Source organism: Streptomyces sp. NPDC085932, from assembly GCF_044540525.1.
Classification (GTDB): Bacteria; Actinomycetota; Actinomycetes; order Streptomycetales; family Streptomycetaceae; genus Streptomyces; species Streptomyces levis.
In genome coordinates, this window is the sequence record NZ_JBITSJ010000001.1 from 1,549,188 (window position 1) to 2,003,699 (window position 454,512).

Genomic DNA, 454,512 nt, shown 5'->3' on the forward strand with positions numbered 1-454,512 from the left:
CCGTTGAAGGTGAGGTAGGGGTTGAGGCGCGTGGCCATGAGAACCTCCCAAAAGGGGGCAAGGGCATGTGCGCGCAGCGTAACGCCGGGCACTGACAACGGCTCGGCGAGCGCGCCCGGCCGGGGCGGGACGGTGCCCCCCCCGGACCCGGGGGCCGTCCCCAACGGGGCTTGTTAGCGTGCCTCTTGAGCCGAGGGGGAGGACACCGCGCATGACATCGACGTTCCGTATCGGCGGGGACCTGGAGGTGCGCCGGCTCGGTTTCGGGGCCATGCACCTGCCGACCGGCCCCGGCCCGGACCGCGAGAACGCCCTCGCCGTGGCCAGGCGGGCCGTGGAGCTGGGCGTGAACCTGATCGACACGGCACACCTGTACGGCGGGGGAGCCAACGAGGAGCTCCTGGCCGAGGCGCTGCACCCCTACCCGGACGGGCTGCTGATCACCACCAAGGTCGGGGTCGCGCGCACCGGCCCCGGCGGCGACTGGAGACTCGACGGCCGGCCGGCGATCCTGCGCGACCAGGTGCGGCAGGCCCTGCGCCGGCTGCGCGTGGAGCGGATCGAACTGCTCCAGCTCCACCGCATCGACCCCGACACGCCGCTCGCCGACCAGCTCGGCACCCTGCGGGAGCTGCAGACGGAGGGGCTGGTCGGGCGGATCGGACTGTCCGAGGTCTCCGTCGACGAGCTGGAGCGGGCCCGGGAGATCGTCGACGTGGCGAGCGTGCAGAACCGGTACAGCCTGCTCGACCGTGAGCACGAGCCGGTGCTCGACGCGTGTGCGGCGGCCGGCATCGCCTTCCTGCCGTGGCGGCCCGTCGCCCGGGGCGAGGCGGGGGCCGAGGCCGGGATCGCCGCCGTGGCGGCCGAGCTGGGGGCCACGCCCACCCAGGTCGCGCTGGCCTGGCTCCTGGACCGTTCGCCGGTCGTCCTGCCGATCCCGGGCACGGCGCGGGTCGAGCACCTGGAGGAGAACGTCGCGGCCGCCGCACTGGAGCTGACGCCCGCCCACCGGGCCAGGCTCGACACGGCGGCGGAGACGGCACGCACCGGATCCGGCTGAGGAACGTCACCCGGCACGCGGCGGCTCACGCACGTCCGGCCGCAAGGTGGCCAGGCCTCCACGGACGGGCGGCGGATCCGGCCTCCCCGGGCGCGTGGCGGCTCACGCCTGTCCGGGCGCGTGGTGGCTCTCGCCTTCCTGGGCGCGTGGCGGTTCACGTCTCTACGGACGGGCGACGGATCCGGCCTCCCCGGACGCGTGGTGGCCCACGCCTACTTGAGCGCGTGGCGGCTCACGCCTCCTCGGGGGCCCCGCTGTTCCAGTCGTACGGGCCGCCGCCCCGCCACTCGATCAGCTCGGTGTCGTCCACCGCCGTGTCGGCCGTGGGCAGGCCCTCGCGGTGCACCAGGTCGAGCACGTCGAACAGGCTGTAGGCGACGCCCTTGTCCTCGCCGCGGATGGTCACCAGCCGTCCGCCGTCCGACGCGGGCGGCTGCACGACCACAGGGGGTTGACCGTCCATAGCCCCACCATGCGCCCGAAACGGCCGCTCCGCAGCTCGATCGCGTCCACAAGCGGTAACGGACCCGCCGGGCTGCGCCCCTTCCCCGGCGCACCGTACGCCGGTGACAGGAGGCGGTCCGCGACCCCCTGAGGGTCCGTCCGCCACCGCCCGGCCCCGTGGCACGGGCAACCCCCCCTCCGTCACGGTCGTCCGCCCGGGCCGGTGAGGGATTCAGTTGCGTGGCTGCTGAATGCGTTCTCCTTCTTCTATTGGACGTCCGGGCGCGGGGCGTCCAGGCTGGAGTCGACCATCGCCCGAACAGCCGAACCGACAGCCGGAAGAGGTCACGAGCCCATGCACACCCGCCGCATCGGTGACGTCGAGGTCAGCGCGATCGGCCTGGGCGCGATGCCCATGTCCATCGAGGGCCGCCCGGACGAGGAGCGCTCCCTCGCCACCCTGCACGCCGCGCTCGACGCCGGCGTGACGCTGATCGACACCGCGGACGCCTACCACCTGCACGCCGACGAGGTCGGCCACAACGAGACCCTGATCGCCAAGGCCCTGGCCTCCCACGAGCGCGGCGGCGAGGTCCTGGTCGCCACCAAGGGCGGCCATCTGCGCCCCGGCGACGGCAGCTGGACCCTGGACGGCAGCCCCCGCCACCTCAGGGAGGCGTGCGAGGCGTCCCTGCGCCGCCTCGGCGTGGAGGCCATCGGGCTCTACCAGTTCCACCGCCCCGACCCGAAGGTGGACTACGCCGAGTCCGTCGGCGCCGTGCGCGACCTGCTCGACGAGGGCAAGATCCGCATGGCCGGCATCTCGAACGCGAACCCGGAGCAGATCCGGCAGGCCCAGGAGATCCTCGGCGGCCGTCTGGTCGCCGTGCAGAACCAGTTCTCCCCGGCCTTCCGCTCCAGCGAGCCGGAGCTGCGCCTGTGCGACGAGCTCGGCATCGCGTTCCTGCCCTGGAGCCCGCTCGGCGGGATCTCGAAGGCAGGCGAGCTGGGCTCGGCCCACGGGGCGTTCGCCCGCATCGCCGAGGCGCGCGGCGTGAGCCCGCAGCGGGTGTGCCTGGCGTGGATGCTCGCCAAGTCGCCCGTGGTGGTGCCGATCCCGGGCGCCAGCCGGCCCGAGACCATCCGCGACTCGGCCGCCGCGACCGATCTCGTCCTGACCGCCGACGAAGTGGCGGAACTGGACGCCGCCTGAGCGGACCACGGGACCCGGGGACGGACACGGTCCGCCCCCGGGTCCCGCGCTGCGGACACCCCGCGACATCACCGCCCCGGCCCCGGTGTACTCCGGAACCGCACGGGAAGTAAGCGCTTGCTACACCCAACGGCAACCGGGGAGGAACACCGCCGATGGCGTCGCCGTCAGACAGACCCCTCGACCACCGCTACCGGGGCGAGCACCCGATCCGCACGCTCGCCTACCTGTTCCGCGCCGACCGCCGGCGGCTCTCGCTGGCCGTCGTCGTCTTCACCGTCAAGCACAGCCCGATCTGGCTGCTGCCGCTGGTCACCGCGTCCATCATCGACACGGTCGTCCAGCACCGGCCGCTGAGCCGCCTGTGGACCAGCACCGGGCTCATCCTGTTCATCCTGCTGGTCAACTACCCACTGCACGTGCTGTACGTCCGCCTGCTGTACGGCAGCGTCCGCCGCATGGGCACCGCCCTGCGCTCCGCCCTGTGCACCCGCATGCAGCAGCTCTCCATCGGCTACCACTCCCGCGTCAGCGCCGGCGTCCTCCAGGCCAAGGTCGTCCGGGACGTGGAGACCGTCGAGCAGATGGTCCAGCAGACCGCCGAGATCGGACTCGGCGCCACCACCGTGCTCACCGGCGGGCTGGTCATCATCGCCGTCCGCACCCCCGAGTTCCTGCCCGTCTTCCTCGTCGTCGTGCCCGCCGCAGCGCTCCTGGTGGCCCGGCTGCGGGCGAGACTGCGCACCCACAACGAGCACTTCCGCCACGAGGTGGAGGCCCTGTCGTCCCGTGTCACGGAGATGACCCGGCTCATCCCCGTCACCCGCGCCCACGGTCTGGAGGGCAAGGCCCTGCGCCGCATGGACGGCACGCTCAACCGGCTGCTCACCTCCGGCCTCCGGCTCGACCTGGTCAACGGCCGGTTCGGTTCGCTGGCCTGGGTCGTCCTCAACGTGGTCGGTGTCCTGGTCCTGGCCGGCGCGGCGCTCATCTCGTACCACGGCGTCTGGGGCGTCACCCCCGGCGACGTCGTCATGCTCAGCGCCTTCCTGACCACCCTCACCAACTCCACGACCACGCTGGCCGGACTCGCCCCCGTCATCACCAAGGGCCTGGAGTCGGTCCGCTCCGTGGGTGAGGTGCTCCAGGCCCCGGAGCTGGAGGACAACCAGGGCAAGGCCGAGCTCACCGCGCTGCGCGGAGCCGTCACCTTCGAGCAGGTCGGCTACGCCTACGGCACCGACGGGCGCGCCGCCGTACGGGACTTCACCCTGGACGTGCGGCCGGGGGAGACCGTCGCCCTGGTCGGGGCGTCCGGCGCCGGCAAGTCCACCGTGCTGAACCTCGTCATCGGCTTCATCCGCCCCACCTCGGGCCGGCTGCTGCTCGACGGCACCGACATGAACACCCTCGACCTGCGCACCTACCGCCGCTTCCTGTCGGTCGTGCCGCAGGAGTCGATCCTCTTCGACGGCACCGTCCGCGAGAACGTCGCCTACGGCATGGACGACGCCGACGAGGAGACGGTGCGGGCGGCCCTGCGCGACGCCAACGCCCTGGAGTTCGTCGACCGGCTCCCCAGGGGTCTCGACACCCTGGTCGGGGAGCACGGCGCCCGGCTCTCCGGCGGGCAGCGGCAGCGGCTCGCCATCGCCCGGGCCCTGATCCGCGACCCCAGGATCCTGGTCCTCGACGAGGCGACGTCGGCGCTCGACACCCGCTCGGAGGCACTCGTCCAGCAGGCCCTGGCCCGGCTGCTGCGCGGGCGCACCACGTTCGTCGTCGCGCACCGGTTGTCCACCGTCCAGGGCGCCGACCGGATCGTGGTGATGAGTGACGGCCGGATCGAGGAGATCGGCACGCACGAGGAACTGCTGCGCCGGGGTGGGGCCTACACGGCCCTGCACAGCGGCCAGCTCACCTGAAGGTGATCAGCGGGCGGTCAATTCTCGTCACTTCCGCCCCTGCTGAGGAAAAGGTGTGAATGTTTCCGCGTGGTTCGGGCATACGCAGCGCAAACCACAGAGAGGGGCGCTTCGTGCTCGTACCGGACCGTAAGGCCGTCAGGGAGTTGCTGACGCGGTACGCGTCGCTGAGGATCGCTCAGGCGGAGAGGCACACGCCGGCGACGGCACGCGAGCTGGACGACGTCAGTTACACGCTGTGCGTGATGATGGGGACGTCCGACATCAGCGATGCCATCGCCAAGGCGGATGTGCTGCTGCTCACCAAGGAGCGGTCCACCGCCGAGGGGTCCACTGCCGCGGACACGGACGGGGAGAACGGCCTGACGCTGGTCGGCTGAGATCAGGGGACCGGGCCCGGACCCGGAGCCGCCCCGGCGGTCCGTGCGCGGACCGCCGGGGCGGCGCTCTTCCCGTGGAACGCCGCGCGATACGCGTACGGCGTGGTACCGGCCACTTTGCGGAACCGCTCCCGGAACGCCGTCGGGGAGCCGAAGCCGGCCTGCCGCGCGATCCGCTCGACCGGGTGGTCGGTGTTCTCCAGCAGGAACTGGGCGCGCCGCACCCGCGCCCGCAGCAGCCACTGCAACGGCGTGGTGCCGGTCTGCTCCCGGAAGCGGCGGCTGAACGTCCGCTCGCTCATCCCGGCGCGCGCCGCCAGTGTGGCGAGAGTCACCTCGTGCGCGAGGTGGTCCTCGATCCACTCCAGCAGCGGCTCCAGTTCCGACCCCCGGGGCACGGGCGGGTGCTCGTGCACGATGAACTGGGCCTGACCGCCCTCCCGTTCCAGTGGCATGACCGACATCCGGGCGATGTTCGCCGCCACCGCCGAGCCCAGGTCCCGGCGGATCATGTGCAGGCACAGATCGAGCGCGGCGGCCGCACCGGCCGAGGTCAAAATCTGCCCGTTGTCCACGTACAGCACGTCCGGTGCCACCTCGACCCGGGGGAAGCGGCGGGCCAGTTCGCCCGCGGCCACCCAGTGCGTGGTCGCGCGCAGCCCGTCCAGCAGCCCCGCCTCCGCCAGGACGAAGGCACCCACGCACACGGACGCGATCCGGGTGCCGGCCTCGGCCGCCTGCCGCAGGGCCGCCAGCACCCGGGCGGACGGCGGCGGCGCGTCGGGGGAGCAGCCGGGCACGATGATCGTGTCCGCGTCCGCCAGCGCCTCCAGCCCGCGCTCCACGCGCAGCGTGAAGCCGCCGTCCGCGCGCACCTCCGGTGTCTCGGCGCAGAGCCGGACCCGGTAGGCCGGCCGCCCGTCCGGCAGATGCGTCCAGGCGAACGTCTGCTGGGGGGCCGCCATGTCGAACGGCACCACGTGATCGAGGACGAGGATCGCCACAGAGTGCATGAACGCCACCCTAGGCGTGTTCCCGCCAGGCCCCCGAGCCGGGGTTCTCGGCGGATCGAGGCACGAGCGGGCAGGTCGGCGCGTTGGCGGGAATCCGTCGGATGTTGTCGTTCCTGCCCATGGGCGAGCGGGCCGGGGCTCCCTAACGTGAGCGCCGTAGATCGTCTTCGTGGAAAGAGCCCCGGTGACCAAGTTCCTGCTGTCCCTCCATGTCCTGGCCGCCATCGTCGCCGTCGGTCCCGTGACCGTCGCGGCCAGCATGTTCCCGCCGGCGGCCCGGCGTACGGCCCCGGCGGGCGGCGGCGCCCCCGACCCCTCGGCGGTCGGCACGGTGGCGCTGCTCCACCGCATCTGCCGCGTCTACGCCGGTGTCGGGATCAGCGTCCCCGTCCTCGGCCTCGCGACCGGGGCCGTGATGGGCGTCCTGGGCAGCGGGTGGCTCGTCACCTCCATCGCCCTGACCGCCGCGGCCGCGGGAGTCCTCGCCGCGTTCGTCCTGCCCCGCCAGGAGGAACTCCTCGGTCAACTCAGGGGCGAGCAGGCCGTCGACCGCCGGGACACCGTGCAACTCGCCATGTTCACCGGCATCTTCAACCTGCTGTGGGCCACCGTCACCGTCCTGATGATCGTCCGGCCCGGCTCCACGACCGGAGCCTGACGCCCCCGCGCACGCCTGTCACAGATGTCCGGTCTGCGTCAAGTCATCCCAAGGAATTCACACTCCGGGACTCCGTGCCGCCTACACTCGCAGTCTCGCCCCCGCTCGGGGCCGACGAGCAGAAAGGCACGTTGACGGGTGTTCCAGGATTCCCCCATCTACGACCGACTCATCGCGGAGCGCGGCGACGTACCCGCACAGGTGCGCCGCGAGGCCGAACGTGTGAGCAGGGAACTGGAGCTGGTCATGCGGCCCTCACAGTCCCTGGGCTACGACCGTCCGCACTCCCCGGGCACCGGCTGGCAGCGCACGGCGATGCTGCCCGGCCCGCGCCCGTAGTGACCCGCTGAACCGGGCCCGGTGCGAGTGCCGGGCCCGGCGCTCAACGGACCGTGGTGTCCAGGCCGTTGAGATGCGACGGCTGACCGGGGACGGGCCGGGCCAGCCACTCGGCGATGGCCCGGGCGATCGGCTGCCCCGTCTCCACCTCGACGAAGCCGAACTGTCCCGACTGGTTGCACTCCAGGAACCACCAGGTCCCGTCCGCGTCCTCCACGAAGTCGAAGGCGCCGTAGGCGAGTTCGGCCTCCAGGAGATAGGAGCGTACGGCCGCCGCGACGCGCGGTGGCACCTCGACCGGCTGCCACGGTGAGCCGGGCGCGGCGAACCGCACGTCGACCTCCTCAAGATCCGCGTCCGCGGCGGCGGCCTTGCGGGCGGCCAGCATCCGTTCGCCCACGACGGTGAGCCGGATGTCGGCCCGCTTGGCGATCCGCCGCTGCAGCAGCGTCGGCCCGAAGGCCACGGCGGAGAAGTCCGTGTCCGGTGCGACCCGGCTGGTCGGCACGGCCCGCGGCGGATCCTGCGGATGCGCGCCCGACACCGGCTTGACCACCAGGTCCGGGTAGCGCTCGGCGAACTCGCGGGCGGCGCGCGGAAACGTCGTGATGAGGGTCGCCGGCACGGGCAGACCGCACCGCTGGGCGAGCCGCAGCTGCCAGGGCTTGTGCCGGGCCCGCCGGGCCGCGTCGGGATGGTTCATCCACCGTGCGTCCGAGCCGCGCAGCATGCCGTAGAGCGCCTGCGCGGCCTCCTCGGTCAGCCAGGCGGACGGCTGCGCCGCACGGCCGGCCGGCACACCGGGCCGGCGCACCCAGACGGACCGGAGCCCCCCGATGCTCACCAGCCGCCCCCCGGCGGACAGATGGCCGCGGAACCGGCCGTGCACGTACTCCCCGGACAGCGCGACGCCCCCGGTCAGATCGGCGGGGTCGACGCGGACCACCGGGACCCCCGTCGCGTTCAGGTGCACGACCACCATGTCCGCCGTCACGTCCTCCTCGCAGGTGAGGATCAGTACGGTCATCTTCGGCGGCCCGTGGTCAGTCGTCGAAGTGCGTCTTGGAACCGGCGGTGGACGTCGTGGTGCCGAACTCTCTGAGCAGGGCGAAGTCGGAGGCCGCGACCCGTCCGTCGCGGAGCACGTTCAACTGCAGTCCGGCGTCGTACACGTACGGAACGGCAGCTTCCGACTCCACTGCCGGGCGCGCGTAGTTGAGCGCGAACGGTTGCATCGTCTCTCCCTCGTCGGTACTGCGCCGACCAAGCGGAAGTCCGGGGGCGCGGCCACCCGGTCCACCGGCTCGTTTCGGCTTCCAGAGACTTATACGAATCGAACGGGTGGTTGGTTTCCTTACTTTCCGTAGTCATGCGCCGGTTGCCGGTCCGGCGGGGGTGCCGTGCTGCGCTCCCGTACGCCGAGGGAGCCGCGGACGGTGCGCAGAGCGAGCAGCAGGACGCCGATGTCGTCCAGGTACACCGGGTCGGGCAGAAGGTCGACGGGCAGCACGAGATAGAGCACCGCGCCCCAGAAGACCCAGCGCGGTCCCGTGGGCAGTCCCGCGCGCCGCAGATCGCGGCGGGTCCGCACGAGCCGTACGAGGACGCCGACGGCGCAGACGAGGACGACGGCCGCGAGCACCACGGCCACCGTGATCACCGTTGTGGTCGTATCCACGGGCTGCCCCCTCCTGACGTGCCGCGACCCGGGGTGTCACCTTGTGGATTCCCGTTTCCGGCGGCTGTATTGCGCGCGCGGCCCGACATGTCGTCGTGTCGGCGGATTTTCCCGTGCGGGCGGTCATCCCGGTGGCTCACCCGAGTGGCACGGCGTGACGGGGGCGCCTAGTAATGGTCACCGTAACGTCGCTCGTCACACGACGGGGGGCGCAGGAGCGGCCGCACTCTTCCCTTGGAGGCGAGTATGACCACCTGCTCTTCATCACCCCGCTCGAACGAACCTGCCATATCCCACGAGCCGAACGGGTCCGCCCAGCCGTCCGCCGAGACCACCGCCGCCACCGGTACGCACCAGGTGGAGCAGACGAGCACGCAGCTCCCCGCCGGCTCGTACGAGGCGTACGGCTCGCCCCGGACCGCGCCGACGGGCCCCGGCCCCGCCGCCCCCGGATCCCACCCGGCGGCCGCGGCGGGCCCGCAGCCCCCCGCCGTGCCGGAGCGGCCGAGTCACGCCCCCTCCGCCGCCGGTCCCTACCGCCCGCCCGTGCCGCCGACTCCGGCCGGCGCGGCCTGGACGGATCCCGCGGAGGCCCCGCCGGCCGCCCCCGGCCGGGAACGGCCGGATCCCGGTGAGGCCCCGCCCGTGACTCCCGGTCAGGACTGGACGGACCCCGCCGAGGCCCGGCCCGCCGCGCCCGGTGACGCGCGGACGTACGCGCCGGCCGGACCCGGCCCGTCCGACGTGTCCGGCCCGTCCGGGACCGCCGCGGCACCGGCTCCCACGCTCGGCCGGGACGAGCCCGCCCCGCCGACCGCCCCTGGCCCGGACGGGCCCCGGCCCGCCGCCGCATCCGGCCAGGACGAGGAGGCGGAGGCCTCGGCCGCCCGGCCCTTCGTCATCCGCTCCCTGGACGACAACCCGGTCGAACTCCGGCCCGGCACCGGCACCGGCGGGGCGCCCTACGGCGACGCGGTCAGCGACCTCGTGCACGCCGCCGTGGCCGACCGGCCGCTGGAGGAGGTCGTCGACCTCATCACCTCGCTGGAGGAGTCGGCGGACCACACCCAGGCCCGGGTCGACGCGCTCCGCACGGCCGGCGTGGCCCGGCCCGTGGAGGACGTGTCCCGGCTCATCGCCCTGCTGACCAAGCCCCCGCGCGAGGCCGACTGCGCGGACGAGGCGATCCGGGCCGCGGCCGCCCACCGCCCGGTCGAGGAGGTGACCCGGCTGGTCACCCTGCTGCACAAGGAGCCGCAGGAGCCCCACGTCCGGGAGGAAGCCCTCCGCGCGGCGGCCACCGGCCGGTCGGTCGGGGAACTGGTCGAGCTGATCGACCGCCTCGGCCTGGAACGCCTGGACCGCAACGGCCGTCCCGCGAACGCCGCTCCGCGCCCCGAAACCGGCGGCGACGGACCCGGGAAGCCGGCCCGCCCGGGCAAGCGCCGCCCGGCACGCGCCGGTTCGGGCGAGGCCCACCGGACCCTCGACGCCTCGCCCGGGGAGGAGAACCGCGCGACCGACCGGCTCGCCCGGTCCGTGTCCTGGTCGGGCTGGCTCGCCGCACTGGCGCTGGCCGTCTGCGCGGCGGCGCACTTCCCGCTGGAGCGCGGCGAGGCGTCCCTGCGGCTGCACGCGTTCGCGCTCGGCCTGTCGGTGCTGTGCACCGTGCTGGCGCTGCTGCTGGCCCTGCGCCCCGTCGCCGTGGTGCTGGCCGGAGCGGTGCTGGTGCCCACGGTGCTGGCCGGCGCCCAGGCCTACGGCAGTTCCTTCCCGTCGGCGTCCCTGTCCCGGGCCGTGGATCTCGCGCTCGCCCCACCGTGGCTCGCCGCCGCGACCGCGGTGTGCGCGGCGCTGCTGGCCCTCGTCGCGCTGGTCTTCCGCGTCCTGGCGCCGATCGCCGGCCGGCAGTGGGCGGCCGTCCCCACGCCTGAGGCACCCCGCCCGGCGGAGTGACCTCGTGGGCCTCGTACCGGACCGGATCCGCTCGCCGCGGCTCCGGTCCGGCCCATGCGCTACGGCGTCCGGTGGGCGAGCAGCCCGGCCAGCACCCGGTCGGGCGTGAGGGGCAGTTCGCGGAAGCGGACGCCCGTGGCGTGATGCACCGCGTTGCCGATCGCCGCGGCCGTCCCCACGATGCCGATCTCCCCGATCCCCTTGCTGCCCATCGGATTGAGCCGGGGATCGTCCTCGTCGAGCCAGTGCGCCTCGATCTCCGCGACGTCGGCGTGCACGGGCACGTGGTACGACGCCAGGTCCGACTCGACGAAGTCACCGAACGCGGCATCCATCGTGCTGCCCTCGGTCAGGGCCATGCCCAGCCCCATCGTCATGCCGCCGACGAACTGGGAGCGCGCGGTGCGGGCGTTGAGGATGCGCCCGGCCGCGTACACCCCGAGCAGGCGGGCGACCCGGACCTCGCCGCTGACCGTGTCCACGGTGACCTCGGCGAAGTGCGCCCCGAAGGCGTGCCGCGCCCACTGGCTCTCGGCGTCCGCCGTGCCCGCGGTGTCCGCGTGGACCTCGATGCCCCGCTCGGGCAGCGGCCCGCTGTGCCCGGCCAGCCGCCGCGCCAGCCGGGAGCAGGCCTCGTGCACCGCCCAGCCCCAGGAGGCGGTGCCGGACGAGCCGCCGGCCAGGGGAGCGGACGGCAGATCGGTGCTGCCGACCTCGATCCGCACCCGCTCCAGCGGCACCTCCAGCGCGTCGGCCCCCACCTGCGCCAGCACGGTCCGGGCGCCCGTTCCGATGTCGGTGGCGTCGATCCGCACCAGGAACGTGCCGTCGGGCAGCGCACGGGCCTCGGCGGTGGAGGCTCCCACCATCACCGGGTACGTCGCCGCCGCCACGCCCGTCCCCAGCAGCAGCGGCCCCTCCCGGCGTGAGCGCGGGCCCGGATCGCGCCCGTCCCAGCCGAACCGCCGTGCGCCCTCGCGCAGGCACTCGACCAGGTGCCTGCTGCTGAACGGCCTGCCGCTGTCCGGCTCGACGTCCGGCTCGTTGCGCACGCGCAGCTCGATCGGGTCCATGCCCAGCTCGTCCGCCAGCTCGTCCACGGCGGACTCCAGCGCGTACATGCCCGGTGCCTCGCCGGGCGCCCGCATCCAGGACGGCGAGGGCACGTCCAGCGCGGCGACCCGGTGCAGCGTCCGGCGGTGCGGCGCGGCGTACATCACGCGCGCGGGCACCGCCGCCTGCTCGACGAACTCCTTGATGCGCGAGGTGTGCGTGGTGACCTCGTGCGTGAGCGAGGAGAGACGCCCGTCGGCGTCGGCCCCGAGCCGCAGCCGGTGCAGGGTCGGGGCGCGGTGCCCGACCACCGCCGGCAGGCAGCGGCGGGGGAAGGCCACCGTGACGGGCCGGCCGGTGTGCCGTGCCGCCATCGCGGCGAGCACCACGTCGGGCCGCGGCGTGCCCTTGGAGCCGAAGCCGCCGCCGACGTGCTCGGCCGTGACGACGATGGACTCCTCGGGCAGCTCGAACAGCCCCGCGAGCACGGCCCGTACGGTGTGGGCGCCCTGGCTGGAGGTGTGCACCAGGAGCCGCCCGTCCTCCCAGCGGGCGGTGCTGGCGTGCGGCTCCATGGGGTGGTTGTGCAGCGCAGGCACCCGGTACACGACGTCGACCCGGGCGGCCGAGTCCTGGAACGCGCCGTCGGCATCGCCCTGTTCGCGTACGGCCGGCTGCCCCGCGTTGGCCTTCTCGGGCACGTACAGTCCCGGGTGCGACGTGCCCAGGACCACGTCGTGCTGTTCGGCCTCGTACTCGACGCGGACGGCGGCGGCGCCCGCCCGGGCCGCCTCCAGGGTCTCGGCCACTACCAGGGCCACGAACCAGCCGCGGTGCGGGACCCGGGGGCTCTGCAGCACGGCGAGCGTGGCGTCGTCCGGCTCCGCGAGCCGCGGCGCGTTCTCGTGGGTGAGGACGTCGAGCACGCCGGGCACGGCCAGGGCGGCCGCCGGGTCGATGCCGCTCACCCGCCCCCGGGCCACGGCCGCGGGCACGGGCCAGGCCTGGGCCCGCCCGGGCAGCGGGAACTCGGCGGCGTAGCGGGCGGTGCCGCCGACCTTCTCGCGGCCCTCCCGGCGTTCGGCCGGAGCGCCGATGGTGTGCGTCATGAGGCCCTCCCGGTGAGCGCGGTGTCCGTGAGCCGGGACAGCACGTCCACGGCGAGGTTCCGGGCGAGCGGCACCTTGTAGCCGTTGTCCCGCAGTGGCCGCGCGGCGGACAGCTCCAGGTCGACGGCGTGTTCGAACGCGGCGGTGGTCGGAGCGGCCCCGGCGAGCGCCTGCTCCGCGCGCCGGGCCCGCCAGGGCCGGTGGGCCAGCGCCCCGAAGGCGATGCCGACCCGGTCGGTCACACCGTCCTGAAGCCGCAGCACGACCGCGACGGACGCGAGCGCGAAGGCGTACGAGGCCCGGTCGCGCGCCTTGCGGTACGCCGACGGCAGACCCGCCGTCGCGGCCGGCAGCACCACGCCGGTGACCAGCTCGCCCGGCCGGATCTCGGTGTCCTGCTCGGGCCGGTCCCCGGGCAGCCGGTGGAAGTCGGCCGCCGCGACACTCCGGGCGCCGTCCGGCCCGGACAGCTCGACACGCCCGTCCAGAGCGGCCAGCGCCACCGCCATGTCCGAGGGGTGGGTGGCGATGCAGTGTGCCGAGTACCCGAGCACGGCGTGGTCGCGGTGGACGCCGTCGCGTGCGCCGCAGCCGCTGCCCGGCTCGCGCTTGTTGCACGGCTTCGACAGGTCCTGGAAGTAGGGGCACCGGGTGCGCTGGAGCAGGTTCCCGCCGGTCGTCGCGGCGTTGCGCAGCTGCCCGGAGGCGCCCGCGAGGACCGCCTGGGACAGTGCCGGGTACCGGTCGCGCACCAGGGGATGGGCCGCGAGGTCGCTGTTGCGGACCAGCGCCCCGATCCGCAGATCGCCGTCGGGCAGTTCCTCCACCGCGTCCAGCGGCAGGCGGGTGACGTCGATGAGCGCGGCGGGCGTCTCGACGCCGAGCTTCATCAGGTCGACCAGGTTGGTGCCGCCCCCGAGGTAGCGGGCGCCGGGGTGCGAGGCGTACGCGGCGGTGGCCTCCTCGACGGTCCCGGCGCGGACGTAGGCGAACTCCTTCACTCGATCACGTCCTCGACGGCCTCGGCGATCCTCGGATAGGCGCCGCACCGGCACAGGTTGCCGCTCAGCCGCTCCCGGATCTCCGCACGGTCCAGCGGTACGGGCGCGCCCGAGGGCACGGCCGGGTCGGTGACGTGCGAGGGGTGGCCGGCCGCGGCCTCGGCGAGCATGCCGGCCGCGGAGCAGATCTGGCCCGGGGTGCAGTAGCCGCACTGGAAGGCGTCGCGCTCCAGGAAGGCCCGTTGCAGCGGATGCGGTTCCTCCGCGTCACCGGACAGGCCCTCCACGGTCGTGACCTCGCAGCCGTCCAGGGCGACCGCGAACAGCAGGCAGCTGTTGACGCGCCGCCCGTCCACCAGCACCGTGCAGGCACCGCACTGGCCGTGGTCACAGCCCTTCTTGGCGCCGGTCAGGTCCAGGTCCTCGCGCAGGAGGTCGAGCAGGACCCGCCGGTGGTCGACGGTGAGCGTGTGGGGTTTGCCGTTGACGCGGAGCGTCGTCTCCGAGCGGTGCTGGTCGTTGCCCATGCGTGGTGGACCTTCCCGGGCGGGCCGTACTGCCGTAGGGACCGCGTATCCACCGGGCCACGACTGACACGTACGTCCCGCGAGGAAAGGGCCGGGACGCGCTAGCGCTCCGACCTCACCTGGTGGGCGTCGGCGCTCTCGCCGTCCCGGGACGGCGTCGCGGGCAGGATCGCCTTGAAGCGTTCGAACGTGCGTGTGATCTGCTGGAGCGGGGACGCGACGGGCGCGCCGGACGACTGCTCGCGCGGGGGAGCGGCCGCTGCCGTCTGCTGGTAGGCCGCCAGCGCCTCGTGGGCGCGCTCGGCCGCCTCCCGGTACAGGTCGCGCGACTTCGTCATGGCCTCCAGCGCCTCGGCGTACATGGCCACCAGGCCGCGCTGGCGGTTCAGCTCCTCCTGGAGGGTGAGCAGGTGCCAGTCCTGGCGCAGCGCCCGGAGGGACTCCTCGGCGCCGTCGGGCAGCGGCCTGGGCAGGGCGGCGAACCGCCGGACCGCGTCCACCAGGTCGGCCGGTTCCGTACCGTCGAGGAAGACCGCGCGGACGGAGAAGTCCCCGGCGTCGTACCCCTCGGGCGCCGGGGTGCCGGGCAGCACCACGGCACCACCGCGCGGCACCTCCACGCCGGAGTCGCGCAGCGCCCAGTTCAGCCCGCGCAACTGCTGCGGCGCGGCGCGGTGCTCCACCACGCGGTGCCGCAGCCCCGGCGGCAGCCAGCGCGCCACCGGCACCCGGCCCCGGTCGTCGGTGGTCATCGCCTCGTGGACGACCACATGGATGTACCACCCGCCCCGTACCGCGCTCCGCAGCAGGCGCCGGACCTCCTTGTCGTCCCGGGGGAGCGGGTTGATCTCGCCGAGGGACAAGCGCGCGGTGGCGTCCTCGTCCCAGGCCGTCTCCGGCTCGTCCGGCCAGAACAGCGCGGTGGGGGAGGGCCAGTCGTCGTTCCACGGCTCCTCCGCCTCGGCGGCCAGCAGCCACTCCCGGCGGTCGCCCGCCCCGGCGGTGACGCTCAGCCGGGCACGCACGGTCACCCCGCCGCCGGCCCGCCAGCGGGCCTCGAAGACCCGCTCGGCCGGGCCGGCCCCGGCCTCGGGCAGCTCCAGGAAGTCGTCGATGTCCCCGTCGTCCTTGCGTCGCTGCAGCGAGCGGCGGAGAACGTCTTCCGCGGCGCCTGAGGCATGGCGGCCGCGCGCCAGCCACACCGTGGCGGGGGTCAGGGGGCGGGCGGTGTCGGATGTCGGCATGAGTCCATCTGTGAGCGGGGGGCACGTGCGCCTGCCAGTATCGTCGCCGCAGGCAGGTGGGTATGACCCGGGGTCACGCAGTCCCTACCCCGGTCGCGCCGCGGCATGTGCCCCGGGCGCGGCGCGGTGCGGCACCGGGCGGCGCCCCGAGGTGGAGCGAGGAGTGCGGGAGGTGTGCGGCGCGCACGGGGTGTGCGCGCCGCGCGCACACCGGTGGATCTCACTCGTGGCCCGGCCGGTACGCGGTGCCGACAATGGTGCGCACGAGCAGGGCCCGCCCACCATCCGCATCGGGGCGGGCCCTGCTCGCCGCGCCGCCCGGCCGCGGGGGCGTTTTGCTCCTCTTATCGCATGAAGCGCCGTCATGCCCCGTCCGACCCGCGCGCCCTGGGCACACGCCTGGTCCGGTCCGCCGGCGGACCGGTAGACCGAGAGGCGTGGCTGCGCGTCCTCGTGCGGCGGGCGAACCGTCCCCCGCCCTGCCGAGGTGCGTCCCGCGCACGCCGCGACCCCCGCAGTTGTACGGCCTGCAGTCCCGAACGCCGCGTCACCACAGGGCACACACGGCTGAAGGAGAGCTGAGACAAGTGGGCAAGGACAGCGCGATCAACCCCGTCGGCCGGGCGTACCTCGGCGACGTGTTCATGCGGCACCCGCTCACCACCAGGAACCAGGAGGAGCTCGACATCGCCGCCAAGGCCGATTCCATCCTGGAACGGAACCTGCCGGCGCTGAAAAGGACCCCCGAGGGCGGAGGAGAGCAGATCGCCCCGGTGGGCTTCTCCCTCAACGGGGTGCGCTACGGCCGGTATCCCGAGGAGGAGAGCACCGCGCACGAGCGCGGATGGCGCGCCTACATGAATCTGGGCGTGCCGCTGATCGAGGAGCAGAGCGACATCGTCCAGCCGCCCCCGGACATGCTGTCGAAGCAGACCTACGTCAACGCCACCGACCCCATCGAGATCACCGCGACGGACACGGTCGAGTTCTCGATCTCGAACACGATCAGCTGGTCGCTCCAGGGCACGGTGCAGCTCACGTTCGGGGCCAAGGCCACCGCGTCGGTGCAGGCGCAGCTGCAGAAGGCCATGGCGCTGAACCAGTCCCAGAAGACCACGGTGAAGAACAGCAAGGACAACGTCGGCGTCGACAACGAGACCCAGACCCAGGCGACCGGCACGACGACGGCGTCCAGCTCCGTCACGGGGACCGGAGAGCTGTCGGCCCAGCTGATGCTCGGGATCACCGCGTCGGTCAGCGGCTCGCTGACCACCGCGTGGAAGCACACCTCGTCGCTCAGCCTGAAGGTGCCCAGCCGGGTCGACGTCATGGCCACCACACGACGGCAGATCAGGCGCTTCGACTACGCGATCCCCGTCACCTTCGGCGGGTGGCTCGCCCTGTACTACCCGGAGCCGGTGCCCGTGCAGTGGACGCCTCCACAGGCCGCGACCCCGCGCCACGCGAAGGTCCTCGCGTGGCCGCTCGGTGAGATCGCCCAGGCCAGCAACCACTTCGACATGGCGGACGAGAACAGGCACTTCCTGCAGAAGGGCGTGGCCGAGGTCGTCGCCGTCCGGGTCGGCGAACACCGGGTGTTCCAGCCCGAGAAGATCGACTACGAGAGCCAGCAGCAGCCGCTCTGACCGCCTTCGGTGTCACCGTCCGTCGAGGAGATCGGGAGACAGGGCCGTGTCCTTCAAGAACGTTTTCGATGCCGGTGGGAGCGAAGCCGGTTCCGCCAGGAAAGCCGCCGACGACCTCAACCGCGACACCCCCGGCGCCGGCGGCGTCTCGGGGGACGTGCGCGATCTGGAGAACGAGCGCGACCCGGGGGTGATGCGCCAGACGGCACAGGGCGCGTTCGACGTGATGGGGTTCCTCGGCCCCCTCCTGCAGAAGTTCCAGGACGTGTCCGCCGCGCAGCGCGGGGTTGCCGAGGACCCCGCTTCGACGTCGGGCATGGCCTCGTCGGCCATGAAGGCCGCCGGACCGCCGAAGGTGGACCTCAGCCCCGACGACCTGCCGAAGCCGGAGGACCTGTCGAAGCTCATCGGCAACCGGACGAGCTTCGCCCGGATCGCCACGGGCCTGGGGTCCTCCGAGGGCCTCGCGGTGGACCCGGCCCGGAACACGGCCTACGTGGCCGACCGCACCGGCCGGAAGCTGTCCGCGGTGAAGCTCGACACCGGCGCCCGGCACGTGGTCGCGAGCGGCCTCGGCGACCTGGGCGACGTGGAGGTGGACGGCGCGGGCACGGCCTACACCACCGACTACGCCGGTGCCCGCCTGGTCGCGGTGGACCTCTCCAGCGGTGCGAACCGCACGGTCGCCGGTGTGCCCGGCGCGTACGGTGTCGCCCTGGACGGCGCGGGCACGGCCTACGTCGCCAACTGGAACAACGGGCACCTGATCGCCGTCGACCTGGACAGCGGCGAGAAACGGACGGTCACCGACGCCCTGCCGGGCAACATCGCAGGGGTGGCGCTGGACGGGCAGGGCAAGGCGTACGTCGGCCGGCGGGAGGGCGGCGGCGACCTGTACGAGGTCGACCTGGCGGACGGCACCCACCGCCTGGTGACCAGTCTGGCCGGGGCGAGCACCGTACGCGTGGTGCTCGACGGCGCCGGCCGGGCCTACACCTGCGACCACGGGGGCGGGCGCCTGTACGAGATCACCCTGGCCGACGGCGCCCAGCGCGTGGTGGCGACCGGTCTGGGCGTCTGCGAGGGCCTCGCCCTGGACGGTGCCGGTGACCGGATCCTCGTCAGCAACCACGCGGGCGAGCTGTGGCAGATCTCCCTGCGCGCGGCCCGGGCTCTGGGCGGCGTCGGCACGGTGGTGGTGCCACCGGAGCGCAGGGCCTGACGGAAGGGCACCGGCCGGGGCAGGCGATCCCCCCGGCCGGCGCCTTCCCGGCCGGCGGCCCGCAGTTCGCCGCGGGTGCGCAGCACGCCCAGCGCCGGTGCGCAATCCGTTCGCCGCGGGTGCGCGGCACGTCAGCCGCGGTGCGTCAGGGCGCGCCGAGGCCGCGCAGCAGGGTGTCGACGACGATGTCGGCCGCCTGCCCCGGGGTCAGTCCCGGCATCTCGCGGGACACCAGGTGCATCAGCTGGGTGAGCAGCGCGCTCGCCCACCCCGCAGGGAGGTCGGCGCGCAACAGCCCTTCCTGCGTGGCCCGTTCGAGGAAGGCGTCGACCTCGCGGACGGAAGCGTCACGGCGGGCGCGGACCGCGTCGTCGTCGAGCATCCGGGCGAGGTCGACGGGCCAGGTGCGGTTGACGACGATGATGTTCTCGACGTACCGGTGCAGGGCGACGGCGACGGGCGCCTCGCGCAGCCGCGCGTCCTCGATCGCGTGCTCGATGGCGGTGAGGCGGGACGCGTAGATGGCGGCGAGGAGTTCCTCACGGGAGGCGAAGCGCCGGTAGACGGTGCGCCGGTCGACACCCGCCTCGGCGGCGATGCTCGCGATGCTCGCGCCCGGGTCGGCGGCGAGCATCCGCGCGCCGGTGGTCAGGACGGCTTCGAGATTGCGTACGGCGTCGGCTCTCACCGCACCGAGTCTGCCACAGCCGGTGGACGTTCGAACGCGGAGTGTCTCGTGGCTGTGGAGGAGCATGGCTCAAATGCCACAGGGCCGACCCACAGGCCCGTCACCCTCTCGAATGGTGACGCGCGATCCGGTTTCCCGGTCCGATGTGCGAGGCTGGATCCGCGTGGATCGACGCAGAGAGAAAGGGGACGCGCCATGAGCGACGTCGAGGAGAGGGCGCTGCTGGCGGGTGGCTGCTTCTGGGGGATGCAGGAGCTGATCCGGTCGCTGCCCGGGGTGGTACGCACCCGGGTGGGCTACAGCGGTGACGACGGCAAGCCCAACCCCACCTACCGGGACCACGGGCGGCACGCGGAGTCGATCGAGATCGTCTTCGACCCCACGGCCACCGACTATCGCGCGATTCTGGAGTACTTCTTCCAGATCCACGACCCGACCACCCGGAACCGGCAGGGCAACGACGTGGGGCTCAGCTACCGCTCGGCCATCTTCTATCTGGACGACGAGCAGCGGCGCGTCGCGCAGGACACCATCGCCGACGTCGAGGCGTCCGGGCTGTGGCCGGGTCCGGTGGTGACCGAGGTCGTGCCGGCCGGTCCCTTCTGGGAGGCGGAGCCGGAGCACCAGGACTACCTCCAGCGCTACCCCGACGGCTATACCTGCCACTTCCCGCGCCCGAACTGGCGGTTGCCCAAGCGCGCGGTGTCCTGAACCGCGAGATCTCGCGAGCGCGGCCGGGAAGGGTTCTCCCTTCCCGGCCGCGCTTGTTTTGTGTCGAGCACGGCAACGTGAAGCTAAAGGAGCTAAGTGCTACATTGAAGTGACAGATTCAAGTAGAGGCCCGGACAGGCCCGTCGGCTGCAGGGAGAAAGCGCATGATCACGTACGAACGGCTCTTCATCGGAGGCTCCTGGGTCGAACCGAGCGACCCGGACCTCCTCGACATCGCCTCCCCGCACGACCGGTCGCTGATCGGCCGCGCGGCGCAGGCGCGGCCGGCGGACATCGACCGCGCGGTCGCCGCGGCGCGCGCCTCGTTCGAGACCGGTGCGTGGCGCACCACCCCGCCCGGGGAGCGGATTGCGCTCCTGCGGCGCTTCAACGCGCTCCGTGAGGAGAACGCGGACCGGATCGCGGACCTGATCTCGCTGGAGAACGGCTCGGCCGCGTGGTTCACCAGGGCGGGCCAGCCGGGTCTGACCCGGCAGGCCAACGCCTACCTGAAGGCGGCCGAGGAGTTCGCCTGGGAGGAGACGCTCGTCCCCTCCGACCCGGCGTCCCCGGTGCGCAGTGTGGTGCGCCGTGAGCCGGCCGGCGTCGTCGCCGCGGTGATCCCCTGGAACTCGCCCTTCTCCTCCGCCACCACGAAGATCATCCCCGCGCTGCTCGCGGGCAACTCCGTGGTCCTCAAGGTGTCCCCGGAGAACTCCCTGAGCATGGGCTTCCTCGCCGGGCTGCTGGAGCGGGTGGGGCTGCCGGAGGGCGTGGTCAGTGTCCTGCCCGCGGACCGGGAGACCAGCGAGTACCTCGTGTCGCACAAGGACGTCGACAAGATCGCCTTCACGGGTTCCACCCGGGCCGGCCGCCGCATCGCCGCCCTCGCGGGTGAGCAGCTCAAGCGGGTCAGCCTGGAACTGGGCGGCAAGTCCGCCGCGGTCCTCCTGCCCGACGCCGACATCGGAAAGGCGGTCGCGGGCTTGAAGTTCGGTTCCCTGCTCAACAACGGCGAGTCGTGCATCGCCCAGACCCGGATCCTGGCCCCGCGCGACCGGTACGAGGAGGTCGTGGCCGCTCTGAAGGAACTGGTGGAGTCGCTGCGGGTGGGCGATCCGCACGACCCCGACACCTTCATCGGCCCGATGATCCGCCCCGACCAGCAGGAACGCGTGCGTGCCTACATCAGGCTCGGCATCGAGGAGGGCGCCCGCCTGGTCACCGGCGGCCCGCACGTCCCCCAGGGCCTGGAGAAGGGCAACTACGTCACGCCCACCGTCTTCGCCGACGTGACCCCCTCCATGCGGATCGCCCAGGAGGAGATCTTCGGCCCGGTCCTGGTCGTCATCGCCTACGACGACGAGGACGACGCCGTCCGCATCGCCGACGACTCCGAGTACGGCCTGTCCGGCGGCGTCTGGTCCGCCGACGAGGAGCACGCCCTGGCGGTGGCCCGGCGCATCCGCACCGGCACCGTCACGGTCAACGGCGCCCCGATCGCCTTCGACGGCCCGTTCGGCGGCTTCAAGGCCAGCGGCCTCGGCCGTGAATACGGCGCCGTCGGCCTCGGCACCTACACCGAGTACAAGACCATCACCGTTTGAGCCCGCACACGGTGAAGAGATCGATGTGCGTCACCCCTTTGACAGGTGACGCCGAAGCGAGCATGCTGAGAGTCGTCACGGAAGTGGGACGGTGTCGACTCCCGAACGGAGAACGGTCATGGGCAAGGACGTCACGACGGACGCCGCCGCGGTGCTGCGGCACGCACGGTTCGGTCAACTCCCCGAGCGCATCCGCTTTGAGGACATGACCGAAGAGGTGGAGACCGGGCCGGGCGGGGGCGCCGGCGCCGCCCACAACCCGGAGGGCTCGTGGAAGTACTACTCGTGCCTGGCGCTCGATCTGGGCCTGTGACGCGACGCGACCTCGGCGTGATCGCCACCTCGACCGGTGATGAACTGCCGTGATCTCGTCACCGCTTCAGCCGGTCTGCTCGACAGTCTTCCTGCGTGCGCGGTAGGCCGCCGCCTTGATCCTGTTGCCGCAGGATTCCATGCCGCACCACTGCCGCCGCGTGCCGCGGGACCGGTCGATGTAGACCCGTGTGCACTCGGGGTTGCCGCACTCCTTCATCAGGGGCACGTCGGGGCCGCTGAGCAGCTCGACCGCCTGGCGGGCGACGGTGGCCAGGGCCTGTGCGGGGGTGGCGTCGGTGTGCCGGCCCGCCAGGGTGAGCTGCGGTGTCACGGGAGTCTCGCGGGCGGCGGCGTTGAGGACGGCGAGTGCCTGCCGGTCGAACTCCTCGCCGAGGCGGCGGTCGGTGACGAGCCGGTAGACGGCCTCGCGCACGGTGATCGCCGTGCGGACGTCGTCCTCGGTGGCGGGTGTGATCGTGTCCACGAGTCCGGACTCCAGGTACCAGGCGTTGAGCCGGTCCGGCGTCACGAACATCTCGAACCGCGTCGAGCGCCGGGCCCGGAGCGTGGCCGCGAAGTCGAGCGCCGGGTTCCCGCAGACGAAGACATGGTCAAGATTCACATCACCATCCTGACAGGTGACAGCTCGGCCGTGCAAGGACGGTGACAGCTCGGCCGTGCGAGGTCAGGGCACCGCGCCCGGCCGGGTGAGGAGGGTCACCGCGCCCGACCGGGCGCGGAGGGGGCACTGCGCCCGGCCGGGCTCAGTCCGCAGGACGCGGCCGCTGCCGCACGGTGCCGCCTCCCTGCCCCAGGCGGAGCTCACGGCCCTGCCACCGCCCCCGCAACCAGCGGTCATGGCTCGCGACCACGATCGCGCCCGGCGCGGTGCCCAGCGCCTCCTCCAGCTCGTCGCACAGACGGGGGGAGAGGTGGTTGGTGGGTTCGTCGAGCAGGAGCAGCTGCGGCGGGCGGGCCACCAGAAGCGCCAGATCCAGGCGCCGGCGCTGTCCGACGGACAGCTGCCCGACGGGCTGGTCCAGAGCCGCCTCGGGCAGCAGACCCAGCTCGGCCAGCGGCACCCGCTCGGCCCGCTCCGGGCCCAGCGACAGCCGATAGGTTTCTAGGACTGTGCGGTCGGGCCGCTCGAACACGGAATCCTGGGCGAGCAGCCCGACCGTCACCCCCTCCCGTCTGCGCACCTCGCCCTCGGCCCGCAGCCGCCCGGCGAGCACGGCGAGCAGGGTCGACTTGCCCGTCCCGTTGCCGCCGGTGACCAGCAGCCGGTCCCTCGCCGGCACCTCCAGGGCGCCCAGGGCGAGCCGCCCCGGCACCCGCACGTCCCGCAGGGACACCAGCGGCCGCGGGTCCTCCTCGGCGCGGGCGGCGAGTTCCCCGGCCGCGAACCGCAGCGGCGGGGGCGGTTCGGCGACCCCGGTGCGCTCCAGCTCAGCCAGCCGCCGTCCGGCATTGCGCACCCGGCGGGAGATCTGGCTCTGCACCCGGCCGGCCCGGTGGCCGTAGCCCATCTTCTCGTTGTCGCGCGGGCCCCGGTCCGGAGCGACCCGGCGCGCGGTCACACCCGCGGAGTGACGCAGCGCCTCCCACTCCTGCCGCTCCTCCGCGTACCGCCGCTCCCAGCGCTCCCGCTCGGCGCGCTTCTCCCCCAGATAGGCGCTGTAGTTGCCGCCGTAGCGCACCGGTCCGTCCACCGCCGGATCGAGGTCGACGACATCGGTGCAGACGGCGTCGAGGAACGCCCGGTCGTGACCGGCGCACACCACGGCCCCCGGCAGCCCCCGCAACTGCTCCTCCAGGAAGGCGGCGGCATCGTCGTCGAGGTGGTTGGTCGGCTCGTCCAGCAGCAGCGCGGACGGGCGCCGCACCAGCAGGGCCGCCAGGGCCAGCCGGCCGCGCTGCCCGCCGGAGAGCGACCCGAGGGTCCGGTCGTGCCCCAGCGCGCCGAGCCCCAGCCCGTCCAGCACCAGGGCCGCGCGGCGGTCGGCGTCCCAGGACTCCCGGTCCTGGGCCTGTTCGAGCCGCCTGCCGTAGGCGTCCAGGAGTCCCTGGTGACCGGGGTCGTCCCGGGGCACGCGGGCGAGTTCCTCGCCGAGCCGTTCGAGCTCCGCGAGGTCCTCACGGGCCTCGCGCAGCGCCTCGTCCAGCACCGTGGCGAGGGTGGCGCCGGCGTCGAAGGGCATCTCCTGGTGCAGGAAGCCCAGGTCGGCGGGGCGCGAGACGCTTCCTCCGTCGGGTTCGTCCACACCGGCGAGCACCCGCAGGAGGGTCGACTTGCCGGCGCCGTTCTCCCCGATCAGGCCGATGCGCCGGCCGGGGGAGGCGGTCAGGGAGACGCCGTCGAGAACGCGGCGTCCGCCCAGGATGCGGACGAGGTCATGGGCGAGCAGAGAGGGTTGAGGCACAGGTATCCGTCCCGGAACGATGGTGGGTCGGCCCGCCGGGCGCACGGCCGCGGACGCGGGCCACTGCCGGTCCGGCGGATCACACCGCGGGCGCCCCCTCCTCCGTGAGCCTGCCGTCCTCCAGCCGCAGCCGGCGGCCGACGCCGATCTCGGCGAGGAACCGCTCGTCGTGGCTGATCACCACGAAGGCACCCCGGTAGGAGTCGAGGGCGCTCTCCAGCTGGCCGGCGCTGACCAGGTCGAGGTTGTTGGTCGGTTCGTCGAGCAGCAGCAGGTGCGGGGCCGGTTCGGCGTACAGCACGCAGGCGAGCGTGGCCCGCAGCCGTTCGCCGCCGGAGAGCACCCGGACGGGGAGGTGGGCCCGGGCGCCCCGGAAGAGGAAGCGGGCGAGCAGGTTCATGCGCTCCGCCTCGGGCCGCTGCGGGGCGAACACGGCGAAGTTCTCCGCCACCGTGCGGTCCACGTCCAAAAGGTCCAGGCGCTGCGAGAGGTAGGCGATCCGCCCGTCGTTGCGCCTGATCTCCCCGCCGTCCGGGGTGAGATCGCCGGTGACCAGACGCAACAGGGTCGTCTTCCCGGCACCGTTGGGCCCGGTCAGCGCGATGCGCTCGGGCCCCCGGATCGTCAGGTCGACGCCGCCCTGCGCGAACACGGGCCCGCCGCCGAGGTGGACCTGCATCCCCTCGCCGAGGAAGAGGGTGCGCCCGGCGGGCACCTGGGTGTCGGGCAGGTCCAGGGCGAGGCGCTGCTCGTCGCGCAGCGCGCGCCCGGCCTCGTCGAGCCGGGCCCTGGCCTCGCCGACGCGGGCGGCGTGCGTCTGGCCGGCCCGGCCCGCCGACTCCTGCGCGCCCCGTTTCATGTTGCCCGCGAAGATGCGCGGCAGGCCGGCGTTCTTGAGGTTCTTCGCGGCGTTGCTCGCCCGGCGCTCGGCGCGTTCCCGGGCCTGCTGCATCTCCCGCTTCTCCCGCTTCAGTTCCTGCTCGGCGTTGCGGACGTTCTTCTCGGCGACCTCCTGCTCCGCGCGCACGGCCTCCTCGTAGGCGGTGAAGTTGCCCCCGTACAACCGGAGTTCGTCGCTGCCCAGTTCGGCGATGCGGTCCATGCGGTCGAGCAGCTCACGGTCGTGACTGACCAGCAGCAGACAGCCGTTGAAGTCCGACAGCACGTCGTGGAGCCGGTGCCGGGCCCGTACGTCGAGATTGTTGGTCGGCTCGTCCAGGAGGAGGACGTCCGGGCGCCTGAGCAGCTGGGCTGCGAGCCCGAGGGAGACGACCTGGCCACCGCTGAGCGTGCCGAGGCTGCGGTCCAGGGCGAGGCCGGCCAGGCCGAGACGGTCGAGCTGGGCGCGGGTGCGCTCCTCGATGTCCCAGTCGTCGCCGATGGTGACGAAGTGCTCCTCGCTCACGTCCCCGGACTCGACGGCGTCCAGGGCGCGGATCACCGCGGCCACGCCGAGCACGTCGGCGACGGTGAGGTCGCCGGTCAGGGGGAGGGTCTGCGGGAGGTAGCCCAGGGTCCCGTCCACCGACAACGTGCCGGTGAGGGGGGTGAGTTCCCCGGCGATCAGCTTGAGCAGCGTGCTCTTGCCGGAGCCGTTGGGGGCGACCAGACCGGTACGGCCGGCCGTGACGGTGAAGGACAGGTCGTGGAAGACGGGGGTGTCGTCCGGCCAGGCGAAGGACACGTGGGAGCAGACGACGGCGGCGTCGGACATGGAGAGAGACCTCGGAACGGGTGCGGACAGAGAGAGCTCTGCCCGGGGCAGACGTGGGACAAGGGGGTACGACGAACCGGCCACTACGGCTGCGCTCCTCGGCGCGTCCGGTGGCCGTCAGTTCCGGATCTCACCCGGAGATGTCGTCTTCACCCACCACGTCTGTTACTCCTCGCTGCACGGTCAAGGTCACTTACAGCGTAACAGCCGGCCCCGCGAAACCGTGGGCGGCGACGGGCCGCCGAGCGTCGTATCCTGCCCGCTTCCGTTCGAGCGCGGTCACCGCTCGCCCGCTTCCCTGCACATTCCTTTGGAAAATGCCAAAGCGTTCACCTGGGCCGTGCACCCACCGTAGTGTCGTGCTCACGTTCGCGGGAACGGCCGTGCAGGGGGAGGGGATTCGGCGTGCCCGGAATCGACGAGAGTCTGCTGGAGGCCATGCGGCTGCCCGGTGCCCGGGGGGCGGCGGTGGTCGACTGGATCAGCGGCCTGGCCCTGGGCGCCGTGGGCGACGCTCCGGGCGGCGACCCGGAGGCGACGGCGGCGGAGACCGCCGAGCTCGCCCGGCTCGCCACGGAGAGCGGGGTGCTCGCACCGGCGGACGCCGGCCCGGGCAAGGAGCCACCCGTGCAGGATCTGATCCTCACCAACACGGACTCGTACCACCTGCTGAGGTTCGTCAGCACGACGTTCGACAGCACGGTGTTCCTGCACTTATGGCTCGACCGCACGGACGGCAACCTGGCGCTGGCCCGCATACGGCTGGCCGAGATGGCGGACAGACTGGTGCTCGGATGATCACGCAGATCCTCACCTCACGCACCGACGAACCGGCCTCGGCCCGGCTCGCCACCCTGGCCGAGCGGAGCGCGAGCGGTGCCCTGTCCACCGAGGCGGGGATCGTCTACCTGGCCGCCGGACGCGTCGTCCACGTCGAGTCCGCCCACACCCCCGCCCTCGGCGACCTGCTCACCCACAGCGGAGCGCTCGCCTCGGACGGCTGGTGGGAGGCGATCGACCGGGCCGGCCGCCGCTGCCGCGTGGGGCGGCAACTCGTGGACAGCGGCCATCTCGCCGCCGGCGCGCTGGAGTTGTGCCACCTCGGCGCCCTCTTCGACGCGGCGTACTTCGTCCTCGCCCACGACGGTCCGGCCCTGCGCTTCCGGCCCGGAGTCGCGCACTGGCTCGGCGCCGTCCGCTCCGTACCGGTGGACACCGTCCTGCGCGAGTCCAGACGCCGCCGCGAGCTGCTGCACCGCATATGGCCCGAGCCCGCCGTCGACCGGGCACCGCTCGCCCGAATACCCGAAGCCGGGCCGGTGGACCTGCCCGCCCGCCGCAGCCGGATCCTCGCCCAGGTCGACGGCGTCCGCACCGCCGCGCAGATCGCCACGGCCCTGGCCTGCCGCACCTTCCACACCCTGGTCGAACTCCGCCGCCTGGCCGCCGCCGGGATGGTCGCCCCGGCCGACTCCATGGCTCCCGGGGACCCTTCGGCTCCCGCAGCCTCCGTGGCGCCCGACGCGCCGGTGACGTCCCCGGCGCCCGCCGCCCCGGCCGCCGGGTCCGCCGCGCCGGTGCCCGCCCCCCGTCCGGCGTTCCCGGACGAGCCCGACACCGCTCTGCTGCGACGGCTCCTGCACGCCTTGGAGGCACTGTGATCCGCGCGCGACGCCAGCGTGCCGAAAGGAGACTGCTCATGGCCGTCGAAACCGACGTCCTGGACGAACTGCGTGGGCTGCGCACCCGCATACCCCGGCTGACCGGCGCGCTCGCGGCCACCGTCGACGGACTCGTCCTCGCGCACGACGTGCCCGAGACCGAACCCGAGGGACTCGCGGCGCTCACCGCCGCCGCCCTCGGCGTCGCCCACCGCATGACCGACGCCGCCGCCCGCGGCGACTTCCGCGAACTGCTCGTGCGTGGCTCGGGCGGCTACGTCGCGACCTACGCGGCCGGTGCCACCGCCGTCCTCACCCTGCTCGCCGAGGACCGGGTCAACGTCGGCCGCCTCCACCTGGAGGGCCGGCGCAGCGGAGCCCGGATCGCCGACCTGGTCGCCACGCGCGTCGGACCGGGCACCGGCCGCCACGCCGACCGTCCGGCGCCCGCGCCGGCCCCGGAGCGGGCCCCCGCGCCCGCGCTCGACACCGAGGAACACCTCACCGCCGCACCCCCGGCCACCACCACCCGGCCCATCGGAACCCTGCCGGTACGCACCCCGCAGCGCCCCGCCCACCAGCCACGCCCCCAGGCCGGCACCTGAACCGCCCGGCACCGGGCCGTCCGGCACCGCGCCGCCGGCCTTCGAGTGCCGGGCCTTCGCACCGCCCGGCCCCGGAACGGCCCGCGCCTGAACCGCGGAGCCGCTCCGCACTCCCCGACCGACCACCGGACCACCCGACCACCACCGAGGAAAGACCCAAGGAAAGGAACCCACCCATGGCCAACACCGAGACCGCGCTGAAGGAATGCCTGGCCTCCATCGACGGAGCCACCGCCGTCGCCCTCGTGGACTACACGAGCGGCATGGCGCTCGGCACCCTCGGCGGCGGCAAGGACTTCAACCTCGAAGTCGCCGCCGCCGGCAACACCGACGTCGTACGGTCCAAGCTGCGCACCATGGAACACCTGGGCCTGAAGGAGGAGATCGAGGACATCCTCATCACCCTGAACACCCAGTACCACCTCATCCGCCTGCTCAAGGGACGCGGGGGCAGCGGGCTGTTCCTCTACCTGGTGCTCGACGGGAGCCGGGCCAACCTCGCGATGGCCCGCCACCAGCTCCGCAAGATCGAGGCCGACCTGGAGGTCTGAACCGGCACCACGGGACGGGCCCTCCGCCACGGACACGCCGCGGAGGGCCCCGGCACGCCGGACCGCCGCGTCTACGGTGAGTGCCATGACGGCACCCCTGGACGTGCTGGTCGTCGGCGCGGGCCCCACCGGGCTCGCCCTCGCGACCCGGCTGAGCGCCTACGACACCCCGTTCCGGATCGTCGACCGCTCACCGGACCGCGCGCGGGAGTCCCGTGCCCCGGTCGTCCAGCCCCGCACCCTGGAGGCGCTGGCCGGCCACGGCGTCGCCGACGACCTCGTCGGCCGGGGCAGCACCACGGTCCGGCTCCGCCTCCACCTGCGCGGACGGGAGCTGCACGTCCCGGTGTTCGACGTCGGGTGCGACGACACGCCGTACCCCTTCCTGCTCTTCCTCCCGCAGTCGGAGACGGAGGCCGTCCTGACGGACCGTCTGGCAGAGCGGGACGTCAGGGTCGAGCGGGGCACCGAACTTCGTGGGCGCCGAGCCCGCAGGCGGGTACGTCACCTGCCGGCTGCGGCGACCGGACGGCGTCGAGGAAACCGTGCGGGCCCGCTACGTCGTGGGGTGCGACGGCGCCCACAGCACGGTGCGCGCACGGGCGGGCATCGCCTTCGAGGGGTACGCCTACCCGCGGACGTTCCTGCTGGCCGACCTGGAGGCCGACGGCCTGGAGCCGGGCTGCGCGCACACCTTCATGACCGCCGCCGGGCTGCTGTTCTTCTTCCCTCTCGGCACCCCCGCCACCTGGCGGATGATCGCCATGCGCCCTGCGGGGGCTCCGGCCGAGGAGGTCACCCTCGATCTCCTCCAGCGCATCGCCGACGACTGGACGACCGGTCGGGTGAGGCTGCGCGACCCGGTCTGGACGACCTCCTTCCGCCTGCACAACCGGGGCGCCACCCGGTACCGGAAGGGCCCGTTCTTCCTCGCCGGGGACGCGGCGCACATCCACAGCCCGGCCGGGGGACAGGGCATGAACACCGGCATCCAGGACGCGCTCAACCTGGGCTGGAAACTCGCCCACGTCTGCCGGGGTGCGGCGCCTGAAGAACTGCTGGGGACGTACGAGGCCGAGCGGGCCCCCGTCGGCCGCCAGGTGCGGCGCCTCACCGACCGGGCCTTCACCGTCGGTACGGGCAGCCACCCCGCCCTGCGGCTGGCCCGCGTCCACCTGGCCCCGCGCGTCGCGCCCCTCGTCCTGCGCGTGACGGGCCTGCGTGCACGCCTGTTCCGCGCGGTCTCCGAACTGGCCGTCCACTACCGCAGGAGCCCCGCCTCCACCACCGGGCCGGACCGGCCGAGGGGCGGCCCGCGCGCGGGCGACCGGCTGCCGGACCTTCCCCGCGGCCTCCAGCGGCGCACCGCCGGACCCGGCTACCACCTTCTGCTCACCGGCCCCCACCACCTCTGGCCGCAGAGTCCGCCGGTGCACGAGCTGGTCACCGTCCACCGCCTCGGCGTGGACGGTCCATGGCCCGGCGTCACCCACGCCCTGATCCGGCCCGACGGACATGTGGGCTACGTGGCGGGCGGCACCGACCTCGCGGGCCTGCGCGCCTACCTCGCGCGCTGGCTGCCGGGCGCCTAGGCCGGCAGACCGGCGAGCCACTCGACCAGCAGGCGGCTGGTCTCGGCGGGGCGTTCCTGCTGTACGAAATGACCACATCCGTCGAAGAGGTGGCGAGCCGTCAGGCCGGGGAGCGTGACCGGGAACGCCTCGACGGCGTCGGCCAGCCAGGCCAGCGACGCGTCCAGGCGGCCGGCGAGGAACAGCGACGGCTGGGTGACGGGGGCGCCGGCGAATGCTGCCAGGTCCTCCCAGTCCCGGTCCATGTTGCGGTACCGGTTCAGGGCACCGGTCATCCCCGTCCGCTCGAACTCCCCGGCGAAGACGTCCAGATCCGCCTCGCTCAGCCACTGCGGCAGGCGCCCCTCGGGGAACCGGTCCCGCATCCTCCCGCCCCGTGCCACGAAGTAGGGTCCGGGCTGCCCGGGACGGCCGGCGGGTGCGGACAGGGCCGCGTAGAACCCGGCGAGCCAGCCACGGACGTCGGGTTCCATCTCCGCCTCGGCGCGGCCGGGCTCCTGGAAGCGGGAGACGTAGAACTCCTCGTCGCCGCCCATGGCCGCGAAGACGTCGCTGGGCCTCGGGCCGCCGGGCGGGGTGTAGGGCACGCTCAGCATCCCCACCGCGCGGAACACGTCGGGCCGCACCAGCGCGCAGGTCGCGGCGATGCTCGCGCCCCAGTCGTGGCCGACGACCACGGCCGAGTCTTCTCCCAGCGCCTCCACGACCGCGACGGCGTCCTCCACCAGGGCGAGCATCCGGTAGTCCGCCACGGCCGCGGGCCGGGAGGAGCGCCCGTAGCCGCGCACGTCGACGGCCACCGCCCGGTACCCGGCCCCGGCCAGCGCCGGCAGCTGGTGACGCCACGCGTACCAGGACTCCGGGAAGCCGTGCAGCAGCAGCACGAGGGGCCCGTCCCCCTGTTCGACGAGGTGGACGCGGCCGGCCGGTGACGGCACCAGGCGGTGCGTGCGGTCGGCGGCGGACGTCTGGGGCATGGATCCTCCCGCGGTCGGAAAGGGACGCTGCGTCACCGATCATCCGGCGTCCGCCCGGCCGGACCGGAACGACGTTGCCGGTTCGGCAAACGCGGCCGGTTCGGCCGGCCCGGGTGCCGCGCGGCCGCCGTCGGCTCAGCGCCGCAGCGACCGGCGTCGGCTCAGGCGCCGCAGCAACCGCCGTCCGTCGCCGGGCCGAGCGGGACCGGGCGCGGCGCCGGGGCGCAGCAGCCGTCCTCGCCCCGGTCGGTCTCCGGTGCGTCGAACAGGCCGGACCCGCCGCAGACCCCCGTCTCGGGAAGGGTGAGTTCCACGCGGTCGGCGGACTCCAGGTCGCCGGCGATCGCGGCGACGACGGAGCGGACCTGTTCGTAGCCGGTCATCGCCAGGAACGTGGGGGCGCGGCCGTAGGACTTCATGCCGACCAGGTGGATGCCCTGCTCGGGGTGGGCGAGTTCGCGGTGTCCGTGCGGATACACGGTGCCGCAGGAGTGCTGGTTCGGGTCGATCAGCGGTGCGAGCGCGACCGGTGCCTGGAGGCGCTCGTCCAGGCCGAGACGGATCTCGGACAGGAACGACAGGTCCGGGCGGAACCCGGTGAGCACGATCACCTCGTCGATCCCGGTGAGACGGCGGCCGTCCTCGGCGACCAGGATCAGCGCACCGTCGCCGTCCCGTTCGATCGCCTCGGTGCGGAAACCGGTGACCGCGTCCGCGTGCCCCTCGTCGACGGCGGCCTTCGCGGCGAGCCCGAGCGCTCCACGGGCCGGGAGCTTGTCGGCCTCCCCGCCGCCGAAGGTGGCGCCGGAGACGGGGCGGCGCAGGATCCACACCGCCTCGGTGCCCGTCCCGGCGTCCGCCCTCGCCAGGTCGGCGAGTCCGGCCAGGGCGGTGAAGGCGGAGGCTCCGGAGCCGATGACGGCGGTGCGCCTGCCCGCGTACCGGGCGCGCACGGCCGGATCCCTGAGGTCGGGCACACGGTAGGTGATCCGGTCGGCCGCGGCGCCCTCGCCGAGGGCGGGCAGGCCGCTGCCCCCCGCCGGGCCCGGGGTGGCCCAGGTGCCCGAGGCGTCGATGACCGCTCGGGCGAACAACCGTTCCTGGCGGCCGTCGGCGTGGTCGACGTGCACCACGAACGGCTGCGTCTCGCGGTCGGCGTCGACGACACGGTCCCGTCCGGCCCGGGAGACGCCGGTGACCCGGGCGCCGGTGCGCACCGTGTCGCCGAGGGCGTCGGCGAGCGGCCGCAGGTACCGCTCTGCCCAGTCGCCGCCGGTCGGGTACGTCGCCGGGTCCGGCCTGGTCCAGCCGGCCGGGGCGAGGAGCTTCTCGGCGGCCGGGTCGGTGAGCTCGCCCCAGGTGGAGAACAGCCGGACGTGCGCCCACTCGCGCACCGCCGCACCCGCGGCCGGCCCGGCTTCCAGGACGATCGCGGGAAGGCCGCGGTCGGTGAGATGTGCGGCGGCGGCCAGACCGACGGGACCGGCTCCGATCACGACGACGGGCAGCTCGCTGGTGGACGGGTTCACGACGACTCCCTGCGTATTTCGACATGTGTCGATGTCCTGTGCCGTCAGCATGGCACTTGATTCGAAGAGCGTCAACATAGACATTTATCGAATCAGAGAGCCGCGCTGATTCGACGTGTGTCAACATAGACGCATGTCGAACGCCAAGTCGCTACCGCTGCTCGACTCCGCCGGCGAGGGCGTGGTGCCGTGCTGCCCGCCGCTGGATCAGCGCCCGATCACCGCCGAGGAGGCCGAGACGGCCGCGCGGATGTTCAAGGCGCTGGGCGATCCGGTACGGCTGCGGCTGTTCTCGGCCGTGGCCGCGCACGAGGGCGGGGAGGCGTGCGTGTGCGACATCTCCGACGTCGGGGTCTCACAGCCGACCGTCTCCCACCACCTGAAGAAGCTCAAGGAGGCCGGGTTGCTGACCTCCGAGCGGCGCGGCACCTGGGTGTACTACCGGGTGGAGCCCGCCGTGCTCGCCGCGATGGGCCAGTTGCTGACGACGACGGCGCCCGCAGCCCGAGCCGCCGCCGTCTGAGCGGCGCCCGCTCCGGCGGCCGGGACGGCCGGCACCCCGGCCGCGCGCGTCGCGTCAGGCGCGGTCGTCCCGGCCGGGCCGGAAGATGACCGCCACCAGCGCGAGCCCGATCGCCGCGCCGATCAGCTGCATGCCGACGAACCCCGCGACGGAGCCCGGCGCGATGCCCGCGAAGGTGTCGGTGAAGGCGCGGCCGACCGTCACCGCCGGATTGGCGAACGACGTGGACGAGGTGAACCAGTAGGCGGACCCGATGTACGAGGCGACGGCCACGGGCGCGAACCGCAGCCGGTCGGTGCGGGCCAGGCCGAAGATCAGCAGGATCAGTCCGGCCGTCGCCACGACCTCGCCGAGCAGCAGATGCCCCGCCGAACGGTCGTGGGTGGACCACCGCACCAGCGGCTCACCGAACATGGCGTCCGCCAGGATCGCCCCCACCACCGCACCGGCCACCTGGGCCGGTACGTACACGGCCACCTCGCGCGCGCCGAACCCGGCGCCGCCGCGGCGGGCCGTCCACCACTCGGCCACGGTGACGGCCGGGTTGAGGTGCGCGCCGGAAACGGGGCCCAGCAGCGTGATGAGCACCCCCAGGCCGAAGACGGTGGCCAGGGAGTTGGCCAGCAGGCGCAGGCCGACGTCGTCGGTGAGCTCGGTGGCCTGGATGCCGGAGCCGACCACCACCGCGACGAGCGCAGCCGTGCCGACCAGTTCGGCCGCGGCCCGGGCGGTCAGCGCTGAGGTCCGGGCCGGGCTCGAAGCCGGCGCGGGCCGCGGCTGGGCGCCCGGGGTGCCGGCGGTAACGGCGGACTCCCCGCCTCGGTCGGGCCCGGTGACCCCGGTGGCCTCGGTCGCGGACAACAGAACTCCTGGGGTGTGGGCGGCGCGTCAGGGGCAGGATCGCTTGACGTCGTTCTCGACGGTGGCACGCGCCGTCGCGGCGAGGCCGGCGAACCGGCCCGCCAGTGAGGAGAGGACGTCGGGCCTCAGCCGGTAGTAGGTGAACCGGCCGCAGGGCTCCGTCTCCACGACACCGGCCTCGCGCAGCACCTTGAGATGGTTGGAGAGGTTGGTCTGCCGGGCGCCCGTCTCCTCGATGAGATGCGTGCTGCAGAGCGTCTCCTCGGCCAGCAGCGTGACGATCCGGAGGCGCAGCGGGTCCGCGAGAACCCGCATCAGATCAGCGTCGGCTGACATCATCATGGGCTGATACTGTCACACCGCTCCGAGCTGACGTCACCTCGGGCCTGCCCCTCGGGACCCGCGTACGAAGGAAGAACCGATGTCCTCCGACCCGCTCGCCTCCGTGCTGTTCGTCTGCGTCCACAACGCCGGCCGCTCGCAGATGGCCGCCGGATTCCTCAGCCACCTCGCGGGCGACCGGATCGAGGTCCGCTCGGCCGGCTCCGCCCCCGGGGACCGCGTGAACCCGGCCGCAGCCGAGGCCATGAAGGAAGTGGGCATCGACCTGGCCGGCGCCGCGCCCAAGCTCCTCACCACCGAAGCCGTACAGGCGTCCGACTACGTCATCACCATGGGCTGCGGCGACGCCTGCCCGGTCTTCCCCGGCAGGAAGTACCTCGACTGGGCCCTGGAGGACCCGGCCGGCAAGGGCGTCGAGGCGGTCCGCCCGATCCGCGACGAGATCCGGAGCCGAGTGGAGGCCCTGATCGCCGAGATCGACGCCGAACGGAAGGCGTGACCTCAGCGGGACCCCACGTGGGCGGTGAGCGCCTGCTCGATCGCGGCCGGGTCCGCCGACTCCGCCGCCCACGCCACGTATCCGTCGGGACGGACCAGGACGGTCGTGCCCCGGCCGCTCCGCCAGTGCTCCACGGTCAGGCGGTCCGCGCGTCCGCCGCCGTCCCGGTACGCCTCCGGAGCGATCAGTACGAACCGGCCGCCGCGCAAGGCCTCGTGGAGACGGCCGCCCTCCAGCGCGACGTCCGGGACACGCGTGCCGGTGAGGCGGTGGGCCCCGCGGGGTGCCGGGTACCGGTAGCCGATGCCGGTGATCTCGCCGACGGCCCTGCGCCGCGCCGGGCCGACCGAGTTCAGGAAGCCGGTCAGCGCGGCCCGTAGCGCCAGCGTCCAGGGGGACTTGGCCATGGCGAGCCGGACGATCCCGCCGCTGCTGCGCAGCACGGCCCGGCCGACCGGGTGACGTTCGCTCTGGTAGCTGTCGAGGAGGGCCCGGTCCGCGTGGCCCCGCACGACCGCGGCCAGCTTCCAGCCGAGATTGGCCGCGTCCTGGAGGCCCGTGTTCATGCCCTGACCGCCGGCCGGGGTGTGGACGTGCGCGGCATCTCCGGCGAGGAAGACCCGCCCCACCCGGTAGGCGGGCACCTGGCGTTCGTCGCTGTGGAAGCGCGACATCCACCGCGCGTCGTGCATGCCGAAGTCACGGCCGAGAGCGAGCCGGGTGACCTCCCTGACCTCGTCGAGGCCGAGCGGTTCGCTGTCGGGCACGTCGCGGGCGCGGTTCCAGGCGATGACGCGGTGGTAGCCGTCCCCGAACGGCGCGAGGAAGGCGAAGGCGTCACCGACGGCGTTGACCGTCAGCAGGTTCTCCGGCTCCTCCGCGAGCCGGACGTCCGCGAGCACGACGGAACGGATGGCGGAGCGCCCCGGGAAGGGCAGTCCGATCGCCTCCCGTACGGCACTGCGCATCCCGTCGGTGCCGACCGCGTACGCGGCCCGCAGGCTCCGCGTCCGCCCGTCGGCCGTGCGCAGCTCCACCGTCACGCCGTCCATGTCCTGGGTCAGCCCGGTCAGTTCGGTCTCGTGGCGGATGTCCACCCCGGCCTCGACGGCGCGCCGCCGCAGGACCTTCTCGACCTCGTACTGCGGGATGACGAGCAGGTGGTTGAAGCGGGAGGGGAGGGTGCTCAGGTCGATGCTGAGACGGCCGAAGAGGCGGAGACTGCTCAAGGGGCGCCCGGCGGCCTCCAGTTCGTCCGCGAGGCCCCGGGCGTCGAGCTGCTCCAGAGTGCGGGCGTGCAGCACGAAGGCCCGGGAGAGGTTGCTGATCCTGTGCGGGCGCTTCTCCAGGAGCGTGACGGGAACCCCGGCGGCGGCGAGGTCGCCGGCCAGGAGTAGGCCGACCGGGCCGGCGCCGACGACGATCACGGAGGGCTGGGTCTGCATGGCATGACCTCCTGTAGCCAACACATGTTGGCCAACACTCGTTGACCAACGCCTGTTGACCAAAGTAGAGCGGAGTGCACCCTACGGTCAACAGTTGTTGGCAAACATGTGTTGGCCTACGCTGGTCGGCATGAACGTCAGCGACAGCAGGAGCGTGGAACCGGCGTCCGGCGGCACCCGCCGCCGCTCGGAGGACACCCGCAGCGCCATCCTCATGGCCGCCCGCGAGCGCTTCGCCACCGACGGGTACGACCGGGCCACCATCCGCGCGATCGCCAAGGACGCGCACATCGATCCGTCCATGGTCATGCGCTACTACGGCAACAAGGAGGGCTTGTTCGCCGCGGCGGTCTCCATCGACCTGTCCATGCCGGACCTCGCCGCACTGCCCCGCGCGGACGCGGGGCAGGCGCTCGTGACGCACTTCCTCGGCATGTGGGAGGAGAACGAGGTGCTGACGGCGCTGCTCCGGGTGGGGGTGACCAACAGCGCCGGGGCCGAACGGATGCAGTCGGTCTTCCGTGACCAGCTGGTCCCGGTGGCCCGCGCGATCTGCCCCGACCCCCAGCAGGCATCCGCGCGGGCCGGACTCTGCGCCGCGCAGTTGCTCGGACTGGCGCTCACGCGCTACGTCCTGAGGTTCCCGCCCGCCGTGGGGCTGGCCCGCGAGGAGATCGTGGCGTGGCTGGCCCCGACGCTGCAGCGCTATCTCACGGCGCCGAGTCCCTGAGCGGGCCCGGGGCGGCCGGACTCAGCCGTGGTACGTGATGTACCCGTTGCCGTCCTTGTCGGAGCCGCTCCTGGTGTACGAGTGCACGTCGGCGGGGGAGCCGGACGGCTTGTACACGTAGATCGTGTCCTTGTCGTTGTTCCACATGAAGTTGCAGTTGTCGCGGTAGACGACGTTGCCGGCGTCGGAGTCGGTCCCGTTGCCGCCGCGCAGCTTCACGTAGTCGCCCGGCTGGAGCGTGTGGTTCGCGGTGAAGGTGAACCTGTTCCCCGCCGCGTCCTTCACGACGTACCCCTTGAGGTTGACCGTCGTGGACTTCGAGTAGTTCTTGATGGTCAGGTACTCCTCCTTGGTGTTCCCGCCCGAGCACCGGTTGGAGTCGCTCCCGGGCGCGTCGTACTGGATACCGCGGACCTTCAGCGCGGAGTTGTACTCGGCGGCCTGGGCCGGGACCGCGGCCAGGGCGGTCAGGGCTCCAGCCGCGACGGCCGCGGCGGCGGTGGTGGTGACAAGGCGTATACGCATGGACGTTCGTCCCCCCTGCATGGCCTTCGGGTGAAGGCGATGTGATGGTTCGGTGAAGCATCCGGATCGTACATGGTTCAAGCACGCGAAAGGGCGGGTCCGGTGACTTTGCCACCGGACCCGCCCCGCGGGTGTAGGGAAGATCAGGCGCCGCTGGCGCGCAGCATGTCCTCGCGCTCGACGATCTTCACGCGCTCGCGGCCCTCGGGCTCGCCCAGCGCCTTCTCCGCCGCGTCCAGCTTGTACCAGCCGTCCCAGGTGGTGAAGCGGACGTCCCGCTCGGCGAGGAACGCGTCCACCGCCTCGGGGGCGGGGGAGGCGGGCGTCTGCAGCCGCCCGTTGGCGTAGTCGTCCAGGAGGTTGGCCACGGTCTCGTTGGCGTCGCCCTTGGTGTGCCCGATCAGGCCGACGGGGCCACGCCGGATCCAGCCGGTGACGTACGTCGACTGCAGGTGCTCGCCGGACTCCTGGAGGACCCGGCCGCCCTGGTCCGGGACGGTGCCGGAGTCGATGTCCCAGGGCAGCTTGGGGAGTTTGTCGGACAGGTAGCCGACGGCCCGGTAGACGGCGGTGACGTCCCAGGTCTTGAAGGTGCTCGTGCCCCTGACGTTGCCCGTCCCGTCGAGTTCGGTGCGCTCGGTGCGCAGGCCGACGACCTTGCCGTCCTCGCCGAGGATCTCCACCGGCGACTCGAAGAAGTGCAGGAAGAGCTTGTGGGGGCGGTCGCCGACGTCGCGGATCGCCCAGTTCTCCAGCGTCTTGGCGACCATGTCGGCCTGCTTGTTGCCGCGCCGGGTGGCGATCGAGCCCTCGTCGTAGTCGATGTCCTCGGGGTCGACGATGACCTCGATGTTGGGGGAGTGGTCCAGCTCCCGCAGCTCCATCGGGCTGAACTTCGCCTGCGCCGGGCCGCGGCGGCCGAACACGTGGATCTCCTTGGCCCGGTTGGTCTTCAGGCCCTCGTAGACGTTCGGCGGGATCTCGGTGGGCAGCAGTTCGTCCGCCGTCTTCGCCAGGACGCGGGCGATGTCGAGCGCCACGTTGCCGACGCCGAGCACGGCGACCTTCTCGGCCTCCAGCGGCCAGGTGCGCGGCACGTCCGGGTGGCCGTCGTACCAGGAGACGAAGTCGGCGGCACCGTAGGAGCCGTCGAGGTCGATGCCGGGGATCGACATCGACCGGTCGGCCATCGCGCCGGTGGCGAAGATGACGCCGTCGTAGAACGCCCGCAGGTCGTCCAGGCTGATGTCGGAGCCGTAGTCCACGTTGCCGAACAGCCGGATCTGGGGCTTGTCGAGCACCTGGTGCAGGGCCGTGATGATGCCCTTGATCCGCGGGTGGTCGGGGGCGACGCCGTAGCGGATCAGTCCGAACGGCGCCGGCATGCGCTCGAAGATGTCGATGGACACGCCGGGTTCGGCGGCCACGTCGGACTTGAGCAGGGCGTCGGCGGCGTAGATCCCGGCGGGGCCGGATCCGACGATGGCTACCCGCAGGGGGCGGGGCATGGTCAGGTTCCCTTCGAGCGGCGACAAGCGATCTCGACGGGAAGCCTAAACTAAGGCAAGCCTTACTTGGTACGCGGGTCCGGTCTATGGGCCCATAAGGCTACTTTATGAGTAGTCCCCAGTGCTGCTTATGGCAGGGGCTGCTCGGCCCAGATGACCTTACCGGCCGGCAGGTAGCGCGTCCCCCAGCGCTCGGCGAGCTGCGCCACGAGGAACAGGCCCCGTCCGCCCTCGTCGGTCATCGTCGCGTACCGCAGGTGGGGCGAGGTGCTGCTGCTGTCGAACACCTCGCAGATCAGGTTGCGGTCGCGCAGCACCCGGACCCGCATCGGACCGCCGCCGTACCGCAGCGCGTTGGTGACCAGCTCGCTGAGGATCAGCTCGGTGGTGAACGTCAGTTCCTCCAGGCCCCACGCGGCGAGCTGCCGGCTCACCGCCGCCCGCACCTCGCCCACGGCCGCGGGGTCGGCCGGCACCGGCCACTCGGCGACATGGTCGGCGGCGAGCGCCCGCGTCCGGGCGACGATCAGCGCGATGTCGTCGCTGGAGCGCGCCGTGAGCCGCGAGTCGAGCACGACCCGGCAGGTGTCCTCCGGCGACTCCCCGGCCCGGCCCAGGGCCTCGCGCAGCATCTCCAGACCGACGTCGATGTCCCGCTCCCGGTCCTCCACCAGCCCGTCCGTGTACAGCACGAGCCGGCTGCCCTCCGCCAGCTCCAGCTCCGCCGTCTCGAACGGCAGCCCCCCGAGCCCGAGCGGGGGACCGGCCGGCACGTCCGGGAACTCCACGCTGCCGTCCGGGTGGATCAGGGCCGGCGGCGGATGCCCGGCCCGGGCGAGGGTGCACCGCCGGGAGACCGGGTCGTACACGGCATACAGACAGGTCGCGCCGGTGACCGGGGCGCTGCCCTCCTCCTCCGTCTCGTCCTGGTCGATCCTGCCCACCAACTCGTCGAGCAGGGCGATGAGTTCGTCCGGCGGCAGATCGAGGGAGGAGAAGTTGTGCACGGCGGTGCGCAGCCGTCCCATGGTGGCCGCGGCGTGCAGCCCGTGCCCGACGACGTCCCCGACGACGAGCGCGACCCGGGCCCCGGACAGCGGCAGCACGTCGAACCAGTCGCCGCCCACCCCGGCCTGGGCGGGCAGATAGCGGTAGGCGATCTCCAGCGCGCCCTGCTCGGGCAGGTTGCGCGGGAGCAGGCTGCGCTGCAGCGTCACCGCCATGCTGTGCTCGCGCGTGTAGCGGCGCGCGTTGTCGATGGAGACGGCGGCCCGCGCGACCAGTTCCTCGGCCAGGGCCAGCTCGTCCTCGTCGAACGGCTCCGGCTTCTCCGAGCGCCAGAAGCTGACCACGCCCAGCACCAGCGTCCCGGCCCGCAGCGGCACGGTGATCAGCGAGTGGATGCCGTACTCCACGATCTGCGCCGAGCGCTCCAGGTCCTGGGCCTGCCAGCCGGGCGCCTCGCCCAGCCGGGGTTCCAGAAGGGGCCGCCCGGTGCCGAGGCTGCGGCCCTGCGGGGAGGACTCCACGAACCGGATCCGCTCGCCGACGGGATAGAGGGGAGCGTCCTTGCGGATGCCGCTGAGCGCCGTGCGGCTGAGCGTGGCCGCGGCGTCCGGCTGCCCGCCGCCCAGCACCGCGTCGAACAGGTCCACGGTGGCGAAGTCGGCGAACCGGGGCACGGCCAGCTCGGTCAGCTCCTCGGCCGTCCGCGTCACGTCCAGGCTCGTACCGATGCCCACTCCGGCGTCGTACAGCATGTTGAGCCGTTCCCGCGCGGTCTCGGCCCGGCCGGACAGGGCCCGCAGCTCCGTGGAGTCGCGCAGCGTGGCGACGCTGCCCGGCGGGACGCCGGCCCGGTCCGTCGTCCGCTGGTTGACGGCGAGGAGCCGGTCACCGACCAGGTGCACCTCGTCCGTGGCGACGCGGCCCGACGCGAGCAGGTCTGCGGTGCCCGGGTCGAGGCCCAGAGCGAGCACGGGCCGGCCCTCGGCGTCGTCGGGCAGCCCGAGCAGCCGGTGTGCCTCGTCGTTGGCGAGGACCAGGGTGCCCTTGTCGTCGACGATGAGCACACCCTCCCGGACGGCGTGCAGCACGGCGTCGTGGTGTTCGTACATCCGGGTCATCTCGTGCGGCCCCAGCCCGTGGGTCTGGCGCAGCAGCCGCCTGCTCACCAGGGCGGCGCCGGCGGTCGCCAGTGCGAGGGCCGCCGCGGCCGCCGACAGCACGAGCGGCAGCTGGCGGTCGGCGGTCCCGCCCACGTTCTTCGTCGTGATGCCCGCGGAGACCAGCCCGACGACCCGTCCGTCCGGGTCCTTCACCGGCACCACGGCCTGAACGAGGGGGCCGATGGTGCCCTCGATCTCCTCGGTCACCGCCTGTCCGGCCAGGGCCGGTGCGATCGTGCCGACGAACTGCTTGCCGATGCGGTCGGTCCTGGGGTGGGTGTAGCGGATCCCGTCGGTGTTCATGACGACGATGAAGTCGACCTTCGACCGCTCCCGGGCGGCCTCGGCGCGTGGCTGGAGCACGGCGGTGGGGTCGGAGCTCTCCAGTGCCTCGATCGTGCCCGGAGCGTTGGCGAAGGTCTCCGCGACGGCGAGCGAGCGGTTGCGCGCCTCCTGGGTCGTGTCGTGCCGCACCTGCAGCACCAGGGCCACCACGGCCGCCACGACCAGCAGCAGCACGATCACCACGACCAGCAGGAACACCTGCCCGGCGACGCTGCGCCCGCCCAGCACCGACCGCAGCCCCGCCATGGGATGCCACCGCGCCGGACCCGTCTCCCCCCGCTGCCGTGCGGACGGCGCGGAGCCGGGCCGCAGGGGCGATCGAGTCCCGGATCGACCCAAGAGTCGGACCATGTGCCATGTCTACACTGCCCGGCCCCGGGAGGCGAGGGGCGTCACCCGTGGCGGCCGGGGGCCCTCACCGTTTCATCACGTCTTCGGAACACCGCCGCGTTCCGGCCACGGCCGCGCCGCCTGTCTCAGGCCGCCCCCAGCGAGCGGGCCAGCTCGGTCGTGGCCCTCGCGATCTCCGTGTCCTCGTCCGCCATGAGCCGGCGCAGTTCGCCGCTGCGGGCCCGCACCGCCTGGCGCGCCGCCCGCTCCCACGCCACCGGGTTCTCCCGGTGGTTCAGCAGCTTGGGGTAGACGGCGGCGGTGCTCTCCCACTGCCGTGCGTCGGCGATGCTCTTGAGCAGCTGGATGATCTGGGCGCGGACGGTCACCTGTGGCTGCTTGGCCAGTTCCCACAGGAACGGCACCGTGGCGGCGGTCGCCTGCTCCACCACGAAACCGAACTGGCAGATCCGTTTCCGCAAATCGTCCAGGGCGGAGCGGGCGGTGTCGGCGTCGCCGCAGGCGATGCCGCTGAGCAGGACGGGAATGGCCGCCGCCGAACCGGTGGAGTCCTGGATGTCGCCCCACGGCACGCGGTCCAGTGCCGTGAGCGGTGTCTTCCGGGCCAGGCCGGACGGGGCGTCGGGGCGCTGTGGGCGCTCGCTGCTCGGGTGTTCCGTCGAAGCGCTGCGCATGGCGAGGGGCCTTTCCGCGGCAGTCGGGTCAGAGGGGTGGACAGGTCGACAACCTCGCCCACACCGTCTTGCCCGCCGGAGGGGTCGGGGTCCAGCCCCACTCCTCGGACAGGGCGTCGACGATGCACAGGCCTCGGCCGTGCTCCTCCAGGGCGGAGCCGGCGTGGGGCGCGTACAGGGGCGGGTGGTCGTCGGGGTCGGAGACGGTCACCAGCAGATGGGCCGGATCCCGGCGGAATCCCAGCCGGATCTCCGGCGCACCGGGTGCCCCCTGCGCCGCGTGCGTCGCGGCGTTGGCGGTGAGCTCCGTGATGACGAGCGTGGTGTCGTCGCAGCGGTGGTCGAGCGACCAGAGGTGCAGGGTGTGACGGGTGAAGGACCGGGCCCGGGCGAAGCCCTCCCGGCTGCACTCGACGCGCAACGCGACCGAGGGGGCCAGGCAGTCGAAGCCCGGCGCCGTCCCGGTGGTGGGCGGCGCAGACGTCACTCCCGGCATCCCGTGGGACGGCACCGCACGCCGGCCGGCCGGGAAGCCGTCGAGCGCCTCGGATGCGCCTGCGTGCGCCGGGGCCTCACTCGGCGGCCGGAGCACGTGCTGCGCAGGTGATGACACGGCATCTCCCCGATGCGACGTCAGGACGGGGCGTCAGCACGGGGGTTGACGCCGCGGCTATTATCCACGCTGACGGCGCTTCCGTGCAATTGCACGAGAAATTGCGTGAGTTTCAAGCCGTCGCGGGTACGCGGGCCGGGACGAGTTCGGCCGGAGAGCAAGGAGACTGCGGTGCCACCAGTGCGCAACGGAGTGCAGGCAAGTTCACTGGACGCCTGCTGGATCAAGAGCCGGCACAGCAACGCCGAGGGCAACTGCGTCGAAGTCGCCCCTCTCGTGGACGGAGGCATCGCGATGCGCAACTCCCGTGATCCCGACGGGCCCGCGCTCGTCTACACGGCCGCGGAGGTGGCGGCGTTCCTGGCCGGGGCGAAGGACGGCGAGTTCGACCACCTGGTGTGAGACCGCCGCGCGCCGGACGGCCCGGGGGCGGTGAAGGGAACCGGTGAGAGCGGGGCCGGTGATGCGAGCCGGTGAAGCGGAGCCCAACTCCCCAGTTTCCACGGCTCTTCCGGGCGGATGCGCGTGGGCCCGGACGGGTGCGATAGTGTAAATCGCCCTTGTGCCGGTCTGCTGGGAGTCAGGATGTCCGCCGCGTCGCATCGTATCTCCCGTCTGGAACCCTACCTGGACAGGCCCGAGCCGGCGCCGACCCTGCTGAAGATGCTGGTCGGTGTGCAGCTGGCAGGCTTCCGTGAGGACGCCGGGCTGGCCCAGGACCAGGCGGCGCGCGCTGTCGGGTTCAGTGCCGCGAAACTGTCCCGCATCGAGTCCGGCAAGGGCCGCCGCCCGCCGACCGAGAGCGACGTCCGCGCGTTGCTGCAGCTGTACGGCACCGACGACTACGAGGCCTCGGTGCTGCTGAAGCTGTTGCAGCGCGCCGGCGAGCCGGGCTGGTGGCAGCGCTACGACAAGCGGCTGATGCCCGAGTGGTTCGACCGGCTGGTCGGCCTCCAGGAGGCCGCGGCCACCATCCGCACCTTCGAGATCCAGTACGTGCCCGGGCTGTTGCAGACGCCCGCCTACACCAGGGCCGTCGTCGAGCGGGGCCTGCCGAACGCCCCGGCCGGTGAGGTGGAGCGGCGCGTCGAACTGCGCACGCACCGGGCACGGCTGCTGACGCGAGCCGAGGCCCCGCAGTTGTGGGCGATCATCGACGAGTCCGTCCTGCTGCGGGTCCTGGGCAGCACGGACGTCATGCGGGAGCAGCTCGCGCACCTCGTGGAGATGGCCCAGCGCCCCAATGTGACGCTCCAGATCGTGCCGCTGAGCGTCACGAACGCCTCGGCGCCCGCCATCCCGGTGACCTATCTGCGGTTCGGTGGCCTCGACCTGCCCGACGTGGTCTACCTGGAGCACATCAGAAGCGCCAACTTCCTGGAGGACCGCGACGAGACGGAGGAGTACCGGATCGCGCTGGACCGGCTCGCGGACGAGGCCCTCAAGCCCCGCGACTCCATGGAGCTGCTGCGGCAGACGATGGACCAGCGCTACCCGTGACGTCCGGGTGCCGCTCGCGGGACGCTCACCGTCCCGCGAGCGGCACCCGCCGGGTCACTGCTCCAGGGGAAGACGCCCCACGCCGCCGAACTCGATCCACTCGTGGGTGAGCTGACGCGGCGCCACCTCCGTGTCCGGGCGCCAGGTGGACACCTCCACCAGGCCCGGCTCCAGGATCTCCAGGCCCTCGAAGTACGTCTCGACGTCCTTCGGCTCGCGGACGCGGCCCCAGTGGCCCTGCGTCGCCTGGTCCATGAAGTTCGTGACGAACGCGCGGACCTCGGGGTCCTCGCTGACCAGCTGGCACATCACCATGAAGCTGCCGGGCGCGAGCCGCTCCCGGACCCGCCGGGCCACCGCGAGCGGTCCGTCCGTGTCACTGTCCGGGATGCAGTGGAAGACCGAGTTGAACAGCACGCACACCGGCTCGGAGAAGTCGATCAGCCGCTTGGTGTCCGGGTGGTCGAAGATCAGGTCGGTCTCGCGCATGTCCGCGTGGATGACGGTGGTGCGCTCGTCCTGCTCCAGCAGGGCGCGGCCGTGCACCAGCACCATCGGGTCGTTGTCGACGTACACCACGTGGGTGCTGGGATCGATGCGCTGGGCGACCTGGTGCACGTTGTCCTGCGTGGGCAGGCCGGAGCCGTGGTCCAGGTACTGGCGGATCCCGTACTCCTCGGAGAGGGTCCGCACCACGCGCTGGAGGAAACGGCGGTTGTTCAGGGCCAGACGGCGCGTGCTGGGGACGACCTTGTCGAGTTCCTCGCAGGCGGCGCGGTCGGCCGCGTAGTTGTCCTTGCCGCCCAGGTAGTGGTCGTACATGCGTGCTGCCGTCGGCACGTTCGCGTCGATCTCGGTGGACAGCTGCTTCTCGGAGTGCATCGTTCCCCCTGCAAAGGTGCCGCGCCAAAGGACGGGCTGGACAGGAAGTACATCCTAGGGAGCGGGAGTTGGGCGGTGCCAGCCCGTCGGCGAAGCTGACCACGATCGAACGACACGATGATCGGCCCGGGGTGGGCGACGGGGTCGCTCATGTGATGGTCCGATCACTCCCTGTGATCGACGGTCGTGCCGCTAACCTGGACATACGGGAACGCATCGGAAGTGAGGAGAGGCCCGCAGCCGCTATTCTCACGGCCTCGGCCGCTTTTCCAGGAGAGTCCCATGGGCGACTACTACGACCTCGGTACCCACAGCCGTCCCGTCACCACCACGTCCGCCGAGGCTCAACTCTGGTTCGACCGTGGCCTGGTGTGGACGTACGCCTTCCACCACGAGGAGGCCGTCGCCTGCTTCGAGAAAGCGGCCGAAGCCGATCCCGAGTGCGCGATGGCCCACTGGGGCATCGCCTACGCGCTCGGCCCGAACTACAACAAGCCCTGGGAGTTCTTCGACGGCGAGGAACTCGTGCGGACGGTGGAGCGCACGCACGCCGCCGTGGAACGGGCGCACGAGAAGGCCGCCGGAGCCACCCCGGTCGAGCGGGCCCTGATCGGCGCCCTGCGGGCCCGCTACCCGCAGGCGGAGGCGGTGGAGGACTGCTCGGTGTGGAACGAGCCCTACGCCGACGCCATGCGCGCCGTGTACGCACTGGCGCCCGACGACCCGGACATCGCCACCCTGCACGCCGACGCCGCGATGAACCTCACCCCGTGGCAGCTGTGGGATCTGAGGACCGGGCAGCCGGCCGCGGGCGCGCGCACGCCCGAGGCCAGGGAGGTGCTGGAGAACGCCCTCGCCACCGAGGCCGGCGCACGGCATCCCGGCGTGCTCCACCTCTACATCCACCTCATGGAGATGTCCCCGGCCCCGGAGCAGGCGCTCACCGTCGCCGACCGGCTGCGCGGCATCGTGCCCGACGCGGGCCACCTGCTCCACATGCCCTCGCACCTGGACGTGCTGTGCGGCGACTACCGCCAGGTCGTCGCGGCCAACACCGCCGCGATCGCCGCCGACGAGAAGTACCACCGGCAGGCCGGCGCGATGAACTTCTACACGCTCTACCGGGCGCACAACTACCACTTCAAGATCTACGGGGCCATGTTCCTCGGCCAGGCGCAGGTCGCCCTGGACACCGCCGCGCGGCTGGAGGCCGCCGTCCCGGAGGACCTGCTGCGCGTGCAGAGCCCTCCGATGGCCGACTGGCTGGAGGCGTTCCTGGCCATGCGCGTCCACGTGCTGATCCGCTTCGGCCGCTGGTCCGACATCCTCGCGCTGCCCGCCCCGGCCGACCCGGAGCTCTACGCGGTGACCACGGCGATGCGCCACTACGCCCGGGGCGTCGCCCTCTCGGCCACCGGCGAGGTCGACCGGGCGGAGGCCGAGCGCGCCCTGTTCCACGAGGCGGTCAGCCGCGTGCCCGGGTCACGGATGCTGTTCAACAACACGTGCCACGACATCCTCGCCGTCGCCGGGGCCATGCTGGACGGCGAACTCGCCTACCGCAGGGGCGATCACGACCTGGCCTTCGCCGCCCTGGAACGCTCCGTCGAGCTCGACGACAACCTCCCCTACGACGAGCCCTGGGGCTGGATGCAGCCCACCCGCCACGCCTACGGCGCCCTGCTGCTGGAACAGGGCCGGGTGGCGGAGGCCGAGGCCGTCTACCGCGCGGACCTCGGCCTGGACGACACCCTGCCCCGCCCCCTGCAGCACCCCAACAACGTCTGGGCACTGCACGGCTTCCACGAGTGCCTGCTGCGCACCGGCAAGACCGGCGAGGCGGCCCTCGTGGCCCACCAGCTCAAGACGGCGACCGCGCTGGCCGACGTGCCGATCCGGGCGTCGTGCTTCTGCCGCCTGGACGTGCCGCCCGCCGCCGACGGGTGCTGCCACTGACGGTCCCCGCGGGTCACGGCCGGTTCAGGCCCGCGTGCTCCAGCGCCCGGGTCATGGCCGGCCGGTCCCGCTGCCGCCAGTGCGGGTCCCGGGTGAGGGACATCAGCAGCTCGGGCGTCAGGCGGTGGTTCTCGGCATGCGTCAGCAGGGCCTGCGCGTCGGCGGCCGACGTGGCGCCGTGGTCCTCGTCGGCGATCGTGCGCAGCACGTCGGCGCGGTCCGCGAAGCGGCTCATCCCGCAGTCGAGGCCGTCGTCGTCCAGGGTGTCCGGGTAGGGGGCCCGCGCCCAGGAACCGTCCTCGTACCAGTAGACGCAGCCCAGTTGGGCCCCGGACAGCAAGTCCTGGAGCTCCTCGTGCGGAAGCCAGGAAGGGGCTCCGGCGAGCAGGTCGACCGGCGGCTGGTGCCACTTGCAGCCGCTGGACTCGTCCTCGCCGTAGAGCACCCACCGCCCCTCGCCCCGGGCCGTGAAGCTCCACCAGGTGCTGCCGGAGTCGTCCAGATGCAGCCCGTCCCCGTCCGCCCAGGTGCCCGTGCGGTGATGAGCCCTCTGCTCGTCCTTCGTCGTGGCCTCCAGCACGGCGATGAGCGCCCAGCGCGCCCACAGTTCGGGCGCCGCCGGCAGATCCCCGGGCAGCCCCGGCCGGTTGATGGTCATGCGCTGTCCTCGTTCGTCCCGCTGATCATGATCGGGGCAAGGTTCTCACGGGCGGTACCGCCCGGCCGGGGCGGGAGCCTGTCAGCGGCGGCCCCTGCGGCCGTCCGCCAGGATCAGCCGCACGAGGAACGGCTGCGCTCCGGACAGCCGGAGCCGCTGGCCGTGCACGGGTGTGAAGCCGTGCCGGATCGCGGCGGCCAGGTCGTCACGGCCGGGCAGCAGCAGGACGGCGGCGCCGTCGGGGGACAGGACGCGCCGCAGTTCCCTCCACCAGCGGTCGGGGGCGCCGGCGAGCAGGCCGCCCGCGGGGACCTGGGCCCCCCACGGCGGGTTGCACAGCACACGGTCGGCGGCCCCCTCGGGCAGCGGCAGCCGGCCGGCGTCGCAGCGGCGGACGGACACCGGCAGCGCACCGGCGTTGGCGCGGGCCGCCGCGACCGCCTGCGCCGACAGGTCGAACCCCTGGAAGCGCGCGTCGGGCCGGGCCAGCGCTCCCTCGATCAGCAGGGTGCCGGCGCCGCAGCACGGGTCGAGGACGGCCTGCCCGGCGCGGATGTCGGCGAGCGCGGCCATGGCGGCGGCGAGCGGCGGGTGGAGAGTGCCCGGAATCGTGTGCCGCTTGTAGGCGCGGCGGTGCAGGGGCCGGTCGTCGACGCGCAGCATGAGGGTGGCCCGCGCGCCGTCCAGGGTCAGTCGCCAGCCGCAGGATCCGGGCGGGGGAGCGGCACCGGTGCGGCGCGAGTGGTAGGGGACGCCGAGCCGCTCGGCGAGGGCCTCGCCCACGGCGTCCTCGGCGTCGTAGCGCGTGAAGGCGCGCCGGCCGAGGAACGAGGCCGAGACGTCGACCGAGGTGGGCGCCGTCACCGCCCGTCGCAGAGGCAGCAGGTCGTCGAGGGGGGTGAGGGCGGCGAGCTCGGCGAGCTCCCGCGCGGCCTGGCGGGCGGCTCCGACGTCGGGACGCCGGGCGGCGAGCAGAAACACGTCGTCGGCGGTGCGCAGCGGGGGCGCGGACCGGCACGTGCGGAAGTGGACTTCGCGGTGCCGCAGATCGGTGACCGCGCCGAGACCGGAGTGGACGACCTCGGCGGCGACCAGGGGCTCCAGGCCGCGCAGGCAGCGCGCCACGAGGGGCGTGTACATGGGGGTGTTCTTCTTCCACGTCGGCACTCGGGGCAGCGCTCCGCCGCCCCGCGTCGTCGGCGACGGGGGGTCCTCGCTTCGCCGACGGTGCCTAGCGGAGGTGGAAGAAGTACGTCATGGGCCGGAGTGTAATCGGCCCGGCAGGTTTGGACCTCCCCTTTCAAGGTCACCCGCACAGTGACCCCGACGTCGGACACGACTGGGAGTGAACGAAGAGTGGCTGGAGAGCAGAAGGCCAAGGCGAAGGCCGAGCAGGCCAAGGGCAAGGCCAAGGAGACGATCGGCCGTGCCGTCGGCAACGAGCGCATGGAGGCCGAGGGCCGCGCGCAGCAGTCGAAGGGCGACGCCCGTCAGGCCAAGGAGAAGACGAAGGACGTCTTCAAGCACTGAGCACGGGGCGGGCACGACCCGCTCGTGCTGAGGTCATGAGGAAGGCGCGGGGCCCGCACGCCCCGCGCCTTCCGTGTGCTCTCCGGGATCAGACCGCGGGAGCCGGGAACGTCGGGTACTCCACGCCCGACACGTGCTGCACGACCCGGATCACCTGGCACGAGTAGCCGAACTCGTTGTCGTACCAGAGGTAGAGGATCGCGTTGTCGCCCTCGACCTTGGTGGCACCGGCGTCGACGATCGACGCGTGGCGCGAGCCGATGAAGTCGCTGGAGACCGCGTCCGGGGCGCTGATGAAGTCGATCTGGCGCTTGAGCGGCGAGGTCAGCGAGACCTCGCGCAGGTAGTCGAGGACCTCCTGGCGGGTGGTCTCGCGGGCGAGCTGCAGGTTGAGGATCGCGATGGACACGTCCGGCACCGGCACCCGGATGGAGCTGCCGGTGATCTTCGCCTTGAGGTCGGGCAGCGCCTTGGCGACGGCGGAGGCGGCCCCGGTCTCGGTGATGACCATGTTGAGCGGCGCGGACCGGCCCCGGCGCTCGGACTTGTGGTAGTTGTCCAGCAGGTTCTGGTCGTTGGTGAACGAGTGGACGGTCTCCACGTGGCCGCGCTGCACGCCGAACTCGTCGTCCATCGCCTTCAGCGGCGGCACGATCGCGTTCGTGGTGCAGGACGCGCACGACAGGATCTGCTCGTCCGGCTTGATGGTGTCGTGGTTGACGCCGTGGACGATGTTCGGGACGTCGCCCTTGCCGGGCGCGGTCAGCACGACCTTGTCGATACCCGGGCGCAGGTGCTGCGACAGGCCCTCGCGGTCGCGCCACTTGCCGGTGTTGTCGATGAGGATGGCGTCCCGGATGCCGTACGCGGTGTAGTCCAGCTCGGACGGGTCGTTCGCGTAGATCACCTTGATGGCGTTGCCGTTGGCGACGATGGTGCTGGTCGCCTCGTCGACGGTGATCGTGCCCTGGAACTGGCCGTGGATGGAGTCCCGGCGCAGCAGCGAGGCGCGCTTGACGATGTCCTGCTCCCCACCGCCCCGCACGACGATGGCCCGCAGGCGCAGTCCGTTGCCCGAACCGGCCTTCTCGATCAGCAGCCGGGCGACCAGCCGGCCGATGCGGCCGAAGCCGTACAGGACGACGTCCCGGCCCTCGCGCCGCTCGATCTTGTTGGCGCCGGTGGCACCGGCGACGGCCTCGGCGGTGAACTCGGCGACCGACAGTCCGCGGTCGTCCTCGCGGTACGTCGCGGCGAGCATGCCGATGTCGATCTGCGACGGGCCGAGGTCGAGCTCGGCGAGGGTCTTGAGGAAGGGCAGCGTCTCGGTGACGGAGAGCTCCGCGCCCGCGATCTGGCGGGCGAACCGGTGGGTCTTCAGGATGCTGACCACCGACTTGTTCACCAGGGAGCGGCTGTGCAGCAGGACCGTCACGTCCCGCTCCCGGTGCAGCTTCCCGATGATCGGGATCATCGACTCCGCGATCTCCTCGCGGTTCTTCCAGTTGGTGAACGAGTCGTCGTTGACAGTCACGAGTCCATCTTTCGAGCTAGGCGGCGCTCATATGTTAAACCGTCGGTGTTCCGAGCAGGGAAGGGGGTGCCTCGGGGCCTCCGTGTGCGGCTTTCCGCGCGCCCCGAGCGGCCCGGCTTGAGACGATCGACCCGGAGCTTCACAGCCGCCGTGCGAAAGGGACGCGCATGGACCTGGATGCCGTGGCCGACGAGCTGTACGCCCTGCGGCCGGAGGAGTTCACCTCCGCCCGGGCCTCGGCCGTGGCCGCCGCCCGCACCGCGGGAGACCGGGAACTCGCCGCGCGGATCGGTGCGTTGCGCAAGCCCAGCCTCGCGGCCTGGGTGAGCAACCTCCTGGTCCGCAGCCGCCCGGGTGAGGTGGAGCCGCTGCTCCGGCTGGGCGAGGGGCTGCGCCGGGCTCACCAGGACCTGGACGGTGCCCAGCTGCGGGAGCTGAGCAGGCGGCAGCACGCGCTGATCCGCGCCCTGTCCCTGCAGGCCAGGCAGCTCGCCGCGCAGGCCGGTCATCCGATCAGCGAGAGCGTGCAGCGCGAGGTGGAGAACACCCTGCACGCCGTGCTCGCCGACCCCGGGGCCGCCGAGGCCTGGGCGACCGGCCGGCTCGCCAAGCCGCTCAGCGCGGCCGTCGGCTTCCCGGCCGTGGCCGGGGGTGTCCCCCCGCGCGCCGGCGGGGGCGCGCCGGACCAGGGCAGGAGCGCGGGCGAGCCGGGCCCGGGCAGGGCGGGCAGGGGCGGGACGGTCAAGGACACCAAGGCGGACGAGCAGCGCCGGCAGCGTCTGGCCGAGGCGAGGCGGGCCGCCGAGGCCGCCGACCGGGAGCTGCGCACGCTCCGGGACGGGGCCGAGGCCGCCGGCCGGGCGGCTGAGGAGGCGAAGCAGGAGGTCGAGCGCCTCCAGCAGCACGTCGACGAACTGGCCGGGGAGCTGGAACGCGCCAGGGGCGCGCACCAGCAGGCCCGCTTCGCCGAGCGCACCGCCCGGGAACAGGCGCGCGCGGCCGAGCGCAGCGTCCGCGAGGCCGGCCGCAAGGCCGCGGCGGCCGCTGACCGGCTCGCACGCCTGACCTCTCCCGAGTCCTGACGGGCCGCTGCCACGCGGCCGGGTGCTCGGGACTCATCATGAGGTCGTGACGGAGCTCACATCCCAGTGCTGCGGTGGCGCCCCAGGGCATCACGTGCGCGACACCAAAATTGAACCGTTCGTTTTCTTGAACCGTTCGTGTTTGTGTGGCTAGGTTGTGGGCATGACCGCATCCCGGACCCCGACCACGGCCGAGGAGCTGCGCGGTGCCGGCCTGCGGGTGACGGCAGCCCGCGTCGCGCTGCTCGAGACCGTGCGGGACGGAGACCACCTGGGCGCCGAGGCGATCGCCTCCGAGGTGCGCGGGCGGGTGGGTCACATCTCCGTCCAGGCCGTCTACGAGGGGCTCCACGCGCTCACCGCGGCAGGACTCATACGCCGCCTCGAACCACCCGGCAGCCCCGCCCTCTACGAGGGACGGGTCGGCGACAACCACCACCACCTCGTGTGCCGGTCCTGCGGAGCCGTCGCCGACGTCGACTGCGCGGTCGGCCACGCCCCGTGCCTGACCGCCTCCGACGACCGCGGCTTCGCCGTCGACGAGGCCGAGGTCATCTACTGGGGCCTGTGCCCCGGCTGTTCCACCGCCAGCAGTTCCTGAGCACGTGATCCACCCGAGCACCGTGATCCACCCGTCCGGAAGGATTTCCATGACTGAGAACCACGACGCGATCGTCACCGACCCGAAGTCGGAGGAGGCAGGAGGCGGCTGCCCGGTGGCCCACGACCGGGCGCTGCACCCGACCCAGGGCGGCGGCAACCGCCAGTGGTGGCCCGAGCGGCTGAACCTGAAGATCCTCGCCAAGAACCCCGAGGTGGCCAACCCCCTCGGTGAGGACTTCGACTACGCCGAGGCGTTCCGGAACCTGGACCTCGCGGCCGTCAAACGCGACATCGCGGAGGTGCTCACCACCTCGCAGGACTGGTGGCCGGCCGACTTCGGCAACTACGGCCCGCTGATGATCCGCATGGCCTGGCACAGCGCCGGCACCTACCGCATCAGCGACGGTCGCGGCGGCGCCGGCGCCGGTCAGCAGCGCTTCGCGCCGCTGAACAGCTGGCCGGACAACGGCAACCTCGACAAGGCCCGCCGTCTGCTGTGGCCGGTGAAGAAGAAGTACGGCCAGAACATCTCCTGGGCCGACCTCATGATCCTCACCGGCAACGTCGCCCTGGAGCAGATGGGCTTCGAGACCTTCGGCTTCGCCGGCGGCCGCGAGGACGTCTGGGAGCCCGAGGAGGACGTCTACTGGGGCCCCGAGACCACCTGGCTCGACGACAAGCGCTACTCGGGCGACCGTGAGCTGGAGAACCCCCTCGGCGCGGTCCAGATGGGCCTCATCTACGTCAACCCCGAGGGCCCGAACGGCAACCCGGACCCGCTCGCCGCGGCCCGCGACATCCGTGAGACGTTCCGCCGCATGGCGATGAACGACGAGGAGACCGTCGCCCTGATCGCCGGCGGCCACACCTTCGGCAAGACCCACGGCGCCGGCCCGGCCGACCACGTCGGCGCCGACCCCGAGGCCGCCTCCATGGAGGAGCAGGGCCTGGGCTGGAAGAGCACCTACGGCACGGGCAAGGGCGGCGACGCCATCACCTCCGGCCTGGAGGTCACCTGGACCTCCACGCCCACCCAGTGGAGCAACGGCTTCTTCAAGAACCTCTTCGAGTTCGAGTACGAGCTGGAGCAGAGCCCGGCCGGCGCCCACCAGTGGGTGGCCAAGGACGCCCCGGAGATCGTGCCGGACGCGCACGACGCCACGAAGAAGCACCGCCCGAAGATGCTCACCACCGACCTGGCGCTGCGCTTCGACCCGATCTACGAGCCCATCTCCCGCCGGTTCTACGAGAACCCCGACCAGTTCGCGGACGCCTTCGCCCGCGCCTGGTTCAAGCTGACCCACCGTGACATGGGCCCGAAGTCGCTGTACCTCGGTCCGGAGGTCCCCGAGGAGACCCTGATCTGGCAGGACCCGCTGCCGGAGCCCGAGGGCGAGCTCATCGACGCCGAGGACGTCAAGATCCTCAAGACCAAGCTCCTGGAGTCGGGTCTGAGCGTCTCCCAGCTGGTGTCCACCGCCTGGGCGTCGGCCTCCACCTTCCGCGGCAGCGACAAGCGCGGCGGCGCCAACGGCGCCCGCATCCGCCTGGAGCCGCAGCGCGGCTGGGAGGTCAACGAGCCCGACGAGCTGGCCCAGGTCCTGCGCGTCCTGGAGGGCATCCGGCAGGAGTTCAACTCCGGCGCCGGTGCCAAGAAGGTCTCCCTGGCCGACCTGATCGTGCTCGGTGGCTCCGCCGCCGTCGAGAAGGCCGCCAAGGAAGCCGGCTTCCAGGTGGAGGTCCCCTTCGCCGCGGGCCGGGTGGACGCGACGGAGGAGCACACCGACGCCGAGTCCTTCGAGGCGCTGGAGCCGACCGCCGACGGGTTCCGCAACTACCTCGGCAAGGGCAACCGCCTGCCGGCCGAGTACCTGCTGCTGGACCGGGCGAACCTGCTCACGCTGAGCGCCCCCGAGATGACCGTCCTGGTCGGCGGCCTGCGGGTGCTGGGCGCCACCTACCAGCAGTCCCAGCTCGGCGTGCTGACCAAGACGCCCGGCTCGCTGACCAACGACTTCTTCGTCAACCTGCTCGACCTGGGCATCACGTGGAAGTCGACGTCCGAGGACCAGACCACCTTCGAGGGCCGCGACGCCGCCACCGGCGAGGTCAAGTGGGCCGGTTCCCGCGCCGACCTGGTCTTCGGCTCGAACTCCGAGCTGCGCGCCCTGGCCGAGGTCTACGCGAGCGACGACGCCAAGGAGAAGTTCGTCAACGACTTCGTCGCGGCGTGGGTCAAGGTCATGAACCTGGACCGGTTCGACCTGGTCTGATCACCGCCTGATCACCCCGCACGACAGGACGCCCCGAGCCGGCCGGCCCGGGGCGTCCCGCGTTGCCTGAGGGATCGTCAAAAGTCGTTCAAGGCAAGAACATCACTCACCCAAGACACCCCATGAAACGGCAAGGAACGCGCCCTGGCCCGGAGTCGGGCATACGTTCTGGCCGTGAACACCGATTCCACTGCCCACAGAGGCGCCGACCGTGCACCGCACCCCTTCGCCGGTGCGCGGCCGGCCACCGGCGGCCCCGTCCGCCGCACCCTCCTGCGCACCGCACTGACCGGTGCCGCCGCTCTCGGCACGGGCCTCGCCACCGCCCGCACCGCCACCGCCGCCCCCACCCGGGGCACGCCCCCGCGGCCCGGCACCCCGGGCGAGGCCTGGCGGGAACTGGCCGAGGGCAACCGCCGCTGGCGCACCTACCACGAACGCCACCCGCACGAGACGCCGGCCGTCCGGCAGACCCTGACCACCGGTCAGCACCCCTTCGCCGTCGTCCTCGGCTGCATCGACTCGCGCGTGCCCCCGGAGCTGGTCTTCGACCAGGGCCTGGGCGACCTGATGACCGTCCGCACCGCCGGAGAGGTCCTCGACGAGGCCGTGCTCGGCAGTGTCGCCTACGGCGTGCTGGAACTCGGCATACCCCTCGTCGTCGTGCTGGGACACCAGTCCTGCGGCGCCGTGCGGGCCGCCGTCGAGGCCGAGGAGTCGGGGGGCCGGCTGCCCGCGCACATCCAGTACCTGGCCGACCAGATCAGCCCCGCCATAGACCACGGCAAGGAGGGCGACGCGCGCATCGACGCGACCGTCGACGCCAACGTCCGGCTGGTCCGCTCCAAGCTGGTGGCGGAGCCCGACCTCGCCGCCCGGATCGGCTCCGGCCGGCTGGCGATCGTCGGCGCCCGCTACGAACTGACCGACCAGCGGGTGCACCGCCTCGCCTGACCCCGCGCCCGGTCCGCCGCACGCGACGGCGGACCGGGCCGCCCCGTCACGCCCGCAGCGGGTTGTACCGCGCCGCCGCCATCACGTACCAGGCGGTCGCCCCCGTGTGCCGGTACGGGTAGTAGCCGAAGCCGAATCCGGTGTCCAGCGGACTGCTCGCGGACACCACCCCGGCACGCTCGGGCAGCGCCCGGCCGCCGACGGTCTGACCGCCGCCCAGCAGTTCCTGGGCCCGCTCCAGCGAGACGAGCAAGCGCCGGGCCCGGGTCTCGTCACCCCGGGCGCCGCGGTCCCGCAGGGCGAGGGCGAGATGGGCCGTCCCCTCGAACCACACCCCGTTGCGGTCCGGCTTGGGCTGCCCCGCGGCGATCGGCGCGTCCTCGTTCGCCACCAGGCTCGCCGAACTGAAGGTGACGCCCTCGTAGGACTGGCCCGCGGGCACCGTGCTGTTGGGGCGCTGCGCGTGGTCGACGACGGCCAGTTCGGCCGCGGCCCAGTCCAGCGAACGGGCGTAGCGGCGGGTGCGCGACGAGAAGGCGAGATGCGTCCAGGTCTGCGTGTCCTCCGGGACGGGCGACTTGTTCACCGTGACCCCGTCGTTGGTGCCGGTGTAGAAGAAGCCGCCGTCCGGCTCCCACATCCGCCGCACGAACGCCTCGGCCCGCGCGCGCCGTTCCCGCCAGACCCGGTCACCGGTGAGGCGGGCGAGCCGGCCGAAGAGGCAGATCAGGTCCGTGTTGTGCTCGGTCGAGGTGAACGGCAGCTTCTGGTTCGCCCCGTCCACGCCGAACTTGTAGCCGCCGAGCGGCTCGTCGGTCCGGCCGTTCCGCTCGATCCACTCGCCGATCCGCACGGCACCGGTGAGGAAGCGGCGCGCCCCGGTACGGCGGGCCAGGGCGCCGAGCGCGATGCCGGCCCAGGCCATGTCGCCCACGGCCGTGCCGGTGAAGCCGAACTGCGTACCGACGTTGACGGTGCCGTCCGGCCGGACGAAGCCGTCGGGCTGCGGCGAACCGTCGTAGAAGGTGTACGGCCCGACGTTGTAGGCCTGGCGGAGCCTGCCGTCGTCGTGCGCCGGGTCGTGCAGCTGGGCGTAGAGCAGGGCGTCGCCCAGGGCCGTGGCCCGGGCCAGGCCGTCCGAGGTCCGGGTGGCGAGGTGGGCCAGGACGGCCAGGGCGTTGTCGTAGGTGAACGCGGTGCTGAACAGGCCGGCCTGGTCGGTGTAGCTCTGGGTCAGGCGAAGGCTCCCGTGGTCGGGGTAGGCGTCCATGGCGGCGGCGAGGAAGGCGTGTGCGCGGGCCGGTGCCGAGGCCGGGCGGGTGCCGGGGGAGCCGGCCGCGAGGGCCTGCCCGGAACCGGCCGCGGCGAGGGTGGCGGCCCCGAGCCCGGCACCGATGAGCGAACGCCGGCTGAGCGCCGGGCCTTGTCTGCCAGTCATGGATCTCCCCTTGAGAGCGCTCTCAATCAGCGCGCTCATTGTGCTGGCGCCCCAGGGGCGGGTCAACGGCTCGAACGAAACGGGCCGTTGCGGGGCCGGGGCGACGGCGGGTGGATCACTCGCAGACGATCTCGTCACGCGGCGTGTAGTGCGTGCGGTACGGCTCGCGCCGCACCTCCCGGCCGCCGTCGTAGAAGACCCGCTCCACCGTGACGTCGAACCCCTCCAGCGGGGTCTGGGGGACGCACTCCTTGTCGTCGCTCACCTTCTTGGCCGGCTCCTTCACCTCGGTGCGCGGGCCCTTGACCGACTTGATCTCGTCGTACTTGCGCGTGCCGAGGAAGGAGACGGTCACGGACGTGTCCGTGGACTCCGCCTGGATGTACAGGGCCTTGCCCGAGTCGTTGGTGAAGCGCAGGTCCAAGCTGCCCCAGGCGACCGTCGCCTCGCGGCCCTCCGGATAGCGCTCGATGTAGAAGGAGTGCGCGCCGTGCTCCACGGGCTTGACCCCGGCGAAGAAGAGCGCGTTGTACACGGTCGTCGCCACCGCGGAGACCCCGCCGCCGGACGCCTTCGTGAACTGGTCGTCGAGGATGATGATGCCCTCGACGAAGCCGTTCTCCTCGGTGCGTTCGCCGACGGTCCGGTTGAAGCTCCACGTCTCGTCCGGCCGCACGAGCGAGCCGTTGATGAGCTCCACCGCGCGGCCGATGTTCTTCGTGCGGTACTCGGCCGGTTCGAAGTGGACCGTGAAGGAGGACATCGTCTCGGTCAGCCCCAGTTCCGCGGCGTTCTCACGCGTCACCTCGGGCCGGATCGTGCGCACGTCCACCGCGCCCGTGCGGGCGGCGCCCGCCTCGGTGAGCAGGGGCAGCACCGCCTCGCCGAGCGCCTTGCCGGTGATCTCCCGGCCGAGCACGGCGTCCTCGGCGACGGCGACCCGGTCGCCGTCCGGCCGCAGCCTGGCGTTCCGCGCGGTGGTGGTGATCTCGTTCAGCGGCCCGGCCACCGCGGGGTCGTCCCGCAGCCCCTCGGCGTCGAGTCGCGGCTGCAGTGTGCCGCCGTCGTCCGGCCGCATGGTCAGGTGCGCGCCCAGGACCTCGGGGCCGACCGTGATCCGCCGGCCGGCCGCGGTCAGCGTGACGGGGCCCGAGACGGCCGGCTGCGCGAACGTCCGCACCGCGCGCCGCACCTCCTCGCCCGTCACCTTCGGCCGGGTCTCGCGCACCGGCAGGGCCGTCACCGCGCCGGCGTCGCCGCGCAGGAACGCGGCGCGCAGGGGGTCGACGGCGGCCGTCACGTCCAGCGCGTAGCCGGTGCGCGGCGCGACCTGCTCGACCCGCCCGCCGTCGAAGGAGACGGCACCGTCCCGGACCTTCCGGTCCAGTCCCAGCTCCCCGAGGGCGGCCGTGGCCCGCTCCCGGTCGAGACGCACGACCGGCTCGACGGCACCGCCGGAGCGGAACAGCCCGCCGAACACGCTGACCGGGTCGGCGCCGGTGCGCGCGGCACGGTCGACGGTCGCCCCGACGTCGTAGGAGAGCCCGGCGCGCCGCGGGTCGATGGTGCCCGTGCGGTCGCCGACCCGCACGGAGAGCGCCCGCGCCCCGGGCGTGTCCAACCGCCGCTCCAGCTTCCGCACGGCCTCCGCGCGGCTCAGGCCCCCGATGTCCACCCCGCGCACGGTCGTCCCGGCGTCGATCTGGCCGCCCGTCAGCAGCAGCCCGCCGAGGTACAGGCCGCCCACGCCCACGGCCAGCGCGCCGCCCGCCAGGGCGAGGGGCGGCAGGGACGTGGGGCGAGGTACGGAGGTTATTCGGGGGCGCATGGCTCTCCTGGAGATCGACGAGGACGGTGCACCCGTGACGCGACGCTGCTTGCGGGCAAACAGATCAAGCTATGCACATTCCGGCAGCCGAGCACTATGGCCCAGACCACTTATGTCCGAGATCATTACGGATTCGTCCGGTCCGGTCCGGGCCGTCGAGCCGGGCCACAGAGTGGTAACGACGAACAACTGTCCGGCTCCCGGGGTCGTCTAGGCCACCATGAAGATCTCTTTCCTTCTGCACAACGCCTATGGAATCGGAGGCACGATCACCACCACGTTCAACCTGGCCGGAGCGCTCGCCGAACGGCACGACGTCGAGATCGTCTCCGTCTTACGCCACCGGGAGCACCCCAACCTCACCCCCGACCCACGGGTACGGCTGCGGGCGCTGGTGGACCTTCGCACGGAGGCGGATCATCCCCTGCACCGGAGACCGGCGAGAATCTTCCCGGCCGCCGAGTACCGCCACCACCAGTACAGCGAGCTGACCGACCAGCGCATCGGCGAGCACCTGGCGGGCCTCGGCGCCGATGTCGTCATCGGCACCCGCCCCGGCCTCAACGTGCACATCGCCCGCCAGGCCCCACGCCACGTCGTGCGGGTCGGCCAGGAGCACCTCACCCTCGACAACCACTCGCCGCGGCTGCGCACCGCCCTGCGCCGCGCCTACCGCCACCTCGACGTGATCACCACCGTCACGGAAGCGGACGCCGCCGCCTACCGGCGGACGATGTGGCTGCCCGGCGTCCACGTCGAGGCCCTCCCGAACAGCGTGCCCGACCCGGTGCTGCCGCCGGCCGACGGCTCCGCGAAGGTCGTCGTGGCCGCCGGGCGCCTGGTCCGCGTCAAGCGCTACGACCTGCTGATCGAGGCCTTCGCCCAGGTCGCGGCCGCGCACCCCGACTGGCAGCTGCGCATCTACGGCAAGGGCGAGGAGCAGCCGGCGCTGCGTGAGCTCATCGAGCGGCTCGGCCTGTGGAACAACGTGTTCCTGATGGGGGCCGCCACCCCCATGGAGGCCGAGTGGGTCAAGGCCTCCATCGGCGCGGCCGCGTCGAACTTCGAGCCGTTCGGCATGACGATCGTGGAGGCCATGCGCTGCGGACTGCCCGTCGTGAGCACCGACTGCCCCTACGGCCCCGGCGAGATCATCCAGGACGGCACCGACGGCTGCCTGGTCCCGGTGGGGGACCGGGACGCCCTGGCCGCGGCCCTGCTGCGCCTCGTGGGCGACGACGAGCTGCGCCGCCGCATGGGCGCCGCCGCCCGGGAGAACGCCCACCGCTTCGCCCCCGCGCCGGTCGTCACCCAGGCCGAACGCATCATCGACCAGGCGCTGACGGCACGCGCCACCGGCCGGCACGCGGCGTCCGGGGTCTCCCGGACCGGCAGCCCCCTGACCGGCCGCATCCACGCCGCCCGCGACACGGCCCACGCCGCTGCCGCCGGCGCCCTGCGCGCGATACGGAAGGGCCGACGATGACCACCCGGCAGGACACCACCCCGCGCACCGGCTGCGTGATCGACGCGGACGGCCGCGTCACCTTCCGCCTCCCCGCGCCGCCGGCCGCCGCCCGGCCCCGCCTGCTGCTGCGCCTGCGCCCCAAGAAGGGCCGGCCCGAGCAGACCCTGCTCCACCTCGACCTGGAACCGGCCGACGCCGACGGCAGGGCGCACGCCGTCCTGGAACCGCGCCCGGAGCTGCCCGAGGGCCGCTGGGACCTGTACCTGCTGCCGGAACCGGGGGCCGAACGGCAGCGCCTGCGTCCCGGGCCGCGGGACCTGCGCGCCCTGGTCGACGGTCACCTGCGCGACCGCTCCTCCCCGGTCGCCGTCCGGGTCCCGTACGTCACCAAGGACGGCTTCCTCGCCCTGCGGACCTGGCTGCGCACCGCCCACGCCGAGGCCCTCACCCTCGGCGTGGAGGACCAGGCGATCACGGTCGCCGCCCGTCTGCACGGTGCCCGCCTCCACGACACCGCCACGGTGCGGCTGCGCCTGCGGGGCACCGACACCGTCCGGGAGCTACGCCCCCGGATCGACGGCGACGAACACGGCTTCTCCTTCACGGTGGACCCCGGCGACCTGGCGGCCGGCGCACCGCACGCCGGCCGGGCGTGGGACGCCTTCGTCCAACCGGCCGCAGACGCGCCGCAGGTCAGGATCGGCCGCCTGCTCGACGACGTGGCGGACCGCAAACACGTCCACGTCTTTCCCGCGATCAATGCGAGAGGTTCCGTCCTGCGCCCCTACTACACGGTGGACAACGACCTGGCGATCGAGGAGACGGTCCATTCCCCGACATGCCCGAAATGAAAAAACCTGGGGTTTCGCATGGGTATTTCGTCGGTGCGCCGCAACGCCCGTGTGTGGATTCTGTGTAAAGCACGGGCGCAAAAGGGCCGGAGGCCGCTCTTCAACACCCGCACAACGGAAGGGGACTTGCGGCGATAAGCAAACTCAAGTACCTAGATGAATCATGAACCTGTTCAACCGCGTCGTGCCGTCCCGGCGGCAGGCGCCCGCCGTCCCCCCACAGCGCCCTGCCGGCGCACCGGCTTCCCCCACCGCCGTGCTGCCCGATCCGGGCCTGGCGAATCTGACCGGTGAATGGGTCGTCGACCCCGCTCACAGCAGGATCGGCTTCTCCGTCCGGCACGCGATGGTGACGACCGTGCGCGGTTGTTTCCTGGAGTACGAGAGCCGGCTCTACTTCGACGCCCGTGACCCGTCCCGGTCGCGGGCCGACATCACCCTGTTCACCGCCAGTGTCGACACCGGAGTGGAACAGCGCGACGCCCACCTGGTGGGACGCGACTTCCTCGACGTCGCGGCCTATCCGCGGATGCGTTTCACGAGCACCGGTGTGGAACAGGCGGGCGCCGATCTCTATCGCATGTCGGGCGAGCTCACCATCAAGGGAATTTCCCGGCCCGTCGTCCTGGAGATGACCTACATCGGGCATGTCACCGACCCGTTCGGCTACGAGCGGGTCGGATTCGACGGCACCACGACCATCAACCGCTCCGACTGGGGCCTCACGTACAACAGCAGGCTGGCCGAGGGTGGCGCGATGGTCAGCGAGAAGGTGCGCCTGCAGTTCGACATCGCCGCCATCCGCACGGCGCCCGGAGCCGGCTGATCCTCCCGGGCGCTCAGGGCGCGCTCAGGCGGCGTCGGGTCCGGCCACGACCCGGAACACCGCCGGGCCGACCGTGAGGACCCCGTCGCTCACGGGTGTGCACCGCACCCCGCCCCGGCCCCGCAGGGCGCGCTGTGCGCCGGGGCCGATGGTCACGTCCATCCAGGCGCAGGGCCGGGCCGGGCGCTTCACCACGAACACCACCGGTCCGGTGCCGCAGTCGAGGGAGATCGTCGAACCGAGGTACGCGTCGATGTCGACGCCCCGGAGCAGCACGTTCCGGCGGGTGTGCCGCAGATCGGCGCCGGGTGGGAGGTGCTCCGCCGCCATCATGGTCACGGCCGCGTTCCGGTGCGCGGGCCGCGCGTAGTAGCGGTCGCCGACCAGTCCGAGGCCGTCGCGCACCTCCACCCGGGCGACGCGCTCGTCCCGCGGGCCGGGGGCGGGCCCGTCCGCGGGCCGCCCGGCCAGCCGGTGCGCGGGCGACACCAGCAGCTCCAGAACCTCCACCTCCGTCATGCGCCCACCCTACGGCCGGGTGGGGGCGCGGGTTCCCGTACGGCCCGGGCGGCTCAGTCGTCCCGGCGCTGCCCGGGTCCGTCCTCCCGCGGCGGGGCCCGGCCGTCGGCCGCCTCGCCCGCCGTGAGGTGCTCCAGGACCTCCACGAGTTCCTGGCACGCGCGCTCCACCGAGCGCCGGGTGTTGATCTGCTCGGTGATCACGGCCGACAGGATCAGGGCCGTCAGAGCCATTGCCCCGTTGAAGGCCTGCAGCTTCATGAGCACTTCCACGCGGGTGAGCCGCTCGAACGGACCCACCCGGTCGGTCGCCGACACCGTGGCCATGACCGAGGCGAACAGGGCGCACACCATGCCGCCCGCCAGCTGGAAGCGGAGAGCCGCCCAGATCACCAGGGGGTAGACGAGGTAGAGCAGGCTCAGGTGGCTGTGCGTGGCCAGCGGCACGACGCAGCAGACGATGACGGCCAGCCCCGTGGCCTCCCTCCAGCGCGTCAGACGAAACGGCGGGCGGACCCGGGCCAGCAGGAGCAGCACCGGCGTGACGATCAGCACGCCCATGGCGTCGCCCACCCACCAGGCCAGCCACACGGGCCAGAAACCCGCCCCTTCGAGCCGGCCGGTGAGCACCAGCAGCACCGCGCCTGTGGTGGAGCTGATCAGCATCGCGGTGAACGCGCCCAGGAACACCAGGGCGAGGCCGTCGCGCAGCCGGGCGAGATCGGTGCGGAAGCCCGCCCGGCGCAGCAGCAGGTACCCGGCGAGGGGCGCGGCCGTGTTCCCGGCCAGGATCCCCAGCGCGGACGGCGACGGGGAGGTCAGGGAGAGGATGACGAAGAAGGCGCCCAGGGCGATGCCCGGCCAGCAGCGCAGCCCGAAGAGGAGCAGGCAGGCGACCGAGACCCCGGTGGGAGGCCAGATGGGGGTGACCACCGCGCCCTCGACGACCAGTTCGCGCAGCAGACCCAGCTGCCCGGACGCGTAGTAGCAGGCGGCGACGGCCGGCGTCTGCAGAGCGAGGACGACCGGCTTGCGCAGATCCTGGCTACCCACCACAGCAGCCATGAGACACCGGGGCCGCCGGGTCGGCGAGGCGGGAGCGGAGCCGTGCGGCCCTATGGCTGAGGTGCCCGCGCCTGCTCGCCGGTCCGGGCCGGCGGGGGCGGCGCGTCCGGTCCGTCCAGCCCGACGACCAGCACGGCGGCGTCGTCGTCGTGTCCCACCCGCTCCGCGCCCTTGATCACGGCCGCGGCCAGCGCGTCCACGTCCATGCCCGCGACCGCCGCGATGCCCGCGAGCCGCGTCACCTGGTCCAGGCCCTCCTCCAGCGGCATCGACGGTCCCTCCACGACACCGTCCGTGAGGAGCACGAACACACCGCCCGTGGTGAGCTCGTACCGGGTCACCGGATAGGGCATGCCCGCCAGGACCCCGAGCGGGGGGCCGCACTCGTCCTCGGTGACACCGGACTTCCCGTCCGCCGTGGCCCAGACGCAGGGCAGATGTCCCGCCCGCGCGCTCTCCAGCACCCCGGCGCAGAGGTCGAGCCGCATGAACGTGCAGGTCGCGAACAGGTCGGAGTTGAGTGCCAGCAGCAGGTCGTTGGTGCGGGCCAGGACTTCGCCCGGTTCGCTGCTGACAGAGGCCAGCGCCCGCAGCCCGGCCCGCACCTGCCCCATGAAGGCGGCCGCCTCGATGTTGTGTCCCTGTACGTCGCCGATGGACAGACCGATCCGGCCGTCGCCGAGGGTGAAGGCGTCGTACCAGTCGCCGCCCACGTTCAGTCCCTGGCACGCGGGGGTGTACCGCACGGCCAGATGGAGCCGTCCCGCGACGGGCAGGTCGCGGGGGAGCATGCCACGTTGCAGTGCCAGGGCCAGCTCGACGCGGGAGCGCTGCATCTCGGCCTGCGCGCGGGCCTGGGCCGTCAGGGCTCCGAGCCGGGTCAGCAGCTCGTCACCGTCGTCCGTCGTGCGGGTGCGGGACATGGATCACTCCGGCGAGGACGGCCACGGTCGGTGACGACCCTCGAAGGCGAATCACTCCATTTACGTTCATAGGATGATACTCAGGGCGGAGGCCCGGCGACGACTCGCGAGCCGCGGCCGACGGCCGCCAGCACGAAGGTCACGCTGATCAGCAGCGCCCACGCCCCGAACTTCTCGATCCCCACCGGCTCCCAGCCGTGCTGCTGGTACGGGTAGCGCCAGGCGCCGACCAGGGTGGCGAGGTTCTCCGCGACCCACAGGAAGAACCCGATGAGCACGAACGACACCGCGAGCGGCATCCTCCGGCGCACGCCCCGCACGGTGAACCGCACCGCCGTCCCGGCGGTCACCGCGACCAGCAGCACGGCCAGCACCCAGCGCGCGTCGGGCAGCCAGTGGTGGCTGAAGAAGTTGACGTAGATCGCCGCGGCCACCACCGCCGTCGCACGCGGCCGGTAGCGCACGAGTTCCAGGTCGAACAGGTGCCAGGCCCGGCAGACGTAACTGCCCACGGCCGCGTACAGGAACCCGCCGTACAGGGGCACCCCGGCGAACTTCAGCACGGCCGGCTCCGGGTAGCTCCAGGAGCCGAGCGACACCTTCACCAGCTCGAACGCCAGGCCGATGACATGGCAGACCGCGATGACGGCGACGTCCCGGCCGTTCTCCCGGCCGCGCAGCCAGAACAGCAGCGTGAGCAGCACGCCGTAGACGACCAGCAGGTCGTACCGTGCCACCGGGAGGTCGGGGAGCAGGGCGGAGACGGCGACGCCGGACAGCAGGGCGATGGCGAAGGCGCAGGCGCGTGTCTGCGTCCACGCGAAGTCGAGCAGGTGCCGCACGACCGGTGCGGCCCAGGGGCCGCCGACGCTGGGAGGGATCATGGTGCCCAGTAGGACGGGCCCCTGCCCCTCACCGGTTGCAGCGGACCTCCGCGGCCCCGGACGTTCCCGCCCGGGCCGCGGCCACCGCCTGCCGCAGCAGGGCGGACAGCCGTCGATCGGCGTCCGGCGCGGCGCTCAGCACCCGCACGGCGTGGTCGAGGTGACGGCTTCCCGGGCCGCGCCACCACAGCAGGTCGGCGACCCGGTTCGCGGGGCCGGCCGCGGGGGAGCGGGCCACACGTTCCGCTCTGCGGCGGCACGCCCGGCCGTGCCGCGCCAGGGTCCGGGAGGAAGGGCGCACCCGCCGGGCCGCTTCCACCGCCATGCCGACGGGCCGCGGCGCGTGCGCCCGCCCCGGGGGCCGGGCGTCGGCGAGCTCGGCGGCCAGCGGCCACAGGGCGAGCCGGGCCACGTCGCCCACGCTGTCGTTGACGGCGCGGGCCAGCGCCGCGAGCACCGGGTGCGTACCGGCGGGGCTGTCGGTGAACCGGTCACCGGCCAGCAGCGCGGCGGCCTCCATCAGACAGGCGCCGTCGTCGGGATGCAGATGGGCGAAACGACCGGGCAGCGGCAGGGCGCCCGGCACCATCGCGTCCGACGGCCGGGACGGCGGTGGAACGGAGGAAGGTCTCATGACGGCCTCCGGCCGGACTCACACGCCGGTGACGGCGTGCAGGAAGAGATAGAGCGCGGCGGCGGGAATCCCGGCGCCGGGGAACGTGAGCACCCAGGCGGTGACGATGGACCGTGCCACCTGCCAGCGTACGGCCGAGGCGCGCCGGGTGGCACCGGCACCCAGGATGGCCGCGGTGATCGTCTGCGTCGTGGAGATCGGCGCCTTCACCAGGAACGCCGTGGTGTAGAGAACGGCCGCCGCGGAGGTCTCCGCGGCGAAACCGCGCGGCGGGTCGAGGTGCACGATCCGCCGCCCCAGGGTGGTGATGATGCGCCGCCCTCCGCTGTACGTACCGGCGGCCATGGCGAGCGCCACGGCGACGATCACCCATACCGGCACGGAGAAGTCGTCCTGCCAGCCCGCGGTGACCAGGGCCAGCACGATGACGCCCATGGTCTTCTGCGCGTCCTGCAGCCCGTGTCCCAGCCCCATCGCGGCGGCGGAGACGGTCTGCGCCATGCGGAAACGCCGCATGGTGCGCCGGGGCGCGGCACGGCGGAAGAGCCACAGGATGGCGGTGTGCAGCAGATACCCGAGCGCCACCCCGACCAGCGGGGAGAGCAGCATCGGCAGGACGACCTTGTCGAGGATGCCGGACCAGTGGACGGTCGCCGAGGCGGCCAGCGCGGCGCCGACCAGCCCGCCGATCAGGGCGTGCGAGGACGAGGTGGGCAACCCTCGCCACCAGGTGAAGACGTTCCACGCGATGGCGCCGAGCAGCGCGCACAGCACCAGCAGCAGGCCCGAGACCGCCTCGGGCGCCCCGATGATGCCCTTGCCCACCGTCTGGGCGACCTCCGTGCCCAGGAAGGCGCCCAGGAAGTTCATCACCGCCGCCATCGCCAGCGCCACCCGCGGCGTCAGGGCCCGGGTGGAGATCGAGGTGGCGATCGCGTTGGCGGCGTCGTGGAAGCCGTTGGTGAAGTCGAACGTCAGCCCCACGACGATGATCAGCACCACCAGCGTGAGCTCCATGACCGATCACCTTTCGCCGCGTCCGCGCACGCTTCCATCCTGCGCCCGCACCGGCCGGGCGGACCCCGCGACTACGCCACGCGAGGCGCGCCCGTCCCGCGAGAACAGGGCAGCGCCCCCGTACGGTGTCCTGGTGCGATCTGTGCCGAAATGGGTCCTTCTGTCGTCGGGGTGCGCCCCCGTGGCCCTGATCCTGGGCTGGCTGGTGGCGGCATCACTGCAGGGCTCCCCGTACGACCCGGCCGCCCAGACCATCAGCGTGCTGGCGGCGCCCGGCGCCTCGGGCTCCTGGGTGATGACGGCGGCGTTCGTCGTCCTCGGCGTCTGCCATCTGCTCACCGCCTGGGGGCTGCGCCCGGCCGCGACTCCGGGGCGGGTGGCGCTCGCGGCCGGGGGAGTGGCGGCGCTCGGGGTGGCCGTCGTCCCGGCGCCGAGCAGCGGAGGCTCGCTCAGTCACGGCTCGGTGGCCGCCGTGGGCTTCACCGTCCTCGCGGCGTGGCCTCTCCTCGCCGCCCGCACCGGCGACGCCGTCCCCTGGGGCCTGCGCCCCCTGCCCTCCGTCGGGGCGACCGGCGTGATGGCGCTGGGCGCGGCCTGGTTCCTGATCGAACTGCACCAGCGCGGCGCGGCCGGCGCGGCGGAGCGCGCGGTGACGACCCTGCAGTCGGTGTGGCCCTTCGTGGTCGTCCTCTCCTGCTTCCGCGCCGCGGGCCGTGGAACGCGGCAGGTCAAGCTCGTACGCCGGTAGCCGTGTGCCGGTCGTTCACGGACTCGTACGCCGCCAGCCGTGTGCCGGTCGTTCACGGACGGGGAAGACCGGGAGCGCGCTCCGTGAGCCGCTGCTCGGCACCGGCCGCCGCTCCGAAGTAGTCGCCACCCTTGCGGCGGACGTCGTCCGTGCCCCAGGCCCGCTCCTCGCCGGTGCTCCGCCGCCGCTGCGCCGGGACGAGCCGGGGTATGTGCTTCGAGCAGTGGACGTACGCCTCCTCGACCTCCACCCGGACCCAGAGCCGGGGGCGCCGACCGGGGACGGGGTCGACGGCGAGGCGGCCCGGGTGCCGGCGGCGCATGGCGTCGTCGGGGACGAGCTCGGCCCGGCCGTTGACGTGCAGGCCGATCCGGTCCCCGGCGAAGTCGATCATCAGCAGGCCCACGTGCGGGTTCTCCCGGATGTTGCCGAGGGAGGCCATGACGCCGTTCCCGCGGTACTCGGGGTAGGCGAGGGTGGTGTCGTCGAGCACGTGGAGGAAACCGGCCGGGCCGGCCCGGAAGGTGTTGTCGCACTCCCCGCCGGCGTCCGCCGTGGCGAGGAAGAACATCTCCTGGCGGGCCACGAACTCCTGCATCCGCGGGTTGAGCCGGTCCAGCACTTGTTCGTCGTAGAACCGGTCGGCCCGGTCGGTGGTGCCCATCTCCTGCTGGATCCGGTGTTCTCCGTGGCTTCCGGGGCGGTCGGCCCGCTCGTCGTCGTACAACGGTCCTCCTGACGGGCATGTGGCATACGGTCATCCCGCTGGCCGAGAAGACCCCACGGGCCGCGCCCATGAGACTAGAGCAGCCGGGTGAGGGCCGTGTCGGTGGCCGGGGCACGGAAGCCGCACGCCCCGGCGGAGTCCGCTCCGACACCGCTCCGTGGAAGGGGAGTCGGCCGTGGCGGGGCGGGTGGGTCAGGCGCCCGGCTGCTCCCGCAGTGCCTGGCACACCGACCAGACCACCGCCACCAGCGGCACGGCCACGACGGCACCGATCACGCCGGCCGCGACCGCCCCGCCGACGACGGCCAGGGCGACCACCACCGGGTGCAGCCGGACGGCCCAGCTCATCACCAAGGGGTGCAGCACGTGCCCTTCGATCTGCCCGATGACCACGATCAGCGCCACGACCACCAGGGCGATCAGCGGTCCCTTCGACGCCAGGGCGACCACGGCCGCCACCGCCAGGGCGATCGGCGAGCCGATCAGCGGGATGAAGGCGGCCAGGAACTCCAGCAGCGCCAGCGGCACCGCGAGCGGCACCCCCAGGGCGAACAGGGCGATCCCCACCAGGACGGCGTTGGTCCCGGCCACCAGCAGAATGCCGTGGGTGTATCCGGTGAACGTCCGCCAGGCGGCCCGGCCGGCCACGGTGACCCGCTGCCGGGCGCCGGCGGGGAGCTGGGCGCAGACCCACTGCCACTGCCGCTCGCCGGAGTGCGTGAAGAAGACCGCGCAGAACACGGCCAGCGCGAGGACCGTCAGCACCTCCACCAGCCGGCTCGCGCCGCTGAGCGCCGTGCTGATGAGCGTGGAGCGGTGTTCGGACAGCAACCTGCCGATCCGCGACTGCAGATCGGCGAACGCGTCCGCCGGGAGCCGGAACGGGGGCTCCTCCAGGCGTCGTTCGATCCGGTCGATCCCGTCGACGAACTCCCGCTCCAGCCCACTGCGCTGGTCCGCCACGGTCTCACCCATCAGGGCCAGCGCCCCGAGGACGACGACGATGCCGCCGACGAGCGCGACGGCGACGGCGAGCGACCGGGGCAGGAACCGGGCCAGCAGACCGGCCACCGGCCGCAGGACCGCGGCGATGACGAGGCCCAGGAAGACGGCGACCGCGATCCGGTGGAACTGCCCGAGCACCGAGAAGGCCACCCGGACGACGACACCGACCGCGATGAGCCGCCAGGCGTAGGCGGCCGCGGTCCGCAACAGGGCGGGCACGCGCGCGTCCTCACCGGCGAGACGTCCGAGCGGCGGAACGGGCGGTTCGGAAGGCGAGGACACGACATCCCCGTACCACCGCACGGCCCCCCACCCGCACCACACCTCCACAATTCCCCCGAAGGCCGGTACCGAAAGGATCGGCGCCCGGTGACCTCCCCCGCCCGCCGGTTGCCGGTGCGTTGCGTTCGATCGATCTGTCATTGCATCAAATTTGCTGCTCTGAACAGCAGTTACGGAAATTCCGAGATTGACGCATCGGTGAATGCAACGTAGCTTCCAGGCGTTGCCGAACACGTCATATCGCGAGACGAGGAATGGTCATGGGGGAATCCGTCCACACCGTCGGCGCCCTGCCGACGGCACGTCGGCCCGGCTGCCCGTTCGATCCGCCGCAGGAGTTGACCGAGGCGCGCCGGCACGGTCCCATCAGCCGTTGCGTCCACCCCGGCGGCGAGCCCGGCTGGCTGATCACGGGTTACGAGATGGTCCGGGCGGTGCTGGCCGACCCGCGGTTCAGTTCGCGCAGGGAACTCATGAACGTCGCCGGCTTCGCGCTGCCTCCGGCGCCGCCCGGCGAGTTCCTGCTCATGGACGAGCCGCAGCACAGCCGCTACCGCAAGCCGCTGGTGGGCAAGTTCACCGTACGGCGGATGCGCCTGCTCACCGAGCGCATCGAGCGGATCACCGCCGACTGCCTGGACGCCATGGAGCGGACCGGGCCGCCGGCCGACCTGGTGCCCGCCGTCGCCAAGCCGATCCCCACCATCGTGATCTGCGAACTGCTGGGCGTGCCGTACGAGGACCGGGCTTCCTTCCAGGAGCAGATCGACACCTTCATGGGCGGGGAGGTGGGCGACGAGGAACTGATGGCGGCCTACACCGCGACCCAGGAGTACCTCGCGCGGCTCGTCGCCGCCAAGCGCGCGAACCCCACCGACGACGTCCTCAGTGAACTCACCGACAGCGATCTGACGGACGAGGAGCTGAAGGGGATCAGTCTGATCCTGCTCGCGGCGGGCTTCGACACCACCGCCAACATGCTCTCGCTCGGCACCTTCGCCCTGCTGCGCCACCCGGGCCGGCTCGCCGCGCTGCGCGCCGATCCCCAACTCACCGACGGGGCCGTTGAGGAGCTGCTGCGGTACCTGAGCGTCGCCAAGACGTTCATGAGGACGGCGCTGGAGGACGTCGAGCTGGGCGGTCGGACGATCGCGGCGGGCACGACGGTCGTCCTGTCGTACCACACCGCCCATCGCGACCCCGAGCGCTTCGCCGATCCGGACGTGCTCGACCTGCACAGGAAGTACGACGGGCACCTGGCGTTCGGTCACGGCATCCACCAGTGCCTGGGCCAGCAGTTGGCCCGCGTCGAGATGCGGGTCGCCTTCCGCGCCCTGGTCGACCGCTTCCCCACGCTGCGCCTGGCCGTCCCGGCCGAGGAGGTCGTGCTGCGCCCGGAGACCGCCGACATCTTCGGGGTGAAGAGCCTTCCCGTGACGTGGGACCGGGAGCGGATGTGACGAGGCCACTCCTGCGCGTCGACCGCGAGCGCTGCATCGGCGCCGGCATGTGCGCCCTGACCGCCCCCGAGGTCTTCGACCAGGACCCCGGCGACGGCCTGGTCCTCCTGCTGCGCGCCGACCCGCCCGCAGTTCACCAGGCCGCCGCGCGCATGGCCGCCGGTGTCTGCCCCGCCCGGGCGATCGCGGTGCGGGAGGAGTGATTACCTGTCAGTAGCTTGTGCGTTCCGGCGTATTGACTCGTGCAGCGGCAGGAGCGATTCTCGTCGCACCTTGGGCGAGGTCATGACAAACAGGTGGTGCCGTGCGCCACCGCGGCCTCGCCCTCCCGCTGACCGAGGGACATGGGCTGTGACCAGAGCCGAACGCCCGTACCGCACGCGCAAGAACCTGACCGTCGTGTCGCTCCTGCTGCTCGTGCTGGCCGTCGCACTGGGCCCGACGCCGAGTTCGGCGGCCGGGACCGACTGGTGGAATCCCCCCGCGCGACCCGCGCCGGACTCGCAGATCAACGTCACGGGAGAGCCGTTCACCGGCACCGACGCCCGGGGCGAGGTACGCGGCTTCGTCGACGCGCACGACCACATCTTCTCCAACGAGGCCTTCGGCGGGCGCCTGATCTGCGGGAAGCCGTTCTCCGACAAGGGCGTGGCCGACGCGCTCAAGGACTGCCCCGAGCACTACCCGGACGGCTCGCTGGCGATCTTCGACTTCATCACGCGCGGGGGAGACGGCAAGCACGACCCCGTCGGCTGGCCCACTTTCAAGGACTGGCCGGCCCACGACTCCCTGACCCACCAGCAGAACTACTACGCCTGGGTGGAGCGGGCCTGGCGCGGCGGGCAGCGCGTGCTGGTCAACGACCTCGTCACCAACGGCGTGATCTGCTCGGTGTACTTCTTCAAGGACCGGAGCTGCGACGAGATGACGTCCATCCGGCTCCAGGCCAGGCTGACGTACGACATGCAGGACTACATCGACCGGTTGTACGGCGGACCCGGCAAGGGCTTCTTCCGGATCGTCACCGACAGCGCCCAGGCCCGTGAGGTCATCGAGCAGGGCAAGCTGGCGGTGGTCCTGGGCGTCGAGACCTCCGAGCCGTTCGGCTGCAAGCAGATCCTCGACATCGCGCAGTGCAGCAGGGCCGACATCGACAAGGGCCTGGACGAGCTGTACGCGCTGGGGGTGCGCAGCATGTTCCTGTGCCACAAGTTCGACAACGCGCTGTGCGGGGTCCGCTTCGACTCCGGCACCCTGGGGACGGCCATCAACGTCGGCCAGTTCCTGTCGACCGGCACCTTCTGGAAGACGGAGAAGTGCACCGGGCCGCAGGCCGACAACCCCATCGGCAACGCGACGGCGGCCGGGGCCGAGGCGAAGCTCCCGGCCGGCGTGGAGGTCCCCGGGTACAGCGCGGACGCCCGGTGCAACGTCCGCGGTCTGACGGACCTCGGCGAGTACGCCGTGCGCGGCATGATGCGGCGCGGCATGATGCTGGAGATCGACCACATGAGCGTCAAGGCCACCGGCCGGGTGCTCGACCTCTTCGAGGCCGCGTCCTACCCCGGAGTCCTCTCCTCGCACAGCTGGATGGATGCCGAGTGGACCGAGCGCGTCTACGGCCTGGGCGGTTTCATCGCCCAGTACATGCACGGCTCCGAGGGCTTCGTCGCGGAGGCCCGGCGCACCGAGGCCCTGCGGGACAAGTACGGCGTGGGCTACGGCTACGGCACCGACATGAACGGCGTCGGCGGCTGGCCCGCCCCGCGCGGAGCCGACGCCCCGAACAAGGTCGTCTACCCCTTCAGGAGTGCCGACGGCGGTTCCGTCATCGACCGGCAGACCACCGGTGAGCGCACCTGGGACCTCAACACCGACGGGGCCGCCCACTACGGTCTCGTCCCGGACTGGATCGAGGACATCCGCCGGGTCGGCGGCCAGGACGTGGTGGACGACCTGATGCGCGGCGCCGAGTCCTACCTCGACACCTGGGGCGCCTCCGAGAGTCACGAGCCCGCGGCCGATCTCGCCACCGGCTCCACCGCCTCGGCCAGCTCCTCCGAGTGGAGTCTGTTCACGAGCTACCAGCCGCACCGGGCCGTCGACGGCGACCGCCGCACCCGCTGGGCGAGCGACTGGAGCGACGACCAGTGGTACCGGCTGGACCTCGGCTCCACGCAGACCGTCCGGCGGGTCACCCTCGACTGGGAACGCGCGTACGCGAGGTCCTACCGCGTCGACCTGTCCACCGACGGCGTGATCTGGCGTACCGCCTGGTCCACGACGGCGGGTGACGGCGGACTGGACACCGCGCGCTTCGCCGCCACACCGGCCAGGTACGTCCGCATCCACGGGCTGGCACGCGGCACCGGCTGGGGCTACTCCCTGCACGAGGTGAGTGTGCACGGCAGCTGACGATCAGGCCTCGCCGGGGGCCGGAAAAAAAGACTCCACGAGAAGTGGACGCCGCGTTCATATAGTGGTTATATGGACGCAGCGTTCACTTCTCGCGGAGGAGAAAGCCATGACCAGCACACCCAGCACCTCCGGCACCACGACCCGCGTCGCCCTCGTCACCGGTGGCTCCGGCGGCATCGGCAGGGCCGTCGTCGAGCGGCTCGCCGCCGACGGCTTCGCCGTCGCCGTCCACTACGCCGGCAACAAGGCGAAGGCCGAGACCCTGGTCGAGGAGATCACCGCCTCCGGCGGCCGGGCCGTCGCCGTCCACGGGGACGTCGCCGACGAGCACGCGATGGCGGCCGCCTTCGACGCCGTCGAAACGGCGTTCGGCGGAATCGACGTGGTGGTCAACACCGCCGGGATCATGGTGCTCGCGCCCATCGCCGAGCTGGACCTGGACGACCTGGACCGGATGCACCGCACGAACATCCGCGGCACGTTCGTCGTCGCCCAGCAGGCCGCCCGCCGGCTGCGCCGCGGCGGCGCGATCGTCAACGTGTCCACGTCGGTCACCCGCACCCAGCTGCCCACCTACGGGGGCTACGTCGCCAGCAAGGCCGCCGTGCAGAGCATCACCCTGATCCTCGCCCGCGAGCTGCGGGGCAAGGACATCACCGTCAACACCGTCGCACCCGGCCCGGTCGCCACCCCGCTCTTCCTGGAGGGCAAGGACGAGGCCACCGTCGCCGCCTTCGCCAAGGCCACCCCGCTGGAGCGGCTGGGCGAACCGCGCGACATCGCCGAAACGGTCGCCTTCCTCGCCGGCCCCGCCCGCTGGGTGAACGGCCAGGTCCTCTACGCCAACGGCGGCCTGGCCTGACCCCGCCGGCACCGCTCGGCAGACCCACCGCACCCACCGCAGCCCCGAAGGAGAAGACCCATGTCATCCGTCGTCCTCATCACCGGCGCCGCCACCGGCATCGGCAACCTCACCGCCCGCGCGCTCGCCGCCGACGGCCACACCGTCTACGCCAGCATGCGCGACATCCGGGGCCGCAACGCCGAGCGCGCCCGGGAACTGCTCGATCTCGGCCGCCGCGAGGGGCAGGACCTCCGGGTCGTCGAACTCGACGTCCTGTCCGACGCCTCGGCGGAAGCCGCCGTCGCGACCGTCCTGCGGGAGGCGGGCCATCTCGACACGGTCGTGCACAACGCGGGACACCTCTACGTCGGCTATGTCGAGGCGTTCACCCCCGAGGACATCCGGCACCTGCTGGACGTCAACACCCTCGGCATCCAGCGCGTCAACCGCGCGGCCCTGCCCCACCTGCGCGCCCGCCGCTCCGGCACGCTCCTGTACGTCGGCAGCACCACCTCCGTCGTCGTACCGCCCTTCCTGGGCCCCTACGTGGCGTCGAAGTTCGCCGCCGACGCGCTTGCCCAGGTCACGGCGTACGAGGTGGGCCGGTTCGGTATCGAGACGACCATCGTGATGCCCGGCCCGTTCACCCAGGGCACCGAGCACTTCCCCAACGCCGGACGTGCCGGTGACGCCGAGCGCAACCGTGCCTACGCCGAGCTGGACCCCATGGTGGCCCGCAACGAAGAGGCCACCGAGGCGCTGTTCCCGCCCGGCGTGGACGCCCACCCGCGCGCCGTCGCCGACGAGATCGCCCGGGTCCTGGCCCTTCCGGCGGGCACCCGCCCCTTCCGCACCGTCGTCGACTTCAGCCAGGCCGGTGTGGAGGAGGTCAACGAAGTGCTGCGCCGGGCCCAGGAGCGGTTCGTGACCCGCCTCGGTTTCGGCGAGCTCCTGCACGTCAAGGGGCCGGAGCCCCTCCGGGCGCCCTGACCGGCCGCCCCGGCCGCGCGCGGACCGCACGGCTTCCTAGACTGATCGACCCCGGACCGAGCGAGGGAGAGACATCGTGACGAAGCAGGCCGAGGGCGCCGCCGAGCGCCCGGCCCGCAGGCGCGGGCGCCGCCCGGCCGAAGAGGTCCGCGCGGACGTCTTCCGCGTGGTCGGCGAGGTGCTGCTGGAGGAGGGCAGCGCCGACCTGACCTTCGAGCGCGTGGCCCGGCTGTCCGGTGTCAGCAAGACGACGCTGTACAAGTGGTGGCCCTCCAAGGGAGCCCTCGCCCTGGACGGCTACTTCCACGCCGTCGAGGAGACCCTCGCCTTCGAGGACACCGGTGACATCCGCGCCGACCTCACGCGTCAACTGCTCTCGTTCGCGCACCTGATGACCCGGACACCGGCCGGGCGGGTGCTGACCGAACTGATCGGCCAGTCCCAGACCGACGAGGACCTGGCCACCGCCTTCCGCTCCCTGTACTCCTCCGGGCGGCGGCGGCTGGCGGGGGAGCGGCTGCTGCGCGCGAAGGAGCAGGGACAGCTCCGCGAGGACGTCGACGTCCAGGTCCTCGTGGACCAGCTCTGGGGGGCGGTCTACCACCGGCTGCTGATCCCCGACGAGCCCGTGACGGACGAGTTCGTCCTCGCCCTGATCTCCCATCTGTTCGACGGCATCGCTCCGCGTCCCACGGCCTAGCCGGCCCGGCGCGCGAGACCGCGGCGGGGTCAGCCGGTCGCGCGCACCGCCTCGCGGATCAGCTCGGCCACGTCCTTCGGCCGGGAGACGGCGACGGCGTGCGAGGCGCCTTCGATCTCGACGACCGTCGCACCGGCCCGCTTCGCGCCGAAGCGCTCCACCTCCGGGTTGATCGCCTCGTCCGCCCCGGCCACGAGCGCCCAGGACGGCTTGTCCTTCCACGCCGCGGCCGACGCGGTCTCGGTGAACGTCGAGGCGGCCAGCGGACGCTGGGCCACCGCCAGGACCTTGGTGAGGGACGCGGGGACGTCGGCGGCGAAGATCGCCGGGAACGCCTCGGGGTCGATCGTCACCTCCACCGCGCTCTCCCCGCCGTCGACCGGGTACGTCTTCTCCTTGAGGCTCCCGACCAGCGGCGAGAGCGGGAAGCGTCCCTGCAGCTCGCCGAGGCTCTCGCCCTGTTCCGGTATGTACGCGGCGACGTAGACCAGACCCACGACGTTCTCCGCGACACCGGCGACGGAGATGACGGCACCCCCGTAGGAGTGGCCGACCAGGACGACGGGGCCGTCGATCTGCGCGGCCTGCGAGGCGATGTACGCGGCGTCGGACGCCAGTCCGCGCAGCGGGTTGGGCGGCGCCACCACGGGGATGCCGTGGTTCTGCAGCTCCTCGATGACGCCGGACCAGCTGCCGGCGTCGGCGAAGGCGCCGTGGACGAGCAGGGCGGTCGGAGTGGTGACCATGTCGGTGCTCCTTGGAACGGTCGGGCCGGGGTGACGGGTCAGCGGGTGTGCAGCGCGGCGTGGAGGACCGCGGAGGCCTGGCGGATGGCCGCGTCGGCGGCGTGGGTCCCGCGCAGGGCGTTCAGCATCACGAAGTCGTGGATGACGCCCTGGTAGCGCACGGCCGTGACGGGCACACCGGCCTGACGGAGCTTGCCGGCGTAGGCCTCGCCCTCGTCGCGCAGCACGTCCGCCTCGGCGGTGATCACCAGGGCCGGGGGCAGACCGGTGAGCTGCTCGGTGGTGGCGCGCAGCGGCGAGGCGGTGATCTGTGCGCGCTCGGCCTCGTCGGTCGTGTACTGGTCCCAGAACCACTGCATGCCGTCGCGGCGCAGGAAGTAGCCGGTCGCGAACTGGTGGTAGGAGCCCGTGTCGAAGCTCGCATCGGTCACCGGGTAGAACAGCACCTGCTGCACCGGCGCGACGTCACCGCGCTCCTTGGCCATCAGGGTCAGGGCGGCGGCCATGTTGCCGCCCACGGAGTCACCGGCCACCGCCAGCCGCGCACCGTCCAGGTCCTTGGCCGCGCCCTGGGTCACGACCCACTGGGCGACGGCGTAGTTCTGCTCGATGGCGACGGGGTAACGGGCCTCGGGGGAGAGGTCGTACTCGGGGAAGACCACGGCCGCGTTCGCGCCGACGGCCAGTTCGCGGACCAGGCGGTCATGGGTGTGGGCGTTGCCGAACACCCACCCGGCGCCGTGGATGTACAGGACGACGGGCAGGGGACCCTCGGCGCCGGCCGGCTTGACGATCCGGGCGCGGACGCTGCCGGTCGGACCGCCGGAGACGGTGATCCACTCCTCGTCGACGACGGGCTTGGCGATGTCGCCCGACTGCACCTCGTCGACGGCCTTGCGGCCCTCGGCCGGGGCGAGGTCGAACAGGTAGGGCGGGTTGGCGGTCGCCTTGGCGAACTCCGCCGCGGCCGGCTCCAGAACCGGCTCGACCGGCTCAAAGGTGTGGGACATGCGAACTCCTGGGACTCTCCACTCGCCGGTGTCTCCGGCGAGGCGTCCCGGCCGCATCGAAGATCCGCCGGGCCGCCTGCGGCCACGCTAGATCCGGCAGGCCCCACCCTCTTGCCCACCCGCGCACGGCCTCTGCTCCCGGCGCGCACGGAGCGTCCCGCTGGGGGTGGCTTGCCGGGTGGGGGTGCGTGGTGCGGTCGTCTGCCGGGCGGGTGGTTTCGCGGGCGGGGTCTGGTGGTGCGGTCGTCCGCGGGGCGGGTGGCTTGCCGGGTGGGGCTGTGTGGTGCGGTCGTCTGCCGGGCGGGCGGTTTCGCGGGCGGGGTCTGGTGGTGCGGTCGTCCGCGGGGCGGGTGGCTTGCCGGGTGGGGCTGCGTGGTGCGGTCGTCTGCCGGGGCGGTGGGCCGTCCTGCCGGACCCTGCGGGACGGCGGCCGCCGGTCCGCCGGTCGTACGAGACCGGTGACATTGCCGGTCCGCGCGCGGTGCCCGGTCCCCGACAGTGGCACGGCCAGCCCAACGGCGGTGCCCTGAGCCGCGGGCACGCGGCGGACTCCCCAGGTCCCGCGTGCCCGCGGCACGGGCCGCCCGCCACGACAGAGAGGACGACTCGTCGTGCACCTCCACCCCCACACCGGTCGCCGGACCGGGACCCGTGACTCCCTCGGGCGCCGGGCCGGACGCCGGACCGGCCGACTGGCCGCGGCCGCCGCGACCCTCGCCGTCGTCGTCGGCCTGGGACCCCTGACCAGCCCGGGCGCCCACGCCGCCGACAACCCCTACGAGCGCGGCCCGGCCCCCACGACGTCCAGCATCGAGGCGAGCCGCGGCCCGTACGCCGTGTCGCAGACGTCCGTCTCCTCGCTGTCCGTCACCGGCTTCGGCGGCGGCACCATCTACTACCCGACCAGCACCAGCGACGGCACCTTCGGCGCGGTGGCCATCTCGCCCGGCTACACCGCCTACGAGTCGTCCATCGCCTGGCTCGGACCGCGCCTGGCCTCCCAGGGCTTCGTGGTGTTCACCATCGACACCCTCACCACGCTCGACCAGCCCGACTCGCGCGGCCGTCAGCTGCTGGCCGCGCTGGACTACCTCACCCAGCGCAGCTCGGTGCGCGGTCGCGTCGACGCCTCGCGCCTGGGCGTCATGGGCCACTCGATGGGCGGTGGCGGCAGCCTGGAGGCGGCCAAGTCGCGTCCGGCCCTGCAGGCGGCGATCCCGCTGACGCCGTGGAACCTCGACAAGAGCTGGCCCGAGCTCACCACGCCGACCCTGATCTTCGGAGCCGACGGCGACACCATCGCCCCGGTCTCCTCCCACGCCGAGCCCTTCTACTCCAGCCTCTCCTCCTCGCTGGACCGGGCCTACCTGGAGCTGAACTCGGCGTCGCACTTCACGCCCAACTCGTCGAACACGACGATCGCGAAGTACAGCATTTCCTGGCTCAAGCGGTTCATCGACAACGACACCCGCTACGAGCAGTTCCTGTGCCCGCTGCCCCGGCCGAGCCTGACCATCGAGGAGTACCGGGGCAACTGCCCGCACGGCTCCTGACCGCCCTTTCGCCCCGGGCCGTCAAGCCGCGGCGGCCCGGGGGACCGGCGGCGGACGCGCCATGCGTCCGCCGCCGGTGCCGTGCCGTGCCGTGCCCGTGCCCGTGCTCTGCCGTGCCGTGCCCGAGTCGTGCCGGGGCACGGCCGGGGCGGGTGGTGGTTGGGCCGGGGCACAGTCCGCCGTCGGGTCCCCCGGGGCGCTCACCCGGCCGTCCTGGACAAACCCGCAGGTGCCGAAGGGGTTCCGGGTGTCTCGCAGCGCGGACGTAAGCCTTCCGGTCTTCCTTACGCGCAAGTAACCTCCTTGGGATGACGGGAGACACAAGCTGGGTGCGCACGGCTCCCCGCGCGAGGGGCTCACACGGGCGGAACGCCGTCCGGTCGGCCGCCGAAACCCGTGGCGCCGCCGAACTCGCGCGCGGCCGGACGCAGCTGTACGACGGGCCGGTGGGCGACGCGCGAGAGTCCCTGCTGCTGGCAGCGTCCCTGCTGGCGGCCGACGCCCCGGACGGGGCGGAGACCGCACGCCTCTTCGCCGCGGACGCGGCATGGGCATCGGGCGACGTCCTGGCCTGCCTGGCCACCCTCGACGGTTCGGACACCGCCATCCGGGCGTCCGACCACGCCGGCCCGGAAGACACCCCGGTGGAAACCGCCGCGGGGCGCGACGACGCCTCGCCACTGACACGAGCCACCGCCGTCGCGACACCACCGGCCGACCCCCTGGACCGCACCACCGCTCCCGCGACCGGCCCGGACAGCGGAGAGCCCAACCCGCCCCAGGGCGGCCCCGTCCCGGCCGGCCGGGAACCACGTCCGTCCGGCGGCGGTGGCCCGGACCGTCGAGGCCCCCTTGCGTCCGGTGGCGGGGGTGGCTCGGACCGCCGAGGGTCTGATGCGTACGGCGGTGGGCCGGGCCCCGGCTGGCCCCGTGATCCGTTCGTGCGGGACTACCGCGACGGGATGCGTGCCCTGCTCGCGCGGCGGCCCGAGGAGGCCGTCGGGCCGCTGCGTCGGGTGCTGGAGCGGGCGTGGGCCGACGGCCGTCCGGAGCGGTTGTTGCGCGCCGCCGCGGCCGCCCTGCTCCTCGGGGACCTGCACGCGGCCCGCTCCGCAGGAGCCCGTGCGCTGGCCGCCGCCCGCCACGCGGAGTGCACCGCGTCCGAAGCACGCGCCCTGGAGTACCTGGCCTACGGCGAACTGAGAGCCGGCCGCCACGCCCAGGCGCGCCATCACGCCGAGGAGGGCGTACGCGCGGCACTGGCGGCCGGCCGCCGCAACACCGCGGCGAGCCACCACGCGATGCTCGCCCTGGCCGCTTCGATCGAGGGGGACACCGCCGCCGTCGCCGGATACGCCACCGCCGCCCTGCGCACCGCCCGCCGCCACGGCCTGGCCCAGTCGGCCACCCTGGCCGAGTGGGCCATCGCCCGCGCGGACCTGGCCCGCGGCCGCCCCCTGGACGCCGCCGACCGGCTCGGACCGCTCGTCGGACCGGGCCCCCGGCGCGGACACTTCGCCGTCTGGATGCTCGCCGTGCCCTGCTTCGTGGAGGCCGCGGTGCTGGCCGGGCAGCCGGACGACGCCCGGGGCGTGGTCACGGACCTGGCCCAGTGGGCGGCCTTCGGCGCCGACCCGCACGCACCCGCCCAGCTCGCCCGCTGCCGCGCCCTGCTGGCCGCGGACGACGGCGAGGCCGACGACCTCTACCTGCGCGCGCTCGCCCTGCACGACGAGTCGGGCGGTGACTTCGAGCGCGCCCGCACGGAGCTGCTGTACGGCCGGTGGCTGCGGCGGCGCCGCCGGCTGCGCGAGGCCCGCGCCCGCCTCGGAGCCGCCCTGGTCGGCTTCGAACGTTGCGGCGCCGGCGCCTGGGCCGACCAGACGCGCGGCGAGCTGCGCGCCAACGGGGCGGCGTCCGCGTCCGAGCCGGCCGGAGGCCTGTCGCGCCTGACCCCGCAGCAACTGCGCATCGCGCGCCACGTGGCCGAGGGCGCCACCAACCGGGAGGTGGCCCAGCGGCTCGCCGTCAGCACCCGCACGGTCGACTACCACCTGCGCAACGTCTTCGCCGTGCTCGGCGTGCGCTCCCGCGTCGAACTGGCCCGCATGGTCGACCAGGAGAGCCGCTGAACGGCCGCCGAGCCGTCGCCGATCACCGCAGACCCGTCGAGAAGAGTGCCGCACGCCTCTGGGGACCGACCGGACGGTATGCCATTCTTCGGAGCAGGACTGTAGGGGTGACGAGGGCCACCCGCGCAGCGCACCCGCCGGACGCCGCCGTGCCCGGCCGGCGGCGGGCGCCGCCGGACGGCCGAAGTTGGGGGAGGACCGCGATGCATCCTGCCGCACGCACACGCACGACGTTCCGCACCGGGCCCACGCCCGTTCCGCAGCCGCGGACACGGCGGATCCGTTCGTTGATCGACGCCGACGCGCTGCGCGTCCTGCACCGGGCGGCCCGCGTCCTGCTCGACGAGCTGCCGGAGCTGACCGACCGGCTGCTGGTGGTCCTGCGTGAGCAGGAACCGGCGTACCGGACCACGCTGGAGAACGACCACGCCGCCACCTGGCAGGAGACCCACCGCTCCCTGCGGCACAGCGTGACCTCGCTGCTGGACCCGCGCGGCACCCGCGAGGCCGCCCATCGCTGCACCTGGCGGATCGGTGCCACCCGAGCCGAGCAGGGGCTGCCGCTGGACGCCCTGCTGCACGCGTTCCGGCTGGGCGGCTCCCTGGTGTGGCAGCGGCTGGTCGAGGAGACCGCCCGCGCGGAGCCCGACGACATCCGTCTCCTGGTGCACGTGGCCACCGACGTGTGGAACTTCGTCGACGAGCACTGCACCCTCGTGGCCGACGCCTACCGGCAGACGGAACGGCAGCTCGCCTGGCGGCGCGAGAACCGGGTGCGGCTGCTGGCGGCGGCCCTCCTGGAGGGCACCAGCCGGATCGCCGACCTGCCCGAGACGGCCGACGGACTGGGGCTGCCCGAGCAGGGCCGGTACGTCGTCGTCGCGGTGGCCGGGGTCCGCCCGCAGGGGCCCACGGGCCTGCGGGCCTGCGTGCGGGCCTCGGGCACGAACGCGTACTGGCATTCGGGCGCGGAGGTGGACTACGGCATCGTCCTGGTCGGGGAGGCGGGGGACGGACAGGACGACCGCGACCCGGCGGCGGCCCTTGAGCTGCCCGAGGAGGCCGCGGGATGCCGTGTCGGCGTCGGCAGCGCCGTGACGGGACTCGCCTCGGTGGGCGACGCCCGGCGCCTGGCCGATCTGGCCCTGAGCATCTGCCCGCCCGAGGGCGGCACCGTCCGGCTCGCCGAGCACCTGCCCGAGGCTCTGGTGATCTCGTGTCCGGAGCTCGGCACGACCCTGACCGAGCGGGTGCTCGGGCCGCTGTTGCGGCTGGAGCCGGCCGACCGGGACGTCCTGCTGGACACCCTGGTCGCCTGGTTCGCCTCCGAGGGGTCCGCCCAGCGCGCCGGTGAACGGCTGTACTGCCACCGCAACACCGTCCTGAACCGGTTGCGCCGCTGCGAACAGCTCATCGGCCGCTCCCTGGCCCGCCCGCTCGACGTGGTGGAGATCAACCTCGCCCTGACGGCCCACCGCCTGCTCCCCGGCTGACCCCCGGCCCGGCCCCGCCCCTGCCCCGCGCCCGCCTCCCCACCGCAAGGCGCCAGCCCTGGGCAGCCGCACAATCCCCTGCGAGCCGGGTTGGGACCGCGCAGCCACCCGGCCCGAACACCTGTACCGCGTGTCCGCGCCCGTGCTGTCGTGGGCTGCCCTTCCCCCGAAGCACCCGTGCCCGACGGCACGGACCCGAGGAGCCGTGATGCCCGAAGCACCACCGGACGAGGAGCCCGCCCTGTACGTCGAGGGCCTCGACGTGACCTACGGCCGCGCCGTGTCCGCCCTTCGCTCCGTGACCCTGACCGTCCCGCACGGCACGGTCGTCGCCCTCCTCGGCGCCAACGGCGCGGGCAAGACGACCCTGCTGCGGGCCGTGTCGGGCACCCTGCGCCTGCACCGCGGCGCGATCACGGCCGGCCGTGTCCGCTACGGCAGCACGGAACTCGACGGGCGCGACCCGGTCGCCGCGGTGCGTGCCGGAGTCGTCCAGGTCCCCGAGGGGCGCCGGGTCTTCGCCGGCCTCACTGTCGACGAGAACCTGCGCACCGGAGGCCTCGGCCTCGGACGGCGCCGCCCGGACCAGGTCGCGCAGGCCCGGGACCGGGTCTTCACGCTCTTCCCGCGCCTCGCCGAGCGCACGCGGCAGGCCGCGGGCCTGCTCTCCGGCGGCGAACAGCAGATGCTCGCCATCGGCCGGGCCCTCATGGCCGCGCCGCGCCTGCTGCTGCTCGACGAGCCCTCCCTGGGCCTCGCCCCGCAGATGGTCCACCGGATCGCGGAGGTCGTCCGCGAGATCAACGCCCAGGGCACCGCGGTCCTGCTCGTCGAGCAGAACGCCGGCATGGCGCTGTCCCTCGCGGACACCGCCCACGTCCTGGAGGTCGGCGAGGTCCGCCTCTCCGGCCCGGCCGGCGAACTCGCCCGCACGGACGCCGTGAAGCGGCTGTACCTCGGCGAGACCACCGATGGCACCGCGACGACCGGCACCGCGACGACCGGCACCGACACGACCGGCACCGACACCGCACAGACCGCCGCAAGAACCGAGGGGCAGGGAGCCGCGTGACCGTCCGCACCACCGCACCACCCGAACTCACCGTGACGGACGTGACCGTCCGGTTCGCCGGTCTCACCGCCCTGGACGCGGTGTCCTTCACCGTCGCCCCGGGCTCCGTCCACGCGCTCATCGGACCCAACGGCGCGGGCAAGTCCACCTGCTTCAACGTCCTGTCGGGGCTGTGCCGCCCGGCCGCCGGCACCGTCCGCCTCGGCGACGCCGACCTCACCCGGCTCGCCCCGCACCGCATCGCCGCCCTCGGCGTCGCCCGCACCTTCCAGAACATCGTCACCACGCAGGGCACGGTCGCCGACAACCTGATGCTCGGCCGTCACGCCCTGTCCCGGGCCGGCTTCGCCGCCAGCGCCCTGCGCCTGCCGCAGGCGCGGCGCGAACAGCGCGCCCACCTCGACCGGGCCCGCGAGATCGCCGAACTCACCGGTCTGGGACCGCACTTCGACCGTCCCGTCGCCCTGCTCTCCTACGGCGACCGCAAGCGCGTGGAGTTCGCCCGTGCCCTCTGCCTGGAGCCCAGCGTGCTGCTGCTCGACGAGCCCGTCGCCGGGATGAACGCGGCCGAACGCGCCCGCACCGTGGAGGTCGTGCACGCCGTGCGCGCCGAACTCGGCCTCTCCGTCGTGCTGGTGGAGCACGACATGGGGCTGGTGATGCGGCTCGCCGACGAGGTCACCGTCCTCGACTTCGGCCGGGCCATCGCCCACGGCACCCCGGACGAGGTACGCCGCGACCCGGAGGTGCTGCGCGCCTACCTCGGCACCGGCTCCGAAGCGGAGGAGGACGCGGCATGACCACCTTCCTGGACAACGTCTTCAACGGCCTCGCCCTGGGCGCGGTCTACGCCCTCGTCGCCCTCGGCTTCGTCATCATCTTCAAGGCCTCCGGCGTCATGAACTTCGCCCACGGCTCCCTGCTCCTGCTCGGCGGCTACCTCACCGCCGTACTCCACGACGACCTCGGCTTCGCCGGCGCCCTGGCCGTGTCCGTCCTGGTGACCGCGGCCGTGGCCGGCGCCATGGACCGCTTCCTGCTCCAGGCCGGCGGCGGCGCCGACCCGCACGCCGCCCACGTGCAGACCATCGTCACCATCGGCGTCGACATCCTCATCCTCACCGACCTGTCCCGGCGCATCGGCGGCGACCTGCTCTCGCTGGGCGACCCGTGGGGCGACTCGGTCAGCGGGCTGGGGCCGGTGACCGTCGCGGACAGCCGTATCGCCGCGATCGTCGTCTCCACCCTGGTCATCGCCGCGGTCTTCGCCCTGTTCCGGTACACCTCCTGGGGCCTGTCGCTGCGCGCCTCGGCCGAGGACGTCGAGGCCGCCGCCCTGATGGGCGTACGGCTCGTGCGCATCCGCATGCTCGCCTGGTGCCTGGCCGGAGCGCTCGCGGCCCTGGCGGCGGTCTTCCTCGCCGCGTTCCCCGCACCCGGCCTGGAGCGCACCACCGGCCAGATCGCCCTCAAGGCGTTCCCGGCGGCGATCCTCGGCGGCATGGCCTCGCCGCCCGGCGCCCTCGCGGGCAGCCTGCTGATCGGCATGACCGAGGCGCTCGTCGCGGGTTACCAGTCCGACCTGCACGTCCTCGGCGAGGGCTTCGGCGACGTCGCCCCCTACGCGGTGATGGTGCTGGTCCTGCTGGTGCGGCCCACCGGCCTGTTCGGCGGAAAGGCGGCGGTCCGTGTCTGACCGGCTCTCCGGAACGCGCACCGGCACCCCGCGCCTGTGGTGGACCCTCGCGGCCGTCGTCGTCCTGTGCGCGCTGCCCTTCTACCTCGACGCCTTCTGGCTGCGCATCGGCCTGTTCTCGATGGCGGCGGCCGTCGGCGCGATCGGCCTCGGCCTGCTGTCCGGCACAGCGGGTCAACTCTCCCTCGGCCACGCCTTCTTCCTCGCCGTGGGCGCCTACGGCTACGTCTGGCTGGCCGGTGAACCGGGGCCCGCACTGCCGACCGCCGTGGCCGCCGTGCTCGCGGTCCTGCTCGCCGGGGCGGCCGGCGGGCTCTTCAGCCCCGTCGCCGGCCGGGTGCGCGGCGTCTACCTCGGCGTCGCCACCCTGGCCCTGGTCTTCCTCGGCCACCACGTCCTGCTGACCGCCGACTCCGTCACCGGCGGCTTCAACGGCCGCTCCGTGCCCCCGCTGGAACTGGGCGGCTTCTCCTTCTCCGCCGACTCCGGACTGACGCTGCTGGGCGTGCCGTTCGGCGCCGAGGAGAAACTGTGGTACCTGGGGCTCGCCCTGTTCGCGCTCACCTGGTTCACCGCCCGCGGACTGCTGCGCGGCCGTCCCGGACGCGCCCTGGTGGCCCTGCGCGACAGCGAGACCGCCGCCGCCGTCATGGGCGTGGACGTCTCCCGCTACCGCTCGGCGGCCTTCGTCGTCTCGTCGATGTACGCGGGCCTCGCCGGGGTGATGATCGCTCTCTCCTTCCGCCGCGTCGTGCCCGACTACTTCGGACTGGTGCTGTCGGTCGACTATCTCGCCATGATCGTCATCGGCGGTCTGGGCTCGGTCGCCGGAGCCACCGCCGGCGCCGTCTTCGTCACCGCGCTGCCCCTGCTGATGACCCGTTACGCCGACCAACTCCCCCTGGTCGCCGCCCCCGGCACCACCGGCGGCCCGGTCGGCCCCACCGAGGCCGCCCGCTACCTCTACGGAGCGGCCATCGTCCTGATCCTGCTGTTCGCCCCCGACGGGCTGCACGGCCTCGTCCGCCGCCTGCGCGCCCGCCTGCGCCGCCGGTCCGCCCCACCACCCACAGCCGCCACCTCCCCGACACCCTCACCAGCGCCCTCCGCACGAGCCAAGGAGCCCACCCCGTGAACTCCACGCACCACACGCACCGCGTACGCCCCAGGACGCTCCTGGCCACGGCCCTGGCGGCCCTGCTGCTCACCGCCACCGGATGCAGCTCCAAGGCCGACTCCGCCAAGAGCGGCGGCGACGGCGCCGACGGCGTCAAGACCGGGCCCGGAGTGACCGACAAGGCCATCAAGCTCGGCGCCCTCACGGACCTCACCGGCCCCTACGCCACGCTCGGCAAGAGCATCGTGCAGGCCCAGCAGATGTGGGCGGACGAGGTCAACGCCCGCGGCGGCATCTGCGACCGGCGCGTCGAGATCGTCGTCAAGGACCACGGCTACGACGTCCAGAAGGCCGTCACCGCCTACGCCGACCTGTCCACGGACGTCGTGGCACTGCCCCAGGTCATCGGCTCGCCCGTGATGGCCGCGCTCCTCGACGACATCGAGCGGGACAAGGTGCTCACCTTCCCGCAGGCCTGGGCCGCCTCCCTGCTCGACCGGGACTCCGTCCAGGTCCTGGGCACCACCTACGACATCGACATGATCGCCGCCGTCGACTTCCTCACCCGCGCCAAGGGCCTGAAGAAGGGTGACACCGTCGGTCACGTGTACTTCGAGGGCGACTACGGCGCCAACGCGCTCGAAGGCGCGCAGTGGGCGGGGAAGAAGGCGGGCCTGAAGGTCGTGGGGCAGAAGATCAAGGCAACGGACACCGATCTGTCCGCGCAGGTCTCCGCGCTGCGCAAGGAGGGCGTGAAGGCCGTCCTGATCAGCGCCGGACCGGCCCAGACCGCGTCCCTGGTCGGTGTGGCGGCCTCGCGCGGCCTGAAGGTGCCCGTCGTCAGCAGCGCCCCCGGCTATGCCCCGCAGCTGATGAAGACGCCGGCCGCCCCCGCCCTCACCGCCCTGCTGAACGTGGTCAGCGCAGCGCCCGCGGTCAGCTCGGACCTGCCGGGCGTGCGCAAGATGGTCGCCTCCTACCAGAAGAAGTACCCCGGCTCCCTCGTCGACTCCGGCGTGCTGTCCGGCTACAACGCCGCCCAGCTGATGGGCAACGACCTGAAGAAGGCCTGTGAGAACGGCAGCCTGGCCCGCGAGGACGTGGTCAAGGCCCACCGCTCCCAGTCCGCGGTCGACGTCGGCCTCGGCACCGCGCAGAACTTCTCCGACAAGGCACAGCCGGCGAGCACCTCGACGTACGTGCACAAGCCGGACGCCAAGGCGGTCGGCGCCGCGGTGAACGTCGAGGACGCGCACACCGCGCCGGGCGTCGAGGAGTACCTGGCCTCCCGCTCGTGACCGGCGGGGCCCGGCCGCACGCCGGCCGGCCGGGCCCTACCAGCCCCGCGATGGCGTTCCACCGCCGGGCGACCTCCACGCGTTCACCCGGGGTGATGTCCCGGGCGACCGCGAGCCGGCTGCGCAGCCGCACGTCCGGGAAGATCAGCGGGTGTTCGGCCAGGGCGGCCGTCTCCTCGCTGCTCGCGGACGCGAGGACGTCTCGGGCGTCCGAAACGGAGAAATCGTCTTCAGCGGTATCGGTGCAGCATGCCGTGCCCCGGTACGGCGCACCGTCGACAATCCGTCGAGCCGTACCGCCCGGCGGCCGGACGCCCTGTCCCGTCGGCGTGCCCTCGACGAGCCCCGGGCCCCGCGTCAGCGCGGCGTGATCGCCGCCTCGGCCGCCGACCTGATCCGGGCGCCGAAGGCAGGGGCGTCCTTGCGGGCGGCGGCGAGCGCCAGCCCGACGAGGAGCCTGCCGAGTCCGTGGCCCTCCAGCACGTTGAAGATGCGCACCCGGGTTCCTCCGCCGTCCAGCGGCTCCAGGTCGTAGCCGCCCTCGTCGACCGTGACGCTGTTCTTCGACACCTCGGTCCACCGGATCCGCACCGGTGCCTGGAGCTCCGTGATGCGGAACTCCCTGGCCGTCTTCATCCCCGCGTCCTTGACCGTGCTGCGGAACACCGTGCCCACCGCGGTCGGCGTGCCGGGCACCCGCTCGATCCTCAGCACCCGGGGGCTGAACTGCGGGTCGTTGCGGCCGTCGGCGAGGTACGCGAACACCTCCTCGATCGGCCGGTCGATCGCGACGGTCGCCTCGAACTGTCCCGACATGGATGCTCCCCGATCACTCGAAGCCGTGGCGAAGTGCGGTGGGTCCGTCCCGCCGAAGCGGCACCGCGACCCTACGGGACCACCGGGCATCCCGCGAGGCGGCGAACGGGATGCGACACCGCCTCGGCGCCGGAAGCCCGCCCGGGCGCCACGGGCCGTTTCCGCGCCCGTCATCCGCCGCCCGGGTCTGTAGGGTGGTCGAAGAGGCCTGGCCCTGGCCCACGACACGACGCCTACGAGGGGCCGACGGCCACCTGGAGGAGCACGCGGTGACCTCTGACAACGCCCACGACAACGCTTCCGTCAGCGCATCCGTCATGGAGTGGCTCCTGGAGACGGAGTCGCTGGAGGACTTCCTGCAGTCCCTGGCCGAGGCGGCGCTGACGCTGTCCCACGCCGAGGGAACCGGCGTGACGATCGAGCGCGAGCACCGGCCCCTCACGGTGGCCAGCGCGGGCCCGCCGGCGCCCAAGCTGGACGAGAGGCAGTACGGCCAGGACGACGGCCCGTGCCTCCAGGCCGCCCGCACGGGCGAGGAGGTCATCGTCCGGGACATGCTCTCGGAGACGCGCTGGGGCGACTACCCGGCCTACGCCGCGGCCTGCGGGATCCGCTCCTCCGTCTCGCTGCCGATCGCCGCCCGCACACACACCGTCGGCGCGCTGAACCTGTACGGCGGCCCGGCCCACGCGTTCGACGACGCGGACCTCAGCGCGCTGCGCTCCCTGGCCGCGCAGGCCACCGGGGCGATCGCGCTGGCCCAGCGCATCGCCGACGCGGAGGCGTTCGCCGACCAGATGCAGACGGCGATGCGGTCCCGCGGCGTCATCGACCAGGCCATGGGGGTGGTCATGGGCCAGCGCGGCTGCACCGCGGACGAGGCCTTCGCCATCCTGCGCTCCGCCTCGCAGCACCGGAACATCAAACTCCGTGACCTGTGCACGGAACTGATCACCAACCTCACCGGCCGCCGCCCGGACGACCCCGGCCTGCGCCCCCGCCCCTGAGGCGCGCGCCACGGCTGCCCGGCCGGCGGCTCACGCCCGCCGCGGACCGGCCCGGTGCGCCGGCGGCACCGGGTCGTGGAACCCGCGACGGCGGGCCGCGCCCGGCCGGCAGCGCAGCAGGCGGGCCAGGATCAGCCGGCCGCCGCGGAGCGCACCGTGGCGGTGGAGTGCCCGGACCGCGTAGGTGGAGCAGGTGGGGGTGTACGGGCAGCACGCCGGACGGGTCGGGCTGACCGCGACCCGGTAATGGCGAACGGCCCGGTACATCGCTGCGGCCGTCCGTCCGGCGGGCGGTGGCGCTGCAGGATCGGTGCCGTGGCCGGCGACCGCGAGCGAGGGGCACAGGACGGCGAGCAGGACCGCCGCCTGCCCCCAGACCCCGCCGCAGCAGCACGGATGGGTGAGCGTGTCGAGCGTTCCCGCGCAACACCCTTCGTCCTTGCCGCCCTTCGGCCCCCGCTCGCGGCCCCGTCCGTCGCTTCGTCCCATCGCGTCCGTCCCTCCCCGTCACGTCCGCAAGATCATATGAGGGGAGCGGCGGTGCACCGTATTTCGGTCGCGGGCACCGGGTACGCCCCCGCAGACTGGGGCGCGTGGAGCGTCTGGCGGAGATCGCACATCGTCTGTCCGCGGTCGGCGGTGTCGTCGGCGTGTGCCTGGGCGGCAGCAGGGCGCGCGGAACGCACCGTCCCGACTCCGACTTCGACCTGGGCCTGTACTACCGGCCACCCCTGGACACGCCGGCCCTGCGCGCGCTCGCGGCCGAGCTGACCGGTGAGCCGACGGAGGTGACCGAACCGGGCGGCTGGGGACCCTGGGTGGACGGTGGCGCCTGGCTGACCGTCGACGGCCATCGCGTCGACTGGATCTACCGGGATCTGGACCGCGTCCTCCGCGTCTGGCGCCAGTGCCGCGCCGGGCACTTCGAGATCGGTGCCCAGCCCGGCCACCCCTTGGGCGTGTACTCCCACTCCTACGCCGGTGAGCTGGCCCTCGGGCGGGTCCTCGCCGACCCCCACGGTGAGTTGCGGACCCTGCGGGAGCAGATCCGCCACTACCCGGAGCCGCTGCGCGAGGCGCTCATCGACAACGCGCGCTGGGAGACGCCGTTCATCCTGGCGGCGGCGCGCAAGGGGGCGGCCCGCGGTGACACTTTCCATGTCGCCGGCTGCCTCTTCCGCGCGGTCGGACTGCTCGTCCACGCCCTGCACGCCCATGACCGGCGCTGGGTGCTCAACGAGAAGGGGGCGGTCGCCGCCGCGGGCGGGTCGGCCGCCGCCCCGGCCGACTTCACCGGGCGGGCCCACGCCGTGCTCTCCGCGCTCGGCACCACCCCGGAGACGCTCGCCGCCGCGCTCGACGAGGCCGATGCCCTCGCGGCGGAGGTGTGCCGTGCCGTCGGCCGGTGACCGGCCGGCCGGCGCCCACGGATCAGGGGTCAGCCGAACCGCTGGACGCGGGGTGCGAACGTGTTCTCCGGTCCGGTGGCGCGGCCGACCGACCACACCGTCCCCGTGCCCGGCACCGGTGCCAGATGCAGCACCTGGGAGTCGCCCTCCCCGGCCACGGCCGGTTCGTCGTACGCGGTGAACGACTGCCCGTTCCAGGCGAGGAAGTCCGGCCCGGAGACGAGCGGCGGAGTGCTGCCCGGCGGGCCCCACTTCTGCGAGCGGGACACCGCGACCCACGCCAGGGCACCGGACGCGGCGGGCGCCAGGGAGGTGACCGAACCGAAGTCGGTGGGCAGGCTCACCCGGCTCCAGGTCTGCCCGTCGAAGCGGACCAGCAGCGGCGGTATCGGACGGCCCGCCGGGCCGCCGACGAAACCGGCCGTGCCGCCCGCCCACACCTCGGTCGGCGAGACCGCCAGCACACTGCCCACGGCCGCCCGCGGGAACCCGTCCACGATCGTCTGCCGCCACTCCCGCCCGTCCCAGTGCGACACGGCCGCGCCCGAACCGGTGGCGCCCGCGGCCCACACGTCGTCACCCGACAGAATGTGCAGCCCGTACACGGAGCCCGGCGGCACCGGCACGTCCTGCCAGCTCCGCCCGTCCCAGCGCAGCAACGCCTGCGCGCCCTCCCGCGAACCGATCAGCCAGGTCTCCCCGCCACCGGCGACGGCCCGGGTCGGCACGACACCGCGCGGTGCCCGGCTCTCGCGCCAGTCGCGGCCGTCGAACCGGAGCAGCCGGCTGCCGCCCGCCGTGTCACGGCCGACCGCCCAGACGGAGGCCGGCGAGGACCCGGCGACGGACAGCAGTTCCCCCTGCCGGCCGGCCCCGGGCACACTCTGCCGCTGCCACGCCGTTCCGTCCCAGCGCAGCAGCAGCGGGAAGCCCGGCGCCTCGCGACCGACGGCGTCGGTGCCCACCGCCCAGGCCAGGTCGGGCCCGAAGGCCACGGCGTCGTTCAGCGCCGCCTGGGGCCGTACCCGGTCCGGAACCGGGACGTGCTGCCAGGACCCGGTGCCGGCCGCCGCGGCGCCCAGATGGGCCAGGACGGTCAGGGCGACGGCGAGTGCCGCGACGACGAACCGGCGTGTCATGATCGGCCTCCCCGCCGCTCGCTCATCAGGTTCGGTTTCGAGCCGTAGATCTCGACCGTCCCGAAGGACAGCAGCGAGGACCCGGCCCGGGCCAGCGCGCGCGGCCTGACGTCGATCGCGTCCTCCCGCTCGGGGCCGTAGGAGAAGCTGGTCCGCGGGCCGTCCACCCGCGCGTACTTCGACCGGAAGGCACGGTCGCTGCGCACCGGCAGCCACAGCGCGCCGTCCGGGCCGCGCACCAGGTCCTCGACGGGCGTGCCGTCCAGCGGCGGGTGGGTGGTGTGCCAGGCGCGTCCGTTCCCGGTCGTCAGGTAGGTGCGGGTCGTGCCGTCGGTGTACCGGCTGCCGGCGACGGTGACCCGTCCGGACGCCTCCGCGAGGATCGTGTGGACGTTGCCGTCCGGCGGCAGCGGCACCTTCGCGTCCCGCCACGCCGTGCCGTCCCAGCGCAGCACGGTGGTCCCCGCGGCGGTGTCCGCCCAGGCCCAGGCGTCGGTGGCGGTCCGCGCGGTGATGCCCATGACGTACAGCACACCGTCCGGGGTGGACTGACGCGTCCAGCGGGTGCCGTCGTAGTGGAGCACCTGCACTCCGGTGTCGTCCTCGCCCACCACCCACGCGGCACCCGGTACGGCGGCGAAGTCCTGGTACGTCCACAGCGTCTGCGGCAGCGGGACGGTGCTCCACCCTGCCGCCGAGCGGCGCAGGAGTTCCTTCACCCCCGCCCGGTCGCGGAGGAACCACACCTCCTCGCCGGTGAACTGCACCGCGCCGAACCAGCCCGGCTCACCGGCGCCCGGGAAGGAGGTCTCCCGGCTCCAGGCCGCGCCGTCCCAGCGGTACAGCATCGGCCGCAGCCCGTCGGCGGCGTGTTCGTACCCGCTCGCCCACGCCTCGTCCGGCCCCCGCGCGGCGAGGTCGGACACGGTCACCGGCGACGCCGCCGCCGGCGGCACCGGCAGCGCGGACCAGCCCGGCGCCAGGGCCGCGGCGGGCGACACCACCGCGGCGCACACGGTCACCAGACAGACGACAAGCGCACGCAGAGCGTTCACGGGACCCCCACAACGCGAAGGCCGCACACGCTAAGCGCGCCGGCCCACCGGTGAACAGACGTCATCCGGCCATCAGGAGGGGGACGTGCCCGGCCCGTCCGTGCGGGGAGTGCATAAGATTCGATCCCATGTCGAAGCCTGACGAGCTGATCGTTGCCATCGCCTCCCTGGTGGAGAGCGGGCAGAGCAATCAGATGTCCCTGACGGTGGTCACCGGCGGAGCCGTCATCACCGGTCGCCTGGCCCCCGAAGCCGTGTGGAGGCAGCGTGTGTCGGAGGTGCTGACGGACTCCGCCCGGCTGGGCGAGTTCTCCGCCGTGTTCGACGCCCCCGAGAAGAAGGACGGGCCGCCCACACATCTACACTTCCACGTCGCCCGGATCCTGCAAGGCACGGTGGGCATCCCGGAGACGGGCGGAATGTACCGTGTCGCGATCGAGGACATCAGCGCCTGGACGGTGGGTGACATCAGCTACTCCGACCAGGCGACCCGCTGACCCACACCCAGCCGCCGCGTCCGCGAGGCGCGGCACGTCACGCCGTGAGCGCCCGGCCGGCACGCACCGGCCGGGCGCTCGTCACGCGGGGGGATCGAACGCGCCCTCCCCGCGGCGCGTCACCGGGACAGCTCCACCTCGATGTGCCCGGACAGCGCGCGCAGGAAGTCGGGCGCGTCGAAGATCTCCCCGGCGGAGACGACACCCACGGCACGGGTCCGGCCGGTGAGGACCCGGTCGAGGGCCTCCACGACGAGGGGCGCGGTGACGGCGTAGATGTCCTGGCCGCGGGCCACGGCGCGCCGTTCGGCACCTCCCGCGCGGACGACGACGTCGACGAGGAAGGTCTGCGCGGACCGCCCGTGCTCGTCGACCGGCGTCGGCCCCGGGGTGTCAGCGGCCGCGAGGTCGCGGGCCGCCTCGACTGTCATGTAGGTGCACACGGCGGGGATGTCCAGATGGCTGGGGAGGGTCACGACGTCGGCCATGGTGAACTCCCCGACGACCGCGCGCCGGCCCATCGGGTCCGGAAAGGTCCACTCCAGGGTCGGCGGAGCGTCGTCGCGGTACTCCAGACGTCCACCGCTGTAGCGCAGGCGCCGGCCGTCGCGGCGCCGCCGGGAGACCGCACCGGCCGTGCGCGTTCCCGTGGTGGGGTGCCAGCTGTTCAGCCCGTAGGCGATGTGTGCCTCGTCCGCCGACGTCCAGTCGCCCAGCGCGGCGGTGGCCAGCAGGTCACCGAGACCGCCGAAGAAGGCCATCGCCGGGACCACGACCGCCTCGGCCTTGCGGGCCCGGTCCGCGAAGTGCGCGAACGTGTCGAGGTTGGCCTCGATCTCGGCGGCCACGTCCAGGTAGGGGACCCCGGCGCGCAGGGCGGCCTCGATCACCGGGGCGGCCGTCGCGGCGAAGGGCCCCGCGCAGTTGATCACGGCCGCCGTGCCGGCGAGCGCGCGGTCGAGCGAGGCGGCGTCGTCGACGGAGGCCGGACGGGCGTCCAGCCCGGTCTCGTGCGCCAGCGCCTTCAACTGCTCGGCGTCGCGGCCGGAGAGCACCGGGACGAACCCGCGCTCCCGCAACTCCGCGACCACGAACCGCCCCGTGTGCCCGTACGCGCCGAACACCGCCACCGTCTGGCCCGCTCCCATGGATTCCCCCTGCGCTCGAATGGTCCGCCGGTCTCCGTCCCACCGATCCTGGCGAATTCCGCCGGGCCGCGGTGAGTGTCCGGAACGCCACACCCCATACACTTCCGGACATGACCACCGTCGCGCTGGCCGTCACCGACGGCATGCTGCCCTTCGAACTGGGCCTGGCCTGCGAGGTCTTCGGGCCCGGTGTGACCGGCGCGGACGGTTCCTGGTACCGCCTGTCGCTGTGCGGCCCGGGTGCCGTGCGGGCCGGGCGCTTCCGGCTGGAGCCCGACCACGGGCTCGACCGCCTCGCCGGGGCCGGCACCGTGATCGTCCCGGGCTGGGCCGACATCGACCAGGACCCGCCGGCCGAGCTGGTCGAGGCGGTGCGGGCGGCCCACGAGGCGGGCGCCCGTGTGGCCTCCTTGTGCACGGGCGCCTTCGTGCTGGCCGCCGCGGGACTCCTGGACGGCCGGCGCGCGACCACACACTGGGCGCACACCGGGGAACTGGCCCGGCGCCATCCCCGGGTGCGGGTGGACCCGGACGTCCTGTACGTCGACGAGGGAACGGTGCTCACCTCGGCCGGCAAGGCCGCGGCCATGGACCTGTGCCTGCACCTGGTCCGCCTCGACCACGGCTCGTCGGTCGCCAACACCCTGGCCCGGCGCCTGGTCGTGCCGCCTCACCGGGACGGCGGCCAGGCTCAGTTCGTGACCACGCCCGTTCCGGCGCCGGACAACCACCCGCTCGCCGCGCTGTTCCCGTGGGTGATGCAGCGGCTGGACCGCCCGCTCAGCGTGGAGGACCTGGCCCGCCGGGCGGGGATGAGCTCGCGCAACCTGGGCCGCCACTTCAAGTCGGTGACGGGCACCAGTCCGCTGAAGTGGCTGCTGACCCAGCGCATCCGCCACGCGCAGGTGCTGCTGGAGACGACGGACGACACCGTCGACGCCATCGCGACGGCCACGGGCATGGGCACGGCCACGACACTGCGCCGGCACTTCCACCGCACGGTCGGCGTGCCGCCCGACGCCTACCGCCGCACGTTCCGCTCCCGCGGCCGCGACGCCCCCCTGGCCTGACCGCAGGGACGGCGGTCGTCCGCGGGCGTGGGAGGAGCCTTCTCCTCCTCCGTCCGGACCGCCGGGCGGGGCGGCGTCAGGCGGGGGCGCCGAGCGGCGGGTGCTCGAGCACGCGGGGCTTGTACTCGACCAGCTGGATGCGGCCGTCGAAGGTGCGGTGCTCGGTCATCTCCAGGGCGACGTCCGGATAGCCGTCGTAGATGCGTTCCTCGCCGGTGGCGCCCGTGATCACCGGGAACATCACGACCCGGAAGCGGTCGACGAGCCCGGCCCGCAGCAGGGACCGGCACAGGCTGAGGCTGCCGATCGTGCTCAGGAGTCCCGAACCGTTCGCCTTCATGGCGCGGACCGCCTCGACGGCGTCGTCGCGGACGAGTGTGGAGTTGGCCCACGTCAGCGGCTCCTCCAGCGAGGAGGAGAACACCACCTTGGACGCCTGGGTGAGCTCGTCGACGGACGCCTCTTCCTCGGGCCTGAACTCGTCCTGGCCCGCCGGGACCTCGCCGGCCGCGAAGCCCGACATCAGGCGGTAGGTGTTCGCTCCCATCAGGTAGGTGACCGCGGGCTGCTCGCCGAGCCACGCGAGGTACTCCGGGCCTTCCAGGCCCCAGAACCCGGGCCATCCCTCTCCGGAGGCGTAGCCGTCGAGGGTGGTGATGAAGTCGACGAGAAGTTCCGACATGACGGTGTCCTTTCCTGGGTGTCATCAGCTTGGACCGGGCGGGGGCCCCGAACTCATCGGCGGCGCTGCGGAACGCCGCGAAATCCCCTGACCCCGCGGCCGCTCAGGCGGGCGTCTGCGTGTAGCGGGCCACGATCGCGGCGGCGCGGTCGCGCAGCGCGGTGCGCACCGACCCCGGTGCCAGGACCTCCGCGTCCGTGGTGAGCTGCCACAGCGCCCACTCGGCGTGCCGTGCGTCCTGGAAGGTCACTTCGAGGCGCAGCCGGCCGTCCGCCTCGGGCTCCTCGGCGCGAACGGCCAGTGCCGTGCCCACCAGCTCCTCGCGCCGCGCGGGGTCCACCCTCACCAGCACCGTCAGGTGAGCGCCGTCGGACAGGAACTGCGCGCAGCGGTCCCGCCAGATCCGGTCCAGATCGACCTTGTCCGGTCGCCGCGCCGGTTCGGGCAGTTCCTCGGCGGCCAGCATCCGTGACAGCCGGTACGTACGGTCTGCGCCCGACCTCGTGGCCAGCAGGTAAGCCCGGTCGCGCACGGTGACCAATCCGATCGGGTCCACCGTGCGCCACGCCGGCGCCTGGTCCGCGGCCGCGTAGTGGATGCGCAGCCGGTGCCCGGCGAGCACCGCGCGCCGCACCACGACCATCGTCGTGCCGGGCACCGCCTCGGCGGCCGGGCGACGGGAGAGCAGGTCGGTCTCCGGGTCGATCAGCATGCGCCGGGCGGCGTCGCTCGCGGCCTCCCGGTGACGGTCGGGCAGGGCGTCCACCACCTTGCGCATGGCCGAGGCGAGCGCGGAGCCGAGGCCGAAGACCCGCTCGCCGTGCCGGAATCCGGCGACCAGCAGGGCGAGGGCCTCGTCGTGGTTGAGTCCGGTGAGGTCGGTCCGGAAGTCGGGCAGCAGCGCGAACCCGCCGCGCCGGCCGCGCTCGGCGTAGACCGGGACGCCGGCCGCGGACAGCGCCTCGATGTCGCGCAGCACGGTGCGGGTGGACACCTCCAGCTCGCGGGCCAGCGCGGCCGCGGTCATCCGGCCGCGCTGACGCAGCAGCAGCACCAGTGAGATCAACCGGTCGGCACGCATGCCCGGAACGCTAACGGAATACGTGACGCAGGGTGTCGTCATTCGCCGGGAGGCTTGTCGGTGCGAGGCCGGGGCCGGTGACTGCCCCGGGCCCCGGGACGGCCATGCCGATGCATCGAACGGAGCTGATGTGGTGATGGAGCGATCGACGGTCGACCCGTGGACGTGGTCGGTGGAGATGGGCTACAGCCAGGGAGCGATCGTCACCGGGCCGGCCCGGACCCTGTACTGCTCCGGACAGGCCGCGATGAGCGGCGACGGCAGGCCCGAGCACGCCGGTGACATGGCGGGGCAGCTGACGCTCGCCGTCGACAACCTGGAGGTCGTGCTCGGCGAGGCCGGCATGTCCCTGGCGCACCTGGTCCGCCTGAACGTGTACACCACCGACGTCGACCGGCTCTTCGAGCACTACGGCGTGCTGGGGGCGCGGCTGGGCGCCGCCGGTGTGGCGCCGGCCATGACGTTGCTCGGGGTGACGCGGCTGGCGCTGCCCGGCCTGATGGTCGAGCTGGAGGGCACGGCGGCCGCATGAGATGACCCGGCCGGCCGGGCGGAAGCCGGTGGCGTTCGGCCGTGCGATGGGGGAAGCTCGGCCGCATGGTCTCGGTGGTGCAGAACGTGGCGATCGACTGTGCGGATGCCTATGAACTGGCCCGGTTCTGGAGCCGGGTCACGGGCGGCCCCCTCCATGGCGAGGATCGGCCGGGTGCGCGGGAGACGCAGGTGACGCCGGCGCAGGGCCCGGTGCTGTACTTCAACCAGGTCCCCGAGCCCAAGACGGTCAAGAACCGGATCCATCTGTGCCTGCGCCCCGAGACCTCACGCGACGAGGAGGTGGCACGGCTCCTCGGCCTGGGAGCCACCCTCGTCGCCGATCACCGGCATCCCGACGGCTCCGGCTGGGCCGTGCTCGCCGATCCCGAAGGCAACGAGTTCTGTGTGCTGCGCAGCGAGTCCGACCGGGCGGCCACGCGTCCCTGAGGGCCGCGTCAGGCGCTCTCCGATGCGGCCGGGGGAGCGGGCCGTCCGCCGGGGGAGCCTGCCCCGGCCCGGAACTGCCGGGCGCGGGTGACGGCTTGCGCGAGGGCCGGCGTGATGGTCAGCACGGTGTCCAGGCCGAGCACGTCCATCCGCCGGCGCAGGCCCTCGTCGGGCACGGCCAGGACGAGAGCCCCGTCGGCGGCGTCCAGGCGCTGCCAGAGGGCCAGCAGGGCGGTGATGCCGCTGGAGTCGATGAAGTCGAGCGATGACGTGTCCAGGACGAGGTAGCGGCAGCCGTCGTCCAGCAGGTCGAAACCGGCGGTTCGCAGGTCGGAGCTGGTGTAGAAATCGACGTCGTCCGCGAGAGCGGCCACCGCCAGATCCCCGTCGCGTTCGATGAGCTGGAGCACGGTGCGACCCCTCAACGCGTGAAGTGGCGACGGGCGGACCCGGCGGCACGGGGCTGACGTCGATCTGCCGCCTGATTCCTAAGCGGGATGATCATGCTGGTTCCTAGGGCAGGTGAGAGCTTCCGGTCACTGATCGTTTCTCTTGCACAGTTTTCGCTTACCCCCTGTGGCCGCCTTCGATGGGGTGACCATCGGCACGTCCCGGTGCCGCAGGGGCCGCATGCTCGGGCCATCCTGACATGGAACGGATGCCGGCGGGCACGAGCCGGGGCGGGACGCCGCACTCGGCGTCCCGCCCCGCTGGGAGTGCTCTCAGGGGGTTCCCGCGTCGTCGGGGGCCTCCGGCGGTGCGTCGCCGCGCTCCGTCCGGCCCTCGTCGCTCTGCGCGCCGCGGTCGCTGCGCTGCGTCCCTTCTTCCTCGGGGTGGACGTCCTTCTCTCCGGTGACCTCTTCCAGCGGATGGGACAGATCACGATCTCGGCTGGTCATCTCCGCTCCTTCCCTCCGACGACCCGGGTGCCCCTCCGCACGCATCCGACGAGTCACGGCCCCGGGGAAATGCTGTTCAGTGGTCACCGCCCGCCGCGGGGCGGGCGTCGGCGGCCGTCGCCGCGCTCCACCGGGTGCGGACGGCGGCGAGCCGGCGCCGCGACCGCTGCAGCGGAGTGGGCGGCAGCGCCCGCGAATCGCCCCGCGCGTAATGGCGCTCGACGTAGTACTGACCCGCGCTGAGCACGCTGGTGACCGCGATGTACCAGAGCGTCGCGACCATGAGCAACGGGATGACCTGGTACGTCTGGTTGTAGATCAGCTGCGTGGAGTACAGCAGGTCGTGCACGGCCAGCACGCTGACGATGCTGGTGCCCTTCAGGGTGCCGATCAGCATGTTCCCGGCGGTGGGCACGATGGAGCGCATCGCCTGGGGGACGACGACACGGCTCAGGGTGCGGCGCCTGCTCAGGCCGAGCGCCTGGGCGGCCTCGGTCTGGCCGGGGTCGACGGAGAGGATGCCGCCCCGCACCACCTCGGCGGCGTAGGCGCTCTCGTGCAGGGTCAGGCCGATGACGGCGGTCAGCGTCGGACCGAGCAGGTCGACCGTCCTGACGGTGACGAACTCCGGGCCGAACGGGACACCGAACCCCAGCGTCGGGTAGAGGGCGCCGATGTTGAACCAGAACAGCAGCTGCACCAGCAGGGGAGTGGAACGGAAGATCCACACGTACCCCCAACTGAGCATGCGCAGCACCGGGTTGCCCGACAGGCGCATCACCGCCAGCCCGGTGCCCAGCAGGAAGCCGAGGACCATGACCGCCCCGGTCAGCCACAGGGTCAGCAGTAGCCCGTCGAGTACGGCGGGCGTCGTGAAGTACCGCCCCACCAGGGCCCATTGGAACGCCTGGTTGCGGACGACGGAGTGGAGCACCATGGCGAACACGAGCAGCACGGCCGCGGCGGTGATCCAGCGGCCGAGATGCCGGCGTGGCACGATCCGCGGCGGTTCGTGTCCGGGAGCGGCCGTGCGCTGCGGGGGCGTCGTGGCGGGAACGGGCGTGACGTCGGACGGTATGACCATGGGAAGGCTCTCCGGGGGGAGGGAATCACGGGCGTGAGGTGACCACCCGGTGGCGCGCGTGGTGGATGCGTCGGCACCACCGCTGCGCGAGTCCGGTGCGCGGTCGGGAATCCGCGTCGTCACGTACACCGCGTCCCTCAACGCGGCCGGAACGGAGGCCGCTCGGGGCGGAGCCGTCCGCCGACGATCGTATGCGTCCCCGGCGCGGATCTGTCAACAGCGCCCGGCAGGGGCGGGATCCGCCGGTCCGGCATGCGGGCGCTGCTTGACGAGATGCACGCCGTACTGCTCAATTGGTCGCATGAACGCCCAGCAGCGCTTGGTCTCGCGCGACCACATCGACTTCGGTCGGGTGTGGTCCGCGGCGTGTTGCGCCTGACTCGGCAGCGGGCCGTCTGACCGGCCCTTCCCTCCCTCGGTGACCCCGTCGCGGGCCGAGTTCCGCTCCTTGCGCGCGCTGCCGCATCCCTGCTTCTCCCGACGCACGGCGTCGTCACATCCGCACTTTCCTCTTTCCTGACGTTCGGTCATCTCTGCCCGCACGCGCGGCGGTTCCGTCATGCCCGCGTGCGGTCGCTTGCGAAAGGGCCACTGTCATGCCCGTGGAGTTCCTCGGCATCGCCGCCACCAACGACGGCTCCGAGACCACCCCGCGCTCCGGCGCCGCCTTCGACAAGGAGTACACGCTCCGCCTCGCCCGAGCGCACGAGGACCACGACTGGGACCGGGTGCTGTTCGCCTACGGATCCGGCTCGCCCGACCCGGCACCCGCCGCCGCGTACATCGCGAGCAGGCTGGACCGGCTGCAGCTCCTCCTCGCCCACCGGCCCAACGTCTCCTACCCGACCTTCGCCGCGAAGACCTTCGCCACCCTGGACCAGATCAGCGAGGGCCGGCTGACCGTCCACTTCATCACCGGCGGCAACGACCACGAACAGGGCCGCGAGGGCGACACCCTGACCAAGGACGAGCGCTACGCCCGCACCCGCGAGTACATCCGCATCGTCAAGAAGATCTGGACCACGCGCGAACCCTTCGACCACGAGGGCGAGCACTACCGCTTCCACGACTTCGTCAGCGACGTCTTCCCCGTCCGGCAGCCGCGCCCGGACGTGTCGTTCGGCGGTTCGTCGCCCGCTGCCTACGCCGCCGGCGGAGCCGAGGCCGACATCTACTGCCTGTGGGGCGAGCCGCTGGAGAGGACCGCCGAGCAGATCAAGGCGGTGCGGGCCGCCGCGCAGGCCGCGGGCCGCACCGACGTGCCGCGCATCCAGGTGGCGTTCCGCCCGATCATCGCCCCCACCGAGGAGCTGGCCTGGGAGAAGGCCCACCGCACGGTCGGCGCCATCCGGGAGCAGGGCGCGGCCGGGCTCAAGCGGCGGCACCGTACCGGCGCCCCGCAGAACACCGGCTCGCAGCGGCTGGTCGCCATCGCCGAGGCCGGGGAGCGCTACGACCGCGCCCTGTGGACCCCGACGGCCGCCGCGACCGGGGGCGCGGGCAACTCCAACGCCCTGGTCGGCACTCCGGAGACGGTCGCGCAGGCCCTCCTCGACTACTACGACCTCGGCGTCGACATCCTCTCCGCCCGCGGCTACGACCTGCTGGGCGACGCCATCGACTTCGGCCGGTACGTCATCCCCCTGGTCCGCGAGGAGGTCGCCAAGCGCGACGCCGAACGGGCCGCCGGGCGGGGGCCGACTCACGCGGCGGTGGGCGCGTGACGTCCGTGGCCCCCACCCCGCACCGGGCGGCGGACGTGACCGTCGTGCACGTCCCGGTCACCGACCGCCGGGTGAGACCCCTGCTGCGCGAACTGGGCCACGAGTACTCCACGCGCTACGGCAAGGACGCCCACACCGAGATCTCCCGCTACCCCGACGAGGAGTTCACCCCGCCGCACGGCGGTCTCCTCCTGCTGCTGCTGGAACACGGCAACCCCGTCGCGGGCGGCGCCTTCCGCCGCCACGACGCCACCACGGCCGAACTGAAACGGATCTGGACCCACTCCGCGCACCGCCGGCGCGGGCTCGCCCGGCGCGTGCTCGACGAGCTGGAACGCGAGGCCGCCGCCCGCGGCTACCGGCGCGTCTACCTGACCACCGGGCCCCGCCAGCCCGAGGCGCGCGGCCTGTACCTCGCCACCGGCTACACACCGCTGTTCGACACCGCCGCCGACCCCGAGACCATCGGCCCGCTGCCGTTCGAGAAACACCTGCCCGACACCACCGGAAAGGCCACGGACCTGTGAACGCCCCCGCTCTCAGAGACCGCCTGCGCGGCATCGCCGCCCTCGCGCTGCTGCCGCTGCTCGCGCTCACCGCGTGCGGCTCCGGTGACGGCGGCGGCACCGCGGCCGTCGGCGCCCAGGCCTCCCCGGCGCCCACGAGCGACCCGGTCGCCTCCGTGCGCACGGTGGACGCCGTCGCCGCCCTGCTGCCCGCCGACGTGCGCCGGTCGGGCACGCTGCGGGTCGGCAGCTCCATCGGCTTCCCGCCCGGGGCCTACTACCCGAACGGGCCGGACAAGGCGCCCGCGGGCCAGGACATCGACCTCGCCGACGCCGTCGCCAAGGTCCTCGGAGTGAAGCTGGACCGCCAGGACGCCTCCTTCGAGACGATCCTGCCCGCCCTCGGCAGCGGCAAGTACGACGTCGGCACGGGCAACTTCGGTGTGACCACCGAGCGGCTGAAGACCATCGACTTCGTCACCTACATCAACGACGGCCAGGGCTTCGCCGTGAAGAAGGGCAACACCGCGCTGAAGAAGGTCACCGACCTCACCCAGCTGTGCGGGCTGACCATCGGCACCGGCGCCGGCACCACCTTCGAGACGACCCTCACCGCACAGAAGGGGGTGTGCGCCAAGGCCGGGAAGAAGCCCTACGACGTGAAGGTGTACTCGGAGAACGCCGCGACCCTCACCGCACTCCGGCAGGGCCGCATCGACGTCGTCATGTCGACCATCAACGGCCTGCGCTACCAGGCCTCCCAGCCCGCCGCGCGGACCACGTTCCTCGGCGAGTACCACCGCCTCGACGTCGGTTTCGCCTTCAAGAAGGGCTCCCCGCTCACCAAGGCCTTCCAGGCCGCCGTCAACGAGCTGATCGAGAACGGCACCTACGCCCGGATCCTGAAGAAGTGGGGCACCTCCGCCTCCGCGATCGAGACGTCGCGGATCAACCCGCCCGAGCACGCCTGAGAGTCGAGCAGGAACACCACGATGGCATCCACCACCGGCACCGCGCCCCCCGGCGCGGCCACCGCCGGCGTCCGCCCCGACGCCCCGCCCGCCCCTGACGATCCGGCCTCGCTGCACGTCGTCCCAACCCGCCACTACGCCCGCTGGGCCGCGGCGGCCGCCGTGGCCGTACTGGTCGCCCAGTTCGTGCACGGCCTGGCCACCAACCCCGTGTGGGAATGGGGCGTCTTCCGCGACTACGTCCTGTCCGAGACCATCGTGCAGGCGGTCTGGGTCACCCTCCAGCTCACCGCCTACGCCACCGTCCTCGGCTTCCTCCTGGGCACCGTGCTGGCCTTCATGCGGCTGTCCCGCAGCCCGGTGCTGCAGACCGTCGCCTGGACGTACATCTGGGTCTTCCGCTCGATCCCGATGATCGTGCAGCTGGTCTTCTGGTTCAACCTCAGCGCCCTGTACAAGGAGTTGGGCGTCGGGATCCCCTTCGGGCCGGTGTTCTGGTCCGTCGACAGCAACAGCCTCATCGGCACCATCGGTGCCGCCGTCATCGGGCTGACGCTGCATCAGGCCGCCTACGCCGCCGAGATCGTCCGCGGCGGCGTCATCTCCGTCGACCACGGTCAGCTGGAGGCCGCCGCCGCACTGGGCATCCCCCGGCTGCGGCAGATCCGGCGCATCGTGCTGCCCCAGGCGATGCGCGCCATCCTGCCCACGGCCGGCAACGAGATCATCGGCCTGCTCAAGGGCACCTCGGTGGTCTACGTGATGTCCATCGGCGAGCTGTTCTACCAGGTGCAGGTCATCTACGGCCGCAACGGCCGGGTGATCCCGCTGCTGCTGGTCGCCACCGCCTGGTACGTGGTGCTGACCTCCCTGCTGTCGGTCGCCCAGTACTACGTGGAACGCCACTACGCCAGGGGCGCCGACCGCACCCCGCCGCCCACACCGCTCCAGCGCGCCCGGCGCTTCACGCGCACCCTGCGCGCGGCCGCCGCCCGGCGCGAGAGTCCCGTCGTCCCGCTGAAGACCCTCGGACCCCTGGGAGGCAGCCGATGAGCCAGGTCATGGTGGACGTCCACGGCGTCCACAAGAGCTTCGGCCCGCTGGAGGTGCTGCGCGGCGTCGACCTGCAGGTCCGGGCCGGCGAGGTCACCGTGATCCTCGGCCCGTCCGGCTCCGGCAAGTCCACGCTGCTGCGCACCATCAACCACCTGGAGAAGGTCAGCCGCGGCTGGATCAGCATCGACGGCGAACTCATCGGCTACCGCCGCTCGGGGAACAAGCTGCACGAGCTGAAGGAGAAGGACGTCCTCAGGCAGCGCACCCACATCGGTTTCGTCTTCCAGAACTTCAACCTCTTCCCGCACCTGACCGTGCTCGACAACCTCGTCGAAGCCCCCGTCTCCGCCCTGCGCCGCCCCCGCAAGGAGGCCGAGGAGACGGCCCGCCGGCTGCTGGACCGGGTCGGCCTCGCGGACAAGGCCGGCGCCTACCCCCGGCAGCTCTCCGGCGGCCAGCAGCAGCGCGTGGCCATCGCCCGCGCGCTCGCCCTCGAACCGAAGGTGCTGCTCTTCGACGAGCCCACCTCCGCCCTCGACCCGGAGCTGGTCGGCGAAGTCCTCGACGTCATCAAGGACCTGGCCCGCACCGGCACCACCATGCTCGTCGTCACCCACGAGATCGGCTTCGCCCGCGAGGTCGCCGACACCGTGGTCTTCATGGACGACGGCGTCGTCGTCGAACAGGGCCCGCCCTCGGCCGTCCTCGACACCCCGCGGCACGAACGCACCCGCGCCTTCCTCTCCAAGGTCCTCTGATCTTCCCTCCCGTCCCGCACGCAAGGAGCACCACCGTGGCCCTCACCCTCACCGCCCGCCGCACCACCGCCGCCGCAGCCGCCGGACTCGCCGGCGCCCTCGTCCTCGCCGGCTGCGCCAACCCCTCGGAGGGCGGCACGACCGAGGTCGCGGCCACGCCCGGCGGCAAGAGCACGATCAGGATCAACACCAGCCCGGACCAGGAGCGCGTCAGGACCGGCAAGGTCGACTCCATCGCCGCCCAGGTCCCGGAGCGGATCCGCAAGAGAGGCACGCTGGAGCTCGTCGCCTCCGCCGGCTCCGCCGCCCCGCTCACCTTCCACGCCACCGACAACAAGACCGTCATCGGCGTCGAGCCCGACCTCGCCCACCTGGTCGCCGACGTCCTCGGCCTGAAGCCGCACATCAACACCGTCTCCTGGGAGAACATCTTCGTCGGCCTCGACAGCGGCAAGTACGACGCCGGCCTGAGCAACATCACCGTCACCGAGGAGCGCAAGGAGAAGTACGACTTCGCCACCTACCGCGAGGACAACCTGGGCTTCGAGGCGAAGAAGGGCAGCGGCCTGAAGGTCACCGGCCCCGAGGACCTGGCGGGCCGGACCGTCGCCGTCAGCAGCGGCACCAACCAGGAGAAGCTGCTGGTCGAGTGGAGCAAGGAGAACGAGAAGGCCGGCCGCGAACCGGTGGACATCAAGTACTACCAGAACGACAGCGACACCTACCTCGCCCTCCAGTCCGGCCGCATCGACCTCTACCTCGGTCCCAACCCGACCGCCGCCTACCACGCGGCCACCACCGGCAGGACCGAGGTCGTCGGCACCTACTCCGGCGCGGGCGCCACCCTCCAGGGGCTCATCGCCGCCACCACGAAGAAGGACAGCGGCCTGGTCGAGCCGCTCGCGGACGCCCTCAACCACATCATCGACAACGGCACGTACGCGAAGGTGCTCCAGCGCTGGGGCCTGTCCGACGAGGCCGTCACCGAGTCGCAGATCAACCCGCCGGGCCTGCCCAGGACCAACAAGTAGGCGACCCCCGCAGGAAGGCTCCTCATGTCCTCGACCCCTCCCTCCCCGCTGCACCTCGCCGTCGCCCTGGACGGCACCGGCCGGCACCCCGCCTCCTGGCGTGAGACGGGCGCCCGCCCGCGGGAGCTGTTCACCGCCGCCTACTGGGCCGACCTCGTGACCGAGGCGGAACACGGACTGCTCGACTTCGTCACCATCGAGGACGGCCTCGGCCCCCAGTCCTCCCACCCCTTCGACCCCGACGAGCGCACCGACCAGGTGCGCGGCCGTCTCGACGCCGTCCTCATCGCCTCCCGCGTCGCGCCGTTGACCCGGCACATCGGCCTCGTGCCGACCGTCGTCGCCACCCACACCGAGCCCTTCCACATCTCCAAGGCGATCGCCACCCTCGACTACGTCAGCACCGGCCGGGCGGGCCTGCGGGTGCAGATCACCGCCCGCCCGAACGAGGCCGCCCACTTCGGCCGCCGCACCGTCGCGCGCATCGAGGCCTACGACAGCCCGGCCGCCCGGGCGACGGTGACCGAGCTGTTCGACGAGGCCGCCGACTACATCGAGGTCGTCCGCCGCCTCTGGGACAGCTGGGAGGACGACGCCGAGATCCGGGACGTCGCCACGGGCCGCTTCATCGACCGCGACAAACTGCACTACATCGACTTCGAGGGCCGCCACTTCAGCGTCCGGGGACCCTCCATCACCCCCCGGCCGCCCCAGGGCCAGCCGATCGTCACCGCCCTCGCCCACGACACCGTCCCCTACCGGCTCGTGGGCCGTGCCGCCGACGTCGGCTACGTCACCCCGCGTGACGCAGGCGAGGCCCGCGGCATCGTCGACCGGATCCGCGCCGAACAGGACGCCGCCGGGCGGGCGTCCGAGCCGCTGCACGTCTTCGGCGAACTCGTCGTCTTCCTCGACGACGACCCGGCCGCCGCGCGGGCACGCCGGGACCGGCTCGACGCGCTCGCGGGCGAACCCTTCACCAGCGACGCGCCCGTCTTCACCGGCACCCCCGCCCAACTCGCGGACCTGCTGCAGGAACTGAGCGGCGGCGGGCTGACCGGATTCCGGCTGTGGCCCGCCGTCGCCGCCCACGACCTGCCGGCGATCACCCGCGGCCTCGTCCCCGAACTGCAGCGCCGTGGCGTCTTCCGCCGCGCCTACGAGGCCGGCACCCTGCGCGGCCTGCTGGGCCTGGCCCGCCCCGCCAACCGCTACGCCGCCGTCTGAGCCGGAAGGACCCGGACCGATGACCAAACCCCTGAAGCAGATCCACCTGGCCGCGCACTTCCCCGGCGTCAACAACACCACCGTCTGGAGCGACCCGCGGGCCGGCAGCCACATCGAGTTCAGCTCCTTCGCCCATTTCGCCCGCACCGCCGAACGCGCCAGGTTCGACTTCCTGTTTCTCGCCGAAGGGCTCCGCCTGCGCGAACAGGGCGGCCGGATCTACGACCTGGACGTCGTCGGCCGGCCCGACACCTTCACCGTCCTCGCCGCGCTCGCCGCCGTCACCGAACACCTCGGCCTGACCGGCACCATCAACTCCACCTTCAACGAGCCCTACGAGGTGGCCCGCCAGTTCGCCACTCTCGACCACCTCTCCGGCGGCCGCGCCGCCTGGAACGTCGTCACCTCCTGGGACGCCTTCACCGGGGAGAACTTCCGCCGCGGCGGCTTCCTGCCGCAGCAGGAGCGGTACTCCCGCGCCAAGGAGTTCCTGGAGACGGCCAAGGAACTCTTCGACTCCTGGCGCGGCGACGAGATCGTCGCCGACCAGGAGACCGGACAGTTCCTGTCGGACGCCGAGGCCGGCGCCTTCGCGCACACCGGCCGGCACTTCGACATCCACGGCCGGTTCAACGTCCCCCGCTCACCCCAGGGCCGCCCCGTCATCTTCCAGGCCGGAGACTCGGAGGAGGGCCGCGAGTTCGCCGCCGCCGAAGCCGACGCCATCTTCAGCCGGCACGGCACCCTCGAAGCGGGCCGCGCCTTCTACACCGACGTCAAGAACCGCCTGGCCAAGTACGGCCGCAGCCGCGACCAGCTGCTCATCCTGCCCGCCGCGACCTTCGCCCTCGCCGACACCGACGCCGAGGCCGAGGAACTCGCCCGCGAGGTGCGCCGCCAGCAGGTCAGCGGCGCCACCGCCCTCAGGCACCTGGAGTTCGTCTGGAACCGGGACCTGTCGGCGTACGACCCGGACGGCCCGCTGCCCGACATCGAGCCGGACGTCGGCCAGGAGCACATCTCCCAGGGCCGCGCCCAGGTCCGGATGTACCGGGACCCCCTGGCCACCGCCCGGGAATGGCGCGAACTGGCCGCGGCCAACAAGTGGTCCATCCGCGACCTGGTCATCCACACCGGCAACCGGCAGAACTTCGTCGGCTCCCCGGCCACCCTCGCCCGGACCATCGACCACTTCGTCCAGACCGACGCCAGCGACGGCTTCATCCTCGTCCCGCACCTCACGCCGACGGGCCTGGACGAGTTCGCCGACAAGGTCGTCCCGCTGCTGCAGGAGAAGGGCGTGTTCCGCACGGAGTACGAGGGCACGACCCTGCGCGACCACCTCGGCCTGACCCACCCGCACGGCCACCGCGCCGAGCGGGCCGCCTCGTGAAGTTCCTCGCCGTCACGCACGACCGCTTCCGGGATGCCCTCGCCCACGCGGTGCTCGGCGAGGAGCTCGGCTCCGACGGGTTCGGAGCCGGGGAGCGGCACGAGCGGCCGTCGCGACGCCGAGCTGATCCGCCGCTACCGCTCGCAGGGGCCCCGGTCCTGCCGGCGTCACCGACCGCTCCCTCAGAAGAAGGGCTGACCCATGCCTGACATCCCCCTCGGCGTACTCGACCTGGTCCCCGTCTCCTCCGGGTCCACGGCGGCCCAGGCGCTGCACCACTCCATCGACCTGGCCCGGCAGGCCGAGCGGCTCGGCTACGCCCGCCACTGGTTCGCCGAGCACCACCTCAACCCGGGTGTGGCCGGTACCTCCCCTGCGGTCGTGCTGGCCCTGACCGCCGCGGCCACCTCCACCATCCGGCTCGGCTCGGGGGCGGTCCAGCTCGGTCACCGCACCGCCCTGTCCACCGTGGAGGAGTTCGGCCTGATCGACGCGCTGCACCCCGGCCGTCTCGACCTGGGCCTGGGCCGCTCCGGCGGCCGCCCGCCGGGGGAGAGCGCCATCGCCCCGGCGGAACCCCCGGCACCCGGCCGTGCCCCGAACGGCCTGCTCATCCCGCCCCGCTTCTCCTTCACGCATCTCCTCGGCTCTCCCCGTGTCGCCCTGCAGCGCGAGCTGCTCCTGCTGCCGAACGCCGAGCCGCAGGACTACGCCGAGCAGATCGACGACATCCTCGCCCTGCTGGCCGGCACCTACCGCTCCGCGGAGGGCGTCGAGGCGCACGCCGTGCCGGGCGAGGGGGCCGACGTCGACCTCTGGATCCTCGGCAGCAGCGGCGGCACGAGCGCCGAGGTCGCGGGCGCCCGCGGTCTGCGGTTCGCCGCCAACTACCACGTCAGCCCCGCCACGGTCCTGGAGGCGGTGGACGGCTACCGCTCCTTCTTCAAGCCCTCCGAGTTCCTCGACCGGCCGTACGTCAGCGTCTCCGCCGACGTCGTCGTCGCCGAGGACGACGCGACCGCCCGGGAGCTGGCCACCGGCTACGACCTGTGGGTGCGCAGCATCCGCACGGCCGAGGGCGCCATCCCCTACCCGACGCCCGCGGAAGCGCGCGCCCACGCGTGGAGCGACGAGGACCGCGCGCTCGTACAGGACCGCGTCGACACCCGCTTCGTGGGCTCACCGGGGCGGGTCGCCGACCTCCTGGAGCAGCTCCAGGAGGCCACGGAGGCCGACGAGTTGCTGATCACCACCATCACCCACCAGCACGCGGACCGGATCCGCTCCTACGAACTGCTCGCGCGGGAATGGCGCCGCCGCGGGCACCTTGCCCCGCTGGAGCCGCCCGCCCGGTGACGGCCGCGGGCCCCGGCCCGCGGCATCCCTCTCATGCTCCCGAAGCCGACCGGTACGCACCGGCGTTGCGCACGAACAGCTCGTGCAGGTCGCGCACGGCCCGCGGGACGGAACCGGCGTGCCGGCGCTGCAGGACCAGCAGCACCTCGGCGCCCTCCTCCGCCAGCGGCCGCACGGTGATCGTGCCCCGCCGCTCCAGCGGGTCCCCGACGACGCTGAAGTCCGGCAGCACCGTCGCGCCCAGTCCTTCCGCGACCATCAGCTTCCCCATCTCCGCACCGTCGGTGGAGTACGAGAAGGCCGGGGCCCGGCCGCGCAGCAGACGGTGCAGGAAACGATGCATCACATAGCCGGACCGCATCACGACCAGCGGCTCGGCCAGCAGGCTGTCCGTGTCCACCCGCTCCAGGGCCGCGAGCGGACTGTCGGGCCGCACGCACACCACGGGCCGGCCCCTCAGGAGCTCGGTGGTCTCGAACCCGGGCGGCAGGTCGTCGCCCTCCAGGTAGTTCACCAGGCCCAGGTCGAACGAGCCCTCCAGCAGCCCGCGATGGATCCCGGACTGCTGCGCGCCCACCAGCTCGACCTGCGTGAGCGGGTGCGAGGAGCGGAACTCCCGCACGGTCGGGATGACCAGCGGAACCGTGGCCGTGTTGACCGTCCCGAGCCGGACCATGCGGCTGATGCGGTGCTGGTCGCCGGCCGCGCCGCGCAGCCGGTCGACCGCGTCGAGGACGCTCATGATGTGGGGGAGCAGCTCCCGCCCCTCGTCGCTGATCTTCGCCCCGGACCGTTTGCGCTCCAGCAGATCCACCCCGAGCTCCCGCTCCAGGTTGCGCACGGTCTCGCTGAGCGCCGGCTGGGACAGATGCAGTTCCTCGGCAGCACGCCGCAGCGACCCCAACCGGGTGACGGCGGCGATGTATTCGAGCTGTTCGATGCGCACGGCACGAGATTGCCGAGCGCACCGTGCCGGGTTCAAGGGAATACCTGTCACAACCTCGTGAATACCGACGCCCAGCATGTGAAATCAGGCCGGGCATTCTTGACCGGCCGGACGGGGCGCTGCTTTGATCGAGGACATGAAGCGACAGGATCTCACGCGGCGACGCCACGTCGACCTCGCGCGTGTCTGCAGCTCCCGCTGTCGCTGTCGGGCCTGAGCGCACCGAGGGAAACCCTCGCATCCGCGCCCCCCGTCCCTCCCTTCCGTGAATTCCCGTCCCGGCCGCGTCCCTGTGTGACGGCGGTTTTCCCGGGACCGCCGCCCCGACGCGCCTGAATTCCGGAAGTCCCTCATCACGCTTTCGCGCAGCATGCGCCGGCCAGGAGATTTCCCATGCCCGAATTCCCCGCAACCGACCCCGTCCGCTTCGCCTACTGGGTGCCGAACGTCAGCGGCGGCCTGGTCACCAGCACCATCGAGCAACGCACCGACTGGGGCTACGACTACAACCGCGAACTGGCCGTGCTCGCCGAGAACAACGGCTTCGACTACGCCCTCAGCCAGGTCCGCTACATGGCCAGTTACGGCGCCGAGTACCAGCACGAGTCGACCAGCTTCAGCCTCGCCCTGCTCCTCGCCACGCAGCGGCTGAAGGTCATCGCCGCCGTCCACCCGGGGCTGTGGCACCCGGGTGTCCTCGCCAAGCTCGGCACCACCGCCGACCACCTCTCCGGCGGCCGCTTCGCCGTCAACGTCGTCAGCGGCTGGTTCAAGGGCGAGTTCACCGCCCTCGGCGAGCCCTGGCTGGAGCACGACGAGCGCTACCGCCGCGCCGAGGAGTTCATCACCGCGCTGCGCCGCATCTGGACCGAGGACCACGCCGAACTCGCCGGTGACTTCTACCGGCTGCGTGACTTCTCCCTCAAGCCCAAGCCGCTCAGCACGCCCGAGCGCCCGCACCCGGAGATCTTCCAGGGCGGCAACTCCACCGCCGCCCGCGCCATGGCGGGCCGCGTCTCCGACTGGTACTTCAGCAACGGCAAGGACTTCGACGGCGTCACCGAGCAGATCACCGACGTCCGTGCCTCCGCAGCACAGGCGGGCCGCACAGCACCGAAGTTCGGCCTCAACGGCTTCCTGATCGCCCGCGACACCGAGGCCGAGGCCCGCGAGACGCTCCGCGAGATCGTCGCCAAGGCCGACACGCCCGCCGTCCACGGTTTCCGGGACGCCGTCCGCCAGGCCGGGCAGTCCACCGCCGACCGCAAGGGCATGTGGCAGGACTCCACCTTCGAGGACCTCGTCCAGTACAACGACGGCTTCCGCACCGGGCTGATCGGCACGCCCGAGCAGATCGCCGAACGGATCGTCGCCTACAAGCGGCTCGGCGTCGACCTCTTCCTGCTCGGCTTCCTGCACTACCTGGAAGAGGTCGAGTACTTCGGCAAGCGGGTGCTGCCCCTGGTGCGCGAACTGGAGGCGCAGCAACCCGAGTTCAAGCCGGCCGCCGCCGCACACGTCTGACCACCCCCCAACGAGAGGAAGACGCCCCATGAGCACCGTCGCCCGCACCGACTGGCGGACCGCCCCCGTCCCCGAGGACGCCGAGGGCTGGATCAGCCGCGCCGCCGAGGTCGCCGCCGTCCTCGCCACCGACGCCGCGGCCCGGGACAAGGCCGGCGCGACCCCCCACGAGGAGGTCCGGCTGCTGAAGGACTCCGGCCTCGTCACCCTGCTCGGCCCCGTCGAGCACGGGGGAGGCGGGCAGGACTGGCCCACCGCCTACCGCGTCGTGCGGGAGGTCGCCAAGGCGGACGGCTCCATCGGCCAGCTGCTCGGCTACCACTACCTGTGGAACTGGGCCGCCCGGCTGGTCGGCACCCGCGAGCAGTGGGAGCAGGTGGAGGCCGAAGCCGCCCGCAACCGCTGGTTCTTCGGGGGCGCCGTCAATCCGCGCGACGCCGACGTCATCGTGCGCGACGAGGGCGACACCCTCACCTTCACCGGCCGCAAGACCTTCTCCACCGGCAGCAAGGTCTCCGACGTCACCGTGCTCGAAGGCGTCCTGGAGGGCACCGAGGACCACGTCTTCGCCATCGTCCCCTCCGACAGCGAGGGCCTGACCTTCCACGACGACTGGGACAACATCGGCCAGCGCCTCACCGAGAGCGGCGGCGTCACCCTCGACGCCGTGCGCGTCCCCTGGTCGGCCGCCGCCGGATACGTGGACAAGCGGTTCCGGCCCCGCGTGTACAACACGCTGAACATGCCGACCATCCAGCTCGTCTTCGTCAGCTTCTACCTCGGCATCGCGGCCGGCGCCCTGGAGACCGCCGCCACCTACACCCGCGCCAAGTCCCGCCCCTGGCTGCACGGCGGCCACGACCGGGCCGTCGACGAGCCGTACGTCCTCGACACCTACGGCGACCTCACCGCCAAGCTGTGGGCCGTCGAGGCCCTGGCCGACACCGTGGCCGCCGAGGGCCAGAAGCTGCACGACGACCCCGATGCGGTCACCGAGCAGGCTCGCGGCGAGTTCGAGGTGCGGGTGGCCGCGGTCAAGGCCCGCGCCACCGACGTCGCCCTGGAGATCACCAGCCGCATCTTCGAGGTGACCGGCGCCCGCGCCACCGCCTCCGCCGAAGGCCTCGACCGCTTCTGGCGCAACGTCCGCACCCACACCCTCCACGACCCCGTCGCCTACAAGCGCCGCGAAGTCGGCCGCCACGTCCTGACCGGCGAACTGCCGCAGCCCACCTGGTACTCCTGAGAGGTCCCACCCATGGCCACGATCCTGTCCGTCTCCGGCAGCCCCTCCGCCACTTCCCGCACCGCACGCCTCCTGCGCCACCTGGACCAGCGGCTCACCGCGCAGGGACACGAGGTGATCCCCTTCGACGTCCGCGACCTGCCCGCCGAGGCCCTGCTCGGGGCGGACTTCCGGCACCCGGCCATCGTCCAGGCGACGGCGCTGGTCGAGCGGGCGGACGGGGTCGTGGTCGGCACCCCCGTCTACAAGGCCGCCTACTCCGGCCTGCTGAAGTCGCTGCTCGATCTGCTGCCGCAGTACGCCCTGGCCGGCAAGACGATCCTGCCGCTGGCCACCGGCGGCTCCGTCGCCCACGTCCTGGCCATCGACTACGCGCTGCGCCCCGTCCTGAGCTCCATGGGCGCCACGCACATCGTCCCGGGCTGGTTCACCCTCGACAAGGACATCACCGCGGGCGACGACGGCACCCTGACCGTCGCGCCCGGCTCGGCTGAGGCCCTGGCGCAGGTCACGGACCAGTTCTCCGCCGCCCTCGGCGGCCGCACGACCCTCCTGGCGGCCACCGGATGAGCACCGCGCACGTGATCGCCGACGACGAGGAGGCCCTCGCGGTCGCCGCCGCACTCGCCGCCGAGTTCCGCGAGGGCGCCGCCGAGCGGGACGCCCGACGCCGGCTGCCGCACACGGAGCTGGACCGGCTCTCGGCGTCGGGGCTGCTCGCCGTGTCGGTGCCGGCCGAGTTCGGCGGCGCGGACGTCGGCGCGGACACGCTCGCCGGGATCTTCCGGCGGCTGGCCGCCGCCGACGCCAGCCTCGCCCAGATCCCGCAGAGCCACTTCGTGTACGTCAACGTGCTGCGGCGGCAGGGCACCGACGAGCAGCGGAAGTTCTTCTTCGGCGAGGTGCTGGCCGGCAGGCGGCTGGGCAACGCCCAGTCCGAGGCCGGAACCCGGCACGTGCAGGACCTCCGCACCCGGCTCGTGCCGCGGCCGGACGGCTCGTACGTCCTCGACGGCGTCAAGCACTACTCCACCGGTGCCCTGTTCGCCGACTGGATCCCGGTCCTCGCCAGGGCCCGGGACGACACCCTGCACGTCGCCTACGTGCCACGGGACGCCCCGGGGCTCACCGTGATCGACGACTGGGACGGCATGGGTCAGCGCACCACCGCCAGCGGAACCGTCCACCTGGAGTCGGTCCCCGTCCCCGCCGACCGGATCGTCCCGCACCACCTCACCTTCCGCGGACCGCAACTGCACGGCGCGATCGCCCAGTTGCTGCACGCGGCGATCGACACCGGGATCGCCGCCGGCGCACTGGCCGAGGCGGTGGAGTTCGTCCGGGCCAAGAGCCGCCCCTGGTTCGAGAGCGTCGAGGAGGGACATGCCACCGCCGCCGAGGACCCACTGCTGATCCAGCAGTTCGGTGAGCTGGCGATCCGGGTCCGTACGGCCGAGGCGCTGCTGCGCGAGGCGGCCCGCACGGTCGACGCCGCGGACGCCGACCTGACCGACGACTCGGCCGCCGCGGCCTCCGTCGCGGTGGCCACCGCCAAGGTGGCGGCGGCCCAGGCGGCCGTGGAGCTGGGCAGCGCCCTCTTCGAGGTCGCCGGGACCCGCTCGGCGCTCGACTCCGCGGGCCTGCACCGCCATTGGCGGGACGCCCGCACCCACACCCTGCACGACCCGGCCCGCTGGAAGGTCCAGCACATCGGCCGCTACGTGCTGAACGGCACCAGACCGCCCCGCCACGGACTTCTCTGACCCCCCTCCCAGCGCACCCGATCGGAGCCCTCGCGTGTCCCTGACCTTCCACTGGTTCCTGCCCACCAACGGCGACAGCCGCCATGTCGTCGGCGGCGGCCACGGCACCCCGGCGACGGAGACCGGACGCGACCGGCCGCCGACGGTCGGCTATCTGAGCCAGATCGCCCGCGCCGCCGAGGACCTCGGCTTCGTCGGTGCCCTCACCCCGACCGGCGCCTGGTGCGAGGACGCCTGGCTGACCACGGCCATGGTCAGCCAGCGCACCGAGCGGCTGAAGTTCCTCGTCGCCTTCCGGCCCGGATTCGTCTCGCCGACGCTCGCCGCGCAGATGGCCTCCACCTTCCAGCGCCAGACGGGCGGACGCCTGCTGCTCAACGTCGTCACCGGCGGCGAGAGCCACGAGCAGCGCGCCTACGGCGACTTCCTGGACAAGGACGCCCGCTACCGCCGTACGGGCGAATTCCTGGCGATCGTCCGCGAGTTGTGGGCCGGCAAGACCGTCGACCTGCACGGTGAGCACCTCCAGGTGGAGGACGCGCGCCTCGCGCGGGTGCCCGAGCCCGTGCCCCAGGTCTACTTCGGCGGCTCCTCGCCGATCGCCGGAGAGATCGCCGCCCGGCACGCCGACGTGTACCTCACCTGGGGCGAACCGCCCGCACAGGTCGCCGAGAAGATCGCCTGGATACGGGCGCTGGCGGCCCGGGAGGGCCGCGCCGTCCGCTTCGGCATCCGGCTGCACGTCATCACCCGGGACACCTCGGAACAGGCCTGGGCCGAGGCGAACCGGCTCCTGGCCGGCTTCGACGCGGAGACCGTGGCCTCGGTCCAGGCGGGGCTCGCCCGCAGCGAGTCGGAGGGACAACGGCGCATGCTCGCCCTGCACGGCGGCGGCAGCCGTGACCGCCTGGAGATCCACCCCAACCTGTGGGCCGGCATCGGCCTGGTCCGCGGCGGCGCGGGCACCGCCCTGGTCGGCAGCCACGACGAGGTCGCCGAGCGGATCCAGGAGTACGCGGCCCTGGGCATCGAGGAGTTCGTGCTCTCCGGCTATCCGCACCTGGAGGAGGCGTACTGGTTCGGCGAGGGAGTCCTGCCCCGGCTGCAGGCCCGGGGGGTGTGGCAGCACCCCCTCGGCCGGCCGACGGCCCCCTCCGCGCAGGTGCCCTTCGCCGACGCGGGACGTCCCTGAACGCACCCCCTCCCCGCAACCACCCAGACCGAAGGAGAACGCGTGAGCCCGTACAGAACCCGTCCCGCCGCCGTCGCCCTGGGCGCGGCGGTGCTGCTGGCCGCGTCCGTCGCCGCGCCGGGGGCCGCCGCGGCCGATCGCAGCACCACCGCGCTCACCTGGTACGACGCGACGGCCGCGACCGTCGCTGTCGCCGGGGCGCCCACCCAGATCACCAACAGCCGCACTTGGGCGATCGGTTGGCTCGCCGCGGCCCGGGCGACCCGGAGCGTGCCGGCGGGCGTGGAGCGCGGCCCCTACCAGGAGGCGGCCCTGGCCGCGGCCGTGCACCGGGCGCTGGTCACGCTCGTGCCGAGCCGGACCGAACAGCTCGACGCGACGTACGAGAAGACACTCGACGCCGTGCCCGACGGTCCTGCGGAGCGGCGCGGGGCCGCGGCGGGCGAACGGGAGGCGAACCTGCTCGTCGCGGCGCGGCAGGGCGACGGCCTCGACCCCGGCTCGGTCAACGCGCCCTACCCCGTACGGCCCGCGGCGCCCGGCGTGTGGCAGCCGACGCCCCCCGCCTACGCCCCGGCGGCGCAGTACGGCAACCGCCTCGCCGAGCCGTTCGTCCTCACGGCGGGCGACCAGTTCCGGCTCGGCCCGCCTCCCGCGCTGGACTCCGCGCGCTACGCCGCCGACCTCGCGGAGGTACGGGCGTACGGCGGCGCGGACAGCACGGCACGCAGCGCCCACCAGACCGAGACCGCCACCTTCTGGCTCGGCTCCTCCCTCACCCTCTACACCGAGCCGCTGCGCGTGGCCCTCTCCCGCGCGCAGCAGGGGCCGGCCGGACAGGCGCGGCTGGTGGCGCTCTTCCATGTGGCGCTCGTGGACACGCAAATCGCCACCTCCGACAGCAAGTACGCCTACGAGCGCTGGCGTCCGGTGACGGCGATCCGCACCGGCGCCCTTGACCCCGACCCGGACTGGACGCCGCTGCACGCCACCCCCGCGCACCCGGACCACCCGAGCGGCCACACCACCTACTCGGGCGCGGCGGAGACCGTGCTGTCGGCGCTCGTGGGCCCGCGGACCGCCCCGTTCGACCTGACCAGCCCCACCGCGCCCGGGGTGACCAGGACGTACACCACGTGGCGGCAGCTGTCGGGGGAGAACGTCGAGGCCCGCGTCCTGTCCGGCATCCACACCCGCTCCGCCGACGAGGCCGGCCTCACGCTCGGCAAGGAGGTGGCCCGGTACGTCCTGCGCCACGCGGGGCGCCTCCTGGGACCGGCTCGGGACGCGGCCGCGGGCAGCCGCTGACGAGTGCCTCCCGGCCGGTCACATGACCGGCCGGACCTCGCCCGAAAAATCCGCTTTACCACCGTTTTGGCCTAGCAGGGATGGTTAATCGAGGAGGGTGCGTACGGAACGGACGCCGAGCGGATCCACGGGCGGTGCCTGAGGGAGAGGACTCATGAGCGAGATGGCGAAGGTGAGCACCGGTCGTGCTCAGCAGGCCGGGCAGACGGCGAAGCAGGAGGCGTCGGCCACGGCCGGACAGGCCCGGCAGGGCGCCGGTGAGGTCGTCGGAACGGCCACCGAGCAGGTCAGAGCCGTCACCGGCGAGGCCCGGGCCCAGGCCGGAGCGATGGCCGGAGACCTCCGGGCGCGGGTCACCGAGGAGGCGGACCAGCAGGCACGCCGGGGAGCACAGGTGGTGCGGCAGTGGGCGGACGACCTGTCCGGCCTCGCCGAGCGCGCCGATGCGGACACCCCCGCGAAGAGCCTGGTGGCGCAGGTGGCGGACCGAGGCCATCGTGCCGCCGACTACCTGGACTCGCGCGGAGTCGGCGGTCTGGTCGGAGACCTGGAGGACTTCGCGCGTCGGCGCCCCGGAGCCTTCCTCGGCGGCGCGGTGCTGGCCGGCATCGCGGTCGGACGGCTCGCCAAGGCCGGCGGCAAGGCGAACGGCTCCGGCCCGCGCCCGGCCGGAGAGCTGGGTACGCCCGGTGCGGGCCCGGAGGAACAGGTGCCGGGCCCGCCCGGCACGGCAGGCCTGCCCGAGGTCGCGGCGCCGCCGCAGCCGCCGCAGCCGCCGGGACTCCGGGAGGTGTGAGATGGCGTCGCTCATGCCGCACGCCCCGAGGACACGTGTCGCCAAGCACCGCGGGGAGGAGGACAGCTCGATGGGAGAGCTGCTGTCGACGGTCACGTCGGACGTGCAGCAGCTGCTCCACCAGGAGGTCGAACTGGCCAAGGCCGAGGTCCGCGAAGAGGCCACCAAGGCGGGCAAGGCCGCCGGGATGTTCGGCGGCGCCGGTTTCGCCGGCTACATGGTGGCCGTCCTGCTGACCCTGGCGGCGATGTTCGGCCTGGCCAACGTCATGGACCTGGCCTGGGCCGCCCTGATCGTCACCGCCGTGTGGGCGGTGATCGGCCTGGTCCTCTACCGCCGGGGCCGGGCGCGGATGCGCACCGTGTCGCCCAAGCCGGAACAGACCATGGAGACACTGAAGGAGGACCTGCGATGGGCACGGCACCCGACCGGATAAGGGCCGACATCGAGTCCACCCGGGAGCGACTGTCCGAGGACGTCTCCCGGCTCGCCGACCGGGCCCGCCCGCGCCAGGTGGTACGGCGCCGCACGCGGCGCGCCCGCGGCGCGCTGCACGGAGTCAGGGAGCGGGTCATGGGCAGCACCGCGGAGATCACCGGACAGACCGCCGATCGCGGCCGGCAGGCCGCCCGGTCGGTTCAGGACACCACCGGCCAGGCCGCCGGGAAGGTCACCGACACCGCTCGCCAGGCAGCGGGACAGGCCGGCGAGGCCGTGCGGCAGGCCCCCGAGCAGGCGATGCGGCAGACCGAGGGCAACCCGCTCGCGGCGGGCCTGATCGCCTTCGGCGCGGGACTGCTGACCGCCTCGCTGCTGCCCACCTCGCGGGCCGAGGAACAGGCGGCGGACCGGGCCGTCCAAGCCGCCGAGCCGGTGAAGCAGGCCGCGCTGGAGTCCGCGCAGCAGCTCAAGGAGGACGCCACCCAGGCGGGCCGCCAGGCCGCCCAGGAGGTCAAGGACACCGCCTCCGAAGCCGCCCGGACCACCAAGGAACAGGCGGCGCAGCAGGCCGGTCAGGTCACCGACCAGGCCCGGCGATCCGCGCAGAGCACGGCGCAGGAGGCGCGCGGTCAGGGGAGCGGCGGGTAACCCCGGCGGCGCGTGGGCGGTGCCGTGCCGTGCCGCGGTGCGGGCGGCCTGCGGGAGTGGGCGGGACACCCCGCCCACTCCCGCGTGCCGGTGGGCCACACGGAACCGGTCGACGCCCTGAGCGCCCGCGGCACCGACACCGCCGGACGCCATGTCAGCCGCAGGTACCGGTGCCCTGCGCTGCCAGGTGCTCCTACCCGGCGCCGGGTCGGTGGCCCTCGGGTCAGCGGCCGACAGTCGCGGGTCCGGCGGGCGTGTCCCCGCGCAGCGTGATGCGGTGCATGACGCGATGCGTGTCGCCGTAGTCGCGGTTGGCGTAGTGGGCCGTGCTGCGGTTGTCCCACAGGGCGACGTCCCCTGGCTGCCAGCGGTGCCGCACCACGTGCTCCGGCTTGGTGAGATGCGCGTACAGGATGTCCAGCAGGCCCCGGCTCTCGTGTTCCGAGACGCCCACGATGTGCGAGGTGAACCCGGGGTTCACGAACAGTCCCTTGCGCCCGCTCTCCGGGTGCACCCGAACCACCGGGTGCTCCACCGGCTCCAGGGCGGTGAACACCTCGCCCTCCCACAGGTTGCCCCGGCCCTGACGCCGCTGGGCGAGGTAGTAGCCGAACTCGCGACTGCCGTCGTGCACGGCGGTGAGCGTGTCGACGTAGTCGCGCAGGCCCGGTGACAGGGACTCGTAGGCGAGCTGGCTGTCGGCCCAGTTCGTGTCGCCGCCCACGGGTGGCAGCACCACGGCGCGCAGGACCGAGATCGCAGGGGGCCGCCGCACGAACGTCACGTCCGTGTGCCACACGTCGGCGAACCCGTTGTCCTGGCTGTCCAGGGAGTACACCTCGGGCGGCACGTCACCGGAGTCGTGGACCGGGTGCCCGACGGTGACCTCGCCCAGACGCCTGCCGAATTCGATTTGCGCGGCGTCGTCGAGTCCGTGCTGCCCTCGCACGAAGAGCACCTTGTACGCCACCAGGGCCTCACGCAACGCCAGCACCTGGGCGTCGTCGAGGCGAGAGAGGTCGATGCCGTCGATCTCGGCACCGAAACCGGGCCCGAGCCGGGTCAGGGGCAGTCGGGCCACGGCCGGCCGCTCGCTGAGAACGCTCACTTCTGGATCCTTTCGGTCTGTGCGACAGGGGAATCAGGCCGCTGCCGCGGCCTTCACGGCGTGGGACACCTGCGCGCGCAGCTCCGCGAACTCCCGCGAGCCGCGCAGTTCCTCGGAGTCGACGCCGCCGCGCGGCAGGGTGATCGGCAGGTCCAGGGCCACGGTCCCGGGACTCCTGGTCAGCACCACGATGCGGGAGCCGAGGAACACCGCCTCGTCCGCCGAGTGCGTCACGAACACCGCGGTCCGCCCGGTCCGTTCGGTCACCCGGCGGAGGTCCTCCTGCAGCCGCTCCCGGGTCAGCGCGTCCAGCGCCGCGAACGGTTCGTCCAGCAGGAGCAGCGGGTTCTCCGCGGCGAGCGCCCGGGCGATGGCGACGCGTTGCTGCTGACCGCCGGAGATCTCCCAGACGCGCCGCTCCTCGGTGCCCTCCAGGCCGACCCGGGCCAGCAACTCCGCGCGCCGCTCGGGCCGGCGGGCGCGGTCCACGCCCGCGTACCGCAGCGCCAGGTCGATGTTGCCGCGGACGGTCCGCCAGGGGAACAGTCGCGGTGTCTGGAACACCACACCGGCCGTTTCACCGGGTCGCGGTGCGGCGCCGGAGACCAGCACCGAGCCGTGCGTGGGCCGCTCGAATCCGGCGATCAGCCGCAGCAGCGTGCTCTTGCCGCAGCCGGAGGCACCCACCAGGGCGAGGAACTCCCCGGCGGGTACGGTCAGATCGACCGGTCCCACGGCGGTGAAGGTCTCGCCGCCCCGGCCGTACCGGTGGGTGACGTGGTCGAGGCGGACCGTTCCCGCCCGCGAGGTGTCTGTTCCGGCCCCGGCTGCGGTCGTCTCACTTGAGGACATCGGGGAGCCCCTTGAGGTAGAAGGCCTTGCGGACGACGTCCTCGGACGGCGCGGCGGGGATCTGCTGCTGGCCGGCCAGGAACGCGCCGGTGTCGGTGACGTGGGTGAGCAACTCGCCGGGGCTGCCGTCCGTGCCCAGCCAGTCGGCGGAGACCACCTGCTCCGGGGTCAGGAACACACCCTGGGACAGCTGTGCCTCGGCGTCCTTCTCGGGGATGCCGAGTTCGGCGGCGACCGCCTTGACCGTGCCCTCCGGGTCGGACCTGATCAGGCGCAGGGCCTCGGCCTCCGCCTTGCGCCAGGCGTCGATCGCCCCGGGGTCCCGGGCGATCAGGTCGTCCGACACCACGGCCAGGTCCAGCGTCGGCTTGCCCGCCGCACCGATCTGCTTGCTGCTGGTGAGCTGGGTGCCGGTCTGGCGCAGTTCGTCCAGGGTCGGCAGCCAGACGTAGGCGGCGTCGATGTCGCCGCGTTGCCAGGCGGCGAGGATGGGCTGCGGTTGCAGGTCGACGAGTTCGACGTCCGACGGCTTCAGGCCGGCCGTCTCCAGCGCCGCCAGCAGGCTGTAGTGGGACGTGGAGGCGAACGGCGTGGCTATCTTCCTGCCCTTGAGCCCGGCGACCTCGGTGATGCCGGTGGCCTTGCGCGCCACCAGCGCCTCGTTCTCGCCGGCGACGTCGAGGATCCACGCGACCTTGTACGGGATGGGTGAACTGCCGGACACCCCACGGGCGAAGGGGCTGGAGCCGAGTGCGGCGATGTCGAGGGACCCGCCGATGAAGGCCTGGTTGACGCCTGCGCCGGAGTCGAACTTGATCCAGCTGATCTCGTGGTCCGGCAGCGCCTTCTCCAGCAGCCTTCCGTGCTTCACGATCAAGTCGCCGCTGGGGAAGGCGAAGTAGCCGATGCGCAGCCGTTTCGAGCCGCCGGACGTGGACGCCTCACTGCCGGAGGAGCAGCCGGTGACGGCGGCGGACACCGCGGCCAGGGCCCCGGCGAGGAGGAGGCGGCGGGACGGGCCGTGCGAGGCAGGGGACATGGGAGAGCCGTTTCTGTGCGGAGGGGCGGGAGGCAGCGGAAGGCAGGGGAGGAGCCGGGAGGGAGGCGGGCGAGAAGGCGGGCGACTAGGCGCGGCCGCGCCAGGGGACGGTCACGCGTTCGAGCCGGAGCAGCAGGCCGTCGATGATCAGCCCCGAGAGGCCGATGGCGATGATGCCGACGAGCACGACGGGTGTGTTGTTGTAGTTGGCGGCGTCCTTGACCATGCCGCCGATCCCGGGCAGGCCGTTGACCAACTCGGCGGCGACCAGGGACGAGTAGGCCACGCCCACGGCGAGCCGGACTCCGGTGAGGGTCTCCGGCAGGGCGGACGGGACGACGACGTCCCTGACCACGGCCCAGCGGGACGCGCCGAGCGCCCGGGCGGCCTCGACCAGGTGCTTGGGCACGGCGGCGACGGCCGTGGTGGTGGACACCGCGACGGGCGGGAAGGCGGCCACGGCCAGCAACGTGACCTTCGGCTCCTCGTCGATGCCCAGCCAGATGACGAGCAGCGAGAAGTACGCCAGCGGCGGCAGGGTGCGCAGGAACGTGATCCAGGGTTCGAACAGTGAGCGCACCCAGCCGACGGTGCCCATCAGCAGCCCGAGGACCACACCGGCGACGACGCCGATGCCCGCGCCGAACGCGATGCGCCGCAGGCTGATGCCGAGGTGCTCGACGAGCGTGGTGCCGTTGTAGCCCCGGATGCCGTCGTGGGTGGTGGAGACGTCGACGAACGCGTCCCACACCCTGGCCGGCGGCGGGACGAGCGTCTCGCTCCACGTCCCGCTCGCCGCGAGCAGCTGCCACAGGAGGACGAAGAGCAGGAGCGAGCCCAACGGCAGTGCGGCAGGGCGCACCCGCACCCACACGCCCCGGGCCGGCGCGCGGGGTTCGGGCGGCACGTCGGCCGGTTCTGCGGGTTTGAGGAGAGCGGGAGTCGTGGACACGGGGGGTCCTCCAGGGGCCCGGGGGGCAGGGGCGGCCGCCCCCGCGCGAGCAGGGGTGGCGGCGGTCCCGGGGTGGGGTCAGGCCGAGTGAAGGGGAGCGGGCGCGCGTTCAGCGGCGGAGCGCGGCAACAGCCCCGGTGCGGGTGGCGTCACCGCACGGCAAGGGCGTCACAGAAGGGGTTCAGCGACAACACGAGCCCGGGCGTCGGCACAGGTCGATGACCAGGCGTCGCACCAAGGACTCGGAGTTCATGAGGCATATTTCTACCGCAGTCACGTCCCGGCACCAACAGGCGTCCACTTCCTGGAACACACCGCCCGGCGCCCGGCGCCGCGCGGGTTCCGCCGGGTGAGGCGTGGAAACGGCGCATCGGGGTAACCGCCCGCTGGACGGAAGGGCCGCGGCACCTGGGGAGGTCGACGCGGCCCTTCCCTTTCGCTCCCGCAGCCGGGCCGGCCTTCCGCCGGCACACGGCGATCCGGACCGCGCTTGACCCTCTCCCCGGGGGAGAGTCCAAGGTCGCGTCCATGAACAGCACAGATCTCGACGGTCGCAGCGCGGTGGTGGCGGGCGGCAGCAAGGGAGTGGGCCTGGCGACGGTACGCCGGCTCCAGGCGGCGGGAGCCCGGGTCGTGGCCCTCGCCCGGACGCCGACGCGGACACCGGGCGTCGAGTCGGTCCAGGCCGACCTCACCACCCCCGAAGGCGTCTCCACGGCCGCCCGGACGGTCACCCGGCTCGTCGGTGCCCCGGACGTCCTGGTGCACGTGGTGGGCGGATCCCGCGCCCCGGCCGGGGGGTACGCCGCGCTCGACGACGACACCTGGGCCGGGGAACTCGCCCTCAACCTGCTGCCCGCGGTCCGGCTGGACCGTGCACTGATCCCGGCCATGACCGACCGCGGGACGGGCGCGATCGTGCACGTGACGTCCATCCAGCGCCGCATGCCGCTGCACGAGTCGACGCTGGCGTACGCCGCGGCCAAGAGCGCCCTGACCACGTACAGCAAGGGATTGGCCGGCGAGTTGGCGCCCGCCGGTCTCCGGGTCAACACCGTCGCTCCCGGCTTCATCCGCACCGACGGCGCGGAGGACCTGCTGAGCCGTCGGATGAAGGAGAACGGCGGCACCCGGGAGGCGGCCCTCGCCGACCTCATGCACGCCCTCGGCGGCATTCCGCTGGGACGACCCGCCGAGCCGGAGGAGGTGGCCGAGGCCATCGCCTTCCTGGTCTCCGACCGGGCGGGGTCCGTCACCGGCAGCGAACTCGTGGTCGACGGCGGCACCCTCCGCACCGTCTGATCCCGACCGATCCCAACCGACCGCAACCGACCCCAAGGGGAGTGGAGATGCAGGACGCACAGCGATGGGCCGCCGAGTACTTCGCCGCGGCGGCGGACACCGATCACGAGCGCTACGCGGCCCTCTTCGCCGAGGACGCCGTCGTCCACGACGAGGGCCGGACCCACCGGGGGATCGCGGCCGTGCGCCGCTGGCGCGGCGAAGTTCCGGCCGTGGCGTACGACCTGCGCGAGGCCGCCGGCACGGCGGCGGCCTGCCGGGCCGTCGCCGAGGTGTCGGGGGACTTCCCCGGCAGCCCGGTCACCCTCCGGTTCACCTTCGAACGCGATGCCCGGGGGAAGATCACTCTGCTCGACATCGAGCCCGTGACGTGACGGACGTGTCCGGATCCGGTCCCCGGCCGGACCCGGACACCCACGACGAGGAGGACGACATGGACCGGCGACTGACCATCGGGGAGTTCTCCCGCATCACGCACCTCAGCATCCGGGCACTGAGGCGCTACCACGAGCAGGACCTCCTGGTGCCCGCCGAGGTGGACCCGGTCACCGGCTACCGCTACTACACGCTCGCCCAGGTCGGAGCGGCGCTGACCATCCGGCGGTTCCGGGAACTCGACCTGCCGCTCGCGGATCTGCGGACCTACCTGCGCGCCGAGGCCGCCGGCGAGGAGGCCGCAGGCCGCGGCGCGCAAAAGATCGTGGCGGCTCATCTGCGCCGGCTGGAGGACCGGCTCGGCCGCACCCAGCGGGCGGCCCGGGCCCTGCGCGAGCTGCTCGACCCGGAGGCCGCGCGGACCGTGAGCATCGACGTCCTGCCGGCCCAGCGCGTGCTCGCCGTGTCCCTCGACGTGCCGCCCGGATCCGACTTGAGCTGGTACGACACCGCGATGCGCGAGCTGGACGCGGTGGCCGGGCCGCGGCCCGTGCTGCCGCCCGGGGGCCGCTACGAGCACACCCTCTTCACGGAGGGCCACGGCCACGCGACGGTGTACCTCCCCGCGGAGACGCCGCTGCCGCCGGGAGCGCCGGCCGCCGTGCGCGAGCTGTACCTGCCCGAGCGGACGGCCGCCGTCACGACCCACACCGGCCCGCACGACGACCTGGACCTCGCCTACGCGGCCGCGGGGTCGTACGCCCGCCGCGAGGGCATGGCCGCGCACGACCTCGTCGAGGAGGTGTACCTCATCGGCCCGCGCGACACCGACCGGCCGGATCAGTGGCGCACGCTCGTGGCCTGGCTCGTCGACCCCGGCGCGACACCCTGAGCCCGGGCGGCCGCCGGGCCCACGCGGTGCCGCGGCACGGACCGGATGCGGGGCCGCTGTCCCGCCGTACCGTGAGACCGGCCCCGGCACCCGGCCGACCTGCGAGGGGCCCGGCGCCCGGCCATGCGTCCGGCTCGCCGCACGGCCCGTGTCCGGCTCGCCGCACGGCGCATCCGGCTCGGCGCACGGCCCGGCCTTCGGCAGTGGCTACTTGCTCTGCAGCCTCCCCAGCGGGTGAGGGGCCTCCTCCAGGGCCGTGGCCGCCGCCTTCCAGGCGGTGTCGTCCAGCTGGAGGGCGTGGCGCAGGTAGGCCGTGGAGAGTTGCTGGAGCAGGGCGACGCGTTCGGGACTCTCGTCGGTCGTCTCGGCGACCTCGTAGCCGGGGATGCCACCCAGTGAATGCTCCGCGCCGAACAGGGTGAGCAGGGTCTTGCCGCCCGGGCTGTGGGTGTAGGGGTCGGTGAACCAGTCGGGTCCGCGCATGGACAGAGGGGACCGGTCGCTGTCGCCGGCGACGATCAGGGCCGGGGTGGTCATGGTGGCGAAGGAGGGCCTCATGAAGGGGAAGTGCTCGGCGGCGAAGGGCGTCAGGTCGTCGCCGAGACCGGTCAGGGCGAGCAGGACACCGGCCTTGACGCGGGTGTCGGACAGGTCCTCGCCGGGAACGCCGTCGGGTCCGAGGACCCGCGCGCCCAGCAGCGTGCTCGCCGTCTGGGCTCCCCAGGAGTGACCAGCCACGGCGACGCGGTCGCGGTCGAGGCGCCCGGCGAGGCCCGGCACGGCGGCTTCCAGCATGTCGAGTCCGTCCAGCACGCGCCGGAGGTCCTCGATGCGGATGCGCCACATGTGCGGCGTGCGCGGGTCGTCGGCGGGGAGGGCGAGTGTCCTGGAATCGAGGTGGGTGGGCTGGACGACGACGAAGCCGTGGGCCGCCCAGTGGTCGGCGAGCGGGGCGTAGCCGTCCATCGACCAGCCGAAGCCGTGCGAGAAGACGATGACGGGCAGATCGCCGCCGGTCACGGGGGCGGACACGCGGACGCGCAGGTCCACGCCGCGTCCCGGCGCGGGCAGCACGACGGGCTTCGCGGACAGCACCGTGACGGGCGCGTCCGGGGTCTGCGGGGTGGGCACGGGGTTCGCGTCGGGCATGGAGGGGCCTTCTCTCGGCTCTCGGGAGCCGCTCATGGGCAGGCCACATCGCCCCGTGGGCGGACGGGCGCCTGGTCGACCGCTTCCGGGTCTGTCATCATGAGCGAAGCGGAACGTTGTTCCACTTACGATACGGAACGCTGTTCCGTTTCGCAACGGCACGGAAGGAAGTCCCGGTGGACGAGCACGACGAGCGCGACGAGCAGGACGAGCGCGACGAGCACGACGCGCGCGCGGCAAGCCCGGCGAAGTCCCGGCGCAAGGACGCCCGGCGCAACCAGCAGAACCTGCTGGACGCGGCCGCCAGGGTCTTCGCCGCTTCGGGCGTGGAGGCGCCGGTGCGCGACATCGCGGCCGAGGCGGGCGTCGGGACGGGCACCATCTACCGTCACTTCCCCACGCGGTCCGACCTCGTCATCGCCGTCTACCGGCACCAGGTCGACGCCTGTGCCGAGGCCGGTCCGGCCCTGCTGGAGGCCGGACCCACCCCGCACGCCGCCCTGGAACGGTGGGTCGGCCTCTTCGTCGACTTCCTGGTCACCAAGCACGGCCTGGCGGCCGCGATGCGGGGGGACAGCACCGGCTTCGAGACGCTGCACGCCTACTTCCTCGACCGCCTCCTGCCGGTGTGCGGCCGGCTCCTCGACGCCGCCGTCACCTCCGGCGAGATCCGTCCCGGCCTCGATGCCTGCCAACTCCTGCGCGGCATCGGGAACTTGTGCATCGGAGCCGACGGCGACTCCCGCTACGACGCACGCCGGATGGTCGGCATCCTGGTCGCGGGACTGCGCCGGGAGGAGTGAGTGAGGGGCCGCCGGCCGGCGCGGCGGCGCTCAGGCCGTGCGGCAGAGCGCCGCGGGAGCGACCGCTGCCGGGCTCCGGAGTGGGGGCGGGCAAGGGGCGGTGGTGCGGCCGGTGGCCACGGGTCGCGCATGGTGCCGGGCGAAGACGACCAGGCGCAGCACGGCGAACCGCGCGACACCGGCCAGTGCGGAGGCGGACAGATAGACGGCCTGTTCGAGCGCCGCACCGGGCCCCGGCACCACCTGGGGCAGGGCGAGCATCGCCGCGCAGGTCACCGCGTAGGCGGCGACCGCCGACCCGGCCGACTGTGTGTGCTGGCGCCAGGTCGCGTGCCGGCCCGCGCCGAAGGTGAAGCGGGCGTGCAGCTCGGTGGCCAGGAGTGTGGACGCCGTGGTGACCAGCGCGTTGGCCGCGACCCAGGGCATCCAGGCGGCGAGGGGCACCACGGCGAAGCTGGAGGCCACTCCCACCCCGCCGCCGAAGAGCGCGAAGCGCACGAAGGCGGTGAGGGTGCCGGGTCTTGTGCGCTGTCCCCGTGCTGTCTCCATGATCCCCCCGATCGCCCATGCCGTTTCGTCAAGTGGAAACGCTACGTTGCGTTCGAGGGTTAAGCAACTCATTTATTGCACTTGCGGCATGCATGCGCAGGTCAGGGCCGCTAAATCATTGCAATGGTTCGCTGTGATGCAACTACTCCCTCTCTGACCGCATTGCAATGAAAGAGAGTCAAGGCAACAGGTCCCTCACGCATGGGACAGAGCGAACGAGACCAGGAAGCCGCCGACGGTCACCAGCCCGATCGCCAGGTGAGCCTCCTGGAACGCCTCGGGAATCATCGTGTCGGCGATCATCGCCAGGATCGCGCCCGCGGCCACGGCCGTCACCGCCGCGATCACCGCCGTGGAGAAACCGCCGACCACGGCGTAGCCCAGGACGGCCGAGAGCGCGCTCGCCGCGGCGATCGCCCCCCAGACGCCGAAGACGTATCCCTTGCCGCGACCGGCCTTGCGCATGCCGGCCGAACTGGACAGCCCCTCGGGGATGTTGCTGATGAACACCGCCGCCACGGTGACCGCGCTGACGGCGCCCCCGTTGAGCAAGCCGACCCCGATGACCGCGGACTCGGGAACACCGTCGAGCAACGCGCCCAGCGCCAGGGCCAGGCCCGATCCCTTGTCCTCCTCCTCGGAGGGCTGCGCTTGAGCGGGGTGGTGCCCGGAACGTTTGCGATGCCGGGCGCCGCGGCGTGCCAGCAACAGGTTCCCGGCGGTGTAGGCCAGGGCCCCGGCCAGCGTGCCGAGGGCCGCGGGGACGAGCCCGGCCTCCTCGTAGGCCTCACCGACCAGTTCGAACGAGACGGCGGAGAGCAGCACGCCCGCGCCGAAGGCCATCACCAGGGCGATGACCTTCTGCGGGACACGCAGCCGGTAGCCGAGCACCGCTCCCAGCAGCAGGGCGGAGCCGGCCACGATTCCCCAGCCGCCGGCTTGGATCACTTCAGGCATGCAGCCTCGTCTACCCCCGCACGGGGCCGTTCCACCTGCTCATGCCTACGACGAGGAGCACGTCGACGCCCGCGCCGCCTTCGTGGCGGCCCGGCTGCGCGAGCGTCACGCCTCGCCGGCCATGGCGCGGCCCCGCCGACCGCTCCGACGCGGCCCACGAACGCGGCGACCGCCCGCGTCACCACGACAGTCTGCCCTTCCGCGGCGGCCCGTACCGAGCCGCGAACGGGCGAAGTTGAACGTCGGGCGAACACTGGTGTCACAGCCGTGACGGGCTGTTCGGGCAGACATACGGTGACCCCACCATCGGAGCTCTGGGAGTGGCGGGGGACCACCAGTGGAGTGGCTGAGCCTTGAGAACGTCATCGCCATCGGCACGTCCGTCCTCGGTCTCCTCGTGCCCATCGCGATGTTCCTCTACGACCGCCGGGTGCCGCGTCGCAAGCTCATCGGCTACCGCGTGCAGATGGACAGCCCCATAGGTGACGGGTCGTTCAACCCCCGCCTCGGCGATTTCGACGTGCCGAACATGGCCGACGCGTCGCTGGTGCTGCTGCGCATCGAGAACGACGGCTCGCAGAGCGTCGCGGACAACGACTACACCTCCTCCGAAGTCCACGGCCTGACCGCGGAGTTCACGGGCCGCACGGTCCAGGCCGTGTCGGTCACGCAGCCCTCCGGCATCGAGCACCTGAACAGTCACTTCACCAACGCCAACGGCTTCGAGCACATCGGCAGCACGGTGACCATCCCGCGCGTCCCGCTCAACCCGGGTGACCACTTCAAGCTGCTGGTGCTGCTCTCCGGCGGTCCGGCCGAAGGCGAGGTCAAACTGATCGGCGGACTCCGGGACGGCCGGGTCCACCGCAACAGCGCGCCCAAGCCGGACGAGAAGCAGCGCACGTTCAGCCTGCCGGCGCGGCTGCTCAGCGGCGCACTGGCCCTCGCGGTGCTCGCCCTGGCCGGCATCATCGTGCTGCGCGTCGGCAATCCGATCGAGTGCGAACAGGGCGAGTTGACCCTGACGGGCTCGACCGCCTTCGAACCGGTCGTCCGCACGATCGCCGAGCAGTACGAGGCCAAGTGCGAGGGCGCCGACATCTCCGTCGAGGCGCGCGGCAGCGAGGACGGAGTGTCCCAGCTCGCCGAACTGGGGGAGCGGTCACCGAGCGCAGCCCGGTCCGTGATCGCCTTCTCGGACGGGCCGATGGGGAGGCGCTGGGACCTGACGGGCACCGAAGTCGCCCTGTCCTTCTTCACCCTCGTCGTGCACAAGGACGTCGACCTCGGCCCGCGGGGTCTGTCCCCGCAGCAGGTACGGGACATCTACGCGGGCGAGTACCGGCGCTGGGGCGAGGTCGTGCCCGGCCGGAAGGAACTCGCCGAGCTGCCGATCGTCCTGGTCAGCCGGGGGGACGAGTCCGGGACGCGGCAGATCTTCCAGGACCGGGTGCTCAAGGGATGGGAGCGGGCACCGAGCACGTCCCTGGACTGCAGCCCGCCCGCGGCGGCCGGCGACACCGTCACACGCTGCGAACTCGGCTCGACCCGGGCCGTGCTGAACAAGGTCGAGGAACAGCCCGGCGCCATCGGCTACAGCGAGGCCGGCCTCGCCAGGGCGCGCGGCGCCGCGCTCGACACGGTGCCCCTGGACGGCGACTGGCCGGACGCGGCACGGATCGACCTGGGCGCCGGCCGCTACCCGTACAAGGACATCGAGTACGCCTACACCTACGGCCCTTCCCCGGCCGGCTCCCTCGCCGCGAGCTTCCTGGCCTACCTGGACGAGTCCACCAGCCAGCAGGTCATCCGCTCCAAGGGCCACCTGCCGTGCCTGCGGGAGCCGGAGCAGTGCCGGTGAGCCGCCGCCGACTCGGGGACCGGCCCCGCCACCTCAGCGCACCGCGACCCGTCGGAGCACCGTCAGCGACTCCTCCCGCCGCACCCTCATGGCGAACGGGAACCGGTCCAGTTCCAGGCAGAGGCCGACGTCGTCCGGGTGGCTGCCCTCTCGTGTGCCGCTGGTGAGTTCCGCCGCGGCGCGGGACGTCCTCGCGCGGTGGAGGTAGGGGGCCGCCTCGACGGCGGTCGCGGACATGCGGTGACCGATGTACTCGGCGCAGGCCAGGTCCTCCTCCGCCCGGCCCTCCTCGCCGGTGACGACGAACGTCACCGGGCCCGCACGCCGGGCCCGGAGGAACCGCGCGGTCGGGCCCGCCACGACGAAGCTCGCGCACAGGACCAGGGGCGCGTCGGCGACGGCCAGCGCGCCGACGGTCCCTGCCGTCGTCTTCTGCACCAGCGTGCGACCGGTGAAGTCACGGGACCTCAGCTGCCCGGGGGAGTTGACCGCGTCGAAGCCCGCCGCCGGAGCCCCGTCCTTCAGTGCCAGCCAGTCCGGCCGGCCCTCCTTCAGGGCGAGTGCCTCGTCCACCGTCGACGCCAGGACGATCCGCTCGGCCCCGCGTGCGAAGGCCCAGGCGGCCACGGTGAAGGCGCGCATGACGTCGACGACGACCGCGACACGGGGAACTCCGGTCAACTCCGGTATGCCGACGAAGTGATGCGTCATCTCCTCATGATCCCCGTCAGCACGGGCTGCGCCACACCCCCAGGTCCGGCTTCTTCAGCATCGACGACAGCCCCAGCCGGCGGGACTCGGCGCAGAAGCCGCTCCGCCGTTGCGTGTACTCCACGTGGAACACCGCCTTGCCCGCCTCGATGAACGGGGAGAGCTCGTCGCACTCGTCGTACTGGGCGCACTCCTCGTTGACCGCGAAGTCGAAGTGGGAGACGAGCCGGGGGATCTGCGGGAGGTCGTTCTTCAGACCGACCGCCAGGCCCCGCTCGTGGGCGATGGCAGCGATCATGCGGTTGTACGCGAGCTGGTCGCCCGCGGTGAGCGGGAAGCCGGTGTCGTTGCCGTACCCCTCCATCAGGTCGGGTTCCACCGCGTCGAAACCCTTGTCACGGCACATGTCGAAGCGGCGTTCCATGATCGGGCGCAGCACGTCCCGGCGCCGGATGTCCAGCCACCGTTCACCCTTCCAGCCGTCGGGCTCGCCGAGCACCGAGCGCGGGAAGGCGTCCCGGTCCGGCCGGAAGTCCTCCCACGCGCCGACGTTGACGTAGCAGATGACCTTCCGGCCCGCGCGGTGCAGCCGGGCCACGTCCGCCGCGGAGTTCTCGAAGCCGTCGATGTCGTACACGGGCACATCGGCCGACGGGTCGACCCTGCCGTCGAGCTGCCACTGCCAGGCCAACCCCGGGCGGGGCTGCCACCGCGGCGATGCCCGGCCGGAGCCGCCGTCCGAGCAGCCCGCCAGCGCCGCGGCCACCAGCGCGCACAGCAGGGCCGCGCCGGTCAGGAGCCGCCTGCTCATCGCTGCGCCGCGGTCAGGGCCGGCGTCAACCGGGCCCAGGGGTTGGGCGGTTCGCCCGTCACCGGACCGCAGACCGCCGCTCCCCGCTCGTGCGCCGTGCGCACGGCCAGCGGAACGAGCGCGTCGGGCACGCCGTAGACGAGATGGCACAGCCGCTCGGGCGGGTGCCGTGCCGTCCATGCCGGGCGGCTGAACGCGGAGACGTACGTCGACCAGTGCCCCTCGAAGGTGACGGTCAGGTCGGCGAGGCGGGCGTACCCCGGCGCCGGATGGACCCCGGGGTTGAGGACGACCGTCCGGGCACCCAGCCGGCGCACCGTCCGCACCAGCCGGCGACAGGCCGCGAGCCCGTCCGCCGTCGCCGTCACCCGGTCCAGGAAGCAGCCGTCCGCCGCGTACCACTCCCGGTGACGGCGAACGTCCTCGGTGATCTCCGCGAGGCCGCGCACCCCGTAGTCGGTGTCGACATAGCCCAGCAGACGCGCCCCCGCGGCCCGCAGCGCCCCGGCCGCGGCGGTGAACGCCGGGTCGGGGACCTCGCCCGGGCCGCTCGCCGGGTTCAGGACGACACCGTAGGTGCGGTCGGCCGCGGTGATCAGCCGGTGCCAGGCACCCGGGTCCTCGGCCGGATGGACGTACAGCGGAATCAGCAGACTCACGACGTGCCGCCGCCTTCCCACAGGGCGTGCAGCGCCTCGCCGAGGGTGTGGGCCGGGCGCCAGCCCAGCGCCTCCTCGGCGGCACCGATGTCGGAACACTGCCACGACACCAGCGCCGACCGGGCCGAACCCGCCGTGGTCTCCTCGATCCGCCCCCGGAACCCGGCGAGGCCGGCGAGGCTGCGCACCAGGTCGCGCACCGGCACCGCCCGGCCGCCGCCGATGTTGAGCACCGGCGGCAGCGGGCCGGGGGCCGTGGCCGCCAGTACGGCGGCCCGCGCCACGTCGCGTACGTCGACGAAGTCCCGGTGGGCGGACAGGTCGCCGAGCCGCAGCACCGCCTCCGGGTCGGACCCGGCCTCGCGCAGCAGCGCGGCGATCCGCCCGGGCAGTCCGGTGGGCGGTGCTCCGGCACCCACCGGATTGCCCACCCGCAGGACCACCGCGTCCAGACCCGAGGCGGTCACCGCGACCGTGCCCGCGAGCTTGGTGGCACCGTAGGGGCCGATGGGGCGGGTGGCCGCCGCCTCCGTGACCGGCGCGTCGGGGGTGCCGGGGCCGTACTCGGCGGCCGAGCCCAGGTGCACCAGGCGGGCGGCGGGGGCCGCCTCCCGCAACGCGGCGCACAGGACGGCCGGACCGCGGGCGTTGACCTCGGCCAGGGTGACGGCGTCGCCGCCGGTCGCGCCCGCGCAGTTGATCACGGTGTCGGGCGCGGCCGGCGCGAGGGTCTTCGCCAGCTGCTCCGGGCGGACGCGGGCCAGGTCGACGTCGAGGTCGGCGGCCGGCGACCGGCCGCCGGTGAGGACCACCGCGCCGGGCAGGGCACGCAGCCGCTCGGCGACGTGCGCGCCCAGATAGCCGGTGGAACCCAGGACGAGAATGCGCATGGCGTGCTCAGGCTCCCTTGAGCAGAAGCGACTTGCGGGTGGTGAACTCGGCGTTGGCCTGGTCGTAGTCGTCCGGGCGGCCGATGTCCAGCCAGTAGCCGTCGAACTCGTAGGCGTGCGGCTGGTTCCGGGCCCTCAGCAGGTCGAGGACCAACTCGTCGAAGCCGAGGGGCAGTCCGGGCGTGTACCCCTCCAGGGTGGAGCGGGACAGGCCGTACACGCCCATCGAGACGCGGTAGTCCATGCTCGGCTTCTCGGTGAACGCGACGACCTTGCTGGCGTCGGTGGTCAGCACCCCGAAGTCGATGTGCACCTTGCGGGCGTACGTGGCGATGGTCAGTGGAGCGCCGCTGTCGCGGTGGCGCCGCAGGACGTCGGCGTAGTCGAGGTCGGTCAGGACGTCGCCGTTCATCACCAGGAAGGTCTCGGGCAGACGGTCGCGCAGGGTGAGCAGCGGGCCCATGGTGCCCAGCGGGCTCTCCTCGGTCGCGTAGTCGACGGCCAGGCCCCACTGGGAGCCGTCGCCGACGTAGGCGCGGATGATCTCGCCGAGGTGGCCGATCGCGATGGTGCAGCTGGTGAAGCCGGCCGTGGAGAGCTGGCGCAGCACGATCTCCAGGATCGCGTGCTGGTCGCCGATGGGGACGAGCGGCTTGGGCAGCGCCGTGGTGTACGGCCGCAGCCGGACGCCCTTGCCTCCCGCCAGGATCACTGCGTGCATGGGGCTCCTCCTTCGTGAACGCTTCGTGGACGTACGGGGATCCGCGCGGACGTGCCGGACGGGGTCCGCGGCGGGTCAGATGTTGTAGATGCCGGTCTTGTAGCGGGCGAGGTTGGCCGGGTCGCGGAAGAACGCCACCGTGTGGGCGAGGCCCTCCTCCAGGGTGTGCGCGGGCTGCCAGCCGGTGGCGGCGGCGAGCCGGCTCGCGTCGGCGACCAGGCGCATGACCTCGGAGTTGGCCGGGCGGATACGCGCCTCGTCCTCGCGCACGTCGAGCGGTGTGTCCATCACCTTGCCGATCAGCGCGACCAGGTCGCCGACCGAGATCTCGCCGCCGGTACCGGCGTTGAAGGTGCGGCCCACGACCTGCCCGGCCGGCGCGGTGCCGACGGCGAGGAACGCCCGGGCGGTGTCCTTGACGAAGGTGAAGTCCCGGGTGGGGCGCAGGTCCCCGAGGGTGATGGTGCGCTGCCCCGCCGCCACCTGTCCGATGACGGTGGGGATGACCGCGCGCATCGACTGCCGTGGCCCGAAGGTGTTGAAGGGCCGCAGCGTGACGACCGGGGTGTCGAAGCTGGCGTGGTAGGAGTCGGCCAGCCGGTCCCCGCCGGCCTTCGAGGCGGCGTAGGGGGACTGGGTGTTGATGGGGTGGTCCTCGGTGATGGGCACGGTCCGCGCGGTGCCGTAGGTCTCGCTGGTGGAGGTGTGCACCAGCCGGGGCGTGCCGAGGGCGCGGACGGCTTCCAGCACGTTGAGGGTGCCGGTGACGTTGGTGTCCACGTAGCTGTGCGGGGCCTGGTACGAGTAGGGGATCGCGATCAGGGCCGCCAGGTGGTAGGCGGTGTCGGCGCCGTCGAGGAGGCCGCGGACGGAACCCGGGTCCCGGACGTCGCCGAGGACGATCTCCACCTGGTCCAGGACGTCCGGGGCCAGGGTCTCCAGCCAGCCGTAGGACGAGAAGGAGTTGTACTGGGCCATCGCGCGGACGCGGTGCCCGGAGGCGACCAGGGCCTCGGTCAGGTGCGAGCCGATGAAACCCTCGGCTCCGGTGACGGCGGCGAGCGGTGCGGAGGTCAACAGGGTGTCCCTTCGTAGGGTCGGGAAGGTCGGGGCTCAGGCGTGCGGGGCGGGCCGGCCGAGCAGCCACAGGGCGCACGCCGCCAGACACAGGGCGGCGCCGCCGCAGCCGAGCGGCAGGGCCAGGGCGGTGCCCGGTGGCAGGCGGAACAGAACGACCGCGCCGGCACCGGCGGCCGCCGTCAGGCAGATCAGGGCCGACGGCCAGGCCGCCCCGAACGCCTGGAGCAGCAGCGCGGTCCACAGAACGGCCGCGAGGAGCAGCAGGGTGACCGGGTCGGCGCCGGTGAGCAGGGCCGCGGGCAGCAGCGGCGCGAGGTAGCCGAGCAGGCAGAGGCCGAGGATGCCGGCCGAGCGCAGCAGGAACGCGGCGGGCGTGGCGGTGGCGCGCAACGCGGCGACCGACAGCCCCCGGTAGCGGTACAGCAGCCATTCCGCGGGCCCCATGCTGAGGGTCAGCACGATCACGGCGTACGGTTCCTCGCGCCCTTCGAGCAGCACCAGCACCGCGGCGGCCAGTCCGAACAGGCCGTAGGGCAGCGACCCCAGCAGGCGCGGCCGGGTGGCGGCGGCGACGGCGGGGACGGCGAGGGCGCCCCGCAGGACCCGGCCGGTGACGGCGAGCGTGGCGACCAGGGCCAGCAGCGGCAGCCCGGTCCGGAGCGCGGGACCGGGCTCCCACCACGGCAGGACGGCGGCGCCCGCGAGCAACGGGCTGAGCGCGGCCAGCAGCAGTCGCTCCCGGCCCAGCACCAACAGGACGCCGGCGGCGGCCAGATAGGCCGACTGCGCGGCCGCCACCAGGGTCACCGGCCCGCCGCCCGCCGGCAGCGCGGCGGCCGCCGTGGCCAGCGCCGCCCCCGCGGGCGCCCCGGCCAGGAGGGTACGTCCCGCCTCCCGGCGTCCGGTCGCCAGCCGCAGGTGGGCCCGGTGACCGAGGGCCTGCCCCCACGCCCAGGAGACGACCCCGGCCACGACGAGGGCGGGGGCGTACCCGCCGGCGTCCCACAGGGGCGCGGTCAGCAGGTAGGCGAGCCCGGGCAGGGCGAACAGCACGCCCCGCAGCAGACAGCGCACGGTGTCGGGGCGCCAGGGGTCGGCCGGCGGGGCGGGTTCGGGGAAGGTGCGCGGGACGCGTTCGTACAGCGCGGAGGCGAGCGAGAACAGGTTCGGGAGACCGTAGCGTTCGCTGATCACCGAGGCGGACAGTCCCTCGGCCTCCAGCAGTGCGGCCACCTCGTAGGGATGGACGGCCGGGCCGATGCGGTCGGCGAGTTCGGCGGCGAGTTCACTGACCGCCTCCTCGTCGGGGCCGCGCCGGGGGAGCCGGACGGCGAGCGTGGTGTCGTCCAGGGCCCAGCGCGGCCGGCGGCGCGGCGGGCGGGTGGCGGCCAGCCGGATGGCCAGCGTGTCCTGTTCGCAGCCGCCGGGTTCGAGGGATATCGGGCCGCTCACAGGGCGAGACTCCCGGCGCCGTCGACGGCCGGGGCCGCCATCGTGATCCTGGGCGGCATGACGGTCGGCTCCTTCTTCGGATCGGCCAGTTCCAGATAGACGGAGCGAAAGGTGTCGATGGTCCGGCGCAGGGTGAACTGCTCGATGACCCGCAGCCGGGCCGCCTCGCCCATGGCTCTGCGCCGTCCCGGATCGCCGAGCAGTTCCAGCGCGGCGCCGGCCATGGCCTGCGGATCGCGCGGAGGCACCACGAGCCCGGTGTCGCCGACGGCCTCGCGCACCCCGCCCACGTCGGTGGAGACGGTGGCCCGGCCGCAGGACATGGCCTCGATCAGGGTGAAGGGGAAGCCCTCGCTGATGCTGGAGAGCATCACGACGTTTCCGGCGGCGTAGGCGTCCTTGATGTCGTCGACCCGCCCTTCGAAGGTGACGGCGTCGGCGTGCCCGAGCTCGGCGGCCAGGGCCTCGCAGCGTTCCCGGTAGGCCTCTCCGCCCCGCGGCGTTCCGCCGAACAACCGCAGCCGCACGTGCGGGAGGCGGGCGCGGACCAGGGCGAAGGCGCGGATGAGGGTCTCCAGGTCCTTGATGGGGTCGACGCGGCCCGCCCAGCTGAGGGTGGGCGTGTCCGGTTCGGGCCCGGCCGCGGGGAACGCGGCGGGGTCCACGCCGTTGTAGACCGTGCGGATCGACTCCGGGTCGGCGCCGCCCTCCTCCTCCCACAGCCGGTTGTAGCGGTTGCCCGGGGTGATCAGGGCGGCCCGGCGGTAGCTCTCCCGCGCGAGCAGCCGGAAGAACCCGAGGATCACGGCCTTCACCGGCCAGCGGTAGGGCGCGGTGCGGTAGCCGAGGTAGCGCTCACGCAGGTAGACCCCGTGCTCGGTCAGCAGCAGGGGGACGCCGTGGCGTTCGAGGGCGGCGAGGCCCGGCAGCACGGCGACCCCGCCGCTGACCGCGTGCGCGACCCCGCTCTCGGGCGCCGGGGCGGCCAGCGGACGCAGGGCGTGTTCCAGCAGGGCGGTCGCGGTCAGCGCGTCGTGCAGGGTCGGCCGTGCCTCGCCGACGGCGAGACCGGGCCGGTTCCACAGCGCCGTGAGGATCGCGAGGGCCCGGTCCCCGCGCAGGAAGGGGCTCAGTGTTCCGTCCGAGGCGGCCCGGGCCAGCGCGTACAGGGCGGGTGCGAAGCCGTCCTCGGCGCGCGGATCGAGCAGGGCGGTCAGGAACCGCTCGTAGGCGGCGGCGAGCCGGTTGCGGGCCCGGCCCCGGGGCGGGCGGCCCTCGGGCGGGGCGCCCCACATCGGGACGGACAGCACGCCGGTGACGTGCGCCGGCAGGTCCCATACGACCGGTTCGCGCCCGGTGCCGGTGACGGCGATGACGTCGAAGGCGAGGTCGGGCATGCCCTGGACGAGCTGGTCGCACCAGACGCTGACACCGCCGTGGCTGTGCGGATAGGTGCCTTCGGTGAGCAGGGTGACGCGCGTCGCTGCGGTGCGTCGCACGCCGTGGGGAACGGGCATCGTTGTGCTCCACGGCTGAGGTGTGGGGTGGTTCGGGCCGCTCCCGGCCGCCACGGGGCGGCCGGGACGTCCGGTCGGAGTGGGGCGCGCGGGCGCCGCTCAGCCGTCTGCGGTGTGGCCCACCGGGTCGGTGACGCCCGCGGGGACACGGGTCCGTGGTGCGGGGCGGGTGGCGGGTGCACTTCCGGTGGCGTCGCCGGCGGCCGGAGCCGGGGTGGACGCCGGCAGGGTGAGCGTGAGGGGCGTGCCCGTGGCGGGCGTCCAGCCGGACACGGCTCCCGCGTACGCCTCGCCGAACGGGGCGCCGGCCAGGGTGGTGCCGGTGGGCAGGGTGGCGGTGACGGCCAGTCCGTCCGGCGCGTCGACGGTCACCGTGCCGCCGATGCGGTGGGCGGTGACCTCACCGGCCCGGAGCGCGGCCTGCCAGGCGGCCCGGCGCCGCAGTTCGGCGCCGATGTCGCGCATCCGCGGGTTCACCAGGGGCGTGTCCTCGGCGAACAGGGCCGCGTAACCGTCCAGGACACCGTCGAGGACGGGGTAGGCGATGCGGTCCTCGGCCAGGTTCGACTGGTGGATGAAGTGCGGTTTGGGATCGTTGGACAGGACGTGCCCGAGGGCGATCCGGGTCTCCAGCGGCACGATGTGGTCCGCGTAGCCGGTGGCGGTGTCCAGGGGCGCCGGCAGACACGTGGTGGTGTCCGGGTTGTCCTCGCAGATGCCGCTGCCTCCCTGGGCGCGGCTGGTGTAGATCCAGTTGTACTCGTCGACCTGCTCGGCGGCCCGCCCGGCGTTGTAGAAGACGTTCATCGGGTGGCGGGGGACGGTCGTGGCGGGGCCGACGCGGCGCTGGGCGGGCTCCCGGGAGTTGTCGGAGCCGAGCCAGGCGATGTCGTTGTCGTCGAGGGCGAGCGCCAGGTTGGGGTTGTCCTCGGGCTGCTGCGGCAGCACCTTCGTGCCTGAGTGCTCGCCGGTGACCAACTCGTCGTCCAGCAGCGGCAGTCCGGCGCTCCGGCCCCAGACGCGGTTGGTGGCGATCTCGTCGGAGATCTCGTCGCGGCTCATCCACTTGGTGCTGCCGTCGGGGTTGGTGGCGCACTTCCACGGCACGACGGTGGTGTCCTGCACGCAGCCGAGGAAGGGGTGCGAGTAGGTGTGGTTGATCCAGCGGAACTCGCCCCGGCGCGCGATCAGCCGGTCGGCGAGGGCGTCGGCGCCGTCGTTGTCCTGGCGGTGGTCGACGCTGCCGGCGCCGTTGTAGGCGAAGTCGAGGGTGAAGTCCTTGCCGTTCTGCCACTGGACGGCGTGGTCGACGTCGGCGGGCGTCATCCGGATCGGGTCGGGTGTGGCGCTCGGGTCCGTGCAGTCGACGTCGCCGGGCGTGCAGTTGAGCGTGCTGTTCCACCGGTCGTCGGCGGCGAGGACGTCGTCCACGTGGACGGAGAAGTAGTTCCGTGCGGCGCCCAGGTGCACACCGCCGGTCATCCACTCCACGATCCCGCGGGCCAGGAGCCGGAACTGCTGCTGGTACTGGTTGTAGACGAAGGTGACGACCAGCTCGCGCCGCCCGTCGTGGCGGTACTCGCCCACCAGCGTGCCCTTGGCGGACTGCCCGGGGATCGCCGCCTCGACGTACGGGGTGAAGTCGGCGCCCGCGACCGGCTTCGACAGGTAGGCGTAACTCTCGCCGACGGCCGGGTCGTTGTCCTCGAAGGGCACCGCCCCGTCGAGATAGCCGAAGGGCCCCGCCTTGCCCGCGGCGGTCACCTCCGCCCGCCTGCCGTCGATGCTGCCGGAGTAGCCGCCGTGGACCGGGTACTGCAGACCGGCTTCGGGACGCGCGTAGGTGTAGGCGTCGACCTGGGGGACGTCATACGTCCGTTCGTACGCCGCGAGTGCCGCCATCTCGGCGGAACCGGCCGGGAACGGGTTGTCGTTGGGCAGCACGACGGCCTGGAACCGGGCACGCGGCCGGCCGTCGACGGTGTCCGCGAGGAAGCCGGCGTCGATCACGGTCCGGCCGGGCTGGGTGAGGTCGATCCGGGTGTACGGCGTACCGGCCGCGGCCAGTTCGGCGGCTATCGCGTCGGTGGACGGGCCGCCGTCGCTCACCACCAGCACCCGCAGGTCGACGCGGGGCGTGGTGTCGGCGTGTGCCGCTCCGGCCGGCAGGCCCAGTGCGGCGATGAGCGCGCCCACCGTGACCACGGTGGTGCGTAAGGTCCGCTTCATGCGGTGAAGTCCCCTCCCCGGGCAGGGGTGAGCACGGCTCCCGTGGAGCGGACGCACCCCCTTGCGTGCCGCCGGCGTCCCCCTCAGAAGCCGGTTCGTCACGCATCCGTTCGCGTCACATAGTGAGGTCTCTGTGGAGATTTCGCGGTCATGTTGCGCAACATGACGAAAAAGCGCAGGTGTCGAAGCGGGTGTTTCCGGAAGCGAAACCGGTCGTTCCCGTCACCGGGGGAGTCCGGTTCCGTCGGCCGCGCCGGGCCCGGAGCGCTGGTCCGGGTCCTGTACGGCGCACCGGCGGGCCCCACGGGCCCGCCGGTCGTCCTGCCAGTGGTCCAGACCGGGCCGGATACCTGGGTACGGCATCTTTCAGGTCACGGCCGCGGGCTCCCCGGGGGCGTCAGGGGCAGAGCACCCGCGTCACGGGCGTGTAGACCGGGCCGCCGCTGACGTTCGTCGAGTCGCTGAACTCGGCGTAGAAGTACGAGTAGAAGCCGATGTTGCCGTTGCAGCCGGAGTCCGCGGCGATGTCCAGCTTCAGGGTCACCGTGCGGCTCTGCCCGGGCGGGATGGTGGCGCCGTAGTTGGCGCCGAGGTTGGCCGGGCCGGTCCCGGAACAGGGCGTGGTGCCGTTCGCGGTGGTCAGGCTGCACCCGGAGAAGGTGTACTTCAGGTCGGGGCGCTGCGTGGTCAGCCACGTCGGTTCGATCGTCTGGTACACGAACCAGACGTCGTAGGTGTTGTTGTTCTTCAGGGTCATCGACAGGTTGACCGTGCCGCCGGGCGTGGTGGTGGCGCTGTCCGTGGCGAAGGTCAGCTCGGCCGGCGCCGGGTCGGCCGCGCTCGCGCCGGGGGCCAGACCGAACACGGCGAGGAAGAGAGCGAGGACGGCTCCGAGACCGAAACGTCTCATCAGGGGTGATCGCATGGCGAGGGAGGCTAGGCAGGGGCCGTCCGCGATGTCTGCCCCACGGAAAGGGCACGGCCCGCCGCCCGGCCGGAAGTGTTCGCGGCGTGAAGGGGGTGTGGCGGATCTGTGGAGAGAGGGCCGGGGCGGACATCGGCCCAGGTGGCGCGCGCGGCTCGGGCGCGGTTCAGCGGGCCGGTCGGCGGCGGCCCTTCCCGGGACGCGCGGAGATGACATTGGCGCGTAACGGATCAGGCGCGTATCCCGGCGGGGGCCGGCCCGCCGCCCGGCCGGGCGCGCCCGGCGCTCTCCGGGCCGGCTCGGCCGACGACGTCCACGGCAAGCACGCGTCCGTCGCGCACGCCACGGCCCCGGCGGGTCAACTGGCGGTCACCTCGCGGGTCATCGGGGCGGTCACCTCGCGGGTCATCGGGCGGTCGCCCCACCCGCGATACGGGGCGGTCGCCCCACGGATCACGGGGTGGTCGTCGGGTGGTCGCCCGCGGGTCACCGGGCCGTCGCTCCGAGGAACACGACGGCGCCCGTGATCACGAGCAGCGCGGAGGCGAACGTGTGCCGTCGTGCCGTGCGGAGCTTCTCCCGTACGAGCCAGGCGTGCGCGGTCGCCAGCAGCAGCCGCAGATACGGGTCCGTACGCGCGATGTTGCGCCGGGCCGTGGCCAGGCCGCGTTCCAGCGCGACCCGTTCGGCGGGTCCGGCGGTGGCCAGCAGACGGCTGATCTCCAGGGCGAGGTGACGGTGGCGCAGCAGGTCCTCGACGTCCGTGGCCAGCGTGCCGAAGTAGTAACCGGGCGCAGCGTCGAACTGCTCGCGCAGCCCGCGCAGGGCGGGGGAGGTGAGGACGTCCGGTGTGGTCAGCGGCGGGACGAGGACCTCACTGGTCTGCCACACCGCCCAGGCGACACCGAGCAGCGCCACGACCAGTCCGCCCCCGGCCCAGGCTGCGTGCGCCCAGTCGTCGATCCTCCCGACGGCCAGGAGCGGGCCGCCGCCGAGCAGCAGGGCGCCCACGGCACCACTGGACGCCAGGGTCCACCGCGCGGCCTCCCGGCTGTCGGCGACGGAGTCCAGGGGCGAGGGCAGCGCCTCCAGCACCCCCGCGTCGGGCGGTCCGGCCGGCGGAAGCGGGCTCACCGGTCCTCTCCGCGGAAGACGACGCCCAGCGGGCCCGGAGCGTCGTCGGGCAGGTCCACGTACGGTGCCCAACGCTCGCCGTCGAAGTACTCCAGCACACCGGACTCGTTGACCCGCACCGCGTTGGGCCGGGGGTCCTCTTCCTGCGCGTCTGACATGAACTCAGTATGCCTGCAGGCCCGTTGGCACCGTTGCCCGCGGCGCACCGGCCCGCCATCCTGGCCGCAGGAACGGGGGCAGCCATGATCAGACTGACGATCGACACCACGCGGGTGACCTGCGCGGTCCGGGACGCGGCGGTCGCCCAGGCGCCGAGACCGCCGGACCAGAGCACGGCCGACCTGCTCTGGAGGCTGCGCAGACAGCCGTCAAAGACCCTGTTGCGCGAGGCGGGAGCCGCGCTCGGGAAGCGTTTCCTCGACGGGCCCGCCGGCATCGCACTCCTCGACGAGCTGCGGCGGCCGGGACGCCACCGCGTCGGCGTCGAGGTCCGGGACGCCACGCTGGCGGACCTCCCCTGGGAGACCCTCGTCCCGCCCGGCCGTACCGTCCCCCTGGCCCTGGACCCGGGCGTCGACCTGTACCGGACGACCTCCCGCGCCGGACGCCCGGCCCCCGCCCCCGGCGGCCCCCTGCGGATCCTCGCCGCGGTGGCCGCCCCCGACGACAGCCGGGGCGAACTGCTCGACTACGAACGGGAACTGGGCAGGATCCTCGACGCCGTGGAGCCCGGTCACCGCACCGGGCAGCGGGTGCGCCTCCTGGAGTGGGGGAGCGCGGCGGCGATCCGGGACGCCCTCGACGAGGAACCCTGCCACGTGCTGCACATCTCCTGCCACGCCCGGCCCGGCGCGCTGCTGCTGGAGACGCGCACCGGCGAGGAGGACGCCGTGGACGCCGCGCGGCTGCTGCGTGATGTGCTGCCGTCCCACGGCAGCCTGCCCCTCATCGTGCTGGCGGGCTGTTCCACCGCGCTGGAGGGGACGTCGGAGCTGCCCGGACTGGCCCGGAGCCTGCTGGACCACGGCGCCCCGGCCGTGCTGGCGATGACCTCCGCCGTCAGCGACGACTACGCCACCGAACTCTGCGCGCGGCTCTACCGGAGCCTGGCCGACCGCCCGGACCGGGACCTGCTCGGCGCGTTCTGCCACATCCGCCGGCACCTGGCGCGCGAACCCCGCCCCCTCCCGGAGTGGGCGACACCGGCCCTGTTCCTCGCCGACCCGGAGCTGCGCCCGGCCGACGGCGGCCCCGCCCCCGCGGAACCCACCGCCGAGCCGGCGGTGCGGCAGCCCGTCGTCCTGGACGGCGTGGTGCGCGCCCGGCACGACTTCGTGGGCCGCAGGAGCACGCTGCGCCGACTGGCGGGCGCCCGGCCGCGGGTCCTGCTGCACGGCATCGGCGGTGTCGGCAAGACCAGCCTCGCCGCCGAACTGGTGCGGCGCTTCGAGACCGCCACCCCGGACGGTGTGGTGGTGGCGGTCGGCGGGGAGACCGCCGTCGAGGCGATCCTGGACGAGCTGCGCCGCCGGCTGCACGCCCGCTGCGTGCGCGACGACGTCGAGCGGAGCGACCCGCTGCACGAGCTGCTCCGCACCCTGAGCGACCACGAACGGGACTGGCGGGAGCGCCTCGCGGCCACCACCCGGGCCACCGTGCCGCTCCTGCTCGTCCTCGACAACGCCGAGGACAACCTGGACGACGGCCACCAGATGACGGACCCGGATCTCCCCGCGTTCCTGCGGACCTGGGCGGAACACCACCCCGCCGTCGTCACCAGCAGGTTCCCCTTCCCGGTGCCCGGCCTGGAGACCTGGCATCTCGGCCCCCTGACCTGGCAGGAGACCCGCAAGCTGATCTGGCGGCTGCCCGGCGTCGACGCCCTGTCACCCTCCGAGCAGCGGCAGGTGTGGACCCGGCTCGGCGGCCATCCGCGGTCCCTGGAGTACCTGGACGCCCTCCTGCGCGACGGCGACGGCCGCTTCGGGGAACTGGGCGCCCGGCTGCGCGCCGCTCTGGCCGAACGGGGCGGCGGCCGGGGCGAGTTGCAACGGACACTGGACGAGACCGGCGCTCTGATCGCCCAGGACGTGCTGCTCCCGGAACTGCTGACCCGTCTCGACGAGGCACCCTCGGCCAGGGAACTGCTGCTGGGCGCCGCCGTGTACCAGTTGCCGGTGGACCGGGCCGGACTCGCCTGGCAGCTGGCCGCCCCGCCCGCCGAGGAGGAGGAACCCGCCGAGCCCGAGGGCCTGGACGACGCCGTGGCCCGGCTCCTGCACCTCGGGCTGCTCGCACCCACCGGATCCGGCTATCTGGTCCACCGCTGGACGGCCGCCGCCCTGGCACGCCTCGCCGGCCCGCACCGGCTGACCGAGGCACACCGCAGGGCAGGCGCGTACTGGGGCCGGCGCTGTGGCAGGACGACGGACCAGGCCGCCTACATCGGGTACGCACTCGAAGGCCGGTACCACGAGCTGGCCGGCGGACGCGTCCCGGAGGCCCTGGAGTACACGGTCCTCGCCTGCCACGAGCTCGACAAGGCCGGTCAGTGGGCACGCGAGGAACGCCTGCGGCGCGAGGCGCTGGCCCTGGCCACGCCGGGGACGCTGAGAGCCGCCGAGTGCCTGGCCGACCTCGGCGGCCTGGACGCCCGCAGGGGGCGCTACTCCCAGGCCGAGACGCGGTACCGGCAGGCGCTGGCCGCCTTCGAGGAAATGGGCGCCGCCGACCGGGCCGGACGGACGCTGCACCAGCTGGGCCTGATCGCCGAGCACCGCGGGGAGCGCGCCGAGGCCGAGCGCCTGTACCGGCAGTCCATGGCCGTCAAGGAACGCATCGGCGACCGGGCGGGCATGGCCGGCACTCTGCACCAGCTGGCCGGTCTGGCGATGGACGAGGGCGACGACCGGCGCTCGGAGCGGCAGTACCTCGAAGCGCTCGCCCTGTGCGAGGAGTTGGGGGACCTGGAGGGCATCGCGGCCGCCCAGCACCAGATCGGCATCCTGGCCTTCCGCGCCAAGGACTACGACAAGGCGGCCCGGTGCAGCGAGACCGCCCTGTCCCACTTCGCCAGGCTGGGCGACCGGATCAACGTGGGGAACGGCAGGACGGCCCTGGCGAAGATCGCCCTCGCCCGTTTCGACCACGCGGCGGCGCAGGAACACGCGCGCGCCGCGCTGGAGATCTTCGAGGACATCGGAAGCAGCCGGAACATCGCCGAGAGCAGCGAGTTGCTCGGCGAGATCTCCCGTGACGTCGGGGACCTGGTGTGGGCCGAGACCTGCCTCACGCGCGCGCGAGACGCGTTCCGGACCCTCGGCGAGAAGGGGTATGCGGCCTCGTGCAACCGCCAGCTCGGCGCCCTGCGCACCGTCCTGGGGCGGGTGGCCGACGCGGTGCCGTGCACCCTGGAGGCCTGGCTGGACGACCAGCGGGACCCACGGGGCCGCACAGACGCCGAACTGCTCGCCGTCCAGCGGAGGGAACTCGGCGCCGCCGCCTTCGACCGGCTCGTGGCCGGGCTCGTCGAGGAGCCGACCGCGACCTACGCCGTCCGGTCGACCGTGTCGTTCGACGAGTTCGCCAACTCGTACCCCAGCCCCACGCCGCTGGGCAGCGCGTACGTCAGGCTGGGGATCGCCGCGTACGAGCGCGGCGCCGTCGGCACCGCCCGGATGTTCCTGCAGCACGCGCTGCCGCTGTGCGAGGCCGCCGGCTATCCCGAGGGCGTAGCCAAGTGCCACGAGGACCTCGGGCACGTCAACCTGGAGGTCCGCCGGCTGGAGGAGGCGAAGCAGCGCTACCGGTCCGCGCTCGCCGTCTACGAACGGCTGGGGAACGACACCAACGCGGCCGTCGTCCTGCACCAGCTCGGACGGGTCTGCCAGGAGCAGCGGGCCTACGCGGAGGCGGAAGCGCACTTCCGTGCCTCGGTGGCCCTGAAGCGACGGCTCGGCAACCGGCAGGGCGTCTCCAACAGCGTCTTCCACCTGGGCCGCGTCGCCCAGTTGCGCGGTGACCACCGGCTGGCCGAGCAGTGCTACCGGGAGTGCCTGGCCATCGACCGGGAGCTGGGGGCCTGGGCGGAGGTGGCCCTCGATTACGGCGAACTGGGCAACCTCCGCGCGGAGCAGGACCGGCCCGCGGAGGCCCTGCCCCTGATGGTGCAGGCCCTGTCCATCAACCGTCGGATCGGCTCGGACAACGCGGCCCGCACCATCAACGCCCTGCGCGGCCAGCGCGCCCGGCTGGGCGACGAGGAGTTCGTGCGGCTGCTGCGCCGGGACGTCGACGAGGAGTCCGTGTCCGCCGTCCTGTCCCTGACGACCCTGCTGCCGACCACCACCGGACGCCCCGGCAGCGCCCCGCCGGCCACCTGACGCCCGCCGCGGTCACGTCCCCTGCGACGGTCCCGTCACTCCCAGGTCGGCACGCATGGTGGTGCGCATCCGGGACAGGTCCTGCCAGCCCCGCTTGACCGCGTCCCGCACGGCCTCGATGTCGTCGTCCTCGCGCTGGGTGCCGCGGCTGAGGCGGGCCAGGACGCCGTAGACGGCGTTCAGGTCGGCGTCGACCCGGTTCACCTCCGTCAGTACGAGGTCCGGCACGATCATCTGGGCCTCGGCGTAGCGGCGGCGGTACTCCACGCGGGCCGCCTCGACCGCGGCGAGCGACTCCTGCGGATCGTGCCCGATGCGCAGGATGTGGCGGTGGTCGTTGAGGGTCGCCAGATAGTGGCGGGCGGCCGCGTTGATCTCGGTGTAGGCCGCTCTGCGGGCCTCCCGGCCCGATTCGGCCCGCTGGGCGTCCGCCTCGTCCCGGCGCGTGCGTTCGAGGCGTTCCCACTCCTCGCGACGGGACGCGTCTCCCCGACGCTGGGTCAGCCAGGCAGAACCCAGCGTGCCGCCCACACCCACCGTCGCCGCCACCAGACCCGCCACGGCAGCATCCATCCCGGCCCCCCGACCTTCGTGTTCCGACCGTCACGGTCCAGTGTCCCAGTAAGGAGTAGAGGCGAGACGGTTCGTCTTGTTACTGTGAGGGCATGGCTTTCCTCTTCTTCGTCTGAGTGCAGGCCGCGGCTCACGCCGCCGCTTCCGCCGCCCCGGACCCTTCGCATGCCCAGGGAAAGTCCCGCACGTCCCGGTCGGCGCCCTGTCCGCGGGACAGCGACGGCGGCTGCAGCTCGCGACCCAGGTGACCCGGCCGGCGGACCTGCTCGTCCTCGACGAGCCGACCAACCACCTCGCACCCGATGTGGTCAGGACCTCCAGGCCGCACTCGCCGCGTACCCCGGGGCGGTGGTCGCCGTCTCCCACGACCGCGGCTTCCGCGCCGACTTCCCGGGTGAGCGACTGCAGTTGCAGGCCGGCCGCAGGAGCTGACCAGCCTACGGAGCTCGCCGACCGACCCCGCAGACCTCTGGAAAGGGATGGAGCCATGACCACCTTCCTCACCCCCCGGCAACTCGCCGACCGCACCTCCGCCGCAGTCGAGGCGGCGGTCTCGGCGTCACGCGCACTCGGCCTGACCGTCGGCGAGCCCGCGGTGCTCCACGACGTCTTCTCCGTCGTCGTCCACCTCGCGCCCTCGCCGGTCGTGGCACGCGTTCCCACGGTCCTGCCCGATCCCGGCGACCTCGCCGCCCTCGCGCGCCGTCAGCAGGACGAGTTGGACGTGACGCGCTGGCTCGACGAGCAGGGAGTCCCGGTGATCGCGCCGAGCCCGCTCGTGCCGCCCGAGCCCGTGCAGCGCAACGGTTTCTCGATGACTTTCTGGACGTTCGTCGAGGAGAACCGGGACGAGGAACCCGACTATGTCGCGAACGCCGAGAGCGTCGCCGACCTGCACGCGGCCCTGCGCACCTACCCGGGCCGCCCGGAATTCCTGTCCGCGGCCGACCCGCAATTCATCGCGGACAGCCTCGACCGCCTCGACCGGCACCCCACCCTGATCGGCGCGGCGGAACTGGACCGCGCCCGCCGGGAGTGGCGGGCCCTCGAACCCCTCGTGCGCTCACGCGCCGCGTTCGAGGCCCGGTTCCCCGGCATCGGCCTCCAGCCCCTGCACGGCGACTCACCCGCCGCGAACGTCTTCCCCGGCGTGGCCGGCCACCTCCACGCCGACTTCGAACTGGTCACGCTGGGACCCGTGGAATGGGACCTGGCCGCCCTCGGACCCGATCACCGCGCCGCCTACGATCGCGGCGCGCGGCGCAACGGTTCGAGGCCCCTCGACGAAGACGTGCTCGGCTTCGTCGACGCCCTGGGCATGATCCGGGTCGTCGCCGCCCTCACGCTGGTCCCGCAGCTTCCCCGCCTGTGGGAGTACCTCAAGCCCGCCATGGAGCAGTGGAAACGGATGGGGTAGCAAATTCAGCTCCCGAATCCGTCCCTTTCCGATCCCCCATTCATCCCGCCCGTGAAAGGTTGACCGCGTGAATCGCCCTCCCTAATTTTGCGGCATGAAACCCAGTCACTGGAATCCGAACATCCATTACTATCCCGCAATTCTGGGATTCGTTCCCGGAAACTGCCGCGAAGCGCTGGACGTGGGCTGCGGAGACGGCGAACTCGCCCGTCTGCTCGCCGCCCGGTCCGGCCGGGTCACCGGGATCGATCTCTCCGCGGAGATGGTCGAGGCGGCGCGCGACCGCAGCGAGGACGTGGGCAACGCCCGCTTCCTGGAGGCGGACTTCTTCGAAGCCAGTGGGTCGGAACTCCCGCTGGGCCACTACGACCTGATCACGATGGTCGCCGTCGCGCACCACCTCGGCACCGAGCGCGCCCTGCGCCGGTCGGCGGAACTGCTGGCCCCCGGTGGGCGGTTGGCCGTCATCGGCCTGGCCGACCCGGGATCCGTCCTCGATCTGCTGCACCTGGCCGTCGCGGTGCCCTCCGTGAAGGCCCTGGGCCGGCGCAGGGGCGGCAGTCACGCCCCGGCGAAGATGCCCGTCGCCGACCCCGACACCACCTTCCGCGAGGCGCGGGACATCGCCCACCGGGTGCTGCCGGGAAGCCGGTTCGGGCGCCGCCTGCTGTGGCGCTACACCCTGCTCTGGGAGAAGCCGCGCGACGTCGGCGCCTGACGTCCGGTGCCTTCGTGCCCCTTCCCGGGGCCGCTGACCGGCAGTTCCCGTCCGGCCCGGCGGGCGCGGTATCGGATCGGGACCGGGCCGGGAATCCGCTGCGGCACTCTCAAGTCATCGGAAGGCGGCCCCGGCAGGGGAACCGCCCGGACGACAGGGAGACCGGGGTGACCAGGATCGTACTGATGTCCGGCAGCCTGCGGCGCGACTCGGTGAACACCACCGCCGTCGCGACCCTCGGCCGGCTGCTGGCCCAGCGGGACGCACGGGTGCACACGCCCCTGCTGGATCCGCGGGTTCTGCCGTACTACGACCAGGACCTCGACGTGGCGGACGGCCCCGCGCCGGTCGCCGAGGCCCGGCGGCTGCTCGGCTCCGCGGACGCTCTGGTGATCAGTACCCCCTCCTACAACGGAGGCGCCCCCGGTGTCCTGAAGAACGCCCTGGACTGGCTCTCCCGTCCCTGGGGGGACAGCGCCCTGACCGGCCTGCCGACGGCGGTGCTGAGCGCTTCCCCCGGACCCCGCGGCGCGGCGGACGCCCAGCCGGGACTGCGGGTGAACCTGGAGCGCTCCGGAGCGGTCCTCATCGACCACCGGCCCCTCGCCCTCGGCGACGCGGAAGCGCTGCCGCGCACCGGCCAGGGCTTCACCGACCCGGCGACCCTCGCCCTCCTCGACGAGGTGGCGGCCGCCGTCTGGGCGGCCCGGCGGGCCGCTCCCGACGCGGACGTCGTCCGGCCCCCGGCCGGTGACGGCGCGCTGCGCCCCGCGACCGTCGTCTGACGCCCCACCACCAGGCGGCGCGGCCCCGACCGCCGCGCCCCTGCCCAGACTTGCCCCGCGCGTGGTGCCCACAAGGTACGCGTCGGTGGCAGGAACGCCCGCCCGACCAGGGACGGTGCACAGGTACGGCACCACGCGCGACGTGGAGCCCGAGCCCACGAAAGGGGGTGCCCCTCATGACGAAGCTCGTCCGCCGTGTGACCCGCGCCGCCATCTGAGGCGCCCTGTCAGTTCCCCCGTCACGAGCACAGCAGGAATGCGAAGGAGGTGCAGTCCCATGACCAAGCTCGTCCGTCGCGTGACCCGCGCCGCCATCTGAGGCGCCCCTCACCCTCCAGTGCAGTGAGGATTCGCCCCCCGGGGCAGGCTCGCCCCGCCCCGGGGGGCGCATCGCGTCCTTCTGTCGACTTCCTCTCGATCCCACGACAGGAACGGAGTTCCGCCATGGGCATCCCCGAACGGATCACGCGGATCGTCAGCCTGCCCGGTCGCGGGCTCCTGGCCTGTGACGTCCGCGGTGGTCTGCACCTGCTCGACCACGACCTGACCCTGCGCCGCTCCTCCGGCGTGCCCGCCCTCGCGCAGGACACGGCCGGCCAGCCGGTGTACGGCGTCGCCCTCGCCGGCGACTGGATCATCACCCGCGACAAGACCGGCACGCTCTGCCGCTGGCACGCCGACACCCTGCACCTGGCCGACCGGCTCGACGCCCGCGCCACCGCCGACCGCTCCCTGCTGCTGGAGGGCGAACAGCCGTCGCCCACCATGCTGCGCGGCATCGGCCTGTGGAACGGCAAGGCCTATGTCGACAACGGGTACTTCCAGGTCGTCGTCCTCGACGTGGAGACGTTCGCCGTCGAGCGGATCGTGCAGTGGCCGCACGGCTACGACATGCTCGAATGGTTCTGCACCGACGCCCCCGGCGTGCACGCCGTCTCCGACCGGCACGGGTGCGTCCACCTCGGCTCGCTGGAGGAGTGGTCCTTCCCGACCACGGTGCGCATCGACACCTCCAACGTCCACCGCGTCGTCTACGACGCCCGGCACCGGCGCTTCTGGGCCATCGGCGACGCCGGCATCGACGACACCCGCAACGTCTCCAACGGCGTGGTGACCATCGGCCTCGACGGCACGGTCGACCAGCGCATGCACTTCGCCCGCAACGACGTCGAAGGGCTCGTGTTCTCCCCGGACTTCGCCACCGCCTACATCGGCGGCTTCGACGGCGAACTGCTCCTGTTCGACAACACCACGCCCGAACTGAGCGTCCGCAAGCGGGTCGGCGGCTTCAGCCACCAGATCATCGACGTCACCATCGACGAGCAGGGCCGCGTCTACACCCTCACCCAGGACGGCGAGATCACGGCACTGTCCCCGGAGGGCGAACTGCTGCACCGGCTCTCCTACACCCGCCAGTGCGTGTGGGACCTTCGCCCGCTGCCCGGCGACGGCACCACCGTCCTGGCCGCCACCGACGACGGCACCGCCGTGGTCCGCCTTCGCACCAGCGGCGACCACGCCCGCCTCGACCTGGTCGACGAGTACCACGACGCGCCCGGTTTCGCCCGCCGTGCCGAGCCGTGCGGCGACGACCGGGTGGCCATCTTCTGGCCCGACACCGTGCGCCGCTTCACCCCCGACGGCACCACCGTGTGGGAGTCCCGCCTGCCCGGCATCGTCCACACCGTCTCGGTCTCCCCGGACCACAGCCGCGTCCTCGTCGCCTGCAACGCCGGCGGCTTCGAGTTCGACGCGGCCACCGGCCGGCAGCTGCTCCACGTGGACCGACTGCCCGCCAGCGCCTGGGCTTCGGCCTACCTGCCCGACGGCCGCCGGGTGCTCGGCACCCGCACCGGCCGGCTCGCCGCCTACGACGAACAGGGCGGCGTCACCTGGGAGACGGAGCTGGAGAGCTACCCCAAGCGGCTGCTCGTCGACGGCGACCGGCTGCGCGTCACCGGCGGCGGAGGCGTCAAGGAGATCGTCGTCGGCGAGGACAAGCCGCGGCGCCAGTTCGTCGAACTCCTCGACAACACCGCCGAGAACTGCGCCCTGATCGACGGCACCCTGTGCGTGGTCACCTACGGCATGCAGATCGCCGCCTACGACCACGACAGCGGCGAACTGCTGGCCCTGCACGAGGACCTGCCCGACTTCCCCAAGGGCATGACCGCGCTGCGCGGCGCCGACGGCCGGGCCTACGTGGTGGTCGGCGGCCGGGGCGGCTACCTGCGCCTGTACCGCCTGGACCGCGGCGGTGACGGTCCCGTCCTCACCGTGCTGCGCGACCTGTGGCTGCCTCGGTCCTCCGGCGCCCGTCCCTTCCCCGCCGCGAACGGCGCGGCCCGGCCGTGACCACCGCCGACCGGGTGCGGGCCGCACACGGCGGCGACCGGGGCGACGAGGTCGTGGAGCCCTCGCCGTTCGCCGAGCGCTCCTTCCGGGTCTTCGCCGCCGGCAACACGGTCAACAACCTCGGCGAGGCCCTGTACGCGACCGCGCTGCCCCTGCTGGCCTACCGCCTGACCGGCTCGCTCGCCGTGATGACGTGGCTGGCGGCCACCGTGCCGATGAGCATGCTGCTCGCCCCCTGGTTCGGCTCGGTGGCCGACCGGCGCGGCACCGCCCGCCTCGTCCTGTACGGGCTGCTGGCGCAGGCGTCGGCGGCCACGGTGATGAACCTGCTGCTGTGGCAGGGCGATCCCGAGCCGTGGGTGCTGTTCGTCTGCGCCCTGGTGGTGGCCGCCGGAGGCGTCGCCTACCGGGTCGGCTGGATGACCGACGTGCCGGTGATGTTCCCGCGCTGCCCGGCCCGCGCCCGCGGCACCCTCAACAGCCTGTTCCTCGCCACCACGCTGGCCGGGCCGGTCCTGGTCGCGGCCACCCTGCCCCTGCTGGGCTACCTGGGCGTGCTGTGGCTGAACCTGCCCACCTTCTTCGCGCCGCTGGCGGTGTGGGCGGCCGGTGTCCGGCCGCCGCGCCGCCCCGCGACGGACCCCCGCCGGCGCGAACCGGCACGACTGCGCGGCGTCTGGCGCGACACCCTCGCCGACCGGCGCATCGCCGTCACGCTCGTCCTGCAGATGGTGCTGGAGGCCGTCTGCGGCACCGGCCTGACGTCCCTGGTCCTCTTCGAACTGCGCCACTCCTGGCAGCTGTCCGCACAGCAGGCCGGCTGGGTCGTGGCGGCCGTGAACCTGAGCCTGCTCACCGGCAACCTGCTGGTGTCCCAGCGCGAACGCCTGCGCCCCGCGACGCTGCTGCCCGTCGCCGTCGTCGTCCGCGCGGTCTCCCTGGCCCTGCTGGCGGTGCCCGTGTGGCCGCTGTTCCTGGTGGCCCTGGCCCTCGGCGCCGTCGCCCAGGGCGCGCTGCTGGCCGCCGTGGTGATGCTGCGGGTGCGGTACCTGCCGCAGGAGATCATGGGCCGGGCCTCGGGACTGATGTGGCTGCTGACGGGATCCGCCGCGCTGCTGTCCCCTGTTGTGATCCCCCCGCTCGAACACGCTGCGGGCCCGCACGCCACGTTCCTGGCGCTCGGCGTCGCCTCGTCGGTGGTGCTCGTCCAGCTGCACCGCGCCCGCACCGCCTGGACCCCGACGAACCCGGCGACGACCGAGCCGGCCTAGGAGGAGGAAACATGCCCCACATATCCGGCGACACCCGCACCACCGACCTCCCGGCCGCCTCCGTGCCCGCGCTGCGCCACCCCGACGGCACCGGTGACGCACCACCCCGGGCGGAGGTGCGCCAGAGCGTCCGCATCCCCCTGTACCCGGCCACGGGCGACCCGATCACCGCCAGTGTCACGACCTTCCGCGGCCTGGTGGACGGGCGCGAGCACCTCGCGCTGCGCCTGGGCACCGTCCAGGACGGCGTGCCGCTGGTGCGGGTGCACTCCGAGTGCCTGACCGGCGACGTGTTCGGCTCCGCGCGCTGCGACTGCGGCCCCCAGCTGCGCGAGGCGCTGCGGATGATCGACACCGCCGGCGGCCTGCTGCTGTACCTGCGCCAGGAAGGCCGCGGCATCGGCCTGTACAACAAGCTCGACGCGTACGGGCTGCAGGACCGGGGCCTGGACACCTACGAGGCCAACCGCGCCCTGGGCCTGGGCGAGGACGAACGCGACTACGCGGCGGCCGCCCAGATGCTGCGCGCCCTCGGCCACGACGAGATCGACCTGCTCACCAACAACCCCAACAAGTGCGAGCAACTGCGCCGTTACGGCATCCGGGTGCGGCGCACCGTCGCCACGGGCGTCTTCGTCAACCCGCACAACACCGGCTACCTGACCGCGAAGGTCGCCCGCACCTCTCACACCATCCGACTGGAGGAGTCAGCGTGATACGCCATCACGGGCCGATCAGCGGCGTCGCGGCCTTCGGCGGCGCGTACGTGGCCACGGCCGGCTACGACAACCAGGTCATCCTGTGGGACGCGGCCCGCCGGGCCCCGCTCGCCCGCGCCGTCCACGACCACCTGGCCAACCAGGTCGCGTTCAGCCCGGACGGGAAGCTGCTGCTGACCTCGTCGAGCGACTACACCGCCCGGCTGTGGTCGGTGCCCGACCTGAAGCTCCGCGCCGTCCTGAGCGAGCAGAAGGACGACGTGGAGATGTCCGTCTTCCACCCCACCCGGGAACTGGTCGCCACCGCCTCACGCGACCACCTGGTGCGGGTCTACGACTTCGCCGGCGCCCTGGTGGCCCGCTTCGAGGGGCACACCGCCGACGTCATCTCCGTGGCCTGGCTGGGGGAGAGCGACGAACTGCTCACCTCCAGCGACGACGGCACCGTCAAGCGCTGGTCCCTGGCGTCCGGCGGCATGGTCGGCGAGGTCGACCTCGGCGGCGTCGAGACCGACACCATCGCGATCACCCGGGCCGGCGTGGTGTACGCGGGCAACGACGACGGCGAGATCATCACCATCGCCGACGGCCGCACCGGCAAGGCCCCCGCCCACGAGGCCGGCATCAAGCGGCTGGTGTACAACGCGGCCACCGAGTCCCTGGTCAGCCTCAGCTACGACCGCACCCTGCGCGTGTGGGACGCCTCCGACGCCGAGGCCGGGCTGCGGCTCACGCACACCGCCGAGTTCCCCGCCGAGGTGTGGGCCCGCTCCTGCGCCTTCCTCGACGACTCCACGCTCGTCTTCGGCACGTTCGGCTCGTCCTACGCCCTCTACCGGGTCACCGACGGCACCTGGGACCTCACCGGCGTGGAGCCCACCGCCTGCGTCAACTCCGTCGTCACCACCGCCGACGGCGCCGTGTGGACGACCGGCGACGCCGGACTGGTGTGGGTGGACGGCACGCAGCGCGCCGACACCGGCAGCCTGTGCAACTTCCTGGTCGAGGTCGGGGACCGGGTCCTGACCGGCGGTCAGCTCGGCCGGGTCTTCGACGCCCGCGACGGACGCGTCCTGCACCAGCACCGCTCCCCGCTGAACTGCGCCGCGGCCTTCACCCGGGACGGCGTCCCGCACGTCGTGGTCGGCGCCTACACCGGCGAGGGCCTGGTCTTCGCCGTCCGCGAGGGCCAGGAGCCCGAGCACGTCGCCACGCTGCCGCTGCACACCAACGCGGTCAAGGGCGTCGCCGTCTCCGGCGACACGCTGTTCGCGGTGTGCGCGGACGCCTCGGTGTCCTGGTTCTCCCTGGAGACGTTCACCGAGACCGGCCGCGTCGACGAGGCCCACGCGCGGATCGCCAACGGCTGCGCCCCGCTGCCCGGCGGCCGTTTCGCCAGCGTCAGCCGCGACCTGACCCTGCGCATCTGGGACGACCGCACCAGCCGCACCGTGCCCACGCCGCACGACCACTCCGTCAAGTGCGTCGCCGCCTCCCCGGACGGTCGCCTCGTCGCGACCGGCTCCTACGCCGGCACGGTCGCCGTGCACGACGTGACGACGGGGGAGTGGCCCGTCGTGGTGCGGCCCACCACCGCTGGCATCTCCAGCCTGCACTGGGACGCCACCCGCGGCCGCTTCCTCGCCTCCTCCTACGACGGACGGGTCTACCCGCTGGACCCGCCGGAGACGGCTCAGGCACCGGGGGAGCGGGCGGCATGACCACGGCCGAGGCCCCCGTGGTCAACCCCAACGAGCTGGACGACCGCACGGCCATGGGACTGCCCGCGTCCTTCACCGACCGCGTCGACCAGGACCGGCTCCGGCGGCTGACCGGCACGCTCGCCGGGGCGGACCCCCGCGAGCTGGCGCTGCGGGTGTCGGACCCGGAGGCCGAGCCGCTGCTGCGGCTGGCCGCGGGCAACCTGCTGGCCCTGCTGGGCGATCCCCGGATCGACCCGCTCACACCGGCGATGGCGGACATCCCGGCCGCCCGGGTGCGGCTGGGGCTGGCGGCGGACCGCGTCGACGCGGTCGCCGCCGCCTGGCGGCACGTGGGCGTCACCCGCGCGTGGATCGCGAAGGAGGCGCCCGAGTACGAGGCCGACATCGCCGCCTTCCGCATCGCCCGCTACCCCGTCACCAACGCGGAGTACCGCCTGTTCCTCACGGAGAACCCGGACGTCGCACTGCCCACCTCCTGGCGGTTCGGCGTCTACCCGCCCCACCTGGCCAACCACCCGGTGTGGAGCGTGTCCCCCGAGGACGCCGACGCCTACGCGGCCTGGCTCGCCCGCCGCACCGGCCGGGCCTTCCGGCTGCCCACCGAGGCGGAGTGGGAGTACGCGGCCTCCGGCGGCGACGGACGCGCCTACCCCTGGGGCGAGGAACCCGGCGAGGACCGCGCCAACACCGTCGAGTACGGCCCCCTGACCACCACCCCGGTCGGCATGTACCCGGCGGGACGCAGCCCGTTCGGCACGTACGACATGGGCGGCAACGTCGAGGAGTACGTCGCCGACGACTACCGGCCCTACCCGGGCGGGCATCTCGTCGACGACGACCTGCACGGGGACACCGGCACTCCCTACCGGGTGGCCCGCGGCGGCAGTTTCACCCGTTATGCCGACCTGTCGCGCTGCCGTCGCCGCCACGGCTGGTACCGGCGGGACCTGTACGCCATGGGGTTCCGGCTCGCCGAGACCCCGCCCGCCGACGGCACCGGAACGGGGTGGGACCGGTGAACGGCCGTCCGTGCCCGGCGCCGGCCGGGGCGGCGGTCCGCAGGGTGCCGCCGTGACGGGCCGCCGGGACGGGCCGGGCCCCGGGAGCGACACGGAGTGGTTACGGCGCGCGGTGGACCTCTCCCGCCGCTGCCCGCCGTCGCCGACCGCGTTCTCCGTCGGGGCGATCCTCGTCGCGGCGGACGGCCGGGAACTGGCCCGCGGGTACTCCCGCCAGGACGGCGGCCGGGTCCACGCCGAGGAGGCCGCCCTGCGCTCCCTGGGACAGCCGCGGTCCGGCCTGCGCGACGCCACCCTCTACACCTCCCTCGAACCGTGCACCCGTCGCGCCTCCTCCCCGTCGCCGTGCACACGGCTCGTGCTGGAGGCGGGCATCGGGCGGGTCGTCGTGGCCTGGCGGGAACCGCCGCTGTTCGTGGCGGACTGCACCGGCGTCGAGACCCTGCGCGCGGCGGGCGTCGAGGTGGTGTGCCGGGTCGAACTGGCGGAGGCGGCCCGGGCGGTGAACCGCCATCTGCTGCCCTCCGGCCCGGCGGGAGGGTGAGCGGACATGCCTCTGCCACCGCGCCGGGGTCCGGCCCCGCTGGTCGTGACCGGTGACCCGGTGGAACAGCTCACCGACCCGGCGCCCGCCGGGCTGACACAGCGCCTCGTCGACGCGGTCACCGCGTTCGACGGGGTCCGCACGGGTCCCTCGTACGTCTGCGTACGGGGGACCCGTGCGTTCCACCTCGCACCGGTCCTGGCCCACGGACCGGCCGAGGCGTTCCTCGCCGGCTCGGAGTTCGGGCACGTGCATCCGCCCTACGACGGCAGCCTCCACCTGATGCTGCCCGCACCGTGGGGCGAGGCGGTGGTCGCGGCCGGCTGGGGCACGGCCGCCGCCCCGTGCGGTTCGCTGCTCGTCTACGGCCCGCGCGACGAGGCCGAGACGGCCGTCGTCGCCCGGCTGGTGACCCGGGCGTACCTGTACGCGCGCGGCACCTGGACCCCGCCCCCGCCCTAGCCCCGCCTGACCGCCTGCCGGCCGGGTATCCGGCCGGTATCGCACCGGGACGCCACCGGGACCGGTCCGGCGCACTGTCGAGGCAGACCGGAAACGGACGGCACGAAAGGAACACGACATGCGGTGGTTGGGGCACGCGGCAGTGGCCGTGGTCATGACGGCGCTGCTCGGATGGGCCGGCGCGACGACGGGAGTCGCCGGCGCGCACGGGGCGGACGGACACCACCGGGTGCTGGCGACCGATGTCGGCCCCACCCACTGACCTGCGGGTCGCCCCGAGCGGGGAGGAGACCGACGTGACGGTGAACGCGGGACCCTTCCCGCTGGTGCTCCTGCCGGGACCGGACACCCCGGCGGCGGACGTGACCCGCCTGGTCCGCGCCCTGCCCGCCGCCCTCGGGGCCGTCGTCCTGCGCCCCGGCGCCGACGCGGCCGCGCGCGACCTGACCGAGCTGGCGGACGGTCTGGTCCGTCAGGTCCGGGACGCGGGCGTGACCGGCCGGTTCGCGCTGCACGGCTGGGGGACGGGCGCCCACCTCGGGCTCGCGCTGGCCGGGGCGTTCGAGCGGGCGGCCGGACACGCCGTCTGCACCACCCTCTTCGTGTCGGACGCGGTCGCGCCGGGCCGGGCCCCGGCGCACGGGCCGCTGACACAGGCCGTGCGCCGTACGGTCACCGAGAGCCGACTGGTGGTCTGCGCGGGCCCGGTGCCCGGCCGGGGCCTCGCACCGTGGAGCCGGCACTCCACGTCAGGCACGGAGTTCGTCACCCTGCCGCCCGGACCACGGCCGACGGCACTGGCGTCCCTGATCGCCACGCGGCTGCTGTCCACCACGGCCCGAGCGGGGGAACCCTCCAGGGTGACCGGCGCGACCCCCTGACCCGAGCCCCACACCCCACCTCCGGCCGCCGCGCCCGGCACACATTCCGGGCCCGGCGGCCGGCTCCACGGCGTGCGGACGACCGGGGACCGTACCGTCAGCGCCCCGGCCTCCGCCGCTGCCGTCCGGCCTGCCCCCCGGCACATGGCCCCCATGCACCTTCCCGTCGTGCCGGCCGGTTTCCTCCCCACCTGAGCGGCCGGCCTCTCTCCGTCGTGCCGCCCCGGGGCGTCGCCGAGTTCGAGAACGAGCGAGTCCCGCCGCGCGACCGGGTCCGTCCCACTGGTGCGGGCAGGGGCGCCTGCGCATAGCTGTACCGTCCGGGACGGCACGCGCCGGGTGGGGCAGCATGCCGTCCGGCCGCTGCGCCGCCCCGGCCCGGGACCGCCCGTCCCATTCCCTGGCAGCCCTCCGAGGGCCGCATGCCGCCGCGCCCCGGGGCCCTGGCCGACACCGCCCCGCCCGGAGACCCCCGGCCGACCGCCCCGCCCTCCGTGGGCAGGGCGGTTCGCCAGGCTCGTGTCGGTGGGTCCAGGGCGCTTCGCGGCGAGCGGCCTCACTGCTCCCTGTTCGGTGGTGTCACGTGTCTCCGCCCCGCGCCATTGCCGCCGCGTGCTCCCGCGCCGCGCGCCCGTGGCGGTCGGCCGCTGCCGCGTCCCCCAGGGCCCGCAGGGCCTCGGACAGACCCCGGTGCGAGCCGGCGATCTCCGCGCGCAGCCCGATGGACGTCGCCCGCGCCAGCGCCGCCCGGTGGCGTTCCGCCGCCCGCCGGTGCTCTCCGCGCGCCCCGTCGATCCGCCCGAGCACGTTCTCGGCGGCGGCCTGCCGGGCCCGCGACCCGTGCCCACGGGCCAGATCGAGCGCCGCCACCGCGTGCTCGTGCGCCCTGTCCACACGCCCCGCCGCCAACTCGGCCTCCGCCAGGTTGCTCAGCACCAGGGACGTCAGGGCCGGCGACCGCAACGGCTCGCACAGCGCCCGGGCCCGCTCCAGACACCCCGACGCGTCCTCGATCCGTTCCTGGCCCAGCAGCGCCAGCGCCAGGTTGGCCAGCGCCGTCACCTCGATCCCCGCGTCACCGGTGCGCCGGGCCAGGGCGGCGGCCCGTTCCCCGGCCCGCACGGCCTCCGGCAGCCGCCCCAGGCGTTCCCTCGCGAAACACAGGTTGGCCAGCGCCTGCGCCTCCTCCCGCGCGGAGCCCAGCGCGCGGTGCGCGTCACCGGCACGCTCGAGATGGCCGACGGCGTCCGTCAGCCGTCCGACACTGGTGCACAGCACACCGAGCCGGCTCAGGCAGGCCGCCTCGGTGCGCGGGTCGTCGAGGCCCGCGGCGATCTCCAGCGCCTCCTCGGCGGAGGCGATGCCCTCCTGGAACAGGTCCCGCTGCCACTGGGCGACCGCGTGGTTGATGAGCGAGACGCACAGCAGTTCCGGATCGCCCTCCTTGCGCGCGCTGTCCACGGCCAACCGGGCCGTCCGCTCGAAGTCGGAGAAGTGGTTCTGGGCGTGCAGGTGGAAACCGACGCCGCGGCTGAGCCACGCGGCGTGCCGGTGCAGTCCGTGCTGATCGGCGAGGTGCACCACGGCGACGACATTGCGCCACTCCTGGGCGAACCACTGCTGCGCCTCCTCCGGGCGCAGGGCCGGGCCCGCGTACCGCACGTCGGTCACCGGGGCGCAGCCGTAGCGCACCCGGCCGGGGAACAGCGCGTCGCACGCCCGCTCCAGGTCGGCCACCATGCGCTCGGCCAGCCGCCGCACGGCCGCGGAGCGCTGCGCGGTGTCGTCGGCCGGCAGGGTGCGCGCGAAGCTGTGCACCAGGTCGTGGAAGGAGTACCGCCCCCACTCGAACTCCTGCAACAGGTGCACGTCCAGCAGGTGTTCCAGCGTCCGCTCGGCGCTGTGCGGATCGGTGTCCAGCAGGGCCGCCGCGGCCGGCACCGCGAAGTCGGCGCCCGGGTGCAGGCTCAACAGCCGGAAGTGGGCCCGGTGTTCGGGTCTCATGGCGTCGTACGACATGCGCAGGGCCGTCGCCACGCTGCGGTCACCGGACTCCAGTTCGCCCATGATGCGGGCGTCGTCGCCGAGCCGCTCGGTCAGGTGGTGCAGCGTCCAGTGGGGGCGCTTGCGCAGCCGGGCGGCGGAGACCCGCAACGCCAGCGGCAGCCGGCCGCACAGCCGCACCAGCTGCGCGGTGGCGTCCGGTTCGGCGGCCACACGCTCCGCGCCCAGGATGCGGCGCACCATCTCCACGCTGTCCTCCTCGGTCAGCAGACCGAGCGAGAGCCCCTCGGCGCCCTCCAGCTCGGGCAGCCGCACCCGGCTGGTGATGAGGACCAGACTGCCGGGGGAGGCGGGCAGCAACGGGCGGACCTGAGCCCCGTCCACCGCGTTGTCCAGGACCAGCAGCAGCCGGCGGCGGGCACTGGTGACCCGCCACAGCGCGACCCGGCTGAGCAGATCCTCGGGCACGGACCTCCCGGGCACGCCCATGGCCCGCAGCAGCACCCCGAGCGCCGTGCCCGTCGACAGCGGCTCCTCCCCGGGCGTGAAACCGCGCAGGTCGAGGTAGAGCTGCCCGTCCGGGTAGGTGTCGGCCAGCCGGTGGGCCGCGTGCACGGCCAGGGCCGTCTTGCCGCTGCCGCCCATGCCGTCGATGAGCAGGATGTGCGGACTGGTGCGGTCCCCGTCGGCGGGCGGCGCGGCGGTCAGCCGCCGTATCTCCTCCTCGCGCCCGGTGAAGTCCGCCAGGTCGTACGGCAGCGTGCACGGAGAGGTCCCGGCGACCGCGAACGGCGGTTCCTTCGTGTCCTGGGGCACCGGCGGGGCGTCCAGTTCCGGGTCGGCGCGCAGGATCTGCTCGTACAGCGCGGCCAGTTTGGGCCCGGGGTCGATGCCGAGTTCCTCGGCCAGCGAGGTCCGCAGCCGGGTGTACTCCTCCAGGGCCTCTGCCTGCCGCCCGGCGCGGTAGAGGGCCAGCAGCAGGTGGCCGCGGAGCACCTCGCGGTAGGGGTGGGCGGTGACGGCCTCGCGCAGTTCGCCGATGAGCCCGCTCGACTCGCCCTGGTCCAGGCGCAGTTCGAAGCACTGCTCGGAGGCGGTCAGCCGCCGTTCCTCCCACACCGCCGCGGCGGCGTCGATGACCGGGCCGCCCGCGCCGCCGAGGATGGGGCCCCGCCACGAGTCCAGTCCGGCCCGCAACTGCATGACAGCGTTGTCAAGAAGTCCTTCGGCGCGGGCCTCCTGCGCGCGGCGCACCCGGATGTCGAACATCCGCAGATCCAGCTGGCCGTCGTCGAGCGCGACGCGGTAGCCGGGCGGCTCGGTGACGATCACCTCGTGCCCGGAGGGCAGGCGCCGGCGCAGTTCGGCCACCGCCTTGCGGACCTGGTGCACCGCCGTGGACGGCGGTTCCTCCTCCCAGACCGCCTGGACCAGCCGGGAGACGGGTACGATCCGTCCCGCCTCCAGCAGCAGCATGGCTAAGACCCGTTCGTTGACCGGGCCACCGGGCTTGATCCGTCTCTCACCCTCCCAGATCTCCAGCGGACCGAGAACATGGAAGTGCACGCGGGGGGTGGTGTGCATGGTCGGTGCTCCAACTCATGGTGTGTTCCCACTGGTTCCCCCGCAGGCCGGTGACCTCATATGTCCGTGCTATGTGCCGGTTGAACATACATACACTTCCACGCTCGGCGGCCGACATGCACCGGCCCGGCACGGGGGCGGGGTGGGACGGCCCGTGGGGACAATGGGGGAGTACGCGCTGCCGTCGGGGTGGGGCCGGGAAACCCGAGGGTGAGGATGATGAGACCGAGCGAGCACAGCGTCGGTGTCCTGGTGTTCGACGGCATGAAGATGCTGGACCTGTCGGGACCGGCCGAGGTCTTCAGCGAGGCCAACCGGTACGGCGCCCACTACCGGCTGACCCTGGTGTCGGTCGGCGGGAGCGCGGTCTCCTCGTCCATCGGCGTCCGGGTGCCGGTCGACGCCGACGCCGCTGACGCCCCGGCCTTCGACACCCTGCTGGTGGTGGGCGGCGACGAGGTGCCCCGGGGGGCGGTGGACGCGGACCTGGCCGCCGCCGCGCGGACACTGGCCTCCCGCGCCGGCCGGGTCGCGTCGATCTGCACCGGCGCCTTCGTCCTCGGCGCCGCGGGCCTGCTCGACGGCAGGCGGGCGACGACGCACTGGCAGCACACCGAACTGCTGGCCCGCCGCTGCCCGACCGCGCGCGTGGAGCCCGACGCGCTCTTCGTCAGGGACGGCTCGCTCTACACCTCGGCCGGTGTCACGGCCGGTATCGACCTGGCCCTCGCGCTGGTGGAGCAGGAGCACGGCCCCGACCTGACCCGCAGCGTCGCCCGCTCCCTGGTGGTGTACATGCAGCGGGCCGGAGGTCAGTCCCAGTTCTCCGCCTCGCTCCGGGGCCCGGTCCCGCAGACGCCGGTACTGCGGCAGATCCAGGACGCCGTACAGGCCGATCCCACGGCGGACCACAGCCTGCAGGCCCTCGCCGCCCGTGTCCGGGTCAGCCCCCGGCATCTGACCCGGATGTTCCGCACGGAGCTGGACACCACACCGATGCGGTACGTGGAACTGATCCGCTTCGACATGGCCAAGGCACTGCTGGACGCCGGGCACAACGCCACCGAGGCGGCCGCGCGCTCCGGTTTCCCCAGCTACGAGAGCCTGCGCCGGGCGTTCGCCCGCCACCTCGGCATCTCCCCGACGAAGTACCGGCGCCGCTTCGGCACGACAGGCCCGGGCGTGGCCGTTTCCGAGGGGTTGTCGGCCATCCGGTAGCGGACCCGGACCCCCCGGCGGACGGAAGGTGGACGCACCGAACATCCCCGCCGAGGAGAGCCAGTCATGAGTGAGAAGATCGCCGGTGTCGAGATCCCCGACAGCAAGCTGGTCCGTGACGCCACCGAACTGATCCGCACCACCACACCCCCGCTGATCTTCCACCACTCGCGACGGGTGTACCTCTTCGGCAGCCTGCAGGCCGCGGCGCTCGGGCTGCGCCCCGACCCCGAACTGCTCTACGTGGCCGCCCTGTTCCACGACACCGGACTGGTGGACCCCTACCGCAGCGACGACCAGCGGTTCGAGATGGACGGCGCCGACCAGGCCCGGGCGTTCGCGCTGACCCACGGCCTGTCCGAGACCGACGCGGAGACGGTCTGGACGGCCGTCGCCCTGCACACCACGCCGGAGGTGCCGTACAAGCTCGCGCCGGAGATCGCGGCGACCACCGCGGGGGTGGAGACCGACGTGCTCGGCCTGAACCTGACCCGCCTCGACCGGTCCGTGATCGACGAGGTCACCGCCGCCCACCCGCGCCCGGACTTCAAGCGGCAGATCCTGCGGGCGTTCACGGAGGGCTTCCGGCACCGCCCGCAGACCACGTTCGGCACGGTGAACGCGGACGTCCTGGAACACTTCGTGCCCGGTTTCCGCCGCACCGACTTCGTCGACGTCATCCAGAACTCCGCCTGGCCGGAGTGACCTCGGCGCCGGCCCGCGCGGCGGGAGCCATCGAGCCGGCAGCACCGCGGCGGCCCGGGCGACGACACCGTCCGGGCCGCCGGCGACGGTGCGGCAGCCCGGTCGTCGGTCCGGCCGCTTCCGGGCCGGGCCCGCCGGGTCACGCCTCGCCGCGCACCACGACGACGGAACTGTGCGCGTGGTGCAGCAGCGCCTGGCTCACCGAGCCGAGCAGCAGACCGGCGAAGCCCCCGCGCCCCCGGGCTCCCGCCACCACCAGCTGGGCGGTCCGGCTCCGCTCGATCAGCACCTCCCGGACCTCCCCACTGGCGACCTCCTGCCGCACCGTGACGTCCGGGTGGCGCTCCGCGTGCCCGGCGAGCGCCTGGGACAGGAGCCGCTCGGGGCTCTCCACACCGGTTCCGGCCGGCGCGTGGTCCGGCAGCCAGGCGTGCACGGCGGCGATCTCCGCGCCGCGCAGCGCGGCCTCGGCGAACGCGAACCCGACCGCCGCCGCGCCCGCGGGAGAGCCGTCGACGCACAGCACGATCGGGCCGGGCCCGGCGGGCTCCTCGCGGGCCACCATTACCGGGCAGCGACTGTGGGCCGCCACCGACGCCGCCGTCGAGCCCAGCAGCATGCCGAGGAAGCCCCCCACTCCGCGGGCCCCGAGGACGAGCAGTTCCGCCGTGCGGGACTCGGCCTCCAGCACCGACACCGTGTCGCCGGGCACCATGGCCTCGGTGACCGTCAGCTCGGGCGCCACGCCCCGCGCACGGTCGGCGGCCTCGGCGAGGACACGGTCCAGGGGTGTGGTGTCCAACGGCGCGTACATGGGTCTGACCGGCCAGTTCAGGGCGTACACGACCCGCAGCTCCGCACGCCGCCGCGCGGCCTCCGCGGCGGCCAGTTCGACCGCCGCGGTGCCGGACGGCGAACTGTCCGTCCCCACCACCACCAGGTTGCCCATCACGCCTCCACGGATCGCGCCGACGGCCGGGTCAGTACCGCTGTGCCTTGGCCAGGCGGGGCGTGAGCTGCGCGTCCGCGGGCTGCCGGCTGAACACGACGGGTTGCTCCTGCTTGCCGGGGGCGAGGTCCTCGGCCCCGGCGAACCTCGTTTCGACGACCTTCCCGGACGCGTCCTCGAAGTCGACCTGCACGGCGTACGAGGCCGTCGCGTCGGTCTTGTTGGTGATCGTGACCAGCACCGCGAGCAGCCCGCTCGTCTGGCTCCGGGGCACGCCCCTCATGCCGACGTCGGACACGGCGTTCCCGCGTCCGTCGACCTTCTCCAGTTCCCTCTGGGCGGCCTGACCGGCGCGAGCGGCCTCGGCCTCGACGGAGGCCTCGAACTCGGAGGCCCGGGCCGCCGCAGAGGAAGCCGCCGCGGAGGCGGAGGACCGGGCGGAGGCGATCGCGGAGGCCGCTTCGGAGGCCAAGGCCGACGGCGGCAGACCCGAGAACGACGCCGCGTCGGGGCTGCTCGCCGCCGTCGTCGTGGGCGAGGAGCCGTCGCCGTCGTCGCCGCACGCCGTCAGGGCGGCGGCGGACAGTACGCAGCCGAGTGCCACCGCGGCGGCTCGGTGGCCGTGGCCGGATCGTTCTCGCACCATCTGTCGTCCTTCACGCCGGGCCGGGCAGTCCCGTCCATCCTCGGCGTGGGGCCGGTGGTGCGCCTCCGGGCTTGCGCTGTTCGGTTCCGGACCGGGGCGCGGGGAGCCCGCCCCGGCATGAGAGAAACCTCACGCGGCAGCGCCGGGAGCGATCAGGCGGTCAGGGCCTGTTCGGTGGTCGGGTGGCACGGGATGAGCGTGTCCACGCCGACCAGCTGCAGAACGCGCAGCACGGACTGCTGGGCCCCGGCGATGCGCACCCAGCCGTCCTCGGTGCTCACCTGCTGGTGGGCGGCGACGAAGACGTTGATGCCGCTGGAGTCCATGAACGTCACACCGCTGAGATCCGCGACGATCCGCGCCGGCCCCGCCCCGTCCGCCCCCAGCAGGGCTCCCCTGAGCACGTCCTGCACGTCGTGGTCGATCTCGCCCCGCAGGGTGACGACACGGACCCCCTCGACCACGCGATGGTCCGCGGAGAGCCGGCTGGGCCGGTCGGCTTGCTCGGTGTGGGTCACGGTCTCCTCGACTGCAATCTAGGCTTGCCCCCTCGGGGCAGGACGCGCGGGTGATTCTGCCCCACGGACGCGGTCGGATGCACCCAGGTGGCCATTTCGTGCCCCCTCTGTGCTGCATGCCACGGCCGCGGTGGGGTACTGGCGCGCGCATGACGGGGAGTGAGGACGAGACCGATGGGATCTGATGGCGACGGTGACGACGACTGTACGGCGCCGGACGAGCACGTGATGCGGGCCGGCTACGCACTGGGTGGCGAGGACCGCTGTATCGCGGAGGCCCGGCATCACGCGGCCGCCTTCCTCGACCAGGCCGGTCACGACCATCGGGTGCCCGTGTCGGCGCGCGCGAAGGACCTCACCCAGCTGGTGGTCAGCGAGCTCGTGACGAACGCGCGCAAGTACGCTCCCGGCCCGGTGCTGATGGAGTTGCGCCTCACCGCCCGCGCGGTCGAGATCGTCGTCTGGGACAGCGACCCCACGGTCCCCGCGGCGCGGACGGCCGATCCGGGCCGCATCGGCCAGCACGGCCTGGAGATCGTCAAAGCGGTCACCGAGAACCTCTTCATGGAGCAGGAGGCGGTCGGCAAGCGCATCACCGCCCGTATCGCGCTGGCCGAGTCCTCCCGCAGCGACACCGCCGCCCCGTCCTCCCGATAGCCGGCCGCCGCGACGCTCGGCTGCCGGTTCCGGGTGATCACCCGGTGCATGCTGGTAGCCCTGACCGGGGCGGCGCACCACACGCGTGCCGCGACGACCGAGCCGGGACGCCCGACCCGCGTCCCGAAGACGTGAGGGGCATCAGGTGGCGGCTGACCGGCGAGCGGATCCGGCGCCCGGCGCCGAGGCGGCTGTCCTGGCGGACCGCCTCAAGGAGCGCATCTACGCCACGATCACCATGATCGCCGTGGTGGTCGGTCTCTCGCTCGGCGACGTGGGCGCCCTCGGCGCCGTCGCCACCGTCGTGACGACCGCCGTGGGGCTGTGGCTCGCGGCGTTCGTCGCCGACCAGCAGGCGCACCGCACCGTCCACCGCCGGTTCGCCACCGGCCCCGAGCTGCGCCGCATGCTGTACGTCAGCAGCCCGCTGCTGTCCTGCGCGGTGGGCCCGGCCGTGCTGATCGCTCTGGCCGCGCTGGACGTGCTGTCCCTGGGCGCTGCCTTGCGGGTCGCGGCCGGCGTCGGGGTCGTCTCCCTCTTCCTGTGGGGCTGCCTGGGCGGACTGAGGATGGGCGGCGGCACCCTGACGGCGGTGGCGGCCGGGCTCGTGGACGCGGTGATCGGTGTGGCGGTGGCCCTGGTGAAGGCGGCTGCCGGGCACTGACGGAGCGTCCGTGGGCGGTACGCGTCACGTGCGGCCGGGAGGGCGGTCCGGGATAACGCGGCCGGGGCCGTTCTCTTCGGCGACGCCGGGGTACACGGACAAGCAGTACCACTACGGGTACCTCGACGAATCGGAGGCGGTCATGCTCCTCCTCGGCATCATCCTCTTGGTAATCGGCTTGATCACCGGCATATCCATCCTGTGGACGATCGGGCTGATCCTCGCCGTCGTGGGCGGCGTCCTGTGGATCCTGGGGTCCACGGGACGTGCGGTCGCCGGGCGCCGGCACTATTGGTGACGCTGCCTCGGCAGTCAGAACGGCACGGATGGCAGGGGTTCCCTCACGGGGCCCCTGCCACCCGTGTGAGGTCCTACCACCCGTGCCGCAGGACCAGGCGTGGGGCGCGGCGCACCAGCCAGGCGCCGGCCAGCCCGATCACGGCCCCCGCGACGACGTCGCTGGGATAGTGGGCGCCCGACTGCACCCGTTCCAGGGCCACCGCGGCCGCCGGAACGGCGCACAGCGCGCCCGCGACCGGCCAGGTGGGCGCGACGGCGGCGGTGAAGGCGACCGCCGCCGCGGTGTGCCCGGAAGGAAACGAGGAGGAGTCCGGACGGTCGGCGACCTCGTCGTGCGGGATCCATTCCGCGGGCGGTCTGGGACGGTCGGCGAGCTGCTTGCACAGGCCGTTCGACGTCAACTGCGCCACCACCAGGGCCCCCAGCCCGGCGGCGGCCGCCTTGCGGCCTCGCCATCCGCCCAGGCAGGCCATGGCGACGGCGGCCCCGCACCACAGTTTCGAATTCTGCGCGGCCTCCTCCACGCCCGACAGCACCTTCGCGACGTCCCGCGGGATGCGGGACGCAGCCTGCTGGGTCAGCACCCGATCAGCTTCGAACAAGCCCGTCAGCAACCTCATGACCTGTGGTTGTCCCGAATCGGGCGAGTGAAGCCGCCGCATCGCGCGGAATCTGTGCGCCATCGGGGGCGGCTGCCCCGGTCATGCCTCGTCCAGCCGCCGCACGTCCTTCTCGGTCCACGCCCTGGTGTCGCGCGGCTCGGTGTAGGGCTCCTTGCCCGGGGGCAGGCCGCCCGCGATCGACCGCTGCCGGACGATCTCCGCGTCGAACTCCAGGCCGAGCAGGATGGCCAGGTTGCCGATCCAGAGCCAGACCAGGAAGACGATGACGCCGGCCATCGTGCCGTACGTCTTGTTGTACGAGGCGAAGGTGGCGACGTAGACGGCGAAGGCCGCGGACGCGATCATCCAGATGACCAGGGCGAGGAAGCTGCCGGGGGTGATCCACCTGAACCCCCTGACCCTGGCGTTCGGGCTGGCCCAGTACAACAGCGCGATCATGGCCGTGACCAGGACCACCAGAACGGGCCACTTGGCGATCGACCACACCGTCAGCGCCGTGTCGCCGATCCCCAGGGCCGTCCCCGCCTGCCGGGCCACAGCACCGGTGAAGACGACGATCAGGGCGCTGGCGACGGCGAGCACCATCAGCGCGACCGTCAGGCCGACCCGCACGGGGAGGATCTTCCACACCGGACGGCCCTCGGGCATGTCGTAGACCCGGTTGGCCGCGCGCATGAACGCGGCCACGTATCCGGAGGCCGACCACACCGCCAGGGCCAGACCGACGAGCGCCATGACCGACCCGACGCCGGCGTTGGCCTGCAACTGCGTGACCGCCCCCGTGAGGATGTCGCGGACGGAGCCGGGAGCGAGCCGCCCCAGGTTGTCCACCACCGTGTCCGTCGTGGATCTGCCGGTGAGGCCGAGCAGCGACACCAGGACCAGCAGAGCGGGGAACAGCGACAGCAGGCCGTAGTACGTCAGCGCGGCCGCCCGGTCGGTCAGTTCGTCGTCCTGGAACTCCCGCAGACTGCCCTTCAGCACCGCCGCCCACGCCCGCTTCGGCAACTGCGTCGGGGCATCCGGCGCGCGCCGCTCCACCGCGGGCCCCGGCCCCACTTCCTCGGGCGGCGGGATCGCACGTTCCGCATGCTCGTGGCTGCCGTGGTGCTCGTTCCGCCCGGGAAGATGCAGCTTCATGCATGCCGGGTACCCCCGGAATCCCGCCCGATTGCGGTCGGCCGCGGCCGTGCGGCGCGGTCAGGCCGCCGCGCCCCGCCGTGCCGAATGCCGGGCCCGGCCGCGTCCGGCGGACGGCCCGGCGTCGTGGACCAGGCGCAGGTGGCGTCTGCGGGCGTGCCGGGCCGCGCGCGGGCGGCCCGACAACCGGTCCTCGATGCGGTCCATGGCGTACAGCAGCACACCCAGGGCCGGCAGCAGCAGCACGGCGACAGCGATCACAGCCCCGTTCCCTCCCGGTCGGCTAGGGGCCGGGTTCCCCTTCCGGACCGGTCGGCAGCGCGCAGATGTGAGGGTCCGGTGACCACCGGGTGCAGACGGCGCGCGGGCCGCCAGTCAGTGCGCCGGGCGTGCATGGAACGCGGCGGTCGGCGCAACCGAGAGAGATGGAGTGCGCGATCTACCGAGAACAGACCGGCGAACACGAGACGCTCGACTGCCGGGAGGAGGACGACGGCTGCCGTGTCACCCTCGACCGGCTGGCCGCGCTGAAGCCGGACGAGTTCGCCTGGATCCGGCTGGACGAGCCGGGCCAGGACGAGCTGCAGCGGCTGGGGGAGTACCTGGACCTGCATCCGCTGGCGATCGAGGACGCCGTGACAGCGCACCAGCGGCCCAAGCAGGAACGCTACGGTGACGTGCTGGCGGTCGCGCTGAAGACGCTGTGGTTCGTCGAGCGGACCGCGGACGTGGAGACCGGCGAGGTGATGATCTTCCTCGGGCCGTCCTTCGCGCTGACCGTCCGGCACGGCACGCTCGACCCGACACCGGAGGCGGCTCGCAGGCTCGCCGGGAACCCGGAGATGGCCCGGCTCGGCCCGGCGAGCGTCCTCCACGCGGTCACCGACGTGATCGTCGACGCCTACGCCGAGGCCGCGGCCCAGGTCCGCGCCGACCTCACCGAACTGGAACGGTGCGTGTTCTCGCCCGCCAGGGACGATCTGACGGAGCAGATCTACTCGCTCAAGCGGGAGGTCGTGGAGTTCCGCGACGCCGTCCAGCCCCTGGTCCCTGTGCTGCACGACTTCACCAGGCCCGCCGACGCCTGGCCGCGGCAGCTGGTCCCGTACTTCCGTGACGTCGCCGACCATCTCACCCGCACCGACACCGAGGTCCGCGCCCTGGACGACCTGCTCGGCTCCGTCCTGGACGCCCACCTGGCGAAGGTGGGCACCTGGCAGAACGACGACATGCGCCGCATCAGCGCCTGGGCGGCCATCCTGGCCATCCCGACGATGGTCGCCGGCATCTACGGCATGAACTTCGCGGACATGCCGGAGCTGAGCTGGCGCTACGGCTACCCGTGCGCGCTGGCCGTGATGGCCCTCGGCGCGGGACTGCTGTACCGGGCCTTCCGCCGCAACGGGTGGCTGTGACACCACCGCGGCCGGCGGGCCTCGCGGCGCTCACCCCTGGAACGCCGCTCCGTCGCGCACGTACCGAAAGGCGTCCCCGGCCGTCGCGCCCTCGGACCGGGCCGCCGTGTACGCGTCCGGACCGAGCAGCGCGCGGACCCGTCTCTCGGCGGCGACGTGCGCCTCGTGGAACGGGCGCAGACCGATGAGCGCCACGCCCGTGTCCTGGCGCATACGGTGGGCGGCCCCCAGCAGCCGCGCCGCCCGCGTGCCGTCGCCGGTGGCCGCCACCGCCCAGGCCAGCGTCTCCAGGCCCCAGACCGGACCCCAGCTGTCCCCGATGCCGCGCTGCCTCACCAGAGCGGCCCGCAGCGACGGAAGGGCGTTCTCCGCCTTGCCGTGACGCAACTCCACGAGCCCCGCGCACCACTGGGCCCAGGTGCGCGCCCACTCCGCTCCGCTCGCCTCGGCCTCGGCGACGTACACGTCCCGGGCCGCCGTCGCCGAGGCCCGGGTGCCGAAGAACGCCTCGGCCATGGCCCACAGCATCGTCGCCATGTGCGCGTCGCCGCCCTGCCCGAGCGCACGGAACCGCTCCCGAGCCAGGGCGAGCAGCGCGACACTGGCGGGATCCCCACGCACGAGCATGGCGTACGCCCCCTCGATGTACGTCACCGGCGCCGCCGCGAGGCCGTCCGCCGACTCCCGGGCCACCGCGCGGCATTCGGCGAGAAACCTCTCGGAGGCGGGGTTGTCCCCCTGGCAGAGCGCGATCCACGCCTTCATCGCGAGGGCGCCGACGACCGTGGAGGGCTCCGCCGAGGGGCGCGCACCGTCCGGGCCGGTGGCGAGCAGCCGTTCCAGCCAGTGCCGTCCCTCGCCCAGTGTGCTGCTGAAGAACCAGCAGCGGGTGCGTGCCAGGCCGACGGCGATCTCGACCCCGGCGGCACGAAGGTCGGGCCGGTTCGCGCACTGGTCGAGGGCGGTGCGCAGGTTGGGCAGTTCGGTGCGCAGCCGCAGCAGCCAGTCGACCTCCCGCGGACCGCACCATTCGTGGCCGGCCCGCGCCGCCGTCCGCCGGTAGAACTCGCAGTGCAGGGCCCGCAGCCGGGCCGTCTCGCCCGCTTCCCGGAGCCGCTGCCCGCCGTACTGGCGGATGGTCTCCAGCAGGCTGTACCGGGCGCGGTCGGCGGAGTGACTGACCGCCACGATCGACTTGTCGACCAGACCGGCCAGCAGGTCGAGCACGTCCTCGCGGTCCACACCCTCGCCGGCGCAGACCGTTTCCGCCGCCTCCAGGTCGAAGCCGCCGGAGAACACGGACAGCCGGTTCCACAGCAGCCGTTCGCCCTCGGTGCACAGGTCGTAGCTCCAGTCGACGACGCCGCGCAGGGTGTGCCGGTACCGGGCGGACGTGCGCGGCTGCGGCACGGACAGCAGGCGGAACCTGTCGTCGAGGCGCTCCAGGATCTCCTCGGCCGTCATCGCGCTGAGCCGCACCGCGGCGAGTTCGATGGCGAGCGGGATGCCGTCGAGGCGCAGGCACAGCTGGGCGACCGCCCGGCGGTTGCGGGCGGTGAGCCGGAACGCGGGGGCGGAGCCGGCGGCACGGTCCATGAGCAGCCGAACGGCCTCGGAGCGCAGCAGCGGGTCGTCGATCTCCGCCGCGGCCAGGGCCCCGCGAGCGGCCGTGCACGGGTCCCCGGGCCCGGCTCCGGGTTCCCGCCCCGCAGCGGCTCCGGTCTCGCCCCGCGCACCGCCGCCCACGGGGTCGTCGGGGCCGGGCAGGGTGAGCGACGGCACGGTCAGCACGTGCTCGCCGGGCGCTCCCAGGCGCTGCCGGCTCGTGGCCAGGACGCGCAGTCCGGGTGCCGCGCGCGCCAGTCTCAGGACGAGCGCGGCGACGTGGTCGACCAAGTGCTCGCAGTTGTCCAGCACCAGCAGCAGGCGACGGTCGCGCAGATGGCCGGCGATGGCGTCCGCGGCGGGACGCGCGGACTGGTCGCGCAACCCGAGCGCCTCGGCGACGGCCCGGTCGAGGAGGTCCGGGTCGCTCAGCGGGGCGAGATCGGCGAGCCGGACGCCGTCGGCGAAGGAGGGCGCGACGTCCGCCGCGACCCGCAGCGCGAGCCGTGTCTTGCCCACGCCGCCCACTCCCGTGAGGGTGACGAGCCGGGCGGCTCCCAGCAGCCGCCGCACCTCGGTCACCTGGGTCTCCCGGCCGACGAACGTCGTCATCTCCACCGGCAGTTCACCGTCCCGGGCCGGGGGAGCCGTCCGGGCCCTGCGCGTCTCGTCCAGGTTCGGGGCGGCCGCCAGCAGCCGCTGGTGCACCTGCCTCAGCTCCGCTCCCGGGCCGATGCCCAGCTCGTCGGCGAGCAGCGCCGTGACCTCGCGGTAGCTCTCCAGCGCCTCGCCCTGCCGTCCGCAGTCGAACAGCGCCAGCATCCGCTGAGCCCAGAAGTGTTCGCGCAGCGGGTGGGTGCCGATGAGGCCGCGCAGCTCCGGCAGCACGTCGGCCGCCCGGCCGAGCGCCAGGTCCGCGTCGATCCGCAACTCCAGTGCGTCCAGGCGCTGTTCGGTCAGCGTCGCCACGACGCCCTGGAGCAGATGCCCGGGCAGGTCGGACAACGGCTCCCCCCGCCACAGGCCCAGGGCCTCACGCAGCAGGGGCGCCGCCCGAACCGCCGCACCCTCTTCGAGGGCCGCACGGCCCTGGCGTACCAAGCCGGTGAAGCGGTGGAGGTCCAGGGCGTCCGGCTCGGCTTCGATCAGATAGCCGTGGGGGCGGGTGAGCACCGGAGCACCTCCGGTGGCGCATCCCAGGGCGCGACGCAGCCGCAGGACGTAGTTCTGCAGGGTGTTGCGGGCACGGCCGGGCGGGTTCTCGCCCCACAGCCGGTGCACCAGCGTCTCCACCGTGACCACCTGGTTGGCATCGGCGAGCAGGGCGGCCAGCAGCAGCCGGACCTTCGCCGCGTCGATGCGCAAGCGCCGCTCGTCGCGCAGGACTTCGAGGGGTCCCAGCACCCTGAACTCGTACCGCCCGCTCACCGTTCCCCCGCCCGCTCGCCCCGGGTGGTCACCCCGGCACACGCCAGGTGACCACCCGGATACACATTGTAGCCACCGCGTGACCGGCAGGTGACTGAGGGGAGTCCGGGGCCGGAGAAGGTGGGCCCGGCGTTCACGGCACACCGTCCTGGAGTCCGCACCATGGCCCTGAGCAATCCCCGGCACTCGCACACCGTCGTCGGCGATACGCCGTCGGCACGGACTGACCCACGTACGACCCTGGGCGAGCACCTGAGAGGCCAGGTGCGTCGCCTGTGCGAGTCGACCGGGATCGCGGACCCGCCCGACGGTTCCGGTCTCCCGCTGCTCGACCTGATCGGCCTGCTCGGCCCGGCGGCCCTGCGCCCCCTCGGAGCCGGGCCGCCCTCACCCTCGTTCGTCTGCGACGACCACTCGCCCGCCGAGCTCTCGCTCGCCTTCGGCGGCGCGACTCCCGTGGCCGTACGCCTCCTGGTCGAGCCCGGCTGCACGGCGACCACGCTGGAGGAGAACGGCCGTCTCGGCCGGCGGGCCCTCGCGGCCCTGGCCACGCGCCGGGGATTCTCCACCGAACCGGTGCGCCGGGTGGAGGACTTGTTCTTCCCGCCGGTCATGCAAGGCTCCTTCGCACTGTGGTGTGCGATGGAACAGCGGCGGGAACCGCGCGCGCCGGTGGGCGTCAAGGTCTACGTCGACCCCCGGGCCCACGGGCGAGAGCGCTCCGCCCAGGTCGCCGAGGAGGCATTGGCGCGCTTCGGGTTCGGCCGGGCCTGGCCCGCCTTCCGGGAACGCGCCACGCGGCGCGGCCCCGGCCGGGACGAGATCCTCTTCTTCGCCCTCGATCTCGGCGACTGGCACACCCCGCGGATCAAGGTCTACGTCGCTCATCACGACGTCACCGCCGCGGAGGCGCAGGACGTGGCGCGCCTGCTGCCCGGGGGAGAGGCGCGCCGGGTACGGGACTTCTGCCGCACGGTCGGCGGCGACCCCGGGCGCTTCACGCACCGCCCCCTGGTCTCCTGCCTGTCGTACACCGGACGGGACTCGGAACACCCGGGTGGCCACACCGTCCACGTACCGGTCCGCGACTACGTCCCGCACGACGGAGTGGCCCGGGACCGCGCCACCGCCGCCCTGCGGCGCCTCGGCATGGACGCCGGAGTCGTCGACCGCGCCCTGGCCGCGATGACGTCCCGCCGCCCGGCCGACGGGGTGGGGCTGATCGCCTACGTGTCCCTCGTGCAGAGCACCTGGCAGCCGCCGCGCGTGAACGTCTACTTCTCGCCGGAGGCCTACACGGTCCGTCCTCCGCGCACCGTCGAGCCCGGCCGCGAGGGGTGAGGTAATGGAGCCGTACCGGATCAAGGTCGTCGAACCGATCCCGATCACGACGCGGGCCCAGCGTGAGCAGGCCCTGCGCCGGGTGCACCACAACCTGTTCGGACTGCGCGCCGACGAGGTCACGATCGACCTCCTCACGGACTCCGGAACGGGAGCCCTGTCGGCGGCACAGTGGGCCGCGGGCATGGCCGGTGACGAGTCGTACGCCGGCTCACGGTCCTTCTACCGCTTCCGGGACGTGGTCCAGGACCTCACCTCCTATCCCTGCGTCCTCCCCGTCCACCAGGGCCGGGCAGCGGAGCGCATCCTCTTCTCCGCGCTGCTCACCCCGGGACAGATCACCCTGAGCAACACCCACTTCGACACCACGCGCGCCAATGTGGAGCTCGCCGGCTGCCGCGCCGTGGATCTGCCCTGCCCGCAGGCCAAGGACCTCGACAGCACGGAGCCGTTCAAGGGCGACATCGATCTGCACCGCCTGGAAGAAGCCCTTCGAGGGCCCGACGCCGGCCGGATCGCCCTCGTCGTCATGACGCTGACCAACAACGGCGAGGCCGGCCAGCCGGTCTCCATGAGCAATCTCACCCGGGCCGCCGCGCTGTGCCGGGAGCACGCGGTCCCGCTCTTCCTCGACGCGGCCCGGTTCGCCGAGAACGCCTGGCTGGTCACCCGGCACGAGGCCGGCTACCGGCACCTGAGCCCGCGTCAGGTCGCCGAGCGGGCCTTCCGCCTGGCCGACGGCTGCCTGATGAGCGCGAAGAAGGACGGCATCGTCCACATCGGCGGCTTCCTCGGGCTGCGCGACCGGGCCCTCGCCGAGCGGTGCGAGCTGTTGCTCATCGCCACGGAAGGATTCCCCACCTACGGCGGTCTGGCCGGCCGGGACCTGGACATGATCGCCCAGGGGCTGACCGAGGTCACCGATCCGCTGCATCTGCAGGCCCGTGCGGACGCCGCCCAGCACCTCGCCCGCCTGGCCCGTGCCGCCGGCATCGACATCGTCGAGCCACCCGGGCTGCACGCCCTCTACCTCAACGCGGGCCGGCTGCTTCCCCACATCGCCCCGCACCGCTTTCCCGGTCACGCGCTCGCCTGCCGGCTCTACCTCGAAGGCGGCGTCCGCTCGGTGGAGTTGGGCTCCCTCTACCTCGGCAGTGAGGACGAGAACGGCAACCCGGTGACCTCGGCACCTTACGAACTGGTCCGGCTCGCACTTCCCCGCCGGACGTACGGTCTGAGTCACCTGAACCACGTGGGTGAGGTCTTGGCGGCCGCGGCCGAGGCCAAGGAGTCGATTCCGGGCTACCGCCTGATCGAACAGCCCTCACTGCTCCGCCACTTCCGCTGCAAACTGGAACCCGACGTGGACGCCGGTGGCGGCCGCCGGTAGCGCGAAGCCGGGAGCCTTACCGCACAATGGCGACCATGATGCGCAGCACGCCTTCCCAGGCCGCCGTCGCCGTTCTCGCCGCAGTCGCGTTCGCCACACTCATCTCGTGCTCCGCGGACACCCAAGAGGGGTCCCGGGACGAAGGGCGCCCGGGCGGGACGGCTTCACAGGCGCCGTCCTCCGCGTCCGGCCCGACGCCGTCGCCCTCACCCACCGGGCCGTGCGCCGACGGGGCCTGTGAGGTCGAGGTCGCCGTGGGGGACGTCGTGACCGTGCCGCAGCGGTACGGCCTGGGGCCGATCAAGGTGACGGCCATCGCCGACGGCGAGGTTCGGATGACCGCGTCGCTGACGGGGTCCGGCTACAGCGTCTCGGGCTGTTCGGGTGGCGGCGGCGTGTCCTCGGACGGCGGCGGCGGTGTCTCCCTCCGCTGCGCGGAGGGCCCCGCGGCGACCATCAACGACGCCATGAGCCTGACGGTCGTCGACGTCCGCGACACCACCGCCGCCCTGCGGATCGAACCGGCGGGATGAGCAAAGGCAGTGGACGTCCCGACGTGTCGCCGGGAGCGCCTCGCCGCCAAGGCACTCCCGAAAGGTGTCACCGATGCACGCTGCACAGAACACCTGCGGTCCGTCGACTCCCTCTTCGTGCGACGTGATCATCGCCGGGTACGGACCCACCGGCGCGATGCCGTCCACCGAACTCCGGCTGCACGACGGGCGGGTCCTCGTCCTGGAGAAGGACATCGAGCCCGTGTCGTTCGTCCGTATCGTCGGTCTGCACATCCGCAGCCGCGGGATCTGGACGACCACCTCACCCGATGGTTCGGACCCAACTTGAGTCCCTCGGTGTCAACTTGATCCAGTCGGCACTTGTCAACCGTCCGCCGGTTGCGTTATACGAAAAGGGCGGATCTTGCCGTCACGGTCGCGGCCGTGACGGCTGTCAGCCAGGAGTGAAGGGAGAAGTGGGGCATGCTTGTGCGTACCGGCGCTCCGGGGGATCTGGACCGGCTCGCGCGTGAGCTCGCACAGAGCGCCACGGCCGGCACCGTCATCCCGGCGGATGTCTGGCGCGACGACGAGGCGTTCTTCGTCCAGTTCGATCTGCCGGGCATGGAGCGCTCCAGCATCGAGGTGACCGTGGAACGGGGGACCCTCCTGCTGAGCGCCGAGCGCCCTTCCCCGGTACCGGACGGGGCCAGGCCCGTGCTCACCGAGCGCCCGACGGGCCGGTTCAGCCGCCGTCTGACCCTGTCCGACGCCCTGGACGCCGACGCCGCCCAGGCGGTGTACGACAACGGCGTGCTCACCCTGCGCATCCCGCTGGCCGCGCACGCCAAGCCCCGCAAGATCGCCATCACGGGCGGCGCGCCCAAGCAGGTCACCGCGTGAGCGGCACTCGGTGGGCGCGCCGTCCGCGCGGTTGAGGAGTGGTCGCCGGCCTGCGATTGCCGATAGCGTCGGGCTCCCGGCCGACCGCACCCGGCGGTGGCCCGACCAGGAGCGATTCCCGTGACCAACCAGCAGGCGACGACCACCTTGTGGCGCCCCACCGGGCCCGAGGAGCTGGAGCTGGTGCGTGAGTCGGACTGGCGCGCGTGGCCGCCCCGCCTTCCCGAGCAGCCGATCTTCTACCCGGTCCTCAACGAGGACTACGCCGTGAGGATCGCGCGGGACTGGAACGTCAAGCACGACGGTGCCGGCTTCGTCACCCGCTTCGAGGTCGAGTCCGCCTTCCTGCGCAGATATCCCGTCCAGCAGGCGGGCGGACGGACCATTCTCGAACTGTGGGTGCCCGCCGAGGAGCTCGACGAGTTCAACGCCCACATCGTCGGCAGAATCGAGCTGATCCACGAGTTCCACTGAGGCGTCGGCGGCGTCCGGTCCACCGGGGCGTCGCCGGCGCCCCGTCCACGCCTCGGCGCGGCCGAACTCACCTGCGGGCCTACCTGCTGCGGTAGGCCCGCAGGAACGTCCGGACCCCCTCCACGACGAGCGGCCGGACGCGGGCGTCCTCCGCGGCGTTCGCCGATCCGAGCCGGTCCAGCGCGACGCCGAAGGCCAGCGCGATGAACTGGTCGGCCGCGAGCCGGGGGTCGGGCACGTCGAGCAGCCCGGCGTCGGCGAACGCGGCGAAGCGCTCGGCGATGGCCTCGTCGGGCGTGTCGGCCATGGAGTTGTAGCCGCGGTGCGGCAGATGCCCCGATTCCGCCCGCACCAGGCGTTGCAGCGTGGCGTACTCCGCCGAGCCGAGCATGTCGGTGGCGATCCGCATCGAGAACTCGACCAGCGCGCCCTCGAGTTCGCCGGCGTCGGTGAGCTCGGTGAGGGTGTCGTCCAGGGTGTCCCGGATGGTCATGATCATCGACTGGCCGATGGCGTCGACGACGGCTTGCAGCAGCGTCTGCTTGTCCCCGAAGTAGTCGTACACCGTCCGCTTGGACACCTCGGCCCGGGCGGCGATCGCGTCGACGCTGGATCGGTCGAAGCCGTCGGCGAGAAACAGTTCCCGAGCCGCCTGGAGGATGGCGGCCCGCTTGCGCGCGGAGCCCTCGCGCAGGGTCTTCGTGGTCGGCATGAGCACATCCTAACCGTTCTACACTGCACGGTGTAGTGTAGTTTCCGAACCGGTCGCACCTCACCCTGCTCGGCCGTCTCGGAAGGACGTCCATGACCGCAACTCTGGCTCCACCCTTACGCATCGGGAAGGCCGCCGTCGCCGCCCTCGGCGCGCTGGCGATCGCCACCGGCGCCCTGGAATCGGTGGTGACGCCGACCCTCCCGCTCCTCCAGCGTGAACTCGGCATGAGCCCCGCCGAAGGAGCGTTGCTCAGCATCGTGCTGCTCATCACCGGCGCGCTCGTCACACCGATCGCGGGCAAACTCGGCGACCGCTACGGCGGGAAACGCGTCCTGATCCGGCTGATGGCGGTGGTCTCGGCCGGTGGTCTGGTGTCCTCCCTGGCGCCGAACCTGCCGGTGCTGCTGCTCGGCCAGGTGCTCCAGGGGGCCATGGTGGGTGCCCTGCCCCTGTCGTTCATCCTGGTGCGCACCCACCTCCCCGCCGGCGAGTCCAAAGTGGCCATCGGGGTGGTCAGCGGGTTGTTCGTCGCGGGCGGTATGGCGGGAACGCTGTCGGCCGGGCCCGTCGCGGAAGGGCTGTCCCGGCACTGGATGTTCGCGCTGCCCACCCTCGCGGTCATCGGCGGCACCCTGCTGGTGAACAGGCTGTTCCCGCAGGATCCACCGAGCCGGCCGGACGGTACCGGGATCGACTGGCCCGGCCTGCTGCTGCTGAGCGGGACGCTCGTCACGCTCATGCTCGTGCTGGCCCTGGCACCCGACATCGCCGCACGGCCCCTCCTGCTCGGCGCCCTCGTCCTGGTCCTGGCCGGCTTCGTGACCGGGTGGACAGCCGTCGAACGCCGCGCGGCCGCGCCGATGGTCGACCTGCGCATGCTGGCACGGCCCGCGATGTGGAGGGCGTGCGTGCTGACGTTCGTGACCTGCGTCGGCACCTCGCTGGCCGTCTATCTCGTCCCGCAACTGTTCGCGGTGCCCGCCGACGCCTACGGCTTCGGGGCCGGCGCGACCGAGATCGGCCTCTATCTGCTGCCCGGGGCCGCCGCCGCCGCGCTGGCCGGGCCGATCAGCGGGATCGGGGCGCGCCGCCTTGGCTCGCGCGCCGTGGTGACCGCCGGGATCGCCCTCATGGCCGTCGCCCTGGTCGCACTGGCCACCGTGCACACGGAGATCTGGCACCTCGTCATCGGCAAGGTGATGATCTCGCTCGCGAGCGGCCTGTGCGTGACGGCGTTGGTGACCAGCACCGCCGCCTCCGTCGACCGGGGCGACACCGGCATCGCCACCAGCCTGGTGTTGGTCACACGCGTGGTCGGCTACGCCGTGGGCGCGCAGGTCGGGGGCGCGCTCCTGACCGCCGGTACCCCGTCCGGATCGGACGTCCCGGCCGAATCGGCCTTCGTCACCGGCTTCGTCATCGCAGGCGCCGTCACGGCGCTGTCCCTGCTCGTCACCCGCACCATGCGCAAAGGAGTCGAGGAATGACCCGCACCGACCCCGCGAGGCCCGTGTCCGCTCCGCCGAGGCCCGCCCCCGCTCCGCCGAGGCCCGTCGGCAGGACGCCGGGGCGCAAGGTCCTGATTTCCGGGGCCAGTATCGCGGGCCCCGCCCTCGCGTACTGGCTCAGCCGCCACGGGTACGCGGTCACGGTCGTCGAGAAGGCGAGTGCACCCCGTCACGGCGGCTACCCGGTCGACATACGCGGCACCGCGCTGGAGGTCGTCCGGCGGATGGGGATCCTGCCGTCGCTCCAGGACGCGCACGTCGACCTGCGCCGGCTCACCTTCCTCGACGAGGACGGGGGAGAGGTGGTCTCGGTCGGCCCGCGCACCGTCACCGGCGCCACGGGCCGGGACCTGGAGGTGCGGCGCGGGGATCTGACCCGTGCCCTCCACGCGACGGTCCGCGACGACGTGGAGTTCCTGTTCGACGACTCCATCGACACCCTCGACGCATCCGGCCACGGGGTCGACGTGACCTTCCGCGGCGGCGGCACGCGCACCTTCGACCTGGTGTTCGGTGCGGACGGTGTGCACTCACGGACGCGCGAGCTCGTGTTCGGCCCGGAGGAGCGGTTCCACCGCCATCTCGGCTACTGCTTCGCCGTGTTCACCATGCGTAACACCCTCGGGCTGTCCCACGAGACGGTGATGTGGAACAGCCCGGGCAGGGCCGCCGCGCTCTACGCCGTCGGGGACGACGACGAGGTGCACGCCTTCCTGAACTTCGCCCACCCGGAGCCACCGTACGACGCGTTGAGGAACGCTCAAGCGCAACGGGCCCTGATCGACGAGGTCTTCGCCGACGCGGGCTGGGAGGTCCCGGGCATGCTCGCCGCCCTGCGCGACGCGGACGACCTGTACTTCGACGCGGTCGGCCAGATCCGGATGCCCCGCTGGTCCAGCGGCAGGGTCGCGTTGCTCGGCGATGCCGCGTACGCGCCCTCCTTCCTCACCGGCCAGGGCACCAGCCTCGCGCTCGTCGGCGCCTACATGCTCGCCGCCTCCCTCGCGGACCGGGACCACACCACGGGCTTCGCCGCCTACGAACGCGACACCCGGGGGTTCGTGACCGCGAACCAGGACCAGGTCGGTGAGGGCGAGGCCAAGCTCTTCCCGACCACCGCGCGGGCCCTGGAGCGGCGCAACGCCATGCTGCGGCAGCTCGCCACCCTGCCCGCCGCGACGGGGCGACCGGCCCACTCGGCACTCACCCTGCCCGCCGTCGTGCCCGCGAGGTAGACCCGCCCCCCTGGGTGGTGACGGCGGGTGCGACGATCCCGGGGCGCTAGTGTTCCAGGGCATCGCCCTCGGAAGGCAGGGCGCCGGCCGCGGGATCCACACGCGGCGGACAAGGGACGGGCGGGGACGCGGATGGGGCCGGACGGGACAGCGCCCCTGCTCGCCTTCACCGCCGGTGTTCTCATCGCGCTGGTCACCGCACCGGTCGGTGTCTCCGGCGCCGTGTTCCTGCTGCCCGTCCAGCTCAGCGTCCTCGGTGTCCCCAGCCCCGCCGTCACCCCCACCAATCTGCTCTACAACGTGGTCGCCGGCCCCGGCGCCCTGCTGCGCTACCGTCACGACGGGAGCCTCTACGGCCCGTTGACCCGCAGGCTGATCGCGGGCACGCTGCCCGGCGTCGTCCTCGGCGCCGTCATCCGCGTCTTCGCCCTCCCCGGACCCACCGTGTTCCGGCTCCTGGTCGCCGTCCTCCTGTTCCCCCTCGGACTCTGGCTGATCGCCCGCACGCTCCGCCCGCCCACCACCCCGACACCGCACGAGCCCGCACCACGCACCCTCACCCTGCTGGCACTCGCCGTCGGCACGATCGGCGGCGTCTACGGCATCGGCGGCGGCTCCATCCTCGGCCCCGTCCTGGTCGGCCGTGGCATGCCCGTCGCCAAGGTCGCCCCCGCGGCCCTCGCCTCCACCTTCCTGACCTCCCTGGTCGGTGCCGGAACGTACGGACTGCTCGCCCTCACCGGCGGCGACGACATCGCCCCCGACTGGCTCCTCGGACTGGCCTGCGGACTCGGCGGGCTGGCCGGCGGCTACCTGGGGGCCCGCCTTCAGCCGCGGGTGCCCGAAGGCGCACTCCGCCTCCTGCTGGGCACCCTCGCCGCCGCGCTCGGCGCCCTCTACGCGGCGCAGGCCTTCACCCAGGGCGTGTCGCTCTGACCGGTCGGTCAGCCGAGACGCTGCGGCATCGGCCGGGCGGCCCGGTTCCAGGTGCGGGCATCCGGGGCGTTGGCCTCCAGGCGCGCGCCGAGGGTGGCGGCGAAGCCCTCGGCCCGGGCCGGCTTGATCAACGTGAAGGTCTCGGGCGCCCGCACCCGCGTGTCCACCTTCCTCGCCGGCGCCTTCCTCAGGGTGCTGTGCATCGCCTTCGGGCCCCTCGTCTCCGACATCTGACACGGCGCACGGGCAGCGTCCGACGCGTCAGCGGACGGCGAGGACGCCGAGAGCGAGGAGAGGGGGCCGGGGCGCGCACAGCCCAGCGCCCCGGTCGGACCGGCCGGTCGACCAGGGCGCTGGGCTGTGCGGGCCGGAAGCAGGGCGCCGTCCGGGCCGAGGAGTCAGGCGCCGGCGAGGAATTCGAGCGTGTCGATCACGCGGTTCGAGAAGCCCCACTCGTTGTCGTACCAGGCGACCACCTTGACGTGGCGGCCGTCGACGCGGGTGAGCGCCGAGTCGAAGATCGACGACGCGGGGTTGCCCACGATGTCGGACGACACCAGCGGGTCCTCCGAGTATTCGAGGACGCCCGCGAGCGGCCCTTCCGCCGCGGCGCGGTACGCCGCCAGCACGTCCTCACGCGTCACGTCGCGCGCGACCGTCGTGTTGAGCTCGACGATCGAGCCCACCGGCACCGGGACGCGGATCGAGTCGCCCGACAGCTTGCCGTCCAGGTTCGGCAGCACCAGGCCGATCGCCTTGGCGGCACCGGTCGTGGTCGGCACGATGTTGACGCCGGCGGCCCGGGCGCGGCGGGCGTCACGGTGCGGACCGTCCTGGAGGTTCTGCTCCTGCGTGTAGGCGTGCACCGTCGTCATGAACCCGTGCTCGATCCCGGCGAGTTCGTCGAGGACCTTGGCCAGCGGCGCGAGCGCGTTGGTGGTGCAGGAGGCGTTGGAGACGATCGTGTGCACGGCCGGGTCGTAGGCGTCGGTGTTGACCCCGAACGCGAGCGTGACGTCGGCGCCGTCCGACGGTGCGCTGACCAGTACCTTCTTCGCGCCCGCGTCGAGGTGCGCCCGGGCGGCCTTCGCCGCGGTGAAGCGGCCCGTGGCCTCCAGGACGATGTCGACGCCGAGTTCCGCCCACGGCAGCTGCGCGGGTTCGCGCTCGGCCAGCACCTTGATCCGACGCCCGTCGACGACGAGGGTGTCACCGTCGACGGTCACCGGGCGCCCGAGCCGGCCGGCGGTGCTGTCGTAGGCGAGCAGCCGGGCGAGCGTGGCGGGCTCGGTCAGGTCGTTGACGGCCACGATCTCCAGGGCGCTGTCGCGCTCCAGCAGCGCGCGCAGCACGTTGCGTCCGATGCGGCCGAATCCGTTGATGGCGATGCGAGTCATGAATGAGGTCCCTTCCCTTCGCGCCACCATGCTCGTCCGCGGCCGACACTCCTGACAGTGGCGGTATCGCCATGGTTCAAAAGGATCCCGCCACCCGAGGTCACCGCCGCTGCGGGGAGCCCGCCTCCCCGGAGCGGCGTCGGTGTCACTCGCCCCGGGTGAAGGTGCGCCGGTACTCGCTCGGCGTCGTGCCGAGGATGCGCTGGAAGTGCAGGCGCAGGTTCGCGCCGGTGCCGAGCCCGACGTCGTCGGCGATCTGCTCGACGCTGCGCTCCGAGCGCTCCAGCAGCTCCCGGGCGAGGTCGATGCGGGCCCGCATCACCCACTGCATGGGCGTGTAGCCGGTCTCCTCGACGAAACGCCGGGAGAACGTGCGTGCCGACACTCCCGCCTGCTGCGCCAGCACGTCGAGCGTGAGCGGCTCACCGAGCCGGTGCAGTGCCCACTCGCGCGTGGCCGCGAACCGCTCGCCGAGCGGCTCGGGGACGCTGCGCGGCACGTACTGGGCCTGGCCGCCGCTGCGGTAGGGGGCCGCGACCAGCCGCCGGGCCGCGTGGTTGGAGGCGGCCACTCCGAGGTCACCGCGCAGGATGTGCAGGCACAGGTCGATGCCGGAGGCGGCGCCGGCCGAGGTGAGCACGCTGCCCTCGTCGACGAAGAGCACGTTCTCGTCGACCCGTACGAGCGGGTGCCTGGCCGCGAGGGCCCGGGTGTAGTGCCAGTGTGTCGTGGCGCGCCGGCCGTCGAGCAGGCCCGTGGCGGCGAGCGCGAAGGCGCCCGTCGAGATGGCGGCCAGCCGCGCCCCCCGCTCGTGCGCGGCGATCAGGGCGTCGACCACGGACCGCGGCGGATCGTCGCGGTCCGGGAACCGGTAGCCGGGGACGAAGACGAGGTCGGCCCACGCGAGCGCGTCCAGGCCGTGGGCGACGTGGTAGGCGAGCCCGTCACCGCCGGTCACGAGGCCGGGAGTCGCCCCGCACACCCGCACCTCGTAGGGCATGCTGGCCCGGGTCGTGAAGACCTGCGCGGGGATCCCCACGTCGAGCGGTTTCGCACCCTCCAGGACGAGGACGGCGACGCGATGGAGGCGGGAGGCTGACACGGCAAGAGGTTAGTCGGGGCGGCCGGTGTCGGGCGTGACCTGGTCCGGCGCCACGATGCGCTCCACCGCGGCTCGCACGAGGTGTTCGCGTTCCGCCTCCGTGAAGACGTCCGGCAGGGTGAGCTGCTCGACGATCAGCCAGTTCAGGGCCAGCATGAGCAGTTTGACGGCCGTGGCGTCGCCGGGCAGGCCGGAGGCCTCGTGGTAGGCGACGTTGGCATCGACGTCGGCCCGGACCCGCGCGGTGAGGACCTTGCGCAGCTCGGGGCGGCGCGTGGCCTCCAGGCGGAGCTCCAGCAGCGCGAGGTAGCCGGTGCGGAAGGAGGCGATGCGGCCGACGAGTTCACGCATCAGCTCGGCGTAGGTGTCCCGGCTGCGGTCGGCCGCCTCGTGCCGGGCGATGGTCGCCTCGTCGGGCTGCAGCCGCTCGTACACCCGGGCGCCGGCCTGGGTGAGGAGGTCGTCCCGGTTGGCGAAGTAGTTGGACGCCGTGCCGACGGGGACGCCGGCCTCGGCGTCGACGGCCCGGAAGGTCAGGCCGCGCGCGCCTTCCCGGGCCAGCACCTCGATCGCCGCGTCGACGAGAGCCGCGCGCCGCTGGTCGTTCCGTCTCACCATTGACACCACTCCACCTGTAGTACTACGTTCACACCACTTCACTCAGAGTACTACGTCAGGGGACGACCTTGCCCAAGCTCGTGTATTACATCGGCGTCTCGATCGACGGCCGCATCGCGGGCCCGGGCGGCGAGTTCGGCTTCTTCCCACAAGGCGGCGAGCAGCAGTCCGCCGCCTATGCGGCCTGGATGAACGAGCGGTATCCGGAGACGGTCCCGACGGCCCACCGCGCGGCCGCCGGGGTCGCCGACGCGCCCAACCGGCGTTTCGGCACGGTCCTCATGGGCCTCGGCACCTACCGCCTCTCCCTCGCCGACGGGGTCACCAGTCCGTACGCACACCTGCGCCAGTACGTCGTGTCCAGCTCGCTGAAGCCGGACACCGACCCGGCCGTCACCGTCGTGCCGGGCGACCCCCTCACGCTCGTCCGCGAGCTCAAGCACGCCCCGGGCGCCGGCCCGGACCTCTGGCTCTGCGGCGGCGGCCGGCTCGCGGGCAGTGTGCTGCCCGAGATCGACGAGCTGCTGATCAAGACCTATCCGGTCGTCGCCGGCGCCGGAATCCCGATGGTCGACGGCGCTTTCGACCCCACGGTCTTCGACGTCGCCGAGCGCACGGCCTTCCCCAACGGAGTCACCCTCACCCGTCTGACCCGCCGCGCGGCCGAGTCGCCATGACCCCGGCCTCGGCAAGGCCCGGCGGTGTGGAAAAGCGCTCGACCGGTGGCCCCGAACCGGACATGATCCGCCGGTGTGACGACGACGAAGCAGTTCATGGTCCGGGCCGCCGCCCGCAACAACGCCGAGTGGTGCGCAGCGATGGCCCGATCGCACGGCCTGGTGGGCGCGTGGGGCCAGGACGCGTGGACCGCCCCGGCGCGCACCCCGCCGCTCCACCCCGACGCGGTGACGCTCGTGCCGGGAGCCCACCCGGCGGCGCTCGTGGCGCGGATCGACACCGGCACACCGGGCGCCTCCGTGAAGGACAGCTTCGCCGACCTGGACCTGAGTGACGCCGGCTTCCACGTCCTGTTCGAGGCGCAGTGGATCCACCGCCCGGCACGTCCGCCCTCCGTCGCACCCGATCTTGCCTGGGACCTGGCGGACGACCCGGCCACACTGCGGGACTGGGCACGGGCCTGGGACGACGGGGACGGTGGCGCGGGCCTCTTCCGGCCCGGACTGCTCGCCGACCCGGCCACCTTCGTCCTCGCCGGACGGTCGGCCGACGGCCGGGTGGTCGCCGGTGCGGTGGCCGGCCGCAACGACCAGGTGGTCGGCATCTCCAACGTCTTCGCGCGGGACGGCGGCCCGGACGCGGCGTGGCCGGTCGTCCTGGACGCGGTGCACCGCCTGTTCCCCACGCTGCCGGTGGTGGGCTACGAACACGGCGACGCCCTGGCGGCCGCCGTCCGCCACGGCTTCGAGCCGCTCGGCCCCCTGCGGGTCTGGCTGCACGGACCCACCGCCGCGCGGAGCACCGCGTGAGGGTCCGTCCGGTCCCAGGGGTGCCCGACGGACCCGACGGGCGGCCTGGGCAGGATCACAGGGCCCGCGCCAGCCGCACGATCGCCGCGATCGACCGGTCGACGTCGGCCTCGGTCGTGGTGTGGCCCGACACGGAGATGCGCATCAGCCGCCGGCCGCGCCAGGTGGTGGCGCCCATCCAGCACGTGCCGTCCTCCTGCACCGCCCGCACGATCCGGTCGGTGCGGGTGCCGTCGCCGAAGGCGACGAGGACCTGGTTGAGCGTCACCTCGTTGACCACCTCGAAACCCGCTGCGCTCAGGCCGTCGGCGAAGCGGCGGGCGAGCGAGCAGCAGCGCTCCACGAGCGCGGCGACGCCGTCACGGCCGAGTTGGCGCAGCGCCGCCCAGGTCGCGAAGCCCCGGGCGCGACGCGAGGACTCGGTGGTGTAGTCGGCGCCGCCGGCCACGGTCCCATCGGCGCGCGTGAGGTAGGAGGCGGTGTACGACAGGGCATCGGCGTGGACGTCGGGGCGGGAGCAGAAGGCGTAGCCGCAGTCGTAGGGGACGTTCAGCCACTTGTGGCCGTCGCAGGCCCAGGAGTCGGCGCGTTCCACGCCGTCGACGAGGTGGCGGGTGGCCGGGCTCGCGGCGGCCCAGAGGCCGAAGGCGCCGTCGACGTGCACCCAGCCACCGTGGGCGTGGGCGAGGTCGCAGACGGCACGGAGGTCGTCGCACGCGCCCGTGTTGACGTTGCCCGCCTGCGCGCACACGATCACGGGCCCGGCCGGGCCGGACGTCAGCACGCGGCGCAGGTCCTCGGTGTCCACGGCGCCGCGCGCATCCGTGCGGACCGTCTCCAGGCAGTCGGTGCCCAGGCCGAGCAGCCGCAGCGAGCGGTCGACGGTGGCGTGGCGCTCCTCGCCCGCGACCACGCGCAGCCGCGGGGCGCCGTGCAGCCCTCTGCGCCCGATGTCCCAGCCGGCTTCGGTGAGCAGGTGCTGCCGGGCGGCCGCGAGGCCCGCGGTGTTGGCCGCCTGGCCGCCGGTGACGAACCCCGTGGACGCCGTGCCGGGGATGCCGAGCAGGTCCTTCAGCCGGCCGGCCGCCGCTTCCTCCGCGGCGAGCGCGGCGGGTGAGAGCGCGGCGTTGAAGGCGTTCTGGTCCCATCCGGCGGCGAGGATCTCCGCGGCGGTGGCCGCGGGCAGTGCCCCGCCGACGACGAACCCGAAGAACCGCGGCCCCGCGGTGGCGACGAGGCCCGGCCCGGCGGCGGCCACCAACTCGTCGACCACGGTGAGCAAATCGGCGGGGGAGCGGTTCAAGGGCCGGGCGAACGCGGCGCGCAGGGCGGCGTGGTCGACGGATTCTGCCACCGGCCGCTCCGGCAGCGAGCGGCGATAGGCGGCGGCGTGCTCGGCGGCGCGATGGAAGATCCTGGTGAGCTCGTCCATGGCCCGGACCGTATCCGCCCGCCCGGCGCCCGGGAACGGCCGATCGGGGGACCTCGGTGTCCCGTCCGTCCGTCCCGTCCGTCCAGTCCGTCCCGTCCGGGTCCGACCGGGGGCGTGTTGTGCGGCTCGCGTTGTGGGCAGGCGTAGGGGGACCCGACGTAACCTCACGATGGAGAGCCGGTGATGACGACTTCCCGAGCGCAGGGGTCCCTGCACCAGGCCAGGGAGGATGCCGTGCCGACCCGCCTGGAGCGGGAGAACGCGCAGTTGCGGCAGGCGGTGGAGTCTCACGCGACGGTCGACCAGGCCATCGGCGTCCTCGTCGCGGTCCACCGGCTGACACCGACTGCCGGCTTCGACGTGCTCCGTGAGGTCTCCCAGCACGCCAACATCAAGCTCCACACGGTGGCGGAGACGGTCATCGACTGGGCGCTGGGTGGTTCCCTGCCACAGCCGATGGGCGAGGAGCTGGACGCTGCCGTGCGGCGACGCCTGCGCGCCGAGGGCGAGTCGGACCGGCGCGGATAGGGCGCCGAGAGCCGGGCCGGCCGGACGCCCGCCGTGGCGGCCTCGCCCCCCGGACACCTCGACGAACGGATGTTCGTCTCATGGTGGAGACCCCGGGGAGCATGTGAGGCATAGTGCGGGGTACGCGCAGGCGTGTGAACGGGGGTACGAGGGTGGAGCCGGCTGAAGCAGTCCCGGAGGGTGAGGGCCACGTGGTGCCGGACACCGGACCCGCGATCCAGGAGACGGTCGCCCTCGACGGTGACGGGCACGTCATCGCGGAGGCACGCCACCGGGCGGTCGGCTTCCTCACCCGCGTCCAGGCCGAGCACGGCATTCCGGTGTCCGCGCGGGCCATGGACCTGACGCAGTTGGTGGTCAGCGAGCTGGTCACCAACGCCCGCAAGTACGCCCCCGGACCCGTGCTGATGGAACTGCGCGTCTCCGGCGGCACGGTGCACGTCATCGTGTGGGACAGCGACCCGGTCCTGCCGGTGGCCCGGGCCGCCGACGCGGGCAGGGTGGGGCAGCACGGTCTGGAGATCGTCATGGCCGTCGCGCAGGGCTTCGAGGTCCAGCGGGAACCGGTCGGCAAACGCATCACCGTCCGCATCGCCCTGCTGGACGATCCCGGTGGCGACATCGCCGGGCGCAACCCCGTGTAGCGCCCGCGGCGGAGCGCCCCCGGGGAGCCGAGCGTGCTCGCGCCTCACGTCACTCGGGGCCCGGACCCGGCCGGAGGAAGTCCGTCAGGGCGGAGGTCAGTGCCTCGGGCGCCTCCTCGGCGACGTGGTGCCCGGAGTCGATGCCCAGACCGCGCACGTCGGCGGCCCACGAACGCCAGATGTTCCGGGGGTCCCCGTACAGGTCCTCCAGGTCGTCCCGCAGCGACCACAGGACGAGCGCAGGACAGGTGATGCGCCTGCCGGCGGCGCGGTCGGCCTCCTCGTGCCGGCGGTCGACGGTGAGACCGGCGCGGTAGTCCTCGAGCATCGCCCGAACGACGTCGGGATCGCGCGTGGCGTTCCGCCACTCCTCGTGGTTCTCCCGTCCCATCGTCTCCGGGTCGCCGTGGTACCAGCCGTCCGGATCGGCGGTGATGACGCGCTCGGGGATGCCCGGCTGCGCGAAGAAGAACCAGTGCCACCACTGGGTGGCGAAATCGACGGTGATCCGCGACAGGTGTTCCGTGAGCGGCACACAGTCCGCGAACGCCACCCGGGAGACGCACTCGGGATGGTCGAGAACGAGGCGCAGCGCCACATAGCCTCCGCGGTCGTGCCCGAGGAGCGCGAAGCGGCGATGGCCCAGGTGACGCATCACGGCCACCACGTCCCCGGCGACGGCGCGCTTGGAATAGCCCTCGTGGTCCTCGGTGAAGCGCGGTCCCCGCGAACGCCCGTATCCCCTCAGGTCCGGGCACACCACGGTGTGACCGGCCGCCACGAGCAGCGGGGCGACCCGGTGCCACGTCGCCGAGGTCCGGGGATGACCGTGCAGCAGCACCACCGGCGGGCCCTCCCCGCCGTAGCGGACGAAGACCGAAGCCGGACCGACATCGATCTGCGCCGTCTCGAATCCCTCGAACACCCGGCCTCCCTGGGGCTCAACCGGCGTACCGCGTCGTGCCGTCGCGCGGCGCCGACCTACCCTGTGCCCTGACCGCCGGCGACCATGTGTCCGACTGCCCCTGTTCCCTCCTTCCGGCCGGGACTCGCACACGCTGCCGTCCCTCCGGGAAGCCGGCCGCGGTTCTCGGCCACGAGGCGGTAGACGCCGTGCGCGGCCCGGCGCAGGGGCGGCAGGATGAGGAGCGCGCCTGCGACGGCCCACACGCCGCCCCCGTTCAGCAGGATCTTCGCCACGGCCTGGGCACCGCCGTACACCCGCCCGGTGGGGGTCACCCACAGGGCCTCGTACCGGGCCCGCTCCTCGGTGACGCCGAGTGCCGTCAGATCGGCGTGCTGCCATGCCACGACCTCGCACCGCGGCCGGACCAGGCGCTGGACGACACCCACCGACATGGTGCAGAAGCCGCAGTCCCCGTCGAAGATCAGCACCGGTCGCGTACGCACTCCTCCATCGTGCCGCATCCACGGCGGGACCGGCTTGGCGGACGGGCGGGTGGGCGGCCGGACGGGGAGCGGCGGGTGGGCGCGCAGGGGGGCTGGTGGCCGCCGCCACCAGCCCCCTGCTGTCACCTGTCTCCTCCCTCGGAGTGTGCGACGGCTCAGCGCAGCGGCCGCACCTGGATGTTGCGGAAGCGGACCTTGTTGCCGTGGTCTTGGAGGCGTATCGCTCCGGCCGCCGGTGTCTCGGACCGGCCCGAGGCGGTGGGACCGTCCAGGGCGACGTCGTCGTGGACCGTCCGGCCGTTCCACACGACCGTCACCCGGGCGTCGGCCGTCTTGTCGCCGTCGTCGTCGAAGCGGGCCGCGCGGAAGACGATGTCGTAGGTCTGCCAGGTCTCCGGCCTGGTCGCCATGTTCGCGTCGGGCGCCTTCTCGAGGTAGATCGCCCCAGCCTCGTTCGTGTCCAGGGTGGTGTCACCGTAGGAGTCGAGGATCTGCAGCTCGTAGCGGTCCTGGAGGAAGATGCCGCTGTTCCCGCGGTCCTGGCCGGTGACGTCCGGCGGCAGCTGCGGGACACGGAACTCGACGTGCAGTGCGAAGTCCTGGTAGGCGTCCTTGGTGCGGATGTCGCCGCAGCACACCTCCGTCGACTTCTCCTCCGTCAACGGCCACGCCACCTTGCGCCCGTCCGTGTGCTGCCACTGCGCCTGCGCGGCGGTGGTGCCGTCGAAGAGCGTCACCTCGGCGCCGTGCGGATGCACGGTGATCAGGTCCAGGTTGACGTGCCCGGTGTCTCCGGCGTCGAACCGGTAGGAGATCTCGTTGCGGCCGGCGCGCAGGGCCAGCTGCTCGGTCCGGGTCGACCACGAGTCCCAGTCCCCGGTGGAGGGCAGCGAGGTCTGCCGGATCTTCTTCCCGTTGGCGTACAGGGAGAGGGACTTGGTGCCGGCGAACGGGTTCGGGCCGTTGGAGTAGCGGAGGTTCACGTCGTACGTGCCGCTCTTCGGGACGGTCACGTCGAACGTCGTGGCGACCTTGCCCTCGGTGGCGTACCGGTCGACGAAGCCGCTGCCGGAGTAGCCGGTGTGGTCGGTGTTGATCCCGGCCGTTCCGGTCAGTCGCGCCTCCTCGGCCTCGTACAGGGTGGCGGCCGGCGGCTGCTTCCCGGGCAACTGGTTGAGCGTGTACCAGGCTTCGGTGCTCCACAGCGTCTCACCGGAGGCCGACGTGAAGGGGCGCGGGGAGCGCACGTGCACCACGTGGCCGGGCTTGAGTCCGTCCGTCCGCAGCCGGACGGTGCGGCCGTCGGCGGAGAGCGTGGCCGAACGGACGGTGAGCCGCTCCTCGCCGATCTTCGGGCCGCCGTAGTCGGCGGTCGGGGTGTAGCGCCACTGCTCGACCCGGTAGCGGGCGGCGAGTTGGGCCGCCGTCTCCTCGGACACCGGCTGGGTGTACGTCAGGTCGAAACCGCCGGGGACGGCACGCATGGTCTTGATGTCGAAGGTGTTGCCGCCGTTGGGCGTCAGCTTCTGCAGGCCGAAACGGAGTTTGCCCTCCTGGCCCCAGTTGCCGTCGGCGCCGAGCCCACCGGCGTAGAGCGCGCCGTCGGGGCCGAGGGTGAGGCGGTTGACCCCGGCCTCCAGACCCTGGGTGTAGCGGAAGACCGCGCCCTGGTACTGGCCCTTCACCTTCTCCAGGTAGGCGCGCTGGAGGCCGCCGTAGGTGACGTCGCCGATCAGCATCTGGCCCGCGAACTGCCCCTTCTTCAGGTACAGCGGTGTCGAGGGCGAGTTGGCGATCTCGTTCTGCGGCAGCCAGAGCACCGGCGCCGTGACGGGCGAGGACTCGAAGGGGCCGGCGGGCTCGGTGTAGTGGTTGAAGAAGCGGTCCTGTCTGATCTGGACGAGCTTCGACGAGGGCAGCCAGCCGCCCTGGTTGTCGGTGGTGAACAGGCCGCCGTCCGGGCCCCATCCGATCCCGTTGGGTGTACGCAGGCCACCCGCGACCGGGCTGATCCGGCCGGTCTTCTTGCTGATCTTGTAGGTGGTGCCGCGGCCGGGGGCGGGCTGTGGGGTGGTGGTGGCGCCGCCGTAGTCGATGGCGACGGAGAGATTCACGTAGAAGTACCCGTCGCGGTAGAGCAGACCGAACGCGAACTCGTGGAAGTTGCCCCCGTAGGGCCAGGTCGCGACCGTGCGGTACGTGTCCGTCACGTCGTCGCCGTCCTCGTCGACCAGCCGCGTCAGCTCGTGCTTCTGCGAGACGTACAGGGAACCGTCGACGTACTTGATCCCCATGGGCTCGCGCAGCCCTTCGGCCACCTTCTCGACCGTCACCTTGTCGCGGCTGGTCGGGCCGGTGACGTTGTCGAGCAGATACACCTCACCGGCAACGTTGTCAGTGCCGCCCCAGGTGCTGATGGCCAGTCGCCCGTCGGGCAGCCAGTCCATGCCGCTGACCTGCGGTTCGAAACCGTCGGGGCGCAGGTCCGTGAGGTCGAGGTCGGGGCGTACCGAGGTGAGGGGCAGCCCGTCGCCGGGGGAGTCCCCGCTCGCCTCGCACTCCTTGCGGCCCGGCGCCGTCACCCGGACCACATCGGCGTCGGTGCTGAGCGCCTCGCGGGGCACGACGGTGAACTCGCTCTCGCCCGGCGGCTTCCAGGACAGCTGTACCTGCTGCCCGCCGTCGCGTTCGAAGTGGTCGACGCGCAACGGGTGGGCGCCGGCGGTGAGATGGACGGTGCCGTCCTTGGGCTCGGCGCCGTGCAGTCCGTCGTGGTCGATCACCGTGGAGCCGTCGAGCGACAGCCGGGAGCCGTCGTCGCTGGTGAGGCGGAACACGTACGACCCGTCGCGCGGGGCGATCAGATAGCCCGTCGCCTCGGAGACGAAACGGTCCTCGAACCCGCCGAAGTCGGCGGCCGTGGACCAGTCGACGGTGGGCATGAGCTTGTCGTGGTTGGGGGTCTGCCCCGGCTTCAGGGTGCACAGCTTGTTGAGCGGCGTCTGGACGTCGAAGACGCGCAAGGTGACGCCCGGCTCCTGCGGCGGGATGTCGGCGACGGCCGTCGGGGACGGGTTCGCGGGCGTCGGGGCGGGGTCGGCCGCCACCGCCGGGGCGGCCAGGACACCGCCGGCCAGGACGGTGGACGCGAGCACCGCGAGGAGGTGTCTTCGGGCTCGTGGGAAGGGTCGTTGGCGCATTGGTCCTCCTGTGCTGGGGACCGGACCGTGCCGGATCGTTCCGGTCGTTCACGGGGTGGAGCGCGGGTTGCGCCGCAAAGGTAAGAGACTTTCGCTTGTCATGTCCATACTTTGTCATCAGTGTGTTCAAAGTCGGTCCGCGCGCCCAGTCGGGCCTCCGGGCGCCTCCGTGGGTTCGTCGCCGCCCGATGGTGGAACTGATCATGGGTGGGCAGCTTCTCAACCATGGGGAAGCTTCCGGGCGTGCGCCCGGGGGAGAGGCGGTGACGACGGGTGAGTGAGCAGGGTGGTCGCGACTGGGTGCGGATGACGCCGGACGACTTCGACCGTGAGGCGCCGCCGCGCCCGGAGGCGGACGGAAGGATCCCGGCCGAGGTGGACGAGTGCGGTACGGCTCCCCTCTTCGGTGACGAACCGGCTCCGGCCGGAACGGGCCGCACCGCTGCACGCACCCTCCAACGGGCCCGCCAGGAACGCCTGTTCTGAGGTCACCGCATCGCCGGGGACCGGGCAGGGCGTGCACCCTGTCAGGATGGCTGCCGCTTCCTCACCGCTGCCGGTCCACGACGACGACGGCAACGTCCTGATCTCCTTCGGCCCGGGGGCGGAGGACACGCCCCCCGCTGACGCGCCGCTGCCCCTCGCGCTGGTGGCCCTGTGGCACGGCGATCGCGTCCTGATGGCGTACAACCGTCACCGGCAGGCCTGGGAACTGCCCGGCGGACTGATCGACCCCGGGGAGACCCCTCGCCAGGCCGCCGAACGCGAGTTGCTGGAGGAAACCGGCCATGTACCCGAAGGGCGACTCCGTTTCGCCGGCTTCGCGTACTTCACCCTGGCGCCCGACGGGCGTTGCGAGTACGGCGCCCTGTTCAGCGGCCGAGGTGCCGACGTCTCTCGGTCGTTCCGGCCCGACGACGAGATCGCGGCCGTCCGGTGGTGGGACCTGCGCGAGCCCCTGCCGGGACGACTCCAGCCGCTGGACGCTCACCTCGCGGAGCTGAGCCGCGCCACGCCGCCGGGCACCCACGACGGCACACCGGGCCCGGCGCCCGGTCCGCCTCACCGGCCCCGGTGACCGCCCGGGTGAGCGGCGCCCCGGTTCGCGCCGGCGACCGTGGGTCGGCAGGATGGGGCCATGACCGAGATCCGCACACCCCGCCTCCTCCTGCGCCGCTGGTCCGACGACGACCTCGTCCCTCTGTCCGAGATCCACGCCGACCCGGCGGTGATGCGGAACATCGGCGACGGGCAGCCGCGCTCCCTGGACCGGACCGCCCTGGACATCGAGGCGTGGGAGGAGGAGTGGGACGAGGAGGGATTCGGGACGTTCGCGGTCGAACTCCTGGGCTCCGGTGAGCTGGCGGGCGCCGTCGGCCTGACCGTGGCCGGCGCACCCGCCGAGATCGCGGGCCAGGTGGCGATCGGATGGCGTCTGGGACGGGTGTTCTGGGGACAGGGCTACGCCTCCGAAGCAGCGCACGCCACCCTGGAGTTCGCCGTGCAGGACCGAGGACTCGACCGGGTGGTCGCGGTGTGCCGGGCGGACGACAGGGCATCCGTGAACGTACTCGGCAAACTCGGCATGCAGGCGGAGGGCGCCACGCAGGACCCGTCCGACGGCCACGCCCTGCGGCTGTACGGGATCGACCTGACGCAATACCAGGACTAGCGCGCCCGGCTCTCCGGCCGGCCGGTGTTCCAGGCGATGGTCAGCCCTTCTTCAGCGCCTCGGCGAGCATCACCAGGATGCCGCTGGGACCGCGGAGGTACGTGAGCTTGTACAGGTCCTCATAGGTGGCCACACCGCGCAGCGGACGGCATCCGTGCCGCGCCGCCGTCTCCAGGGCCGCGTCGAGATCGTCGACCTGGAAGGCGACGCGGTGCATGCCGATCTCATGGGGACGTGTGGGCTCCGTCTCGATCGCCTCGGGATGGATGTACTCGAAGAGTTCGAGGCGGCCCTGCCCATCCGGCGTCCGGAGCATCGCGATCTTTGCGTGGTTGCCGTCCAGGCCGACAGCGGTGTCGGTCCACTCGCCGCTGACCGTGTCACGGCCCATGACCGTGAGGCCGAGATCGGTGAAGAAGGAGATCGCTTCTTCGAGGTCACGCACGGCGATGCCGACGTTCTCAAGTCTGATGGCCATGCGCCGCATGCTACCGAGCCCGGTCGATCCGGGTGCCGATCCGAGACGGTGACGGGGCCGACGAGGAGCGGTCGTCAGCGCAGCCACGCCCCGTCACGCATGACGACCCTTCCCCGCAGCTCCGGCTCGCCGCGCCACGCTCGCACGGTGCGAGGGGCCACGCGCAGGTGGAGAAAGGAATCCTCCTCCGCCCGTGGGTCCCACCCGAACCGGCCGGCGAAGGCCTCGGCTGCCTCAGCGGGCACCTCCTGGTCGGGGAAGCACTCCGCCTCGCCCTGGAGGAGCACCACGTCGAAGGAGTCCGGCAGCGCCAGACGCACCCGCGGCTCCGCGCGGACGTTCCGCGCGGTCGCGGACGTGGCGCCGGTGCACATCCACACGGCTCGCCCGTCCCACACGAACCACAACGGCACCTGGTGCGGCCCGTGATCGGGGTGGGCCGTCGACACCCACATGTCCCGCTCGGTGGCGAGCCGCTCCAGTACGTCGCGCGTGCGCTCCGCCGTCGTGCGACGGACGGTCCCCGTGGTCTCCATGGGAAGCGACCCTAGCCACGCGGGTGCCGGACGCGCCTGCGGCGCAGGACCTACATCCTGCGACCGAGGCGCTCCCCGGCGGCGTCGCGCGTGACGTCGCCGACCCGCTTCCGGACATGGGGCACCGGGCGAACCGGCCCGCTCAGACCCTACGCCTGGCGGGCGGCGGTACCGAGGACGGACGGCTGGACGCCGCGCAACCGGTTGACGAGCGGGGTCGCGGGGTCGCCACCTCCACCGCGATGACGTTGTCGCCGCGGCGCAGCGCAGGTGATCGTCGGTAGGCTGCGGCGGTGCGCACGGTCGAGTTGTTGCTGGACGACGAGGCGGAGCGAGTCGTGCGGGAGGCGTGGCGGCGGCTCGCGGACGCCGGGCTGCCCAGCCAGGCCCGCCACCGCTCACCGACCAACAGGCCGCACCTCACCCTGGCCGCCTGCCCGGAGCTGACCGCCCCGATCCGCTGGGAACTCGGCGAGGTGGCCGCCGGCCTGCCCCTGCCGGTGCGGTGTACCGGGGTGGTCCGCTTCGAGCGGCCCACCTCCGTGCTGGCCTGGGCACTCGACCTGGACTCCGCGCTGGCCGGGCTGCACCGCCGGGTGTGGGAGGCGGTGGTCTCGGACAGTCCGCCCGAGACCCTCAACCCCTTCCACGCACCCGGACGCTGGACTCCGCACCTCACCCTGGGCCGGACCCGGCGGGCCGGCGCCTTCGCCGACCGGCGGATCCCCGAGCTGCTGCCGGCGCCGCCGCTGTCGATGCGGCTCACCACCCTGCGCAGCTACGACACGGTGACCGGCGCTCTCGAGGTGCTGCACCCCCGCCCCTGAGCCCTGGCCCCCCCACGACCCTGACCAGGCAACACGGGCAGATGAGGTGATGTCGCGGAAACTCGGGGAAAAAGGTCGGCAGCCGACGGGAGGTTGTCGTGGAGCGTGCAGACCTGGAGCTGGGCCATGTGCTGGCCGCCGCGGAGGCGGCGCCGCCCGGTGAGTCCGTGAACGTCGTCGCACAGGACCTGCAGAAGCGCTTCGGCGCGGCACGCGTCTCCTTCCTGTTCGCGGACCTCATCGGCCAGCGGCTGGTACGGCTCGCCGCCACCGGCGGCGAGGCACCGGACCACGCCGGGGTGATCGACCTGCGGGGCAGCGTCTACGACAGCGTGCTGCAGAGCCAGCGTCAGCACGTGGAACCCGACGGCCAGGGCGGACTGCGCGTCATCACGCCGGTCACCAACCGCGGCGACTGCATCGGCGTGCTGGAGGCGACCCTGCAGTCCGCCGACGACACCGTGCTGCGTCAGGTCCGCGACGCGGCACACGCGCTGGCATACATCATCGTCACCGACCGCCGCTTCACCGATCTGTACCACTTGGGACGGCGCACCACCGAGACCAGCCTGGCCGCCGAGATCCAGCACCAGCTGCTCCCCTCGGCCTCCTGCTGCGAGGCGCCCCAGTTCACCCTCGCCGCCGGACTGATCCCGGCCGACGACATCGGGGGCGACACCTACGACTACACCCTCGACCGCGACACCCTGCACCTGTCCGTCACCGACGCCATGGGCCACGACACGAACTCCGCCCTGCTGGCGACGTTGCTGGTCAGTGCGTTGCGGCGGGCACGCCGCAGCGGCTGCGACGCCCTCAAGCAGGCGTACCACGCCCACCAGGCCCTGCTGAGCCACAGCCGTGGCCTGGCCACCGGGCAGTTGTTCTGCGTCGACCTCGGCACCGGCCTGTGCGAGCTGGTCAACGCCGGCCATCCCTGGCCCCTGCGGCTGCGCGACGGCGTCGTGGAGGAGGTCAGGCTCGCCGTCAACCTGCCGTTCGGCGTGGCCGCGCCCACCCCCTACCGCGTTCAGGAACTGCAACTGCGCCCGGGTGACCGCCTGATCCTGCTCACCGACGGAATGCAGGACCGCGGTGCGGCGACCGTCGACCTCGCCTCGGTCGTCCACGACACCCGCGCGCAGCATCCGCGCGAGGCCGTCCGGAGCCTGACGGCGGCGGTGCTCGCGGCCTGCCACGGCAACCTCCGGGACGACGCCACGGTACTGATCCTGGACTGGCACGGCAGCGACGGCCGACCGGCGGAGGCCGGACCGGGCCCGCGGTAGCAAACCACTGAGTCGCCCGAGCAAATCGTCAGACCGACCCGGCCCGGCACATCGGTGCCGAAGCCGCCACCATGACCCGTACCATCCAGCGCCTGGAGAAGGCGGGGCCCGGGCGCCGGTTCCCCTCCGCGAGCGACAAGCGCTGCGTCCTGGTCGAACCGATTGCCGCCGGCCAGGCGCTGCGCCGGCAGGTCGACGACCTCTGGTTCCGCCCGGAGGAGTACGCCGCCGGAGACCTCACGGAAGCCGAACGGGCCGACGCCCTCGTGGTGTTCGAGCGCCTCGAGACCAACCTCGCCGCCCGCACCGGCGACGCGGAACCGCCACGACCGGGCGCACCCGGGGCCTGACCGTCGGCATCCTCGGCCACGGGCTCCGGTCGCCGGCTCATGTGTTACCCACAGGAACCCTTTCCTCAGGGCCTCCTTTCCTCCACTATGAGCCGTCATACCCGCCGGTAGGTCAGGTCTCCGCGCGGGTCGCACGGCTGCGAGGAGGCGGCGGGATGGCGCGGGCGGACGAGGGCAGGGGCCGTGGTGGGGCGGAGCCCGGGCCCGGCATCCACGCGGGCGCGTCCGACGTGCGGCTCACCGAACTGCTGCGCGCCGACACGGTCACGGCGTATCCGGCGTTGCAGGAACTGCGGGCCCGGCACCATCCGCACGTCCTCGCCTACGCCCGGCTGTGCACCGCCAACGAGTCCATGGCACGGCAGTTGGCGGGGCAGGCGTTCACGCTGGCGGCCCGCCAGAGTGCCCGCGGCATCGACTCGCCGCTGCCCTGGCGTCACCACCTGCTCCTGCTCGTCGCCCGGGCCGCCGGGACGTGGGCCGCGGACGGGCGGTCGGCGGGACTGGACGCGGGGCTGCTGCTGGTCCTGAACACGGCCGGCCCTTCCGGCCCGGTGCCCCCCATGCTCACGGCGTTCCGGTCCGTGCCGTCCCGGACCCAGGGCCTGATCTGGTACGGGATCGTGGAGCAGGAGCCCGCGGAACGCACGGCCGCTCTCCTCGGCCTGTCCCGGGAGGACGTCACCTACGGCACGGACCCGGCGCTGCACCAGCTGGCCCGTGCCTGTCTGCGCGTCCGTCTGGCCGCCTCCGAAGACCCGGACTGCTCCGACTTCGGCCGCCTCATCGAGGAGTCCGCACGGCCCGACAACTCCCGGGCCAGCGCCGACCTGCACGCCCACATGGCGCGCTGCCCGCACTGCACGACGGCACACGAGGAACTCTCGGCCCTGCGCGACGCCCCGCGCGCGGCGCTGGCCGAAGGGCTGCTGCCGTGGGGCGGCACGGCGTACGCGGCGGGCGACGCGGGGGAGCGTGCGGCCGGTGGTACCGCCCTGTGGCCGGGCGGGCCCGGACCGGCCGGCGCCGGGCGGGAGGCGGGGGAGCGGGCCGGGGCACCGGACCGCCGGCGCACCGTGCTGGTGTCGGCGGTGCTCGGGGTGGCCGTGCTGCCGCTGGCGGTGTTCCTCATGACGCGGGGTGGATCGCCCTCGCAGGACCCGGTGAGCTCGTCGAGTGCGCGGGTGAGTGTGCCGCCGGTGGCGGTGACGGTGACGGCCACGGTGTCGGCGACGCCCTCCCCGTCACCGCCCTCGCCGTCGCCCGAGCCGTCCCGGAGCTCGAAGTCGCCCTCCGCGACGCGGAGTCCGTCCCCGACGAGGACGGCGAGCCCGAAGCCGCCGCCCGCTCCCACGCATCCGCCCTCCGGTACCGTCGCTCAGATCGTGAACGTCGGCTCGGGACTGTGTCTGGACGTGGGCGGTGCCTTCGACGACGGGACCGATGTGATCACGGCCCGTTGCTCCTCCGCCCGCACCCAGCGCTGGCGCGTCGACGACGAACGCGGGGTGCTGCAGTCGGCCGCCGATCCCGACTTCTGCCTCGACAGCAGGGGCGCGACGCACCGGGGCGTCGGCATCTGGGGCTGCGACTCGGTGGAGGGCCGCAACGGCCGGAACCTGGTGTTCGTGGTGGACGGGAACGGACTGATCCGCCCCGCCATCGCCTTCACGACGGCCGTCACCCCGAACGGTGGTACGGGTGACGGTCTCTCGCTGAGGCCGGCGGACGGGAGCACCCCACAGCGCTGGCGGGCGGGGTCCGCCTGATCAGCAGGGCCGACAGCCGGGGGTCTCCGCGCAGGTTCCCCACACGCTACGGCCTGAGCGCAAGCGGCCCGGAACCGATGCCCACGCCCGCATCCGCGGTGGCGGCCCCGGCGGACACGGACTCCGTGACCAGGGTCTGATCCGGCAGCGGGGCAGGGACCCGCGCGGGGGCGGAAAGCCCTCTCGCCGGTCCCCGCCGAGCGCCGGATCAGGTCCTCCGCCCACCCCGGGCAGCGAGTGAAACGGCTTGCGCCGGACCCGTTTACATCGATGTACATTCCGCTCTAGCCTGACGCGCGTCTCCCCACCCGGAAGGAACACCATGGTGATCCTGCGCCTTCGGCATGCCCTCGGACGGCATCGCGTTCTCGCGCTCGCGCTGACCGGCATCCTGAGTCTCCTGCCGGCCACCCCGGCCGCCGCATCCCCCATGACCCACGGCACGGCGCCCTCCAAGCCCTCTCCCGCGGCGACCGGAACACCGCTGCGTGACGGAACCGCCTTGTATCCGCGACTCGTTAGGCTCGCGCACAATGGAGCGGCCAACGGCCGAGTCCTCGCGAGTGCCGTCACCTTCGACGGCGACAACGGCATCGGAGCCATCCACGAGAGCACCGACTCCGGAGCGACCTTCCGCGAGGTCGGCCGGGTCGCCGACCCCGACTCCGCGGCAGGCCGGGGACTCTGCTGTGCCACCCTGTTCGAACTGCCCCGCCAGGTGGGCGCGTTGCGGGCCGGCACCCTGCTGTGGGCCTCGTCCGCCGGCCAGGACGAACCGGACCGCCGCATGGCACTGCGCATCTGGCGGAGCGACGACATCGGCCGCACCTGGTCCTACCTGTCGTCCTGCGCCGTGGCCGGCGGTACGGGCGGGCTGTGGGAACCGGAGTTCTCCGTGGCCGCCGACGGCGCCCTGGTCTGCCACTACTCCGACGAGACCGACCCCGCGCACAGCCAGAAACTCGTCGCGGCCCGCAGCTACGACGGGGTGAACTGGCAGGGGCACCACGACACCGTGGCCAGTACCTGGGCGCCCGACCGGCCCGGGATGCCGGTGGTGCGACGGCTCCCGAACGGCACCTGGTTCATGAGCTACGAGATCTGCAACCCCGGCGGCCAGTACCAGTGCGTCGTGCACTACCGGACGTCCGCCGACGGCTGGAACTGGGGCGAACCGGCCGACCTCGGCATCCGCCCCGAGACGGCGGACGGCAGGTACTTCCGCGCCGCCCCGACCATCGCGTGGGCGCCCAGCCCGGGCGGCGGAGGCGACGGCCGCATCCTGCTGACCGGGCAGCGGCTGCTCAACCGGGACGGCACGCCCGCCGCGGGCAGTGGACGGACGATCCTCACCAACTCGCGCAACGGCAGCGGAGCCTGGTCCACGATCACCTCACCGGTGGCCGTGCCGAACCCCGAGGTGAACTACTGCCAGAACTACAGCTCCCCCCTGCTGCCGTCGGCGGACGGCCGCCGCGTCCTGCACATGGCCACCGACTTCGAGGGCTCGGTGTGCCGGACGTACTACGCGACGGGCGCCCTGCCCTAGCCGGCGTCGCTCTCGTGGCGGGAGCCTGCGTGCCCCGGGCCGCGTGAGCCGCGGGCCTGCGTGCCGTGGGCCCCTTGACCCGGCCTCGACGGGGAGCACCGTCGAGGCGGGGCAAGGGGCCCACCGGGCCGGCCGGCGCCGTGGTCAGTCCTGCGGCGGTTCCTCGATGGCCGCCGGGCGCTGCTGTGCGGTGCGGACGCGCTCGGTGTCGAGCTTGGAGCTGCGGTCGAAGCGGTAGATGCCGTTGCGTTCCTGGAAGACGTCGGTCAACTGGGTGTAGCAGTAGCCGAACATGTCACGGTCGCCGAGGAGCACTCCGGTGAGCCCGGCGAACCGGGCATGGAACTCCTCCTCGTCGCGGACGCGTTCGCCGTAGCCCCAGGATTCCGTGCGGTCGTCGCCGGACTGGGCCGCGGCCGCCTCCGGGTCCCACCAGATGCCGCCGAACTCGCTGACGAAGTAGGGCTGGCCCCGGTACGGCACCGACCAAGGGGCGCCGCTCTCATGGGTGTTGACGAACGGGGCGTCCTTCGCCAACCCCGACATGAGCGCGCGGAACGCCTCGGGGTCCTGCTCGTAGTGGTGGGAGTCGTAGATGTCGGTCTCGGTGACGCGGTGGGCGTAGCCGGAGGCGTCGATCACCGGACGGGTGGTGTCCAGCGCCTTCGTGGCCAGGAACATCGCCCGGGTCACCGCATCGAGCTGCGTGAGGCGGTCGTGCAGCTTCTGGTACGTCTCGTTGAGGGGGCACCAGCCGATGATCGAGGGGTGCGAGTAGTCGCGTTCGACGGCTTCCAGCCACTGACCCACGTACGAGGAGTCGGGCTGCTGGTTGTCGCCCGAGGAGCCGCCGACCTCGCATCCCCAGTCGCCGAACTCGCCCCAGACCAGGTAGCCGAGACGGTCGGCGTGGTAGAGGAAGCGCTCCTCGAACACCTTCTGGTGCAGCCTGGCCCCGTTGAAGCCGGCCGCCAGGGCCAGCTCGATGTCCCGGATCAGGGCCTCGTCGGTCGGGGCGGTCATCAGCCCGTCCGGGTACCAGCCCTGGTCCAGGACGAGACGCTGGAAGACCGGTCGCCCGTTGAGCAGGACGGCCTTTCCGCTCACCGCGACGGCCCGCAGCCCGGCGTAGCTCTCCACGCTGTCGACGACCCGGCCGTCCGCGTCGAGGAGTTCCAGGCGCAGGTCGTACAGGTAGGGGTCCTGCGGGCTCCATTCACGGCGCCGACCGTCGGGCACCGGCAGATACAGGCGCGGGGCCAGGTCCAGGTCGGCTCGTGCCTCGGCGCGGCTCACTTCGCCCGCGGCGTCGCCGAGCACCGCGCGCACCCGGTGCCCCGGGCGGTTGCCGGACAGCGGCAGTTCGAGGTGGAAGGCGGAGCCGGCCAGGTCCGGCGTGATGCGCGGGCGCCGCAGGTGCACCTCGGGGACCGGCTCAAGCCAGACGGTCTGCCAGATGCCGGTCACACGGGTGTAGTTGCAGTCGTGGTTGGCGTACCGGATCGCCTGCTTGCCGCGGGCCTGCGGCCCGGACTTCGGGTCGCGGGCCCGGACGGTCACGACGACCTCCTCACCACGGCCCGCGATGTCGCCGAGGTCGGCCGTGAAGGGTGTGAAGCCGCCGCGGTGCCGGGCGACCTCCTTGCCGTCGGCCCACACGGTGGTGTCGTAGTCGACCGCGCCGAAGTGCAGCAGCACGCGGCGCCCGGCCCACTCGGGGGGCAGGGCGAGGGCGCGCCGGTACCAGACGGCCTCCAGGAAGTCGGTGTCGCCGATGCCGGACAGCTCCGACTCGGGCGGGAACGGCACGAGGATCTCGTCGCGCAGCTCGCGGCCGAGCAGGCCGCGTTCCAGTCCGCTGTCCCCCCGGTCGGTCTCGAACTGCCAGACGCCGTTGAGGTTGAGCCAGTCGCGCCGCACGAACTGCGGTCGCGGGTACTCCGGGCGCGGTACGGAGTGAGTGGGCACACATGCTCCTGTCGTTGGGGGCCGGCGAGAGGCCGCCGGCTGGTGCGTGAGGCGAAGGGGGAGGTCAGGAGCCGCCGAGGCCGGTGGTGGCGACCGAGTCGACGATGCGGCGCTGGAAGAAGAGGAACACCACGATCAACGGCAGTGCCGCCAGCAGCGCGGACGCCATGGACTGGGCGTACTGGATGCCGAAGGCGTCCTTGACGGTGGCCAGGCCGACGGGGAGGGTCATCAGGTCAGGGTCGTTGGTGACGATGAACGGCCACAGGAAGTTGTTCCACGCCCCGATGAAGACGAAGATCGACACGGCGGCGACGATGGGCCGGGACAGCGGCAGCACGACCGACAGGAAGACCCGCAGCTCGGAGGCCCCGTCCACGCGGGCCGCGTCCTCCAGCTCCCGGGGAATCGCGTCGAAGAAGCGCTTGAGGATGAAGACCATCATCGGCGCGACGACCTGCGGCAGGATGACCGCCGCGTAGGTGTCCACGAGGTTGAACAGCAGCATCTGCTCGAAGAGGGGTACGACGAGCAGTTGCGGGGGGACGAGGATCGCGGCGAGGGTCACCGCCAGCAGGATCCGGCGACCGCGGAACGTGCCGCGCGAGAAGCCGTAGGCGGCGAGCGTCGAGACCACGACCGTGATCAGCGTGACGAGTCCGGCGATCAGGAAGCTGTTGAAGGCCCAGACGGTGACGTTCCCGCGTCCCAGGATCTGCCGGTACGCCTCCGTCGTGAGGGCGCCCTTGACCGGGGACAGACCGGGGGAGGCCGCGTCCTGCTCGCTCTGCAACGAGGTGGCGACCGCCCAGACGAACGGCAGCAGCCAGACGGCGGTCAGCACGGCCAGGGCGGTACCGGCCAGGACGCGTGGCAGCCGGCCGTGTCCGAGGAGGAGGGAGGACGCGCCGGCCGCCGAAGGAGGACGGCGCCGTGAGCGAAGGGGCGTTGCGGTGGCGGACACGGTCAGTCCTCCTGGCGGAAGAGACGCAGTTGCACGAGCGAGACGACGATGACGAGGGCGAAGAACAGGTAGGAGATGGCGGAGGCGTAGCCGAGCCGGTAGCCGGTGAACCCGACGTCGTAGACGTATTCCAGGACCGGGCGGGTCGAGCCGTTGGGACCGCCCTTGGTGAGGATGTAGATCTGGTCGAACACCTTGAGCGAGGCGAGGACCTGGAGCATCGCGACCAGCGCGGTGGTGCGGCGCAGCTGCGGCAGGGTGATGGACCACAGGCGCCGCCAGGCTCCGGCGCCGTCCAGCGCCGCGGCCTCGTAGGAGGTCGACGGCAGGGACTGCAGCGCGGCCAGATAGAGCAGGAAGTTGAAGCCGACCGTCCACCAGACGGTGAGGGCGGCGATCGACCACATCGCGACGGACTCGTCGGAGAGCCAGCCGACCGGCCCCACGCCGAGGGTGTCGAGGAACTGGTTCGCCACTCCCAGCTCCGGCTGGTAGAGCCAGGTCCAGATCAGCGTCACCACGGTCACGGGCAGCAGATAGGGGGCGAAGAAGGCCAGTCGCCACACCCACTGCCCGGCGATGCCGCTGTGCACCAGCAGCGCCATCGCCAGAGCGATCAGCACCAGCGGGACACTGGACAGGGCGGTGAAGACGACGGTGTTGCCGAGGCTGCTCCAGACGTCCGGATCGCCGAACGCCTCGGCGTAGTTGTCGAAGCCGACGAACGTCGTGTCGCGCAGGGCCAGTGAGCTGTCGGTGAAGCTCATCCAGAGCCCGTGCACGAGGGGCCACACCAGGAACACCGCGAAGACGAGTGCGAACGGCAGGACGAAGACGAGGCCGGGACCGTGCGAGGTCCGGCCGCCTCGGCGGCGGACACGGCCGAGGCTCAGACGGCGCAGACCGCCTGGGCGGTCGGAAGCCGGGTCGGTCACGGCATCGGCGCCGGGGGGTGCGGTGGTGGTCACGTGGGTCACTTCCTCTGCTCGTCAGGCGACCGGGTTGGGCTGCCGGAGCAGCGCGTCCGCCTCGCGGACCATCTGGCGCACCGCCTTCTCGGCGGACGTGTTGCCCAGCAGCGCCGACTGCAGCGGCTGGCACATCCGGTTCTGGAAGTTCGAACCGGCCCCGGCGAACCAGTTCGGCGGGTCGAGGACCGCCACCTCGGCCGCTTCCGCGTAGGAGGACTGCGGGTCGAGGGCGGCGTACTCCGGTTCCGCGAGGACGGGCTGGTAGGCGGGGATGTGTCCGGCGCTCGCCCAGGTGAGGCTCTGTTTGACCATTTCCGCGACGTACCGGTGGGCCCGGCGGCGCCCCGCCGGGTCGGGGTTCTTCTGACGGGGCAGGACGAAGGCGTGGCTGTCCGTGTAGACGGCCGGCCGGTCGAAGACCTGCGGGAACGGCGCGGCGCCCAGGGGGATGCCGGACTTCTTCAGTGTCGGCAGCTCCCACTCGCCGAGCATGACCATCCCGCCACGACCGCCGAGGAAGCCGGCCAAGGCACCGTAGTAATCCAGGTTGTTGGGGTTGGTGCGGCCGTCGAACAACTGCTGCATGAAGGTGACCACGCGGACGGCGGCATCGACGTCGATCCGCGGCGGACCCCCGTCCGGCAGGGAGAACGCGGCGCCGGTCTGGGCGTAGAGCGCGGCGAACTGCCGCCAGCTCTGGGCCGTGTCGGTGACGTGGCCGAACAGGATGCCCTTCTGCCCGGTCGCCCCGGCGAGCGCCTTGCCGGCGTCGAGCAGGGCGTCCGGGGAGCCCATGCGGGCCAGTTCGCCCGAGGAGTCGAGGAGACCGGCCTTGTCCGCGGCCTCCTTGTCGTAGAACACGATGAAGGGGTGGACGTCGAGCGGGATGGCGTAGACGGTGCCGTCGTGCTGCGTCCGGGCCCAGACGGCCGGTGCGAAGTCCTCCCGGCTGACGCCGAACTCGGCGAGCAGGTCCAGGTCGAAGGGGTCGAGGAGGCCGCCGGGCGCATAACCGGCCAGCCGGGACAGGTGCATGATCGCCACGTCCGAGGCCCGGCCGCCGGCCGCGGACATGGCGAGCTTGGTGTAGTACGACGGGCCCCAGTCCAGGATGGTGCGCTGCACCTCGAACCCCCGCGGGCCTGTCGAGACGGCTTTGATCATGTCGTCCATGAGCATGCCGTCACCGCCCTGGAACAGGTCCCAGACGCTCAGCGCCGAGGCATCCGCGGCGGCCGGCGAGGCGCAGCCGGACAGGGGGCCGGCGGCGAGCAGCGCACCCGCGGCGGCCGTGCCGTGACGCAGGAGCCGGCGGCGGGTGAGGGCGGCGCCCGCACCGGGGGCGGGCGTGGGGGGTGGGGCAGAGGGGCGGGTGAACATCGCGGACCTTCCGACGGCCGGACACGCATGCCGGACCGGCGGGGGACACCCGGGAGGGGTGCCGCACCGCACGGGTCAGACCAGGGGGCGCACCGGAGGCGCCGATGCGATGGCTCGTTTTTACATCGATGTACATTGGCTGTAAAGAGCCTGGAGCACGGCCGGATCCCGAGGGGCGGCCGGGCCGGGGAGCTCGTCGCCGGGCCGCGACCAGCCGGAACATATACTCGGCAGCCCGGTGGGGCAGGGAGGTTCGGGTGGCACGACCGAAGATCAAGGACGTCGCGCGTCTCGCGGGCGTGTCGGAGAAGACCGTCTCCAACGTCATCAACGACTACGCCCACGTCTCGGACCGGACCAGGCGCGCCGTCCGCGACGCCATCGAGGAGCTCGGCTACAAGGTGAACCTGGCCGGGCGCCATCTGCGCCAGGGCCGCACCGGCATCATCGCTCTCGTCATCCCCGAACTGGACGTGCCGTACTTCGCCGAGCTCGCCCGGCATGTCATCCGTGAGGCGGAGCGGCGCTCCCTGACGGTCCTGATCCACCAGACCGCCGCGGACCGCGACCACGAGCTGGCGGCGCTGACCGGGTTCGGCTCCAGCTTCGTCGACGGGGTGATCCTCAGCCCGCTCGCCCTCACCGCCGACGACCTGCGTGACCGGGCGGGCGCCCCGCCCACCGTCCTCATCGGCGAACTGCTGGAGGAGGGCGCCGACCACGTCGCCATCGACAACGAGAAGGCGGCACGTGAGGCGACCGAGCACCTGCTGGGCATGGGGCGCCGCTCCATCCTGGTCATCGGCGGACGCGACGCCGCCGCCCTGGGCACGGCCGAGGCCCGCACCCGCGGCTACCGTGCCGCACTCGCGTGGGCGGGCGTCGCCTACGACCCGGCCGCCCTCCTGCCCGTCACGTCCTTCCGCATGCCCGACGGCGCCGAGGCGGTGGCCCGGGCGCTGCGCGAGGGCGCCCGCCCCGACGCCCTGCTGTGCCTCAACGACCAGTTGGCGCTGGGCGCGTTGCGGGCCCTGCACGAGCACGGCGTCCGGGTGCCCGAAGAGGTCGCCGTCATCGGCTTCGACGACGTCGAGGCAGGACGCTTCAGTGTCCCCACCCTGAGCACCGTGGCGCCGGACAAGGCCGCGGTCGCCCAGGTCGCCGTCGCGCTGCTGCAGCGGCGCATGGACGAGGCGGCGGGCTCCACCGCGGCGGACGCCCCCTCGGCCGACGCGCGATCGCCGCAAGATCTCGTGGTGGCGCATCGGCTGGTGCTGCGCGAGAGCACGGAGGGCGCCGGCGGGTCGCTGCCCGCGGGTTCCCGGCCGGCGCCGGCCTGACCGGGCCTCGCGCCGCACCCGGTCGGGCCGGCGCGCCGGTCAGTCGGTCCGCCCGTGGGTCGGTCGGCCCGTGGGTCGGTCGGTCAGCCGGTCCGCCCGTGGGTCGGCCGGCCGGCCCGTGGGTCAGCCGGTCGGTACCGGGAAGAGCATGCAGCTGCTGGTGGCGTGGGCCAGCAACCGGTCGTCGGAGTCGCGGAGTTCGGCCTGGGCGAGGGCGGTGCGGCGGCCGAGGTTGAGGATCGTGCCGACGGCGCGGATCTTTCCGCTGTCGACGGTGACCGGGCGGAGGAACTTCACGTTCAGGTCGATCGACGTGTAGGCCGTGCCCAGGGGCAGCGCGGACTGCACCGCGCACCCGGCCGCCGAGTCCAGGAGCGTGGCGTAGACACCGCCGTGGACACTGCCGATGGGGTTGTAGTGCTCCTCGCCCGGAACCAGCGCGAAGACCGCCCGGCCGTGCTCGGCCTCTTCGAGGGTGAAGCCGAGTGCCCGGGCGAGCGGTGGGGCGGGCAGACGTCCGTCCAGGATCTCGCGGAGAAACGCGAGGCCGCTGTGCTGAGCGACCGCACCGGCGGAGACCCGGGGGTCCTCCCAGTCGAACGTGCGTGACCTGCGCATTCCCGCTCCCTGCTGCATCTGGCTTCTTCTGGCGAAGCTAGCCGGGCCGACATCTGGCTGTCAATGGTGAAGTCAGCCTAGGATGGGCGGATGAGGTGGTTGGAGACGAGCACGGCGAACTGCACGGTCCAGCGGACCTTGGACCTGGTCGGCGAGAAGTGGTCCTTGCTGCTGCTGCGGGACGCCATGAACGGCGTCCGGCGCTTCGACGACTTCCGCCGGCATGTGGGGCTGTCCGAGGCCGTCCTGGCGGACCGGCTGCGCAAGCTGGTGGCGGCCGGGATCCTGGAGACCGTCGCCTACCGCGAGCCGGGCAGCCGCACCCGGAACGAGTACCGCCTCACGCGCAAGGGCTGGGATCTCTGGCCCGCGATGATCGCACTCAAGCAGTGGGGCGACCGGTACACGGCGGACCCCGAGGGCCCGCCTCTGGCGGTGCACCACGCGGAGTGCGGAGAGGACGTCCGCGCGGTGGTCGTCTGCGGAGAGGGCCACGGGCCTCTGACACCCCCTCAGGCGGGCATCCGCCCGGGCCCTTCGGCGCGGCCGGTGGACTGACGGGCCTCGACGCGCAGGGCATCAGCCCTCGCGCGAACCGCCCCTGACGGTGCGTCAATCTCGTTCGCCCGGCCGTGAACTGCCGCAGCCCGACTCCCCGGCCGAACCGCCCGCCCGGCATGCCCGACGGCCCGGCACGGCAAGGCCGCCCCGCCTGCCCGTCCGGCCATCACCGTCCCGGTGAACCGGGTGCGCGGTCAGGAGGACTCGCGCACCACCAGCTCCGTCGGCAGCGTGACCTGTTGCCGGGGCGCGCCGTGCCGGGTGATGTCGGTCAGGATGCGCGCCATGGTGCGGCCCAGTTCCTCCACCGGCTGGCGGACGGTCGTCAGTGGCGGACTGGTGTGGCGCGCGAGGATGGAGTCCTCGAATCCGACGACGGCGACGTCGGCGGGCACCAGCCGTTCCGACCGGCGCAGTTCGGCCAGGGCGCCGACCGCCATGAGGTCGGAGGCGGCGAAGACGGCGTCCAGGTCCGGGGCGCGTTCAAGAAGCAAACGCATGGCGCGAGCACCGCCCTCTTCGGTGAAGTCACCGGCTTCGATCATGCGGTCGCAGACGGCGACACCCGCTTCCTCGTGCGCGGTGCGCCAGCCGGCGAGCCGGCTGCGGCCGACGTCCATGTCCAGCGGACCGGTGATCGTGGCGATCCGCCGCCGCCCGCGCTCCAGCAGATGCCGCACCGCCGCGGCGGCGCCCCCGGCGTTGTCGGAGTTGACGTAGCTCAGGCGCTCGCCCGCGTCGCGGCGGCCGGCGAGCACGGTGGGCAGCCCCATCTCCTCCAGCATGCCCGGCAGCCGGTCCTCCGCGTGCACCGAGACGAGCAGGACGCCGTCCACGCGGCGGGTGGCCACCGACTCGGTCAGCTGGTCCCGCTCGGCCTGGTCGCGGACGAGCATCAGCTGCAGCTGGGTGCAGCTCTCGGCGAAAGCGCTGCTCACACCGCGGATGAGGGCCGCGAAGAACGGCTCGGAACCGAGCCGGCTCTCCGACTCCGGGATCACCAGGGCCACGGCGTCGGTGCGGTTGGTCACCAGGCCGCGCGCGACCGAGTTGGGGACGTAGTTGAGCTCCTTGATCGCCGCGAGGACCCGGGCTCGGGCATCGGCGCTGACCAGGTCCGAGCCGTTGACGACACGGGACACCGTGGTGCGGCCCACGCCGGCGCGGGCGGCGACCGTTTTGATCGTGGGACGGCGGTTGCCGCTCATGTGCTCCCCCCTGGGCGCCGCGGAGGCAGGACCTGCCGCGGAGGTGACCTGCGGCAATTCTTGCAGACTCGGCGGTCGGCGGAGCACCCCCCGGCCCTTCGGCAGCCCGCCGCCGTCATCGGCGGCCGCGACAAGTTGCGTTCAAGTCATTGACAGATCGGCCCCCTCCAACGAGTCTTCGAGGCGCGATGGGAACGTGCCCACCCACAAATGGGCACGTTCCCATTCTGTGGAGCCGTCATGAACGTGATCGCTGTAGTCATCGCAGTAGTCAGCGCAGAACTCGTCACTCCGATGTGTCAGCGCGGTCGCTAGGAGGAGATCAATGGGCACTTCCGGTTCGTTGCGCAGAAGGGCGGTGGCGACGGCCGCGACCGTCGGCGCGCTGGCGCTCGTCGTCGGCTGCGGCGGCAGCGACGACTCCGTCACCGGGGGCGGGAAGAAGGACGGCAAGGTCACCATCACCATGGGCCTGTACGGAGTGATGGGCATCAAGGAGACGGGCCTGCTGGAGCAGTACGAGAAGGACAACCCCGGGGTCGACATCAAGGCGGAGATCGCCGGTGACGAGCAGACGTACTACACCGCGCTGCAGACCAGGCTCGCCGCCGGCAAGGGCCTGAAGGACATCCAGGGCATCGAGATCGGGCGTGCCAAGGAGATCACCGACACCCAGGCGGACAAGTTCGCCGACTTCGGCGACGTGAAGGGCACCGACCACTTCCTGCCGTGGAAGGAGTCGCAGATCAGCACCGGCGACGGCAAGGTGCTGGGCCTCGGCACCGACATCGGCCCCATGGCGGTCTGCTACCGCAAGGACTACTTCGAGAAGGCGGGCCTGCCGACCGACCGCGAGGAGGTCGCCAAGCTCTGGGAAGGCGACTGGAAGAAGTACGTCGAGGTCGGACGCACCTTCAAGAAGGACTTCAAGGGCGACGGCGTCGCCTACATGGACGCGGCCAGCGGCCTGTTCAACGCCATGATCTACGGCCACCCCGAGCAGTTCTACGACGACAAGGGCGAGCTGATCTACGACAGCAACCCCGTCGTCAAGGACGCGTGGAGCCTCGCCGCCGACGCCGCCGAGGACGGCCTGACGGCAAAGCTCCGCCAGTTCCAGCCCGGTTGGGACCCCGGCCTGGCCAACGGCACGTTCGCCACGGCCGTGTGCCCCGCGTGGATGCTGAGCCACATCAGCGAGAAGGCCGGCCCGGCGAACAAGGGCAAGTGGGACGTGGCGAAGGCCCCCAAGGGCGCCAACTGGGGCGGGTCCTTCCTCGGCGTGGTGGAGCAGAGCCCCGTCAAGGAGGAGGCCAAGAAGCTCGTCGCCTGGCTGACCGCCCCGGAGCAGCAGACCCACATCTTCAAGGAGATCGGCAACATCCCCTCCTCGCGGCAGGCCCTGGACAGCGCGGACGTGAAGGGCGCCAAGTCGGAGTACTTCAGCGACGCGCCGATCGGCCAGATCTTCGGTGCCGCCGCTCAGGAGATACCGGACAAGCAGGTGCTCGGCCGCAAGGACGGCACGATCAAGGACACCTTCTCCCAGGGCCTGACCCTGATCGAGCAGCAGGGCACCGCCCGTGACAAGGCGTGGGAGACCACCGCGGAGCGCATCGAGAAGGCGGTCGGCTGACCGTCGGCCCCCGCGGCCGTCCGGGCCCGCTCCGCCTCCCCGCGGCGGGCCCGGACGGCCGGCTCAACCATCCGCTCTCAGGAAGGAATTCCGGTGGCCACCTCCACCACCAAGGCCCTGACCGGGGACGCGCCCCGGGGGCCTTCCCCGGACGACCGCACCGCCCGGCGGCGCGGGGCGCTGCTGCACCGGCTCGACATCAAGGGCGCCCCGTACGTGTTCGTCGCGCCGTTCTTCGTGGTCTTCGCCGCGTTCAGCTTCTACCCCCTCGTCTACACGTCGTGGATCTCCCTGCACGACGTGGAACTGGCCACGCTCGACGTCATGGAGTGGGTGGCGTTCGACAACTACGTCGAGCTGTGGGGCGACTCCAGGTTCTGGAACGCGCTGCAGAACACGATCACCATCGGTGTCATCTCCACGGTGCCGCAGTTGCTGATGGCGCTGGGGCTGGCGCACCTGCTCAACTACCGGATGCGGGCCTCGCTGTTCTTCCGCGTCGCCTCGCTCGTGCCGTACGCGACCTCCGTCGCCGCGGCCGCCCTGGTCTTCACGATGATCTTCGAGCGGGACTTCGGGATGATCAACTGGGCCCTCGGCTCGGTCGGGATCGACCCCGTGGACTGGGAAGCCGACAAGTGGCCCGCCCAGGTCGCCATCTCCACCATCGTCATCTGGCGGTGGACCGGCTACAACGCGCTGCTCTACCTGGCCGCGATGCAGGCCATTCCCGCCGAGCGCTACGAGGCGGCCTCCCTCGACGGTGCCTCCCGGTGGCAGCAGTTCACCCATGTCACCGTCCCCGGGATCCGCTCCACCATCGTCTTCACCATCGTGCTGTCCACGATCGGCGCCACCCAGCTGTTCGGCGAACCGCTGATCTTCGGCCAGGGCCCCAACGGGGTCAGCGGCGGTGCGGACAACCAGTACCAGACGCTGGGACTGCTGCTGTACGAGGAGGGCTGGAAGAACTACCAGATGGGCCGCTCGGCGACCGTGGCCTGGGCGATGTTCCTGCTGCTGGTCCTCGTCTTCCTCGTGCAGCGCCTCGTCAAGCGCGCCCGCTCCCGTACGTCCTGACCTGGAGTCACCATGACCACTCAGAGTCTCCCGGCCCGGACCAGCACCCCGGCCCGGAACCCCGAGGACAAGCCGGCCGGCCGCGGGGGCCGCAGGCTGCTGCGCCAGCGCGCCGGCCGCCAGCACCACGCCGGCCCCCTCTCCTACGTCCTGCTCGGCATCATGGCGCTGCTGTCGATCTTCCCGCTGTACTGGACGATGGTGGCCGCCTCCACCGACAACACCCGGGTCAGCCAGACACCGCCGCCGTTCCTGCCCGGCCCGAACCTGTTCAGCAACCTCGCCCGGGCCTGGGACGAGGCGGCGATGGGCAAGGCCATGATCAACAGCCTGATCGTGGCCGGGGTGATCGCCCTGTCCACGGTGATGTTCGCGACGCTTGCCGGGTTCGCCTTCGCCAAGCTGCGGTTCAAGGGGCGCAACGTCCTGCTCATGCTGGTGATCGGCACGATGATGGTGCCGCCGCAGCTCGGTGTCGTCCCGCTCTTCATGATGATGGCCGAGCTGGGCTGGTCGCAGCAGCTGCCCGCCGTCATCTTCCCGACGCTGGTGAGCGCGGTCGGCGTGTTCTTCATGCGGCAGTACCTGTCGGAGGCGTTGCCGGACGAACTCGTCGAGGCCGGACGTGTGGACGGCGCGCACTCGCTGCGGATCTTCTGGAGCATCGTGCTGCCCGTCGCCCGGCCCGCGATGGCCGTGCTGTTCATGATCACGTTCGTGCACGCCTGGAACGACTTCTTCTGGCCGTTCGTGGTGCTCGACATGACCAACCCGACGGTCCCCGTCGCCCTCACCCAGCTGAGCGCGGGGTACGTGCGCGACCAGTCGCTGATCATGGCCGGTGCGCTGCTCGGCACCCTGCCGCTGCTGGCGATGTTCGTCGTCTTCGGCCGCCAGATCGTCAGCGGCATCATGGCGGGCGCCGTCAAGGGCTGACCCGCGGGCTCCACCGGCCCGGCCGCACCCCTCCGCACCCGACCTCCCTCCGCCCCGGGCACTTCGAACCCCCTCCCGAAAGGACTTACGTGGTCACCGCAGCACAGCAGACCGCATCCGCCCCCGACGCACCCCGCACCTTCCCCAAGGGCTTCCTGTGGGGCTCGGCCACCGCCGCCTACCAGATCGAGGGGGCGGCCGGCGAGGACGGCCGCACTCCGTCCATCTGGGACACCTACGCCCGCACCCCCGGCCGGGTCCGCAACGGCGACACCGGTGACATCGCCACCGACCACTACCACCGCCGCAGCGAGGACGTCGCCCTCATGGCCGAACTCGGCCTGGGCGCCTACCGCTTCTCCCTCGCCTGGCCGCGTATCCAGCCCACCGGCCGCGGCCCCGCGGTGCAGAAGGGGCTGGACTTCTACCGGCGCCTCGTCGACGAACTGCTGGAGAAGGGCATCAAGCCCGTCGCCACCCTGTACCACTGGGACCTGCCGCAGGAGCTGGAGGACGCGGGTGGCTGGCCCGAGCGTGCCACGGCAGAGCGGTTCGCCGAGTACGCGGCCCTCGCGGCGGACGCCCTCGGTGACCGCGTGAAGACCTGGACCACCCTCAACGAGCCGTGGTGCAGCGCCTTCCTCGGCTACGGCTCCGGCGTGCACGCCCCCGGCCGCACCGACCCGGTCGCCGCCCTGCGCGCCGCCCACCACCTCAACCTGGGACACGGCCTGGCCGTCCAGGCACTGCGCGACCGCCTCCGCGCCGACGCGCAGGTCTCGGTCACCCTGAACATCCACCACGTCCGCCCGCTCACCGCCACGGACGGCGACGCCGACGCCGTACGCCGGATCGACGCGCTCGCCAACCGGGTCTTCACCGGCCCGATGCTGAACGGCGCCTACCCGGAGGACCTGTTCAAGGACACCGCCGAGCTGACCGACTGGGCCTTCGTGCAGGACGGCGACCTGTCACGGATCCACCAGCCGCTGGACTTCCTCGGCGTCAACTACTACAGCCCGACGGTGGTGTCCGAGTCCGACGGCCGGGGCACCCACTCCTCCGACGGACACGGCAACAGCCCGCACAGCCCCTGGCCGGGAGCCGACCGGGTCGCCTTCCACCAGCCGCCCGGCGACACCACCGCGATGGGCTGGGCCATCGACCCCAGCGGTCTCTACGACCTGTTGCGGCGCCTCGCCTCCGACTTCCCCGGCCTGCCGCTGGTCATCACCGAGAACGGTGCCGCCTTCGACGACTACGCCGACCCCGCCGGCCAGGTCAACGACCCGGCCCGGATCGCCTACGTGCGTGGCCACCTGGCCGCCGTCCACCAGGCGATCCTCGACGGTGCCGACGTGCGCGGCTACTTCCTGTGGTCCCTGCTGGACAACTTCGAATGGGCTCACGGCTACAGCAAGCGCTTCGGCGCCGTGTACGTCGACTACCCGACCGGCACCCGCATCCCCAAGGCCAGCGCCCGCTGGTACTCCGAGGTGGCCCGCACCGGCGTACTCCCCGGAGCCTGACCGGTCCGGTGCGGCACCCCGTCGCCCCACGGGGTGCCGCACCCGACCTCCGCCCCTCCCACCCCGTCGTGCGTGGTGTGGCCGACCGCCCGCCGCTGTCCCTCTTGAGGCGGACGCGCGTGGAGTATCGTCCAGGACCTGAACGCGCTGTCGAACCGGACCGCCACCTCAAGCGGGGCCCGGACGTGGGTAGTTCGAGGGGGAGCGGAAGCCATGGCCCAATTCCTGAGACCCTCCACACCGCTGTTCGCCGTCGACGTCCACCAGAACGTGTATCTGCCGGAGGGCGGCCGCGATGTCGACGCGATCGTCACGGTCACGGCGACCGGCGGCCCTGCCGCCGGCGCGCACCCCCACCCGGCGGCGTCCGCGCAGCGCGCGGCGGTGGCGATCATGGTCGACTGCTCCGGCTCGATGGGCCACCCGCCCGCCAAGCTGCACGCCGCCACAGCGGCGGCCGCCGCCGCGATCGACGCCGTGCCCGACGGCGCGCACTTCGCCGTCGTCGCCGGCACACAGCAGGCCACGGAGGTGTACCCGGGCGGTGGCACCCTCGCCGTGGCCGACGCCCGCACCCGGGGGCAGGCCAAGTGGGCGCTGCGCACGCTCTCCGCGGGCGGCGGCACGGCGATCGGCACCTGGCTCCGGCTCGCCGACCGTCTGCTGCACTCCGCCGACGGGGACATCCGGCACGGGCTCCTGCTCACCGACGGCCGGAACGAGAACGAGTCGCCGGGAGACCTGCGGGCCGCGCTGGACGCCTGCGCGGGCCGCTTCACCTGCGACGTGCGGGCGGTGGGCACGGACCGGGCGGCGCAGCAAGTCGACGGTATCGCCTCGGCGCTGCTGGGCAGCGCCGAGGCGATACCGACCGACCCGGCCGGTGCGGTCGACGACATCACCCGGGTGATCACGGAGGTGACGGGCAGGGAGGCCGTCGATGTCGCGCTGCGCCTGCGGACACCCGTCGGTACGGAGACCGTGTTCGTCAGACAGGTCCATCCCACGTTCGTCGATCTGACCGGCCGGCGCGTCCCGGCGGGCCCGCGCACCGCTGACTACCCCACGGGCTCCTGGGGCGGCGGCGAACAACGCGACTACCACGTCCGTCTCCGGGTCCCCGCGGCGGACCCCGGCCTGGAGATGCTGGCCGGCCGCGTCTCCCTGGTCACCCACGCGAGCGACGGCAGCGCCCGCCCCGTGGCTCAGGGTCTGATCCGTGCGGTGTGGACGGACGACGACGCCGCTCCCGCCGCGATCGATCCCAGGGTCGCGCACTACACGGGACAGGCCGAGCTGGCCACGGCCATCCAGCAGGGCCTCGACGCCCGCAGAACCGGTGACAGTGCCGAGGCCCGGGCCAAGCTGGGCCGCGCGGTGCAGCTCGCCGGTGCCCTGGGCGACGACGACACGAGACGGCTGCTGGCCAGGGTCGTCGACGTGGTCGATGCCGCGACCGGCGAGGTCCGGCTGAGGCAGGAGACCGCGGACGCGGACGAGCTGTCCCTGGAGACCCGCTCGACCAAGACGGTCCACGTGGTCCCGTATCCCGGCGCGACGGACCACGGCGACACCCCGGCACAGCACGGCCCTCCCGGCCACGGCCCTCCCGGTCACGGTCAGCCCGGAAGGCCGGGCGGTGGTGGCGGCGGTGCCGGGCACAGCCGGGAACCGCGTTTCCTGCAAGCCGAGCTGGTCGAGCAGGCGCCTCCGGGACGCGAGGTGCCCCTGCACGTGCGCGTCACCCAGGGATCCGGCGACACCGGTGTGGCCCTGCGCGGTTTCCCCGTCCCGGCGGCGGGAGCGCGGCTCCTCATCACCGTGCACGCGCCCGGTCTGCTGGCCCTGGGAGATCTGCAGCAGATGCTGACGGTCCCTCCCGGCCAGGACTCGCAGTGGCTCCAGTTCGGCCTGCGCACCATGACACCGGGACTGCACACCGTCACCGTGCGCGCCTTCCACCGGGGCACCTTCCTCGGTGAGCTGCGCGCGCAGGTCTCCGTGCAGCCCGGCACCCCGGCCAGGGACGGCCTCCCGCGCACCGCGCCCCTCACCTCGCTCGCGTTCGATCCCGGGGAGGTGACCCTCCAGGTCCTCAAGGGCGCGGACGGCGCCTACAGTTTCCAGCTCCTCAGCGAGACCACCTACGCCCCCGAGTCCTTCCGCCTGCTGGCGGGCGACTCGCAGGGAGCGAGGGAACGGATCTACGACGAGCTGCGACGCACCGCCGCCGCGGCCGGGCAACCCGGCGGCGCGGATCAGGGGGCGGCCCGTCGCCGGCTGGTCAACCTCGGGGTGCAGCTGTGGGCGACGGCCGTGCCCGACGCCGTGCGCCGGCAGTTCTGGGAGGAGATCGGGCACGTCACGTCGCTGACCGTGCTCGGTGAGCACGACGTCGTGCCCTGGGAGCTGCTGTACCCCCTCGACGGTCACCAGGAGGGCGACGGCTTTCTCGCCGAGTGGCTTCCCGTGGTGCGCCGCGTCTTCGGACAGGACCGGGTGCGGGAACTGTCCCTGTCCTCAGCGGCGTTCGTGGTGCCGCCGGGCTCGCCGCCCGAAGCGGAGCGTGAAGTGCTCGCGCTCCGGGCCAGACTGGGCGCCTCCGTGACCGACGGCGGGACCCTGACCCGTCGCGCCGCCGTGAGCGACCTCATCGACGAAGGGCTCCACGGGCTGCTGCACTTCGCCTGCCACAACTCCTTCACGTCCGCCGGCTCCCACGTCACCATGGCGGACGGCCCCTTCGACCCGATCGACCTCGCCTACGCCACCCACTCCGGAGCCCTGCGCGCCACCCACCCGCTGGTGTTCTTCAACGCCTGCCGCAGCGCCGGGGAGATCGACTGGTTCTCGACCAGCCTCGGCTGGGCACCGCAGTTCCTGCGGGCCGGGGCGGGCGCGTTCGTCGGCACGCTGTGGCCGGTGCGGTCCGACTCCGCGCTGCTCTTCGCGGACACCTTCTACGAGCGTCTGGTCACCGGGGGACAGAGCCTCGGGCAGGCGTCCCTGGACGCCCGACGGGCGCTGCGCGACCACGGCGGGGATCCCACCTGGCTGGCGTACGCCGTGTACGGCAGTCCCGCGGCCCGCGCCGCCACGCCGGAGAGGTCAGTTGCACGGACCTGACCCGCGATCCCGGCGTCAGGTCCACACCGCACTCACCCCTTCACCGAACCCGACGTGAGCCCCTGCACGATGTGGCGGCTGGCGAAGGCGAACAGCAGCATGGTGGGCGCGATCGTCAGTACGGCCGCCGCGGACATCGAGCCCCAGTCGATGTTGAAGCTGGAGATGAAGCCGTTCAGCGCGGTCGGCACGGTCTTGTTGCTGTCGCTGTTCATCAGCGTCACCGACAGGAACAGCTCGTTCCAGCAGTTGACGAAGTTGAAGATGAACGCGGCGATGATGCCCGGGCGCATCACCGGCAGCAGGACGCGGAACAGCGCCGCGAAGCGGGACAGGCCGTCGATCATGGCGGCCTCCTCCAGCGCGTCCGGGATGTTCTCGAAGAAGCCGCGCAGCATCACCGTGCAGAAGGGGATGCACACCGCGATGTAGACGAGGATCAGCCCGAGTCGGTTGTCCACCAGCTTCAGGTCGGTCATCAGCAGGTAGAGCGGTCCGAGCGCGATGAAGGACGGAATCATCTGGGTGACCAGCGCGGCCATCAGCAGGGCGGACTTGGTGCGGAACTCGAAGCGGGCCAGCACGTACGCCGAGAGCATCGAGATCGCCGTGGCGGTCACGCCCGCCACGGTCGAGACGACGAGACTGTTGGTGAGGTACGTACCGAAGTCCGCGGTGCCGAACAGGCCGCGGTAGTTCTCCAGGGAGAAGCGCTCGGGCCAGTACGCCAGCGGGAAGTGGAAGATGTCCCCGGGCGCCTTCAGCGAGGTGACGGTGATCCAGTAGAGCGGGAAGACGGTGAAGAGCAGCCACACGCCGAGGAAGGTGAACTTGACCGCCCGGCCGGCCGCCGAACCCTTGCCGGTCACGACCTCGCCCCTTTCTTCTCGCGCGTGGCCATGAGGAAGAACACCGCGAACACCAGCAGCGCGGCCACCACGAGCAGGCCGAGCGCGGAGGCCCTGCCGTAGTCGCCCTGCTGAGTGATCTTGATCATCCACGTGGTCACGATGTGCGTCTCGTTGTTGGGCCCGCCGCCGGTCATGCCGAAGATCAGGTCCGGGAAGTTGAAGATCCAGATGACCCGGAGCAGCACGGTCAGGGCCAGGGTGGTGCGGATGTAGGGGATGGTGATCTGGAAGAGGGTGCGGGCCTTTCCGGCGCCGTCCAGCGCCGCCGCCTCGTAGAGCTCGTCGGGGATCGACTGGAGCGCGGCCAGGATCATGATGGTGAAGAAGGTGACGCCGTACCAGATGTTGGCGATGAGCACGGCCACCATCGCGGTCTTCGGATCGGCCAGCCAGGCGATCGGTTCGTCGATCAGACCGGCCTTCTGCAGCAGGTCGTTGACGACTCCGAACTCGCTGTTGAACAGCCAGCGGAAGAGGATGCCGATGAGGAACCCGGAGATCGCCCAGGGGAAGAAGATCAGCGCCTGGTACAGGCCGCGGAGGCGGAAGCGCCGGCGCAGCCACAGCGCGAGCGCGAAGCCGATCAGCAGCTGCGGGACGATCGAACCGAGGACCCACACGGCGGTGTTGCCCAGCACGGTGCCCCACGCGGGGTCGGCGAAGACGTCGCCGAAGTTCTTCAGGCCCACCCAGGAGGTGTCGGTCAGATCGGTCAGCTTCCAGTTGCGGAAGGCCATCTGGCCGCCCGCGAGCACCGGGTAGTAGGTGAAGACCGCGACGAAGACCGCGGCCGGCGCCATGAAGGCGGCGATGGTCAGGCCGCGACGGGTGGTGAACTCGCGCTTGCGCCTGTCCCCTCGGGGGAGGCCCCTCCTGCCGGAGGCCTCCCCCGGGTCCGTCGCCGGCGTCTTCGACGTCGTGGTGGAGGTGACGGACATGTCTACTGCTCCTGCTGCCACTTCTCGGTCCAGTACGCGTCCCACCCCGCGAGCAGCTGCTTCGGCGTCGTCTTGCCGAGGATCAGCTTCTGCACGTCGGCGTCCGCCTTCTGCTGCCACTCGGCCCACCAGCTCACGCCGCGCGGCTGGGTGACGACCAGGTACTTGTCCGGCTGCTCCGTCATGGTGACGTAGCTCGACCAGGGACCCGTCTTGTAGAAGGGGTCGCTGACCGCGGACTTCAGGATGGGCACCAGGCTGTTCTTCTTCGTGAACGACGTCGACGCCTCGCCCTGGGAGAGGAACTCGACCAGCTTCACGGCCTCGGCCTTGTGGGCGCTGCCCTCGGCGACACCCCAGCCCGCGGTGGCCAGCGGCTGTACGGTCTTGCCGCCGGGTCCTGCCACCAGCGGGGCGGTGGCCCACTGGTCCTTGGAGATCGACTTCGACTCCGAGACGGTGGCGATCACCTCGGGGTCCTGGAGCAGGAAGGCCGTGGAGCCGTTGGAGAAGGCCTCCACCATCTCCGGATAACCCCAGGAGACGGACGACTTCGGGGACGCCTGCTCGAAGAGCTTGAGGTAGGTCTCGATCGCGTCCTCGGCCTCGGGGGCGGAGAAGATCGTGCGGCCGGTCTTCAGCTTGAAGCCGTTGGCCGGGTCGACCTGGTCGGCGAGGTAGGCCTCGATGGCGGCGGTGGCGTTGCTGTTGGAGTTGGCGCCGCCACGGAAGGCGTAGCCGTAACGGCGCTCGCCCGGGTCGTGGACGGCGGACGCCTGCTCCAGCAGCTCCTGCCAGGTGGCCGGCGGCTTGTCGAAGCCCGCCTTCTCGATCAGGTCGGTGCGGTAGAAGAGGCTCAGGCCGTAGAAGCCGTACGGGACGAAGTACGTGCGGCCCTCGGCGTCCCTGGAGGCGTTGACGGCGTTCTCCGTCATTGCCTGCCAGCCCTTCCAGCCGTCCAGGTCCTTCTTCATGTCGTACAGCCAGCCGTTGTTCGACCAGGGTCCGACGGTGATGTCCCGGACCTCCAGGACGTCCACCCCGCTGCCGGACTGGAGCATCTGCTGGAGCTTCTGGTCGGCCTGCTCGGTGGGCGGCGAGACCAGGTTGACCTTGATCTTGGGGTTCCGCTGCTCGAAGTCGGCTATGAGGTCCTTGAGCAGATCGGTGCGGGTCGGGTTCGTCAGGCTCTCGACCATGTTGAGGGTGACCGTTCCGCTCGCCTCGGGGCTCATGGTGGAGCAGCCGGTGAGGAGGGTCGCGGCGGCGGTGCCGAGCGCGAGGACTGCCGTCCTTCTTCTCATTGTGCTGACCTCTTTCCGATGTTCTCTCGTGCCCACGTGCCGAGGACGGGGACACAGTCCTCGGCGAAGTACTCGTAGTCGGCGGCGATGTTGTAGACGTGGGCGGACAGGCGCAGGTAGCCGATGCCGTCGAAGCTGGTGAAAGCGGCTTCCACGCCCAGTTCCCGGGCCACCCGGTCCCGCAGGGCGTCGGCCTCGATCCGGTCGGCGGCCAGTCCGTCCGGCAGACGCACCAGGCGCATGCCGGGTACGGGCATGCCGACGTCCGCCGAGGGGTCCACGCCGGTCGCCTCGGCGAGCGCGGCGCCGATGACCCGGGCGCCGTAGCCGGCCAGGTCGTTCATGTAGCGGCGGGCGACCGGCCAGCCCCAGGTGCGCTCGACGAAGTCGAGGGACGCCGGTGCGGCCAGATGGGCCGTGGCGTCGACGGTGCCCTGCTGGTCGAACCGGTCCGGGAAGGGATCGGCCGCGGCCCAGGAGTCGATCAGGGGGTGCAGGCGTTCGCGCAGCGGACCGCGGGCGATCAGCGCCGCGGTGCCGCGCGGGGCGCATCCCCACTTGTGCAGGTTGCCGGTCCAGAAGTCGTACGTGGCGCCGGCGAGCGGTGCTGCGAGCAGACCGGGCGCGTGGGCGCCGTCGACGAGGACGGGGATGCCGCGCCGGCCGGCCTCCGCCCCGATGCGTTCCACCGGCAGCCGGCGCGCGGTCGCCGAGGTGATCTGGTCGACGACGACGAGCTCGGTGGCGTCGCCGAGTTCGGCGACGACCGCCTCGTACGCCCGGTCCTCGTCCGCGTCCAGCGGCACCCGTGCGGTGCGGACCCGGCCGCCGCAGCGGCGGGCCAGCCGCTCGGCGCCCATCGTCACGGCACCGTAGCCGTGGTCGGTGACGAGGATCTCCCCGCCGGGCCGCAGGGTGAGGGCGGCGAAGACGACACTCGCGCCGGCGCTGGCGTTCGGCACGAGGGCGAGATCGCCGGCGTCCACCCGCAGGAAGTCGGCGATCTCGACCCGGGTGGCGGCGAGGCGCTGGGGGAGTGCCGGGAACCACACGACCGGTGAGCGTTCCATCTCGCGGCGCAGCAGTTCCTGCCGTTCCTGGGCGACGAGCGGAACGGCCCCGAAGGAGCCGTGGTTCAGGTGTTTGAGGACAGGGTCCAGCGACCAGGCCCGGTCGGCGGGCCTGCCGTCCGCCAGCAGCAGGGGGCGCGGTGCGGTGGTCACCTCGGTCTCGCTCACAGGACTCCACATCTGGGCAGGGCGGTCCTGCGGAGGCTCACGCTCCGCCGGACACATCTGATGACTGGGCATCCTGCCCACCTTCTGCGGCGGAAACAAGGGTCGTACAGTGAAAGTCATCAGATGACTTTGCCGGGAAACCGACCCGACACATCCGATGACCCGCAGGGTCTCGCTACAGTGCTCCGAGGGGCGCGGCCGGATCGTGGCCCGTTCAGGGGAGGAAGAAGGGGACGGATGTCCGCAGTCGAGAAGGCCTTCCACGGCCTGCGGCACATGATCGGCACGGGACGCCTCGGCCCCGGCGAGCGCATCCCGCCCGAGGGCGAGCTCTGCGAGGAACTGGGCGTCTCGCGGGGGTCGCTGCGCGAGGCGGTACGGATGCTCGCCGCCCTGGGCGTCATCGAGCCGCGCCACGGCTCGGGCACGTACGTCTCCCAGCTGCGGCCCCAGGACGTGATCGGCAGCCTCTCCCTGACGCTCGAACTCCTGCCCCTGTCAGGCCTGTTGGAGGTCTACGAGATCCGGAGGGTGCTGGAGGCGCACGTCGCGGCCCAGGCGGCGGCCCGTTGCACTCCGGAGACGGTGGACACGCTCTTCGCCCTGATCGAGGACATGGAGGCCACGACCGATCCCGCGAAGGCGTCGGAACTGGACCACCGCTTCCACGCGGAGATCGCCCGCGTGGGCGGCAACCCCACGCTGGCCACCCTCCTGGCGGTCTTCCGCGCCCGCTCGCGCAAGTACCAGGTCTTCACCCTGCCCGAGGGCCCCGAACTGCGCAGGAAGAGCGACGACGACCACCGCGTCCTGGCCACCGCCATCGCCGACCACGACCCGGTCGCGGCGGCCGGAGCGGCCCAGGCGCACGTCGCGCAGACGGAACGGTGGCTGCGGGCGTTCATGCCGCCGGTGGAGGAGGTGGGCGGCGCGGACTGAGCCGACGGCGGGATCGCCCGACCCGTCGTGGGCCCTCGCGCCGTGCTGCCCGCCCGGGTCCGTCCGGGAGCGGTGGGGCGCCGGCCCGGAACCCGTCCCGCCGGCCCCGGGGCCGCTCCGGACGTCCGGGCGCCCGGCGCCCGTGCGGCATCGAGGGTCTCCGCGCCGGGCACGACCGTGCGCCGAAGCTCCACTTGCCCGCGCCCCATGGGGCGGACGCTGTGGTCCGCCCGCGGTCCGCACCGGTCGGCCCACGACGTCCCGGCCAGGTCCCGCGCCTCGATCGCGGGTGGACGTACGGCGGGCCGTGCCGTCAAGGCGCCGGCGGCCGCATCCCCTCCATGCCGGCCACCATGCACTCCAGGCCGTCGTGAAAGCGCCGCCCGGTGCTGCTGTCGGCGCTGCGCTTGACGTAGTCGGCCAGGGAGGACGGGTGGTTGTCCAGGGCCGAGTCGAGGTACGGGCCGAGACGCAGGGCCCAGTTCTCCTCGGACTCGGCGCTCTGCCGGGTCGTGCGCTGCCAGGCCGCCTCCGACAGGGCGGCGCCCACCGTGTAGTAGTAGATCGCCGACAGGGCTGAGTCCAGCTGGGACGGCGTGAAGTCGGCATCCTCGAGAATCGCGATGATGGCGCTGGTGTGCGCCAGGGCGCGCGGGCCCACCGGCGGGTGGCTGCCCATCAGCTCGATCATCCACGAGTGCTGGAGCAGCACCTCGAACAGGCCGGTGGCACCGGCCTTGATGTCCGCGCGCCAGTCGCCTGCCGCGGACCGGGCCGGCGGGTCGGGGAAGACGGCGTCGACGGCCAGCTCCAGAAGGTCGTCCTTGGTTGGTACGTGCCAGTAGAGGGACATGGGGGCCGAGCCGAGGGACTCGGCGAGCTGACGCATGCGCAGGTTGCGTACGCCCCCTTCGTCCAGTAGCCGTACCGCACCGCGCACGATCTGCTCGCGGTTCAGCGGCTGTTTCGCCGGCCGCTGACGCATGTCGCGCAACCAGATCGACCCCGGTCGGCCCTTGGCCGTGTTCCGGCCGGAATTCGCTTCTCGTCCAGAAGTCTCAGTCACGGTTCCATGTTAGCGCGCGCCCGTACAACGTACGATAGCTGGTATGCCGTACGACAACGCTGCGGAACCAAGACTCGAGGAGGAGACTCATGGAACCCGTGCATGACAGGCCCACCGGCGACGGTGGGGGCGGGGTCGCCGGTCCCGGTGCCCGGAACCGGTGGGCGGTCCTGGCCGTTCTGTCGCTCAGCCTCCTGGTCGTCGCCCTGGACCTGACCGTGCTGAACGTCGCCCTGCCCACGCTCAGTACCGAACTCGACACCTCCTCGGTGCAGTTACTGTGGATCGTCGACGTCTACTCGCTGGTCGTCGCGGGACTGCTCATCAGCGCGGGCACGCTCGGTGACCGGCTCGGGCGCAAACGCTTCCTGTGCCTGGGCTTCGTCGTCTTCGGCGCGTCATCGGCGATGGCCGCGTGGGCGACCGGCCCCGGGATGCTGATCGCGGCCCGCGCGCTGCTCGGCGTCGGCGCGGCCATCATCATGCCCTCGACGCTGTCGATCATCAGGAACGTCTTCACCGACCGCAAGGAACGCACGGTGGCCCTCGCGGTGTGGGCCACGATGTCCGCCGCCGGCGCGGCCGTCGGACCCGTCGTCGGCGGTGTCATGATCGAGCACTTCTGGTGGGGCTCGGTCTTCCTCATCAACGTGCCGATCATGGTGTTCGCCCTGATCGCCGCGCTGGCCCTGGTGCCGGAGTCCCGTCACCCCAACCCCCCGCGCTGGGACACCGTCGGTGCCCTGCTGTCCGTGGCCGGACTGATCCTGCTGGTGTACGCCATCCAGCACGGCGGCGCCGAGGGCCTGGAGACGCAGACCGTCGTCACGGGTGTGCTGGGCCTGCTGATGCTCGGCGGCCTGGTGGTGCGGGTGCTCAGGGTGCCCGACCCGCTGATCGACCCGGGCCTGTTCCGCAACCGGGCCTTCTCGGTGGCGGTCGTCTCGGTGGTGCTGGCGATGTTCGGCATGGGCGGACTGATGCTGCTCCTCACCCAGCACTGGCAGTTCATCGGCGGAGCCTCGCCCATGGAATCCGGCCTGCGGCTGCTCCCCCTGCTGCTGGCCACCATGATCGGGGCACCCGCGATGTCCGCCATCGTGCCGAGGTACGGCACCCGGTACGCCATGATGATCGGCCTGGGGCTCATCGGGGCCGCCTTCTTCGTCCTGGTGAACGTACGTCCCGACACCGACTACTGGGTCTTCGCCGTCGCGCTGGCCGGGATCGGCGCCGGGGCGGGCTGCGCCATGACGGCCGCGTCCGACGCCATCATGTCCACGGCCGACGCGGACAGCGCGGGGGGCGCCGCCGGGATCGAGGAGACCAGTTACGAACTGGGCAACGGGCTGAGCGTGGCCATCATGGGCAGCATCGCCTCCGCCCTGTTCCGCCGGGAGATGGACACCTCGGTACCCGGAGTGGACGAGCGGGTGATGGACGCCGCCCGGGAAGGGCTGCCCAACGCCATCGCCGCGGCGAGTGCCCTGCCGGGAGAGGCGGGCGCGGAACTCAAGCGCCGGGCCGACGAAGCGTTCGCGGATGCCTTCGGTGTCACCTCGCTGGCCACGGGCATCCTGCTGGTCGTCGTCGCCGTGGCGGTGGCCGTGCTCATCCCCCGTGGCGCGGGGCGCCAGGCGCGGGACGACGGCGACGGGTCCGGCTCGCCGGAGGCGGTGGACCTGGCGAAGCCCTGACCGAGCGGCTGCCCCCGGGGCCGCGACGGCCCGGCGGACCGGCCCCGGGTGACGGGGCCCGTCCCGCCGGGCCACCGTGCCACGCGCCCCCGGGGGCGTCGCCGCGGGCGGGACGAGGAAGCCGGGGCCCGTGTCGGGTCCCGGCTTCTCGGCTCGTTCGCCCCGGTCCGCGCGCGCCGCGCCGGCACCGGGCGGGCGCACGGCCCGTCAGGCGGCCCGGACGCGCTGCTCGACCAGGGCCACGATCCGGTCGAGCCGCTCCAGCTCGACCACTTCGTCGTCGGTGATGTCGATGCCGAAGTCCTTCTCCAGGGCGAGGGAGAACTCCACCGCCGCCAGGGAATCGAGGCCCAGGTCCTCCAGGCTGGCCTCGGGGGCGATCTGGTCCTCCGGGACCCGAAAGCTGTTCGTCAGCAGGGACTTGACCTTCTCGTACACCGTTCCTCCCGGGAAACGCCGTGTCGGTGGGACGTGCGGGGCAGTGCGCCGGCGCGGGCCGGCGTGTCCTCACGCGTCGTAGGTGTGCACCGCGAAGGGCGTGACCTCCGGCCACGTCAGGGTCGCCGCGCCCCAGGCGAGTCCGCCGCCGAAGGCGGCGAGCAGGACCCGGTGGTGCGGACGCAGCTCACCCGCCGAGGCGGCGTCGGCGAGCAGCAGGGGCAGGGACGCGGCCGAGGTGTTGCCGACGCGCTCGATATTGGACAGCACCCGCTCGCGCGAGATGCCGAGTTCGTCGGCGACGGCCTCACTGATGCGTGCGTTGGCCTGGTGGGTGGCCAGCCGGTCGACGTCGCCGACCTGCCAGCCGGAGCGCCGCAGGACGTCGAGGGACGCCTGGGCCATGCGCTCCTTCGCGTGCCGGTACACCTTGCGCCCCTGCATGCGCAGGTAGTACTCGTCCGGGCCGGGCGCCGAGCCGGCCTTGCGCTGCCGCGCGCCGCCCGCCGGAATCTCGATCAGGTCACTGAAGGCGCCGTCGCTGCCGAGCCGTACCGGCCCCACGGCGCCCGGCTCGTCGCGCTCCCCGGCCCGCAGCACCACGGCACCGGCGGCGTCGCCGAAGATGACCGCCGTGGTCCGGTCGTCGGGGTCGACGATGCTGGAGAAGGTCTCGGCGCCGATGACCAGCACATGGTCGGCGAAGCCGGCCGCGATCGCCCCGACCGCCGTCGACAGGGCGTACAGAAAACCGGCGCAGACGGCGGCGACGTCGTGAGCGGCCACCGGTCCGAGTCCGAGGGCCGTCGCGACCTCGGGAGCCGTGGCCGGGCAGAGACGGTCGGGGGTGGCCGTCGCGAGCACCACCGCGTCCACGTCGTCGCGCCCGGCCGACTTCAGGGCCAGCCGGCCCGCCTCGACCGCGAGTTCGCGCGTGGCGGTGCCCGGTGGGACGGTGTGCCGCTGGGCGATGCCGGTACGGCTGCGGATCCACTCGTCACTGGTGTCCAGACGGGCCTGCAGGTCGGCGTTGGTGACCGTGCCGGGCGGCACCCACCCGGCGACGCCGGTCAGAACCGCCGTGCGGGAGCCGGCGCCCGTGTGCGCCGGCGTGCTGCTGTCCATGGCCTTCCCCCTCACGCCTTGCCCAGCAGGATCGCGCTGCTGATCATGCCGACGGTGTAGTTGAAGGACAGCGCGTGGTCGACGCGCTGCGGCCGGGCCGTGGTGCCCGGCACCGGGTCGAAGGCGCACTCGTCGGCCGGGTCGACGCAGCCGGCGGTCGGGCACACCGTGTCGCGCTGGATCATCAGAGAGGTCGCCGCCACACCGAGGTTGCCGAGCGGACCGCCGTTGTGCCCGAAACATGCCTCCTGCACGGTGACGGGCAGCCGGGCGGCCCGGTCCCCGAACAGCGAGTGCACGATGTTCGACTCCGTCTCGTGGAAGACGCGGTCGCCCTCGGCGCCACCGTTGACGTAGTCGATCTGGTCCGGCTCGACGAGGCCCGCCATGGCGTCACGTGACGCCTGGACCATGCCGGTGCCCGCCCGGTCGATGGCGAAGGCGCTGTGCTGGGGACTGCGCCGGGTGCGCTGCGACATCAGCCGGGCGTAGGGCCGGGCGCCGCGCGTCTCGGCGTGCGCGCGGCTCTCCAGGACCAGTGTGATCGAGCCGCTGCCCATGTTCGAACCCGGCGAGTTCTTGTCGTACGGGCGCATCTGGCTCCGCATCGCCAGGGCCGCGTCCTCCATCGCGTCGACCGTGCCGTCCTCGTCCGCGCTGAGTTCCGCGTACCGGTCCAGCAGGTCCGCGTAGTGCAGCAGGAAGTCCCGGCCGAACACGTCCGCGCCGGTGACCACGGCGACGTCCACCTCGCCGCCCGTGATGAGGCGGTGCGCCATCCCGAGCGCCACGGCCGAGGACGTACAGCCGTTGGAGATCGTGAAGCTGGGCCCGGTCCCGCCGATCACCGACACCTGGACGTTGGTGACGTCCATGGGGATACCGGTGAGTGCGAGCCGGGTGCCCAGGGCGTTGATCTCGTCCTTGGTGGCGGTGGCGCGGTCGGCGTTCAGGATGTCGCTGTACTGCGACGACCAGCAGTCGCCGCCGTCCCGCGCGGTCAGCACCCCCGCCTGGGCCAGATCCCCCGCACGCCAGTCGAGACCGGCGTCCGTGCACGCCTCCGCGAACGAGACCAGGCCGTGCAACTGGACGGGGGAGTACAGCGCGAGCGCCTTTCGGGGCAGCTCCGGAAAACGCTCCTTCACATCCGTGGCGTCGGTTCTCGCCTGCCCGAAGTAAATGCCGTCCTGCTCCACGTGGCAGGCGCCCGTGGAAATGATGTCCCAGAACTCGGCGGACGTCGCACACAGCCCTTCCGGACCGGGCAGGGAGAATCCCATCCCGGATATCAGCGTGTCGCGCCCGGGGTCCTTTTCCTGGTCGGTCATACGACTCCCTGCGTTGCTTGGGATGTTGACACTAAAGCCGTCCGCCGCCGCCGTTAACAGGCCTCCGGTACCCGAAATCCCAAGCCGTCCGGTATCCGTGGTACTTCCTCTTCAGGGGTACCTCCGGTACCGGCGGGAAAATGTGCCCGGTACCGGTGGAACGATGTCGAATAGTTGAGCGCCGGATACGTTTTCGGCATGGCTGCACTGGCTGAATCCACCGCAGGGCAGAACCGTGGGGGCCCGGTACTCGTCACCGGTATCGGTGTGATGCTCCCCGGTGCAACCCACGTCAACGAATTCTGGCAGGACGTACGTGACGGCCGTTCACGTCTGGGCCCGCTGACGCGGTGCGCTCCGGGACCGACCGGCGTCCGGGCAGCGGGCGAACTGCGGGACTTCGACCACCGGAAGTTCCTGCCGGACCTGAACGAGAAATTCGCCGGCCGGTACACACGAGAGGCCCTGGCCGCCATGTCGGCCGTGGAGGAGGCCCGCCGTGACGCGGGGCTCGGACAGGGCGAGATCGACCCGCACCGGCTGTCCCTCATCGCGTCGTCCTCGCGCGGCCCCCTCGAATGGGTGAGCAACGTGCTCACGGACGGTGCGCACCCCGAAGCGGCCGAGGCGAGCGCCGCCCGACGGGCAGCGGCCAGAAAGCGGCACTTCGCCGACAGCGGCGCGATGCTCCGCGGCATGCCGGGCGCCCCGGCCACCCTGGCGGCCATCCACGGGGACGTGCGCGGACTCGTCACCACCCTCAGCAGCGCCTGCGTCGGCGGACACCACGCCCTCGGCTTCGCCGCCGACCTGATCCGCTCGGGCGGCGCCGACGCCGCGCTCGTGCTGGGGTACGAGTTCCCGCTCACGCCCTTGGTCTTCGAGTCCTTCACGGCCATGGGCGACGGCGTGCTGTCGACCGAGTCGGCCGACCCCCGCCGCGCCGTCCGGCCCTACACCCGCGACCGCGAGGGCTTCGTCTTCGGCGAGGGTGCGATCGCACTGTGCCTCGAACGCGAGGACCACGCCCGTGCCCGCGGCGTCGACGGCTACGCGCGTGTGCTGTCCCACCGGGCGCGGAACGAGGCCACCCATCCGTTCGGCATGGACATGAGCGGCAAGGTGACGGCGTCGGTGGTCGCGGAGGCCCTCGACGACGCGGGCCGCGCCCCCGCGGACGTCGGCTGGTTCTGCGGGCACGGCACGGCCACCCCGAAGAACGACGTGGCCGAGAGCCGGATGCTGGGCGCGCTCTACGCGGACCGCCCACGCTCGGCCTGGCCGCCCCTGACGTCCCTCAAGCCCGTTCACGGACACCTTCTCGGTGCCACGGCCCTGGTCAACGCGGCGGCAACCGCCCTGGCCCTGCAGCACCAGACCCTGTGCGCGACCGCCAACTACGCGGACTCGGTGCCGGATCCGGAGTGCGACCACGACCACGTCGGCGAGGGGGCTCGCCCCGGTGAGCTGGACCTCGCGGTGTCCCTCGCCTTCGCCATCGGCAGCCAGACCTCGGTGCTCGTGCTGGGCGCCGCCTGACCGGTGGTCCGCCCCCCGGCGGACCGACCCTGCGAAGGAGACCATGACCACGCACAGCGGACCCGCACGGCACCCCGCCGTCGTCCCCGACGTCGACGCCCTGGTGTCCCGGTACGTCACCCCCGGCACACACCTGCACCTGGCCATGACGATGGCGCGGCCGAACGCCATGGTCTACGCGCTCGCCCGGCAGTTCGCGGGCCGGGGCGCGTTCACCGTCAGCACGTCGGCGACGCACACGGCGATGCACGCCCTGACCATGTCGGGCGCGGTCGACCACCTGATCACCTGCTTCCTGGGCGACACCTACCCCACACCGCGCCCCAACCCGCTCTATCGCGACCTGGCCCGCGGTGAGCCCTTCACCTGCGAACTGTGGTCGCTGCTGAGCTTCACCCAACGGCTGACGGCCGGCGCGACGGGCCTGCCGTACGGCGTCACCGCCTCGCTGGTCGGCAGTGATCTGGAGCGCGGACTGGCCGCGGGCGGACGCGGCCCCCTGCCCGGCGGGGACGGCGGCACGGCGGACGGCACCCCGAAGTTCGTGCGGATGGCGGACCCGCACGGCACCGACCGGACCTTCGGCCTCGTGGAACCGCTGCGACCGGACCTGACGCTGCTGCACGGAGCGTGCGCGGACCGCCGTGGCAACATCGTGCTCGTGCCGCCCGCCGGCGAGGGCGCCTGGGCGGCCTACGCCGCCCGGCGGGGAGTCCTCGCGTCCGTGGAGCGCATCGTGCCCGACGCGTTCGTCGACGCCCACCCGGAGCGGGTCGTGATCCCCGGTCAGCGCGTCGTCGCGCTGTGCGAGGCACCGCTGGGCGCCCACCCGCAGTCCCTGCGGGGCCTCAGCACCGGCGAAGCCACCCAGGACATCACGGGCTACCGCGACGACTACGCCTTCCTCACCGAGCTCGTGGAGAGCCTCGCGACCGAGGACGGCGCCAAGGAGTGGTACCGCGAGTGGGTCGAGGAACCCGGCAGCCACGCCGCCTACCTCCGCAAGCTGGGACCGGCCCGTCGCGCCGAACTCACCCTCGACGCCCGGCCCCTCAGCCCCCGGGCACCCGTCACCCCGCCCCGCGACCCCGCGCCGCCGTTCACCGCCCGACCACCGCGGGCCGCGGCCACCCCCCGCCCGCGACCGGAGCCCCGCACGCCCGTGAGCCGGCAGGAACGCACCGTCATCCTCGGCGCGCGGGCCATCGTCCAGCGCGTCACCGAGGACGGCTACGACACCCTGCTCGCGGGCATCGGCGTGTCCCACCTGGCCGCCTGGCTGGCCGCCGCGCGCCTGCGCGAGCAGGGCGTGCGCGTCCCCGTCTGTGCCGAACTCGGCTTCTACGGCATGGATCCCGAGCCCGGCGACGTCTTCCTCTTCAGCCAGTTGCACGCCACGCGCTCCCAGCAGCTGGCGGGCATCACCGAGATCCTCGGCGGCATGGTGGCGGGCAACCGGCGCTGCCTCGGCGTCCTCGCGGCCGGCGAGGTCGACAGCCGCGGCGACATCAACACGAGCCTGCTGGCCGACGGCCGCTGGCTGACCGGTTCCGGCGGCGCCAACGACATCGCCACCAGCACCGACTGCCTGGTGCTGTCCACCGCGTCCCCGCGCAAGTTCGTCGAGCGCGTCGCCTACGTCACCAGCCCGGGCGCCCGAGTGCGCGAGGTCGTCAGCCACTTCGGGCGGTTCCGCCGGGACGGCGGCGCCGGCAGCCCGTTCCGGCTCGCCACCTGGCTCCCGCCCGGCTACGACGGCCCGGCCACTCCCCAGGAGGCGGTGGCGCAGCTGACCCGCTGGCCCGCCCCGACGTCCGGCTGTGTGCCCGAGCCGGAGGTGACGCAGGCGGAGGTCGCCTGGCTGCGCAGTCTCGACCCGCAGGGTTTCTACAGGTGAGGAGCATGGCAGTGACAGGAGGAATCTGGGCGGGCCGGGGTCTGTCCTTCCGGGGCTTCGGCCACTACTTCCCGCAGCGCTGGGAGCCGACCCCGGCCGACCTGCCGGAGGCACCCGCGATGGAGGCGGCGATCCTCGGCCCCGACCTCGGCGTGGCGGGGCGTCATCTGTCCGACGACTCCGAGACCGTGCCGTACATGGCCGTCGAGGCCGGACGCCGGGCGCTGGACAACGCCGGACTCGAGGGAGGCGACCTCGATCTGGTGGTCTTCTCGTCCTGGTCGCAACGCAGGTACGCGCCCGAGGACGGGCCGCGGATCGCACTGCGGCTCGGCGCCCGGCGCGCGCTGGCCTTCGACGTGTGCGCCGCCTGCGTCGGCTTCGTGCACGGCGTGCAGACGGCCGCCGCGCTTCTCACCAGCCACCAGTGGCGGCGCGCCCTGGTGATCTGCTCCGACCAGTTCTCCCGGCGGCTCAAACCGGGACGCCGCGGCAGTTACGTCGGCGGGGACGGCGCCGGCGCCGCGGTGCTGGAGGTGGGGCCGCCGGACGACTCCCGGCTGCGGGACTCGGTGGTGCTCAGCTACGGCGAACACGCGGGAGTCTCCAAGGCGCGCGGCACCGACGGCTGGACCGTGAGCCTGCCCACCATCGCCGATGTGGCCGCCGAGACCGCGGGCGAGGCCACCGACCTGGTCCTGCGGCGCAACGGCATGACCCTCGCCGACATCGACTGGGTCGTGCCCCACCCCGGCTCGGTCCGGATCAGCGAACAACTCCTGGCCCGCATCGGCGCCGACCCCGCACGCGTCCTGACGAACCTGCACACCCGCGGCCAGACCACGAGCGCCACCATCCCGACAGCCCTGTCCGAGTACGTCGAGTCCGGCCGCCTCGGCAAGGGAGACGTGATCCTGTCGCCCGCGGCCGGCGCCGGCTGGTTCTCCGGGGCGCTGCTCTACCAGCTCTGAGCGCCCGCCTGACGTGACCAGCCGGGTCCCGGGCGCCGGACGACCCGCTCACCCTCCGCGAGGAAAGGACGATCCGTCATGTCCAGCCCCCAGTCGCCGTTCGACGGCGCCCCGCCGCCGGTCGTGCTCGGCGGTGTCGGCCACTACTTCCCCGGCGAACCCGTCACCAACGACCACTTCGAGCGCCTGCCCGGGCTGGGCGTCGACGACGCCTGGATCCGTGAGCACACCGGCGTCGCCTCCCGCCACTGGGCCGGACCGGACGAGCGGTTCGCCGAGATGGGCGTCAAGGCCGCCCGTGCCGCCCTGGACGACGCGGGACTCGACGTCTCCGACGTGGACCTGATCGTCGGGACCAGCGCCACCGCACGCCCGCGGGCCAACCCCTCCTCGCTCGGCAACAACTACATGGACATCTCGCTGCCCGTGCAGCGGCAACTGGGCGCGCACGGCGCGTACTGCTTCGACGTCACGGCGGTGGCCTGCGCCGGCTTCCTGTACGCGAGTGTCGTGGCCCGTGGCCTGCTGGCGACCACGAGCGCGCGGACCGCCCTGGTCGTGTGTGCCGAGAGCCCGCGGGACATCCTCAACTTCCGGTTCCGGAACTCGGCGTTGTTCGGCGCGGGCGCCGCCGCGGCCGTATGGCGGCGGGGCGAGTCCGTGGGCGCCGGCGCCGACGGACTGCCCAGCCGCAGCGGCCTGATCGACATCGTGCTGCACGCCGACGGCCGCTACTACGACGCCTTCGACATCGACGAGAACGACAAGATGGTGATGCGCGGCGGGGTGCTCTCCGAGGTGACACCGGACATGCTCGTGGACGCCGGGCAATCCGTTCTGAAACGCAACGGCCTTTCGCCGGATCAGATTTCCTGGTGCGTTCCGCACCAGGCGAACACCAATCTGCTGTACCCGATGGCGGACCGTATCGGCATCCCCCGCGAGCGCATGCTGCTGAACCTTCCACGGCGCGGCAACACCTCCAGTGTCGGAATGCCCGGCGCGCTCTCCGAATTCGTGCACGACGGCACGGTGAAACCCGGGCAGCTGCTTCTCGGGGTGAGCATCGGGCGCGGCCTGAGCTGGGGCGCCATGGTCTTCCGGTACCGGTGAGCCACCGCGCCACGGGGGACGACGCACAGGGAGAGGGGAGAGCGACGTTGTCCGAAGCCAGGAACGCGCTGGTGACCGGCGGCACCAGGGGCCTGGGTCTGGCCGTGGCCCGACGGCTCGCGGCCGAGGGCTGGAGCACGACGGTGTTCGGCCTCGATCAGGGACGGCTGGAGAAGGTGCGGGCCATGGCCCGCTCCGAGGGGCTGGACCTGCACGCGGTGCGGGCCGACGTGACCTCGGAGGAGTCCGTACGGCAGGCCGTGGCCGACCTGACGCGGACCCGGCCGCTGCACCTGTGCGTGAACAACGCCGGCCGCAACCTCTCCCGGCTCCTGCTGCGCACACCGCGCGACGGCGGCGGCGAGTTGCTCACCCACCCGCTCGACGACTGGGAACGGACGCTGCGCCTGTGCCTGACCGGCGTGTTCCTGGTCGGCCGTGAGGCCGCCGCGAGCATGGTCCGGCACGAGGTGCCGGGCGTCATCGTCAACGTGTCCTCCGGCCTGGCGCGCGGCGCCTACGGGCAGTCGGCCTACACCGCGGCGAAGGCCGGCGTGGAGGCACTGACCCGCACCTGGTCCTACGAACTGGGCCCGTACGGGATCCGCGTGGTCGCCGTCGCGCCCGGCGTGATGGACGGGGAGGCGCTGCGTGAGAAGAGCACGGCCTTCCCGCGGCACGCGCGGTACATGGAGGGACTCAAACGCTTCGTGCCGCTGGGCCGCTGGGCCGCCGAGGACGAGATAGCGGACGCGGTGTGCTTCGCCGCGGACAATCCCTACCTCACGGGTTCGGTCATCCGGATCGACGGTGGGGGACCGCCCGGCTGGGTTCCGTGAGACCACGGCGCCGGGCCTCATTCCCTTTTTATCTGCCGGTACTTCGCGTACCCGCACCGCCCCTGATCGAGTACTGGAGGCCCGATGCGGCACCCTGCCGACGCCACTAGCTTTTCACGGGTGAATTCAGAACATCACGGAATCTGGTCGGACGCCGGAATTCGATTCACCGGGTTCGGCCATTACTTCGGCTCCGAGGAAATATCGAACGAAAGCGTCGACAAGGCGACGACGAGTGTCGTGGAGGACCGTGTCATCGGCGGCGTCGGGGTCCGCACCCGCTACCGGGCCGGTGACCACGAGACCCCGGTCTTCATGGCCGCGCAGGCCTCCCGGCAGGCACTCGATCGGGCAGGCGTCGACGCGGGCGACATCGACCTGGTCGTCGTCAGCCACTGGACGGACCGCGACTACGTGCACGAGGTGGGCGCGCTGACCGCCGCCGAGCTCGGCATGAAGGGCCCGATGGCCTTCGAGATCGCCGGCTCCTGCGCCGGGTTCATCCAGGCGGTGCACACGGCGGCGGCGTTGCTCACCTCGCCCATCGGCTACCGCAAGGCGCTGGTCGCCACCACCGAGCGGGTCACCCGCCGGGTGCGGCCGGGCTCCAAGGGCGCGATGCTCGTGTCCGACGGGGCGGGCGCCTGCGTCCTGGAGGCGACGCCCGGCGGCCCGAGCGGACTGATCGACTCGGTCTTCCACACCGACGGCGCCCTGGCCCACATGTCCGCGGCCGGTGGTGAACACGGCTGGGTGCGCAGCCATCCGGACCTCAACGACGTGGCACTCTCCCACGTCCGTGAGGCGGTGGAGGACCTCCTGACACGCAACAAGCTGACCATGGCCGACATCGACTGGCTCATCCCGCACTCGGGCACCGAGCCGTTGGCCAAGGGCATCCAGCACCATCTGGGCGCCGACCCGGCCCGTGTGCTGACGAACCTCTCCTTCCGCGGCAACGTCTCCAGCGCCTCCATCCCGACCACCGTGTCGGAGCTGCTGGAACGCGGCGTGGTCAAGCGCGGCGACCTGGTGCTCTCCCCGTCGATCGGCGGCGGGGTCTGGTGCTGGGGCGGCCTGCTGTACCGGATCTGAGCGAAGGGCTGAGCGGTGACCTCGACCAAGGGCGCCCGGGACGCGCTGGTGACCGGCATGGGCTTCTGCCTGCCGGGCCGCACCGGGCCGACGGCGACCCCCGACGCGTTCTGGGCGGCCGTCGCACACGGCGACTCGTTCCTCCGGCAGGACGACGGCACGTACTTCGGCAGCGTTCCCCTCGACCCCGGAACCGTGACCGAGCGGCTGCCGGAGATCCCGGCCCGGTTCGTGGAGAAGTACTCGGACCTCCATCTCTACGGGCTGCTGGCCCTGGTGGAGGCGTGTGCCGACGCGGACCTCGACTGGCGGGCCGGCGCACTGCGCGAGGCCGCGGTCCTCGCGGCCCGCAACGCCACGGCCGACGCCATCGTCGACACGTACCTGCCGGTGCTGCTGGCCGACGCCCGGCACATCACTCCGCGCGAGGCACGCTCCCTGCTGTTCCGCAACGTGCTGAACGCGGTCATGTCGGACGTGGAGACCACGCAGGCCGGTCTGGTGGGTGCCACCGGCCCCAGCTACACCCTGTCCTGCGGCTGCGCCTCCTCGGCGGTGCTCCTCGGCAACGCCGCCCGGATGATCGCGGCCGGCGAGGTGGACATCGCGGTGGTCACCGGCGCCGACTACTGGCGCGAGAGCAGGCTGCGCCAGTACGCGGAGCTGGAGGAGCGGTCCGTGAGCGGCACGGAACCGCAGACCGCCACCCTCGTCGACCGGCCCATGCGCCCCTACGACGAGCGCGCCGCCGGCCTCAACTACGGCAACGGCGCCGCCACCCTGGTCCTGGAGAGCCGCGCCCACGCGGAGCGCCGGCAGGCACGGGTCTACGGCCGGATCCTCGCCCAGACCACCACCCGCAACGCCCAGCCCAACCTCGCCCTCGACCTCGCGGGCTCGGGAGCCGTGCGCGCCGCCCGCTCGGCCCTGCGCGGAATCGCCACCCCGCAGGAGATCGACTACGTCAACGGCGCCGCGACCGGTGACCGGGCGTTCAACGTCATGGAGAGCACCCTCATGCCCGCGATCTTCGGTGACCGCACGGCCACGCTGCCGGTCACCGTCCAGGAGGCCGTCTTCGGCCACAGCGGGGCACCGCTCGGCGCGATCGGGGTGGCGGCGACGCTGCTGATGATGCGCCACGGCCACATCGCGCCGACCGCCAACTGCGAGAAACCGGCCGACGTGTGCACCTTCGACCCCGTGCCCGGCACCCGCGGCCGGCCCGCCCGCATCGACCTGGCCCTCAGCCTCAACTACACGATCGGCTCGGTGGCCAGCGCCATCGTGCTGGGAGGTGCCGATGACTGAGCCCACCGCCCACCGAACGCCCCCGGGCGGTCCCGGGGCCGGCGTGTCGCCCAGCCGGTCGCTCGCCCCCGTCGGCAGCCGCGTCCTGCTGGAGTCGCAACCGGGCGCCACGCACACCCGCGCGGTGCGGGCCGCCTGGGAACGGCACGGCTTCCACGTCGAGGAGGCCGACGACGCGCCCGGCGGCGGCCCGCCCGACGTGTACTGCGTCGTGGCCGTCGGCAACGAGGCGTTCGGGGCTCGCCCCTCGGCGCCCCTGCGCCGCGGTCGGGTGGCCCGCGTGCTGCTGGCGATGGCCCGCCGCGGCCGTGGCCGGGCCGTGCTGGTCACCGACGCCGGGCCGCACGTGCACGCCGGCGCCGGGCCGGAGGCCGCGGCGGCCCGCGCGGCCGACCAGGCCTGGTGGCAGCACCTCGCCAAGCGCTGCGCGCCCCGTGGCGTGGCCGCCAACACCGTCCGCGTCGGCTACGCCCCGTTCCTGGGACACGTGCTGTCCGAGCAAGCCGAGAACGAGCTGCTGCGTCACCTGGTCACCCGCCGCCCGGTGGAGCCCGCCGAACTGGCCGCGGCCCTGCGGGTGCTGGCCTCGCGGGGCCTGGGGAACGTGGTGGGGGAGACCCTGCCGCTGGACGGCGGTCTCGACGCCACCGTCGTGCCCATGCCCTCGGCGCGCGCCGCCCGCCCGGTGCACGACCCCGGCCCCGGCATACCCGACCCCTTCCGGCTGGACGGCTCGGTCGTCCTCGTCACCGGCGCGAGCAGCGGCATCGGCGCCAGCATCGCCCGTGAGTGCGCGGCGCGCGGCGCCGATGTGGTGCTCGCCGCCCGGCGCCGCCCCGAACTGGAGAAGCTGGCGGCCGAACTGCGCGAACACGGCGGCCGCGCCTGGGTGGTGACCGCCGACCTGTCCACGCCGGGTCAGGCCGCCGAGCTGGTACGCCGGGCCTGGGAGCACACCGGCGGCCTCGACGCGCTGGCCCACGCCGCGGGCGCCGTCACCTTCGACGGCCCCGGCGACAACACGCCTCAGCGTGAGCGGCTGCTCAGCCTCAACACCCTGTCCTACGCGAGCGCCTGCGACGCCCTGCTCGACCGGTGGGCGGCGGCCGGGCGCGGCGGTGCGGTCGCCGCCGTGTCCTCCCTCGCCGCGGTCAGCGCGCCCGTGGCCAACCTGGCGAGCTACGGCCTGAGCAAGGCGGCGACGACCCTGTACACCCACCACTTCGCCACCTCGGCGGCCCGCTACGGGGTACGGGCCAACACCGTGCTGCCCGGATTCGTGCGCACCCCCATGACGGACGTGACCAACCCGGCCTTCCTGCGGGCCACCAACCGGCTCGTGCCCACAGGCCGGATGAGCGAACCGGACGAGGTCGCGGCGCTGCTCTGCTACCTCATCAGCCCCGCGGCGGCCGGACTGACCGGCGCGGCCCTGCGGATCGACGGCGGCGGGCACTGCCTGGCCGGCCTGCCACACCTGAACCCCACGACGGAAGGAGCCCGGCCGTGACGACTCCACGACCCCGCCTCCGATCCCGGCTCCGCGAAGCGGCCGTCGGGCGGCCCGCCCCGCGCGGTGCGCTCGTGACGGCCGGCCGGGTGACGGCCGCATGTCCGGAAGGGAGCCGCAGGTGACCGCGGAACGGCCTCTGAAGGGAAAGGTGGCGTTCGTCGCCGGTGCCTCCTCGGGCATCGGGGCGAGCATCGCCCGGACGCTGGCGAGCGCGGGCGCCTCGGTCGCGCTCGTGGCGCGTCGCAAGGAGCACCTGGCCTCTGTGGAGCGGGACGTGGCCGCCTACGAGGTGCCCGTCCTGGCCCTGCCCGCCGACCTTGCCGCCAAGGACGCGCCCCAGGACGCGGTGAACGCGGCGGAACAAGCCCTCGGCCCCGTCGACATCCTGGTGAACAACGCCGCCCTGGCCCGTACCGGCCCCATCCACGACACACACCCCAGGCACTGGCGGCAGGCGTTCCACCTCAACCTGGACGTGCCGTTCCTGCTCATCCGCGCCGTGCTGCCGGGCATGCGGGAGCGCGGCCACGGCTGGATCGTCAACATCAGCTCCGAGGGCAGCCTGCTCCAGGCGGACTGGTCGGCCCCGTACTCCATCACCAAGCGGGCCCTGAACGCGCTGACCGCCCAGGTGGACATCGAGAACCGGCACGTGGGGGTGCGGGCCGTGGCCGTACTGCCCGGCTGGGTCCGCACCGACCTGGCGCAGGACCCCGAGACCCTCGGCGTCGGCGTCGAGGACCTGCTGGACCCCTCGGACATCGCGGACGTCGTCCTGTGGGCCGTCACCCGCCCCGCGGCGGTCGGCATCGGCCCGCTGATCCCCGTGCGTCCGGTGAGCCGTAACGCGCAGACCCTGGCCAACTGGGAGCACTACCTGCGGACGCTGCGGCACTACGACACCGTCGGCGGGCACATGACCGACGTGCCGGGGCTGCCGGAATGACGGCCCCTGCCGCCGCCGACGCCGCCCCGGGCCCGCTCGTGGAGATCCTGAAGCCGGGCGATCCCCGCGTGCCGAAGGCCGAGCACTGCGTCACGGGCGAACTGCTGGCCGCCCGCGCCGCCGCCCACCCCGAACGCGTGTACGCCGTCTTCGCGGACGGTACCCGGTGGACCTACGCGCAGGTCTACGACGACGCGCGCGCCACCGCCGCCGCGCTGCGGGACCTCGGCGTGCGGCGCGGCGACACGGTGCTGTGCTGGCTGCCCAACGGGAGGCACGCGCTGCGCGTCTGGTTCGGCGTCAACCTCCTGGGTGCCGTGCACGTGCCCGTGAACACCGCCTATCGGGGCGCGCTGCTCGACCACGTACTGGACAACTCCGGCGCGCGTGTGCTCGTCGCGCACGCACAGCTCGTCGAACGGCTGACGCGCACCGGGGGCGGCCGGCTGGAGGACGTCGTCGTCCTCGGCGACCCGGGGGACCACCTGCTGCCCGAGAGGCTGCCCGGTTCCCCGCGCCTCCTCGGACCGCAGGCGCTGTGGGCCCGGCCGGAGGAGTTCTCGCCGCCGCCCGACCCGGTCGCGCCGTGGGACACCATGGCGGTCATCTACACGTCGGGCACCACCGGGCCGTCCAAAGGCGTCCTGGTCTCCTACGTCCACCACTACTCCACGGTGACGGCGCTGCTCGACGACGAGATCACCGAGCACGACCGGTACCTGCTGAACCTGCCGCTGTGCCACGGCGGCGGCACCGAGGTCGCGTACTGCATGCTGCTGTACGGCGGTTCGATGCTGGTCACCGACGGGTTCCGCACGAGCGAGTTCTGGGACCTCGTCCGCCGGCACCGGGTGACCATGTGCACGCTGCTCGGCTCGATGACCGACTTCCTGCTGGAGGTCCCGCCGGCGCCGGACGACCGGGACCACCCGCTGCGCGCCGCGTGCGTGATCCCCCTCAACCGGCAGGCCCTGGACTTCGGCCGCCGCTTCGCCGTGGACGTCTACACGGGCTTCAACATGTCGGAGACGTCGGCGCCCCTCGTGTCGGCCCTCAACCCGCGGCGCACCGGCAGCTGCGGGCGGCCGCGCCCCGGAGTGCAGTGCCGGGTCGTCGACGAGCACGGCATCGACGTTCCCGACGGCCGGGTGGGCGAGCTGGTGCTGCGCGCGGACCGGCCCTGGTCGCTGTTCCACGGCTACCACGGCATGCCGGAGGCCACAGCGGCTGCCTGGAGCCAGGGCTGGTTCCACACCGGCGACGCGGTCGTGCGCGATCCGGACGGCGACTTCTTCTTCGTGGACCGCATCAAGGACGCCATCCGCCGCCGTGGCGAGAACGTGTCCTCGGCGGAAGTGGAGGCGGAGCTGACCGGCCACCCGGCGGTCGCGATGGCCGCGGCGGTGGCCGTGCCGAGCGAGCACGCCGAGGACGAGATCCTGGCCGTCCTCGTGCTGCGCTCCGGCGCGCCGCCCTTCGACCCGGAGCAGCTCATCGCCTACCTGCTGCCACGGATGGCGCACTTCATGGTGCCGCGCTACGTCCGTCTCGTACCGGAACTCCCCCTGACCGAGACGGGAAAGGTACGCAAGGAGGTGCTGCGGGCCCAGGGGATCACCCCCGACACCTGGGACCGGGCGGCCGCCGGGATCGAGGTCACCCGTGAACGCGTCGGCTGATCCGCCCGTGGCCCGGCACCGGGTCGTGGACGTGTGCGCGCTGGCCCTGGACCGGGCCTGCTGGCGCACCTACTTCCAGGACCTCGCCGCTGTCGCGCCGACGTACCTGCGGGCCTTCGGACGGCATGCCGCGAGCGTCTTCGGCGCCGAGTACGCGGCCTTCCGCGCCCGGCTCGACGCCGGGGACCGCGACGGCGCGATCGACCTGCTCGTCGCCGGCCGGCCCGAACGCACCGACCCCGGCGACCTCGTGCGGACCATGGACGGCAACGGAGTGGTCCACCAGATCCTGATGAGCTGCGGCGGCACCACCGCCGACGGCGACGACGTCAACGACCGCGTCGCCGCCGTCGCCGCCAAGGCCCCGGACCGGCTCCAGGCGTGGGCCGGCATCGACCTGACCGATCCCGACCGGGCGGTGGCGGAGCTGGAGCGCTGCCACGCCCTGGGGATGCGCGGCTTCGCGGTGACGCCGTTCTGGCAGGGCACCGATCCTCGTGACCCCGCCTGTGACCCCGTCTACCGGCGGGCGGACGAGCTCGGCATGCCGCTGTGGCTGCACACCGGGCACCACTTCGCCCGGCACGCCCACGACCTGTGCCACCCACGCAACGTGGACCACATCGCCCGCCGCCACCCCGGGCTGCCGATCGTGGCCGGACACGCGGCCTGGCCGTGGGTGCTGGAGATGATCTCCATCGCCCAGCGGCACCGCCACGTCTACCTCGACATCTCCTCGCACCGGCCGCCGTGGATGGCGCGGCCCGGCTCGGGCTGGGAGCCCCTGCTGCTGTACGGCGCCACCACGCTGCGCGACCGGATCCTGTTCGGCTCGGCCACCTGGGTCAACGCCGACCCGGTGGCCGTGCTGGCCGGCCAGGTCGCAGCCCTGGGCCTCGGCGCGGAGGTCACGGACAACTGGCTGTACGGCAACGCGGCCCGGCTGCTCGGCCTGGAACAGCACTGAAGCCCGTGTCCCCGCACCACACACCCCCGATTCCCTCACCACCCGACACCGCCGCGGCGAGCGCGGACCGCAAGAACAGAAAGGGATCACACGTGATCGACCCCGCCGACTACGCACTCTGGAACAGCGGCGTTCCCCGCCCTTACCTCAAAGCGCTCTCCCGTGACGACCTGCTCGCCGAGGCCGACGGCGTCCGGGTGCGCGACGCGGGCGGACGCTGGTACATCGACGGCCGTTCCGGGCTGTGGAACGTGACCCTCGGATACGGCAACGAGCGCGTCAAGGAAGCCATCAAGCAGCAGGTGGACCGGCTGCCGTTCGCCAACAGCTACGGCTACGGCCGCCCGGCCCAGGTGACCGTGGAGTGCGCGCAGACCCTGGTGCGGCATCTCCCGGACGGCATCAACCACGTCCGGTTCGCCAGCAACGGCGCCCAGGCCGTGGAAATGGCGCTCCAGTTCTCCCGCTTCCTGCGGCTGCGGGCCGGACAGCCCGAGCGCATGGCGGTGTTCGCCATGTGGGACGGCTTCCACGGTCAGGGACCGGGCGCCGGCATGGTGACCGGTGTGCCCTACCTGCACCACCAGACCGGACCCATGCTGCCCGAGGTGCATCACGCGCCGGGCCCGTTCGCACCCGGCGCCGGCGACGGCGTCAGCGACCTGGAACGGCACATCACCGACTTCGGTCCCGAGCGCGTGACCGCGGTCATCGTGGAGCCGGTGGTCGGGGAGGGCGGGCACATCCTGTCACCCGAGTACCTCGGGTCCCTGGCCCGGTTCTGCCGGCGGCACGACATCCACCTCGTCTTCGACGAGGTAGTCACCGGCATGGGCCGGGTCGGCGACTTCACCCGCGCAGGCCAGCTCCCCGACGTCACGCCCGACATCATCACCCTGGGCAAGGGCATCACCTCGGGCTACGTGCCCATGTCCGCCGTGGCCATCCACGACCGCCTCTACGAGCAGCTCCACGACCGCACCACCGGCGAGACCGCGCTGAGCGTCGGCTCGACCAACGACGGCCACGCCGTGGCCGCCGCCGCGGCGATCGCGGTCATGGGCGTCCTCAGCGAGGACGGCGTGCTGGAGAACGTCCGGCAGCGCGAGTCCGACCTCGTCGCCGCCCTGGGTAAAGTGCAGGCGCAGCACCCGGAACTCACCGCGGTGCGGTGCCTGGGGCTGTTCTGCGGCCTGGAGTTCGGCGAGCCCGACGGACCGGCGTGGACACCGGGACAGGTGAACAAGCTGCGCATGGCGCTGGAGAGCCGGGGCGTGCTGAGCTCCAGCCTGCGCGTGGTACCCAACCTGATGCTGATGCCGCCCCTCGTCGTCACCCAGGACGACGTGGCCGAGATCGCCGGCGCGCTGGACGGCGCGATCGGCGACGTGAAGGCGGGCCGGATGCCCGAGTCCGGTTTCGCCAGGGCCATGGGATGAGCCACTGCCCCCTGACCGACGACCCCGGCCACCTCTTCACCACGGAAGGCGAGTGACACCATGACCGGTCAGCCCACCGGCCGCAAGACCAGCAAGCAGTGGCAGGAGGAGGCGAAGGCGGAGTGGGACCGCTACGCCGACATCTGGGACAGCTGGACGCCCGACGACAGCCGTGACGACGCCGAGGAGGCCGCGGACTTCCTCGCGGACCTGGCCAAGGGCGGCACCGCCCTGGAACTGGGCATCGGCACCGGCCGGGTCGCACTGCCGCTGGCGCGCCGCGGCGTGCGGGTGAGCGGCATCGACGCCTCCCCGAAGATGCTGGACAGGCTCAGGGAGAAGGACGGCGGCGACCAAATCCGGTTGTACGAGGGGAACTTCGCCGACGTCGACGTCCCGGAGGAGTACGACGTCGTCTTCATCGCCCTCGCCACCCTGTTCGTGCTGCCGGACCAGGACGAGCAGGCCCGCTGCCTGGCCAACAGCGCCAGGCGCCTCAAGCCCGGCGGACGGCTTGTCGTGCAGAACATCGTGCCGGACATGACGTACTACCAGCGGGGCCGGCAGAACGACTACGGGATGACCGAGCCGTTCCGGATCTCGGGCCGGCTGGCCGGGCACCCGCGGCTCGCCTGGTTCGAGATGAACCACATCGACCCGACCACGCAGATCGTCAAGCGCACCGACGTCATCATGAGCGAGAAGGGCAACAAGATCATCGCGGCGACCATGCGGTTCGTCTGGCCGTCCGAGCAGGACCTGATGGCCCGTCTGGGCGGCCTGGAACTCGAGGAGCGCTGGGGCGGCTGGCGCAAGGAGCCGTTCCACTACGACAGCAGGGACGCGGTGTCCGTCTACCGCAGGCAGTGACGGGAGCACTGTCCCCGAATCAGCCGGGGCCGGGAGCGGTGGCCACCGCTCCCGGCCCCGGTGCCGTACGGTCCCGTCACCCGGCGGGGCGGTCCGCCGGGTCACGCGCGAAGGGGTTACGGCCCTCGGGATCCAGGGCGAGGCGCAGCTCCGGTTCGGTGACGCCCAGTCCGGGCTTGGGCGCGAGGCACAACACGCCCACCTTGCCGACGTGTTCGTTGCGCTGCACCCGGCGCGCCGCCTCGCCGACCTGGTCCAGCGGGTACACCTCGGACAGCACCGGAGTGAGCCGGCCCAGCCGGAACAGGCGGTTGCACTCCCACTGCTCCTGCAGATTGGCGGCGTGGCTGCCGAGGATGCGCTTGAGGTTCATCCACAGGTAGCGGTTGTCGAAGTGGTGGTCGTAGCCGGTGCTGGAGCCGCAGGTGACCACGGTGCCGCCGCGCCGGACGACGAAGACGGACAGTCCGAACGTCGCCCTGCCCACGTAGTCGAAGACGACGTGCGGGTCCTCCCCGAGGGCGTCGCGTATGGCCCGCCCGAGCCGCTTGCCCGCCTCGATGGTCCCCTCCGGTGTGAGGACGGCCCCGTCGCCCAGTGCGAGGGCGGTGCGGTCGAGGACGACGTCGCAGCCGAGCCGCCGCAACGCCGCGGCCTTGCGCGGCGAGCCGACCACGCCCACGGCGATGCCTCCCGCGTTCTTCACCATCTGCAGGGCGTACGCGCCCAGTCCGCCCGCCGCACCCCAGATGAGCACGATGTCGCCCTGCTTGATGCGCGCTCCCTTGTCGGAGACGAGCATGCGGTAGGAGGTGGCGGCGGTCAGCATCACGGACGCGGCCTCCTCCCACGTCAGATGGCCCGGCTTGGGCAGCAGCTGACTGGCCCGGACCACGGCGTAGTGCGCGAGGCCGCCGAAGTTCGTCTCGTACCCCCAGATGCGCTGCTCGGCGCCGAGCATGCCGTCGTTGTGGGTGGCCGGTTCCTGATCGTCGACCTGTACGCAGCTGACGACGACGTGGTCGCCCGCCGACCACCGGCGCACGCCGGCACCGGTGCGCACGACCACACCCGCGGCGTCCGAACCGATCACGTGGTACGGGCGGTCGTGCCGCCGGGCGAAGCCGCCCTGACGGCCGAGACGGCGCAGGAAGGTGAACGTGGACACCGGTGCGAAGGTCGCGGACCACACGGTGTTGTAGTTGATGGAACTCGCCATGACGGCCACCAGGACCTCGTCCGGGGCCAGTTCGGGCAGGGGCACGGGTCCGACCCGGATGGTGCCGCGGACGTCGCGCTCCTGTCCCTCCGTTCCGCCGCCGGCCTGCTCGGCGTCCTCCGCGCGCAGGTGTGCCGCCACGTACTCGCGGGGCGGCGCCAGTCCCGCCCACTCGCCGGCCGGCTCGCCCGCCAGCAGTGCCTCCGTCAACGCGTCCACGGCGACCCTCTCCTTCGTCGGTGGCCCGGGAGGGCTCCCCTCCCCAGGTAGGCATTGCACGCGCGGGCGTGCGGCCCGTACAGGCATCGGCGGTACTCAACAGGCCTCGGGACGAGTACTCCCGGGGCGTGGGGCACCGGCCCGGGTCTCACTACGCTGGCAAGTCCTCAGCCTGGTACGCCGAGCGAAGGTGGTCGGAGCGCGTGTCCGCAGAGTCAGCGAACGAACCGGACGTGATCGTCGACGAGCGCGGCCCCCTGCTGGTCGTCCGGCTCAACCGCCCGCGGGTGCGCAACGCCCTGACCCGCAGGATGGCCGAGCAGCTGGCCGGCGCCTTCGAACGGCTCGACCGCGAACGGGAGTTGCGGGTGGGTGTCGTGACGGGCACGCCGCCGGCGTTCTGCTCCGGAATGGACCTCGCGGCCTTCGCGCGAGGCGAACGCGCGTCATGGCCGGGGCGCGGCTTCGGCGGTCTGACCGAACGGCCGCCGGCCAAGCCGCTGATCGCCGCCGTGGAGGGCGCGGCGGTCGGGGGCGGCTTCGAGATGGTGCTGGCCTGTGACCTGGTGGTGGCGGCGGACGACGCCACGTTCGGGCTGCCGGAGGTGCGCCGGGGCCTGGTGGCGGCGGCCGGCGGACTGCTGCGGCTGCCGCGAGCCATCCCCCCGGCCGTGGCGATGGAGATGGCGCTGACCGGCGACCCGATCGACGCCTGGCGGGCCTACACGCTCGGCCTCGTCAACCACGTGGTCGAGCCGGGGACAGCGCTTTCGGCGGCCTGCGCGCTGGGGGAACGCATCGCCGCGCACGCGGATCAGGCGGTGCTCGCGAGCAAGCGCGTCCTGGCCCGCGTGCGCGACGGGGATTTCGTCGACGCCTACCGCGCGCACCGCGAGGAACTCTCCGGCATCCTCGACTCCTCCGACGCGCGTGCCGGAGCACGTGCGTTCGTCCGGCAGGGCTCGGGGGGCGCGCAGGGGGATCCGGGGACGCGGCGGTGAGGTGGAAGGCCGGCCGGTGGGCTGGTCAGCTTCTGGCGGCGGTGGCCACGCCGGGCTGACGGGAGTACTTGCGGAACAGTTCGCGGCGGCCGCTGACGCCCAGCTTGCGCAGCGCGCTGCTGACCTGGTTCTTGATGGTCTGCGGGGCGAGGGACAGCTCGTCGGCGATCTCCTCGTTGGTGTAACGGCGCAGTACCAGGCTGAGCACCTGCTCCTCGCGACGGGTGATGGCGGGCAGCACGTCCGAGGTGACGCTGCGGATATCGATGTCACGGCGGTCGCTCTTGCCGAGCATCCACATGCGCTGGCCGCCGTGGGTGCGTTCGACGGCGTCCACGAGTTCGGCGCTGCCGACGCTCTTGTGCAGAAAGCTGTCCGCCCCCGCCGCTATCGCGGCGACGACCGCACTGGGTGAGGCGTCACCGGTGAACACCACGACACGGGGGGCGTCGTCCATCGCCTTCACCTGCTGGCACAGATCGATACCGGTGGTTCCGTCGTCGAGGTTGAGTTCCAGTACGACGACGCCCGGTCGCGACCTCTTGATCGTGTTCCACGCCTCGTCGCTGGCGGCGGCTTCGGCGGTCCAGGCGCCTCTCGCCTCCAGGAGCGACGAGAGCGCGTACCGGACCACCGGGTGCTGGTCCACGACGAGAACACCTAACGCTTGCATGGAGAACTCCTCACAGTGAGTGCAGCGGCTGTGGATCGAGTCAGTCCTGCTCAACGATGCGGCTGCGACCACGCTGCGAGCGCCACCCACGGTGACGTGCGCAGAAGAACCGGGCCGGGCGACCGCGCGGGCCACGACACCGCGCCATGCCACCTCCCGGAGAAACCAGCTGGTCAGGCTGGTGGACGGAGTGATTCGTCGTCAGTGAGCGATCGTGATAACACCTCGTTGACTATTCCGCTGGACACTCCGAGACCGGAATCAATCGTTCAGCGACCCCCGTTGGACAATTCCGCGACCGGAATTAGTCGCTCCTCCTCCTTGTTCGCGGGTGAACAGACGACTGCCTAGAGACTGTCATGGAGGCAGAGCTTCACAGCAGCCGCTAGTCGTACCTTGTACGATAAACCGTACAGTACTCACGGTACCGTTCCTGGCGCTTCCGGAGGTATGGCGCATTCCGGCCTCCGCTCGATTCAGGCCCCGGCCGCCCTCCTTGATAGACGCGTAGGAACTCGGTGGCGTTCGCGAAATGCGGAATGCCGAGGACTTTCCTGCCGGGGTGGCCCGGCTGAGCGGTGGTTCACCCGACCGGCCAGGTGTTGGTGAGCGGGCGGCTGCACCCGCCGCGTGACCATGGACGCAGAGTTCAGGACGCCGAACCGCGCTGACGACCGGTCAGGGCGGACCGTGCTCCGCACGACCGAGGACGGGCGAACGTGCACGACGATCCCGAGGCGGCCGGTGACGGCCAGGACGCACCCGCGGCGGCAGGGGGCCGCTGGGCCCGGTTCCGCCGGACGCCGTGGTGGCCGGCGAGCGTGCTGGTGCTCATCCTGGCCGCGGCAGCCGGGCTGTTCGCCTGGTCGTACACGTACACCATGGCCGATCCGGCCCCGCACCAGCTCCCGACGGCCGTCGTCGGGTCCTACCAGGAGGAGCGGGGCCGGGCGTTCCTCGCGGGGCTGGGCAAGGCGCTCAACTCCTCGATGCGCACCCGCGTCTACGACTCGCGGGAGGCAGCGCTGGAGGCCGTCGAGGAGCAACGCGTCTTCGCGGTCTTCGAACTGCCCGACGACGGGCGGAACGTGCTGCTGGACGTGTCGTCGGCCTCCGGCGCCTCGGTGGCGGAGCTGCTGGAGCAGGCTGCCCCCGCGGTGGGGCGGGCGGTCGGGGTGTCGGTGACCGTCCGGGACGTCAATCCGCTCCAGGACGGCGACCCGCGAGGGCTGGCGATCTTCTACATCTCGCTCGCCGCGGTCATCATCGGCTTCGTCGGCGCGATCCAGCTCAGCGTGCACGCGCGGGCGCTCACCCCGCTGGAGCGGATCGCCTTCACCGCCGCCTACGCGCTGCTCGGCGGCTTCGCCATCGCCGCGGCCGTGGACTGGCTGCTCGGCGCGCTCGACCTGCCGTTCGTGGAGTCGTGGCTGATCCTGGCGCTCACGATGTTCGCCGGCGGGATGACCTTCACCATGTTCAACACCCTGGTGGGCCGCTGGGCGATGCTGCCGACCTGGGGCGTGATGGTCCTGCTGGGCAACCCCTCCTCGGGCGGCGCGGTCTCCTGGCCGCTGCTGCCGTCGGCGCTGGGCGTCATCGGACGGTGGTTGCCGCCCGGCGCCTCGGTCAACGCCCAGCACACGGCGGTGTACTTCGCCCGGCACCAGCACGCCTTCCCGTTCCTGGTGCTGACCGGCTGGGCGCTGGTGTCCTGCGCGGTGTTCTGGACCTGGCGGCACCGTCACCCGGGCGGGCGGGAACGGCAGCCGGCCGACGACCTGGCACCCGACGCCGGCGGGGCGTGAACCGGTCCACGCCCCACCCGGCGGGGTCCGAGGCGCTCATGCCCTGCGCCGGAAGGACACCAGGCGGCTTACACCCCGAACCCTCCCCGGTCCCGCCCCACCCCGGCCACGCCCGCCCTCGCCGTCACCCGACCGGCACCGTGACCTCGCCGGCGCCCTCCGCGCTCGCCCCGCCGGCGACCCGGACGGTGAACGGCCGGTCCGTGCCCACGGCGGTGACCCGCAGGACGTCGCCGTCGCGGTGTACCCGGAACGTCGCCGCCGGCTCACCGGTCAGGTCCGGCACGGTGACCTCCGCGGTGAACGCCGGTGCGGCAGACGGGTGGACGAGCAGCGTCGGGCGGTCCAGCCAGTCCCCGTCGGGCCGCCGGTCGTCCGCGGCCAGCGGCAGCACGGCACCCTCACGGACGTACAGCGGGAGACTGTCGTAACCGTGCCGTTCCGTGCGCCAGGCCGGGCCGGTGACGCGCTCGCCGGTGATGAGGTGGGTCCAGGTGCCCGCGGGGAGGTAGACCTCCACCTCCCCGTCCTCGGCGAACACGGGCGCGACCAGCAGGTCGGGGCCGAGCATGTACTGGCGGTCCAGCGGGCGGCAGGCCGGGTCGGCGGGGAACTCCAGGACCATCGGCCGCATCATCGGCACGCCGGTGCGGTGGGCCTCGGCGGCGGCGCCGTACAGGTAGGGCATCAACCGGTGCTTGAGCAGGGTGAAGCGGCGGGCGACGTCCACGGCCTCCTCGCCGAACTCCCACGGCACCCGGTAGGACGACGAGCCGTGCAGGCGGCTGTGCGAGGAGAGCAGCCCGAAGGCGAGCCAGCGCTTGAAGACGGACGGGTCGGGGGTGCCCTCGAAGCCGCCGATGTCATGGCTCCAGAAGCCGAAACCGCTCAGCGACAGGGACAGACCGCCGCGCAGCGACTCGGCCATGGCCTCGAAGGAGGACCAGCAGTCGCCGCCCCAGTGCACGGGGAACTGCTGGCCGCCCGCGGTCGCCGACCGGGCGAACACCACGGCTTCGCCCTGGCCGCGCTCCTTCTCCAGCAGCTCGAAGACGGTCCGGTTGTACAGGTGGCTGTAGTAGTTGTGCATCCGCTGCGGGTCGGAGCCGTCGTGCCAGACGACGTCGGTCGGGATGCGCTCGCCGAAGTCGGTCTTGAAGCAGTCCACGCCCTGGTCGAGCAGCGGCTTCAGCTTCGACTGGAACCAGGCGCGGGCCTCGGGGCTGGTGAAGTCGACCAGGCCCATGCCGGCCTGCCACAGGTCCCACTGCCAGATGTCGCCGTCCGGGCGGCGGACCAGGTGCCCGAGGGTCGCGGCCTCCTCGAACAGCGGGGACTTCTGGGCGATGTAGGGGTTGATCCAGACGCTGACCCTGAGGCCCTTCTCCTTCAGCCGGGCGAGCATTCCCTCCGGGTCGGGGAAGACGTCCGGGTCCCACGCGAAGTCGCACCACTGGTACTCGCGCATCCAGAAGCAGTCGAAGTGGAAGACGGACAGCGGGATGCCGCGCTCGGCCATGCCGTCCACGAACGACGTCACGGTCGCCTCGTCGTAGTCGGTGGTGAACGAGGTGCTCAGCCACAGGCCGAACGACCAGGCAGGCGGCAGGGCGGGGCGGCCGGTGAGGGCCGTGTAGCGGGACAGGACGTCCTGGGGGGTGGGCCCGGCGACGACGTAGTACTCCAGCGACTGGTCCTCGACGCTGAACTGCACCTGCCCGACCGACTCGGAGCCGATCTCGAAGGACACCTTGCCGGGGTGGTTGACGAAGACGCCGTAGCCGCGTGAGGAGAGGTAGAAGGGGATGTTCTTGTACGCCTGCTCGCTGCTGGTGCCGCCGTCCGCCTGCCACACGTCGACGACCTGGCCGTTCTTGACGAACGGGGTGAAGCGCTCGCCGAGCCCGTAGATGTGCTCTCCGACGCCGAGGGACAGCCGGCCGAGCATGTGGTGGGCGCCGTTGCCGGTGGTGGCGAAGGCGGCGCTCTTGGCGTCGGCCCGGGTCAGCTCCCGCCCTCCGGCGTCGCGGAAGGACAGGGTGAAGGGCCCGGACCGGTCCAGGCGCAGGGTGAGAGGGCCGCTGGTCAGCTCCGTGACAGGGCCCTCCTGGCGCACCTCGCCCGCCCCGTCGTCCGCGCCCGTGAGCGCGAAGTCCGGGCCCGGGTGGCGCTTGCCGGCGTGATGGGTGACCCGGACGCCGATCACGCCCTCGGCGGGGGAGAAGCATTCGGCCGTGAGCAGCGGCGCGTTCAGGGTGTCGCCCCTGCGCGTGACGCGTTTGACCGAGGCGTACGTGGTGAAGCGCTTCGATTCGACGCGTACGTCACGGACCTCTGTGGCGTAGGAGAGCTGCACACCGTCGCGGACGAGCCAGAAGCCGTCGGTGAACTTCATGATCTTCCTTGGGTGGGGGCGAGGGCGGTCGGATGGGAGGGCGGGCGTCTCGCATGCAGGTTGATCGTACACACAACGACCGCGTCCACCAGGGGTCTCGTCGAGGTTTTTCCTACTCTGAGCAGCGATGATCGCTGCTCCGTGCGGGATGCGGACGGACCGCCTCGGACGAGACGGGGCCGCTGAGGGCTAGCGCGCGGCCGGGACCGTGGCGTATTAGTCATGGCATCAAACAAAACCGACCGGCGAAGGAGCCGGCAGTGCCACAGCAAGAGCCGTACGTCGTCGAAGCGCTTCAACTCCCGAGGTGTGGGCGGCCCCGCAGGGCCGTCACCTCGCTCGCCGCCGTCACCGCCCTGGTCGCCGGGACGGCGCTCACGGGCTGCGGACAGCAACGCGACCCCGGTGTGTACACCGTGATGAACTCCTCGACCGACGAGTCGTACCACCGGTGGGACGCCCAGGCGATGGCCCGGTGCGGCGAGCGGCTGGGCGTCACCATCGAGCAGCAGAGCGTCCCTGCGGCCCAGGTGATGACCAAGGCGCTGCGCATGGCGTCCTCCAGGTCGCTCCCGGACATCGTCCAGTTCGACGCCTCCGAGATGCCGACCTTCGCCGAGGCCGGAGGTCTCGTCGACCTCAGGACCCTCGGACTGAGCACCGAGGCCGTCCCCGAGGGCATCGTCGACTTCGGCTCCTACAAGGGCACCTACTACGGCGCCGCGCGGTCCGTGAACACCCTCGCGCTCTTCTACGACAAGGACGTCCTCGACCAGGCCGGCGTCGAGGTGCCCACCACCTGGGCGGAACTGCGGCAGGCGGCGAAAAAGCTCACCCAGGGCAAGCGCTACGGCCTCGCCCTCAGCGCGGGCGGCGCCGAGGACGGCGTCTTCCAGTTCACGCCTTTCATGTGGTCCAACGGCGGCGACGAGACGAAGCTGGACGGCCCCCGGGTCGTCGAGGCGCTGGACTACTGGAAGGACCTGCTGGCGGACGGCTCCCTGTCGAAGTCCACCGTCAACTGGACACAGGCGGACGTCAACGACCAGTTCATGGCCGGCAACGCGGCGATGATGATCAACGGGCCGTGGCAGGTGGAGACGCTCAACACCAAGAAGTCGCTGCGCTGGGGCATCGCGCACATCCCGGTGCCCGAGCCCGGCGCGGACTCGGTCGGCCCGCTCGGCGGAGCCGTGCTCACCGTGCCCGACACCGGTGACGAGACACGGGAGAAGACGGCCGGCCGGATCGTGGCCTGTCTGGCCGGTGAGAAGGAGCAACTCACCTACGCGCTCAACAGCTGGATGGTGCCCGCCAACGCCAGGGCCGCCGCCGTGTGGCGCGAGCGGGTGCCCGAACTGGACGCGTTGGCCGACCAGGTGGCCGCCGCCCGGTCGCGGACCGCGAAGCTCGGTGCCGGCTGGCCGAGCGCGTCGCTCGCCCTGCAGAGCGCCTTCCAGTCCGCCCTGACCGGGCAGTCCAGCGAGGCCGCACTGCGGCGCGCCCAGCAGCGGGCGACGAGCGGGAACTGAGGTACGCGCACATGACCACGTCCACCGTCACCGCCCCGGCCGCCGGCCGGACACCGAAGGCGGCCGCCGCACCGGGCCCGTCCCGGCTGCGCCGCCGGCGCCGGATCGCCCAGTGGGGATTCGTCGCCCCCGCGGTCGTCTTCATGCTGCTGTTCTTCGGCTACCCGCTCGTCCGCAACGTCGTGATGAGCTTCCAGCACTACACGCCGAAGACGTTCTTCACCGGCGAGGCCCCGTTCAACGGCACCGGCAACTGGGCCCACGTCTTCCAGGACGCCCTGTTCGGCAAGGCGCTCTGGCACACCCTGGTGTTCACCGCCGGCTCGCTGCTCGGCCAGTTCTGCATCGGCCTGGCCCTCGCGGTGTTCTTCAGCCGCCGCTTCCCCCTCAACGGGGTGCTGCGCTCGCTGATCCTGCTGCCCTGGCTGGTGCCCATGGTGGTGTCCGGCATCGTCTGGCGCCGCATCCTCGACCAGGACACAGGCGTGCTCAACTCGTTCCTGGACACCGTCGGCATCGGCGGTCACACACCCTGGCTGACCGACCCGCAGACGGCCCTGCTGTCGGTGATCCTGGTCAACATCTGGATCGGCATCCCGTTCAACATGGTCATCCTCTACGGCGGCCTCCAGGAGATCCCCAAGGAGCTGTACGAGGCGGCCTCCCTGGACGGCGCCTCCGCCTGGCGGACGTTCCGCTCCCTGACCCTGCCGATGCTCAAGCCGGTCGTCACGGTCGTGCTGGTCCTGGGCTTCATGTCGACGGTCAAGATCCTCGACCTGATCCTCGCCCTCACCGACGGCGGCCCGGCGGACGCCACCCAGACCCTGGGCACGCTCACCTACCAGAACTCCTTCGTGCAACTGGACTTCGGGGCGGGCGCGGTCGTCGGCAACGTACTCATCATGATCTCCGCGGTGTTCGCGGTGTTCTACCTGCGGGCCAACCGCACCGAGGGGAAGTGACGTCCATGGCCTCCCACACGACCGCCGCCGCACGGCGCCGCTGGAGCTCCACCGTCGCCGGCGTGCTGATCCTCTGTGTGATGCTCTTCCCGCTGTACTGGATGCTCAACACCGCGCTCCAGCCCGCCTCGGGCCTGCTGGAGGTCGCCCCCGTCCCGGACGGCCTGGATCTGTCCGGCTTCTCCAAGGCCCTCGGCGACCAGGGCGGCAACCTGCTGACCTCGCTGGCGGTGTCCCTCGGGGCGGTCCTGATCTGCCTGGCGATCGCGGCGCCCGCGGCGTACGGGCTGGCGCGGTTCGGGCTGCGCGGCTCGAAGACCATCGTGTTCGGCACGCTCATCACCCAGATGGTGCCGGGCATCGTCATCGCCAACGCGCTGTACACCTCGTATGTCGACCTCGGTCTGGTCAACTCCTACTTCGGTCTGATGCTGGCGGACGCCTCCCTCGGCATCCCGTTCTCCATCGTGCTGATGCGCTCGTTCATGGTGTCGCTCCCCGGCGAGGTGATCGAGGCCGCGCAGATGGACGGGGCCGGACCGCTGCGCACGTTCCTCACGGTGGTGCTGCCGATGAGCCGCAACTCGCTGATCACGTCAGGGCTGTTCGCGTTCCTGTTCTCCTGGAGTGACTTCATGTTCGCCCTCACCCTGAACACCACCGACGACGTCAAACCCGTCACGCTGGGCATCTACCAGTACATCGGCGCGCACGTCGGCGACTGGGGCTCGGTGATGGCCGCGTCCGTGCTGTCCGCGGTCCCGGCGGCGATCCTGCTCGTCCTCGCCCAGAAGTACATCGCCGCCGGCATCACCGGCGGTTCCGTCAAGTGATCCCCGCTGAACAGGAATCGAGCTCTTCCCGCATGACCGACCTTCCCTCCTTCCCGCCCGGCTTCGTCTTCGGCGCCGCGACCGCCGCGTACCAGATCGAGGGCGCGGCCCGCGAGGACGGCCGCGGCCCGTCCATCTGGGACACCTACAGCCACACCCCCGGCAGGACGGCGAACGGCGACACGGGTGACGTCGCCTGCGACCACTACCACCGCCACCCGGAGGACGTGGCGCTGCTGCGGGACCTGGGCGTGGACACGTACCGCTTCTCGATCGCCTGGCCGCGCGTCGTGCCGGACGGCACCGGCCCGGTGAACCCCAAGGGCCTGGACTTCTACTCACGGCTGGTGGACGAGCTGCTCGCGGCCGGGATCGAGCCGGCTGCCACCCTCTACCACTGGGACCTGCCGCAAGCCCTGGAGGACCGGGGCGGCTGGCGCGTGCGCGAGACCGCCGAGCGGTTCGCCGAGTACACGGCCGTCGTCGCCGAGCACCTGGGGGACCGGGTGCCGCGCTGGATCACCCTCAACGAGCCGTGGTGCAGCGCCTTCCTCGGCTACTCCGTCGGTCGGCACGCGCCCGGCGCGCGCGAGGGGAGGGGCGCGCTGGCCGCCGCCCACCACCTGCTGGTCGGCCACGGCCTCGCCGTTCAGGCCCTGCGCGCGGCCGCGGTGCGCGAGGTCGGCATCACGCTCAACCTGGACCACAACCTGCCCGCCACCGGCTCCGAGGCGGATCTCGCGGCCGTCGTCCGTGCGGACACCCAGCACAACCTGGTGTGGACCGAGCCGATCCTCGCCGGCCGCTACCCGGCCACGGAGGAGGAGACCTGGGGCGAGCTGATCACCGGCCAGGACTTCCGGCGGGACGGCGACCTGGAGCTGATCTCCCGGCCGCTGGACTTCCTCGGCATCAACTACTACCGGCCGATCGTGGTCGCCGACGCCCCCCACCGCGAGGCCGACCCGGCACGCCGGACGGCGACGGACAACCGCTACGAGGAGGTGCGGTTCCCCGGCGTGCGGTACACCGCGATGGGGTGGCCCGTGGTGCCGGAGTCCTTCACGGACCTGCTGGTCCGGCTCAGGGGGCGGTACGGCGACGCGCTGCCGCCCCTGCACATCACCGAGAACGGCTCGGCGGAGGACGACACGGTCGCCGCCGACGGGGCGGTGCACGACGCGGACCGGGTGGCGTACCTGCGCGACCACCTCGCCGCACTGAAGGCGGCGATGGACGCGGGCGTGGACGTGCGCGGCTACTACGTGTGGTCGCTGCTGGACAACTTCGAGTGGGCCTTCGGCTACGGCAAGCGGTTCGGGATCGTCCGCGTCGACTACGCCACCCAGCGGCGCACCCCCAAGGACAGCTACCACTGGTACCGGCGGCTCATCGCCGCCCACCGCGGCTGACGGGCGGGGCCGTCGGACAAGGCCCCCTCACCCGCCCGTTCCCCCGCGTTCCCCGCACGCCGCCGGGGGACGGCGTGCCATGAGGGTTAGGTACGCGACGAGGGGATATACGCGTGCGTGTCCGTGTGGGAGCGGCCTCAGGGGTGGCCGTACGGAGGGGCGGGTAGCGCGTGGAGGAGTCGAACGTGGCCGAACAGGGTCTGCGGCCCGCGTCGGCCGGCGGTGACGTGTTCGCCGCCGACCGCGAGGTGGGCGGCGATCTGGCCCGGGTGGACTGGGCGGCCACACCCCTCGGCCCGCCGGGGGAGTGGCCGCAGAGCCTGCAGACGGCCGTCAGCATCCTGCTCTCCTCGCGCTTCCCCATGTGGATGGCCTGGGGCGAGCAGCTCACCTTCTTCTGCAACGCCGCCTACCGGCGCGACACCCTCGGCCGCAAGTACCCGTGGGCGCTCGGGCGGCCCGCGAACGAGGTCTGGGCGGAGATCTGGGACGACATCGGCCCGCGCATCGAGACCGTGCTCCGCACCGGTGAGGCCACCTGGGACGAGGGCCTGCTGCTCTTCCTGGAGCGTTCCGGCTACAGAGAGGAGACGTACCACACGTTCTCCTACAGCCCGCTGCGCGACGACTCCGGAGCCGTGGTGGGCATGCTGTGCGTCGTCAGCGAGGACACCGACCGGGTGATCGGGGAGCGGCGGATGGCCACGCTGCGGGACCTGGGCTCGGATCCGAGCGTGATCCGCACCGAGCAGGAGGTGCTCGCCTTCACCGGCCGGCAGCTGGACCGCAACCGCAAGGACCTGCCCTTCACCCTGACCTATCTCTTCGACGAGGGCACCGCCCGGTTGTCCGCCGCCACGGGCATTCCCGCCGGTCACCCGGCGGCACCCGCCGTCCTCACGGCAGACGATCCGGACGCGGTCTGGCCGGCCGCCGCGCCGGCCGGGGGAGAGACGGTTCTGGTGCCCCTGACCGGCGGTGCCTTCGCCGACCTGCCCGCCGGGGACTGGCCGAAGCCTCCGCAGCAGGCGCTGGTGGTCCCGCTGGTACAGCAGGGCAGCGCCCCCTATGGCTTCTGCGTGGCGGCCCTGAACCGCTACCGTCTGCTCGACGACGGCTACCGGGGCTTCATCGAGCTGGCGGCCGGATACATCGCCTCCGGCATCGGCAGCGCCCGGAGTTACGAGGCCCAGCAGCGACGGGCCGAGGAGCTCGCCGAGCTGGACCGGGCCAAGACCACCTTCTTCTCCAACATCAGCCACGAGTTCCGCACGCCGCTGACGCTGATCATGGGACCCGTCGAGGAACTGCGCGGCCGGTTCGCCGACGCCGACGAGTCCGTCCGGCAGGACCTGGACGTCGTGCACCGCAACGGACTGCGGCTGGGCAAGCTGGTCAACACACTGCTGGACTTCTCCCGCATCGAGGCCGGACGCATGCAGGCCCGCCACGAGCCGGTCGACCTGGCCGGGGCGACCGCGGAACTCGCCAGCGTCTTCCGCTCGGCCGTGGAACGGGCCGGGCTCGCCTTCGACGTGGACTGCCCGCCCCTGGACGAGCCGGTGTACGTCGACCGCGGCATGTGGGAGAAGGTGGTGCTCAACCTGCTGAGCAACGCCCTGAAGTTCACCTTCGACGGTTCGATAAGGGTCCGCGTGCGCCGGTCGGACACCCATGCCGTCGTGATCGTCTCCGACACGGGCGTCGGGGTGCCGGAGGCGGAGATGCCCCGGCTGTTCGAGCGCTTCCACCGCATCGAGAACGCCCGCTCCCGCTCGAACGAGGGCAGCGGCATCGGACTCGCCCTGGTGCGGGAACTGGTCGGCCTGCACGGCGGCTCGATCACCGCGCGGAGCCGCCCGGGCGAAGGCACCGCCTTCACCATCCGGATCCCGTTCGGGACGGCCCATCTGCCTCCAGGCTCCGTGGCACCCGAAGCGAGCAGCGCCACCGTCTCGGCCACCGCCGACCCGTACGTCCAGGAGGCGCTGCGCTGGCTGCCGGCCACCGACGCCGCCGCGGCCGACGCCGCCCGGCCGCCGCACGACGTGAACCCCACTGTGCTGCCGGGCCCTTCCGTCAGGGGCCGGGTGCTGGTGGCCGACGACAACGCGGACATGCGGGAGTACCTCTCCCGCACCCTCGCCGGAGGTGGCTACGAGGTCAGCGCCGTCGCCGACGGCGTCGAAGCCCTGCAAGCCGTCCGTCGTGACCTGCCCGATCTCGTCGTCAGCGATGTCATGATGCCCCGGCTGGACGGGCTGGGGCTCGTGGCGCGGCTGCGCGCGGACGCGCGCACGGCCGCGGTGCCCGTGCTGCTGCTGTCGGCGCGGGCCGGGCAGGAGTCGTCGATCGAGGGCCTCCAGGCGGGCGCGGACGACTACCTGGTCAAGCCCTTCGTCGCCGCGGAACTGCTGGCCCGGGTACGGGCCAACATGGAGCTGGCCCGGCTGCGGGGCCATCACCTGCGCTGGCGCACCGCGCTGATCGACTCGCTGCAGGAGGCGTTCTTCGTCTGCGACGAGGCGGGATCCGTCGTGGAGATCAACACCGCCTTCACCCGCATCCTCGGCTACGGCCCCGAGGAGCTGCCCTACAAGCCGGTCCATCCCTGGTGGCCGGACGCCGTCGTCGATCCCGAGGGGCACCGCCGGGTCGGTACGGCCTTCGCCGCCCTGCTCGAACGCGACCAGGGCTCCGCCACCGTTCCCGTCACCCACCGGGACGGGCGGCGGCTGTGGGCGGCCGTCACCTGGAACAAGGCGCAGGACCCGGACACCGGGCGCCGGGTCACCGTCGGAACCTTCCGCGACGTCACCGCCGAGCACTACGCCGTGCAGCGCACGACGGCGCTCGCGGCGCTGAACACCGTGCTGTCCCAGGCCTCCAGTCTGCCCGAGGCGCTCACCAGCGCCCTGGCGGAGCTGAAGTCCCTGTGGCGGGCGCGCGCCGTGCTGGCCGTCGTCTTCCACCCCGGAGACGTGCCGGCCCTGACGGCCACGGACCCGGACACCAGCTGGGACGAACTCCCCCCGGAGCGCCGGGACTTCCTCAGCGGACTGCGCCACCGGCCGCCGCTCACCCCGATCACCGAGGGCAGCGGTGCGGGCGTCCTGCTGGAACACCCCGACGGACCGCTGACCGTCTGGATCGACCTCGGTGAACACCGGCCGTTCACCGCCGAGGACCAGGTCCTGCTCTCCCTGCTGGCCGGGCGCCTCGCACAGGGGCTCGTGCGAGCGCACCAGATCGACCAGCAGCGCGAGACCGCCATCGCGCTGCAACGCGCCATCCTGGGCCCGGCACGCCTCCCGAACGGTTTCGCCGTCCGGTACGAGCCCGCCACACCCCCACTGGAAGTGGGCGGCGACTGGTACGACACCGTCGCCCTGCCGGACGGGCGGATCGGCATCGTCGTCGGCGACTGCGTCGGGCGAGGCCTGGAGGCGGCCAGTGTCATGGGCCAACTGCGCAGCGCCTGCCGGGCGTTGATGCTGCAGGACCCCAGCCCGGCCCGGACGCTGATGGCACTGGACCAGTTCGCCGCGAGCGTTCCCGGCGCGCTGTGCACGACCGTGTTCTGCGGTGTCTTCGACCCCGGGGCGGGAGAGCTGACCTACTCCACCGCCGGGCACCCGCCGGGCATCCTCGCGCACGCCGACGGCACCGTCCGGCTGCTGGACGAGGGGCGCTCCCTGCCGCTGGCCGTCCGCCCGGGCAACCGGCGTCCGGAAGCCCGGTGCACCCTGCCCGCGCGGTCCACGCTGCTGCTGTACACCGACGGTCTCGTGGAGCGCCGGCGGCGCTCGCTCGGCACCGGGATCGAGGAAGCGGGCAGGGCTCTCCAGGAAGGCCGTGACCTGCCCGTCGACGAGCTCGCCACGCAGGTGATGACCCGGCTCGCGCCGGCCGGCGGTTACGACGACGACGTGGCGCTGCTGCTCTACCGCCACCCGGCGCCGCTCGGCCTCACCTTCCCCGCCGAGGCCTCCCAGCTGGCGCCCGTCCGCAACGCGCTGCGGGCCTGGCTCGCCCAGTGCGATCTGAACCGGATCGAGGTGCAGAACGTTCTCGTCGCGGCGGGTGAGGCGTGCGCCAACGCGATCGAGCACGGGCACCGGCACGCACCGGGGGAGGACGTGCGGCTGAGCGCCGAGGTGTTCGCCGACACGGTGCGCCTGACGGTGACCGACTCCGGCCGGTGGAAGGTACCGAAGCCCGAGCCCCATGCCAACCGGGGGAGAGGCGTGGCACTCATGCGGGCCACCATGGAGCACGTGACCATCACCCCCGGCCCCGTCGGCACCACCGTCGACATGCAGATGAGGATCGCCCGATGACCACTCCGCTCACTCTCACCACCGGTCGGCGTGCGGACGGCACACCGCGGCTGTCGGTCAGTGGCGAGATCGACATGAGCAACGCCTCGGCCCTGGCGGAGGCCCTCGACACCGGCGCGGGCCACGTCGTCGTCGACCTGACCGCGGTCGAGTACCTGGACAGCGCCGGTCTGAGCGTGCTCTTCGCCCGCGCCGAACGGCTGGAGCTGATCGTCACGCCCCTGCTGGAGCCGGTCCTCGCCGTGTCCGGTCTCGCGGACCTGGCCACCGTGCACAGCCTCGGCGACGACGGTGCGCAGTAGTCCACGACCGGCGCCGCCCGCCGCCCGCATCGATGCATCCCAGCCCTCGCCAGGAGTGATGACCACCGTGTCCGACGCGCTCGACATGACCGTCCGGCACATCGACGACCGCACCGCCGTCGTCGATGTCTCCGGAGACGTGGACCTTCATACGTCCGTCGCGTTGCGCGCGTACGTCTCGGCGCTGCTGGCCCAGGGGGCACGGCACCTGGTGCTGGACCTGTCGGCGACGCAGTACATCGACTCGACCGGTCTGAGCACCTTCATCAGGCTCCTGCACGCGGCCGAGAGGTGCGGTGGTTCCCTGCACCTCGCCGCCGTCCCGGAACGGCTGGAACGCATGGTGGCCATGACCGGCATCGCGCAGCTGCTTCCGGTCCACGCGACGGTCGACGACGCGCTGGCCGCCGGGACGGCCGGCCCCCCGGCGGGTGACGCGGAGGGCACGCCCGGCTGACCACGCCGGACTCAGACCCGGACGAGGCGGACCGCCACGGTCCCGCCGACCGTGACCGGCCCACGACCGCTGCGCGCAGGACGGCCCGCGAGGTCGCCGCCGCCCGGGCGGAGTTCCCGGCGTACGCCGACGACATCGCGGCCCTGTGCCGTTGGGCCGTTCGGAGCACTCCGGACGACTCCGGCACCGTTTCCGTGTGAAAGATCGAAAACAAGGAGTGGCAGTCGGATAATCGGCGGCCATGAGGGTAGAACGATCAGCGGGTGTCGTCCGGTGACGGTCGACCCTCCCCACAGACCAGCCGGGACCCCTCGGCGATATCGAAGGACAAGCAGCATGGCCAGCGGCACCGTGAAGTGGTTCAACTCCGAAAAGGGCTTCGGCTTCATCGCCCAGGACGGCGGTGGACCGGACGTCTTCGCTCACTACTCCAACATCTCCGGCAACGGGTACCGGGAGCTGGTCGAGGGAGAGCCGGTCACGTTCGACGTCACCCAGGGCCAGAAGGGCCCCCAGGCCGAGAACATCGTGCGCGGCTGACCCACGCCCAGCGCGCGACCGGAGAGGGCGGGTTCCCGCCGTCTCGCACGTCAGGGGCCCGGCATCGGCCGGGCCCCTCGCCGTGTCGGTGTCATGCCCTGCTGTAGTGGTCGATCTTCTCGTCGAGGACCTTCATGGCCCGGCGCAGCGACTCCGCCTTCTCCTCCAGCGCGGCCCGTCGCTCGCGCAGGAAGGCGACCCGGTCCCGGGAGGAGTGCTCGGCGCGCAGCATGGCGACGAAGCCGCGCAGGTCCGCGATGCCCAGACCCGCCTCGCGGAAGCAGGTGACCAGGCCGATCCAGAAGACGTCGTCCTCGGTGTACTGCCTGCGTCCGCCGGCAGTGCGCCGGATCGGTCCGATGAGCCCCTCGCGCTCGTAGTAGCGCAGCGTGTCGAGGGAGACGCCGGTGCGGTCGGCGGTGGCCGCCGGGGTGAGGGTGGTCATACAGCTCCTTCGTGACCGTCGCTACCGTGCTCGCGCGAAGCGCGCGAGATGCTCGTCGCCGAGCCGCACACGGTGCGCGGCGAGTGCCTCCTCGATGTGCTCCACCCGGCTGGCGCCGACGATGGGGTCGATGCCCTGCCGCATCAGCCAGGCGAGGACGACCTGGTTCGCAGTGGCCGACAGCTCCGCGGCGACCTCCCGCAGCACCGCGAGCACCCGGGCCGTTCCGGGATGATCGTAGGTCTCCGGCAGCGGCCTGTCCGCGCGTACGTACGAACCCCACAGCAGTGAGCTGTAGGCCCACACGGACAGTCCCTCCGACCGTGCCAGATCGAGATCCTCGGCGGTGAGCATCCGGTGGCCGGCTTCGGCGACGGGCGTGGACGGGCGCGGCTGCACCAGCGAGTGGCGCACCTGCAGGGCCGTCCACGGCTCCACACCCTGCTCCCGCGCGAGCGACCGGGCGCGCTCGACCCGCCAGGCGGCATGGTTGGCTGCCCCCACCCGCAGGGCCGTTCCCTTGGTGACCAGTGCGCCGAAGGCACCGACCGTCTCCTCCAACGGCACGGAACGGTCCTCGGCGTGGGCCCAGAGCAGATCCACGTGATCGACGCCGAGCCTGTCCAGACTGTCCGCCACCCCGGCGTGGATCGCGCGGGCGGACAGGCCCTCGGCACTGTCCGGCCAGGAGTGCGGCACGAGCGGGTTGTGGCGGACCTTGGTCGCGATCCGCACGCTGTCGCGCACGCCCGGGCGGGACCGCAGCCACGCGCCGATGAGGCGCTCGCTCGCACCGCCGACCCCCGCGGGGTCACTCCAGAAGGAATAGCAGTTGGCCGTGTCGAGCCAGACTCCTCCGGAGTCGACGAAGGAGTCGAGGATCGCGAAGGCACGGTCGGGCTCGACACGGGTGCCGAAGTCCATGGTTCCGAGAACGATTCGAGGGTCGCTGGTGTTCATGCCCTCCATGCTCGGTTCTGGAGCGCGCTCCAGGTCAAGGCCGCCCGGCGGGCAGTCCGCCGCGGGTGAGGGGCGGGCTCAGTGCTCGCAGAGGGAGAACTCTCGTTCGTAGAGCTGTTCGTTGTGTTCGTCGACGAAGAACTTGCGCTCCCGCATGAGCTCTTCGCGGTACTCCTTGGCCTGCTCCAGCGTCATGGTCGAGGTCTCGGCCCACGGTTGCTGCGGTGGTACGTCGGAGGTCGAGACGATCCTTTCCGACGGGTCGACCAGGAAGAACGCGAGGATCTTGCGGTGCCCCGGGCGGGTGGGGTCCGCGAGGCGGAACGGGCCGACCCGGTGTTGCAGGATGTTCGGGAACGCCAGGCAGCGGCCCGCCGGGGTCTCGGCCGTTCCCAGCACCTGGTTCAGCGCGTCCTCGTCCTCCAGCCCGTAGACCTCGCGCAGACCGTCGTCGTCGTTCTGTTCGTAGTCCGGGTCGTCCAGCGCCGCCCGGAAGCTCAGGCTGCTCTCGGTGATGTTCTCGCTGTCCCAGTAGTAGATGCCGGTCGAGACGATCCGCTCGTTCAGCATCCCCTCGACATGCCAGGAACCGCCGGAGTACTCGGGCTTGTTGGGCGTGAGGTGAATGGTGGCGAGCTTGACGATGACCTGCAGACGGCGGCCGCGCAGGCTGATCCGGGCGGAGGCGTCGCGCGGCTCGGGCGCGGTGAAGCCGGGCGCGTCCGGGACGACCGGGAGCCGGTTCTCCCACCAGACGTCCATTGCGGACTGCCATGCCTCATAGGCTTCCTGATAGGCCGTCGGGTCGCCGAAGGCGGACCGCTGCGGGTACACCGGCTTCGAATCGTCGTACCACCCCCAGGGGTCGGCCACGATCCGCAGGGGCCGGGGATGGCGGAGATCGGTGAGGACGTTCTCCCACAGCGGGAGCATGCGCGCGAACACGTCCGGCAGGACGGCGGCCAGGTCGCGATGGGCGTCGGGGTGCACGTTGTTCACGTACGAGCGGAAGGCGACCTCGCCGTCGTCGTGGACGTCGACATCCGTGGGCAGCCACTGGAACTTCTCGGAGAACTCGTACTTCGCGTAGCTGTTCGCCGGGTTCCGCCAGGCCCGCTCGGGGGCACCGCTCACCCCTCGCACCAGGCAGAACAGGGAGGGATGGACGAGATCCAGGACCTGGCCGTCCGATCCCGGGTGCCAGTCCCGCTCGCCTTCGGGGACCTGCTCCAGAACCCGGACCGCCTCGCGCAGCCGGGATCCGAGCGTGTCGTCGATCAGCGTGTCCGACTGCCACACGCCGTCGACGGCGGACACCTCCATGCCGCTGCGCTCGTCCCGCAGCGCGGCGTAGTGCGCGAGTTCCGCGAGCACGTAACGGATCTGAGCCTCGGTGAGGCCCTGGGCGACCGCTTCTCGTGTCCACCTCGCAACGATGCCGGGGTCGTTCATCTTGTCGAACCACCCCGGCTTGGCCCGGATGTGCGCGCTGCACTGCATCATTTGGAGCTCCCGCAGCGTTCGGGGTGTCGCGAACGCTATGGAGCGGGACGCCTGAAAGGGCAAGGGGAAAGCGGACGAGCCGGTCACTTCTTCTGGTCTCCCTGTCGTTGTGCGGTGGCGGGAACGATACGTGAGCCGACTGACATCGCCGCCCTGGTCAGGGGGTCCTTCGGGGAGTTCAGCCGCTCCAGCGCATGCCGATGCGGGAGAGCTGCTCCACGCGCTCCGGTGACAGGGTGGCGGCCCGGCTGCGTTGATTGCCGATCCAGGCCCCCAGCTTGAGCGCACGCTGCTCACCGGTGCCGTTTCCGTCGCCGTCACCGACGACGATGGTCTCGACGTGCTTCCTCGGCACCCGCAGATGCCCCTCGCGCTCGTAGAACTGCCGGGCGGCGGCGTAGTTGAGTGCCCACTTGCCGGCCTGCGTGGTGCGCGGCCGGGGTTTCTCGGTCTCCGACGCGGGGTGGATGCCGAGGATGTGTTCGCACATCCACTGCTGCACGGCCGTGAGCCTGTCCCAGCCGAGCCGGACCGAGCGGACCCACCGGCCCAGGTCCTCGCCCTGGGGCATGACGGTGCCCGGCTCCGTCGGCAGCTCGCCGCCGGCCTCGACGTGCTGTCTGACCAGATGGAACGCGCGTTGCCACGCGACCGGCCAGGCCGGGCACCACGAGGGGTCGATGTCCTCCAGCTGCTCGCGGCGTTCCTCCGGCAGCGAGCCGACCGCCGACACCGGGGGCAGCCCCTCGGCCCGGCGCTGTTCGTTCGCCCGCGCCCGGCGTGCGGCGGCCCGTTGGTTCTTGAGCCAGATGCCGACCCTGTAGCCCCGGTGGGTGGCGTCCAGCGGTGCCAGCAGGTGCCCGTTCTCCTCGGCCCACCCCCGCGCGGCGGCCAGCCCTTCCTCCCAGGCGACGTCGAAGTGCGACCACACCATGCCCAGCTGCTCCAACTGCCTGACGCGGTCGGCGTCCAGGGCGCCGCGGGCGTGGAAGCGGCGGGCGTCGGCGATCCACTGCCCGAGCGGGAAGCCGGCGAGCGAGGCCGGCCACCCCTCGGCCTCCGCCCCGGAGCGGCCGCGTTCGGGGACGCGGTACGTGAACGGGACCTGCAGATCGCCGTGGATCCGTTGGTACAGGACGGCGGCTTCGATGCCGCGCCGCCAGTGCCGGTGCTCGGGGTTGAGGACCCGCAGCTCGATGAACGCGGCCAGGGCGGCCGGGTCGCGGGGCGTGCTGAACTTCAGCAGTTCCCGGGCCGGCGGCGACAGTCGGCGGCCGATGTCCCCGTCTCCCTCTCCCGCTCCCTCGTCCTCCCCAACCCCGGAGCGAGTCCGTACGCCCCGGACGGCGCTGCGGGCCTGCTGCTCGGCCAGTTGCTCCACGACTCGGGCGTCGTGCGCCCTGAGTGCCTCCAGCAGCTTGGCCAGGCCCCCGAACGCCCGCGAGGTCAGCATGGTGTCCGGTGTCTCCCCGGGCCCCAGCAGGACGGGTACGACCAGCGAGGCGACCTTGCCCTCGCCGGGCCGCATGCGCAGGGCCCGGCCCACGGCCTGGACGAGATCGGGCATCGAGCCGCGGACGTCCGCGAAGTAGACCGAGTCGCAGTGCCGGGTGTCGACCCCCTCGCCCAGGACCTTCACGGACCCCAGGCAGGCCTTCTCCATCACGGTGCCGTCCCGGGCGACGCCCTCGGCGAACTCGGCGAGCACGCGCCGCCGGTGCAGCGGCTTGTGGTCCCCGCACAGCCACTCGGCCCACACCGTCCCGGGGTACAGATCCGGGTGGGCGGCATGCAACCGCGCGGCGACGTCGGCGAGACCTGCCGCGAAGGCCTCGGCTTCCTTCACCACATGGTGGAAGGCCAGCGTCCTGCTGAAGCCCTCCTCGGCCGACGCCTTGACCAGCGCGGTCTGCAGGGCGGCGAGCCGCGCTCCGCGCACCTGCTCGGAGCGCGCGTCCGCGCCCAGCAGCTGAGCGGCCTGCAACCGGGTGTCGGTGATGTCCAGGCACACCACCTGGTAGGGGGCGCAGATCCCGCGGTCGATGGCCTCCGACAGCGTGAGGGTGTGGCAGCGGCTGCCGAAGGGGGAGCCGGGGTCGTCCTCCATGCCGGCCACCAGCTCGCCGGGCGCACCCTGGCCGGACTCCTCGTCGAGCTGCCAGAGCCGCGGCGTGGCGGTCATGTAGAGGCGGCGCAGGGCGGGGATGCGGGTGTTGTCGTGCACGACCGCCCACGGCTTGCCGATCCGGCCGGAGGTCCGGTGCGCCTCGTCGACCACGATCAGGTCCCACCCGGGAAGGCCTGCGGCGTGCGCGCGCTCCAGCGTGCCCAGGCCCAGGGAGGCGTAGGTGGCGAACACCGTGACCTTGTCCAGCGGACGGACCCAGGCGACCAGCTCGTCCACGGCCGTGGTGCTGGGAAAGGACGCCTCCTCACCGCGCAGGGACGACACCCCGATCACGGGGCCCGTCCGGCCGCCCGCACGCCACGCGTCCGCGCTCTGGGCCAGCAGGTCCAGGGAGGGCACGAGCACCAGCACCCGACCCGCCCGGAGCTCCTGCGCGCTGCGCACGGCGACGAGGGTCTTGCCGGTCCCGGTCGCCATGACCACCTGCGTGCGCAGGCCCCGCTCCGGCACGGTCGATCCCGCGGGCAGTTCGAGGGCCCGCCGCACCGCGTCCACCGCTTCTCGCTGATGCGGCCGGAGCTCGTACGCTGCCATCCCGATCGACCTCCTCACTGTGCGCGCCCGGAGTCTTTCACGCGTCCGGGGAGCAACGGGTGAGCCGGGTCGCCCCGGGTCGGGATCGCGGGGTCCGGCCGGGCCCGGTACCGCTGCTGCTCTCCAGCCACCTCAGCGCCGCCGGGCTGATCGCCGCGCTCGCCGTCTCCACGACGATCGTCGACACCTCTCCCTTCTCGACCAACGGAGCGCTGGTCCTCAGCAACGCCCGTGGGGTGGACACCCGCCGCTTCTACCGCCAGGTCATCGGCTACACCGGCGGACTCGTCGCCGTGGGCCCCGTCGTCGCCTGGGGCGCGCTGGTCCTGCCCTGGTCCTAGGGCGACGACCGGGAGAGGCGGCGGTTCGCCCGGAAGGGCGGGGTGGCCCGTCACCGCCGGACGATGCGCTGCCATCGGATCTCGCCGTCCTGCTCGTGGTCGGTGGGGGTGAGCCCCGCGGCTCCGGCGACGGCGGCGGACGCCCGGTGGTCGGGGTGGATGTGGGCGATGAGGTGACGCACCCGCTGCTCTTCGAGCCAGGCGACGAGCCCCCGGGCCGCTTCGGTGGCGATGCCCCTGCCCTGCCAGCCGGTCCCGACCACCCAGGCGATCTCGGCGGTGTGGCCGTGGCCGGAGGGGGTGACCGTCGCCTGGACCGTGCCCGTGAGGCAGGACTCCTCGCGCAGCCGGATGACCCAGTTGAGCCAGGACACGGCCGGATCGGGGGAGCCCGCGGTCATGCGCGTGTACCGTGCGCGCAGGTCCTGCGGGGTGTCGGGGGTGCCGCCGATGAAGGTGTGCAGGGCGGGATCGGACAGCACGACGGCCATCTCGTCGGCGTGTCCGGGGCGCAGCGGCAGGAGGTCCAGCCTGCTGGTGCGGAACGGCCGGGCCGTGAAGGGATACATGCGGCTCACTTCTACCTGACGGGACGGCCGGGGTCTCCTCCACGCCCTGGCGACCGGGTCTCCTCCCGGGACCGGCGGCCGGGGTGCCCGCCAGGGCGTGTCGGCCTCCCCTTGAGTCCTGGCGGCCGGCAACCGATCCAGGGGCCGAGGCGTCACCCGGTCAGGTGGGTGACCACCGTGCGCATCGCGCGCCGCATGGCCGGGCGCGTCTCCTCCGGTGGGTCGACCGTCTCGAACCCGTGATGGCCGTGGGGGACGTCGATCAGCTCCAGTCGGGCCGCGCCGGAGCCGGCCGCCGTCACGAACGCCTCGACGGTCGCGGCGATCTCGGGTGTCTCCAGCCCGGCCCGGAGGAGCACGACGGGCAGGTCTCCCGCCTGCGCGACCGCCCGTACGGGGTGGAAGCGGCTGCCCGCCATCCCCCAGGCGGGGAGCGGGGCGAGGACCGGATAGGCGGCGGCAAGGCAGCGCAGCCAGGCGGGGGGTTCGGCCAGCCAGTCGGTGGCGAGCAGGCCGCCGCCGGAGAAGAACCACAAGGCGATCCGGTCGCCGTCCACCCGGGGGTCGGCCCGCACCCGTTCGACGCCGGCGGCGATGTCCGCGGCAGCGCGCTCGTAGTCGGCGATGTCATGGAGGCGGTGTTCGAGGGTCGCGCCGACCAGTCCCTCGGTGGCGGCCAGGCGGGCGTAGCCGACCAGGGTGGGCCACTCGCGGGGGCGCGGCCGTGCCCCGGCGGGCACGGGTCCGCCGTGGACGAAGACCACGGCCGGTCGCGGCCCCTCGCCCTCGGGGACATACAGGTCGACGGGGCCCTGCCGGTCCCGTGGCGGCTCGGGCAGGTCCCACGGGAACGGGCGCAGGTGAGCGGGCACCGGCGCGTCGTCGCCGGCCGCTCGCAGACGGTGCCCCTCACCGGCCGCGGCCCGCAGCAGGACGTCCGCGAGCGCTGCGGGGCAGGACAGCATCGGCCAGTGACCGGTGGGGAGTTCGAAGAAGGTGACCTGCGGCCCGGTCAGGACGGCCAGCGCGGGATCGCCGAAGTCGACCAGCCTCTGCACCGAGTCGATGCCGGCGCCGCTCTCGGTGCACAGCACGCCGGTGACGGGCACCGCGGCCACCGTCCCGCTCAGCCGCAGCGGTTGCAGCAGGGTGTCCAGCGGCTGAGGCGTCGCCGAGGAGGTCAACCGCTTCATCCCGGCCTCGCCCAGACCGGCCGTACTGCCCCAGCGTTCCCACTCCGCGTCGCGTGCGGGCGGCGCCAGCACACCCCCGCGCTCGCCCCTGAGGGCACGCTCGGCCAGCTGCGCGCGCAGCGTCTGGTCCGGTACGCAGGCCAGCGCCGGGACGCCGTTCTGCGGCATCCCGCAGTCCAGGTACACGACGCGCGCGATGCGCTCCGCCCGCCGGTCGGCGGCGCCCAGCACGGGATGGATGCCGTAGTCGTGACCGACGAGCACGATCTCCCGTCCGCCCGTCACGTCGACCGCGTCGATCGCCGCGATGACATCATCGATGTGCGTCTCCAGGCTCGCACCGTCCGGCGCGGCGGGCCGGGCCGGGTCGACGCCCGTCAGCGGGACCGCGTGCGCCTCGCCGCCCGCCGCGACCAACCGCTCGGCCGTCTCCTGCCAGACGTGGGCACCGGTGAACACACCCGCCACCATGATGAACACCCGCACGACAATCCCCTTCCCGGGTAGGTCACATGACGCCGCGCCGGTCGCCCACGCCATGGTCCGCGGACCGCCCCTCAGGTCCGGTCCGCGCGCCGGTACCGTAGGAACTCCCCCTGAGGGAGGTTCAACTGTCCATGTCCGACGAGCCGTTCTGGAGCATCGGGGAACTCGCCGAGCGGGCCGGAGCCACGGTGAAGACCGTCCGCCACTACTCCGACCAGGGGCTGCTCCCCGAGGCCGCCCGCAGCAGCGGCGGACACCGCCGCTACGGGCCCGAGGCACTCGAACGACTGCGGCTGATCCGCTCGATGCGCGGCCTCGACCTCCCCCTGCCCGCGATACGCCGCGTCCTGGAGGACGACGACGATGTCGCCGGGTGCGTGCTGGAGAGTGCCGTCGACACCCGCCTGCGCGAACTGGGCGACCAGCGCAGAACGCTGCGCTGGCGGGAAGCGGCCCTGGAACTGGTGCGGGACTGCCCGCCGGCCGAGCGCGCCGCCCGGCTGAAGCTGCTCGGCGCGCTGGACACCCCGCCGAGCACCGCGCCACTGGCCAGGTTCTGGCGCGGCTGGCTGCCCCCGCGGATGCCGTCCCGGGCCGTCGCGGCCTTCCTGGAGGTGGCCGTCCCCCAGCCACCCGACGAACCGCACCCGACGCAGGCGCTCGCCTTCGCCCGGCTGCACGCGATGACGACCGCTCCCTGCCCCGGCGGCCGCCAGCCGCAGCCGGAGGTGCACCGCGTCGCAGGCGCCCGCGGCGCCGCCACGCTGTACCAAGGGCTGGCCGAGGCGTACGAACGGGCGGCGCCGGAGCTGCGCAGAGGGCGCGAGCCACGCCCGGGGGAGGCCCTGGACACCTACGTCGCGGCCTACGCCGGCGCCTACCGCTGCCGCGACACCCACGACTTCCGCCGCCTGCTGGTCACCCGCCTCGCGGCCGACCCCCGCCTGGACCGGTACTGGCAGCTCACGTCGGTCGTCCTGACCCCACCGGGCAGCCGCCCGCTACCGACCCCGGGCTCCGCGGACAGCTGGCTGCGCACGGCCCTGACCCAGGACACCGGCCCAGCCGCCTAGCCGCTGCACCCCCCCGTGCGCCGCGTCCGTCGGCTGCACGGCTTCCACCCGTTCGACCAGGGATTCCTCCGCAGCAACCGGGTACCCGGCGCCGGATCACGCAGCCCCCCACATGGCCGCGCCGGGCGCGGCCGGCCGGAAGCAGAGGAACGATAGCGATGAGCCAGCCCAACCCCATCAAGCGGGCGGCGGACAAGGTCACCGAGGCCATTCAGGGCAGCGGCGGCGGCCCTGAGGAGGGCATCCCCGGCAAGCCGGCCCCGGAGTCCCCGGGTGTCGCGGAACCGGTGGAGCCGCGTGAGCCGCTGCCGCCGAAGCCGGACCAGAGCGGTCCCGACACGATGTCGCCCACCGGGCAGGCGACCGGCGCCGCCCAGGCCCGCATGGCCCAGTCCGGCGCCTACCTGACGGACGCACAGGGCACTCGGCGGTACGACACCGACCACTCGCTCAAGGCGGGCCCGCGCGGACCGGTGCTGCTGCAGGACCACCACCTGCGCGAGAAGGTCATGCACTTCGACCACGAGCGCATCCCGGAGCGGGTCGTGCACGCCCGCGGCGCGGCCGCGCACGGGGTCTTCAAGAGCTACGGCACCGCGGCCGGCGTCACGAAGGCGGCCTTCCTGGCACCGGGCGCGGAGACCCCGGTGTTCGTGCGCTTCTCGACGGTGCTGGGCTCCCGGGGTTCGGCCGACACCGTGCGGGACACCCGCGGGTTCGCGACGAAGTTCTACACCGAGGAGGGCGTCTTCGACCTGGTCGGCAACAACATGCCGGTCTTCTTCGTCCAGGACGCCATCAAGTTCCCGGACATCATCCACGCCGGCAAGCCGCACCCGGACCGTGAGATCCCGCAGGCGCAGAGCGCACACGACACCTTCTGGGACTTCGTCACCCTGCACACCGAGGCCACCCACCACACCCTGTGGAACATGTCCGACCGGGGCATCCCGCGCTCCTACCGGATGATGGAGGGCTTCGGCGTCCACACGTTCCGCCTGGTGGCGGCCGACGGCTCCACGACGCTGGTGAAGTTCCACTGGAAGCCGAAGCTCGGGGTGCACTCCCTGGTGTGGGAAGAGGCACAGCTCGCCGGCGGCGTCGACCCCGACTTCCACCGCCGCGACCTCGCCGACGCCATCGAGGCGGGCGCGTACCCGGAGTGGGAGCTGGGCATCCAGACGTTCCCGGACACCCCCGACCAGACCTTCGAGGGCATCGACCTGCTCGACGCGACCAACCTCGTTCCGGAGGAGCTCGCGCCCGTGCAGCCGATCGGGCTGCTGACCCTCGACCGCAACCCGTCGAACTACTTCGCCGAGACCGAGCAGGTCGCCTTCCACGTCGGTCACCTCGTACCCGGCATCGACATCACGGACGACCCGCTGCTCGCCGGCCGGCTGTTCTCCTACCTGGACACCCAGATCACCCGGCTGGGCGGCCCCAACTTCGCGCAGATCCCCGTCAACCGGCCGCACGCGCCGGTCAACGACATGCAGCGCGACGGCTTCCACCAGGACGCGGTGCACCGCGGCGTCGCCCCGTACCGGCCCAACTCGCTCGACGGCGGCTGCCCGTTCCTGGCGGGAGCCGACAACGGGGCGTACATCGAGACGCCGGTGCGGGTGCCGGAGGCGACGAAGGTCCGGGAGGCCCCCGAGTCGTTCTCCGACCACTTCAGCCAGCCCCGCCGGTTCTGGCTGAGCATGAGCGCGGTGGAGCGGGAGCACATCGTCGGCGCCTACACCTTCGAACTCGGCAAGTGCTACGAGCAGGCCGTCAAGGAGCGGGCGCTGCGGGTACTGGCCAACATCGACGCCGAGTTGTGCGCCGGCGTCGCCCAGGGCCTCGGCCTGCCGGCCCCCGAGCCGACCGTGCCGCCGGCCGACGTCGCACCCAGCCCCGCACTGTCCCAGGTCGGGCGGGCCTGGCCCACCGACGGCCGTCTCATCGGCATCGTCACCGGCCCGGACGGCGACCTGGACGGCGTACGCGCCGTACGCGAAGCGGTGCTCGGTGCGGGCATGGTGCCCCTGGTCGTCGCCCCCACGGGCGGCACCCTGGGGGCGGGTGACGACGCGCTGACCGTGCAGCGGACGTTCGTGACCGCGCGGTCCGTCGAGTTCGACGCCCTGCTCGTGGCCGGGGCACCCGCGGCGGGCGGCGACGCCCACGGTTCCCGCGACGCCAAGGCGCTGCCCTCCGGTCGCCCGGGCGCCGTCGACCCGAGGGTGAACCTGCTGCTGACCGAGGCGTTCCGCCACGGCAAGGCGATCGGGACCTGGGCGGGCGGCGAAGCGGCGCTGGAGGCACTGGGGATTCCCACCGACGCGCCCGGCGTCGTGGTCGGGCAGAACGGGACCTCCGTGCTGGAACGCCTGCGGGAGCTCATGGCCACGCACCGCGTGTGGGAGCGCTTCGTCACGACGGTCTGACGGCGGGGGAGTGGAGCGGCAAGGCAGGCCGCCGCCGCTCCACTCCCCCCGTCAAGCATCGACGGCGGGATTCCGGGCCCTCCCGGTGGCTGCCGGCGACGGCAGGGCGATCTGGCCTCACGATCCGCTAAACCGGCTGCGACGGATTGTCACTGTTTCGAGGTAAGCACCTCGTCTCCCTGGTGGATGCGGGCCCTTCAGCGGCTAGCTTGCTGCTGGTGGACGGAATCTTCCGCTCCCGCCCGCTCGTCGCCCACTCCTCCCTGTCTCCCGGTCGCGCACCCGTGTGTGCCGGACGCCCCGTCGTGCAAGGAGAAGCTCCTTTCGATGACCGTCGACAGCAGTCCGGAAACTCGGATCACCACCGACACGCAACAGCAGTCCCTGAGTACCGCCGCCGCCCGCAACCTCGCCACCACCACCAAGTCCGTCCCGCAGATGCAGGAGATCACCTCCCGGTGGCTGCTGCGGATGCTGCCCTGGGTCGAGACCAAGGGAGGCGCCTACCGGGTGAACCGGCGGCTGCGCCACACCGTCGGCGACGGGCGCGTCGAGTTCGTGCAGGAGGGCGCCACGGTCCGGGTGATCCCCCGGGAGCTCGGCGAACTGGCCCTGCTGCGCGGGTTCGAGGACACCGACGTCCTCGCCGCCCTGGCGGATCGCTGCGTACAGCGCGACTTCGCGGCGGGTGACGTCCTCGTCGAGCGCGGCAGCCCCGCCGACCGGATCCACCTGATCGCCCACGGCCGGGTCAGCCAGACCTCCGAGGGCCCGTACGGCGCCGAGACGGTCATCGCCGTGCTCGCCGACGGTGAGCACTTCGGCACCAGCGCCGCCCTGCTGGACTCCGACGCCCGCCACGACTGCACGTACACCGCGCAGACCGCCGGCACCCTGCTCACGCTCTCCCGCGCCGACTTCGCCGCCGTCCAGGCCACCGCACCGCAGCTGCGGAGCCACACCGACGGGTTCGCCTCCCGCAGCCGGCAGCGGCAGAACAAGCACGGCGAGGCGGAGATCGCCCTGTCGGCCGGCCATGCCGGCGAGGTCGACCTGCCCGGTACCTTCGTCGACTACGAACCGGCGCCACGCGAGTACGAACTCTCCGTCGCACAGACCGTCCTGCGGATCCACACCAGGGTCGCGGACCTCTACAACGGCCCGATGAACCAGACGGAGGAGCAACTCAGGCTGACCGTCGAGGCCTTGCGGGAGCGCCAGGAGTACGAGCTGGTCAACAACCGCGAGTTCGGGCTGCTGCACAACGCCGACTTCAAGCAGCGCATCCAGCCCCGCTCCGGTCCGCCCACCCCGGACGACATGGACGACCTGCTCTGCCGCCGGCGCGGCACCAAGCTGTTCCTGGCCCACCCGAGGACCATCGCCGCCATCGGACGCGGTTTCAACGCCTGCGGTCTCTACCCCGACCACGTCGACCTCGGCGGGCAGTCGGTCCCCGCCTGGCGCGGGGTGCCCATCCTGCCCTGCAACAAGATTCCGATCAGCAAGGAGCAGACCAGCTCCATCATCGCGATGCGCACGGGGGAGGAGAACCAGGGCGTCATCGGCCTGCGGCAGACCGGACTGCCGGACGAGTACGAGCCGGGCCTGTCCGTGCGGTTCACCGGTATCAACGAGCAGGCGATCATCTCCTACCTCGTCAGCACCTACTACTCCGCGGCGGTACTCCTGCCCGACGCCCTGGGAGTCATGGAGAACGTGCAGATCGCCCCCAGGCCGCACTGACGCCCCGGACCGACCTGAGGTCACCAAGGGCGCCCACCTCACCGTACCAAGGAGCCGCCGATGCCCGACCCCGGGCCCCTCCGGCCGACCCACGGCCCACAGCCACCGACGCCGACCTCCGCCTCCGCCCCGCCCGCCTCCTCCGGCACCTCCGCTTCCGACTTCCTGGCGGCGCTGCATCCGCCCGTCGGGATCCCCGTCCCGTCACCGCCGCCGGCAGACGTCCCCCCGCGCACGCCCGAGGCATCGGAGTCGGACACCGCCCTCCAGCGGATCCTGCGCGGACCGACCGGCCCGGGCACGAGTTCCCTCTCCCTGGTCCCGAGGGACGCACCCCCGGTGCCGGATCCCGTGCTCCCGGCAGCCGCGCCGCCCGGGGAGGGCCGGGCCGTCCCCGGTCTGTACCACCACCCCGTCCCGGAGCCCGACCCCGTACGCGTGGAGGAGGTGAGCCGCCGGATCAAACGCTGGGCGGAGGACGAGGTCCAGCTCTACCCCGAGGAGTGGGAAGGGCAGTTCGACGGGTTCTCCGTCGGGCGCTACATGGTCGGCTGCCACCCCGACGCCCCGACGGTCGACCATCTGATGCTGGCCACCCGGCTGATGGTCGCGGAGAACGCCCTGGACGACTGCTACTGCGAGGACCACGGCGGCTCACCCGTGGGCCTCGGCGGGCGGATCCTCCTCGCGCACACCGCACTCGACCACCTCCACACCACCGCGGAGTACGCCCCGGCGTGGCAGGAGTCGCTCGCCTCGGACGCCCCGCGCCGGGCCTACCGCAGCGCGATGGACTACTTCGCCGGCGCGGCCACGCCCTCCCAGGCGGATCGCTACCGGCACGACATGGCCCGGCTGCACATGGGCTACCTCGCGGAAGCGGCCTGGGCGGAGACGGATCACCTGCCCGAGGTGTGGGAGTACCTGGCGATGCGCCAGTTCAACAACTTCCGCCCCTGCCCCACGATCACCGACACCGTCGGCGGCTACGAACTCCCCGCCGACCTGCACGCCCGCCCCGACATGCAGCGGGTCATCGCCCTCGCCGGCAACGCCACCACCATCGTCAACGACCTCTACTCGTACACCAAGGAGCTCAACAGCCCGGGCCGGCACCTGAACCTGCCGGTGGTCATCGCGGAACGCGAGAAGCTCTCGCCCCGCGACGCCTACCTGAAGGCCGTCGAGGTCCACAACGAACTCATGCACGCCTTCGAGGCCGCCGCGGCCGACCTCGCCAAGGCCTGCCCCGTGCCGACCGTGCTGCGCTTCCTCAGGGGCGTGGCCGCCTGGGTCGACGGCAACCACGACTGGCACCGCACGAACACCTACCGCTACAGCCTGCCCGACTTCTGGTAAGGAACGGATCCCTCTGTGACCACTGAAACGACCTCCACCGCCACCGCGAAGATCCCGGCCCCGGCGACGCCGTACCAGAGGGACATCGCCCGGTACTGGAACAACGAGGCACGGCCGGTCAACCTGCGCCTGGGTGACGTGGACGGGCTCTACCACCACCACTACGGCATCGGTGCCGTGGACCACGCCGCACTGGGCGACCCGGCCCACAGCGAGTACGAGAAGAAGCTCATCGCGGAACTGCACCGGCTGGAGTCCGCGCAGGCGGAGTTCCTCCTCGACCACCTCGGCGCCGTCCAGCCCGACGACACCCTCGTCGACGCCGGCTGCGGGCGCGGGGGATCCATGGTGATGGCCCACCGCCGCTTCGGCTGCAAGGTCGAGGGTGTCACCCTGTCCGCCACCCAGGCCGACTTCGGCAACCGGCGCGCGCGGGAACTGCGCATCGACGACCACGTCCGCTCCCGCGTGTGCAACATGCTCGACACGCCCTTCGACAAGGGCAGCGTCACCGCCTCGTGGAACAACGAGTCGACCATGTACGTCGACCTGCACGACCTGTTCGCCGAGCACTCCCGGTTCCTGAAGGTGGGCGGCCGGTACGTGACGATCACCGGCTGCTGGAACCCCCGCTACGGCCAGCCGTCGAAATGGGTGTCCCAGATCAACGCCCACTTCGAGTGCAACATCCACTCGCGCCGCGAGTACCTGCGCGCCATGGCCGACAACCGTCTCGTGCCGCAGACCATCGTCGACCTCACGCCCGACACGCTGCCCTACTGGGAGCTGCGGGCCACGTCCTCGCTGGTCACGGGCATCGAGAAGGCGTTCATCGAGTCCTACCGCGACGGTTCCTTCCAGTACGTCCTGATCGCCGCCGACCGCGTGTGAGCCGGACCTCGCGGGGCCGGGCCGCCCACGGCGGCCGGCCCCGCGAGGCCGTGCCGTCCCGGCCCCGCCACCGCGGCGCACAGCCGCGGTGCCGCGCCTGTTCTGCCCGGCGTGTCCGAGCGGTAGCTTGGAGAGGAGGGCCCCTGAAGGAGGGCGATGCGATGCCGTGGTTCGTATGGCTGCTCGCCGCCGCGGCACTGGGTGCCGCGGAGTTCTTCACCCTGACCCTGGTTCTCGGGTTGCTGGCGGGTGCCGCGCTGGTCGCCGCCGTGGTGGCCGGTGTGGGCATCGGGCTGCTCGGCCAGCTCGTGGCGCTCGGAGCGGCGGCGGCGGTGGGCCTGGTGGTCATCCGTCCCGTCGCGTTGCGGCACATGAATCAGCAGCCCCTCGTACGCGAGGGCAGCGACGCCCTGATCGGCCGGCGGGCCGAGGTCGTGCAAGAGGTCACGGCGACCCGTGGACTGATCAAGCTCTCCGGTGAGGAATGGTCCGCCCGTGCCCTCGACGAGAGTCTGGTGATCCCGGTGGGCGCGTGGGTGGACGTCATGGAGATCGAAGGCGCCACGGCCCTCGTCTACCCGCGTGCCCTTCTGCCCTGATCGGCCGAACACGAAGCTACGGAGGCGCTGTGGATCCGGTTGTCGTCCTCGCCCTGGTGGCGGCCTTGGTCGTCGTCTTCCTGGTGGCCTCCACGGTCCGGATCGTGCCGCAGGCGCGCCGCTACAACATCGAGCGGTTCGGCCGGTACCGCCGGACCCTGCAACCGGGGCTGAACCTCGTCGTGCCGGTCGCGGACCGCATCAACACCAAACTCGACGTGCGCGAGCAGGTCTATTCCTCCGACCCCCGGCCGGTGATCACCGAGGACAACCTCGTGGTGAACATCGACACGGTGCTCTACTACCAGATCACGGACCCGCGGGCGGCGGCGTACGAGGTCGCCGACTATCTGCAGGCCATCGACCAGCTCACCGTGACGACGCTGCGCAACGTCATCGGCAGCATGGACCTGGAGGAGACGCTCACCTCGCGCGAGGAGATCAACTCCCGGCTGCGCGCGGTCCTCGACGACGCCACCGGCAAGTGGGGCATCCGCGTCAACCGCGTGGAGATCAAGGCCATCGATCCACCGCACACGATCAAGGAGGCGATGGAGAAGCAGATGCGGGCCGAGCGTGACAAGCGCGCGGCCATCCTGCACGCCGAGGGGGAGCGGCAGGCCAAGATCCTCACCGCGGAGGGCACGAAGCAGAAGGACATCCTGGAGGCGCAGGGGGCGCAGCAGGCCATGATCCTGCGGGCGGACGGTGAGGCGAAGGCGGTGGAGCTCGTCTTCCAGGCCGTCCACCGCAACAACGCCGACCCGAAGATCCTGGCCTACAAGTACCTGGAGACGCTGCCGCACCTGGCGAGCAGCGACAACAACACGTTCTGGGTGATCCCGGGAGAGCTGACCGAGGCGGTGCGCACGGTCACCCGTGCGTTCGGCGACCAGCCGGCGGCGGATGCGCGGACCGCCGCGCAGTCCGAGGAAGCGGGGGCGGCCGGTGCCGGCCACGGACCGGCCGAGGGCCGGACTCCGGAGCTGGACGCGGGCTGGACGCCTTCGCTCGACGCGGCCGCGGCGGCCGACGAGGCCGGGAAACAGGCCGCTGCCGCGGTGAACGACGCCAAGGCGGAGGCGGAGGCGGCGAAGTCCCCGCAGACGCCGCGCCGCGGCCAGACACCCGGCGCGTGAGCCCACCCACGCCCCTCCGTCCTCGGGAAGCGGCGCCTCAGGGGTCCGGCCGAACAGCGGCAACGGTGACCCGAGCCGTCCACATCCCCGGCTCCCGGGGCGGATCCCAGGTCACATCGACAGCAGCCCCGTGACAGTCGTGAGCGAGCCCGACCACCATGACGCTCACGGCGGCCCGCGCGTCGGCGGGGTCACCGCCGGCCGGCACGCCGGTGAGGCGTCCGCACAGCGCTCCGCCGTCCTCGGCGAGAACACTGTGACGCCAGCCTCCCGGCGTCGCCAGCAGGACAACGCCTGTGGGCAAGCCGAAGAGAGACCGTCTGTTCCGCACACGCACTCGTCGCACCACGCAGCACCAGCCAAGGTTCGCGGCTCCGGCACGGATCACGTCAGAGCTTCGGCACGGATCATGTCAGAGGTGTGCTGCGAGCGCGTGGAGTGTCCCGTCCGCACTGTGCTATCCAGGGGCGATGGTGATCTCCGGCCCGGCGGGCAGGCCGTTCGACGCGGTGCTGTGCGACCTCGACAACGTGATCCGGTTCTACGACATGAGCCGCGTGGCGGCGCTGGAGCGTGCGGCCGGACTGCCCGAGGGGACGACCGCGGAGGTGGCCTACGCTCCGGAGGTCGATCAGCCGCTGCTTCTGGGCCGCATCGGCAAGGAGGAGTGGGTGGAGGCCGTCGCGCGAGGACTCCGGCAGGTGGTGTCGCCTGCCCAGGCCCGGGAGCTGGCCGTCGCGTTCGCCGCGGCGCCCTCCTGGGCGGACCAGGCGGTCGTGTCTGTGCTGCGCCGGATCGGGGAACGCATGCCGCTCGTCCTGGTGACCAACGCGACGGCGGAGCTGGAGGACGATCTGCCGGCGCTGGGGCTGGCGGATCTCGCGGACCATGTGGTGAGCAGTGCGCGGGTGGGGGTCGTCAAGCCCGACCGCGTGATCTATGACATCGCGGCCGGGCGAGCGGGAGTGCCCGGGGAGCGGTGCCTCTTCGTGGACGACAGTCCGGAGAACGTCCGGGCCGCAGCCGCCCTCGGGATGACCGGAGTGCACTACCGCCACCCCCGGGACCTCCTCGCGGCCGTGGCTCCTGTGCTCGGTGTCTGAAAGGGAGTCGCTCGGGGCCGTGGCGAGATGAACCTGTGGCTCACGCGCTCTTCGTGCGGGAGCGCTGCTCGCCGCGGCGGCGCAGGTACAGCGGCAGGACGTACCAGCAGAGGCCGAACCACACCATGACCCCGCCCGCGAGGATCTCGGCGAAGACTCCGGGCACGACGAAGCGCAGGATCAGTAGCAGCGTGCAGCCGATGGTCAGGGCGAGGAGGACCATGCCGCACATCATCAGACGTCCGGCGGTCTCCACGACTTCGTCCTTCATGCGCTGACCGGACAGGAAGCGGTGGATGGAGACGGGGGCTATCAGCGTGCCGGTGGCCGCCGCCCCGAGCACCACCGTGGTGACGTAGATGGCGCGGTCCAGTGTCTCCAGCTCCCGGAAGAGCGGGGTGAAGGCCACGCTCAGCAGGAAGCCGAAGAGGATCTGCACGCCCGTCTGCGTGACCCTGGTCTCCTGGAGTATCTCGTTCCAGCGTCGGTTGACGCGTTCCTGCGGACTCTCGTCCTCCCCGGCGTCGGTTCTGGCACCCCGGTCCTCGCGCTGCGCACCGAGCGCGGTGTTCTCGTCTTCCTGCCCGGCGTTCCGCTGTGTCGTCGTCACGGCTTCCCTCCCATGTCAGAGGGTCCGTTTGCCCCGTCGGCGCGGCTTTCATGCTGGCCCGGTGACCCGCGGCCCGTCCGTCCGGCCGCGCCGCGTCGGGCACGGGGCCGGGGGCGGGGAGTCGACGCCGGCCGCCAGAGTGGTGGCCAGGGCCTGCCAGACGTAGGCGGCGAGGTCGAGGTTCCCGGACTCCGTCGCCTGTGCCGCGAGCCGCCGCAGGGCGGTGACGCCTTCCTCGACCCGGCCCGCCAGGATGGCCAGCCGGCCGTCGAGGACCGACAGTCGCACCCGGTCGCCGTGGGGGAGACGGAGGTCGTCCTCGGACAGCACGGCCCGGCTCAGCGCGCGGGCCTGCTCCAACCGGCCCTGGGCGAAAGCCAGATGCGCCTGGAGCGCGCGCAGTTCCTGGAGTTGCGCGGGAGTGCCGATCAGGCCGAGGACCGGGGCGGCCTCGGCCAGCCGCCGCTCGGCGACGGCCACCCGGGGCGGTGACATCCGCAGGGCTGCCGCGGCGGCGGCGGTCCGCAGCCGGGCCCACAGGCTGAGATCCTCCCTGCCCTTGAGCAGGCCCAGGGCCGTGTCGAGGCGGGCCAGGGCGGCCGCGTCGTCGCCCCTGCGGCTGCTGACCACGGCCGCCGTCCGCAGGGCCTCGGCCGCCTGGACGGCCGGGGCCCGGGGCAGCAGGTCCCGTTCCAGTTCCTCGACGTGCCGGGAGGCCTCCTCCCACCTGCCGAGTTCCGTCTCGACGCTGATCAGCTCCAGCAGAGCGGCCAGCGTGTCGGGCACGCACAGCCCGGCGGTGCGGGCGACGGAGAGCGCCTCGCGCGCCGCCGGTTCCGCCGCGCGCAGGTCGCCCAGGGCGCGGGTGCAGCGGGCGTACCGCGCGAGCGACCGGGTTCGCAGGTCCGGTGCCTCCAACTGCTCGGACAGCGCCATGAGTTCCAGCAGCCGGGTGCGCTCAAGTTCGTGGTCGCCGTCCCGGCCGGCGGCACTGCTCAGCAGCCACAGGGCCTGCCAGCGGGCGGCGGGATCCTCGCCCGGGTCCTCCTCGACGGCCCGGCCGAGCGCCGGGGTGCCGTCCGTGCCGGGGGGCGCCGAGGCCGCGGCGGCCAGCGCCTCGGTCAGGGATCTGCCGTCCGACGGGCCGGTCAGAACCGGGACGTCGACGCCCAGCCGCTGCGCGAGGTAGGCCACGACGCGCTCGGTGGGACGCCGGTCGCCGGACTCCAGACGCGACAGGTGCCCCGTCGACATGCCGTCGCCGGCGACGTCGGCCTGGCTCAGGCCACGTGCCGTCCGGAGCCTCTTCAGCCGACGGCCGAACTGCGGCTGGTCGAGCATCTCCCTCCCTCGGGTTCGGTGGCCCGGTCGGCACGGTATCCGTGGTTCCGTTTGCCCGATCGGGCACGTGAGCGGTCACACACTTTATGGAGCGCGGTGAAGGGCGACAAGCCGTCGTGCGCGGTCCGATGGCGTATTCCGAAGGCGGTGCCGGACTCCCCCGGAATTGTTTGGATCGGGGGTTCCCGGTGCCCGAAAGGGGCCCGCCCGCACAACAGTTGACGAGTTGCCGAGTTCACCTGACAAACTCTTGCCTCGGGGGTTGCCTGCCCTTAGTCTCAAAGGCGACCCCCTTGAACCGTCCCCTCTTCGTCCGGTGGAGGTTTTTGTGCTGCGCAGTGGCCGAACGGGCTTCTTGTCACGGCATGACTTACGATTCGCCCGCCCGGCCGTCTCGTGGCCCGATGACGGGATCGCACACGGGATGGAAGGGTCATGACAACGTTATCCGTCTGACCGGATGCCGGTCGCCTCGGCGCCGCTTCCTCAGCTGACCCTGATCCGACCCGGGAGTCCGGCGCCCATCGCCGGCCCGGGGCGACGCGGACACCCGGCCCCGGCCACCGACGAGGTGGCGCGTGCCGTCACCAGGCGCTCGTCGACACCCAGGCACAGCGCACCGGTCCGCTCCGCGTCCGCTCACCCTTCCCAGCCCCCCACGCGCAGGAAGAAGGACGGTACGTCCGTGGCGACCACGAGTTTCCCCGACGCCTCGCCCCGCAAGAAGAGCGCCGCCGCTCCGGTGGCCCCGGCCCGCCGCGACCTCGGCCGCGAGCCGGGCGGCGCCACCCAGGCACCTGCCTGTACAGCCCATGTGTCCCCCGCGGACATGGTCGTGACGGCCGCCGAACCCGAATTCGCGCGCCAATTCGGCCTGAGTGTCGACGAGATATGCGGACGCGGACTTCTCGAACTGCTCCGTTCCCCTCTCCCCGCACAATTGCGGGAACAGTTCACCGCCCTTTCCTCAGGACGTAGTCGCAGATTCAAGGAAAGGGTGACGGGCAGGGACGGAACCGGCCGTGATTTCCCGGCCGAACTGACGGCGGTGGCCGTCCGGCAGCCCTCGGGTGAGATGGCCGCGATCGTGGTCTTCCTGCGCCGGACCGAGGAAGCGGCCACCGGCGGGCCCGTCCTCAGCGCCCTCGACGCACAGGTCCTGGAAGGGGTGGCGAGTGGTGAATCCACGGTGCAGTTGGCCTCCCGTCTCTATCTGAGCCGTCAGGGCATCGAGTACCGCGTCGGCCAGATGCTGCGGCGTTTCGACGCGCCGAACCGGCCCGCTCTCGTGGCGCGGGCACACGCGCTCGGGATGTTCGCCGTCGGGCAGTGGCCCCCGCGTGTCCTGCCGGAACGCGTGCGGTAGCAGGGGACGGACGAGCGTCAGTACGGAAACGTACGAGCGTCAGTACGGAAACGTACGAGCGGCAGTACGGAAACGTACGAGCGGCAGTACGGAACGGAACGGGGTCCGGCGGCCCCGTCGCGGTGGCCGTGGCGGAGAGGCTCCGCCACGGCCACCGCCGTGTCGGCCCGGCCCGTGAGCGCGGGCGCCGGCCTCACGCCGCCGAGGGCTGCCACGCCTCCTGGAACCGGCGGCGGGCACGGAAGAGACGGGACCGGACGGTGCCCACGGGCAGCGCGAGCACCTCCGCCATCTCCTCCTCGTTCAGCCCGTAGGCACGCAGGGTCAGAACCTGCCGGTGCGCCTGGGACAGGCGCTCCAGCACGTCGCTGATGTACACCGCGTCCATGGGGTTCGTCTCCGCTTGCGACTCCACCTCGGAGCAGCAGCTCTCCGCGCCGTACCGTCTGGCGGTGCGGACGGCCTCCCGCACCGTCACCGAGCGCACCCAGCCGTAGAAGGCCGCCGGTTCGCGCAGGGAACCCAGACCGCGGTAGATGGCGAGCAGTGCCTCCTGCGTGGCGTCGGCGCCGTCGTCGTGGGTGATGGACCGGCAGATCCGCGCGACGTACGGCGTGATGCCGGTCAGCAGGTGGTTCATCGCGTGCTCGTCGCCCGCCTGGGCTCGGGGGAGCAGCGTCAGGGGAGAGGGAAGTTCGCTGACGGTGGTCATGTCGGACAGGGGTTCCTTACGCAACCGGGCGGGCGGGGGTCGGGAATCGGGAACGGGCCGCGCTCAGACGCCCGCGGCCCCGGCGAGCCCGGGTTCCGCCGCGGTCGTGAAACGCAGCAGCCCGGCGCGCACCTCGTCGCGGAACGCGCGCATGAAGGACGGGCTGAAACAGGCGGTGGAGTGCGGGAACTCGATGCTGAGCCGGCCCTCGAAGGACACGACACAGGCCATGACGGGGCTGCGTCCCGCCTGCGGGAAGTAGTGCTCGCGGGCCGGTACCAGACGCACGTCGGCCGCCTGCAGCCCCTCCGGCAGCCGCGGTCCCGGGACCACTCCCATGTTGGTGGCGATCACCGTGGCCAGTTGCAGGAGGGGGTTGCGGGGGATCTCCGGCGTGATGCGCATCTCGTGGACGTGGTCGCCGCGGGAGAGGAAGTCGCCGAGGCGGGCGTGCACGGTGCGGGCCAGGTCCAGGGGATCGGACGCCTCGGAGACCTCCACGGTCTGCAGATGGGTGGTGACTGCGGGAACCAGGGCGGAGGCGGGCAGCGGCGGGGACAGCCGCGAGCGCAGGTCGACGGGGGAGAGGCAGCCGAGGGTGCGCGCTCCCGCGTCTCCGGCCAGCCGCCGCCGGGCCGTGAGCAGCAGCGTCGCGGAGATCAGGGCGTGCACCGAGACGCCAGTGGCGCGCGCCGTCATGCGCAGCCGCGAGGTGAGGTCCGGGTCGAGGGTCAGCCTGCGCACCTCGATGTGCCCGTCCCCGTCGGCTCCTTCGCTGTCGGCGTCGTACGGGACCAGTTCGACCGGGTGCCGGCGTATCTCCTCCAGACGGCCGTCGAGGTACTTCGCCGTGTCGGCGTCGTCCACCGGAGGCAGCAGCCGGCTCACGGGCTCGGGCCAGCGCGGGAGTTCCCGATCGTCGGACTCGGCGGCGGTGCTTTCGACCAGCGTCCGGTAGCGGTCCCACAGGGCGTTGTGCAGCGCGATGCTGCTGTGGCCGTCGGTGATGGTGTGGTCGATCACCAGCACGAACAGATGGCTCTCCCCGCCCGGCGCGCTGACCAGCACGGCACGGCTCAAGGGGCCCCCGACCGGCAGCGGCCTGTTCAGCTCCGCCGCGTAGGCCGCGTGCTCGTCGCCGGTCCGGGTGACCAGCCGGGGCCGCTCGTCCGGGCCGAGGACGCGCAACACGTGGCCCGCGCCGTCCTGTTCGATGCGGGAGCGCAGCGGCGGGTGGGTCTCCGTCGTGGCGTCGAACGCGGCCGACAGCGCCGCGACGTCCACCGGTCCACGCAGGGTGCAGGACAGCACGGCCCTGCTTCTCTGGCCCACGTAGAGCGTCTCGACCGGACACAGCGCACGGTGCATGCCGTCAGCCTTCTTTCCGTCGTTCGTTCCGGAAGTCCACGGCCCCGGGACAGGTCTGCCGCCGCGGCGGTCCGCGGGGAGGTCGGGGGGCCTTCCGAGAGTGCACGGCGGACGGCGGCCGAATCCAGCCGGGAGGGCGACGGGCGGGGAAGTCGCGTGATTTCCCTAGAAGTTGAGCCGCGGCGCGCACTCCCCGGACCCGGGAAATTCAGGGAAACCCTTGAATCGGAGGCCACAGGGCCGGTTCGCCTTGACCTCCATGGCGCCGGTGCACCACCGTGCTGTGACGTGAAACCGGGGCGGGTGAGGTGATCCCCCTGCCCCCGGTGTGCGGCCTCCTTTCCTCCCTGTGGGCCGGCCCCGGCGCGCAGCCCCATGGCACGCGCGGGGCGCCTCGGGGGTGGCCGCATCCGTCCGATCCGGCCGGGCCTTCGCCGTCCGGGACATTTACGGCTTGCCACGTGAGGGTTGCGCTATGTCACTCCAGGAGGACGCACGTCGACCGCTGTCCGGAGCCCAGGAGGGCCTCTGGTACGCCGGACGGCTCGCACCGGACAGCGCCGCGTACAACACCGCGGAGGCCGTGCAGATCCACGGGCCCCTCGACACCGCCCTGTTCGAGTCCGCGCTGCGCCGCGTCGTCGCCGAGGCCGACACCTTCGCCCTGCGGTTCGCCGACACCGACGACGGTCCCCGCTGCCATCCCGCGCCGGACGCGGACGACTGGACCCTGCACCGGGCCGATCTCACCGGCGCCGGGGATCCCGAGGCCGCCGCGTGGGAGCACGTCCGCGCCGACCTCGCGACCCCCGTGGACCTGGAGAAGGGCCCGCTGTTCGCCCACACCCTGCTGACGCTCGCCCCTGACCGCCACCTCTGGCTGCTGAGGGCCCATCACCTGCTCCTGGACGGCTACAGCTACAAGCTCCTCGGGCGCCGCCTGGCCGAGACGTACAACGCCCTGGCCGAGGGGCGGGCACCGGGGCCCTGCCCCTTCGCGCCGGTGCGCCGGCTCCAGGAGGAGGAGGCGGCCTACCTCGCGTCCGAGCGGTACACCCGCGACCGTGACCACTGGGCACGGCGCCTGGCCGACCTGCCGGAGCCCGCCCGGCTCACCTCCCGCACGGCGGCCCCCGCCGCGCCCTTCCTGCGCCGCACCGCCGAGCTGACGCCCGCCGAGACCGACGCCCTCGACGCCGCGGCGACCCGCCTCGGCATCCGGCGCACCGACCTGCTGACCGCCGCGACCGCCGCCTACCTGCACCGGATGACCGGCGCCGGCGACCTGGTGCTGGGGCTGGCCACCATGAGCCGTCTCGGCAGTGCCGCCCTGCGCACCCCCGGCACCGCCTCCGACGTCCTCCCGCTGCGCGTGGCCGCCACCTCCCGCACCTCCGTCGCGGAGCTGGCCCGGACCGTCGCGGACGAACTCGAGACCCTGCGCCGCCACCAGCGGTACCGCGGCGAGTTCCTCCGCCGCGACCTGGGCCTGCTGGGCACCGGGCGGCGGCTGTACGGACCCGTGCTCAACATCGTCCCGTTCGACGAGTCCCCGGTCTTCGGCGGCCACCCCACCACCTGGCACCACCTGTCCGGCGGAGCCGTCGACGACTTCCAGATCTCGGTGCGCCCCGGGCCCCGCGGCGGCGGACTGTGGCTGGCCTTCGACGCCAACCCCGCCCTGTACGACGAGGACGAACTGGCGCTGCACCGCGACCGGTTCCTCACCCTGCTGCGCCGGCTGGCCGAGGCCGGACCGACGGCACCGCTGGGTGATCTGGACCTCCTGCTGCCGGGGGAACACCCCCGCGACACGCCCGTCCGCACCTACCCGGTCGAGCGGACCCTCACGGAGCTGTTCGAGGAGCGCGTGGCGGCCGGGCCCGAGCGGACGGCCGTCAGCCACGGGGACGAACGGCTCACGTACGCCGCGCTCAACACCGAGGCCAACCGGCTGGCCCGGCTGCTGACCGAGCACGGCGCGGGCCCGGGCCGGGTCGTGGCGCTCGCCCTGGAACGCGGCATCCGGCTGCTGCCCGCGCTGCTGGCCGTCCTCAAGACCGGTGCCGCCTACCTGCCCCTCGACCCGGGGCAGCCGGCCGAGCGGCTGCGGCTGGTCGTCGAGGACACGGCCCCCGTCGTCCTCGTCACCGAGCACGCCCACACCCATCTCGCCCAGGACGCCGTCCCCGCGGTGCTGCTGGACGATCCGGACGTGGCCGCGCTGCTCGCCCGGCGCTCCGGCAGCGACCTGACCGACGCCGAACGGCACGGCCCGGTGCGCCCGTCCGACATCGCGTACATCATCCACACCTCCGGCTCCACCGGTCGTCCCAAGGGCGTGCCCGTGCCGCACGCCAACGTCGTACGGCTCTTCGCCGCCGCGGCCGAGCACTTCGACTTCCGGTCCGACGACGTCTGGACGCTGTTCCACTCCTACGCCTTCGACTTCTCCGTCTGGGAGATGTGGGGAGCCCTGCTGCACGGCGGCCGGATCGTCGTCGTGCCGTACGCCGTCAGCCGCTCGCCGCGCGACTTCCTCGGCCTGCTGCACCGCGAGGGCGTGACCGTCCTCAACCAGACGCCGTCCGCCTTCGAGCAGCTCGTCGACGCCGACCTCGAACACGGCGGCGGCACCGGGGCGTTGCGCTACGTCGTCTTCGGCGGGGAGGCGCTGCGCCCGGCGCGGCTGCGTCCCTGGGTGGAGCGGCACGGCCTGGACCGCCCGGCGCTGGTGAACATGTACGGCATCACCGAGACCACCGTGCACGTCACCCACCACCGCCTCACCCGGGCCGACCTGGACGACCCGCGCCGCGTCAGCGTCATCGGCACCCCGCTCGCCGACCTCCGGGTGCACCTGCTGGACGCCGAGGGCCGCCCCGTGCCGCCCGGCGCGACCGGCGAGATGTACGTCTGCGGTCCCGGCGTCGCGACCGGCTACCTGAACCGGCCCGAGCAGACCGCCGAACGCTTCCTCGACGACCCCCACGGCCCGCCCGGCACCCGCATGTACCGCTCGGGCGACCTGGCCCGGCGCCGCCCCGACGGCACGCTCGACTACGTCGGCCGCTCCGACGCCCAAGTACAGCTGCGGGGTTTCCGCATAGAGCCCGGCGAGATCGAGGCCGTCCTCGCCGCCCACCCGGGCGTCGCCCGCGCCGCCGTCGTGCCCCGCCGCGCCGGCAACGGCGCCCTGCACCTCATCGCCTACACCGTCCCCTCCGGCGACACCCCCGCGAGCCCCACCGAACTGCGTGCCCACGCCGCCGCGCACCTGCCCGAACACATGGTCCCGGCCGCCTGCGTCCCGGTGGACGCCCTGCCGCTGACCGCGAACGGCAAACTCGACGTCCAGGCCCTGCCCGACCCCGACTTCACCACCGCCTCCTCCGGCACCCGCCCCGAGACACCGCAACAGAGCCTGGTCTGCGCCCTGTTCGAGGACGTGCTGCGACTGCCGCGCGACACCGTGGGCGTGGACGCGGGCTTCTTCGACCTGGGCGGCGACTCCCTGCTCGCCACCCGGCTGCTGGCCCGTCTGCGGCACGCGACCGGCGCGGAGATCCCCATCACCGCCCTGTTCGAGACGCCGACCCCGGCCGCGCTCGCCGAGCGGCTCGCCGCGGGCACGGACGCCGCCCCCGCCCGTCCCGCCCTCGGCGCCACCGAACGCCCGCAGCGGGTGCCGCTGTCCTTCGCGCAGGAACGCATGTGGTTCCTGAACCGGCTCGACGAGGGCGCGGCCACGTACCACATCCCGCTCCTCGTCCCCGCGGGAACCGAACTCGACACCGAGGCGCTCGCCGCCGCGCTCGGCGACCTGGCCGACCGGCACGAGAGCCTGCGCACGGTGATCGCCGAGCACGACGGGGTCGCCCACCAGCACATCCTGGCGCCGGGAGAACTGCGCCCGGTGCTGCGGCGCGTCGACTGCCCCGCCGCGGAGACCGCCGCCCAGGTCTCGGCCGCGCTGCGCCGCCCCTTCGACCTGACCGCCGAAAGCCCCCTCGCGGCCTGGCTGCTGGGCACCGGCAACGAGCGGGTCCTGCTGTTCGTCCTGCACCACAGCGCCGCCGACGGCTGGTCGCTCGGCCCCTTCGCCGCCGACCTGTCCGCCGCCTACGCGGCCCGGCGGGCGGGGCGGACACCCGACTGGGCGCCCCTGCCGGTGCAGTACGCCGACTACGCGCTCTGGCAGCGCGCCCTGCTCGCCCCGGGACCGGACGGCCCGGGCCGGCTGGAACGGCTCACCGCCCACTGGCGCACCGCACTGGACGGCCTGCCCGAGGAGTGCACCCTGCCCGGCGACCGGCCACGGCCCTCCACGCCGCGCGGCGAGGGCGCGCACGTCGAACTCACCGTCGACACCGCCCTGCACCGCGCCCTGCTGCGCCTGGCCGACCGCGAGGGCGCCAGCCTGTTCATGGTCCTGCACGCCGCCCTCAGCGCCCTGCTCACCCGCTGCGGCGCCGGCGAGGACATCGTCCTCGGCACCCCCGTCGCGGGCCGCACCGAACCCGGCCTCGACCCCCTGATCGGCCTGATCACCAACACCCTGGTGCTGCGCGCCGACACCTCCGGCGACCCCGCCTTCCGGGACCTCCTCGCCCGCCTGCGCACCGCCGACCTGGCCGCCCTGGACCACCAGGACCTGCCCTTCGACCGGCTCGTGGAGGACCTCAACCCCGCCCGCACGCCCGGGCGGCACCCCTTGTTCCAGGTCATGCTGGCTCTGCAGAACAACACGCCCGCCGTCCTCGAACTCGACGGCACACGCACCCGGTTGCGGCCCACCGCCACCGGCACGGCGAAGTTCGACCTCTTCGTGGACGTCCTGGAGAGCCACGACCCCGAGGGCGCCCCCGACGGCCTGACGCTGCACGTCGAGTACGCCACCGACCTCTACGACGCCACGACCGCCGAGGCGTTCGCCCGCGCGCTGCACGACGTCCTGCACACGGTCGCCACCGACCCCGGCATCCGCCTCGGCCGGCTGCCCGGCCTCCCCGAGCGCACCCCGGCCCCGGCCGTGACCGACCCCGCGGACCTGGCGGACGCGGCCCGGTCCGTGCCCGGCATCCGCGACGCCCACGCCCTGCCCGGCCACGGCGACGCCCCCGCGCGGCTGTACGTGGTGCCCGGACGCCCGGACGCCGCCGCACGCGTCGAGGAGCTCCTGGAGCGCGCGGGCCACGACGCCGCCCGCGTCACGGCGGTCAACGCCCTGCCCCGGACGGAGGACGGCACCGTCGACAGCGCGGCGCTGAGCGCCCTGCCCGTCGTCGACTCGACCGCGGCCGGGGCGTGGCGGGAGCGGCTGGCCCGGCTGCCCGGCGTGACCACGGTCGACGTGTCGGTGGAGAACACCCCCGAGGAACTGGACCGCCGCCACACCGGGCGGCCCGACCGCCCCACCGCGGCCGCCCCCGCCGCGCGCCCCGCGTCGGCCTCCGCCGTCCCGGCCGTCAGCGAGGGCCCCGCCCTCGCCGAGCCGTCCGTGCCGAGCTGGGCCGAGGCCCTGCGCCGCGCCGCCGCACAGGGCCGAGGCGACATCGTCCACGTCCACGCCGACGGCAGCGAGCACCGGCGCACCTACGCCTCCCTCGTCCCCGAAGCCTCCCGCGTCCTGGCCGGCCTGCGCCGGGCCGGCCTGCGCCCGGGCGACCGGGTCATCCTCCAGTGCGACGTCACCGAGGACTTCCTCGCCGTGCTGTGGGGCTGCGTCCTGGGCGGCTTCGTCGCCGTCCCGCTGACCGTCCCCGCCTCCTACGACACCCCCTCCGCGGCACTGACGAAGCTGGAAGGCATCTGGCGGATGCTCGGCCGGCCCTGGATCGTGTGCTCCACCGGCCGCGAGACCGGGCTGCGCGCGGTCGCGGCCCGGCAGAACTGGCCCGGGCCGCGCTTCACCACCGCCGACGCGCTGCGCGAGGCGCCCGAGGACCACGACTGGCACCCCGCCGAGCCGGACGACCTCCTGCTGATGCTCATGACGTCCGGCAGCACCGGCCTGCCCAAGGCGGTGCGGCTCACCCACCGCAACGTGCTGACCCGCTCGGCCGCCACCGAGCAGATGAACGGCCTCGGCGCCGACGACGTCTCCCTGAACTGGATCCCGCTCGACCACGTCACCGGCGTGGTCATGTTCCACCTGCGCGATGTGTACCTGGGCTGCCGCCAGATCCACGCCCCCACCTCCTGGATCCTCCAGGACCCGCTGCGCTGGATGGACCTCGCCGACCGGCACCGCGTCACCGTCACCTGGGCGCCCAACTTCGCCTTCGGGCTCCTCGCCGAGCAGGCCGACCGCTTCACCGGCCGCAGCTGGGACCTCTCGCCCATGCGGCTGGTGATGAACGCGGGCGAGGTCGTCGTCGCCTCGGCCGCCCGCGCGTTCCTGCACACGCTGCGGCCCTTCGGCCTGCCGCAGGACGTGATGCACCCCGGCTGGGGCATGTCCGAGACCTGCTCCGTGGTCACCGACGCCGTCCTGCCCGCCGAACCGGTCCCGGGCGAGGGGACGTTCGTGAGCTGCGGCCGGCCCTACCCGGGGTTCGCCATGCGGATCGTCGACGAACAGGGCACCGTCCTCACCGAGGGCGAGGCGGGCCGCTTCCAGGTCCGCGGCACCTCGGTCACCGGCGGCTACCACGACAACCCGGCAGCGAACGCGGAGGCGTTCACCGACGACGGCTGGTTCGACACCGGCGACCTGGCGTTCCTGCGTGACGGCGAGCTCTACATCACCGGCCGCGCCAAGGACGTGATCATCGTCAACGGCGTCAACCACTACAGCCACGAGATCGAGGCGTGCGTCGAGGAACTGCCCTACGCCGAGCGGAGTTTCACCGCCGCCGTCGCGGTGCGCACCGACCCCTCGTCGCCCACCGACGAACTCGCCCTCTTCCTGCACCTCACCCCGGACGCCACCGCCGACCCGGCCCGCGCCCTGCGGGAGATCGCCGGCAAGGTCACCCGGGAGATCGGCGTCAGCCCCGCCTTCCTCATCCCCGTGACACGGGACGCCGTCCCCAAGACGGAGATCGGCAAGATCCAGCGCACCAAGCTGCGCAAGGGCTTCGAGGCGGGCGACTTCGACGACGAGGTGCGCCGCACACAGGTGCTGCTGGGCACCGCGGCCACCGTCCCCGACTGGTTCCTGCGCCCGGTGTGGCAGCGGGCGGAGCGCCCCGACGGGCGCGCCGCGCCGTCCGGCCGGCACACCCTCGTCCTGGCCGGCGGCGATCCCCGGGCCGCCACCCTCGCGCGGCGGCTCGCCGACGCGCTGCGCTCCGCCGGCGGCCTGTGCACGGTCGTCGAGGAGGGCACGTCGTACGCCCGCACCGACGCCGCGCACTACCGCCTCCGGCCCTGCGACGACTCCGACTTCGCTGCGCTGCTGCGCCGCTTGGAGGACGACCAGCGGCCCGTCGACACCGTCCTCCACCTCGGCGGACTCGACGACACCGAAGGCAGCCAGGGGGCGCCGGACGACACGACGGCCGTGGAGCGGCTGCTCGCGTTCGCCCGGGTCCTCGCCGCACGGCCCCGTCCGCGGCACCCCGTCGACCTGGTGTACGTGTCGGCGGGCGCGCAGGCCGTGCGCCCCGGCGACCGGCCCTCCCCGGGACACGCCATGGCCGGAGCGCTCCTGAAGTCGCTGGCGGAGGAGTCCCGTTGGCTTCGGGCCAGGCACCTCGACCTGCCTCCCGACGGCACGGACCCGCTGGCCGTCCTGACGGCCGAGGCGACGGCCGGCGGGGACGGAGCGGACGTCGCCTACCGCGACGGACACCGGTACGTGCGCCGCCTCGCCCCCCTGCCCGACACCCCCTCGCAAGCCGAGCCGCCCGCGCACGACGGCTTCACCCTGCTCACCGGGGGCCTCGGCGGCGTAGGCACCGAGATCGCCACCCATCTGCTGCGCACCCCCGGCACCCGGCTGCTCGTCCTCGGGCGCACCCCGGAGGAGCAGGCCGGCGCACTGCCGCGCCTGCGCGAACGGGGAGAGGTCCGCTACGCCCTCGCCGACGTCACCGACGAACACCGGGTGCGGGCCGCGGTCGAGGCAGCCGCCGAGGCCTGGGGCGTGCCCCTGACGTCGGTGCTCCACCTGGCCGGAACGCTCGCCGAACGCCCCGTCGGCGAACTGGACACCACCACCTGGCACCGGGCGCTGGAGGCCAAGGTGCGCGGCGCCTGGACGCTGCACCGGCTCACCGCCGACCACCCGGTCACCTCCTTCGTCACCTTCTCCTCGGTGAACGGCTTCTTCGGCGGCGCCATGAACGCCGCCTACGCCGCCGCCAACGCCTTCCTGGACGCCCTCGCCGGGTACCGCCGGAGCCTCGGCCTGCCGGCGCAGTCGCTGGCCTGGAGCATGTGGCGCGACCGGGGCATGAGCCGCGGCTACGGCCTCACCGCCCTCACCGAGGCCCGCGGCTACCGGCTGCTCGACACGCCCGCCGCGCTGCGCTCGTTCGACTTCGCCCGCACCCTGGACGAGCCGCACCTGCTGATCGGCGCCGACCGCACCGCTCCCTGGGTGCGCAGCCACGTCGTGGCCCCCGCGCGCCAGACCCGCCGCGTGGCCGCACGCGTCGGCCTGGACGACGGCACCGACCTGGGCGCCCTGCACCAGGCGGCGGGGGAAGGCGCTCGCTCGGCCGGGCTCCGTGACGCGTGGGTCCTGCGTGCGAAGGGCTCCGCACAGGGTCCGGACCCTGCCGAGGCCGACGAGGAGCCGCGCGAGCTGGAACGCCGGCTCGCCGAGGTCTGGTGCGGCGTCCTGGGCCGCGACCGGGTGGGCCGGGACGACAACTTCTTCGACCTGGGCGGCAATTCCCTGCTGCTCGTCACCGCGCAGACCGCCGTCCACCGCACTTTCGGCACCGACGTGTCGGTGGTCGACCTGTTCGCCCACCCCACCGTGCGCGACCTGGCGCGCCACCTGTCGGCCACCGGCGCCGGCCGCGCGGCGCCCGCCGGAGCGCCGGCCGGTCCGGAGGCGGCGGCCGGTCTGGACCGCGCCAAGGAGCAGGCGCAGCGGCAGCGGGCCGCCCGCGCCCGCCGCTCCGCCCGGCAGGGCAGGGACCGCGGCCGTGCCTGACCGGACGAACCCCGTGCCGCACACCACCGATCCGGGAAAGGACGACACCCACGCCGTGCACGAGACCAGCGCACCCCACGACGACGACCTCCCCGCCGTCGCCGTCATCGGCATGGCGGGCCGCTTCCCCGGCGCCGACGACCTCGACGCCTTCTGGGAGAACCTCGCGGCCGGCCGCGAGTCCGTACGGCCCGTCACCGACGAGGAGTTCCTCGCCGCGGGCGGCGACCCGCGCGACCTCGACGACCCGGCACTGATCCGGATGGCGTCGGTCGTCGAGGGCATCGACCGCTTCGACTCCGGCTTCTTCGGCTACAGCCCCGCCGAGGCCGCCGTCGTCGACCCGCAGCAGCGGCTGCTGCTGGAGACGGCCTACCACGCCCTGGAGGACGCCGGCTGCCTCGGCGCCGACCGCACGGGAGAGGCGTTCGGCGTGTACGCGGGGGCCGGGGACAGCCGCTACTACCCGTCCCACGTCCACCCCCGCTACGCCGGGCAGCCCGGCTCGGTGGCCCTCGTCCACGCGGCCACGGCCAACTCCCTCGGCACCCTCGCCACCCGCGTCTCCTACGAACTCGGCCTCACCGGGCCCAGTGTGTCGCTGCAGACGGCCTGCTCCACCGCGCTGGTCGCCGTGCACACCGCCTGCCAGGACCTGCTGGACCACCGCTGCGACACCGCGCTCGCCGCCGCCGTCTCCCTCAACCCCTCGGCCGTACTGGGCTACCGCCACGTGCCCGACGGGCCGTTCTCACCCGACGGGCACTGCCGGGCCTTCGCCGCGGACGCCGCCGGCACCTCCTCCGGCGACGGCGTGGGAGCCGTCGTGCTGAAACGCCTGGAGGACGCCCTCGCCGACGGCGACCGCATCCGCGCCGTCATCCGCGGCAGCGCCGTCAACAACGACGGCCGCCGCAAGGTCGGCTTCAGCGCCCCCAGCGCCGCCGGGCAGACCGAGGTCATCCTCGCCGCGCAGGCCCAGGCGGAGGTCGACGCCGGCACCATCGGCCTCGTCGAGGCGCACGGCACCGCCACCAAACTCGGCGACCCGATCGAGGTGTCCGCCCTGACGGAGGCCTTCCGGCACAGCACGGACCGGACCGGATTCTGCGCGCTCGGCTCGGTCAAGACCAACATCGGTCACCTCGGGGCCGCCGCCGGCATCGCCGGACTCATCAAGGCGGTCCTGGCCCTGGAACACCGGCAGATCCCGCCGAGCCTGCACTTCGACCGGCCCAACCCGCTCATCGACTTCGACGCCGGTCCGTTCCGCGTGCCCACCGCCCTGGAGGACTGGCCCGAGGGCGACCACCCCCGCCGCGCCGCCGTCAGCGCCTTCGGCATCGGCGGCACCAACGCCCACGTCATCCTGGAGGAGGCCCCACCCGCCCCTCCCGCCGCTCCGCGCCCGCCCGAGGGCGGGCACCGCCTGGTGCTGCCGCTGTCGGCGCGCACCGCCGGCGCCCTGCGCGGCCAGGCCGAGGCGCTCGCCCGGCACCTCGAACGCCGCCCGGAACTGCGCCTGGACGACGTGGCCCACTCCCTGCGCACCGACCGGCCCGCACTGCGCCACCGGCTCACCGTCACGGCCGCCACCCGCGAGGAGGCCCTCGACGCACTGCGCTCCGCGACCCCGGCCACCCCGCCCCTCTCCGACGACCCGGCCCGCGTGGCGTTCCTGCTGCCCGGCGGCGGCACCCAGTACCCGGGCATGGGCAAGGAGCTGTACCGCGACGACGCCGTCTACCGCGACACCGTCGACGAGTGCGCCCGCATCCTGCGGCCCGTCCTCGGCACCGACCTGCGCACCGCCCTCTTCGAGGAGCGACGGCCCGACGACACCTGTGCGTTCCTCGGGCTCGTCGTCACCGAGTACGCCCTGGCCCGCACGCTCATGGAGTCGGGCGTACGTCCCGACGCGCTGATCGGCCACTCGCTCGGCGAGTACACGGCCGCCTGCCTGGCCGGCGTCATCGACCTCGCGGACATGCTGCCCCTGGTCACCGAACGCATCCGGCTCATCAGCTCCGCCGGCGGAGCCACGGTCGGCGTCGCCGCCCCGGCCGAGGAGATCCGGCCGCTGCTCGACGCCGACCTGTCCCTGGCCGCCGTCAACGGCCCCAGTGCCTGCACCGTCGCCGGGCACCTCGACGCCGTCACCCGCTTCGAGGCCGAACTGACCCGCCGGGGCGTGCCGTTCCGCCGCCTGCGCATCCCCGTCGCGGCCCACTCGCACGTCCTGGACCCGGTGCTGCCTGCCTACGAGACCCACCTGCGTCAGGTCACCCTGCGCCCGCCGCGGATCCCGTACGTCACCAACGTCACCGGCACCTGGGTCACCGAGGACCAGGCCACCTCCGTGCGGCACTGGCTCGCCCACACCCGCGACACCGTGCGGTTCGCCGACGGCATCACCGCCCTGTGGGACCGGCTGCACCCGGTCCTCGTGGAGATCGGGCCCGGCGACACCCTGACCAAGCTCGCCACCGGCCGGCTCACCGACGGGACACCGGTGACGGTGACCACCATGCGGCACGCCAAGGCCGAGGCGTCCGACGGGTTCGTCCTCGCCGAGGCGCTGGGACGGCTGTGGAGCGCGGGCGTCGACAGTGCCCTGCCTCCGGTGCCGGGCACGCCCCGGCGGGCGCCGCTGCCCCCGTACGCCTTCGAACGCCGGCGCCACTGGATCGACGCACCCGGCGCCCGGACGGACCCCGGCGCGTCCGACGACACCCCGGCCGCGGCGGACCCGGGCCTCGCCCCCCGGCCCCGGCTGACCACCGAGCACGTACCGCCGCGCACCGACCGCGAACGGGAGGTCACCCGGCTCTGGGAGGAGACCCTCGGCGTCGGCGGCATCGGGGTGCACGACAACTTCTTCGACCTCGGCGGCGACTCGATGCGCGCCGTGCTGCTGGCGGGCCGGCTGCGCCAGGCCGGAGTCCTCGACGTCCCGGCGGCGACCCTGCTGGCCGCGCCGACGGTGGCCGGAGTCCTCACCGCCACCGGCGAACCCGACGGGGACACCCGCGAGCAGACCCCGACCGCACTGAGCCCGCTGCTGCCGCTGCGCGCCGAGGGCACCGCCACGCCCCTGTTCTGCGTCCACCCCGGCGCGGGCGTCGCCTGGCGCTACACCGGCCTGCTGCCGCACCTCGGCGGCGACCAGCCCGTGTACGGCATCCAGGCCGCCGGCCTCGACGGCACCACCCCGCCCGCGCCGGACGCCGCCGCCATGGTCGCCCACTACCTCGACCTGGTGCGCCGCGTGCAACCCCACGGCCCGTACCGGCTGCTCGGCTGGTCCTACGGCGGTTTCGTCGCCCACGCCATGGCCTGCGCGCTGCAACGCGACGGGGAGCGGGTGGAACTCCTCGCCCTGCTCGACGCCCCCCAGCCGCACGGCACCGCACACGACCCCGACGCGGCCGAACGCCAGGTCGCGGCCCTGCTGTCCAGGGTGGCCGGGCTCGCGGTCGACGGGGCGCCCGTGGAGACCGTCCTGGACCGGATCGACCGCCGGGTCGCGGCCGACCCGGCGAGCGTCCCCGTCACCCGCGCCGAGGCCGCCGCCATCGCCGCCGTCATGCGCAACAACCTGCGCATCGCGCCCCAGTTCGCACCCGGCTCCTACCGCGGTGACGTGCTGTTCTTCAGCGCCGCCGAGGAACAGCCCACCGACTTCCCGACGGACCTGGCGGTGCTGCCCGGCAAGGCCGACAGCTGGCGGCCCTACGTCGACGGAACCCTGCACGACCACCGTGTGCCCTGCGGCCACTACGAGATGACCGAACCCGAACCGATCGCCCGTATCGGCGAAGCGGTCGCCAAGGCCCTGCGCGGCCTCGGCGACCGGGCCGCCGCATCCCCTTCCCCGTGAACCCGCGTCGAGGAGAACCAGCGTGAGTGCGACCCAGGACCTCTACGAACTCGGCGACGCGCCCGAGATCGGCACCGCCCCGAAGAAGATGTACGCCTCGCTCATCCGCCGTGAGCGCTACGGACAGCCCGTCGACGCCTTCCGCACCGAGGTGGTCGACGTCCCGCCCGTGGGGCGCGGCCAGGTCCTGGTGAAGGTGATGGCGGCCGGCATCAACTACAACAACGTCTGGGCGGCGCTCGGTTCGCCGCTCGACGTGATCGCCGCCCGGCAGAAGGCCGGCGCCACCGAGGACTTCCACATCGGCGGCTCCGACCTGTCCGGGATCGTGTGGGCGGTCGGCGAGGACGTGCGCGGTGTGAAGCTCGGCGACGAGGTCGTCGTCCTCGCCAACCGCTGGGACGAGAAGGCCGAGGACATCCGCCTCGGCGGCGACCCCACGTGGTCCGGCAGCCAGCGGGTGTGGGGCTACGAGGAGAATTACGGCTCCTTCGCGCAGTTCGCGGTCGTCGACGACTACATGCTCCACCCCAAGCCCGCCCGGCTGTCCTGGGCGGAGGCCGCCTGCTACATGGCGACCGCCGCCACCGCCTACCGCCAGCTCTTCGGCTGGCCGCCGCACACGGTGCGCCCGGGTGACCCGGTGCTGATCTGGGGTGGCGCCGGCGGTCTCGGCTGCATCGCCATCCAGCTGGTCCGGCACGTCGGCGGCATCCCCGTCGCCGTCGTCTCCAGCGAGGAACGCGGCGAGTTCTGCCTCAAGCTGGGCGCCGAGGGCTTCATCGACCGGCGGCGGTTCGACCACTGGGGGCGGCTGCCGGACACCTCCGACGAGGCGGCGATGGGCCGCTGGCTGTCCGGGGCCCGGGCTTTCGGGCGGGCCTTCTGGGACGTGCTGGGCGAGCGCCGCAGCCCGCGCATCGTGCTGGAGCACTCCGGCGCCGACACCATCCCCACGTCCCTGTACCTGTGCGACAACGGCGGCATGGTCGTCCTGTGCGGCGGCACCACCGGCTACAACGGCGACGTCGATCTGCGCTTCCTGTGGATGCGCCAGAAGCGCCTCCAGGGCTCGCACGTCGCCACCGCCCGTGAGGCACGCGAGGTGACCCGGCTGATCGACCAGGGAATCATCGATCCTTGCCTGTCCAGGACCTTCGGTTTCGACGAGATCGGCCTCGCCCACCAGCTCATCCACGACAATCGGCACCCGGCGGGGAACATGGCCGCACGTGTGGGCGATCTGGGGTGATTCGTCCGCGGCCTGAGGGGTACCTGCGGCGAGGTACACGATGCACGCGCACCTCCCGGAGGTACCCCCATGGGCAAGCTGGGCGACATGATGAACAAGGCCAAGCAGATGGCCAAGGGCCACCCCGACCAGGCGGACAAGGGCGTCTCGGGCGCCGAGCGCATGGTCGACGAGCGCACGGGCAACAAGTACGACGCCAGGACCGACAAGGCGGCCGACGCCGTCCGGCGTTCCTACCGGGACGGCGGCCCCCAGGGGCACTGACCCGAAACCCTTCCGCCCCCGGTGCGTCACACGCACCGGGGGCGGACACGTCTCCCGGGTCAGACCCGGCCGACGACGTAGCTGAACACGCCTGCGCCGACCCGCACGACCCGCACCCGCACGGCGCGGGCGGGCTCGGCGCGCCGGCAGACGCGCAGGTCCCGCTCGCAGGGCGTCGCCAGCAGATCCCGCAGGCCGGCCGCCCCCTCGGCCCCGCGCCCGACTGCGGCGACGGCGAGGGCCTTCCACGCGGCTTCCTTCGCGGAGAACAGCTCCGTCACCGACCACCCGGCGCGCGCGCCCGGTGGCACTCCGTCGTCCCCGCACTCCCCGGCGTCGAGCAGCCACTCCTCGTCGGCGCGCAGGACCAGGCGGGACGCGGCGCGGGGGAGGGGCCGCAGTTCCAGGTCGCAGCCGAGCGGCAGGTCCCGGCCGGGGGCGCGGGCCACGGCGACGGCGATCCCGGCACTGTGCGAGATCGACGCGGCCCGTCCCGGCGGGAACACCGGCAGGCGCCCCGCCCGGGGGATCTCACCGCAGTCCAGCCCCACCGCGCGCAGGGCCCGCCGGGCGGCCCGCCGGCCGGCCAGGAACTCCAGCCGCCGCCTCGACGGCATCGACGCCGCGGCAGCGGCCTCGGCGGGCCCGGCCGGCTCCGCACCCGGTTCCCAAACGGCCGCGACGCCGAGCCCGAGCCCGACGGCAGCCAGGACCGGCCGCAGCGCCTCCCCACCATCACCCTCCACCGGGACCCCGACGCCCCGCCCCACCGAGACCCGCTCTCCAGCACCCTGGACCGGCAAAGCGGGCTTCCCGGGGTCCCGGGTGGTCCGTGCGGTTCCCACCCCGGTATGGGCAGGCGTCGGGGGCTGCTCGTGGTCTCGGATGGTCCGCATGAGTTCTTCACCGTCGTGGGCCGGTCGTGCAGGCTGCGCGTGCTCTCGGGCGGTCCGCTGGGGCTCGTCGTCGCCGTGGGGCGGCTGTGTGGGCTGTTTGCGGCCTTCGGCGGTACGGGCGGATTCCATGCCGCCCGGGGCCGGCCTCGCGGGCTTCCCGTCGTCCCGGGCTGTCCACGCCGGCTCTTCACCGGCTGGGGCGGGGCACGCCGGCTCGGGGGCGGTCCGGTCGGCTCGCATCGGTTCCGCAGCGGTACGGTCGGCCCGCACCGGCCCCGCAGCGGGCCGGGCCGGCCGCGACGGAGGTGTCGTGGCCGGCCCGGGACGTGTGGGGCGTTCGATCATCGCCGTTCGCCGTCGCACGCGCTCACACCCGCAGCAGCTTCTTGATGATCTTCCCGGCGGGATTGCGCGGCACCTGCTCGATGAACTCCACCCGCCGCGGCCGCTTGTACGGCGCGAGCAGCCCCGCGACATGCGCGAGCAGCTCCGCGGTGCCCGGCTCCGCGCCCGCCTCCAGGGCGACGTACGCGAGCGGCACCTCGCCGTAGTCCTCGTCGGGCATGCCCACCACCGCCGCGTCCCGGACCGCCGGGTGGGTCATCAGGGCGCGTTCGATCTCCGAGGGGTAGACGTTCTGGCCCGCTCGGATGATCACGTCCTTGGTGCGGTCGACCAGGCTGATGCGGCCCTCCTCGTCCATGAAGCCGAGATCGCCCGTCCTGATCCAGCCGTCGCGGGTGATCTCGCGGGTGGCCTCCGGGTCGTTCCAGTAGCCCTGCATGACGCCCGGTCCGCGCACCACGATCTCACCGATCTCGCCGGGCGGCAGTTCCCGCCCGGTCTCGTCCACGGCTCGGGCGGACATGCCCGGCACGACCCGCCCGCACGGGATGCGCGCGGCGACGTCCCCGGGCGCGGGGTGCTCGTCGGGGCCGAGCGTGACGAACGGGCCGCCCACCTCGGTCATGCCGTACACCTGCCGGAAGCCGCACCCGAGCCGTTCGACCGCGTCGGCGTACACGTCGAGCGGCATCGGGGCGGCCCCGTACAGGACCTCCCGCAGGGAGGACAGGTCGGTGTGCCGGGACGCCTTCGCCTGGAGCATGAAGCGCAGCATCTGCGGCACCAGCCACATGTGCGTGGCGCGGTGCCGCTCCACTGCGGACAGGGCCCGCTGCGGGGTGAACCCGGGCATCAGCACGACCGTCGCGCCGGCCGCCAGGTAGGTGAGGGACACGACCATGCTGCCGTGGTACAGCGGGCAGCAGTTCACCATGACGATGTCGTCGGTGGGGCGGGCCAGCACCAGCCAGCCGAGGGCGATCGCGCGGAACGACGCGCTGTCGACCGTGACTCCCTTGGCCTGCCCGGTGGTCGCCGAGGTGTGCAGCACCGCGATCGGGTCCGTGTCGGCGACGTCCGGCAGCTCCCGCTCGGCGGCCAGCGTGCCCAGCGCCGCGAACGCGGGCTTGTCGAAGGCCACCCGGACGCGCACCGAGTCCGGCAGGTCGACGTGCCGGTCCAGCAGTTCGGACTCGCCGAGGACGGCCACCGCGCCGACGCGTTCGACGATCCCGGCGACCTCGGGCTCGGCCAGGCTGTGGTTCAGCGGCACGAACAGCGCGCCGAGCCGGGCCAGCGCGAAGTAGCTCTCCAGGACCTCGATCCGGTCCTTGGACAGCACGGCCACCCGGTCACCGCGCTCGATACCCAACTCTGCCAGCCCGTACGCCAGTTGCAGCGTACGGTCGTGCAGTTCGGCCCAGGTGACGCTGCGCTCCTCGTCCACCAGCGCGGTCCGGCCGGGACGGCACTGGCGGTTGCGTTCCAGCAGCTGCGTCAGCCACATCACGCACCGCCGCTCGCGCCGGCGCCCGCGCGCTCGGCCACGAAACGCTCGTAGTCGCCGATCGTGTGCAGCTCCTCCATGTCCTCGGCGGTGATCTCGACGCCGAGGCGCTGCTCGACCAGGAGGACGAGGCGCACCAGGTCCCCGGAGTCGATGCCGCTGGCGGCCAGGTCGGCGTCGTCGCCGATCCGGTCGGCGTACTCGGCCGTGCCGGTGAGTTCGACCAGCAACTCCCTGATGGTGCTCATGGTTTCCCCTTTCGCCTCGGCGTGCCGGCCGCCGCGGTCTACGACTGTCACCCCCTCAAGAGGCGGCAGCGCCCGGGCGCACTCCCCGGGCCGTCCCGTGAGCTTTGTCACGCGAGGGAACCTCACGCGGCGGGGATAGCCGGGCCACGGGCCCGGCCTCTTACCGCAACGAAGCAACCCGCTCCGCCCGGCGTCCCGCGCGGGCGGTTCCCAGCCGAAGGAGTGATGCGCGTGCCCAGGCAGCCGGTACGGGTCCGGGTCCCGGGACGGTGCCCGCAGCACGGCACCGCCGCGACGGTCACCGGACGCCCGGGCGGTGCCCGGTGACCGCGTCGACCCCCACCGCCGCGGACGGCACCGCCCCCGTGGACAACCCGACCATGGCGGACGGCACCGCCACGGCGGACGGCACCGCCGCCGCGGGCGAGGACGAACTGCTCGCCCACTTCGACGCCCTCATCGCCGACGGCGAGACGATCGAACCGCGCGACTGGATGCCCGACGGCTACCGCCGCATGCTGGTCCGTCAGATCGCCCAGCACGCCCACTCCGAGATCATCGGCATGCAGCCCGAGGGTGCCTGGCTCACCCGCGCCCCGTCGCTGCACCGCAAGTCGGTCCTGCTCGCCAAGGTGCAGGACGAGGCGGGCCACGGCCTGTACCTGTACTCCGCGGCCGAGACGCTCGGCGTGGACCGCGCCGACCTGCTGGACGCCCTGCACCACGGCCGCCAGCGCGCCTCGGCCACCTTCAACCATCCCGCGCTGACCTGGGCGGACACCGGAGCCATCGCCTGGCTGACGGACGGCGCCGCCGTCATCAACCAGGCCCCCTTGTGCCGCACCTCCTACGGGCCCTACGCGCGGGCGATGCGCCGCGTCTGCCAGGAGGAGGCCTTCCACGTGCGGCAGGGCTACGACCTGATGCGCGCCCTGTGCGAGGGGACCCCGGAGCAGAAGCAGATGGCGCAGGACGCGGTGAACCGCTGGTGGCTGCCGGCGGTGGCGCTGATGTTCGGACCGCCCGACACCGAGGCGGGCGGCGCCGACGCGCGGACCGCCGCGCTGGGAGCGGCGGTCTCCCGCCGCGCGATGGCCTGGGGCATCAAACGCCACACCAACGACGAGCTGCGCCAGCGCTTCGTCGACACCTGCGTCCCACAGGCCGAGCGCCTCGGTCTGACGCTGCCCGACCCGGCGATCCGCTGGAACGAGGAGCGCGGCCACTACGACTTCACGCCCGTCGACTGGGACACCTACCGCACGGCCCTGGGCGACGACACCCACTGGGCGCGGCAGCGCATCGCGAACCGGCTGGCCGCGCACGAGGACGGCGCCTGGGTCAGGGAGGCCGCCGTCGCGTACGCCGCGAGGACGGACCAGCCGCGGGGAGCGGCCGCGTGAGCGCGGCACGGGAGGGCGCGCCGGCGTCCTGGGAGGTGTTCCTGCGGGCCCGCAGGGGCCTGGCCCACCAGCACGTCGGTTCGGTGCGCGCCGCCGGTCCGGACGCGGCCCTGGCCGCCGCCCGTGACCTGTACACGCGCCGGGGTGAACCCCTGTCGCTGTGGGTGGTCCGCTCCGACGCCGTGCACACGGCCTCCCCGGACGAACGCGACCCGTACTTCGCCGGCGCCCGCCACAAGCCGTACCGCTACCCCGAGCACTACGCGCCGCTGACCGAGAAAGGCCCCGAAGGTGAGCACCACGAGTGAGGTCGCGGCGGTGCGTCCCGGCACCCTGCCGGACGAACCGCCGTCCGCCGCCGACCCCGACCTGGCCCGGCACCTGCTGCGCCTCGGCGACGACGCCCTCGTCCTGGGGCAGCGGCTGTGCCAGTGGATCACCCGCGCACCGACCATCGACGAGGACCTGGCCCTGTCCGGCATCGCCCTCGATCTCATCGGCCACGCCCGCGTGCTGCTCACCCGGGCCGGCCGCCTCGACGGAACCGGCCGCACCGAGGACGACCTCGCCTTCGGGCGCACGGAGCGCGAGTTCGCCAACGCCCTGCTGACCGAACTCCCCAACGGGGACTTCGCCGTGACCGTGGCCCGGCAACTCGCCTACACCCACTACGCCGTCCTCCACTACGAGGCTCTCGCGCACTGCGCCGACCCCGAACTCGCCGCGTTCGGCGCCCGGGCCACCAAGGAGGTGGCCTTCCACCGGCTGCACGCCGACCGCTGGACGGTGACGCTGGGGCGCGGCACCGCCGAGAGCGCGCGCCGGATGCGTCTCGCCCTGGAGCGGGTCTGGCCGTACACCGGCGAACTCTTCGAGGAGGACGACGTCCTGCGCCGCCTGGCCGCGTCCGGCACCGTGCCCTCACCGGCTCCCCTGCGCGCCCCGTGGCTCGGGCGGGTCACCGAGGTCGTCACGGAGGCGGGACTCGCCGTGCCCACTCCCACCTGGTCGGCCACCGGCGGCCGCTCGGGTCTGCACACCGAGGAGTTCGGGCCGCTGCTCGCCGAACTGCAGTCGGTGCGGCGGCAGTTCCCCGGAGGCACCTGGTGACCGGGCCCGCACCGGTCACGGCCCGCCTCTCGGCCGAGGAGGTGCGCGAGCGGGTGGCCGCGCTCCCGGACCCGGAACTGCCGGTGATCGGCCTCGGTGACCTCGGCGTGGTGGGCTCCGTCGCGCCCGGCGCGGACGGCGTGCTGGAGGTGGAGATCACGCCCACCTACCTGGGCTGCCCGGCGCTGCCCGAGATCACCGCAGCGGTGCGGGAGGTCCTGACCGCCTGCGGCCACCCCGACGGCCGCGTCCGGCACGTCCTCTCCCCTCCTTGGACGACGGACCGCATCACGGCCGAAGGGCGGCGCGCACTGGCCGCGCACGGCATCGCCCCACCCGTGACCCCGGCCCCCGGGAGCCCGGTCCCCGTCGCGCTGGGTGCCGTGCCCTGCCCGCACTGCGGCTCACGGGCCACCCGGCCGCACAGCGCCTTCGGGCCGTCCCGCTGTCAGTCGGTGCTGTGGTGCACGGCCTGCCGCGAGCCCTTCCCCCACCTGACCGCGCTGTGAGGCACTCCGTGAACACCACCCCGCCCGCCCTCCTCGACGAGGCACCGGCCGGCCCGCCCCGACGCACCGGCTGGCACCCGCTCGACGTCACCGAGGTCCGTCACCTGACCGCCGACACGGTCGCCGTCACCCTGCGCGTGCCCACCGCACTGCGCGACGTCTTCGCCCACCACCCCGGCCGGCACGTCGTCGTCCGGCACCGCGCGGCCGGTACCGAACTGCGCCGCAGCTACTCGATCTGCCCGCCACCGCACACACCCACGGCACTCCGCCTGGTGATCAAACGGTCCGGACCCGGCGGCTTCGGCGAACACGCCACGACCCGCCTCGCACCGGGCGCCCGTCTCGAAGTCTCCCCGCCCACCGGCAGCTTCGCCCTGCCACGGCTGCCGGGCGCCCATCACGTCCTCCTCGCGGGCGGCACCGGCATCACCCCCCTCGCGCCGATGGCCGCCCACGCGCTGCGCCGCGACCCCGCCTGCCGCGTCAGTCTCGTCCACTCGGTCCGCACCTCCGCCGACGCCGTGCTGGCCGATGAACTGGCCGAGGTCAAGGACGAGTTCGTCGACCGCTTCACCGTCCTGTACGTGCTGACCCGGGAGGACCGGGGGAGCGGGAGCGGTCCGCTCGCCCGGCGCCTGGACGCGTCCGGGGTACGCCGGGTGCTGGCGGCCGTGGGCGCCCGGCCGGGCCCGGACACCACGTTCGCCCTGTGCGGACCGCCCGGCCTCGTCGCCACCGCGCGGCAGGTCCTGGCCGGCCTGGGAGCCGAACCCTCCCTCATCCGCTGGGAGTTGTTCACCGCCGACGGCACGCGGCCACGGGCGCCCGAGCCGACCGGCGGGGCACCGGGAGCGGGGGAGCACCGGGTCACCGCCCTGCTCGACGGGCGCCGCCGGGCCGCCACCGTCCTGCCGCACGACCCGGTCCTGCTCGACGCACTGCTGCGCAGCCACCCCGACGTGCCGTACGCCTGCCGGGAGGGCGTGTGCGGCAGCTGCCGCGCGAAGGTCCTGTCCGGAGAGGTGACGGCGGACCGCCAGCACGCCCTGGACGAACGGGACCGCGCCGCCGGCTACACGCTGGTCTGCCGCGCCAGACCCCGCACCCCCGAGGTCACCCTCGACTTCGACGCCTGACCCGCCCCCCTGCCCGAGCCCCCCTCGGCCTCGGCACCCGGCCGGCACCGCCCGATCCGCACGCCACGCCACCCCTCAGCGAAGGAGACCCACATGACCGCCACCGCCCGCCACGCCGGGAAGACCGCACTGGTCACCGGAGGCAGCCGGGGCATCGGCAGAGCCATCAGCCACCGCCTCGCCCGCGAGGGCGCCCTCGTGGCGGTCCACTACGGCCATGACCTGACGGCGGCCGAGCGGACCGTCAAGGAGATCCAGGCCGAGGGCGGCCGCGCCTTCCCCGTACACGCCGAACTCGGCGTTCCCGGCGACGCCGACACCCTGTGGTCCGCCTTCGACGAGGCCCTGGCGGAGCAGGACGCCCCGGCGGGCCTGGACATCCTCGTGAACAACGCGGGCATCACCGTCCCCCGCCCGATCGCCCAGGTGACCGAGGCGGACTACGACCGCGTCTTCGCCATCAACACCAAGGCGCCGTTCTTCATCATCCAGCGCGGCCTCGACCGCCTGCGGGACGGGGGCAGGATCGTCAACATCTCCTCCGTCGCGACCCGCGTCGCCTTCCCGGCGATCGTCTCCTACACCATGACCAAGGCCGCCCTGGACTACCTCACCCTCTCCCTGGCCCAGGAGCTGGGCCCGAGGGGCATCACCGTCAACGCCGTCGCGCCCGGCTACACCGAGACCGAGATCAACCCGACCCTCGCCGTCCCGGAGATCCGCCGCCGCTACTCCGAGGCCTCGACGTTCGGCCGGCTCGGCGCCCCGGTGGACATCGCGGACGTCGTCTCCTTCGTCGCGAGCGACGACGCCCGCTGGGTGACCGGCCAGTGGATCGACGCCTCCGGCGGCGCCCACCTCGGTGTGTGACCCGTCCGCACCCCTAGGAGATGTGATGAACGACCGCACGACCACCCTCGACGGGCCGGCGGTGGACGACGCCCTGACCCGGCCCTTCGAGGGCGCGAGTCCCTACGACACGTACGTGCACGCGTCCGTCCTCAACTCGCTGCAGCACCCGCTCACCGAGGCCCCCGACGAGATGGGGTTCCTCGTCACCACCCAGGTGATGGAGCTGTGGTTCACCCTGATCGTGCACGAGTGGCGCACGGCCAAGGTGGCCTTCGCCAAGGACGACCTGCCCGCGGCCATGGACGCGCTGGTGCGCAGCCGCCGTGCGCTGACCGCCCTGGGCGCCGCGTGGGCGCCCATCGCCGCCCTGACCCCGGCCCAGTTCAACGGGTTCCGGGCCGCGTTCGGCCGGGCCTCGGGCTTCCAGTCGGCGATGTACCGGCACATGGAGTTCCTCCTCGGCGACAAGTCCGCCCGGCTGCTGCGCGCCCACCGCGGCGACCCGGCCGTCCACGAGGCGCTCGCCGAGACCTACCGCGAACCGTCCCTCTACGACGAGGTGCTGGCCCACCTCCACCGCCAGGGCCTGCCCGTCCCGCGCCACGTCCGCGAACGGGACGTGACCAGCCCGTACGACAGCGACCCCGGCGTCGTGGAGACCTGGCGGCACGTCTACGCCGGGCCGCAGCACCATCCGCACGTCGCCCTGGGCGAACTGCTCACCGACATCGCCGAACTCGTCACCCGCTGGCGCTTCGACCACGTCCTGGTGGTCCGCCGTGCCATGGGAGCCAAGCCGGGCAGCGCCGGATCCGCCGGGCTGGCCTGGCTGGAACAGCGCGCGGCCCGGCCGGTCTTCCCCGAACTGTGGGAGGTGCGCGGTGACGTCTAGGACCATCTCCGCCTTCGCGGCCGAGGAGGAGCAGCGGGTCCTGAGCCTGAAGCCGGTCCTGGCACCGGTGCACGGCCGCTACGGGGACCACCCCCACCACTCCTACGACGCCTGGCCGTCCGAGGACCCCGGCGCGCCGCTGGTGATCCTGCTGCACGGCGGCTACTGGCGCTACGACCGGATGCACCTGACCCCCTTCGCGGCCTGGCTCTCCTCGCAGGGCTTCAGCGTGCTGCTCCCGGGCTTCCGCCGGTCCGGCGGCGCGGGCGGCTACCCCGAGACCTTCGACGACATCGCCCGCATCGTCGACACACTGCCCGAGGGCCGGCCCTACGTCCTGGCCGGCCACTGCTCCGGCGGACACCTGGCCCTGTGGTGCGCCGCCCGGGGCCTGCTGCCGCCCGGCTCCCGCTGGCACACCCGCACCCTGCCGACGAGCGTGCTCGCCCTCGCTCCGATCACCGACCTCACCGCCACCCGCCGCGACCGCCTCAGCAACGACGCCGCCCTGCAACTCCTCGGCGGCGAGGAACAGTTCACCGAGCGTCTGGCCGAGGTCGACCCCCTCACCCTGCTGCGCGACGCCGGGACCACCGGCGTCCCCACCGTGCTGCTGCACGGCGCCGCCGACGAGGAGGTCCCGCTCACCCAGTTCAGCGACTACGCGGCCGTGCACCGGGACCTCAGGACGGTCGTCCTGTCCGGCACCGGCCACTACACCCTCATCGAACCCGGAGCCCCCGGCGCCCGCGCGGTCGCCGACACCCTCCGGGACATGGCGGCCGCCTTCACCCCGGCGGACGCCGGCCCCGCGGGCGAGGAGGCCGCACACCGATGACCACCGCACTCTCCGCAGCCGCCGCCCTGCACGAGCAGGCGGCACAGCTCGACGGCGACGACGCCCTGGCCGGCCTCCGCGCCCGCTTCCTGCTCCCGCCGGACGTCGTGTACCTCGACGGCAACTCCCTGGGACCGCTGCCCGCCGCCGTGCCGGCGGCCCTGGACGACGTCGTACGGCGCCAGTGGGCCACCGGACTCATCGGCTCCTGGAACGGGGCCGGCTGGTGGGAGGCACCCCTGCGCGTGGGCGACGCCATCGGCAGGCTCATCGGGGCCGAGCCGGGGCAGACGATCGCGGGCGACTCCACCAGCGTGCAACTGTTCACCGCCCTCGACGCCGCCGCCGCGCTCCGCCCGGACCGCCCCCTGCTGGTCACCGACCCCGGGCACTTCCCGACCGACCGCTACCTCGCCGAGTCCGTCGCCCGCCGCCGCGACCTGGAGCTACGGCACGTACCCCCGGCGGACCTCCCGCGTTTCCTCGCCGCCGAGGGCGAACGGGTCGCCGTCGTCAGCTACTCGCCCGTCGACTTCCGCACCGGCGAGCTGTACGACATGCGGGCGCTGACCCGCGCCGCCCACGACGCCGGGGCCCTCGTGCTGTGGGACCTGTGCCACGCCGCCGGCGCCCTGCCCCTGGACGTCGACGCCCTCGGCGTGGACCTGGCGGTGGGCTGCGGCTACAAGTTCCTCTCCGGCGGCCCCGGCGCCCCCGCCTTCCTCTACGTGGCCCGGCGCCACCACGACGGGCTGGAGACGCCGTTGCCCGGCTGGACCGGCCACGCGGACCCGTTCGGCCTGTCCCGGACGTACACGCCCGCCCCCGGCATCGCCCGCGCCCGCATCGGCACTCCGCCGATCCTGTCCCTGCTCGCCCTCGAAGCGGCCCTCACCGCCTTCGACGGCGTCGACCTGAGCCGGGTCCGCGCCAAGAGCCTGTCCCTGACGGGCTTCTTCCTGCGCTGCGCGGACGAGCTTCTGACCCCCCTGGGCTTCAGCAGTGTCACCCCGGCCGACCCCGGCCGCCGCGGCAGCCAGGTCACCCTGCGCCACGCCCACGCCCGTGGCCTGGCCGTCGCCCTCGCGGAGCGCGGTGTCATCGCCGACATGCGCGCGCCCGACCTCCTCCGCTTCGGCGTCAACGCCCTCTTCACCAGCCACCGGGACATGCTCACCGCCGCGTCGCGCCTGCACGACCTCACCCGGGAGGCCGCCTACGATCCCGCACCGCCCACGGAGGGTCCGGTGACCTGAACGGCGCGCCGCCGGGCGGGTCCTGCCTCAGCCGCTCCCCTCGTCCGTCAGAAGCGCGGTCGCGACCACGCCGAAGAGGCGATCGGCGCGCGGCGCGAGGGAGGGTTGGTCGCCGAGCCAGGCCAGCATGGCGACCAGCGCGAACAGGTCGGCCCCGTCGAGATCACCGCGCGCCACGCCCGCGGCCTGGGCGCGCGTGAGGAGCCGCGCCCCGGCCGCGCGCAGGGTGACGCACGAGGCGTGGAGCGCGGACCCGGTGTCCTCGATGGCGGCTGCCATCAGCACGGTCACCCCCCGGTACTCGGTCGTCCACGCGACGCAGTCGCGGAGCCATGCGACGAGAGCGTCCCCCGGCGCGTCGGATGACTCCAACTCCTCTGCTCTGGCCGTCAGTTCGTCGAAGCCGGTGCGGAGCAGCGCGTCGAGCAGGGCCTCGCGCGTCGGGAAGTGCCGCAGCAGCGTGGCCAGGCCGACGTCCGCCCTGCGGGCGATGTCGCGCAGGGACACTTCGACGCCCTGTGCGCTGATCGCGGCGCCCGCCACGGCGAGCAGATGGTCGCGGTTCTTCCTGGCGTCGGCGCGCATCCGTACCCGTCCCTCTTGCTATCCGGATCAGTGGTCCATATATTCGGATCAGTGATCCGATTTTCCGGATCGCTGATCCGCTTCAGCGTATCCCGTGACGGGGGGCAGGAGAGACGATGCCGACAGACACGATGAGGGCGGTCCGGCTCCATGAGTACGGCGGCCCCGAGGTCCTGCGTTTCGAACAGGTGCCGATTCCCCGGCCGGGGCCGGGCGAAGTGCTCGTACGGGTGCACGCCGCCGGCGTCAATCCCCCGGACTGGTACCTGCGCGACGGGCTGACCACGATGCCCGGCCAGACGGAGTCGACGGTCACGCTGCCGGCGATCCCGGGGACGGACGTATCGGGTGTCGTGGAAGCCGTCGCCCCGGACGTGGAGGGCTTCGACGTGGGGGACGAGGTCTTCGGACTGCTGCGCTTCCCGAGCTTCGACGGCAGCGCCTACGCCGAGTACGTGGCAGCGCCCGCGTCGGACCTCGCCCGCAAGCCGGCCGGTGTCGACCACGTGCACGCCGCCGGTGCCCCCATGGCCGGGCTGACGGCGTGGCAGTTCCTGATCGAGGTCGGGCACGACCACCCGTCGCCCTTCCAGGAGGCGCGCCATCGCCCCGCGGCACTGGACAAGGACACGACGGTGCTCGTCAACGGCGCCGCCGGCGGAGTGGGGCACTTCGCGGTACAGCTGGCCAAGTGGAAGGGCGCACACGTCGTCGCGGTGGCGTCCGGGGCGCACGCGTCCTTCCTGGGCGGACTGGGCGCCGACCGTTTCATCGACTACACCAGGGACCGTCCCGAGGAACTCGTGCGCGACGTCGACGTCGTACTCGACACGGTCGGCGGCCCGGGCAGCAGGGCCCTGCTGCGCACGCTCAAGCGGGGTGGCTCCCACTTCCCCGTGTTCCCCGGCGAGTTCGACGCCGCGGAGATCGCGAGGCGGGGCGTCACGGTGTCCAGCGCCCAGGTCCGCTCGAACGGCGCGCAGCTCGCCGAACTGGGCAGCCTGCTCGAAGCGGGCACGGTACGCGTCGGCATCGACAGCACCTTCCCCCTCGCCGACGCACGCGCGGCACACGAACGCGCCGCCCGGGGACACCTCCAGGGCAAAATCGTCCTCACGGTCACGTGAGACCGCAGCGCATGTGCCCGGGACCGGGCGGTCGAGGTGCTGCCGATCAATTCCGTCGACACCCGGGGGAACCCGCGGGACACTCCTCGCGATGACGCGACGAACCGACACGCCTCCCACGTGGGACGAGCGTACGCAGCTGATGACCTTCCTGGACTACGCCCGTGACACCGCGCGAGCCAAGTGCGAGGGCGTGTCCGCCGAGGACGCCCGCAAGGCCCCGATCCCGAGTTCACCCCTGATGACGCTGAGCGGGCTGATCAGTCATCTGCGGTGGGTGGAGCACTACTGGTTCCAAGTCGTGTTCCTGGGCGAGGAGCTCGCCGGGCCGCTCGCCGAGGCGACCGACGACGATCCCGATCCCGAGATGCGCACGGCGGTCGACGTCCCGTTGCCGCACCTGCTCGCCGCGTACGAGGAGCAGAGCGCCCGCTACCGCCGCCTGGTGTCGGACCACGACCTGGACGCCGAGGCCGCGCGCGCCATCAGCGACGGCCGCCACGTCGACCTGCGGTGGGTGATCCTCCACCTGATCGAGGAGACGTCCCGCCACAACGGTCACCTCGATGTCGTGCGCGAACTCGTCGACGGACGCACCGGCGTGTGAGCCGTCCCGGTCATCGCCCCACCGGATCACCCTCGGCACCGTCGTCCCGGCAGCGCAGCGCCAGATGGCCGCCGTGCCGCAGCGCTGTGTCGAGCCGCAGACGGGCCGCCTCCTGCCCGCTCTCCGCGTCGACGAGGTGCACCTCGCCGTGACCGCCCCGGGTGACGGCGACCCAGTCGGAGCCCGGTGAGGCGGCCACCGCACGGCGCTGGACGCCCTCCCAGGGTGTGCCGCCGCGACACGGAGCGCCGTCCATGGCCGGCAGGGGCAGGCGGCGAACGGTGTCGTCCGCGGCCAGCAGGACGAGTTCGTCGCCGTCGGGGTGGACCCGGGTGAAGGCCGTGTGGCGCCGGGTGAAGGCCAGCCGGAAGACCAGTCCGGGACCGAGTTCCGTGCGGTGCGTGCGGCCCGTCCCCAGGTCGTGGCGCCAGGCGTGGTTGGTCCACTCCGGCCACCGCAGCGGGTCCGGGTCTCCGCCGCGCAGCGTGCTCCACAGCGCAGGTCGGCGGGTGTCGAGCCGGAGGTACCAGCCCCGGGCGGGCTCTCCCCACGGAATGGCCGCCTCCGCCACGAGTGCGTCGCCCTTCCTCCGGGCCCGGTGCACACCCTCGCCGGTGGCCGCGAACACGAGTCCCGCGCCGGGCGCCTGCGCATCCCCGTGGCCGTCGTCCGGCAGCGGCAGGAGCGCCTGAGGCGTGACCGGAGGGCAGCCGGGCGGAGCCGCGAGAAGGTCGGCGAACCGGTGGACGGCCAGGGCGCCGGGTTCCCGGTGCCGCAGCACGACCAGCGGGTCGCCGCCGCCCAGCACCGTCACGCCCGGTTCACCGACGCGCGCCCGGACCCGCGCGACCTCTCCGCTGTCCAGATCCACGGCCGTGAGCAGGTCCGACCACGGTTCGCCGTTCCGGCCCAGGCCGGTGGTCACGACGAGCCGGCGACCGGACGGATCGCAGGCGAGGTGCTCGGCCGGCACGGCGACCGGCACCGCGCGTTCGACGAACTCCTCGCCACCGGGGTCGAGGACCAGCAGCTCTCCACGACGGTCGTCGACGCAGGCCACCCGTCCTCCGGGCAGGGCCAGGAACCCTGCGTGCTCGGAGAGGTGACGGCCGGTGAGACGGGCGAGGACGCCGCCGTCCGGCACGGTCAGCGCGTGGACGGATCCCTCCACGTGGTCGGAGACGAGCAGAACGGGTGGGTCAGCGGGCATGAGGTCCTCCGGAAAACGGGATGATGAAAACGATTATCATGTATGTTCGGTGCGTTCCCGGTACCTGAAAGAAGCGAGGGCATCGATGCTGGGCTCACCGTCGAGATTCGTCCGCAGCTGGCTCACCGCAGTGGCGGTGGGTTCGCTCCTGGTCGGCTGCGGCTCGTCCGCGGAAGAACCCGCGGGTGATGAGGCCAAGCCCGCGGCGAAGACGGACGTGACCGTCGAACCCATCAAGGCGTCGAAGGAGTTGACCGACACCAACGGCGTCAAGGTCTCCCTGAAGAAGCAACCCGAGCGGATCGTCTGCCTGTTCGCCCTGTGCGACGACATCCTGACCGAACTGGGCCTCGTGCCGACGGCCACCAACAGCACGTTGCTCGCCCACCCGGACTTCCTCGGGGAGAAGAAGGCCAACGAGGTCGACGTCATCCCCGGCGGCTTCATCGCCCCGGAGGTGGAGGCGATCCTGTCCCACAAACCCGATCTGGTGATCGGCCTGGGAGACACCCACGGCAAGCTCGCCCCGGCGCTCGAGGGCGCCACCACCTTCTGGGCCATGCAGCCCGAGACGTGGGAGGACAGCGTGGGGTACCTGCGCGACGTCGCCGCGCTCACCGGGCGCACCGCCGAGGGGGAGAAGGCGGAGAGGACCTTCCGGACGAAGCTCGCCGAGGCCGAGAAGACCCCGAGTGACAAGACCGCGCTCATCATCTACGGCAGCGACGAGAACTTCGGCGTCGCGACCCCCGAAGGCGACGTGGCCGCCAGCCTGTTCCCCAAGATCGCGGACTACCCGTGGAAGTCGCGTGGTGTGGAGGGCAGTTACAGCCTCGAAGAGATCCTGGCCCAGGGCGTCGACGTGCTGTTCGTCGAGACGATGAGCTTCGGCGACGCGGACGGCAAGCTGTCCGGGAAGCTCGCCGGGAACCCGCTCTGGAGCAAGATCCCGGCAGTGAGGAGCGGTGACGTCCACGAGGTGAACCCAGAGGTGTGGGCCAAGGGGCGCGGCACCCGTTCGCTGGGCATCGTCCTCGACGAGGCCACGGCCGCGCTGCGGTGAGGCGGCGCACGGAGCGCCCGGGGGCCCTTCCACCGTCCGCCGCGACCGACGGCACCATGGCGGACGACACGGCGGCCGCCGGCGCGGAGGCGGACGGCACCGCGGCCGATGGCACCGCGGCCGATGGCACCGCGGCCGATGGCACCGTGGCGGACGGCATCGCGGCGGTCGGCACCACGGCCGATGGCCGGCGGCCCCCGCGCGGTGCCCGCAGGGGGCAACCGCTGCTCGTGGCCGTACTCCTGGCCGTCTCCTCGGTGTGCGCGCTCAGCCTCGGCACCCCCTACGTCCCCCCGCACCGGCTGGTCGCCGCCGTGCTGGAGGGGGACACCACCCTGGCCGGGATCGTCGTGAGCGAACTGCGCGTCCCCCGCCTGTTGCTGGCGCTCGTCGCCGGAGCCTGTCTGGGGGCGGCCGGACTGGTGCTCCAGGAGGCACTGCGCAACCCGCTGGCGGTACCGGAGATGTTGGGCGTGTCGTCCGGGGCCGCGCTCGGGGTGGCCGCGCCGCTGGTACTTGCCCTCTCGCTGCCCGCCGCCGTCCAGCCGCTGCTGGCCATCGGCGGGGCCGTGCTCGGCGGCGGGCTCACGCTGCTCGTCGCCGGGTTCGGCCGCAGCCCGTCCGCCGTGCTCCTGACCGGCGCGGCGGTGGCGGCGGCGTTGCAGGCGGCGCTGCTCGTGCTGATGGTGATGGCCGACCAGCTCGACCTTCAGCTCATCTACCGCTACCTGCTCGGCTCCCTGTCCGCCCGGACCTGGGACGACGTGCAAGGCCTGTGGCCGTGGCTGCTCGTCGCGGTGCCCGCGCTCGTGCTGTGCGCGCCGGTGCTGTCGGTGCTGCGGCTGGGGGACGAGGACGCCGAGGCGCTGGGTGTGCGCGCCCACCGCGCCCGCCTGGCCGCGCTGGCCATCGCCGTGGTGCTGATCGCCCCGGTGACGGCCGTGTGCGGGCCCGTCGCATGGGTGGGTTTCCTCGCCCCGCACCTGAGCCGATGGTTCGCCCCCGCGGCAGGGGCCGTGCGCTGGCTTCCCTGGTCCGCGGCCTGGGGAGCCGTCACGGTCGTGGCCGCCGACGTCCCGGCCCGGCTGGCTCTCGCACCCGTGGAGACACCGGCGGGCGCCTGGACGGCCCTGTTGGGGGTGCCGGCCGGTGTCGCGCTGATGCGATCGTCCGGCCGGCGCCGACCGGCCCGGCGCGGACCGACCGCGCCGACGGCGTCAGCCGCGCCGACGGCGTCAGCCGCACCGACTGCGCGGGCTGTGTCGACTGTGCCGACCGCGTCAATCGGGTCAGGCGCGTCGACCGGGTCAGCCGTGCCGACCGCGTCAACTGGGTCAGCCGCGCCGACCGCGACAGCCGGGTCAGCCGCGTCAACCGGGTCAGCCGCGTCAACCGGGTCAGCCGCGCCGACCGCGACAGCCGGGTCAGCCGCGTCAACCGGGTCAGCCGTGCCGACCGCGTCGACCCCGCCGACTACGCCAACTACGCCAACCCCGCCGTCCACAGTGCGCGCTCCGCTGCCCGGGCCCCGGGAGACGACGCCTCCCCGTGCGGCGGACGAAGTGCCGCGCGCCGGAACGTCGCGGCACGCTCCCACCAGCGATCCCGGGCCCGGCGAACCACCCTCGTCCCCGCGCGGGACCAGCACGACGGAGGACGCACGGTGACCCGGCGTTTCACCCTTCTCGCGGTCCTGGCCGTCGTGTGCGCCGCGGTGGAGGTGGCGGCCGGACGCGGCATGTCCCCCGGAGTGGTCTGGGACGTCCTCAACGGCGGCGGCGACGCGACGGAACGCCACATCCTGTTCCAACTGCGCCTGCCCAGACTCCTGGTGGCCCTCTGCGCCGGCGCCTGCCTGGCCGTGGCCGGGCTGGTCCTGCAGTCCGCCCTGCGCAACCCCCTGGCCGGGCCGGAGGTGACGGGCGTGACCCCGGGCGCCGTGCTCGGCGCCGTCACCGCGACCGCCCTGGGACTCGCCGGATGGGACTCACCCCTGGCCGTGGTCCTCGCCGCGTGCGCGGGCGGATGCGGCGGAGCGGCGCTGCTGTGGCTGCTGGCGGGCCGCGGCCGCGGTGATCCCGCGCAGACGGCCGTGCACGGGGTGCTGGTCTCGGCGGTGCTCGGCGGGCTCACCGCCATGGTGCTCCTCGTGGAGCCCGGTGAACTCGGCAGCGTCGTGCAGTGGCTGGTGGGCACCACGGAGGGCCGGGTGTGGCAGCACTGGCACCTGCTGTGGCCGTGGGCGCTCGTCTGGGGAGCCGCCGCCTGGCTGCTGGCCGGACCGCTGACCCTGCTGCGCTGCGGGGACGACATCGCCCTCGCGGCGGGCCTGGCCGCGCACCGGGCCCGGACCCTGGCCCTGCTGTGCGCGGTGGCCCTGACCGCCGGCGCGGTGGCCGCCGTGGGGGCGCTGGGCTTCGTCGGGCTGCTCGTCCCGCACCTGGCCGTGGCCGTCTTCGGCGCGGATCTGCGCAGGAGCCTTCCCGGCGCCGCCCTGACGGGCGCGGTGGTGGTGTGCGGCGCCGACGCGGCCGCGCAGCTGTCCTCGCGGCTGCTGGCGGCGGTGCTGGACTCGGGGCGGCTCACACTGCCGGTCGGGGCGCTGACCGCCTGCCTGGGCGCCGCGCTGCTGCTGGTCGTCGTGCGCCGCACACCGGGCCGTACGTTCTGAAGTCGACTTAAGGACAGAGCATGACCGAGTCCGTAGGGATCCACGTGGAGAAGGTCCACTTCGGCTACCCCGGACGGCCCGTACTGCGCGGCGTCGACCTGACCGTCCGCCCGGGTGAACTGACCGCCCTCATCGGCCTGAACGGCTGCGGCAAGTCGACCCTGCTGCGACTGGCCGCCGGGCTGCTGCGGCCCGACGAGGGGCGCGTCCTGCTCGGCGGGGACGACCTCGCGCGGCTCTCCCGGCGCGGGACGGCCCGCAGGGTGGCCCTGCTCCACCAGTCCGCCCCGGCCGTACCCGGCATGACGGTGCGTCACCTCGTCCGTCAGGGGCGGTACGCGGCACGAGGCCCGTTGGGCATGCTGCGGGAGGGCGACGACCCCGTGGTGCACCGGGCGTTGCGGGACGTCGGGGTGGAGGACTGGGCCGACCGCGACGTCGACGCGCTGTCCGGGGGTGAGCGGCAACGCGTCCGGCTCGCGATGGCGCTCGCCCAGGACACGCGCGTCCTGCTGCTGGACGAGCCGACCACCTACCTCGATCTGCACCACCAGCTCGACGTGCTGCAGACCGTGGTCCGCCTGCGTGCGGAACGCGGGCTCACCGTGGTGATGGTGCTGCACGACCTGGCTCACGCCGCCCGGTTCGCCGAACGCATCGTCGCCCTGCGCGACGGCCGGGTGGTGGCCGACGGGCCTCCGCGGGAGGTCGTGACGCCGCGGTTGCTCGCGGACGTGCTGAAGGTGGCGGGCCGGGTCGGCCGGGATCCGGAAGGGGGGTGGCCCGTGTGTTACCCAGATCACCCTCTGATCGCTCTTGAATATGAAAATCAGATTCATTAGGTTGGGATCAGGCGCTCAACCGAACGCCGCATCTCCCGCCTGATGAAGGAGAGTTCATGGACAACGAGCAGGTCTTCGCACCGATCGCCGACCCGGGGCAGCTGGCGCACGACTCGGCCTCCCACTCCAACGCGCTCGTGGAGAACCCCTTCGAGGACACCGAGGAGTAAGCCGGGGCCTCACCGTCCCAGACCGTGGGCCCGCCCGATGCCTTCCGGGCGGGCCCACCCCCGTCCCAGGTCCCGCCCCAGGAGGAACGCCGTGTCCCGCAGCCGACTAGTCCCCGGTGCCGAAGTCGTCGCCGTGCCCGGTCGAGGCCTCGCCGTCCGTACCCCGGACGGGGAGTTCCTCAGCGTCAGGACAGCGGACGCGGACCAGGACACGCTGCTCGCCGTGCTCACGGGTGCGGCCGCACCCCCGCAGGACGAGCGACTGGGCCGCGTGGTGCGGGCGTTCGAGGAGGCCGGCTACCTGGGGGAGGCCCCGCGGCACGCGCCGTGGCCCGCCGCCCGCGGGGCCGTCCGGATCCTCGGAGACCCGGTGCTGACCGGACCGCTCGCCGAGCAACTGGCCGCCCTGGGCGCCCGGCCGTACACGTCCCCGGCCGCCCCCGGCGGAGCGCCGCTGACGGTCGAGGACCTGCTCGACGGCGATCCCGCCGCTGTCGTGTGGTGCCTGGACGGGCCCGTGCCGGACGGGTTGTGGGACGCCGCCGACCGGTTGCCCGGCCACGGCGTCGCGTGGCTGCGCTGCCACCGCGAGGGCTGGCAGGCGTACGTGGAACCGGTGGCCGCCGCTCCCGGGGACGTCGTCTCGGCCCACGTCCGGTCCCGTCGGCTCGCCGCCACACCCGCATACCGCGAACTGGCCGCGTACTGGAGCGGACCGCGCACCTCTGGCGCACCCGTCCGGCTCGCCCCTGCCGCCGTCACGCTGCTCACGGCGCTGCTCGCGGACGACCTGACCCGGTGGGCCACCGACACCCCCACCGGATCCGGCCTCCCGGCGCGGCGCCGTCTGCGGCGGGTGGACCTGCGCAGCCTGACCGTCACCGAACACCCCGTCCTGCCGGTGCCCGACGTCGTACCGACGCCGAAGAAGGCCCGATGACGGCGTGGTGCGCGACGGTGGGGCGACTCGCCACCGACGTCCGCCTCCCGGCCGGCGACGGCCCCTTCCCGGCCGTCCTGGTGCGCACCCCCTACGACCGCACCCGGCACGAGGCCGAGGCGCGCGGCTGGGCCCGCCGCGGGTTCGCCGCCGTGGTCCAGGACGTACGGGGCCGGTTCGCGTCACCGGGGGAGTGGCACCCCTACACGCACGAAGCCGCCGACGGAGCGGCGGCGGTCCGCTGGATCCGGCGACAGCCGTGGAGCGACGGGCGGCTGGTGGCCGCCGGCGCCTCCTACGCGGCCCACTGCGCCCTCGTCCTCGCCCTCGACGCGCCCGAGGACGCCCGGCCCGACGCCGTCATCGCGGCCGTGCCCGCCCTGGGGCTCGCGGAGACCGCGCGTGAGGAGTCCGGCGCCGAGCGCCTGCTGTCCCGGCTCGGCTGGTGGGCCGCCCACGGCGACCGGCCGGACTCCGACGAGAAGGCGCTGGCCGAGTCCCTCGCCGCCGACCCCGCACTGCTCACCCACCTGCCGCTGACCGGCCTGCCCGAACGACTGGGCCGCAACCTGCCCTCCTGGCCCGGCCTGTGGCGGGCCCACGACCGCGGCCGCCTCGTGGCGAAGGCGGTCCACGCCCGGCTGCCCCTGCTCGCGGTGGGCGGCCACCACGACCACTTCACCGAGGACACGGTCGCCCTGTGGCGCGCCTGGGGCGGCCCCTCGGCCCGGCTGCTGCTCGGGCCGTGGGGACACTCCCTCCTCGCCTCGCCCGGTCCCGGAGCCGGCCCCGCCCACCGCGTGAACCTCGGCGAGCTGTACGTACGCTGGGCCCGCCGCGCCCTCGCCGGTGAACTCGCACCCGGCCGGCACGGAGCCCAAGGACTGGGCGGGGCCGACCTGTGGCTGCCGGCCACGGCGGAGGGAGAACCGCGACCCCATCGCACGCGACTGCTGCACGGCCGCGCCTTCACCGCCGACCCCGGCCGGCCCGTCCGCTCGGACGACCTGACCGTCCCCGCCGACGGCCCGCCCGACCGCTGCCTGCTGGTCACGCCGCCGCTGCCGCGCCCGCTCGACGTGGTCGGCCCCGTCGGCGCGCACCTGCGGGCCACGGCCCACACCCCGTCCGCGGACTGGGCCGCCCGGCTCGTCGCCCTCTCCCCGGAAGGCACCGCGGAACGGCTCGCCGTCGGCATCGTCCGGCGCGCCGAACCACCGGGCAGCGAAGCCGAGTTCACCATCGGTCTCGGCCGCCTCGCACGCCGCCTGCCGGCCGGCACCCGGCTGCGCCTGGAGATCGCCGGCCACCACTTCCCCGCCCACGCCCGCAACCCCCACACCGGGCAGGACCCCGTGACGGCCGCACGGCTGCTCCCCTCCCGGCGGGAGGTCGATCCGGACGGCGTGGCGCTGACCCTGCCCGTGCTCACGTCCCGCCCCGCCCCCACCGATCCCGCCCAGGAGATCCTGCGATGACCACGCTGCCGCTGGAAGCACTCGTCGACCCCGTCTGCGGCATCGTCCGCAAGGTCAAGCCCGTCGAGCACCCCGCGGGCGCCCCACCCCGGTACACCGCGCTCACGGCCGAGATATCCGACGCCCGCAGACACGGGCTGTGGCCCGCCGACCGGGTCTCCCTCGGCACCACCTTCGGCGACCCCGAACAGGCCCGCGTCGCCGCGATAGCCGAGGGGATAGAGCGCTACTGCGGCAACCGCGTGCCACCCCCCGGCCATCCGGACGCACCCCTGCGGGCCACCTTTGCCGAACTGGCGGACAAGGGCCTGCGCCTGTACGGCCCCGGCGACCTGCCCGCGTACGCCGCCTGGCAGTACGCCCGCGACAGGTTCCCCTACCGCCCCCTCACCCCCGACACCCCGGCCCTGTGGACGCGCGGCAGTGAGTGGCTGCCCGGAGGCGGGACGACGGAGGTCTGGGCTCCCGTCGCCCTCACCCACCTCAACTGGCGCCAGGGCGCCCTGCGCGAACTGCCGCGCACCCACCACCTCAACTACGCGGGCATCGCCACCGGACAGGGTCTCGACGACGCCGTCGAGCGCGGCCTGCTGGAGATCGTCGAACGCGACGCCCTGGAACTGTGGTGGCACCTGGACGGCCCGGCCCGGGGCATCGACCCGGCGAGCGTGCCCGGGCTCGCCGACGACCTCGCCGGCTCCGCCCTCGACGTCCACATCGTCGAGATGCGCTCCGAGTTCGCCCCCTGCATGGCCGCCCTCGTCCACGACCCGCGCCTCGGCCTGTACGCCGCCGGTTTCGCCTGCAAGTACGACCCGGCCGAAGCCGCCCGCAAGGCGGTCCTGGAAGCCGTGCACACCTGGGTCTTCACCCAGGGCCTGACGGACGCCGACGGCTGGGTGTTCCAGGCCGTGGAGGCCGGGCTGCTGGCGCGCGGGCTGTACCTGGACCACCGGGCCGACGGCCGCTATCTCGACGTGTGCGGCGAACAGTTCGAGCAGGTGCGGGACCTGGGCGCGCACGTGCAGGTGTGGCTGGACGAACGGATGGCGCCCGAGGCACGGCGGTTCACATCGCCCGCGCTCGCAACCGTGCCCGTCGACGCGGTCCGGCCCGGCAGCAGGGAGCGGCTGGAGAGCGCGCTGCGTGCCGGGGGACACCGCGTCATGACCTTCGACCTCACCACCGAGGACGTGGCCGAGACCTCGCTGCGCGTCGCCCGGGTCCTCGTCTCCGGACTCCTGCCCAACGCCCCCGCGGCCTTCGGCTACTTCGGCTGCCCGCGTCTCGCCGAGGCCGCCGTCGCGCGCGGCTGGCGCAGCACCGAGCCCAGGGCGCCGCAGGACTTCACGCTGGCGCCTCCGCCGCACATGTGAGGACGCTGTGGAAGACCTCCGCGAGGACCCGCAGCAGGACCTCGCCGCCGCCCTCGCCCGCGCCCGCTCCCCGGAGCGGCCCGGCCCCGACACACCCGCAGGACCCGCCGTCCGGCCCTGGTCGGGGCCGCCGCTCCCGATCCCGCAGGCCGCCCCCGCGGACCTCGATCTGCGGGCCCTGCTGCGGCTGTCCCTGGCCGCCGCGGACGCCTCCGGCCGCCTCAGGCCCGCGCCCTCCGCGGGCGCGCTGCACCCGGTGGACACCGAACTCGCCGTGGGCGCCGGCTGCTCCCTGCCCCCCGGCCGCTACGGCTACGACCCCCTGCGCCACCGCGTCCACCGCATCGGCCCGCCCGCCGACACGCCGCCGGGCATCACGGCCGAACTCTCCGTCACCGCACAGCGCACGGTCTCCCACTACGGGCACCGAGCCCGGCCCCTCCTGCTCCTCGACACCGGGCACGCCGCCGCTGCGCTGTTCCTGGCGGCCCGCGCCCTGGGCGTCCGCGAGCCCGAGGTACGGCTGGACGGCCTCACCGAGAACCCGTTGGCCGCCGTACACGTCCCGCCGCCCGGCGGGACGAACCCGAGGCACCCGGCGGACAGCGCCCGCCCAACCGAACCGTCCGGAGGCCCGCCCACCCCGGCCGAACTGCTGACGCGCCGCAGCGCCCCGCCGCCGCTGCCGGGCACCCCCTCCCGCGACGCCCTGCGCGCCGTCCTGGCCACCGCCCGACAGGCCGCGACGGGTGGCTCGTTGCGCTGGTGCGCCGCGGTCGGCGCACCCCGGCCCGGCCTCGTCGAACTGGCCCCCGACGGCACGACACTGCTGCGGTACGCGGCCGGGGAGGCACGCCCGACCCTCGCCGCCTGGGCCGCGGGCCAGGCCTGGATCGCGGACGCGGGCGCCGTCCTGCTCGCCCACGGCTGCCCCGCCGACGCCGACGCCCCACACGTCCGCCGCGCCCACCTGCGGGCCGGCTTCGCCGTCCACCTGGCCCACGTCACCGCCCGGCGCCACGGCCTGGCCGCCCGGCCCGTCGGCTCCTGGCAGCAGGCGGACCTGGGCGCCGCGCTCGGTGCCGCCCCGGGCCGCGACTGGGTCGTCCACGCACTGGCCCTCGGCACCCGCCACGCCGACGAGGAGAACACCCCGTGATCGTCCACCCCGAACTGCGCCGCGCCACCCGTCACGCACGGCGCCCCCTGCTCGCGGCGACCCTCCTGCAGGGCGCCGTCACCCTCACCCACCTGGCCCAGGCCGCACTGCTGGCCCTCGCACTCGCCGGCCTGGCCCGCGGCGACACCGGCCGGCTCCCCTGGCTGCTGGCCGCGGTGCTCGCCGTCGTCGCCACCCGCGCCGGGCTCGCCCTGGGACAGCGGCGCACCGCCACCCGCGCCGGAGCCCGGGTCAGGATCGCCCTGCGCGACGAACTCCTGGAGCACCTCGGCCGGCTGGGCCCCGCCCACCTGACCACCGCGCGGGCCGGAGCCGTCCGCACCACCCTCGTCGACGGCGTGGAGGGCGTCGACGCCTACGTCTCCCGCTACCTGCCCCAGCTCCTGGTCACCCTCGCGGTGCCGCCCCTGGTCCTCGCCGGCCTGGCCGCGGTCGACCCCCGGGCGCTCCTCGGCCTGGTCCCCGCCCTGCTCCTCGCCCTGGCCGGGCCGCGCGCCTGGGACCGGCTCCTCGCAGCCCGCGGCAAGGAGCACTGGGACACCTACGAAGGACTGGGCGCCGACTACCTGGAAGCCCTCCAGGGCATGCCCGCCCTGCGCGCCGCCGGCGCGGTCGGCCGCACCCGCGCACGCCTGGAGGAGCGGTCCGCCGCCCTGCACCGCGCGACCGTCGCCAAACTACGGGTGTCCCTGGTCGACACCGGCATCACCGACCTCGCCATCCAGGGCGGCACCGCCGCCGCCGCGCTCCTGGCGTGCTGGTCGGCCGTCACCGGATCGACCACGGCCACCGGCACCTACCTGGTGCTGCTGCTGGCCTCCGAGTGCTTCCGCCCGGTCCGCGACCTGGCCCGCGAATGGCACGCCGGATACCTGGGCGTGTCGGCCGCCGACGGCCTCACGGCCCTGCGCACGGCCGAACCGGCGGTCCCCGACACCGGAACGGCACCCGCCCACTGGCAGACCCCGCCCGAACTGCGCTTCGACGACGTTCACTTCACCTACCCGGGCGCCCCGGCGCCCACCCTGGACGGCGTCTCCTTCACCGCGCGGGCGGGACGGACGACCGCGATCGTCGGCCCGTCCGGCGCGGGCAAGTCCACCCTGCTGGCCCTGCTCCTGCGCCACCACGACCCGCAACAGGGCCGGATCACCCTCGACGGGCGCCCCACGACCGACTACGCCCTCGACGCGCTGCGCCAGGGCATCGCCGTCGTCTCCCAGGAGACGTACCTCTTCCACGCCACCATCGCCGACAACCTGCGCCCGGCCCGGCCCGGCGCCACGCACGACGAACTGACCCGGGCGGCGCGCGCTGCCGGGATCCACGACGAGATCACCGCCCTGCCCGACGGTTACGCCACCGTCCTCGGTGAGCGCGGCGCCACCCTCTCGGGCGGCCAGCGCCAGCGTCTCGCCCTCGCGCGCGCCCTGCTCGCGGACGCCCCGGTGCTGGTCCTCGACGAGGCCACCAGCGCGGTCGACGAGCGCCGCGAGGCGGACATCCTCCGGGAACTGATGAGCGCAGCGCGCGGCCGGACCGTCCTGGTGGTCGCCCACCGGCTGGCCGCCGTCCGGCACGCCGACCGCATCGTCGTCCTCGACGAAGGACGGGTGGACGCCGTCGGCGAGCACGCCGGCCTCGTCGAGGCCGGCGGCGTCTACGCGCGGCTGGTCGACGCCGGCCACGCCCACCGAGGAGGACTCGCCGCATGAGCACCGCCACCGCCACCAGCCCCACCACCTCCGCCACGCCCGACGCCGACGCACCCGCGCGGGGCGCACTGCGGGTCCTCCTGCCCGCACTCGCCGCCCACCGCGCCATGACGGCCCGTACCTGCGCCGCCGCCCTCCTCGAACAGGGCTCCCTCGTCGCCCTGGTGACCCTGGCGGCGCACACCGTGGGGACCGCCGTCATCGAAGGGAAAGCCCCCTCGGCCGCCACCGTCACCGCACTCGTCGCCCTCGTCCTGGTGCGCGCCCTGACGACCTGGCGGGAGATGGACCTCTCGCACGACCTGGCCTACCGGGTGCTGGCCGTCCTGCGGGTGCGTGTCTTCGACGGACTCGCCCGCAGCGCGCCCGCCCGCATCGCCGGCCGCCGCAGCGGCGACCTCGCCGCCACCGCCATGGCCGACGTGGAGGCGCTGGAGTTCTTCTACGCCCACACCACCGCCCAACTGGTGGCTTCCGCAACGGTTCTCACCGGTGGCTCCCTGGTCCTCGCCGTGGTGGAACCGTGGCTGCTGGCGGCCGTACTGCCGGTCGCCGCCCTGCTCGCCGCGGCACCCTTCGCCGACGCGCGCGGCCGCGCGGCACGCGGTGGCCGCACCCGGGCGGCCGTGGCGAGGCTGTCGGCCGACACGGTCGAGACCGTCGACGGACTGCGCGAACTGCTCGCCCTCGGCCGGTTCGCCGAACGCCGCCGCACGCTCGCGGAGCACGGCCGCCGCGTGGGCGACGCCCAGCGCGCCGAGGCCACCGGAGAAGCGGTCGCCGCATCCGTCCGCGACCTCCTCATCGTGACCGCCGTCCTCGGCGTGGTCCTCGCGGCGGCGCAGTCCGTGACCTCCGGACGGCTGCACGGCGCCTGGGCCCCGGCCACCATGGCTCTGGCGCTGTCCGTCCTCGGTCCCGTCGCGGAATCCGCCCGCTCCCTGAGCCAGGCCGTGGCCCTGCGCGCCGCGGCCTCCCGCGTCGGCGCGGCCCTCACCGCCCCCGCTCTCGCCCCGCCGCCCGCCGCGCCCCGCCCCCTGCCGCCCGGCCCGCTGGGCGTACGGCTGCAGGAGGTGAGGTTCGACTACGGCGGACAGCCCGTGCTGGACGGCCTCGACCTGACCGTCCCCCCGGGGCAGACTCTCGCCCTGGTCGGTGTCTCGGGCGCCGGCAAATCGACCTGCGCCCACCTGCTGGCCCGGTTCTGGGACCCCTCCCAGGGCACCGTCCAGTTGGTGTCCGCCGAAGCCGGCCCTGTCGACGTCCGCGACGTCGCCGACCCCGAACTGCGGCGAGCCGTGGTCCTCGTGGGACAGGAGACACCTCTCTTCCACGGCACCCTCGCCGAGAACCTGCGGCTCGCCGCACCCGAGGCGGACGACGACCTGCTCGCCCAGACGGCGCGCCGCTGCGGCGTCGACAGGATCGCCGCCATGGACACCCTCGTCGGGGAGCGCGGCGCCACCCTCTCCGGCGGACAGCGGGCCCGCATCGCCCTCGCCCGCGCGCTGCTGGTACGCCCGCGCGTGCTCGTCCTCGACGAGTCCACCGCCCACTTGGACAACACCGGCGACGCCCAGCTCGCCGACGCGCTGCGGGAGGAGGGCCGCACCACGATCGTCATCGCCCACCGGCCGGCCACCATCCGCCGTGCCGACCGCATCGCCGTCCTGGACCAGGGCCGCATCACGGAAGAGGGAACCTGGCAGGAACTCACCAGCCGCCCCGGCAGCGCGCTCAACCGCGTACTCGGCACCCCCGACTGACGGGCTCTTTACGGCCATAGAAAACCAGACCGTCATGCCGCGGCCCTTGCATCCACCGCAGGGGCCCGCCGGCACCCGATCCCCGTATCCCCTGGTCGGCTGGAGCCGCGACGCCCCGGCCCTCGTGCAAGTGTTGAAGCTTCACGCGGGCGGTGGGAGCTGGCACCCGTCGACCTCCCCAGACGTGAGCGCGGTCGCCCTGCAAGAACGGCCGGGTCCGGAAGCCGCCGTCACACCTTGCCTCCGTGGCCGTGCGCTGAAAGCTTCGAGCCTTGAAGTCGATCCGCCGCACAACACGGCATCGGCTGCGATTACTTGAACGTTGTCACCCGAGCTGTGGAGTGAAGCCATGCTGAGAAGAACGCGGATATCGGCCTGGGCAGCGGCACCCGCCGCAGCCCTGGGGCTCGCCCTCGCGGTACCCCCCGGGCCCGCCTCCGCGACGCCCGGCGTTTCCGAGCCCGCCCCGTCCTGCGTGGTGATGTACGAGAGCTGGCGCTACACCGACGCCGCCAACGACTGCCCCGACACGCTGAGCGTCTCGGTCCTCTACCAGGACGGTGCGACGAGCCTGTGCTCCACCCTGGCGCCGGGTGCTCGCGCGACGATCGGTGAGGGCTATCTCGGCCGGCACGGCCGGGCCGACCGTCTCGTCCTGTGCGAAGCACCCTGACGGTGACCCGTGTCGAGAGGGCGCAGGTGCGGTGCCCTGCCCCTCTCGGCGCGTGAGCGGGGCGCGGTCCGGAGTCCGTGAGCGGTGTGAGCGGCCGGGCGCCGCCCCGCCGAGTGAACGACCGGCCCGTGCCGTGTCCCGCGGCCCGTTCCCGGCCGTTGAGCCGGTCACCATGCCCATCCACCCGCACCGCGCGGCGGCCGTCGCCCTTCTCGTCCCGCTGTGCCTCCTGTCCGCCTGCGCGTCCCCGAAGGCCCCGGGGGCCGCACGGCCCGACGCCGGCGACACCGTCATGGCCGCCCAGCTCCTGCTCACCGATCAGTGCCTGACCCGCCAGGGCCTCACCCCGCCACGCCCCGGCCGGCGCCCGGCGGACGCCGAGGAGCAACGCCGAGTGAGCGACGCGCTGTTCGGCACCGGACCGGCCGAACTCTCCCTCACCCTGCCCGGCGGCCACGAGGTGCGCCAGCACACCGACGGCTGCCTGGCCCGGGCCCAGCAGCGTCTCTACGGCGATCAGGAACGCTGGTTCCGCGCCTCGACCACCGTCAACAACCTCAAGAGCAGGGCCCCGGCCGGCGAACGGACCGCCTACCGGGAGCTGCGGGCGCACGCCGTCCGCACCGCCCGCACCGTCCTCGAGTCCGTATCCGAGAAAGGCACCGCCCGATGAACAAGCCCGCCCTCCTGGCCGCCGCCCTGCTCCTCGCCGTAGGCACCCCCCTCGCCACCGCCGCCACGGCGTCGGCCGCGGACTGCCCCAGCGGACACTTCTGCGCCTGGGAGAACGCCGACTTCCAGGGCCAGCGCACCAACTGGCACGGCGACGACGGCTGGTGGGAGAGCAACATCGCCGACGCCGACTCCTCCTGGGCCAACCACGGCATCGTGGGCCCCGGCATCCCGGCCCATGTCCAGGTCTTCGAGAACGCCGGGCAGCGCGGCGACATGACCCTCTGCCTCGCCCCCGGTCAGGAAGTCACCTACAACGGCGTCGCCAACGACCGCGGCGACTCCCACCGGTGGGCCATGAGCTGCTGAACGCCCGCCGCCCGGCCGTTGAGGTCCCGGGGGCTCCGATCAGGGTCGCGGCGGCGTACCACTGCCTCGGTGCGCGGACGCCGCGGGGAGTTCCACCGTGATGCGGAGCCCACCGGAGGGGCGGGGGGTGAGGGTGAGGGTTCCGTCGTGTGCGTGGGTGATGGTCTTGACGATGGCCAGGCCCAGGCCGGCCCCCGCGTGGTCGGTGCGCACGCGCTCGGTGCCGCGCTGGAACGGCTCGGTGAGGGTCGAGACCACGTCCGGGGCGATCGGCTCGCCGGTGTTCTCGACCGTCAGCACCACCGTCCCGGGGCGGACCCCGGTGGTCACCCACACGTCGCCCCGGTCCGGCAGGTTGTGGACGATCGCGTTGTGCACGAGGTTCATGGCCAGTTGCAGCAGCAGCGCCGACGATCCGGTCGCGGGGGCGAAGTCGCCCTCGGTCTCCAGGCTGACGCCATGCCGCTCCGCGAGCGGCAGGAGTGTTTCCGTGGCCTCCTCCGCGACGAGGGACAGGTCGACGTCCTGCGGGGTGAAGGACTGCCGGCCGGCGCGGCTGAGCAGGAGCAGCGCCTCGGTGAGGTCGATGGCCCGGGCGTTGACGGCGTGGAGGCGGTCGATCAGCGGGTCGCTGGCACGGCCCGGATCGGCGCGGGCCACGTCGAGCAGTGACTTCGTGACCGCCAGCGGGGTGCGCAGCTCGTGGGAGGCGTTCGCCGCGAACCTCTGCTGTTCGGCGACGTGCGCTTCGAGCCGGGCGAGCATCGCGTCGAAGGCGTCGGCGAGTTCGCGGAACTCGTCCTGGCGGCCCGGCAGCCGGATCCGGTGCGACAGCGATCCGCTCGCGGCCGTACGGGTGGCGTGCGTGATGCGGTTCAGCGGGGCGAGCATGCGGCCGGCGAGAACCCACCCGCCCATGAGGCCGAAGACCAGCAGGAACGCCATGACGACGGCGGCCACGGGGGCGAATCCGTACACGAAGGCGGTGCCCGGCGTCGCTCTCCACACACCCTGCTCGTTGGTCCGCAGCCACCCCTCCCGCAGGAGGAACACGCCGATGGCGGCGAGCAGCAGGGCGCCCGCGAGCATGAGGAACCCGGCGTAGCTGAGGGTGAGCTTGAGGCGGACGCTCGGACCGGGGGCCCTATGCACGGTCCGTTTCCCCACGCCCGGTGCCGGGTGGCGGGCCGATGCGGTAGCCGACCCCGGGAACCGTGGCGATCAGCCACGGTTCGCCGAGCCGTTTGCGCAGGGCCGAGACCGTGATGCGCACGGCGTTGGTGAACGGGTCGGCGTTCTCGTCCCACGCCCGCTCCAGGAGTTCCTCGGCGCTGACGACGCCGCCCTCGGCGGCGACGAGGACTTCGAGCACCGCGAACTGCTTGCGGGTGAGCGCCACGTAGCGGCCGTCCCGGTAGACCTCCCTGCGGAACGGATCCAGACGCAGGCCCGCGATCTCCCGCACGGGCGGCCTGGCGTACGCCCGCCTGCGGTCGAGGGCCCGGAGCCTGAGCACCAGCTCCCGCATCTCGAAGGGCTTGGTGAGGTAGTCGTCGGCGCCGAGACCGAACCCGGAGGCCTTGTCGTCGAGCCGGTCGGCCGCGGTGAGCATGAGGATCGGCATGCCGCTGCCCGAGGCGACGATGCGCCGCGCGATCTCGTCACCGGAGGGGCCGGGGATGTCACGGTCGAGGACGGCGATGTCGTAGCTGTTCAGGCTCAGCATGTCGGCGGCGGTGTCGCCGTCCCCCGCGATGTCGGCCGCGATCGCCTCCAGGCGCAGGCCGTCACGGATGGCCTCCGCCAGAAAGGGTTCGTCCTCGACGATCAGCACACGCATGCCGGGGATCCTACGAGCCGGGACATATCGGCGGCGTATCGAAATCCGCATACGGGTGGACGGGTCGGTGCCGGACCCGTCCCGCACCGGCCGGTGCCGCGGCTCGACCGCTTCACCCCGGCCCGCCTTCGTCCGGGGTCAGGACGTCACCAGTTCCTCGGCGAGGAACTTCTCCACGAACTCCTCGGCACGACGGTCGAACGCCGCGTACTGCGCCGCCCGCTCGTCGCCCGCGACCGCGGCGCCGATCAGGAGGTTGCCCTCGGCGTCGACGCGCTGCGGGCGCTCCTCGGCGTCGGTGAGCAGCCCCACGGTGGACCGGGAGAAGCCGCAGTAGTAGGCGATGCCGTCGCTCAGCTGGGTTTCGAGGACGTCCTGCATCCCCGCCACGACGGGATCGTCGGCGGTCGCGCCCGCAAGGCCCAGCCACAGGATGCGCTTGCCGGCGAGGCGGGGCCTGCTGCGGCCGTAGGCGAACCCGTAGTTCCACACGCGGTCGATCCAGCCCTTGAGGAGGGCGGGCACGCTCTGCCAGTACACCGGGAAGACGGCGACGAGCACATCGGCGTCCAGGATGCGCCGCATGTGGGCGTGCGCTTCGTCGGAGTACCTCTTCTCCCGGTTGCCCCAGTCCGGCTGGTCCGCCAGGTTCATGCGGGGGTCGAACCCCTCTGCCTGGAGGTCGAGCAGGTCGACGCGGTAGCCGGCGGCTTCGAGCCGGGCGGCGGCGCGGCGGGCGGTGTGCGCGGTGAGCGAGTCGGTGCGGTGGTGCGCGACGACGACGAGGGCTGTCCCGACCTGGCTGTGCTGCTGCGTCACGGTGTCTCCCGGCTGGTCTCGGTGAGTTCGACGAGTCCAGTACAGCCGCGCTGCCGTAGATGATCCATGGGAGAAGCGCTCCAGAACATAGGGGATCGTCTACGGTGTCTTCCGTGGACCCACTGAGTTCGCTCCTGAGCGGCATCCGGGCCGAGGGATCGGTCGTCACCCATGCCGTACTGACCCAGCCCTGGACCATCCGCTTCGCCGACGACACGCCGCTCACGATGATCAGCGTGCTGCGCGGCGGCGGCACCCTCCTGCTGCCCGACGGGACCGCGCGCGAGGTCGGCGCGGGCGACACGGCCGTCGTGCGCGGCCCCGAACCGTTCCATCTCGCGGACGATCCGGCGACCGTGCACAACCCGCACGCCGCCTACGAGATCGCCTGCTTCACCACGGACACGACGTGCACCGCCGAGGAACTCGGAGGTATCCACTGGGGCACCGACTCCGAGGAGGCGACGGCACTGATCGTGGGCGCCTACCGCGCCTCCGGCCACCGCCACGAGCGGCTGCTGCGTGCCCTGCCGCCCGTCCTGGTGGTCGAGGAGGACGCCGAGGTCTGCGCCTGGCTGGAGACGGCCGCCGCCGACGCCGCCCAGCGCTCGGCCGGCTCGCAGGCGTTGATGGACCGGCTCCTGGACTGGGCGTTGGTGTGCACGCTGCGCAGCTGGTTCGACAAGGCGGGCGCCGAGGCGCCCAGTTGGTACCGGGGCCTCGCCGACCCGGTCCTCGCGCCCGCCCTGCAGGCCTTCCACGACCGGCCCGGCCGGACGTGGACGGTGGCCTCTCTGGCCGCCCGGTCCGGCGTCTCTCGGGCGTTGTTCGCCAAGCGCTTCACCCAGCTGATGGGCCGTCCACCCCTCGCCTACCTCACCGAATGCCGCTTGGACGAGGCCGCGGCCCTCCTGACCGACACCGACCTCACCATCGCCCGGATCGCCAGATCCGTCGGCTACGCCGACGCGTTCGGCTTCAGCGCGGCGTTCAAGCGGCACAAGGGCGTGAGCCCCAGCGCGTTCCGGCGCGGTCTCTCGCCGGACGCTCGGCCTCGTGGGGTCGGCTGAGCCAGGGACCGGTCGCGGCCGGGTGCTCCGGCGCACCCGGCCACGTGCCCGCCCGCAGTCCGCCGGGCGGCCGACGGACTGCGGTCACGCGTCGGCGAGGAGAGGGTCGTAGGGGGTGGTGCGCCGGCGTGCGGACATGAAGGACAGGAAGTCGTTGATGAACGCGCTGCGGCTGTAGGTTCCGTCGGCGTCGGGGGTGTCCCGGCGGAACCCGGTCCGGAACAGCGTCCGGTACTCCTCGGCGTCGATCCGCTCGTTGCCGTCCTTGTCGGTCACGTCGAACAGGACCTCGGCGACCCTGATCAGCGCGGGACCGGCGAGCGAGGGGACGGCGGCGGCGTACTCGTGGGCGCTGACACGGCCGTCTCCGTCGGTGTCCAGGGCCGCCTGCAGCTCCCGCCACCAGTCGGCGTAGGCGTTGTAGAGCCGGGTCTCCTCGGGCTCGTCCAGGTCGAGGCGGCTGGACATCTCACGGGCCATGGCGGCGAGGTCGGGCCAGGCCAGGTAGCCGTCCCCGGTCTGGTCGAGGACCTCCGCGAAGAACTCCTCCGCGCTGCGCTGTGCCGTGGTGGCCGCCGCGGGTTCCGGTTCCGGGGGGAGCGGCGTGAGGAGACGGATGAGGGCGCCGGCCCGCTTCATCTGCTCGCGCAGTGCGGCCATCGTCCTGGCGCGTGGATCGTCGCTGTCGGGGGAGAGCATCACCGTCTCGGCGATCCGGTCGGCCTGGATCCACCCTTCGGGCAGGAACCGGGCCAGTCCGGCCGCCAGGTACGCCCCCTGCATCAGGGTCTGGACACCGGCGATCTCGGGCAGACCGGCCCGCCGCCGGAAGGACTCCGGCAGGGACGCCACGGTGATCGCCCCGACGACGGGTCCGGCGACGGCCCGGCCGGTCGCCCACAGGGCCGGAAAGCCGTTCAGCAACGGAGGAGCGGGCAAGTGGTCGAAGAGCTTGTACAGGATGATCCGCATCGCCTCGGTGTTCTCCAGCTCCTCCGCGACCACCCGGTCGTAGTAGGGCCAGAACGCGTCGAGCGTGGGCGGCAGATGGCCGGGATCGTCGCCCATCGCGGCGTGGAACGCCTGGAACTCGGCGTACAGCTGCTCCATGGTCCCCTGTTCCAGGGGCTGTCCGCCGAGCCGGCACATGGTGACGGTGCTCTCGAACAAGGTCGCCACGACCCAGGCGCGCACCTCCGGGTCCCGCGCGTCGTAGGGACGGTCGCGGGCGTCGGTGCCGTGCAGGCGTGCGTGCATGCGATTGAGCCGGGTCGCCTCCCGCCGGCGCGCCTGGTCGTCGGGGCCGAACATGCGCCGCAGGCTCATGAAGGTGTTGCCCAGTCGCCGCCAGGGATGGACGACGAAGGTCGAGTTCTCGATCAGGGCCGCGCCGATCTGGGGGTGCGCGGCCTCCAGCACGGTGGCCCGGATCATGGCTAACGCCCAGCGCGGGTCGTTGAAGAGCCGGTGGAACTGTGAGCCGGGACCGAACAGGGGCTCTGCTGCCCCGGCGCGATCCCCGGTTCCGTCACCCCCCGGGCCGGCGCCGGCGGTGGGGGACTGGGAGTGGTCCGCTGTGGTCACGATCGGGGTTCTCCGTTCTGGTGCGGCAGCACGCCGCCGAAGCGGCGCTCGCGACGCCGGTAGGCGTCGATGCAGTCGAGGAAGTCGGGTGCGCGGAAGTCGGGCCACAGCGCCGGCGGGAAGATCCACTCGGCGTAGGCGACCTGCCAGAGCATGAAGTTGGAGATGCGCTGCTCACCGGAGGTGCGGATGACCAGGTCCACCTCGGGAGTGTCGGGGAAGGGGAGGTGAGCGGCGAAACTCTCCTCGGTCACGGCGTCGGCCGGTACGCCGCTGCGGATCAGCGACCGGGCGGCCTCGACGATGTCCCTGCGCCCGCCGTGGTCGAAGGCGACCGTCAGTGTCATTCCGCGGTTCCGCTCCGTCAGCGTCATCAGGTCGGCGATGTCCCGTCCCAGTGCGGGCGGGATGCGGGGGTCGGTCATGCCGAGGAAGCGGCAGCGGATGCCCCGCGCGTGCAGCAGCGGGGCGTGCTTGCGCACCACCCGGCGCACCAGGTGCATCAGGAAGGTGATCTCGCTGTCCGGCCGGCGCCAGTTCTCGGTGGAGAACGCGTACAGGCTGAGCCAGCCCACTCCGGCCGAGCGCGCTGCTTCGATGACGTCGATCATCGTCGTCTCCGCGGCACGGTGCCCCGCGGTGCGCGGCAGTGAACGTCGTGCCGCCCAGCGGCCGTTGCCGTCCATCACACACGCCACGTGCCGTGGCACCTCACGCGGCTCGGGCGCGGTCGTGCGCTCGGTGGCGAACGGAGAGGCGGGCGCCTCGCCCATGGCCCAGTCTTCTGTCATGCCCGCCCCCTCGGCTGCCCTGACGGACACCGTCCCCATGGCCGGAGACACCCTCCGGCGCCGCCACCGTCTTGCGATCACCACCAGACAGAGTGGCAGCGTCCGGCGCCGTGCGGTCCGCACATCCTGCGGATTCACGCTTGGTGCGTGTGTGCGAGCCGGCACGAGGCAGAGCGCGAGCCGAGCGGAAAAGAGCAGGATGCCGACGCGGGCAACCCGTAGGGTGCGCCGCATGACGCTGCAGCTTGTTCAGGTGAACTTCAAAGCCGGGGACGACTCGGCGCTCGGCCGGTTCTGGGCGCAGGTGCTCGGCTGGGGGGTCTCCAGCGAAGGCCCTGGAGTGACCAACCTGGAGCCCGTGGGTTTCGACTGGCCGGACCCGTCCGCCGTGTGTGTCGATCTCGTCCGGGTCCCGGATCCGGAGACGGTGAGGTACCGCGTCCACCTGGAGCTGGCCACCACCTCCGCCGCTCATCGGACGGAGCTGGTGGCCCGTCTGAAGGACCTCGGGGCGAGGCCCGTCGACGGGGGCCGGGCCGATGCGCCGTCCACGATGCTGGCCGACCCGGAAGGCAACGCGTTCATCGTCCTGGAACCCCGGGAGCTCTACCGGGACACCGGGCCCATCGCGGTCGTGGTCGTCGACTGCGCGGACCCGCGGGCCATGGCCGGGTTCTGGGGCGAGGCGATCGACTGGACCGTCCACGAACTGACCGACGACCGCGCCCTGCTGCGCTCGGTCAAGGGCGTCGGCCCGTACCTGGAGTTCCGCCGCACGCCGGAGGACGAGGTCGTGTGGACCCGCATCCATCTCGACGTCAGGCCCGACCCCGTGGAGGACCAGGCCGAGGAGGTCGCCCGGCTCGAAGCCCTCGGCGCGAGGCGCACCGACGTGGGCCAGGGGGACGTCCCCTGGGTCGTCCTGACCGACCCGGAGGGCAACGAGTTCTGCGTCCTCGGCAGGCACTGACCGGCAGCCACGCCTGCGGCTCAGTGCTGGTGCTCGTGTTCCGGGGCGCACACGTCCCCCGTGTCCCACGCCGGGAAGGGGTCGTCGGTCGGGGCCTGCTCGCCTTCGGCCGTCAGACACGCGGTCAGGGCGGCGCGCAGACCGGACTCCCGCAGCCCGACGCCGATGAACACCAGCTCCTGGGCGTGGGGTGCCTCGGCGTCACGGACCCCGGAGGGTTCGAAGCGGGCGACGGATCCGGCCTGTGACCACAGGCCGGTCACGCCCTCACGGCCGGCCAGCGTGAAGAAGCCCTTGGAACGCAGCACTCGACCGTACGTTCCGCTGTCCAGGGCCCCGGTGACGAAGTCCCACAGCCGCCCCGGGTGGAACGGCTCGGCGGCCCGGAAGACCAGGGAGGAGATGCCGTACTCCTCGGTCTCCGGTACGTGGTCGCCGTTGAGTTCCCTGACCCACCCCGGCGCCTGCTGCGCGCGCTCCAGGTCGAACCGCCCGGTCTCCAGAACGTCACGCACCCCGACCCGGCCGTACCGGGCGGGGATCAGACGGGCCGTCGGGTTCAGCCGGGCCAGCACTCCGCGCAGCCGGTCGGCGTCGGCCTCGCCGACCAGGTCCAGTTTGTTCAGCACCAGCACGTCGGCGAACTCCACCTGGTCGACCAGCAGGTCGCTCACGGTGCGTTCGTCGTCCTCGTAGGGAGCCAGGCCCCGTTCGGCCAGGTCGTCGCCGGTGCCCAGCTCGCGGAGGAAGTTGGCGGCGTCGACGACCGTCACCATGGTGTCCAGCCGGGCCACCTCGTCCAGGACGGCACCGTCGTCGCGGGCGAAGGCGAAGGTCGCTGCCACCGGCATGGGTTCGGAGATGCCGCTGGACTCGATCAGCAGGTAGTCGAAGCGACCGTCCCGGGCGAGCCGGTCGACCTCCTCCAGCAGATCGTCCCGCAGGGTGCAGCAGATGCAGCCGTTGGTCATCTCCACCAGCCGCTCCTCGGTCCGGGAGAGGGCCGCCTCACCGCCCCGCACCAGAGCGGCGTCGATGTTGACCTCGCTCATGTCGTTGACGATCACCGCCACGCGCAGGCCCTCTCGGTTGGTGAGGACATGGTTGAGCAGGGTCGTCTTGCCCGCGCTGAGGAAGCCGGACAGCACGGTGACGGGCAGACGTCGCGGGGCCGTCGCCGTCGGCCCGCCAAGGGCCTCGGCGTTGCTGGGAGACGTGTTGTGCCGGGGCACGGCCACGGGAGGAGCCTCTCGGTCGGGACTGGGATCACGGACGGCGTGGCGGCCTCGCCGGTGGGGCCTGCCTGGAAGGTCCAGGACAGTTTACGACAATGATTTTCATCTGCGATACGGCCCCCTCCGTTCAGGTGCGCCGGGCGGCCCAGACGGTGCGCCGTGTGCGTACGTTCAGGTCGTCGCGGCGCAGGACGCTGTGCGGTCCCTCGGTGTCCAGGAGTCGGTCCAGCGCTGTGAGGTCCTCGGGGGAGAGTTCCTGGGCGACCGCGGCGCGGATGCGTCGCAGGATGCCGAGGGCGTAGCGGCCGACGGCCTCGCTGCCCGTGCCGTCGATGTCGACGGCGAGGGTGCGTTCGCCTTCGACGGTGAAGCCGGCGGCGGTCAGCATCGGGCCCCATCGAGCCCCGCGGTAGGGCAGGTGCCGGGCCTGGAGGCGGTCGGCCGCAGCATGGACCCGCTCCTCCAGGCCGGGCCGCTCCTCGGGGGCGTCGTCGGGCAGGAAGCGGGGGTGGCCGGCCAGCTCGACGACGGCGAACAAGCCTCCGGGCGCGAGGGTCTCGCGGACGGTGCGCAGGGCGCGCTCGGGGTCGGCCATGTGGTGCATCGAGGCCGACGCCCAGACCAGGTCCGGTGAGCCCAGGTCGGGCCAGTCGGCTTCGTCGAGGTCGGCCTGCACGGTGTGCACGCGCTCGCGCAGGCCACCGGCGCAGGCCTTCGTGTGCAGGCGCCGGAGGTGTTCGGCCGACGCGTCGACGGCGGTGACGTGTGCCTCGGGGAAGCGGTCGAGAAGGGCGAAGGTACCCGCGCCCGTGCCGCACCCCAGATCGACGATGTGGCGTGGGTGGGCGCGCAGGGGCAGCCATGCGGTGATGGCCGCCGTGTGTCCGGCGAGCACCTCGGAGTCCAGGTCGAGGATCTCCGCCTGGCCGTCCCCTCCGTGCAGGGCGTGGTGGTGGTCATGGGTATGCGGGTGCGTGGTGTCCATGTCCGTGACCTTAGGGCGATCATGCGTCTACGGCACGAAGCCTCCCGGATTCGGCAAGGTGCTGGTCGGGGGCGTTGCCCGGCGCGCAAGACGGGGGTACCGCGCAGCCCGCCGGCCGCCCCGCCCGCTCTGCCCCCGCCGGCCGGTCATCCGGGCGTGCCGGGCGCGTCACCCCCGTCGCGCTGGTGGCCGCGGCGGGCGTCGCGGTCGAAGATGCCGAGGATCTCGCAGGGCCCGCCCGCGGTGCCGATCGCGTGCGGCATCATCGTGGGGAACTCGGCGGCCTGGTTCGTCTCCAGGCGGAAACGGCGGTGGCCGAGCATGAGGATCGCGGTGCCGGACAGGACGACGAGCCATTCGCGCCCCGGGTGGGCCCGCATCCGCGCCGGATTTTCGGGCGGCGGTTCGGTCATGCGCTGGCGCACCACGCTCATCCCTGGGTCGGCCTTGATGGTCCAGCGCATCTGCCCGTGGACGTTGTCGATCGTCGGGCTGGTGACCACGTCGTCGGTGTCCGTCTCCACGAGCTGATCCAGCGTGGTGTCCAGGGCGCGCGCGAGCGTGACCAACTGATCCAGGGCCAGCCGGCGCTGGCCGTTCTCGATGCGGCTCAGGGTGGACTGGCTGAGGTGGGCGCGGCCGGCCAGTTCCTCCAGGGACCAGCCCTGCGCCACGCGCAGAGCACGGATGCGTTTGCGTACGAGGCTGTCCAGCTCCCCACTGTCTTGCGTCATGAGCAACATCGTATGCCTCGGGTGCAAGGCGGGCTTAGCGTCGACCGCGGATGGCCCCGCCCGTCCGGGAGACGCCCGCGACTCCGGGGCCCCCTCCCCACCCCCCTTCGCCGGGCGACCGGCCGCGCTTCGGCGCCGCTCCGGCATGCCCCTGTCGAGAGGAAACCCATGAGTACGAACCAGTCCGCACAGGCCACGCGAGCCGACGGCGGAGGCGTCCTCGACGCGCGGCAGCTGCGCACGATCCTGATCGCCGTCTCTCTGGCCCTCATGGCGGTCATCGCCTCGGTCACCGGGCTGAATGTCGCGCAGACCCACATGGCCGTCGAGTTCGGCGCGTCCCAGAGCACGGTCCTGTGGATCATCAACATCTACACCCTTGCCCTGGCCGCGCTGCTGCTGCCGCTCGGCGCCGTCGGCGACCGGCTGGGCCGCAAGCCCATGCTCGTCGCGGGACTCGGAGTCTTCGGGATAGCGACCGTCGTCGCGGGCCTGGCCCCGACGGCGGAGGTGATGCTCGCGTCGCGCGTGGCGAGCGGTGTCGGCGCCGCGATGATCATGCCGATCACGCTCGCCGTCATCACCTCCACCTTCCCCGAGGAGCAGCGGGGCAAGGCGATCGGCGTGTGGACCGGTGTCGCCGGAGGCGGTGGTGTCCTGGGGATGTTCCTCTCCGCGCTCCTCGTCGACGTCGCCGACTGGCGTCTGCTGTTCGTCCTGCCGGGGGTCCTGGTGCTCGTGGCTCTGGCCATGACGGTGAAGTCGGTTCCCAACTCCCGCGAGAGGACGGCACACCGCTTCGACACCCTGGGCGCCCTCGTCTCCACGGTCGCCGTGGTCGGTGTCATCTTCGTCCTCCAGGAAGGCCCCGAACGCGGCTGGACCGCCCCCGAGACCCTGATCGGTCTCGCCGTGGGCCTCTGCGCCGCCGTCGGGTTCGGTGCCTGGGAACTGCGTCGCCGTGATGCCGCGCTGCTGGACGTGCGGCTGTTCCGCGAGCGGGCTCTGGCCTCCGGCTCGGTCACGCTCCTGGTGGTGTTCGGTGTGCAGGCGGGCATCGGCGTGGTCCTGTTCCCGTTCTTCCAGGCCGTGCTCGGCTGGTCGGGCCTGCTGTCCACGCTGGCGATGATGCCCATGGCCGTCACGATGATGGCGGCCTCCGGCCTGGCACCGAAGCTCGCGGTACGCCACGGCGCTCGCGCCACCATGCTGGTGGGCACGGCGACGGCCGGCCTCGGCATGGCGCTCATGGCCCTGTTCGTCTCCGTGGACGGCGGCTACCTGTCCGTCCTGCCCGGCCTGCTCGCCATGGGACTCGGCATGGGGTTGTCGATGACCCTGTCCACGCAGGCCATCACCGCTTCCCTGCCCCGCGCGAAGCAGGGCGTGGCCTCCGCGCTCAACGACGTCACCCGTGAACTGGGCACCGCACTCGGCGTGGCCCTGCTCGGCGCACTCGTGTCCGCCGGCTACCGCAGCGCCGTCGACGGAAGGCTGCACGGCATCCCGCAGGGGGTGGCGGACACCGCCCGGGAAGGCGTCGCCAACGCCGTCGAGGCGGCGGGCGGCACCGGCCCGCAGGCACCGGACCTGCTCCACGCGGCCCGGGAGTCGTTCGTCGACGGCTGGCAGCAGGCCATGTGGGCAGGCGTCGCCGTCATGGCCGTGCTGCTCGTCTACCTGGCCTTCCGGGGTCCCGCCGCCACGCCCCACGGGGCCCCGGACGAGGCGGAGACCACGGGGACCATGCAGACCACGGAGATGACGGAGACCACGGAGACCACGGAGACCACGGACGCCCGCTGACCGGACGGTCCGGAGCGAGGCGACGTTCCGCAACACCACAACGCTCCGGCGTGTTGCGGTGTTGCGGCTGCCGACGGCCTCCGCGACCGACCACACAACGTCGGCCCGGGCCAACTCGTCTGCCGGCTCGGGCCGATGGAGCGCGCCGGTGTCTCCGGCCGATAGCCTGACCCGGTGACGGTGGGCACCGAGGAAACCAGACTGATCGTGCTCCGCGGAAACAGCGCCTCGGGCAAATCGTCCGTCGCGGCCGGCCTGCGCGAGCGGTTCGGCCGCGGACTCGCCATCGTCGCCCAGGACAACATCCGCCGGATCGTGCTCCGCGAGCGCGACCGGCCCGACGCGGCGAACATCGGCCTGATCGACCTCACCGCCCGCTACGCCCTGGACGCCGGCTTCCACGTCGTGGTCGAAGGCATCCTCTACGCCGACCGCTACGGCGAGATGCTCGCGGCACTGAGCGCGGACCACCGCGGATCGACCCACGCCTACTACCTGGACGTGCCGTTCGACGAAACCCTCACCCGGCACGCGACCAAACCGATCGCCGACGAGGTGACCGAGACGCAACTGCGCGACTGGTACCGGCCGCGCGATCTGCTGCCCGGCGGCATGGAAACCGTGATCGGGGCCGACAGCACCCTCACCCGGACCGTCGACCGCATCATGCTCGACTCCGGCCTGGCCCACCTGCCCGCACTGGACCGTTGACAGGTCCCCGCGGCCGCCGCCGTGCCCGAGTGAGCAACTCGCCGTGCGCTCCTCGGCAATTCACTCCTCCTCGGTGCCCCTAACGTACGGGTCGACGTGGCAGCAGGATCGGACCCAAGGGAGCACCTTCATGACCGGGCGGACAGAGGAATTCAACTTCGGCGTGCCGTGGGAGTCTCTCTACGGATACAGCCAGGCGCTCCGGGTCCACGACACGGTGTACATCTCCGGGCAGCTGTCCCACGACGAGGACGGAACCTTCGTGGGCGCCGGCGATTTCGAGCTCCAGGTCAAGACGACGCTGGCCAACCTGGACACGGTACTGGCGCATTTCGGGGCCGAGCGAAGCCACGTCGTCCAGACGACGGTACTGGTCAGGAATCTGCGGGAGAACTTCGCGGCGACAGCGCGCCTCCACTCCGACTACTTCGGGCAGCACCGCCCCACCAGCACCGTCACCGGGGTTCCCGATCTCGCGCTGCCGGAGCAACTGGTCGAGATCGGTGCCCTCGTACGCCTCGACGCCGGGGCATGACCGGTCCTCGTTCCCGTCGGCGGTAGTCCGGCGACCGAGGGCTGGTGCCGAGGTGCGCGGTCTTCGACACTGGAGCGATGGGGAGAGGGAACGAGCGGGAGAAGGCGTCAACCGGATCCGTACAGGACGCTGTTCCGGCCTCCGCCGGGCAATCCGGCGGAGGCGGTGGCGCGTTGGCGGAGTGGGGGACGCGCACGGACCCCGAGGCGTACAGGCGGGAGCAGCGGGAGGGCATCCGCCGGTTGTTGCAGGAAGGGCGGCTGGGGGAGGTCCGGTCCATGGCCGCCGGCGGGGCGGTGGAGGCCAGAGCGCGGCTCGCCGAGTACTACGCCGAGCAGGGGGAGTGGGACGATCTCGCCTCGCTCTGGCCCGAGCGCCCCACTCCGCACCTGGTGACGTTGCTCCGCCTCGTGGTCGACCCTGGCGAGTTGCCACTCGAAGCCGCTGTGAAGGTGTGGCAGATCCGGTTGCTGGCCCACGAGGAGGAGGCCTTCCGCCACGTCGTCGACCAGCTCTACGAGCGGGGGCAGGCCGATCATGCCCTCGACGTGCTACGCGCCGCGGCCGGCACTCCGTCCGCCGAGCGGCGGCTGGACCCGGCGGAGTGGCACCTGGGAGTGCGGCTGCTGCTGCGTGTGGACCGGGTCGCCGAAGCCCTGGCCATGGCCGATGACGGCCCCACCCGGTCCTGGCTGGCGCCCCTCCTGGCCCGGCAGGGCCGCATCGACGCGCTGCGTTCCCTGATACGCCCGGGCGACACGGGCTTCGCCCGGCTCCTGGCCCGTACCCTCGCAGCGCACGGCCGGCTGGACGAGGGCATCGCCCTCCTGGTGCAGCGCATCGACGCCGACGAGGAGTACGCCTACGAGTGGGCCGTCGAACTGCTCGTGGAACTGGGCGAGACAGACCGGGCGTTGGAGCTGTACCGGCAGCGGGGCCGCGAGCACCGCTCCCCGGTCGATGCCTCCGACGCCCAGCTGGCCCGGCTCCTGGACGAGCAGGGACGCCACGAAGAGGCCATCGCCGTACTGCGCCGGCAAGGGGGCGCGCCGCGGCAACTGGCGGAGCTGCTCGCTGGTGTCGGCCGCATGGACGAGGCCATGGTGCTGCTCGACGCCGCCCAGGACGACAGAAGGTGGCAGTTCGTGACCGACGAGCTGGCCGAGCACCAGGCGGCTCTGCTCGCCCGGTACGGCAGGCTCCGCGAGCTGAGGGACCGCGCGGAGAACGGCCGCCCCGCGCACCGGGAGATCATGCGCTGCCACCTCACGCGCGCCCAGGAGGCCGCTGCGGGCCGGTGACCGCGGTCCGCGGGGCGGCGGACGCGGTCAACCTCCCTGCAACGCGGTGCCGTTGGGGGAGGCACTGTGGTGGCACCCGGGCCACACGCACGACGCCGCGCACGCCTGGCTGCGGGAAACCTCGGCGCGTGTCGGCGCGCGACTGTCCCAGCGCCCGACCTGACGCGTGGACACCCCACCCGCTCATTCCATGAACTTCGCGCTCCGTGACTCCGCCACACGCATCACCTCGCCCAGCTCCACGTCCGTCCACTGGGCACGATCGGCCCGCAGGGCTATGACGACGCCGTCGTGGAAGCTCACCAGGAGCTGACCGGCCGAGTCGCCGAGGCGCAACCAGTCGGACTTTCCGCCGTGGCCGCCGACGGCTCGCGCTTCGCAGCCCCGCAGGTGATCCCGATAGGCAGCCGCGAGCGCGTGCTGCTCGTCGGAGGGGGACGGGGCGAGCACGGTCTCCTGAAGAGTCCGCCCCCCGGCGGTATGGGTGACGTCACCCCAGGCGCGAACACCCGCGCCGGCCAGCTCCCGGCTCGTGGACGCCGCTGACGTGGTCCAGGGAAAGTCCGCCGACCGGCAGGATCCGACCGGAACGTCGGCAACCTTCGTACCGGACGCGCACGCCTTCAGGTCCAGTTCGACGACGATCGTCTGCTCCTGCGATCTCCCTCCCTGGGTCCAGACGCCCTCGGTCTGGAGCAACCCGGCTTGGTAGTAGGGCTCGTCATGAGCGCAGGCAGCGGGAGTGGGGGAGGGCGAAGACGTCACGCCGGCCGAGGCCGCTCGTCCCGTCTGCCGGCTGCCGCCGCAGCCGGCGAGAAGCAGGGCCACGCCGACGAGGGCCGCCGCCTTCCCGCACCCCGGGCGGGTGGCTCCGCCGGACGGCCGTCTTCGTGTGCCTCTGCTGAACGTCATCGCAGTCCTTCCTCGAAAAGCACATGTGTACCTGATCAAGGAACTGGGAGATCCGCGGAAGTGCCCCGCACCTGCTCACGGAGGGCTAGCGGGGTGTCGCGAGGACGTCCTGGAGTACGTCTTCGAGCGTGACCCGGGCCAGTTCGTGTCTCAGGGTCTGCTCGATGCCGTCGTAGACCCGCTGCATCGCCGGCTGGATGCCGTGGCCCACCACGCAGTTCTGGTCCGGCGTGGTGCGGTGCATCGCGAACAGGGGGCCGGATTCCACTGCCTCGTACACGTCGAGGAGGGTCATCGATCCCAGGTCGCGCGCCAGCGACCAGCCCGCTCCGACGCCCCGCCGTGATTCCACGAGCCCGGCCCTGCGCAGATCACCCAGGAGCCGTCTGATCACCACGGGGTTGGTGTTCGCGCTGGACGCGATCTGCTCGGAGGTGGCGACCTCATGGCCCTGACGTTGGTAGAGGCCGATCCAGGCCAGGGCGTGCGAGGCGATGGTGAGCCTGCTGTTGGCGCTCATGACCCTCCTCTGCGGACGCAACGCCTCATGTTACGACAGTGCTGTCGTAACAGTGAAGGTTGCAACAAGCAGTCGTAACAATTAGCGTTGCGACAGCAGGACTGATCGATCAACGAGGTGAGAAGAATGAGCAAGCCACTCACGGGCAAGGTCGCCCTGGTCACCGGGGGGTCACGAGGGCTGGGGGCCGCGACTGTGCGACTGCTCGCCGAGCAGGGCGCCGATGTCGCCTTCACCTATGTCAGCTCCGAGGAGAAGGCGCAGGTCGTCGTCGACGAGGTGCGCGGCAAGGGAGCGAACGCCGTCGCCCTCCGGTCCGACCAGGCGGACACGAGCCGGGCCCCGGCCCTGATCGACGACGTGGTCGCACACTTCGGCGGCCTGGACATCCTCGTCAACAACGCCGCGATCTCCGTGGCCGGCACGGTGGACGACCCGGACGCCGACACCGCTGCCCTGGACCGGATGCACGCCACCAACTACCTCGGCGTGATCGCCGTCATCCGCGCCGCCGCCCGAGTGCTGCGCACAGGTGGACGCATCATCACGGTGAGTTCCGGCCTGGGTTCCCGGGTCGGCGCCCCCGGCCTTGCCGACTACGCGGCGACCAAGTCCGGGATAGAGAGGTACACCATGGGTGTCGCACGCGACCTCGGGCCCCGGGGCATCACGGCCAACGTCGTGGAGGCCGGACTGATGGACGGTGGCATGCAGCCGCCGGACCCCGAAACCCTCAAGACCCTGCTCGGCTCGCTGTCCCTGCAGCGCATGGGGCACCCCGACGAGATCGCCGCGGCGATCGCCTTCCTGGCGAGTCCGGCCGCGTCGTACGTCACGGGCGCGGTGCTGGACGCCCACGGTGGCTACAACGCCTGAGCCACCGATTCCCGCTGCTTGATCCGCCGGTAGTCGTCGCGCAGGCCGACCCGGGGGATGCCGGGGCTCTGGGGGTGTCAGGGTCCGTGTCGCCGCCGGGGTGGGGCGCCGCGTCTTCGCCCGCCCCGGCGGCGCGGCGCCCCCGGCTGTCACGTCACCGGAGATCGGCGGGCCGGCTGTCGCGTCACCGGGTATCGGCGGGCCGGCTGTCGCGTCACCGGGTATCGGCGGGCCGACGTTCCGTCGAGGACGGCGCAAGCGTCGACAGGTATGAGGCGACGAGGTCACGGGCCCAGTCCGCCGAGGCGGGCTCGGAGGTGAAGATGGCGCGGTAGTGGAGCGGGCCGAGCAGGGAGTCGGCGGCGCTCTCCACCTCCGGTGCGGCTCCCCCTCGCTCGACTTCGTGCCGCAGGATGGCGCCCAGCTGGCGGTGCCGGTCCTCGACGCATGCGCAGCCGCCCGCCGGTCCGGTGGCGATGGTGGCCCGCATGAGGGCGAGGGTGTCCGGGTCCGCGACGTCGGTGGCGACGTCGGCCAGCCAGCGCTCCAGGTCGCCGGCGAGCGAGCCGGAGTCGGGGACCACCAGATCGTCGCTGAAGCGGCTGGTGGCGACATCGGTGAGCAGCTGGGCGGTCGAGCCCCAGCGCCGGTAGAGGGTCGTGGGATGCACGCCGGCGCGTGCGGCGACGGCCGGGAGCGTCAGCGTCTCGGCCTCCTCCTCTGCGAGGAGTTCCGCAACGGCGCGATGCACGGCGGCCCGGACCTTCGCGGAGCGACCGCCGGGGCGTACCTGGGTGGACGAGTCAGCCATGAGGAAATTATCGCACTGATCGTTGCGTTAGTGGTAGCGTCCTAACGCATCGATCACTGCTTTTGGAGTTGCCTCATGTCCGAGCCCGCGCCCTCGCCGCTCCAGCCGCCTCCGCCCGCGCCCGCGGGCACCACCGCGCTCGTTCCGGGGCGACGACGGCTGAGCCACCCGGTCGCCTTCGCCTCCCTCGCGGCCGTCTTCGTGCTGTTCATGGCCGCCTCCAGCGCGCCGTCCCCGCTCTACGTCGTCTACCAGGAGCAGTGGCACTTCTCGGCGATCACCCTCACCACCGTCTTCGCCGTGTACGTGCTGGGCATGATCGCGGCTCTCCTGGTGCTCGGCGCCCTCTCCGACCACCTCGGCCGCCGCCCGGTCCTGCTGTCCGCGATCGCCCTCGAAGCCGTCTCCATGGTCCTGTTCCTCACGGCGGGCAACGTCGCGGTGCTGCTGACCGCGAGACTGGTCCAGGGCATCGCCACAGGAGCAGCCATGACCACCCTGGGTGCCGCCCTGGCCGACCTCAACCCGGGCCACGCCCCGCACCGCGCGGGAATCGTCACCGGCACCGCGCCCACGTTCGGCCTGGCCCTCGGCTCGCTGGGCTGCGGTCTGCTCGTGGAGTACGAGCCGCACCCCACCCGGCTCGTCTACCTGCTCCTGCTGGCCGCACTGCTGGTCGCGGGCGCGATCCTCTCGGCGCTGCCCGAGACCTCACTGCGGCGTCCCGGCGCCGCCCGCTCCCTCCAGCCCCGCCTCCGGATCGCGCCGCACCTGCGAGCGGACCTCCTCAGCCTCGTGCCGATCCTTGTCGCCAGCTGGGCGCTCGGCGGCCTCTACCTCTCCCTGGGCCCGTCCGTCGCAGCCGGCCTGTTCGGCCTGTCCAGCCACGTCGTCGGTGGACTCGTGGTCACACTGCTGACCGGTCCGGCCTTCCTCACCGCTCTCGCCCTGCGCGGCTGGCCGGTCGGACGCACCCTCGCCGTCAGCGCCGGCCTGCTGCTCACCGGAACGGCCGTCGCCCTGGCCGGTGTTCAGGAGCACTCCCTGGTCGCGGCCGCGCTCGGCACCGCGATCGCGGGTGTCGGCTTCGGGGGCTCCGCGCTGGCCAGCTTCGGCACCCTGGCGCGCATAGCCCGGCCGGCCGAGCGCAGCGAACTCTTCTCCGTGGCCTTCGTCATCTCCTACCTGTCCTTCAGCATCCCCGCGGTCATCGCCGGAGTTGCCACCACGCACGCCGGCCTCCAGCCGACGTTCGTGGTCTACGCGGCGACCGTCGCGGTGCTGTGTGCGCTCGCCCTGCTCGCCCAGCGCCTGCGCACCGCCCGCACCGCGGCGACCGTGACCGGCACCCGCGGGTGACGTACCGACACCGGCGAACCGGCCGGCAGGGCTTGAGCCGGCGGCGCCGGGTTACCCCCCTTCCATGGTGAAGCTGCAGTTTCCAGGGCGGAAAGACCGTGACGAGGAGCCGGGGCCGGCTTCCGGGGCTCCGGAGCCGGACGAGGTGGGGCCGGACCGCGAGGTGGAGGAGGCGGCGCCGGACGCGCCGACGAAGCTGCCGAAGCGGGCTTGGGTGCAGGTGCTCAAGGGCAGTGTGAAGGAGTTCAAGGACGACGAGCTGACCGACCGAGCCGCGGCGCTGACGTACTACGGTGTGCTGTCGCTGTTCCCGGCGCTGCTGGTGCTGGTCTCCCTGCTGGGGATCGCGGGGGAGTCGGCCACCGACAAGGTGCTGGACAACCTCAAGCAGCTCACGCCGGGCTCCGCCCGGGACATCATCACGCGAGCGGTGGAGCAGTTGCAGGGCAACGCGGGCACCGGCTCGGTCGTCGCCGTGGCCGGCCTGGTGCTGGCGGTGTGGTCGGCCTCCGGCTATGTCGCGGCGTTCATCCGCACCGCCAACGCCGTCTACGACATGCCCGAGGGCCGGCCGGTGTGGAAGGTGCTCCCGGTGCGCGTGGCGGTGACCGTGGTGCTGATGGTCCTGGCCGTGGTCAGCGCGCTGATCGTCGTGTTCACCGGCGGTATCGCCCAACAGGCCGGGCAGGCCCTGGGGATCGGGGACACGGTGCTGACGGTGTGGTCGATCGCGAAGTGGCCGGTGCTGGTGCTGCTGGTCACGGTGATGATCGCGATCCTGTACTGGGCGTGCCCCAACGCCAAGGTGAAGGGCTTCCGCTGGGTCACCCCGGGCAGCTTCCTGGCCCTGGTGATCTGGATGGCGGCCTCCGCCGGATTCGCGTTCTACGTCGCCAACTTCGCCTCCTACAACAAGACGTACGGCACGATGGCCGGCGTCATCGTCTTCCTGGTGTGGTTGTGGATCAGCAACCTGGCGATCCTGCTGGGCCTGCAGTTCGACGCCGAGACAGTCCGGCAGCGAGCCGTCGCCGGCGGCCACCCGCCGGAGGCCGAGCCCTACACGCAGCCCCGCGACACCACCACGTGGGACGAGAACGACCTGCGCCGCCTGGACGACAACTGACCTGAGCCTTCGAATCGGGATGCGGTGGTCCAGCGGAGCGTCACATACTCACCGCATGGCTCCGACCTCACGGCGGTTTCGAGATCCGCGCAGCACGGAGTACGACTTCATCGGTCTGATCATCGTGCGGTGCCCCGCGTGCCAGAAGGCCGCCCGGGTCGTTCCAGCGCCCCAGGACCCCGGTCCGGGCGGCCGCATCCTGTTCAGGCCGCGTCGCCTGATCTGTCGCGCGTGTGGACTGTCACGGGTGTGGAGCGGCCGCCGTGTCTCCCTCACGGCCGGCACAGCGGCACCGGTGACGGACCCGTACTTCGGGATGCCGCTGTGGCTCCAGGTCGAGACCCGGCACGGGTGGTTGTGGGCGTACAACCTCGAACACCTCGACTTGATCCGCCGCTTCGTCCAGGCATCGCTGAGGGAGCGCGCACCCTGGTACGACACCGGGCAGAACATGACGTTGGTGGCCCGCCTCCCGGCGTGGATGAAGGCAGCGAAGAACCGAGACGAGATCTCGCGTGCCGTCGGTCGTCTCCACACCCGGGTCGCGTGCCGGCCGACCTGACGTGGCAGAGCGGAACCCGGTTCCCACTCCTGCTGGTCCCAGGTCAGACCTCGCCCCGTACGGTCATCCGCACGCGACCCGTGCGGCCGATGTACGCGCCCCGTACGGTTGCCGCGATAGGGTGGTCGGCAGGAGGTGTTCCATGTCCGAGTTGTTCGACGCCGTCGACGCGCTGGTGGCCTCCCGTGCCCCACTGCCGCCGGTGGAGGAGCGCAAGCGTCTGCGCCAGGCTCATGGTCTGACCCTGGACGAGGTGGCTGCCGCGCTGAAGGTGCGCCGGGCCACGGTCTCCGGCTGGGAGTCGGTGAAGAAGCCGGTCGAGCCGCGCGGACCGGAGCGGGAGGCATACGCCCGACTGCTGAACAAGCTCGCGGAGCTCTACCCGGCGCCCGCCCTGCCCGTCCCGCCCGCTGTGCCACCGGCGACGGCCGGCAGCCGGCCCGACCCCGCGGAGCAGCCCCCGTCTCCGGGCTCGGCCATGGACACCGCCCCCAGGGGGGGAAGGGGAAGCGCTCAGGCCGTCCCCGGGCCTGCCCGTGAGAACGCGCAGACCGGCCCCACAGCCGTCGCCCCGGCTGAACCGGCTGAACCGGCGGGACCGGCTGAACCACCGGCTGAACCGGCTGAACCGGCGGGACCGGCGGGACCGGCTGAACCGGCCCGACCGGCCGCGCACCGCCCGCCGGACACCGCCGGCAGGGCGTCGGCGCCACGCCGCCCCGCAGCCCGAAAGGCCGCCCCGGCCTGTTCCCCGGCGGGCAGCACCGACCCTCGTTTCGAGAACGGCCCGCTCGCGGTGGTCGACGTCGACAGCGACGGCAACGTCCTGGCGTACTGCACCGGCGGCCTGGTCCTGGACGTGCACGCCAAGAGCCTCCCGGCCCTCGTGGAGTGGACTCTCACAGTGGCGAGGCTCGGCCAGCCCAGGCTGTCCGGTCCCGGCAAGGACGCCGACCCGCTGCTCGTCCTCACCGAAGCCGCTCTGAAGCGCTACGGCCTCCCGGTCACCCTCACGGACGAGGAGCGGCACGCCGGGCGGATCCCGGAAGGCCACAAGGTCGTCAAGCAGTTGGTGCGTGCGGAGTGGAAGCTCACGAAGCGCGGGTTCGGCCCGTGGGCGCGGATCTACCGCCCGGCCACCGGCTCGGAGCGGGCGTGCGTGCAACTGTGCATCCCGTCCTGGCACGCCCTCGACTCCCGCCACTGGGGCAACGCCGCCGAGCTCCCGCCGGCCGAACTGGCCCGGGTCCTGGGCGTGTACGCCTCGCGGGTCATGACACCGCGCGGCTCCACCGCCGTCACCGGCCTGGAGTTGATGACCGCGCTGCACCCGCCGACCCGCGCCTCCGAACCGGATGCCGACGGCCACCGGCACTCCGAGCACAACCCCGGCTCCCTCGGCAGGGACCCGGTCGACTGCGCTCCGTGCGAGGCCCCGGACGGGCACCCGCTCCTGGCGGACCTCCCGCGCTTCCACGTCCGCGGTCCCGACGAGAAGCTGTTCGAGGAGGCCTACGACTGGGCACGGCCGATGACCGACGACGAATGCACCCTGCGGCACCTCGTCGGCATCGACGTGAACATGGCCTTCGCCGCCGGCGCCAACGGCCTCAACGTCGGCCTGGGCGAGCCCACGCACGTCGAGCAGCCGGTGTTCGACGCAAAGCTGCCCGGCTCCTGGCTGGTCGACCTCTCCCACGTCGACCTGTCGAAGGTGAGGATCGGCAAGGACAAGTGGGCCGAGCTGGACGCCGGCCTGCTGCCCAGCCCGTTCACGCCGAAGGGCGAGCGCCCCGAGGGCCCGGCCTGGTACGCGACCCCCACCGTCGCCTACGCCCAGGAGCTCGGATACGAAGTGCGGCCGATCGAGGCGTACGTCCGCTACGAGAGCGGCCGCTACCTGGACGGCTGGTACCAGCGCCTGCGCGACGCCTACCTGGCCACGATGGCCGACCTCGGCGTGCACGCGGACATGGAGCCGGCCGCTTTCCTGGCGGCCATGGACGGTTACCGACGACGCGACCCGGAGCTGGCGATCGTCGTCTCGGCGATCAAGGCCACGGTCAAGGGCGGCCTGGGCAAGCTGCGCGAACGCCCCCGCGGCGAGGGCTGGCGGCCCGGCCGGCCCTGGCGTGCGCTGTCCCGCCCGACGTGGCGGCCGGACATCCGAGCGGCGGTCATCTCCCGCACGCGCGTCAACCTCCACCGCAAGATCGTCAAGCACGCGGCGTTCACCGGCCAGTACCCGATCGCGATCCTCTCCGACTGCGTCGTGTACGCGGCCGACGGCGCATCACCCCTCGATTTCCTGCCCTACCGGGACGGCAAGCCGCTGCCCGGCGGCTTCAAGCTCGGCGTCAACCCCGGCCTGGTGAAGCATGAAGGCACGCAGAGCGTCCTGTGGGGCGAGGAGGTCCGCGAGCGCTTCGACGCTCCGGAGCTCAACCTCGCCCGCTACATCAAGGACGGCACCGTCACCGACATCGACAACGGCGAGTAGGGAAGAGCGACGATGAGCCTGTTCGGTGACGGCCTGGAGGCCGCGGTGCAGAAGGCCTTCACCCGCCCGGCACCAAAGACCGCGCCCGCTCAGATGCGCTACCTGGTCAAACAGCTCAAGAGCACCGGAGCGGTCGCGCAGATGCTCCGCGTCTCCCAGCGCACCGTCGAACGCTACGTGAAGAACCAGATCAAGAAACCGCGCCCGGACCTCGCCGCCCGGCTGGAGCGCGAGGTGGCCAGGCGGTGGCAGCCGCAGGTCCGTGCCAGGGCGAGACAGAGAGCGGCGACGACCGGGGGCATCGTCATCGACACGCGCGCCCGCATCGGCTACACCGCCCCGGTCGGCACGACCGACGACGCCCGGCTGAGACACCTGACCGTCGCGCTGCCGCCGCAGTACGCCGCCCGCCTCTTCGACGCCCAGCAGGCGGGCGCCGGCGACCAGCAGCTGCAGCAGATCGCCGCCGAAGGCCTCAAGGAGATGTACTTCCAGGACGGCGGCCGCCGCGCCGGCTCCCTGGAGGAGATCCGCTTCACCGACATCGAGCACATCGAGTTCGACCTGTAACGCGCCCGCGCGGCCCCCGTGCCCCCGGGCCTGCCCCGGAACATGCCCAGCATCCCCGCCCCCTCAAGCAGTCGTACCAGGCGATCGTAGGGGCGAGGTTTGCGGAGGGGCCCGAGTGCAGGGCTCGTATGCCCGGAAAATACGGGTATGGCCACCAGGTCATCTCCGGCATTAGCATGGCGCTCACCTCTGCCGGGACCGCGGCTCGTGCTGCCGCGGCGACACCGACGTGCCGGTCGGCTGCTGGAGGTGCGGTATGGCGCGCTCACTCGCGTCCTGGAATGTTGATATCGGCTGGCACGCGCAGGCGTTGTGCGTGGGCGAGGACCCCGAGCTGTTCTTCCCCCTGGTGGAGACGGCAGCGGCCACAGCCCCGGCCCGCGCGGTGTGCAGACGCTGCCCGGTGCTGATCGACTGCCGCGACTGGGCCGTCCACAACGGCGAGACGGACGGCGTCTGGGGCGCCACTACCCCCAGTCAGCGCCGGGCACTCCGGCGCGCCGTCCTGGACAGCTGACCGGCAGCGGCGCGATCTCGCCCCGCATCCTGCGCTCGCCCATCCGCCCCGCGGCGACCTGGGGTTCTCCCCACCCCTCACGGGCCCGCTGGCCCGGCCCCCGACAGGCCCGCTGACCGGATGGATCAACTCCTCTTGATCGCGAAGGCTGGGCACACATCGCACAGCTCGTCCGATCGGAGAATCCGTGTTCAGCTCGAAGTCCTCGCGCCGCAGGGCGCGCACTGCCGCTGTGGTCCTGGCAGGAGCGGCGTGCACCGTCGTGATGACGGGCGGGGCCGAAGCCATCGTCAACGGCATTGATTCCACGCAGCCGTATCCGTCGATGGTGTCCATCCCGGTGACGGGAGTGGACGACCCCACGTTCAAAGGTGTCTGCGGGGGATCGTTGGTCGACAGGAAGTGGGTGCTGACAGCGGCCCACTGCGTGGACCCCGCGCTTGTCACGCTGGACGGCACGGTCCGGGTCGGCAGCCAATGGAGGAAGTCCGGAGGCACGGTCCGGTCCGTCGCGAAGACGCTGACGCACCCGGGCTACCGCAACAGCGAGGGCATCGCCCCCAATCGCGACGACCTCGCGCTGATCCGCCTGAACCACCCGGTCGACGAGAAGCCCGTGCGCATCGCCGACCGGCCGGGGCGGCCCGGCACCCCGACCCGCATCCTGGGCTTCGGCACCACCGACGACACACCCGACCCCGCCGGCTGGGTCTTTCCCGACCGGCTCCAGGAACTCGACACGCGCAGGGGTGCCGTGTCCGAGTGCGCGCCGGGCTACGCGGACAGCACCCGTCTGTGCACGATCAGCCGGAAGCCCGGGGCCATGGCATGCAACGGCGACTCCGGGGGCCCTCAACTCCGGCGGGACCAAAAGGGCCGCTGGGAGCTGATCGGCGTCACCTCGGGCCCCGGCGCCCCGGGCGTGCGCTGCAGCGAGGGCCCGGGTCTCTACACCAGCGCGCCCGCCTACTCGGGCTGGATCCACAAGGCGATGGACCGCAACGGCTGATCAAAGACACGGCAGGGCTATCAAAGACACGGCAGGGCTGATCAAAGACACGGCAGGGTTGATCAAAGACCCCGACACGGCTGATGAGAGGTGCCAGCACAGATGATGAGAGGTGCCGGCACAGATGATGTGAGGTGCCGGCACGGTGCTCGTGCTCATCGTTCCAGGAACGCGGCCAGCGCCGTCAGCAGCCTGTCGACGTCCCCCGCGTCGTTGTAGGGGGCGAGTCCGATGCGCAGCCCGCCGGTGTCGCCCAGGCCCAGGTGGCGGGAGGTCTCGATGGCGTAGAAGTTGCTGGAGGGGGCGTGGATGTCGCGGGCGGCCAGGAAGCGGTAGGCATCGGTGGTGTCGTGGCGCTCGAAGGTCAACAGGAGGGTGGGGGTGCGGTCGGCGGCCCGGGAGTGGACGGTGACCCCCGGGAGCGCGGCCAGCTGTTGTTCGAGCCGGTCGCGCAGAGTGGCCTCGTGCGCTTCGAGCGCGGCGAAGGAGGCGGCCAGGCGTGCTCGCCGGGTGCCCGTGGCGTGCGGGTCGAGGCCGGCCAGGAAGTCGACGGCGGCACGGGTGCCGGCCAGCAACTCGTAGGGGAGGGTGCCCAGTTCGAAACGCTCCGGGACAGCGTCGTCGGAGGGCAGCAACTTGTCGGGCCGCAGACCCTCCAGCAGCGCGGGCCGGGCGGCCAGTACGCCGTGATGGGGGCCGAGGAACTTGTACGGGGAGCAGACGAAGAAGTCCGCCCCCAGGGCCGGCAGATCGACCAGCGTGTGCGCGGTGTAGTGAACGCCGTCGACATGGACGAGTGCTCCGGCCTCATGGACCAGGCGGCAGATCTCGGCGACCGGAGGGCGGGTGCCGATCAGGTTGGAGGCGGCGGTGACGGCGACGAGACGGGTGCGGTCGGACAGGACGGCGCGTATGTCGTCGGCCGTCAACTCCCCTGTGGCCGGGTCGAATCCGGCCCAGCGCACGGTCGCACCGGCCCGCTCCGCTGCCTGCACCCAGGGGCGGATGTTGGCGTCGTGGTCGAGGCGGGTGACGACGACCTCGTCGCCGGGCGCCCAGGATGCGGCGAGGGTGCGGGCGAGGTCGTAGGTGAGCTGCGTGGCGCTGCGTCCGAAGACGATCCCCGCCGGGTCCGCGCCCAGCAGGTCGCCCACGGCCCGGCGCGCTTCGGTGACGATGGCGTCGGCGTTGCGTTCCCCCAGCGCGTACCGCCCCCGGTTGGACAGGGGCCGTGCCAGCGCGTCGGTGATCGCGTCGATGACGGGCTGTGGCGTCTGTGTGCCCCCGGGCCCGTCGAAGTGGACGGTCCCGGCGGCCAACGCGGGGAACTGCGAGCGCAGGTCGGCGATGTCGTACGTCAACGGCGTGGCTCCTGTCATGATCCGGGCGCAGGGGCAGTCAACCCCATGGGCCGGCCGGAGGCGAGATCACCCCCCGCTGCGCTTCTCGCCCGCTCGCCCTCCGGTGGTCCGCCGCGGCCTCCGACGGCCCTTCCCTCGGCTCCGAGAGCCGGTCCTCGCCCTCCGGCGGTCGTCGCGGCATCCAATGTCCCGGCACTTTCTGAGACAGTGTCATCACTATGAGCAGTCAACATCGCAGCGAGACGGCTCCGGTGGACGACCCCGAGCCGCTCCGCCCCTCCGCGCCCGGCCCCGTACCAGAGCCGCTCACCGTCGGGATCGAGGAAGAACTCCTCGTGATCGACCCGGTCGGCCGAGTCCCCAGCCCGCACGGCCCCGAGTTGGTCGCGGCGGCCGCGGACGCCCTCGGCGACCGGGTGAGCACCGAGCTGACCCGCTACCAGGTCGAACTGCGCACCCACCCGCACACCTGCCTCAAGGAGGCCGACGACCAGATCCGCACCAGCAGAACGGCAGCCGCTCGCGCCGCCACGCGGCTCGGCCTGCGCATCGCCTCCACCGGCACACCGGTGCACGGCCAGGCCGTCCCCGTACCGATGACACCCGGGGACCGCTACGCACGGAGCACGTCCCACTTCCGCGCCCTGGACGACGAACAGATCGTGTGCGCCTGCCACGTCCACGTGGGTCTTCCCCAGCCCCGTGACGCCGTCCACGTCAGCAATCATCTGCGGCCCTGGCTGCCGACGTTGAGCGTGCTGACGGCGAACTCCCCGTTCTGGGCGGGCCGGGACACCGGGTACGCCAGCTGGCGCAGCACCACGTGGGGGCGCTGGCCCGTGGCCGGACCACCCCCTTACTTCGAATCCCCCGACCACTTCGAGGACCTCGTCCACACCCTCCTCGAAGCCGAGGGACTCATCGACCGGGGCGGTCTGTACTGGGACGTACGGCCCTCGCACCACCTGCCCACCATCGAGGTCCGTGTGGCCGACGCCGCCCTGACCCCCGACGACACGCTCGTGCTGGGCGCCGTCGTCCGCGCCCTGACCGCCACGGCCCTCGAGGCCGTTCGTGCCGGAGAGGCGGCTCCGCGCCCGTCACCGGAAATCCTGCGCGCGGCCTGCTGGCGCGCGGCCCGCGACGGGCTGTCGGGCCAGGGCATCGATCCGGTCACCGGACGCCTGATGCCTCAGACCTCCCTGGTCGAACGGCTGCTGAGTACCGTCGCCCCGGCGCTCCGCCGGCACGACGACCTCGATCTCGTACGTGAGCAGTGGCGGCGCCTGCGGACCGAGGGAAACGGCGCCGACCGCCAACGCGCGGCCCACCGGCGGCGCCGCAGCACGGACGACGTCGTCGACTACGTCGTCTCGGCCACCTGCCCGCAGTGAAGGCACCGCCGCGCCCCGCGCCGGCCGGCCAACCACTGGACCGGATCACCCGGCGCTCGGCCGGCCGAACTCCCCGGCGTTCGACCGGCCGCCGTCGGCGCTCGGCCGGCCGGCCCACCCGGGGAGTTCACGGCAGCGGGACCCGGCGGAATCCGTACGGCTGTCCTGGAGGGGCAGGCGAGCCGGGGCGATGGTTGCCTGGGGCTGAAGGACGTCTTCCGCCGGCAGGAGAAAGGTACGGCCGTGGCTTCTGAGCCCTCCCTGCAGTACACCGTCCCGGGCATGTCCGCCCAGGACAGTTCCGAGATCATCGAGCTGCTCCAGCGGCGGCTGCATTCGCTGAACGATCTGCACCTGACGCTCAAGCACATCCACTGGAACGTCGTCGGTCCGCACTTCATCGCGGTGCACGAGATGCTCGACCCGCAGGTCGAGCAGGTACGGTCCATGACCGACGACCTGGCCGAACGGATCTCCACCCTCGGCGGCGTCCCCCAGGGCACGCCGGGTGCACTGGTCGCCGACCGCACCTGGGACGACTACTCCATCGGACGGGCGGAGGCCATCGAGCATCTGGGCGCGCTCGACGTGGTCTACACGCGGCTCATCGAGGACCACCGCGAGGCGATGGCGGCGACCGAGGCCTCCGACCCCGTCACGCAGGACATCCTCATCGAGCAACTGCGCGGCCTGGAACTGTTCCAGTGGTTCGTCCGCGCCCACCTGGAGAGCAGCGGCGGGCGCCTGAGCACGGCTGACGCCACGACGGAACAGGCGGCCGCCGACCAGGCCGCGGAACAGGCCCGCCGACAGCCCTGAGCGAAAGGCGCCCACGGCGCCGACCCGCTGTGCCGATGGTGCTCTCGCCGCACGTCGGCCGGAGGGGCGACCCCGCGCGGCGGACGTCTCGGGCGGACACCGCCGCACATCGCACTCGACACTTAATGCAAGTCAAAAGAAAAGCCTGCGCGGAACCTTGACCGTGTCAGGCACGGCGGGCATGGTCGGGAGAGCGCTCTCCCACTCACCCCGTGTCGAGGAGTCTCCCCATGCCCGCTGTCGGCATACGCCCAGCTTCGCCGCCGTCGCACAGACCCGGCCGCCGCGGCCTCGTCGGCGTCCTGGTCACCGCCCTGGCCGCCGCCCTGCTCGCCGTCGTCCCGGCCACGCAGGCCCAGGCCGCACCCGTCCTGCTCTCCCAGGGCAAGCCGGTCACCGCCTCCAGCCAGGAGCACTACGGCACCCCGGCCACGGCAGCGGTCGACGGCGACGACGGCACCCGCTGGTCGAGCGCCGCGTCCGATCCGCAGTGGATCCGCGTCGACCTCGGCGCCCCCGCCTCCCTCAGCCGGGTCGAACTGCGCTGGGAGGCCGCCTACGCGAAGTCCTACCGCATCGAGACGTCCCCGAACGGCACGGACTGGACGACGGCCCACTCCACCACCACCGGCGCCGGCGGCACGGAGACCGTGAACGTCTCCGGCACCGCCCGCTACGTCCGCATGCTCGGCACCGTCCGCGCCACCCCCTACGGCTACTCCCTCTGGGAGTTCAAGGTGTACGGCACCACCGGCGACGACCCCGGCCCGGTCACCCCGGGCGGCGACCTCGGCCCGAACGTGCACGTCTTCGACCCCTCGACCCCGGGCATCCAGGCCAAGCTGGACCAGGTCTTCAAGGAGCAGGAGTCGGCCCAGTTCGGCTCCGGCCGGCACGCCTTCCTCTTCAAGCCGGGCACGTACGACAACCTCAACGCGCAGATCGGCTTCTACACCCAGATCGCCGGCCTCGGCCTCAGCCCCGACGACACCACGATCAACGGTGACATCACAGTCGACGCGGGCTGGTTCAACGGCAACGCCACGCAGAACTTCTGGCGCGGCGCGGAGAACCTCGCCGTGAAGCCGGTCAACGGCACCAACCGCTGGGCCGTCTCCCAGGCCGCCTCGTTCCGCCGGATGCACGTCAAGGGCGGCCTCAACCTCGCGCCCAACGGCTACGGCTGGGCCAGCGGCGGCTACATCGCCGACAGCAGGATCGACGGCCAGGTCGGCAACTACTCGCAGCAGCAGTGGTACACCCGCGACAGCTCCATCGGCGGCTGGTCCAACAGCGTCTGGAACCAGGTCTTCTCCGGCGTGGAGGGTGCGCCCGCCACCAGCTTCCCCGAGCCCCGCTACACCACGCTCGGCACGACACCGATCTCCCGCGAGAAGCCCTTCCTCTACCTGGACGGCGGCGAGTACAAGGTCTTCGCGCCCGCCAAGCGGACCGACGCGCGCGGCACGACCTGGGCGAGCGGCACCCCGCAGGGCGAGTCGATCCCGCTGAGCAGGTTCTACGTCGTCAAGCCCGGCGCCACGGCGGCCACCATCAACGCCGCGCTCGCCCAGGGCCTGCATCTGCTGTTCACCCCGGGCGTCTACCACGTCGACCGGACCATCACCGTCGAGCGGGCGAACACCATCGTGCTGGGCCTCGGCCTCGCCACGATCATCCCGGACAACGGCGTGACCGCCATGAAGGTCGCCGACGTCGACGGAGTGCGGCTCGCCGGCTTCCTCATCGACGCCGGACCGGTCAACTCCCCGACCCTGCTGGAGGTCGGCCCGCAGGGCGCGTCCACCGACCACGCGGCCAACCCCACCACCGTGCAGGACGTGTACATCCGCATCGGCGGCGCCGGCGCGGGCAAGGCGACCACGAGCATGGTGGTCAACAGCCACGACACCATCATCGACCACACCTGGGTGTGGCGGGCCGACCACGGCGAGGGTGTCGGCTGGGAGACCAACCGGGCCGACTACGGCGTCCGCGTCAACGGTGACGACGTGCTGGCGACCGGCCTGTTCGTCGAGCACTTCAACAAGTACGACGTCGAGTGGTACGGCGAACGCGGCCGGACGATCTTCTACCAGAACGAGAAGGCGTACGACGCGCCGAACCAGGCCGCCATCCAGAACGGCACCACGAAGGGGTACGCCGCCTACCGGGTCGACGACTCGGTCGACACCCACGAGGCATGGGGCCTGGGCAGCTACTGCAACTACAACGTCGACCCGAACATCCGCCAGGACCACGGCTTCAAGACCCCCGTCAAAGCGGGCGTGAAGTTCCACAGCCTCCTGGTGGTCTCCCTCGGCGGCATGGGCCACTACAACCACGTCATCAACGACACCGGCGCCTCCACGGTCCCGGCCGGCACCTCGACCGTCCCGTCCACCGTCGTGTCGTTCCCCTGACGTCCCACCCCTGATCGGGCCGCCCGCCGGCCACGCGTCCCCTCCGGGCCGGATGACATCCCCGCGCCCCGGCCCGGAGGGGCCCTCACCGGTGCTGCCGCAGCGCCGACCCGTTGGCTCTCCCCACCTCGCCAGGAGCAGACGTGTCCCCCTCACCCCCGTACCACGGACCAGCCGTCCGGCGCGCCGTCCCCCTGCTCGCGCTCGGCGCGCTCGTGGCGTCGTCGCTCGCCCTCGCCGCCCCGCCCGCCCAGGCCGCGGAGACCCTGCTCTCCCAGGGCAGACCCGCCACCGCCTCCTCCCAGGAAGGCGACGGATACGCCCCGTCGGCGGCCGTCGACGGCAACCTCACCGGCACCCGCTGGGCCAGCCAGTGGAGCGACCCCCAGTGGTTCCAGGTCGACCTCGGGCAGCGGTCCGACCTCAGCCGTGTCGTACTGACCTGGGAGGGCGCGTACGGCAGGAGCTACCGGATCCAGGCGTCCGACGACGGCACGGACTGGCGGACGCTGAAGGCCGTGACCGGCGGCGACGGCGGCACGGACGAGCTCGCCGTCACCGGCTCCGGCCGCTACGTCCGCATGCTGGGCACCGAACGCTCCGGCGGCTACGGCTACTCCCTCTGGGAATTCCAGGTGTACGGCTCCACGGACGGCACGCCGCCCGCCACGGGAGCGGTCGAGGTCACCGGCTCCCAGGGGAACTGGCAGCTGACCGTCGGCGGGCAGCCGTACACCGTCAAAGGCCTGACCTGGGGCCCCGCCATCGCCGACGCCCCGAAGTACCTGCCCGACGTGAAGTCCATGGGCGTCAACACCATCCGGACATGGGGCACCGACGGGGGCACCAAGCCGCTGCTGGACAGCGCCGCCGCGAACGGCCTCAAGGTCGTCAACGGCTTCTGGCTGCAGCCCGGCGGCGGCCCCGGCTCCGGCGGCTGCGTGAACTACGTCACCGACACCGCCTACAAGAACACGATGCTCACCGAGTTCACCCAGTGGGTCGAGGCGTACAGGAACCACCCCGCGACGCTCATGTGGAACGTCGGCAACGAGTCGGTCCTCGGCCTGCAGAACTGCTACAGCGGAGCGGAGCTGGAGGCACAGCGCAACGCCTACACCGGCTTCGTCAACGACGTCGCGAAGAAGATCCACAGCATCGACCCCGACCACCCCGTCACCTCCACCGACGCCTGGACGGGTGCCTGGCCGTACTACCAGCGCAACGCGCCCGACCTCGACCTGTACTCGATGAACTCCTACGGCGACATCTGCGGTGTCCGGGAGGACTGGGAACAAGGCGGCTACACCAAGCCGTACCTCATCACCGAAGGCGGACCGGCGGGGGAGTGGGAGGTGCCCGACGACGCCAACGGCGTCCCCGACGAGCCGACCGACGTGCAGAAGGCAGAGGGCTACACCAAGGCCTGGGACTGCGTCACCGGACACCGGGGCGTCGCCCTCGGCGCCACGCTCTTCCACTACGGCACCGAGCACGACTTCGGCGGCATCTGGTTCAACCTCCTGCCCGACGGGCTCAAGCGGCTCTCCTACTACGCCGTGAAACGGGCCTACACCGGAACGGCCGGCAACGACAACACCCCGCCCGTCGTCTCCGCCATGGCCGTCAGCCCGGCCTCGTCCGCTCCGGCCGGCGGCGAGTTCACCGTCCGCGCGGACGTGCGCGACCCCGACGGCGACCCGATCACTCACAAGATCTTCCTCAGCGGCAACTACGCCAACGGTGACAAGCGCCTCGTCGAGGCCTCCTGGCGGTCCACCGGCAACGGCACCTTCGCCGTGCGGGCCCCCGAGAAGCTCGGCGTGTGGAAGGTGTACCTCCAAGCCGAGGACGGCCGCGGCAACGCCGGCATCGAGACGAAGTCGGTCAAGGTCGTCGCCCCGCCCGTCACGGGCACGAACGTGGCGCTGAACAAGCCCACCACCGCCTCCTCCTTCCAGTCCTCCTACGGCGACTGCCCGTGCGAGCCCGCCAAGGCGACGGACGGCCGGGCCGACACGCGCTGGGCCAGCGACTGGAGCGACCCGCAGTGGATCCAGGTCGACCTCGGCTCCGCCACACCCGTCCGCAAGCTCCAGCTCGTCTGGGACCCCGCCTACGCCAAGTCCTACGAGGTCCAGATCTCCGACAACGGCACCGCCTGGCGCACGGTCCACTCCACGACCACCGGCAACGGCGACATCGACACCATCGACGTGGCGGCCACCGCCCGGCACGTACGACTGCACCTGACGGCGCGTGGCACCGGCTGGGGCTACTCGCTGCACGAGTTCGGCATCTACGGCTGACGACGGCGAAGGGCGCCCGGCGTCGCCCTTCGCACCGTCGCGGCTGTCACCACACCGGCACCTCAGCGGGCAAGGAGGCCCCATGAGACCACGCTCGAAACTCCCCGCACTGCTGCTCGGCACCGCACTGCTCGCAAGCGTCCTCGGCGTCGGCACCGTCGCCACGGCGGCCGGTCCCGCCGCGGCCCCGGCCGCCTCGGCCGCCGGGCACAGCGGGCACAGCGGGCACACGACGGCGGTGTCGACCCGGGCATCCGCCGACGACCCCGACGGCGACGGTTACATACCGGCCGTGCCCCAGGTCACCGGCGTGACCCCGTCCACCGCGACCCCGCCGCCGCGCTACCACAAGGAGTTCCAGGCCAACTGCTCCGTCACGCACACCGCGCCGGACGACCCGATCATCTACCCGGGACAGCCCGGCAAGTCCCACGACCACACCTTCATGGGCAACACCACGACGAACGCCGGCAGCACCACGGCGAGCCTCTACGGCGGGAACACCACCTGCAACGCACCGGCCGACGCCTCCGCGTACTGGATGCCCTCGCTGTACAACGGGGACAAGAAGATCCTCCCCGTGGGCCCGCAGGTCATCTACTACAAGTCGGGCATCACCGACTACACCAGCGTGCGGCCGTTCCCCCGAGGGCTGCGGTACGTCGTCGGTGACCCCCTGCAGAGCGCCCAGCAGTTCCGCGCCCACAAGGGCTTCGTCGAGGGCTGGGAGTGCGGGGACAGCTTCTTCAACGTCGACTTCCCCGCCACCTGCCCGAGCCGTCCCGACGTGCAGCTCAACATCCGCTTCCAGGCGCCCAGTTGCTGGGACGGCAAGTACCTCGACACCCCCGACCACAAGAGCCACATGGCCTACCCGGTCGTGAAACCCGGCACGAACGACAACATGTGCCCGGCCTCCCACCCGGTCGCCCTGCCGATGATCGAGTTCAAGATGGCCTTCCCGGTGAACGGCGACATGAGTCAGGTCCGCCTGGCCAGCGGCCGCGGGTACTCCTTCCACTACGACTTTTTCAACGCCTGGGAGGAGCGGACCCTGAAGGCGCTGGTCGACCACTGCATCGTCGGCGGCCTCCAGTGCGACACCCGCGGCTACGACCAGAACCACCCCGAGCGCGGAGCGGTACTGAACGCCGACCACCGGCTGCCCTGACCCGGCCGGAGACCCGAGGGCCCGACGGCACCCGTGTGGCAGGGGTGCCGCCGGGCCCGTGCCTCGTTCGTGCGACGGAGCGGACGGGCGGGCGCGGCGGTCAGGCGGACTCGCGTACGACCAGCTGCGGTGCGAAGACCAGGGTGCGAGGTGCGGTGCGGACGCCCCGGACCTGTTCCTCGAGCATCCCGGCCATGGCCGCCGCCATGTCCTCCACGGGCTGGCGCACGGTGGTCAGCGGCGGCCGGCAGGTCACGGCGACGCTGGAATCGTCGAACCCGACGACGGCGACGTCCTCCGGTATGCGCCGCCCCGCCTCCCGCAGTACGTGGCACGCCCCCTGAGCCATCAGGTCGTTGGCCGCGAACACGCCGTCCACCTCGGGGTGGTCCCGCAACAGCGCGGCCATCGCCGTCGCCCCGCTGTCCAGGCTGAAGGACCCCTCGGCCGCGGGCACGCCGTCGTGGCCCGCCCGGGCCAGGGCGTCGCGGAATCCGGCGAGGCGTGCCCGGCCGGCCCTGACCTCCGGCGACGTGCAGATCGTCGCCATCCGTCCGCAGCCGCGGGCCAGCAGATGCTCCCCGGCGAGCCGTCCTCCCGCGTAATGGTCGAGATCGACACAACTGACCGGTGTGTCGCGGGCGGGACGCGCGAACAGCACCGTCGGCACCCGGGCGGCCAGGAGCAGGTCCGGCAGCGGGTCGTCCGGCTGGACGGAGACCACCAGGGCGCCGTCCGCGCTGCCCTGCCGCAGGTAGTCGACCACCTGCTCCCTGGCCACCGGCGACTCGGCGAACAGCAGCACCGGCTGCATGGCGCGTGCCCGGAGGTACCCCACGACGCCGTTGACGACGCGCCCGAAGAACGGGTCGGCGAACACCCGGCCGGCGAAGGCGTCGCCCGCGCCGGAGATGACGAGGGCCACGCTCCCGGTGGGATGCCGGGTGACCAGCGCCCGTGCCGCGCGGTTCGGCGTGTAGCCGGTCCGTTCGATCGCGCTGCGGACCAGCTCCTGGATGCCGGGATCGACGTTGCGCACGCCGTTCACGACCCGCGACACGGTGGCGCGGGACACCCCCGCCTCGCGCGCGACGTCCTCGAGCGTCGGGGACCGCCGGTTCATGAGGGCACTCTAACCGCGGGCGTTCCCTCGGTGCGGGCCGGTGTGCCGGTCACGCCGGCCCGCGGACGTGCGGCGTCTCAGCCGCTCAGCACTCACCCCGCCAGACGACACGGGTGATGGTGAGGCCGGGCTCGGCGTTGGCCTTGTACCTGCCCGGGCCGGGGTTGTAGTGGAAGCAGTCCGTCGACGGCTGCCCGCCCAGGTACGACGTCACATCGACGTGATCGGCCCCCGGGTAGACCACCCCGTTGTTGAAGATGGAGCCGACACCGAGGTTCCCCGACCAGTTGCCCGCCACCCTGAGCAGCAGGGTTCCGGTCTGGTTGGGGCCGCTGTAGGCGCAGAAGTAGCCCTTGGGGCAGCCGGGCGGGTTCGCCTCGGCGGCGGCTGTCGGCGCGGTGGCGAGGACCCCCGTCAGGGCCACCGCGACGACTCCGGCGCCCAGGGCGCCGCGTCGCGTTGCAGTCATGGTGATGTCCGTCCCTTCGTTGTCAGCACTCCCCGCGCCACACCACTTTGACGACGCGGGTTCCAGGAGCGGCGTTGCCCTTGTAGGCGCCGGGGCCGGGGTTGTAGTGGAGACAGACGGTCTCCGTTCCTCCCTCGACGGCGTACGTCATGTCGACGTGATCGGCGCCCGGGTAGGGCACCCCGTTGTTGAACGCGGAGCGGAAAGCGACGTTCCCGGTCCAGTTGCCCGCGGTCTTCACCACGAGCTGACCGGTCTGGTTCTCTCCGCTGTAGGCGCAGAAGTACCCCTTCGGGCACCCTGGCGGATTGGGTTCCGCGGACGCGCCCGGTGCGGCCGCCAGCACCGTGGCGAACGCGGCGGCCGTCACGGCCCCGGCAGCGGTTCGTGTGCGCATGCGTGTGTTCCCCCTGTTCATGGTCGCGAACAGCGTCACGGTGGCGCACGTCGGCAGGCCGCCCCTCGACGGCCACCTCGTGTCACACCCGTCGCACCCCGGCACATCTGCCACAGCTGTCCTTCACCGGGCCCGCAGGGCAGTCCCGGGCCGGGGTCGGGACCGAGCCTAGCCACGGGCCCCCGCGAGCGGTCCTGACATCTGTCTGGATGCGCTGGGACGAGCCCCAGACGTCGTACGTGCGTTTGATACAGCGCATCCGGGTCATCCGCATGCCAAGCCTGCCTCCCGGCGGGGCAGCGCCGACAGGCCATGCGGAGAGACGACGGGTAGGACGAGGGGTGAACGCGATGACCGTCGCGACACAACAGGGAGGCGGGGGCGGTTCCAGCGGCCTCTACGACGTTCTGGAGCTCATTCTCGACCGTGGGCTGGTGATCGACGCGTTCGTGCGGGTCTCCCTCGTCGGTATCGAGATCCTCAAGATCGACATACGGATCGTGGTGGCCAGCGTGGACACCTACCTGCGCTTTGCCGAGGCCTGCAACCGTCTCGACCTGGAGGCCGGACCGCGCAAGCCGGCCGGGCTCACGGAACTCGCCGGGAAGGTCACCGAGTCCGGCGCCCGGGGCAAGACCAAGGGAGCGCTGTCCGGTGCGGCGGAGACGATCGCCGATGCCTTCCAGCAGGCCCGCGACGAGGGCCGGGAACGCCAGGAGGCCCGGCGCCGCGGCTAGCCGACGACCCACGTCAGCGGCCGCGTCGTGAGCGGCCGCGGTCCCCGTGGGACGGGCAGGACCGGGAAGACCGGACCAGGACAGGCCTCCGGCCCCCTGCGCGGGGGGCCGGAGGTGTGTGGCTCAGCGGCGTGTGCGGGCCGCGGACGCCCCGTTGGGTGTGCCGGTGATGGTGAACTGTGAGCCCGGCTCGATCAGTACGCTCCCTTCGGCCGAGTCGGTGATGGTCACGTTCGTCAGGGTGGCGCTGCCCCGGGCCCCGCTCATCGCGAGGATCCCGGAGCCGTTGTTGGACCCGTCGATCCGGACATCGGTGATCTTCACGCCCGGCATCGCGCCGCCCCCCGTCTTGAACTGGATGCCGTCGTACGTCGAGTCGAGGATCTCGGTGTCACGGATGGTCACCCCCGGGATGTCCTGCCCCTGCGCGAAGAGGGTGATGGCGCCGAACTCCTGGGCCTCGTTCCAGAACGCGCCACCGGTGCGGTGCAGGGCGTTGCCGGCGATGAGGGTCTGCCCGGAGAACGGCAGGGGGTCGTGGTCGGTGGCGAGCATGATGCCGGGGTAGTTCATCGTGTCGGCGATGACGTTGTTCTCGATCGTGTTGCCGTAACCGCCGTACACCGCCACGCCGTTGGCCCGCCACGGCAGTTGGATCGTGTTGTTGCGGAAGTGGTTGTCGTGGCCGATGTCCACCGACGTGTCCTTGACGTACTTGCTCGACCAGACGGCGAGCGCATCGTCTCCGGTGTTGCGGAACGAGGAGTTGTACACGGTGGAGTTGCGGGTGCCGTTGGCGAAGTTGATGCCGTCGGCGTAGGTGTTGCGGATCCGCACGCCGGAGAACTCCAGCCCGTCGCCGGGACCCCACAGTTCGGGGATGTTGGAGTAGTCACGGCCGGCCCATACGCCGACGTTGGCGTGCTCGATCCACACGTTGGTGATCTTCGTGCCCTTGCCGAAGCGGCCGTTCAGCCCCACGCCGCCCTCGGCGTTGCCGTCGCCGCCGCGGATGGTGCCCGAGCCGAAGATGGCGATGTCGGAGATCTGCGTGTTGTGGTCGATGTCGAAGCCGAAGTTGCCCTCGTGCGGGTGGTTGATGCCACCGGCCTGGTGCGGCGGGGTGAGCGTGTAGAGCTGGGAGTGCCACATGCCCGCACCCCGGATGGTCACGTCCCGGATGCCGACCTGATTGAACTGGCCGCGGTTCAGCGGGTCGTCGGTGAGGATCTTCTGTTCCTGGCGCCACTGCCCGGCGGGGATCCACACACAGGAGATCTGGCCGTTCTGGTCGGCGGTGACCGCCCGCTGCAGGGCGTCGGTGTCGTCGAGTCCGTCGTTCGGGACGGCCCCGTACTCGGTGATCGAGGTGCAGGCGGCCGGCTTGTCGGCCGGCGGTGCGACCTGCTCCAGGTCCACCAGGTCGATGACGTGGAACGCGGCGGTGTCACCGGCGTCCCGCTGCAGACGGAACCTGGTGCCGGCCGGGTAGGTCTGCGTCAGCAGGGCGTGCGACTCGTCGAAGAGCCGCCGGGCGTCGCCGCCGGGGGAGTTGGTGAGGCCCTCCGGGTCGTCGGTGGTCCCGTACAGCCAGCTGTGCTTCGACGACAGCGTGAGCTTCCGTACGAAGGTGCCGTCGGCGTACAGGCTGATGGTGGCGTCCGCGCCGCCGCCGCGCGCCGCGTCCGGGACCGAGTTGCGCACCACGATGGAGTTGGACGGCGCGGTCGAGGTGACCTCGACGAACTCCCCGGGCCCGTCGAGCCGGACGGACTTGCGGCCCGACGACTCGGTGGCGAAGTTGGTGTGCCCGAAGGTCCGTTTGGCGTCGGCGGTCAGGAGCGTGCCCTCGTAGCGGCCGTCCTCGGCCTCCAGCTCGGTGTAGGGGACGGCGGCACCCCGTCCGACCACCAGGGACTTGGTGAGCACGTTGTTGTTCTCGTTGGTCTCGTCGACGACTCCGGTGGCGTCGGCGGTCGCGGCGAGTGTGACCCCGCCGCTGGTCGCCCGCCACGTTCCGTCGATCGCCACGTTGACGGTGGCTCCGGCCGCCACCTGAGGGGTGGTGCCGTTGAGGGTGGTGGAGCCGGCCTGCAGCCTGGTGACGGAGCCGGCGGCCGCCGCTGTGGTGCCGCGGTTGTGCACGGCCACGGTGAAGGAGACGGGTGAACCGGCGGCCGGGTTGGCCGGGTTGGTGGTGATGCCCCTGACGTCGAGGTCGGGACCCGGGGCACGGCCGACGATCAGCCGGGTCGCCGCGGTGCGGCTGTTGTTGCTGTCGTCGAGTTCGGCGACCGTGCCGCGCGGGTCGACCGCGGCTGAGACGGAGTAGTCACCGGCCGGACGGGTGCCGGCGGCGACGGCCACGGTGGTGGACGCGCCCGGGTCGAGCGCGGGGACGTTCCCGCTGCCGGCGACCGCGCCCTCCAGGCTGGCCTCGACGGTGGTGGCGGCCGAGCGGGCCGTGCCGGTGTTGCGGACGGTGGCGTTCACGGTCACCGCGTCCCGCTCGGACGGGGCGGTGGGTGTCCAGTCCAGGCCGGTGACGGTGAGGTCCGGTGCGGGCGCGGCGGTCCCCACCACCTGGAACTCGGCCACCTGGCCGCCGGGGGCACCGGTGTTGGAGAAGAAGCGCAGCCGTACGTCGGACGCGCGGCCGGTGACCGGAATGGTCACCGAGTTGCTGTCGCGGGACGGGCTGAAGGCGTAGTCCGTGCGGTCCTTCAACGAGGTGAAGCCGCTCGCGGAGTGCGCACGGCCCAGCACCTGGATGCTCTGGGTCCGTGGCCCCCAGACCTGGTCCGGGTTGAGTTTCACCACCACCGCTTCGAGGTCGGCGTCGGATCCGAGCTTCACGGTGAGGTCGGCGGGGTGACCGGCCGCCTCCCAGTAGGTGGAGGTGGAGTCGTCGGTGGCGTTCGCGGCGACGAACTGGTGCACGGACGAGGTGGCTTCGACCGGCTTGTTGCGGGCGAGGTTGGTGCCCGCGGGCGGAGGGGTGGTCCCGCCGTCGTCGCCGTGCACCTCCAGCTCGGAGAGCTGGGCGGCGTTCCAGCCGGTGTTCCCGGTGATGTGGACGCGGACGTAGCGCGTCTCGGCGGGGGAGGCGAGGTCGAGCGGGACGGTGTTGGCGCGGGCGGGGTCGAACGTCCGGTCCGCGGAGGCCGACAGCGTGCGGAAGCCGGTCCCGTCGGTGCTGCCCTGCAACGACAGCGTCTGCTTGCGGCTCTCCCAGGCGGCGGGCAGCTTGAGCACCACCCGGTCGACCGTGCGGGTCGCTCCGAGGTCGACCTGGACCCACTGCGGGAACGAGCCGGCCGGCCCCTCCCAGTAGGACGCCTGGACGCCGTCGGTGACGTTCACGGCGGTGTACGGGCCGTTCGAGCCGCCCGCTGTGGCCGGACGGCCCAGTGCGAGGTTGGCGTCGGCTGCCGCCGCCCGTCCGGTGTCGTCGGGGACGGCGGCATGCGCGGACGAGGAGAGGGCCAGCGGTACCAGCCCGGCGGCCACGAGCGCGGCCGTGACGGCACCGGTCACCGACCGGCGGCCGAGGGGTCTCCATCTCATGAGGTCCTCAGTTCCGTGGGATGCGGAGCGCGACAGGCCCGGAGAGGTGCAGGGGGAGCCGATGTCCGTTGCGTATCGCGCAGGGCTTGTACGCAAATTCAGCTGATCAGTCGATTTTTTGCAGAAACCTCGCCAACAGATTTCTAGCGCACCACTGCTTTGTCAACGGCCGCGGTAGAGGCGGGAGTTCGTACGCAAACGGCTTGCGTTGCTTGCGGGTGCTTTCGCGTTCCGTGGCTGTCCTCGCGACGGGCCTGTCAGCAGGAAGGAAGGCACGCCGAAGGGGGCGGCGGAGGGCAGAGCGAGAGTGTCGGGAGTGCGGGCTTGGCGCCACTCGACTGCAACTCAATGACGGATCGACGCAAGCTGCGCTATCGCAGCGACTCGGCCGCCGACAGGAGCAGGAAACCGCGTAAGTGCTACAGTGACGTGACAGATATTATGGTTAATGGCATTAGTATGAGCTCCTAGGGAGGGTCCCCCATGTCGAAGGCAGACAAATCCCCTGCACCCGAGGCGGGTGGTGGTGTCGCCGCAGCGATGAGCGCGCTGGTCCTGGCCGTCCTCCTCGCCGCCCTGGACCAGACGATCGTCTCGACCGCGCTGCCCCGCATGGCCGAGGACCTGAACGGCTTCGACGACATCGCGTGGGTCAGCGCCGCCTACCTGCTCGCCTCGACAGCGGTCACCCCGATGTGGGGCAAACTCGGCGACATGTTCGGCCGCAAGCGGCTGTACCTGGCCTCGGCCTCGGTCTTCCTGATCGCCTCCGTGGCCTGTGGCCTGGCGCGGAACCTCTCCGAACTGATCGGCGCCCGCGCCCTGCAGGGCGCGGGCGGAGGAGGCATGATCGTGCTGACCTTCGCTCTCGTGGGCGACATCGTCGGCCCGAGCGAACGCGGCCGCTATCAGGGCATGTTCGGCTCCGTCTACGGCGTCGCCAGCATCGTCGGCCCCCTGCTGGGCGGTGTCTTCACCGACCAGCTGTCCTGGCGGTGGGCCTTCCTGGTCAACCTGCCGGTCGGCATCGTGGCCCTGGCCATCGCCGCCCGGGCGCTGCCCGCCGCCGCCCCGGGCACCCGGGCCCGGGTCGACTACTTCGGCGCCACCGTGCTCGCCGCGATCGCCACCGGCCTGGTCCTCGTCACGTCGTTCGGCGAGCGCTGGGGCTGGGGCTCACCCGCCGTCGTCGGTCTGATCGCCGGCACCGTCGCCCTGGCCGTGCTGCTGGTGCCGGTCGAACGCCGCGCCGCCGCCCCGGTCCTGCCACCCGCCATGTTCACCTCCCGGACCGTGGTCTTCTCCTCCCTCATCGGGTTCTTCGCCAACGCCGCGATGTTCGCGGTGCTGGTCTACCTGCCGACCTACCTCCAGATCGTCCACGGCGTCTCGGCCACCCTCTCGGGCATCCACATGCTGCCGCTCGTCGCCGGACTCGTCGTCAGCCAGTCCCTGGCCGGACGCCGGGCCGCACACGCCGGCCGGCTGCGGGCGATCCTCCTGGCGGGCCTGACCGCGAACCTCGCCGGGCTGCTCCTGCTGAGCACCATCGGAGCGGCCACCCACACGCTCGTCCTGAGCGTCTACTTCCTGATCACCGGCATCGGCATCGGCATGGTGCCCATGGTCGTGCTCACCACCGTGCAGAACAGTGTGCCCGCGACGGACCTCGGCGCCGCCAGTGCCGTCGTCACCTTCGCCCGCTCCATCGGCGCGGCCTTCGGGGTCGCGGTCTTCGGCACCCTCCTCAACACCGGCTTCGCCGACCGCACCCACGCCCTGCCGACCGCCGGTGGCTTCGACGCCACACGCCCCGACACCATCGGGGAGCTGCCCGGCACCCTGCGCCACACCGCCCTGGACGCGTTCGCCCACGCCACGGCCACCGGCTACCTCTGGATCGCGCCCACCCTCGCCCTCGGCATGCTCCTTGCGCTCTTCCTGAAGCCGACGCGGGAGAGTGGCGCAGCCCCCGCCGCCCCCGGCCGCTGCGAACCCTCGGCCGACAAACGATCCGTCCGCGCCACCTGACCCGGCCCCGGCGCCTCAGGTTGCCGTTGCTGCGGTCCCGAGGCGCCGGCGGGGAGCTGGGCCTGCGTCGTGGCGGTGGTCGCGCGGTACTGCCAGCCCGACGGCGCGGTGAGCGTGACACCCGCCTCGGTCCAGGCGGACGGCGAGGAGTTGGCGAGGGTGGCCCGCACCGCGAAGGACCTCCGCGCGCCGCGAACCCGGGACGCTTCAGGGACAGTAAAGGCTGCTGATGTACGGGTCGTTGCGCATCCAGTACAGGTGGTCGTGCCGCTGCACGTTCGGGCCGGTGAACAGGGGTATTACGGACATGCCGTCGATGTCCCGGGGGTGGGCGTGCCGCCCGACTGGGCGAAGGTGGGCAGCAGGTCGGTCAGCGGAATCAGGTTGCGCTTGATGCCGCTCAGAGGGCCGTTCGCGTCGAAGGTGTTGGGTTGACACCGCCTTCCTGGTGCGGGCCGTTGTCGTCGGAGACGAGGACCATTGGTGTCCTCGCCGATGCGGAGCACGTCCAAGCGGTCCACGACCTTGCCGACGAGTCCAGCGTGCGCTGCTCTATGAGGTCGGGCGCGACCCCAAGAGCGCCTGACGCGTGACAAGGGACCGGATCAGGCCGCCGGTGCGCCTGATCCGGCCCCCTTCGTCCCCGCGGCTCAGATGTGGGGCAGGTCCACAACCGCGTCGCACAGCGCCATGGTGGCGACGTTGTCCCGTGCGGAGGTGACGGGCGTGGTGCCCCGCCGGACGGTGTCCAGGAAGTGGCTCACCTCGCCGGCGAAACCGCGCAGGTACAGGTCCTGACTGCCCCCGGAGGCGGGGGAGTTGACCGAGTGGGTCAGGACGGTCTGCTCGGTGAGCCCCTGCCAGGCCTCGGCCGGCTCCGGCCCGCCGGTGGCGCCGGGGACCTGCCGGTGCACCAGGGTGGTGAGATTGTCCGCGCGCACGAAGCCCCGCGTGCCGGTGACGGTGAGCTCCTCCTGCTCGCGGCTCCACGCGGGTACGCCCGCGAGCGTCAGGTTGCCGACCACGCCGCTCGCGCAGCGCAGGGTGAGCGCCATGCTGATGTCGGCGTCACGGGAGTTGCGGAATCCCGTGACCTCGGCGACCTCGCCGAACAGCCCCCGGATGAGATCCAGGATGTGGATCGCGCCGAACTTCAGATATGTGTCGTCGCGCAGGGTGTCCGTCCAGGGTGCGAAGGCGAAGAACCCGTGGAACGACACCGCCCGCCCGAACTGCCGCTCATCGGCGATCAGTTCGGCCAGCCGCCGGTAGAGCGGGGCGTGCCGCTTCATGAAGCCGACCATGACGTGCCGGCCGCACGCCGCCGCGGTCGCGGCGACCCGGCGGGCGTCGGTCTCGTCCAGACCGAGGGGCTTCTCCACGAAGACATGCGCTCCGGCCCTGAGGCAGTGCTCGGTGACGGTGGCCTGGTCCTCGGGGGCGACGCTGACGAACACCGCGTCCAGTGCGTCCTGGGCGAGCATCCGCCGGTGGTCGCCATGACCGTGCCGGGCGCCGTGCAGGGCGGCCGCTGCCCGGGCGGCGTCCTCGTGGCGGGTCGCGATGCTGGTCAGACGGGCCCCCGCGAGCTCCAGTGCGGGGTACAGATTGGCGCGCGCGTGCCGGCCGTGGCCGATGAAGCCGAGACGCAGGTCCTCGGCGCGACGGCCGCTGCCGATGGCGGTGGGTGAGGCCATGAGCTGCTTCCTCTTCGAGAGCTGAGAGATGAGAGGTGAGAGACGAGAGGGGAGAGTGGCGGAGGACAGAACCGGTTCAGGCGGTGAGGTGGGCGAGGAAGTCCGAGGCGATCTCCCGGTCGACCTCCGCCGGTAGCGGCTGCGCCCCGGCTTCGAGCGGGAGCGTGGCGACGGCGGCCAGGCTGCGGGCCTGGAGGGTGAGCCCGAGGTCCATCGCCTGGATGGGATTGCCCTTGGCCGCGGTCAGGTTGATCATCCGGCTCCCGGCCAGGACGGTGATCTCCCGGCCGTCGCGCAGCCGGTGCACGGCGCGTTCGTCCTGCACCGAGCCGAAGCGGGTCACCGCGACGCTGCGCGCGGCGAGCGCCTCCTCGTCGATCTCCCACGGCATGTGGCCCACGCCTGCGACGACCGCGCCGTCCGCGAGGGCGTCGAGCTCCTGGCCACCGATGACTCCGGGACGACCGGTGGCCAGGAAGAGCAGCTGTGTGCGGGGCAGGAGGCCGGCGAGCTCACCGACTTCGTGACCGCGCATGACCGCCTCCAGGGCGCGGTACGGGTCCGGTTCCGCCACGCCGACCCGGGCGCCGAGCCGGGCCAGGGTGTCGGCGACACCGATGCCGCACGGCCCGGCCCCGACCACCGTCGCCCGCACGCCCGGCAGCATCAGGTTGGTGGCGTTCATGAACCCCTGGACGATGCTCTGGCCCACGCCGTACTCGTTCTCGACGAGCAGTTTGAGCCTGCTGTCGTTGATGACGACCACGGGGAACGGCGGCGGTGTGCCGAGGGCGCGGATCCGCAGCCCGCCGGTCGTGGTCTCCTCGGTGCCGCCGATCAGCTGCGGCAGCCCACCACGGCCACCGTCCCCGCCCCCACTCGCGGTCGCGGCTGCGGCGACGGTGAGGTCGCCGCCGTTGTCCAGCAGCAGGTGCGGGTCGCAGGCGAGGACCCGCTGGATGTTGCGGTGATGGTCGTCGAGGCCGTCGCGGCGGCGGCCGTGGACCGTGACGCCCGCGGCGCGCAGCGCGTCGGCGGTGTCGTCCTGGGTGGTGCCGGGCGACCCGGTGAGCGTCACCTCGGCCCCCGCCTCGGTGAGCAGGGCGACCAGGGCGGCGGTCTTGGGCTCGATGTGCAGGCACATCGCGATGCGCTTGCCGGCCAGGGCGGCCGCGTGACGCCGGACGGTGGAGGTGAGCAGCGGCATGTACCGCAGGGCCCAATCGGTGCCGTCGTGGCCGAGGGACGGAAGAGCGCGTGCGGATGCGGGGGAAGGCGAGTGCATGTCCACTCCTGAAGGTCGTGACGCGCGGCCCGGGGAGGTGTGCGTCCGGGCGCGCCGGGTGACGTGCTGCGCGGCTGAGCGCGCGAGGGCGGCGGGGCGGCGGCGCGGCGGAGCCGGTCAGGCCAGACGGGGCACAGCACAGGCGCACAGCCGGGGACACCGCGGCCGGTGGCTAGCCGTAGAAGTCGCAGCGGTAGCAGTGGTCACCGAAGACGGGCAGGCGGCGCACCGCCCGAGGAGCGGACACGCGGAGGGGCACGGCGACGGTCGTCACGACACATCCCTCCCTTCGGGTCCTCACGGGAACTTCGACGTTATACGTATCACTGCCCCGGGGCAATACACGGGTCCCGGCCCCGGACGGTCGGAACCGGCCGGTATCGGCTCCGAGGATCCGACGGACGCTCTCGTCCGGGCGTCGCCCGGCACGCGTGCTCCGCGAGGTTGCGCTCCCTCCTCGCGAGGAGATCCGTGTCGTCGGTGGGGTGCCGCGTCGTGTCCACGGTGGGACCCGTCACGCCCTGAGCGCTTCCGTCGGTCGGGCGGCTCCGCGCCGGCGGGCCCGAGACGCGCCGCGTCACCGGCATGCTGCCGGGCCTGTGCCCCGCGCGAGCGCGGGGCACAGGCCCGATTGCCGGCCGGAGGTGTCAGTTCCCGTACTGCAGCGGGCGGTAGGCCTTGTACTCGCTGCCCGCCGCCAGCCCGTATGTCACCGAGCGGTGGCTGGTGCCGTGCACACTGCGCTGCTCGTACGCCGTGTAGGACCGGTGGGCGGCGTCGTTCCACTTCTCGAAGACGACGACGTGCCGGGTGTTGCTGGTGCCGATGGCGTCGATGACCAGGTCGCCGGGCTGGAGCTCGTTCATGGCGATGGGGCGGGTGTGCCCGCGGCCGGCCAGCCCCTGGGTGTTGGTGCCCGGCGTGGGCAGGCCCAGCGCCATGGAGGCGTAGCCGGAGCAGTCCTGCCGGTAGCCGTCGCGCCAGTACTTGTCCTGGGCGTAGGGCACCGGGCGTCCGCCGTTGGCCGTGAGCCAGACCGCGGCGCGTTGCAGGGTCTGCCGGCGTGAGCCGGGCTGGGGGTCGGGCTGCCCCGCCCGCACCGGGACGCCCGGCAGCCGGTCTTCGGGGATGTCCACCGCGACGACGGTGAGGAAGCCGGTGACGGGCTTGGTGATGTGGGCCATGAAGGTGGAGCAGGCGCTGCCTTCGCAGACCCGGCGCCCGGTGTCGACCTGGTAGTCGGCCGTGATGCGGTCCTGGCCGGGGGAGGACCGGTTGATCATGCCCACGGAGGGCGAGCCGATGTCGGGCGTGGCGTGGACGGCCCAGCGTGTGCCCCAGGTGGGGAAGGAGGCGGCAGCCCGCAGGCCGGTGGCGCCGGCGTGCGCGGGTGCTGCCGCCGCGGCGCGGTCGGGCACGGCGGCACCGCCCGCGGCGAGGCAGGTCAGGGCGAGCACCGGCAGCAGCCCGCGCAGGGCGGCGGACCGCGCCGCGGCACGCCGGGAGGCGTGGGGGGCGAAGCGGAACGTGGACGTGGACGTGGACATGGTGGTGGTGTTCCTTCCGTGGGGGGAGTGCTTCCGACGAGCGAGTCGTCAGGTCGGGTGAGGGGCTCGTGGCAGGTCAGGCGGCTAGTCCGCGGACGCGGAACTGCATGACGCGGTAGGGCCAGCCCGCCGCGGTGTTCCATTGGCTGACCGACAGGTGCAGGTCGTCGAGCGTCGACCCGGGGATGACGTAGCCGCCGTACAACTGGGCCACGTGCGTGTCGTCCTCGTTGCCCCAGGACGTGCCCCGCAGCAGCGTGCGGCGGTGGGCGGTGCGCAGGTCGGCCGCGGGGTGATCGGCGACGAGGCCCTCGATGCGGTAGTCGCCCTGGTTGAACCAGGTCAGCACCCACCGCCCGTCGAGCGGCCGCAGGCACAACTCGCCGAAGGCGCCGTCCAGGACGGGCGCGGGCGGATTGCCCCAGGCCCAGCGGCCGTCGGGGCCCCGTCCCCACGGCTCGTAGGCGCCGGGCTCGGTCAGCCTGCCGGGGCGGACCCGGTGCAGGATGACGGGCTTGTTCCGCTGGAACCCGGTGGACAGGACGTAGACGTGCCCGTCGTCGCCGAGGGCCCAGGTGAGCAGCTGGAACATGCCGCCGTGCAGGTCCGGGGCGAACACGGCGCCGGTCGGGACCCAGGTCGCGCCCGAGTCGTCCGACCGCCAGATCTCCGTGCGCACCACGTTGCCGAGCCCTTTGTTCACCATGGCGTGCAGGTACATGCTGCCGCCGAGGGTGATCACGTCGGACGGCAGCACGGTGGAGTACTCGGAGTTGTCGTGGTCGTACGGCCACAGCTGCCGGGCGTGCCGTCCGCCCACCGCGCCGGTCCAGACGACCGGTCGGCCGGACCCCTCGAAACGCCCGTACAGCGCCACGGGCGAGCGCCACCAGCCGCCGCCGACCCTGGCCTCCTCGAACGTGTCGCCGAAGACGAACAGCAGCCGGCCGTCGGGTGTTCGTACCGGCACGCCCAGGTCGGTGGCCGCCATGCGGAACCCGGTGGTGAGTCCGGGACCGGTCAGGTCGGCGACCTTGGAGACCCGCAGGGACCCGGCCGCCGCGTGGGCCGGGGCACGCAGCAGGGGACTGCCCAGGGCCGCCGTCGCGGCCGCCCGGAGGAATCCGGCCCGGCTCAGGTGGACCGGGCGCACGGGGGCCCGTGCCTCTGCCGATCCGCGCGGCGCGGGCGGGAGGCCGTCCGGTGTGCTGTCGAGCATGAACGCTCCTTGCTGGATGTGCGGACAAGGGGGAAGGGAGGGGCGGGGTGCGGGGTGGCCGCGGTGTCCGCGAGGGCGTACGCCGGACGGGAGGCACGCGGGAGCTCCACCTGCGGGTGTGCTGTCCCCCCCGCCGGGCGGCCGGCTACGGACTCCGGTGGTCCGGCCCGTTCGGCAGGTCGCCAGGACCTGCCGAACGGGCACGGGCGGCCGGAGGATCAGCGGTTGGTCCACAGGTGGTGCAGGAAACCGCCCTTCCCCGGGGCGCAGCTGTAGTTGTCCCAGTGCCCGCGCGCGATGCCGGCGTCGCCGGCGTCGCGGCACGTCTCCTTGGTGAAGTACCAGCCGCGGTAGACGTCCTGGCCGTCGGCGAGCGGCCGGAGGGAGGGCGCGGTCTGGGGAGCGGCGACGGCGGGCACCGTCACGCCCACGCCGAGCACAGCCGCGGCAGAGACCAGGAGCGCGGGCAGGACCATCCGTACACGAGTCTTCATGGGATTCCTCATTTCCGTTCGTCGTCCGGTCCTCGGAGCGGGACCTGATGCACCGTTTGTAGCCGCTAATCTGTTGTTCAGGACCGGCCGGCCGACGCTGAACAAACGGATGCCGAACAATCCGTGTGACCCGGGGGAAGGGTGGTCGCATTGCCACGGGGAGAAAGCCCTCTGGATCCGGACGCCGGTCCGCTGTTCGAATTCGCGGCAGGTTTACGGAAACTGCGGGAACAGGCCGGCCGCCCCACCTACCGGGATCTCGCACGGCGTACGCACTACGGGATCGCGACGCTGTCCTCGGCCGCGGCCGGACGTCAACTGCCCAGCCTGGCCGTCACCCTGGCGTACGTCCGCGCCTGCGGCGGTGACGAGCGGGAATGGAAGCTGATCTGGCAACGGACGGCTGACGCCTGCACCGGCACGGACGCTTCGACCGGGACCGGCGCGGAGAACCGGCGAACGAGCGCCGCCAAGCCGCCCTATGCCGGTCTGGCCGCGTTCCGGGAGGCCGATGCCGCGTATTTCTTCGGCCGCGAGAAACTCACCGCCGCACTCGTCGAACACCTGAAGGAAAAACGGCTTCTCGTGTTGTTCGGGGCCTCGGGATCCGGTAAGTCATCGGTGCTGCGCGCAGGCGTGCTCCCCGCCTTTCCCGACGTTCCCTCGCTGGTCTTCACGCCCGGCCCGAATCCCCTGGAGGAATGCGCCGTACGGCTGGCGGCCCGGGCCGGCACCGCTCCCGGCCCGGTGCACGCCGGCCTCACGGCCGAGCCGCGCACCTTCCACCGCATGGTGCGGCAGATCCTCGCCGGGCAGCAGCAGGAGGGCCCGGCGGCGGACGAACTGCTCGTCGTCGTGGACCAGTTCGAAGAGGTGTTCACCCTCTGCCGTGACGTACGGGAGCGGGAGCGGTTCGTCACCGCGCTCGTGCACGCGGCCCAGGGCCCCGGCAGCCGTACACGGGTCGCCATCGCCGTGCGGTCCGACTTCTACACGCACTGCACCCGGCTGCCCGGCCTCGTCGACGCCCTGCCCCATGCCCACCGTCCTGTCGGCCCGATGACCGCAGAGGAACTGAGAGCGGCGATCGTCCAGCCCGCCGCCCGCTCCCGGCTCACCGTCGAAAGCGCCCTGCTGACGACCCTCACCGCCGACGCCCACGGCCGGCCGGGCGCCCTGCCCCTGCTGTCGCACGCTCTGCTGGAGACCTGGAGGCGCCGGCGGGGCAACGCCCTCACGCTGGCCGGCTACCGTGCGGCGGGCGGCATCGAGGGCGCGCTCAGCCAGACCGCCGAGGAGTTCCACGACGCCCTGGACGACAGCCGCCGGAGGGCCGCGCGGCGGCTGTTCCTCCGGCTCGTGGCGCTCGGCGAGGGTACCGAGGACACCAAACGCCGGGTGCCACGTCAGGAACTCGACAGCGGCCCGGACACCGCGTTCGTCCTCGAACAGGCGACCCGGGCCAGGCTGCTGACCGCCGACGCCGGCCATGTGGAGATCACCCACGAGGCGCTGATCCGCTGCTGGCCCCGGCTCGGCGCCTGGCTGGAGGAGGACCGCGGCCGGGAACGCCGGCACCGGGCCCTCACCGAGGCCGCCACTGTCTGGGAGTCCCTGAACCGCGATCCCGACACCCTGTATCGCGGGGTACGCCTCGCCGCCGCGAAGGACCTCCCCCCAGAGGGGCTGACCGCCCGGGAACGTGCCTTCCTCGATGCCTCCGAGGCAGCGGCACGGCAGGCGCAGGAGCGCGACCGTCGCCGCCTGCGCCGTCTGCGCCGGCTGGCCGGAGCCTTGGCCGTCCTGCTCGTGTGTGCCGTGGCCGCCGCCGGTTTCGCCGTACGGGCACAGGACACCCTCACCCGGCAGCGCAACGAGGCCGTGGCCCTCCGGGCCGCCGATGAGGCCGTGCGCCTCAGCCCGCACCATCCGTCACTGGCCGTCCAGGTCGCGCTGGGCGCATACCGGCAGACCCGCCAGGACCGTACGCGGGACGCCCTGCTCAACACCCTGTCCGTCGCGTCGATCGGGCCCAGAACGGCCGGCCCCGGACGAAGCGGGCGCGCACCGGCCCAGCACACACCGGCCGGGCACACCCCGGCCGTTCCCGCCGACGGCCGCGTGCTGGCCATGGCCGACGGCGCGCGGATCGTCCTGTGGGACATGAGGGATCCACGACAGCCCCGCCGACTCGGTACCACCGACGGAGTCGGCCTGGGCCCGATCCAGTTCACCCGGGACGGCGACACTCTGATCGGTGTCGACAGCAAGGGCACGCTCCGGCTGTGGGACGTGACCGATCCGCTTCGTCCCAGGGCGCTGTCGAAGCGGCCCACGGAACACACCGGCTACGTCTACTCCGTGGCCGTGCGCCCCGACGGCCGCGTGGCCGCCACCGGCAGCTACGACGACACCATCCGCCTCTGGGACATCAGCGACCCGGCCCGCCCCCGCATGCTCGACGAGCTCACCGGGCACGACGACGACGTCAAACCGGTGGTCTTCGGCCCCGACGGAAAGACCCTGGCCTCGGGCTCCAACGACCACGACGTCCGCATCTGGGACGTGACCGACCCACGCCACGCTTCCCTCATCGCGACGCTGACCGGGCACGAGCACTTCGTCGACGCCCTCGCCTACAGTCCGGACGGCCGTACGCTGCTGAGCGGAAGCGACGACCACACGGCGAGGCTGTGGGACATCAGCGATCTTCCCCGGCACTCCGGGCTGGGCCGGCTGGCCAGACACACCGACATCGTCACCGGCGTGGCCTTCGCCTCCCACGGCCGCACCGCGGTGACCGTGGGCATCGACGGCGTGGTGGAGGCCTGGGACATGACCGACCGCGCGCGCCCCGTCCCCCTGGCCCACCTCACCAACCCCCGCGGGACGGTCAAGGAGGTGCGCTACCTCAAGGCGGACGGCACGTTCCTCACCGTGACCGCCCACCACAGCGTTCAGATCTGGTACACCGACATCGGCCGGGCGCTCACCGACGCGTGCGACCGCGTCCACGGCAGCATCAGCCGCGCCCAATGGGCCCGCTACTTCCCCCGCCTCGCCTACGAGCCGCCCTGCCCGCGCCGCTTCTGACCCCACGGCCTCTGCCCCCATGGCTTCCGCCCCCATGGCTTCCGCTCCCATGGTCCTCGGGCGCACCGTGCGCAGTCACTCCCGTGCGTCGTGCCGCGGTGTCTCCCGGGTGTTCGCGCGGAGCAGGGACCAGCACGGGTCGGCGGTGAGCGCGTCCAGATCGGGTTCGGTGTCCGCCGCCCAGGCCGCGTAGCCGTCGGGGCGGACCAGGACGGCACCGGGCAGGCCGTCCACCGGATCGGCCGCGACGGCCCCGAGGCCGGATGGCAGGATCCCGGCCGTGTCGAGCAGGGCCGGCCTGCCCGAGCGGAAGAGCGCGGGGTCGAGTCCGGGGACCCGGTGACCTGTCAGCGGGTGGGCGCCGGGCAGGTCGTAGGCGTGCGAGAGCCCCGACATCAGTCCCGCCAGGTGCCGGTTGGTCTCCGGAAGGCGCATCAGGCCGGTGAAGACCTCGCGCAGTTCGACCACGTCCGGACCGGGTCGCGGGGCCGCGAAGACCCGTTGGGCCTGGGTGATGTGCAGGACCCAGGCCCCGGCCGGATGGCGCTCGGTGTGGTAGGTGTCCAAGAGGTCCGCCGGCGCGTCGCCCCGCAGTACGGCCGCCAGCTTCCAGCCCAGGTTGAACGCGTCCTGCATGCCGAGGTTCAGACCCTGACCGCCGTAGGGCGGATGGATGTGCGCGGCGTCTCCGGCGAAGAACACGCGGCCCGCGCGGTAGTGGTCGATCTGCCGGGTGGCGTCGCTGAACCGGGAGGCGTTCTCGACCTCGGCCGGCACGGTCCGCTCGCCGTACACCCGGCGCAGCAGCCCGGCGATCTCGTCGAGCGTCACCGGCCGGTCCCTGGCCGGTTCGTCCGGCTCCACGCCACCGCCGGTGAACCGGTAGCGGTCCCCGCCCAGCGGCAGCAGCATCCCCCAGCCCTCCTCGGCCTCACGGGTGAGGGTGCTGATGTGCCCGTGCGTGGTGGGGACGAGGTCGGACGCCGACGCCAGCCGGACGTCGGCCAGCACCGCCGTGAACGTTCCGGGCCGGCCGGGAAACGGCACGTCGAGCAGCTTGCGCACGGTGCTGTGCGCGCCGTCGCAGGCCACCAGGTGGCGGGCCGGGACGCGCTGCCCGCCGGCCGTCACCGTCACGCCGTGCTCCGACTGCTCCACCGCGGTCACCGCGGTGTCGCGCAGCACCTTCACCCCGAGCTCCGCGGCGCGTTCCTGCAGTACCTCCTCGACCTCCCACTGCGGGATCGAGAGCACGTGGGGGTGCGCGGTGTCCCACACCGTGCAGTCCAGGGGCACCGGCAGCAGAGCGAAGTGGCCGTCGAGCGGCTCACCTCGCATGGCCCGAGCCCGCATCGGCTCCAGCAGGCCGCGCAGGTCCAGCAGTTCCTGGGTGCGCGGCTGGATCGCACCGCCCTTGGTCTGCCGGATCCGGTGCGGCAGCCGCTCCAGCACGACGGTGTCCACGCCGCCGAGGGCCAGTTCGCAGGCGAGCGTCAGGCCGGTGGGCCCGGCGCCCACCACGATCACATCGGTCATTGCTCCTCCAGTATCCTCAGTCTCTTCACCGAGAGCAAAAATACACCGAGTGCAGAAAGTGTCTCAGCGCAGAAGGATCCCCAGTGCACGTTTCGGCTATCGTGGCGGCATGACAGGGCTGCGCGAACGCAAGAGGGCACGCACGCACGCCGCCATCTCGGAAGCGGCCATCGCGCTCTTCCTGGAGCACGGCTTCGACCAGGTGTCGGTCGCGCAGGTGGCGGAGGCCGCCGAGGTCTCCAAACGGACCGTGTTCGCCTACTTCCCGGCCAAGGAGGACCTCGTCGTCCACCGCTTCGCCGACCACGAGGCCGAACCGGCCCGGGTGGTGCGCGCCCGCCCCCGGGGCGTGGATCCCCTGAGCGCCCTGCGCGACCACTTCCTGCGGGGGCTGCGCGACCGCGATCCCATCACCGGTCTCAACGACCTCCCGCAGATCCTCGCGTTCACCCGCATGGTGACCGAGACGCCGGCCCTGCGCACGAGAGCCGCCGGCTTCCAGGAGGGGGCCGGGCGCATGCTCACCCAGGCGCTGCAGGACACCGCGGGGGTCCCCGCCCTGACCGCGCGCCTGGCGGCCACGCACCTGGTGAGCACGCAACGGCTTCTGGCGTTGGACAACTTCCGCAGCCTGGACGGCGGCCGGTCCGCGGACGAGCGCCACCCGCAGGCGGTAGCCGACGCCGAGCAGGCCTTCGCGCTGCTGGCGGAAGGTCTGGCCAGGCACCTGTGACGCCTGTGCCGGCGTCTGGCGGTTCCGGCCCATGGTCGGCAGCGGCACTCAGGCAGCCTGGCGGCACACCCCGGTGAACCCGACGATCACCTCCGGCCCGAGAGGTGCCTGGGGCGGGCATGCGCGAGGCGGTGCGCACACTGCACCAGGAGTCGTTTCGCATGGCGTCGCTGCGCCACCAGGCTGCTCGCGCGCTCCGCGACGGAGGCCGGATATGACGCACCGGGTGCGATGGCCAAACCGCTCATTACTCAGCATCGCGAAATCATCCGTCCGGAGCGATCCGACCACCCTGGAGACGTTTCTCCAGCCCGTCTGCGCAGGCGCATTCGCAGCCGGGATTGCCGGCGATGTTGTCAGCGGAACGGGAGGGAATCGCGAGACTGGCGCGAAACACGGTGTGCGTTCCTGGTAGTTGAGGCCATTGCGGAGCTGCCGGTTCAGTGCAATCCTCGGGCGACGCTTCGGATCGTTGACAGGGAGGGAAAATCCATGTGGTCGGCCGGTAGTCAGGTGCAGGTGATCGATGTTGACAAAGACGAAGCTCCTGCGTTGGTTTCCGTAGCTGGAAAAGACGATGAAACCGGCGGCGCCAGCAACCGGATCATTCTGCACAGCAGGGAGCCTCTCAAGACTTTCATCACATACCTGAGGCGGCACGCGAGGCATCCAGTCGTGAACCAGTACGAGGGGCACTCCATCCACCTGCTCTACGGTCACTACCTCGCTCCCCGCGGAAGTCACGAGCCACCCGGCGTCAAGAGCCCACTCAACGCGGTCGACATGGGATGGGGGCAGGGCACTCTCAATCCGAGTTTTGAACTCCCCAACACGGAAGCCAAGACGAAGATCAAAATATTCAATCTCGCCGCGAAGGCCTTCACGATGCTCCTGTCGCCGAAGGATGCCGTTCAAATGGCCGCAGAGCACACGGTGTTGAGGAGGGACTACTACCTGATCATCGCGGGTCGGAAGGAAACCCTGGGGCTGAAGGGTGAAGAGACCCGCATCAGCCTTGCTGACTGGAGTGTGACCGAAGGGGAGAATGTAAAAATCTCTTTCGGGGATGTCGCCGATGCCCTGCAGGAGCACGAGAAGCTGATTGACCACGCGAACGCCCACACTCTTGAGCGGCTTTTGAAGCACCTGAAGGAGCACCACAAAAAACACGAAGTCGACAGGTACCACCAGAGTCTTGAGTAGGGCAGCAACTCGGATGACGGGCAACTGGAGTCGCACCCGCGACCGAGGCATGACCACCGCCGGCCGCGCGTGGTCCCGGCCGGCGAAGGCCGACGGCGAAGTCGTCGGGCGGGTCGGCAGTCACCTCAGTGTGCCGTCCGCGTGCGGACCCGACGCTCCGGTTCCCCCGCCGGGACGGCCGGTGGCCGCCTCAAGGTCCGCGGTGAGCGCGACGAGCCAGGTCTCCAGGTCGATCAACAGCGGCAGCACCCGCGCCGGGACCTCCGCCGCCACGTCCGGGGGCAGCGGAGAGAGCCGGACGCGCAGGCCCCCCGGCGGGAAGTCCGCCAGGCGCCGGGCCGCCCCCTCCACCTCCTCGGAGGCGTCCAGAACCCAGCGCCGGGCCGTGGACGGCAGGCCCTCCCGTGTACTCATCCGGGGCAGCCAGTAGGCACCCACGAGGACCCGCACCCCGTAGTTGAGGGCGGCGAGCCAGTCCGGCCCGTCCTCGGCGGCTCGCGGGGAGAGCTCGGTGCGGTACTGCGCGTAGGCCCCCTCGGCGATGCGCAGCCGGTGTCGTGTCAACCACAGGGCCCGCCCGGCGACTTCGTGCCCCGCGCCGGAGTCGTCGCCGCCCGCCGAAGCGGCGCTCACGGTCGCCCGGACCAGAGGCGCGGTGGCGATCAGCAACTGGCGCGCGCTGCGCCGGATCTCGGCCCGCGCCCCGGCGGGCCAGGCGAACAGACCGCACAGCAGACCGATCGCACTTCCGGTGAGCACGTCGACGAGTCGGGCCTCCGCCAGCTGCCACGTCACCGGCGCGATCTGCGCGAACGCCATGGTGACGACCAGCGTGAACAGCCCCTGCGCCCACGCGGGCCCCTCCAGCGGCCCCACGGTGAAAGCCAGCAGCATCACCGGCACCAGCAGATACGCGTAGACGTCGGAGGCGCCCCCTGCCCCGACGACGAACACCCCGGCGGCGCACGCGCCCGCGAACGTCCCCACAGCCGCCGACCGGACGGCCGACCAGGTCGCGACGGCCGTGGTGCGCCCCAGCGTCAGCACGGCGAGCAGAACCCAGAAGCCGTGGGCCAGGTCGAGCCAACCCGCCACCAGACGGGCGAGGGAGAGACCGAGCGCGATGCGCCAGGCGTTCTGGAAGATGACGGAGCGCCGCGTGAACAGTCCAACGACGCGGATCAGCCACAGGCGGACCGTTCCCGTCCCGGCGTACCAGAACTGCTCCTGGGGCAGCCCGTGCACCGCACGGCGACCGCCGACCGCCAGGGCCACCGCCGTGCGCACGGTCACCGCCGACACCGCGACCGTCAATACCGTCGAGCGCCGCCGCAGGAGCGCGTGGGTGGCAGCGCTGCGCGGGTCGCCCGCAGTGCCGCGGACGGCCAGGAAGTGGTCGATCATCTCCTCGACCGGTTCCGGCCCGCCGACGGGCCGCACCCGGCGCAGGACCCCTGCCGAGTCCCGGCAGGTCGCCGCGACGCCACGCAGCAACTCGTTCGAGGCCGGGTCCGCCCCGGCGCGCGGCAGTTCGGACAGGGCGGCCAGCTGGTCCAGCAGACGCCGGGTCGCGGAGCCCGCCTGGGCCAGTGCGCGGTCCGTTCTGCCCGCCCCGGTCGGACGGGAACCGGCCGGCTGCTGCGAGAAGCGCAGATCGCGGCCGGCCTGTCTCAGCCGCGCGGCCAGGCCGGGCTCCGGGGCCGCGACGCCCACCAGGCCGTCGGCCGCGCGGGCCGCGAGATCGAGAGCCTCACCGATCCGCCCGCGATACGACGGCTCCGCCGGATCCGGCAGCAGCGTCACCTCGCACAGCGCCAGCACCGCCATACCGAAGGCCATGCCGGTCAGGCGCTGGGGCAGGGTGTCCGGCGCGTAAGGCGGGAAGCAGGCGAGGATGTAGAACAACTGCAGGCCCGGGACGGTCCCCGACAACCGCGGGCCGCACGCCGCGCCGAACGTCAGCACGAAGCCGACGGCCAGCATCCCCGCGACGGCCGACCAGGTCGACACGGCGAGGACGGTACCGAGCGCGGTCAGCGCGGCGGCGCCCGGCAGGGCCCGCAGCACGGTGCCGGCCCGCCCCCGCCCCGACCCCGGAACCGGCGACAGCAGCCCGAACGCGATCGGAGCGAACAGGGCGTAGACCGCGGCGACGGGCCGGTCCAGGAGATACAGGGCGGGGTAGAAGCCGACAGCGGCGGCCACCGTGACACGCAGCGCGCGCCGGCCGGCACGGACGGAGGCGAGGAGCGACGGCCGTTTCGGCATGATCGAACCTTCCCACGCACACCCGCGCGGGCTCCGCCCCGTCACACGAGTGTCGCGCTCCCGAGCCGGCGTCGCTCCCGGCCGGAGCGGGCCGGCCGGTGGCTCGCGCCGGTGCGGTGCCTGCGCAAGTGGCGTCTGCCGTGCCCGAGGAGCAGCGAAACCACCGGAGTTCCCGGGTCACGTGCCCGGGGCGCTCACACTCGCCTTCGAGGTCGCGGGTCTCTCGCCGACCTATGAGCCGGCGACGGACGACGGCTCGGCGCGGCGGATGGGGAGCATGGTCTCGGCAGGCTCCGCGGTCAGATGGTCGACGACCAGGTGACTGACCTCGGCGGGCTTCTCCAGCGGGACCACGTGCGACGTGCCGGGCACGACGGCGAGCTCCGAGCCCGGGATCGCGCGGTACAGGGCGATCGTGTGCTCCAGCGACACCATGTCGTCGTCACCGACCATGACCAGGGTCGGCGCGCTGATCCGGGCCAGGTCCTCGGTGGTCAGGGTCGGCTCGGTGCGCCACATGTCGAGCACCTTGCGGGCGACCACCGGCCAGTGCTCGGGGCCCTCCGGCGCCACCGGTTCGTACAGCTCACGGAAGAACTCCAGGTCGGAGCTGTCGGGTGTCATGCGGTCCAGCAGGGCGGGCTCGGCCCAGCACTCCCCGGCGGGACGGAAGTTCGTTCCGATCACCACGACCTTGCGCACCAGGTCGGGGCGGGCGAGGGCGACGAGCAGGGCGACGATGCCTCCGTCGCTCCATCCGACCAGATGGGCCGGAGCGTCGACGACCGTCTCGATGAAGGCCACGGTGTCGTCCGCCATGTCCTGGTAGGAGAGGGGTCCTTCGACGTCGGGTGTGTGGCCGTGCGCACGCCGCTCCGGCAGGAAGAGACGGAACGTCTCCGCGAGGCCGGACCGCAGCGCTCCCCAGGTGTCGTTCGTGCAGAAGCCGCCGTGCAGCATGAGCAGCGGATCGCCGCTGCCGTCGGTCTCGTACCACGTCTTGACGCCGGGAAGGTCCACATAGTCGCCCATGGCCCAGGCTCTCTGCCGTGTCGTCGTCACTCGCCGGTGCCGGTGATCACTCGGCGGTGCGAGTGATCACTCGGCGGCTCCGGTGGTCACTCGGCGGTGCCGTTGTCACCGTCAGTCTCCGTCGCGTCGGCGGGTCTCGCAACGGCGACATCCGGGACGCAGCGCCTGTCTCCGCCGTGAAGGCCCTTCGTGGCGCATTGTCGCCGTTGACCCGCTCCTCCCCTCGTGCGACCTTCGGACCGCCCTCGCCCGGGGGCGATCACCCGACCGGGAGGAGAACATGGTGACGACAGGCAGTGCCAGACGCCGGGCTTCGGCGGCCGCGGTCACCCTGCTGGCGCTCGGCATCGCAGCGTCCATGGCGGCCCCGTCCGCCGCGGCGCCCGGCTATACGCCCGCCCGGGAGCCGGTGAGCGTGGCGCCGGGAGTCCTCGGCGACCCGACCCCCGAGGAGCAGGAGAAGCTGCGGGAGGTGGCCGGTGCGATATGGAGCCCCGAGCTCGCGGCCGGCTGGAACATGAACGCGGACGTGGCCGCCGTCCTGTCGACCGCCACCGGAGAGATCCTCCGGTGCAGCGAGCGGTTCGCCCTCGTGCCGCGCCCGCCCGGCTTCGTCCCCGGCCTCGGCTACCTGGTCAGCTACTGGAAGAACCTGCGCGACTACTTCCTAGCGGTCCAGGACAACCGGACGTACCGCGCCTGCGTGGTCACCGCCGCGGCCAACTACCGCTCACCCATCGAGATCGCCTCCATGGGCATCTGACTCGGCGCATGACCGTAGGCCTGGTGCAAGGGCGCGGCCGACTCCGCTGTGCCGAAGCTCATCGCCCGCGCCAGTTCCCGCTCCAGGCGCTGCGCGTCACGGCGCACCTGGGCGGGGACGTCGCCGCGCTCGAAGACCAGACGGTCGAAGACGGGCGTGGTCTGAGGCTGCTTCAGGTGGTGCGGGAGATGGGCAGAGGACGCGAACTGCATGCGGTACTCCCGGGGGAGGGCGAGGGGAGGACAGCAGCCCTCGCCCGGTGGCAGTCACCTTCGTCAACCCGCAGTAGACCATCTGTTCGGGTGCTTGCCAGGGGCCGATGAGGCAGAGGACCTCAACAGCCAGACGATCAGGAGGCCGTCTCACCGGCCAGAGCGACCACGGTGGGGTCGGCGGCGAGACGATGGCGCGCTTGATGCAGGTGCACCCGCACGGTGCTGGGGCTGATGCCCAGTTGCCGCGCGATCTGGGACGGGGGAGTGCCGAGCGCCCACAGCCATGCGACCTGCCGCATGCGAGGAGGAAGTCTGCCGAGAGCATCCAGCAGTCGACTGTTGCGGAGCGCTTCGACGACGACCTCCTCGGGACTGCGTTCGACGTCGTCGGCGTCCAGGAGTTCGCCGGTCGTCACCTCCAGCTTGAACCTCGATGAGGCGAAGTGGTCGGCCACCAGGTTGCGGGCGATGGTCACCAGCCACGCACCGAAGTCCCGCCCTGTCCACGTGAAGGTGTCCAAGCGTTGGAACGCACGGGTGAACGCTTCACTGCACAGGTCCTCTGCGATGGACCTCCCTCCGGTCCGGTAGTACACGTACCGGTACACCGTGTCGCTGTAGGCCGCGTAGAGCAGGGCGAAGGCCGCACTGTCACCAGCCTGTGCACGGGCGACGCACTGCGCGATGTCTTCGATCCCGAAGGCCGGCTCCCCGTCCGAGGGGCGCGGAGCCGGCGAGGTCGGCGAAGCCATCATCCTTCAGCTGTCGCGCGAGCGGGGTGGCGCAGGGCGATGCACACGGCGACCCCGGACTGGACGAGGGCGGCGACGCCGGCTGCGACCGTGGGGGTCAGCGCGGCGAACCCGACTGCGGTAGTGAGCAGGATGACGATCACGAGGACCGTTGCTCGCCCGCTGTGCGGAAGTGGCAGGCCGCACCGCGTCTGCCGGCAACTGTCTCCAAGGCGGTGCCGAAGGTGCCGCATGGCGAGAACTCCCTTGTCTGAGAAGGCTTTCCGCCGTGCTCCGGCCAAGGACTGCGGCGGAACAGCCCTGCGAAGTGACACTCGCAGTGTGGAACCAGTCACACCCTGCTTCCTAGACCTGTGCGGCGTGGATAAGTTCACACGCTTCGGGCTAAACGCCCTGGATGCCGGGATCGTTGAACAGTCCGACAGCGCCTGGTGGTGAACACTGGCGTTCAGGCGGCCGCGGAGGCCGGCCCGTCTGAGAAGGGCCCGCCGTCTTGCTCCGGCCGAACGACTGGGACGGCGGGCCTTCGACGTGCAGCGCAGCTTTCAGGAGCCCGCACTGACTGCCTGCATGTGCCGAGCGGGGCGCACATCGTGGCGAGGCATCCCGTGATCACCCTCACCACCGGCAACGAGGACGGTTCCCGACCTACATGGCTTCTACTGTCGTCGGCATCTGCTCGCCCTGTGAGAGGACTGTCATGACCGTGCATCACAGCGCCACCCCCGAGGGATACACCACGGTCGCGCCCTGGGTGGTCACCGACGACACGGGAGCCTTCCTCGACTTCGTCACCGAGACCTTCGGCGGTGAGGAACTCGCCCGCGTGACCACCGAGGACGGACGGATCGGTCACGGCGAGGTCAGGATCGGCGACACGATCGTGCTGGCCTTCGACCGCCATGCCGACTGGCCCGTCATGCCGAGCCTGCTGCGCGTGTTCGTCCCCGATGTCGACAGGGCCGTCGCCCGCGCCGTCGCGGCCGGCGCCCAGGTCGTCACTCCCGTCCTGAATCACGCGTTCGGGCAGCGCATGGGGCGTGTCCGCGACCCGTTCGGCACGATCTGGTGGGTGGCCGCCACCATCGACGGCCTCTCGGACGAGCAGATGTGGAAGCGCATGACGGACCCCCTGTACGTCGAGGCGATGCGTGTGGCCCAGGAGACACTCGACATCGAACTCAGCGGCCGAAGCGACGGGCGCAGCAGCGCCCCCGTCAGCTCAGCCGGGCGGACGAGGCCCGGGCCCACCTGTCCACCGCGTTGACCGTCATGGGGGACGACGCACCTCTCCGCAACCAGGTCGACCAGGACGACATACGACAGCCCCGTGTCGCCCGACCAGCCGGTCGCCGACGACCCCGGGCGGCAGGGAAGGCAAAGCACTTGGTCCCGGCGCCGGCGTGAGGGCGGCTTACTTCCCCGTGACGGCACTGCCGGCCGGACGCTACGTTGTGAGCGCGGCAACGGGCTTGAGGTGAAGCGGAGTTGGGGGGACGGCATGAAGCGGTCGTACAGGCTCGGCGCAGGAGTGACCGCCGGGGTGGCGGCATTGCTGGTCGCGGGATGCAGCACACCGACCGACTACAGCGAGATCGTCACCTTCACCGACCGGCACGGCCGCGTCTGCACCGCGGCGGTGGTCGTCGACCAGGAGCAGAACGAAGGCAGCGACTACGAAATCAGCAGCCTGGACTGCGACTACCCGCCCCAGGGCGCCACTCCGGGCCCCAGCGGCTACTCGTCCCTGCCGAAGCGGGACACCGAGTGACGCGGCTGTCCGCCGTCGGTTGGTCAGCGGTGGGCGAGCCCTGATGTGCCCGCGGGGTGCTCAGAGCGGGTTCCTGCGGACAGGGGAACCCGGGCCGCTCGGCATGCGTCCTTCCGTCTGAGCGGGACGGCTCGACCGACGACACACCAACGGGGACACGTGATGAGCGACAAGGCCCGCAGACTCTTCGAGGCCCTCGACCTGGACGGCGACGGGCTCCTGACCCGTGAAGAGGTGATCAACGCCCTCCTCGCGAAGGGACCGTCGCTGGCCGCCACGGGCGTCATCCCGTCGTGGGGGGTGCAGGGCGTCGACGCGTCCTCCGCCCTGTTCGACGCCGCCGACCAGAACGGCGACGCCGCACTCACCTTGGAGGAGTTCACCGCCGTGGTCGACCGCCGTTTCGGCTGGACCTGATCCCAGGCACGACAGGAGCGATGCCGTCCCTCAACCCGGCGCGAAGGCGCCCGCGGAGGGCCTGCTGCAGAGAAGCCGCGCGAGGGGGGCGGAGGCCGATGGAATACGTCACTGTCGATAGCCAACTCGAAAGCCCGTCGGGAGCGTTGACCCGGCTCGCTACCTCAGTCTCCTTGCCTCGCGTGCGATGTCAGCCAGGGCGGACAGCCACGGCCAAGCTCACCACGTAGTGCATAGCTGGGCAGGTTCACGAGAGGCGCATCGAGCGGGGACGCCTCCAGTCCCCACCATCTGCCGTAGGGAGAAGCTGAGTCGGGACGGCTACTTGTCGGGTCGGGCTCGAGTCGTTCCACACGGACTCGCAGGCGAGCGGCAGGCTGTCGACGTCAGCGAGGACGAGGGGGACATGGGGCAGTCCGTGGCGGAACTGCGCGGCCATTCCAGCACCGGGTTCCACCGAGATGACACGCGCACCCCGGGCATGAAGGAGGGCGGTCGCCAGTCCGGTGCCCGCGCCGAAGTCCGCGAGCAGGCACCGTTCAAGGGCCGGCCGGCGAGTTCCTCGACCGCATCGAGCAACGCGGGCGGAGGGGAAGGACGGTTCGCGGCATGGCCGGCGGCTGCCCTGTCGAAGGAGCGGGCCTGCGAGGTGATCGTCATCTGAGGCCGCTCCCGCCCGACCGGCCGGGCTTTTCAGTCGAGCAGGACCCCGGGGTTGAGGATGCGGTGCGGATCCAGGGCGTCCTTGGCGGCGTGCAGGGCCAGCGCGAAGGGCTCGGGGCGCTGGAGGTCATAGGCGGGGCGGTGGTCGCGGCCGACGGCGTGGTGGTGGGTGATGGTGGCGCGGTGGCGGTGCAGGACCTCGTTGGCGACGGCTTTGATGTCGTCCCAGACCTCGACCTCCTCACCGGGCCGGCCGGCGACGGCCACGGTGAAGTAGGGCGCGGCCCCGTCCGGGTAGACGTGCGTCAGGCGGCAGTTGACGGTGGCCGGGTACCCGGTGGCCTTGAGGGCGGCGGCGCCGACGTCGCTACGGACGTCGGCGATCAGGGCCGGGATCCTGTCCCAGGTGGCGGCGGTCTCGAAGGTCTCGACGACGGCCCCCATGCGGGCCAGGCCGTCGCGCAGGTACGGCATGCGCAGGAACGCCGAGCGCCAGGCGCTGACCGCCCAGTCGGCCGTGGTGTCGTCGGCGGCCGCACGCGTCCTGCCGTGTCCGCCGTGGGCGCGGGCCAGGTCCACGGCACTCGTGAGGCGGTCGCCGACGGGACCGGTGGCGGACTCGAAGCCGAGGACCAGGACGGTGGAGCCGTCGTCGCAGGCCCCGGCGAACAGGGCCTCGCCGGGGTCGAGCAGGCGGCAGTTGGCCGGGGCGAGGCCGGACCGGGCGATGGCGCGCACGGCGTCCAGCGCGCGGTGGAAGTCGCTGAAGGCGACGGATGCGGAGGCCTTGTGGCGGGGGCGCTCCTGCAGGCGCATCCAGGCCTCGGTGATGACGCCGAGCGCGCCCTCGGAGCCGAGGAAGAGCCGGTCGGGCGACGGTCCGGCGCCGGATGCGGGCAGGCGCCAGGACGTACCGGCTCCGGCCGGCGTGATCACGTTCAGGGACTGCACGAAGTCGTCGATGTGGGTGGGGCCGGTGGCGTAGTGGCCGCCGGCGCGGGTGGCCAGCCAGCCGCCGAGGGTGGAGAACTCGAAACTCTGCGGGAAGTGGCGCAACGTCAGCCCGTGGGGCCGCAACCGGGCTTCCAGCACGGGCCCGAGGGCGCCGGCCTGGATGCGGGCCGAGCGGCTCGCGGTGTCGATCTCCAGGACGCGGTTCATCGAGGTCAGGTCGAGCGACAGCACGGCGCGGTGGGTGTCGCCGCGGTACTCCACGCCGCCGACCACCGAGGAGCCGCCGCCGAAGGGGATGACGGCCACCTGGTGCTCGCCGGCCCAGTCCAGCAGGTCGGCCACGTCCTGGTCGCCGGCCGGGTGGGCGACGAGGTCGGGGATCCTTCCTGGCCGGCCGCGCAGGGCCCGGATGACGTCGCGGTACGCCTTGCCCATGGCGTGGGCGGCGCGCGCCGGCGGGTCGGCGGTGACCAGATGGGCCAGGGAGGGCGGGGGAGTGGCGGCCGGTGCGGCGATCGGCAGGTCGGCGATGCGGGGTATCGGCAGCGGACGGTCCAGGGTGCCCGGCAGCAGGGCTCCCAGCGCGGCGCACTCGGCGTCGTCGGGGTGGGCGTCGGCGTAGCCCCAGCCCCACCAGGAGCGGGTGCGGGAGGTGCCGGGGTCGGTCGCGGTGGCAGGCATGGGCGCGCTCCAACGGCTCCAGATCAACTTACCCAACGGTAAATTACCCTAGGGTAAAATCGGGTTCATGACAACGCACTCGTCGAAGGCCGGCACCAAGGGCGTGCCGAGAGCCGACCGTGAACGCCAGGTCCTGGCCGCGGCCACTGAGGAGTTCGGCCACCACGGCTACGAGGCGACCACCGTGGCCGCCGTCGCCGCCCGCGTCGGCGTCACCAAACCGCTGCTGCACCAGTACTTCGGCAGCAAGCAGGACCTCTACCTCGCCTGCCTCGTCCCGGTCGGTGACCGGCTGCTGGGTGCCCTCCGCGTCGCGATGGCCGAACGCGACACCCGCGTGCCGTCCACAGCCCTTCGCGTGCTGAACGCCCTGTTCACCGCCCTGGACGGGCAGCGCGAGACATGGTTCGTCCTCTACGACCCCTCACTGCCGCCCGGCAGCGAGGCCGCCCGCCGCGCGGCGTACTACCGCGACGCCATCGACGACCTCGCCGCCATCGGCACCGCCGACCTGCTGCGCGCCGCCGGAACCAGCGACCCGCTCGACGCCGACGCCCTCAAGCACGCCTGGCGCGGCCTGTGCACCGCTCTGGTCCGCTGGTGGATCAACCATCCCGACCAGTCACCCGAAGCCATGTCCCGGCGCTGCGCCCGGCTCTTCGCGGCCCACACCCTCCTCACCACCGGCCACGACAACGCGTGAACCGAACCGACGCCCGACTCTGGGAACGCGGCAGGATCGTGCAAGAGAGCGAGAGGATCTTTCTGTTCCGCAGGACGGCTGCGCGGTTGGCTTGACGTGTCACATTCGCACGAAGCCTCACGGCTCCGTGGGCACGTCCAGGAGGACAACCAATGAAGGTAGCCGTCGTCACCGGCGCCAGTTCCGGCATCGGCCGGAGCGCGGCCGTCCAGATCGCCCGGCGCGGGTCCGGCGTCATCCTGACCTACAGCTCCAACGAGGAGGGCGTCCGGGACACCGTCCGCGAGATCGAGCGGTCGGGCGGCACCGCCGTGGCGCTGCGCCTCGACATCGGCGACACGGCCGGCTTCCCGGCCTTCCACGACGCCGTGGCCGGCGCCCTGCGGGACACCTTCCAGCGGGACTCCTTCGACCAGCTGGTCAACAACGCGGGTTTCGCCGGAATGGCGTGGATCAAGGAGACCAGCGAGCAGGAATTCGACAGGCTCACCGACGGCCTGTTCAAGGGCCCCTTCTTCCTCACCCAGGTCCTGCTGCCGCTCCTGGCCGACGGCGGCGCCATCGTCAACGTGACGAGCAACTCGACGCTGCCCCACGTGACCGCGCCCGGCTACTCCGTCTACGCGGCCCTCAAGGGCGCCCTGGTCGTCCTCACGCGGTACATGGCCAAGGAGTTCAGCGCCCGCGGCATCCGGGTCAACTCCGTCGCTCCCGGCGCCACCCGCACCCGTTTCGCGAACGACGCGTTCGCCCGGAACCCGGACATCATCCCGGAGCTGGCGAAGACGTTCGCGCTCGGGCGGGTGGGCGAGCCCGACGACATCGGCATGGTCATCGCCATGCTGGTGTCCGAGGAGGGGCGCTGGATCACCGGCCAGGACATCGAGGTCTCAGGCGGCCAGAACCTCTGACCACCCGACCGCCACCCGTTCCTCGCCTGTTCCCGCCGCGGCAGGAACAGGCAGGGACCGATCCCGGCAAGATGAGAAGCATGTCCCTGGACGAGATGTGCGAGCTGGTGAACCGGCATGCGCGCCCCGACATGACCACGGCGATCGACGGCGTCCGGGCCTGCAGATTCAACCCGCGCAGCGCACCCACCGTCGGCATGTCCGGCACCGTGCTGGCGGTCGTCGCCCAGGGCGGCAAGCGCCTGGCCCTGGGCGAGCGCCTGTACGAGTACCGGCCCGGTCAGTACGTCGTCACCTCGGTCGATCTCCCGGTCACCGGCCACGTCATCGACACCGGGCAGCCCACCCTCGGCTTCGGCATGACCCTGCATCCCGCCGACATCGCGCAGCTGCTCCTGGAGGCCGGCCCCGGCGACCTGCCCGCCCCGGCGCCGGCCGCACCGGTGGGCATCGCGGTCGGCGACGCCCCGGCGGACATGCTGGATGCCGTCGTCCGGCTGCTGCGCCTGCTGGACCGGCCCGCCGACCGCAAGATCCTCGCCCCGCTGATCAAGCGGGAGATCCTCTGGTACCTGCTGCGCGGCGAGCAGGGCCCCGCCATCCGTCAGCTCGGTCTGGCGGACAGTGGACTGGCCCACATCAGCCGGGCGGTCCGGCAGATCCGAGAGCACTACGCGGAATCGTTCCGCGTCGAGGACCTCGCCCGGACCGCGGGCATGAGCGTGTCCGCGTTCCACCGCAACTTCCACGCCGTGACGGGGATGAGCCCCATCCAGTTCCACAAGCGCATCCGCCTGCAGGAGGCCCGGCTGCTGCTGGCCGGCCGCCCGTCCGACGTCACCGGTGTCGGCCACACCGTCGGCTACGCGAGCTCCTCACAGTTCACCCGCGAGTACCGTCGTCTGTTCGGCATGCCGCCCAGCCAGGACGCGGCACGGCTCCGAGGCACGCCAGGCCTGTCGGGTGCGGCCCTGCCCTGAGGTCTGGCCTGCGGTGTTCGGCCGATCTACCGCCCGGCCGAACACCGCAGACCACTGCGGTCCACAGCGTCGTCCTCGAAAGACGGGTCTGAGCCGGACGCTGGAAGTCAGCCGGTGCCGCAGGACGCTGTCATCGGCACCGAGGCGCGGTGTCCACCGGCAGGAGGCAATGATGAGCATCAGCACGCACAAGATCGGCAGCCAGGGTCTCACGGCGTCGGTCCAGGGCCTGGGCACCATGGGGATGACCGCGATGTACGGCACCCGGGACGACGCCGGTTCGGTCGAGACCGTCCACCGGGCGATCGAACTGGGAGTGACGATGTTCGACACGGCCGATATGTACGGCCCCTTCACCGGTGAGGAGCTGCTCGGGCGGGCGGTGGCCCCGTACCGGGACCGGGTGGTGCTGGCGACGAAGTTCGGCGGGCTGACGCTGGACGACTCCGGCAAGGTCGTCGGCGGCCCGAACGGGCGGCCCGACTACGTGCGACGCGCCGTGGAGGGCTCGCTGCGCCGGCTGGGAACGGACCGTATCGACCTGTACTACCAGCACCGGGTGGACCCGGACGTGCCCGTGGCGGAGACCTTCGGTGCACTGGGCGAGCTCGTCGCCGAGGGCAAGGTGCGCCACCTGGGCATCAGCGAGGCGTCGGCCGGGACGATCCGCGCGGCCCATGCCGCGGCACCGCTGTCGGCCGTGCAGACCGAGTACTCGCTGTTCACCAGGACCGTGGAGGCCAACGGTGTGCTGGACACGGTGCGCGAGCTGGGCATCGGCTTCGTCGCCTACGCACCGCTTGGGCGGGGTTTCCTCACCGGGCGGCTGCGTTCGCTCGACGAGCTGCCGGAGAACGACTGGCGGCGCACCGCGCCCCGCTTCAGCGGCGAGAACTTCGCCCACAACCTCGCCCTCGCGGACCGCGTACGGGTCATCGCGGAGAAGTTCGGCATCACGCCGGGGCAGCTGGCTCTGGCATGGGTGCTGGCCCAGGGCGTCACCGCCATACCGGGCACCAAGCGGCGCGGCTACCTGGAGGAGAACGTGGCCGCCGCGGCACTCACCCTGGACGCCGACACGCTGAGCACCCTCGGCGAGGTGATCGGCGCCGACGAGGTGACAGGTGCGCGTTACTACTCGGACGGCATGAGGGCCATCCAGGAATGAGCGGCGCGATGAACCACAACGACCTCGGATCCTTCCTCCGCGCCCGGCGCGAGGCACTGCGCCCGGCGGACGTCGGCCTGGTCGCCGGCGGCCGGCGCCGCACCCCCGGCCTGCGGCGCTCCGAGGTCGCCCTGCTGGCGAACATCTCCGTCGACTACTACGAGCGGCTGGAACAGTCCCGCAACGCCCACCCCTCGCAGGCCATGCTCGCGAGCCTGGCCGGTGCGCTGCGCCTGTCGGTGGACGAGCGCGACCACCTCTACCGGCTCGCCGGCTACGCCCCGCCGTCCAGGGGCGGAGCCGGCCGGTACGTCGACCCGGCGATGATGTTCCTGCTCGACGCCCTCACGACGGTCCCGGCCCACGTGATCGACGACCTGTCCACGATGCTCGCGCAGAACCGGCTGAGTCAGGCGCTGCTGGGCTCCTGGCCCCTGGGCGAGGCCCGTGAGGGCAACGTCATCTGGCGCTGGTTCACCGATCCGGCCTCGCGCGCCCTGAACGTCGCCGAGGAACACGAGGCGATCGGGCGAGGCTACGCGGCGGACCTCCGCGTCGCCGCCGCCGGCCGGGGCGGCGACGCGGTGGCGGACCGACTCGTGGCCGACCTGCTCACCGCCAGCGAGGAGTTCAGCGGTTACTGGCAGGAGATGACCGTCACGCCGCTGAGGTCCACGCGCAAACTGCTGATCCATCCGCACGTGGGAGAACTCGACGTGCAGTGCGATGTCGTACTGAGCTCGATCACCGGCCACCGCATGGTGGTCTTCCGCCCCCAGCCCGGGTCCGACGCCGCAGAGCGCTTCACGTTCCTGCAGGTCGTGGCGGGACAGAATCTCGACGCCTGATCCGGACGGGGAAGGCGGCTTGCGACTCGCCGTCGTCCGCCGGCCGCCCGGACGCGTCAGTGCGTCCGGGCGGCCGGTGCCGTCAGGTGCTGGTACAGCTCCCAGCTGGAGCGTTCGACCCAGTTGTGCAGGAGCTTGCCGTCTTCGCGCACCGCCCAGACCGCGGTTCCGGTGAAGGAGATCGGCTGTCCGTCGGGCTCGGTCCCCAGGACGCCGTTGTTCAGTCCGTGCACGCGCCAGCGTGAGGCGACCCGGCTCCCGTCCTGGTTCTGGAAGGTTTCGATCACTTCGAGACGCAGGTCGCGGACCTGGTCGAGGAAGTTCTTGATCCAGGCCTTGAAGTTCTCCCGTCCCTCGATCCGCACACCCCCGCTGGTGATGACGAAGTCCTCCACCACGAAGTCGTCGACCTTCTCCGGATCGTGGGCGTTCCACACCTGCGCCCAGAACGCTTCGACGACCTGAACCGAAGTCGTGTGTGCCATGAAGTCCTCCGTCATCGATTTGCCCGGCCATGCCTTGGACCGCCGGTGCCCGCCCCACCATACATACATGTATGTATGGTGGGGGCATGAAGAAATCCGCCGCAGCCCCCGACGCGGCCGCCTCCGCTCCCGCCAGGGAACGCCTGATCGAGAGCACCCGGCAACTGCTCTGGGACCGGGGCTATCTCGGCACGAGTCCGACCGCGATCCTGCGCCGGTCAGGCGTCGGCCAGGGCAGCATGTACCACCACTTCGACGGCAAGCCCGCGCTCGCCCTGGCCGCCGAACAGCGCAGCGCCCACCTCATGCAGACCCGGATCCGCGAGGTCTTCTCCGGCGGCGGCTCGGCGCTGGAGAAGATCGTCGTCTATCTGCTGCTGGAACGGGACGTGCTCCGGGGATGCAGCGTGGGGCGACTGGCCGGCGATCCGGACGTCATCGCCGACGACGCGCTGCGCACGCCCGTCCAGGAGACCTTCGCGGTCCTGCTCGACTGCCTGACCGAGGCCGTCACCGAAGCCCAGTCGGCCGGCGACCTGGACCCACGGCTGCGGCCGGAGCGGACCGCCGCGACCCTGGCCGCCGTCGTCCAGGGCGGCTACGCCCTCGCACGCGCCGAACAGTCCGACGAACCCTTCAATCGCGCCGTCCGGGGCGCCCTCGACCTGCTCGGCGTCGATACGGACGAGGCCACCGCCGCGCCCGGCCGCGAGGGCGGATGAGCCGGCCTCAGGCCTCCGCGGACCGCCGGCCCGCCTCGCCGGACGACGCCGCGCTGCCTGATCCGCGTGGAGCGTCGGACGCCCATGAGATCAGGATGCGCAGCGCGTCGTGCGAGGGCGAACCGGGGTCCGCGGTGAGGACCATGAGGCGCTGACCGGAGTCGTCGGGGCTGTCCCACGTGTCGCAGTCGAGGGTCAGCTCGCCGACCGCCGGATGGCGGTAGTGCTTGGTGCCGTAGCCGGCCGAGTTGACGTGGTGCTCGGCCCACCAGGTGCGGAAGTCGGCGTCCTGGACGGAGAGCGCGCCTACCAGCTGCGTGAGACCCGGGTCGTCGGGGTCGGCCGCGGCCTCCATGCGGAGCGCTGCGACCACGTCACGTGCGTCGTGTTCCCACTCCAGGTGCAGGGCCCGGAAAGCGGGATCGGTGAACATCAGCGACACGTAGTTGCGCCGTGCGGCGGGGACGCGGGCGAAGTCGGTGTAGAGCGCGGTGGCTGCCCGGTTCCAGGCGAGGATGTCCATGCGCTTGCCCAGGACGAGACAGGGAGCCTCGGTGAGCTGCTCCAGCAGACGGCGGACGGCCGGTCGCACACGCTGGGCCGCACGCCGGCGGCGCGGTCCGGAGCCGGTCCTGCCCGCGATGTCGAAGAGGTAGACCTGCTGGTCGTCGTCCAGACGCAGCGCACGCGCAAGGGTGGTGAGCACGGATGCCGACGCCTGGACCCGCCCCTGTTCCAGCCGGGTGTAGTAGTCGACGCTGATCGCGGCGAGCCGGGCCACCTCCTCCCGGCGCAGCCCCGCGACCTTGCGGTGGCCGCCGGTCTCGGGCAGGCCCACGTCGTGCGGGGTCAGCCGAGCGCGGCAGGCCTTGAGGAAGGCACCGAGTTCGCCGGATCCGGAGGGCACGTTCATACGCACATTCTGAGCCCTCGCCCCCGCGCGGTGAGGGGGCAGATTCCTTCCCGGGCAGAAGTCCGGCTCTGTTGCCGGTGCGGGAGCACGGCGACGCTGGGATCACGCCGCGGCACGACGCCCGGCCGGGCCCCCAGCGGGTCCAGCACCGACAGCACAACGGAGTCCTCGTGATGAGAACCGACGTCACCTTCGACAGCGCCGGCATCGCCCTCGCCGGCCACCTCTACACCCCGCCGTCCACCGCCGGCGGCCCCCGCCCGGCCATCGTCGTCGGCCACCCCGGAAGCGGGGTCAAGGAACAGGCGGCCGGGCTCTATGCGAGCCGACTGGCCGAGCAGGGCTTCATCACCCTGGCCTTCGACGCCGCCCACCAGGGCGAGAGCGGGGGCACCCCGCGCGACCTGGAGGACCCGGCGCAGCGCGTCGAGGACCTCAAAGCCGCCGTCTCCTACCTCACCACCCTCCCCGCGGTGAATCCCGACCGGATCGGTGCGCTCGGCATCTGCGCCTCCGGCGGCTACGTCCTGCCCGCCGCGGGTGGCGACCACCGGATCAAGGCCGTCGCCACGGTGAGCGCCGTGGACGTCGCCCGCCAGTTCCGCTTCGGCGCCGACGGCACACAGGACCCGACGGTGTTCCAGGGCATGCTCGGCGCGGCAGCCGACGCCCGCACCGCCACGGCCCGGGGCGAGCAGGCGCCCGCACTCGAACTGTTCCCCGCATCGGTCGAGCAGGCCCGCGCGATGGGCGGCGAGCACGGTGCCGAGGGTTTCGAGTACTACCGCACCCCCCGCGCACAGCACCCCCGAGCAGCGTCCTTCCTCGACTGGACCAGCATCGACAGAATGGCCGGCTTCGACGCGTTCGCGCTCCTTCCGCTCCTCGGGCGGCGTCCGCTCCTGATGATCGCGGGAACCCGAGCGGTGACGTCGTGGATGACCGTCGAGGCCTTCCAGAAGGCGGTCGGCCCCAAGGAATGCCATTGGATCGACGGCGCAAGCCACGTCGACCTCTACGACAAGGACCAGTACGTCACCCCCGCCGTGCAGAAGCTGACCGACTTCTTCACTACGGAACTCGACCGGCGGACCTGACTCTCCGCGCGCCCAGGCGGTCACCTCTCCTCCACGACCGGCCGTCGCCACGGCGTGGTCGACCCTCACACCCCAATCCCCGCTCTCGGGGCCGAGGCGGTGAAGGCTGAGCAGCGACGCGGGGACAGTGGTCGGCAGCAGTGGCATCCCGGCATCCTCTCTCCTGCCACCGGCAACTCCCGTCGAACCTCCTTCCGGTCCCACCGTCTTGCGTCGACTCGGGACCGACGGCCCGCCCGGGTGAGATGTGAGCCGAACGGTCCGCGGGCCCGGTCACGGCGGCCAGGATGGTCCGGATGACCACCGGCACCACAGACACAGACCTCTGGCACCACTACGGCCGCGCCCGCGCCACCCGCGACCGCGCCGTTCCCGACACCTTCCACTGGAGTTGGAGCCAGGACGCCGGGCCCGGCCCCGAGGTCCTCGGTGACCTGACCGGCCGCTGTGCGGGCGACCTCGGCGCGGGCACGGCCCGGCACGCAGCACACCTGGCGGTCCATCACCAGCCGGCCCGGGTCGTCGCCGTCGACGCCTCGCCCGCCCAGCACGCCATGGCAACCGACCTCTACGCCCATCTCGCGCCCCGGCTGCGCATCGTGCGGTCCGACGCGGTGCCCCACCTACGGTCGACGACCGACACGTACGACGTGCTGTACAGCGTCTTCGGCGCCGTGGACTCACCGACCCGCGTGAGCTGCTGCCCGCGGCGGCAGCCGCTCTGAAGCCGGGCGGGCGACTGGTGTTCGCAACCCTCGCCCACTACTTGAACGGGGCGCCCGCCCAGTCCGACGCCGTGGCCGCCGACATCCCGGCGAGGACACCGGACGGCGAAACCACCACGATGCGCCGCTGGGTCCTCCGCGAGCACGTGTGGACCGAGCTGCTCGACGGGGCCGGATTCACCGACCTCAGCGTTGATGTGCTGCCTGCCACCACCACCGGCGGGCCTCGCACCGCTGACACCCTGCTGGTGACCGCGCACCGCCCGTCATAGAACAGGGGACCGGCTTCACCCTCGACCCTCGACCTGCGGCCTGCCGAAAACGGCCTACGGCACGGCGGGGCCGGTCACGTCCAGGAGGTGCTGAACAGGGCGTATTCGAGCAGGTCGGGTGAGGCATCCGACGGCCAGGTACTCGATGCCGCCGCCTGACGGGTGGCCGCCTCCATGAAGGAGAGGTAGACCGCGTAGCGGTGCGGTGACCAGTTCCCGTCCCTCCAGACCCAGTTGGCGATCGAGCCGTCGGGGTCGTGGCCGGTCTCCCGGCCGACTGCCTGGGCCAGGGACCGCAGACGCCGGGCCAGAACCCGGTCCAGGACGAGCGGCTGGGGCCCGGTCGCCGACGGAACCGTCTTGCCGACGAAGTAGAGAAACTTGGTGGAGAACGACGGACCGAGCCCGGGAACCAGGCCCTGAAGCCCCGCGTAAGCAGCCTCTGCACCGTGCTCGCTCAAGGTGGTGACCCCACGGGCCAACGCGGTGTCCAGGCTTTCCACGCTCAGGATCTTCCGCAAGGAGGCGGGACCGCTGCCGCCGGGGGAGCCGCGTTTCCCCTTCCCCCACACATAGGTGGCGACCAGGGCCTCTCTGAAAGCCTCACGCCGCAGCGCGTCCGTGACGATCGATACCACCTGCGCCCGGCTGATCCCGGCATCGCCGGTGTGGGACCTCGAAGCCAGTGCCGAGGGCCACGGGGCGATCCGCGTCCACCGGCTGGGCGTGTAGCGGACCGTGTGCGCGCCCGGGGTCCCGTCCGCGAACTCCGCACCGCACCCGCTCCACCAGCGCCCCAACTCCCGGACGGCAGCATCAGGCAGAGGACGCGCGGCCATCTCCCGATCCACCGCGTCCGCCCGGTCCTGTCTGTTCACAACACCCCCGAGGCCCGACTCTGCTCTGCCGTGCAGCCACACCGGCGCGGCCAGGAAGGCCCACATCACCACCACCGCCCGGCCCACGCCGACGTGCACCCCCTCGTCCGCCGCCACGGTGACCAGGCGTTCCCGCACCCCCGTCGAAGCTTCCGCGCCCCTCGCAGGAGGCGGACACCCCCTGACATCTGTCAGGAGCGACGGCGCACATGGGTTCTTACGATACCGGTGCCTGGTCAGTGCGCCCGGATTGCGCCGGCCCGTGTGCGCCGGGGAGACCGCCGGTCACTGGCGAGGCACATGGCACATGTTGTTCAACAGGAAGAGAACCACCATGCGGCGCAGCACTTCACGCTCGATGACCAAGCTCATGACCGCAGCGGCGGCAACCATCGCGGTGGCGGGAGGCGCGGCCGCGCCGGCCGCCGCAGCGCCGGCGCCGTCGGCGGAGCGGTCCGCGGCCCAGACGGTGAGCATTCAGGCGCAGACCGTCACGACCTGGATCAACGGCAATGTGCGCATCGGGCCTTCGACGGGTTACCGGATCGCCTATCCCGTGGCGGCGAACCAGAACCTGAGCGCCGAGTGCTGGCTCGAGGGTGGCTACGTCAACGCCAACGGCGTCTACCACAACAAATGGGTGCTCCTCTCGGACGACAACTACATCTGGGGCGGCCTGCTCAAGGGCAACGAGGTGGGCAACGTCTCCAGGTCCTGCTTCTGACACGACGTCAGGCGCGCGCCGCAGTCGGGTGGCGCGCGCCGGTCCCCGTTCTGCTGCCGGCCGGGCAGGCCGCCCGTGAAGGGCTGGCTGGGGAGCGGCCTCTACAGCGCGCCGGACACGGGATCCGCGTCCCAGCCGCGTACGCGATGGACACGAGCGGTCTTCGGATAGCGCGACGGGGAGTCCGGCCGGGGGCCGATCTCGAAGAGGTCGATCAGCAGGAAGAGCGGATACGCCGGAGCCTGTGCCGACCGTTTCACGACGACGCCCTCACATCCGATGAGCGTCCCCGACGGCCCCCACAGGACGGTCCAGGTGTGCGGCTTCGACGCGTTCAGGGGCAGGACGACCTCCGTCATGTCGGTCGTCAGCCGCCGGTCCGAGTGCGCCTTCACCCCGCAACGGGCGCGGCTTTCCTGCTCACCGACGGTATCGGCGTCGATCTCGAAGACGCACACCTCTCCGGTGTCCTGTTCGGAGAGGTGCTCCGTCCCCACGAGCCATGCCGCGAGCATGCACCCCCTGTCCACACTCGCACTGACCGTCACGTCCACACGCCCGGCCGTGGGTGCCCACAGCAGGCTTTCCGGGGTCTGCGTGCGCACGACGAGCCCATCCGGCCGATGCCGATGCGTTCCGCGGTGCGATCCCACCGGCCCGGAGAAGACGCCGGTCTGCACGTTGGACACCCGCAGCGGAGCGTCCTCCTCGCGCCAGTCCGGCTGGTCGGCGTCGATCCGCAGCCGCAGTCCGGCGCGGTCGATGTCGTAACGGGCCCGTGACCTGTCGGGTGACGTCCAGTGCGGCAGATAGTGATCGACCCACCGATCCCGCCTGAGGTGCGGGGCGGTGAAATCGTCCTCGAAGTCGGCCGCACGGGCCGGGGGTTCGGGGAGACGCACGACATCGGGACCCATGGCGCAATCCTGACAGACGACCACGCGGCAACCCGAGGAGCCGCCCTGCTCGACGCTCGCCCCCGTGCGACGGCCGAACCCCCTGACCAACGGCCGACACACATCGTGGCGCTCTTCGGCCCGCCGGTAGCCGAAGGCACCCGATGAAGCAGCTCCGAGTGCACCGGGCCGGGCCCGTCCGGCAGGGCGTACGCGGACCCGGGACGCGGCCGGTTGAGGCCGAGCCCCATGCTGCCACCCGCTACGGGCCGATGTGCACATGGGCTGCCCACAGGCCCGGCATGCTCGGGTAAGCGGCCCGCAGTTCACGCACCGTGTGGTGCACGGCCAGCGCCGGGTCGACGGTCGTCGTCCCGGTCAGGCGGCCGTAGAAGCGGCGGGCCGCCTCGACGGCGACGCCGTCGTCGACGCGCCACAGCGTGCCGACGACATGGCGGTAACCGGCCACCGACAGTGCCGCGCCGAAGTGCGTCGCCTCGTCGGGCAGGAGCACCGAGGTCTGGGCCGCCTCGCAGGCCGACAGGTAAGCCAGTTCGCCGCCCGGCACGTCCTCGTGCAGGACGTCCTGGGCGAGCAGCGGGTCTGTCTGGTGGTCGTGGAGCACGAGCACGGTGCCGTCCGGTGTGTTCCGGCCGTGCCCCGCGAAGTGCAGACAGGGGTGCCGGCCCAGTGCCTGCAACACCGTCTGCCGCGTCGCCTCCCGATCCGCCAGTACCCGGGCCCCGGGCAGCAGGTCCGCGAGCAGGCGTGCCTCGGCCTCGGCGCCGGGCACCGGAGTCGCGCCGGGTGCCCGGGGGACGCTGACCACCAGCGGATCGCGCACCGGGCCTGGAGGCCGCCGCCGGCCCGCTCGGAGCATGCGTACGGTGGGGGCGTACGACGACACCGCCAGTTCGGTCATCGACGGCCCGCCGGGAGCCGCGGCAGCGTGCAGCGGCAGGAACCACAGCGGCCCGGACGGCACCCACCAGATCCGCAAGGGTGCCGTGCCGGACCCTTCCCCGTGCTCCGGCGCCCCCGGACCGGCCGTGGCCAGCTCCCACACCGGTGCGGCCACCCGGTCCCAGAGCTGCTCCAGCACGGCGGAGACGGCGCGCTGCCCCCGCACGAACGCCCCCTGGTCGCCCTCCGCGCGGGCCCGGTCCGCGGCGTCGAGCGCCCGATGCAGGTCCGCAGCGGCCGAGTCCAGCAGGTCGGCGCGAGCGCCGGGCAGCGGAACGACCGTGACCTCCCCGTCCCACAGCACCAGGGCGTCTCCGCGCAGGGAACCGGTGTTCAGCAGGACCATCGGGCCCTCGCCCGTGTCTGCCGCCAGATCGGCGAAGCGAGGCGGCAGCCCGAAGTCCGCGAAACCCGGCACCTTCCGGATGCGCCGGCCGATCCGCTCGCGGTCGTCGAGCAGCCCCCGCCGCTTGTCGCGGTGGTCGCCACGGCGGGCTTCAGCGCTTCCGTCGAACCGGTGCAACTCCCGGGAGGCCGTCCCGTAGTCCCGGGCAAGTGCCGGGGCGACCTGCTCCAGCCCCACGATGTCCGCCCGGTCGCCGAGCACCTCCGACAGCAGCACCGCCCGGTGCTCCTCGAAGGCCACCGCTGCCTCCTCCGCCCGGCCCAGGGCGACCAGACAGGTCACCAGGTCCCCGACCAGACTGCGGCCTTGCTGCAGCCAGGCACGCCGGGTGGTCTCGGGGATGCCGTGCGTGCGCAGGGCGTGGATCTGCCGCAGCGCCTCCCTCAGCGCCTGCTCGGCCGCCGCCCACTGTTGCTCTCCCATGGCCAGGGTGGCGGCGAGACGGGCCGAGCGCAGCGTGCGCTGTGGACCTTCGGAGGCGGTGCCGCCCCGGATCGCCTCGTCCAGCGCCTCGACCCCGTCCTGCGCGGCAGCGCCCTGGCCGGATGTCATCCCGGCCAGGGCATACGCACTGCCCAGCATCGCTTGCCACTGGGCACGCGTCTGCGGGTCCTTCCCGGCCGCGATGCGCTCACGTACGACGGTGATCAGCTCCCGCGCACCGGCGGCGTCGGACTCGGCCAGGGCGCGCATCAACCGGGCCTGCACCCGGTACACGCGCAGCATCGTGACGACCTGCGCCCGCCCGGGCTGGGCCCGGCCTCCTGGCAGCGCGACGTCCGGGGCGTCACCCCCGTCGCCGAGCAGGAGGGCGGCCCGGTCGAGCGCACTCTCCGCCTCGGCGAGTTCGGAGGCGGCCGGACCGGAGTCCGGGTCGGTGGCGAACCGGACCAGGAACCGCATCAGCAGGCAGTGGCCGAGGACGGTCAGCAGCGTGCCGGGCAGGTCCTCGTCGTCCGGGGAGGCCACTCCGGCGTCGACGCCGAGCAACGCCAGCCGCACATCGGCGATGGCCGCGTCGATCAGCTCCGTGCCGCACCGCGGACCGAACTTGTCGAACAGGTACTCGTGCCCTCCTTGCAGGGTGACGGCCAGTTGCAGGAGACAGCCGAACACCGCCGGATGGTGGTGCGGCAGCAGAGCGTCGACGACCTTGCGCATGCGCGCGACGGCCTGCTCGAAGTCGCTCCAGATGCCGAGGCGGGCGAACCGGGCGGCGTACAGCCGCCCGACATCCATCTGGCATTCCAGGGCGAGACCGTGCTCCCCGGCCGCCTCCATGCACCAGGCCGCCTGAGCCATGGCCCCGACCGCCTCGTCCAGCGCGCCGGGATCCTTGGAGCGGTGGAAGACCGCCTCGTGCCGGTCGGCGTCCTTCAGGGCACGATCCGCCCGGCGACGCAGATCGCGGGCTGTTGCCGATCCCGGCGGTGCGGCGAACATGCCGGGCGGCGGGACGGCGGGCGGGGTCTCCTCGCGTGGCGCCGGAGCCGGGGGAGGCGTCTCGCCCAGCGACCGCAGGAAGTCGTCGATGTCGGCCTTCAGGTACGGGTCACGCAAGCCGGCGGCCAGCGCACGTGCATCACGCAGCACGTCCTCGCCCACCGCACCGCCCCGCAGCCGGATGAGGTCACGTTTGGCGAACAGATACTGGGTGAACGGCCGCCGGCCGCCGGGGCGCCTGCGCGCCGACGGACGGTGGCCTCCGCCGAGCAGGACGTTCGCCTCGGCCAGCAGGCCCAGGGGGTCGGGCGCATACCGGGTGTGCAGAAACAGCAGCCCCACGTCGTGCAGGGCATCCGCCGGGGCGCCGGCGCCTTCTCGGGCGCGTTCACGGTTCAGCACCGCCATCGACTCGAACGTCATGGCGCACAGCGAACGATGGCGCCGGGCCCGGCGCACCGCCCGGACGAACGCCTTGTCGAGCCTGCGGTCGTACAGATCGTCGGGATCACCGCTCGACAGGGCCGCCCTCACCTGTTCGACGAAGGCCGCCACCACCTCGTGCTCGGTCCGCCGCATCAACCGCCCCCAGAATTCCGCGTGTCTTCTGGCTAACCTGTCGACCGTCGAAGTCGTTCCGCTCGGACAAGGTGACGATGCCCTGTGCAACCACCGGCCACGGTAACCCAGTTGATTCTGCTGGCGGTGGCACTGCTGCCCGGCGTCGTCTACCAGTTCGTCCGCGAGAGCCGGCGCGGCCTGGTGCCGGGGGAGAGCGACCTCGGGCACCGCCTGCTGCGCGCGCTGACCGTGTCGGTCGTACTCGACAGCCTGTACTTCGCGGTGCTCGGCAGCCGGCCGGCCGAACTGGTCCGGCCCGACAGCTTCCCCGGTCACGCCCGCGAAGCCGCCCTCCACGCGCTGATCCTGCTGTTCGCGCTGCCCGCGCTGGCCGCCCTCACGGTGTCGTGGCTCGAACAGCGGCGCCTGCGAGCGCGGTACCGGGGAACGCCGACCGCGTGGGACCACATGTTCCGCGACCGGGACGCCTGTTACCTCAGGGCACGCCTGAAAGACGGGACCTGGGTGGGCGGTTGGTACGGGGAGCGTTCGTACGCCAGCTCCTTCCCGCAGGCGCCTGAGCTGTACCTGGAGCGGTCGCACCGGATGGCGGCCGACGGCACCTTCGGCGCTCAGGTGCACAACACGCGTGGGCTGTACGTGCGGGGCGAGGACATCGACATACTGGAACTCGTCGACCAGTGGACGCCCCCGCAAGGCCCCGGCCCCGGGGCCGGGGCCGGGGACGACGTGAGGAGCAACGCAGGATGACCCAGCAGGACACCGCCCCCGACGACGGTCTCACGCCGGAGGAGCGTGCCTTCCTCTCCGCCCCCGGCATGCCGCGCGGGTACGCGCCCGTCAACGCCGCGTCCGAGCCCGGACCGCCGCCCCCCGGACCGGCCGGTGCCTCCGGCCCAGCGCCCGCGGCCGGTTCGGAGGAGGAGAACGACGAGTCCGGCACCTGACGCCGACCCCTCGGGCGGCCTGAGGGAAGGACCGGCCGGCATCTTGTACGGCATGCGTACGGAATCCGTGCGCGTCCTGTACGTACCTCGCACAGGTCCGCGACCGCGTGTCGCTAGCGGCCCAGAACCGCTGCGCCCGCCCGCGCGTACTTCTCGTCCAACGTGCCGGACGGTGCTCCGGCCACGCCGATACCGGCGATCGGCGCGCTGCGGGCCGAGACCGGGACGCCACCGCCGAGGAAGAGGGTGCCGGGGATGTCCTTGAGGTTCGGCGTCTGCTGAAGGCGTCCGGACAGCTCGGACGTGGGCGCGTTCCAGGACACGGCGGTGAACGCCTTGCGCTCCGCCGACTCGTACGACTGCGGGCCCGCACCGTCGCCGCGGAGCGTGACGACGGTGTTGCCGTTGCGGTCGACGACGGCCACCGTGACCCGCTGACGCTCCGCCTCGGCGGCGTCGAGCGCGGCCCGCGCGGCGCGGGTGGCGGCGTCGATCGTCAGATGCGTGGAGGTGGTCGTGGCGCCCGAGTCGACGGAGTCCGCCGCGACGGAGTCCGCCGCGACGGAGTCCGCCGGGACGGCGCCCGGCGCGGAGGCGTTCGCGGACACCGTGCCGAAAGCCGCGGCGCCGACGACGGCGAGGGCGACGGCGCCGGTGGTGATGCGGGCGCGCCTGGAGAGGTTCTTCATTCTGGTCTGCTCCTCGGGACGGGTGGGCGGCCACCGTGGTCCGGGCCGCCCGTGGTGTTCTCCACCCTCGCCCCGTCACCTGCACCGCCCGGTCGGTGGTCCGGCTGTTCCCGGCGTGCGCATCGGACGATGGCGGTGTCATCCGATCGGTTGACCCCCAGGTCGTCCCGAGCCGCGACAATGGGAGTGTTTGCGCAGCTCAGCGCAAGCGAACAGGGGAACGCTGGAAGGGAGGCATGGGCGAATGCCGAAGCCGTACGACCCGCACGACCGGTGGCTGGGCGCCGTGCTGCACGCGGCGTTCTTCCTGCTGCTCGCTGGTGCCCTGGCCCGCTTCCTGACACGTCACCCGGGTGAGCCCCGCACGCCGTGGATCATCGCCCTGTCGTTCGCCCTGGCTGTCCTGCACCTGCTGGGGCCCGCTCCGGCCGACGCACCAGCAGACCCGGACCTGCGGCGAGCGGACCGGCGGCGAGCAGACCGGCGGACGCCCAAGCGCAGCCGAGCCGCCCGCCTGTCATCCCTCCGACCCCGCCGGCCACACCGCGCACCCGCCAGCACCCGACCGACCCCCCGGCACCCGTCCTATCCCCGGCCATCGTCCGATCCCCGCCCGTCCGGTCACCGGCCATATACCGATCCCCGACCGGCCGAACCCCGGCCGACCTCCGATCCACGACCCTCCTGGCTCGGAGCGGCTTGGCTCGCGCTGGTCGTCGCCGTGTGGATGGTGCTCGTGGTCCTCGCGCCGAGCTTCTCCTGGTGCGCGGTACCGCTCTTCTACACCGGCCTGCGCACTCTGCCGACTCGCGCGGCACTCCTCCTGGTCGCCGTCCTGACGACGTTCGTCGTCGCCGCGCAGCTCAGACTCGCCGGGCACCTCGACCCGAACCAGCTGCTCGCGCCTCCGGCCGTCGCCGCCATCGCCACGGCCGTGTTCCTGCAGACCCGCAGACAGGCCGCTCGGCAGCGCTCCCTGATCGACGACCTGCTCCGCACCCGTCGCGAACTCGCCGCGTCCGAGCGCCGTGCCGGCACCCTCGCCGAACGCCAGCGGCTGTCCATGGAGATCCACGACACCCTCGCCCAGGGGCTGTCCAGCCAGCGCATGCTCCTCCAGGCAGCGGAACGGGTGTGGGAGTCGGAACCGGGCAAGGCACGTGACCACGTTCGGTCCGCCGCCTCCGTCGCCGAGCACAACCTCGCCGAGGCCCGGCGCTTCGTGCACGACCTGGCCCCCGCAGACCTCACCCACGGCAGCCTCGACGACGCACTGCACGCCCTGGCCGCCCGCGAGTCCGGCGACCACCTCGACGTGCGCGTCCACCTGGACACCGGCGCACGGACCCCACCGCTGCCGGACCGCGTCCAGTCGGCCCTGCTGCGCGTCGCCCAGGGGGCCCTGGCCAACGTCCGGGAACACGCCGACGCGACCACCGCCGTGCTCACCCTCACCGTCCTCGACGACCAGGTCGTCCTCGACGTCACCGACGACGGCCGCGGCTTCGACCCGGCGGCAGCAGCCGTACCCGCCGGGACGCGCGGCCACGGCCTGCCCGCCATGCGGGCCCGGCTCGCACAGCTCGGCGGCACCCTGACCGTCGAGTCGACACGACGAGAGGGAACGGCTCTGTCCGCCGTCGTCCCCCTGGAGACCACCCCATGACCCACCCCGCCACCCCGGCCCCGGACCCTGCCCCCGTGCACATCCTGGTCTGCGACGACCACGCGGTCGTCAGGGCCGGCCTGCTCGCCCTGCTCGACAGTGCCCCGGGCATCGAGGTGGTCGGCCAAGCGGCAACCGGCGAGGAAGCACTCGCCCTGTCCGCGAGGCTGGCCCCGGACGTGGTGCTGATGGACCTCCAGCTGGGAGAGGGCACCGACGGCGTGGAGACCACCCGCCGCCTCACGACCGCCCCCGGCCCCTCCCCGCACGTCCTCGTGCTGACCACCTACGACACCGACGCCGACATCACCCGCGCCATCGAGGCGGGCGCGACCGGCTACCTCCTCAAGGCCGAACGCCCGGAAGAACTGTTCGCCGCGATCCACGCCGCCGCCCAAGGCCGTCCCGCGCTCTCCGCGCCCGTCGCCAGCCGGGTCATGGCCGGCCTGCGCAGCCCGCGCCCCTCCCTCACCGGCCGCGAGCGCGACATCCTGACCCAACTCGCCCGCGGCCTCGGCAACCGCGAGATCGCCCGGACCCTGTTCATCAGCGAGGCCACGGTCAAGACCCACCTGCGCCGGATCTACGACAAGCTGGGCGTCGACAACCGCGCGGGCGCGGTAGCCGTCGCGAAGGAACAACGCCTGCTGCCGTGAACACACCCCGGCACGGATGACTCCGCCTGCCGCCTGCGCCACTGGCGCTCATGCCGCCCCGACGGCGCCGGACTGCCGGCCCCGACCCCGCGGGACTAGGACCCGTGTACGGTCTCTCCAACCGGTCGGCCGCCGCCGTGGCTCAAGGACTCAGGAGCTCAAGGACTCAGGAGCTCAAGGACTCACGAGCTCAAGGACTCAGGAGCTCAAGGACTCACGAGCTCAAGGACTCACGAGCTCAAGGGGCACGAGCTCAGGAGTAGGTCATCGGGCAGCCGTACCGCTGGGAGTACTGCGCGGCGCGCAGGTAGAGCGCCACGTAGAACGCCGCGTCCCGGTCCTCGGCCCACGGCCCCGGCCGCACCCGGGCGGTCCGCTCCGCCCCACCCTCCGAGAACCACAGGCTCAGCGCGAGGTTCTCACCTGCCGGTATCGCCTCCACGGGCAGTCCGACGGCACCGGCCAGCCGCTCGGCCAGGGCGCGCACCCGCGGGGCCCCGGCGACCACTGTGTCCTCGCCGGAGTATGCGGTGCCGACCGGGAGCACGATCTCCTCCTCCAGCGAGAACGGCACCAGCACGCTCCAGCCGAGGAGAGCCGACAGCTCCGCCTCGGTCAGCAGCGTCCTGCACAGCGCCACGAAGCCGTCCATGGACGGGCTGACCTTCTCCTCGAACCAGCCCGGCGCCTCCCGCGCGTCCTGCCGCAGCTCGTGACGGGGCAGCCCGCGTCGCTCCAGCTCGGTGTTCAGCGCGGCGGCGACGTCCCCGTACCCGTCCTCCCCCCGCCGCGACCAGTCCCGCGCGGCGACACTCACCAGATACACACCCATGACCGCAACGTACCGGGCACCACCGACAACACCCCGGCCCCTCGCGGCAAACAGCGCGGCGGCCCGCGATCGGTGTCGACCAGGTCGGTGGGGACGCGGTAGTGCCGCGGCCAGCCACTCCCATGCGCCAGCTCTGAAGAAAATCTGCACTGGCCGCAGTAGACATTGCTGTTCGGTAGGGCTATGGTTTCTCTTGTACCCAGGAGTCGATGAGGGCGCGGCAGAGACGAACTGCCGCGCACGCAGGTCAAGCAGGACGCGGCCCCCGGTAGCAGCCGGGGGCCGCGAGCAGTAGTCACGTGATGAGTGCAGTGAAGTAACCGAAAGTAAGGAGCCGAACGCCATCAGGATCGCCCGGGCGAGGACGAGTCCGCCCGGGTACCGCAGGCCCCGGATTGGAAGGTGGTCCCCGGTCACGCATCCGCGATCCCCGCAGCCCCGCCCTGTCAGGCGGAATCTGCGGACGACGAAGGCCGGCACGGTGTGCCGGTAGATGGTGTTGAAAGCTCGGGGCCCGGGTGCCGTATGGCACCCGGGCCCCCCGACGCGTCCCCAGGAAGAAGAGGTCTATGCCCTCTGCCAGAACCCGCCCCGTCGACAACCTCGACGACGACGACTACCCCGCCTACACGATGGGCCGGGCCGCCGAGATGCTCGGCACCACCCCCGCCTTCCTGCGCGCCCTGGGCGATCACCGCCTGATCACCCCCCTGCGCTCCGACGGCGGTCACCGCCGTTTCTCCCGCTACCAGCTGCGCGTCGCCGCCCGCGCCCGCGAACTCGTCGACCAGGGAACCCCCATCGAGGCTGCCTGCCGCATCGTCATCCTCGAGGACCAGCTGGAAGAAGCCCGACGCATCAACGAGCAACTACGCGCCCAGGGCCGCGACTCGCACTGACCGCGCCGCAACGGCGAGCTCCTTGGTCCCCGGCCATACTGCTGGAGCCCGAGAGGACGCCCGAGTGGGATGTCGGCGAGCCGGCCCGCGGCCCGGTCACGGCCGCCAGGATGGGCCTGGTGACCAGCAGCACGGCCTCCGGCACCACTACGGCCGGCCCCGCGCCACCCGTGACCGCACTGTTCCCGACACCTCCGGGCCGCGCCGTCCGAGCGTTCGGCGCGGCTACGGCGTGCGCAGCGTCGGCCTGCTCGGCCCGTGGTGGCGAGCATCACCGACCGGCGTCTCCTGGGCGGTCCAGCCGGATGCCGGACAGCTTGGGATGGCCCACGGCATCGACCCCCGCCCGGTCGTCACAGCTCCAGGGGCCTCGCCGACGGGGATGTCGCCGTCGGCTCTCCCAGAGGCGGTGTCGATGATCCTCACCCGCACCCCCTCGGCACCGACGGAGATCACCGCCCACGCCGCCCGGAGCAGCCGCCGCGGCGGCCTTCCTCCAACGGGTCGCCCGATCGGTTGTTCTGGTCGAGGGCAGATCGCGCCAGACTTGAAGGTACATAGGGAGCGCCCGTCTCGGCCGCACCCGGGCTGCACGCTCGTGGTTGCCCGAGCCGGCTCCGCCCTCGCCCCGGGCCGTCTGTGCCTCGATCCGACCACAGGCCGACCACACGCCGACCGTGGCTGCCGGGGCACCCTGACAAGGAGACTTACGCATGTTCGACAAGGAGACTTCCGCGATCCCGGAGCCCACCGTGTCTGCTGTCGTGCCCAGACCGCGCCGTGCCTGCAGAGGTCGCGTGCTGGTCGCGGCGCTGGCCACGGTCGGCGCCCTGGCGGGCGGCTTCGCCTTCACGGCCCCGGCCAGCGCCGCCACCGGGGCCCACGGTTCTGCCGCCGGCGCCGCCGCTCCGGCCGCCGCGACCGCCCAGATCCGAAGCCAAGGCACCTGGACTTCCACCGGCCAGATGCCGTTCAAGACAAAGGACGGTACGAGGGCGACACTGCCGGGCAACGGCGAGGTCCTCGTCACGGGCGGAGGCGCCCAGCCGCAGTTGTGCGCCCCCTCCACCGGACGGTGGACGGCCACCGGCGACGCCGGCACCCCGAAGTGGGGGACGGCGACCCTGCTGAAGGACGGCAAGGTCCTCGTCGCAAGCACGGACGGGGATGGGCATGCGCAGCTGTACGACCCCGCCACCCGCCAGTGGACCGACACCGGCAGGATGAGCACCCCCCTGTGGGGAGAGCCGACCGCAACGCTGCTGAAGGACGGCAAGGTGCTGGTCGCCGGCGGCGAGGACACGTCGTCGGCGCAGCTGTACGACCCGGGCACCCGCGAATGGAAATCCACCAGCAGCATGTCCGTCCAGCGTGAGGGGGCGACGGCCACGCTGTTGCCGGACGGCCAGGTGCTGGTCGCCGGCGGAAAGGACTATGACGGCTATACGAGGTCAGCGGAGCTGTACCACCCGAGCACCGGCACGTGGACGGCTACCGACGACATGAGTTCCCCGCACGGCTACGGGACGGCGACGCTGCTGAAGGACGGCAAGGTCCTCGTGGCGGGCGGCAACACGGGCCAGGGCGGACCCAATGCGGCCGCGGAACTGTACAACCCCACGACCAAGGAGTGGACCTCTACCGGCACCATGGCCCAGGCCCGCTACTGGTATAGCGCGACACTGCTGCCCGACGGCCGGGTTCTGGTCGCCGGCGGCAACGGGTCGCAATCATCCACCCCCTACACGTCGGAGCTGTATGACCCCGCCACCGGCACGTGGACCGACGCCGGCCGGATGCCCGCCAACCACCAGGGCGGAGCGTCGGTGCTGCTGAAGGACGGCAAGGTCCTGGTCGCCGGCGGCGCCACGACGTCGGCGGACGTGTACACCCCTTGACCTTGTCGGTCAGCCTTTGCCGCGGCAAGCCGCAGCTCGTTTCCCGCCGGCCCGGGAGGAGACCGCTCACAGTCGCAGCGGCAAGTCATCAGGGCGGCCGACGAGCTTCTGTGCCAGATCGCCGGCGAACTCGGCCTTGACGAGCAGGTCGTCATCCTCAACTGCATGGAGATGCGCGCGGCCGAGTCCCCGGGCCGCAGCAAGCATCTGGCATCCGATCTTCGAGGTGGCCGACCGCGGGTCTGGCAGAAACGATAGACCTCACCTTCCCGCCTCCCAGGCGGTCTCGTGTTTCGGGGAGTCCGGCCACCTCGGCATGTGAAATTCCCGGCCGGGTCCAACTGCCTTGCACAGCGCGGGCATTGACATCAATCTGGCGTCATGGTCGTATGCGCACGCCAAGGGGGTGTTTGGGTGTATTGCCATGACAGGCCCATGTCAGACGGCGTTCTCGGGAGGGTGAATGGACTCGATCGCCGCCCATGAACGCTCAGCATGGCGCTGGTTGCCGCACGCGCCGGCCGGGCAACCGGCCTGGTCTGCGGAGCGCTGATTTCGTGGCCGTCGCCACCATGGGTCGGCCATGGTCGGCCAAGGGCTGACCAGCGGATCCTCGCGTCCGCGCCACGCTGCTGTTGCCCAGCCGATGAGTCGCCACTGAGGAAAACGCGCAGGTGCCGTGTGCATGGCCGGCGCCCCCGTCCGCCACAGGGAGGGCACAGTGCTGCATCGTTCCGATGATGAACGCCACCTTCGTGACAACTCCTCGGCGACGAAGCGCCGCGACATTCTGCTGAGGGGCGCCGCACTCCTCGCGGGTGGGCTTGCGGCCACGGTCCCGGCGACGACGACTGCCGCCGCCCAGACATCCGACGGCGGCAGGAAGCCGGGTCAGCGGGTGACTCTGACGCACCGAGGACACTCTCCCTTCGGGTTCGACCAGTGGGCCTCGGTGGAGTTCAACGTGCCAGAGGGAGTCCGTCGTATCTCGGTGAGCGCGTCCTTCGAAGCATTTGTGGTTGTGCCGGGTGTCATGAGCAACGTGCTGGACCTCGGGCTCTTCGGGCCCATGGGCTTTCGAGGATGGTCCGGTGGAGCACGGCAGGACTTCACGGTGTCACCGTCGGACGCCACCCCTGGATACGTGCCCGGCGCGATCACCGCAGGTCTGTGGTCGGTGGCGCTGGGCCCGATCGTCTACCACCCCAAGGGCATGAAATGGGAGGTCCGCATCACCCTGGAGTACGGAGAGTCTGAAGACTCCTTCCAATCTCATCCGGCCCCGGAGGCAGCCCTTGGACGCGGGTATGCCTGGTACCGCGGGGACATGCATCTCCACACGGAGCACTCCGACGGCGGGCGCAGCCCCGGTCAACTCGTGGCCGCAGCACGTGACCGTCAACTGGACTTCATCGCCTCGACCGAGCACAACACCTCGTCCGCTTCGCTGTATTGGGGCAGACATGCCAGACCGGACCTGCTCATCCTCAATGGTGAGGAGGTCACCACCCGGCATGGCCACTGGCTGGCCGTCGGCCTTCCGCCGACGGAATGGGTGGAGTGGCGATACGGTCCCGGCGACAGGAACGCCTTCGCGCGACGCAGCGATCGGGTGCGCAGCCTCGGCGCACTGGTGGTGGTCGCGCACCCCATGACGCCGGGGCCCGGCTCGTTGTGGACGTTCGGATTCGACAAGGTGGATGCACTGGAAGTGTGGAACGGGCCGTGGACGCTGGACGATGCCGCTGCCGTCGCGGTCTGGGACGGGCTGCTGCGGGCGGGGCGAAGGATCACAGCCGTCGGCAACAGCGACGCCCACAGTCCACAGGACGTGGTCGGCTTGCCGCAGACGGTCGTTCGAGCGGCTTCTCTGTCCAGGGCTGAGATCCTGGGCGCGGTCCGGCGTGGCGCTGCTTACCTTGCCGAGTCGGCGAACGTCGTGGTGGACCTGAGTGCCGTGGCGCAGGGCAGACGCGCGGGGCTCGGGGAGGAACTGCCCGTGTCCGCGTTCGCGTCGGTGCGGGTGACGGCTCGTATCAGCGGTGCGCCGGGCACGACTGCCACCCTGCACACGGCGTGGGGCGTGATGGCATCGACCAAGATCGGCGGCGATGGTTCCGCAACGCTTGAGTGGACCGGCTGGGGCAAGGCCTCTCGGTTCGCTCGGGTCGAGGTACGCCGGTTGCAGCCGGGCTCCACCACCTTGGACCAGATGGTGGCCCTCACCAACCCGGTCTGGCTTGTGTGACTGCTGTTGCCGGCCGGCTCTCGGTTCGACGAGTCGCCGGCTTCAGCCACCAGAAGCAGGCTGGTCACCGTCTGCGCGACCTACCGTAAAGCGGACGGTGCCGGCGTGCCGTCCGGCACCGCCTCCCGTCGCCGTGAGCCGCGGGGCGGGACGGCGCCTCACGGCCCCCACCTGGTGCACGCTGATGGTGGGCGGCCGACACAGCCGGCCCGCGCCTCGTCGACCAGACACAGTCCACCGGGAACGGGCCCGACTGGGGGACGTCATCCGCACGGCAGCCGTTGCAACGTAGATGGCGACAGCGCATCGCGCAGAGCCGAGATCAGAACCGAGACTGAGTCCGGCAACGTTGCAGGGGACCCCGGCGAGCGACTTTCAAAGCCCGCAGACCGGGAGTGAAGCATTGCCGTCACTGCCTGAAATCACCAAGGAATGACACATGACCACCACTTCACCGTCGGCGATGAATTCGATGGCCGCTTGGGAAGACGCACGCATAGAAGGCGCAATTCGTGACCTCATCCTTCACATGGGGGATGATCCGGATCGGGAAGGTCTTGTCAAGACGCCGCAGCGCGTCCGGACGAGCAGGGCCGCACTCTCGGACGGGTATGGCGCATCTCCTCTTTCCGTGGTCGGCGACGCGCTTTTCAAGGAATCCTCCAGGGGAATGATCACCGTGCGCGACATCGAGTTCTATTCGATGTGCGAGCACCACATCCTGCCCTTCTACGGCAGGGTGCAGATCTCGTATCTGCCCGACGGTTTGGTGGTCGGGCTGTCCAAGCTTCCGCGCCTGGTCGACGTTTTCGCCCACCGGCTTCAGGTGCAGGAGCGCCTCACTGCCCAGATCGCCGAGGCGGTGGCGGACGTGACTCATGCCCGCGGTGTGGGCGTGATCGTCGAAGGGTTCCATCTGTGCATGATGATGCGGGGGGTCGCGAAGCAGCATTCGTCGACGCACACGTCGGAGTACCTCGGGGAGTTCGAATCCAGCCAGGACGTTCGCGACCAGATGTTCCGGGCGCTGACCCGGAACTCGTGAGGGACGTTGACGACACCCTCATCCAAGACCATGAGCATCGTGCGGGCCGGCCTCGCCGTCTGTCACGACGAGACTCAGACGTAGCCATAGGGATACACCATGACCACAGCCGTAGATGGATACAGTGTCGTCGCGGTCCGGCATAATTTCGAGACCGCCCATCGAAACCCGGCCCTAGGGGGTAAGTGCGGGAGCCTTCACGGACACTCCTGGTGGGCAGAGATATCCATCGCCGGACCTGCAACCTCCGCAGACACGGACACCCTTGTCGAATTCGGGAGCCTCAGGGATCAGTTGCGGTCCTGGATAGACATGCATCTGGACCACGGGACGATGCTTTCCTCGCTGGATCCGCTCGTGACACTTCTGGCCGAGCATTCCTGCAAGGTATTCCGCTTCGGTGCCCCGGACCCGAATCCTGCGGAGGGGTTCGCGTCTGATCTGCACAACCCGACCGTGGAGGCGGTGGCGCAACTGCTGGCCCGCGTTGCCGCGGACATCTTGAAACAGCTGGAGTGCGCGGACGGCGCGTACGTCTCGAAAGTCAGCATCAGGGAGACACATTTCACGGGGGCCGAGTGGATCAGCTGAGGTGTGCGGGTCCGGCAAGCGGCGAGGGCGGCACGGCGGGGCCACATAGTCGGGCTCATACAGGAGCCGGTCGTCGGGGGGGGGCGAGGGGCGACTGCGGACGCCCGATTCTTGGAGGTTCTCGATGCGTTCTTCCCGCACACGTAGCAGCGAAGTCCGACTGGCGGTTTCGCAATGGTAAATCAGCAAGACTCTCCCATTGGACGAGTTTTCGTAATTGTTTTTGTTGGATTTGAGAGTCTGGGATCAATCTATGAATACCACAAACACCCCGGAAGCCGCGGCCCGCAAGCCCGCCGAGGATGAAATGTCCGTCCCTCTCGAGGGCGACGACGAGATGACCGACCCTGTACAGGATGATGGCGAATCGGCTGGCGAACCGGTTGTAGGCCGACAAACCGGGATTGCGGCGGGCGCGGCAGCTGTGGTGTGCGTCGGCCTCGGACTGGCATCCATCACCGGTACTTGGGTCGGCACCGTACTGTCTGAGCGTCAACGACTGATCGGCCAGATGAACTCCTCGACCGTTGGTCCGGCTCAGCAGATCGAGCGGATCTTCGGTGCGGCTTGGCACACCATCGCTGCCGTCAACGGCGCCTTCGCTCTGATTGCCGTCCTGCTCGCTGCTGTTGTGCTGGCCGGGGCGAGAAGTGCCGGGCCATGGGTGCGCGTCGCAGCCTGGGGTGGCCTTGCGCTCGGTGTTCTCGGCTTGCTGATCGCGAGCGGCATGTGGTTCGACGTGTTCCTCAGCCTTCCCCGGGTGCCTGTTGTGCCGCAGCCCGGCGGCTGACCTCCAAAGCCTGCACGCCCCGGATACCAATCGGCAGGACGCGGAGGCATGGTCCATGAGCGAGCTTGACGGCGGCGAGTTGGATTACGGCGCTGAGGGGTGTGGTCGCGGCCAGGCAGCGGTGATGCATGAGCCGGCCGAGAGTGCGTCCGAGCACCCTGCCCCTCTGCATGCGACGCAGTGCCGCCACGCCGCCCCAGGGGTGGGCCATCAAGGCTTCGGGTCCGCTGCCAGGGGTCGGGCAGGGGTGCCGACGCGCCGGGACAGCGGCTTCCCGGACAAGGCGCTCAGCTCGACGGTGTCGAGGTCGCCGGACCTGCGGTCACCCGCCCCGACACCGGCCGCGAGACTGTCTGCCGGCCGCATCTCGCCCCGGCTGCTGCGCCAGGCGAGGTACTGGATTCGGTCCGTACCGCGGAACCCGGCCGGTCGTCGAAGAGCGTGCGCCCGCGGACGCGATGATGAACCGAACCGACAGGCCCTCCACCGCACCGGAGGTCTCGAGACCGCTCCGAGACCGACGGCCCAGGCCCGGAGCGCCCCACCATCCGCGCTGTTCGCCACGCCGTACGTACACCGACAGGCAGCACTGGAGGCCGACATGACCGCCGCGCTCGTCCTCAACCCCGCAACCGTGCAGGAACTGGTCGACTCACTCGATGCCGAGTTCGCGGTGCAGCTGATGGATGCGTTCCTGAAGGACTCACCCCACCTGCTCGAGGACATCCGGCAAGGCCTTCGACACGACGATGCGGAGCTCGTGCGCCGCGCCGCCCACACTCTGAAGTCGAACAGTCTTACGTTCGGCCTGGAGCAACTCGCTCCCCGGTGCCAGGACCTGGAACACCTCGCCGCGGGCGGCGGGCTTGGCGATGCCGAATCCCTGGCAAGAAGCGTCGAAGCCTGCTACGCACCGGCACGCCAGGCCGTGCAGGCCGCTCGAGCGGATCTTTCCCAGGGCCGGCCGTCACCGTGACGCCGTCGGCCAGGACGTCGGCCCTCCGGCTCGGGGACGGCCCGCACACCTGACTCGGCCGGATCAATCGGACCCGACATCGCCGTGACCGGGAACCAGCTGGGACCCGGGTCGGCTGGGCTGGGCGGTTTTCTCACGCCCCATTCCGGTGACAAGGACAACGACTGGGAACTGATCCGGTCGGACGAGCCCTCCCACCACGAGGCAACCGTGCAGTACCAGCTGACCGAGGGGAGCCTCACTGGGCCTGCGGTCGGCCAGGTCTCCGTCCACTTGACGACCGACGGTTACAGGGACTACACCGCCACCTGCGCCGTCACGGCACCCGACGGCGGGCTGCTTCCCGAGATCCCGTGCGAGGTGCACAACAACGCCGACATCTTCATCGGAGGGCCTCCCCTCGACCCTTGGAAGTCGCTGTCCACAACACCTCCGGATACATCGCAAAGGTGTCGGCCGTCGAGGACACCAACTGGTACAAGCACCCCCCGTTGAACGCCGAGCTCGGCAAATGGACGGACCAGGTGTGGCAGACAGCTGCGCCCGGGGGCGGCAACGGCCAGTACACGCTGCTGGACAAGAACGGGAATCCCGCCGGAACCGTCGCCATCCACATCAACGGGCTGGCGTAGCGCTCGACTTCGCGGTCCAGGCCGTTCCGGGCAAGTCCTTCCCGAACGCCTCGTGCTCCGTGAGGTCCCGTACTGACGACTCCACCGCTGCCATCCTCGACATCACCGGCGCCCCTGCATGAATGCCCCGGATCGGGCCCGTCCGATGGATCTCGGCGGACGCGAGTACCGGCCCGGATCACCGGCCTGACCGTCCCAACAGCACCGCTCGCCCCTCTCACCCTGGCCACACCCGCAGCAGCGCAGGGCCGACGACTACGACGCCTACGTCGTCCATGCCGGCGATGACACCGTCTCGTTCTCCAACCCGGTGCGAAACGACCGCGTGGCGGTCATCCCCCTTGGCAACATCCCACCGGTTGGCGACGGAACGCTCGGCGATCGCGCATACGTCACCAGTACCGGCAAGGAAACCGAGACTTGGCCGGTCCGCATATCCCGATCGGCGGCATCCTCTTGGTCTCCGGCACCGGCACCGGCATCCCGGCACCCCCGTCCGGGTCCGCGGGTTGCACCTCAGGACTTGAAGAGGACGGCAGGCCCCCTGCGGGGCCCGGGGTCACGGGCAGTTGGCGATGGTGCTGCGGGCGCGCTCGGGCGCGGCGTGCGCGGCCGTGCAGTCGTCGATCCCGAGCCCGCCGTCGACGACGCCCCAGCCCGGTCCGGCCGACAGCACGGAGTGGCCTGTGCCCCTGATGGTGTCCTGCCCGGGGCCGCCTTGGACGGTGCCGCCGGCCTCGGGGCCGACTGCTGTGGCCTCGAGGAGATCGTCCTCCGAGCCGCCGACCACCCGGCCGCCGAAATCGATGGTTCCGCTGGTGATGCGGTCATTGCCGTCGTTGCCGAAGACCTGGCCGCCGCCGCGCTCGTATGCTCCGGGCTCGCCGTGCACGCTGCCGACCGTGATCTTGTCGTCACCCATGTCTCCGTACACCGCGGCTCCGTGATCGGCCGTTCCTCTCACCGTCGCAACGATGAGGATGTCGTCGCCCGCGTTGCCGCGGACGCTCGCGGAACCGGAACGCGGAAGCAGGTGGCTGGTCTGAAGGGTGTCCTTGCCGTCACCGCCGAGGACCTGGGAGTCGATGATCAGGCCCTTCACCCGGATGTTGTCGTCGCCGCCGGCCCCCCAGACGGTCACATTGGCGATGTCGTTCTCACACTCGATCCTGTCATCGCGAGGCGTCCCTCGGACCATGTCGCCAGGAGGAGCGGAAACTCCGTTGACCGTGCACTGGTGGCTGGGCAGCACGCTGTTCGGTGCGGCTGCCACGGAGGGGGCGACGACGGTCAGCGAGGTGACCACCAGCGAGGTGGCGAGCAGGCCGCCCGCGGGCGCGCGGTGCTTGCGGAATGTGGTGAGCATCTGGGTCTCCTGTGCGAGCTCCTATGGACGAGCCCTACCTGCCCCGCTTCCCACCCCTGTGGCACCCGCCCGGCCAGGTGTCACCCGAGTGATCCGTTAAGTATGGTTTTCAACCAGCCGAGCGGGGGTGCGCACGCCACAGCTGGGTTCCCCCCTTCGGGCGCAGACCTTCGGGTTTCCTCCGTTCAGGCTGGTTCGCCCGCCAAATTGTCACGTTCCGCCCGCGCAGGGAACAGATGCTCCTGGCTGATCACCGACAGCGAGGAGACCATCGCCATGACGGACACCACCAGCGAGCCCGAGACACCCCCCGCACGGTTCTGGGCACTGGAAGACCTGCGCGGCCTGGAGTTCGACCCCCTCCTGACCGAACTGCTGCGCGACGAGCCGGTAGGGCGCATTCGGCTGCCGCACGGCGACGAAGACGCCTGGCTGGTCACCAGGTACGAAGACGTCAAGCTGGTCACGTCCGACCCGCGCTTCAGCCGCAGCGCCCTGGTCCGCCGCCGGCAGACAGCCACCCGGATGACGGCCCACACCGTCGCCTCCCACGCCGGGCTGAACTACACCGACCCGCCCGACCACACTCGCATGAAGAGAATCGTCGCCAAGGTGTTCACCTCGCAGAGCATGAAGCGGCTGCGGCCCGTGGCCCAGGCGACCGCCGACCGCCTGCTCGACGAGGTCGAAAAGCACGGTCCTCCCGCCGACCTCATGGAACTCTTCCACGGGCCTTTCCCTCTCGCCGTGGTCAGCGACCTGATCGGCATCCCCGAACACGACAGAGCACAGCTGGCAGCCTGGCCCGACCTGGTCCTGTCCGCCGGGCCGGGTCCACAACGCAGCCAGGCGGCCAAGGCCGAACTGACCGCTTACATCCTCCAACTGCTGCAGCAGCGCCGCAGCGAACCCCGCGAGGACCTGGCAACCGTGCTCGCCGAAGCGATGGACAGCGGCGAGATGAACCAGGAAGAAGCCGTCTCCGTCACCACCGCCATCCAGGTCAGTGGCGCCCACGCCGTACGCAACAACAGCGCCAACATGATGTACGCCCTGCTCACACACCCCCACCACCTCGCCCGACTCAGAAAAGAGCCCGAACTCATCCCCCGCGCGGTCGACGAACTACTGCGCTACATCCCCCACCGCAACGGAGTGGGCCTGCCACGTGTCGCCCAGGAGGACGTCACCCTCGGCGACGTCACCATCCGCGCCGGCGAAGTCGTGTATGCCTCGTACCTCAGCGCCAACCGTGACCCCCAGGTCTTCCCCCAGCCCGACACCCTCGACTTCGACCGACCCCCCACAGCTCACTTGGCGTTCGGGCACGGCGTGCACCACTGCATCGGCGCCTCACTCGCCCGTCTGGAACTGGAGATGACCGTCACCAGTCTCCTGGCCCGTTTCCCCGACCTCCAACTGGCCGTGCTGCCGGAGCAGATGCGCTGGCAGCGCAAAGGACTCATCCGCGGCCCCGAAACCCTGCCCGTCACCTGGTAGCCGACCACCCCGCAGCCCTGACGGGCGCACTCCCGGCCGCCCGGCCTGCACCACCGGGCGCCCGGTGTGCCCGTGACCGGTGCCGCCGCCGAGAACAAGGCGTCGGGGGCGTGTGGGACGGCGCCCTCGACGACCGGCACGCCGTCGGCGACCTTCAAACGGCACCGGTCCGCCTCCCTGGGCCCCCACAACGCCCGTCGATGTCGGCACCGCCTACCGGGCGCAGCCATCGATGCGCGTCGCCCGGCCGGGGTCCGCTTCCCCGCCTGTCCGGCATCGCACCGAATTTGCTGAAGGATGCACTCGACCACTCAGCTCGCGTGGCCACCGTGAACGTCATGGCCCGTGCGGAAATCAGCAACCGGATCCTGTCGGCACGGGCGAGGGCGGCGTCCCACCACATCCGTGACGGCGTACGCCGACGGCCCCCAGGGCGACCCCGCGCTTGCCGGGAGGGTGCTCACGATTTGGTTCACGATCGCCGCCGGACGAGGCCAGGCAGCAGCAACGGCTCGGTATGTCGGCGACGAGCAGGCTCGTGCGCGACGGCAGAGTGGAGCGAACCATCGACGTCATGCAGCAATGACGGGACGGCGGGTCCTGCCGACCCCCAGGTTTGCAGCGCCGATGTCGCCTGCGGCAACCGCTTCTGACCGAATCGCTTCCGTCGAGGAGTCGTACGCACGGCCCCGATGGAGGGCGGGCGCAGTGCTTGCGCAGGGGCCTCCTCCTCGCTCCTTCCAGCATAGTGGCCCGCGTCCCCCATGGCTCTCCTGCGAATCCGCCCCCGGACTTCCTGGACGCCCGCCACAGGCTCAACGGCAAGCCGGGCGGGAACTTCTCCGCGTTGAGACGCAGCACGGCTTCAGGGCGCAGCTCAGCCCTCTCTTTCTGGGGCGGGTGCGGCCGGGGGAGGTGCCGGTCGCTGCATGCCACGCGGCAGGGGCACCCGGCGCCGCTGCACTTGCGCTCTCGCTGCGGCGCGGCCTCTGCGAGGGGCCAGCCGCTGCCCACCTCGGCGGCTTTCTCCAGTGCCTCGGCGGAGCCGGCGTCAGCGACCCGCTTGAGCGCGACCAGATCGAGGTAGGCGGACAGCGCATGCGCAGACTCCTCCCGCTCGCTCCCCCGCGGGGTGGTCCGATCGGCCGTTCCGGCTGAGGCGGGGGAGCGGAGACTGGAAGTACGTCCGCGGGTGCGCCTGTTTCGGGCAGCACCCGGTCGTCAGGCTGGCGAGCCCCGAGGCCGGCCCCCTCGCCTCGGGCCCGGGAAAACCGCTGACATGGAGTTTTTGCTTGATCGACAAGGAGTTTCTCGTGATTCCGAAGCCCAGTGAGTCCCCTGTTGTGCCCGAAGCGGGTCGGGTCCCCCTACGAGGCCGTGAGCGCGGCGGATCCTGGTGGATGCTGGCGCGGACTTGGCTCGCCGGGATCGCAGTGCTGGTCGGGGTGGCCGTCCCCCTTGCCATGGCCACACCCGCCACCGCGCAAGCCCAGACCGGTACCTTCGCCTACGTCGCAAGTGGCGGTCTCGACGGCGAGGGCACGGTGTCGGTGGTCAACACCGCCACCGGCGCCGTCACCGCCAAGATCCCCGTCGGTATGGACCCTCAGAGCGTGGCGGTCAGCCCGGATGGCTCCCGCGTCTACGTGGCCAACATGGAGTCGGACAGTGTGTCGGTGATCGACCCCGCCACCAACACAGTCACCGACACCATCAGGCTGCCGAGCGACAAGCATCCCGCCCTGTCTCAAGGCGTGGCGGTCAGTCCGGATGGCTCCCACGTCTACGTGACCAACTCCGGCACGAACAGTGTGTCGGTGATCGACCCCGCCACCAACACCATCACCGACACCATCCAACTCAGCAAGGACGACAACAAGGACATGGGCCCTGATGGGGTGGCAGTGGGGCAGAACGTCTACGTCGTCAACCAGGACTCAGACAATGTGTCGGTGATCGACCCCGCCACCAACAAGGTCACCGCCACCGTCTCCGTCGGCGACAACCCTCACGGGGTGGCCGTCAGCCCTCAGAACGTCTACGTCACCAATACCGGCGATGGCAACGACAATGGTTCGGTTTCGGTGATCGACCCCGCCACCAACACCGTCACCGGCACCATCCAGGTCGGCGAGGGGCCTTGGGGCGTGGCGGCCGACCCGGTCGATGGCGCCAACGCCTACGTCGCCAACAGCGGTTCGCAGAGCGTAACCGCGATCAACCCAGGCTCCGGCAACACCACCACGACCGTACAAGTCGGCAATAGCCCTGTGAGTGTGGCGGTCAGCCCGGACGGCTCCGCCGTCTATGTCGGCAATTACACAGACGGCACCCTCTCAGTGATCGACCCCGCCACCAACGCCGTCACCGCCACCTTCCCCGTCGGCCCCACCCCCTCCGCTGTCGCGATCTGGGAAGTGTCCAACTGAACGGCTGCGCGCTGATCCGCTGGGCCTGCGCCCGGTGCTACTGTCACCGTTCGCTGCGTTTCATCGGTTCGTGGGTCGTTGAGCTGGGCTGATCAGTCCGCTGATCGAGTCGTCTGCGTGCTGAGTGCTTCGGCGCACCGGTCGGGCCCGCATCGGCGACAGAGTGGTTGACGGTCAAGTGCGGCTGTGGCTTGCTTGATCGGTGGATCGTGACTGGCTCGATGAGATTCAGCTGCCGGACGATGACGAAACCCTTTTCCCCAATCGGGTCAGGGAGGCGGTGGAGCGGGCGCGGGAGCTGAGGCCGTATGGCTGGCGAAGTGTCACCAGGGCTGGGGTCATGCCCATCATCATGGAGCGCAGGCAGGGTTGGCTGGGGCGGCGCCGTCGTATCCAGGTAGGGGTACGGTACGCATACCTCCACACTGCTGCAGCACACCGGGAATATGTGTCCATTGACGGGATCGGATGGACGATCCGGAGCGTGGAGGACCTCCGGTAGGTCGACGCCATCGGCCGACTCCGGTGGGTCCGCGATGCCACCAGGCTGGACAGCATCCAAGCCGTACAGCGAACCGAGAAGCTGCGGACCTTGAATCCTGCACCATGAAGGGCCGAAGGCTTCAGGAGCTGCGCCGACGGCCTGCGAGGACACCGAACGCCATACCCGCGGCACCGACGACGATGCCGACGATGCCCAGGACGCGCGCCGTGACGTCACTGCTGTCGATCGAGGAGGCTGCGGACTCGCGGTGCGCGCCCCCGCCGTGTTGGCCGTCGGTCGCCGCGGAGAGCTTCAGTACCGGAGCAGGGGATGCGGGCTCTTCGCCGCTCCTGGTCGGCTCCTCGAACCACGCCACTCTCTCCTTGTTGTCGTACGTCTGAACAGCCTTGAAAACCATCTGATCGGTGTCCTCGGGCAGTCGGCCGATCGACAGCGCGAATTGCTGGAACTGGCCGGGGCCGATCTTCGAGCCGTCCGCGGTCCAGGTGACCTTGGATGCAGCCTCGCCGACCTGGCTGCCATTCACCTGGAGCGGCTTGTCCAGTTTCGCCTTGGCGACCTCGACCTTCCATCCGGGCACCGGCTGCGGCATCACGGATGCCAGCGGGTGCTCGGTGGGCAGAAAGACCTCGAGCTTGACGGTCGAGGCGCTGTCCCGCTCGCTGGGAACCTCGAAGTTGATGGTCGCGTAGCCGCCCTTGGCAGCCTCGCCCTGCGGCTGCACGCTGACGTGGGCGAAGGCGGCGCCGGGGAAGAAGACAGCAGATGCGGCGGCGACCAGGGCAGCGGCAGCAGCGCGGTAGATGTTCATCGCAACTCCTTCATGGATGCCTCGGCTTCAGTGGGAGGAAGTGACGGTGACGAAGCCCCTGCGGGGCAGGGCGGAGACCGGCTCTCTCAACGGAAGACTCCGCTGGGGCAGTCGGCGGCGAGCAGACTCGCGGCGCGAGCCGTTGAGGATGTGGTGATCTCTTGATCTGCGGCGCGGCTGCGAGCGTTGGCCCACCCACCGTCTGCTGCAAGCAGGTCGCCGCAACGATGCCGTGTTGCCAGGCCATAGCGTAGAAATCGCGGCGAACATGGCCAACCCGCAGTTGTCCTGGTCGCAACGGCACAACACTTGATCCGGCTGTACATGGCTTTGCGGAGGGTGGGCCGGGAGTTCAGGCGGGGCGCGGCCCACGCGCTCCAAGCGCCACGTCGCCAGCATGGGCAGCCAGACGCAGCTGTACACCCCCGCCGCCGGCCAGCGGGCCGACACCGACACCCTGGGCGCCCCGTTGCGGGTGAGTCGTCTGCGACGCTGCTGAGTGACAGCGGGGTGGTCCTTGCCGGGGGTTTTGCGGTACAGCCTTGACCTCGGTTTCGGGCGAGGGCCATGCGGTCTGCCCCGCATGATCAACCAACCTGCATGGGAGTTGGGGTAGTTCGGGCCCGGCGTCCGTCCGTACGCGACACAGTGCCGTTGCGCCGCGCCGGCGAAGAGCTCGATGTGCCTCAGCTCCATCGGACACGAGGCGGCGTGGGTGGAGGGTCGCGTGTCGCAATCGGGGCTGTGTCCGATCTTGTCTCATGTTCGTCTGCCGAGCCCCGCAGGATTATCCGCAATCCCGTCCGTGTTCGAGTTCTCGGCGTGCTCCGGCACAGCTGTAAAAAGTCCTTACGCGGCAGACCTCTGGTCATGGCTGTCTTTCATGACATTCTCATGCGCATCTCAGGGCGAGCGCCTTCAGGAGAACGAGGGATGGCCACTCGCTCACCTCCACCGTTGAACGGGATGGAATGCAATGCCAAAAAATCGGATGTGGAGACGGGCTGGGCAGACAGTGACGCTGGTAACCGCCTCGTGCGCGATGGTGGTTAGCCTGGCGACGTCGTCATCAGCGCATCATGAGGGGTCGCTCTCGCGCGCGGAGATCATGGCCGACTGTGACTCGGGTCTGGGGAAGTGCACCTTCGGAGACACCACCTGGGAACCGGGGAGCAGCGGTCCGGGTGAGCAAGCCATCCAATCCAGGACGTATCTGGACAATCACCGCAGGGTCTCGGGCTATGCAGCGAACTGCACAAGCGTGCCTCAGCGTCGCTCGCTGACCTGGTCTCAGACAACGGGCACCAGCGACACCTGGGGTGTCGCGATCAAGGTGTCGGGCGGGATCCCCGAAATCTTCGAGGCCAGCATCGAGACGAAGTACGAACGTCAGTGGATGAGGTCGGTCTCGTATGCGGACACCTGGAACCAAGACGTACCACCCGGCTACACAGGCTGGGTCGAACGAGCTCAGGTGATGCACGAGTACTCCGGCTACTGGAGGACCCATTACGACTCGCCCAAGAAGGGCCACTACTACTGGGCCGTCCACGACACCATCCGGACCCCCGCCCAGGAAGGGGAAGAGGGCTGGCACAGCAACATCAGGTGGATGCAACGCCCGATGACCTATCAGGAACTCGTCGACTGCGGCTGGGACTTCCCGGCGGGGCACATCCCCGGCGGTACCACCCTCAAGGCGGGCTGGTCGAAGCAGGCAAACCTCACCCGCCTGGTCATGCAGAGCGACGGGAACCTGGTCATGTACCGCCTGCGTGACGGCAAGGCCATCTGGGCCACCGGTACCCACGGCCACCCGGGCGCGTACGCCAAGATGCAGACGGACGGCAACCTCGTCATCTACGACGCCTACAACAGGTTCCTGTGGAACAGCAACACCGTCAGCCCCGGCGCCTTCGCCGTGCTGCAGAACGACGGCAACTTCGTCATCTACAAGGTCACCGGAGGCGACGGCAGAGGCGGAGCTCTGTGGAGCACCCGCACGCATCTCCTGGCACAGTGACGCCCGACACCACTGACCCCGCCCGGCCCCGGGCGGGGTCACCCGACCGCACCATGCCCGCGGCCCATGCGTCTCTCGTCGTAGCCGCCGCCGTGTGAACGGTGGTGACCTGGGGCGCAGTCGTCGATGAAGCGGCTGCGCCCCTTGCGGGCAAGGGACGCAAGGCGAAGGCGGAGTGACGGCGCGCCACAACTGCCTCCGCCCGCAACCGGACGGAGTCGTCCGCCGTACGGGGGCGTACCCCATCTTGGCGAGGGCTCCGCAGCAGCCATGAGGTCCAGTGCCCGGACGGCTCTGGGCCTTGTGGCTGAGGCCGGGAGCTTGGTGAGCGCTCGGCTGGGCCCCGGTCGAGTGCCTTGCGTGGTCGTTCGTAGAGTTCGGCGGCCACGGACGACAGGTGCTCGCGGCCGTGGGCCGTGAGGGCGGGTGCTTCCGGTTCCACCCTCGTCGCCTCCGGGCCCCACATACTCCTCGGGGGCCCGCCCGTACGAGGGCCGACGCCGCCGATGCGGTGCACACGAGAGCGGAGGAGATTCGCCGCCGCCCGCTCGACGACGATCGCGGCCTGAGAGCCTGAGAGCCTGAGAGCCTGAGAGCCTGAGGGCCTGAGCGCACGGGGCAAGCACCGCCGACCCCGCCCCTCCCCGTACCGGTCGTCCTGCGCCCTGACGCCGACGACTCGCTCGCCGGTACCGGAAGGGGGGCTGGCCGCCTCCAGCCCGACATGCCTGGAGAAGGGAACCTCGCCTACCAGGAAGTCGGTACCGCGCCGAACCTCGTCGCCGCCCGGACCGGTTTGCCGAACCGGCGCTCGGCGACGACCCCGCGCGTGAAGCGGCCGTGTCACCCTGCCGGGCGGATCGGCGGCCGGGCAGGGCATGTCGCCGGCTCCGGCTTCAATGTCCTGTGCCGAGAGCCTCGCTGACCAGACGGCGCACTGTCTCCAGGGCTTCGGCCCGCTCGGCCGGGATCAGCCCGATGCGCGTACGCCGGTCGAGGAGGTCGGCCTCGTCCAAGGCGCCCTCGTGCCGCAGTGCCCACAGCAACTCCGCGGCGGTGACGGGATGGCCTGGGACGACGGGCTCGCCCAGCCGTGGCTCCTGCACGGCCAACGCGTGCACTGCCGGTGCCTCGGTGCCGTAGCGCTGCACGAGGCGACGGGGCGCGCGCAGAGTGGCGAGCGTTCGCGGGGGTGCGGCGCCCACCAGGGGGAGCCTGGCGGTGGGGGAGGAGCCGGCGGCCAGACCGCGTGCGTCGACCGCGGCGTTCACGGCGTCCTCGGCCATCCGACGGTAGGTCGTGAGCTTGCCACCGACGATGCTGATCACACCGTCCGCTGAGATCAACACGGCGTGTCGGCGGGAGATGTCGGCTGTGCGTGGGGCGGTGCCGGCGTGTGAGGTGGGGGTGGTGTCCAGCAAGGGGCGCAGGCCTGCGAAGGCGCCGACCACGTCACTGCGGCGGACGGGAACGTCCAGTACGGAGCCGAGAACGTCCAGCAGGAAACCGATGTCCGTCTCCGGGACCTCGGGCACGTCGGGGATGGGCCCGTCCAGGGGTTCGTCGGTGAGCCCGACGTAGATGCGGCCGTCGTCCTGGGGGAGGACGAGGACGAAGCGGTTGGTCTCGCCGGGGATGGGGATGTGCAGGCCGGCGGGGAGCGGGCCGATGTGCTCCGAGCTCAGGACGATGTGGGTGCCGCGGGAGGGCCGGATCCGGATGCCGTCGACGAGGTCGCCGGCCCACACGCCGGCTGCGTTGATGACCGCGCGGGCTCGGATCTCGCCCTCCTCGCCGGTGAGTTCGTCGCGTATGCGGGCACCGGACGCGGTGAGTTCCAGGGCCCGGACACGGGTCAGTACGCGGGCGCCCTGCGCGGCGGCGGTACGGGCCAGGGCGGCCACCAGGCGGGCGTCGTCGGCGAGTCGTCCGTCCCAGGACAGAAGGCCGCCACGCAGCCCTCCGGAGCGCAATGCCGGAGCAAGGTGCCGGGTCTCGACCGGGGAGAGCCGGCGCGGCGCGGGTAGCGTGGCACGGGCTGTGCGGGCCGAGAGCCGCAGGACGTCGCCGGCCTGGAAGCCGGCCCAGGCCAGGGCGGCCTGGCCGCGCGAGACGAGTCCGGTCAGAGGCAACACGAACGGCTGGGCGCGCACCAAGTGGGGCGCAGTCCGCTCCATCAGGACACCGCGCTCGACAGCGCTTTCGTGGGCGACGTCGAACTGTGCCGAGGCCAGGTAGCGCAGCCCGCCGTGGATGAGCTTGGAGCTCCAGCGTGAGGTCCCGAACGCCAGGTCGTGGGCGTCGACGGCGACGACGTCAAGACCCCGGGCGGCGGCGTCCAGGGCCGCGCCCGCACCGGTCGCGCCGAGCCCGACGACCAGCACGTCCACTACGCGGCCGTCGGCGGCCTCGGACAGCTCACGGGTACGTCGGGCGGCGGAGAGGGATGGCCCCCGGGCCGCAACGGTGGTCTGGCTCATGGGGCGAGGGTCCTCTCCAGGATGGTGCGCAGCTCGGCGAGAAGTGCGTCGGCGGTGAGCGATTCGTCGTCCTCCTCGGTCATGGTGCGCAGGGACAGGGCGAAGGACTGGAGGATCAACAGCACTGTCCGGGCCTGTAGTTCGGCGGGTGCCTCGCGTACCGAGCCGTCCGCGTGCCCCTCCCGCAGTGCTCCTGTGAGCAACTCCAGCAAGGCTTCCTGACTCGCGCCACGCCGGTCCAGCACGTAGGGCAGGAGGAGTTCGGGGTCCACGTCGACGATCTTCTGGAAGAGCGGGTGGGCACGGAAGGCTTTCACACCCGCCAGGAGACCGTCGACCAAGGGCGGGCGCGTGCCCAGCTCCGGCCGGTTCTCGGGCATGGCTCCGGTCGCGACCGCGATCCATTCCCGCGTCATCAGATCGCCGACCAAGGAGCGGACATCGGGCCAGCGCCGGTAGAGCGTCATCCGTGAGATGTTCGCGCGGCGTGCGACGTCGGTCATGGTCGTCCTGCGTACTCCGACGGCGAGGACGCAGTCGCGGACGGCGTCGAGGACCACGTCGCTGCCGGAGGATCTCTGCTGGGCCGAGCGGTTGTGACGGTTAGGCGTCATGTGTAACAGTGTAACGGGCAGAGCCGCTCCAGCGGCAACTCCGACGACCGGTGAGGACGACAGGCATGGACATGCTGTGGAACGGCTGGGGTGACCCCGCCAGGGCGACGCCGCTGCCCGACACCGTCACAGGGCTGCTTCGCGACTGGCTCGGCGTCAAGCCGCAACCCGCGGCATCGGTCCGGCTGGAGGAGATCAAAGTCTCCACGCCCGCACTGGAAGGAACTCCGCTTCACGCCCTGCAAGCGGCACTCGGCGACCGGGCGGAGAGCGTCCGCACGGACACGGAGAGCCGCGTCCGGCACACCCGGGGCAAGTCCACCCCTGACCTGCTCCGTATCCGCGCCGCCGACACCACCGACGCCCCGGCGGCAGTCGCACTCCCACAGAGCCACGACGAGGTGCTCGCCGTGCTCCGCGTCTGCGCTGAACACCGTATCGCCGTGGTCCCGTTCGGCGGCGGAACCTCCGTCGTCGGAGGACTCGCCCCCACCCCCCGGGCGTCCTTCATCGCCCTGGACCTGCGGCACATGAACCGCCTGCTCGACCTCGACCCCATCTCGCGAACCGCCACCCTGCAGCCCGGCCTGCGCGCACCCGAGGCCGAGGCCCTGCTGTCCCGACACGGATTCACCCTGGGGCACTTCCCCCAGTCCTACGAATGGGCCACCATCGGCGGCTTCGCCGCGACGCGCTCCAGCGGGCAAGCCTCCGCAGGCTACGGCCGCTTCGACGAGATGGTCCTGGGTCTTACCCTCGCCACCCCCGAAGGCACCCTCGACACCGGCCGGGCACCCCGCTCGGCCGCCGGTCCGGACCTGCGGCAGCTGCTGCTCGGCTCAGAGGGTGCCTTCGGGGTCATCACCTCCGTGACCGTCCGTGTCCGGCCTGTCCCGCAGACACGCCGCTACACAGCCTGGCGCTTCGACTCCTTCGACCAGGGCACTGCGGCGCTGCGCCGACTCGCCCAGGACGGCCCGCGTCCTACCGTTCTCAGGCTTTCCGACGAAACCGAGACGCTGATCGGCCTGGCCCACCCCGAAGCGATCAGCCTCACCCCGGAGCGGCAGAGTGCGGGATGTCTGGCCGTGGTCGGCTTCGAGGGCACCGAGGAGGAGACCACGCAGCGCCGCGCGGCCTGTGCGGTTGTACTCGTCGAATGCGGCGGCGAGTTCATGGGTGACGAACCAGGTGAGCGTTGGGCCCGTGGCCGCTATGCGGCACCGTACCTGCGCGACTCGCTCCTGGAAGCGGGCGCTTTCGCCGAGACCCTGGAGACGGCCACCTACTGGTCGCGGCTTCCCGACCTGTACGCGGCCGTGCGCGAGGCGCTGACCGCCACGCTCACCGAGAACGGCACTCCACCCCTGGTCATGTGCCACATCTCGCACGTCTATGAAAACGGCGCTTCGCTGTACTTCACCGTTGTCTCGGCCCAGGGCGAGGAGCCGGTGGCGCACTGGATGCGTGCCAAGCACGCCGCCAACGAGGCGATTCTCGCCGCAGGTGGCACGATCACCCACCACCACGCGGTCGGCACCGACCACCGCGACTGGTACGTGAGGGAGGCCTCCGACCTCGGGGTCGCGGCGCTGCGCGCCGTCAAACGACGGCTGGACCCGGACGGTCTGCTCAACCCCGGCGTCCTGCTGCCGACCGACTGACGGCCCTCCAAGTCCAGCCCCACCACTCCTGACCGGACGACTGCCGGCGCACCCCCCTTCACCCCGGAGGCATATCGATGCGACTGTTCACCGCCGTCGTCAACCCCACCGCGGGCGGGGCCACCGGCGCTGCCGCGCTGGTGAAGGTGGCCCGTCAGCTCCGGGAAGCGGGCGCCGAGCTGGAGACCGAGTACAGCCGCAGCCTGGCCCACGCCCGCGAACTCGCCCAGCGTGCCGGGGAAGACGGCCGGGTGGTCATCGCCGTCGGCGGTGATGGGATCACCGGAAGCATCGGCGGGGCCCTCAGCGGCACCGGCACCCTGCTGGGCCTGGTCCCGGCCGGGCGCGGCAACGACTTCGCCCGGGCCCTGGGCCTGCCCAGCGATCCCGAAGGCGTGGCCCGGGTGTTGCTCCACGGAACGCCGCGTGCTGTTGACACGATCGAGGTCACCTCGTCCGTCCACGCCGGTACCGTCGCGCTCGGGAGCGTCTACGCAGGTGTCGACGCGCTGGCCAACCTCCACGCCAATCGATCCCGACTGCTGCGCGGTTCGGCCTCCTACTACAGCGGAGCCCTTCGCGCGATCAGCACCTGGCGTCCCGTCCGCTACCGGATCACCATCGACGGCCGCGATCATGCCTGTACCGGTTACACCGTGGTGGCCGCGAACTCGAGCTTCTACGGCTCAGCGCGTCGCATCGCTCCCGGGGCCCGGCTGGACGACGGCCTGCTCGACGTCGTGATGATCCGCGATGCGCCACGCCGGCTGTTCTTCGCCCTGATGAAGGAACTCGACACCGGCGCTCACATCCATCGGCCCCAGGTGCAGGTCGTGCGCGGCCGGGAGATTCGCATCGAGGCGGACAGAGATCTCCCCTACGGGGCGGACGGCGAGATCGAGGGGGCCCTCCCGGTCACGGCGAAGGTGTTGCCCGGCGCACTGAGAGTCCTGTGCTGAAGCGGCGGCCGGCATACGCCTCTGCCACCGGTCTGGCAGATGCCGCCGGCGGATGGCCAGCCGCCGTCCCTGGCCTGACAAGCCGTGACGAAGGCCCTCGCGATCGAGGCCTCCGGCGGCGGCCGGATGTACGCCTGCCGTGACCGTGACTCACAGCGCCCGAAGTTCTGCGTCAGCGGCGCTCGGTAATGCTCCTGCGCACCGCGTCCGGACCCATGGCCATGTACCTCAGCGATGCACGCCATGTTGAGGTGCATCGGCTGAAGCAGCTGTGGCGGGGCCGCCGCCAGGCCTCCACCACCTCCGGATCGGTCATCGGCACCCGCGCCCTGTTCGGCTTGGCGCCGCGCCCGGTAGCTCGACGACGCCCGCATTCGCCACCTCACCTTCGCCCTGCCCCGCCCGCTACGCCCCCATCTCTTCTACGCCCAAGAGGCCCTCTTACATACGAACGAGGCTTGACAAGGGTGCTGAGCGATCAGACCCACTTACCTGAGTAGGCACACTCATGCCGGCGTCGTGACCCGTTCGAATACTGGGCGCATGAGACGATCTTCCGCGTTGGCCAGCACAGCCGCCCACACTCTCCGCCGCTCGCGCGTCACCCTCCTGACGGCACTCGTGGTCACCGTGGGACTCAGCGCGTGCGGCACCGAGAGCGCCGGCACGGACGCCGGCCGGACCAAGCACGCGAAAGGCGTCGAGGGCCAGGCCCATACAGCCTTCTCGACGATGTTGGAGCAGGTCGCGGAGTCGTGCCCGGACGACGGCCCGTCACGGACGTCCCCGACCGAGCCTGCGACCACCCTGCCGCCCGGTGGGCAGGAGCCACTGCCGGGCGCCGTCGAGCCGATCGCCCCCACGGCCGGGCCGGAGGTGGAGCTGAACGCCCGGGAGTGGTGCGCGGGGCACCGCCATGAGCAGCGCGTAACGGCAGCCCTGTGGCAGCTGAAGAACCCCGAGCCCACCGAAGTCAGAGCGGTCCTGAACGATCTCGGCTACATCGACGAGCGCATCCACGACCTACGCCAGTCGGGCACGACCACCCGGTTCTCCCTCGACCTGCGCGACCGCGGCGGACGGCTCTGCGTGACCGGTTCCGCGGCCGGCACCCAGACCCTCGTGGAGCTCTGCGTCGCTCCCGCGACCGGCCCGTTCGGGCCGGGACAGCGCAAGCAACTTTGAGGTCCGGGCCCCTGCCGATGAGTTTCCGACGGCCGCGCAGTCCACCCCTAGACACGAAGGGAGCGCACCATGCGCAAGATCATCGTTTGCACGTTCCTGTCGCTGGACGGCGTCATGCAGGCACCGGGCGGTCCGGACGAGGACCCCGAGAGCGGCTTCGAGCACGGCGGATGGCAGAAGCCGGTCTCCGACGAGGAGGTCGGCGCGGCCATCGCCGGCTGGTACGAGCCCGCCGACGCGATGCTGCTCGGCCGCAGGACGTACGACATCTTCGCGGCGTACTGGCCGACCGCCGACCCGGACAACCCGTTCACCGAGCGCATGAACAGCATGCGCAAGTACGTGGCGTCCAGGACCCTGACCTCCCTGGAGTGGGAGAACTCCACGCTGCTGCAGGGCGACGTCGCCGACGCCGTGCGCGAGTTGAAGGCATCCGACGGCGGCGACATCAACGTCGTCGGCAGTGGCGATCTCGCCCAGACGCTCATGCGGCACGACCTGGTCGACGAGTACCGGCTGACCATCCATCCGGTGATCATCGGTACCGGCAAGCGACTCTTCGCCGACGGAGCGGTCCCCACCGCCCTGGAACCGGTCAGCGTCTCGACGACGAAGAGCGGCACGATCGTCGGTGCCTACCGCCCGGCCGGCAAGCCCCACTACGACAGCTACTAACCCGAGTGCGGGCGCTGCCCCAACTGATTCCTGCGCGCCGGGATTTCACGGGGCGGTCTCGTCATCGGCCAGTACTGTGCGGCGTGGATACCACGATCATGGTCCTGAGCTGCATGCCCTTCCTTCGACGTCGTGTGGGCGACCCGCCGTCGCCCAGCAGACGAAGGTCGTCGCCGTCCGCGTGCTCGACGACAACGGTTCCTGAACGACCGAGCAGGTCGATGGCCGGGCCTGCCTCGACGGCGGCGTCCTCACCGCCGGAGCCGGCCACCTCAGCAGGGCCCTGTGGGAGCGGACCTGCCGCATCCGCAGCGGGCCCCGGCGACGAGACATCCCCCGGCTTCACCGCCTGAAACGGCGCCGCATGCCCGGGCGAGCAGGATCACGGAGACGCAGATCCCTGCTTCGCCAGGTTCACCGCCGTGCGGACGCCGGTGGCGTACTCCGACGGGCGTTCCCAGGCCGCGAAGTGGCCGCCGGCGGGCTCCTCCGTCCAGGAGCGGACGTCGAAGAAGCGTGCCGCGAACTCCCGGGGCGCGTTGACGAGGTCCTTCGGGAAGATCGTGAAGGCCGTGGGGATGTCGATGCGCCCGGCCGGTTTCGGCCCGCTCTCGGCGTAGGGAGTGAAGGAGGTGCCGATGGCACCACTGACCCAGTACGCGGTGATCCACGTGAGCAACTCGTCCTGGCTGAACACCGTTTCCACATCGCCGCCGCAGTCGGTCCACGCCGCAGCTTCTCCAGGATCCAGGCGGCCAGGCCGGCGGGCGAGTCCCCGAGTGCCACCGCCAACGTGTGTGGCTTGGTGGCCTGTTCGTGCATGTAACCGCCCTCCGTGGCCTGCCAGTGATGACCGTGCCGGACGTACGCCTGCTCCGCGTCGGACAGGTCCTTCGGCAGGTCCACCAGGAAGCGGTACTGCGACACGTCCGTCAGGTGCAGGGCGGAGACGCGGTCGGGCTGTGCGGCGGCCAGTGCCTCGGCGACGTCGCAGCCCACATCACCGGCGGACACGACGTAGCGCTCGTAACCGAGCTCGGCCATCGCGTTCGCGACTGCTTCGGCCATGTCCCGGGACGACATGCCGCGGCGGGCGACAGGCGCGGCGAACGGGAACCCGGGCAGGGCCGGAACGACCACATGGAAGTCGGACAGCAAGGGCCAGACCTTCTCGAACCGCAGGACGGAGTCGGGCCACCCGTGCAGGAGCACCACCGCAACCGCGTCGGTGCGCGCCGCCCGCAGATGGAGTGCCCGCACCGGCGCGTCGCCCCGGCCGGCGAGGACCCAGGGCAGGGCGCGCAGCCGGGCTTCGTGCTCGCGCCAGTCGTAGGAGTGGGCCCAGTAGGAGATGAGGTCCGCGAGGTAGTCGCCGTCGACCCCGCGCGCCCAACCGAATCCGGTGGGGACGTCGACCCGGCGGTAGCCGCGCAGGCGCAGGCGCAGGTCGTCGAGCACCGACTGGTCCACGACGGGGGCAGCGGCCTGTTCCGTGCTGATCATGCTCGGTCGTCCTCTCGTTCGTCTGAAGCGTGTCTCGAGTCCACATCCCGGTGATGCCCGGAACGCCGTCCGAGAGCGTCTGCCCCGGAAGGCGTACACCGAGACGATTGATCACTCAGGTGCGGACCGGGGCGTGGTCCGGCCGCCGGTGTGACCTGGCCGCCGATCGAGTCCATCAGCACAGGCGTCGACGCCGTGGGGACGGACGAGGAGGGCGCCGCATTCCAACTCGTTCCTTGCAGGTCGGGGGACGCACCTGATCCGGTCCGTTCCGTCACGTATCCTCGGCTGCGTGCCCCGCCGTTCAGGACAGCCCCGCCGACTGGTCGCCGACGGACGCGTCTACATGTGGACCATGCGGCACAGCCACCGAGGAGGCGAAGACGGCCGGCCCGTGGAGTGCCGCCAGATCCTCACCCTGTCCCCCCAACCGGCTGGCACCAGTGGCCCGCTGCGCATCGTCTTCGCCGAGGGGCCCGGCCGGTACGTCCCGGGCGGGGCGCCCCTCGGTTCCGGGAACGTGGGCTTCACCCGGGGCGCGGACCTGAACCTTCACGAGCCGGGCGCCGTCCGGGCCCTGCTTGATGTAGCGCTGGCCCGTGGGTGGCAGCCGGGGGAGCAGCGGGCGGTGGATGTCGACGGCTGGTCCCTGCTGGCGGCGGCGGCCGTCGCCCGAGCCGAGGGCTCCGGTTCCTGAGCCCAGTCGTGTTCCGCGCCGTGCAGCGGTGCCGTCGTCCGCTGCTCGGCCCGGGCCAGAAGCCCACGCGCGTGGCTGGTCCACCCCTGGGCCCAGTGCGGCCAGTCGGCAAGCGTCGAGAACGGGCCTCGGGGAGGGCAGACCTGAGCAGCTCCGCTCAGTGGGCTCGGCCATTAGGCTCTGGTCGCTGTGGATACACGCGAGCCGCCACTCGGGCATCGCCGCTCGAGCGCCGCGGGTCGTACGGTCGGCCGGCGAACCGCCGCACCACGGCCGTTCCGGGAGGGGAAACGTGATGATCGCTACGGAGTACGGCTACGAGGTGCTGCCCGGCGTGGCGGTGGACACCCCGGGCGTCGAGGACGTCCTGCGGCGACGTGAGCGAGGCCTTCGGGGGGGTGTCCTGGCGCTGACCACCGAAGTGCTGCTGCTGGCGGCCGTGTTCTCCGCGGCCGGTCCCGGCTCGGTCCCCGGCTTGGTCACCACCGCATGCCTGGCCCCGGTCATCGCGGCCACGGCCGGCCTGACGCTGCTGTGGCGCCGGGCCCGGCGCCGGGAGCGGCTGGTGATGTCCACTTACGCCTGGCAGGTCTGGCCCGTGCGGACACAGGACGTCCGGGTGGTCGCCGCGGAGGGAGAGCGGGTCCGGGGTCGTCGCTGGGGGACGGACGGGCGAGTGGTGCTGCTCCAGCCGGACGGCCAAAGCCACTGCTCGTTCCCCGTCCCCGCGGATGGCTGGGACGGGCCCGGCCCGCGCGGCCCCCGTCCGGCGGACCGGGTGTGGTTCGCCGGCGACACCCGGTTCGGCGGCATGGTCGCCGAACCGGGCGGGATGCCCTTCCGTTACGTCGTCCGTTCGACGCCGGGCAAGCGCCGTGGCATCGGAGCGGAAGACGAACTGGCCCGCCGAACGGGCCTGATGCCGCGGAGTCGGCGGCGGTAGGCGTCCCCGACGCTGCTCAGCCGGATGCCGGATGCCGGATGCCGGATGCCGGATGCCGGATGCCGGATGGAGGATGGGGGATGCCGGATGGCGGATGGGGGATGCCGGATGCCGAGCCGGGCGATCTCCGCCTGGAAAGTCACCAGCTCCTCGGCACGCGTTGCAGCACTGACGCCGGCAGCGTTTCCCGCGTGGGGCAGTGCCGGTACGGAGCGCCGGGCCGGGCCGACACCCGCCTCCTTGGCCACCGCCTCCAGGGACCTGCCGGCCCCGCACGCCAGGAAGTGGCGCTGCGCCGCTGACAGAAGGGCGGCATGGCTGCGCAGGGCGGCCGCGCGAGGGTTGAGCCCGCGCTGTCCACCGGCACTCATCCACCTTCCTGCGCTCTTCGGTTCTGCTCTGCGGAGCGCGGCGGCGCGCCCCGGCGGGCGCCGTCGACGGGAACGGGTGGAACACCCAGCACGGCGCACACCGCGCGAGTCACCCGTTCGGGCACGTCACCCTGTCCGGTTACCGGAAGCAGCATGTGACTGAGCGTCAGCCGTACGGCAAGATCCGCTGCTTCGTCCCTCTGTCGCCGACCGACCTCCGGTACGGCCTCGGACAGCCAGGCGTTCAGCAGGTCACGCGCCGAGGAGAACACCGGGTCCGGCCGGCTCGTCAGGAACGGGAGCAGGGCGTCGGTTCCTCCCCGGGCGGCGGTGAGCACGGCACGGATGAACGGGTTGCGGCTGCCCTCGTCGAGCGTGTGGGTGACTCCTCTGCGCAAGGCACTGGCAAAGCCGTCCCGGTCGGAGTCCAGTACGGCCGCGAGGCGGGTCAGGAACCGCTCCGTCTCTCGCTCCACCAGGGCCTGGCCGATTCCGGCCCGATCGCCGAACTCCTTGTATATCGACGGCCGAGACACCTCGGCCCGCTCCGCCAGGTCCGCGACCCGGACTCGGTCCCAGCCGTTCCGTGCGGCCAGGGTCCAGGCCTCCTCCAGGACGCGCTCCCGCATCTGGATGCGCCATGCCAGGCGTGGCGGGGGAGGGGGTTCGACAACTGGATGGGCAGCGACCATCGGAGCAGTGTGCCAGAGCGGTGCGGGCTCGCCGAGGGTGCGGACCCTTGGTGGTGGGCGCAGAATCGACGAAGCCCACCGCAACTGACGCGACATCAGAACATTGACACCGCGCCGGGTTTGTCAGCGCCATGCGCGGCTGGCACGCTCGGGGCTCCCCCCAGTTGCGCTTCCGCCGCTCGCCCGAGAACGGCGGCGGAAGCGCAACGCCTGCGATAGGGAGGCCCTCATGGCGAAGCGCGGCGACACAGACGTCCTGACCTGGCGTGATCCGAAGCGGTACCTCTGGCTCCTTGCTCTGGCCGTCCCCACGCTGCCCTTCCAAGCGGCCGGTCTCGTCTCCCTGACCGGTGCGAAGGCTTTGTGGTGGTGGGGGCCGCTCTTCGCGTTCGTCGTCCTTCCCCTGTTGGATCACGCCACGGGCAAGGACAGCGCCAATCCGCCCGAAGCGGTGATGGCACGGCTGGAGGCGGACCGCTACTACCGCTGGTGCACCTACCTGTACCTGCCCCTCCAGTTCGGCACCCTGGTCTGGGCATGCGATCGGTGGGCCGACGGCACGCTGTCGATCGCGGACAGCCTCGGTCTGGCCGCCACCACCGGTGTCGTGGCGGGGGTGGCGATCAACACGGCCCACGAACTGGGGCACAAACGTGAGCAGTTGGAGCGACGGTTGAGCCGGATGGCACTCGCCCAGAGCGGCTACGGCCACTTCTACGTCGAGCACAACCACGGTCATCACGTGCGCGTGGCCACGCCCGAGGATCCCGCCAGCTCACGGATGGGTGAAAGCTTCTGGCGCTTCCTCCCGCGGGCCGTCGCCGGCAGTGCGGCCTCGGCCTGGCACCTGGAGCGTCGGCGGCTGGAGCGCCGAGGACGACGCGCCGTCAGCCGCCACAACGACGTACTGACGGCGTGGGGACTGACGGTGGTCCTGTTCGCGGTGCTGTCCGTCGCTTTCGGCCCGGTCGTCCTTCCCTTCCTGCTCCTTCAGGCCGTGATCGGTTTCTGCCTGCTGGAGACGGTCAACTACCTGGAGCACTACGGGCTGCTGCGGCGGCGCCGTCCGGACGGGCGCTACGAGCGGGTCTCTCCCCGGCACAGCTGGAACAGCAACAACACGGTCAGCAATCTGTTGCTGTTCCAGTTGCAACGGCACTCCGACCATCACGCCAACCCTCTGCGCCGCTATCAGACGCTGCGCCATTTCGACGAGGCTCCGCAGCTCCCCTCCGGTTACGCCACCATGATCGTCGTCGCCTGGTTCCCGCCGCTGTGGCGGCGCGTCATGGACCCTCGGCTCAGGGCTCACTACGACGGGGATCTCTCCCGGGCGAACGTCCACCCTGGCCCGCGGAAGACCCATCCGAAGACTGTCCTGCGGCGTCCCTCATGAGTGGATCGCGGTAACCGGTCCGGGAGGAACTTCGTCTGCTGCCGCGTTGTTCGCCAGCGGACCCGCCGTTCCTCGTGAACGGCGGGTCCTCCTTCTTCCTGGTATCGCGAAGTACAAGCCGGTCGGCACCAGTGACGGATGTACAGCGAACCTCTCCCGTCGCGAGTCGACGGCACTGGCAAGGGCGCAGGGGAGAAGCCCTCCCACTCCGTGCACCAGCCGCGACGGTCAGCGGACCGGACACGGCGAGTTGGCCGGGGCCACCGGTGCGGACCTTGTTGTGGACCGCACGGTGCGGTCGACGGAACGCCGCTGTGGCCGTGCGAGCCGGTTCACGCGAGGTCGAAGGCGCGGCGGGCGCGTTCCACCTCGGGCATGTGGGTCGCGGCCCACTCCAGGAGCACTTCGATGGGCTGCCGCATGGTCTTGCCCAGGGGGGTGATGCGGTACTCGACCGCGACGGGGCGGGAACTGAGCAGCACGCGCTCCACGATGCCGTTGCGTTCCAGCCGGCGCAGCGTCGCGGTGAGGGACTTCTGCGTCACCGCGGGGATGGCTCGGCGCAGGTCGTTGAAGCGACAGGGACGTTCGCAGAGTTCGTTGAGGACGCTCAGCGACCACTTGTCGAGCACCTGGTCGAGGAACTCCCGGTGGGGGTGCTCGATCCTGAGCTCGTCGTCGTGGTTGTGTGCAGTATCCGGCACGATACCTGGTCTCCTTGAAGTGTCCTTCGTCTACCAGGTAGCAAAGGTATACCGAGTTGGGTCGAACTGAGGAGACCTCCATGTCCGTCCGTCGTTTCACGCCCGAAGGCATGCTGCAGCCCACCCCGTACGAGCATGTGGCCGTGGGTACCGGAACGCGTCACGTGCACGTCAGCGGCCAGGTCGCGCGGTCGGCGGACGGGACGCCCGTCGCTCCGGGCGACCTCGCGGGACAGGTCGCTCACGCGCTGCGGAACACCGCGAAGGGCCTTGCGGGGGCGGGTGCGTCGTTCGACGACGTCCTGAGGCTCACGTTCTACGTCACGGACTGGGCCCCCGAGAAGATCGACGCGTTCATGGCAGGGGTCGGGCAGGTGGCGGAGGAGATCGGGTTGACGGTGCCGCTTCCGCCCTCCTCGCTGATCGGCGTCGACTACCTGTTCGAGTCCGACGTCCTGGTCGAGGTGGAGGCGACCGCGATCCTCGATTGAGCCGGTCGGCCGAGGTCCTGCGGCTGCCCTTGTTGTGCGTGGAGGACCACCGGGGCACCGCAGGAGGTCCAGAGCTGCCTTGCTGTGTCTGTGGCACCTCTGCGGGCGGA

405 protein-coding genes and 11 pseudogenes (1 of these 416 cut by a window edge) are annotated in these 454,512 nt (G+C 72.5%); 249 read left to right on the top strand and 167 right to left on the bottom strand.

Annotated elements, in window-relative coordinates; translation table 11 throughout:
• A protein-coding gene (locus ACIGAQ_RS06520) for a VOC family protein (RefSeq protein ID WP_311686332.1) crosses the window boundary here: on the bottom strand, window positions 1-38 show its 5' end (the start). It extends 376 nt beyond the left edge of the window; only the first 38 of its 414 coding nucleotides appear in the window; it begins with the start codon at window positions 36-38; its stop codon lies off the left edge, out of view.
• A gap of 173 nt (window positions 39-211) precedes the next feature.
• Here ACIGAQ_RS06520 and ACIGAQ_RS06525 point away from each other — a divergent pair, with 173 nt between their 5' ends.
• Window positions 212-1,063 carry an aldo/keto reductase gene (locus ACIGAQ_RS06525; RefSeq protein ID WP_362283480.1) on the top strand — a complete coding sequence of 284 codons (852 nt, stop codon included), beginning with the start codon at window positions 212-214 and terminating at the stop codon, window positions 1,061-1,063.
• 232 nt (window positions 1,064-1,295) lie between these two features.
• Here ACIGAQ_RS06525 and ACIGAQ_RS06530 read toward each other — a convergent pair whose 3' ends face one another.
• Window positions 1,296-1,526 carry a hypothetical protein gene (locus tag ACIGAQ_RS06530; protein WP_094051335.1) on the bottom strand — a complete coding sequence of 77 codons (231 nt, stop codon included), beginning with the start codon at window positions 1,524-1,526 and terminating at the stop codon, window positions 1,296-1,298.
• Between the two features lie 336 nt (window positions 1,527-1,862).
• Between ACIGAQ_RS06530 and ACIGAQ_RS06535 the strand changes: the two genes are divergently transcribed.
• The 3 genes from ACIGAQ_RS06535 (at window position 1,863) to ACIGAQ_RS06545 (ending at window position 5,025) form a co-directional block, all read left to right on the top strand.
• Complete coding sequence (locus ACIGAQ_RS06535) at window positions 1,863-2,720, top strand: aldo/keto reductase (protein ID WP_311686328.1); 858 nt, start codon at window positions 1,863-1,865, stop codon at window positions 2,718-2,720.
• Window positions 2,721-2,875: 155 nt separating this feature from the next.
• Window positions 2,876-4,645, top strand: a complete 1,770-nt coding sequence (locus ACIGAQ_RS06540; RefSeq protein WP_399779580.1) for an ABC transporter ATP-binding protein — start codon at window positions 2,876-2,878, stop codon at window positions 4,643-4,645.
• Between the two features lie 113 nt (window positions 4,646-4,758).
• Window positions 4,759-5,025, top strand: a complete 267-nt coding sequence (locus ACIGAQ_RS06545) for a DUF5133 domain-containing protein (RefSeq protein WP_311686323.1) — start codon at window positions 4,759-4,761, stop codon at window positions 5,023-5,025.
• Window positions 5,026-5,027: 2 nt separating this feature from the next.
• Here the strand turns inward: ACIGAQ_RS06545 and ACIGAQ_RS06550 are convergent, their stop codons facing one another.
• On the bottom strand, window positions 5,028-6,038 hold the full coding sequence (locus tag ACIGAQ_RS06550; RefSeq protein WP_399779582.1) for a GlxA family transcriptional regulator: 1,011 nt from the start codon (window positions 6,036-6,038) through the stop codon (window positions 5,028-5,030).
• Window positions 6,039-6,222: 184 nt separating this feature from the next.
• Here ACIGAQ_RS06550 and ACIGAQ_RS06555 point away from each other — a divergent pair, with 184 nt between their 5' ends.
• A complete protein-coding gene (locus ACIGAQ_RS06555) occupies window positions 6,223-6,696 on the top strand; it encodes a hypothetical protein (protein WP_311686319.1) in 474 nt (157 codons plus the stop codon).
• A 138-nt stretch (window positions 6,697-6,834) separates the two neighbouring features.
• A complete protein-coding gene (locus tag ACIGAQ_RS06560; RefSeq protein ID WP_399779585.1) occupies window positions 6,835-7,035 on the top strand; it encodes a hypothetical protein in 201 nt (66 codons plus the stop codon).
• A 43-nt stretch (window positions 7,036-7,078) separates the two neighbouring features.
• On the opposite strand, the gene tgmB is transcribed toward ACIGAQ_RS06560, so the two are convergent.
• The 3 genes from tgmB to ACIGAQ_RS06575 form a co-directional block, all read right to left on the bottom strand.
• A complete protein-coding gene (gene tgmB, locus ACIGAQ_RS06565) occupies window positions 7,079-8,062 on the bottom strand; it encodes an ATP-grasp ribosomal peptide maturase (RefSeq protein WP_399779586.1) in 984 nt (327 codons plus the stop codon).
• A gap of 16 nt (window positions 8,063-8,078) precedes the next feature.
• Window positions 8,079-8,270, bottom strand: a complete 192-nt coding sequence (gene tgmA / locus ACIGAQ_RS06570; protein ID WP_399779588.1) for a putative ATP-grasp-modified RiPP — start codon at window positions 8,268-8,270, stop codon at window positions 8,079-8,081.
• A 119-nt stretch (window positions 8,271-8,389) separates the two neighbouring features.
• The gene (locus ACIGAQ_RS06575; protein ID WP_311686311.1) at window positions 8,390-8,713 is read right to left on the bottom strand and encodes a YkvA family protein; all 324 of its coding nucleotides are present in this window, start codon (window positions 8,711-8,713) and stop codon (window positions 8,390-8,392) included.
• A 246-nt stretch (window positions 8,714-8,959) separates the two neighbouring features.
• Here ACIGAQ_RS06575 and ACIGAQ_RS06580 point away from each other — a divergent pair, with 246 nt between their 5' ends.
• On the top strand, window positions 8,960-10,669 hold the full coding sequence (locus ACIGAQ_RS06580; protein WP_399779591.1) for a hypothetical protein: 1,710 nt from the start codon (window positions 8,960-8,962) through the stop codon (window positions 10,667-10,669).
• Window positions 10,670-10,728: 59 nt separating this feature from the next.
• Here ACIGAQ_RS06580 and ACIGAQ_RS06585 read toward each other — a convergent pair whose 3' ends face one another.
• The 4 genes from ACIGAQ_RS06585 to ACIGAQ_RS06600 all read right to left on the bottom strand — a co-directional run bounded on the left by ACIGAQ_RS06585 (window position 10,729) and on the right by ACIGAQ_RS06600 (window position 15,603).
• A complete protein-coding gene (locus ACIGAQ_RS06585; RefSeq protein ID WP_399779593.1) occupies window positions 10,729-12,831 on the bottom strand; it encodes a xanthine dehydrogenase family protein molybdopterin-binding subunit in 2,103 nt (700 codons plus the stop codon).
• A complete protein-coding gene (locus ACIGAQ_RS06590) occupies window positions 12,828-13,832 on the bottom strand; it encodes an FAD binding domain-containing protein (RefSeq protein WP_399779595.1) in 1,005 nt (334 codons plus the stop codon). The genes ACIGAQ_RS06585 and ACIGAQ_RS06590 overlap by 4 nt, the downstream gene beginning before the upstream one ends.
• Entirely contained in the window at window positions 13,829-14,359 is a 531-nt protein-coding gene (locus tag ACIGAQ_RS06595) for a 2Fe-2S iron-sulfur cluster-binding protein (protein WP_311686302.1), read from the bottom strand. Before ACIGAQ_RS06595 ends, ACIGAQ_RS06590 begins: the two co-directional genes overlap by 4 nt.
• A 101-nt stretch (window positions 14,360-14,460) precedes the next feature.
• Window positions 14,461-15,603, bottom strand: a complete 1,143-nt coding sequence (locus ACIGAQ_RS06600) for a hypothetical protein (RefSeq protein ID WP_399779597.1) — start codon at window positions 15,601-15,603, stop codon at window positions 14,461-14,463.
• 587 nt (window positions 15,604-16,190) lie between these two features.
• On the opposite strand from ACIGAQ_RS06600, the gene ACIGAQ_RS06605 reads away from it, so the two are divergent.
• Both ACIGAQ_RS06605 and ACIGAQ_RS06610 read left to right on the top strand, forming a co-directional pair.
• Window positions 16,191-17,249, top strand: a complete 1,059-nt coding sequence (locus tag ACIGAQ_RS06605; protein WP_311686298.1) for a gluconolaconase — start codon at window positions 16,191-16,193, stop codon at window positions 17,247-17,249.
• A 46-nt stretch (window positions 17,250-17,295) separates the two neighbouring features.
• Window positions 17,296-18,471, top strand: a complete 1,176-nt coding sequence (locus tag ACIGAQ_RS06610) for a hypothetical protein (RefSeq protein ID WP_399779599.1) — start codon at window positions 17,296-17,298, stop codon at window positions 18,469-18,471.
• A 145-nt stretch (window positions 18,472-18,616) separates the two neighbouring features.
• Here ACIGAQ_RS06610 and ACIGAQ_RS06615 read toward each other — a convergent pair whose 3' ends face one another.
• A complete protein-coding gene (locus ACIGAQ_RS06615; RefSeq protein ID WP_311686401.1) occupies window positions 18,617-19,105 on the bottom strand; it encodes a TetR family transcriptional regulator in 489 nt (162 codons plus the stop codon).
• A gap of 249 nt (window positions 19,106-19,354) precedes the next feature.
• Between ACIGAQ_RS06615 and msrA the strand changes: the two genes are divergently transcribed.
• From msrA to ACIGAQ_RS06630, 3 genes are all read left to right on the top strand, one after another.
• A complete protein-coding gene (gene msrA, locus ACIGAQ_RS06620) occupies window positions 19,355-19,870 on the top strand; it encodes a peptide-methionine (S)-S-oxide reductase MsrA (RefSeq protein WP_399779601.1) in 516 nt (171 codons plus the stop codon).
• 164 nt (window positions 19,871-20,034) lie between these two features.
• On the top strand, window positions 20,035-21,477 hold the full coding sequence (locus ACIGAQ_RS06625) for an aldehyde dehydrogenase (RefSeq protein ID WP_399779603.1): 1,443 nt from the start codon (window positions 20,035-20,037) through the stop codon (window positions 21,475-21,477).
• Window positions 21,478-21,595: 118 nt separating this feature from the next.
• On the top strand, window positions 21,596-21,790 hold the full coding sequence (locus ACIGAQ_RS06630) for a hypothetical protein (RefSeq protein WP_311686290.1): 195 nt from the start codon (window positions 21,596-21,598) through the stop codon (window positions 21,788-21,790).
• Window positions 21,791-21,856: 66 nt separating this feature from the next.
• Here the strand turns inward: ACIGAQ_RS06630 and ACIGAQ_RS06635 are convergent, their stop codons facing one another.
• The 3 genes from ACIGAQ_RS06635 to abc-f all read right to left on the bottom strand — a co-directional run bounded on the left by ACIGAQ_RS06635 (window position 21,857) and on the right by abc-f (window position 25,929).
• Window positions 21,857-22,414 (bottom strand): CGNR zinc finger domain-containing protein, encoded by a 558-nt coding sequence (locus tag ACIGAQ_RS06635; RefSeq protein WP_399779606.1) that lies wholly within the window; start codon window positions 22,412-22,414, stop codon window positions 21,857-21,859.
• A 142-nt stretch (window positions 22,415-22,556) separates the two neighbouring features.
• On the bottom strand, window positions 22,557-24,215 hold the full coding sequence (locus tag ACIGAQ_RS06640; protein ID WP_399779608.1) for an ABC-F family ATP-binding cassette domain-containing protein: 1,659 nt from the start codon (window positions 24,213-24,215) through the stop codon (window positions 22,557-22,559).
• A 79-nt stretch (window positions 24,216-24,294) separates the two neighbouring features.
• Entirely contained in the window at window positions 24,295-25,929 is a 1,635-nt protein-coding gene (abc-f, locus tag ACIGAQ_RS06645; protein ID WP_362283430.1) for a ribosomal protection-like ABC-F family protein, read from the bottom strand.
• Between the two features lie 405 nt (window positions 25,930-26,334).
• Between abc-f and ACIGAQ_RS06650 the strand changes: the two genes are divergently transcribed.
• The 6 genes and pseudogenes from ACIGAQ_RS06650 (at window position 26,335) to ACIGAQ_RS06675 (ending at window position 30,338) form a co-directional block, all read left to right on the top strand.
• A complete protein-coding gene (locus ACIGAQ_RS06650) occupies window positions 26,335-26,727 on the top strand; it encodes a hypothetical protein (RefSeq protein WP_399779610.1) in 393 nt (130 codons plus the stop codon).
• Complete coding sequence (locus tag ACIGAQ_RS06655) at window positions 26,724-27,590, top strand: hypothetical protein (RefSeq protein WP_399779612.1); 867 nt, start codon at window positions 26,724-26,726, stop codon at window positions 27,588-27,590. Before ACIGAQ_RS06650 ends, ACIGAQ_RS06655 begins: the two co-directional genes overlap by 4 nt.
• A 38-nt stretch (window positions 27,591-27,628) precedes the next feature.
• Window positions 27,629-28,195 (top strand): roadblock/LC7 domain-containing protein, encoded by a 567-nt coding sequence (locus tag ACIGAQ_RS06660; RefSeq protein ID WP_311686279.1) that lies wholly within the window; start codon window positions 27,629-27,631, stop codon window positions 28,193-28,195.
• Between the two features lie 176 nt (window positions 28,196-28,371).
• A complete protein-coding gene (locus tag ACIGAQ_RS06665) occupies window positions 28,372-28,746 on the top strand; it encodes a hypothetical protein (RefSeq protein ID WP_311686277.1) in 375 nt (124 codons plus the stop codon).
• Window positions 28,747-28,831: 85 nt separating this feature from the next.
• Window positions 28,832-29,170, top strand: a pseudogene (locus ACIGAQ_RS06670) (FAD-dependent monooxygenase); the annotation flags it as partial.
• Between the two features lie 52 nt (window positions 29,171-29,222).
• Entirely contained in the window at window positions 29,223-30,338 is a 1,116-nt protein-coding gene (locus ACIGAQ_RS06675) for an FAD-dependent monooxygenase (protein WP_399779615.1), read from the top strand.
• Here ACIGAQ_RS06675 and ACIGAQ_RS06680 read toward each other — a convergent pair.
• Together ACIGAQ_RS06680 and ACIGAQ_RS06685 are read right to left on the bottom strand one after the other, a co-directional pair.
• Window positions 30,335-31,315, bottom strand: coding sequence for an alpha/beta fold hydrolase (locus ACIGAQ_RS06680; protein ID WP_399779617.1), 981 nt, complete (start codon window positions 31,313-31,315; stop codon window positions 30,335-30,337). The genes ACIGAQ_RS06675 and ACIGAQ_RS06680 overlap by 4 nt on opposite strands.
• Before the next feature lie 161 nt (window positions 31,316-31,476).
• Window positions 31,477-32,895 (bottom strand): NAD(P)-binding domain-containing protein, encoded by a 1,419-nt coding sequence (locus ACIGAQ_RS06685; protein ID WP_399780699.1) that lies wholly within the window; start codon window positions 32,893-32,895, stop codon window positions 31,477-31,479.
• An 82-nt stretch (window positions 32,896-32,977) separates the two neighbouring features.
• Here ACIGAQ_RS06685 and ACIGAQ_RS06690 point away from each other — a divergent pair, with 82 nt between their 5' ends.
• A complete protein-coding gene (locus ACIGAQ_RS06690) occupies window positions 32,978-33,367 on the top strand; it encodes a metalloregulator ArsR/SmtB family transcription factor (RefSeq protein WP_311686271.1) in 390 nt (129 codons plus the stop codon).
• Between the two features lie 54 nt (window positions 33,368-33,421).
• Here the strand turns inward: ACIGAQ_RS06690 and ACIGAQ_RS06695 are convergent, their stop codons facing one another.
• Both ACIGAQ_RS06695 and ACIGAQ_RS06700 read right to left on the bottom strand, forming a co-directional pair.
• Entirely contained in the window at window positions 33,422-34,228 is an 807-nt protein-coding gene (locus ACIGAQ_RS06695; protein WP_399779620.1) for an aquaporin, read from the bottom strand.
• 27 nt (window positions 34,229-34,255) lie between these two features.
• Complete coding sequence (locus ACIGAQ_RS06700) at window positions 34,256-34,570, bottom strand: ArsR/SmtB family transcription factor (protein WP_399779622.1); 315 nt, start codon at window positions 34,568-34,570, stop codon at window positions 34,256-34,258.
• A gap of 79 nt (window positions 34,571-34,649) precedes the next feature.
• Between ACIGAQ_RS06700 and ACIGAQ_RS06705 the strand changes: the two genes are divergently transcribed.
• Window positions 34,650-35,069 carry an arsenate reductase ArsC gene (locus tag ACIGAQ_RS06705; RefSeq protein WP_399779624.1) on the top strand — a complete coding sequence of 140 codons (420 nt, stop codon included), beginning with the start codon at window positions 34,650-34,652 and terminating at the stop codon, window positions 35,067-35,069.
• A 2-nt stretch (window positions 35,070-35,071) separates the two neighbouring features.
• On the opposite strand, the gene ACIGAQ_RS06710 is transcribed toward ACIGAQ_RS06705, so the two are convergent.
• Window positions 35,072-36,514, bottom strand: coding sequence for an FAD-dependent monooxygenase (locus ACIGAQ_RS06710; protein ID WP_399779626.1), 1,443 nt, complete (start codon window positions 36,512-36,514; stop codon window positions 35,072-35,074).
• A gap of 130 nt (window positions 36,515-36,644) precedes the next feature.
• Between ACIGAQ_RS06710 and ACIGAQ_RS06715 the strand changes: the two genes are divergently transcribed.
• Window positions 36,645-37,244, top strand: a complete 600-nt coding sequence (locus ACIGAQ_RS06715) for a TetR family transcriptional regulator (protein ID WP_362283403.1) — start codon at window positions 36,645-36,647, stop codon at window positions 37,242-37,244.
• A 21-nt stretch (window positions 37,245-37,265) separates the two neighbouring features.
• Here the strand turns inward: ACIGAQ_RS06715 and ACIGAQ_RS06720 are convergent, their stop codons facing one another.
• The 5 genes from ACIGAQ_RS06720 to ACIGAQ_RS06740 all read right to left on the bottom strand — a co-directional run bounded on the left by ACIGAQ_RS06720 (window position 37,266) and on the right by ACIGAQ_RS06740 (window position 43,452).
• Window positions 37,266-37,769 (bottom strand): lamin tail domain-containing protein, encoded by a 504-nt coding sequence (locus tag ACIGAQ_RS06720; protein ID WP_362283400.1) that lies wholly within the window; start codon window positions 37,767-37,769, stop codon window positions 37,266-37,268.
• A 143-nt stretch (window positions 37,770-37,912) separates the two neighbouring features.
• On the bottom strand, window positions 37,913-39,277 hold the full coding sequence (locus ACIGAQ_RS06725) for an FAD-dependent oxidoreductase (protein WP_399779628.1): 1,365 nt from the start codon (window positions 39,275-39,277) through the stop codon (window positions 37,913-37,915).
• A gap of 128 nt (window positions 39,278-39,405) precedes the next feature.
• Window positions 39,406-42,036: a SpoIIE family protein phosphatase gene (locus tag ACIGAQ_RS06730; protein ID WP_394814316.1), complete on the bottom strand. Its 2,631-nt coding sequence runs from the start codon at window positions 42,034-42,036 to the stop codon at window positions 39,406-39,408.
• A 230-nt stretch (window positions 42,037-42,266) separates the two neighbouring features.
• Window positions 42,267-42,815 (bottom strand): hypothetical protein, encoded by a 549-nt coding sequence (locus tag ACIGAQ_RS06735; protein ID WP_311686253.1) that lies wholly within the window; start codon window positions 42,813-42,815, stop codon window positions 42,267-42,269.
• Between the two features lie 28 nt (window positions 42,816-42,843).
• On the bottom strand, window positions 42,844-43,452 hold the full coding sequence (locus ACIGAQ_RS06740; RefSeq protein WP_399780702.1) for an ATP-binding protein: 609 nt from the start codon (window positions 43,450-43,452) through the stop codon (window positions 42,844-42,846).
• A gap of 147 nt (window positions 43,453-43,599) precedes the next feature.
• Between ACIGAQ_RS06740 and ACIGAQ_RS06745 the strand changes: the two genes are divergently transcribed.
• Entirely contained in the window at window positions 43,600-43,830 is a 231-nt protein-coding gene (locus ACIGAQ_RS06745) for a DUF397 domain-containing protein (protein WP_311686249.1), read from the top strand.
• Window positions 43,831-44,013: 183 nt separating this feature from the next.
• A complete protein-coding gene (locus ACIGAQ_RS06750) occupies window positions 44,014-44,928 on the top strand; it encodes a helix-turn-helix transcriptional regulator (RefSeq protein ID WP_362283384.1) in 915 nt (304 codons plus the stop codon).
• Between the two features lie 54 nt (window positions 44,929-44,982).
• Here ACIGAQ_RS06750 and ACIGAQ_RS06755 read toward each other — a convergent pair whose 3' ends face one another.
• Entirely contained in the window at window positions 44,983-45,810 is an 828-nt protein-coding gene (locus ACIGAQ_RS06755; protein ID WP_399779631.1) for an SAM-dependent methyltransferase, read from the bottom strand.
• A 282-nt stretch (window positions 45,811-46,092) separates the two neighbouring features.
• Here ACIGAQ_RS06755 and ACIGAQ_RS06760 point away from each other — a divergent pair, with 282 nt between their 5' ends.
• Entirely contained in the window at window positions 46,093-47,766 is a 1,674-nt protein-coding gene (locus ACIGAQ_RS06760) for a hypothetical protein (RefSeq protein WP_399779633.1), read from the top strand.
• A gap of 13 nt (window positions 47,767-47,779) precedes the next feature.
• On the opposite strand, the gene ACIGAQ_RS06765 is transcribed toward ACIGAQ_RS06760, so the two are convergent.
• Together ACIGAQ_RS06765 and ACIGAQ_RS06770 are read right to left on the bottom strand one after the other, a co-directional pair.
• Window positions 47,780-48,424 carry a hypothetical protein gene (locus ACIGAQ_RS06765; RefSeq protein ID WP_311686243.1) on the bottom strand — a complete coding sequence of 215 codons (645 nt, stop codon included), beginning with the start codon at window positions 48,422-48,424 and terminating at the stop codon, window positions 47,780-47,782.
• Between the two features lie 81 nt (window positions 48,425-48,505).
• On the bottom strand, window positions 48,506-49,564 hold the full coding sequence (locus tag ACIGAQ_RS06770) for a methyltransferase domain-containing protein (protein WP_399779635.1): 1,059 nt from the start codon (window positions 49,562-49,564) through the stop codon (window positions 48,506-48,508).
• Window positions 49,565-49,780: 216 nt separating this feature from the next.
• Here ACIGAQ_RS06770 and ACIGAQ_RS06775 point away from each other — a divergent pair, with 216 nt between their 5' ends.
• Window positions 49,781-49,954, top strand: a complete 174-nt coding sequence (locus ACIGAQ_RS06775) for a CsbD family protein (RefSeq protein WP_094051375.1) — start codon at window positions 49,781-49,783, stop codon at window positions 49,952-49,954.
• 88 nt (window positions 49,955-50,042) lie between these two features.
• Here ACIGAQ_RS06775 and ACIGAQ_RS06780 read toward each other — a convergent pair whose 3' ends face one another.
• On the bottom strand, window positions 50,043-51,488 hold the full coding sequence (locus tag ACIGAQ_RS06780) for a glyceraldehyde-3-phosphate dehydrogenase (RefSeq protein ID WP_311686238.1): 1,446 nt from the start codon (window positions 51,486-51,488) through the stop codon (window positions 50,043-50,045).
• A gap of 167 nt (window positions 51,489-51,655) precedes the next feature.
• Here ACIGAQ_RS06780 and ACIGAQ_RS06785 point away from each other — a divergent pair, with 167 nt between their 5' ends.
• The 4 genes from ACIGAQ_RS06785 (at window position 51,656) to ACIGAQ_RS06800 (ending at window position 56,400) form a co-directional block, all read left to right on the top strand.
• On the top strand, window positions 51,656-52,570 hold the full coding sequence (locus ACIGAQ_RS06785; RefSeq protein WP_399779637.1) for a hypothetical protein: 915 nt from the start codon (window positions 51,656-51,658) through the stop codon (window positions 52,568-52,570).
• Between the two features lie 163 nt (window positions 52,571-52,733).
• Entirely contained in the window at window positions 52,734-53,171 is a 438-nt protein-coding gene (locus ACIGAQ_RS06790) for a Fur family transcriptional regulator (RefSeq protein ID WP_311686234.1), read from the top strand.
• A 49-nt stretch (window positions 53,172-53,220) separates the two neighbouring features.
• Complete coding sequence (gene katG / locus ACIGAQ_RS06795) at window positions 53,221-55,446, top strand: catalase/peroxidase HPI (RefSeq protein ID WP_311686232.1); 2,226 nt, start codon at window positions 53,221-53,223, stop codon at window positions 55,444-55,446.
• Window positions 55,447-55,620: 174 nt separating this feature from the next.
• On the top strand, window positions 55,621-56,400 hold the full coding sequence (locus ACIGAQ_RS06800) for a carbonic anhydrase (RefSeq protein ID WP_311686230.1): 780 nt from the start codon (window positions 55,621-55,623) through the stop codon (window positions 56,398-56,400).
• 46 nt (window positions 56,401-56,446) lie between these two features.
• Here ACIGAQ_RS06800 and ACIGAQ_RS06805 read toward each other — a convergent pair whose 3' ends face one another.
• Both ACIGAQ_RS06805 and ACIGAQ_RS06810 read right to left on the bottom strand, forming a co-directional pair.
• The gene (locus ACIGAQ_RS06805) at window positions 56,447-57,838 is read right to left on the bottom strand and encodes a Tat pathway signal sequence domain protein (protein ID WP_399779640.1); all 1,392 of its coding nucleotides are present in this window, start codon (window positions 57,836-57,838) and stop codon (window positions 56,447-56,449) included.
• A gap of 115 nt (window positions 57,839-57,953) precedes the next feature.
• A complete protein-coding gene (locus tag ACIGAQ_RS06810; RefSeq protein ID WP_399779642.1) occupies window positions 57,954-59,666 on the bottom strand; it encodes a VanW family protein in 1,713 nt (570 codons plus the stop codon).
• A gap of 220 nt (window positions 59,667-59,886) precedes the next feature.
• Here ACIGAQ_RS06810 and ACIGAQ_RS06815 point away from each other — a divergent pair, with 220 nt between their 5' ends.
• The 3 genes from ACIGAQ_RS06815 (at window position 59,887) to ACIGAQ_RS06825 (ending at window position 62,811) form a co-directional block, all read left to right on the top strand.
• Window positions 59,887-61,152, top strand: coding sequence for a glycosyltransferase family 4 protein (locus ACIGAQ_RS06815; RefSeq protein ID WP_399779644.1), 1,266 nt, complete (start codon window positions 59,887-59,889; stop codon window positions 61,150-61,152).
• Window positions 61,149-61,985 (top strand): transferase, encoded by an 837-nt coding sequence (locus tag ACIGAQ_RS06820; protein ID WP_399779646.1) that lies wholly within the window; start codon window positions 61,149-61,151, stop codon window positions 61,983-61,985. The genes ACIGAQ_RS06815 and ACIGAQ_RS06820 overlap by 4 nt, the downstream gene beginning before the upstream one ends.
• Window positions 61,986-62,148: 163 nt before the next feature.
• The gene (locus ACIGAQ_RS06825) at window positions 62,149-62,811 is read left to right on the top strand and encodes a YceI family protein (RefSeq protein WP_311686220.1); all 663 of its coding nucleotides are present in this window, start codon (window positions 62,149-62,151) and stop codon (window positions 62,809-62,811) included.
• Window positions 62,812-62,835: 24 nt separating this feature from the next.
• On the opposite strand, the gene ACIGAQ_RS06830 is transcribed toward ACIGAQ_RS06825, so the two are convergent.
• From ACIGAQ_RS06830 to ACIGAQ_RS06855, 6 genes are all read right to left on the bottom strand, one after another.
• Window positions 62,836-63,330 carry a molybdenum cofactor biosysynthesis protein gene (locus ACIGAQ_RS06830; RefSeq protein ID WP_362283353.1) on the bottom strand — a complete coding sequence of 165 codons (495 nt, stop codon included), beginning with the start codon at window positions 63,328-63,330 and terminating at the stop codon, window positions 62,836-62,838.
• A gap of 53 nt (window positions 63,331-63,383) precedes the next feature.
• Window positions 63,384-64,385 carry an MASE1 domain-containing protein gene (locus ACIGAQ_RS06835; RefSeq protein ID WP_399779649.1) on the bottom strand — a complete coding sequence of 334 codons (1,002 nt, stop codon included), beginning with the start codon at window positions 64,383-64,385 and terminating at the stop codon, window positions 63,384-63,386.
• 59 nt (window positions 64,386-64,444) lie between these two features.
• On the bottom strand, window positions 64,445-65,317 hold the full coding sequence (locus tag ACIGAQ_RS06840) for a PP2C family protein-serine/threonine phosphatase (RefSeq protein ID WP_399779651.1): 873 nt from the start codon (window positions 65,315-65,317) through the stop codon (window positions 64,445-64,447).
• Window positions 65,318-65,397: 80 nt separating this feature from the next.
• Window positions 65,398-66,201 carry a DUF817 domain-containing protein gene (locus tag ACIGAQ_RS06845; protein WP_399779653.1) on the bottom strand — a complete coding sequence of 268 codons (804 nt, stop codon included), beginning with the start codon at window positions 66,199-66,201 and terminating at the stop codon, window positions 65,398-65,400.
• A gap of 28 nt (window positions 66,202-66,229) precedes the next feature.
• On the bottom strand, window positions 66,230-66,835 hold the full coding sequence (locus ACIGAQ_RS06850) for a hypothetical protein (RefSeq protein WP_399779655.1): 606 nt from the start codon (window positions 66,833-66,835) through the stop codon (window positions 66,230-66,232).
• A gap of 18 nt (window positions 66,836-66,853) precedes the next feature.
• Window positions 66,854-67,852, bottom strand: a complete 999-nt coding sequence (locus tag ACIGAQ_RS06855) for an inorganic phosphate transporter (RefSeq protein WP_311686209.1) — start codon at window positions 67,850-67,852, stop codon at window positions 66,854-66,856.
• Between the two features lie 133 nt (window positions 67,853-67,985).
• Here ACIGAQ_RS06855 and ACIGAQ_RS06860 point away from each other — a divergent pair, with 133 nt between their 5' ends.
• Entirely contained in the window at window positions 67,986-68,600 is a 615-nt protein-coding gene (locus ACIGAQ_RS06860; RefSeq protein ID WP_311686208.1) for a DUF998 domain-containing protein, read from the top strand.
• A 52-nt stretch (window positions 68,601-68,652) separates the two neighbouring features.
• On the opposite strand, the gene ACIGAQ_RS06865 is transcribed toward ACIGAQ_RS06860, so the two are convergent.
• Both ACIGAQ_RS06865 and ACIGAQ_RS06870 read right to left on the bottom strand, forming a co-directional pair.
• Window positions 68,653-69,327 (bottom strand): pyridoxamine 5'-phosphate oxidase family protein, encoded by a 675-nt coding sequence (locus ACIGAQ_RS06865; RefSeq protein WP_399779658.1) that lies wholly within the window; start codon window positions 69,325-69,327, stop codon window positions 68,653-68,655.
• Between the two features lie 192 nt (window positions 69,328-69,519).
• Window positions 69,520-70,614: an AI-2E family transporter gene (locus tag ACIGAQ_RS06870; protein WP_399779660.1), complete on the bottom strand. Its 1,095-nt coding sequence runs from the start codon at window positions 70,612-70,614 to the stop codon at window positions 69,520-69,522.
• 260 nt (window positions 70,615-70,874) lie between these two features.
• Here ACIGAQ_RS06870 and ACIGAQ_RS06875 point away from each other — a divergent pair, with 260 nt between their 5' ends.
• From ACIGAQ_RS06875 to ACIGAQ_RS06900, 6 genes are all read left to right on the top strand, one after another.
• Window positions 70,875-72,074, top strand: coding sequence for a cytochrome P450 (locus tag ACIGAQ_RS06875; RefSeq protein ID WP_399779661.1), 1,200 nt, complete (start codon window positions 70,875-70,877; stop codon window positions 72,072-72,074).
• Complete coding sequence (locus ACIGAQ_RS06880) at window positions 72,071-72,277, top strand: ferredoxin (protein WP_311686203.1); 207 nt, start codon at window positions 72,071-72,073, stop codon at window positions 72,275-72,277. The genes ACIGAQ_RS06875 and ACIGAQ_RS06880 overlap by 4 nt, the downstream gene beginning before the upstream one ends.
• Before the next feature lie 148 nt (window positions 72,278-72,425).
• On the top strand, window positions 72,426-74,489 hold the full coding sequence (locus ACIGAQ_RS06885; protein WP_399779664.1) for a discoidin domain-containing protein: 2,064 nt from the start codon (window positions 72,426-72,428) through the stop codon (window positions 74,487-74,489).
• 109 nt (window positions 74,490-74,598) lie between these two features.
• Window positions 74,599-75,354: an SDR family oxidoreductase gene (locus ACIGAQ_RS06890; RefSeq protein ID WP_311686201.1), complete on the top strand. Its 756-nt coding sequence runs from the start codon at window positions 74,599-74,601 to the stop codon at window positions 75,352-75,354.
• Window positions 75,355-75,414: 60 nt separating this feature from the next.
• The gene (locus tag ACIGAQ_RS06895) at window positions 75,415-76,326 is read left to right on the top strand and encodes an SDR family oxidoreductase (RefSeq protein ID WP_399779666.1); all 912 of its coding nucleotides are present in this window, start codon (window positions 75,415-75,417) and stop codon (window positions 76,324-76,326) included.
• A 76-nt stretch (window positions 76,327-76,402) separates the two neighbouring features.
• Entirely contained in the window at window positions 76,403-77,026 is a 624-nt protein-coding gene (locus tag ACIGAQ_RS06900; protein WP_399779668.1) for a TetR/AcrR family transcriptional regulator C-terminal ligand-binding domain-containing protein, read from the top strand.
• Between the two features lie 29 nt (window positions 77,027-77,055).
• Here the strand turns inward: ACIGAQ_RS06900 and ACIGAQ_RS06905 are convergent, their stop codons facing one another.
• Window positions 77,056-77,772, bottom strand: a complete 717-nt coding sequence (locus ACIGAQ_RS06905; RefSeq protein WP_362283318.1) for an alpha/beta hydrolase — start codon at window positions 77,770-77,772, stop codon at window positions 77,056-77,058.
• Window positions 77,773-77,810: 38 nt separating this feature from the next.
• Window positions 77,811-78,782, bottom strand: coding sequence for an alpha/beta hydrolase (locus ACIGAQ_RS06910; protein WP_311686194.1), 972 nt, complete (start codon window positions 78,780-78,782; stop codon window positions 77,811-77,813).
• A 611-nt stretch (window positions 78,783-79,393) separates the two neighbouring features.
• On the opposite strand from ACIGAQ_RS06910, the gene ACIGAQ_RS06915 reads away from it, so the two are divergent.
• The 8 genes and pseudogenes from ACIGAQ_RS06915 (at window position 79,394) to ACIGAQ_RS06950 (ending at window position 89,143) form a co-directional block, all read left to right on the top strand.
• Window positions 79,394-80,335: an alpha/beta hydrolase gene (locus ACIGAQ_RS06915; RefSeq protein ID WP_394814313.1), complete on the top strand. Its 942-nt coding sequence runs from the start codon at window positions 79,394-79,396 to the stop codon at window positions 80,333-80,335.
• Between the two features lie 455 nt (window positions 80,336-80,790).
• A pseudogene (locus ACIGAQ_RS06920) lies at window positions 80,791-82,467 on the top strand (LuxR C-terminal-related transcriptional regulator); the annotation flags it as partial.
• 203 nt (window positions 82,468-82,670) lie between these two features.
• Entirely contained in the window at window positions 82,671-83,960 is a 1,290-nt protein-coding gene (locus ACIGAQ_RS06925) for a PucR family transcriptional regulator (RefSeq protein WP_399779671.1), read from the top strand.
• Between the two features lie 208 nt (window positions 83,961-84,168).
• Window positions 84,169-85,032 (top strand): ABC transporter ATP-binding protein, encoded by an 864-nt coding sequence (locus ACIGAQ_RS06930; protein WP_399779673.1) that lies wholly within the window; start codon window positions 84,169-84,171, stop codon window positions 85,030-85,032.
• Complete coding sequence (locus tag ACIGAQ_RS06935; RefSeq protein ID WP_399779675.1) at window positions 85,029-85,832, top strand: ABC transporter ATP-binding protein; 804 nt, start codon at window positions 85,029-85,031, stop codon at window positions 85,830-85,832. The genes ACIGAQ_RS06930 and ACIGAQ_RS06935 overlap by 4 nt, the downstream gene beginning before the upstream one ends.
• Window positions 85,829-86,728, top strand: a complete 900-nt coding sequence (locus tag ACIGAQ_RS06940) for a branched-chain amino acid ABC transporter permease (protein ID WP_399779677.1) — start codon at window positions 85,829-85,831, stop codon at window positions 86,726-86,728. The genes ACIGAQ_RS06935 and ACIGAQ_RS06940 overlap by 4 nt, the downstream gene beginning before the upstream one ends.
• Window positions 86,721-87,863, top strand: coding sequence for a branched-chain amino acid ABC transporter permease (locus ACIGAQ_RS06945; RefSeq protein WP_399779679.1), 1,143 nt, complete (start codon window positions 86,721-86,723; stop codon window positions 87,861-87,863). The genes ACIGAQ_RS06940 and ACIGAQ_RS06945 overlap by 8 nt, the downstream gene beginning before the upstream one ends.
• Entirely contained in the window at window positions 87,860-89,143 is a 1,284-nt protein-coding gene (locus ACIGAQ_RS06950) for an ABC transporter substrate-binding protein (protein WP_362283305.1), read from the top strand. Before ACIGAQ_RS06945 ends, ACIGAQ_RS06950 begins: the two co-directional genes overlap by 4 nt.
• Window positions 89,144-89,183: 40 nt before the next feature.
• On the opposite strand, the pseudogene ACIGAQ_RS06955 reads toward ACIGAQ_RS06950, so the two are convergent.
• A pseudogene (locus ACIGAQ_RS06955) lies at window positions 89,184-89,360 on the bottom strand (spermidine/putrescine ABC transporter substrate-binding protein); the annotation flags it as partial.
• 140 nt (window positions 89,361-89,500) lie between these two features.
• The gene (locus ACIGAQ_RS06960; protein ID WP_311686182.1) at window positions 89,501-89,959 is read right to left on the bottom strand and encodes an SRPBCC family protein; all 459 of its coding nucleotides are present in this window, start codon (window positions 89,957-89,959) and stop codon (window positions 89,501-89,503) included.
• Window positions 89,960-90,228: 269 nt separating this feature from the next.
• Here ACIGAQ_RS06960 and ACIGAQ_RS06965 point away from each other — a divergent pair, with 269 nt between their 5' ends.
• On the top strand, window positions 90,229-90,966 hold the full coding sequence (locus tag ACIGAQ_RS06965; protein ID WP_311686180.1) for a GAF and ANTAR domain-containing protein: 738 nt from the start codon (window positions 90,229-90,231) through the stop codon (window positions 90,964-90,966).
• A 30-nt stretch (window positions 90,967-90,996) separates the two neighbouring features.
• On the opposite strand, the gene yidD is transcribed toward ACIGAQ_RS06965, so the two are convergent.
• Window positions 90,997-91,455, bottom strand: coding sequence for a membrane protein insertion efficiency factor YidD (gene yidD, locus ACIGAQ_RS06970; protein WP_399779682.1), 459 nt, complete (start codon window positions 91,453-91,455; stop codon window positions 90,997-90,999).
• A gap of 104 nt (window positions 91,456-91,559) precedes the next feature.
• Between yidD and ACIGAQ_RS06975 the strand changes: the two genes are divergently transcribed.
• Entirely contained in the window at window positions 91,560-92,375 is an 816-nt protein-coding gene (locus ACIGAQ_RS06975) for a nucleotidyltransferase domain-containing protein (RefSeq protein WP_362283301.1), read from the top strand.
• 29 nt (window positions 92,376-92,404) lie between these two features.
• On the opposite strand, the gene ACIGAQ_RS06980 is transcribed toward ACIGAQ_RS06975, so the two are convergent.
• Both ACIGAQ_RS06980 and ACIGAQ_RS06985 read right to left on the bottom strand, forming a co-directional pair.
• Window positions 92,405-93,514, bottom strand: coding sequence for a hypothetical protein (locus ACIGAQ_RS06980; RefSeq protein ID WP_399779684.1), 1,110 nt, complete (start codon window positions 93,512-93,514; stop codon window positions 92,405-92,407).
• Window positions 93,511-94,569, bottom strand: coding sequence for a hypothetical protein (locus ACIGAQ_RS06985; protein ID WP_362283295.1), 1,059 nt, complete (start codon window positions 94,567-94,569; stop codon window positions 93,511-93,513). Before ACIGAQ_RS06985 ends, ACIGAQ_RS06980 begins: the two co-directional genes overlap by 4 nt.
• Before the next feature lie 128 nt (window positions 94,570-94,697).
• Between ACIGAQ_RS06985 and ACIGAQ_RS06990 the strand changes: the two genes are divergently transcribed.
• On the top strand, window positions 94,698-95,066 hold the full coding sequence (locus ACIGAQ_RS06990; protein WP_362283292.1) for a hypothetical protein: 369 nt from the start codon (window positions 94,698-94,700) through the stop codon (window positions 95,064-95,066).
• A 119-nt stretch (window positions 95,067-95,185) separates the two neighbouring features.
• Here the strand turns inward: ACIGAQ_RS06990 and ACIGAQ_RS06995 are convergent, their stop codons facing one another.
• A complete protein-coding gene (locus ACIGAQ_RS06995) occupies window positions 95,186-96,214 on the bottom strand; it encodes a saccharopine dehydrogenase family protein (protein ID WP_399779687.1) in 1,029 nt (342 codons plus the stop codon).
• 110 nt (window positions 96,215-96,324) lie between these two features.
• Here ACIGAQ_RS06995 and ACIGAQ_RS07000 point away from each other — a divergent pair, with 110 nt between their 5' ends.
• Window positions 96,325-97,284, top strand: a complete 960-nt coding sequence (locus ACIGAQ_RS07000) for a helix-turn-helix domain-containing protein (RefSeq protein WP_362283286.1) — start codon at window positions 96,325-96,327, stop codon at window positions 97,282-97,284.
• Between the two features lie 76 nt (window positions 97,285-97,360).
• Here ACIGAQ_RS07000 and ACIGAQ_RS07005 read toward each other — a convergent pair whose 3' ends face one another.
• A complete protein-coding gene (locus ACIGAQ_RS07005; RefSeq protein WP_311686163.1) occupies window positions 97,361-97,966 on the bottom strand; it encodes a dihydrofolate reductase family protein in 606 nt (201 codons plus the stop codon).
• A gap of 103 nt (window positions 97,967-98,069) precedes the next feature.
• Window positions 98,070-99,047 (bottom strand): helix-turn-helix transcriptional regulator, encoded by a 978-nt coding sequence (locus ACIGAQ_RS07010; RefSeq protein ID WP_399779689.1) that lies wholly within the window; start codon window positions 99,045-99,047, stop codon window positions 98,070-98,072.
• A 136-nt stretch (window positions 99,048-99,183) separates the two neighbouring features.
• Between ACIGAQ_RS07010 and ACIGAQ_RS07015 the strand changes: the two genes are divergently transcribed.
• Entirely contained in the window at window positions 99,184-99,579 is a 396-nt protein-coding gene (locus ACIGAQ_RS07015; RefSeq protein WP_399779691.1) for a RidA family protein, read from the top strand.
• A gap of 65 nt (window positions 99,580-99,644) precedes the next feature.
• Window positions 99,645-100,028: a VOC family protein gene (locus ACIGAQ_RS07020; RefSeq protein ID WP_362283278.1), complete on the top strand. Its 384-nt coding sequence runs from the start codon at window positions 99,645-99,647 to the stop codon at window positions 100,026-100,028.
• Window positions 100,029-100,036: 8 nt separating this feature from the next.
• Here the strand turns inward: ACIGAQ_RS07020 and ACIGAQ_RS07025 are convergent, their stop codons facing one another.
• The 3 genes from ACIGAQ_RS07025 to ACIGAQ_RS07035 form a co-directional block, all read right to left on the bottom strand.
• On the bottom strand, window positions 100,037-100,438 hold the full coding sequence (locus ACIGAQ_RS07025; RefSeq protein WP_399779694.1) for an STAS domain-containing protein: 402 nt from the start codon (window positions 100,436-100,438) through the stop codon (window positions 100,037-100,039).
• A 312-nt stretch (window positions 100,439-100,750) separates the two neighbouring features.
• Window positions 100,751-100,927, bottom strand: a complete 177-nt coding sequence (locus ACIGAQ_RS07030) for a hypothetical protein (protein WP_311686153.1) — start codon at window positions 100,925-100,927, stop codon at window positions 100,751-100,753.
• A 76-nt stretch (window positions 100,928-101,003) separates the two neighbouring features.
• Window positions 101,004-102,011, bottom strand: coding sequence for an amino acid ABC transporter permease (locus tag ACIGAQ_RS07035; RefSeq protein ID WP_399779696.1), 1,008 nt, complete (start codon window positions 102,009-102,011; stop codon window positions 101,004-101,006).
• Between the two features lie 596 nt (window positions 102,012-102,607).
• Between ACIGAQ_RS07035 and ACIGAQ_RS07040 the strand changes: the two genes are divergently transcribed.
• From ACIGAQ_RS07040 to ACIGAQ_RS07080, 9 genes are all read left to right on the top strand, one after another.
• The gene (locus tag ACIGAQ_RS07040; RefSeq protein ID WP_399779698.1) at window positions 102,608-103,735 is read left to right on the top strand and encodes an LLM class flavin-dependent oxidoreductase; all 1,128 of its coding nucleotides are present in this window, start codon (window positions 102,608-102,610) and stop codon (window positions 103,733-103,735) included.
• The gene (locus ACIGAQ_RS07045; protein WP_399779700.1) at window positions 103,732-104,262 is read left to right on the top strand and encodes a GNAT family N-acetyltransferase; all 531 of its coding nucleotides are present in this window, start codon (window positions 103,732-103,734) and stop codon (window positions 104,260-104,262) included. Before ACIGAQ_RS07040 ends, ACIGAQ_RS07045 begins: the two co-directional genes overlap by 4 nt.
• Entirely contained in the window at window positions 104,259-105,212 is a 954-nt protein-coding gene (locus ACIGAQ_RS07050; RefSeq protein WP_399779702.1) for an ABC transporter substrate-binding protein, read from the top strand. Before ACIGAQ_RS07045 ends, ACIGAQ_RS07050 begins: the two co-directional genes overlap by 4 nt.
• A gap of 21 nt (window positions 105,213-105,233) precedes the next feature.
• Window positions 105,234-106,265 carry an amino acid ABC transporter permease gene (locus ACIGAQ_RS07055; protein ID WP_399779704.1) on the top strand — a complete coding sequence of 344 codons (1,032 nt, stop codon included), beginning with the start codon at window positions 105,234-105,236 and terminating at the stop codon, window positions 106,263-106,265.
• Window positions 106,262-107,026, top strand: a complete 765-nt coding sequence (locus ACIGAQ_RS07060) for an amino acid ABC transporter ATP-binding protein (protein ID WP_311686141.1) — start codon at window positions 106,262-106,264, stop codon at window positions 107,024-107,026. The genes ACIGAQ_RS07055 and ACIGAQ_RS07060 overlap by 4 nt, the downstream gene beginning before the upstream one ends.
• Window positions 107,027-107,061: 35 nt before the next feature.
• Window positions 107,062-108,057, top strand: a complete 996-nt coding sequence (locus tag ACIGAQ_RS07065) for an ABC transporter substrate-binding protein (protein ID WP_399779707.1) — start codon at window positions 107,062-107,064, stop codon at window positions 108,055-108,057.
• A gap of 24 nt (window positions 108,058-108,081) precedes the next feature.
• Window positions 108,082-109,284 (top strand): LLM class flavin-dependent oxidoreductase, encoded by a 1,203-nt coding sequence (locus ACIGAQ_RS07070; RefSeq protein WP_399779709.1) that lies wholly within the window; start codon window positions 108,082-108,084, stop codon window positions 109,282-109,284.
• Between the two features lie 19 nt (window positions 109,285-109,303).
• The gene (locus tag ACIGAQ_RS07075) at window positions 109,304-110,677 is read left to right on the top strand and encodes an NtaA/DmoA family FMN-dependent monooxygenase (RefSeq protein ID WP_399779711.1); all 1,374 of its coding nucleotides are present in this window, start codon (window positions 109,304-109,306) and stop codon (window positions 110,675-110,677) included.
• A gap of 201 nt (window positions 110,678-110,878) precedes the next feature.
• Entirely contained in the window at window positions 110,879-112,033 is a 1,155-nt protein-coding gene (locus ACIGAQ_RS07080) for an LLM class flavin-dependent oxidoreductase (RefSeq protein WP_399779713.1), read from the top strand.
• A gap of 31 nt (window positions 112,034-112,064) precedes the next feature.
• Here the strand turns inward: ACIGAQ_RS07080 and ACIGAQ_RS07085 are convergent, their stop codons facing one another.
• On the bottom strand, window positions 112,065-112,979 hold the full coding sequence (locus tag ACIGAQ_RS07085; RefSeq protein ID WP_399779715.1) for a LysR family transcriptional regulator: 915 nt from the start codon (window positions 112,977-112,979) through the stop codon (window positions 112,065-112,067).
• A gap of 393 nt (window positions 112,980-113,372) precedes the next feature.
• On the opposite strand from ACIGAQ_RS07085, the gene sfnG reads away from it, so the two are divergent.
• The 9 genes from sfnG (at window position 113,373) to ACIGAQ_RS07130 (ending at window position 121,897) form a co-directional block, all read left to right on the top strand.
• Window positions 113,373-114,503, top strand: coding sequence for a dimethylsulfone monooxygenase SfnG (gene sfnG / locus ACIGAQ_RS07090; protein ID WP_399779717.1), 1,131 nt, complete (start codon window positions 113,373-113,375; stop codon window positions 114,501-114,503).
• Window positions 114,504-114,531: 28 nt separating this feature from the next.
• Window positions 114,532-115,749 carry an acyl-CoA dehydrogenase family protein gene (locus tag ACIGAQ_RS07095; RefSeq protein WP_399779719.1) on the top strand — a complete coding sequence of 406 codons (1,218 nt, stop codon included), beginning with the start codon at window positions 114,532-114,534 and terminating at the stop codon, window positions 115,747-115,749.
• Window positions 115,750-115,761: 12 nt separating this feature from the next.
• A complete protein-coding gene (gene ssuE, locus ACIGAQ_RS07100; protein WP_094051430.1) occupies window positions 115,762-116,319 on the top strand; it encodes an NADPH-dependent FMN reductase in 558 nt (185 codons plus the stop codon).
• Window positions 116,316-117,512: an SfnB family sulfur acquisition oxidoreductase gene (locus tag ACIGAQ_RS07105; protein WP_399779721.1), complete on the top strand. Its 1,197-nt coding sequence runs from the start codon at window positions 116,316-116,318 to the stop codon at window positions 117,510-117,512. Before ssuE ends, ACIGAQ_RS07105 begins: the two co-directional genes overlap by 4 nt.
• A gap of 34 nt (window positions 117,513-117,546) precedes the next feature.
• On the top strand, window positions 117,547-118,704 hold the full coding sequence (locus ACIGAQ_RS07110; RefSeq protein WP_399779723.1) for an LLM class flavin-dependent oxidoreductase: 1,158 nt from the start codon (window positions 117,547-117,549) through the stop codon (window positions 118,702-118,704).
• 42 nt (window positions 118,705-118,746) lie between these two features.
• The gene (locus tag ACIGAQ_RS07115) at window positions 118,747-120,012 is read left to right on the top strand and encodes a vanadium-dependent haloperoxidase (protein WP_399779725.1); all 1,266 of its coding nucleotides are present in this window, start codon (window positions 118,747-118,749) and stop codon (window positions 120,010-120,012) included.
• A 154-nt stretch (window positions 120,013-120,166) separates the two neighbouring features.
• Entirely contained in the window at window positions 120,167-120,808 is a 642-nt protein-coding gene (locus ACIGAQ_RS07120) for a hypothetical protein (RefSeq protein ID WP_399779727.1), read from the top strand.
• 1 nt (window position 120,809) lies between these two features.
• Entirely contained in the window at window positions 120,810-121,244 is a 435-nt protein-coding gene (locus ACIGAQ_RS07125; RefSeq protein ID WP_311686113.1) for a phage holin family protein, read from the top strand.
• The gene (locus ACIGAQ_RS07130) at window positions 121,220-121,897 is read left to right on the top strand and encodes a DUF3618 domain-containing protein (RefSeq protein ID WP_362284442.1); all 678 of its coding nucleotides are present in this window, start codon (window positions 121,220-121,222) and stop codon (window positions 121,895-121,897) included. Before ACIGAQ_RS07125 ends, ACIGAQ_RS07130 begins: the two co-directional genes overlap by 25 nt.
• 223 nt (window positions 121,898-122,120) lie before the next feature.
• On the opposite strand, the gene ACIGAQ_RS07135 is transcribed toward ACIGAQ_RS07130, so the two are convergent.
• The 4 genes from ACIGAQ_RS07135 to ACIGAQ_RS07150 all read right to left on the bottom strand — a co-directional run bounded on the left by ACIGAQ_RS07135 (window position 122,121) and on the right by ACIGAQ_RS07150 (window position 125,848).
• Window positions 122,121-123,005 carry a TauD/TfdA family dioxygenase gene (locus ACIGAQ_RS07135; protein ID WP_362284439.1) on the bottom strand — a complete coding sequence of 295 codons (885 nt, stop codon included), beginning with the start codon at window positions 123,003-123,005 and terminating at the stop codon, window positions 122,121-122,123.
• A gap of 33 nt (window positions 123,006-123,038) precedes the next feature.
• Window positions 123,039-123,857: an ABC transporter ATP-binding protein gene (locus tag ACIGAQ_RS07140; RefSeq protein WP_399779730.1), complete on the bottom strand. Its 819-nt coding sequence runs from the start codon at window positions 123,855-123,857 to the stop codon at window positions 123,039-123,041.
• The gene (locus ACIGAQ_RS07145; RefSeq protein ID WP_399779732.1) at window positions 123,844-124,896 is read right to left on the bottom strand and encodes an ABC transporter substrate-binding protein; all 1,053 of its coding nucleotides are present in this window, start codon (window positions 124,894-124,896) and stop codon (window positions 123,844-123,846) included. The genes ACIGAQ_RS07140 and ACIGAQ_RS07145 overlap by 14 nt, the downstream gene beginning before the upstream one ends.
• Window positions 124,897-124,981: 85 nt before the next feature.
• Entirely contained in the window at window positions 124,982-125,848 is an 867-nt protein-coding gene (locus ACIGAQ_RS07150) for an ABC transporter permease (RefSeq protein WP_399779734.1), read from the bottom strand.
• Window positions 125,849-126,376: 528 nt separating this feature from the next.
• On the opposite strand from ACIGAQ_RS07150, the gene ACIGAQ_RS07155 reads away from it, so the two are divergent.
• From ACIGAQ_RS07155 to ACIGAQ_RS07165, 3 genes are read left to right on the top strand one after another with little or no spacing between them, the layout of a single operon-like run.
• Window positions 126,377-127,150, top strand: coding sequence for an SDR family oxidoreductase (locus ACIGAQ_RS07155; protein ID WP_399779736.1), 774 nt, complete (start codon window positions 126,377-126,379; stop codon window positions 127,148-127,150).
• A 47-nt stretch (window positions 127,151-127,197) separates the two neighbouring features.
• Window positions 127,198-127,524, top strand: a complete 327-nt coding sequence (locus ACIGAQ_RS07160) for a nuclear transport factor 2 family protein (protein WP_399779738.1) — start codon at window positions 127,198-127,200, stop codon at window positions 127,522-127,524.
• Window positions 127,521-128,417: a MerR family transcriptional regulator gene (locus ACIGAQ_RS07165; protein WP_399779740.1), complete on the top strand. Its 897-nt coding sequence runs from the start codon at window positions 127,521-127,523 to the stop codon at window positions 128,415-128,417. The genes ACIGAQ_RS07160 and ACIGAQ_RS07165 overlap by 4 nt, the downstream gene beginning before the upstream one ends.
• A 207-nt stretch (window positions 128,418-128,624) precedes the next feature.
• Here the strand turns inward: ACIGAQ_RS07165 and ACIGAQ_RS07170 are convergent, their stop codons facing one another.
• Window positions 128,625-129,566: an alpha/beta hydrolase family protein gene (locus tag ACIGAQ_RS07170; RefSeq protein ID WP_399779742.1), complete on the bottom strand. Its 942-nt coding sequence runs from the start codon at window positions 129,564-129,566 to the stop codon at window positions 128,625-128,627.
• Between the two features lie 287 nt (window positions 129,567-129,853).
• Between ACIGAQ_RS07170 and ACIGAQ_RS07175 the strand changes: the two genes are divergently transcribed.
• Entirely contained in the window at window positions 129,854-130,369 is a 516-nt protein-coding gene (locus tag ACIGAQ_RS07175; RefSeq protein ID WP_399780705.1) for a TetR/AcrR family transcriptional regulator, read from the top strand.
• 30 nt (window positions 130,370-130,399) lie between these two features.
• Here ACIGAQ_RS07175 and ACIGAQ_RS07180 read toward each other — a convergent pair whose 3' ends face one another.
• Together ACIGAQ_RS07180 and ACIGAQ_RS07185 are read right to left on the bottom strand one after the other, a co-directional pair.
• Window positions 130,400-130,918 (bottom strand): hypothetical protein, encoded by a 519-nt coding sequence (locus ACIGAQ_RS07180; RefSeq protein ID WP_399779744.1) that lies wholly within the window; start codon window positions 130,916-130,918, stop codon window positions 130,400-130,402.
• Window positions 130,919-131,113: 195 nt separating this feature from the next.
• Window positions 131,114-131,875, bottom strand: coding sequence for a ZIP family zinc transporter (locus ACIGAQ_RS07185; RefSeq protein ID WP_311686091.1), 762 nt, complete (start codon window positions 131,873-131,875; stop codon window positions 131,114-131,116).
• 337 nt (window positions 131,876-132,212) lie between these two features.
• Between ACIGAQ_RS07185 and ACIGAQ_RS07190 the strand changes: the two genes are divergently transcribed.
• On the top strand, window positions 132,213-133,736 hold the full coding sequence (locus ACIGAQ_RS07190) for a PstS family phosphate ABC transporter substrate-binding protein (protein WP_399779746.1): 1,524 nt from the start codon (window positions 132,213-132,215) through the stop codon (window positions 133,734-133,736).
• A gap of 33 nt (window positions 133,737-133,769) precedes the next feature.
• Here the strand turns inward: ACIGAQ_RS07190 and ACIGAQ_RS07195 are convergent, their stop codons facing one another.
• The 12 genes from ACIGAQ_RS07195 to ACIGAQ_RS07250 form a co-directional block, all read right to left on the bottom strand.
• Window positions 133,770-134,447 carry a 2-phosphosulfolactate phosphatase gene (locus ACIGAQ_RS07195; protein ID WP_399779748.1) on the bottom strand — a complete coding sequence of 226 codons (678 nt, stop codon included), beginning with the start codon at window positions 134,445-134,447 and terminating at the stop codon, window positions 133,770-133,772.
• A gap of 16 nt (window positions 134,448-134,463) precedes the next feature.
• Window positions 134,464-135,258: an endo alpha-1,4 polygalactosaminidase gene (locus tag ACIGAQ_RS07200; RefSeq protein WP_399779750.1), complete on the bottom strand. Its 795-nt coding sequence runs from the start codon at window positions 135,256-135,258 to the stop codon at window positions 134,464-134,466.
• On the bottom strand, window positions 135,255-135,917 hold the full coding sequence (locus tag ACIGAQ_RS07205) for a spherulation-specific family 4 protein (RefSeq protein WP_399779752.1): 663 nt from the start codon (window positions 135,915-135,917) through the stop codon (window positions 135,255-135,257). Before ACIGAQ_RS07205 ends, ACIGAQ_RS07200 begins: the two co-directional genes overlap by 4 nt.
• Window positions 135,914-136,807 (bottom strand): NAD-dependent epimerase/dehydratase family protein, encoded by an 894-nt coding sequence (locus ACIGAQ_RS07210; RefSeq protein ID WP_399779754.1) that lies wholly within the window; start codon window positions 136,805-136,807, stop codon window positions 135,914-135,916. The genes ACIGAQ_RS07205 and ACIGAQ_RS07210 overlap by 4 nt, the downstream gene beginning before the upstream one ends.
• A gap of 7 nt (window positions 136,808-136,814) precedes the next feature.
• Window positions 136,815-137,528: a sugar phosphate nucleotidyltransferase gene (locus ACIGAQ_RS07215; protein ID WP_311686077.1), complete on the bottom strand. Its 714-nt coding sequence runs from the start codon at window positions 137,526-137,528 to the stop codon at window positions 136,815-136,817.
• Between the two features lie 75 nt (window positions 137,529-137,603).
• Window positions 137,604-138,605, bottom strand: a complete 1,002-nt coding sequence (locus ACIGAQ_RS07220; RefSeq protein WP_311686076.1) for a GDP-mannose 4,6-dehydratase — start codon at window positions 138,603-138,605, stop codon at window positions 137,604-137,606.
• A 36-nt stretch (window positions 138,606-138,641) separates the two neighbouring features.
• A complete protein-coding gene (locus tag ACIGAQ_RS07225; protein ID WP_399779757.1) occupies window positions 138,642-140,060 on the bottom strand; it encodes a hypothetical protein in 1,419 nt (472 codons plus the stop codon).
• Entirely contained in the window at window positions 140,057-141,577 is a 1,521-nt protein-coding gene (pelF, locus tag ACIGAQ_RS07230) for a GT4 family glycosyltransferase PelF (protein WP_399779759.1), read from the bottom strand. The genes ACIGAQ_RS07225 and pelF overlap by 4 nt, the downstream gene beginning before the upstream one ends.
• A gap of 99 nt (window positions 141,578-141,676) precedes the next feature.
• On the bottom strand, window positions 141,677-143,806 hold the full coding sequence (locus ACIGAQ_RS07235; RefSeq protein WP_399779760.1) for a hypothetical protein: 2,130 nt from the start codon (window positions 143,804-143,806) through the stop codon (window positions 141,677-141,679).
• Window positions 143,807-144,203: 397 nt separating this feature from the next.
• The gene (locus tag ACIGAQ_RS07240; RefSeq protein ID WP_399779762.1) at window positions 144,204-144,716 is read right to left on the bottom strand and encodes a hypothetical protein; all 513 of its coding nucleotides are present in this window, start codon (window positions 144,714-144,716) and stop codon (window positions 144,204-144,206) included.
• Between the two features lie 501 nt (window positions 144,717-145,217).
• Window positions 145,218-145,865: a hypothetical protein gene (locus tag ACIGAQ_RS07245; RefSeq protein ID WP_399779764.1), complete on the bottom strand. Its 648-nt coding sequence runs from the start codon at window positions 145,863-145,865 to the stop codon at window positions 145,218-145,220.
• Window positions 145,862-146,023 (bottom strand): hypothetical protein, encoded by a 162-nt coding sequence (locus ACIGAQ_RS07250; RefSeq protein ID WP_311686065.1) that lies wholly within the window; start codon window positions 146,021-146,023, stop codon window positions 145,862-145,864. Before ACIGAQ_RS07250 ends, ACIGAQ_RS07245 begins: the two co-directional genes overlap by 4 nt.
• A gap of 84 nt (window positions 146,024-146,107) precedes the next feature.
• Between ACIGAQ_RS07250 and ACIGAQ_RS07255 the strand changes: the two genes are divergently transcribed.
• Entirely contained in the window at window positions 146,108-150,247 is a 4,140-nt protein-coding gene (locus ACIGAQ_RS07255; protein ID WP_399779767.1) for a tetratricopeptide repeat protein, read from the top strand.
• A gap of 12 nt (window positions 150,248-150,259) precedes the next feature.
• Here the strand turns inward: ACIGAQ_RS07255 and ACIGAQ_RS07260 are convergent, their stop codons facing one another.
• The gene (locus ACIGAQ_RS07260) at window positions 150,260-150,820 is read right to left on the bottom strand and encodes a hypothetical protein (RefSeq protein ID WP_399779768.1); all 561 of its coding nucleotides are present in this window, start codon (window positions 150,818-150,820) and stop codon (window positions 150,260-150,262) included.
• 187 nt (window positions 150,821-151,007) lie between these two features.
• Here ACIGAQ_RS07260 and ACIGAQ_RS07265 point away from each other — a divergent pair.
• The 13 genes and pseudogenes from ACIGAQ_RS07265 to ACIGAQ_RS07325 all read left to right on the top strand — a co-directional run.
• Window positions 151,008-151,252, top strand: a pseudogene (locus ACIGAQ_RS07265) (ATP-binding cassette domain-containing protein); the annotation flags it as partial.
• A 55-nt stretch (window positions 151,253-151,307) separates the two neighbouring features.
• A complete protein-coding gene (locus ACIGAQ_RS07270; protein ID WP_399779770.1) occupies window positions 151,308-152,237 on the top strand; it encodes an aminoglycoside phosphotransferase family protein in 930 nt (309 codons plus the stop codon).
• A gap of 94 nt (window positions 152,238-152,331) precedes the next feature.
• The gene (locus ACIGAQ_RS07275) at window positions 152,332-152,955 is read left to right on the top strand and encodes a class I SAM-dependent methyltransferase (RefSeq protein ID WP_311686057.1); all 624 of its coding nucleotides are present in this window, start codon (window positions 152,332-152,334) and stop codon (window positions 152,953-152,955) included.
• 167 nt (window positions 152,956-153,122) lie between these two features.
• Complete coding sequence (locus tag ACIGAQ_RS07280; protein WP_362284380.1) at window positions 153,123-153,740, top strand: NAD(P)H-dependent oxidoreductase; 618 nt, start codon at window positions 153,123-153,125, stop codon at window positions 153,738-153,740.
• A 444-nt stretch (window positions 153,741-154,184) separates the two neighbouring features.
• Window positions 154,185-156,095, top strand: coding sequence for a WD40 repeat domain-containing protein (locus ACIGAQ_RS07285; protein ID WP_365740070.1), 1,911 nt, complete (start codon window positions 154,185-154,187; stop codon window positions 156,093-156,095).
• Entirely contained in the window at window positions 156,092-157,366 is a 1,275-nt protein-coding gene (locus tag ACIGAQ_RS07290; protein ID WP_365088344.1) for an MFS transporter, read from the top strand. The genes ACIGAQ_RS07285 and ACIGAQ_RS07290 overlap by 4 nt, the downstream gene beginning before the upstream one ends.
• Before the next feature lie 11 nt (window positions 157,367-157,377).
• A complete protein-coding gene (gene ribA, locus ACIGAQ_RS07295) occupies window positions 157,378-158,082 on the top strand; it encodes a GTP cyclohydrolase II (protein WP_365088342.1) in 705 nt (234 codons plus the stop codon).
• The gene (locus ACIGAQ_RS07300) at window positions 158,079-159,806 is read left to right on the top strand and encodes a WD40 repeat domain-containing protein (protein ID WP_365740071.1); all 1,728 of its coding nucleotides are present in this window, start codon (window positions 158,079-158,081) and stop codon (window positions 159,804-159,806) included. Before ribA ends, ACIGAQ_RS07300 begins: the two co-directional genes overlap by 4 nt.
• A complete protein-coding gene (locus ACIGAQ_RS07305; RefSeq protein WP_399779774.1) occupies window positions 159,803-160,828 on the top strand; it encodes a formylglycine-generating enzyme family protein in 1,026 nt (341 codons plus the stop codon). The genes ACIGAQ_RS07300 and ACIGAQ_RS07305 overlap by 4 nt, the downstream gene beginning before the upstream one ends.
• A 52-nt stretch (window positions 160,829-160,880) precedes the next feature.
• Window positions 160,881-161,372, top strand: coding sequence for a dCMP deaminase (locus ACIGAQ_RS07310; protein ID WP_399779776.1), 492 nt, complete (start codon window positions 160,881-160,883; stop codon window positions 161,370-161,372).
• A gap of 6 nt (window positions 161,373-161,378) precedes the next feature.
• Window positions 161,379-161,834 carry a luciferase family protein gene (locus ACIGAQ_RS07315; RefSeq protein WP_311686041.1) on the top strand — a complete coding sequence of 152 codons (456 nt, stop codon included), beginning with the start codon at window positions 161,379-161,381 and terminating at the stop codon, window positions 161,832-161,834.
• Window positions 161,835-161,952: 118 nt separating this feature from the next.
• Window positions 161,953-162,096 carry a hypothetical protein gene (locus tag ACIGAQ_RS07320; protein ID WP_311686039.1) on the top strand — a complete coding sequence of 48 codons (144 nt, stop codon included), beginning with the start codon at window positions 161,953-161,955 and terminating at the stop codon, window positions 162,094-162,096.
• 34 nt (window positions 162,097-162,130) lie between these two features.
• On the top strand, window positions 162,131-162,715 hold the full coding sequence (locus ACIGAQ_RS07325; protein WP_399779779.1) for a thioesterase domain-containing protein: 585 nt from the start codon (window positions 162,131-162,133) through the stop codon (window positions 162,713-162,715).
• A gap of 579 nt (window positions 162,716-163,294) precedes the next feature.
• Here the strand turns inward: ACIGAQ_RS07325 and ACIGAQ_RS07330 are convergent.
• The gene (locus tag ACIGAQ_RS07330; protein ID WP_399779781.1) at window positions 163,295-166,303 is read right to left on the bottom strand and encodes a BTAD domain-containing putative transcriptional regulator; all 3,009 of its coding nucleotides are present in this window, start codon (window positions 166,301-166,303) and stop codon (window positions 163,295-163,297) included.
• Between the two features lie 219 nt (window positions 166,304-166,522).
• Between ACIGAQ_RS07330 and ACIGAQ_RS07335 the strand changes: the two genes are divergently transcribed.
• The gene (locus ACIGAQ_RS07335; protein WP_399779783.1) at window positions 166,523-167,521 is read left to right on the top strand and encodes a GlxA family transcriptional regulator; all 999 of its coding nucleotides are present in this window, start codon (window positions 166,523-166,525) and stop codon (window positions 167,519-167,521) included.
• Between the two features lie 66 nt (window positions 167,522-167,587).
• Window positions 167,588-168,226 (top strand): HD domain-containing protein, encoded by a 639-nt coding sequence (locus ACIGAQ_RS07340; protein ID WP_399779784.1) that lies wholly within the window; start codon window positions 167,588-167,590, stop codon window positions 168,224-168,226.
• A 139-nt stretch (window positions 168,227-168,365) separates the two neighbouring features.
• Here ACIGAQ_RS07340 and ACIGAQ_RS07345 read toward each other — a convergent pair whose 3' ends face one another.
• The 3 genes from ACIGAQ_RS07345 to ACIGAQ_RS07355 all read right to left on the bottom strand — a co-directional run bounded on the left by ACIGAQ_RS07345 (window position 168,366) and on the right by ACIGAQ_RS07355 (window position 170,339).
• The gene (locus ACIGAQ_RS07345) at window positions 168,366-169,175 is read right to left on the bottom strand and encodes a universal stress protein (protein ID WP_362284354.1); all 810 of its coding nucleotides are present in this window, start codon (window positions 169,173-169,175) and stop codon (window positions 168,366-168,368) included.
• Window positions 169,176-169,206: 31 nt separating this feature from the next.
• Window positions 169,207-169,821, bottom strand: coding sequence for a hypothetical protein (locus ACIGAQ_RS07350; protein ID WP_399779787.1), 615 nt, complete (start codon window positions 169,819-169,821; stop codon window positions 169,207-169,209).
• A 152-nt stretch (window positions 169,822-169,973) separates the two neighbouring features.
• Entirely contained in the window at window positions 169,974-170,339 is a 366-nt protein-coding gene (locus ACIGAQ_RS07355) for an STAS domain-containing protein (protein ID WP_311687974.1), read from the bottom strand.
• A gap of 174 nt (window positions 170,340-170,513) precedes the next feature.
• Between ACIGAQ_RS07355 and ACIGAQ_RS07360 the strand changes: the two genes are divergently transcribed.
• From ACIGAQ_RS07360 to ACIGAQ_RS07370, 3 genes are all read left to right on the top strand, one after another.
• Window positions 170,514-170,996 (top strand): ATP-binding protein, encoded by a 483-nt coding sequence (locus ACIGAQ_RS07360; RefSeq protein WP_311687973.1) that lies wholly within the window; start codon window positions 170,514-170,516, stop codon window positions 170,994-170,996.
• 145 nt (window positions 170,997-171,141) lie between these two features.
• Window positions 171,142-171,660 (top strand): hypothetical protein, encoded by a 519-nt coding sequence (locus ACIGAQ_RS07365; protein WP_311687972.1) that lies wholly within the window; start codon window positions 171,142-171,144, stop codon window positions 171,658-171,660.
• A gap of 142 nt (window positions 171,661-171,802) precedes the next feature.
• Window positions 171,803-171,958, top strand: coding sequence for a DUF6131 family protein (locus ACIGAQ_RS07370; protein WP_311687984.1), 156 nt, complete (start codon window positions 171,803-171,805; stop codon window positions 171,956-171,958).
• Between the two features lie 73 nt (window positions 171,959-172,031).
• On the opposite strand, the gene ACIGAQ_RS07375 is transcribed toward ACIGAQ_RS07370, so the two are convergent.
• The 3 genes from ACIGAQ_RS07375 to ACIGAQ_RS07385 all read right to left on the bottom strand — a co-directional run bounded on the left by ACIGAQ_RS07375 (window position 172,032) and on the right by ACIGAQ_RS07385 (window position 173,984).
• Window positions 172,032-172,580, bottom strand: a complete 549-nt coding sequence (locus ACIGAQ_RS07375) for a phosphatase PAP2 family protein (RefSeq protein ID WP_399779790.1) — start codon at window positions 172,578-172,580, stop codon at window positions 172,032-172,034.
• An 81-nt stretch (window positions 172,581-172,661) separates the two neighbouring features.
• Window positions 172,662-173,723 carry a YihY/virulence factor BrkB family protein gene (locus tag ACIGAQ_RS07380; protein ID WP_399779792.1) on the bottom strand — a complete coding sequence of 354 codons (1,062 nt, stop codon included), beginning with the start codon at window positions 173,721-173,723 and terminating at the stop codon, window positions 172,662-172,664.
• Window positions 173,724-173,783: 60 nt separating this feature from the next.
• Window positions 173,784-173,984 carry a hypothetical protein gene (locus ACIGAQ_RS07385; protein WP_399779795.1) on the bottom strand — a complete coding sequence of 67 codons (201 nt, stop codon included), beginning with the start codon at window positions 173,982-173,984 and terminating at the stop codon, window positions 173,784-173,786.
• A 164-nt stretch (window positions 173,985-174,148) separates the two neighbouring features.
• Here ACIGAQ_RS07385 and ACIGAQ_RS07390 point away from each other — a divergent pair, with 164 nt between their 5' ends.
• Window positions 174,149-175,138 (top strand): magnesium and cobalt transport protein CorA, encoded by a 990-nt coding sequence (locus ACIGAQ_RS07390; protein WP_311687968.1) that lies wholly within the window; start codon window positions 174,149-174,151, stop codon window positions 175,136-175,138.
• A gap of 30 nt (window positions 175,139-175,168) precedes the next feature.
• Here the strand turns inward: ACIGAQ_RS07390 and ACIGAQ_RS07395 are convergent, their stop codons facing one another.
• Window positions 175,169-178,147 (bottom strand): BTAD domain-containing putative transcriptional regulator, encoded by a 2,979-nt coding sequence (locus ACIGAQ_RS07395; protein WP_399779798.1) that lies wholly within the window; start codon window positions 178,145-178,147, stop codon window positions 175,169-175,171.
• A gap of 186 nt (window positions 178,148-178,333) precedes the next feature.
• Between ACIGAQ_RS07395 and ACIGAQ_RS07400 the strand changes: the two genes are divergently transcribed.
• The 6 genes and pseudogenes from ACIGAQ_RS07400 (at window position 178,334) to ACIGAQ_RS07425 (ending at window position 182,773) form a co-directional block, all read left to right on the top strand.
• Window positions 178,334-179,512 (top strand): tryptophan dimethylallyltransferase family protein, encoded by a 1,179-nt coding sequence (locus tag ACIGAQ_RS07400; RefSeq protein ID WP_399779801.1) that lies wholly within the window; start codon window positions 178,334-178,336, stop codon window positions 179,510-179,512.
• Window positions 179,513-179,516: 4 nt separating this feature from the next.
• On the top strand, window positions 179,517-180,902 hold the full coding sequence (locus ACIGAQ_RS07405; RefSeq protein ID WP_399779804.1) for a tryptophanase: 1,386 nt from the start codon (window positions 179,517-179,519) through the stop codon (window positions 180,900-180,902).
• Window positions 180,903-180,937: 35 nt separating this feature from the next.
• The gene (locus ACIGAQ_RS07410) at window positions 180,938-181,435 is read left to right on the top strand and encodes a hypothetical protein (RefSeq protein ID WP_399779807.1); all 498 of its coding nucleotides are present in this window, start codon (window positions 180,938-180,940) and stop codon (window positions 181,433-181,435) included.
• A 73-nt stretch (window positions 181,436-181,508) separates the two neighbouring features.
• Window positions 181,509-181,697 (top strand): annotated as a pseudogene (locus ACIGAQ_RS07415) (monooxygenase); the annotation flags it as partial.
• A 182-nt stretch (window positions 181,698-181,879) separates the two neighbouring features.
• Window positions 181,880-182,299 (top strand): Hsp20/alpha crystallin family protein, encoded by a 420-nt coding sequence (locus tag ACIGAQ_RS07420; RefSeq protein ID WP_362284325.1) that lies wholly within the window; start codon window positions 181,880-181,882, stop codon window positions 182,297-182,299.
• A 120-nt stretch (window positions 182,300-182,419) separates the two neighbouring features.
• Window positions 182,420-182,773 (top strand): hypothetical protein, encoded by a 354-nt coding sequence (locus ACIGAQ_RS07425; RefSeq protein ID WP_311687964.1) that lies wholly within the window; start codon window positions 182,420-182,422, stop codon window positions 182,771-182,773.
• Between the two features lie 79 nt (window positions 182,774-182,852).
• Here ACIGAQ_RS07425 and ACIGAQ_RS07430 read toward each other — a convergent pair whose 3' ends face one another.
• Complete coding sequence (locus tag ACIGAQ_RS07430) at window positions 182,853-183,485, bottom strand: TetR/AcrR family transcriptional regulator (protein ID WP_311687963.1); 633 nt, start codon at window positions 183,483-183,485, stop codon at window positions 182,853-182,855.
• 92 nt (window positions 183,486-183,577) lie between these two features.
• Between ACIGAQ_RS07430 and ACIGAQ_RS07435 the strand changes: the two genes are divergently transcribed.
• The 3 genes from ACIGAQ_RS07435 to ACIGAQ_RS07445 all read left to right on the top strand — a co-directional run bounded on the left by ACIGAQ_RS07435 (window position 183,578) and on the right by ACIGAQ_RS07445 (window position 187,167).
• Window positions 183,578-184,975 carry an MFS transporter gene (locus ACIGAQ_RS07435; RefSeq protein WP_399779811.1) on the top strand — a complete coding sequence of 466 codons (1,398 nt, stop codon included), beginning with the start codon at window positions 183,578-183,580 and terminating at the stop codon, window positions 184,973-184,975.
• Window positions 184,972-186,231, top strand: a complete 1,260-nt coding sequence (locus ACIGAQ_RS07440; RefSeq protein WP_399779814.1) for an FAD-dependent monooxygenase — start codon at window positions 184,972-184,974, stop codon at window positions 186,229-186,231. Before ACIGAQ_RS07435 ends, ACIGAQ_RS07440 begins: the two co-directional genes overlap by 4 nt.
• Before the next feature lie 132 nt (window positions 186,232-186,363).
• Window positions 186,364-187,167: a TSUP family transporter gene (locus tag ACIGAQ_RS07445; RefSeq protein WP_399779817.1), complete on the top strand. Its 804-nt coding sequence runs from the start codon at window positions 186,364-186,366 to the stop codon at window positions 187,165-187,167.
• Window positions 187,168-187,175: 8 nt separating this feature from the next.
• On the opposite strand, the gene ACIGAQ_RS07450 is transcribed toward ACIGAQ_RS07445, so the two are convergent.
• The 4 genes from ACIGAQ_RS07450 to ACIGAQ_RS07465 all read right to left on the bottom strand — a co-directional run bounded on the left by ACIGAQ_RS07450 (window position 187,176) and on the right by ACIGAQ_RS07465 (window position 190,284).
• Window positions 187,176-187,370, bottom strand: a complete 195-nt coding sequence (locus ACIGAQ_RS07450) for a hypothetical protein (protein WP_399780742.1) — start codon at window positions 187,368-187,370, stop codon at window positions 187,176-187,178.
• Window positions 187,371-187,565: 195 nt separating this feature from the next.
• The gene (gene gap, locus ACIGAQ_RS07455; RefSeq protein ID WP_311687959.1) at window positions 187,566-188,564 is read right to left on the bottom strand and encodes a type I glyceraldehyde-3-phosphate dehydrogenase; all 999 of its coding nucleotides are present in this window, start codon (window positions 188,562-188,564) and stop codon (window positions 187,566-187,568) included.
• A 145-nt stretch (window positions 188,565-188,709) separates the two neighbouring features.
• Window positions 188,710-189,666, bottom strand: coding sequence for a helix-turn-helix domain-containing protein (locus ACIGAQ_RS07460; protein ID WP_311687958.1), 957 nt, complete (start codon window positions 189,664-189,666; stop codon window positions 188,710-188,712).
• Between the two features lie 9 nt (window positions 189,667-189,675).
• A complete protein-coding gene (locus ACIGAQ_RS07465) occupies window positions 189,676-190,284 on the bottom strand; it encodes a TetR family transcriptional regulator (RefSeq protein WP_311687957.1) in 609 nt (202 codons plus the stop codon).
• Between the two features lie 68 nt (window positions 190,285-190,352).
• Between ACIGAQ_RS07465 and ACIGAQ_RS07470 the strand changes: the two genes are divergently transcribed.
• Entirely contained in the window at window positions 190,353-190,961 is a 609-nt protein-coding gene (locus tag ACIGAQ_RS07470) for a dihydrofolate reductase family protein (protein WP_399779822.1), read from the top strand.
• A 75-nt stretch (window positions 190,962-191,036) separates the two neighbouring features.
• Window positions 191,037-191,771 (top strand): hypothetical protein, encoded by a 735-nt coding sequence (locus tag ACIGAQ_RS07475; protein WP_399779825.1) that lies wholly within the window; start codon window positions 191,037-191,039, stop codon window positions 191,769-191,771.
• Window positions 191,772-191,826: 55 nt separating this feature from the next.
• On the opposite strand, the gene ACIGAQ_RS07480 is transcribed toward ACIGAQ_RS07475, so the two are convergent.
• Complete coding sequence (locus tag ACIGAQ_RS07480) at window positions 191,827-193,203, bottom strand: pyridoxal phosphate-dependent decarboxylase family protein (RefSeq protein WP_399779828.1); 1,377 nt, start codon at window positions 193,201-193,203, stop codon at window positions 191,827-191,829.
• Window positions 193,204-193,386: 183 nt separating this feature from the next.
• Here ACIGAQ_RS07480 and ACIGAQ_RS07485 point away from each other — a divergent pair, with 183 nt between their 5' ends.
• Both ACIGAQ_RS07485 and ACIGAQ_RS07490 read left to right on the top strand, forming a co-directional pair.
• Window positions 193,387-193,731 carry an ANTAR domain-containing protein gene (locus ACIGAQ_RS07485; protein ID WP_399779831.1) on the top strand — a complete coding sequence of 115 codons (345 nt, stop codon included), beginning with the start codon at window positions 193,387-193,389 and terminating at the stop codon, window positions 193,729-193,731.
• A 191-nt stretch (window positions 193,732-193,922) separates the two neighbouring features.
• Window positions 193,923-194,375: an ATP-binding protein gene (locus tag ACIGAQ_RS07490; RefSeq protein WP_311687952.1), complete on the top strand. Its 453-nt coding sequence runs from the start codon at window positions 193,923-193,925 to the stop codon at window positions 194,373-194,375.
• A 49-nt stretch (window positions 194,376-194,424) separates the two neighbouring features.
• Here ACIGAQ_RS07490 and ACIGAQ_RS07495 read toward each other — a convergent pair whose 3' ends face one another.
• From ACIGAQ_RS07495 to ACIGAQ_RS07505, 3 genes are all read right to left on the bottom strand, one after another.
• Window positions 194,425-195,300, bottom strand: coding sequence for an alpha/beta fold hydrolase (locus ACIGAQ_RS07495; protein ID WP_399779834.1), 876 nt, complete (start codon window positions 195,298-195,300; stop codon window positions 194,425-194,427).
• 56 nt (window positions 195,301-195,356) lie between these two features.
• On the bottom strand, window positions 195,357-195,785 hold the full coding sequence (locus ACIGAQ_RS07500; RefSeq protein WP_399779837.1) for a thiol-disulfide oxidoreductase DCC family protein: 429 nt from the start codon (window positions 195,783-195,785) through the stop codon (window positions 195,357-195,359).
• 155 nt (window positions 195,786-195,940) lie between these two features.
• The gene (locus ACIGAQ_RS07505; protein ID WP_399779840.1) at window positions 195,941-198,985 is read right to left on the bottom strand and encodes a family 16 glycoside hydrolase; all 3,045 of its coding nucleotides are present in this window, start codon (window positions 198,983-198,985) and stop codon (window positions 195,941-195,943) included.
• A 273-nt stretch (window positions 198,986-199,258) separates the two neighbouring features.
• Between ACIGAQ_RS07505 and ACIGAQ_RS07510 the strand changes: the two genes are divergently transcribed.
• Genes ACIGAQ_RS07510 through ACIGAQ_RS07520 form a run of 3 tightly spaced genes read left to right on the top strand, consistent with a single transcriptional unit; the run spans window position 199,259 to window position 200,657 of the window.
• Window positions 199,259-199,471, top strand: a complete 213-nt coding sequence (locus ACIGAQ_RS07510; RefSeq protein WP_399779843.1) for a hypothetical protein — start codon at window positions 199,259-199,261, stop codon at window positions 199,469-199,471.
• Between the two features lie 46 nt (window positions 199,472-199,517).
• Window positions 199,518-200,063: an NUDIX domain-containing protein gene (locus tag ACIGAQ_RS07515; RefSeq protein ID WP_399779846.1), complete on the top strand. Its 546-nt coding sequence runs from the start codon at window positions 199,518-199,520 to the stop codon at window positions 200,061-200,063.
• 60 nt (window positions 200,064-200,123) lie between these two features.
• Window positions 200,124-200,657, top strand: a complete 534-nt coding sequence (locus tag ACIGAQ_RS07520) for a GNAT family N-acetyltransferase (RefSeq protein WP_311687946.1) — start codon at window positions 200,124-200,126, stop codon at window positions 200,655-200,657.
• Between the two features lie 40 nt (window positions 200,658-200,697).
• Here ACIGAQ_RS07520 and ACIGAQ_RS07525 read toward each other — a convergent pair whose 3' ends face one another.
• Both ACIGAQ_RS07525 and ACIGAQ_RS07530 read right to left on the bottom strand, forming a co-directional pair.
• Window positions 200,698-201,135: a VOC family protein gene (locus ACIGAQ_RS07525; RefSeq protein ID WP_362284285.1), complete on the bottom strand. Its 438-nt coding sequence runs from the start codon at window positions 201,133-201,135 to the stop codon at window positions 200,698-200,700.
• Window positions 201,136-201,209: 74 nt separating this feature from the next.
• Window positions 201,210-201,671: a pyridoxamine 5'-phosphate oxidase family protein gene (locus tag ACIGAQ_RS07530; RefSeq protein ID WP_399779849.1), complete on the bottom strand. Its 462-nt coding sequence runs from the start codon at window positions 201,669-201,671 to the stop codon at window positions 201,210-201,212.
• A 293-nt stretch (window positions 201,672-201,964) separates the two neighbouring features.
• On the opposite strand from ACIGAQ_RS07530, the gene ACIGAQ_RS07535 reads away from it, so the two are divergent.
• The 5 genes from ACIGAQ_RS07535 to ACIGAQ_RS07555 all read left to right on the top strand — a co-directional run bounded on the left by ACIGAQ_RS07535 (window position 201,965) and on the right by ACIGAQ_RS07555 (window position 207,455).
• A complete protein-coding gene (locus ACIGAQ_RS07535; RefSeq protein WP_362284280.1) occupies window positions 201,965-202,498 on the top strand; it encodes a 2'-5' RNA ligase family protein in 534 nt (177 codons plus the stop codon).
• Between the two features lie 98 nt (window positions 202,499-202,596).
• Window positions 202,597-203,787: a PP2C family protein-serine/threonine phosphatase gene (locus tag ACIGAQ_RS07540; RefSeq protein WP_399779853.1), complete on the top strand. Its 1,191-nt coding sequence runs from the start codon at window positions 202,597-202,599 to the stop codon at window positions 203,785-203,787.
• Window positions 203,788-203,858: 71 nt separating this feature from the next.
• The gene (locus tag ACIGAQ_RS07545) at window positions 203,859-204,137 is read left to right on the top strand and encodes a MarR family winged helix-turn-helix transcriptional regulator (protein WP_399779857.1); all 279 of its coding nucleotides are present in this window, start codon (window positions 203,859-203,861) and stop codon (window positions 204,135-204,137) included.
• A 155-nt stretch (window positions 204,138-204,292) separates the two neighbouring features.
• The gene (locus ACIGAQ_RS07550; protein ID WP_399779859.1) at window positions 204,293-205,906 is read left to right on the top strand and encodes an RICIN domain-containing protein; all 1,614 of its coding nucleotides are present in this window, start codon (window positions 204,293-204,295) and stop codon (window positions 205,904-205,906) included.
• 322 nt (window positions 205,907-206,228) lie between these two features.
• Window positions 206,229-207,455, top strand: coding sequence for a sialidase family protein (locus ACIGAQ_RS07555; RefSeq protein WP_399779862.1), 1,227 nt, complete (start codon window positions 206,229-206,231; stop codon window positions 207,453-207,455).
• Window positions 207,456-207,599: 144 nt separating this feature from the next.
• Here ACIGAQ_RS07555 and ACIGAQ_RS07560 read toward each other — a convergent pair whose 3' ends face one another.
• The 4 genes from ACIGAQ_RS07560 to ACIGAQ_RS07575 all read right to left on the bottom strand — a co-directional run bounded on the left by ACIGAQ_RS07560 (window position 207,600) and on the right by ACIGAQ_RS07575 (window position 212,738).
• Window positions 207,600-209,423 carry a glycoside hydrolase family 2 protein gene (locus ACIGAQ_RS07560; RefSeq protein ID WP_399779865.1) on the bottom strand — a complete coding sequence of 608 codons (1,824 nt, stop codon included), beginning with the start codon at window positions 209,421-209,423 and terminating at the stop codon, window positions 207,600-207,602.
• A gap of 64 nt (window positions 209,424-209,487) precedes the next feature.
• The gene (locus tag ACIGAQ_RS07565) at window positions 209,488-210,387 is read right to left on the bottom strand and encodes a carbohydrate ABC transporter permease (RefSeq protein WP_362284266.1); all 900 of its coding nucleotides are present in this window, start codon (window positions 210,385-210,387) and stop codon (window positions 209,488-209,490) included.
• Between the two features lie 2 nt (window positions 210,388-210,389).
• Complete coding sequence (locus ACIGAQ_RS07570) at window positions 210,390-211,355, bottom strand: carbohydrate ABC transporter permease (protein ID WP_399779869.1); 966 nt, start codon at window positions 211,353-211,355, stop codon at window positions 210,390-210,392.
• Window positions 211,356-211,376: 21 nt separating this feature from the next.
• The gene (locus tag ACIGAQ_RS07575; RefSeq protein ID WP_399779872.1) at window positions 211,377-212,738 is read right to left on the bottom strand and encodes an extracellular solute-binding protein; all 1,362 of its coding nucleotides are present in this window, start codon (window positions 212,736-212,738) and stop codon (window positions 211,377-211,379) included.
• A 257-nt stretch (window positions 212,739-212,995) separates the two neighbouring features.
• Between ACIGAQ_RS07575 and ACIGAQ_RS07580 the strand changes: the two genes are divergently transcribed.
• Complete coding sequence (locus tag ACIGAQ_RS07580; RefSeq protein ID WP_399779875.1) at window positions 212,996-214,078, top strand: LacI family DNA-binding transcriptional regulator; 1,083 nt, start codon at window positions 212,996-212,998, stop codon at window positions 214,076-214,078.
• 123 nt (window positions 214,079-214,201) lie between these two features.
• Here the strand turns inward: ACIGAQ_RS07580 and ACIGAQ_RS07585 are convergent, their stop codons facing one another.
• Window positions 214,202-214,696 carry a PaaI family thioesterase gene (locus tag ACIGAQ_RS07585; RefSeq protein WP_399779878.1) on the bottom strand — a complete coding sequence of 165 codons (495 nt, stop codon included), beginning with the start codon at window positions 214,694-214,696 and terminating at the stop codon, window positions 214,202-214,204.
• Between the two features lie 90 nt (window positions 214,697-214,786).
• On the opposite strand from ACIGAQ_RS07585, the gene ACIGAQ_RS07590 reads away from it, so the two are divergent.
• Complete coding sequence (locus tag ACIGAQ_RS07590; RefSeq protein WP_311687933.1) at window positions 214,787-215,254, top strand: helix-turn-helix domain-containing protein; 468 nt, start codon at window positions 214,787-214,789, stop codon at window positions 215,252-215,254.
• 197 nt (window positions 215,255-215,451) lie between these two features.
• Here the strand turns inward: ACIGAQ_RS07590 and ACIGAQ_RS07595 are convergent, their stop codons facing one another.
• A complete protein-coding gene (locus tag ACIGAQ_RS07595) occupies window positions 215,452-216,465 on the bottom strand; it encodes a LacI family DNA-binding transcriptional regulator (protein WP_399779881.1) in 1,014 nt (337 codons plus the stop codon).
• A gap of 325 nt (window positions 216,466-216,790) precedes the next feature.
• Between ACIGAQ_RS07595 and ACIGAQ_RS07600 the strand changes: the two genes are divergently transcribed.
• The 6 genes and pseudogenes from ACIGAQ_RS07600 to ACIGAQ_RS07625 form a co-directional block, all read left to right on the top strand.
• A complete protein-coding gene (locus ACIGAQ_RS07600) occupies window positions 216,791-218,101 on the top strand; it encodes an ABC transporter substrate-binding protein (protein WP_399779884.1) in 1,311 nt (436 codons plus the stop codon).
• A 93-nt stretch (window positions 218,102-218,194) separates the two neighbouring features.
• Window positions 218,195-219,181: a sugar ABC transporter permease gene (locus ACIGAQ_RS07605; RefSeq protein ID WP_311687930.1), complete on the top strand. Its 987-nt coding sequence runs from the start codon at window positions 218,195-218,197 to the stop codon at window positions 219,179-219,181.
• A gap of 12 nt (window positions 219,182-219,193) precedes the next feature.
• Entirely contained in the window at window positions 219,194-220,117 is a 924-nt protein-coding gene (locus ACIGAQ_RS07610; protein WP_311687929.1) for a carbohydrate ABC transporter permease, read from the top strand.
• Window positions 220,118-220,206: 89 nt separating this feature from the next.
• Complete coding sequence (locus ACIGAQ_RS07615) at window positions 220,207-221,646, top strand: GH1 family beta-glucosidase (RefSeq protein ID WP_311687928.1); 1,440 nt, start codon at window positions 220,207-220,209, stop codon at window positions 221,644-221,646.
• A 213-nt stretch (window positions 221,647-221,859) separates the two neighbouring features.
• Window positions 221,860-223,185: pseudogene (locus ACIGAQ_RS07620) on the top strand (VWA domain-containing protein); the annotation flags it as partial.
• Between the two features lie 1,017 nt (window positions 223,186-224,202).
• Window positions 224,203-224,772, top strand: a pseudogene (locus ACIGAQ_RS07625) (CHAT domain-containing protein); the annotation flags it as partial.
• A gap of 32 nt (window positions 224,773-224,804) precedes the next feature.
• On the opposite strand, the gene ACIGAQ_RS07630 reads toward ACIGAQ_RS07625, so the two are convergent.
• From ACIGAQ_RS07630 to ACIGAQ_RS07645, 4 genes are read right to left on the bottom strand one after another with little or no spacing between them, the layout of a single operon-like run.
• Window positions 224,805-225,641 (bottom strand): carbohydrate ABC transporter permease, encoded by an 837-nt coding sequence (locus ACIGAQ_RS07630; RefSeq protein WP_362286086.1) that lies wholly within the window; start codon window positions 225,639-225,641, stop codon window positions 224,805-224,807.
• The gene (locus tag ACIGAQ_RS07635; RefSeq protein ID WP_399779890.1) at window positions 225,638-226,621 is read right to left on the bottom strand and encodes a carbohydrate ABC transporter permease; all 984 of its coding nucleotides are present in this window, start codon (window positions 226,619-226,621) and stop codon (window positions 225,638-225,640) included. The genes ACIGAQ_RS07630 and ACIGAQ_RS07635 overlap by 4 nt, the downstream gene beginning before the upstream one ends.
• Before the next feature lie 2 nt (window positions 226,622-226,623).
• On the bottom strand, window positions 226,624-227,925 hold the full coding sequence (locus ACIGAQ_RS07640; RefSeq protein ID WP_399779894.1) for an extracellular solute-binding protein: 1,302 nt from the start codon (window positions 227,923-227,925) through the stop codon (window positions 226,624-226,626).
• On the bottom strand, window positions 227,922-229,163 hold the full coding sequence (locus ACIGAQ_RS07645) for an aminotransferase class V-fold PLP-dependent enzyme (RefSeq protein ID WP_399779898.1): 1,242 nt from the start codon (window positions 229,161-229,163) through the stop codon (window positions 227,922-227,924). Before ACIGAQ_RS07645 ends, ACIGAQ_RS07640 begins: the two co-directional genes overlap by 4 nt.
• A gap of 237 nt (window positions 229,164-229,400) precedes the next feature.
• On the opposite strand from ACIGAQ_RS07645, the gene ACIGAQ_RS07650 reads away from it, so the two are divergent.
• Window positions 229,401-230,102, top strand: a complete 702-nt coding sequence (locus tag ACIGAQ_RS07650; protein ID WP_399779901.1) for a FadR/GntR family transcriptional regulator — start codon at window positions 229,401-229,403, stop codon at window positions 230,100-230,102.
• A 313-nt stretch (window positions 230,103-230,415) separates the two neighbouring features.
• Here the strand turns inward: ACIGAQ_RS07650 and ACIGAQ_RS07655 are convergent, their stop codons facing one another.
• A complete protein-coding gene (locus tag ACIGAQ_RS07655) occupies window positions 230,416-231,168 on the bottom strand; it encodes a TetR/AcrR family transcriptional regulator (protein ID WP_399779904.1) in 753 nt (250 codons plus the stop codon).
• An 89-nt stretch (window positions 231,169-231,257) separates the two neighbouring features.
• Here ACIGAQ_RS07655 and ACIGAQ_RS07660 point away from each other — a divergent pair, with 89 nt between their 5' ends.
• Window positions 231,258-232,865 carry an MFS transporter gene (locus ACIGAQ_RS07660; protein WP_399779907.1) on the top strand — a complete coding sequence of 536 codons (1,608 nt, stop codon included), beginning with the start codon at window positions 231,258-231,260 and terminating at the stop codon, window positions 232,863-232,865.
• A 207-nt stretch (window positions 232,866-233,072) separates the two neighbouring features.
• Here ACIGAQ_RS07660 and ACIGAQ_RS07665 read toward each other — a convergent pair whose 3' ends face one another.
• The 3 genes from ACIGAQ_RS07665 to ACIGAQ_RS07675 form a co-directional block, all read right to left on the bottom strand.
• Window positions 233,073-233,303 (bottom strand): phosphopantetheine-binding protein, encoded by a 231-nt coding sequence (locus ACIGAQ_RS07665; protein ID WP_311687920.1) that lies wholly within the window; start codon window positions 233,301-233,303, stop codon window positions 233,073-233,075.
• Window positions 233,304-233,372: 69 nt separating this feature from the next.
• On the bottom strand, window positions 233,373-234,428 hold the full coding sequence (locus ACIGAQ_RS07670; protein WP_399779910.1) for a beta-ketoacyl-ACP synthase III: 1,056 nt from the start codon (window positions 234,426-234,428) through the stop codon (window positions 233,373-233,375).
• A gap of 11 nt (window positions 234,429-234,439) precedes the next feature.
• Window positions 234,440-235,759 (bottom strand): beta-ketoacyl synthase N-terminal-like domain-containing protein, encoded by a 1,320-nt coding sequence (locus ACIGAQ_RS07675; RefSeq protein ID WP_362286065.1) that lies wholly within the window; start codon window positions 235,757-235,759, stop codon window positions 234,440-234,442.
• A 198-nt stretch (window positions 235,760-235,957) separates the two neighbouring features.
• On the opposite strand from ACIGAQ_RS07675, the gene ACIGAQ_RS07680 reads away from it, so the two are divergent.
• The 13 genes from ACIGAQ_RS07680 (at window position 235,958) to ACIGAQ_RS07740 (ending at window position 251,938) form a co-directional block, all read left to right on the top strand.
• A complete protein-coding gene (locus tag ACIGAQ_RS07680; RefSeq protein ID WP_311687917.1) occupies window positions 235,958-237,298 on the top strand; it encodes a beta-ketoacyl-[acyl-carrier-protein] synthase family protein in 1,341 nt (446 codons plus the stop codon).
• A 43-nt stretch (window positions 237,299-237,341) separates the two neighbouring features.
• On the top strand, window positions 237,342-239,195 hold the full coding sequence (locus ACIGAQ_RS07685; RefSeq protein ID WP_399779915.1) for a CoA-transferase: 1,854 nt from the start codon (window positions 237,342-237,344) through the stop codon (window positions 239,193-239,195).
• 5 nt (window positions 239,196-239,200) lie between these two features.
• Window positions 239,201-240,166: a ketoacyl-ACP synthase III gene (locus ACIGAQ_RS07690; RefSeq protein WP_311687915.1), complete on the top strand. Its 966-nt coding sequence runs from the start codon at window positions 239,201-239,203 to the stop codon at window positions 240,164-240,166.
• Window positions 240,167-240,244: 78 nt separating this feature from the next.
• Window positions 240,245-241,279 carry a ketoacyl-ACP synthase III gene (locus ACIGAQ_RS07695; protein ID WP_311687914.1) on the top strand — a complete coding sequence of 345 codons (1,035 nt, stop codon included), beginning with the start codon at window positions 240,245-240,247 and terminating at the stop codon, window positions 241,277-241,279.
• Window positions 241,280-241,326: 47 nt separating this feature from the next.
• Window positions 241,327-242,118, top strand: coding sequence for an SDR family NAD(P)-dependent oxidoreductase (locus tag ACIGAQ_RS07700; protein ID WP_399779918.1), 792 nt, complete (start codon window positions 241,327-241,329; stop codon window positions 242,116-242,118).
• Window positions 242,119-242,238: 120 nt separating this feature from the next.
• Complete coding sequence (locus ACIGAQ_RS07705) at window positions 242,239-243,213, top strand: 3-oxoacyl-ACP synthase III family protein (RefSeq protein WP_399779921.1); 975 nt, start codon at window positions 242,239-242,241, stop codon at window positions 243,211-243,213.
• 15 nt (window positions 243,214-243,228) lie between these two features.
• Entirely contained in the window at window positions 243,229-244,524 is a 1,296-nt protein-coding gene (locus ACIGAQ_RS07710) for a beta-ketoacyl synthase N-terminal-like domain-containing protein (protein ID WP_399779924.1), read from the top strand.
• Window positions 244,517-246,034: an SDR family NAD(P)-dependent oxidoreductase gene (locus ACIGAQ_RS07715; protein ID WP_399779927.1), complete on the top strand. Its 1,518-nt coding sequence runs from the start codon at window positions 244,517-244,519 to the stop codon at window positions 246,032-246,034. The genes ACIGAQ_RS07710 and ACIGAQ_RS07715 overlap by 8 nt, the downstream gene beginning before the upstream one ends.
• A gap of 121 nt (window positions 246,035-246,155) precedes the next feature.
• Window positions 246,156-246,983, top strand: coding sequence for an SDR family oxidoreductase (locus ACIGAQ_RS07720; RefSeq protein ID WP_311687909.1), 828 nt, complete (start codon window positions 246,156-246,158; stop codon window positions 246,981-246,983).
• Window positions 246,980-248,662, top strand: coding sequence for an AMP-binding protein (locus ACIGAQ_RS07725; RefSeq protein ID WP_399779932.1), 1,683 nt, complete (start codon window positions 246,980-246,982; stop codon window positions 248,660-248,662). Before ACIGAQ_RS07720 ends, ACIGAQ_RS07725 begins: the two co-directional genes overlap by 4 nt.
• Complete coding sequence (locus ACIGAQ_RS07730) at window positions 248,646-249,629, top strand: amidohydrolase family protein (protein WP_311687907.1); 984 nt, start codon at window positions 248,646-248,648, stop codon at window positions 249,627-249,629. The genes ACIGAQ_RS07725 and ACIGAQ_RS07730 overlap by 17 nt, the downstream gene beginning before the upstream one ends.
• A 92-nt stretch (window positions 249,630-249,721) precedes the next feature.
• Entirely contained in the window at window positions 249,722-251,068 is a 1,347-nt protein-coding gene (locus ACIGAQ_RS07735; protein WP_399779935.1) for an aspartate aminotransferase family protein, read from the top strand.
• 60 nt (window positions 251,069-251,128) lie between these two features.
• On the top strand, window positions 251,129-251,938 hold the full coding sequence (locus ACIGAQ_RS07740) for a class I SAM-dependent methyltransferase (protein ID WP_311687905.1): 810 nt from the start codon (window positions 251,129-251,131) through the stop codon (window positions 251,936-251,938).
• 76 nt (window positions 251,939-252,014) lie between these two features.
• Here ACIGAQ_RS07740 and ccrA (ACIGAQ_RS07745) read toward each other — a convergent pair whose 3' ends face one another.
• Window positions 252,015-253,376 carry a crotonyl-CoA carboxylase/reductase gene (gene ccrA, locus ACIGAQ_RS07745; protein ID WP_399779939.1) on the bottom strand — a complete coding sequence of 454 codons (1,362 nt, stop codon included), beginning with the start codon at window positions 253,374-253,376 and terminating at the stop codon, window positions 252,015-252,017.
• 203 nt (window positions 253,377-253,579) lie between these two features.
• On the opposite strand from ccrA (ACIGAQ_RS07745), the gene ACIGAQ_RS07750 reads away from it, so the two are divergent.
• Window positions 253,580-254,377: a crotonase/enoyl-CoA hydratase family protein gene (locus ACIGAQ_RS07750; protein ID WP_362286037.1), complete on the top strand. Its 798-nt coding sequence runs from the start codon at window positions 253,580-253,582 to the stop codon at window positions 254,375-254,377.
• 25 nt (window positions 254,378-254,402) lie between these two features.
• On the opposite strand, the gene ACIGAQ_RS07755 is transcribed toward ACIGAQ_RS07750, so the two are convergent.
• Window positions 254,403-255,050: a response regulator transcription factor gene (locus ACIGAQ_RS07755; RefSeq protein WP_311687902.1), complete on the bottom strand. Its 648-nt coding sequence runs from the start codon at window positions 255,048-255,050 to the stop codon at window positions 254,403-254,405.
• Between the two features lie 719 nt (window positions 255,051-255,769).
• Here ACIGAQ_RS07755 and ACIGAQ_RS07760 point away from each other — a divergent pair.
• On the top strand, window positions 255,770-256,858 hold the full coding sequence (locus ACIGAQ_RS07760) for an ABC transporter permease (protein WP_399779944.1): 1,089 nt from the start codon (window positions 255,770-255,772) through the stop codon (window positions 256,856-256,858).
• A 124-nt stretch (window positions 256,859-256,982) separates the two neighbouring features.
• On the opposite strand, the gene yicI is transcribed toward ACIGAQ_RS07760, so the two are convergent.
• On the bottom strand, window positions 256,983-259,253 hold the full coding sequence (yicI, locus tag ACIGAQ_RS07765; RefSeq protein ID WP_399779946.1) for an alpha-xylosidase: 2,271 nt from the start codon (window positions 259,251-259,253) through the stop codon (window positions 256,983-256,985).
• 356 nt (window positions 259,254-259,609) lie between these two features.
• Between yicI and ACIGAQ_RS07770 the strand changes: the two genes are divergently transcribed.
• The 8 genes from ACIGAQ_RS07770 (at window position 259,610) to ACIGAQ_RS07805 (ending at window position 269,634) form a co-directional block, all read left to right on the top strand.
• Window positions 259,610-260,785 (top strand): ABC transporter substrate-binding protein, encoded by a 1,176-nt coding sequence (locus ACIGAQ_RS07770; RefSeq protein WP_399780709.1) that lies wholly within the window; start codon window positions 259,610-259,612, stop codon window positions 260,783-260,785.
• Window positions 260,786-260,796: 11 nt separating this feature from the next.
• Complete coding sequence (locus ACIGAQ_RS07775; RefSeq protein WP_399779949.1) at window positions 260,797-261,750, top strand: carbohydrate ABC transporter permease; 954 nt, start codon at window positions 260,797-260,799, stop codon at window positions 261,748-261,750.
• 5 nt (window positions 261,751-261,755) lie between these two features.
• Window positions 261,756-262,583, top strand: coding sequence for a carbohydrate ABC transporter permease (locus ACIGAQ_RS07780; protein ID WP_399779952.1), 828 nt, complete (start codon window positions 261,756-261,758; stop codon window positions 262,581-262,583).
• A gap of 32 nt (window positions 262,584-262,615) precedes the next feature.
• On the top strand, window positions 262,616-263,995 hold the full coding sequence (locus ACIGAQ_RS07785; protein ID WP_399779955.1) for a GH1 family beta-glucosidase: 1,380 nt from the start codon (window positions 262,616-262,618) through the stop codon (window positions 263,993-263,995).
• 170 nt (window positions 263,996-264,165) lie between these two features.
• Window positions 264,166-268,335 carry a SpoIIE family protein phosphatase gene (locus ACIGAQ_RS07790; RefSeq protein WP_399779958.1) on the top strand — a complete coding sequence of 1,390 codons (4,170 nt, stop codon included), beginning with the start codon at window positions 264,166-264,168 and terminating at the stop codon, window positions 268,333-268,335.
• Window positions 268,332-268,637 carry an STAS domain-containing protein gene (locus ACIGAQ_RS07795; RefSeq protein WP_311687896.1) on the top strand — a complete coding sequence of 102 codons (306 nt, stop codon included), beginning with the start codon at window positions 268,332-268,334 and terminating at the stop codon, window positions 268,635-268,637. Before ACIGAQ_RS07790 ends, ACIGAQ_RS07795 begins: the two co-directional genes overlap by 4 nt.
• A 58-nt stretch (window positions 268,638-268,695) precedes the next feature.
• On the top strand, window positions 268,696-269,094 hold the full coding sequence (locus ACIGAQ_RS07800; RefSeq protein WP_362286020.1) for an STAS domain-containing protein: 399 nt from the start codon (window positions 268,696-268,698) through the stop codon (window positions 269,092-269,094).
• 336 nt (window positions 269,095-269,430) lie between these two features.
• Complete coding sequence (locus tag ACIGAQ_RS07805) at window positions 269,431-269,634, top strand: cold-shock protein (RefSeq protein WP_009192932.1); 204 nt, start codon at window positions 269,431-269,433, stop codon at window positions 269,632-269,634.
• A gap of 91 nt (window positions 269,635-269,725) precedes the next feature.
• Here the strand turns inward: ACIGAQ_RS07805 and ACIGAQ_RS07810 are convergent, their stop codons facing one another.
• The 4 genes from ACIGAQ_RS07810 to ACIGAQ_RS07825 all read right to left on the bottom strand — a co-directional run bounded on the left by ACIGAQ_RS07810 (window position 269,726) and on the right by ACIGAQ_RS07825 (window position 275,264).
• Entirely contained in the window at window positions 269,726-270,079 is a 354-nt protein-coding gene (locus ACIGAQ_RS07810; protein ID WP_399779963.1) for a MerR family transcriptional regulator, read from the bottom strand.
• Window positions 270,080-270,100: 21 nt separating this feature from the next.
• Window positions 270,101-271,039 (bottom strand): aldo/keto reductase, encoded by a 939-nt coding sequence (locus ACIGAQ_RS07815; protein ID WP_399779966.1) that lies wholly within the window; start codon window positions 271,037-271,039, stop codon window positions 270,101-270,103.
• A 78-nt stretch (window positions 271,040-271,117) separates the two neighbouring features.
• Window positions 271,118-272,629, bottom strand: a complete 1,512-nt coding sequence (locus ACIGAQ_RS07820) for a DUF4246 domain-containing protein (protein WP_399779969.1) — start codon at window positions 272,627-272,629, stop codon at window positions 271,118-271,120.
• A 91-nt stretch (window positions 272,630-272,720) separates the two neighbouring features.
• On the bottom strand, window positions 272,721-275,264 hold the full coding sequence (locus ACIGAQ_RS07825) for a Helicase associated domain protein (protein ID WP_399779972.1): 2,544 nt from the start codon (window positions 275,262-275,264) through the stop codon (window positions 272,721-272,723).
• Between the two features lie 59 nt (window positions 275,265-275,323).
• Between ACIGAQ_RS07825 and ACIGAQ_RS07830 the strand changes: the two genes are divergently transcribed.
• Window positions 275,324-275,605 (top strand): hypothetical protein, encoded by a 282-nt coding sequence (locus ACIGAQ_RS07830; protein ID WP_399779974.1) that lies wholly within the window; start codon window positions 275,324-275,326, stop codon window positions 275,603-275,605.
• A 50-nt stretch (window positions 275,606-275,655) separates the two neighbouring features.
• Here ACIGAQ_RS07830 and ACIGAQ_RS07835 read toward each other — a convergent pair whose 3' ends face one another.
• Both ACIGAQ_RS07835 and ACIGAQ_RS07840 read right to left on the bottom strand, forming a co-directional pair.
• Window positions 275,656-276,174: a GNAT family N-acetyltransferase gene (locus tag ACIGAQ_RS07835; protein WP_399779977.1), complete on the bottom strand. Its 519-nt coding sequence runs from the start codon at window positions 276,172-276,174 to the stop codon at window positions 275,656-275,658.
• A gap of 152 nt (window positions 276,175-276,326) precedes the next feature.
• Window positions 276,327-277,853, bottom strand: coding sequence for an alpha/beta fold hydrolase (locus ACIGAQ_RS07840; protein WP_399779980.1), 1,527 nt, complete (start codon window positions 277,851-277,853; stop codon window positions 276,327-276,329).
• A gap of 131 nt (window positions 277,854-277,984) precedes the next feature.
• Between ACIGAQ_RS07840 and ACIGAQ_RS07845 the strand changes: the two genes are divergently transcribed.
• From ACIGAQ_RS07845 to ACIGAQ_RS07880, 8 genes are all read left to right on the top strand, one after another.
• Window positions 277,985-278,926: a MerR family transcriptional regulator gene (locus tag ACIGAQ_RS07845; RefSeq protein WP_399779983.1), complete on the top strand. Its 942-nt coding sequence runs from the start codon at window positions 277,985-277,987 to the stop codon at window positions 278,924-278,926.
• Between the two features lie 158 nt (window positions 278,927-279,084).
• Complete coding sequence (locus tag ACIGAQ_RS07850) at window positions 279,085-281,361, top strand: catalase (protein ID WP_399779987.1); 2,277 nt, start codon at window positions 279,085-279,087, stop codon at window positions 281,359-281,361.
• Window positions 281,362-281,688: 327 nt separating this feature from the next.
• The gene (locus ACIGAQ_RS07855; protein WP_399779990.1) at window positions 281,689-283,107 is read left to right on the top strand and encodes a family 2B encapsulin nanocompartment shell protein; all 1,419 of its coding nucleotides are present in this window, start codon (window positions 281,689-281,691) and stop codon (window positions 283,105-283,107) included.
• Window positions 283,108-283,167: 60 nt separating this feature from the next.
• Window positions 283,168-284,466: a family 2 encapsulin nanocompartment cargo protein terpene cyclase gene (locus ACIGAQ_RS07860; protein ID WP_399779993.1), complete on the top strand. Its 1,299-nt coding sequence runs from the start codon at window positions 283,168-283,170 to the stop codon at window positions 284,464-284,466.
• 15 nt (window positions 284,467-284,481) lie between these two features.
• Window positions 284,482-285,357, top strand: a complete 876-nt coding sequence (locus tag ACIGAQ_RS07865; RefSeq protein ID WP_399779995.1) for a geranyl diphosphate 2-C-methyltransferase — start codon at window positions 284,482-284,484, stop codon at window positions 285,355-285,357.
• Between the two features lie 161 nt (window positions 285,358-285,518).
• Window positions 285,519-285,956, top strand: coding sequence for an NfeD family protein (locus ACIGAQ_RS07870; RefSeq protein ID WP_311687880.1), 438 nt, complete (start codon window positions 285,519-285,521; stop codon window positions 285,954-285,956).
• 29 nt (window positions 285,957-285,985) lie between these two features.
• Window positions 285,986-287,095: an SPFH domain-containing protein gene (locus ACIGAQ_RS07875; protein WP_362285592.1), complete on the top strand. Its 1,110-nt coding sequence runs from the start codon at window positions 285,986-285,988 to the stop codon at window positions 287,093-287,095.
• A 470-nt stretch (window positions 287,096-287,565) separates the two neighbouring features.
• Window positions 287,566-288,198, top strand: a complete 633-nt coding sequence (locus tag ACIGAQ_RS07880) for an HAD family hydrolase (protein WP_399780000.1) — start codon at window positions 287,566-287,568, stop codon at window positions 288,196-288,198.
• A 40-nt stretch (window positions 288,199-288,238) separates the two neighbouring features.
• Here ACIGAQ_RS07880 and ACIGAQ_RS07885 read toward each other — a convergent pair whose 3' ends face one another.
• Both ACIGAQ_RS07885 and ACIGAQ_RS07890 read right to left on the bottom strand, forming a co-directional pair.
• Entirely contained in the window at window positions 288,239-288,808 is a 570-nt protein-coding gene (locus ACIGAQ_RS07885; protein ID WP_311687878.1) for a DUF6328 family protein, read from the bottom strand.
• A gap of 48 nt (window positions 288,809-288,856) precedes the next feature.
• Window positions 288,857-290,149: a helix-turn-helix domain-containing protein gene (locus tag ACIGAQ_RS07890; protein WP_399780003.1), complete on the bottom strand. Its 1,293-nt coding sequence runs from the start codon at window positions 290,147-290,149 to the stop codon at window positions 288,857-288,859.
• A gap of 685 nt (window positions 290,150-290,834) precedes the next feature.
• Between ACIGAQ_RS07890 and ACIGAQ_RS07895 the strand changes: the two genes are divergently transcribed.
• Complete coding sequence (locus ACIGAQ_RS07895) at window positions 290,835-291,515, top strand: PAS domain-containing protein (protein WP_399780006.1); 681 nt, start codon at window positions 290,835-290,837, stop codon at window positions 291,513-291,515.
• A gap of 193 nt (window positions 291,516-291,708) precedes the next feature.
• Here the strand turns inward: ACIGAQ_RS07895 and ACIGAQ_RS07900 are convergent, their stop codons facing one another.
• Window positions 291,709-292,227 carry a sigma-70 family RNA polymerase sigma factor gene (locus ACIGAQ_RS07900; protein WP_362285603.1) on the bottom strand — a complete coding sequence of 173 codons (519 nt, stop codon included), beginning with the start codon at window positions 292,225-292,227 and terminating at the stop codon, window positions 291,709-291,711.
• A gap of 63 nt (window positions 292,228-292,290) precedes the next feature.
• Window positions 292,291-293,595 (bottom strand): condensation domain-containing protein, encoded by a 1,305-nt coding sequence (locus tag ACIGAQ_RS07905; RefSeq protein WP_399780009.1) that lies wholly within the window; start codon window positions 293,593-293,595, stop codon window positions 292,291-292,293.
• 475 nt (window positions 293,596-294,070) lie between these two features.
• On the opposite strand from ACIGAQ_RS07905, the gene ACIGAQ_RS07910 reads away from it, so the two are divergent.
• The 4 genes from ACIGAQ_RS07910 to ACIGAQ_RS07925 all read left to right on the top strand — a co-directional run bounded on the left by ACIGAQ_RS07910 (window position 294,071) and on the right by ACIGAQ_RS07925 (window position 308,103).
• Complete coding sequence (locus ACIGAQ_RS07910) at window positions 294,071-302,707, top strand: amino acid adenylation domain-containing protein (RefSeq protein ID WP_399780011.1); 8,637 nt, start codon at window positions 294,071-294,073, stop codon at window positions 302,705-302,707.
• Window positions 302,700-306,587: a type I polyketide synthase gene (locus ACIGAQ_RS07915; RefSeq protein ID WP_399780013.1), complete on the top strand. Its 3,888-nt coding sequence runs from the start codon at window positions 302,700-302,702 to the stop codon at window positions 306,585-306,587. Before ACIGAQ_RS07910 ends, ACIGAQ_RS07915 begins: the two co-directional genes overlap by 8 nt.
• Before the next feature lie 22 nt (window positions 306,588-306,609).
• Complete coding sequence (gene ccrA / locus ACIGAQ_RS07920; protein ID WP_399780015.1) at window positions 306,610-307,839, top strand: crotonyl-CoA carboxylase/reductase; 1,230 nt, start codon at window positions 306,610-306,612, stop codon at window positions 307,837-307,839.
• A gap of 69 nt (window positions 307,840-307,908) precedes the next feature.
• Complete coding sequence (locus ACIGAQ_RS07925; RefSeq protein WP_362285616.1) at window positions 307,909-308,103, top strand: antitoxin; 195 nt, start codon at window positions 307,909-307,911, stop codon at window positions 308,101-308,103.
• Between the two features lie 59 nt (window positions 308,104-308,162).
• On the opposite strand, the gene ACIGAQ_RS07930 is transcribed toward ACIGAQ_RS07925, so the two are convergent.
• The 3 genes from ACIGAQ_RS07930 to ACIGAQ_RS07940 all read right to left on the bottom strand — a co-directional run bounded on the left by ACIGAQ_RS07930 (window position 308,163) and on the right by ACIGAQ_RS07940 (window position 311,099).
• On the bottom strand, window positions 308,163-308,849 hold the full coding sequence (locus ACIGAQ_RS07930) for an enterobactin synthetase (protein WP_399780018.1): 687 nt from the start codon (window positions 308,847-308,849) through the stop codon (window positions 308,163-308,165).
• Between the two features lie 517 nt (window positions 308,850-309,366).
• Entirely contained in the window at window positions 309,367-310,851 is a 1,485-nt protein-coding gene (locus tag ACIGAQ_RS07935; RefSeq protein ID WP_362285622.1) for an AMP-binding protein, read from the bottom strand.
• Window positions 310,851-311,099 carry an acyl carrier protein gene (locus ACIGAQ_RS07940; RefSeq protein ID WP_362285625.1) on the bottom strand — a complete coding sequence of 83 codons (249 nt, stop codon included), beginning with the start codon at window positions 311,097-311,099 and terminating at the stop codon, window positions 310,851-310,853. The genes ACIGAQ_RS07935 and ACIGAQ_RS07940 overlap by 1 nt, the downstream gene beginning before the upstream one ends.
• A 380-nt stretch (window positions 311,100-311,479) precedes the next feature.
• Here ACIGAQ_RS07940 and paaA point away from each other — a divergent pair, with 380 nt between their 5' ends.
• The 9 genes from paaA (at window position 311,480) to ACIGAQ_RS07985 (ending at window position 319,098) form a co-directional block, all read left to right on the top strand.
• On the top strand, window positions 311,480-312,502 hold the full coding sequence (paaA, locus tag ACIGAQ_RS07945) for a 1,2-phenylacetyl-CoA epoxidase subunit PaaA (protein WP_399780712.1): 1,023 nt from the start codon (window positions 311,480-311,482) through the stop codon (window positions 312,500-312,502).
• The gene (gene paaB, locus ACIGAQ_RS07950; RefSeq protein WP_085572033.1) at window positions 312,499-312,810 is read left to right on the top strand and encodes a 1,2-phenylacetyl-CoA epoxidase subunit PaaB; all 312 of its coding nucleotides are present in this window, start codon (window positions 312,499-312,501) and stop codon (window positions 312,808-312,810) included. The genes paaA and paaB overlap by 4 nt, the downstream gene beginning before the upstream one ends.
• A 10-nt stretch (window positions 312,811-312,820) precedes the next feature.
• The gene (paaC, locus tag ACIGAQ_RS07955) at window positions 312,821-313,612 is read left to right on the top strand and encodes a 1,2-phenylacetyl-CoA epoxidase subunit PaaC (protein WP_399780715.1); all 792 of its coding nucleotides are present in this window, start codon (window positions 312,821-312,823) and stop codon (window positions 313,610-313,612) included.
• Window positions 313,606-314,121, top strand: a complete 516-nt coding sequence (gene paaD / locus ACIGAQ_RS07960) for a 1,2-phenylacetyl-CoA epoxidase subunit PaaD (protein WP_399780718.1) — start codon at window positions 313,606-313,608, stop codon at window positions 314,119-314,121. Before paaC ends, paaD begins: the two co-directional genes overlap by 7 nt.
• Window positions 314,122-314,129: 8 nt before the next feature.
• Window positions 314,130-315,260 carry a 2Fe-2S iron-sulfur cluster-binding protein gene (locus ACIGAQ_RS07965; protein WP_399780023.1) on the top strand — a complete coding sequence of 377 codons (1,131 nt, stop codon included), beginning with the start codon at window positions 314,130-314,132 and terminating at the stop codon, window positions 315,258-315,260.
• Between the two features lie 93 nt (window positions 315,261-315,353).
• Complete coding sequence (locus ACIGAQ_RS07970) at window positions 315,354-316,130, top strand: SDR family oxidoreductase (protein WP_399780026.1); 777 nt, start codon at window positions 315,354-315,356, stop codon at window positions 316,128-316,130.
• A 25-nt stretch (window positions 316,131-316,155) separates the two neighbouring features.
• The gene (locus tag ACIGAQ_RS07975) at window positions 316,156-317,004 is read left to right on the top strand and encodes a tryptophan 2,3-dioxygenase family protein (RefSeq protein WP_311685988.1); all 849 of its coding nucleotides are present in this window, start codon (window positions 316,156-316,158) and stop codon (window positions 317,002-317,004) included.
• Window positions 316,994-317,842, top strand: coding sequence for an alpha/beta hydrolase family protein (locus ACIGAQ_RS07980; RefSeq protein WP_399780029.1), 849 nt, complete (start codon window positions 316,994-316,996; stop codon window positions 317,840-317,842). The genes ACIGAQ_RS07975 and ACIGAQ_RS07980 overlap by 11 nt, the downstream gene beginning before the upstream one ends.
• A complete protein-coding gene (locus tag ACIGAQ_RS07985) occupies window positions 317,839-319,098 on the top strand; it encodes a kynureninase (protein WP_399780032.1) in 1,260 nt (419 codons plus the stop codon). The genes ACIGAQ_RS07980 and ACIGAQ_RS07985 overlap by 4 nt, the downstream gene beginning before the upstream one ends.
• Before the next feature lie 27 nt (window positions 319,099-319,125).
• Here ACIGAQ_RS07985 and ACIGAQ_RS07990 read toward each other — a convergent pair whose 3' ends face one another.
• Window positions 319,126-319,683, bottom strand: coding sequence for a TetR/AcrR family transcriptional regulator (locus ACIGAQ_RS07990; protein ID WP_311685982.1), 558 nt, complete (start codon window positions 319,681-319,683; stop codon window positions 319,126-319,128).
• Between the two features lie 116 nt (window positions 319,684-319,799).
• On the opposite strand from ACIGAQ_RS07990, the gene ACIGAQ_RS07995 reads away from it, so the two are divergent.
• The gene (locus ACIGAQ_RS07995; protein WP_399780036.1) at window positions 319,800-320,810 is read left to right on the top strand and encodes an NADP-dependent oxidoreductase; all 1,011 of its coding nucleotides are present in this window, start codon (window positions 319,800-319,802) and stop codon (window positions 320,808-320,810) included.
• A gap of 91 nt (window positions 320,811-320,901) precedes the next feature.
• A complete protein-coding gene (locus tag ACIGAQ_RS08000; RefSeq protein ID WP_311685978.1) occupies window positions 320,902-321,417 on the top strand; it encodes a DinB family protein in 516 nt (171 codons plus the stop codon).
• A gap of 10 nt (window positions 321,418-321,427) precedes the next feature.
• On the opposite strand, the gene ACIGAQ_RS08005 is transcribed toward ACIGAQ_RS08000, so the two are convergent.
• Window positions 321,428-322,627 (bottom strand): hypothetical protein, encoded by a 1,200-nt coding sequence (locus ACIGAQ_RS08005; RefSeq protein ID WP_399780040.1) that lies wholly within the window; start codon window positions 322,625-322,627, stop codon window positions 321,428-321,430.
• 85 nt (window positions 322,628-322,712) lie between these two features.
• Here ACIGAQ_RS08005 and ACIGAQ_RS08010 point away from each other — a divergent pair, with 85 nt between their 5' ends.
• The 14 genes and pseudogenes from ACIGAQ_RS08010 (at window position 322,713) to ACIGAQ_RS08075 (ending at window position 337,542) form a co-directional block, all read left to right on the top strand.
• A complete protein-coding gene (locus ACIGAQ_RS08010) occupies window positions 322,713-323,690 on the top strand; it encodes an ABC transporter substrate-binding protein (protein ID WP_399780043.1) in 978 nt (325 codons plus the stop codon).
• A gap of 257 nt (window positions 323,691-323,947) precedes the next feature.
• Window positions 323,948-324,946 (top strand): annotated as a pseudogene (locus ACIGAQ_RS08015) (FecCD family ABC transporter permease); the annotation flags it as partial.
• A 407-nt stretch (window positions 324,947-325,353) separates the two neighbouring features.
• Window positions 325,354-326,361 (top strand): FecCD family ABC transporter permease, encoded by a 1,008-nt coding sequence (locus ACIGAQ_RS08020; RefSeq protein WP_399780046.1) that lies wholly within the window; start codon window positions 325,354-325,356, stop codon window positions 326,359-326,361.
• Between the two features lie 20 nt (window positions 326,362-326,381).
• Window positions 326,382-327,203, top strand: coding sequence for an ABC transporter ATP-binding protein (locus tag ACIGAQ_RS08025; RefSeq protein WP_399780049.1), 822 nt, complete (start codon window positions 326,382-326,384; stop codon window positions 327,201-327,203).
• Between the two features lie 56 nt (window positions 327,204-327,259).
• Window positions 327,260-327,373 (top strand): streptamidine family RiPP, encoded by a 114-nt coding sequence (gene amiA, locus ACIGAQ_RS08030; RefSeq protein ID WP_241270818.1) that lies wholly within the window; start codon window positions 327,260-327,262, stop codon window positions 327,371-327,373.
• A gap of 91 nt (window positions 327,374-327,464) precedes the next feature.
• Window positions 327,465-328,313, top strand: coding sequence for a hypothetical protein (locus ACIGAQ_RS08035; protein WP_399780052.1), 849 nt, complete (start codon window positions 327,465-327,467; stop codon window positions 328,311-328,313).
• Window positions 328,310-329,791 (top strand): CocE/NonD family hydrolase, encoded by a 1,482-nt coding sequence (locus ACIGAQ_RS08040; protein ID WP_399780054.1) that lies wholly within the window; start codon window positions 328,310-328,312, stop codon window positions 329,789-329,791. Before ACIGAQ_RS08035 ends, ACIGAQ_RS08040 begins: the two co-directional genes overlap by 4 nt.
• Window positions 329,788-331,167 carry a YcaO-like family protein gene (locus ACIGAQ_RS08045; protein ID WP_399780057.1) on the top strand — a complete coding sequence of 460 codons (1,380 nt, stop codon included), beginning with the start codon at window positions 329,788-329,790 and terminating at the stop codon, window positions 331,165-331,167. Before ACIGAQ_RS08040 ends, ACIGAQ_RS08045 begins: the two co-directional genes overlap by 4 nt.
• Window positions 331,168-331,174: 7 nt before the next feature.
• Entirely contained in the window at window positions 331,175-332,326 is a 1,152-nt protein-coding gene (locus ACIGAQ_RS08050) for a SagB/ThcOx family dehydrogenase (protein WP_399780060.1), read from the top strand.
• Window positions 332,323-334,062, top strand: a complete 1,740-nt coding sequence (locus ACIGAQ_RS08055; RefSeq protein ID WP_399780063.1) for an ABC transporter ATP-binding protein/permease — start codon at window positions 332,323-332,325, stop codon at window positions 334,060-334,062. The genes ACIGAQ_RS08050 and ACIGAQ_RS08055 overlap by 4 nt, the downstream gene beginning before the upstream one ends.
• Window positions 334,059-335,828 (top strand): ABC transporter ATP-binding protein, encoded by a 1,770-nt coding sequence (locus ACIGAQ_RS08060; RefSeq protein ID WP_399780066.1) that lies wholly within the window; start codon window positions 334,059-334,061, stop codon window positions 335,826-335,828. Before ACIGAQ_RS08055 ends, ACIGAQ_RS08060 begins: the two co-directional genes overlap by 4 nt.
• A 349-nt stretch (window positions 335,829-336,177) precedes the next feature.
• On the top strand, window positions 336,178-336,501 hold the full coding sequence (locus tag ACIGAQ_RS08065; RefSeq protein WP_311685952.1) for an alpha-amylase: 324 nt from the start codon (window positions 336,178-336,180) through the stop codon (window positions 336,499-336,501).
• A gap of 172 nt (window positions 336,502-336,673) precedes the next feature.
• Window positions 336,674-337,174, top strand: a complete 501-nt coding sequence (locus ACIGAQ_RS08070; protein ID WP_399780071.1) for a hypothetical protein — start codon at window positions 336,674-336,676, stop codon at window positions 337,172-337,174.
• A complete protein-coding gene (locus ACIGAQ_RS08075; RefSeq protein ID WP_311685949.1) occupies window positions 337,171-337,542 on the top strand; it encodes a peptidase inhibitor family I36 protein in 372 nt (123 codons plus the stop codon). The genes ACIGAQ_RS08070 and ACIGAQ_RS08075 overlap by 4 nt, the downstream gene beginning before the upstream one ends.
• A gap of 39 nt (window positions 337,543-337,581) precedes the next feature.
• On the opposite strand, the gene ACIGAQ_RS08080 is transcribed toward ACIGAQ_RS08075, so the two are convergent.
• From ACIGAQ_RS08080 to ACIGAQ_RS08090, 3 genes are all read right to left on the bottom strand, one after another.
• A complete protein-coding gene (locus ACIGAQ_RS08080) occupies window positions 337,582-338,694 on the bottom strand; it encodes a sensor histidine kinase (RefSeq protein WP_399780074.1) in 1,113 nt (370 codons plus the stop codon).
• Window positions 338,687-339,382 carry a response regulator transcription factor gene (locus ACIGAQ_RS08085; protein ID WP_362285690.1) on the bottom strand — a complete coding sequence of 232 codons (696 nt, stop codon included), beginning with the start codon at window positions 339,380-339,382 and terminating at the stop codon, window positions 338,687-338,689. Before ACIGAQ_RS08085 ends, ACIGAQ_RS08080 begins: the two co-directional genes overlap by 8 nt.
• A 138-nt stretch (window positions 339,383-339,520) precedes the next feature.
• Window positions 339,521-340,201 (bottom strand): NAD(P)H oxidoreductase, encoded by a 681-nt coding sequence (locus ACIGAQ_RS08090; protein WP_362285692.1) that lies wholly within the window; start codon window positions 340,199-340,201, stop codon window positions 339,521-339,523.
• A 104-nt stretch (window positions 340,202-340,305) separates the two neighbouring features.
• Between ACIGAQ_RS08090 and ACIGAQ_RS08095 the strand changes: the two genes are divergently transcribed.
• Window positions 340,306-341,271 (top strand): AraC family transcriptional regulator, encoded by a 966-nt coding sequence (locus ACIGAQ_RS08095; RefSeq protein ID WP_399780078.1) that lies wholly within the window; start codon window positions 340,306-340,308, stop codon window positions 341,269-341,271.
• 84 nt (window positions 341,272-341,355) lie between these two features.
• Here the strand turns inward: ACIGAQ_RS08095 and ACIGAQ_RS08100 are convergent, their stop codons facing one another.
• Together ACIGAQ_RS08100 and uppS are read right to left on the bottom strand one after the other, a co-directional pair.
• Window positions 341,356-342,765, bottom strand: coding sequence for an oxygenase MpaB family protein (locus ACIGAQ_RS08100; protein WP_399780721.1), 1,410 nt, complete (start codon window positions 342,763-342,765; stop codon window positions 341,356-341,358).
• 86 nt (window positions 342,766-342,851) lie between these two features.
• A complete protein-coding gene (gene uppS / locus ACIGAQ_RS08105) occupies window positions 342,852-343,628 on the bottom strand; it encodes a polyprenyl diphosphate synthase (RefSeq protein WP_399780724.1) in 777 nt (258 codons plus the stop codon).
• Between the two features lie 250 nt (window positions 343,629-343,878).
• On the opposite strand from uppS, the gene ACIGAQ_RS08110 reads away from it, so the two are divergent.
• A complete protein-coding gene (locus tag ACIGAQ_RS08110; RefSeq protein ID WP_399780081.1) occupies window positions 343,879-344,616 on the top strand; it encodes a VOC family protein in 738 nt (245 codons plus the stop codon).
• 20 nt (window positions 344,617-344,636) lie between these two features.
• Here ACIGAQ_RS08110 and ACIGAQ_RS08115 read toward each other — a convergent pair whose 3' ends face one another.
• The 3 genes from ACIGAQ_RS08115 to ACIGAQ_RS08125 all read right to left on the bottom strand — a co-directional run bounded on the left by ACIGAQ_RS08115 (window position 344,637) and on the right by ACIGAQ_RS08125 (window position 347,579).
• Window positions 344,637-345,776, bottom strand: a complete 1,140-nt coding sequence (locus ACIGAQ_RS08115; RefSeq protein ID WP_399780727.1) for a GTP-binding protein — start codon at window positions 345,774-345,776, stop codon at window positions 344,637-344,639.
• A gap of 202 nt (window positions 345,777-345,978) precedes the next feature.
• A complete protein-coding gene (locus ACIGAQ_RS08120) occupies window positions 345,979-346,836 on the bottom strand; it encodes a class I SAM-dependent methyltransferase (RefSeq protein WP_399780083.1) in 858 nt (285 codons plus the stop codon).
• Window positions 346,837-346,982: 146 nt separating this feature from the next.
• Window positions 346,983-347,579, bottom strand: a complete 597-nt coding sequence (locus ACIGAQ_RS08125; RefSeq protein ID WP_362285703.1) for an XRE family transcriptional regulator — start codon at window positions 347,577-347,579, stop codon at window positions 346,983-346,985.
• A 159-nt stretch (window positions 347,580-347,738) separates the two neighbouring features.
• Between ACIGAQ_RS08125 and ACIGAQ_RS08130 the strand changes: the two genes are divergently transcribed.
• From ACIGAQ_RS08130 to ACIGAQ_RS08145, 4 genes are all read left to right on the top strand, one after another.
• The gene (locus ACIGAQ_RS08130; protein WP_399780086.1) at window positions 347,739-349,376 is read left to right on the top strand and encodes an MFS transporter; all 1,638 of its coding nucleotides are present in this window, start codon (window positions 347,739-347,741) and stop codon (window positions 349,374-349,376) included.
• A 174-nt stretch (window positions 349,377-349,550) separates the two neighbouring features.
• Window positions 349,551-350,087, top strand: a complete 537-nt coding sequence (locus ACIGAQ_RS08135; protein ID WP_399780089.1) for an AAA family ATPase — start codon at window positions 349,551-349,553, stop codon at window positions 350,085-350,087.
• A gap of 130 nt (window positions 350,088-350,217) precedes the next feature.
• Window positions 350,218-350,622, top strand: a complete 405-nt coding sequence (locus tag ACIGAQ_RS08140) for a Rid family hydrolase (protein ID WP_399780092.1) — start codon at window positions 350,218-350,220, stop codon at window positions 350,620-350,622.
• A 173-nt stretch (window positions 350,623-350,795) separates the two neighbouring features.
• Window positions 350,796-351,923, top strand: a complete 1,128-nt coding sequence (locus ACIGAQ_RS08145; protein WP_399780095.1) for a hypothetical protein — start codon at window positions 350,796-350,798, stop codon at window positions 351,921-351,923.
• A 183-nt stretch (window positions 351,924-352,106) separates the two neighbouring features.
• Here the strand turns inward: ACIGAQ_RS08145 and ACIGAQ_RS08150 are convergent, their stop codons facing one another.
• Window positions 352,107-352,835, bottom strand: a complete 729-nt coding sequence (locus ACIGAQ_RS08150) for a hypothetical protein (RefSeq protein ID WP_399780098.1) — start codon at window positions 352,833-352,835, stop codon at window positions 352,107-352,109.
• Between the two features lie 85 nt (window positions 352,836-352,920).
• The gene (locus tag ACIGAQ_RS08155) at window positions 352,921-353,355 is read right to left on the bottom strand and encodes an Rrf2 family transcriptional regulator (protein ID WP_311685925.1); all 435 of its coding nucleotides are present in this window, start codon (window positions 353,353-353,355) and stop codon (window positions 352,921-352,923) included.
• 126 nt (window positions 353,356-353,481) lie between these two features.
• On the opposite strand from ACIGAQ_RS08155, the gene ACIGAQ_RS08160 reads away from it, so the two are divergent.
• Window positions 353,482-354,231 carry an SDR family NAD(P)-dependent oxidoreductase gene (locus tag ACIGAQ_RS08160; RefSeq protein WP_399780101.1) on the top strand — a complete coding sequence of 250 codons (750 nt, stop codon included), beginning with the start codon at window positions 353,482-353,484 and terminating at the stop codon, window positions 354,229-354,231.
• A 214-nt stretch (window positions 354,232-354,445) separates the two neighbouring features.
• Here the strand turns inward: ACIGAQ_RS08160 and ACIGAQ_RS08165 are convergent, their stop codons facing one another.
• Window positions 354,446-355,042, bottom strand: coding sequence for a TetR-like C-terminal domain-containing protein (locus tag ACIGAQ_RS08165; protein WP_399780104.1), 597 nt, complete (start codon window positions 355,040-355,042; stop codon window positions 354,446-354,448).
• 75 nt (window positions 355,043-355,117) lie between these two features.
• Here ACIGAQ_RS08165 and ACIGAQ_RS08170 point away from each other — a divergent pair, with 75 nt between their 5' ends.
• The 7 genes from ACIGAQ_RS08170 (at window position 355,118) to ACIGAQ_RS08200 (ending at window position 362,685) form a co-directional block, all read left to right on the top strand.
• A complete protein-coding gene (locus tag ACIGAQ_RS08170; protein ID WP_399780107.1) occupies window positions 355,118-356,401 on the top strand; it encodes an MFS transporter in 1,284 nt (427 codons plus the stop codon).
• Window positions 356,402-356,465: 64 nt separating this feature from the next.
• Window positions 356,466-357,527, top strand: a complete 1,062-nt coding sequence (locus ACIGAQ_RS08175; protein WP_311685917.1) for a YihY/virulence factor BrkB family protein — start codon at window positions 356,466-356,468, stop codon at window positions 357,525-357,527.
• A gap of 55 nt (window positions 357,528-357,582) precedes the next feature.
• Window positions 357,583-358,089, top strand: coding sequence for a hypothetical protein (locus ACIGAQ_RS08180; protein ID WP_399780110.1), 507 nt, complete (start codon window positions 357,583-357,585; stop codon window positions 358,087-358,089).
• A 142-nt stretch (window positions 358,090-358,231) separates the two neighbouring features.
• Window positions 358,232-360,589: a telomere-associated protein Tap gene (tap, locus tag ACIGAQ_RS08185; protein WP_399780114.1), complete on the top strand. Its 2,358-nt coding sequence runs from the start codon at window positions 358,232-358,234 to the stop codon at window positions 360,587-360,589.
• A gap of 12 nt (window positions 360,590-360,601) precedes the next feature.
• Window positions 360,602-361,159 (top strand): telomere-protecting terminal protein Tpg, encoded by a 558-nt coding sequence (gene tpg / locus ACIGAQ_RS08190; RefSeq protein WP_399780117.1) that lies wholly within the window; start codon window positions 360,602-360,604, stop codon window positions 361,157-361,159.
• A 256-nt stretch (window positions 361,160-361,415) separates the two neighbouring features.
• Window positions 361,416-361,676, top strand: a complete 261-nt coding sequence (locus ACIGAQ_RS08195; protein ID WP_399780120.1) for a WhiB family transcriptional regulator — start codon at window positions 361,416-361,418, stop codon at window positions 361,674-361,676.
• Between the two features lie 187 nt (window positions 361,677-361,863).
• Entirely contained in the window at window positions 361,864-362,685 is an 822-nt protein-coding gene (locus ACIGAQ_RS08200) for a S1 family peptidase (RefSeq protein WP_399780123.1), read from the top strand.
• Window positions 362,686-362,840: 155 nt separating this feature from the next.
• Here the strand turns inward: ACIGAQ_RS08200 and ACIGAQ_RS08205 are convergent, their stop codons facing one another.
• A complete protein-coding gene (locus tag ACIGAQ_RS08205) occupies window positions 362,841-364,046 on the bottom strand; it encodes a cysteine desulfurase-like protein (RefSeq protein ID WP_399780125.1) in 1,206 nt (401 codons plus the stop codon).
• Between the two features lie 218 nt (window positions 364,047-364,264).
• Between ACIGAQ_RS08205 and ACIGAQ_RS08210 the strand changes: the two genes are divergently transcribed.
• From ACIGAQ_RS08210 to ACIGAQ_RS08230, 5 genes are all read left to right on the top strand, one after another.
• A complete protein-coding gene (locus ACIGAQ_RS08210; protein WP_399780128.1) occupies window positions 364,265-365,440 on the top strand; it encodes a glutamate--cysteine ligase in 1,176 nt (391 codons plus the stop codon).
• Between the two features lie 282 nt (window positions 365,441-365,722).
• On the top strand, window positions 365,723-366,259 hold the full coding sequence (locus ACIGAQ_RS08215) for a Dps family protein (protein WP_399780730.1): 537 nt from the start codon (window positions 365,723-365,725) through the stop codon (window positions 366,257-366,259).
• A 230-nt stretch (window positions 366,260-366,489) separates the two neighbouring features.
• A complete protein-coding gene (locus ACIGAQ_RS08220; protein ID WP_399780131.1) occupies window positions 366,490-368,682 on the top strand; it encodes a discoidin domain-containing protein in 2,193 nt (730 codons plus the stop codon).
• A 143-nt stretch (window positions 368,683-368,825) separates the two neighbouring features.
• Window positions 368,826-370,991, top strand: coding sequence for a discoidin domain-containing protein (locus ACIGAQ_RS08225; protein WP_399780134.1), 2,166 nt, complete (start codon window positions 368,826-368,828; stop codon window positions 370,989-370,991).
• An 82-nt stretch (window positions 370,992-371,073) separates the two neighbouring features.
• Entirely contained in the window at window positions 371,074-372,162 is a 1,089-nt protein-coding gene (locus ACIGAQ_RS08230) for a DUF1996 domain-containing protein (protein WP_311685894.1), read from the top strand.
• 100 nt (window positions 372,163-372,262) lie between these two features.
• On the opposite strand, the gene ACIGAQ_RS08235 is transcribed toward ACIGAQ_RS08230, so the two are convergent.
• The 3 genes from ACIGAQ_RS08235 to ACIGAQ_RS08245 all read right to left on the bottom strand — a co-directional run bounded on the left by ACIGAQ_RS08235 (window position 372,263) and on the right by ACIGAQ_RS08245 (window position 374,151).
• Entirely contained in the window at window positions 372,263-373,285 is a 1,023-nt protein-coding gene (locus tag ACIGAQ_RS08235) for a LacI family DNA-binding transcriptional regulator (protein ID WP_311685892.1), read from the bottom strand.
• 85 nt (window positions 373,286-373,370) lie between these two features.
• Entirely contained in the window at window positions 373,371-373,754 is a 384-nt protein-coding gene (locus ACIGAQ_RS08240; protein WP_311685890.1) for a peptidase inhibitor family I36 protein, read from the bottom strand.
• 22 nt (window positions 373,755-373,776) lie between these two features.
• Window positions 373,777-374,151: a peptidase inhibitor family I36 protein gene (locus ACIGAQ_RS08245; RefSeq protein WP_399780139.1), complete on the bottom strand. Its 375-nt coding sequence runs from the start codon at window positions 374,149-374,151 to the stop codon at window positions 373,777-373,779.
• A gap of 350 nt (window positions 374,152-374,501) precedes the next feature.
• Here ACIGAQ_RS08245 and ACIGAQ_RS08250 point away from each other — a divergent pair, with 350 nt between their 5' ends.
• Complete coding sequence (locus ACIGAQ_RS08250) at window positions 374,502-374,888, top strand: gas vesicle structural protein GvpA (RefSeq protein ID WP_362285422.1); 387 nt, start codon at window positions 374,502-374,504, stop codon at window positions 374,886-374,888.
• Window positions 374,889-375,011: 123 nt separating this feature from the next.
• On the opposite strand, the gene ACIGAQ_RS08255 is transcribed toward ACIGAQ_RS08250, so the two are convergent.
• Window positions 375,012-378,455 carry a CARDB domain-containing protein gene (locus tag ACIGAQ_RS08255; RefSeq protein ID WP_399780142.1) on the bottom strand — a complete coding sequence of 1,148 codons (3,444 nt, stop codon included), beginning with the start codon at window positions 378,453-378,455 and terminating at the stop codon, window positions 375,012-375,014.
• 483 nt (window positions 378,456-378,938) lie between these two features.
• Between ACIGAQ_RS08255 and ACIGAQ_RS08260 the strand changes: the two genes are divergently transcribed.
• On the top strand, window positions 378,939-380,486 hold the full coding sequence (locus ACIGAQ_RS08260; protein WP_399780145.1) for an MDR family MFS transporter: 1,548 nt from the start codon (window positions 378,939-378,941) through the stop codon (window positions 380,484-380,486).
• A 650-nt stretch (window positions 380,487-381,136) separates the two neighbouring features.
• On the opposite strand, the gene ACIGAQ_RS08265 is transcribed toward ACIGAQ_RS08260, so the two are convergent.
• The 5 genes from ACIGAQ_RS08265 to ACIGAQ_RS08285 all read right to left on the bottom strand — a co-directional run bounded on the left by ACIGAQ_RS08265 (window position 381,137) and on the right by ACIGAQ_RS08285 (window position 386,728).
• Entirely contained in the window at window positions 381,137-382,183 is a 1,047-nt protein-coding gene (locus tag ACIGAQ_RS08265) for a Gfo/Idh/MocA family protein (protein WP_399780148.1), read from the bottom strand.
• A 76-nt stretch (window positions 382,184-382,259) separates the two neighbouring features.
• A complete protein-coding gene (locus tag ACIGAQ_RS08270) occupies window positions 382,260-383,468 on the bottom strand; it encodes an adenosylhomocysteinase (RefSeq protein ID WP_399780151.1) in 1,209 nt (402 codons plus the stop codon).
• Between the two features lie 647 nt (window positions 383,469-384,115).
• A complete protein-coding gene (locus ACIGAQ_RS08275; protein ID WP_399780154.1) occupies window positions 384,116-385,015 on the bottom strand; it encodes a hypothetical protein in 900 nt (299 codons plus the stop codon).
• Between the two features lie 76 nt (window positions 385,016-385,091).
• Entirely contained in the window at window positions 385,092-386,234 is a 1,143-nt protein-coding gene (locus tag ACIGAQ_RS08280; protein ID WP_399780157.1) for a DUF4185 domain-containing protein, read from the bottom strand.
• 218 nt (window positions 386,235-386,452) lie between these two features.
• Window positions 386,453-386,728, bottom strand: a complete 276-nt coding sequence (locus ACIGAQ_RS08285; protein ID WP_399780161.1) for a hypothetical protein — start codon at window positions 386,726-386,728, stop codon at window positions 386,453-386,455.
• 150 nt (window positions 386,729-386,878) lie between these two features.
• On the opposite strand from ACIGAQ_RS08285, the gene ACIGAQ_RS08290 reads away from it, so the two are divergent.
• Window positions 386,879-389,821 carry a hypothetical protein gene (locus tag ACIGAQ_RS08290; protein ID WP_399780163.1) on the top strand — a complete coding sequence of 981 codons (2,943 nt, stop codon included), beginning with the start codon at window positions 386,879-386,881 and terminating at the stop codon, window positions 389,819-389,821.
• Between the two features lie 75 nt (window positions 389,822-389,896).
• On the opposite strand, the gene ACIGAQ_RS08295 is transcribed toward ACIGAQ_RS08290, so the two are convergent.
• Window positions 389,897-391,357: an FAD-dependent oxidoreductase gene (locus ACIGAQ_RS08295; RefSeq protein WP_399780166.1), complete on the bottom strand. Its 1,461-nt coding sequence runs from the start codon at window positions 391,355-391,357 to the stop codon at window positions 389,897-389,899.
• Between the two features lie 109 nt (window positions 391,358-391,466).
• Here ACIGAQ_RS08295 and ACIGAQ_RS08300 point away from each other — a divergent pair, with 109 nt between their 5' ends.
• Both ACIGAQ_RS08300 and ACIGAQ_RS08305 read left to right on the top strand, forming a co-directional pair.
• Complete coding sequence (locus ACIGAQ_RS08300) at window positions 391,467-392,090, top strand: TetR family transcriptional regulator (protein WP_362285449.1); 624 nt, start codon at window positions 391,467-391,469, stop codon at window positions 392,088-392,090.
• Window positions 392,091-392,609: 519 nt separating this feature from the next.
• Window positions 392,610-393,293 (top strand): hypothetical protein, encoded by a 684-nt coding sequence (locus tag ACIGAQ_RS08305; protein ID WP_399780169.1) that lies wholly within the window; start codon window positions 392,610-392,612, stop codon window positions 393,291-393,293.
• A gap of 120 nt (window positions 393,294-393,413) precedes the next feature.
• Here the strand turns inward: ACIGAQ_RS08305 and ACIGAQ_RS08310 are convergent, their stop codons facing one another.
• Window positions 393,414-395,561: an FUSC family protein gene (locus ACIGAQ_RS08310; protein ID WP_399780172.1), complete on the bottom strand. Its 2,148-nt coding sequence runs from the start codon at window positions 395,559-395,561 to the stop codon at window positions 393,414-393,416.
• A gap of 231 nt (window positions 395,562-395,792) precedes the next feature.
• On the bottom strand, window positions 395,793-396,593 hold the full coding sequence (locus ACIGAQ_RS08315) for an alpha/beta fold hydrolase (protein WP_399780175.1): 801 nt from the start codon (window positions 396,591-396,593) through the stop codon (window positions 395,793-395,795).
• 280 nt (window positions 396,594-396,873) lie between these two features.
• On the opposite strand from ACIGAQ_RS08315, the gene ACIGAQ_RS08320 reads away from it, so the two are divergent.
• Window positions 396,874-397,356 (top strand): hypothetical protein, encoded by a 483-nt coding sequence (locus ACIGAQ_RS08320; RefSeq protein ID WP_399780178.1) that lies wholly within the window; start codon window positions 396,874-396,876, stop codon window positions 397,354-397,356.
• Here the strand turns inward: ACIGAQ_RS08320 and ACIGAQ_RS08325 are convergent.
• Both ACIGAQ_RS08325 and ACIGAQ_RS08330 read right to left on the bottom strand, forming a co-directional pair.
• Entirely contained in the window at window positions 397,317-397,568 is a 252-nt protein-coding gene (locus ACIGAQ_RS08325; RefSeq protein ID WP_399780180.1) for a hypothetical protein, read from the bottom strand. The two genes, ACIGAQ_RS08320 and ACIGAQ_RS08325, sit on opposite strands and share 40 nt — an antisense overlap.
• 137 nt (window positions 397,569-397,705) lie before the next feature.
• A complete protein-coding gene (locus tag ACIGAQ_RS08330) occupies window positions 397,706-398,326 on the bottom strand; it encodes a sigma-70 family RNA polymerase sigma factor (RefSeq protein WP_399780183.1) in 621 nt (206 codons plus the stop codon).
• A 697-nt stretch (window positions 398,327-399,023) separates the two neighbouring features.
• Here ACIGAQ_RS08330 and ACIGAQ_RS08335 point away from each other — a divergent pair.
• From ACIGAQ_RS08335 to ACIGAQ_RS08345, 3 genes are all read left to right on the top strand, one after another.
• A complete protein-coding gene (locus ACIGAQ_RS08335; protein WP_399780186.1) occupies window positions 399,024-399,590 on the top strand; it encodes a VOC family protein in 567 nt (188 codons plus the stop codon).
• 234 nt (window positions 399,591-399,824) lie between these two features.
• Complete coding sequence (locus tag ACIGAQ_RS08340) at window positions 399,825-400,094, top strand: hypothetical protein (protein WP_362285470.1); 270 nt, start codon at window positions 399,825-399,827, stop codon at window positions 400,092-400,094.
• Between the two features lie 162 nt (window positions 400,095-400,256).
• Window positions 400,257-400,511 (top strand): EF-hand domain-containing protein, encoded by a 255-nt coding sequence (locus ACIGAQ_RS08345; RefSeq protein ID WP_399780189.1) that lies wholly within the window; start codon window positions 400,257-400,259, stop codon window positions 400,509-400,511.
• 352 nt (window positions 400,512-400,863) lie between these two features.
• Here the strand turns inward: ACIGAQ_RS08345 and ACIGAQ_RS08350 are convergent.
• Both ACIGAQ_RS08350 and ACIGAQ_RS08355 read right to left on the bottom strand, forming a co-directional pair.
• A pseudogene (locus ACIGAQ_RS08350) lies at window positions 400,864-401,171 on the bottom strand (class I SAM-dependent methyltransferase); the annotation flags it as partial.
• Window positions 401,172-401,204: 33 nt separating this feature from the next.
• A complete protein-coding gene (locus tag ACIGAQ_RS08355; protein WP_399780192.1) occupies window positions 401,205-402,809 on the bottom strand; it encodes an FAD-binding oxidoreductase in 1,605 nt (534 codons plus the stop codon).
• A 67-nt stretch (window positions 402,810-402,876) separates the two neighbouring features.
• On the opposite strand from ACIGAQ_RS08355, the gene ACIGAQ_RS08360 reads away from it, so the two are divergent.
• The 5 genes from ACIGAQ_RS08360 to ACIGAQ_RS08380 all read left to right on the top strand — a co-directional run bounded on the left by ACIGAQ_RS08360 (window position 402,877) and on the right by ACIGAQ_RS08380 (window position 407,419).
• The gene (locus tag ACIGAQ_RS08360; RefSeq protein WP_399780195.1) at window positions 402,877-403,512 is read left to right on the top strand and encodes a TetR/AcrR family transcriptional regulator; all 636 of its coding nucleotides are present in this window, start codon (window positions 402,877-402,879) and stop codon (window positions 403,510-403,512) included.
• A gap of 152 nt (window positions 403,513-403,664) precedes the next feature.
• Window positions 403,665-404,423, top strand: coding sequence for an SDR family NAD(P)-dependent oxidoreductase (locus ACIGAQ_RS08365; protein ID WP_399780198.1), 759 nt, complete (start codon window positions 403,665-403,667; stop codon window positions 404,421-404,423).
• A gap of 80 nt (window positions 404,424-404,503) precedes the next feature.
• Window positions 404,504-405,403, top strand: coding sequence for an AraC family transcriptional regulator N-terminal domain-containing protein (locus tag ACIGAQ_RS08370; protein ID WP_399780201.1), 900 nt, complete (start codon window positions 404,504-404,506; stop codon window positions 405,401-405,403).
• Between the two features lie 172 nt (window positions 405,404-405,575).
• A complete protein-coding gene (locus ACIGAQ_RS08375) occupies window positions 405,576-406,571 on the top strand; it encodes an aldo/keto reductase (protein ID WP_399780205.1) in 996 nt (331 codons plus the stop codon).
• An 8-nt stretch (window positions 406,572-406,579) separates the two neighbouring features.
• Complete coding sequence (locus tag ACIGAQ_RS08380; RefSeq protein ID WP_399780207.1) at window positions 406,580-407,419, top strand: helix-turn-helix transcriptional regulator; 840 nt, start codon at window positions 406,580-406,582, stop codon at window positions 407,417-407,419.
• Between the two features lie 56 nt (window positions 407,420-407,475).
• Here ACIGAQ_RS08380 and ACIGAQ_RS08385 read toward each other — a convergent pair whose 3' ends face one another.
• Entirely contained in the window at window positions 407,476-407,904 is a 429-nt protein-coding gene (locus tag ACIGAQ_RS08385) for an ester cyclase (protein ID WP_399780210.1), read from the bottom strand.
• Between the two features lie 86 nt (window positions 407,905-407,990).
• On the opposite strand from ACIGAQ_RS08385, the gene ACIGAQ_RS08390 reads away from it, so the two are divergent.
• The gene (locus ACIGAQ_RS08390) at window positions 407,991-408,626 is read left to right on the top strand and encodes a TetR family transcriptional regulator C-terminal domain-containing protein (protein ID WP_399780214.1); all 636 of its coding nucleotides are present in this window, start codon (window positions 407,991-407,993) and stop codon (window positions 408,624-408,626) included.
• Window positions 408,627-408,633: 7 nt separating this feature from the next.
• Here ACIGAQ_RS08390 and ACIGAQ_RS08395 read toward each other — a convergent pair whose 3' ends face one another.
• The gene (locus ACIGAQ_RS08395) at window positions 408,634-409,539 is read right to left on the bottom strand and encodes a helix-turn-helix domain-containing protein (RefSeq protein WP_399780217.1); all 906 of its coding nucleotides are present in this window, start codon (window positions 409,537-409,539) and stop codon (window positions 408,634-408,636) included.
• Between the two features lie 170 nt (window positions 409,540-409,709).
• Here ACIGAQ_RS08395 and ACIGAQ_RS08400 point away from each other — a divergent pair, with 170 nt between their 5' ends.
• Both ACIGAQ_RS08400 and ACIGAQ_RS08405 read left to right on the top strand, forming a co-directional pair.
• A complete protein-coding gene (locus tag ACIGAQ_RS08400; RefSeq protein ID WP_399780220.1) occupies window positions 409,710-410,636 on the top strand; it encodes an alpha/beta hydrolase in 927 nt (308 codons plus the stop codon).
• A gap of 296 nt (window positions 410,637-410,932) precedes the next feature.
• Window positions 410,933-411,633: pseudogene (locus tag ACIGAQ_RS08405) on the top strand (class I SAM-dependent methyltransferase).
• A gap of 74 nt (window positions 411,634-411,707) precedes the next feature.
• Here the strand turns inward: ACIGAQ_RS08405 and ACIGAQ_RS08410 are convergent.
• Window positions 411,708-412,649 (bottom strand): hypothetical protein, encoded by a 942-nt coding sequence (locus ACIGAQ_RS08410; protein ID WP_399780223.1) that lies wholly within the window; start codon window positions 412,647-412,649, stop codon window positions 411,708-411,710.
• Between the two features lie 196 nt (window positions 412,650-412,845).
• Here ACIGAQ_RS08410 and ACIGAQ_RS08415 point away from each other — a divergent pair, with 196 nt between their 5' ends.
• A complete protein-coding gene (locus ACIGAQ_RS08415; protein WP_399780226.1) occupies window positions 412,846-413,235 on the top strand; it encodes a hypothetical protein in 390 nt (129 codons plus the stop codon).
• Window positions 413,236-413,336: 101 nt separating this feature from the next.
• Here the strand turns inward: ACIGAQ_RS08415 and ACIGAQ_RS08420 are convergent, their stop codons facing one another.
• Window positions 413,337-414,152: a hypothetical protein gene (locus ACIGAQ_RS08420; RefSeq protein WP_399780229.1), complete on the bottom strand. Its 816-nt coding sequence runs from the start codon at window positions 414,150-414,152 to the stop codon at window positions 413,337-413,339.
• A gap of 241 nt (window positions 414,153-414,393) precedes the next feature.
• A complete protein-coding gene (locus tag ACIGAQ_RS08425; RefSeq protein ID WP_399780233.1) occupies window positions 414,394-417,522 on the bottom strand; it encodes a CHAT domain-containing protein in 3,129 nt (1,042 codons plus the stop codon).
• A gap of 84 nt (window positions 417,523-417,606) precedes the next feature.
• On the opposite strand from ACIGAQ_RS08425, the gene ACIGAQ_RS08430 reads away from it, so the two are divergent.
• Together ACIGAQ_RS08430 and ACIGAQ_RS08435 are read left to right on the top strand one after the other, a co-directional pair.
• Window positions 417,607-418,275, top strand: a complete 669-nt coding sequence (locus ACIGAQ_RS08430) for a DUF6338 family protein (RefSeq protein WP_399780235.1) — start codon at window positions 417,607-417,609, stop codon at window positions 418,273-418,275.
• Entirely contained in the window at window positions 418,272-418,472 is a 201-nt protein-coding gene (locus ACIGAQ_RS08435; protein ID WP_399780238.1) for a hypothetical protein, read from the top strand. Before ACIGAQ_RS08430 ends, ACIGAQ_RS08435 begins: the two co-directional genes overlap by 4 nt.
• 113 nt (window positions 418,473-418,585) lie before the next feature.
• On the opposite strand, the gene ACIGAQ_RS08440 is transcribed toward ACIGAQ_RS08435, so the two are convergent.
• A complete protein-coding gene (locus tag ACIGAQ_RS08440; RefSeq protein ID WP_399780240.1) occupies window positions 418,586-419,161 on the bottom strand; it encodes a heme-binding protein in 576 nt (191 codons plus the stop codon).
• 244 nt (window positions 419,162-419,405) lie between these two features.
• Here ACIGAQ_RS08440 and ACIGAQ_RS08445 point away from each other — a divergent pair, with 244 nt between their 5' ends.
• Window positions 419,406-420,827 (top strand): histidine kinase, encoded by a 1,422-nt coding sequence (locus ACIGAQ_RS08445; RefSeq protein ID WP_399780243.1) that lies wholly within the window; start codon window positions 419,406-419,408, stop codon window positions 420,825-420,827.
• The gene (locus tag ACIGAQ_RS08450) at window positions 420,824-421,483 is read left to right on the top strand and encodes a response regulator (protein ID WP_399780246.1); all 660 of its coding nucleotides are present in this window, start codon (window positions 420,824-420,826) and stop codon (window positions 421,481-421,483) included. The genes ACIGAQ_RS08445 and ACIGAQ_RS08450 overlap by 4 nt, the downstream gene beginning before the upstream one ends.
• Window positions 421,484-421,736: 253 nt before the next feature.
• Here ACIGAQ_RS08450 and ACIGAQ_RS08455 read toward each other — a convergent pair whose 3' ends face one another.
• Window positions 421,737-422,315, bottom strand: a complete 579-nt coding sequence (locus ACIGAQ_RS08455; protein ID WP_399780249.1) for a hypothetical protein — start codon at window positions 422,313-422,315, stop codon at window positions 421,737-421,739.
• Between the two features lie 569 nt (window positions 422,316-422,884).
• Here ACIGAQ_RS08455 and ACIGAQ_RS08460 point away from each other — a divergent pair.
• Together ACIGAQ_RS08460 and ACIGAQ_RS08465 are read left to right on the top strand one after the other, a co-directional pair.
• Window positions 422,885-423,214, top strand: a complete 330-nt coding sequence (locus ACIGAQ_RS08460) for a MerR family transcriptional regulator (RefSeq protein WP_362285530.1) — start codon at window positions 422,885-422,887, stop codon at window positions 423,212-423,214.
• Window positions 423,215-423,927: 713 nt separating this feature from the next.
• Window positions 423,928-425,112 (top strand): Kelch repeat-containing protein, encoded by a 1,185-nt coding sequence (locus ACIGAQ_RS08465; RefSeq protein WP_399780252.1) that lies wholly within the window; start codon window positions 423,928-423,930, stop codon window positions 425,110-425,112.
• A 66-nt stretch (window positions 425,113-425,178) separates the two neighbouring features.
• Here the strand turns inward: ACIGAQ_RS08465 and ACIGAQ_RS08470 are convergent, their stop codons facing one another.
• The gene (locus ACIGAQ_RS08470) at window positions 425,179-425,319 is read right to left on the bottom strand and encodes a hypothetical protein (RefSeq protein ID WP_399780255.1); all 141 of its coding nucleotides are present in this window, start codon (window positions 425,317-425,319) and stop codon (window positions 425,179-425,181) included.
• A gap of 514 nt (window positions 425,320-425,833) precedes the next feature.
• Here ACIGAQ_RS08470 and ACIGAQ_RS08475 point away from each other — a divergent pair.
• The 6 genes from ACIGAQ_RS08475 (at window position 425,834) to ACIGAQ_RS08500 (ending at window position 431,394) form a co-directional block, all read left to right on the top strand.
• Entirely contained in the window at window positions 425,834-427,360 is a 1,527-nt protein-coding gene (locus tag ACIGAQ_RS08475) for a CehA/McbA family metallohydrolase (protein ID WP_399780258.1), read from the top strand.
• Between the two features lie 439 nt (window positions 427,361-427,799).
• Window positions 427,800-428,405, top strand: a complete 606-nt coding sequence (gene folE, locus ACIGAQ_RS08480) for a GTP cyclohydrolase I FolE (RefSeq protein WP_399780261.1) — start codon at window positions 427,800-427,802, stop codon at window positions 428,403-428,405.
• Between the two features lie 99 nt (window positions 428,406-428,504).
• The gene (locus tag ACIGAQ_RS08485; RefSeq protein ID WP_399780264.1) at window positions 428,505-428,996 is read left to right on the top strand and encodes a 6-pyruvoyl trahydropterin synthase family protein; all 492 of its coding nucleotides are present in this window, start codon (window positions 428,505-428,507) and stop codon (window positions 428,994-428,996) included.
• 253 nt (window positions 428,997-429,249) lie between these two features.
• Window positions 429,250-429,786 carry a hypothetical protein gene (locus ACIGAQ_RS08490; protein ID WP_399780268.1) on the top strand — a complete coding sequence of 179 codons (537 nt, stop codon included), beginning with the start codon at window positions 429,250-429,252 and terminating at the stop codon, window positions 429,784-429,786.
• A 601-nt stretch (window positions 429,787-430,387) separates the two neighbouring features.
• On the top strand, window positions 430,388-430,762 hold the full coding sequence (locus ACIGAQ_RS08495) for an Hpt domain-containing protein (protein WP_399780270.1): 375 nt from the start codon (window positions 430,388-430,390) through the stop codon (window positions 430,760-430,762).
• Window positions 430,763-431,169: 407 nt separating this feature from the next.
• Window positions 431,170-431,394 carry a hypothetical protein gene (locus tag ACIGAQ_RS08500; RefSeq protein ID WP_399780273.1) on the top strand — a complete coding sequence of 75 codons (225 nt, stop codon included), beginning with the start codon at window positions 431,170-431,172 and terminating at the stop codon, window positions 431,392-431,394.
• Between the two features lie 559 nt (window positions 431,395-431,953).
• Here ACIGAQ_RS08500 and ACIGAQ_RS08505 read toward each other — a convergent pair.
• Complete coding sequence (locus ACIGAQ_RS08505; protein ID WP_399780276.1) at window positions 431,954-432,760, bottom strand: hypothetical protein; 807 nt, start codon at window positions 432,758-432,760, stop codon at window positions 431,954-431,956.
• A 276-nt stretch (window positions 432,761-433,036) separates the two neighbouring features.
• On the opposite strand from ACIGAQ_RS08505, the gene ACIGAQ_RS08510 reads away from it, so the two are divergent.
• Both ACIGAQ_RS08510 and ACIGAQ_RS08515 read left to right on the top strand, forming a co-directional pair.
• On the top strand, window positions 433,037-434,260 hold the full coding sequence (locus ACIGAQ_RS08510) for a cytochrome P450 (protein ID WP_399780279.1): 1,224 nt from the start codon (window positions 433,037-433,039) through the stop codon (window positions 434,258-434,260).
• A gap of 1,292 nt (window positions 434,261-435,552) precedes the next feature.
• Window positions 435,553-436,689 (top strand): glutaminyl-peptide cyclotransferase, encoded by a 1,137-nt coding sequence (locus ACIGAQ_RS08515; protein WP_399780282.1) that lies wholly within the window; start codon window positions 435,553-435,555, stop codon window positions 436,687-436,689.
• A 623-nt stretch (window positions 436,690-437,312) separates the two neighbouring features.
• On the opposite strand, the gene ACIGAQ_RS08520 is transcribed toward ACIGAQ_RS08515, so the two are convergent.
• Window positions 437,313-438,005, bottom strand: coding sequence for a YcnI family protein (locus tag ACIGAQ_RS08520; protein WP_399780285.1), 693 nt, complete (start codon window positions 438,003-438,005; stop codon window positions 437,313-437,315).
• A gap of 1,261 nt (window positions 438,006-439,266) precedes the next feature.
• Between ACIGAQ_RS08520 and ACIGAQ_RS08525 the strand changes: the two genes are divergently transcribed.
• Window positions 439,267-440,028 (top strand): hypothetical protein, encoded by a 762-nt coding sequence (locus ACIGAQ_RS08525; RefSeq protein ID WP_399780288.1) that lies wholly within the window; start codon window positions 439,267-439,269, stop codon window positions 440,026-440,028.
• 896 nt (window positions 440,029-440,924) lie between these two features.
• Here ACIGAQ_RS08525 and ACIGAQ_RS08530 read toward each other — a convergent pair.
• Together ACIGAQ_RS08530 and ACIGAQ_RS08535 are read right to left on the bottom strand one after the other, a co-directional pair.
• Window positions 440,925-442,508, bottom strand: a complete 1,584-nt coding sequence (locus tag ACIGAQ_RS08530; protein WP_399780292.1) for a glycerol-3-phosphate dehydrogenase/oxidase — start codon at window positions 442,506-442,508, stop codon at window positions 440,925-440,927.
• A complete protein-coding gene (locus ACIGAQ_RS08535) occupies window positions 442,505-443,122 on the bottom strand; it encodes a TetR/AcrR family transcriptional regulator (RefSeq protein ID WP_399780295.1) in 618 nt (205 codons plus the stop codon). Before ACIGAQ_RS08535 ends, ACIGAQ_RS08530 begins: the two co-directional genes overlap by 4 nt.
• A gap of 65 nt (window positions 443,123-443,187) precedes the next feature.
• On the opposite strand from ACIGAQ_RS08535, the gene ACIGAQ_RS08540 reads away from it, so the two are divergent.
• From ACIGAQ_RS08540 to ACIGAQ_RS08555, 4 genes are all read left to right on the top strand, one after another.
• A complete protein-coding gene (locus ACIGAQ_RS08540) occupies window positions 443,188-444,786 on the top strand; it encodes an FAD-binding oxidoreductase (RefSeq protein ID WP_399780298.1) in 1,599 nt (532 codons plus the stop codon).
• A 77-nt stretch (window positions 444,787-444,863) separates the two neighbouring features.
• Complete coding sequence (locus ACIGAQ_RS08545) at window positions 444,864-445,745, top strand: YegS/Rv2252/BmrU family lipid kinase (protein WP_362285549.1); 882 nt, start codon at window positions 444,864-444,866, stop codon at window positions 445,743-445,745.
• Window positions 445,746-446,288: 543 nt separating this feature from the next.
• Window positions 446,289-446,930 (top strand): hypothetical protein, encoded by a 642-nt coding sequence (locus ACIGAQ_RS08550; RefSeq protein WP_399780301.1) that lies wholly within the window; start codon window positions 446,289-446,291, stop codon window positions 446,928-446,930.
• Window positions 446,931-446,999: 69 nt separating this feature from the next.
• Complete coding sequence (locus tag ACIGAQ_RS08555; protein ID WP_399780304.1) at window positions 447,000-447,605, top strand: dihydrofolate reductase family protein; 606 nt, start codon at window positions 447,000-447,002, stop codon at window positions 447,603-447,605.
• A 382-nt stretch (window positions 447,606-447,987) separates the two neighbouring features.
• On the opposite strand, the gene ACIGAQ_RS08560 is transcribed toward ACIGAQ_RS08555, so the two are convergent.
• The gene (locus tag ACIGAQ_RS08560; RefSeq protein WP_399780745.1) at window positions 447,988-448,302 is read right to left on the bottom strand and encodes a hypothetical protein; all 315 of its coding nucleotides are present in this window, start codon (window positions 448,300-448,302) and stop codon (window positions 447,988-447,990) included.
• A 239-nt stretch (window positions 448,303-448,541) separates the two neighbouring features.
• Window positions 448,542-449,108: pseudogene (locus tag ACIGAQ_RS08565) on the bottom strand (epoxide hydrolase family protein); the annotation flags it as partial.
• Window positions 449,109-449,400: 292 nt separating this feature from the next.
• Between ACIGAQ_RS08565 and ACIGAQ_RS08570 the strand changes: the two are divergent.
• Both ACIGAQ_RS08570 and ACIGAQ_RS08575 read left to right on the top strand, forming a co-directional pair.
• Entirely contained in the window at window positions 449,401-449,805 is a 405-nt protein-coding gene (locus ACIGAQ_RS08570; protein ID WP_399780307.1) for a hypothetical protein, read from the top strand.
• Window positions 449,806-450,100: 295 nt separating this feature from the next.
• Window positions 450,101-450,748, top strand: a complete 648-nt coding sequence (locus ACIGAQ_RS08575; protein WP_399780310.1) for a hypothetical protein — start codon at window positions 450,101-450,103, stop codon at window positions 450,746-450,748.
• Between the two features lie 367 nt (window positions 450,749-451,115).
• On the opposite strand, the gene ACIGAQ_RS08580 is transcribed toward ACIGAQ_RS08575, so the two are convergent.
• The gene (locus ACIGAQ_RS08580) at window positions 451,116-451,811 is read right to left on the bottom strand and encodes a TetR family transcriptional regulator (RefSeq protein ID WP_399780313.1); all 696 of its coding nucleotides are present in this window, start codon (window positions 451,809-451,811) and stop codon (window positions 451,116-451,118) included.
• A 229-nt stretch (window positions 451,812-452,040) separates the two neighbouring features.
• Between ACIGAQ_RS08580 and ACIGAQ_RS08585 the strand changes: the two genes are divergently transcribed.
• Entirely contained in the window at window positions 452,041-453,207 is a 1,167-nt protein-coding gene (locus tag ACIGAQ_RS08585; protein WP_399780316.1) for an alkane 1-monooxygenase, read from the top strand.
• A 332-nt stretch (window positions 453,208-453,539) separates the two neighbouring features.
• Here the strand turns inward: ACIGAQ_RS08585 and ACIGAQ_RS08590 are convergent, their stop codons facing one another.
• Window positions 453,540-453,911 (bottom strand): winged helix-turn-helix transcriptional regulator, encoded by a 372-nt coding sequence (locus ACIGAQ_RS08590; RefSeq protein ID WP_399780318.1) that lies wholly within the window; start codon window positions 453,909-453,911, stop codon window positions 453,540-453,542.
• A gap of 80 nt (window positions 453,912-453,991) precedes the next feature.
• On the opposite strand from ACIGAQ_RS08590, the gene ACIGAQ_RS08595 reads away from it, so the two are divergent.
• Complete coding sequence (locus ACIGAQ_RS08595; protein ID WP_311685681.1) at window positions 453,992-454,402, top strand: Rid family hydrolase; 411 nt, start codon at window positions 453,992-453,994, stop codon at window positions 454,400-454,402.
• Window positions 454,403-454,512 lie beyond the last annotated feature (110 nt).

Excerpts from the sequence above, each read along its gene's own strand:
- ACIGAQ_RS06525 (WP_362283480.1), top strand. The coding sequence starts at position 212 with ATGACATCGACGTTCCGTATCGGCGGGGACCTGGAGGTGCGCCGGCTC.
- ACIGAQ_RS06530 (WP_094051335.1), bottom strand. The coding sequence starts at position 1,526 with ATGGACGGTCAACCCCCTGTGGTCGTGCAGCCGCCCGCGTCGGACGGC.
- ACIGAQ_RS06535 (WP_311686328.1), top strand. The coding sequence starts at position 1,863 with ATGCACACCCGCCGCATCGGTGACGTCGAGGTCAGCGCGATCGGCCTG.
- ACIGAQ_RS06540 (WP_399779580.1), top strand. The coding sequence starts at position 2,876 with ATGGCGTCGCCGTCAGACAGACCCCTCGACCACCGCTACCGGGGCGAG.
- ACIGAQ_RS06550 (WP_399779582.1), bottom strand. The coding sequence starts at position 6,038 with ATGCACTCTGTGGCGATCCTCGTCCTCGATCACGTGGTGCCGTTCGAC.
- tgmB (WP_399779586.1), bottom strand. The coding sequence starts at position 8,062 with ATGACCGTACTGATCCTCACCTGCGAGGAGGACGTGACGGCGGACATG.
- tgmA (WP_399779588.1), bottom strand. The coding sequence starts at position 8,270 with ATGCAACCGTTCGCGCTCAACTACGCGCGCCCGGCAGTGGAGTCGGAA.
- ACIGAQ_RS06580 (WP_399779591.1), top strand. The coding sequence starts at position 8,960 with ATGACCACCTGCTCTTCATCACCCCGCTCGAACGAACCTGCCATATCC.
- ACIGAQ_RS06585 (WP_399779593.1), bottom strand. The coding sequence starts at position 12,831 with ATGACGCACACCATCGGCGCTCCGGCCGAACGCCGGGAGGGCCGCGAG.
- ACIGAQ_RS06595 (WP_311686302.1), bottom strand. The coding sequence starts at position 14,359 with ATGGGCAACGACCAGCACCGCTCGGAGACGACGCTCCGCGTCAACGGC.
- ACIGAQ_RS06600 (WP_399779597.1), bottom strand. The coding sequence starts at position 15,603 with ATGCCGACATCCGACACCGCCCGCCCCCTGACCCCCGCCACGGTGTGG.
- ACIGAQ_RS06615 (WP_311686401.1), bottom strand. The coding sequence starts at position 19,105 with ATGCTCGCCGCCGACCCGGGCGCGAGCATCGCGAGCATCGCCGCCGAG.
- msrA (WP_399779601.1), top strand. The coding sequence starts at position 19,355 with ATGAGCGACGTCGAGGAGAGGGCGCTGCTGGCGGGTGGCTGCTTCTGG.
- ACIGAQ_RS06625 (WP_399779603.1), top strand. The coding sequence starts at position 20,035 with ATGATCACGTACGAACGGCTCTTCATCGGAGGCTCCTGGGTCGAACCG.
- ACIGAQ_RS06630 (WP_311686290.1), top strand. The coding sequence starts at position 21,596 with ATGGGCAAGGACGTCACGACGGACGCCGCCGCGGTGCTGCGGCACGCA.
- abc-f (WP_362283430.1), bottom strand. The coding sequence starts at position 25,929 with ATGTCCGACGCCGCCGTCGTCTGCTCCCACGTGTCCTTCGCCTGGCCG.
- ACIGAQ_RS06655 (WP_399779612.1), top strand. The coding sequence starts at position 26,724 with ATGATCACGCAGATCCTCACCTCACGCACCGACGAACCGGCCTCGGCC.
- ACIGAQ_RS06660 (WP_311686279.1), top strand. The coding sequence starts at position 27,629 with ATGGCCGTCGAAACCGACGTCCTGGACGAACTGCGTGGGCTGCGCACC.
- ACIGAQ_RS06665 (WP_311686277.1), top strand. The coding sequence starts at position 28,372 with ATGGCCAACACCGAGACCGCGCTGAAGGAATGCCTGGCCTCCATCGAC.
- ACIGAQ_RS06680 (WP_399779617.1), bottom strand. The coding sequence starts at position 31,315 with ATGCCCCAGACGTCCGCCGCCGACCGCACGCACCGCCTGGTGCCGTCA.
- ACIGAQ_RS06685 (WP_399780699.1), bottom strand. The coding sequence starts at position 32,895 with ATGCTGACGGCACAGGACATCGACACATGTCGAAATACGCAGGGAGTC.
- ACIGAQ_RS06690 (WP_311686271.1), top strand. The coding sequence starts at position 32,978 with ATGTCGAACGCCAAGTCGCTACCGCTGCTCGACTCCGCCGGCGAGGGC.
- ACIGAQ_RS06700 (WP_399779622.1), bottom strand. The coding sequence starts at position 34,570 with ATGATGATGTCAGCCGACGCTGATCTGATGCGGGTTCTCGCGGACCCG.
- ACIGAQ_RS06705 (WP_399779624.1), top strand. The coding sequence starts at position 34,650 with ATGTCCTCCGACCCGCTCGCCTCCGTGCTGTTCGTCTGCGTCCACAAC.
- ACIGAQ_RS06710 (WP_399779626.1), bottom strand. The coding sequence starts at position 36,514 with ATGCAGACCCAGCCCTCCGTGATCGTCGTCGGCGCCGGCCCGGTCGGC.
- ACIGAQ_RS06715 (WP_362283403.1), top strand. The coding sequence starts at position 36,645 with ATGAACGTCAGCGACAGCAGGAGCGTGGAACCGGCGTCCGGCGGCACC.
- ACIGAQ_RS06720 (WP_362283400.1), bottom strand. The coding sequence starts at position 37,769 with ATGCGTATACGCCTTGTCACCACCACCGCCGCCGCGGCCGTCGCGGCT.
- ACIGAQ_RS06725 (WP_399779628.1), bottom strand. The coding sequence starts at position 39,277 with ATGCCCCGCCCCCTGCGGGTAGCCATCGTCGGATCCGGCCCCGCCGGG.
- ACIGAQ_RS06730 (WP_394814316.1), bottom strand. The coding sequence starts at position 42,036 with ATGGCGGGGCTGCGGTCGGTGCTGGGCGGGCGCAGCGTCGCCGGGCAG.
- ACIGAQ_RS06735 (WP_311686253.1), bottom strand. The coding sequence starts at position 42,815 with ATGCGCAGCGCTTCGACGGAACACCCGAGCAGCGAGCGCCCACAGCGC.
- ACIGAQ_RS06750 (WP_362283384.1), top strand. The coding sequence starts at position 44,014 with ATGTCCGCCGCGTCGCATCGTATCTCCCGTCTGGAACCCTACCTGGAC.
- ACIGAQ_RS06755 (WP_399779631.1), bottom strand. The coding sequence starts at position 45,810 with ATGCACTCCGAGAAGCAGCTGTCCACCGAGATCGACGCGAACGTGCCG.
- ACIGAQ_RS06760 (WP_399779633.1), top strand. The coding sequence starts at position 46,093 with ATGGGCGACTACTACGACCTCGGTACCCACAGCCGTCCCGTCACCACC.
- ACIGAQ_RS06765 (WP_311686243.1), bottom strand. The coding sequence starts at position 48,424 with ATGACCATCAACCGGCCGGGGCTGCCCGGGGATCTGCCGGCGGCGCCC.
- ACIGAQ_RS06770 (WP_399779635.1), bottom strand. The coding sequence starts at position 49,564 with ATGTACACGCCCCTCGTGGCGCGCTGCCTGCGCGGCCTGGAGCCCCTG.
- ACIGAQ_RS06785 (WP_399779637.1), top strand. The coding sequence starts at position 51,656 with ATGGACCTGGATGCCGTGGCCGACGAGCTGTACGCCCTGCGGCCGGAG.
- ACIGAQ_RS06790 (WP_311686234.1), top strand. The coding sequence starts at position 52,734 with ATGACCGCATCCCGGACCCCGACCACGGCCGAGGAGCTGCGCGGTGCC.
- katG (WP_311686232.1), top strand. The coding sequence starts at position 53,221 with ATGACTGAGAACCACGACGCGATCGTCACCGACCCGAAGTCGGAGGAG.
- ACIGAQ_RS06805 (WP_399779640.1), bottom strand. The coding sequence starts at position 57,838 with ATGACTGGCAGACAAGGCCCGGCGCTCAGCCGGCGTTCGCTCATCGGT.
- ACIGAQ_RS06810 (WP_399779642.1), bottom strand. The coding sequence starts at position 59,666 with ATGCGCCCCCGAATAACCTCCGTACCTCGCCCCACGTCCCTGCCGCCC.
- ACIGAQ_RS06815 (WP_399779644.1), top strand. The coding sequence starts at position 59,887 with ATGAAGATCTCTTTCCTTCTGCACAACGCCTATGGAATCGGAGGCACG.
- ACIGAQ_RS06820 (WP_399779646.1), top strand. The coding sequence starts at position 61,149 with ATGACCACCCGGCAGGACACCACCCCGCGCACCGGCTGCGTGATCGAC.
- ACIGAQ_RS06825 (WP_311686220.1), top strand. The coding sequence starts at position 62,149 with ATGAACCTGTTCAACCGCGTCGTGCCGTCCCGGCGGCAGGCGCCCGCC.
- ACIGAQ_RS06830 (WP_362283353.1), bottom strand. The coding sequence starts at position 63,330 with ATGACGGAGGTGGAGGTTCTGGAGCTGCTGGTGTCGCCCGCGCACCGG.
- ACIGAQ_RS06840 (WP_399779651.1), bottom strand. The coding sequence starts at position 65,317 with ATGTCCCGCACCCGCACGACGGACGACGGTGACGAGCTGCTGACCCGG.
- ACIGAQ_RS06845 (WP_399779653.1), bottom strand. The coding sequence starts at position 66,201 with ATGATCCCTCCCAGCGTCGGCGGCCCCTGGGCCGCACCGGTCGTGCGG.
- ACIGAQ_RS06850 (WP_399779655.1), bottom strand. The coding sequence starts at position 66,835 with ATGAGACCTTCCTCCGTTCCACCGCCGTCCCGGCCGTCGGACGCGATG.
- ACIGAQ_RS06855 (WP_311686209.1), bottom strand. The coding sequence starts at position 67,852 with ATGGAGCTCACGCTGGTGGTGCTGATCATCGTCGTGGGGCTGACGTTC.
- ACIGAQ_RS06875 (WP_399779661.1), top strand. The coding sequence starts at position 70,875 with ATGGGGGAATCCGTCCACACCGTCGGCGCCCTGCCGACGGCACGTCGG.
- ACIGAQ_RS06890 (WP_311686201.1), top strand. The coding sequence starts at position 74,599 with ATGACCAGCACACCCAGCACCTCCGGCACCACGACCCGCGTCGCCCTC.
- ACIGAQ_RS06895 (WP_399779666.1), top strand. The coding sequence starts at position 75,415 with ATGTCATCCGTCGTCCTCATCACCGGCGCCGCCACCGGCATCGGCAAC.
- ACIGAQ_RS06905 (WP_362283318.1), bottom strand. The coding sequence starts at position 77,772 with ATGGTCACCACTCCGACCGCCCTGCTCGTCCACGGCGCCTTCGCCGAC.
- ACIGAQ_RS06910 (WP_311686194.1), bottom strand. The coding sequence starts at position 78,782 with ATGTCCCACACCTTTGAGCCGGTCGAGCCGGTTCTGGAGCCGGCCGCG.
- ACIGAQ_RS06925 (WP_399779671.1), top strand. The coding sequence starts at position 82,671 with ATGCATCCTGCCGCACGCACACGCACGACGTTCCGCACCGGGCCCACG.
- ACIGAQ_RS06930 (WP_399779673.1), top strand. The coding sequence starts at position 84,169 with ATGCCCGAAGCACCACCGGACGAGGAGCCCGCCCTGTACGTCGAGGGC.
- ACIGAQ_RS06940 (WP_399779677.1), top strand. The coding sequence starts at position 85,829 with ATGACCACCTTCCTGGACAACGTCTTCAACGGCCTCGCCCTGGGCGCG.
- ACIGAQ_RS06960 (WP_311686182.1), bottom strand. The coding sequence starts at position 89,959 with ATGTCGGGACAGTTCGAGGCGACCGTCGCGATCGACCGGCCGATCGAG.
- yidD (WP_399779682.1), bottom strand. The coding sequence starts at position 91,455 with ATGGGACGAAGCGACGGACGGGGCCGCGAGCGGGGGCCGAAGGGCGGC.
- ACIGAQ_RS06980 (WP_399779684.1), bottom strand. The coding sequence starts at position 93,514 with ATGACACGCCGGTTCGTCGTCGCGGCACTCGCCGTCGCCCTGACCGTC.
- ACIGAQ_RS06990 (WP_362283292.1), top strand. The coding sequence starts at position 94,698 with ATGTCGAAGCCTGACGAGCTGATCGTTGCCATCGCCTCCCTGGTGGAG.
- ACIGAQ_RS06995 (WP_399779687.1), bottom strand. The coding sequence starts at position 96,214 with ATGGGAGCGGGCCAGACGGTGGCGGTGTTCGGCGCGTACGGGCACACG.
- ACIGAQ_RS07000 (WP_362283286.1), top strand. The coding sequence starts at position 96,325 with ATGACCACCGTCGCGCTGGCCGTCACCGACGGCATGCTGCCCTTCGAA.
- ACIGAQ_RS07005 (WP_311686163.1), bottom strand. The coding sequence starts at position 97,966 with ATGTCGGAACTTCTCGTCGACTTCATCACCACCCTCGACGGCTACGCC.
- ACIGAQ_RS07010 (WP_399779689.1), bottom strand. The coding sequence starts at position 99,047 with ATGCGTGCCGACCGGTTGATCTCACTGGTGCTGCTGCTGCGTCAGCGC.
- ACIGAQ_RS07015 (WP_399779691.1), top strand. The coding sequence starts at position 99,184 with ATGGAGCGATCGACGGTCGACCCGTGGACGTGGTCGGTGGAGATGGGC.
- ACIGAQ_RS07020 (WP_362283278.1), top strand. The coding sequence starts at position 99,645 with ATGGTCTCGGTGGTGCAGAACGTGGCGATCGACTGTGCGGATGCCTAT.
- ACIGAQ_RS07030 (WP_311686153.1), bottom strand. The coding sequence starts at position 100,927 with ATGACCAGCCGAGATCGTGATCTGTCCCATCCGCTGGAAGAGGTCACC.
- ACIGAQ_RS07035 (WP_399779696.1), bottom strand. The coding sequence starts at position 102,011 with ATGGTCATACCGTCCGACGTCACGCCCGTTCCCGCCACGACGCCCCCG.
- ACIGAQ_RS07040 (WP_399779698.1), top strand. The coding sequence starts at position 102,608 with ATGCCCGTGGAGTTCCTCGGCATCGCCGCCACCAACGACGGCTCCGAG.
- ACIGAQ_RS07055 (WP_399779704.1), top strand. The coding sequence starts at position 105,234 with ATGGCATCCACCACCGGCACCGCGCCCCCCGGCGCGGCCACCGCCGGC.
- ACIGAQ_RS07060 (WP_311686141.1), top strand. The coding sequence starts at position 106,262 with ATGAGCCAGGTCATGGTGGACGTCCACGGCGTCCACAAGAGCTTCGGC.
- ACIGAQ_RS07070 (WP_399779709.1), top strand. The coding sequence starts at position 108,082 with ATGTCCTCGACCCCTCCCTCCCCGCTGCACCTCGCCGTCGCCCTGGAC.
- ACIGAQ_RS07075 (WP_399779711.1), top strand. The coding sequence starts at position 109,304 with ATGACCAAACCCCTGAAGCAGATCCACCTGGCCGCGCACTTCCCCGGC.
- ACIGAQ_RS07080 (WP_399779713.1), top strand. The coding sequence starts at position 110,879 with ATGCCTGACATCCCCCTCGGCGTACTCGACCTGGTCCCCGTCTCCTCC.
- sfnG (WP_399779717.1), top strand. The coding sequence starts at position 113,373 with ATGCCCGAATTCCCCGCAACCGACCCCGTCCGCTTCGCCTACTGGGTG.
- ACIGAQ_RS07095 (WP_399779719.1), top strand. The coding sequence starts at position 114,532 with ATGAGCACCGTCGCCCGCACCGACTGGCGGACCGCCCCCGTCCCCGAG.
- ssuE (WP_094051430.1), top strand. The coding sequence starts at position 115,762 with ATGGCCACGATCCTGTCCGTCTCCGGCAGCCCCTCCGCCACTTCCCGC.
- ACIGAQ_RS07105 (WP_399779721.1), top strand. The coding sequence starts at position 116,316 with ATGAGCACCGCGCACGTGATCGCCGACGACGAGGAGGCCCTCGCGGTC.
- ACIGAQ_RS07120 (WP_399779727.1), top strand. The coding sequence starts at position 120,167 with ATGAGCGAGATGGCGAAGGTGAGCACCGGTCGTGCTCAGCAGGCCGGG.
- ACIGAQ_RS07125 (WP_311686113.1), top strand. The coding sequence starts at position 120,810 with ATGGCGTCGCTCATGCCGCACGCCCCGAGGACACGTGTCGCCAAGCAC.
- ACIGAQ_RS07130 (WP_362284442.1), top strand. The coding sequence starts at position 121,220 with ATGGGCACGGCACCCGACCGGATAAGGGCCGACATCGAGTCCACCCGG.
- ACIGAQ_RS07140 (WP_399779730.1), bottom strand. The coding sequence starts at position 123,857 with ATGTCCTCAAGTGAGACGACCGCAGCCGGGGCCGGAACAGACACCTCG.
- ACIGAQ_RS07145 (WP_399779732.1), bottom strand. The coding sequence starts at position 124,896 with ATGTCCCCTGCCTCGCACGGCCCGTCCCGCCGCCTCCTCCTCGCCGGG.
- ACIGAQ_RS07155 (WP_399779736.1), top strand. The coding sequence starts at position 126,377 with ATGAACAGCACAGATCTCGACGGTCGCAGCGCGGTGGTGGCGGGCGGC.
- ACIGAQ_RS07160 (WP_399779738.1), top strand. The coding sequence starts at position 127,198 with ATGCAGGACGCACAGCGATGGGCCGCCGAGTACTTCGCCGCGGCGGCG.
- ACIGAQ_RS07170 (WP_399779742.1), bottom strand. The coding sequence starts at position 129,566 with ATGCCCGACGCGAACCCCGTGCCCACCCCGCAGACCCCGGACGCGCCC.
- ACIGAQ_RS07180 (WP_399779744.1), bottom strand. The coding sequence starts at position 130,918 with ATGGAGACAGCACGGGGACAGCGCACAAGACCCGGCACCCTCACCGCC.
- ACIGAQ_RS07185 (WP_311686091.1), bottom strand. The coding sequence starts at position 131,875 with ATGCCTGAAGTGATCCAAGCCGGCGGCTGGGGAATCGTGGCCGGCTCC.
- ACIGAQ_RS07195 (WP_399779748.1), bottom strand. The coding sequence starts at position 134,447 with ATGACGCATCACTTCGTCGGCATACCGGAGTTGACCGGAGTTCCCCGT.
- ACIGAQ_RS07200 (WP_399779750.1), bottom strand. The coding sequence starts at position 135,258 with ATGAGCAGGCGGCTCCTGACCGGCGCGGCCCTGCTGTGCGCGCTGGTG.
- ACIGAQ_RS07210 (WP_399779754.1), bottom strand. The coding sequence starts at position 136,807 with ATGCGCATTCTCGTCCTGGGTTCCACCGGCTATCTGGGCGCGCACGTC.
- ACIGAQ_RS07215 (WP_311686077.1), bottom strand. The coding sequence starts at position 137,528 with ATGCACGCAGTGATCCTGGCGGGAGGCAAGGGCGTCCGGCTGCGGCCG.
- pelF (WP_399779759.1), bottom strand. The coding sequence starts at position 141,577 with ATGCCCGTTCCCCACGGCGTGCGACGCACCGCAGCGACGCGCGTCACC.
- ACIGAQ_RS07235 (WP_399779760.1), bottom strand. The coding sequence starts at position 143,806 with ATGAAGCGGACCTTACGCACCACCGTGGTCACGGTGGGCGCGCTCATC.
- ACIGAQ_RS07240 (WP_399779762.1), bottom strand. The coding sequence starts at position 144,716 with ATGAGACGTTTCGGTCTCGGAGCCGTCCTCGCTCTCTTCCTCGCCGTG.
- ACIGAQ_RS07250 (WP_311686065.1), bottom strand. The coding sequence starts at position 146,023 with ATGTCAGACGCGCAGGAAGAGGACCCCCGGCCCAACGCGGTGCGGGTC.
- ACIGAQ_RS07255 (WP_399779767.1), top strand. The coding sequence starts at position 146,108 with ATGATCAGACTGACGATCGACACCACGCGGGTGACCTGCGCGGTCCGG.
- ACIGAQ_RS07260 (WP_399779768.1), bottom strand. The coding sequence starts at position 150,820 with ATGGATGCTGCCGTGGCGGGTCTGGTGGCGGCGACGGTGGGTGTGGGC.
- ACIGAQ_RS07270 (WP_399779770.1), top strand. The coding sequence starts at position 151,308 with ATGACCACCTTCCTCACCCCCCGGCAACTCGCCGACCGCACCTCCGCC.
- ACIGAQ_RS07275 (WP_311686057.1), top strand. The coding sequence starts at position 152,332 with ATGAAACCCAGTCACTGGAATCCGAACATCCATTACTATCCCGCAATT.
- ACIGAQ_RS07285 (WP_365740070.1), top strand. The coding sequence starts at position 154,185 with ATGGGCATCCCCGAACGGATCACGCGGATCGTCAGCCTGCCCGGTCGC.
- ribA (WP_365088342.1), top strand. The coding sequence starts at position 157,378 with ATGCCCCACATATCCGGCGACACCCGCACCACCGACCTCCCGGCCGCC.
- ACIGAQ_RS07305 (WP_399779774.1), top strand. The coding sequence starts at position 159,803 with ATGACCACGGCCGAGGCCCCCGTGGTCAACCCCAACGAGCTGGACGAC.
- ACIGAQ_RS07315 (WP_311686041.1), top strand. The coding sequence starts at position 161,379 with ATGCCTCTGCCACCGCGCCGGGGTCCGGCCCCGCTGGTCGTGACCGGT.
- ACIGAQ_RS07320 (WP_311686039.1), top strand. The coding sequence starts at position 161,953 with ATGCGGTGGTTGGGGCACGCGGCAGTGGCCGTGGTCATGACGGCGCTG.
- ACIGAQ_RS07330 (WP_399779781.1), bottom strand. The coding sequence starts at position 166,303 with ATGCACACCACCCCCCGCGTGCACTTCCATGTTCTCGGTCCGCTGGAG.
- ACIGAQ_RS07335 (WP_399779783.1), top strand. The coding sequence starts at position 166,523 with ATGAGACCGAGCGAGCACAGCGTCGGTGTCCTGGTGTTCGACGGCATG.
- ACIGAQ_RS07340 (WP_399779784.1), top strand. The coding sequence starts at position 167,588 with ATGAGTGAGAAGATCGCCGGTGTCGAGATCCCCGACAGCAAGCTGGTC.
- ACIGAQ_RS07345 (WP_362284354.1), bottom strand. The coding sequence starts at position 169,175 with ATGGGCAACCTGGTGGTGGTGGGGACGGACAGTTCGCCGTCCGGCACC.
- ACIGAQ_RS07350 (WP_399779787.1), bottom strand. The coding sequence starts at position 169,821 with ATGGTGCGAGAACGATCCGGCCACGGCCACCGAGCCGCCGCGGTGGCA.
- ACIGAQ_RS07360 (WP_311687973.1), top strand. The coding sequence starts at position 170,514 with ATGGGATCTGATGGCGACGGTGACGACGACTGTACGGCGCCGGACGAG.
- ACIGAQ_RS07370 (WP_311687984.1), top strand. The coding sequence starts at position 171,803 with ATGCTCCTCCTCGGCATCATCCTCTTGGTAATCGGCTTGATCACCGGC.
- ACIGAQ_RS07375 (WP_399779790.1), bottom strand. The coding sequence starts at position 172,580 with ATGAGGTTGCTGACGGGCTTGTTCGAAGCTGATCGGGTGCTGACCCAG.
- ACIGAQ_RS07380 (WP_399779792.1), bottom strand. The coding sequence starts at position 173,723 with ATGAAGCTGCATCTTCCCGGGCGGAACGAGCACCACGGCAGCCACGAG.
- ACIGAQ_RS07390 (WP_311687968.1), top strand. The coding sequence starts at position 174,149 with ATGGAGTGCGCGATCTACCGAGAACAGACCGGCGAACACGAGACGCTC.
- ACIGAQ_RS07400 (WP_399779801.1), top strand. The coding sequence starts at position 178,334 with ATGGCCCTGAGCAATCCCCGGCACTCGCACACCGTCGTCGGCGATACG.
- ACIGAQ_RS07405 (WP_399779804.1), top strand. The coding sequence starts at position 179,517 with ATGGAGCCGTACCGGATCAAGGTCGTCGAACCGATCCCGATCACGACG.
- ACIGAQ_RS07410 (WP_399779807.1), top strand. The coding sequence starts at position 180,938 with ATGATGCGCAGCACGCCTTCCCAGGCCGCCGTCGCCGTTCTCGCCGCA.
- ACIGAQ_RS07420 (WP_362284325.1), top strand. The coding sequence starts at position 181,880 with ATGCTTGTGCGTACCGGCGCTCCGGGGGATCTGGACCGGCTCGCGCGT.
- ACIGAQ_RS07430 (WP_311687963.1), bottom strand. The coding sequence starts at position 183,485 with ATGCCGACCACGAAGACCCTGCGCGAGGGCTCCGCGCGCAAGCGGGCC.
- ACIGAQ_RS07435 (WP_399779811.1), top strand. The coding sequence starts at position 183,578 with ATGACCGCAACTCTGGCTCCACCCTTACGCATCGGGAAGGCCGCCGTC.
- ACIGAQ_RS07440 (WP_399779814.1), top strand. The coding sequence starts at position 184,972 with ATGACCCGCACCGACCCCGCGAGGCCCGTGTCCGCTCCGCCGAGGCCC.
- ACIGAQ_RS07445 (WP_399779817.1), top strand. The coding sequence starts at position 186,364 with ATGGGGCCGGACGGGACAGCGCCCCTGCTCGCCTTCACCGCCGGTGTT.
- ACIGAQ_RS07450 (WP_399780742.1), bottom strand. The coding sequence starts at position 187,370 with ATGCACAGCACCCTGAGGAAGGCGCCGGCGAGGAAGGTGGACACGCGG.
- gap (WP_311687959.1), bottom strand. The coding sequence starts at position 188,564 with ATGACTCGCATCGCCATCAACGGATTCGGCCGCATCGGACGCAACGTG.
- ACIGAQ_RS07465 (WP_311687957.1), bottom strand. The coding sequence starts at position 190,284 with ATGGTGAGACGGAACGACCAGCGGCGCGCGGCTCTCGTCGACGCGGCG.
- ACIGAQ_RS07480 (WP_399779828.1), bottom strand. The coding sequence starts at position 193,203 with ATGGACGAGCTCACCAGGATCTTCCATCGCGCCGCCGAGCACGCCGCC.
- ACIGAQ_RS07485 (WP_399779831.1), top strand. The coding sequence starts at position 193,387 with ATGACGACTTCCCGAGCGCAGGGGTCCCTGCACCAGGCCAGGGAGGAT.
- ACIGAQ_RS07505 (WP_399779840.1), bottom strand. The coding sequence starts at position 198,985 with ATGCGCCAACGACCCTTCCCACGAGCCCGAAGACACCTCCTCGCGGTG.
- ACIGAQ_RS07515 (WP_399779846.1), top strand. The coding sequence starts at position 199,518 with ATGGCTGCCGCTTCCTCACCGCTGCCGGTCCACGACGACGACGGCAAC.
- ACIGAQ_RS07520 (WP_311687946.1), top strand. The coding sequence starts at position 200,124 with ATGACCGAGATCCGCACACCCCGCCTCCTCCTGCGCCGCTGGTCCGAC.
- ACIGAQ_RS07525 (WP_362284285.1), bottom strand. The coding sequence starts at position 201,135 with ATGGCCATCAGACTTGAGAACGTCGGCATCGCCGTGCGTGACCTCGAA.
- ACIGAQ_RS07530 (WP_399779849.1), bottom strand. The coding sequence starts at position 201,671 with ATGGAGACCACGGGGACCGTCCGTCGCACGACGGCGGAGCGCACGCGC.
- ACIGAQ_RS07545 (WP_399779857.1), top strand. The coding sequence starts at position 203,859 with ATGACCCGTACCATCCAGCGCCTGGAGAAGGCGGGGCCCGGGCGCCGG.
- ACIGAQ_RS07550 (WP_399779859.1), top strand. The coding sequence starts at position 204,293 with ATGGCGCGGGCGGACGAGGGCAGGGGCCGTGGTGGGGCGGAGCCCGGG.
- ACIGAQ_RS07555 (WP_399779862.1), top strand. The coding sequence starts at position 206,229 with ATGGTGATCCTGCGCCTTCGGCATGCCCTCGGACGGCATCGCGTTCTC.
- ACIGAQ_RS07575 (WP_399779872.1), bottom strand. The coding sequence starts at position 212,738 with ATGTTCACCCGCCCCTCTGCCCCACCCCCCACGCCCGCCCCCGGTGCG.
- ACIGAQ_RS07585 (WP_399779878.1), bottom strand. The coding sequence starts at position 214,696 with ATGCGCAGGTCACGCACGTTCGACTGGGAGGACCCCCGGGTCTCCGCC.
- ACIGAQ_RS07590 (WP_311687933.1), top strand. The coding sequence starts at position 214,787 with ATGAGGTGGTTGGAGACGAGCACGGCGAACTGCACGGTCCAGCGGACC.
- ACIGAQ_RS07595 (WP_399779881.1), bottom strand. The coding sequence starts at position 216,465 with ATGAGCGGCAACCGCCGTCCCACGATCAAAACGGTCGCCGCCCGCGCC.
- ACIGAQ_RS07600 (WP_399779884.1), top strand. The coding sequence starts at position 216,791 with ATGGGCACTTCCGGTTCGTTGCGCAGAAGGGCGGTGGCGACGGCCGCG.
- ACIGAQ_RS07610 (WP_311687929.1), top strand. The coding sequence starts at position 219,194 with ATGACCACTCAGAGTCTCCCGGCCCGGACCAGCACCCCGGCCCGGAAC.
- ACIGAQ_RS07635 (WP_399779890.1), bottom strand. The coding sequence starts at position 226,621 with ATGTCCGTCACCTCCACCACGACGTCGAAGACGCCGGCGACGGACCCG.
- ACIGAQ_RS07640 (WP_399779894.1), bottom strand. The coding sequence starts at position 227,925 with ATGAGAAGAAGGACGGCAGTCCTCGCGCTCGGCACCGCCGCCGCGACC.
- ACIGAQ_RS07650 (WP_399779901.1), top strand. The coding sequence starts at position 229,401 with ATGTCCGCAGTCGAGAAGGCCTTCCACGGCCTGCGGCACATGATCGGC.
- ACIGAQ_RS07660 (WP_399779907.1), top strand. The coding sequence starts at position 231,258 with ATGGAACCCGTGCATGACAGGCCCACCGGCGACGGTGGGGGCGGGGTC.
- ACIGAQ_RS07670 (WP_399779910.1), bottom strand. The coding sequence starts at position 234,428 with ATGGACAGCAGCACGCCGGCGCACACGGGCGCCGGCTCCCGCACGGCG.
- ACIGAQ_RS07675 (WP_362286065.1), bottom strand. The coding sequence starts at position 235,759 with ATGACCGACCAGGAAAAGGACCCCGGGCGCGACACGCTGATATCCGGG.
- ACIGAQ_RS07680 (WP_311687917.1), top strand. The coding sequence starts at position 235,958 with ATGGCTGCACTGGCTGAATCCACCGCAGGGCAGAACCGTGGGGGCCCG.
- ACIGAQ_RS07685 (WP_399779915.1), top strand. The coding sequence starts at position 237,342 with ATGACCACGCACAGCGGACCCGCACGGCACCCCGCCGTCGTCCCCGAC.
- ACIGAQ_RS07690 (WP_311687915.1), top strand. The coding sequence starts at position 239,201 with ATGGCAGTGACAGGAGGAATCTGGGCGGGCCGGGGTCTGTCCTTCCGG.
- ACIGAQ_RS07695 (WP_311687914.1), top strand. The coding sequence starts at position 240,245 with ATGTCCAGCCCCCAGTCGCCGTTCGACGGCGCCCCGCCGCCGGTCGTG.
- ACIGAQ_RS07715 (WP_399779927.1), top strand. The coding sequence starts at position 244,517 with ATGACTGAGCCCACCGCCCACCGAACGCCCCCGGGCGGTCCCGGGGCC.
- ACIGAQ_RS07725 (WP_399779932.1), top strand. The coding sequence starts at position 246,980 with ATGACGGCCCCTGCCGCCGCCGACGCCGCCCCGGGCCCGCTCGTGGAG.
- ACIGAQ_RS07740 (WP_311687905.1), top strand. The coding sequence starts at position 251,129 with ATGACCGGTCAGCCCACCGGCCGCAAGACCAGCAAGCAGTGGCAGGAG.
- ACIGAQ_RS07755 (WP_311687902.1), bottom strand. The coding sequence starts at position 255,050 with ATGCAAGCGTTAGGTGTTCTCGTCGTGGACCAGCACCCGGTGGTCCGG.
- yicI (WP_399779946.1), bottom strand. The coding sequence starts at position 259,253 with ATGAAGTTCACCGACGGCTTCTGGCTCGTCCGCGACGGTGTGCAGCTC.
- ACIGAQ_RS07775 (WP_399779949.1), top strand. The coding sequence starts at position 260,797 with ATGACCACGTCCACCGTCACCGCCCCGGCCGCCGGCCGGACACCGAAG.
- ACIGAQ_RS07780 (WP_399779952.1), top strand. The coding sequence starts at position 261,756 with ATGGCCTCCCACACGACCGCCGCCGCACGGCGCCGCTGGAGCTCCACC.
- ACIGAQ_RS07785 (WP_399779955.1), top strand. The coding sequence starts at position 262,616 with ATGACCGACCTTCCCTCCTTCCCGCCCGGCTTCGTCTTCGGCGCCGCG.
- ACIGAQ_RS07795 (WP_311687896.1), top strand. The coding sequence starts at position 268,332 with ATGACCACTCCGCTCACTCTCACCACCGGTCGGCGTGCGGACGGCACA.
- ACIGAQ_RS07800 (WP_362286020.1), top strand. The coding sequence starts at position 268,696 with ATGACCACCGTGTCCGACGCGCTCGACATGACCGTCCGGCACATCGAC.
- ACIGAQ_RS07805 (WP_009192932.1), top strand. The coding sequence starts at position 269,431 with ATGGCCAGCGGCACCGTGAAGTGGTTCAACTCCGAAAAGGGCTTCGGC.
- ACIGAQ_RS07810 (WP_399779963.1), bottom strand. The coding sequence starts at position 270,079 with ATGACCACCCTCACCCCGGCGGCCACCGCCGACCGCACCGGCGTCTCC.
- ACIGAQ_RS07815 (WP_399779966.1), bottom strand. The coding sequence starts at position 271,039 with ATGAACACCAGCGACCCTCGAATCGTTCTCGGAACCATGGACTTCGGC.
- ACIGAQ_RS07825 (WP_399779972.1), bottom strand. The coding sequence starts at position 275,264 with ATGGCAGCGTACGAGCTCCGGCCGCATCAGCGAGAAGCGGTGGACGCG.
- ACIGAQ_RS07835 (WP_399779977.1), bottom strand. The coding sequence starts at position 276,174 with ATGTATCCCTTCACGGCCCGGCCGTTCCGCACCAGCAGGCTGGACCTC.
- ACIGAQ_RS07845 (WP_399779983.1), top strand. The coding sequence starts at position 277,985 with ATGTCCGACGAGCCGTTCTGGAGCATCGGGGAACTCGCCGAGCGGGCC.
- ACIGAQ_RS07850 (WP_399779987.1), top strand. The coding sequence starts at position 279,085 with ATGAGCCAGCCCAACCCCATCAAGCGGGCGGCGGACAAGGTCACCGAG.
- ACIGAQ_RS07855 (WP_399779990.1), top strand. The coding sequence starts at position 281,689 with ATGACCGTCGACAGCAGTCCGGAAACTCGGATCACCACCGACACGCAA.
- ACIGAQ_RS07860 (WP_399779993.1), top strand. The coding sequence starts at position 283,168 with ATGCCCGACCCCGGGCCCCTCCGGCCGACCCACGGCCCACAGCCACCG.
- ACIGAQ_RS07870 (WP_311687880.1), top strand. The coding sequence starts at position 285,519 with ATGCCGTGGTTCGTATGGCTGCTCGCCGCCGCGGCACTGGGTGCCGCG.
- ACIGAQ_RS07880 (WP_399780000.1), top strand. The coding sequence starts at position 287,566 with ATGGTGATCTCCGGCCCGGCGGGCAGGCCGTTCGACGCGGTGCTGTGC.
- ACIGAQ_RS07890 (WP_399780003.1), bottom strand. The coding sequence starts at position 290,149 with ATGCTCGACCAGCCGCAGTTCGGCCGTCGGCTGAAGAGGCTCCGGACG.
- ACIGAQ_RS07900 (WP_362285603.1), bottom strand. The coding sequence starts at position 292,227 with ATGACCACCGTCAGCGAACTTCCCTCTCCCCTGACGCTGCTCCCCCGA.
- ACIGAQ_RS07905 (WP_399780009.1), bottom strand. The coding sequence starts at position 293,595 with ATGCACCGTGCGCTGTGTCCGGTCGAGACGCTCTACGTGGGCCAGAGA.
- ACIGAQ_RS07910 (WP_399780011.1), top strand. The coding sequence starts at position 294,071 with ATGTCACTCCAGGAGGACGCACGTCGACCGCTGTCCGGAGCCCAGGAG.
- ACIGAQ_RS07925 (WP_362285616.1), top strand. The coding sequence starts at position 307,909 with ATGGGCAAGCTGGGCGACATGATGAACAAGGCCAAGCAGATGGCCAAG.
- ACIGAQ_RS07935 (WP_362285622.1), bottom strand. The coding sequence starts at position 310,851 with ATGTGGCTGACGCAGCTGCTGGAACGCAACCGCCAGTGCCGTCCCGGC.
- ACIGAQ_RS07940 (WP_362285625.1), bottom strand. The coding sequence starts at position 311,099 with ATGAGCACCATCAGGGAGTTGCTGGTCGAACTCACCGGCACGGCCGAG.
- paaA (WP_399780712.1), top strand. The coding sequence starts at position 311,480 with ATGGCGGACGGCACCGCCACGGCGGACGGCACCGCCGCCGCGGGCGAG.
- ACIGAQ_RS07970 (WP_399780026.1), top strand. The coding sequence starts at position 315,354 with ATGACCGCCACCGCCCGCCACGCCGGGAAGACCGCACTGGTCACCGGA.
- ACIGAQ_RS07975 (WP_311685988.1), top strand. The coding sequence starts at position 316,156 with ATGAACGACCGCACGACCACCCTCGACGGGCCGGCGGTGGACGACGCC.
- ACIGAQ_RS07985 (WP_399780032.1), top strand. The coding sequence starts at position 317,839 with ATGACCACCGCACTCTCCGCAGCCGCCGCCCTGCACGAGCAGGCGGCA.
- ACIGAQ_RS07990 (WP_311685982.1), bottom strand. The coding sequence starts at position 319,683 with ATGCGCGCCGACGCCAGGAAGAACCGCGACCATCTGCTCGCCGTGGCG.
- ACIGAQ_RS07995 (WP_399780036.1), top strand. The coding sequence starts at position 319,800 with ATGCCGACAGACACGATGAGGGCGGTCCGGCTCCATGAGTACGGCGGC.
- ACIGAQ_RS08000 (WP_311685978.1), top strand. The coding sequence starts at position 320,902 with ATGACGCGACGAACCGACACGCCTCCCACGTGGGACGAGCGTACGCAG.
- ACIGAQ_RS08005 (WP_399780040.1), bottom strand. The coding sequence starts at position 322,627 with ATGCCCGCTGACCCACCCGTTCTGCTCGTCTCCGACCACGTGGAGGGA.
- ACIGAQ_RS08010 (WP_399780043.1), top strand. The coding sequence starts at position 322,713 with ATGCTGGGCTCACCGTCGAGATTCGTCCGCAGCTGGCTCACCGCAGTG.
- ACIGAQ_RS08025 (WP_399780049.1), top strand. The coding sequence starts at position 326,382 with ATGACCGAGTCCGTAGGGATCCACGTGGAGAAGGTCCACTTCGGCTAC.
- amiA (WP_241270818.1), top strand. The coding sequence starts at position 327,260 with ATGGACAACGAGCAGGTCTTCGCACCGATCGCCGACCCGGGGCAGCTG.
- ACIGAQ_RS08040 (WP_399780054.1), top strand. The coding sequence starts at position 328,310 with ATGACGGCGTGGTGCGCGACGGTGGGGCGACTCGCCACCGACGTCCGC.
- ACIGAQ_RS08045 (WP_399780057.1), top strand. The coding sequence starts at position 329,788 with ATGACCACGCTGCCGCTGGAAGCACTCGTCGACCCCGTCTGCGGCATC.
- ACIGAQ_RS08060 (WP_399780066.1), top strand. The coding sequence starts at position 334,059 with ATGAGCACCGCCACCGCCACCAGCCCCACCACCTCCGCCACGCCCGAC.
- ACIGAQ_RS08065 (WP_311685952.1), top strand. The coding sequence starts at position 336,178 with ATGCTGAGAAGAACGCGGATATCGGCCTGGGCAGCGGCACCCGCCGCA.
- ACIGAQ_RS08070 (WP_399780071.1), top strand. The coding sequence starts at position 336,674 with ATGCCCATCCACCCGCACCGCGCGGCGGCCGTCGCCCTTCTCGTCCCG.
- ACIGAQ_RS08075 (WP_311685949.1), top strand. The coding sequence starts at position 337,171 with ATGAACAAGCCCGCCCTCCTGGCCGCCGCCCTGCTCCTCGCCGTAGGC.
- ACIGAQ_RS08085 (WP_362285690.1), bottom strand. The coding sequence starts at position 339,382 with ATGCGTGTGCTGATCGTCGAGGACGAACCCTTTCTGGCGGAGGCCATC.
- uppS (WP_399780724.1), bottom strand. The coding sequence starts at position 343,628 with ATGGGCGAGGCGCCCGCCTCTCCGTTCGCCACCGAGCGCACGACCGCG.
- ACIGAQ_RS08110 (WP_399780081.1), top strand. The coding sequence starts at position 343,879 with ATGACGCTGCAGCTTGTTCAGGTGAACTTCAAAGCCGGGGACGACTCG.
- ACIGAQ_RS08120 (WP_399780083.1), bottom strand. The coding sequence starts at position 346,836 with ATGGACACCACGCACCCGCATACCCATGACCACCACCACGCCCTGCAC.
- ACIGAQ_RS08125 (WP_362285703.1), bottom strand. The coding sequence starts at position 347,579 with ATGTTGCTCATGACGCAAGACAGTGGGGAGCTGGACAGCCTCGTACGC.
- ACIGAQ_RS08130 (WP_399780086.1), top strand. The coding sequence starts at position 347,739 with ATGAGTACGAACCAGTCCGCACAGGCCACGCGAGCCGACGGCGGAGGC.
- ACIGAQ_RS08140 (WP_399780092.1), top strand. The coding sequence starts at position 350,218 with ATGACCGGGCGGACAGAGGAATTCAACTTCGGCGTGCCGTGGGAGTCT.
- ACIGAQ_RS08150 (WP_399780098.1), bottom strand. The coding sequence starts at position 352,835 with ATGACGTTCAGCAGAGGCACACGAAGACGGCCGTCCGGCGGAGCCACC.
- ACIGAQ_RS08155 (WP_311685925.1), bottom strand. The coding sequence starts at position 353,355 with ATGAGCGCCAACAGCAGGCTCACCATCGCCTCGCACGCCCTGGCCTGG.
- ACIGAQ_RS08160 (WP_399780101.1), top strand. The coding sequence starts at position 353,482 with ATGAGCAAGCCACTCACGGGCAAGGTCGCCCTGGTCACCGGGGGGTCA.
- ACIGAQ_RS08165 (WP_399780104.1), bottom strand. The coding sequence starts at position 355,042 with ATGGCTGACTCGTCCACCCAGGTACGCCCCGGCGGTCGCTCCGCGAAG.
- ACIGAQ_RS08170 (WP_399780107.1), top strand. The coding sequence starts at position 355,118 with ATGTCCGAGCCCGCGCCCTCGCCGCTCCAGCCGCCTCCGCCCGCGCCC.
- ACIGAQ_RS08175 (WP_311685917.1), top strand. The coding sequence starts at position 356,466 with ATGGTGAAGCTGCAGTTTCCAGGGCGGAAAGACCGTGACGAGGAGCCG.
- ACIGAQ_RS08180 (WP_399780110.1), top strand. The coding sequence starts at position 357,583 with ATGGCTCCGACCTCACGGCGGTTTCGAGATCCGCGCAGCACGGAGTAC.
- tap (WP_399780114.1), top strand. The coding sequence starts at position 358,232 with ATGTCCGAGTTGTTCGACGCCGTCGACGCGCTGGTGGCCTCCCGTGCC.
- tpg (WP_399780117.1), top strand. The coding sequence starts at position 360,602 with ATGAGCCTGTTCGGTGACGGCCTGGAGGCCGCGGTGCAGAAGGCCTTC.
- ACIGAQ_RS08195 (WP_399780120.1), top strand. The coding sequence starts at position 361,416 with ATGGCGCGCTCACTCGCGTCCTGGAATGTTGATATCGGCTGGCACGCG.
- ACIGAQ_RS08210 (WP_399780128.1), top strand. The coding sequence starts at position 364,265 with ATGAGCAGTCAACATCGCAGCGAGACGGCTCCGGTGGACGACCCCGAG.
- ACIGAQ_RS08215 (WP_399780730.1), top strand. The coding sequence starts at position 365,723 with ATGTCCGCCCAGGACAGTTCCGAGATCATCGAGCTGCTCCAGCGGCGG.
- ACIGAQ_RS08220 (WP_399780131.1), top strand. The coding sequence starts at position 366,490 with ATGCCCGCTGTCGGCATACGCCCAGCTTCGCCGCCGTCGCACAGACCC.
- ACIGAQ_RS08230 (WP_311685894.1), top strand. The coding sequence starts at position 371,074 with ATGAGACCACGCTCGAAACTCCCCGCACTGCTGCTCGGCACCGCACTG.
- ACIGAQ_RS08235 (WP_311685892.1), bottom strand. The coding sequence starts at position 373,285 with ATGAACCGGCGGTCCCCGACGCTCGAGGACGTCGCGCGCGAGGCGGGG.
- ACIGAQ_RS08240 (WP_311685890.1), bottom strand. The coding sequence starts at position 373,754 with ATGACTGCAACGCGACGCGGCGCCCTGGGCGCCGGAGTCGTCGCGGTG.
- ACIGAQ_RS08245 (WP_399780139.1), bottom strand. The coding sequence starts at position 374,151 with ATGCGCACACGAACCGCTGCCGGGGCCGTGACGGCCGCCGCGTTCGCC.
- ACIGAQ_RS08250 (WP_362285422.1), top strand. The coding sequence starts at position 374,502 with ATGACCGTCGCGACACAACAGGGAGGCGGGGGCGGTTCCAGCGGCCTC.
- ACIGAQ_RS08255 (WP_399780142.1), bottom strand. The coding sequence starts at position 378,455 with ATGAGATGGAGACCCCTCGGCCGCCGGTCGGTGACCGGTGCCGTCACG.
- ACIGAQ_RS08260 (WP_399780145.1), top strand. The coding sequence starts at position 378,939 with ATGTCGAAGGCAGACAAATCCCCTGCACCCGAGGCGGGTGGTGGTGTC.
- ACIGAQ_RS08265 (WP_399780148.1), bottom strand. The coding sequence starts at position 382,183 with ATGGCCTCACCCACCGCCATCGGCAGCGGCCGTCGCGCCGAGGACCTG.
- ACIGAQ_RS08270 (WP_399780151.1), bottom strand. The coding sequence starts at position 383,468 with ATGCACTCGCCTTCCCCCGCATCCGCACGCGCTCTTCCGTCCCTCGGC.
- ACIGAQ_RS08275 (WP_399780154.1), bottom strand. The coding sequence starts at position 385,015 with ATGTCCACGTCCACGTCCACGTTCCGCTTCGCCCCCCACGCCTCCCGG.
- ACIGAQ_RS08280 (WP_399780157.1), bottom strand. The coding sequence starts at position 386,234 with ATGCTCGACAGCACACCGGACGGCCTCCCGCCCGCGCCGCGCGGATCG.
- ACIGAQ_RS08285 (WP_399780161.1), bottom strand. The coding sequence starts at position 386,728 with ATGAAGACTCGTGTACGGATGGTCCTGCCCGCGCTCCTGGTCTCTGCC.
- ACIGAQ_RS08295 (WP_399780166.1), bottom strand. The coding sequence starts at position 391,357 with ATGACCGATGTGATCGTGGTGGGCGCCGGGCCCACCGGCCTGACGCTC.
- ACIGAQ_RS08300 (WP_362285449.1), top strand. The coding sequence starts at position 391,467 with ATGACAGGGCTGCGCGAACGCAAGAGGGCACGCACGCACGCCGCCATC.
- ACIGAQ_RS08310 (WP_399780172.1), bottom strand. The coding sequence starts at position 395,561 with ATGCCGAAACGGCCGTCGCTCCTCGCCTCCGTCCGTGCCGGCCGGCGC.
- ACIGAQ_RS08315 (WP_399780175.1), bottom strand. The coding sequence starts at position 396,593 with ATGGGCGACTATGTGGACCTTCCCGGCGTCAAGACGTGGTACGAGACC.
- ACIGAQ_RS08320 (WP_399780178.1), top strand. The coding sequence starts at position 396,874 with ATGGTGACGACAGGCAGTGCCAGACGCCGGGCTTCGGCGGCCGCGGTC.
- ACIGAQ_RS08325 (WP_399780180.1), bottom strand. The coding sequence starts at position 397,568 with ATGCAGTTCGCGTCCTCTGCCCATCTCCCGCACCACCTGAAGCAGCCT.
- ACIGAQ_RS08330 (WP_399780183.1), bottom strand. The coding sequence starts at position 398,326 with ATGATGGCTTCGCCGACCTCGCCGGCTCCGCGCCCCTCGGACGGGGAG.
- ACIGAQ_RS08335 (WP_399780186.1), top strand. The coding sequence starts at position 399,024 with ATGACCGTGCATCACAGCGCCACCCCCGAGGGATACACCACGGTCGCG.
- ACIGAQ_RS08340 (WP_362285470.1), top strand. The coding sequence starts at position 399,825 with ATGAAGCGGTCGTACAGGCTCGGCGCAGGAGTGACCGCCGGGGTGGCG.
- ACIGAQ_RS08345 (WP_399780189.1), top strand. The coding sequence starts at position 400,257 with ATGAGCGACAAGGCCCGCAGACTCTTCGAGGCCCTCGACCTGGACGGC.
- ACIGAQ_RS08355 (WP_399780192.1), bottom strand. The coding sequence starts at position 402,809 with ATGCCTGCCACCGCGACCGACCCCGGCACCTCCCGCACCCGCTCCTGG.
- ACIGAQ_RS08360 (WP_399780195.1), top strand. The coding sequence starts at position 402,877 with ATGACAACGCACTCGTCGAAGGCCGGCACCAAGGGCGTGCCGAGAGCC.
- ACIGAQ_RS08365 (WP_399780198.1), top strand. The coding sequence starts at position 403,665 with ATGAAGGTAGCCGTCGTCACCGGCGCCAGTTCCGGCATCGGCCGGAGC.
- ACIGAQ_RS08370 (WP_399780201.1), top strand. The coding sequence starts at position 404,504 with ATGTCCCTGGACGAGATGTGCGAGCTGGTGAACCGGCATGCGCGCCCC.
- ACIGAQ_RS08375 (WP_399780205.1), top strand. The coding sequence starts at position 405,576 with ATGAGCATCAGCACGCACAAGATCGGCAGCCAGGGTCTCACGGCGTCG.
- ACIGAQ_RS08380 (WP_399780207.1), top strand. The coding sequence starts at position 406,580 with ATGAACCACAACGACCTCGGATCCTTCCTCCGCGCCCGGCGCGAGGCA.
- ACIGAQ_RS08385 (WP_399780210.1), bottom strand. The coding sequence starts at position 407,904 with ATGGCACACACGACTTCGGTTCAGGTCGTCGAAGCGTTCTGGGCGCAG.
- ACIGAQ_RS08390 (WP_399780214.1), top strand. The coding sequence starts at position 407,991 with ATGAAGAAATCCGCCGCAGCCCCCGACGCGGCCGCCTCCGCTCCCGCC.
- ACIGAQ_RS08395 (WP_399780217.1), bottom strand. The coding sequence starts at position 409,539 with ATGAACGTGCCCTCCGGATCCGGCGAACTCGGTGCCTTCCTCAAGGCC.
- ACIGAQ_RS08415 (WP_399780226.1), top strand. The coding sequence starts at position 412,846 with ATGCGGCGCAGCACTTCACGCTCGATGACCAAGCTCATGACCGCAGCG.
- ACIGAQ_RS08420 (WP_399780229.1), bottom strand. The coding sequence starts at position 414,152 with ATGGGTCCCGATGTCGTGCGTCTCCCCGAACCCCCGGCCCGTGCGGCC.
- ACIGAQ_RS08425 (WP_399780233.1), bottom strand. The coding sequence starts at position 417,522 with ATGCGGCGGACCGAGCACGAGGTGGTGGCGGCCTTCGTCGAACAGGTG.
- ACIGAQ_RS08435 (WP_399780238.1), top strand. The coding sequence starts at position 418,272 with ATGACCCAGCAGGACACCGCCCCCGACGACGGTCTCACGCCGGAGGAG.
- ACIGAQ_RS08440 (WP_399780240.1), bottom strand. The coding sequence starts at position 419,161 with ATGAAGAACCTCTCCAGGCGCGCCCGCATCACCACCGGCGCCGTCGCC.
- ACIGAQ_RS08445 (WP_399780243.1), top strand. The coding sequence starts at position 419,406 with ATGCCGAAGCCGTACGACCCGCACGACCGGTGGCTGGGCGCCGTGCTG.
- ACIGAQ_RS08450 (WP_399780246.1), top strand. The coding sequence starts at position 420,824 with ATGACCCACCCCGCCACCCCGGCCCCGGACCCTGCCCCCGTGCACATC.
- ACIGAQ_RS08455 (WP_399780249.1), bottom strand. The coding sequence starts at position 422,315 with ATGGGTGTGTATCTGGTGAGTGTCGCCGCGCGGGACTGGTCGCGGCGG.
- ACIGAQ_RS08460 (WP_362285530.1), top strand. The coding sequence starts at position 422,885 with ATGCCCTCTGCCAGAACCCGCCCCGTCGACAACCTCGACGACGACGAC.
- ACIGAQ_RS08465 (WP_399780252.1), top strand. The coding sequence starts at position 423,928 with ATGTTCGACAAGGAGACTTCCGCGATCCCGGAGCCCACCGTGTCTGCT.
- ACIGAQ_RS08470 (WP_399780255.1), bottom strand. The coding sequence starts at position 425,319 with ATGCTTGCTGCGGCCCGGGGACTCGGCCGCGCGCATCTCCATGCAGTT.
- folE (WP_399780261.1), top strand. The coding sequence starts at position 427,800 with ATGACCACCACTTCACCGTCGGCGATGAATTCGATGGCCGCTTGGGAA.
- ACIGAQ_RS08485 (WP_399780264.1), top strand. The coding sequence starts at position 428,505 with ATGACCACAGCCGTAGATGGATACAGTGTCGTCGCGGTCCGGCATAAT.
- ACIGAQ_RS08490 (WP_399780268.1), top strand. The coding sequence starts at position 429,250 with ATGAATACCACAAACACCCCGGAAGCCGCGGCCCGCAAGCCCGCCGAG.
- ACIGAQ_RS08495 (WP_399780270.1), top strand. The coding sequence starts at position 430,388 with ATGACCGCCGCGCTCGTCCTCAACCCCGCAACCGTGCAGGAACTGGTC.
- ACIGAQ_RS08505 (WP_399780276.1), bottom strand. The coding sequence starts at position 432,760 with ATGCTCACCACATTCCGCAAGCACCGCGCGCCCGCGGGCGGCCTGCTC.
- ACIGAQ_RS08510 (WP_399780279.1), top strand. The coding sequence starts at position 433,037 with ATGACGGACACCACCAGCGAGCCCGAGACACCCCCCGCACGGTTCTGG.
- ACIGAQ_RS08520 (WP_399780285.1), bottom strand. The coding sequence starts at position 438,005 with ATGAACATCTACCGCGCTGCTGCCGCTGCCCTGGTCGCCGCCGCATCT.
- ACIGAQ_RS08530 (WP_399780292.1), bottom strand. The coding sequence starts at position 442,508 with ATGAGCCAGACCACCGTTGCGGCCCGGGGGCCATCCCTCTCCGCCGCC.
- ACIGAQ_RS08535 (WP_399780295.1), bottom strand. The coding sequence starts at position 443,122 with ATGACGCCTAACCGTCACAACCGCTCGGCCCAGCAGAGATCCTCCGGC.
- ACIGAQ_RS08540 (WP_399780298.1), top strand. The coding sequence starts at position 443,188 with ATGGACATGCTGTGGAACGGCTGGGGTGACCCCGCCAGGGCGACGCCG.
- ACIGAQ_RS08545 (WP_362285549.1), top strand. The coding sequence starts at position 444,864 with ATGCGACTGTTCACCGCCGTCGTCAACCCCACCGCGGGCGGGGCCACC.
- ACIGAQ_RS08550 (WP_399780301.1), top strand. The coding sequence starts at position 446,289 with ATGAGACGATCTTCCGCGTTGGCCAGCACAGCCGCCCACACTCTCCGC.
- ACIGAQ_RS08555 (WP_399780304.1), top strand. The coding sequence starts at position 447,000 with ATGCGCAAGATCATCGTTTGCACGTTCCTGTCGCTGGACGGCGTCATG.
- ACIGAQ_RS08575 (WP_399780310.1), top strand. The coding sequence starts at position 450,101 with ATGATCGCTACGGAGTACGGCTACGAGGTGCTGCCCGGCGTGGCGGTG.
- ACIGAQ_RS08580 (WP_399780313.1), bottom strand. The coding sequence starts at position 451,811 with ATGGTCGCTGCCCATCCAGTTGTCGAACCCCCTCCCCCGCCACGCCTG.
- ACIGAQ_RS08585 (WP_399780316.1), top strand. The coding sequence starts at position 452,041 with ATGGCGAAGCGCGGCGACACAGACGTCCTGACCTGGCGTGATCCGAAG.
- ACIGAQ_RS08595 (WP_311685681.1), top strand. The coding sequence starts at position 453,992 with ATGTCCGTCCGTCGTTTCACGCCCGAAGGCATGCTGCAGCCCACCCCG.